Below are 455260 nucleotides of genomic sequence, written 5' to 3' on the forward strand. Positions count from 1 at the left end.
GTGGCACCACCTGGTGTGCGGCGATCGTGACGCCGTGCACCACGAACGGATTTCCCAGTCCGGGCGCATGCTCGCCGAAGGCAGCGTGCCGGAGGACGACTGGGAAGATCACCTGATTTTCCGGGCTGGTTAAGCACCAAGGGTTTCCAGGATTCAACAAGGAGTGTGTATGGCTGGGGGATTGCTGCGGGCATCGTTGATCGGCCTGCTGGCGCTAAGCGCACCAGTGTGGGCAGCAAAGAAAGTCGATCTGGATTACCACGTCCGCCTGTTGCCGCAAGGCGATCAGGCCGAAGTGCGCCTGACCCTGGCCAAAGGCGAGGCGGTGCGCAGTCTCGACTTCGACCTCGGCGACGGCAGCCACTACAGCGACTTCAAGGCCGACGGCGAATGGCAACTGACCCCGGGCAAACAGACCCGGGGCCTCTGGCGCCCGATCGGCGACAAGCCCAGCCTGACTTATCGCGTCAGTATCAGCCACGGCCGCAAGGGCGGCAGTTTCGACACGCGCATGACCCCGAGCTGGGCGCTGCTGCGCGGTGATGATCTGGTGCCGCCGGCCAAGCTCGATCAGCAAGATGGCGTCGAGCTGGTGTCGCGTCTGCAATTTGAACTGCCCAATGGCTGGCAAAGCGTTGAAACCGCCTGGCCGCGCATCGGCAAGAATAAATTCCGCATCGACAACCCTTCACGCCTGTTCGATCGCCCGACCGGCTGGATGCTGGCTGGTCACCTTGGCAGCCGTCGCACGCGTCTGGGCGAAACGGAAGTCACTGTGGCCTCACCGCAAGGGCAGGGCATGCGTCGCATGGATGTGCTGACCTTGCTGACGTTCGTCTGGCCGCAAGTGCAAGCGGTCTATCCCCGGCATCCGAAGAAACTGCTGATCGTCGGCGCCAACGACCCGATGTGGCGCGGCAGCCTCGGCGCGCATGAGTCAATTTACCTGAACACGCGTTTGCCGCTGGTCAGCGAAAGCGGCAGCAGTGCGCTGGTGCGCGAGCTGGCGCAGGTGTTCGGGCGGATCAACGACGAGCAGCGCAGCGACTGGATCAGCGAAGGCTTTGCCGAGTATTACTCGATCGAATTGGTGCGGCGTGCCGGAGGCATGAGCGATGAGCGCTATCAGGCGTTGCAGGCGAAGTTGACCAAGGACAGTCAGAAAGTCACGACCCTGCGCGGCGAGAAGATCAACCAGGCGCAGCTTGCAAAAGCGGTGCTGATGCTGCAGGAACTGGATCGCGAGATTCGTCTGAAGACGCGTAACAAGCGTTCGCTGGATGATGTGTTGCGCGGGGCGATGCATCTGGGGACGGTGAGTACCAAGGAGTTTGTGCAACTGGCCGAGAGTGTTCTGGGCGAGTCTTCCAAAGTCCTCGATAGCGCGTTACTTCAGTAATACCGCCTTCGCGAGCAAGCCCGCTCCCACCTTAGACCGCATTCCAACCTTCAATGTGGGGGCGGGCTTGCTCGCGAAGAGGCCAGAAGCCTCACCGAAAATTCAGGCTCAGACCCCGGCTTTCGGTGACTTCACCGAATCATTGCCGGTCACTGTTGCGGTGCTGGTCGCCGCCTCGGCATTGGCCTTGAGCTGGCTCAGCTCTTCCCCGGCGCGCTCGATCTTCGCCCGCACGTTGTTCATGTCCTGACGGCTTTTCTCCAGCAGGCTTTTCACCGAGCTGTGCCCGGTGATGCCACGGGCCATCGCCACGCCGCCAATCGCCACCTGAATCAGACCGAACACGCCGCCACGGCGCAGGCCCTTGCCGACCATGATCACGCCACCGGCCAGCGAGCCGATGCGCTCCCAGCCCTGCACGTTCTGTTCGGTCGGGCTCTGGAACGGGGTGGAATCGATACGTTGGACGCGTTTGAGTTCGCTCATGATCTGTCTCCCAGGCAATGTGCAATAGATAGATAAGCTGACTGCCGCAGCGGCCGGCTCGTTCCATCGGATGTGCGACGTTTCAGCGGAATTTCGGCCCGGAGCGGGTATTCAGGCCCTTGGCCATGCGGTCGTAGAGTACGACGTTGACCGTCGCCGCCAGGTTCATGCAACCGGTGGTCGGGATGTACACGACGTCTTCGCACCAGTCGCGGATCTCCTTATCCAGCGAGCCGTCTTCCGGGCCGAAGATGTACAGCGCGCGATCCGGATGGGTGTATTCCGGCAGCGGGCGGGCGCCCTCGACCAGTTCCACGGCGACCGGGACGCAGTTGAGCGGGAGGATCTTTTTCAAGTCGTCGATGCCGATCAGCGGGATGTCGTAGTGCACGCGCTTGGTGTCGGTGACGAAATCGGCGGCGCGTTCATAACGCTTGCCGGTGTAGAACACCGACGCCACGCCGTAACAGCCTGCGGCGCGCATCACCGAACCGACATTCTCCGGTGACTTGGGGTTGTACAAACCAATGCAGCTGTAACGTTTGTCTGCCACGAGCGGGGTGCCTTCGGGAAAAAGAGGGCGATTATACGGGGATTGGGCGGTTGTGGTCAGACCTCGGATTATCGGTGCCCGAACGGCCGCCTTCGCGAGCAAGCTCGCTCCCACAGTGGTTTTGTGTATGACACCGATCCAGTGTGGGAGCGAGCTTGCTCGCGAAGGGGCCAGTCGGGCCAATGAAGAACTTTAATCTTCTTTTTTCATCAGCCCGGCCAGGGCGGCAAACGGATTATGCGTCGCCTTGGCGATTTTCGGCGTGCTCAGCGAGCCGTCGCCGAAGTATTGCTGGTCGGTGTAGCGCGAGTGTTCGTTGTCGTGGCAGTACAGGCACAACAGTTCCCAGTTCGAGCCGTCCTGCGGGTTGTTGTCGTGGTTGTGATCGCGGTGGTGCACGGTCAGTTCGCTCAGGCGCTTGCCGGAGAACTCACGGGCGCAGCGGCCGCAGACGTGCGGGTACATTTTCAGGGCCTTGTCACGGTAGCCCATTTCCTTGTCGCGCTGGTTGTCGGCAAGGATGCGATCGAGCTTCGACGTGTTGGTCGGGGTGGACGAACTCATGGGTTCACCTTTGTAAAAAGACTAATGACGGTTATGTGCAGAGTTTAGCTCAGCCCTTGAGCTTCTCGGCAATCCAGATCGTGTGGCGGGTGCCCTTGTTGCCGTGGGCGAAGACCTGGACTTCTTCGGCCTTGAACCCGGCCTTCTTCAATTTGTCGGAAAACTGCCGGTCAGCGCTGGCCGACCATACTGCCAGCACGCCCTTGGGCCGCAGGGCCTTGGCGCAGGCGTTCAGACCGGCGACCGAGTACAGCCAGCTGTTGGCCTTCTGCGTCAAACCTTCAGGGCCGTTGTCGACGTCGAGCATGATCGCATCGAAACCATTTGGCTCGCTTTGCAGGACCTTGGCCACGTCGTCCTGACGGATCACCGTGCGTGGATCGAGCAAGGGTCGCCCGGACTTTTCACCGAGCGGCCCGCGGTTCCACTCGACCACGCCGGGCACCAGTTCGGCGACCACCACTTCGGCACCCTTGCCCAGATGTTTGAGCGCCGAGGCGAGGGTGAACCCCATGCCCAGACCGCCAATCAAGACTCGCGAATTCGGTCGTCCGGCGACCTTGCGGCAAGGGATCTCGGCCAGCGCATCCTCCGAGCCGTGCATGCGCGTGTTCATCAATTGCCCGCCGTCGCCGCCCTGGATCTTGATGACGAAATCCTCGCCATACTCGAACAGGCACAGGGCACCGCCGTTGTCAGGGATCGGCGTGGTGTCGAGCAGAACGAAACGTTTCATGGAAATCTCTACAAAGGGGAAGGCAAGCCGGCCCGTTGGGAGTAGCCTGAGCGCAGACTAGAGGCCAAACGGAGCCCTTGATGAAGCGCACCATTCTAACGGTCATTGCCCTGGCCGCGCTCTCGATTACTGCAGTGCAGGCGCAGCAGACCATTCCGGTCAGCCCGACGCCGCAACCCGGCTCGCCGGGAACCGCCACGCCGACCCCGTATCCGCAAATCACCCCGATCAGCGCACCGAAGGCCGGTGCCGGCAGTGGCAGCCCGCCGCTGGTGCCGATCGAAATGCCCAGCCCGCCGAGCAAGGATCAACCGGTGCCGGGCATCGAACCGAGCGGCACCAAGGCCAAATCACCGGGCGGTTAAACCTGTTGCGCCGCCAGTTGGCCGTCGGCCATGCGCAGGCGTTTGGAGAGGGACACGGCGAGGGCGCGGATGATCTTGGCGGCGATCTTTGGCGCGTCGTTGAGCATCTTTTCCAGCGAGTCCTTGCCCAGGTTGAGCAGTTGGCAGTTGCTCGCCGCGATGCAGGTCGCCGAACGGCGTTCGCCATCGAGCACGGCCATTTCCCCGAACGCCCGACCGCTGCGCAGGATGGCCATGGTGATGACCTGGCCGTCGGGGCCAGTCTTCTGCACCGCGACCTGGCCGGTGTGGAGGATGCACATGAAACTGCCGGCATCGCCCTCACGGAAAATCGCTTCGCCCTCAGCCACGGTGCTGATGCTGAAGTAGCCCGAGGCCGCGGCGAAGTCCGCCAGTTGCAATTGATCGAACAGGCCACAGTCCATCAGCCAGTCGCGAATTTCGTTGTTCAGCAGGGTGGGTTCTGACATGTCATTGCGGTCTTTATTGTTTTCACGGTTTTCAGGCACTACACGGACCCTTGTAGGAGTGAGCCTGCTCGCGATAGCGGTCTGTCATTCACATCACCGGTGACTGATACACCGCTATCGCGAGCAGGCTCACTCCTACAGGGAACTGTGGTGTATCGGCCCCTTAGGTCTGGAGTTAAGACCCGAGTGACCGATGGAGTTCCTCAGGCCAGGCCCAAAACCTTGAACACAAATGCATATTCGAGCGCTACGTCACGTAATCCCTGATAACGCCCACTCATGCCGCCATGCCCGGCGCCGAGTTCGGTCTTGAGCAGCAGCAGATTGTCGTCGGTCTTGGTCGCACGCAGTTTCGCCACCCACTTGGCCGCTTCCCAGTACTGCACGCGGCTGTCGTTATAGCCGGCGATCACCAGGGTTGCCGGATAATTCTGCGCAGTGACGTTTTCGTACGGCGCGTACGCCTTGATCCGCTCGTAGACCTCCGGCTCTTCCGGGTTGCCCCACTCGTCGTACTCGGTGACGGTCAGCGGCAAATCCGGGTCGAGCATGGTGTTGAGCACGTCGACGAACGGCACTTCGGCAATCGCCACGCCGAACAGATCCGGACGCTGGTTCAGCACCGCGCCAATCAACAGGCCGCCAGCACTGCCGCCGCTGATCGCCAGTTTCTCGGCGGTGGTGATGCCGTTGAGGATCAGGAATTCGGCGCAGGCAATGAAGTCGCTGAAGGTGTTGTGTTTGTGTTCCTGTTTGCCGGCGCGATACCAGGCTTCGCCCAACTCGCCGCCGCCCCGCACGTGGGCGATGGCGAAAGCCATGCCGCGATCCAGCAGGCTCAGGCGGGCATGGGAGAACCACGGGTCGAGGCTGGAGCCGTAAGCGCCATAACCATACAGATATAGCGGCACCGGTTTGCCGACCATCTCGCGTTTCATCACCAGACTGATCGGCACCTGTGTGCCGTCCGGCGCGGTGGCCCACAGGCGTTGGCTGACGTAGGCGTCGGCGTCGAACGGGCCGAGCACCGGAGTTTCCTTCAGGACGGTTTGCTCCCCGGTCTCCAGCAGCAACTGGCGCACCTGCGCCGGACGATTCAGCGCCTCGTAACGCAGACGGATGCGGTCGCTCTCGAACTCCAGGCTGTTCTGCACATAGAGGCTGTAAGCCGCGTCCGGCAATTGCACGCGATACGGCGTCTGGCCTTGCGGGTGAACTTCGATGATCGGCAGACCGCCTTCACGCAGGCTCAGGGTCATGGCCGCGGTGTTCAGCGTCACGCCGTCGAGCATTACCGTGTCGCTGTGCGGGATCAGGTTCTGCCAGTCGGCCTCGCTCGGCACCACACCGGTGTCCGGCGCCTGATACAGGGCGAAGTTGATGCCATCGCGATTGGTGCGGATGAACCAGGTCCACACGCCATCCAGCGCACCGTGGTCGACATCGTATTCGTGATCCTCGACCCGTGGCGCCAGGCAAGTGAAGGGCAGGTGCGGCTGATGCGCGTCCAGCGCCCAGACTTCGCTAGTGGTCTTGCTGCCCAGAGTCAGCAGCAATTGCTGCTCGGAACTGGAGCGATAGCAATGCAGGAAGAAACGCCCGTCCGGCTCGTGGAACACCTCTTCGGCGGCGGTGCCGTCGAGGCGATAGCGCAACAGTTTGTGCGGGCGATGGGTGTCGTCGAGCACGCCGAAGAACAGGGTCAGGCTGTCGTTGGCCCAGGTCATGCTGCCGTCGCAGTCCTGGAATTCCAGTTCGCTGACCTTATCATTGGCCAGTTCCTTGACGAACAGCGTGTAGATCTCGTCGCCCGAGGCGTCGACGCTGTAGGCCAGACGCTGGTGATCCGGGCTGATGCTGAACGCGCCGAGCGAGAAGAAGCCGCCATTGGCCAGCACGTTCGGGTCGAGCAGCAGTTGCTCGCGGCTTTCGTCGAGGGTCAGGCTGTCGTCGGCCGGACGCGGGCAACGGTAATGGCGGGCGTATTCGTCACCCGCCGTGGTGCGCGTGTAATACAGATACGGGCCCCATGGCGAGGGCAGGGACAGGTCGGTTTCGAGGATCCGGCCCTTGATCTCTTCGAACAGGCTTTCGCGCAGGCCGGCCTGATCGGCGGTCTGTGCTTCCTGATAGGCGTTTTCAGCCTTGAGGTAGTCGAGCACCGCGTCGGTGTCGCGTTCCTGCAACCAGGCATACGGGTCGGCACCGGCAGCCTTGCGGGCGATCGGGGCACTGATGACGTGGGCGGATTCGGGCATGGAAGGCTCTCGGACATTTACGGAATAAGGGTTTTCGCAGCTCTTGAAACCATCGCACTCCCCTGTGGGAGCGGGCTTGCTCGCGAAGGCGTCCTGTCAGTAAAGACTTATTTGGCTGACACACCGCTTTCGCGAGCAAGCCCGCTCCCACAATGATTGCGGCGGGCCGTCTGGCATTGGGACAAGCCTGGCGGGCGAAAAGTCGTTACTATAAGCGCCTCTTTGCCTGCCTTGCCATGGACACCATGACCGAGAACGACTATCTGATCGCCTGGGGCCTCTACGCCTTTGCCGCTGTGGGCTGCCTGTTGGTAGGGATGCGCCTGACCCGCTGGATGTGGCGCTGGTTGCGCGAGCCGCTGCGGGTGCTGATGGCGGTGTTGCTGTTCAGCCCGACCATCATTGACCCGGTGAAAGCCAAGGTCGCGCCGTCGATCGCCATCACTGCGCTGGATCTGGCCTTCAAGGTCGGCAACAACGCCTGGCGAGCGGTCTCCGATCTGTTCATGTACGGCATGATTGCGTTCGGCATCTACCTGATCTTCGTGCTGATCCGCTTCCCGATCGAACGTGCCTCGCGCGCCCGCCGCGAGCAGGCCGAGGCCGCCAAGGCTGCGGCGCGTGCCGATGATCGCGACGACGATCAGCCGTTCGGCGCTGCCGGTGATGACCGCTATGGTCGCCCGCCGGTGCCGAACAATCCGCAGCGCATGCGCGTCGAGCCGCGTCTGTAAAACCGAGAGTCCGCACATGTGTGAATTACTGGGCATGAGTGCCAACGTGCCGACCGATATCGTGTTCAGCTTCACCGGCTTGATGCAGCGCGGCGGGCGTACTGGCCCGCACCGCGACGGCTGGGGCATCGCCTTCTATGAAGGGCGCGGTCTGCGCCTGTTCCAGGACCCGGCCGCGAGCAGCGAGTCGGAAGTCGCCAACCTGGTGCAGCGCTATCCGATCAAGAGTGAAGTGGTGATCGGCCACATCCGCCAGGCCAACGTCGGCAAGGTCTGCCTGTCCAACACCCACCCGTTCGTGCGCGAACTGTGGGGGCGCAACTGGTGCTTCGCGCACAACGGCCAACTCGCCGATTTCACCCCGATCAAAAGTTTCTACCGCCCGGTGGGCGACACCGACAGCGAAGCGGCGTTCTGCGATTTGCTCAACCGCGTGCGTGCAGCATTTCCGGAACCGGTCGATATAGAAGTGCTGCTGCCGGATCTGGTCGCCGCGTGCGCTGAATACCGCAGCAAAGGCGTGTTCAACTGCCTGCTCAGCGACGGCGACTGGCTGTTCTGCTATTGCTCGACCAAACTGGCACAGATCACCCGGCGCGCACCGTTCGGCCCGGCGCGGCTCAAGGATGTCGATGTGATCGTCGATTTCCAGGCGGAAACCACGCCTAACGATGTGGTCACGGTGATCGCCACCGAGCCTTTGACCGAAAACGAAACCTGGACCCGTTACCAACCGGGCCAATGGAGCCTGTGGCGACGCGGTGAATGCGTCAGCCAGGGCACGACCGAATAAAGGATCTCTCCTCGATGTTGCTCAGTTATCTACGGCTGGTGTTGTTTGCGGCGGGCCTGTTGATCGGTGTCCAGGTGCCGGGTTTCATCAACGATTACGCCAAACGCGTCGAAGCCCATCTGATCGAAGCGCAGACCGGTCTGCGCGGTTTTCAGGGCACCGCCGAGCAGTTTTTCAAGGGCGACTTGCAGGCGCTAGTCGCGCATTACCGCGCCAGTGATGACCCGGTATTTCGCAGCGACGCCGACAGCCTGAGCACCTTGCTCAACCGCCAGATTGCGCTGGATAAACAGTTCCAGGCGATGCAGGGCCCGTGGTACATCCGCTTCCTGCAAGTGGTGCTGGCCGCCGACCCGGACATTCGCAAGGAAACCTGGAATGGCTACAGCTACCAGATCCTGCTGACCCCGGAAGCGATGATCTGGGGCATGAGCGGGGCGTTGCTGCTGTCGTTCGGCATCGAGTGCCTGATTCGTCTGATTGACTGGGTGGTCTTGGGCGGCCGGCGCTTGCGCCAGAGCCGGCCGATTGAAGACCGCGACGTGCGCGGCTTGTAAGTCTGGCAAAACTCCTGTGGCGAGGGAGCTTGCTCCCGCCCGGCTGCGCAGCAGTCGTAAAGCTATGAACTCAATTGTCCTGAATGATTGGGATGTCTGGTTTTGGGCCTGCTTCGCAGTCCAGCGGGAGCAAGCTCCCTCGCCACAGGGTGTCAGGCACTCAAGACAATGTAGTTCTCACCGACCTTGCGCGCATACCCCTCCAGCACCTGCTGACACAACGTCACCATCTCCTCGACCCACTCCACGCCAACTCGCCACGACACCACCACCTGCAGATTCGGCGGTCGCTGGTCGATGTCGAGCAAAGTCAGTTCACCCCGCGCCAGTTCCTCGGCCACCAGCACCGGCGGCAGCACGCCAATACCAAAACCATCACGCAACAGCCGGGTGATCGCCGACACCGAATTCACACAGTTCAGGCGCGGTGCCAGCACGCCGTTGGCCTGCATCAAAGCGAGCAGATCCTGATGCGGTCGGGAGTTTTTCGAGTAGGTGATGAGCCGTTCCTGCGCCAGTTCGCCGAGGTCGGCGTAGTCGCGGTTGTAAATCGAACTGCTCGCAACGATCCAGCCCAGCGGATGGCTGGCCAGCTCCAAGCTACGCACGCTTTCGTGACGTATCAGATCGGTTTGCAGAACGATGTCGAGAAAGCCTTTTTGCAGCTGATCGCAGAGGTTCAGCGAGGTATCCGCCACCAGCTCGATTTCCACCCGTGGATACAGATCGGTCATCTGCGCCACCAACGGGCTGAGCCAAGTGTGGATCACCGTGTCCATCACGCCGATGCGCACCCGGCCGACCTTGCTCGAACGGGTCTCGATCGATTGCTTCAGCGCCGACATCGTATCGAGCATCTGCTCGGCGTAATCCAGCACCTTCAGGCCTTCGGGTGTCAGGCTGACGCCGCGTGAATCGCGCAGAAACAGCTTCACCCCCAGCTCGCCTTCGAGCACCGCGATGCGGCTGGAAATCGACGCCTGGGTGGTGAACAGCTTGTCGGCGGTCAGGCGAAAACTCTTCAGCCGGGCGACCCAGACAAAGGTCTCGAGAAACTTCAGGTTCATGGCAACGGCTCGGGTGACAAATTTTTCTTATGCCTAAGGCGGGTTTTTATTCGTTGGACGCAGCAGGGCCGGGCGACGAAAAATCGGCGCATCCGGTTCCCACGATAGGCGTCGTCGGAACTTCGAACAAGACCAATAAAAGCCTGCGGAGACTTGCCATGCGTGCGCCCGACACCCTCGACCTCCCCAAGAGCACGGCCCGCCCGGGACCGTTCGACTGGTATCGCAACATCAATCAGCAAGAGCGTCGTACCTTCTGGAGCTGCAAGATCGGCTATGGCCTGGACGGCATGGACACGCAAATGCTCAGTTTCGTGGTGCCGACCCTGATCGCCATGTGGGGCATCACCACCGGGCAGGCCGGGCTGATTCACACCAGCACCCTGATCGCCTCGGCCATTGGTGGCTGGGTCGCGGGGATTCTCTCCGACCGCATCGGCCGCGTGCGTACCCTGCAACTGACGGTGCTGTGGTTCGCTTTTTTCACGTTTCTTTGTGGTTTCGCGCAGAACTACGAACAGCTGCTGATCGCCCGCACCCTGATGGGCTTCGGTTTCGGCGGCGAATGGACCGCCGGCGCGGTGTTGATCGGTGAAGTGATCCGCGCCAAGGATCGCGGCAAAGCGGTGGGCATGGTGCAATCCGGCTGGGCGCTGGGGTGGGGGCTGACGGCGATTCTGTATGCGCTGCTGTTCTCGATCATGCCGCCAGAAGACGCGTGGCGTGCGCTGTTCATTCTCGGCATCGTCCCGGCCATTTTCGTGATCTTCGTGCGGCGGCTGGTGAAAGACCCGGAGATCTATCGCGAAGCCAAGGCGGCGCAAACTCCGCAGAATCCGGCGAAGTTCTACGAGATCTTCGCCCCCGGCATGCTGTTCACCACGTTCCGTGCCTCCTTGCTGACCACTGGCGCGCTCGGCGGTTACTACGCGATCACCTCGTGGCTGCCGACCTTCCTCAAGAACGAGCGCGGTTTGAGCGTGCTCGGCACTGGCGGGTATCTGGCGATGGTGATTGTCGGTTCCTACGTCGGCTATGTGATCAGCGCTTATCTGACTGATCTGCTGGGACGCAAAAAGAACTTCATCCTGTTCGCGGTCGGCTCGTTCACCATCGTTCTGCTGTACACGCAGATGCCGGTGAGCAACGGGGTGATGCTGTGGCTGGGTTTTCCGCTGGGCTTCTTCGCTTCGGGGATTTTCAGCGGCATGGGCGCGTTTCTCACCGAGCTTTTTCCAACGCGGATTCGCGGTTCGGGGCAGGGCTTCTGCTACAACATCGGTCGGGCGCTGGCGGCTTTGTTTCCGCTGCTGATTGGTTTGCTGAGTCAGAAAGTCCCGTTGAGCGTGGGTATCGGTGCGTTCGCTGCGGTGTCCTACGGCGTGGTGATTCTCGCCGCATTGAGCCTGCCGGAGACCCGTGGCAAGCAACTGGATGCGCAGTAACTGATAACCTGCCGGGCAAGCGTCCTACAGATAAAAAGACCAGAAGCTACAGGAGTGTTCACCGTGAGCCGCCTGCTATTGAACTGTGACATCGGCGAGAGTTTCGGCAGCTGGACCATGGGTCTGGACGCCGAGGTCATGCCCTTCATCGACTGCGCCAACGTGGCCTGCGGCTTCCATGCCGGTGACCCGAGCATCATGCGCAAAACCGTCAGCCTGGCCCTGAGCCACGGCGTGCAGATCGGCGCGCACCCGGCCTATCAGGATCTGGTCGGTTTCGGCCGGCGTTCCATGGCCTATTCCGCGCAAGAGCTGCAAGACATCCTGCATTACCAGATCGGCGCGCTCGACGGCATCTGCAAGGCGCAGGGCGGGCGGGTCGGTTACATCAAACCTCACGGCGCGATGTACAACGACATGATGGCCAACCCGGCGCAATTGCGGGCGGTGATTGAGGCCGTTGCCGCCTACGATCGCAGCTTGCCATTGATGCTCATGGCCACGCGCGACAATTCGGCGGCGCAACAGCTCGGTGACGAATACGGCGTGACCCTGTGGTTCGAAGCCTTCGCCGACCGCGCCTACGACAGTGCAGGTCGACTGGTTTCGCGGCAACTGCCGGGCGCGGTGCATCACGAGCCAGAAAAAATCATCGAACAGGCGCTGACCATCGCCCGTGGCGGCGAGCTCGTTGCCTGCGACGGCAGCGCGCTGCACCTGCAGGCCAACACCTTGTGCGTGCATGGCGATAACGCCAGTTCGGTGGCCGCCGTGCAGCGCATTCGCGAGGCCCTGAATCAGCAGCGCGCGCCATGAACCCACGGATTGAAGTGGTGGCCCTGGACTGCCTGATGCTGCGCCTGTTCGATGAAATTGCCGAAACCAACATGCCGTGGATGCTCGCCGCCAGTGAGCGTTTGCGCACGGTGTTTGGCGCGCAGTTGATCGACTTGGTGCCGTCCTACACCACGTTGATGGTGCATTACGATCTGACCGCGCTGAGCCCGAGTCAGGCCCGTGAATTGATCGCTGAAGCCTTGATCGACCTGTCGCCGAATGCGCTCACCGGCGGCCAGTGCCATGTGTTGCCGGTCTGGTACGACCTGAGTGTCGGCCCCGAACTGAGCTTGCTGGCGCAGCGCAGCGGGTTGGCGGTGGAGGAAGTGATCCGCCGTCACAGCGCTCGCGAATATCAGGTGTTCGCCCTCGGCTTCGCCCCGGGATTCGCCTTCATGGGGCTGGTGGAGGAAATCCTTGCGGCGCCACGCCTGGACACCCCGCGCAAGAAAGTCGCGGCCGGCAGCGTCGGTATCGCCGAGCGGCAGACGGCGGCTTATCCGGTGGTGTCCCCCGGCGGCTGGAACCTGATCGGCCGCACCCCGGCGAAACTGTTCGACCGTCATCGCGACGGCTACAGCCTGATGCAACCCGGCGACACCGTGCGTTTCGAAGCGGTGAGCCACGCCGAGTTCATCAACCTGGGCGGCGATGACACGCCACTGGAGGCGCTGGCATGAGCCGACTGACGATTGAAGCGAGCACGCCGCTGTGCCTGTTGCAGGACGCCGGGCGCTTTGGCGTGCGCCATTTGGGCGTGACCCAGGGCGGTGCCGCGGACTGGTGTTCGATGAGTTGGGGCAATTGGTTGCTCGGCAATGCGTTGGATCTGCCGGTGATCGAAATCACTCTCGGCGGGTTTGCCGTGGTGGCCCAGGAGGATTGCTTGCTGGCACTGGCCGGGGCGGATCTTGGCGCGCAGATTGACGGGCAGGCGCTGGCGCCGTGGCGCAGTTTCAAGCTGGGCAAAGGCCAGACGTTGAAGTTCACCCAACCGCTGCTCGGCGCCCGGGCTTATCTGGCGGCGCCCGGTGGATTCGACGCGCCGCAGGTGCTGGGCAGCAGTGCCACGGTGGTGCGCGAGGAACTCGGTGGATTGGATGGTATGGGGTTACCGCTGAACAAGGGCGCGACATTGAGTTATTGCGGTGCGGCTCTGCAGGTGCGTGAAGTACCGCAGGCGCATCGACCTGATCTGCGCCTGAATACGCCGCTGGATCTGGTGCTCGGCGCACAGATCGGTCAGTTCAGCGGGCAGAGTCTGTTCGATGTGTTCAACAGTCCGTGGACGCTGGACAGTCGCGCCGACCGCATGGGGATTCGATTGCTGGGCAAGGCGTTGCAGTATCAAGGCCGGCCGATGATTTCCGAGGGTATTCCGCTGGGCGCGGTGCAGGTGCCGCCGGATGGACAGCCGATTGTGCTGCTCAATGATCGGCAGACCATTGGTGGCTATCCAAGGTTGGGAGCGTTGACGCCGTTGGCGCTGGCGCGACTGGCGCAGTGTCTGCCGGGGGCGCAGGTGCGGTTGAGGCCGGTGGTGCAGGAAGTGGCGCACCGCGAGCATGTCGAGTATTTGCGGCGTTTTGGTTGAAGATCAAAAGATCGCAGCGTGCCGCAGCTCCTACATGGAAATGCGAAATTTTCTGTAGGAGCTGCCGAAGGCTGCGATCTTTGGCTTTTTATTTGGACAAAAACCGCATCCCTTCTTCCAGCCCGCGCAGAGTCAACGGATACATCTGATCCTCGATCAAATCGCGCACGATATTGGTCGACGACGTGTATCCCCAAGTGTCCTTCGGATACGGATTGATCCAGATGAGCTTCTTGTACTTCTCCATGAAGCGCTGCATCCACAGGTAGCCCGGCTCTTCGTTCCAGTGCTCGACACTGCCGCCGGCCTGGGTGATTTCGTAGGGCGCCATGGCAGCGTCACCGATGAAGATCACTTTGTAGTCGGCGCCATACTTGTGCAGCAAATCCTGGGTCGAAAAACGCTCGGACGTGCGGCGCATGTTGTTCTTCCACACCGACTCATAAATGAAGTTGTGGAAGTAGAAGTACTCCAGATGCTTGAACTCGGTCTTGCACGCTGAGAACAGTTCCTCGCAGATCTTCACGTGCGCGTCCATCGAGCCGCCGATGTCGAACAGCAGCAACAGCTTCACCGTGTTGCGCCGCTCCGGGCGCATCTGAATGTTCAGCAGGCCGGCGTCCTTGGCGGTGTGGTCGATGGTGCCGTCGATGTCCAGCTCTTCAGCCGCACCCTGACGGGCAAATTTGCGCAGACGACGCAGGGCGACCTTGATGTTGCGCGTACCCAGCTCCACCGAATCGTCGAGGTTCTTGTACTCGCGCTGATCCCAGACCTTGACCGCTTTGCCCTGACGCTTGCCGGCATCGCCGACGCGGATGCCTTCCGGGTTGAAGCCGCCGGAGCCGAACGGGCTGGTGCCGCCAGTGCCGATCCATTTGTTGCCGCCGGCGTGGCGTTCCTTCTGTTCTTCCAGACGTTTCTTGAACTCTTCGATCAGCTTGTCGAGACCGCCGAGGGACTGGATCTGCGCGCGTTCCTCGTCGGTCAGCGAGCGCTCGAATTCCTTGCGCAACCAGTCTTCGGGAATCAGCGCCTGCAAGTGATCGTCGAGCTTTTCCAGGCCGTTGAAGTAGGCGCCAAACGCGCGGTCGAACTTGTCGAAATGCCGTTCGTCCTTGACTAGAATCGCCCGCGACAAGTAGTAGAACTCGTCCATGTCGGCGAAGGTCACGCGCTGCTTCAGCGCGTTGATCAGGTCGAGCAGCTCGCGCACCGACACCGGCACCTTGGCTGCACGCATTTCATTGAACAGGTTGAGCAACATGGCATCAGCCTCTTAGCGAGAACCGCGACGGCTCATGAACGCCAGGCGCTCAAGCAACTGCACATCCTGTTCGTTCTTCACCAGCGCTCCGGCCAATGGCGGAATGGCCTTGGTCGGATCGCGCTCGCGCAGCACCGCTTCGCCGATGTTGTCGGCCATCAGCAGCTTCAGCCAGTCGACCAGTTCCGAGGTCGACGGCTTCTTCTTCAGGCCCGGCACCTTGCGCACGTCGAAGAACACGTCCAGCGCTTCGCTGACCAGATCCTTCTTGATGTCCGGGTAGTGCACATCGACGATTTTCTGCAGGGTGCTGCGATCCGGGAAGGCGATGTAGTGGAAGAAGCAGCGGCGCAGGAAGGCGTCCGGCAGCTCTTTCTCGTTGTTGGAGGTAATGATGATGATCGGGCGCTTCTTGGCCTTGATGGTCTCGTCGATCTCGTAAACGTAGAACTCCATCTTGTCGAGTTCTTGCAGCAGGTCGTTAGGGAACTCGATGTCGGCCTTGTCGATTTCGTCGATCAGCAGAATCACCCGCTCTTCGGACTCGAAAGCCTCCCACAGCTTGCCCTTCTTCAGGTAGTTGCGCACATCGTGGACTTTCTCATTGCCCAGTTGCGAGTCGCGCAGACGGCTGACCGCGTCGTACTCGTACAGGCCCTGGTGGGCCTTGGTGGTGGACTTGATGTGCCAGGTGATCAGCTTGGCGCCGAACGATTCGGCCAGTTGCTCGGCGAGCATGGTCTTGCCGGTGCCCGGTTCGCCCTTGACCAGCAGCGGCCGCTCCAGGGTGATGGCGGCGTTGACCGCCAGCTTTAGGTCATCGGTGGCGACGTAGGCCTGGGTGCCTTCGAACTTCATCTGCTAATCCTCGAACGGTAACGCCGACCTGCACGGGCAGGGCGGGGGCGAAAAAATCGGATGCCCCGACTATAACGCGCAGCCCGGTCGACTGTGAACGCAGACGGCTTATTCAGTCTCTGAATGGGGCGTCACATGTTGACTCGGTTTCGGCCTGACGCCAGACAGCGCCCCTGGGGTGAGGGGATTCATCCCCGATAGCTGCGAAGCAGCTCGGATTTTCAAGAACTAGCCCGCATCCGGCTTAGGCCTTTCATACCGCGCATTGAAGGCCTGAATGAAGCCATTGCGCAGAATCTGCAAAAACGCTTCGAATGCGCTGATATTTTGCTGATGCACGTTGCCGCTGAGCTCGACCTTGGTGGCGAACTGGTTTTTGGCCTGGTTCTTCAGCACGGTTTCCGTGCCGCCGACGATGGCCTCCCAGACGGAGCGGAAGATGCTCTTGTCCTTGTTCTCCACGTCCTGCTGCCAGTTGAACACTTCGACGTCGCGCAACAGCGGTTTGATGTAGCCGCTGACCTGGGCTTTTTTCGCCTGGGATTCGATGACCACGTCGCCGTGGCCGGCGTTGAAATCGAACTTGCCGTAGGCCGAGGCGAAGTCGTTCATGCGCTTGAGCTCGATGTCGCGGGCGCGCAGGCGGAACTGGAAGTCCTCGAAGTTGCTCAGCGGGTCGAAGGTGGCAGTGGTTTCCAAGGGGGCATGTCCGAGCAGAAGCGCTTTGCCTTCGAAGCGGGCGTCGCGTTTGCCCTGTTTGTCGACCACGTTGGTCAGGTTGTAGATGCTCGCTTCGACGTTGGTGGCATTCATGTTGACCGGTGGCTTGGAGTTGAAATTGCGAAAAGTGATTTTGCCCTCGTGAATCTGCACCTCGTCGAGGGTGATCGGTAGCAATTTGCCCAGTTGTTCGCGCCAGTCGGTGCCTTGACCGGTTTGAGAGTTCTGCTTGTTGGCGCCACCATCGACGAAGTTGACTTCGGGTTTGACGAATTTGACCTGCGCGACAACGGCATGGTCGTACCACAGCGAATGCCAACTGACCGCCAGGTCGATCAGTGGCGCGTTGACGAAAGGCACCGGCACCTTGCCGTCGACCTTGACGATTTTCAGGCCGTTGATTTTGTAGGCGCCGCGCCACAAGGCCAGATCGACGTCGGTGATCTGGCCGCGGTAATCGCCCATGTCCGCCAGTTTGCCGTTCAGATAATCGCGCACCATGTAGGGCAGGGCGATGTGCAGGGCGATCAACAGCACAACGACGACGGTGAAGATCCCTAGTGGCCAACTGTAGCGACGCTTCATGACAACAATTCCCGAACGATGTAAGCGATTGACTGTGGCGCGGCGCAGACGTTCGACCCGACTGGACTGCGCCAGGCAACAGGCATACCTTGAAACGCTGAATTCAACGCTGCATAAGGACCCAGCCATGAGCCGTATTTTTGCTGACAACGCCCACTCCATCGGCAACACGCCGCTGGTGCAGATCAACCGCATCGCGCCGCGTGGCGTGACCATTCTGGCCAAGATCGAGGGGCGCAACCCCGGTTATTCGGTCAAGTGCCGGATCGGCGCGAACATGATCTGGGATGCCGAAAGTAGCGGCAAACTCAAGCCGGGCATGACCATCGTCGAGCCGACGTCGGGCAATACCGGCATCGGTCTGGCCTTCGTTGCCGCCGCCCGTGGTTACAAGTTGATGCTGACCATGCCGGCTTCGATGAGCATCGAGCGTCGCAAGGTCTTGAAAGCACTGGGCGCAGAGCTGGTCCTGACCGAACCGGCCAAGGGCATGAAAGGCGCAATCGAGAAAGCCGCCGAGATCGTTGCCAGCGACACCGACAAATACTTCATGCCGTCGCAGTTCGACAACCCGGCCAACCCGGCGATTCACGAAAAAACCACCGGCCCGGAAATCTGGAATGACACCGATGGCGCTGTCGATGTGCTGGTGGCCGGCGTCGGAACCGGCGGAACCATCACCGGCGTTTCGCGGTATATCAAGAATACCCAGGGCAAACCGATTCTGTCGGTGGCGGTGGAGCCGGTGTCTTCACCGGTCATCAGCCAGGCGTTGGCGGGTGAAGAGATCAAGCCGAGCCCGCACAAGATTCAGGGGATTGGCGCCGGTTTCGTGCCGAAGAACCTAGATTTGTCGATGGTCGACCGGGTGGAGCAGGTCACTGACGACGAATCCAAGGCCATGGCGCTGCGTCTGATGCAGGAAGAAGGGATCTTGTGCGGTATCTCCTGCGGCGCGGCCATGGCTGTGGCAGTGCGTCTGGCAGAGAAGCCGGAAATGCAGGGCAAGACCATCGTGGTGATTCTGCCGGACTCCGGCGAGCGCTATCTGTCGAGCATGTTGTTCAGTGATCTGTTCACCGAGCAGGAGAATCAGCAGTAGTCGAATTTGACTCAGATCAGCCGGGGTTCAGGATCGTTATGCTAATAAATGCTTTGTTGCGCAATCCTTAACACTGAATCTTGGGTTCAGCGGGTTTTTCCCGAGGCCGGTAGTGTTTATCATGGCCGGCTGCCATGCCGGGTAAAGGGCATTGCGCAGCGTTGTCTTTATTCAAGGAGTCGTTGATGAACTTTTCGTTAGCCGCCAAGGTGTCGGTGTTGCTGTTGTTTGCGGGCAGCATCCTCTATGTGCATTTGCGCGGCAAGGCGCGCCTGCCGGTTCTGCGTCAGTTCGTCAACCACTCGGCGCTGTTCGCCCCGTACAACGCGCTGATGTACCTGTTTTCCGGCGTTCCCTCCAAGCCGTATCTGGATCGCAGCAAGTTTCCGGAGCTGGATGTGCTGCGCGATAACTGGGAAACCATTCGCGACGAAGCCATGCACCTGTTCGACGAGGGCTACATCCGCGCCGCCGAGAAGAACAATGACGCCGGTTTCGGCTCGTTCTTCAAGAAGGGCTGGAAGCGTTTCTACCTCAAGTGGTACGACAAACCGCTGCCGTCGGCCGAAACCCTGTGCCCGAAAACCGTGGCGCTGGTCAATGCGATCCCTAACGTCAAAGGCGCGATGTTCGCCCTGTTGCCGGGTGGCAGCCACTTGAACCCGCATCGCGATCCTTTTGCCGGCTCGCTGCGCTATCACCTCGGCCTGTCGACGCCAAACTCCGACGATTGCCGGATCTTTGTTGATGGTCAGGTCTACGCCTGGCGCGACGGCGAAGACGTGATGTTCGACGAAACCTACGTGCACTGGGTCAAGAACGAAACCGACCAAACCCGCGTGATCCTGTTCTGCGATGTCGAACGTCCGCTGAGCAACCGTGTGATGACCCGCATCAACCGCGCCATCAGCGCCTGGCTGGGACGCGCCACCGCCCCGCAGAACCTTGATGACGAACGTGTCGGCGGTATCAATCAGGCCTACGCTTGGAGCAAGAACTTCAGCGACAGGTTCAGTGGCTTGGTCAAGCAGTGGAAACGCCGCAATCCCAAGGCCTACCGCATCCTGCGTCCGGTGCTTGCGGTGGTGGTGTTGACGTTGTTGGGGTATTGGCTGTTTGGTTGAGGCTGGATATTGAAATAAAAAAACCGCTCCTTGTGAGCGGTTTTTTTGTTTGCTTATAAGTCTAGAGTCGGCCAGCGGCGAGTACGTTCGGCTCTTCGCTTTCAGTGCCCGTTATCAGTAACTGCAGCAGACGCCTCTGACTCGCAGTGAGCGTTACCTCACCGGATTTTTTGCCGAGAGGAAGTATGTCTTTTCTGGAGGAAGGCTTTTTGGTTGATTTGCTCATTTCTCCACCAGTGTTGATCGTTAATTGAACAGTTTTCACGATACTAGGTTCTCCAGGGTTTTGACAAGGCGGCCACCAGCGTCGAAGCCGAAGCCAAGCTCTTGATAGTGGGAAATCGCGCCCTTCAAAGGTTCTTGAATCTCGAGAACCTTGCTGCCAATGAGTTGGGCGTATTGTTCAATCACAATCATCGCCAGTACCCCGATACGTCTTTTTAACGGATGGGATTCGTAGGGACGTCCCTCCAGACGCACAATTCGTATTCTGTTTTTGCTGGCATTTGGATTTGCGAAACACAGTCCGCAAAGTTCCTCTTCAAACCAGATAGCGATGTCCAGAGATAAGGGCTCTCGACCTTTCCACTCAATGACCTCATTCCAGCAAAAGTGCTGGTCTCTCCAGAGAGTTGATGCCTGTAGTGCTTGTTGGTCGATAGGTTCGAAACGTACTTTCGACAAATCGATGGCAGTCGGACCATGTTGTTCCAACTGAAGCTGTAGTTGAAGGGTAACGATAGCAGCCTGCTTCCTCGACTCTGACCGATACAACTGATACCGCAAACTCGTCCGTTCCCTTGGCATGTGATCTTGAGCATTCCCTGTCCCCCATCAATGGGCCTATCCGTTGTTCATCAGCCTATGCGCCTGCCATCGAGCTGTCCCTGCTGGCCCTTTGTCCAAATCATTGCAATCCATGTCCTACGCTGGTTATAGTCGGCGCTCGTGAATCAGCTGATTCACTCTTCAAACCCTTCAAAAAAGATCAGCCCCAATGCCTGCATCCCTCATCAACGCGGTAGTCGATTCAGCGGTCAACGCTGGCGTCGTGCCGTGCGGGAATCAGCAGCCTGGGCAGATCAGTCATTACCCTCCACCTGTCAGTAGCACGCCGGTGTGCGCCCTCGTATCACCGCCGGGCGTTGGCGTTTCGGGCTGATCGGCATTCTTTGCTGACCCCTGCGCCCGCCAGAAAAACCTACTGAATTTCAGCCTCGGCTGAATTGGCTATTTGCCTGACTACAGGTGGTATTCATGTTTGTCCTATCGAAAAAATCCGCGCTCGCGGCGACGTCCACGAGCCTGTTCGTTCTGCTGTGGAGCAGCGGGGCGATCTTCTCCAAATGGGGCCTGGCCCATGCATCGCCGTTTGCCTTTCTGCTGATTCGCTTTGTGATCGCGCTGTGCGGGCTGTTGCTGTTGACGCCGCTGCTCAAGTTGAAGCTGCCCAAAGGCGGTCGGCCGATGCTGTTTGCGATTGCTACGGGCGTGGTGTTGTTGGGGGCGTATCAGATTTTCTATCTGCTGGCGCTGAACACCAAAGTCACGCCGGGGGTGATGGCGACGATCATGGGCGTGCAGCCGATCCTCACGGTGGTATTGATGGAGCGGCAGCGTTCGGCGAGCCGGATGTTTGGTCTGGCGTTGGGGTTGGCCGGGTTGATCATGGTGGTTTACCAAGGCATTGGTTTGGCCGGGATGTCGTGGGCGGGGATGTTGTTTGGCTTGCTGGCGCTGGCGAGTATGACGCTGGGGTCGATCATGCAGAAACGCATCACCGACAATCCCCTCGGAACGTTGCCGGTGCAGTATCTGGCGGGCCTGTTGCTCTGCGGGATCTTTGTGCCGTTCCAGCCGTTTCACTTCGAACACAGCGCCGGTTTCATCGTGCCGGTGCTGTGGATGGGGCTGGTGGTGTCGGTGCTGGCGACGCTGTTGCTGTATCGCCTGATCGCCCGGGGCAATCTGGTGAATGTCACCAGCCTGTTCTATCTGGTGCCGGCGGTGACGGCGGTGATGGACTATCTGATTTTTGGCAATCGCCTGGCGGCGTTGAGCGTGCTGGGGATGCTGTTGATCATTGTCGGGCTAGTGTTTGTGTTCCGTAAAACTGCTTGAAAACCTTCGGGCTGACCCGGGCATTTTCAGTGTCTGGGCCGGCCTCTTCGCGAGCAAGCCCGCTCCCACAATTGGAATGCATTCCCCTGTGGGAGCGGGCTTGCTCGCGAAGACTGACTTATCAGCGCCGCAACATCAGCGGGCTGTTGCTACAGCCGGCTTCAACACCAGCCACAACGCCAACGCAATCAGCACCCCGCCATACAGGTGCGCCATCGACAACGGCTCATCCAGCAACAACGCGCCCCACAAGACGCCGAACGCCGGAATCATGAAGGTCACGGTCATCGATTTGACCGGGCCGATGGAGCTGAGCAGGCGGAAATAGATGATGTAGGCGAACGCGGTGCAACCCAGCCCCAGGCCCAGCAGCGACAGCCAGACATTCCATCCACCCCAGCTTGCCGGAGGCGCAGTGATCACGCTGTAGCCGAACAGCGGCAAGAGAAACAGCGAGGCGCCGAGCATACTGCCCACGGCCGAAAGTCGGCTGTCGAGCCCGCCACTGTGATCCAGCCAGCGTCGCGTGAGAAAACCGGCGAAACCGTAGCAAGTGGTGGCAAGCAGGCAGGCTAGGGCGCCCATCAGCAACTGCAGATCAAAGGCCACCGGTCCTGCACGCGTCAGCACACCGACACCGAACAAGCCGAGAAACACCCCGGTCAGTTTCGCGACAGTGAGTTTTTCACTGAAAAACAGCCCGCCAATCAATACGCCCATCAGCGGTGTGGTGGCGTTGAAGATCGCCGAATAACCCGCCGGCAACACTTGCGCTGCGACCGAGTACAGCGTGGCCGGAATCCCCGAGTTGATCACTCCCAGCAGCATCACGGTTTTCAGCTTGCCCTTGAAATCCCAGCTGATGCGCATCAGCCCGAGAATCACCAGCAGACCGACGGCAGCAATCGACACTCGAAAGAACGCGGTCGGAATAGTGCCGATCACCGGCGCAATAATGCGCATGAACAGGAAGCTCGCGCCCCAGATGGCTGCCAGCGACAGCATGCGGAAAATATCGACAGCGCTCACGATGGCACTCCTTCCTTGATCGGGACGAGAGTGTTGCCGAGCGTCCTGACGATGGCAACCGCTAATCGGGCATTTAATTCGCTGCAGAGGTCTGCCTGGCGAAAAATGCCATCGACGTGCGCTGGCGTTCCGGTTTTGGCAGAAATTGCACTTCACCTGCACCCGGTTCCGTGGCTAAGCTCAGGCACAGATTTCCACTTGCACGCCGAGGTCTCATCTATGCCGCAGCAATGGCCAGCCACCGACATCGCCCGCATGATCCTCGATGGCTTCGACGATTACCGCGAGCATTTCCGGCGGATCACCGACGGCGCGCGGGAACGCTTCGAGCAGGCGCGCTGGCAGGAAACGCAGACCGCGTCGGCGGCGCGGATCAATCTCTACGAGGAAAAGGTCGGCGAAACCATCGCCCGCCTGCGCGAGCATTTCGACGACGAGACGCTGATGAATGTCGGCAGTTGGCCGCTGGTGAAAAGTGCTTACATCAGTGTCATCGACCTGCGCTTCGACGATGAACTGTCCGAGACCTGGTACAACTCGATCTTCTGCGGGCTGTTCAGTCACGACCTGATCAGCGACGGCTGCATGTTCATCCACACCACCCGGCCGAGCCTGCGCCGCGCCCGGGCCGCGCAAACCCGCACCTACAAGCCGCAAGGGCAGTTGTCATCGATGCTCGCGAGCATCTTTGCCGACTACCGCTTCAGCGAGGATTACGCCGATTTGCCCGGCGACCTGCAGCGCCTCGAGTCGCAACTGCGCGAGAACCTGCCGGACTGGGTGTGCAAGGATCCGGAGCTGAGCGTCGAGCTGTTTTCCTCGGTGCTGTACCGCAACAAGGGCGCCTATCTGGTCGGGCGCATCTATACCCGCGACGAGCAGTGGCCGCTGGTGATTCCATTGCTGCATCGCGAAGGCCGCGGGATTCAGATCGACGCGCTGATCACCGACGAAGCCGATGTGTCGATCATCTTCTCTTTCACCCGTTCGTATTTCATGGTCGATGTGCCGGTGCCGGCGGAGTTCATCGGTTTCCTGCGGCGCATCCTGCCGGGCAAACACATCGCCGAGCTGTACACCTCGATCGGTTTCTACAAGCACGGCAAATCCGAGTTCTACCGGGCGCTGATCAATCATCTGGCCAACACCGACGACCAGTTCATCATGGCCCCCGGCGTGCGCGGCATGGTCATGAGCGTGTTCACCCTGCCGGGCTTCAACACCGTGTTCAAGATCATCAAGGATCGCTTCTCGCCGTCGAAAAACGTCGACCGGGCGACGGTGATCGAAAAGTATCGTCTGGTGAAAAGTGTCGACCGGGTCGGGCGCATGGCCGATACCCAGGAGTTCGCCGACTTCCGTTTTCCGCTGAGCAAGTTCGATCCGGCATGCCTGGAAGAACTGCTGGAAGTCGCGCCGTCTACGGTCTCGGTCGAAGGCGACACGGTGCTGATCCGCCACTGCTGGACCGAGCGCCGCATGACCCCGCTCAACCTCTATCTGGAAAACGCCAATGAAGCGCAGGTGCGCGAGGCGCTGGAAGATTACGGGCTGGCGATCAAGCAACTGGCAGCGGCCAACATCTTTCCCGGCGACATGCTGTTGAAGAACTTCGGCGTCACCCGTCACGGGCGCGTGGTGTTCTACGATTACGATGAAATCTGTTTCCTGACCGAAGCCAACTTCCGCCACATCCCCGCGCCGCGCACCCCCGAGGACGAAATGGCTTCCGAACCGTGGTATTCGATCGGGCCGCTGGATGTGTTCCCGGAAGAGTTTCCGCCGTTTCTGTTCGCCGATGCCGGGCAGCGCAAACTGTTCGATCAACTGCATGGCGAGCTGTACAACGCCGATTACTGGAAGGGCTTGCAGGAGGCGATTCGCGCCGGGAAAGTCATCGACGTATTCCCCTACCGCCGCAAAGGCCTCGATAACGAGTAACTCCCACTGTAGGAGCTGCCGAAGGCTGCGATCTTTTGATTTTGCTTTTAAAAAAACAACATCAAAAGATCGCAGCCTTCGGCAGCTCCTACAGGGGAAGCAGGTCAATCGAGGGCAAATCTGCGACAATCGGCCCCCTGCATAAACAGACGACCGAATTGCGTACCCGATGACCGACGAATCGCCCTCCATCGACAAACTGCTGAAAAACCTCGATCACGCCATGCTCGCCGACCGCCACCGGCTACGGCGGCAGTTGCTTGAGCTGCGCAAGAAACCTGACGAGGCCAAACTGGCCCAGTGGGTGGCGCGCATGCAGGCGTCCTGTGATCAGGTGCTGGCGCGCCGTGCCAGCCTGCCGGTGATTCGTTACGACGACAGCTTGCCGATCGCCGCCAAACGCGACGAAATCAAGGCAGCGCTGGAGAAGCATCAGGTGCTGATCATTGCCGGCGAAACCGGTTCGGGTAAAACCACCCAGTTGCCGAAAATATGTCTGGAAATCGGTCGCGGCCAGCATGGCTTGATCGGCCACACCCAGCCACGCCGAATCGCTGCGCGCAGTGTCGCCAGCCGGGTGGCCGAAGAACTCGGCACACCGCTCGGTTCGCTGGTCGGCTATCAGGTGCGCTTCGAAGATCAAAGCGATGCCAACACCCTGATCAAACTGATGACCGACGGCATCCTGCTGGCGGAAACCCAGAACGACCGCTACCTCGAACGCTACGACACGATCATCGTCGACGAGGCCCACGAGCGCAGCCTGAACATCGACTTCCTGCTCGGTTACCTGAAAACCCTGCTGCCGCGTCGCCCGGATCTGAAGGTCATCATTACCTCGGCGACCATCGATCTGGAGCGTTTCTCCAGGCATTTCGATGATGCGCCGATTGTTGAAGTCTCCGGTCGTACCTTCCCGGTGGACACCTGGTATCGCCCGCTGACCCTGGAGCAGGACGAAGAGGGCAACCGTGTCGAGGACGACCTGACCGTGGATCAGGCAATCCTCGCCACCCTCGACGAAATTGCTGCCTACGAGCGCAGCGAACGCCGCAGCCCCGGCGATGTGCTGGTGTTCCTGCCCGGCGAGCGCGAGATTCGCGACGCTGCCGACATGCTGCGCAAGGCCCAACTCAAACACACCGAAATCCTGCCGCTGTACGCACGCCTGTCGCCGGCCGAGCAGCAGCGGATTTTCCAGTCGCACCCGGGGCGGCGCGTGGTGCTGGCGACCAACGTTGCCGAGACCTCGCTGACCGTGCCGGGCATCCGTTACGTGATCGACAGCGGCACCGCGCGTATCAGTCGCTACAGCTATCGCGCCAAGGTTCAGCGCCTGCCGATCGAAGCGATTTCCCAGGCCAGCGCCAACCAGCGTAAAGGTCGCTGCGGCCGGGTCGAACCGGGGATCTGTGTGCGCCTGTACAGCGAAGAGGATTTCCTCGGTCGCCCGGAATTCACCGATCCGGAGATTCTGCGTACCAACCTTGCCGCTGTTATCTTGCAGATGTTGCATCTGCGCCTCGGCGAAATCACTGCGTTCCCGTTTATCGAACCGCCGGACGGCAAGGCGATCAGCGACGGTTTCAACCTGCTGCAAGAACTCTCGGCGGTGGATCGCAACAGTCAGCTGACCCCGCTCGGCCGTCAGCTGGCGCGCCTGCCGGTAGACCCGCGCATGGGCCGCATGCTGCTCGAAGCGGCAAAACTCGGCAGCTTGCAGGAAGTACTGATCGTCGCCAGCGCCATGTCGATTCAAGACCCGCGCGAGCGTCCGCCGGAGCGTCAGCAAGCAGCCGATCAGGCCCACGCACAATGGAAAGACAGCGATTCGGACTTCGCCGGGCTGGTCAATCTGTGGCGTGGTTTTGAAGAGCAACGCCAGGCACTGACCGCCAGCCCGCTGCGCAACTGGTGTCGGAAGAATTTCCTCAATTATCTGCGCCTGCGCGAGTGGCGTGACTCTCATCGCCAGTTGAGCCTGATCTGCCGCGACATGCAGTTGAGCCTGAATAAAGAGCCGGCGGATTATCCGAAACTGCACAAAGCGGTGCTGGTCGGTCTGCTCAGCCAGATCGGCCAGAAAACCGAAGACGGCGATTACCTCGGCGCCCGTCAGCGGCGGTTCTGGATTCATCCGTCGTCGGGCATCGGCAAGAAACGTCCGCAGTGGCTGATGACCGCCGAACTGGTGGAAACCACCAAGCTCTACGCGCGCATGGTCGCCAAGATCGATGCCGACTGGATCGAGCCGCTGGCCGGGCACCTGATCAAGAAAAACCATTTCGAACCGCACTGGGAGAAGAAGCGCGGCCAGGTCGTGGCCTACGAGCAGATCACTCTGTTCGGGCTGATCGTGGTCGGTCGCCGCCCGGTGCATTACGGCCCGGTGGATCCGGTGGTCTCGCGGGAGCTGTTTATCCGCGAAGGCCTGGTACGTGGCGAGATTCAGTCGAAAGCCAAGTGCCTGACCGCCAACAAGCAGTTGCTCGAACAGCTCGACGAGCTGGAAGCCAAGGCTCGTCGCCGCGACATTCTCGCTGACGAAGAAACCCTGTACGCGTTCTACGATGCGCGCTTGCCGGCGGAGATTCACCAGACCGCGACGTTCGACAGCTGGTATCGGGTCAACAGTCAGAAAGACCCGCAATTGCTGATCATGCGCGAAGAGGACGTACTGGCCCGTGAGGCCAGTGAAGTCACCGCGCGCGACTACCCGGACACGCTGCACATCGGCGATCTGGAACTGGCGCTCAGCTACCACTTCGAACCCAATCACCCGCGCGACGGCGTGACCCTGCGCGTGCCGGCACCGCTGCTGCCGATGCTGCCGCCGGAGCGCCTGGAATGGCTGGTGCCGGGGCTGATCGAGGCCAAGTGCATTGCGCTGGTGCGCAATCTGCCGAAAGCCTTGCGCAAGAACTTCGTGCCGGTGCCGGACTTCATCAAGGCGGCGTTGCAGCGCATGACCTTCGCCGAGGGCTCGTTGCCGCAGGCGTTGGGTCGCGAACTGCTGCGCATGACCGGTGCCCGGGTCAGCGATGAGGCTTGGGCGGAAGCGGCGCAGCAGGTCGAAAGCCATCTGCGGATGAACCTGGAAATCGTCGACGGCCAGGGTAAGTTCCTCGGTGAGGGCCGCGATCTGGCCGAGCTGACCGCGCGTTTTGCCGAAGCCAGCCAAGCGGCATTGGCCGTACCGCAGAGTGCAAAAAGTCAGCAACCGGTGGAGGCCAAGGTCTTCGCCCCGGTGGCGGAAAAGACCCAGCAGAAGATTGCCGGGCTGTCGATGACGGTCTATCCGGCGTTGGTGGAAGAGGGCGGCACGGTCAAGGAAGGGCGGTTTTCGACTCCGGCCGAAGCCGAGTTCCAGCATCGCCGCGCCTTGCAGCGGCTGCTGATGCAGCAATTGGCCGAGCCGGCGAAATTCCTGCGCGGCAAACTGCCGGGCATCACCGAGTTGGGCCTGCTCTATCGCGAGCTGGGCCGAGTGGATGCGCTGGTCGAAGACATTCTGCTGGCCAGTCTCGACACCTGCATTCTCGAAGGCGAAGACCCGCTGCCGCGTGACGGCGCCGGGCTGGCGGCATTGGCCGAGCGCAAACGCGGCAACTGGACCGAACACGCCGAGCGCGTGGCGCGGCTGACGCTGGAAATTCTCAAGCTGTGGCACGGTCTGCAAAAACGCTTCAAGGGCAAGATCGATCTGGCTCAGGCAGTGGCGCTTAACGACATCAAGCAGCAAATCAGCAATCTGGTGTATCCGGGTTTCGTCCGGGAAACGCCGATGCAATGGCTCAAGGAGTTGCCGCGCTACCTGAAAGCGGTCGAGCAGCGTTTCGAGAAGCTTGGCGCGCAAGTGCAGAAGGACCGGGTCTGGAGCGGTGAACTGGCCGGCCTCTGGGCGCAATATCAGACCCGCGCCGCCAAACATGCCCAGGAAGGCAAACGCGATCCGCAGCTGGAGCTGTACCGCTGGTGGCTGGAGGAATACCGGGTGTCGCTGTTCGCCCAGCAGTTGGGCACCAAAGTGCCGATCTCGGACAAGCGGCTGAGCAAGCAGTGGAGTCAGGTCGAGGCCTGATCCCAAACCTTGCTCGATCACCTGTGGGCATTTGTGGTGAGGGGATTTATCCCCGATGGTCGGCGAAGCCGCCCCAAAAGCGACCATCTCAGCCCATCAGTTTTGATGAGGGTGATGGTTTGGCGACTGCTTCGCAGCCGATCGGGGATAAATCCCCTCGCCACAAAGATAGAGATATGCCCCACATCGGGATTTGGGTTGTGCTTGAGAAAGGGGCCAAAACTTCGGGTTTATGGCAAACTTCGCGACCATAAATGCCGTTTTCGCGACCCAGAGCCTTCGGCGAGGTCACGGGCGGCACTATAAAGATGCCAGGTCAGCGTCCCGCGGACGGGAACAGACCCTTTGTGTGTTGGTACGTCGGTGCCAGCGCTTTCTGCCTGAACAGATTAGAGAAACGACCATGCATAACGTCGTCATCAGCGGCACCGGCCTGTACACCCCGGCCAACAGCATCTCCAACGAAGAGCTGGTGCAGTCTTTCAATACCTACGTCGCGCAGTTCAACGCCGACAACGCCGACGCCATCGCCAGCGGTGAAGTCCAGGCGCTGACCGAATCCAGTGCGGCATTCATCGAAAAAGCCTCGGGCATCAAGAGCCGCTTTGTCATGGACAAGGACGGCATCCTTGATCCTGCGCGCATGGCCCCGCGCCTGCCGGAGCGTTCCAACGACGAATGGTCGGTCCTGTGCCAGATGGCCATCGGCGCCGCCGAACAGGCCCTGCAACGTGCCGGCAAGACCGCCGCCGACATCGACGGTGTGATCGTTGCTTGCTCCAATCTGCAACGCGCTTACCCGGCGATCGCCATCGAAGTGCAGGAAGCGCTGGGCATTCAGGGTTTCGGTTTCGACATGAACGTCGCCTGCTCGTCGGCGACCTTCGGCATCCAGCAAGCTGCCAACACCGTGCAACTGGGCCAGGCCCGGGCGATCCTGATGGTCAACCCGGAAGTCTGCACCGGGCACCTGAATTTCCGCGACCGCGACAGCCACTTCATCTTCGGTGATGCGGCGACGGCGGTGATCATCGAACGCGCTGACCTGGCGACGTCCAAGTACCAGTTCGACGTGGTCAGCACCAAACTGCTGACCAAGTTCTCCAACAACATCCGCAACAACTTCGGCTTCCTCAACCGCGCCGCGGAAGAGGGCATCGGTGCCCGCGACAAGCTGTTCGTGCAGGAAGGCCGCAAGGTGTTCAAGGACGTCTGCCCGATGGTCGCCGAGCTGATCGGTGAGCATCTGGAGGAGAACAAACTCAACGTCGGCGACGTCAAGCGCTTCTGGCTGCACCAGGCCAACCTGAGCATGAACCACCTGATCGTGCGCAAGCTGCTGGGCCGTGAAGCCACCGAAGAAGAAGCGCCGGTGATTCTCGACACCTACGCCAACACCAGCTCTGCCGGCTCGGTGATTGCCTTCCACAAATATCAGGACGATCTGGCCGCCGGTTCGCTGGCCGTGCTGAGCTCGTTCGGCGCCGGTTACTCGATCGGCAGCGTGATTCTGCGCAAGCGCTGAGTCACCAGCCCTTGTGGCGAGGGAGCTTGCTCCCGCTGGAGTGCGTAGCGCTCCCAACATCGGCGATTGCGGTCTTGCTGAAGAACCGCATTCGCCGGTTTTGCGACTGCTGCGCAGCCGAGCGCGAGCAAGCTCGCTCGCCACAGGTTCGAGTGGTTAACGTCAATCGGTATTGCAAACGAGGCGTGCATGGCCGCAACGGACGACATCCAACTGCTCGAACGCCTGCTCGCGGGTGAGCAAAAGGCCTTCAAGGAACTGGTCAGCACCTACCAGAGCGCCATGCGCGCCGTGGCTTACGCCATTGTCGGCCAACGCCATGTCGAAGAAGTGGTGCAGGACGCCTGGCTCTCGGTGGTGCGCCATATCGATAGCTTCGAGGGCCGCTCCAGTCTCAAGACCTGGCTGCTGACCATCACCGCCAACTCGGCCAAGAGCCGCTACAAACAAAACCGCCGCGAAGTGTTGATGGATGACCTGCCGTCACCCCACGGCACCATCGACGACGATCGTTTTTCGCCCGGTGACGGCCATTGGCTGGTGGCGCCGTTCGCCTGGCATCAGGACACGCCGGAAGCCTTGCTCACCGAAAGCGAGTTGCGTGACTGTCTGGAGCACACCTTGCTCAGCCTGTCGGAATTGCAAAGCAGTGTGTTGCTGTTGCGCGAGCGTCAGGGCCTGGAGCTGGAAGAGATCTGTAATCTTCTGGAAATCTCGCTCTCCAATGTCCGGGTGCTGCTGCATCGGGCACGACTGAAAGTCTTCGCCACGGTGGAGCATTTTGAGGAGACCGGCGAATGCTGACCTGCAAGGAACAAGTAGCGCGCTCCAGCGATTATCTCGATGGCCAGTTGAGCTTTCGCGAAAAACTGATGGTGCGTCATCACCTGATGTTCTGCCCGAACTGCCGGCGCTTCATTCGTCAGATGCGTTTGATGCAGGCCACGTTGAGGGCGATGCCTGAAAAGCCGGATGAGGGTGTGGACGCGCTGGCCGAGCGCCTGGCGGAGCAACGCCGCAAGGAAAAATAGAATTCCACCTACAGGTTTTTTTGCATCCTGCAGAAATAGTCCGGCGCGGACGAAACGAACGGATGATGGGGATCGTCTCGCCCGCACTGGGCTATGGGGTGGAGCGTTTTAGAACTTCGCTTCCGCGTCCAACTGCAGGGTGTTGGTGTCTGCGTCACGCTGGGTACGGCTGGAGAAGTCGGCCTTGGTCAGGAAGTACGTGGCGCCGATGGCGAAGTTCTTGTCGATGTCGTAACCGACCTTGAACTTGTGCCCACGGGAACCGGTGGTGCCGTTGGCGAAGTCGGAGTCGGTGAAGGCGCCGACCACGGCGTTGCGTTGCACGTCACGATAGTTGTAGTCCAGGTTCAAACCGAAGACTTTCGACTTGGCACCCAACAGCCACGCGGTATCGGCGTCGGTCACGGCATCGTTGTTCTTCACGTACTGGCCGTAGAACGACAATGGCATCGGCAGACCGCCGATGTCGACCTGGCTGAACCCTTCATACAGACGGAATTCGTTGTTGGCCGAGTTGCCGTTGACCGCCAGGGCGCACGGTGTGGAAGTGCCGGTGCAGCGGCTGTCTTCGTCGTTCTGGTAGGCGTAGACGCTGCCGCCCAGGGTCAGTTTCAGGTTGTCGGTGATGTTGAAGCGGCTACCCAGCTGGCCAGCGGTCAGACGCAGGTCGTGACGGAATTGCACGCCATCGCCGTCGACGTTGTCCTTGAGATTGTAGTTACCCAGGCTGCCGAACAGTTCGGCGCTGCTGCCCAGTGGATATTTGTAGGTGACGGCCAGACCTTCCGGGTTGATGTCGCTGTCCCAGATCACGTCGCCCATGCTGACCCACGGCTGGAGCATCTTGCCGCCGATAATGTGCAGGTTCTTGATCTGGTCCGGGTGGTAGTCGATGTAGCCCAGATCCAGCCAGATCTGCTTCTTGTCGAAGTAGTTGTCCTGGTCCTGGTTGGTCGAACGGGCATCGTCGCCGCCGCCGGTGGCGATACGGATGCCAGTGTCGACTTGCGGGTTGATCTCGGTGTAGGCGCCCAGACGGGCACGGATGCGCTGACGATCCTTGTCGCGGCCGCCGTTGTTCGGCTCGCCGTCGATCTTGATGGTTTCCTGACGGATACGCACGTCGCCCTTGAACTGGGTCTTGGCGGCCCAGGCGAGTTTCTGGTCGAAGGAGCTCAACTCGTTGGTTTTCTTCGCGGTCGCCGCGATTTGCTCGTTGGTCTCTTGCTGCGCCTGCTGCGCGATTTGCTGAGCCTTCTGATCCTTGGCCAGTTCAGTTTGCAGTTCGATGTACTGCGCCTGAGAAATGGAACCGTTGGCCTTGAGCATGTCGAGCAGTTTGGCGTCGACTGCAGCACTGGCCGGAACGCTCATGGCCAGCAATAGGCCCCCGCACAGGGCCGCCGCAGTTTTCGTGGAAGCAAGACGCATAGCAATCTCCGAAGATGAGAGGGATGGCTGAACCATCCGGGGCACACCGACGCGCACGTCGGAAAACAGTGTCCGGGTAGAACCCGGCGCTCTAAAAACAGGAGCGAGTATCGCGATGGTTTATGACAGAGCAGTGGCTAAGTGATGTCATGTCGATGACGATACAAAGATGTCCTGAACTATTGATCTAGAGCGCTGTCGTCCGAATGCTCGTGTGCAAAGGGCAGCGATAAGCGATACTCGCGGGGCTTTGAAGCCCGGAAGTGGAGAGTCAGTGGATGCCGTTGCAACGCCTGCAAAGCCTGTCAGAAATCGCCCCTGCGAACTGGGATTCACTGGTGCCCGAGAACCAGCCGTTTCTGCGGCACGCCTTCCTCTCGGCCCTTGAAGACAGCGGCAGCGTTGGCCCGCACACAGGGTGGCAAGCCGAGCATCTGCTGCACGTCGAAGACGATCGGCTGATCGCGGCCCTGCCCAGTTATCGCAAGTGGCATTCTTACGGCGAATACGTGTTCGATCACGGCTGGGCCGATGCCTGCGCCCGGGCCGGCATCGATTACTACCCCAAACTGCTGACGGCGGTGCCGTTCAGCCCGGTCAGCGGCCCACGACTGTTGGCGGCGAATGTCGAGGACGGTTTCGAACTGCTCAAGAGCTTGCCCGGTTATCTGGAAATCGAAGAACTTTCCAGCGCGCACATCAACTTTACCGACCCGTTCACCGACGCCGCGATGGCCGAGCAGCCGGGCTGGCTGCAACGTATCGGCTGTCAGTATCACTGGCAGAATCGCGGTTATCGGGACTTCCAGGATTTTCTCGACGTGCTCAGTTCGCGCAAGCGCAAGCAAATGCGTAAAGAGCGCGAGCAAGTGGCGGGGCAGGGCTTCGAATTCGAATGGCTGGAGGGGCGTGAGCTGGATGAATCGCAATGGGATTTTGTCTACGCCTGCTATGCCAATACTTACGCCGTGCGCCGCCAGGCGCCGTACCTGACACGCGAGTTCTTCAGTCTGTTGGCCGAGCGGATGCCGGATTCGATTCGGGTGGTCTTCGCCAAACAGGCTTCACGCCCGGTGGCGATGGCCTTCAGTCTGGTCGGGGGCGACAGCTTCTATGGACGCTATTGGGGCTGTCTGGCCGAGTTTGACCGGCTGCATTTCGAGACGTGTTTCTATCAAGGCATGGATTACGCGATTGCCCAGGGGTATCAGCGCTTTGATGCGGGTGCGCAGGGGGAACATAAACTGATTCGCGGTTTTGAGCCGGTGATCACCCACTCGTGGCACTACCTGCGTCATCCCGGTCTGAAAGCCGCAGTCAAAGGCTTCCTGCAACAGGAACGCGCCGGCGTCCTTGCGTACGCCGAGGAAGCCAGAACAGCCTTGCCGTACCGCCAGGCCTGAGCTCGTTTTTGACCAGGGCCGACATCGATTACCGGGCATGGCTGATTTCTTACTGTGGGAGGGGGCTTGCTCCCGAATGCGGTGTGTCAGTAGGGTAAATATGACTGACACGACGCCTTCGGGAGCAAGCCCCCTCCCACAGGGGATCTCCAGTAGCTTCAGATATCCTCTTTACCTAACCAGCGATAAATCGCCCCGCCTGCCACAGCGCCAATCAGCGGCGCGACCCAGAACATCCACAACTGCGCGATCGCCCAGCCGCCGACCATCAGCGCCGGTCCGGTGCTGCGCGCCGGGTTCACCGAGGTGTTGGTGACTGGAATCGAGATCAGGTGAATCAGCGTCAGGCCCAAGCCGATGGCAATCGGTGCGAGGCCCGCCGGGGCGCGTTTGTCGGTGGCGCCGAGGATGATGATCACGAACATGGCGGTCATCACCAGTTCGGTGACAAATCCGGCCGTCATCGAGTATTTGCCCGGTGAATGCTCACCGTAACCGTTGGAGGCCAGACCTGCGGCGATATCGAAACCCTCCTTGCCGCTGGCAATGTGCGCAATCAGCGCGGCGGCGAGAATCGCGCCGAGCACCTGCGCGATGATGTAGGCGGGCAGCTCTTTGGCCGGAAACCGACCGCCAACGAACAGACCGACCGAGACGGCCGGATTGAGATGACATCCGCTGATGTGGCCAATGGCGAACGCCATGGTCAGCACCGTCAGACCAAACGCCAGGGCCACCCCCAGCACCCCGATGCCCAAGGGCGAAGACGCGGCGAGCACCGCACTGCCACAACCACCCAGAACCAGCCAGAACGTACCCAACAACTCAGTGACTGAACGTTTGAACAGAGACATGAGAGAGTCCTTGATAGGCGTGCTATCGAGACTGTATCGAGTTGTGCTTCCTTGCCGATTTACGACAGGTCCCGTGCTGGAACCTTGGCTGAGTACAGCACGCTTTGGATGGATTTCCAGCAGGCGCAAAAAAACCGCCAGAGCCCGTGGTTAAAGGGCTGGGGCGGTTCTCAATGTATTGTGGGAGGGGGCTTGCTCCCGAATGCGGTGTGTCAGGCAAATGTTCGGTACTGACACCCTGCTTTCGGGAGCAAGCCCCCTCCCACATTGGAATTGTATTGACCCAATGCTCAATCGATCCCGACAAATCCCCCGGTCTGGTGCGCCCACAACCGCGCATACAATCCGCGATGTGCCAGCAGTTCGGCGTGGGTACCGCTCTCGGCGATCTTGCCGTTTTCCAGCACCACCAGCCGGTCCATGCGGGCGATGGTCGAGAGACGGTGAGCGATGGCGATCACGGTTTTGCCTTGCATCAGGGTTTCCAGGCTTTCCTGAATCGCCGCTTCGACTTCCGAGTCCAGCGCCGAGGTCGCTTCGTCCATGATCAGGATCGGCGCGTCCTTGAGCAGCACTCGCGCAATCGCGATGCGCTGACGCTGGCCGCCGGACAGTTTCACCCCGCGTTCGCCGACGTGCGCGTCGAAACCGGTGCGTCCCTCCGCATCCGACAGCAACGGAATGAACTCGTCGGCGCGGGCCTTGTGCACCGCGTCCCAGAGTTCGGCATCGGTGGCGTCAGGCTTGCCGTAGAGCAAGTTGTCGCGGATCGAGCGGTGCAGCAGAGAGGTGTCCTGAGTGATCATGCCGATGCGTGCGCGCAGGCTTTCCTGGCCGACTTCGGCGATGTTCTGCCCATCGATCAGGATGCGTCCGCCCTCGACGTCGTACAGGCGCAGCAGCAGGTTGACCAGGGTCGATTTGCCGGCGCCGGACGGCCCGATCAGGCCGATTTTCTCGCCCGGTTTAATGTTCAGGTTGAGGTCGCCGATGATGCCTTTCTTCTTGCCGTAGTGAAAATCCACGTGCTCGAAACGCACTTCGCCACGAGCCACGGCCAGCGGTTTGGCCTGCTCACGATCGGTGACGCTGACCGGTTGCGAGATGGTCTGAAGACCGTCCTGCACCATGCCGATGTTTTCGAAGATGCCGGTGACCACCCACATGATCCAGCCGGACATGTTGACGATGCGAATCACCAGACCCGTCGCCAGGGCGATCGCGCCGACGGTGATCAGTGACTGCGTCCACAGCCACAGTGCCAGTGCGGTGGTGCCGACGATCAGCAGACCGTTCATGGTGGTGATCGCCACGTCCATGCTGGTCACTACGCGGCCGGCCATTTGCGCCTTGACCGTCTGTTCTTCGATGGCTTCCTTGGCGTAGTGCTGTTCGAAGTTGGTGTGGGCGAACAGCTTGAGGGTGGCGATGTTGGTGTAGCCGTCGACGATCCGTCCCATCAGTTTCGAGCGCGCGTCGGAAGCTTCCACCGAACGCTCTTTCACCCGTGGCACGAAGTAATACAGCGCGCCGATGTAGGCGACGATCCACGTCAGCAGCGGGATCATCAGACGCCAGTCGGCTTCGGCGAACAGCACCAGCGAACTGATCGCGTAGATCACCACGTGCCACAGCGCATCCACCGCTTGCACGGCTGAGTCACGCAGCGAGTTGCCGGTCTGCATGATGCGTTGGGCGATGCGCCCGGCGAAGTCGTTCTGGAAGAAATTCAGGCTCTGCTTGAGCACGTAGCTGTGGTTCTGCCAGCGGATCATGCTGGTCATCCCCGGGCTCAGGGTCTGATGCACCAGCAGGTCGTGCAGGCCGAAAAAGATCGGCCGCAGCACCAGGGCAACCACCACCATCCAGGTCAGTTCGAGGGCGTGGTCGCTGAAGAAATTCGGGTTGGGTGTGCCCTGGGCCAGGTCGATGATGCGGCTCAGGTAACTGAACAGCGCGACTTCGATCAACGCGGCAAACAGGCCCACCACCAGCAGGGCGGCGAAACTCGGCCAGACCTGCTTGAGGTAATAGGTGTAGAAGGGCCAGACACGATCTGGAGGAGACGCCGTCGGAGCGTCGCGGAATATGTCGATCAGTTGTTCGAAACGGCGATAGAGCATCAGATAACCGCCCGGATGCCGGGCTCTCCTTTTATCGGTGTGAGCGACGTGGTGTCAGGCCAGCGCCGCTCGAAACGCCCTGTACAGCTTAGTCGATGACTTTGGCCGACTTGATGATCACAGGGTCGACAGGCACGTTTTGCATGCCCTGTTTGGTGGTGGTCTGCGAGTTGACGATGATGTCGACTACGTCCATGCCTTTGACCACTTTGGCGAATACCGCGTAACCGGCGTCACGGCCCGGATCGAGGAAGGCGTTGTCGGCGACGTTGATGAAGAACTGGCTGGTGGCCGAATCAGGGTTGGAGGTGCGCGCCATCGACAGGGTGCCACGAACGTTATGCAGACCGTTGCTCGCCTCGTTCTTGATCGGCGCCTTGGTTTCTTTCTGCTGCATCTGTGGCGTGAAACCGCCGCCCTGAGCCATGAAGCCCGGGATCACGCGGTGGAAAATGGTGTTGGTGTAAAAGCCGCTGTTGACGTAATCCAGAAAGTTTTTGGTACTGATCGGCGCCTTGACCGGATCCAGTTCGATTTCGATCTGGCCGTTGGTGGTGTCCAGCAGCACGTGCGGTGCTTTTGCAGGCGTGGCAGCCATCAGGTTGGCAGCAAACAGCACGGTGCCGGCGGCGAGGGCGAGTTTTTTCAGCATGGGTCAGTGATCCTGAGATTGAATGTCGGCTGCGGCGAGAAACTCCAGCAGCGTTTGGTTGAAGCGTTCGGGTTGATCGAGCGGGGTGGCGTGGCGCGAGTCGGCGATGACCACCAGCCGCGCATCAGGCAGCAGTTTTACATAGGTTTCTTTCAGTGCCACCGGTGTGTAGTCACGGTCGGCAGTGACGATGAGGGTTGGACAGGTCACCCGGGAAAGTCGTTCCTGAACGCCCCAGCCAACAATCGCATCGAAGCTGGCGAGATAAGCACGTTTGTCGTTTTTTGCCCAGCGTTCGGCCATTTTCTGCCGCAAATCGGCCTGTTCGGGCTTGGGGAAAAGTTTGCCGCCCAGCGCTTTACCAATGGTCGCGAGGCTGAGCACGCGCATCAGGCTCCAGCGTTTGAACCATTGCCAGTAATCGTCGCGGCTGCGGATTTTCACTTCGGGAGCGCTGTTGACGATGGTCAGGCTTTTCAGCATTTGCGGCTGATCGACGGCGAACTGAAAGCCGATCATCCCGCCCATCGACAGCCCGACGTAGTGCACCGGGCCGAGGTTCAAGTGTTCGATCAATGCCAGCAGGTCGGCACTGAAACCGGCGATGCTGTAGCGCTCGCGAGGTTTGTCGGAGCGGCCGTGACCGCGTATGTCGGGGACGATCACCCGATAGTGCGCCGACAGCGCCGGGATCTGCATTTCCCAGTCCAGGGTGCTCGAGCCCAGTCCGTGAACCAGCAGCAACGGTGTGCCGTGGCCATATTCCTCGTAGTGCAGGTTGCAACCGTCATGTTCGAAATAGGCCATCGGTGAACTCCGTGTCAGGCTTGCTCAGGGGCGGCGAACGGTGCGTCCAGCGGCAAGGTGTCGAAGGTACGCAGCAGTTCGATGAGGATTTGTGTCGCCGGGCCCAGCGGTTTGTCCTTGTTCGAGTACAGATAGAAGCTCGGGTTGCGGCTGCCGCCCTGATCCAACGGTAGCAGCTTGAGCGTGCCTTCCTTCAATTCCCGTTCGATCATGTGCCGTGGCAGCCAGGCGAAACCCAGGCCGCTGCTGACGAATGTGGCGGCGGTGGCGAGGCTGCCGACGGTCCAGCGCTGTTCGGCACCGAGCCAGCCGACGTCCCGTGGTTGCTGGCGACCGGAGTCGCGAATCACCACCTGCATCTGGGTTTCCAGATCCTGGAAGCTCAGCTCGCGATTGAGCCGATGCAGCGCGTGATCCGGGTGGGCAACCGCGACAAACTCGACATCACTCAATTCCGCACCGAGGTAGCCGGGAATGCTCAGACCGGTGATCGCCAGATCGGCGACGCCTTCGAGCAATACCTCTTCAACTCCCGACAGCACCTCTTCGCGCAGCCGCACGCGGCAGCCGCGACTCTGCGGCATGAATGCGGTCAGCGCGCGGACGATGCGTGCACTCGGGTAGGCCGCATCGACCACCAGCCGCACTTCGGCCTCCCAGCCCTGTTCCATGTGATGGGCGAGGTCTTCCAGTTGACTGGCCTGTTTCACCAGTTGTCGCGAGCGGCGTAGCAGCACGCCGCCGGCTTCGGTAAGTACCGCTTTGCGCCCGTCGATGCGCAGCAATGGCACGCCGAGCTGGTCCTGCATGCGGGCGACGGTGTAACTCACCGACGATTGCGAACGGTGCAGTGCCTCGGCGGCCTGGGCGAATCCGCCGTGGTCGACCACGGCCTGCAACGTTCGCCATTGATCAAGGGTCACGCGGGGCGCTTTCATCAATAGCTCCTCTTGTCCTAAGCTGGCCGTCCCCCATGGAGACTGGCGAATGAAAAAATTCTGTTGTGTGTTGCTGGCGCTGCTGCCGCTGACGGCGTTTGCGTACCCGATCGATGTGCAGAAGGATCTCAATGATCTCAAGATCGACTATGAGACCTACGACACTGACAATGACATCGGGTCCATCCGTGTGGCCAACTACGGTGATGTCGATGCGACGTGCAAAGCAGTGTTCAGCAATGGCCCGGAAGCACCACGCACCCGAACGATCGATGTGCCGGCCGGCAAACATAAAAACGCCACGGCCAAGTTCACCCGCGAGATCATCAAACTGCGCATCAAACTGACCTGCACCCCGAAATAACGGTCGATCCCTTGTAGGAGTGAGCCTGCTCGCGATAGCGGTGTATCAGTCAGAGAATGCGTCGATTGACACACCGCTATCGCGAGCAGGCTCACTCCTACAAGGGTACGTGTCAGCATCTAAACGAATTATTCGATGCTTTGCAGCAATTATTTGCGCTTTTTCATCGAAGCGGCTCTGTTTAACCTTCACTCCATCGACCTACAACATTCTCGGATGGAGACTACAACCATGTCCCGCGTTCTGATCATCGAAAGCAGCGCCCGCCAGCAAGACTCGGTTTCCCGTCAACTGACCCAGACCTTCATCGGTCAGTGGAAAGCGGCGCATCCCAACGATCAGATCACCGTGCGTGACCTCGCCGTGAACCCGGTACCCCACCTGGACGCCAACCTGTTGGGCGGCTGGATGAAGCCTGCCGAACAGCGCAATGCCAGCGAACAATCGTCGCTGGAGCGCTCCAACGAGTTGACCGATGAGCTGCTCGCCGCCGACGTGCTGGTGATGGCTGCGCCGATGTACAACTTCGCGATCCCCAGCACCCTCAAGGCCTGGCTCGACCACGTGCTGCGTGCCGGCGTGACCTTCAAGTACACCGAAACCGGCCCGCAAGGCCTGCTCAGCGGCAAACGTGCCTACGTGCTCACCGCTCGCGGCGGCATTTACGCCGGCGGCCCGGCCGACCACCAGGAACCGTACCTGCGTCAGGTCATGGGCTTCATCGGCATCCACGACGTGACGTTCATTCACGCCGAAGGCATGAACCTGGGTGGCGACTTCCAGGAGAAGGGCCTGAATCAGGCCAACGCCAAACTGTCCCAGGTCGCTTGATATGTTAATCGCCAGATAATCGCCGCTTGTTTAAGTGACCTGGCGCAACCCCTTCAAGGCTCTACGCGCATCGAACCTCCCTTTGCACTTGTTGCTCCTGAGTGCTGTAGCCCGATTGAACGCTTTAGCGAGATCGGGCTTTTTTTTGCCCGGGATTATCTGAGCAACGTGTAACCCCTGTGGGAGCGGGCTTGCTCGCGAAGGCGGTGTGTCAGGCAAATATTCGTCGACTGACACGATGCCTTCGCGAGCAAGCTCGCTCCCACAGGGTTCAGTGTTGCCTGAGGTTCGCGGTCTGGCGCAAAAACCGCTATCGTCGCCGCCATTCGAAACAGAGGCGAGCATGGGCTATCTACTTTTTGTCACGCTGATCCAGGCGTTTTCCTTCAGTCTGATCGGCGAATACCTCGCCGGGCACGTCGACAGCTACTTCGCGGTACTGGTGCGCGTGGTGCTGGCCGGGCTGGTGTTCATCCCGCTGACCCGCTGGCGCTCGGTGGAACCGGCGTTCATGCGCGGCATGCTGCTGATCGGCGCGTTGCAGTTCGGCATCACCTACGTCTGTCTGTACCTGAGCTTTCGTGTGTTGACGGTGCCGGAAGTGCTGCTGTTCACCATCCTCACGCCGCTGCACGTGACGTTGATCGAAGATGCGTTGAACCGCCGCTTCAATCCATGGGCGCTGATTGCGGCGCTGGTCGCGGTGGGCGGGGCGGCAGTGATTCGTTTTGACCGGATCAACCCGGACTTCTTCATGGGGTTCCTGCTGCTGCAACTGGCCAACTTCACCTACGCCGCAGGCCAGGTGTTGTACAAGCACCTGGTGGCGAAACACCCGAGTGATCTGCCGCATTACCGGCGTTTCGGCTTCTTCTACCTCGGGGCACTGGCGGTGGTATTGCCGGCGTTTCTGCTGTTCGGCAAAGCCAACTTCCTGCCCGAAGCACCGCTGCAATGGGGCGTGTTGCTGTTCCTGGGACTGGTCTCGACCGCCTTGGGCCTGTACTGGTGGAACAAAGGCGCATGCATGGTCAACGGCGGCACGCTGGCGGTGATGAACAACTTGCATGTGCCGGTGGGCTTGCTGCTGAACCTGCTGATCTGGAATCAGCATGAGGAACTTGGCAGGCTGTTGCTTGGCGGGAGTGTGATCCTAGCGGCCGTATGGATCAGCCGACTGGGCATCCGCAAATCCCAAGCCACCGCATAACCCCTGTGGGAGCGAGCTTGCTCGCGAAAGCGGGGCGTCATTCAACGATTATGTTGACTGACCTGACGCCTTCGCGAGCAAGCCCGCTCCCACAGTTTTGATCTGTGGGGTTACAGGAGGTGTTTCTGTGGTTCGGGAATGCTCGCCGAACCCAGCACCGCCGGCAGCAACCCGGTACGCAAATCCCCGCCACTCGGCTGCTGATACAGGCTCAAGCCAAACTCCGGCAGCACTGCCAGCAGATAGTCGAAAATATCTCCCTGAATCCGCTCGTAGTCGGCCCACACCGTGGTGGTCGTGAAGCAGTAGATTTCCAGCGGAATGCCTTGGGCTGTGGTCTGCATCTGCCGCACCATGCAAGTCATGTTCGGCTGCACCTCCGGGTGACTCTTCAGATACGCCAGCGCATAAGCGCGGAAGGTGCCGATATTGGTCATGCGCCGGCGGTTGGCTGACATCGCGGCGACGTTGCCCTGCGCCTCATTCCATGCCTTGAGTTCGGCTTTCTTGCGGCCCATGTAGCCGGTCAGCAGGTGTACCTGGGAGAGCTTTTCTTCTTCGTCGTCGCGGATGAAGCGCACACCGCTGGCGTCGATGAACAGGCTGCGCTTGATCCGCCGTCCGCCGGATTGCTGCATGCCCCGCCAGTTGCGGAACGACTCCGACATCAGGCGCCAGGTCGGGATCGAGACGATGGTTTTATCGAAGTTCTGCACCTTGACCGTGTGCAAAGTGATGTCGACCACGTCGCCATCGGCGCCGACCTGCGGCATTTCGATCCAGTCGCCGACCCGCAGCATGTCGTTGCTGGTCAGTTGCACACTGGCGACGAACGACAGCAAGGTGTCCTTGTAGACCAACAGAATCACCGCCGACATCGCACCCAGACCGGACAGCAGCAACAGCGGCGAACGGTCGATCAGGGTGGCGACGATGATGATCGCGCCAAACACGTACAAAACCATCTTCGCCAGCTGTACGTAGCCCTTGATCGAGCGGGTGCGGGCGTGTTCGGTGCGGGCGTAGATATCGAGCAGCGCATTGAGCAGGGCACTGACCGACAGCAGCAGGAACAGGATGGTGAACGAAAGCGCCACGTTGCCGAGAAAGGTCATCGCGGTTTTGCTCAGTTCCGGCACCAGGTGCAGGCCGAACTGAATCACCAGCGATGGCGTCATCTGCGCCAGACGCTGAAACACCTTGTTGTGGCGAAAGTCGTTGATCCAGTGCAGGGCCGGCTGGCGACCGAGCATGCGGCTGGCGTGCAGGATGAGATAGCGCGCCACTCGTCCGAGGACCAGCGCGATCACCAATAGCAGCATCAGCGCCAGGCCGGATTGCAGGAACGGGTGCTGTTCGAGGGCACCCCAGAGGTCTTGGGCGTTGAGCCAGAGCTGTTTGAAATCCATGTGAGCAACGATTCTTCTGTAAGACGCGATGGGCGATTAGAGCATTTAAGACGCTGTGTATTACCGTTGGAGACAAATCGAGCAACAAAAAAGCCACTGATTACGCCCGTTTGTATAAAGAAACTCGGCCTGAGCGCTCGAAACCGGTAACCTATGCAGCTGTTTTTTTGCATATCTTCGAGGTAGCACCCGTGTTTTCCCAATTCGCCCTGCACGAACGCCTGCTCAAAGCCGTGGCCGAGCTGAAATTTGTCGAGCCAACGCCTGTGCAAGCAGCGGCCATTCCGCTGGCGCTCCAGGGGCGTGACCTGCGGGTGACGGCGCAAACCGGTAGCGGCAAGACCGCCGCTTTTGTCCTGCCGATCCTCAACCGCCTGATCGGCCCGGCGAAGATCCGCGTCAGCATCAAGACCCTGATCCTGCTGCCGACCCGAGAACTGGCCCAGCAAACGTTGAAAGAAGTTGAACGCTTCTCGCAGTTCACCTTCATCAAGTCCGGCCTGATCACCGGCGGCGAAGACTTCAAGGTCCAGGCCGCCATGCTGCGCAAGGTGCCGGACATCCTGATCGGTACGCCGGGCCGGATGATCGAGCAACTCAACGCCGGCAACCTCGATTTGAAAGAAGTCGAAGTGCTGGTGCTCGACGAAGCCGACCGCATGCTCGACATGGGTTTCGCCGAAGACGTGCAACGTCTGGTCGACGAATGCCCGAACCGTCAGCAGACCATGCTGTTCTCCGCCACCACCGGCGGTTCCGGCCTGCGCGAGATGATCGCCAAGGTGCTGAACAACCCTGAGCACCTGCAGCTCAACGCGGTCAGCCAGCTGAACTCGACGACCCGTCAGCAGATCATCACTGCCGACCACAACCAGCATAAAGAACAGATCGTCAACTGGCTGCTGGCCAACGAGACCTACCAGAAGGCCATCGTCTTCACCAACACCCGTGCCATGGCCGACCGCATCTACGGCCGCCTGGTGGCTCAGGAATACAAGGCGTTCGTGCTGCACGGCGAGAAAGACCAGAAGGATCGCAAACTGGCGATCGACCGTCTGAAGCAGGGTGGCGTGAAGATCCTGGTGGCCACCGACGTGGCTGCCCGAGGTCTGGACGTTGATGGTCTGGACCTGGTGATCAACTTCGACATGCCACGCAGCGGCGACGAATACGTGCACCGCATCGGTCGTACCGGCCGCGCCGGCAACGACGGTCTGGCGATCTCGCTGATCTGCCACGGCGACTGGAACCTGATGTCGAGCATCGAGCGCTACCTGAAGCAGAGCTTCGAGCGCCGCACCATCAAGGAAGTCAAAGGCACCTACGGCGGGCCGAAAAAGGTGAAGGCCTCGGGCAAAGCCGTCGGCGTGAAGAAGAAAAAGACCGACGCCAAGGGCGACAAGAAGAAAACCGCCGCCAAGACCCCGACCAAGCGCAAGAGCGCCAACCGGCCGAAGCCGGATTCTCTGGTGAGCAGCGACGGCATGGCCCCGCTCAAGCGTCGCAAGCCGGCCGAGCCTGCGGCTGAATAAGTCGTCACAAATGGCCAATAAAAAACCCGGACAGTGTCCGGGTTTTTTTATGCGCGGGGTTTGTCAGTTCCCCAACTGTCCGCTGGTGTCCGCGTCAAAGCGCTGTCTGGCGCGATCGGCCGCCGGTTTGAGCAGCGCGAGCAGCGCGGCTTCGCTGTACAGCCGCGAGTCCCCGAGCTCTTTCGGCGTTGGCTCGATCGGGATCAGTACATCTTCACCGTCAGCATGCAGCCAGATCGCCACGACGTGCAGTGCCGAGACGAACAGCACGCGCAATTCAACGCTCTTGCCCTGCAGTTGCGCCGCCTGTTCCGCCAGTTTCAACGCGCCCACGGTGTCGGCGGCCCGGGTGCCGTGGTTCAGCGAAGCGAACTCGACATGGCCACGTACCTCGGCCAGTTGCGCATCGGCAATGCTCACGCCGTCGGCAAATACCAGGTAATGCCAGTCGCCGATGCGCGCGTCCTTCAGGCCTTTGCCCTGGCTCAGATCGTCCAGCGTCAGCGCGTAGCCGCGATAGGCTTCGCTGAGGCTGACTTTGGCCGGTGTCGCGTTGGCGAACTGGCGGTTGATGCCGAAGCCCTGGTTTTGCAGCGCGGCTTGCAGCACCGGACGCAAAGTCTGCACGCCGTTGGAAGGCGCCTTTGGATAAGTCAGTTGCATGATGTCGCCCTCCTAGTTTTTTGCGGTGAAGTAAGTGTGAGTCCAGTTGCCGCCGCCGTTGTACGAACCCGGGAAGGAGTTCAGCGCGCGGGTCGAGTAGCCGTAGATCGAGTCGGCGACCAGCACGTAATTGCCGTTGGTGCCGTAGATCGCCAGGAAGTGCGCACCGCCGCCATACCAGGCACAACGCAGGCCGACCGGGCGGCCCATGTTGATCTGGTTCTGAATGGCCGACATCTGCAGTGAACCCTGATTCATCCCGTTGTAACTGCGGGTGGTTTGCAGGGCCGAATCCAGGTAGCCATAAACGTTGCACGGCCCCGGCTGATTGCAGCAATTGCGATCCAGTTGGGTGCTGGCGACGCCGCACTGAGTCCATGACCCGGTGCCGTAGTAGTTGCCGACCGAAGCGGAAACAGCGGCCCAGCACCAGTTGGTCTGAGTCTGTTTCTGCATGCTGAAGTTGAGGGTGGCAGCGGCCAGTGCCGCCGTTTGCGCAGTGGCTTCAACCTCGACCAGTTGCGGGTCGAGCAGGTGACCAACGAGGCACCTTGGCAGGCTCTCGCCGGTGAACGATGTTGCTTGAGTGGTTAACATTTTTTCAGTCCTCCATGAATGAAAACAAGCGTCCAGCTTGTGATTGTGTTGCGGTATTGCCGAGCGATCGGTGGGTAACGGTTTTCATCTGCGATGAACGGTGCCGATCTCCTTGCTCGATGTAACCTTAGTCTGGATATGCGTTTATGCAAGAAAATAAATGCACAAATGCATTTTTAAGATCAAAAGATCGCAGCCTTCGGCAGCTCTTACAGGGTCTGGTGTAGGAGCTGCCGCAGGCTGCGATCTTTTGATCCTGCTTTTAGCTCTCGGCTTTTTTCTCGGCCGTGCCCAATTCCTTCAATCGCTGATCAATCAACTGGCACTTGTCCGGCAGATCGGCACTGGCCGTGCCCAGATCCATTTTCTGCAACTCGGCGTTGATCTCCTTGGCCTTGGCCGGATTCTGTTCAGTGAGCCTGGAGACTTCCTTGGCCAGTTGTTCACGTTTTGCGGTGGCCTCTTCTGGTGTGCAGGCCCAGACCGGCAGGGCGCAGGCGAGAGTGGCGGCAAGGGTGAGCTTGAGCAGGGTTTTCATGGGGGCGGGCCTCCGTTCCGGTTAAGGCAGGTAATCGGTGGAGGGCTGGATGACGTAAAAAGTTCAGAGTTGTGGGAGCCAGCAAGACTTGCCCCCACTGGTTTATCAGCTGCCATGGCAGCAACTGGATTTTGTTTCTCTCTCATATCGGTCGTGGTGCCGCACCCACTCCATGATCTCGTCTTCATTGCGGCCCTTGGGCGTTAGGTCGAGATAGTTGTAGGCCCCTACCAACATATCCAGCCCACGGGCATACGTTGAATAGGTATGGAAGATTTCCCCGGATTCATTGCGATAAAACACACTCAGCCCCGGCATTTCCTCCTCGGCGCTGTCAGTCTTTTCGTAGTTGTAGGTAGCCTTTCCTGCAGCCACATCTTTAGCGCGGGCGCAAACACCAAAGTCGTAATTGAAATCGCAACCGTCTGACGACACCCAGTCGAATTTCCAGCCCATACGCCGCTTGAAGGCCTGAAACTGCTCAAACGGGGCGTGGGAGACCGCGACCATTGCGATGTTGTGATGCGCCAGGTGCAGATTGGCGCCGTCGATGTGGTCGGACAGGAACGAGCAGCCCTGACAGCCTTCCTCCCAGTCCTTGGCGAACATGAAGTGGTAAACGATCAACTGGCTGTGCTTGCCGAACAGGTCGGCCAGTTTCAGTTCGCCGTTTGGGCCTTGAAATCGGTAGTCCTTGTCGACTTTGACCCAGGGCAAGGCGCGGCGCTTGGCACTGAGGCGGTCGCGTTCCTTGGTAAAGGCCTTTTCTTCGGCCAGATGTTGTTTGCGCGCAGCGAGCCATTCTTCGCGCGATACCACCGGATGATTCTCGACGTTCATGATGATTTCTCCTGCGGGGGGTTGAAACCGTCTTTGTCAGACTAGTCGTTTAACCCTCGGGCAATTCGACAGACCGTCGGTCGGGCGCCGCGGAAAATGCAGCTGAACGGCTGCGATGCGTCCGGGTCACAACCTATGACAGCGCCCCAAATCACGCGCACCGGAGGTTGAATCAGGATGACGACTTATAACTGGGATTTGATTGAACGCCTGCTGCATGAAGTGCAGAACAGTGCAGGCGAAAGTTTCGCGCCTAGAAAATACGCCGAGGACTATGCGGCGCAGAAAGCCAGTGCGGGCGAGCCGATCGAGAATCTGGATCACCTGAAAACGGTGGCCTGCGAGTATGAAGGCTTGTTGCTTGATCGTGGATTTATTGAACCGCGCCCTGATCATATGGGCAGTACCGGCAGCAATTTCATTCTGACGCCACGCGGATCAAGTCTGCTGAGCCTGATCGACAGCAGCATTCCCGGCAATGATCATCCGCGGCAGGTGCTGGATGAGCAGGAAGATGCTCTGGATCAAGCGACGTTTGATGAGGTGGCTTCCAAGGCGCAGATTGCCTGATAGCCTTTGTGGGAGTGGGCTTGCTCGCGAATGCGGTGTGTCATTCACTATTAACGTGTCTGGTACACCGCGTTCGCGAGCAAGCCCGCTCCCACATTGTTTTTTGCATAGCCTTAAGGTTTTTGCGCGGCCTTCAGGCATTTGAGGTCGTTGAAATCTTTACGTACGCCTTCGATCTTTTTCAACAACCGCTGACGTTGCTGCGGCGTACTCTCGGCCATCAGATCCACCGCCAGCGAGCGCGCCTGTGCTTCGGTGTTGGCGTAGGCCTTTTGGTAATCCGCTGTCCATAAACGCTCGCGGTTGACCAGAAGTGTCTCGATTCGCTGTGGGAATTCGGCACTTTTACGCTGGGCAACGGCGTTACTGAACTGTTGCTGCCAGTGCGCGCGGTTGGCGATCCATTGAGTGTTCTGATCGCCCAGAGCGGTCGACCAGGCCATCACCCGTTGTTCCTGAGTGGCGCTCAACGGGCCAAGCCAATCGGTCAGGCGCTTGTCCATGTGCGCGCCGCGCTCGGCGATCTGCTGCGCCAGTGGCGGTTGGACGTATTCCTTTTCACGTTTGCGCAGATCCTTGGCGAACGCATCGTTCATCTCGGCGACTTGTTTGTCGTCCAGCCCTTGCAGCAGCTCGATGGCCGACGGTGTGATCTGGCGTGCGGTTTCGGCAATGGCTTTTTTTGCTTCCTCGGTTCGTGCTTGCAGCGCAGCGTCGGTCACTTGATTGCTTTCGACCATTGCCTGCAAGCGATCCAGCCAGTCGAGGTAGCCCGGCAGCTGCGTGGTGCAGTGCCAGTTCAGGTGTTCCTTGAGCCTTTCGTTGAACCAGTCCTTCTGCTCGCCGTTCATGTCCAGGTAGTCGCCAAGCGTCCACGGGATGATCACGTCGAGATTGCGATAGGCCAGGCCGACGCGGCTGCAGGCGCCGAGGGCGAGGGTGAAGATCAGCAGGGGGGCGAGGTACTTGAACCAGCGAGACATGGGCGAATCCTTGCGAGAGCCTGACGTCTGATTCTCATGTGAACGCAGGAAGCTCCCGGCAGTTCAGCCGATCAATAGAATGCGCGCTCGGCCTTGAGCGTCACCAGCCCGTCACACTGACTGTTGTGTCCCGAATACGCCGAGCATTCGCTGCCGCTGAGGTTGGAATTACTGTAGATCAGGTCCAGGTCGACGCCCATGAACGGCCGGGAAAATTTCACCGACCAGTCGGTAAAACTGCTGACATAACCACCGTCCACCGACACCGGTGTGTTCAGTTGGTGGGTGGTGTATTTCATGCTGATCCCGATGCCGAACGGCTGATTGCCGCCCAGGTCGGCGAACAGCGTGTTGTTCTGTTTGTCCGGGTCGTTGCTGACGGCCACACCGAAGCGGCTGCCGAGCAGGGTCAGGCCGCCGAACAGCTCCTGGCTGTCGAGGGTATCCACCTTGGGATAGCTGTAGTGGATCATCCCGACTTCGTAGCCGAGGGTTTGATCGAAAGGTTGTTTAAAGCCGATGTAGGAGTCGATTTCGAGGTTCTTGCCCGGGGTCAGGCCCATGCTCGGTGCGTACTGGCCGACATACAAACCGCTGTCGTGGCTCAGATCGAGGCCGCCGTGAAACGAGCCGACGGCTGACGGCTTGACCAGTCCCTGAGCCATGCTGCGGCTGGGCGTGGTGCCGAGTTTGAGGTCGAAGTCGCCAAGCTCGCGCTGGAAAATCTGCGCGTGCACGGATGAGCAGGCTAGAAAGCCTACAAACAATAAACATGAATTTGGTTTGAGCATGCGTCACTCCATGAACAGCGAGGGCAGGGCTTGGCCTGCTGAAACGCTTGATCCAGACGCGTGCAAGGATACCGGCGAATGCTCGGCAATGATGGCCGTTCGTCGATTTTCAAAGGATTTGATTAAACAGAATGAGGGGGTAACGCGGGTGCCAGTCCAGGCGCTTCGAAGCTCAAAGCGCCTCTGGACGGGTGTATTACCGGGTGTTACTTCTTGCCCAGGCTGATCTGCTTGGACGGACCGAACGTCTGGCCGCTGACGCCTTTGGCAATTTGCTGGATTTCGCCGCCGGACTTGAGGAACGCTGCGATCTGATCGTTGATCGATTCGCTGGTTTCAACGGCTGGAGCTGGCTTTGCTTTGCTGGTGGATGCTTTTACACGCATGGCGGCCATTAACCTGTAGAAAAGTAACTCGGCCAGGCATCGTACAGGAATAACTTGACAATTGCTTGATAAATATCCCCGGGAATAACTGAGCGCGTGGGTGGATTATTCTCGATTAATTATCCGAAATATCCCTCTAAGCTACTGTTTTAAATAAGAACATTTATTGGTCATTAGCGGAAATATTCGCCGTGAAACGGCGCCGCAGGCTATGCGCTGGTCTGACGAATGGCGAGCCGTCCGCGCCAAACCCAGGAAAATCAAGGTGTCCGCAGATTTTCTTCGGCCGGCTGCTCACCCAGCGAACGAGACCGGTAAAACCGGGTAGAATGCCGCCCACGCAATGAGGGTTCTGGAAAATGGCTTTAGTCGGGCGTTACAACAGTTTGCAAGTGGTCAAACACACTAACTTCGGTTTATATCTGGACGGCGGTGCCGACGGCGAAATTCTTTTGCCCAACCGTTATATCCCTAAAGATATTCCCAGCGAAGATGAAGACTGGCTCAACGTTTTTATTTATCTGGACAGCGATGACAAACTTATCGCTACCACTGAAAAACCAAAAGTCCAGGTCGGCGAATTTGCCAGCCTGAAAGTTGTTGAAGTCAACAGCATTGGTGTGTTCCTCGATTGGGGCCTGCCCAAAGATCTGTTGCTGCCGTACTCAGAAGAGAAGCGGCAGATGACCGCTGGTGAATATTGCGTGGTGCACGTTTACCTCGACAAACACACCCGCCGCATCACCGCGACCGCGCGTCTGGATCGCTATCTCGACAAGACCCCGGCCAACTACAGCGCCGGTCAGGAAGTTGATCTGCTGGTGGCCGAAGCCACCGACATGGGCTTCAAGGCGATCATCAACAACAAGCACTGGGGCCTGATCCACAAGAATGAAATTTTCAAGTTCATGCGGTCGGGCATGCGCGAGAAGGGCTTCATCAAGGAAGTGCGCGCCGACGGCAAGATCAGCCTCAGCTTGCAACCGGTGGGTCAGGAAGCGGCGAGCAGCCTGAGCTCGAAGATCCTCGCCAAGTTGCGCGAAAACGATGGCTCGCTGGCCGTCAGCGACAAGAGCGATCCGGCGTTGATCAGCAGTCTGTTCGGTGTCAGCAAGGGCAACTTCAAGAAAGCCATTGGTTCGCTGTACAAGGAAGGCAAGATCGTCATTCATGCCGATCGCATTGAACTAACCTGAATGAACGCCGGCCCCATGTAGGAGCTGCCGCAGGCTGCGATCTTTTGCCCTTTGAAGATCAACAGATCGCAGCCTGCGGCAGCTCCTACATGAGGATTCGCAAATGAAGAAAGCGCTGATCGCTTATATTGCTACGCTGCTGGCGTTTCTGTTGCTCGATGGCATTTGGCTCGGCGTATTGATGGCGCCAACCTACCGCGAGCTGCTCGGTTCGCTGATGCTCGAAAAACCGCTGCTGGTTCCGGCAGCGGTTTTTTATTGCCTGTATGTTTTTGGCTGTGTGCTGTTTGTGGTCTTGCCGGCGCAAAGCTGGCAACGTGCGGCAAAGATCGGCGCGCTGCTGGGGCTGGTGGCGTATGGCACGTATGACCTGACCAATTGGGCCACGTTGCGCGGCTGGTCGGTGCAGGTGAGTTTGATGGATTGGGCGTGGGGGACGTTTGCCACGGCTGTGGCGTGTACGGTCGGCTTTTTGGTGGCAAAGCGATTTTGAAGTCAGCCCCGTAATCTTTGTTGTCTGGAGCGACGCCTTCGCGAGCAAGCCCGCTCCCACAGGGGAAGTGCGGTCGACTGTGGGAGCGGGCTTGCTCGCGAATGGCGGCGCAGCCGACAACCATTCGCCGCTGCCGCAACAGACAAACTAAATGTCTTTTCCAGACGGTTTTTTCTGTCCGACTGATTGATAATCCCCGACACAGATTTTTGACCAGTGGATGGCTGCCATGTTGTGTGTGTTCGAGGTGTTGCGGTGAGTGTCGAGCGGCGCAATGCCGACGGTTTTGCCTTGCAGGTGATGATCGGCCTCTGCCTGATCTGGGGCGTGCAGCAAGTGATGATCAAGTGGGCCGCGCCCGACATCGCGCCGGTGATGCAGGCCGCCGGGCGCTCGGGGATTTCCGCGTTGCTGGTGGGCTTGCTGCTGTGCTGGAAGGGCGGCTGGGATCAGGTGGGCAACACCTGGCGCGGCGGACTGCTGGCCGGCGCATTGTTCGGTCTGGAGTTCTTCTTCATCGCCGAAGGTCTGCAACTGACCACCGCCGCGCACATGTCGGTGTTCCTCTACACCGCGCCGATTTTCACCGCACTCGGCGTACATTTTCTGTTGACCAGTGAACGTCTGCGCCCCCTGCAATGGCTGGGGATTCTGCTCGCCTTCGTCGGTATCGCCATTGCCTTCGCCGGCGGTGTGTCGTGGGACAACCTCGACCGCCGCATGTTGCTGGGCGATGCGTTCGGGGTCATTGCCGGCGCCTGCTGGGGCGCGACCACCGTGGTGGTGCGCGCCTCGCGTCTGTCAGAGGCGCCAGTGACGCTGACCCTGTTCTATCAGCTGATCGTCGGCTTCGTCGGTCTGCTGTTGATCGCACTGTTCAGCGGTCAGATCACTCACGTCAGCCTGACCACCGTGGCGGTGGCCAGCGTGTTGTTTCAGGGCCTGGTGGTGTCGTTCTTCAGTTACCTGACCTGGTTCTGGCTGCTGCGCCGCTATCTGGCGGCCAATCTGGCGGTGTTTTCGTTCATGACCCCGTTGTTCGGCGTCACGTTCGGCGTGGTACTGCTCGGTGAAGAATTGAGCGTGAACTTCGTCATCGGCGCGGTGCTGGTGTTGCTGGGCATCACCTTTGTCAGCGCTGAGCAGTGGGTGCGTCGGCGTTTGCGCAAAGCCCTCGGCCAGCACTGACCGATTGCAGCGCCAGCCCGCCGGCAATCAGCAGACCGCTGCCGGCAATGATCAGCGCCGGTTGCAGATCACCGCTGAAATGGCTGCTCAGCGCCGCCAGTAGCGGGCCGCTGAGCTGGCCGACGGCAAAGCACGCCGTCAGCAGCCCGGCATTGCGCTGGGTGCTGTGCGGCGCCAGTTCCCGCGAGCGTTGCATCACCAGTTGCATGCACGCCAGGAACGGCATGCCACACAACACCACCCCCAGCGCCAGGCCATAAGCGCTGCCCAACAGACACGCGAAGACCCCGAGCGCCTGCAACCAAAGGGTGGCGGTCAGCCAGTGCCGCGTGGTGTTCGGATCGTGGCGACGCAGGCTCACCAATAGCACGCCAATCGCTGCGCCGAGACCGAAACACGGCCAGAACAGATCGGCCTGCCATTGCCCATGAAACTGCGCGTTGGCCATTTGCGAGAGAAATGTGGCGGGGATGATGTAACCCACGCCATACAGCGCATACACCGCCGCCAGTCGCGGGATACCGCGATTCGAATGGCTGCCGTTGAACGTGGCGACCGGCGTGTGCACGCCCGGTTGCGGCAGGATCCGCACGATCCCCAGCAACATTACCAGCGCCACGGCGGCATAGATCAGCCACAGCGTGGCGGAAGTCTGGTTCAGCAAATGTGAGAACAGAGCCAGCAACCCGGTCAGAAAAATCCCCAGTCCGGGACCGGCAAATACCAGTGCCCCCAGCCGTGGCCGACCTGCCGCCGCCGCCAGAGGCTGACTCAGTGCGGTGATCATCACCAGCACCCAGGCACTCGCCACCCCGGTGCCGAAGCGCAGCAGCAAATGCCCCCAGAACCCGTTGGCCCAGAACGACGCCAGGGTCAGCAGCACACACAGCCACAAGCCACCGTGCAACCGGCGCTGCACTTGCGGTGGACGGTGAGCGAACATCGCGTCCACTGCGCCCAACAGGTAGCCGAGGTAGTTGGCCGCAGCAATCAGACCGGCGGCCGTCAGGTCGACCTGGCCTTCGCTGAGCAGGTGCGGCAGTTGCGGGGTGAGGGCGAAACGCCCGATGCCCATGGCCATCATCAGGGCGACGAAACAGGCGGATAAACGAATCAAGGGCGACATGGTCGGGATTCCTTTGAAGGAGCAATGACCATCAGGCTAGAAGCGATTGACTTTCTTTAAAATTGAATAATAGTGAGTAACTTGTTCTGTTATGGAGAAAGGTAGTGGAGTTCAGCCAATTGCGGATCTTCCAGGCAGTGGCCGAGGAAGGTTCGATCACCCGCGCCGCCGAGCGTCTGCACCGGGTGCCGTCCAATCTGTCGACCCGGCTCAAACAGCTGGAAGAGCAATTGGGCGTCGAACTTTTCGTCCGCGAGCGTCAGCGTTTGCAGTTGTCGCCTGCAGGAAAAGTCCTGCTGGACTACACCGGCAAGCTGTTCGCCTTGCGCGATCAGGCCAGTGCGGCGGTGATGGGTGGGCAACCGGCGGGGGATTTCGTCCTCGGCACGTTGTACAGCACGGCGGCGATCCATTTGCCGGCGTTGCTGGCGCGCTATCACAAGCAATACCCGGCGGTGAACCTGCAAGTGCAGTCCGGGCCCAGTGGCGAATTGCTCGAAGGTCTGGTCTCCGGGCGTCTCGATGCGGCGCTGGTGGACGGTCCGCCACAACTGGCGGGGATCGACGGCGTGCCGCTGTGCGACGAACGTCTGGTGCTGATTAGCGAAGCCGATCACCCGCCGATCCGCAGCGCCAAGGACGTCGAGGGCAGGGCAGTGTTCACCTTCCGCCACGGTTGCGCCTACCGTGCGCGGCTGGAGGCGTGGTTCGTTTACTATCAGGCGGCGATGGGCCGGGCGATGGAGATCGAGTCCTATCAGGGCATGCTTGCCTGCGTGATTGCCGGCAGCGGTGTGGCATTGATGTCGGAGTCGATGCTGGCCAGTCTGCCGGGGCGCGAAAGCGTTGCAGTGCACCCGTTGGCCGAGCCGTTTGCCAGTGCGACAACGTGGCTCATGTGGCGCAAGGGCATGGTCGGGGCCAACCTCAATGCCTGGATTGAACAACAGCAAGCGCTCTATCCCGTGGCCGCGAATGAATCCCGGCAGACGGCGTGAACCTACCGAGGGTAATTCTGTTCAATTCAGTAACAGATCATTGCGGATTTGGCCGAGCATTGCGTAGGACTTCGGACTATTATCAGTGCGAAGCGGCCTCAGAATTCCGGCCGCTCAGCACTACCCTGAAGGGGGCATGACGATGAAAGAGAAAATTCAGAACTGGCTGCACGATTTGGGTGTTGCCCTCGGCTTGATCGAACCGCCTCTGCAACCCGTACCGATCCGCACCGATGATGAACAGCGCCGGCGTCAACAACGTCGCCGGTAAGCACGACTCACAAGTGAGTGACGCTTGTGGTGGCGAGGGAGCTTGCTCCCGCCCGGCTGCGCAGCAGTCGTAACGTCACTGAACAAGGTCCGTCTGGCACAACCGGGCTGAATGGTGTTGGGGCTGCTTTGCAGCCCAGCGGGAGCAAGCTCCCTCGCCACAGGGTTTGAGCTCACCCTGAAGGATGTATTAGGCAATCTCCCTCAATGCCGTCCAATCTCTAACAAAAATCGACTCAGGTCATTCGCGGTCTTCGCGGTCTTGAGCATGTGATCCTCTTCGGCAGTAAACGCCGTCAGTCCGAATTCATCTTCCAGATGAAAGATCAGATCCTCGATATCCGCCTTCTCCAGCCCTAACTGCACCAGACTGGTGTCGTCGTTGAATTCGCGGGATTCCAGCAGGCGCCGAATGTATCGGTGCACCGCAGCACGCACGGCAGCTCTTCTCATGGCAGAGGTTTTCGTTGTTGTTTCGACTGATTACAGCAGGCCTCAAGCGTGCCCGCGCAGCCATTCGTCAATCATCGAACGTAAATGCCCGCCGGAAAAACTGCCGAAATGTCCGCCATGCACGGTGCGGATCGGTAGCGCGTGCAAACGCCGCAGACTGGCCGCGTAATCCTGGAGATTGGAGTGGTAGGCGTCCTCGATCAATGGCCCGTCGTAAATGATGTCGCCGCTGAACAACGTTTCGGTCGCCGCTTCATACAGGCTGATCCCGCCCGGTGAATGCCCCGGCGTGTGCAGCACCTGCAAGGTGCGATTGCCCAGATCCAGCACATCGCCATCCTCGACAAAACCGGTGGCCGGCGCGGCCTTCACCCGGTATTCGGCGTAGCACAGCGGGCAGTCCGGGTGCGCCTCGAACATGTCGTCGCCAACGAAGGCCCGGCTCAGGTCATTTTCTCCATCCGGCGCGGCGAGAATGTCGGCCTCGGCGCGATGCACCAGGCGTTCGGCGAATTCGTGATGCCCGGCAATGTGGTCGAAGTGGCAATGACTGGCAACGGCCACCAGCGGCCGTTCGGTGAGCCACGGCAACTGCTCGCGCAGGCTGACCAGTCCCGAACCGCTGTCGAGCAGTAGATCCTTGTCGCGGCCCTGAATGTGCCAGAGATTGCAGCGGTAGAACGGGCGGATGTACGGCTCATGGATCAGCCGAATCCCGTCGCTCAGGTTCTGCACTTCAAACCACTGATCGCGCGAAACGATCTTCATATGCCATTTTCTCCAGACGAAAAAAACGGGTGTGGCAACCGACGCCACACCCGTCGAAGAAAGCATCAAGTCGTTACATCAGAGCTTAGATCGCGCTCGCCACCGTCGCCGGGCGAGGGGAGACCAGGCTGACCACCACAAAACTCACCAGACCCACCGCCAGGCTGTAGTAGATCGGCGTGTTCGCATCCAGACCGTCCTTGAACATGAACAGCAGCGCGGTGGCGAAACCCAGGCCCATGCTGGCGATGGCGCCGGCGGTGGTCGCGCGTTTCCAGAAGATCGCACCGATCAGCGGAATCAGCATGCCGCCGACCAGCAGGTTGTACGCCAGGGTCAGGGCGCTGATCACGTCATTCACCACCAGCGCGATGCCCAGCACCACGACACCGGTCAGCAAGGTGAACAGGCGGTTGATCGCCAGGCTCGACTGTTTGCCGCCACGCAGTTTCGGCAGCAGGTCTTCGGTCAGGGTGGTGGCAGCAGCCAGCAGGCCGGCGCTGGCGGTGGACATCATCGCGGCCAGTGCTGCAGCGATCACCAGGCCACGGATGCCGTCCGGCAGCGACAGTTTGACGATGGCGGCGAAGGCGTTGTTGACGTTGTCCAGATCCGGGATCAGTACGTGAGCGGCCATGCCGATCAGCGCGCAGGCCAGACCGTAAAGGATGCAGTAGATACCGGCGATGCTGCCGGCGTACTGGGCGACTTTGGCGGTCTTGACGGTGAACACCCGTTGCCAGATGTCCTGACCGATCAGGATGCCGAAGAAGTAGATCATGAAGTAGGTGATGATCGTGTCCCAGCCGATGGTGGTGAAGTTGAACGCCGCTGCCGGCAGCTTCAGCACCAGTTCGTCCCAGCCGCCAACGCGGTACAGGCAGATCGGCAACAGGATGAACATCAGGCCCACGGTCTTGATGATGAACTGGACGATGTCGGTCAGGGTCAGCGACCACATGCCGCCGATCGCCGAGTAGATCACCACCACGCCACCGCCGAGTAATACCGAGATCCAGAACGGCAGGCCGAACAGCACTTGCAGCACGGTGCCGATGGCGAGGATCGAGGTCACGCCGATCATCAGTGCGTAGGCCAGCATGATCGCCGCGCTCGCCGAGCGGGCCATCGGGTTATAGCGTTTTTCCAGCACCTGGGTAACGGTGTAGATCTTCAGTTTCAGCAGCGGTTTGGCGAGGAACAGATTCAGCGCGACGATGCCGCAACCCAGCGCCGCACACAGCCAGAAACCGGAGATGCCATGCACGTAGCCCAGGCGCACGGTGCCGACGGTGGACGCGCCACCCAATACGGTCGCGGCCATGGTGCCCATGTACAGGCTTGGGCCGAGGTTACGACCAGCCACGAGAAAGTCCTCGTTGGTCTTGGCCTTGCGCATGCCGAAGTAGCCGAGCAAGAGCATGCCGGCGGCGTAGATGAGGACGACGAATAAATCCAAAGCCATGATGGCGTGTCTCCGATTGTCTTTTTTATGTGAGGCGGAATTCGATTTGCCCTTGTGGGAGCGGGCTTGCTCGCGAATGCTTTGGGTCAGTCACATCAATGCTGGATGTGCCGCCGTCTTCGCGAGCAAGCCCGCTCCCACAGGGGATTTGCGTCAGGCGGCCTGACGCAGTTGGGGTTTTACTGCGGCTTCACGCCGGGCATCCTGCGGCCCGAACACCTCCCGCGGTTCCGGGAACAGGCTCAGCAGCGTGAGGTACACCACCGACGCCAGGCCCAGGGTTACCGGCAGGCTGATGTCGATACCACCGGCCAACTCGCCCAGCGGGCCAACGAATTGCCCCGGCAGGTTGACGAAGCACAGGCCGACCGCCGCGCTCGGGATCCATGCGCCCAGGCCACGCCAGTTCCAGCCGTGGTTGAACCAGTAGCGTCCGCCCTGTTCGCCGCGAGTGAACACTTGCAGATCATCCGGGCAGTAGAAGCCGCGACGCACCAGCAGGCCGATGATCATGATCACCATCCACGGGGTGGTGCAGGTGATGATCAGCACGGCGAAGGTCGACACGCTCTGCACCAGATTCGCCGCAAAGCGCCCGATGAAGATGAAGGCAATCGACAGCACGCCGATCAGCAGCGTCGCCTTGACCCGCGACAGCACCCGTGGGAACACGCTGGACATGTCCAGCCCGGTGCCATACAGCGAGGTGGTGCCGGTGGACATGCCGCCGATCACCGCAATCAAGCACACCGGCAGGAAGAACCAGCTCGGCGATACCGCCAGCAGACCGCCCACATAGTTGTTCGCCGCGATGTAGTCCGGCGCCTTAATCGCGACGATGGTCGCGGTGCTCAGGCCGAACAGGAACGGGATGAACGTGGCGATCTGCGACAGCACCACGGCGGCCATGATGCGCTGTTTGGAGGTGTCACGCGGGATGTAGCGCGACCAGTCGCCGAGGAACGCGCCGAAGGAAATCGGGTTGCTCATCGCGACCAGCGCCGCGCCGATGAACGCCGCCCAGAAACCCGGTTGACCGAGGTTCACCGTGCCGGCGTAGTTGACGTCGAAAGGACCGGCGAAGGCGAAGATGCCCAGCAGGAACAACAGGCTGGCACTCCATACCGCGATCTTGTTCACCCACAGCAAAAAGCGGAAGCCGTAGATGCACACGGTCAGCACCAGAATCGCGAACAGACCGTAGGCCAGGCCCAGGGTCAGGTCGGTTTCCGGCAGACCGATCAGGCGTTTCGCCCCACCGATCAACGCATCCCCCGAACTCCACACCGAGAGCGAGAAAAACGCGATGGCGGTCAACAGCGACAGGAACGAACCGACGATCCGCCCGTGCACGCCGAAATGCGCCCCGGAGGACACGGCATTGTTGGTGCCGTTGAGCGGGCCGAACAGGCCCATCGGTGCGAGGATCAGCGAGCCGAGCAGCACACCCAGCACAATCGCCCAGACACCGGCCTGAAACGACAGACCGAACAGCACCGGGAAACTGCCGAGCACGGCGGTGGCAAAGGTATTGGAACCACCGAAGATCATCCGGAACAAATCCGTCGGGCCTGCGGTGCGTTCGTGGTCCGGGATCTGTTCGACCCCGTGGGTTTCAATCTGCGTAAGGCTTTGGTCGTTGTTGTTGTTATTCATGATCTGCTCCGATCATAAAGGCGCGCCTCATCGTGTGTGAGGCGTCACCTGTTTGGCTAAGGGGATGGCAGCCCTTCCGGCATGGCGGATAAATGTTCGTGGCAGGCCAGCCAATGGCCTTGTTGTTCTAGGCTCGACGCTTGTTTCCTGAAAACAATCGTCTCGCGCTCCTGGCTGAAATGTTGCTCCCCTTGCATGCGCAGCTCGGTGGCCACGTCATGGATAAACACCGCCACGTCACCTTGCAGGCTGACGAAGGCGTTGCTTGAAGTGCACGACAGCACTTCAAAGCCATCCTCGGCACGCCAGCTGTCCCACAAGGCCTGATAGGCATCGCGCGACAGCAGCGGCTGTTCGAGGGTGTAAAACACGAAACTTGCATCGGCGCTGAACGCGCCGAAATAAGCTTCGCGATCGTTACGAGCGAAGGCGGACACCAGATCGGCAGCCGCTTGCAACACCTGATCACGTTCGTTCATGGCCGAACCCTCAGCGGTGGACCACGCCAGGCAGTACGCAGAGCATTTCGTACAGCAGGTTGGCGGCCAGCAGCGAGGTGTTGCCGGTGGTGTCGTAAGCGGGCGAGACTTCTACCAGATCGCAGCCGATCAGGTCGAGGCCTTGGCAGCCGCGTACGATTTCAATCGCCTGAATGGTCGTCAGACCCCCGATTTCCGGGGTGCCTGTGCCTGGCGCCCAGGCCGGGTCGATACCGTCGATGTCGAAGCTCAGGTACACCGGGCCGCCACCGACTTTCTCGCGCACTTCGGCCATCAGCGGCGCCAGCGACTTGTGCCAGCACTCTTCGGCTTGTACGACGCGGAAGCCCTGATCGCGGCTCCAGTTGAAGTCGTCAGCGGTGTAACCCTGCGCGCGCAGACCAATCTGCACCACGCGGTCGCAGTCCAGCAGACCTTCTTCGACGGCGCGACGGAAGGTCGTGCCGTGGGCGATCTTCTCGCCGAACATGTGATCGTTGACGTCAGCGTGCGCATCGATGTGCACCAGACCGACCTTGCCGTGCTTTTTATGGATGGCACGCAGGATCGGCAGGGTGATGGTGTGGTCGCCACCCAGGGTCATCGGGATCACGTTGTGCTCGAGGATGTTGTCGTAGGCTTCTTCGATGATGCGCACGGCGTCGAGCAGATTGAAGGTGTTGATCGCCACGTCACCGATGTCGGCGACCGACAGCGAGTCGAACGGCGCGGCGCCGGTGGCCATGTTGTACGGGCGGATCATCACCGATTCGGTGCGGATGTCGCGCGGCCCGAAGCGGGTGCCGGGGCGCAGCGAAGTACCGATGTCCAGGGGCACGCCTACGAAGGCAGCGTCCAGGCCGGCAGCGGTCGGTACATGGGGGAGTCGGAGCATGGTGGCGATGCCGCCGAAGCGCGGCATTTCGTTGCCGCCCAGTGGTTGGTGAAGAATCTTGTCCACGGGTAGGGCCTCATCGTCTTTGTTTTATTTATGTCGGCGCACCGTTGAACACAGTTTCGGACGCCGCTGTGGGGCCGATTCTGCGAAATGTAGTGGAGGGGAAGAATCGCTACGGGCAAAAACTTAGTTCAGATTTTTCTAAACTAATGTGGGCGGGCGGATTAGACTCTGCGGTTTCGGGATTCATGCCTGGCTGAACATTGCTGCCCTCACCCCAACCCTCTCCCGGAGGGAGAGGGGGCCGACAGAGTTGTCAGCGGAATCTGCATCGACCTGAAAAATCGAGTCGAACTCAGGATTTGAAAGCCCTGGAGATCAGCTCCCTCTCCCTCGGGGAGAGGGCTGGGGTGAGGGGGGCAACAGACAACGCAGTTCCAAAGCCCGGAGTAGACATGGCCAACGCTTTACCCGACCTGAAACTATTGCGCATCTTCGTCAGCGTGGTTCGCCATCAGGGTTTTGCCAACGCGCAGCAGGAGCTCAACCTGTCGACCTCGGCGATCAGCACCTACATGAGCCAGCTCGAAGCCGCGCTCGGTCTGGTGCTGTGCCATCGCGGGCGGGGCGGGTTCAGCCTGACCAGCAAGGGTGAGTTGTTCCATCAGGAAACCCTGCGCCTGCTGGCCGAGCTCGAAGGTTTCGAGCAATACGCCGCCGCGCTCAAGGGCGAATTGCGCGGCACGCTCAACCTCGGGGTGATCGACTCCACCGTCAGTGACAAGGCCCTGCCGTTCGCCGAAGCCATCGGCGCCTACAGTCAGGAACACCCGGCGGTGCATTTGCACCTGTCGGTGATGAGTCCCTACGAACTGCAACTCGGTGTACAGGACAACCGCCTCGATCTGGCGATCGGTGCGTTTTCCACACGCATGAGCGGTCTGGTGTACATGCCGCTGTACCGCGAGCAGCACTGGTTGTATTGCAGCAGCCGGCATCCGCTGTTCAACGAGCGGCGGATCCCCGAGCAGGTCATCACCCAGCAACGCATGGTTGGCCGTGGTTACTGGAGTCAGGCCGAACTGGCGCGCCACGGTTTCAAACACAGCGCGGCGACCGTGGAAAGTATGGAGGCGCAGCTGATTCTGGTGCTCTCCGGCGCCTACATCGGTTACCTGCCGGAGCACTACGCCCAGGCCTGGGCCGACAAGGGCGACCTGCGCGTGTTGCTGCCGGCGACCTTCGGCTATCAGGCGCCGTTCTCGATGATCATGCGTCGCGGCCGCAGCCGCGAGCCGCTGATTCAGACTTTTCGTGATCTGCTCAAAGCACAGCTCAATCAGGCTTAAGAACGATGTCCAGACCCCAATGCCCGCGCTGCCTGCGCCCACAAACCCACTGCCTGTGCCCGCTGATCCCGAGCCTCGACAGCCGCACCCGAGTGCTGCTGTTGCAGCACCCGAGCGAGGTCAATCACGCGCTCAACACCGCGCGACTGGCGGCGTTGGGTTTGACCAATGCCGAGCTGATTGTCGGGGAAGTGTTCGAGGATCTGCCGGCGCTGTTGAGTCAGCCGGGGTATCAGGCGCGGTTGCTGTTTCCCGCTGACGATGCGCAGCCGCTGCAGGCCTACCGCGAATCCGCTGAACCGTTGTTGCTGGTGGTGCCGGACGGCACCTGGCGCAAGGCGCGCAAGATGCTCCATCTCAATCCGCTGCTGGCGGCGTTGCCACGGGTGACGCTGGCGCAGGGCGGGGTGTCGCGCTACCGCTTGCGCAAGGCACCGGGGCCGGGGGCGTTGTCGACCATTGAGGCGATTGTACAGGCGCTGGAAACCCTTGAAGCACCGACGACGTTTGCGCCGTTGCTCAAGCCGTTCGAAGCGTTGATCGAGGGGCAGATTGCGGCGATGGGGGAGGAAGTTTTTCAGCGCAATCATGGCGACAGATAGTTGTTGCCAGTACCGGCCTCTTCGCGAGCAAGCCCGCTCCCACAGGGGAACGCATTCCAAAAGTGGGAGCGGGCTTGCTCGCGAAAGCGTCGGATCAATCACCGCAAATCCCAACAATGCCCACAATCGGCTTCTTCCAGCAGGAATGCATTCCAAAAGTGGGAGCGGGCTTGCTCGCGAAAGCGTCGGATCAATCAGCGCAAATCCCAACAACGTCCACAATCGGTTTCTTCCAGCAGGAATGCGATCACCTGTGGGAGCGGGCTTGCTCGCGAAAGCGTCGGATCAATCAGCGCAAATCCCAACAACGTCCACAATCGGTTTCTTCCAGCAGGAATGCGATCACCTGTGGGAGCGGGCTTGCTCGCGAAAGCGTCGGATCAATCAGCGCAAATCCCAACAACGTCCACAATCGGTTTCTTCCAGCAGGAATGCGATCACCTGTGGGAGCGGGCTTGCTCGCGAAGGCGCCAGAACAATCACCGCAAATCCCAACAATGCCTACCGCTCACGCATCGCCTCGGTCCGGGCTTTGAGCACCGGTTTGAGCAGGTAATCCAGCACACTTTTCTCCCCGGTAATAATGTCCACCGTCGCCACCATCCCCGGGATGATCAGCAGTGGTTTCGCATCCCCGCCCAAGTGGTTTTTATCGGTGCGCACCTGAATCAGGTAGAAGCTGTTGCCCTTGTCATCGGTGATGGTGTCGGCGCCGATCAGTTCCAGTTTCGCGCTCAGCCCGCCGTAGATCGTGTAGTCATAGGCACTGAACTTGACCATGGCTTTCTGCCCCGGATGCAGGAACGCGACGTCTTGCGGACGCACCTTGGCTTCGATCAGCAGGTTGTCCTCCAGTGGCACGATTTCCACCATGTCGCTGCCCGGCTGTACCACGCCGCCGATGGTGTTGACCTTGAGTTGCTTGATCACCCCGTGCACCGGCGAAGTCACGGTGGTGCGGCTGACGCGGTCGTCGATGGCGATGCTCGACGCGGTGATTTTCGACAGGTCGGTGCGTTTCTGATTGAGGTCCTTGGCGGCGTCGGAACGGAAAGTCTGTTCCGATTCGTCGATCTTGCTCTTGATCTCGTTGATTGCCGATTCCGCTCTTGGGATGGCCAGTGTCGTTGCGTTCAATGAACCGCGAATTTCCACCGCGCTGCGTTTCAGTCGCAGGATCTCCACCGGCGACACCGCACCGGTGCCCACCAGTGGCGCCGACATGTTCATCTCTTGCTGCAGCAGCGCCAGGCTGGAACTGTACTGGCCTTGCTTGGAGCGGAACTCCGCCAGTTCCTGAGTCTTCTGCCGCAGCTGTTCGGTGAGGGTGCGTTGTTCGCTGGCCAGACGCCGTTGGCGCTGGTCGTACAGCGCGCGCTCGTCTTCGGCGACCTGTGGCGCCTTGGCGATCACCTCGTCAGACAGCTTGAACGGACGGCCCTCGGCTTCGGCGGAAAGGCGTTCGACTTGCGCGGTCAGGGCATAACGATCGGCCTCGCTCTCACCCTTGTTCGACAGGAAGCGTGTGTCATCCAGGCGCAACAGCTTGTCGCCCTTGTTCACCATTTGTCCTTCACGGACAAAAATCTCGGTGACGATCCCGCCCTCCAGGTTCTGGATCACCTGGACCTTGCTTGATGGAATCGCCTTGCCTTCGCCCATGGTCACTTCTTCAAGCACCGCGAACTTGGCCCAGACCAGCGCACTGACCAGCAGCGCCGCGGCCAGCCACACGGTGATCCGCGACCAGCGCGGCGAATCCAGCAATGAAGCGCCGGCGGTTTCCGGCATGAACTCGGCTTCGGCGCTTTTGCCGAAACTGTCGAAGTAGCCGCGCTCTTTCGAAGATGAAGCTGACATGCGGCGATACCCCTCAATCAAGAGAAACCAAGCCAATCCGACTTGTGGCGAGGGAGCTTGCTCCCGCTGGGTTGCGGAGCAGCCCCAAAGATCTTGTGGGCGCTGCGCACCCAAGCGGGAGCAAGCTCCCTCGCCACAGACACTAGGTGGCCACAGGTTTGCGTTGCATCGACTAAACCGCCGCCGAGCCGACGCGGCCCTTGCGCAGTGCATCGATGACCGCTTCTTTCGGGCCGTCGGCGACGACCCGGCCGTTGTCCAGCACCAGCAACCGGTCCACCAGGCTCAGCATCGAGGTGCGGTGGGTGACCAGCAGCAGGGTCTTGCCTTGCACCCAGCCGTGGAGCTTCTGGCGCAGCAGGTCTTCGCTGCTGTTGTCCATGGCGCTGGTGGGTTCATCGAGCAGCATGATCGGTGGGTCGAGCAGCAACGCTCGGGCCAGTAACACCGCCTGACGCTGGCCGCCGGAGAGCAACTGCCCGCGCTCGCCCACTGGCCGGTCGAAACCTTGCGGATGCTGCCGGGCCAGTTCGGTGACGCCGGTCAGCTCAGCGACTTCGAGCATGCGCGAATCGCTGATGTAGCGCGCGCCGAGGGTCAGATTGTCGCGCAGGCTGCCGGCCAAAAGCGGCAGGTCGTGGGCGACATAACCGATCTGCTGACGCAGGTCGGCGACATCCAGTTGCCGCAGATCGAGGCCATCGAGCAGCAACTGGCCTTCCTCCGGCTCATAGAAGCCCATCACCAATCGCGCCAGGGTACTTTTACCCGAGCCGCTGCGACCGATGATGCCGATCCTTTCGCCGGGTTTCATGCTGAAGCTGATGTTGCTCAGCGCCGGCGCATTCTGGCCGTTGTAGTGAAAGGTCACGCCGCTGACGTCCAGCGCGCCTTGCAGCTGCGTGCGCTCCAGGGGCCGCTGCTTGCCGTCGCGCTCCTGTGGCAGGCCCATCAGCGCGTCGGTGCTTTTCATGGTCAGTTGCGCTTGCTGGTAGCGGGTGATCAGCCCGGCGATCTGCCCCAGCGGCGCGAGCACCCGGCTGCCGAGCATGTAGGTCGCCACCAGCGCACCGACACTGAGGTTGCCGGCGATGATGCTGTAGACCCCGGCGACAATCGTCGCCATCCCCGAGAACTGCTGGATGAACAGCGTGCCGTTGGTCGCCAGCGCCGAAAGGTTGCGCGCATGGCTGTCGAGGCGGGTGAGGGCGCCGTGGGTGCTTTCCCATTTGTGCTGGCGCTCGCTTTCGGCGCTGCAGGCCTTGAGGGTTTCCAGGCCGCCGAGGGTTTCGATCAGCAGCGCCTGCCGTTCGGCACCGAGGCTCAGACTTTTCTGCACGGTGTCACGCAGACGCACCTGAATTGCCAGGGCAAAAATGATCGTGAGCGGAAACGCCAGCAGCGGAATCACCACCAGCCAGCCGCCGAGCAGGCCGATCACCACCAGCATCAACGCCACAAAGGGCAAGTCGATCAGGCTGGTCAGGGTCACCGCAGTAAGGAATTCGCGCAGGCCCTGAAAGTCATGAATGCTCTGGGCGAAGCCGCCGATGGTCGCCGGCCGGGCCTTCATCAACATGCCGGTGATGCGTTCAAATAAAGTCGCGGAAAGGATCACATCGGTTTTCTTCCCGGCGGTATCGAGCAGGTGCGCGCGCACCACCCGCAGCACCAGTTCGAAACCGGTGCCGATCAGCAGGCCGATCGACAACACCCACAGGGTCGAGGTGGCCTGATTCGGCACCACGCGGTCGTAGGTCTGCATGACGAACAGCGGCACCATCAGGCCCAGCAGGTTGATCAGAAAACTGGCGAGGATCGCGTCGCTGTACAGCCATTTCGACAGCTTGAGGGTGTCGCGAAACCAGGCGTGGACCCGCGGCACCAGCGGTGAGCGCAAGTCTTCGAGTTCGTGGCGCGGACGGGCGAACAAGGCCTGGCCGCTGTAGTGTTCGGCGAGTTCTTCACGCTCGACCCATTGCTCGCCGCCATCGGCTTCGCTGGGCAGGATCAGCGCCTTGCCGTCGTCGGCGAAACGCCGCAGCACGGCGGTGCGGCCGTCCTTGAGCAACAGCAGAATCGGCAGATTCAGCGCAGAAATATCCTTCAGTTCGCGGCGCAACAGGCGCGCCTGCAAACCGGCCCGGGCCGCTGCACGGGGCAGCAGGTCCAGGCTCAGGCGTTGCTTGTTCAAGGGCAGCCCGGCACTCAGGCTGGCGCGACTGACGATCGCGCCGTGGAGTTTGCAGAGGATCAACAGACCGTCGAGTAACGGGTCATCGAAGCTCAGCCGCGGATCGATCCCGGTGTGTCCGCCTTCGGCCATGCTGGTCATATTGATCGCCCCTGTAATGACTGGTCCAACCTGTGGCGAGGGGATTTATCCCCGATGGCTGCGCAGCAGCCCCATGGATCTCATCGCTGCTCAAATCTTTGGGGTCGCTGCGCAACCCAGCGGGAGCAAGCTCCCTCGCCACAATGGATCGTGGGACTTACTTCAACTCAGGCAGGCGCGCTTCGTTTTTCACCTCGGTCGCGGCGATCGCATCTGCTGGCAGCACCACCCGTTGTTTGCTCAGCAACTGGCCCATGTTCGCCAGCACGCGGTACATCGAGTATTCCTCGGTGTAACGGATTTCGGTGTAGCGGCGGTTGGCGTTGTAGAGCTCGTTTTCACTGTCGAGCAAGTCGAGCAGGGTGCGTTGGCCGAGACCGAACTGATCCTGATAGGCCGCGCGCACACGCTTTGTGGTCTCGGCGTATTCGCGGGCGGTCGGGGTCTGTTTCTTCGCGTTTTCCATGGCGTTCCACGCCAGGCGGATGTTCTCGTTGAGTTGGCGAAGGGCGTTGTTGCGGATGTCCATCGCCTGATTGATGTCGTGGGCATTGGCGGCCAATCGGGCCTTGTCGCTGCCGCCACGGAACAGGTTGTAGTTCATCACCACACCCACGCGCCATTCGTTGTCGTGGCCTTCATCGCCTTGCACGTTGTTATTCGCGCCGACGGCGGCTTCGGCGTCGAAGCGCGGGTAGAACGGCGATTTGGCGACTTCGTACTGGCTCTCGGCCGATTGCACGTCAGCCTGGGCGGACTTCAGGTACGGATTGTTGTCGACCATGCTCTGCTGGGCTTCACGCAATTGGGTCGGCAGTTCGCCACGGGTCGAGGCCGGCGTTTCCAGCTCATCGGGCATGCGTCCGACCACGCTGTAGAAGTTCGATTCGGCGTCGGCCAGATCGACTTCAGCGGTGTCGAGGTTGTTCTGCGCCAGCGCCTTACGGGCCACCGACTGATCGGAGTCGGCGGTACTGCCAATGCCGCGCTCGGTGCGCAGGCCGATCTGATCATTCACCCGCAAGTGCGCTTGCAGGTTGTTCCTGGCCAGCGTCACCAGTTCACGGCGCTTGAGCACTTCGAGGTAGACCTCGATGGTGCGCAGGGCCAGATCCTGAGCGGTGCCTTGTGCGTAATAGGCCCGCGAATTGGACACGCCCTTGGTGCGTTCGACCTCGTTGGCGGTGTTGAAACCGTCGAACAGCATCTGCCGCAGACGCAGCTCGGACTGCGTGTAGTTGAGAATTTCGGTGTGGTGATTACCGAAGGCCCGGGTGTTGGTGTTGTCGCTGTAACCGCGTCCGTAAGCGGCATTCAAATCGACGGACGGATAGAAGCCACCTTTGGCGACTTTCACCTGTTCATCGGCCGACAGTCTGGCGTCCACGCGCGAGGCGAGTTCCGGGTGAGTGGCGATCGTGCTTTGGATCGCCTCGGTCAGGTTCATGGCCTGGGCTTGGGAAGTGCAAGCCATGGCCAGCAAAACCGCGCTGCAGAGGGGGGTTAGTACGCGCATGGGGTGCATCTCCCTGGTCCTGATGGTGCGTTACTGTCGCCAAATATTTGACGATAATTTGAGGTGTGAGCGTTTCACTCTTGTAACAACAGAGCTAAGAACATCCTGAAGCGTAGCTAAGAAAAAATTTTCATAAGGCTTATGCCGAAAAAAACTTATGCGGTTCTCGAAAACCGGCACATTGTTCACGGCGAAAGCCTTTGTTTCATGCGCTTTAGGGAGCACAAAAAGGCTTGAGGAAAGTTCCATTCACTTTGCGACATACGGCGAAGTACTGCTGAAGGGGAGGGACGCGTAGCGGCAGATGAGCGACAGATTTTTGTCACTCGGGTGATTCACCACCGTTACGTAGCGTTAGTGGGGCTGCTGCAACGATCAGGATTGCGAAGTGCCTGAAAGCACTGAAGTTTCCTTGTTTGCGTGACCTGCGAAACGAACTGTCGAGGTGCGAGCGTCACTTCGGCAACCCGATTGAGCCATGGGCTGCTTCGCGAACCAGTGCCGACGGTGGTCGGCAGCGGAGGAATTTCACATGGCAACGCTCATCGGGACCGTCACTAAAGTCATTGGTCAGGTTTTTGCGCAGGGCACCGACGGCACACGCCGCGCGCTGGTCGAGGGTGACCGCGTGTATGCCGGCGATCAATTGATCAGCGGGGCAGAAGGCGCCGTCGCCGTTCATCTGCAAAATGGCCGCGACTTGACCCTGGGCCGCGACAGCAGCATGACCCTGTCCGGGCAACTGCTGGCCAATCAGGCGGTGCATGTCGATTCCCCTGAAGCGCTGACCCCCAGCCAGGCACAGCTGACTGACGTCGAGCAGATCCAGAAAGCCATCGCTGCCGGTGAAGACCCGACCAAAGCGGCAGAAGCCACCGCCGCTGGCCCGAATGCGCCGGGCGGCGCGCCAGGTGAACTGGGTGGCGGCCACAGTTTTGTCCTGCTGACGGAAGTCGGTGGGCGAGTGGATCCGGTGATCGGCTTCCCGACCGCCGGTTTCAACGGTATTCCCGAGTTTCCCGAAGAGCGGCGTAACGCAGTCATCGACAATGGTAATGACGACGCAGCGCCAATCGTTGTGCCACCTCCGCCGGTAAACAATCCGGTCACGCTCGCCGGTCTTGATGTGCAGGGTGGCGAACTGACGGTCAACGAAGCCAATCTGCCCGATGGTTCGGCCAACAACAATGGAGCGCTGACCCAGAGCGGCAGCTTCACCGTCAATGCACCAGACGGTTTGACCAGTCTGAGCATCGGCGGCATCAGCGTCATCGTGGGCGGTGTGCCGGTCGGTTTCCCGCAGTCGATCACCACGCAATTGGGTAGCACCCTGACCATCACCGGTTATAACCCGGCCACCGGCGCAGTGACCTACAGCTACACGCTCAACGGCAACGAAACCCATTCGGCCGGTGACGGCGCGAATTCGCTCAGCGAGCAGTTCACTGTCGTTGCGAGCGACAGCAATGGCGACACCGCCACCGGTACCCTCGACGTCAATATCACCGATGACGTGCCGCGGGCAGTGGACGACAGCAACGGTATTGCTTCAGAGACATTCCTGACCCTCACTGGCAACGTCCTGACCAACGATGTCCAGGGCGCCGACCGCGTCCCCACCGGACCCGTCACCGCCGGCACTTTCACCGGCACCTACGGCACCCTGGTACTGAATACCGACGGCACCTACACCTACACGCTGAACACCTCTGACGCCGACTTCAAAAACCTGCACGGCGGTGGTGACGGCACCGAAACTTTCACTTACACCATTACCGACTCGGACGGCGATACCAGCACCGCCAATCTGGTTCTGCAGATCCACAACAACGACGATCCGGTGGTGATTAACGGGCTGAATGTCGAGGGCGGCGAACTGACGGTTTCCGAAAAAAACCTCAGCACCGGCAGCGCCCCGGATGCCAACGCACTGACCCAAAGCGGCACGTTCACCATCACTGCGCAGGACGGCGTCACCACGCTCACTGTCGGCGGCATCGCCGTGGTCACCAACGGTGTGGCTGCAGGCTTTCCGCAATCGGTGACTACACCTTTGGGCAGCACGCTCACCATCACGGGTTTCAACGCCAGCACCGGTGTCGTCAGCTACAGCTATACCCTGGTCGACAACGAGGCCCATCCGACGGCCAACGGCGCCAACAATCTGCCTGAGCAGTTCGCCGTCACCGTGGTTGACGACAACGGCACCACCGCGAATGCGACACTCGATGTGAACGTAATCGACGACCTGCCCAAAGCGGTCGATGACAGCAACACCGGCACCGCTTCGGAAACTCAGTTGACCCTCACCGGCAACGTCCTGACCAACGACGTCCAAGGCGCCGACCGCGTTCCGAGTGGCCCCGTTACCGCCGGCACCTTCACCGGCACCTACGGCACCCTGATACTGAACACCGACGGCACCTACAACTACACGCTGAACACCTCTGACGCCGACTTCAAAAACCTGCACGGCGGCGGCAACGGCACCGAAACCTTCGCCTACACCATCACCGATTCGGACGGCGATACCAGCACTGCGAACCTGGTGCTGCAGATCCACAACAACGATGATCCGGTGATCATCAACGGCTTGGACGTGAACGGCGGCGAGCTCACCGTTTACGAAAAAAACCTCAGCGACGGCAGCGCGCCAGATTCCACCGCACTGACCCAAAACGGTACCTTCACTATCACTGCGCAGGACGGCGTCACCACGCTCACTGTCGGCGGCATCGCCGTGGTCACCAACGGTGTGGCCGCAGGCTTCCCGCAATCGGTGACTACACCTTTGGGCAGCACGCTCACCATCACGGGTTTCAACGCCAGCACCGGTGTCGTCAGCTACAGCTACACCCTGGTCGACAACGAAGCTCACGCTAATGCCAACGGTGCGAACAACCTGCCTGAGCAGTTCGCTGTCACCGTGGTGGACGACAACGGCACGACTGCCAATGCAACACTTGATGTGAACGTGATCGACGACCTGCCCAAAGCGGTCGATGACAGCAACACCGGCACCGCTTCAGAAACTCAGTTGACCCTGACCGGCAACGTCCTGACCAACGACGTCCAAGGCGCCGACCGCGTGCCGAGTGGCCCCGTCACCGCCGGTACCTTCACCGGCACCTACGGCACCCTGGTACTGAACACCGACGGCACCTACACCTACACGCTGAACACCTCTGACGCCGACTTCAAAAACCTGCACGGCGGCGGCAATGGCACGGAAACCTTCACCTACACCCTCACTGATTCCGACGGCGATACCAGTACCGCGAACCTGGTGCTGCAGATCCACAACAACGACGATCCGGTGATCATCAACGGTCTTGATGTGAATGGTGGCGAACTCACCGTCTACGAAAAAAACCTCAGCGACGGCACCAGTCCCAATGCACCGGCCCTGACCCAGAGCGGCACCTTCACGGTGACTGCCCTCGACGGTTTGCAAACCCTGACCGTGGGCGGCATCAACGTCGTCACCGGTGGTGTGGCCGCAGGCTTTCCGCAATCGATCGTCACGCCGTTGGGCAGCACGCTGACCATCACCGGCTACAACCCGGCGACCGGCGTGGTCAGCTACAGCTACACCCTGGTCGACAACGAAACCCATCCGAACGCCAACGGCGCCAACAGCATCACAGAGAACTTCAACGTAGTTGCTACGGACACTGACGGCAGCACCGCCAGCGGCCAGATCAACGTCAACATCGTCGATGATCTGCCCAGCGCCCACCCTGACGCCGCCTCGGTGGCGGAGGGCGGCACCGTCAGTGGCAATGTCCTGAACAACGACATCGGTGGCGCCGATGGCCCGGCCGTAACCGGTGCAGTAGTCGGCGTGCGCGCCGGCTCCGACACCTCGACCTCGGCCATTGGCGGCCTCAACAGCAACATCAATGGCACCTACGGTTACCTGACGCTGGACGCCAACGGCAACGCGGTTTATCACAGCAACCCCAATGCCGTGAACGGCCCCGGTGCGGTGGATGTGTTCACCTACACCGTGCGCGATTCCGATGGCGATGAAAGCACCACCACCATCACCATCGATGTCGCCAACAGCAAGCTGTACGCGACCAGCGACACCGACGTCACCGTCTACGAAAAAGCCCTCGACCTGACCAGGGACGGCGCCGATCTGGCGCCCGGTACCGTCACCGGCAGCGACCCGACCAATACGGGTGAAACCGCGTCCGGGACGCTGGTCGGTTCAGTCACCGGTGCGGTCGGCGCGATCAGCTATGCGCTGGTCGGCAGTGCCACCGGCAACTACGGGCAGATCGTGCTCAACCCCAACGGCACTTACACCTACACGCTGACCTCGCCGGCAACCACCACGCCGCATGCCGACGATGGTGCCAATGCCCTGACTGAAACCTTCACCTATCAGGCCACCGATTCGCTGGGCAACATCGTCACCAGCACTATCGTCGTCAGCATCGTCGATGACGTGCCGAAAGCCGTGAACGACAGCAACGCCACCAGCGCATCGGAAACCCAGCTGACCCTGACCGGCAACGTGCTGACCAATGATGTGCAAGGCGCCGATGTGGTCGCGACCGGGCCGAATGCCGGGCCGATCACTGCCGGTACGTTCACCGGGACTTACGGCACGCTGGTGCTCAACGCCAACGGCACTTACACCTATACGCTTAACCCGGCTGACGCCGATTTCAACGCGCTGCACGGCGGTGGAAACGGCACCGAAACATTCACCTACACGCTCACCGATGCCGATGGCGATACCAGCACCGCCAACCTGGTGCTGAACATCCACAACAACGACGATCCGGTGGTGCTCAACGGCCTCGACGTCAATGGCGGCGAACTCACCGTCTACGAAAAAAACCTCAGTGACGGCACCAGCCCCAACACCCCGGCGCTGACCCAGAGCGGTACCTTCACCGTCACGGCCCTGGATGGACTGCAAACCCTCACCGTCGGTGGCATTGCCGTAGTGACCAACGGGGTCGCCGCAGGCTTCCCGCAATCGGTGGTGTCGCCGCTGGGCAGCACGTTCACCGTCACCGGCTACAACCCGGCGACTGGCGTGGTCAGCTACAGCTACACGCTGGTGGACAACGAAAATCATCCGACCGCTAACGGCGCCAATAGCCTCACCGAAAACTTCAACGTGGTCGCGACGGACACCGATGGCAGCACCGCCAGCGGCCAGATCAACGTCAACATCATCGATGACCTGCCGACTGCCAACGCCGATACCGGCTCAGTGGCGGAGGGCGGTACGGTCAACCTCAGCGTGCTCGGCAACGACGTCACTGGTGCCGATGGCGCCGCGGCGGGCGGAGCCGTGGTCGGCGTGCGCGCCGGCAGCAACACCGCGACCTCGGCGATCGGCGGCCTCAACAGCAACATCAACGGCGCCTACGGCTACCTGACCCTGGATGCGGCGGGCAACGCCGTGTATCACAGCAATCCGAACTCCGTCAGCCCGCCGGGTGCCACCGACACCTTTACCTACACCGTGCGCGATTCCGATGGCGATGAAAGCACCACCACCATCACCATCAACGTCGCCGACAGCAAACTGATTGCATCGGTGGATCAGGACGTGACGGTCTATGAAAAAGCCCTCGACCTGACCAAGGATGGCCAGGATCTGGCCCCTGGCACGGTCACCGGCAGCGACCCGAGCAACACCGGCGAAACCGCCAGCGGCACACTGGTCGGCGCGGTCACCGGCGGCAGCGGGGCGATCACCTACACCCTGGTCGGCAGCGCCACCGGCACTTACGGGCAGATTCAGCTCAACGCCGACGGCACCTACACTTACACCCTGACCTCGGCGCCGAAAACCACGCCGAACGCCAACGACGGCGCCAACACCCTGAGCGAAAGCTTCACCTACAAAGCCACCGATGCGCTGGGCAACAGCACCACCAGCACCCTTGTGGTCAACATCGTTGATGACGTGCCAAAAGCCGTGGCGTCGGATCGCTCGGTGGCGGCGGTGGAGATCGATTCCAACCTGCTGATCGTCCTCGACATCTCCGGCAGTATGGCCGACGCGTCCGGTGTACCGGGGCTGTCACGGCTGGCGCTGGCCAAGCAGGCCATCAGTGCCTTGCTCGACAAATACGATGACCTCGGCGATGTGAAGGTACAACTCGTCACCTTCAGCAGTAGCGCCACGGACCGGACTTCGGTGTGGGTGGATGTGGCGACGGCCAAGTCCATACTCGCCGGTCTCACCGCCGGTGGCGGTACCAACTACGACGCTGCCGTAGCGGTGATGCAAACCGCGTTCAACACCTCGGGCAAACTCACCGGGGCGCAGAACGTCGGCTACTTCTTCTCCGATGGCAAACCCAACGAAGGCGACATCAACGCCGCTGACGAAGCCGCGCTGAAAAACTTCCTCGATGCCAACAACATCAAGAACTACGCCATCGGCCTGGGCAGCGGCGTGAGCAACGCCAACCTTGATCCGCTGGCCTATGACGGCATCAGCCACACCAACACCAACGCGGTGGTGGTCACCGACCTCAATCAGCTCAACTCGGTGCTGTCGGGCACTGTGGAAGGTGCGCCGGTCACCGGTTCGCTGCTGGGCGAGGGCGGCACGTTCGGCGCCGATGGCGGCTTCATCAAATCGATCGTGGTCGACGGCACCACCTACACCTATGACCCGCGCGCCAACAGCGGCCAGGGTTCGTTGACCGCATCCGGCGGCACCAACCACGGCACGTTCAATACGGTGAACAACACGCTGAGTATCGCCACCAACAACAGCGGCACGCTGGTGATCAACCTCGACACCGGCGACTACAACTACACCTCGCAAAAAACCACCACTACGGTGATCACCGAGAACATCGGCTTCACCCTCAGCGACAACGACGGCGACCTCGCCAGCTCGACGCTGACCGTGAAAGTGATCCCCAATTCGCCGCCAGTGGCGGTGGACGACCATGTCATCACCAACGTGCTGTCGGGCAATATCGCCGTGCCGGGCGAACTGTTGCTGGCCAATGACACCGATCCCAACGGCGATACGCTCAACGCCACGCCCACCAGTTTCAACACGGGCTGGATCTCGAAAGCGGCGGACTTCACCGGCACCGGTGCGATCAACTTCACCGGCACTAACGCCAACACCGCCGCCAACCAGAACCTGGCCAACGTGCGTAACTCGTTCAGTGCCAACGCCGCGACAATGACTGCCGTGCTGGTGGTCAGTGGCTATCTCGGTGCGGTGACCAACAGTAACGCCAACGATGAAGACCGCATTACCGTCAACCTGCGCCAGGGCGAAACCCTCAACCTCGATCACAACCTGGCGGCCGGTCACGTCACCATGGAGTACTCGATCAACGGTGGCGCCTACACAACCCTGGCGGACGGGCAAACCCTCACCGCGTCGGCCGATGGCGTCTATCAGATCCACATCACCAACATCACCGATCCCACCGGCGGCGGTAACCCCAACGCGGCGGAAAACTATCAGCTGACCATGACCCTCAACTACGCCGGGGCGCAAGACATTACCCCGGACTTCAACGGCACCTACACCGCCAATGACAACCATGGCGGCAGCGACACCGCCAATGTGAGCATCAGCTATCAGGACGGCCACACCCTCACCGGCACCGCCGGGGATGACATTCTGGTGGCGGGCACCGGCAACAACATCCTCAACGCCGGCGACGGCAACGACGTACTGACTGCCGGTTCCGGCAACAACGAGATGCACGGCGGTGCGGGCAACGACTTGCTCTACAGCGGCCAGGGCAATGACCTGCTCGACGGCGGCACCGGCAGCGACACCGCCAGCTACGCCCACGCCACCGCTGCCGTCACCGTCAACCTCGGCCTGCTCGGTGCGCAAAACACCCTCGGGGCCGGCACCGACACCCTGACCGGGATCGAGAACCTCGTCGGCTCGAACTTCAACGACACCCTCACTGGCGACAACAATAACAACGTGATCAACGGCGGCCTGGGCAACGACATCCTCAACGGTGGCGGTGGCGATGACCTGCTGATCGGCGGCATGGGCAACAACACCCTCACCGGCGGGTCGGGCGCGGACACCTTCCAGTGGCTCAAGGGCAACAGCGGCCACGACCTGATCACCGACTTCACCCCAGGCACCGACAAGCTCGATCTGTCGCAACTGCTGCAAGGTGAAAACGGCACCACCGCCTCGCTCGACGACTACCTGCACTTCACCGTCACCGGCAGCGGCGCCTCGGTGCTCACCAGCATCGACGTCAGCGCCATGGCCGGCGCCACGCCGAACCAGACCATCGACCTTGCCGGCGTCAACCTCGCCAGCCACTACGGCGTGACCCCGGGGGCGGGTGGGGTGGTGGCCGGCGGGCACGACACGGCGACGATCATCAGCGGCATGCTCAATGATCATTCGCTGAAAGTGGACACGGTGTGATCAAGGCCTGAAACGACAAAACCCGCCGCCCCGATCAGTCGGGACGGCGGGTTTTTTTCTGTCTGGAGAACTGCGTTGCCAGTGAGTCAGCCTTCGCGAGCAAGCTCGCTCCCACATTGGATTTAGGGTCCTCATCATTTTGTGAACAACAAGGCTCCCCTGTGGGAGCGGGCCTGCTCGCGAAACCGGCCTCACAGCCGACCAATCCCCAACTGAATGCACTCAGTCAAATGGTGGGAGCTGGCTTGCCAGCGAAGGCGGCCTACCAGCCGACCAATCCCCCACCTGAATGCACGCATTCCAACTGTGGGAGCGGGCTTGCTCGCGAAACCGGCCTCACAGTCGACCAATCCCTGACTGAATACACTCAGTCAAATTATGGGAGCTGGCTTGCCAGCGACGGCGGCCTACCACCCGACCAATCCCCAACTGAATGCACGCATTCCAACTGTGGGAGCGGGCTTGCTCGCGAAAGCGACCTCACAGCCGACCAATCCCCAACTGAATGCACTCGGTCAAATGGTGGGAGCTGGCTTGCCAGCGATGGCGGCCCACCAGCCGACCAATCCCCAACTGAATGCACTCATTCCAACTGTGGGAGCGAGCTTGCTAGCGAAAGCGACCTCACAGCCGACCAATCCCCAACTGGATGCACTCGGTCAAATGGTGGGAGCTGGCTTGCCAGCGACGGCGGCCTACCACCCGACCAGTCTCCCAACTGAATGCACGCACTCCAACTGTGGGAGCGAGCTTGCTCGCGAAAGCGGCCTACCAGACAAAATCAAAACAACAGAGCAAACCCCGCACATAAACATACCCCCGCAACCACGTTTAAAGTACACGAACCGTTACGCCATAACGGCTACAACGCCTTGCGCCGTTACCTACGCGTACGCCAGAATCCGCCGGCTTACACGGCTATGGGGCGGGCTATATCGTTTCCCTGTCACTGAAAATCAGTGATCGGGTTTGGTAGCCCGTCTTGAATTGTCGTTCTTGCGACACCTCCAAATGCTGCCTCTTATTGAGGACGGCTTTGTATGGTGGTCATGCGTGGGGCTCATTCGTGAGCGCCGGGTTTTGCCAATTCGACCGGTCTACCAACCCGCGCATGGCCGCCACCCATCGTTTGGTAGCGAGGGGTGATGGTTCCCATTTTTCAAATTGGAGCTTCATCTATGTTCAAAGCCACACCCAACCCCCCAGACACCTCGATCCCGTACGACCCAGCCCTCGACCCGCAGAAGATAAAAGCGGCAACCGACCGCGCCATCAACTTCTACCTCAACCCCGGCGCCCTGAAGATATCGATCCCTTCATCACCCTCACGCCAGTCGAACAGAATCTTCCTCATCGACCCCACCGTGGACGAAGAAACCTTGCTCGTCGAAGCCTGCGAATCATTAGCCGCCGCCAGTGACATGGCCCGCGATATCGGCGACACCGTCGACAACTCGCAGCGCAGGGCGATGCTGATGCTGCATCAGGTAATCATGCTCAGTGAACTGATGGTCAACCGGGTACTGGACGGCCGCCGCGTGCCGAACTAACTGCCCGATCCCCTGTAGGAGCTGCCGAAGGCTGCGATCTTTTGATGTTGTTTTTTAAAACCAACCTCAAAAGATCGTCCGAACGCGGCCCGAACCTGCGGCAGCTCCTACACGAAGTCATTCTTCCAAAGTGCCTCGATCGGAGTTCCAACTGATGTCCGAAACCAAGCCCAATCCGCCAATCACAGACCCGCTATCACCCTACGAATCCCTCAACTCCAGAAAACTCCACGAAGCCGCCGAACGCGCCCTCGACCACTACCTGGCCCCCGCGCAAATCATGGCCACACCCTACACCCCCAGCAGCATGTTCCTGGTCAACCCGCAAACCGACACCGAATCCCTGCTGGCCAACGCCTGCGAATCCCTGGCCTCGGCCACGGTCATGCTCGGTGATTTCGCCGGCACGCTGGAGGGGCCGGGTCGTAATACGGTGTTGGGCATTGCGCAGGTGGTGATGCTGGGGGAGTTGGCGGTGAATCAGGTGCTGGATAATGTTGAGCCCAAGGAATAGGCGCTGACAGTTCTGGCCTCTTCGCGAGCAAGCCCGCTCCCACAGGGGATCTGCGTTGGTCACAGGTTAAGTGGCCGGCAAAGACCCCTTGTAGGCGTGAGTCTGCTCGCGATTGGCATTAAATAAATCCAACCCTTTATCTACGGTGATACGCCAGCCTACCCAGTTCTGGGCGAATGGCATTGATGGGGTTCAGCAGATAGTTGGGAAGGTATCGATTGGCCGTTTCTTCAAACTTGGCAAAGTCCAACGACAGCTTGAATTTTACGGCATAACTTAACGTGTTGTTTCTTAAGGCAAGAGAGCCTGACACAAAGTCAAGCTGCATGCCGTCAAGGTACTGATAGCTGTGAGCATTCGTTTATTTCCATTTTGTTTTTCGCAGCCCAAGACATGGGGTACGTCATTGAGATAAGTACTCGGATAAAGCTTTGCTCAGAACTATTGAAGGGTGTAACACTTTCCTGGGAAAACGTTACACCGGCCAATAACCTTCTTTAATAAATTGTACCTATCGAAAAACGCCAACTTTATGAGCATGTACTAAGCACCCCATCAAGGAGATGGTGCCTAACGTGGATTTCCGTTTTTCGTACCAGCGCATCACGTCAAGTCGGGATGAACGCAATTACCCCTTTTGGCAGCGGTGAGTCAGGCCCGAAAGCTACCACCGTCGTGCTTCTATTTCTTGTATAAGCCAAGTAGGGTAGATAGTTGGGATCGCCGTTGTAATAAATGCTCGTGAAAAAAGTTGGTGATAAGCTTTCGGTGCTGCTCTGCACGATGATGGGCTTGAGAGGGCCATCTTGGGAACCCGCGGGATTCATATAGAAATTTTTTTCTAATGCAAACATGAGTAGTCCATGAGAAATGTCGTCTTGGAACGCGCCCCCCTGTGTGCGAATCCATGAAACGGCTGCGGCAGCTGAGGTCAAGGTCCAGTTGCGTACCAAACGGTATACATTGGACACGAACACATTGTACGACACCGATTGCCCGGAAGAGTCGGATACAGTAATGACGGTCTGCCCGTTTTTGAGTCCGGATACATTGCCCTGAGCATCTACAGATGCCCTAGAAGGGTCGGCGGACTGATAGAAGTAAGGCGCAAGACCTCCGCTCGGGAGGCGTGACTTGACGTTTCCTTCAACGACCTTGGATGGCCAGCCGTAATTGTGGATAAACTTCATGCCATCCAACACCATCGTACTTGTGTCGATGACTAAGCGAGTCGCCACGACCACAATTCGCGGCGGATCCGATACTTCCCCACTACCATACAGCGCAGTGGCGGTGAAGCTATGGGAGGCAACGCTCAGATTCCTTGCCGTGAACACCCAGTCACCACTCTGCGGATCGACGTCGGCAATGCCTATCTCGATGGCGCAATCCTTGATCTTGACTTGCTGACCTTTAGCCCCTTTCCCTTTGAACGTGATCGTGGTGTCAAAGGTCGTGGCACCCGGGAGAATCTCATTCCCTTTGGAGTCTTCCACTCGGGTAATGTCGGGGCGCACATCCTCAATCGCTTTGATCGTGTAAGTGCGCACAGGGAAGACCACTGCCTCGCTCTCATCCGTGCTCTTGCCGAACGCAGCTTTGAACTCCATGGTCAGCGGGCTGCCATCCTTAAGGTTTCTCAAGCCTGCAAAGGCGATGCTCCGCTCGTAATAACCTTGTTCGAGCCACTTATCGCTGACCATTGAGCCTGGTGCCGTATGGATCTGCAGGTTGTAGTTGCTGCCATCAGCGTTCGTCCCTTTCAGACGCAGCCAGACATATTGGCCTGTGGCAATCAACGGCCAGACGCCCATGCGATAGGTGGCATTGCTGGTCAGATTCCCTACGTTGAACTCCTGGCCCTCGCCATCATCGTCGGCTTCCATGATCACCGGCAGTATCAAGCTTGAGTCCGGCAGGGTGCCAACATTCAACAACAGCGGCAACGAGGTCCGGGGCGCACCGTTGCGGGTGACGGTGTACGTCACGGTGACGGTTTTGCCCAGGTTGAATGCCAGCACGGTGACCGGCAGTTCGATTGTCAGCGTGGTTTCACTGATGGGTCTTGCCGGGGTGGTGTGCGAGCCGCCGGCGGCGGTGCCGGGTGCGCCGGTCCAGGTCACGCTGAGCAGATCGCTGAGCAGCAAGTCTTGCGAATCGATGTTGACGGTCAGGGCTTCCACGGCCTTGATCGGCTGCAAGGTAGTGCCATCGGCCTCGGCCTGCTGAACCTTCGGCCGGGTCAGCAGCACGGCTTCGCCGACAGTGAAATTCAACGTCCGCGAGTAGCTGACACGTTCCGGCGTGGCGCCTGCCGCCACCCTGAGGATTTCATACATCGCGTCCACAGTGCCGCCGCGATTGGGTTCGATGTGGGTCTGGACGAAGGTCGGGTTCAGGGTGAAATCGATGGCTTTGCCGGCATTGAGCGAATTGATCGGCACCGAGTCGCTGGTCTTGCCGGTTTTCGAACCGCGCCAGGTATAGGTGACCTTGTCACCCGCTTTGGTGGGTTCGGCGGCCGCCGGGGCGGTCAGTTTGCTCGAACCGCCGGGCAGGTCGTCGGGTTCGAGTGTTCCGCCGGCCTCACCGAGGACGATGGGCGCGACCAGTTCCAGCAGCGGTTCACCCACCCGCAACAGAGCATGGTGCAGTGACTCGCGCCGAATGATGCCTCCATCGCTGCCCTCGGCCATCAGCACGTAGAACAAATCCAGCGTACCGCCCTTGATGGCTTTGAGGTGTTTGCCCTCGACGATGATCGGGATCGGTTCCTTGTCGTCGATATCGCCCTTGCTAAGGGTGTGCCAGTCCAGTTCCGGGTCGTAGACGCCGAAATCCTGGCGGGTGCCGACCCAGCGCAGAACGATGACCATGCCCTCTTGCATCATCGGATCAAAGGGGATGACGGCGGTGGTGTACACCCGATCAGGGTCGAGTGCCCCTTGTTGCGCATCCACGGCAATCGGCGCGAGCAGGCGTCGGGTTTCTCCGATGATACGGACGAAGCGCCCGCTGGAGGAGCGATCATCAGACCCGCTGCGTTCCACGCGATAACTGAACACGGCCTGGGTTTTGGCCAGCAAACGTAAGTCGGCGCTTGGCAGGGCCAATTCGTAGATGTTGCCCACGCTGATGAGCGGCTCGCCGCGGACTACAACGTTGATTGGTTCGCCGTCCAGCGTGGTGCCCTTGCCCAGGCCGATGATCACATCACCGATCCGGAATTCAGGCGCATCGACCACCACTTGCAAGGTCAGCGGCGCATCCCCCAGCTTGTCCATGTCCACAATGCTATTGAAGGCCTCTTTGACCATGGGAGGCGACAGGCGCGTGTTGCCGGTATCGACGGCAATCCGCACTTCGGCGCACCAGTCTTCGGAGCGGTTGTCGACAATGTCGTGTACTTCAAAGGCTACGGCCAGGCTATCGGTATCGCCGGCGTCGAGGATGGTGGCCTTGTCGACATGGATGATCAGTGGATGGCCTTGCGGGTCATCGATGTGATCCTGGGTCACCCGTGGCGAATACACAAACCAGCCGCCCCAGGTCAATTTGCAGTGGTCACCCACGGCCATGTTGGGGTAGGGCAACGGGTTGCTGCTGCCGGGTTTGGCCTTGATGATGATGTCGAGGCCGGTTTCGGCGGTTTCCTTGTCCACGCCATCGTTGATGATCCGCGGATCGATGTACATGTTCAGCTCGGAATGCCCCGGGGCACTGCCGTTTTCATCCTTGCCGCCGGGTTGCTCGAGTTTGACGAAGATATCGACCGGAGGCAGCGAAGTTTCCGGAGACTGGCTGAATACCTTGACCCGATATTGCAGCGTATAGGCCCCGGTCGCGAACTTCCGGGGCGGGACATACAGGGTGACACGCTCGCCGACATCCTCTGGCTTGACGATGGTGGTCTGGTCGACCTGAACACCGTCGAGCAGCAGCTCGATGTGGTCACCTAAACCCATAAGTTGCCAAGGTGGACAATAGACTTTCAGCCCCTTGTCGGGCGCCAGCAACTGCGCGGCGGCAATATTGATCCCCCACACCCCCCCATCCAGGGCCGGCTGCGTACGGTCGGGTATTTCCAGTTGCCGCAGAGTCTCGGGGGGCGGGAGGCGAGGGGGCTGAATAAGCATGCTGAAGACTCCAGGGCGTGGGAAGCAAAGGCTCTGGGTTATTTAGGGGCAGGTGGCGAGCGTTGGCTACTGTCAGAAATTACAGGTAAGGACGTATTTGCGATGAACGGTCGTGAGGCGGGGTTTGCATGCCTGAAACTGCTTCCCAGTAGGCGCTGCCGCAGGGTAGTCGACTCTGCGGTGAACCCCAACCTATGACGAGGGAGTCTGCTCCCGCTGGGTCGCGCGGCGAGTTCATCCCCCATTCTGCTCAACAAAAATGCAGCCTCACGCTGAGCTGACTGTTCAGTCATTTCTATCGACTTCCCGACAAACGGTAAGCAAACCTAGTATTTCTGACAGTAGTCAGCTTTTTCCGCCAGGCATCTAATTGGGTCACAAACGTTCCACGCCATCGTCAGTCAACGGCCCGTTTTATCTTCACGACTGCCCTGCGCGAGAACACTGTCCGCTCAATTGCCGTGGAGTTTCGCAATGGTGCCCCCAGAAGAGTCGTCGATGGATCCGCAACACGCACGCGGCGATGACGAACCAAGTCTTGTGGTTATTCCAGAACCGATTGTTCCGGATATCCTGAAAGACGAAGAGGGAAATGAGAGCCCGGACGGGCTATTACCTCGCGATGTATTGAATCGCGATTTGAAAATCACGATTCCGGCGTGGGATTTCTCGACAGAGCCGGAATTCGCAAAAGACGTCGTGTTGGTGGGCTTCAGGCGACGGGGGCTTCCCTTTGATGACGACACGGCGGGGGTGTTCCCGTTCGATATTCCCATTGATCCGGGTGACAAGATTGTTTCGGTGCCTCAAAGGGACTTGGCATCTGGCGTTTACGACCTGTCGTACAAGCTCGTGATTGGTGGCAACGACGCGGAATCGCTGAAAAAAACCATCACCGTCGATAGAGTGTCGCCGGATGACGGCCAGGAACCGGCGATGCTGGAACTGCTGGATCTTGTGGGCGACATCACCGATGACTATTTGGACGAGCACGGTCAGGTTCGTTTCAAAGTACGCCTCTATCTGGACGTGAAGGCCCGTGACCGGGCGATTTATTACTGGACGGACACCAACACGCCACCGGACTTCGAAACCGAAATCCGCGAGCAGGCGTTCAGTCAGTTGGATATCGACAACGATCAACTCATCATCACCGTCTACGCAGACGAAATTCGCCTGCGCGGTCATGGGCAGCGATACATCTATTATCGCTTGCGCGACTGGGCCGGAAACCGGGGACCGCGCTCGCGGCCGCTGCCTGTGTTCGTCGATCTGACCCCGGGGGCACCCATTCACAAGCCTCCGCGCATCCCCCTGTCGGACAGAGGCTTGATCGATCGTCAGCACGCCCGGGAGGGGGCGGTCAACCAAGGGGCGGTGACGGTCGAAATCGATGCCTATGACAATCCGTTGAGCGGCGATCAGGTACTGCTGGACTGGGATGGCACTGTTCTGCCGCCGCAGGATGTCGACCCGGCCAACTTTCCTTGCGTGATCCCTGTGCCGTGGAGTGCGCTCACAGCCAAGGGGCTGGGTCCGGTGAATGCTCGTGTCACTTACCGCGTGCGCACAAGGGGCGTCGATAGCAAACCATCAATGGAAACCCTGGTATCGGTGAACCTGACGGTGGCAGGCCAGGATCACGCCAATGCGCCGGCGTTGTTGAACCCCAAGCTTGCCTTGCTGGAGATCTACGGCGCCAACTCCAAAGTGCTGAACACATTGCTTACCGAAGATTTCGGCGAGGACGCCGACGGCTTCCTGACCTTGTTCGACGCACCTGAACGAGGACACACGATCGAAGTTTATTGGGGGAGCATCAGTACGCCCGTGGCGAGATACATCGTCCAGACCGGTGACGTTGCCGGCAAGAGAGTGCCGTTCAATATTCCATGGTCGGTCATTGACCAGGACCGGCTGAACCCGGCGTTGCCGGTCCATTACACCACCAGCAATGGCGTCAACCAGCAGTTGGCGCCATTCACGCCCGTCAAGGTGTCGATCATCATTATCGAAGGTCTCCAAGAGCCTTCGTTCCCTGACGCTGGCATCGAAGGGACGCTTGACTGTTGTGCGAAACCGCGTCTCTGGGAGCGGGTGCGCGTGAGGATTGAAGGCAACCCGGTGTTTGACGAGAAGGACATCGTGACGTTGTTCTGGCAGGGATGCGCGGGACCGAATGGCACCACGCCCATTCCCAAGGCCGCGGACCGGTTCTCGACCACCTTGAGTGCGGATCAGGCAAGAAACGGTTTTGAAGTGCATGTGACCGATTACGAAAGATTGATAGCGCCGATGCAAAACCGGGGTTCGGCGTTATGTCATTACACCTTGAAAAAGTTTACGGGTGGACGGGGTGTTTCAAAAAAAGATTTCGTGATTATCAATCGAACCATGGCCAGTGGTGCAGTGTGCTCACCCACTAATGAAACCTGTACGGAACCGTAACGGGTAATTGATTAATTAAAGTGCATTAGCCGTTTTTAGTCGGGACAGTCACGAGTATTTATTCGTGGCTGACAGAGAGTGTTGTGCCCGCATTTTGGGCGTTAGTTGATTGACAAAATTCCGGGCAAATAAAGCCCGTTTCTGAAGGAGCTGAAAAATGGCAAGTCCGAAACCATTGACGCCCGCTGAACAAAGTCGGGTCGATTATATGAAAGTTCGCCATGCTGTTACAAAAGCTGATGCACCCGTCATCAAAGTGCATCCAGATAACCCATTTCTAAGCGATACGTCGGATGATGAAATCAATCAGATTCCGCTGAGCCTGCAGGGAAAGCCTTTCAAGTGTCAGGTTCCGAGGCCTGCGGCTAGCGAACATGACGGAGTGCCGGGCTTCATTGATCTGACGTTTGACGGAAGTCCGATAGTCTCTACTCGATACAATTATGTGACGCCGCTGGACCCCGATATTCTTGAAATCGACATGACGTTTCCTGTCGGATACACCGATAGGCCGGGGACACATGAGTTGGGATACTTTATCGATCAAGGCGGTAATGAGAGCAACTCTGTTCCGTTGAAGTGCAATGTTGACAGAACTCCTCCACACCCGTTTTTTCCGGTTATTCTTCCGCAGGAAGTGATAGATGAAGGTATTACCAAAAAATATCTGGACGACATTGGTTTCGTAGCTATTAAGATTCCTGATTATGGAGATATGAGGATTGGCGATTTTATAGAGGTGTTATATGGGGACTCGATACCGTTGGCAGAGGTTGTCGATTCGATCATCAGGATTGATACCACCACTGAGATCGAGCTTGAACTTACCGCTGAACAGGTATTCAAGCGAGATGAAGGGACTCACGCGATTTTTTTCAGAATCACCGACCGTAAGGGAAACCTAAGTGCTATTTCTCCATCAGTCCTTGTTACGGTCGTTCTGACAGACCCACCCGAGGGGCTGGTGGAGCTTAGTATTCCGCTGTTTGACGGTGTCGGTGACGGTCTGGTCGATCTGGCGGATGCGCAAAACCCTTTGGGCGTGGGAATCCTTAACGAATACACCCACTACTTGCCGGGAGATGAGTTGGTGGTGGCCTACGACGACATTCCGCAGATGGCGAAGCCCATCAGCGGGTTCCCGTTCTACGTCGATATTTCATTCAAAGACGTGTTCAACAACGACCCTGGTGTAAAAACTGTAGCGGCCCGCTACCAAATCAAACGCGGCAGCACCTATTACCCGCCAACTCCGATTTCCAAAGATGTTGTCGTTGATTTGCGAAAGCCCGGTCTGCCGATTGATCCGGAAAATCCAGACCCGACCAATCCAATTCTGGCGTTGGTGACGGTTCAGGGTGATTCCGGAGGCCCAGTCAATACGTTGCGAGAAGCCGACAAAGATGGGGTTGTTACTGTCACGGTCAATACCTATGCCGACGCCAAGGAAGATGACACCGTTCAACTTGAATATGCGGGCCAGCTTGTTTCTGAGGCGGATGGTGGCCTCATTACGATTCCAAGCACTATTCCCACATCTCTACAGTGGGAAGTCGAGTGGAGCGTTTTTGAGGCGGCAGGTAACGGTGATCCAACGCACCCGATGGCTTACGTCATCGGTCATTCGCTAAACGACAACGTAGATATTTCAGAACCTCGGAATGTGGATGTGGAGATTCAAGTGGACACTGTCCCTGATCCGGCATTTTTACACCTTGATCCTAACTATACTGACTGGCTGAACTGCAAATCCTTGCGCCTGGATCCCATCGAGGGTGTGGTGGTCGAGGTGCACGTCCCGGGCGGGGAATTGGCACTGGCGAATCAAGAGCTGACATTCACCTATCAGGGTTATACCGACGACGGCGGTGCAAACCCCAAACCCGGGACAGACAAGGAGGTGCTCTACACACCGACAGATCAGGAGGCCGCGTCCGGCTTCATTGTGAAGATCCCATACGCGCCCTTGCTCGCGACTCTGAATGCGTGGGGTAGCGTCGGTTATACGGCTGTCATTAACGGGCGCGACGTTCCCTCCAAAGAGCATTTGGTCAAGGTGTACCTGGTCAATCCGGGTGATGGCGGAACTTGCCCGTTGCCTACCTGATTCAATGCGTTTCAAAGGAAACACGGGAGGCCGCTACGCCTCCCGTGTCCTCGCTGAAACGGTTGCTGAAACAGGCGGATCATTCCTCGAGCGGGAAAGGACTTTTCCGTCCGGAGCTAGGACTTCTCCTACATTTTTGCTTGACCCGGATAGGTATTGTTCGCGCCTCTTACAGTCTTTTGGCGTTTCTTCTGAAAGATGTGAGGTGATGAACATTCAGGAAGCCACGTCATGAACAAAAACCATGTTTCGCTGCAAAAAAATGCTGCGGCAGGACTCTTTAAAATGCTGGTCGTGCTGCCAGCATTTTTTTCTACCGGCGGGCATTCTTTTGCCGCCGTTATTGTCGATAACGGCAATACGCTGAATATCGATGCAAGCACACCACAGAGCGATTATCTGGTACGCAACGCAAGTGTGCTGAACATCGCGGGGGCCAGCACCCAGAGTCTGTCTGTCACGTCCGGATCAACGTTGAATATCAACGGCGCAACGGTCAATGCCGACAGTGGGCTGGTGGGTATCCGCATAACCGGCAGCACGGGTGATCTCACTCGCGCCATCGTGACCAGTGACTTTATGGGGCTGGCGGTCAATCGGTCTATCGGCTCGACCCTGGGCTCCACGGTCACTGCAACCGACAGTCAATTCAAGGGTGGGGAAATCGGTGCTCAGGTCACCGGCTTGAGCACGCTCACGCTCATCAACAGTCAGGTGACGGGCACAGGGGCTGACAGTACCGGCCTGAACATATTGGGGGGGGATGTACGCGCCTCCGCAAACACGGTTATCAGCGGCGACAAGACCGGGGTGTCTATGGGCAGGGATCCTTCGGGCCTGGGCAACAATTCACTGCGGCTCGACAACGCCAGTGTGGAAGGCCGCACCGGTGATGCGATTCTTGTGGACAAGGGCATCAATGCCACCCTTGAGTTGTTGAACCAGTCTTCCCTGACGGGGGGCAACGGCAACGTGCTGACGGTGCAGGGCGCTTCCACCGCGGGCATGTCTGTCAGCGACAGCACGCTGCAAGGCAACGTCAACGTCACCGGCAACAGTACCGCCAATCTCACCTTCGATCAGGGCAACATGAAGGGCGATGTGCTGGTCGAAAACGGTTCGACCGCCAATGTCACCCTGCAGAACAACTCGCAACTGACCGGCCGTCTCGACAAGGTCAACGGCGTGACCGTCAACAGCGGTTCTAGCTGGACCCTGACAGGCGCTGACACTGTAGGAACACTCGCCATGAATGGCGGGACGGTGCGCTTTGGTGCGCAGGATGTGCCTGATACGTTCTACCAGTTGAACGTCGGCACGCTGGCCGGCTCGCCGGATGGTTCCAGTACGTTCGAAATGAAGGGCAATTTCGCCACCGGTCAGCACGACTTCCTCAATGTCACGGGTGTAGCCAGCGGGCAATTCGGATTACTGGTGGCCGCTTCCGGTCTGGACGCGCTGAGCCCGCAGCAGTTGACCCTGGTGCACACCGCCGCCGGCGACGCGCAATTTGCCCTGAGAGGCGGGCATGTCGATCTGGGTACCTGGTCTTATAAACTTGATCGGCGAGAAGTGGGGGAGGGCGGAACGGAATGGTTTCTCGACCCGACCAGCAAGACCATCAGCCCCGGGGCGAAATCGGTACTGGCGCTGTTCAACGCTCCGGTGACGCTGTTGTATGCCGAGGCGGCAACTTTGCGCAGCCGCATGGGCGAGTTGCGTTTCAATGGGGGTGACACCGGCCTGTGGATGCGCACCTATGGCAACAAGTACAACATCAGCGCCGCTTCCGGCGTGGGTTATCAGCAGACCCAGCAAGGGCTTTCTCTGGGGGCGGATACGCACCTGGGCGACAGTCTGTGGGTGGCCGGGATCATGGGCGGCTACAGCCATACCAACCTGGACGTCGCACAGGGGACTTCGGGTACGGTCGACAGCTACTATCTGGGCCCTTACGTGACCTGGATGAACAAGCAGAGCGGTTACTACTTTGATGCGCTGCTCAAGTTCAACCGCTTTCAGAGCGATACGAAAGTCGGCATGAGCGATGGCACCCGCGCCAAGGGCAGTTATGACAGCTCCGGTGTCAGCGCTTCGGCGGAGTTCGGTCGCCAGATCAAACTGGAGGATGGCTACTTCATCGAGCCGTACGGCAAACTGTCGACGGCGGTGATTCAGGGGCGCAACTTTGATCTGGACAATGGCATGGAGGCCGATGGCGATCGCAGCCGCTCGGTGCTGGGTGAAGCGGGCACCACTGTGGGCCGCAACTTCAACATGGGCAATGGCATGGTCGCCCAGCCTTATGTGCGCGTTGCGGTGCAGCACGAGTTCATCAATAACAACCGCGTGACGGTCAACGCTGATAATCAGTTCAACAACGACCTGTCTGGCACCCGTGGTGTGCTGGGAGCAGGCGTTGCAGTGGCATTGACCAAGGACCTGCAGGTGTATGCCGGTTACGACTACAGCCATGGCAAGTACATCAAGAAGCCGTATGACTTGAATGCCGGAGTGCGCTGGACCTGGTAAGCAGCCTCATGATGTGAATACCTGAAAACGCCTCGCACCTGCGGGGCGTTTTTTTGTGCTGGCCTGCCGGGCAATCCGCTGTCCGGGCCGGCGGGTTGACCTGACACCTGCGACTCAGGTGAATCGCAACACGTTGATTTCCTGATGCCCGGACTCATGCGTGCCCCGCCAGTGCGGCCCGTCACGGGACACCCGGTAGAACAGATTCAGTGCACCGTTCTCCAGCACCCGCAGATGTTTTCCCGGCACGTACAAGGTCACGAGATGATTTTCCACGTCCTCCGGGCTGACGATGTGCCCAGCCTCATACAAGTAGGGAATGCCATTGGCCTTGGTGCCCAGCCAGGCCATGTCGACGATATCGTCCGCGGTCATGCCCGGGTACTGAATGTTCACGGTGGCCGATGTGATATCGGCGCTCACCGTATTGCCCGCGGCTTCGCTTAAGACCGGCGCGGGGATCCGGCCTTCCACGCTGGCGAGTTCGTGCCTGGAGGGGAGCGCAGAGCCGTCGTCCTTTTTGTAGCGCACATACGATACGTCTGCGGTTCCTATGGCAATCGCCCGGACCTGCGCATTCGGAATCTGAAACATGAGGATGCTGGGGAAGCTTTCCACCCTCTGGGATTGTTGGTTGGGCAACGGAGCACCGGTGGGTGGTGTGCCTACCCAGGTCATGGTGACGGTGTCACCCATCTCGAAATCGCTGGTGGAGGCGCGAACATGCACGTTGACATCGCGATTGTTCAATTTATCGAGATCAATGATGCCGTTGACTGACTCCTGGATAATCGGCTCATCCAGCTGCCGGATTCCGGACATGACTTTGACTGTGGTCCTCAGCGACCACTTCTCGGAGTGGTTGAATACCTCGTCATGGATCCCGTAATGCACCACCTGCGCGTTGCCGTCGCCACCGGCCACAATATCGTCCTGGTGTGCGGTGATCTCGATAGGTGCCGTGCCGGCTGCCTCATCGGCGCTGACGGTATGAGGTGGCAAGAAGGCATTGCCCCATTGCACCTGGATAACGTCGCGCACGGCGATGTTCGGGTAGGGAGGAATAACCATCGGCACACCCTTGGCTGCCCAAACCGCGTCCACGCCGTTAACGATGACGTCGCGCGGCAGCTGCACGATGTGCAATTTTGCATGTCCGGGCAAATGGGGTTCATCGTCTTTGCCGCCCGGCAGATCCAGCTTCACCAGTATTCGCAAGGGCGTGGCGGGCTCGTCGGGGCTGGTGCTGCCTGCGCGGGTCAGTACGTAGTAGACCTCGTCGACCCAGCCGGGAAGGATGTTCGTCACAGGCAGGAAGAAAAACACCGGTTGGTTGCTGCCGTCTTCGTCATCTTGCAGTACCCGGGTAAAGATCTTGTGGTCCTTGCCCCAATAGATATCGAGCGTGTCACCTTTGCGCATGGGTTCGGCGTAGGCATCGACGGCGCAGAACAAACCGTCGGAATATTGGTAGTAGGTTTTGCAGTTGATACCGCCGTCCCCATCGACGATCGGCTCTATCATGGCCGAAATCCGCAAGGGACGCAGTTTCAGCCCCGGAATTTCAGTCTGCAAGCGTGGAAACAGGAAGGAGTGAAAGTGCGTCATGACGAAAAACCTCAGCGAAGGACATGGGGCTCTGCGAGGAAGGCGTTGATTGATTGGGCCTGATATGGCGAGTGTTGCCTACTGTCAGAAATAACAGGTAGGAGGTTTTTTCCGACGAGTGGTCAGTGGCAGGGCACTTGGATAACTGGCTCGAAACCCAGTAGATAGACAGCCTGAGGCGCTGTATCGGGGATAAATGCAGATGTAGCGGGGGCGGCGGTATTCAGGATTTATCCAAAGTCTTTTGCCGAAGGATGTACACCGTCACCAACACCGCGCTGGTCAACATGAACCCCCGCGCCCACGGCAGCGGCACCAGGTAACACGAAAACAGAATGCTCGCCCACATCAAGCCGATCGCGTAGACCTTGCCCTTGAGCGGTATGCCGTTGCCGTCGAGGTAGTCACGAATCCATGGCCCGAGCTTCGGGTGTTCGACCAGCCATTGATAGAAACGCGGAGAGCTGCGCGCGAAGCAGGCGGCCGCCAGCAAAAGGAAAGGGGTGGTGGGCAGAACAGGCAGGAAAATCCCGATCACCCCCAATGCCACGCTGAGCCAGCCGACGGCCAGCAGGATGTAGCGCAACATCAGGGGGCGGTTGCCTATGGGGTTGTCCATAGGCTGAGGCTTAATGGTGACGTGGCTTGAGGATCGCCGGTTTTTCGTCCGGGGCCTGGCACAGCAGGTACAGCGCGGTCAGGGCTTCCGGGATCTGCACGATCATGTCGTCCATCAGGTTGGCGTCCTTGGCGATGTCTTCGAACTCTGGCTGTTCGTCGAACAGGCCGGAACCGACCATGATCGGCAGGAGCATTTCGCTGACTTCTTCTTCAGCGGTCTCGAACCAGGCTGCTTCACGCAGGAATACGCCTTCCATGAAACCGATGCACCAGCCGCGCAGTTCGGAGTCGTCCGGCTCGTCGCCCAGGTCCAGGTCGCACGGCAGTTCGAATTCTTCGTCGGACGCCAGTTGGCGGGCGATGTGTGCCTTGAGACCGATCAGGGTGGCTTCGATTTCTTCGCGCTGGGCCTCGCTGCTGTAATGCGGCTCTTCGGCGAACAGGGCGTCTATCCACTCACGCTCCGGTACGTCTTCTGCACAGATCGACAGGGCGGTCAGGTAACCGTGGGCGGCCACGTAATCCAGCGCCTCTTCGTGCAGCTCGTCGGCGTCGAGAAAGACTTGCAGGCGGGTTAGTTGCTCAGCGAAGGACATTACGGGGCTACCTTGGGGGAATAAACAATGCGGGAATTCTAGGCCTTCTTGCTCGCTCAAGCCAGCCGCATGGCAGATTTGCCGCAATTACAGGCAACACGAATATGCCTGTGGGAGCGGGCTTGCTCGCGAATACGGTGTATCAGACACTTTTGCATCGACTGGCACGCCGCCTTCGCGAGCAAGCCCGCTCCCACAGGGTTTTCGTGTTGGCGGCTAGCGGAGTCTTATCAGCGGCACCCTGTGCCGGGGAACGCTCGGGTATACTGCCGCGTTTTGCGCTCCCTGCTCGTATTGCGGCTGTCATTGCAATGCGCTCTTACGTTTTGTTTAAGCAGCTGTGGCTGTCCTGAACCAGCCTGTGCAGGGATGTTTCGGTAGATTTTTGGAGTTTTTATGCTCGAACAGGCTCAACGCGTCCTCAAGGACATCTTCGGCTACGACAGTTTCCGTGGCCGTCAGGGTGCAATCATTGAGCGCGTGGCCAGCGGCGGTGATGCGCTGGTGCTGATGCCTACCGGTGGCGGCAAATCCCTGTGCTTCCAGGTGCCGGCGCTGTTGCGCGAAGGCCTGGCGGTGGTGGTGTCGCCGCTGATCGCCTTGATGGACGATCAGGTCGCCACCCTCGAAGAGCTCGGCGTGGCTGCGGCGGCGCTGAACTCCACGTTGAGCGCCGAGCAGCAGCGTGACCTCGCCGCGCGAATCAAACGTGGCGAAGTGAAAATGCTCTATCTGGCGCCCGAGCGTCTGGTGCAGCCGCGCATGCTGTCGTTCCTGCAAGGCTTGAACATCGCGCTGTTCGCCATCGACGAAGCGCACTGCGTGTCGCAATGGGGCCACGACTTCCGTCCGGAATACCTGCAACTGGGCCAGTTGGCGGAAATGTTCCCCGACGTGCCGCGCATCGCCCTGACCGCCACCGCCGACAAGCGTACCCGCGAAGAAATCGTCACCCGCCTGCATCTGCAGAACGCCGAGCGCTTCCTGTCGAGCTTCGACCGGCCGAACATTTTCTACCGCATCGTGCCCAAGGAGCAGCCGCGCAAGCAGTTGCTCGCGTTTCTCGCCGAACGGCGCAGCGATGCCGGCATCGTCTATTGCCTGTCGCGCAAGAAGGTTGAAGAAGTCGCCGCGTTTCTCAGCGAGCAGGGCTTCCCGGCGCTGCCGTATCACGCCGGTTTGCCCAATGATCTGCGCGCCTATCACCAGAAGCGTTTCCTCAACGAGGAAGGCCTGATCATGGTCGCCACCGTGGCGTTCGGCATGGGCATCGACAAGCCCAACGTGCGTTTTGTCGCGCACCTCGATCTGCCGAAATCCCTGGAAGCCTATTACCAGGAAACCGGGCGCGGCGGCCGTGATGGCCTGCCGGCGGATGCGTGGATGGCTTACGGTCTGCAAGACGTGGTGATGCTCAAGCAGATGCTGCAGAACTCCGAGGGCGACGAGCGCCACAAGCGTCTGGAGCAGCACAAGCTCGACGCGATGCTCTCGCTCTGCGAAGAAACCCGCTGCCGCCGGCAGACCTTGCTGGCGTATTTCGACGAGGACATGCCCGAGCCGTGCGGCCACTGCGACAACTGCGTCGACGGCGTGCAGACCTGGGACGCCACCGAGCCGGCGCGCCAGGCGCTGTCGGCGATCTATCGCACCGGCCAGCGCTATGGTGTCGGCCATCTGGTGGACGTGTTGCTGGGCAAGGACAACGAAAAGGTGCGTAGCTTTGGTCATCAGCACCTGTCGGTGTACGGCGTCGGCAAGGCGTTGAGCGAGAGCGAATGGCGCTCGCTGTTCCGACAACTGGTGGCCCGTGGTCTGGCTGATGTCGATCATGAAGGTTATGGCGGTCTGCGCCTGAGCGACACCTGCCGGCCATTGCTCAAGGGCGAAGTGAGCCTGGAGCTGCGTCGCGACCTCAAACCGCAGGTCACCGCCAAGACCGCCAGCAAGAGCCCGGCCAGTCAGTTGGTGCGTGGCGAAGAGCGCGAACAGTGGGAAGCCTTGCGTGCGTTGCGGCGCAAACTCGCCGAAGAGCATGGCGTGCCACCGTACGTCATCTTCCCCGACTCGACCCTGCTGGAAATGCTCCGCAGCCAGCCGACCTCGCTGGCCGACATGGCCCGGGTCAGCGGTGTCGGTGCACGCAAGCTGGAACGTTATGGCGAGGCCTTCCTCGAAGTGCTCGGCGGCGAGGCCGAAGCGCCGAAAGTGGTCGCCGACGTGCGCCACGAACTGATCACCCTGGCCCGCGCCGGCATGACCCCGATGCAGATCGCCGGGCAGCTGCAGTGCTCGGAAAAGAACGTCTACAGCATGCTTGCCGAGGCCATTGGCAAGCAGCAATTGTCGCTGGAGCAGGCGCTGGATTTGCCGGAAGAACTGATGGGCGAAGTGCAGGACGCGTTCCTCGATGGCGAGGGCGAATTGCCGTCTGTCGCTGAAGTGGCTGAGCTGTTCGCCGGTCGGGTTCCGGAAGGCGTTCTTTACTGCGTAAGGGCTGCGCTGCAATCTGAATTCGAAATGTAAGACGGCGATTGCGCCAACCGTCAGGCAGTTGTAACGATTCAGTACGGATCGGCTCTTGCCTATAGCCAAATGTCATGCTTAGCTGACTAATAATTAGTTTTTCTCTATTTTTCAGTCTACTCATGAGTGTTTTATGCCGTTAACCGATCAACACCGCTTTGGCATGCAACTGGCCCAGATGTCCCGTGGCTGGCGTGCCGAACTGGACCGCCGGCTGGCCGGTCTGGGTTTGTCCCAGGCACGCTGGCTGGTGCTGCTGCATCTGGCGCGTTTCGAAGACGCGCCGACCCAACGCGAGCTGGCGCAGAGCGTCGGTGTCGAAGGGCCGACCCTCGCGCGCTTGCTCGACAGCCTGGAAAGCCAGGGCCTGGTGCAACGTCAGTCAGTGATGGAAGACCGCCGGGCGAAAAAAATCGTCCTCTGCGCGCCCGCGCTGCCGCTGATCGAACAAATCGAAACCATTGCCACGCAATTGCGCCACGAGTTGTTCGAAGGCGTCGACGAGGCGGATCTGAAGGTGTGCATGCGCGTTCACGGGCACATTCTGGCCAACCTGGAAAAATCTTGAGGCATAACCGCGTACCGGTTTTTTGAGGGATCGCGCTGAGCAGACTATAAGAACTACTGGGCAATATCGTGTTCGTACCGGATGTGCGAACGCATAGAAACCGGTTTTGCTTATTTAAGGGATGCTCATGCACGCAAGTCGGCACGTGGTACTGCGCGGTAGCGCCAAATGGCTGCTGGTCGCTGGCGTATTCTGCTATTCGACCTGGTCGATGGCACTGGGGCTGGGCGACATTACCGTCCACTCGGGCCTCAATCAGCCGCTCAAGGCCGACATCGCGCTGGTGGATGCCGCGGGCCTCAGTGCCAGCGACCTCTCGGCCAGCCTGGCCACCGCGGATGAGTTCGGCCGGGCCGGGGTCGAGCGGGTGTTTTTCCTCAATGACCTCAAGTTCACCCCGATCCTGCATGGCAATCGCCAGATGATCCGGGTGACCTCGCGCAAGCCGGTCAATGAACCCTATCTGAATTTTCTGGTGCAGCTCGATCAGCCCAATGGCCGCTTGTTGCGCGAGTACACGCTGCTGATCGATCCGCCCGGATCACCGGGTATCGTGCCGGCCACGGACGAGCCCGATCCACGTCCGCAATCCTCTGAATTCCCCACCGTCGAACCTGCCACGGCGGCCCCGCAGGCTGCCCAGGGCAAACGCGATGCGCCGCCTTCTGCGCCGGCATCGGCAGCGGCGGCTGCGCCCTTCAGCGATGCCTTGGCCGAGCAATTGGCGGCCAGCGTGTTGCTCAATCAGCAACTGCAGAAGACGGTCGACGACCTCAACGTCAAACTGCAGGCGCAGGAGGTGCAGATTGCTGACGGTAGAAAGCACGTCAGTGATCTGCAAACGCGTTTGAGCGAGTTGCAAAAGCCCCCGGCACCGGCCGTTACGCCGCCGCCAACTGCGCCCGCAGCAACCCCAGCGCCGCCAGCCGAAGACGATGGTCTCAACTGGCCGTTGCTCGGTGGTTTGCTGCTGTTGCTGGGCCTGTTGGGGGGCGTGCTGTTCGTGCGCCGTCGCCGTCAACGGGTTCAGGATGCAGCGCCGCTGGCGCTGGCCCCGACAGGTCTCGCGCCAGATCTGGATGACACACCCACCACAGCCTCGCCCAGCCTCGGCGCAGCGCACGAACATCGTGAAGAACCGGCGGCAGGCGATGTACTGGAAGCGGTGGGGATCTATCTGGCTTACGGGCGACTGAACGAGGCCGTCGGGTTGCTGCGCAATGCCCTGGACAAGGAGCCGGAGCGCATCGATCTGGGCGTGCAGTTGCTCGAGGTGCTGGGGCGTCAGGGTGACAGCGCCGCTTATGAGCAACAGGAAAACCAGTTGCGTGGGGCAGGGGTTGATCCTCAGCAATTGGCCGCGATCCGTGAACGGCATCCGAAATTGAACAGCGCTGCGCCGATCACCCCGGTATTGCCGATCGTCGCTGCTGCGGCAGTGGCCGCTCCTGCGCCACCGGCGCCCGAGGATGATTTCGAATTGAATCTGGGTGAGCTGTCGATGGCGTCCAGTTGGGATCTTGAGGACAGTCGTTCGGCACCTGAGCAGCACGTGGATCCGTCTGTATCGAATTCGGGGCTTGAAATCCTGCCAGCGGATTTCGAGTTGCCCGAAACAGTGGCCAGCGAAGAGGCGGAGCTGGAGTGGATCCCCGAACCGGACGCGCAGCCGCTGGACGATGACTTTCTCAATGCGTTCGGCGATCCTCCGTCCACTCTGGCGCTGGAGCCGCTGAGCTTGCAGGAGCCGGAACCTGCTGTCGGGTCAGTGAAACTCGAACAGGCACAGACCTGCATTGATGATGGGGATATCGACAGCGCGATTGCCTTGCTCAACGAATTGCTCAAGGAAGGGGATGAACCCCTCAAGCAAACGGCGCGGACGTTATTGGCGGGGATTCGCTGAAGGTTGAGTCAGCGGAATTGTGCGGTGACCGGACTATCGCCTTCGCGAGCAAGCCCGCTCCCACAGTTGGAATGCGTTCCAGTGTGGGAGCGGGCTTGCTCGCGAAGGCGGCCTGGCAGGCACCATAGATCCACCTGAATGATCAGAACGTCTGCCCCAGATTCAGATAAACCGCCTGCTCGTTCGCATCATTCAAACCGTAGGTGAAGTTCAGCGGCCCCAGCGGCGTATCGAAGCCGATAAACACACTGGCGGCATTGATGTAGCCGCTGTCGAATTCATTGTCGTTGTTCCACGCCCGCCCACGTTCCAGCGACGCCCCGGCATACAGCGGGAAGTCCAGGGGCAGGTAGGCGCGCGGTGTCAACCGGCGGTAATACACCGCGCGCATCAGGCTGACGTTCTGCCCGGAGATCGAATCCTCGCGAAAGCCCGACAACTGTCGCGCACCGCCGAGCAGGAAGCTCGACGTCACCACGTTGGCGTCGTCCAGCGTTCGGCCATAGCGCCCGCCGAGAATCAGCGTATCCGGGCCATGGCTCATGGCTTTGTCGAGTTTGAATTCCCACTGCCGGTAGCGCGTGTCCGAGCCCAGGCTTGGTTCGAATTGCAGCAGGGTCAGGCTGACGTCCTTGCCCTCGTGGGGGAAATAGACGTTGTCCAGCGAGTCGTACGAGTACTTCAGCGAGTAGAAACCTTCAGTGAAGTTTTCCCTCGGCAGGTCCTGATCACCGATTCGCACGTCCGCCTTGCCCCAAGCCTCGCCAACCCCGAAGCGGATTTCGCCGTTGTTGCCGATCTGTCGGCCGAAATTGAGGCCGAAACCGTAGCGTTCGACGCGGTATTGGGCGATCGGATCGTTGTCGAGCACGGCATCGACGTTCTGCGCCTCAAACGCAGCATACGGCGCGACGAAGTAGCGCGAGCCAACGTCCAGCGGCTGATAGAACTCGGTATACAGTTCCTGCTTGTCGCCGATTTGTGCGCGGGTCAGCCATTCCGCGCCGAGGCGGTTGATGCCGTTGATGCGGTAACTGGCGCCGAGGTTGAAGGCGCTGTCACCGCGCATGTCGTCTGACAGGTTCAGGCCGACCCGCAGGTAATCGGTGCCGCTGCGTTTGCCCCGGGCGCTGATCACCAGCGTGTGATCCTGACCCTTGTGCACCACGCGGTACTGCACCTGTTCGAAGTAGTCGAGGCCGTATAGCGTGCCCATGTCCGAGTGCAGCCGACCGAGATCCAGCGGCTCACCAATGGGCTGGCGGATGTAATAGCGGATCACCTCATTGCCGACTTTCGAATCGTTCTCGACCCTGATCGCGGTGATGATCGGCGTGCGCTGGCCCGGGGCGCGGGCGGCATTGAGTTCGGCGTCTTGGGATTCGTGAGGTTTGAGCTGAGCGAGGCGGGCGTCGAGAATCCGCGTGGCGCGGTAACCGGCGTCGATCATCTCCTGGGCTTTGCCGAAGTCGGTGACGCCGAACGCCGCCAGCGCCGGCTGGATCAGCACGTCGGTGGGTTTGAGGGCGGCCAGTTGTTCTTCGGAGTTGCGCCGGGTCATCAGGGTGATCGACTGGTTCAGCACGTCGACCACGGTGGCCAGTTGCTTGCGGTTGCGCAGCGGCGTGCCGATGTCGACCACGATCGCCACATCGACGCCCATTTCCCGCGCGACGTCGAGCGGGATGTTGTCGGTCATGCCGCCGTCCACCAGTAGCCGCCCGTCCAGTTCGACCGGGGCGAACACCGCCGGAATCGACATGCTGGCGCGGATCACCTGCGGCAGGTGGCCTTTGCGGAACACCACTTTTTCGCCGTTGGCGATGTCGGTGGCGACGGCGCGGAACGGGATCGGCAGTTTGTCGAAGTCGCGGGTGTCACTGGTGTGCGCCAACAGGCTTTCCAGCATCAGCGCCAGGTTCTGGCCCTGAATCACTCCCAGCGGCAGGCCGAGGCTACCGTCATCGCGAAAACTCAGTTGCTGTTTCACCAGAAAATCGCGGTCGTCCTGCTTGCGGCGAAACGGCACGTCTTCCCGGGGCGGGGCGTCGGACAGTGCCTGCTGCCAGTCAATGTTCAGCGCGAGTTTTTCCAGTTCATCGATCTTGTAGCCCGAGGCATACAGGCCACCGACCACCGCACCCATGCTGGTGCCGGCAATCGCGTCGATCTTTATCCCTTGTTCTTCAAGAGCCTTGAGCACACCGATGTGCGCCAGGCCACGGGCGGCACCACCGGACAACACCAGGCCGACTTTGGGGCGGGGGGCTTCGGCGGCATGCACGATGACATTAGCAAAGAGGGGCAGGAAGCCAAGCAGCAGGCAGAACAGCAAACGGCGCATGGTGAGTCTCGGGGCAAGCGATAAAGCCGGCTATTATAGCGGCGCCCTCTGTCTCAGGAGTCTCAGCGAACATGAGCGTCGCCAAAGCGGAAATCGTCATCACTTATTGCACCCAATGCCAATGGCTGCTGCGCGCCGCATGGCTGGCGCAGGAGCTGCTCAGCACCTTCGGCGACGACCTCGGCAAGGTCTCGCTGGTGCCGGGCACCGGCGGGGTGTTTCACATCAGCTGCGACGACGTGCAGATCTGGGAGCGCAAGGCCGATGGCGGTTTTCCCGAGGCCAAGGTGCTCAAGCAGCGGGTGCGCGATCAGATCGACCCTGAGCGCGACCTCGGCCACAACGATCGCACTCAGTGAGACGCGGCTTCGGCAGCCACGGTTTTCTTGTCGGCGCTGCCTGACATCCGCGCCGAGACCACGATGGCGATGATGATCAGCGCTCCCCCGATCAGCATGCGCACGGTCGGGTTTTCATCGAACAGCAGCCAGGCGATGGTGATGCCGTAAACCGGCTCCATGGCGAACACCACCGCGGCGGTGCGCGCCTTGATCACCGCGAGGCTGGCGACGAACAGGCTGTGGGCGACGCCGGTGCAGAACACCCCGAGCAGGCCGATCCATAACCAGTCCAGGGCGCGTACTTCGCTCAGTTGCGGAGCGGCCACCGGCAGCAGACACAGCGCCACCACCACGTTCTGGCACAGCGCGGCCTGCACCGCCGGGATGCGTCCGGAGCTGGCGCGGTTGGTCAGCGACAGCAGGGCGAACAGCAAGCCCGACAGCACCGCCCAGAGCAGTCCGGTGGTGGCGCCGCTGGCCAGATCGAACGCCGGGGTCACCAGCACCAGACCGACGCTGACCAGCACCACCAGCACGATTTCATTGGCGCGGATGCGTTCGCGGAAAATCAGACCTTCAAGAATCACCGTGAACGCCGGGAAACTGGCAAAGCCCAGAGTCGCAATCGCCACGCCGGCGACCTTTACCGCGATGAAAAAACTCACCCAGTGTCCGGCCAGCAACACGCCGCTGAGCGCCAGACGCCGCCAGTCGACCGCCTGCAGTTTCTGCCAGCCGTGCTGACTGGCGAAGCGCGCGAAAAAGGCCAGGGCGAGCACGGCAAATGCGGCACGTCCGAAGACGATCACCGCCGGGGAGGCGGCCGCGAGTTTGCCGAACACACCAGTCAGGCCGAACATCAGAGCGCCGATATGCAGGGCGCCGAGGGCGGTACGCGGAGTCATTGCAATCCTTAATCCGAACACAGTTTCAATGTTGCCCATTGAAACGTGTTGCGGCTCAGAAGTCTGTCGGCGAACTAGCGTTTTTTGTCGCAGGAATCGCGACGCAATTGCCCCGGCGAGGCACCAAACTCGCGCAGCACCGCCGCCGCGAACGCGCTCTGCGAGCTGTAGCCAACCCGACTGGCGATCTCGCCGATCGGCAGCGCCGTCTCGCGCAACAGGCAAACCGCTTTGTGCAGCCGCCGGCTGCGAATGTAGTCCATCGGCGTCTGCCCGCATTCAGCCATGAACCGCGCGTGCAGGCGGGCGCTGGACAGCCCGGCGATCTGCGCCAGATCGGCCACCTGCAGCGGGTAGGCAGCGTGTTGCTCGATGTGCGCATCCAAAGCCGCGTAGGGCAGGCGCCGCGTCGAAAATTCGCCAGGTCTGGCGTGATTCAGGCTGGCCAGCAGCAACACCGCGCCTTGCTGAGCGATCAGCGGATCAGTGACCGGGCTGTTCGCCAGCCAGTTGACCAATTGACTTTGCCCGGCATCAAGGGACAACCGCGCCGGCTGGTCGAGCAAGCGCTGACTGGCCGCGGCGTGCTCGCCCAGCGAATCGCTGAGCCATTGCTCGTCGGGCACGTCCAGCACCAGACAACGACTGCCATCGGGGCTGCCGCACGCGTGATGCGCGCCGCCGGGAACCACCACGAAACTCTGCTGGCGCACCTGACTGCCCTGACCCTCGACCTCGAAATCCAGCGCACCGGACAGCCCGAACACCAGTTGCGCGTGGTCGTGGCTGTGGACGATCAGGTCGTGGGTGTATTGGCGCAGGGTGAGGATCGGGCGCATGGCAGAGGTCTCCGAAGTGAGCGCCAGTCTACACCGGGGTAACGGATTTGCGCGCTGTCACACGACTGACGCCTGCCTGTCATGGTCGATTCACCGGGCGCGTGCACAGTGGCGAAAACATCGCAGAGGGTTGCCCATGACCAGCGCCGAGCTCGCCAAACCCAGCCGCAAACAACGGGTGCGTACCTTGTGGATTTCCGACGTGCACCTGGGTACGCGGGATTGCCAGGCCGAGCACTTGTCGCAATTTCTCAAGGGCTACCACGCCGACAAGATCTACCTGGTCGGTGACATCATCGACGGCTGGAAGCTGCGCGGCGGCATGTACTGGCCGCAGGCCCACACCAACGTGATCCGCCGCTTGCTGACCATGAGCAAGCGCGGCACTGAGGTGATCTACGTCACCGGCAACCACGATGAGTTCCTGCGCCGTTATTCGAAGCTGATCCTCGGCAACATCCAGTTGGTCGATGAGGCGGTGCATGTCACGGCGGATGGCCGGCACCTGCTGGTGATTCATGGCGATCAGTTCGACGTGATCACCCGTTATCACCGCTGGCTGGCCTTTCTCGGCGACTCGGCCTACGAATTCACCCTGACCCTCAACCGCTGGCTCAATCACTGGCGTGCCCGTTATGGCTACGGTTACTGGTCGTTGTCGGCGTACCTGAAACACAAGGTGAAGACGGCGGTGAGTTTTATCAGCGACTTCGAAGAAGCCATCGCCCATGAATGCGTGAAACGTGAATTGCACGGCGTGGTCTGCGGGCACATTCACCATGCCGAGATCCGCAAGGTCGGCGAGGTGGATTACCTCAACTGCGGCGATTGGGTGGAATCGTGCACAGCGTTGATCGAGCACTGGGATGGCACGATCGAGCTGTATCGCCTGGCGGATGCACAGGCGCGGGAGGCGCAGCTCAGGGCGGCCAAGGTCGCTGAACTCGCCTAGACGCCAGATATCTCCTGTGGGAGGGGGCTTGCTCCCGAATGCGGTGTATCAGTAAGTACATGTTTATCTGACACACCGCCTTCGGGAGCAAGCCCCCTCCCACATTGATCTGTGGTGTTCTCAGGCGGGGGAGTGTTCTTCCATCGCGGCCTTGTAGATCGAGTGCTTGGGCTGGGCAAACAGTCGCTCCATCATCGGCTCGAAGAAACTCAGCGGCAGGGTTTCATAGGCCGGGTCGAACGCCGCCGCATCGTACCTGGCGCAGAATTCCGCCGTCGCCTGATACTGCGGATGGGCGGCGAATTGCTCGCGCAAATGCCGATCCATGCCCAGGTGATGGAAGAAGTAGTAGCCCTGAAAGATCCCGTGCTTCTCGACCATCCACAGATTCTCGGCGCTGACGAACGGCTTGAGAATCGCCGCCGCGATGTCCGGGTGGTTGTAGGAGCCGAGGGTGTCGCCAATATCATGCAGCAGCGCACAGACCACGTATTCCTCGTCACGACCATCGCGATAGGCGCGGGTTGCGGTTTGCAGCGAGTGGGTCAGGCGATCCACCGGAAAGCCGCCGAAATCACCTTCGAGCAATTTCAGATGCGCGACGATCCGCGACGGCAATTGCCGGGCGTAGGCACTGAAGTCAGCGGCGATGATCGCCCAGTCTTCCTCGGTGCCATCCTGCATGTGGGTGAAGCGGGCATTGGCGTTCATCGGCAAGCCTCCAGATGGGTCGGGGTTCAGAACGCCACGCGGCCGAGAATCATGTCGCGGTACATGACGAAATCGCCGAGCAGGCTGTACAGCGGATGTTGGAAGGTCGCCGGACGGTTCTTTTCAAAGAAGAAGTGGCCGACCCAGGCAAAGCTGTAACCGGCCAGCGGCAGGGCCAGCAACAGCAGCCATGCGCCCTTGGCGATGGTCATGGCGAGGATGAAAATCACCAGCGTGGTGCCGATGAAATGCAATCGTCGGCAGGTACTGTTGGCGTGTTCGCTGAGGTAATACGGGTAGAACTCGGCGAAAGTGTTGAATTGCTTGATGTTTTCCACGACTGCGATCTCTGTGGTTATTGTTCTGACGGCAAGTTGTTCGGCGGGTAGCTTATTTGAGTCTAGAGTGAACACTGGCATCAGCCAGTGACAATGGGCGCCACTTTAGTATCCTTCGCAAATCGGGTCGTCACATGCGATCCATCATGTAAAAGAATAACGCCATGAGCGAACGAACGACTTCTGCAAGCTGGGCGATGGGGATTGTCAAAGCATTGGAGATGGACGGCCTGGATTGCCGGGTACTGTTCAAGCAACTGGGGCTCGATTACGCCGCCCTGGATGATCCGGATGCACGTTTCCCGCAAGATTCCATGACCCGTCTCTGGCAACGGGCGGTCGAGCTGTCCGGCAACCCGGCGATCGGCCTGAACATGGGCAAAGTAGTGCGCCCGGCCTCGTTCCACGTTGCCGGCTACGCCTTGATGTCGAGCAACACCCTGGCCGAAGGCTTTCAACGCCTGGTGCGTTATCAGCGGATCATCGCCGAGAGCGCCGACCTGAGTTTTCGTCTGCTCGAAGAAGGCTATGCGCTGATTCTGACGGTGCATGGCGATCACCTGCCACCGACCCGGCAGAGTGCCGAAGCCTCGTTGGCCTGCGCGCTGGGCCTGTGCGGCTGGTTGACCGGGCGCACCCTGCATCCGGTCAAAGTGCTGTTTCAGGGCGACGAGCCCGCAGACTTGCAACCCTACCGGCAAGCTTTCCATGCCCCCTTGATGTTCAACTCGCCTTACGACGCGCTGATTTTCGAACGGGCCGACATGGAAGCGCCGCTGCCCACCGCCAACGAAGCCATGGCGCTGCTGCACGACCGGTTTGCCGGGGAATACCTGGCGCGATTCTCTGAAAGTCGCGTGACCCACAAGGCGCGCCAGGTGCTGTGCCGTTTACTGCCGCAGGGCGAACCCAAGCGCGATACCGTGGCGCAGACCCTGCATCTGTCGCAGCGCACCTTGCAGCGCCGCTTGCAGGAGGAGGGCACCAGTTTTCAGCAGTTGCTCGACGACACCCGCCGCGAACTGGCCGAGCAGTATCTGGCGCAGCCAGGCATGACCCTGCTGGAAATAGCCTATCTGCTGGGGTTTGCCGATCCGAGCAACTTCTTCCGCGCGTTCCGCCGCTGGTTCGACACCACGCCCGGCGATTACCGGGCGCGGCTGTTGCAGGCGCCAGTCAGTGACGCCAAAAGGCCGGAATACACAGTACAAACACCGTAATGATCTCCAGTCGCCCGAGCAGCATGCCGAACGAAAGGATCCACTTGGCGGCATCCGGCAAGGTGGCGAAATTACCCGCCGGGCCGATGGTCTCGCCCAGCCCCGGGCCGACGCCGGATACGGTGCTGGCAGCGCCGGTCAATGCGGTCATCCAGTCGACGCCGAGCAGCGACAGCAGCAGGGCAATCACGCAGATGGTGATGGCGAAGAAGAACGAGAAGGTCAGGATCGAACGCACGATCTCTTCGTCGAGTCGGTGACCGTTGTACTTCTGCTTGATCACCGCGCGCGGGTGAATCAGTTGGTTAAGGTTGGCCTTGAGCAGGATGTAGGCGACCTGGAAACGGAAGATCTTGATCCCGCCTGCCGTCGACCCGGAGCAGCCGCCGACAAAGCCCAGATAGAAAAACAGCATCAACGAGAAGTTGCCCCACAGGCTGTAGTCGCCGAGGGCAAAACCGGTGGTGGTGACCACCGAGGTCACGTTCAGCGCCACGTGCCGCAGCGCTTCCAGCCAGTGCAGCTTGGTGGTCCACCAATACCAGGTGCCGAGCACCAGCCAGGTCACCAGCAACATGCCGAGCAAACCCTGCACCTGCTGATCCTTGATCAGCGCACGACGGTTGCCGCGCATGGTCGCCACATACAGGGTGAACGGCAGGCTGCCGAGGATCATGATCACCACCGCGACCCAGTGCACCGCCGGTTGCGTCCACTTCGCCAGCGATTGGTCGGAGGTCGAGAAACCGCCGGTGGAGATCGCCGACATCGCGTGATTGATCGCATCGAACGGGCTCATCCCGGCCCACCAGAACGCCAGGCTGCCGAGGATGGTGATGCCGACGTAGGCCGCCACAATCAAACGCGCCACCATGTGCGAGCGTGGCATGACCTTTTCCGAACGGTCGGAGGATTCGGTCTGGAACAGGCGCATGCCACCGATGCGCAGCAACGGCAGAATCGCCACCGCCATGCCGATGAAGCCGATGCCGCCGAGCCAGTGCAGCAGCGAGCGCCACATCAGGATCCCCGGTGACATGTTGTCCAGCCCGCTGAGCACGGTCGAGCCGGTGGCGGTGATGCCAGACATGCTTTCGAAGAACGAGTCGGTGTAGCTGATGTGCTGGGTCAGGAGAAACGGCAGCGCGGCGAAAATGCACACCACCAGCCAGCTGCTGACGGTCAGCAGGTACATGTCGCGCGGGCGCAGGTGGATATGTTCGGGGCGCCCGGGAATCACCAGCGCAAGCCCGGCGAGGAAAGTGATCATGCTCGCCCAGAGGAACGACGGCAGATCGCTGGTGCGTTCGAAAATCACCAAGGTGGCCATGGGCACGACCATGGCGATGGCCAGGGTGATCAGGAAGATGCCGATGATGAAACCAATGATCCGTAAGGTCGGCAACGCCATGAAGTCCGCTCGGGCTGATAGAGGAAGGGCGCCATTCTACCTGTGGGGCATGGCATGTAAACCGGCACCCTGTTGCCGGATACCGCTAGAATAGCCGCACATTTTTCTCAGGAGGTGGCCGATGCAGGCTCTCGACGCGTTGCTCAACCGTGTTTCCGTTCCACGACTGGTCGAACCGGCCCCCACTGCCGAGCAGCGCGAAGCCCTGTTTGGCGCAGCCTTGCGCGCACCGGATCACGGGCATCTGCAGCCGTATCGCTTCCTGACTGTTGAAGGCGCGGCGCGCGAGCAGATGGGTGAGTTGCTGGCTGAAGCGGCGCAAATGCAGGAAGGCGAAGTCACTGAAGCGATGATCGACAAGGCGCGCAACGGCCCGCTGCGTGCGCCGCTGGTGGTCGTGGTGATCGCGAAGCTGCAGGAACACGTCAAGTATCCGAAGTCCGAGCAGTTGCTGGCGGCGGGGTGTGCGGCGCACGGGATTCTGCTGGCGGCGTACGCGCAGGGGATTGGTGCGGTGTGGCGTACCGGTGATCTGGCGTATTCGGCGCACGTGGCCAAGGGGCTGGGCCTGGCTGATGACGAGCAGGTGATTGCCTTCCTGTACCTCGGCACGCCGCAGAAAGAACCGCGTGTGGCGGAGAAGGTCGATCTGGCCGAGTTCGTCAGCGCCTGGCCTGCCAAGGCCTGACACCACCGATCAAATGTAGGAGTGAGCCTGCTCGCGATAGCGGTGGATCAGTCAATGAATTTTCGTCTGATCCACCGCTATCGCGAGCAGGCTCACTCCTACAGTTTTGATCAGGGTTGCACGACAGCCCCTGGCACCAACGGCAATTCCAGACTGGCGATAAACCCGCCGTCCGGATGATTGGCCAGCAGCAGACTCCCGCCATGCCGCTCCGCCGCGCGCTTGGCAATCGCCAGACCCAGACCATGTCCCGCCGCCGTCTGCCCCGGCGCCCGGTAGAACGGCTCGCCCAACTGGCTCAAGTGCTCGGCCTGCACGCCCGGCCCGTGGTCGCGCACGCTCACCACAATCCGTTCGCCCTGACGCGTGGCCTGCATTTCGATTGCCTGCCCCACCGGGTTGAAGCGTTGGGCGTTGCGCAAAAGGTTATCGACGGCGCGCTCGATCATGGTCGGCCAGCCGGTCAGCGTCAGGTGTGGTTCGGCATCCAGGCGCACGGTCTGCTCGGGCGAGCCAAGTTGCGCGTCCTTCTGCAGTGTGCCGAGCAGCGCATTCAGGTCTACTTCTTCAGCACTGGCGTTGTCGGCATCGACCCGCGCCAGCACCAGAATCTCGCTGATCAGCGCTTCGAGGCGATCACATTCGCGGGTCAGGCGTGGCCAGAGCTTTTCCCGTTCTTCCGGATTGGCGCGCTCCGCCAGCGCCAAGGCGATGCGCAGCCGCGCCAAGGGTGAGCGCAGTTCGTGGGACACATCGCGCAGCAATTGGCGCTGACTGCCGATCAGGCTCTGCAGGCGCGCGCCCATGCGGTTGAAGTCGTTGGCGAGCACGCCGAACTCGTCGCGCCGGTTGGCCAGTTTTGCCAGGCTGTTCTGTTGATAGGTGGTCTGCCCCAGATCATGCACTGCGCCGCGCAAACGGCTGAGCGGGCGGGTGATGGAGAAGGTCACCAGCAAGCTGAACAGGGTCAGCACCACCAATGCGATGCCCAGCGCACTCAGCGGCCAGAGCAGGCTTTCGCGGTGCCAGGCGTCGAGTTCCGGGTGCGGGATGCGGAAGATGAACAGGTAGGTGTCGCCGGTTTTTTCGCTGGTGAATTCATCGGTCAGACGCCGCCAGGGCAGGCGTCGGTCATCGTTGTTCTGTCGCGCTTCGAAGGCGGCGGCGCGGCGCGGGAAGGTGCCACGCACCACCGGGTCGCCGCTTTCATTCAGCACCTGGACGTCGATGTGATATTGGCGTTTGCGTTGTTCGAGGATGTCCTGCGCGGCGTCTTCGCCTTGGGCTTCGTAGGTTTGCGTCCATTCGGCGGCCAGGGTGTTGAGGCCCGGATGGCGGCTGAGAATCCACGCGTCCTGGTTGAGCATGTGCCCGAGCAGGATCGACAGCCCCGCCACCAGAGCGATGGCCAGCCAGAAGCTCGCAAGAATACGCCAGAACAATGAACGCACAGAAAATCCCCAATCAAACAAAAACCCAACGATGTGGGAGCGGGCTTGCTCGCGAATGCGGTGTGTCAGTCAACATCTCTTTGTCTGATACACCGCATTCGCGAGCAAGCCCGCTCCCACATTTGGATTGAGTGGCAACAGACCCGACGGCGTTTAGCCGTCGAGTCCGAGGTTATCGCATTATTGCGCCTTTTGCGGCTGTTGCGCTTTCCACGCCTTGAACTCGGCCCATTCGGCGCGGCGTTCAGCCTGTTTCTTCTGGATCTCGTCGAATTTCTTCTGTTGATCCGGTTTCAACAGGTTGCGTACGTCAGCTTCGGCTTTCTTGTGGTTGGCCGCGATCTCGTCCTTCATGGCTTTCTGATCCGCCGGCGAGAGTTTTTCCAGGTACTTCTCGACCACCTGGCGACGCTCGTGCATCTGCTCGCCCATGATCTTGCGGATTTGATCACGCTGTTCGCGGGACAGGTCGAGTTGGCTGTACGGACCTTTGCCGTGCTCGCCGTGCATCTGACCGCCGTGGCGTGGGCCGTCGAGCGGGCCACCCATCGGGCCGCCATCCTGTGGCACAGCCATGGCGACGGTTGGCAGAGCGGCAGCGAACATCAGAGCGATAAGAGTCTTGCGCATGGTGTATCTCCTTGTCTCGTTCCCGGTACGTTCCGGATGAGTACAGATTACGGAGATCAAGGTCAGCGGCGGTCAGCGCTGCGTAAAGCTTGGGTAAAGACGCTTTGTTTCCAGCCTTACACATATCCCCTGTAGGAGCTGCGGCACGCTGCGATCTTCTGATCTTCAAAAGCAAAGATCGCAGCCTTCGGCAGCTCCTACAGGGGGGGGCGTTGTGCCGGACGACCTCGTCGCGGTGGTTGGATCAGAGGCTGTAGTAGTAACCACGGCTGCGCAGGGCGACGATCCGAGGGCGGCCGTCGGGGTGGGGGCCGATCTTTTTGCGCAGGTTGCTGACGTGCATGTCGAGGCTGCGGTCGTACAGGGTCAGCTTGCGGCCGAGGGCCAATTGCGCCAGTTCCTGTTTGTCCAGCGGCTCGCCGGGCTGCTTGAGCAGGGCTTCGAGCAAACGGCTTTCGGACATGGTGAGGGTCAGTTCTTTCTCGTCGATGCTGACCACGCCGCGCACCGGGCTGAAGCTCAGGTCGCCCAGTTCGAGCTGGGTCGACACGGCTGCCGGGTGACTGCGGCGCAATACGGCACGCAGGCGCGCGGTGAGTTCACGTGGATCGCAGGGTTTGGCCAGATAATCGTCGGCGCCCAGCTCCAGACCAAGGATGCGGTCGAGCGGTTCGCCACGGGCCGAGAGCATCAGCACCGGCAGCTCCGCGTGTTCGCTGCGCAATTGCTTGAGCAGTTCCAGACCGCTGCCGTCGGGCAGCATCACGTCCAGCACCACAGCGGCAGGCGCCGATTCGGCCAGCGCCTTGCGCGCGCTCTGGCCATCGTGGCAGGCGCGTACCTGGAAGCCTTCCTGGCTCAGCCAGCTACTCAGGAGTTCGCACAACTCCTGGTCATCATCAATCAGTAACAGCTCGCTCATGACTCACTCAATTTAGCCATTGCCGACGTTTTCGGCTTGCTCCACTGGCAAAGATACCGCACAGCAGCGCCAATAGCGCTACCCCGGCGCCGGTGACGAACCATTGCTGCTGTTCGGTCAACAGACGTGGCACCGGGCTGGCCTGGGCTTCCTTGAGTTGCAGCTTCAGGCGCTGGTTCTCCTGGCGCAACCGGGCGAGCTGGGCGCTTTCGCGGGTGTTGTCGGCATTTTGCAGTTGTTTGCTCAGTTCTTCCCGCTGCTGTTCGCTGGCCTTCAGGCGCTGCTGCAACTCGGTAATCTGGCTGCCGGCACTTAATGACAATGGCGTGGAGCTGCCGCTTTCGGTGGTTTCCTCACCATGGGCGGGCGCCATGATCGACAACGTGACCCACATCAGACACAACGGACCTTTGCGCATTGCGATTCCTGCTTGCAAATGGATATTGGGCAGGTTGTCGGCAGGCAAACGAGAATAATGAGCGATTGAGAGCGGTAAGAATCGGGAAGGTTCAGTGCCAGAGGCAATGTCGAGCGTGGTGAGTTGAATAATTTGAGCTTGGGGAGTCATTGTGGCGAGGGAGCTTGCTCCCGCTGGGGCGCGAAGCACCCCCCGCTTTTCAACTCATAGGCAATGGGACTGCTGCGCAGTCCAGCGGGAGCAAGCTCCCTCGCCACAGAGTCCCTCGATATCTTTTGAAGCTGGTTACGGCAAAACTTGCTTGAACGGCTTGACGATCACATTGGCGTACACGCCGGCGGCGATGTACGGATCGGCGTCAGCCCAGGCTTGGGCGGCGCTCAGAGAGTCGAATTCGGCGACGATCAGGCTGCCGGTGAAACCCGCAGCGCCCGGATCATTGCTGTCGACCGCCGGGTGCGGGCCGGCCAGTACGATGCGGCCTTCGCCCTTGAGCACTTGCAGGCGTTCGAGGTGGGCCGGGCGCGCGGCGAGGCGGGCCTCGAGCGAGTTGGCGACGTCGGTGGCAATGATTGCGTAGAGCATGTCAGTCCTCGGTTTTTGGTGTTGTGGTATCGGCGTCATGCAGGTGGCGGGACAGGTAGATGCCCTGACCGACCAGGAACAGCACGGTCATGCCCAGGCTGCCGAACACCTTGAAGTCGACCCAGATGCTCTGGAAGGTGAATGCCACGAACAGGTTGGCAGCGCCGCAGAACAGGAAAAAGGCGATCCAGGCGATGTTCAGGCGGGTCCAGACCGGATCCGGAAGGGTCAGCGCGTGGCCCATGATGCGTTTGATCAGCAGGCGGTCACCGATGAAGTGGCTGCCGATGAAGGCCAGGGCAAACAGCCAGTTGACCACCGGGGCTTTCCATTTGAGGAAGGTCTCGCTGTGGAACGCGAGGGTCAGGCTGCCGAACACCAGGCAGGCGATCAGGGTCAGCCATTGGCTCTTTTCCAGCTTGCGCTGTTTGATGAACAACGCGCCGTAGACCACCAGGGAACTGATGATCAGCATCGCCGTGGCGCTGTAAATACCGCCTACAGTCACTTCATGGCCAGCGATGTCGACGACCCGTGGATCAAGTTTGTAAACGATGAAGAACAGCAGAAGCGGGATGAAATCGATGAATTGTTTCACAGTGAGAGCCAGAAGCTGGATGTGGCGGCATAATAACAAACATATGGGCGCGCGATAGCGCCAGCTGATTTGAGGTTACAACTCCCCGTGAATGTTGATTTGCATTGCCACAGCACGGCCTCCGATGGCGCCCTGGCGCCAGCGGTTCTGGTTGCGCGTGCGTTTGAAAACGGCGTGCGAATCCTTTCGTTGACCGATCATGACACCCTCGAAGGCCTCGCCGAAGCGCGCAGCGCCGCCGAAGAACTGGGCATGCAACTGGTCAATGGCGTCGAACTGTCCTGCACCTGGGGCGGCGCGACCATCCACGTGTTGGGCTACGGTTTCGACGTCAACGCCGCGCCACTGGTCGAGGCGATCGCCAGATTGCACGATGGCCGCTGGCTGCGGTCGGAGGAAATAAGCCGCAAGCTCGGCCTCAAAGGCATGCCCGGTGCCCTCGACGGTGCCCGGCAGATCCAGCAGGAGCTGGGCGACAGCGGCAACGCCCCGGCCCGTCCGCATTTTGCCGACTGGATGGTGCGTGAAGGTTTTGTAAAGGATCGCGCCGAGGCGTTTCGCAAATGGCTCGGCGCCGGCAAGCTGGGTGACGTCAAACAGCACTGGCCGACCCTGGAAGACACCGTCGGCACCCTGCGTGCCGCCGGCGCATGGGTCAGTCTGGCGCATCCATGGCACTACGATTTCACCCGTAGCAAGCGCCGAAAGCTGATTGCCGACTATATTCAAGCAGGCGGGCATGCAATCGAAGTGGTCAATGGCCATCAGCCCGCAGAACAGGTCGGCAGCCTGGCCATCCTTGCCCGCGAGTTCGGTCTGCTGGTCAGCGCCGGCAGTGATTTCCATGGCCCTGGAGGCTGGTCCGAGATTGGCCAGTACCGGCCGGTTCCCGAGGACCTTCCACCCCTGTGGTGTCGGTTCAAACATGACACAGATATTGCCGCCGTCTGAACAGGTAGAAAACGTGAGTCAATTTTTCCAGATCCATCCGGAAAACCCGCAAGCGCGCCTGATCAAACAGGCGGTCGAGATCATCCGCAAAGGCGGGGTGGTGATTTATCCCACGGACTCTTCCTACGCCATCGGTTGCCAGATCGGCGACAAAACCGCGATCGAGCGCGTGCGCCGTCTGCGTCAGCTCGACGAGAAGCACAACTTTGCGCTGATCTGCAGCGACCTGTCGCAACTGGGCAACTACGCCAAGATCGACACCGGCACTTTCCGCATTCTCAAGGCGCATCTGCCGGGGCCTTACACCTTTATTCTCAACGCCACCCGCGAAGTGCCGCGCCTGTTGCTGCATCCGAAGAAACGCACCATCGGCCTGCGGGTGCCGAGCCATCCGATTGCCCTGGCGTTGCTGGCCGAACTTGGCGAGCCGCTGATGAGCGTGACCCTGATCATGCCCGGCGATGAAGATCCGCTGAGCGACCCGTACGAAATGCGCCAATTGCTGGAACACCAGGTGGACCTGATCATCGACGGCGGTTTCGGCGGGATCAAAGCGTCAACCGTGATTGACCTGACCGGCGACGACCCGGAAGTGATCCGCGTCGGTTGCGGCGACCCCGCGCCGTTCATGGTCGAGGCCTGAATGTCCGCAGTGGAAACCGTTGTCGATCCCCAGGCCGGCGCCCAGCAGGAACTGCCGTTTGCCATGGTCTATGGCCAGGCGGTCACGGAAATGCCGCTGGACCTGTACATCCCGCCGGATGCGCTGGAAGTGTTTCTCGAAGCCTTCGAAGGCCCGCTCGACCTGCTGCTGTACCTGATTCGTAAACAGAACATCAACATCCTCGACATCCCGGTGGCGGAAATCACCCGCCAGTACATGGGCTATGTCGAATTGATGCAGTCGGTACGCCTGGAGCTGGCCGCCGAGTATCTGGTGATGGCGGCGATGCTGGCCGAGATCAAGTCACGGATGCTCCTGCCGCGCGCCGAAACCGTCGAAGACGAAGAGGATGACCCGCGCGCCGAACTGATCCGTCGCTTGCAGGAATACGAGCGCTTCAAGGCTGCCGCCGAAGGCATCGACGGCCTGAGTCGGGTCGGTCGCGACGTGATCGTGCCCAAGCTCGACGCCCCCGAAGCCCGGGCGCGCAAGCTGTTGCCGGATGTCGCGCTGGAAGAGATTCTGATGTCCATGGCCGAGGTACTGCGCCGGGGCGACATGTTCGAAAGCCACCAGGTCAGCCGCGAGGCATTGTCGACGCGTGAGCGCATGAGCGATGTGCTGGAACGGCTCAAGGGCGGCGGCTTTGTGCCGTTCGTCGAGCTGTTCACCGCCGAGGAAGGTCGCCTCGGTGTGGTGGTGACCTTTATGGCGATCCTTGAACTGGTCAAGGAATCCTTGGTCGAGCTGGTGCAGAATGAGCCGTTCGCCGCGATCCACGTGCGAGCCCGAGCCGAATAACGAGTCGAAACATGAACCTGACTGAACCCCGCGAGCTGGCGCCCCTGCTTGAAGCCTTTCTGTTGGCCTCGGGAAAACCGCAATCGCTTGAACGCCTCTACGAACTGTTCGAAGAAGGCGAACGCCCCGAACCGCCGGTCTTCAAGAAAGCCCTGAGCCTGCTGGCCAAGTCCTGCGAGGGCCGCGCGTTCGAGCTCAAGGAAGTCGCTTCCGGCTACCGCCTGCAGATCCGCGAGAAGTTTTCGCCGTGGGTCGGGCGTTTGTGGGAAGAACGTCCGCAGCGCTATTCCCGTGCGCTGCTGGAAACCATGGCGCTGATCGCCTATCGCCAGCCGATCACCCGGGGCGAGATCGAAGACGTGCGGGGCGTGGCGGTCAATACCAACATCGTCAAGACGCTGATCGAGCGCGAGTGGATCCGCATCGTCGGTTACCGCGACGTCCCGGGCAAACCGGCGATGTTCGCCACCACCAAGGCGTTTCTCGATCATTTCAACCTGAAAAACCTCGAAGACTTGCCACCGCTGGCCGAACTGCGCGAGATGGAAACCGAGCCAGTCCTCGATTTCGACGACGCACCGGTGCCGCAGGGCCTGCAGGAACAGGCCGACGCCAGCGCCGAGCCGGAAGAGCCGAAGGAAGAAACCAGTTTCCACACCTTGCTGCTGGAGCTGGACAGCATGGAGGAGGGGATCAAGACCGACTTCGATGATCTGTTGCGCGATGCCGTGGATGGTGAAGCGTCGACGACTGAGCCGGAAGTCGAGACCGTCGAGCCGGCGATTGAAGTTGAACTCGAGACCGAGCCAGAAGCCGAACCGGAAGAGGACATTCTTGGCGTCGCCGAAGCCCGGGAAAAACTCCTGGCCGCCGTCGCCGCCCTCGAACAACCGGTGCCAGCGCCCGAACCCGAGCTGAGCGAAGAAGAAGCCGAAGCCCGTGCGCTGGCCGAAGCGATCGAAGCCGAACGCCGCGAATTCGAAGACTGATCCGGTTTTCAAGATCACTGGTCAACCCCTGTGGGAGCGGGCTTGCTCGCGAATGCGCTGTATCAGGCAATACATGAATATCTGACACACCGCATTCGCGAGCAAGCCCGCTCCCACAGGGGCAAGTGTTGTTCTGGAGTATTCGATGAGTTCCACCAAAGACCCGTGCATCAGCCTCTGCAAGTTCAGCGACGACATCTGCCTCGGCTGTGGCCGCAGCAAGCGCGAGATCCGTGCCTGGAAGAAACTCGACAAGGACGACAAGCGCACGGTGCTGGCCGAAGCCGCGCTGCGCCTGATCAAACTTGGTGGCGCCGGTCGGCGGAAAAAGAAATAACTGGCGATCGATCAGCTAGTCTCTGATGCGCGATGGCGCACATCCGCGTATGATTCGCGACCCTTCGGCGATCCCTTCGCCCGAAAACCAGATTTCAATGCTTCAGGCGCCGCCTGAACAGACCACACCGGGAGGTGCCCAGATGAGTGACATCAATCAGCAAGACGACCAGGAAATCGGCCCAGCAGGCGAAAAACTGCAGAAAGTCCTCGCCCGTATCGGCGTTGGCTCGCGCCGTGACGTCGAAGCCTGGATCAGCCAGGGCCGGATCAAGGTCAATGGCAAAGACGCTACCCTCGGCCTGCGCGTCGACATGCACGACGCCATCACCATCGATGGCAAGGTGATCAAGCGCGAAGAGGCTGCCGAGTCGGTACGCCGCGTGATCATGTACAACAAGCCCGATGGCGAAATCTGCACCCGTGACGACCCGGAAGGCCGTCCGACCGTGTTCGACAAGCTGCCGCGTCCGAAAGAAGGCCGCTGGATCAACATCGGTCGTCTCGACATCAACACCACCGGTCTGCTGATGTTCACCACCGACGGTGAGCTGGCCAACCGTCTGATGCACCCGTCCTACGAGATGGACCGTGAGTACGCCGTGCGTGTACGCGGTGAAGTCGACGACGAGATGATCGAGCGCCTGAAGGCCGGCGTGGTACTGGAAGACGGCCCGGCGCGTTTCACCGACATTCAACAGGCACCGGGTGGTGAAGGCTTCAACCACTGGTATCACTGCGTGGTGATGGAAGGGCGTAACCGTGAGGTTCGTCGTTTGTGGGAATCCCAAGGGCTGGTGGTCAGCCGTCTGAAGCGCGTGCGTTTCGGTCCGGTGTTCCTCAACTCCGACCTGCCGATGGGCCGCTGGCGCGAAATGAGCCAGTACGAAGTCGACGTGCTCAGCGCCGAAGTCGGCCTGACTCCGGTGGCGATGCCGCAACTCAACGCCAAGAGCAAGGACAAGCTGGAGCGTATGCAGCGCAAATCGTCGCGGCCGATGGCCAAGACCGAGCGCGTGCGTACCCTGCGTCCAGCCGCTGGCGCGCCGACCGGACCGCGCCCGAGCCGTGAGCCGCAGATCGAAGGCGAGCGTCCGGGCCGCAAGCCGGTTGCCCGTGATGGCGAGCGCGCACCGCGTCCGGCCAACGGTCGTACCGAGCGTGGCGAAGGTCGTGCGCCGGCCGGTCGTGGTACGCCAGTGGCGGATCGTCCTGCCGACACCACCAACAAGCGTCCGGCCAAGCCAGCACCGAAGCGTCCGGGTATCAAGCTGGTCGACGGTGACAAGCCGTCGGGCAAGCGCCGTGGCGCACCGGCCGGTTCTGGCCAGCGTCCGGGTTTCGGTCGCAAGAAGCCGGAATAGGGCAGCTGTGAGCTTTGAGCGGCAAGCTTCGAGCTAAAGCAAAAAACGCCAACCGCAGGGTTGGCGTTTTTTTTTTCGTCCGGCGAAAGAGTTGCATTGGCTGAACCGGCCTCTTCGCGAGCAAGCCCGCTCCCACATTGGATCTGCGTTGAACACAATTCCCATTGTGGGAGCGAGCTTGCTCGCGAAAGCGTCAGTCGCCTAAAACACAAACCGCCCATCAAACACTGGCTTGTCATCCAGCGCCAACACCCCGCCAGAGAAAATCAGATCCAGGTGATGGCTGCCCTTGGCCCCACCACCCAGTCCCAGATGCAACCCGCAATGCCGCTCTTCGAACCCGGCATTGCGCGCATACAGCTCTTTCACCCCTTCATTGGTACCAATCCCCAATTCCTCGATGCGCCGGTTCGAAGGGTTGGCGTCCAGGTATTTGTTGAAGTCGTGTTCCAGCCCCGGCACATCGGTGGCAATGCGGCTGATGGTCGAGTTCTCGATCCACAGTTCCAGCGGCGACTCCAGCACGCCGTACTTGCGCGCAAACGGGATGGTGCTGAGGAAGGTGCCCTTGAATTTCACATGACCGTTGATGGCTTCGCTGTGGGTGGCGATTTCGCCGGGAGCCAGGTCGAAGTTGCCGACACCGTTGATGTCGGTCCACTTCTTGATGCTGCTCAGCGGCGTTTCGAACCAGGAGCCGTGGTCGTCCTTGAAGCTCAGCGTCGTCGCCTGGGACATGCGCTGGATCAAGTGACTGTTGAGCCCCGCGATGCGCTGCGGGGTGACGCTGAAAGTGTCGTAGAAATAGTCGCCGTAATCCTTGAACAGCAGCGACTTCTTCCAGTTTTCCGCCATCACGCCTTGCAGGGCGCGGACGAACTCCGGGCCGTCGGGGCGCGGGTTGGGCAGGGTGGAAGAGTCGTAGTAGAAAATGTACAGATCGCTGTCGGCAATCGCCGCGGTCAGCGTGGCGGTGCTTTCCAGGTCCAGGCGTCTGGCGCTGAAGGTGAAGCGGGGATGATCGCCGGCCTGTTCGGCGATGGCGCCGGTCAGGGCTTCGTAATCGGCGGTGTGGCCGAGCAGTACCTTTGCCGAGTCGAGACCGGCAAGGGCAGGGTGATGTTCGAGGTAGTAAAGGAAATGCGAGATCGCGCGGGGCTTATCCATGTGTCCTCCCTGACTGACCGTGAAGAAAGCGGCAGGCACGACCGGCCGGATCGTGCCTGCCCGGGGATGTCTTACAGAGGCCACATCGCCGTGCCGAACGGAACCACCGCGTCAGCTTGCATCATTTCCACAGCCGCCTCATGGGTCGGTGCTTCGAACCATTCGTCCAGTTGCAGTTCGGTGTCCAGGTCTTTTTCCAGTGCTTGCATGGTCGATCTCCTAGATGACTTTCACGGTTATGACTGGCCGGTCGAGTTGGCCGGCAAGACGTGAAGAACCTAGTTCAGGGTGTTTTGTAATGCAAAAAATTATTTATTTAAAATTTAAATAAACTTTTTATTCTGTTTTTAAGCGGCGGATTTCTTATTTGAAAACAAAAAACTAAGCGACAACTTTCATTAGCAAGCTTGCTACCGTCAATTTGCAGACGTCCTACAGAATTTTCCGAAATGGAAAATCTGCGTTACGCATCGTAAAGAAAAGTTTACGAAAACCACGATAAAGCCCAGTGAATTTACCCCCTTGCCGACGCTGTAAGGAAAACCTGCCGAAGCCCGGCCGCAAAGGCCTTGTGCAAGGCTCTGGCGCGCTTGTTTCAGCGCCGTTTGCAGGGTGAGATGCGCCTCATGCCTGTCGTGCAGGTGCATAACAAGAAGGAGGCGCAATGAACGCCGAGATTGATCTTCACTTCTCTCTGTGGGGCGGTTTTTCGCTCGTCCCCGTCGAAGGCCTGCAAAGGCCTGACTCAATTTTTGCAGCCGTCCGGACATCTCGAGGCGGACCCACGCAATCCCGGCAAGCGCCACGCTGATCCAGCGGGGTCTGGCAGCAGGGGGTTAGCGGTGTACAATGCGCCGCGTTTTAACTGTGACCCTCTGCGTAATCGCGCAAACCTCAAGGTTATCCGCCTTGTTCACTCCGCCGCGTCACAAGCGTGTCGGGTTCGATTTCGTCACAGATAAAAACAAACAGGTGACGCATGACCGTTGTAAAAACGCTGAATTCCTGGTGCTTGCGCTGGGGTTTGATCGAGGTTGTCTGAAATCGCAACCTTGCAGCAACGTCTACTGAACATCATCAAACCTTGCGTGGGACCTTTTTCATGAGTGGACAAAACTCGCAATCAGGCGAGCTGAAACGCGGCCTGAAAAATCGCCATATTCAACTGATCGCCCTCGGTGGCGCGATCGGTACCGGATTGTTCCTCGGCTCGGCCGGGGTCCTGAAATCGGCCGGCCCGTCGATGATCCTCGGCTACGCCATCTGCGGCTTCATCGCCTTCATGATCATGCGCCAGCTCGGCGAGATGATCGTCGAAGAGCCGGTGGCCGGTTCCTTCAGCCATTTCGCGCATAAGTACTGGGGCGGCTTTGCCGGTTTCCTGTCGGGTTGGAACTGCTGGATTCTGTACATTCTGGTGGGCATGTCGGAGCTGACCGCGGTCGGCAAGTACATCCACTACTGGGCACCGGACATCCCGACCTGGGTCACCGCTGCAGCGTTCTTCGTGCTGATCAACGCGATCAACCTGGCCAACGTCAAAGTGTTCGGTGAAGCCGAATTCTGGTTCGCGATCATCAAGGTCGTGGCGATCGTCGGCATGATTGCGCTGGGCAGCTACCTGCTGGTCAGCGGCCATGGCGGCCCGCAGGCCTCGGTCAGCAACCTGTGGTCGCACGGCGGGTTCTTCCCCAACGGTGTCAGCGGTCTGGTGATGGCGATGGCGATCATCATGTTCTCTTTCGGCGGTCTGGAAATGCTCGGTTTCACCGCCGCCGAAGCGGACAAGCCGAAAACCGTGATCCCGAAAGCGATCAACCAGGTGATCTACCGCATCCTGATTTTCTACATCGGTGCGCTGGTGATCCTGCTGTCGCTGACTCCGTGGGACAGTCTGCTGGAAACGCTCAACGCTTCCGGCGATTCGTACAGCGGCAGCCCGTTCGTGCAGGTGTTCTCGATGCTCGGCAGCAACACCGCCGCGCACATCCTCAACTTTGTGGTCCTGACCGCAGCGCTGTCGGTGTACAACAGCGGCACTTACTGCAACAGCCGCATGCTGCTGGGCATGGCCGAGCAGGGCGATGCGCCGAAAGGTCTGGCGAAAATCGACAAGCGCGGCGTGCCGGTGCGTTCGATCCTGGCTTCCGCAGCGGTGACCCTGGTCGCCGTGCTGCTTAACTATCTGATCCCGCAGCATGCGCTGGAACTGCTGATGTCGCTGGTGGTTGCAACGCTGGTGATCAACTGGGCGATGATCAGCTTCTCGCACTTCAAGTTCCGCCAGCACATGAACAAGACGCAGCAGAAGCCGCTGTTCAAGGCGCTGTGGTACCCGTACGGCAACTATGTCTGCCTGGCGTTCGTCGCGTTCATCCTTGGCGTAATGCTGCTGATCCCGGGCATCCAGATCTCGGTGTACGCGATTCCGGTGTGGGTCGTGTTCATGTGGGTCTGCTACGTGATCAAGAACAAGCGCGGTGCGCAGCAGGCGCTGCACGCGGCAAGTGCTTCGAAGTAAGCGCTGAGGCAAAAACGACAAACCCGGCCAATGTGCCGGGTTTGTCGTTTCTGGGGTTTACACAATCCCTTGTAGGAGTGAGCCTGATCGCGATAGCGGTGTATCAGTCGACAAATATTTATCTGACTTACCGCTATCGCGAGCAGGCTCACTCCTACAGGGGGATCGGAGGCTCGGACGGTTTCGCGGTATCCTGCACCCTCTGATTACGGACGCTTTCCCATGCTGGTGATTTCCAACAACGTGCATCTGCCGGATGCCGAGATCGAATTGACAGCCATCCGCGCGCAAGGCGCCGGCGGGCAGAACGTCAACAAGGTCTCCAGCGCCGTGCACCTGCGCTTCGACATTCCGGCTTCGTCCTTGCCCGAGTTCTACAAGGAGCGACTGCTGGCGTTGCGTGACAGTCGCATCACCAGCGATGGCGTGCTGATTATCAAGGCTCAGCAATACCGCACGCAGGAAGCCAACCGTGCGGATGCGCTGGAGCGTCTGACCGAGCTGATCCTCAGCGCCACCAAGGTCGAAAAGAAGCGCCGCCCGACCAAGCCTACCCTCGGCTCGAAGAAGCGCCGGCTAGAATCCAAGACCAAGCGCGGCAGCATCAAGGCCGGGCGCGGCAAGGTGGATTTTTAAGGGTTGGTGTCATGGAGTTGTTACATTTCATCCGGAGCGGGCATTGTATCCATTACGCACCTCTCAACTTAATAAATTTCCGGATATGAACTACTCTTTTATAACTAATTGGTCTACATGACTGTCATATCTGACAGGTGTGCCGGATTGCTGTTACACGTTTACTGAGCTCTCTTTTCATTGATTGAGCAAAAGTAAATGAATAACTTAAATGATGTGCGTGGTACTCCTGATACTGATTTTGGTGTGCGCAGTGAGGTCGTTTTATACGGAGAACAAGGTCAGAGGCTTCAACCTCGGGTCGTCACTCTTCTCTCAGAACCGAACAGGATTCTTTGCGCAGCAACTGACGAGGAGCGGCAAGAGATTTACCTGTGCATGCTTGATGAGGAAGGAGGTATCGACGAGAGTTTCGGAAAAGCGGGTAGTGTTTTTTTTAAACTCTCGGAGTTTTTTCCTGGGTGGGATTTGCCGCAGCCCTATAGCGTGAAGTTTGATAGTGTTCATGGCAAGTATGTGTTGGGGTTCTTCGCTCGTAAAGACGGCTTTAATCGTGCTACCGGCCTGGCTCGATTCGATTTGAATGGGGAGCTTGATGAAGGGTTTGGCAGCAAAGGAGTCATGTTGTGGAGTCTGGATCTGAAAGAGGTTGTTCCTGCAAGTTCAGATGTTCCAAAGGTGAAGCAACTTCTGGCGGATAAGGGGCGCGACTACCACGGAACTATGGAATTATTGGACGATGGCGGCGTTTTGCTTCTGACTACGCTTGATGAAAGAGGACTTTTCGATAGTGCGTTCCTGGTCAAGTTAAAAAATAATGGTAGTTTGGACGGAGCGTTCGGTAATGGCGGGTACCGATTAGTTTTTCGAGGTTCGTCTGTTTTAGTCATAGGACAGGATATGTTTCGCCAAGGCGATGGTTATATTGTCGCCGCTTCAGAGGGCCTGCGTGATAAAAGTTGGTTTGTTGGCCGGTATGATGCCCGTGGTGATCTTGACTCCAGTTTTGGGGGCGGAGGATATTATGATGGCGCACCTTCGGTTAAAAACTTCATTCTGAAACGCGACGATCGTTCTCAGTTTTATATTATAGGTACTTCGGATAATGGAGTTCCGCAGTATCTGTTTCTCCAGCTTCAACGTCGCGGGCTCAAAGGCGAGGAAGATCCACTTTTTGGCGAACAAGGATGGGGAGGATTTATCAGTGATGATTTCAGCGATATCTATATGACGCAAGCAGCTCTCTATGATTTGAAATCAACTGTTGTGGTTGCAGGTTATGCTTATTTGCGTGGCGGGTCGGATAGCCAGGCATTTATTGCCAGTCTTGAACAAGACATGGGTTGGGACGAGGGGTTTGGTGTTGCTGGAAAGGTTGTATTTCCAAAAGACCAGATTATTCACGATCTCGCTGTTCAGGAAGATCGAAAAATTGTGTTTGTATCCAGTAAAAATAGAGAGAACGGTAGCTTCGCCATTTTCCGTTTGCATGGTTAGCGTATAGAAGCCGCAGTTGTTTATTGGCCATTCGGAACCAATGAATGGCCAATTTTGGGCGATCAATGAAAGTGGTGTTTTGGTGTAATGCGGTACAAATACACACTCAGGATCAGGCCGCTCAGTGAGGCGAGGGCGGCGAACAGGAAGATCGAAGCAAAACCGAAGCCCGCGGCAATCGCCCCGGCCAATGGTCCGGTGATCCCCAGCGACAAATCGATGAACAGCGAATACGCGCCGACCGCCGCGCCACGGCTGGAGGCAGGCACCAGGTTCACCGCTTCCACGCCCAGCGCCGGGAATACCAGCGAGAAGCCGAAACCGCTCAACGCCGCCCCGGCCAGCGCCCAATGCGCATCCGGTGCCAGCCACAGCAGTAACAGGCCGAGGGTTTCCACCGAGAGGCAGGCGATCGCTACGCGGAAGCCGCCGAGGCGGTTGATCAAGTTGCCGAACAGCAGTCGCGCGCCGATGAAGCTGGCGCCGAACAGGCTCAGGCACAGCACCGCGTTATCCCATTGCCGGGTGGCGTAATACAGAGTGATGAAGGTGGCGATGGTGCCGAAACCGATCGAGCCCAGTGCCAGACCGCAGCCGTGCGGGAACACTCGACCGAGCACGTGCATGAATGGCAGGCGCTCGCCGGCGACAATCGGCGCCGCGGTTTTCGGCCAGGCCAGCAGCAGTCCCAGCGCTGCCAGCAGAATGATGCTGACGCCCATGCTCCACAATCCCAACTGGCCGACCAGCCACACACCGAACGGCGCGCCCACCGCGAGCGCGCCGTAACTGGCGATGCCGTTCCACGAAATCACTTTGGCGGTGTTCGCCGCACCAACGCGGCCGATGCCCCAGCCGATAGAGCCGGAGCCGACCAGGCTTTCCGCGCTGCCTAGCACCAGGCGGCCGACCAACAGGCTGATCAGGCTGAGCATCGGCAAATTCGGTGTCCACGCCGAAATCAGCATGAACACGCCACTCAAGCCACAACCGGCCAACCCGATCATCACCGCGCGCTTGCTGCCCTGGTTGTCGATGATCTTGCCGGCGTACGGACGGCTGAGCAGGGTGGCGAGGTATTGCACGCTGATCACCAGCCCGGCGATCACCGCGCCGAAGCCCAGGTCACTGTGGACGTAACCTGGCAACACCGCGAGCGGAATGCCGATGTTCAGATAGCCGATGAAGGTGAAGAGGACGATGGACACGACTTGCAGCGTGACCGCCAGGGGGCGCTGGGGTTGTGGCAGAGAGGACGACATGGGAAACGATCCACGGCAAAGCAGGATTAGATAGGCTGCTTATGATACCGGCGCGGACGCGTCAGGAGCGGGGAAAAGTAAAACTATTTGCCGCAGGGCAGATTCACGACTTGGCCGGGGCGACCAGTTGCGTGGTGACGAGGGCGGCGAGGGCGTTTTCTTCGCTGCCGAAGCGGGCGAGCAGGGCGGCCTGCTTTTCCGGGGAGAGGCGGTTCCAGATCTCGATCATTTTCTCGGTGGCGCCGATCAGGACGGCGGCTTGGCTTTCAGAGAATTCGTCGGTCATGGCGGGCTCGGTTTCAGGCAGTGTGGAAAGCGCATCTTAGCGCTTTCCACACGGTCTGTACGGCGGGGTTTTACTCTTCGCTGTCGGCCTGGCGGCTCTCAACGGCTTGTTTCGGCTCGGGCTGCTGGGCGCCGGCTTGTTGCGTGGTCGTCTGCTCAGGTACGTGCAGGCTTGGGAAGGGGAGATTAGGAATCTCGTGCATGGTTGCGCTCCTCGCTAAGTCTGTTGATAGATCTGGTAGATCCGCGCTTCTTGAAAGCCTGCGCAGGATACAGCAGGAAAAATGACAATCAGACTTTTAATTGAAAATAATGCGACAGATGGCCGCAGGGAGAAGCGCAATAACAAAGGTCGCCGCAAAAACATCTGTAGGAGTGAGCCTGCTCGCGATGGCGGTGTGTCAGTCAACTCATATGCTGGCTGATACGCCGCTATCGCGAGCAGGCTCACTCCTACAGGGGGATTGCGGGGTTATTTGCAGGCGTCGGCGATGGCCTCGGCCAGCAGCGCCAGACGCGTTGCGTCGATCCCGGCGACGTTGGCCCGGCCCGAGCTGACCATGTACACGCTGTGCTGTTCACGCAGTTGTTTGACCTGCTCCGGTGACAGCCCGGTGTAGGAGAACATTCCGCGTTGCACGCCAATGTGCGCAAAACGCTCGCGCAGACCGTGCGGTTCCAGCGCTTCGACCAGACCGCTGCGCAGTTGCGCGATGCGCAAGCGCATGGCTTCCACTTCGTCGGCCCAGCGCGCTTTCAGCTCCGGGTCGGCGAGGATGGTCGCGACCACGGCCGCACCGTGATCCGGTGGTGTCGACCACAGGTTGCGGGCGATGTGCGCCAGTTGGCTGCGGATGTCGATCAGCTTGTCAGCGGTTTTCGCGCAGACAATCAGAGCCCCGGTACGGTCGCGGTACAGGCCGAAGTTTTTCGAGCAGGAGCTGGTAATCAGCAGCTCGGGTACTTCGGCGGCGAACAGTCGGGTCGACCACGCGTCCTGCTCCAGACCGTCGCCAAAGCCCTGGTAGGCAAAGTCGATCAGCGGCAGCAGGTCACGGTGGCGCACCACGTCGAGCACGCGCTGCCAGTCATCGTGGCTCAGGTCGAAACCGGTCGGGTTGTGGCAGCACGCATGGAGCAGCACCACGTCGCCCTTCGGCACTTCGTTGAGCACGGCGAGCATCGCATCGACGTCGAGGCGGTTGTCGCTGCCCACGTACGGGTAGTGACTGACCTTGACCCCGGCCGTTGCGAAAATCGTTTCGTGGATCGGCCAGGTCGGGTTGCTCAGCCACACGCCCTTGCCCGGCAGGCATTGGGCGATGAAGTCGGCCGCCAGACGCAGCGCGCCGGTACCGCCCGGAGTCTGGGTGGCGCCGGCGCGCTGGTCGGCGATCAGCTTCGAGTCGGCGCCGAGCACCAGCTCATTGATGACCTTGCCGAACAATGGATTGCCGTGACCGCCGATGTAGGTCTTGGTGTCCTGGCTTTCGACCAGTCGCGCCTCGGCGATTTTCACCGCTTCAGGGATCGGCGTCAGGCCCTGGGCATCCTTGTAGACGCCAACGCCGAGGTCGAACTTGCGCGGGTTAGTGTCCTGCGCATAGGCCTCCATCAAACCGAGGATCGGGTCGCCGGGTACCCGGCCGATGGCGTCGAAGTGCATTACTTGCGTCCTTCTGCGGTCTTGGCCACTTCGTCAGTGCGCGCGGCCATGATGAAGTCGTTGCGGTGCAGGCCCTTGATTGAGTGGCTCCACCAGGTCACGGTGACTTTGCCCCATTCGGTCAGCAGACCCGGGTGGTGACCTTCGGCCTCGGAGATTTCACCGACGGCGTTGGTGAAGGCCAGCGCATGCTTGAAGTTCTTGAACAGGAAGACTTTCTCCAGCTGCATGATGCTGTCGCGTACTTCGATGCTCCAGTCCGGGATCTGCTTGATCAGGATCGGCAGTTCTTCGTCGCTGACTTGTGGCGCATCGGCACGGCAGGCTTCGCAGTGGGCTTGGTTCAAAGTGGACATGGTGTGATTCCTGAAATCGAGTGTGTTTTTTTTATAGAAACTATCGGCCCGTCAATGCCGTCACGCTAAACCAAAGTGGCGGCAACTGACAGACTCAATTCTCAGCAAAAGTCGCGGATCACGCGGCTTTCGGTTTTGGCGGAAACTTCGGTGCGTGCAACCCCAGCTGCATGCCTTGGCGAACCATGGCCATGATGTCTTCATGGGCGACGTCGAACAGACGCTTGAGGTTCGGCAGGACAAAGTACAGCGGCTGCAGGATGTCGATGCGATACGGCGTGCGCATGGCTTCCAGCGGATCGAAGGCCTGATGCTCGGGCTCGTCCGACAGCGAGTAAACGGTCTCCTTCGGCGAGGACAGGATGCCGCCGCCGTAGATGCGTTTGCCTTGCGGGGTATCGACCAGGCCGAACTCGATGGTCATCCAGTACAGGCGCGCCAGGTACACGCGCTCTTCCTTGGTGGCCTGCAGGCCGAGCTTGCCGTAGGTGTGAGTGAATTCGGCGAACCATGGGTTGGTCAGCAGCGGGCAGTGGCCGAAGATCTCGTGAAAAATGTCCGGCTCTTGCAGGTAGTCCAGTTCTTCGCGGGTACGAATGAACGTGGCCACCGGAAACTGTTTGCTGGCGAGCAATTCGAAGAAGGTCTGGAAGGGGATCAGTGCCGGGACGCGGGCAACCTGCCAGCCGGTGGTCTCACCGAGCACCTTGTTGATCTCGCCCAGTTGCGGGATGCGGTCGTGGGGCAGGCCGAGTTTTTCGATACCGTCCAGGTATTCCTGGCACGCGCGACCCTCGATCACTTTCAACTGGCGGGTGATCAGCGTGTTCCACACCGCGTGTTCTTCGGCGGGGTAGTCGATAAAACCTTGCGCATCGGGCTCGCGGGCCACGTATTGCGTCTGCTTCATACTGCTCTCCTGCTAGGGGAATTCGTTCTTGTTATGTCCAGCGATGGGGTCAGGATTACCCGAGAGCGCGGTGGGATGCAGCAGGTTGAACGCGTTCCTGGCAGGAATAATCGCGGGTTTTCGTAAAAAAATCGTTACGCTTTGACTGATATTGCGCATTTGCGGTGATTTGCAGGTTTGAAAAGGGCTATGGCTGTCACATAATCTTGACAACTATCTGTGCGCCTCCACAGAAAAGTCGTGGCGCAACCCCCTGTGGGAGCGGGCTTGCTCGCGAAAGCGGTGTGTCAGCTGCATGAATGGCGACTGACACACCGCTTTCGCGAGCAAGCCCGCTCCTACAGGGATTGTGTTTAACCCCTCACCCTCGTCGGGCCTCTTTATATGCGTATCAAAGTCCACTGCCAGAACCGCATCGGCATCCTGCGCGACATCCTCAACTTGTTAGTGGAGTACGGGATCAACGTTGCGCGCGGTGAGGTCGGGGGTGAGCACGGCAATGCGATCTACCTGCACTGCCCGAACCTGATCAACATTCAGTTCCAGGCGCTGCGGCCGAAGTTCGAGGCGATTGCCGGGGTGTTTGGCGTCAAACGCGTCGGGTTGATGCCCAGCGAGCGTCGGCACATGGAGTTGAACGCGTTGCTCGGCGCGCTGGAGTTCCCGGTGCTGTCGATCGACATGGGCGGCTCGATCGTCGCTGCCAACCGCGCGGCGGCGCAGTTGCTCGGGGTGCGGGTGGATGAGGTGCCGGGGATTCCGCTGTCGCGCTATGCCGAGGATTTCGACCTGCCGGAACTGGTGCGCGCCAACAAGTCGCGAATCAACGGCATGCGCGTCAAGGTCAAGGGCGACATCTTTCTCGCCGACATCGCGCCGCTGCAATCGGAGCACGACGACAGCGAAGCGATGGCCGGTGCGGTACTGACCTTGCACCGCGCCGACCGCGTCGGCGAGCGCATCTATAACGTGCGCAAGCAGGAGCTGCGCGGCTTCGACAGTATCTTTCAGAGCTCGAAAGTGATGGCCGCTGTCGTGCGTGAAGCGCGGCGCATGGCGCCACTGGATGCGCCACTGTTGATCGAAGGTGAAACCGGTACCGGCAAAGAGTTGCTCGCCCGCGCCTGCCACCTCGCCAGTCCGCGCGGGCAGTCGCCGCTGATGGCGCTCAATTGCGCAGGGCTGCCTGAGTCGATGGCCGAGACCGAACTGTTCGGCTACGGCCCCGGCGCGTTCGAAGGCGCGCGTGCCGAAGGCAAGCTCGGTCTGCTGGAGCTGACGGCGGGCGGCACGCTGTTTCTCGATGGCGTCGGTGAAATGAGCCCGCGCTTGCAAGTGAAGTTGCTGCGCTTTCTGCAGGACGGTTGCTTCCGCCGGGTCGGCAGCGACGAAGAGGTGTATCTGGACGTGCGGGTGATCTGCGCGACTCAGGTCGACTTGTCCGAGCTGTGCGCGCGTGGAGAATTTCGTCAGGATCTGTATCACCGCTTGAACGTGCTGTCGCTGCACATCCCGCCGCTGCGCGAATGCCTCGACGGTTTGACCCCGCTGGTGGAACACTTCCTTGATCAGGCCAGCCGCCAGATCGGCTGTTCGCTGCCAAAACTGGCGCCGGCGGCGATGGATCGCCTCAGTCATTACCACTGGCCGGGCAACGTGCGGCAACTGGAGAACGTGCTGTTTCAGGCGGTTTCGCTGTGTGATGGCGGCACGGTCAAGGTCGAGCATATTCGCTTGCCGGACTACGGGGTGCGTCAGCCGCTTGGCGATTTCTCGCTGGAGGGCGGGCTGGACGAGATCGTCGGACGCTTTGAAAAAGCGGTGCTGGAGCGGCTGTATTCCGAGCACCCGAGCAGTCGGCAACTGGGAAAGCGGCTGGGGGTTTCGCACACCACCATTGCTAATAAGCTCCGTGAGTATGAGGTCGGTAAAGACCCAGCCGAGTAACCATTGTGGCGAGGGAGCTTGCTCCCGCTGGGTTGCGCAGCAAACCCAAATTCGTTCAACAAGGTGAATCAGACATGCCGCATTCGCCGGGTTTACGACTGCTTCGCAGCCGAGCGGGAGCAAGCTCCCTCGCCACAGGTTTTTTACGGGTCTTCGAAATCCGGGATTGCCGCCAAGCGGCATAACACCGCCGGTTTTTCGACTTCGATACATTTCAGATTTCCCCGCAAAACCCCTCAAGTCCTTTGTTTACCGGGCCGCGAGCCGCCAGAAAAAAGTTGGTCTGCAAATTGCTTATGGCTCAGCAGTACAGCGGTGGGCGGCAAACGTCCGGCATGCAGAGGAAAGAGTGTGGACAAGTACCTTTATGTGGCAATGACCGGCGCCAGTCAGAACGCGCTGGCGCAAAAGGCCCATGCCAACAACCTGGCGAACATTTCCACCAATGGTTTTCAGCGCGACCTGGAGCAGGCGCGTTCGATGCCGGTGTTCGGTGACAGCTTTCCGGCGCGTGCGTTTGCCATGAGCGAACGGCCCGCCACCGACTTTACCGCAGGCTCGCTGGTGCAGACCGGGCGTGACCTCGACGTGGCCGTGACCGGCAACGGCTTTATTGCCGTGCAGAACCCTAACGGTGGCGAAAGCTACGTGCGCACCGGCAGTCTCAACATCGACGCCCTCGGCGTATTGCGCGCCGGCAACGGCATGCCGGTACTTGGCAATGGCGGTCCGATCGCCGTGCCGCCGGAGCAGCAGGTCGAAGTCGGTGAAGACGGCACCATCAGTATTCGTGCGATGGGCGAAGGCCCGCGCGTCATGGCGGAAGTCGACCGGATCAAACTGGTCAACCCGGACATCAAGAACCTCAACAAAGGCCTCGATGGCTCGATCTACACCAAGGACGGCCAGCCGGCGCAGGCCGATGCCAACGTCAAACTGGTGTCGGGTTTCCTTGAGTCGAGCAACGTCAATGCCGTGGAAGAAATGACTTCGGTGCTGGCCCTGGCCAAGCAGTTCGAGTTGCACGTCAAGATGATGAACACCGCCAAAGACGACGACCAGGCCATGGCTCGGGTCTTGCAGATCAGCTAATTATCAGAACGTCGCGCCGTAAAACAGGCGCACGAGGAGAATCGAATGCTTCCGGCTCTATGGGTTGCCAAAACCGGTCTGTCCGCCCAGGACACCAACCTGACCACCATTTCCAACAACCTGGCGAACGTGTCGACCACGGGTTTCAAACGTGACCGTGCCGAGTTCCAGGACCTGCTGTATCAGATCAAGCGTCAGCCAGGCGCCCAGTCGACCCAGGACAGTGAACTGCCGTCGGGTCTGCAACTGGGTACCGGTGTGCGCATCGTCGGCACCCAGAAAAACTTCACCGCCGGCAGCCTGCAAACCACCGAGCAGCCGCTGGACATGGCCATCGACGGTCGCGGTTTCTTCCAGATCCTGCAGCCGGACGGCACCACGTCCTACACCCGTGACGGTACTTTCCACCTCGACTCCAACGGCCAGATCGTCAACGCCAGCGGTTTCGCCCTAGAACCGGCCATCGTCATCCCGAACAACGCGCAGAGCTTCACCGTCGGCACCGACGGCACCGTGTCGATCACGGTGCCAGGCAACCCGGCCGCTCAAGTGATCGGCAACCTGCAAACCGCTGACTTCATCAACCCGGCCGGTCTGCAGGCGGTGGGCAACAACCTGTTCCTGGAAACCGCTGCTTCCGGCGCGCCGCAAATCGGCACCCCGGGCCTGAACGGTTTCGGTACCACCCTGCAGAACACCCTGGAAGGTTCCAACGTCAGCACCGTTGAAGAGATGGTCAACATGATCACCACTCAGCGCGCCTATGAGATGAACTCCAAGGTGATCTCCACCGCCGACCAGATGCTCTCGTTCGTAACGCAGAATCTGTAATCAAGTCTATGGGGCGGTCTTGAGGCCGCCAGCAATACCGTGAGGTAGGGTCATGAAACGCTTCGTATCTGTTCTGGCATTGGGTGGGGTCGTCTCGCTCGCGGGCTGTGTCGCCCCGACACCCAAGCCCAATGACCCTTATTACGCTCCGGTGTTGCCGCGCACGCCGTTGCCGGCAGCCGCCAATAACGGCTCGATCTATCAGGCCGGTTTCGAACAGAACCTGTACAGCGACCGCAAGGCGTTCCGGGTCGGTGACATCATCACCATCACCCTGAACGAGCGCACCCAGGCGAGCAAGAACGCCAACTCGCAAATGGACAAGAACAGCGACAACTCGATCGGTCTGACTTCGTTGTTCGGCTCCAGCCTGACCACCAACAACCCGATCGGGGGCAACGACCTGAGCCTGAACGCCGGTTATAGCGCCGACCGCTCGACCAAGGGCGACGCCAAGTCCGGGCAGAGCAACAGCCTGACCGGTTCGATCACCGTGACCGTCGCGGATGTGCTGCCCAACGGCATCATCGCTGTGCGTGGCGAGAAGTGGCTGACCCTCAACACCGGTGACGAACTGGTGCGCATTGCCGGCATGGTTCGTGCCGATGACATCGCCACCGATAACACCGTGTCGTCGACGCGTGTTGCCGATGCACGCATCACCTACTCGGGTACCGGCGCGTTCGCCGATACGAGTCAGCCAGGCTGGTTCGACCGTTTCTTCCTCAGCCCGCTGTTCCCTTTCTAGGTGGCTACGTTGAATCTGAAAAGCTTCATGCTGGCGGCGGCCATGATGTCCGCTGCCTTTGGTGCTCACGCCGAGCGGTTGAAAGATATCGCCAGCATTTCCGGCGTGCGCTCCAACCAGTTGATCGGTTACGGCCTGGTGGTCGGGCTTAACGGCACCGGCGACCAGACAACGCAAACCCCGTTCACCCTGCAGACCTTCAACAACATGCTCTCGCAGTTCGGCATCAAGGTGCCGCCGGGATCGGGCAACGTGCAGCTGAAAAACGTCGCGGCGGTATCGGTGAGTGCCGATCTGCCGGCGTTCGCCAAACCGGGTCAGCAGGTCGACATCACCGTTTCGTCCATCGGTAACTCCAAGAGCCTGCGCGGCGGCACCCTGTTGCTGACCCCGCTCAAGGGTATCGACGGCAACGTCTACGCCATCGCTCAGGGCAACCTGGTGGTCGGTGGTTTTGATGCCGAAGGGCGTGATGGTTCGAAGATCACCGTCAACGTTCCGTCGGCCGGTCGGATCCCCGGCGGTGCGTCGGTTGAGCGCTCGGTGCCGAGCGGTTTCAACCAGGGCAACAGCCTGACGCTGAACCTCAACCGTTCCGACTTCACCACCGCCAAACGTATCGTCGACAAGATCAACGACATGCTCGGCCCTGGCGTGGCGCAAGCCATCGACGGCGGCTCGATCCGTGTGACGGCGCCGCTCGATCCGAGCCAGCGCGTCGACTATCTGTCGATCCTCGAAAACCTTGAAGTCGACCCGGGTCAGGCGGTGGCGAAAGTCATCATCAACTCGCGTACCGGCACCATCGTCATCGGCCAGAACGTGAAGGTCTCGCCGGCCGCCGTGACCCACGGCAGCCTGACCGTGACCATCACCGAAGACCCGATTGTCAGCCAGCCAGGCCCGTTGTCCAACGGCCAGACTGCTGTGGTGCCGCGTTCGCGGGTGAATGCCGAACAGGAAGCCAAACCGATGTTCAAGTTCGGCCCGGGTACTACCCTCGACGAGATCGTACGGGCGGTGAACCAGGTCGGCGCGGCACCGGGTGACCTGATGGCCATTCTCGAAGCTCTGAAGCAGGCCGGCGCGTTGCAAGCCGACCTGATCGTGATCTGAGGACGCCGACCATGGATATGCGTAAAGGCAGTCTGGTGGGCACCGGCGATTCGGGTTCGTACTCCGACCTCAATCGTCTGAACCAGCTCAAGGTCGGCGACAAGAACAGCGATGCGAACATGCGCAAGGTGGCGCAGGAATTCGAATCGCTGTTCCTCGGCGAGATGCTCAAGTCGATGCGTTCGGCCACCGAGGCACTGGGTAAAGACAACCCGATGAACACCCCGGCGGCCAAGCAATATCAGGAAATGTACGACCAGCAACTGGCGGTGTCGCTGTCCCGCGAGGGCGGTGGTATTGGTCTGGCCGACGTGCTGATGAAGCAGATGTCGAGGGGCAAACCGCTGGCACCGGGTGAGGCTGCGGCTGCGTCCGCCGCCAAGCAAGAGGCGGCGAAAGCCGCTGCGGTGCAGACGCCGATTGCGGCCGGCACGACTGCCACCAATGGGCCGTTATCGCGACTCAATGGCGAGCGTCCGCTGTGGGCGTCGCGTTCCGGGCGTGTCGCCAATACCGAAGCCGTGCACGCCAACGACATGGAGATGATCAACAAGCGTCGTCTGGCGTTGCCACCGAAGCTGGCTGATCGTTTACTCGCAGGTCTTGTGCCTTCCGCCACGCCGACTGCGGCCAATGCCTTGCCGCAACGTGCTGCGACCACGGCCGTCACCGGCGCCGGCCCGCTGTACAACGGCGACTGGCTGAGTCGTGCCGAAGACGCCAAAGCCTCCGGCGGGCAGATGCAGGTTTACGGCCGGGCGATGGCGCAGATTCCGCTGGCGCCGGCCAAGCGCGCTTTCAGCTCCGCCGATGAATTCGTCAACACCATGCTGCCGATGGCCAAAGAGGCCGCCGCGCGTATTGGCGTCGATCCGCGTTACTTGGTGGCACAAGCTGCACTGGAAACCGGTTGGGGCAAATCGGTCATGCGTGCCCAGGATGGCAGTAGCAGCCACAACCTGTTCGGCATCAAGGCCAGCAGCAACTGGACCGGCGATTCGGCCCGGGCGATCACCAGCGAGTTCCGTAACGGGCAGATGGTCAAGGAGACGGCGCAGTTCCGTTCCTATGCCTCGTACAAGGACAGTTTCCACGATCTGGTGACTTTGCTGCAGACCAATAATCGCTATCAAGATGTCGTGAAGTCGGCCGATAACCCAGAACAGTTTGTACGCGAGTTGCAAAAGGCCGGTTACGCGACCGACCCGAACTACGCGACGAAGATTTCGCAGATAGCCAAGCAGATGAACAGTTTCGAAAACTACGCTGCGGCCGGCGTTTCAACGACGCCTCTATAAACACACGGTAAGGTTTGAATCATGAGTTTGCTCAATATCGGGATGTCGGGGTTGTCCGCGAGTTCTTCCTCTCTCGCGACCACAGGTAACAACATTGCCAACGTCGACACCGCCGGTTATTCACGCCAGCAAACCGTGCAGAGCACCAAGTCCTCGCAGCAATTCGGCAACGTCTTCATCGGTACGGGGACGACCCTGGCCGATGTGCGCCGGGTCTACAACTCTTACCTCGAAAACCAGCTGCATACCGCCACCTCGCTCAATAGCGAAGCGGCTGCGTACGGTGCCCAGGCCACTGCGCTGGATGCCTCGATGTCCGATACCAACACCGGCCTGACCGGTGTGCTGCAGAAGTTCTTCACCTCGATGCAGGGCGTGGCGACTTCGGCCACTGACGACACTTCCCGTCAGTCGGTGCTGACCGGTGCGCAGGCGCTGACCAGCCGTTTCAATGCGCTGGCCAAACAGCTGAACGATCAGAACACCACGATCAATGGCAACCTGGGCGACATGACGTCCCAGGTCAACAAGCTGGCCACTTCGATTGCCACGCTCAACCAGAAGATCGGCGAGATTTCCACCAGCGGCGGCCAGCCGAACGATCTGCTCGACAGCCGTAACGAAGCCGTGCGCCAGCTCTCCGAGCTGACCGGGGCGCAGGTCGTCGAACGTGGCACCAGTTTTGACGTGTATATCGGCACCGGCCAGCCGCTGGTGATCGGCAACACCACCAACACCCTGAGCACCGTGCCGAGCAAGGACGATCCGACGCGCATGGCCATTCAGCTGGACCGCGGCTCAAGCGTGATCGACATCACGTCGGCCATGAGCGGTGGCGAAATCGGTGGCCTGCTGACCTATCGCAAAGAAGTGCTCGACCCGGCGCTCAATGAGTTGGGGCGTGTCGCATTGGTGGTGGCCGATCAGGTCAACAGCCAGCAAGCCCAGGGTATCGACAAGAACGGTGACTTCGGCGCAGCAATCTTCAACAACATCAACAGTGCCGCGCTGGTCAGTCAGCGCAGTATTGCGCAGTCGACCAATAGCGCCGGCTCGGGCAACCTCGATGTCACCATCAAGGACACCGGCAAGCTGACCACCAGCGATTACCAGGTGACCTTCACCAGCGCCACCAATTATTCGGTCAAGCGCTCCGACGGTACCGACATGGGGTCGTTCAGCACCACGACCACGCCACCGCCGGTGATCGACGGCTTCACCCTGGCCCTCAACGGCGGCGCCCTGAGCGCTGGCGACACCTTCAAGGTGACCCCGACGCGTAATGCGGCAACCTCCATTCAGACGGTACTGACCGATCCGAAGAAAATCGCCGCGGCGGCACCGTTGACCGGCGTGGCCAGTGCCAACAATTCCGGCACCTACACTCAGCCGACGCTGACCGATTCGATCAACATCTACAACCCGGCGTCGCAGACCGAGTTGCAGAATGCGCTCAAGTATTCGACGCCGGTCAAGCTGGTGTTCGGTGCGGTCGCCAGTGGCAGCCAGTCGTACAACATGGTCGATGCCAAGGGCAACACCATCGGTTCGGGCACCATCGTGCCGGGGCAGGCCAACACCTTGAACCTCAAGGTCGGCATGGTCGACTCCACCGGTGCTCCGGTGATGGACACCACGGTCACGCCGAACGTGCAGAAGACCTTTACTGTACAGACCACCGTGGGCGCGACGCCGAAGTCCGGCGAAACCTTCACCATCAACCTGACCGGCGCGGCGTCTTCGGACAACCGCAACGCACAGGCACTGGTTGGCCTGCAGACCAAGCAGACGGTGGACACTGGCACCGGGAGTAAAGGCATCAGCCTGACCGACGCCTACAACAAGTTGGTGACCAACGTCGGTACCAAGGCTGCACAGAGCAAGTCCGACAATGAAGCCACCTCGGTGATCCTGGATCAGGCCAAAGGCGCGCGTGATTCGCTGTCTCAGGTCAACCTCGATGAAGAGACCGGCAACCTGGTCAAGTATCAGCAGTACTACACAGCGTCTTCGCAGATCATCAAAGCTGCGCAGGAAACCTTCGCCACGCTGATCAACAGTCTTTAAGGAGTCGTAATTCATGCGCATTTCCACCGCCCAGTATTACGCGACGCAAGCTGCTCAATATCAGCGCAACTACAGCAAGACGGTCGCGACCGCCAACGAAGCGAGCAGCCTGCAGCGCATCAACACCGCTGCCGACGATCCGATCGGCGCCGGTCGTCTGCTCAAGCTGGGTCAGCAAAGTGCGATGCTCGACCAGTATCAGGGCAACATCGACACCACCAAGAGCTCGCTGACCGTGCAGGAGTCCACGTTGAACTCCATCACCACGGCTCTGCAGCGCGCCAAGGAAATCGGCCTGGCCGCCAACAACGGTATCGCCACTGACGACAACCGCAAGGCGTACGCGGCGGAACTGAGCCAGATCCAGCAACAAGTGCTGGGCCTGATGAACTCCAAGGATGCCAACGGCAACTATCTGTTCTCAGGTTCCAAGACCGATACCGCGCCGTACTCGCAAAACGTCGACGGCACCTACACCTACAACGGTGACCAGACCCAGATCAACCTGGGCATTGGCGACGGCATGTCGGTCGCGACCAATACCACCGGTTGGGACGCCTTCCAGCAGACCATCAACACCAGCCGTACGCAGACCACCATGACCGCTCCGGCGGTGGATGACGGTCGTGTGGTGCTGTCCAACGGTACGGTCGGCACCGCGGCGACCTACAACGCCAAGTTCACCGGCGGCCAGCCGTACACCGTCAGCTTCCTCAGCAGCACTCAGTTGAAAATCACTGATGCCCTGGGCAACGACGTGACGTCCGAGGCCAGCCAGAACGGCCTGATCAGCAACAGCAATGGCGCCAACCAGACCGTCAGCTTCCGTGGCGTCGACATGAAGTTGAACATCAACCTCAAGGCCGGCGACACCAACCCGGATGCGGTCATCGCCGGTCACAGCTTCCAGCTGTCGGCCACGCCTGACTCGTTTACCACCGCGCGCAGCCCGGGCAACCCGTCGACGGCGGTCATCACCGGTTCCAGCGTGACCAACCAGGCGGCGTACAGCGCGGCCTTCCCGTCGGGCGGCGGCGCGGTGTTGAAGTTCACCAGCGCCACCGATTTCGACCTGTACGCGGCACCGGTCACCGCTGACAGCAAACCGGTGTCGTCGGGCACCATGGTTGGTGGCAACGCGACGGCTGCCGGTGTGACCTTCGCCATCGGCGGTACGCCAGGCGCGGGCGATCAGTTCTCGATCCAGTCCAACAACCACCAGACCCAGAACGTGCTCGACACCCTTGGCCAGATGGTCACGGCGCTGAACCTGCCGGTTGACGGTGATCCGGTGGTCAAACAGAAATTCCAGGGGGCCATGGAGTCGGCGCTGGGCAACCTCGACAGCGCCTCCAACCAGATTGGCGCTGCGGTGACCTCGATCGGTGCTCGCGGCCAGTCTCTGGATGACCAGAACACCACCAACCAGAGCCTGATCCAGGCCAACACCACGACCCAGGGTTCGATTCGTGACTCGGATCCGGCCGAGGTGATGACCCGCCTGACGTTGCAGCAGACCATGCTGCAAGCCTCGCAACTGGCGTTCAGCAAGATCAGTCAGTTGGGTCTGTTCAACAAGATCTGACGTTGGACGGGCGCGCAGGCGCCCGTTTGTCTCGTCCCTCAGTTAATGTTTTTTTGCGGTTTCATGGGCTCGCTTTACCGAGCGGGCTCGTACCGCCTGTGAGCCCGCCGTGAATCCACTTCCTCTCGTCAGTCTGGTCATTCCCGCCTTCAATCCGCGCTTCTTCGAGCGGACTTTGAACAGTGCGGTGAGCCAGACTTATGGCCAGCTCGAAATCATCGTTTGCGACGACAGCCGCGACAGCGAGATTGAAACCATTGTTGCGGCGGTAGTCGAGCAGTCCGGCGTCGCCGTGCGTTACGTGCGCAATCCACGAACGTTGGGGCTGGTCGACAACCTCAAGGCTTGTCTCGAGCAGGCGCAGGGCGAGTACATCAAGTTTCTGTGCGATGACGATCTGCTCTATTCCGCTTGCATCGAGCAGCAGGCCCATGAGATGCAGCGTGAGGAAGTCAGCCTGGTGGTGGCGCAACGGCTGCTCTGGGACGCAAACGACATCATTCTGCCGGCGCGCATTGAAAACACGCCGTTGTCGCCCGTCAGTGGATTGCTCAAGGGCGACGACGTACTGGGCATCTTTGAAAAATTCCCGGTCAACGTGCTCGGTGGCTTCAGTAATGCGCTGATGCGTCGTGCCGACGTCGTCGAGCTGTTGCCGGCATTGACCGAGGACGGCGCCTGCTTCGTCGCAACGCTGGATTTTGCCCTGTACGTCTGCCTGCTGCGGCGTGGCAATCTGGCGGTGTCCAACAGCGTACTCAGCGCCGAGCGCCTCTACCCGGAGCGTCTGAGCGCACAGCAACCGATGAAGGATGCTGCGGAAGTCGAGCGCGAGTGGATTTCGCAAATGCTCAAGGCGCGCAGCGGTGAGTCGGCGCCTGCTCCGGGATGGGTGCGTTATGTGCCGTTGTCCCGGGCCGATGAGTTGCCTCGGGTCTGGCAAGAGTTGCCGCTGAGTCGCACCCTGGGTTCCAAGCAGAGCCGTCAGGAGTGGGGAGTCGGCGTCAACAGCTTCAGCTTCGGCGAACTGTACGCACAGTGGCTGGCATGTCGGGTGCTCACCGAGCAGCAACGCCACTGGTTGCCGGAAACGCTCGCCAGTTGGCCCTGCCAGCCGCGCATCGTACCGATCATCATTGACGGGCAGGGCAGTCGCGATGGTCTGGAGCGCACGTTGGAGGCGCTCGCTGCACAGGATTATCCGCCAGAGCTGATCCTGGTCCTGTCCGTTTCGTGTGCCGAGGCGCGCCTTGATGGGCGAGTGTTCCACATGCCGTTGCAGGATGACGGGCTGGAGCAGATCAACACACTGCTGCCGCAACTCGAAGGGGCTGACTGGTTCTATCTGTTGCAACCAGGCGATCGCCTGGTGGCGCCGGCGTTGCTGGTCATGGCCGACCGGATTGCGCACACCCCGACTCTGACATGTCTGTACAGCGACGAAGGCAGTCTGCGCGACGGCGAGTCGGCAGAGCCTGCGTTCAAGCCGGATTTCAACCTCGACCTGATGCGCAGTTATCCCTATGTCGGGCGCGCCCTGGCATTCAAGCGCGAGCGATTTCTGGCGCTCGGCGGCTTTGCGCCGACGTTTGCCGAACTGGCGCCGCATGATGCGTTGTGGCGGATGGTCGAGAACGACGGCTTGCACGTCGTGGGGCACATCGCTGAAGTGTTGCTCGAGTCCAAGTTCGACCTTTCCCAGTGGCTGACCGAGCCGGGTGTCGTGGCGCAAAGCCCGCGAATTCTCGAAGCGCATCTGCAACGCCTGGGGATTGCCCATGACATCCGCAGTGGCGGCAGCGAACTGCTCAACCGCGTGGATTATCAGCATGCCCGACGTCCGCTGGTGTCGGTGGTGATTGTCACTCAGGACCAGACGGCTGCGTTGCAGCGCTGTGTTGAAACGCTGCTGGAAAAGACTGCCTACACCGAGTACGAATTGCTGCTGGTCGACAACGGCAGCGAAAGCGCCGAGGCGCGGGTGTGGCTGGACGGCATGGCGCAACTGGGCAGCGAGCGGATTCGTGTGCTGAGCTATCCGCAAAAGGGTAACGCGGCGGCCGCGCACAACTTTGCGGTCAGCCATGCGCGTGGCGAGTATGTGTTGCTGCTCAATGCCTTTGCGGTGATCACTCAGCCCGACTGGCTCGACGAACTGCTCAATCATGCGCAACGCCCGGAAGTCGGCGTGGTCGGTGCGAAGCTGTTCAACCCGGACGGTGGTGTGCTGCACGCCGGGCTGATTCTCGGTTTGAACGGACCGGTCGGGCTGCCGTTCTATGGCCAGCCCGTGCAATCGGACGGGTATATGTTCCGCCTGCAAGCGGTGCATGACCTGAGCGCGGTTGGCGGCGATTGCCTGATGATTCGCAAGTCGGTCTTCGACGTTGCCGGTGGGCTCGACGAACAGGATCTGAAGCAGACGCTGAACGTCGTGGATCTGTGTCTGCGGGTCGGCCGCGAAGGCTATCTGGTGGTGTTGAATCCCTACGCCATGCTCGCTGTGGGCGCACGCCCGAGCGCCGCGGCGACGACTGAAGACGAAGCGCTGTTCGCCGAGGAAAGGGAAACCTTCTACCAGCGCTGGTTGCCGACCATCGCCCGTGACCCGGCCTACAACACTAACCTGACTCTGCAGGGTGTCGGTGCCACCAACTTCAGTCTTGAGCCTGGCCTGCGAACCGGTTGGAGTGCCTTTTCCAAAGCGCAGTTGCCGAATGTGCTGGTGGTGCCGATCAACGCCTCGGCCATCGGCCATTACCGCATGAGTCAGCCGATGATCGAGTTGCAGGCGGCTAACAGAGTCGAGGGGCGCATTTGCTATGGTTTGCCGTCGATCATCGATATCGAGCGCCAGTCGCCTGATGTGATCGTGCTGCAAGGGCGCTATTCGGAACACGCCATCGATGAAATCCCGCCACTGAAAAAATACTTCAATGCGCGACGCATCTTCGAACTCGATGACTATGTCATCGACGTTCCTCATCGCAATGCGCACATCCGCAACATGCCGAGCAAGCAGGACATGGAGCGTATGGTGCGACGTGCCATCGGTCTGTGTGATCGTGTGGTCGTATCGACTCAGCCATTGGCCAATGTGCTGTCGGACATGCACCACGACATTCGTGTCGTACCGAACATGCTGTCCAAGGACTTGTGGAGTCACTTGCGCAGTCAACGCCGCACCTCGAAGAAACCACGGGTCGGTTGGGGCGGCGGGACCAGTCACCACGGTGATCTGGCGGTGATCGCCGATGTGGTGCGCGAATTGGCCAACGAAGTCGACTGGGTTTTCTTCGGCATGTGCCCGGATGATCTGCTGCCGTACATGCATGAGTTCCACGGCGTGATCGATCTGGAGATCTATCCGGCGAAGCTGGCCAGCCTGAACCTGGACCTGGCCCTTGCGCCGCTGGAATTCCACGTCTTCAACGACTGCAAAAGCAACTTGCGGCTGCTGGAGTACGGTGCCTGCGGCTATCCGGTGATCTGCACCGACACCGAGGCCTATCGTGGTTATCTGCCGTGTACCCGGATCAAGACCAACAGCACGGACGAGTGGCTGCAAGCGATCCGCATGCACCTGGCCGATCCGGATGCCAGCTACCGCATGGGTGATGAATTGCGTGAGGTGGTGCTGCGTGACTACGTGTTGCGTGGCGATAACCTGCGGTATTGGGAGTATGGCTGGTTGGCGGATTGATCGATTCGCGCACGGCTCCACTGAAAAAACAGGCGACTTTCGAGTCGCCTGTTTTTTTTTGCGTGGCGAAAAGTTTTTGTATCAAGCCCGATACTTTTTTTGGCGGCGGGCTCAAGCATCGGGATTTTTCTGTCGATACCTTTCCATGCGCTCAATTGGCACGGTCAGCGAAGACCTGTCCGGCCAGTGTCTGAGGTGACCGATTTCCGGATTCGACAACAACGCAAGGAAGAAGCAAATGGCAGTAGTAAATGGAACGAGTGAAGCGGATGTTCTGTTGGGCACCGATGACAATGACGAACTCCATGGACTGGAGTCCGACGATCAACTGCTGGCCAGTGCGGGATCCGACCTGCTCGACGGTGGTGAAGGTTTTGACACGGCAAACTATTACGCAATGGGGTCGGGTGTCAGCGTCGAGTTTGGCACCGGTGCGGCAACGGTCGCAGGGTCTGACGGCAAGGTCGATACGCTGGTGTCGGTGGAGAAGGTGGCCGGCAGTTACCACAACGACACGTTCACCGTTTCGGTAGGCGGGGTGACGCTGGACGGCAGCGGCGGTGATGATCTGTACATCGTCGACGCCGAAGGCGTGACCCTCGTTGAAGAAAACTACGGTGGCTACGACGAACTGCGCATCAGCCTCAACATGATCAAGATGGATCCGTTCATCGAGAAGCTGACCTTTACCGGTACCGGCGATTTCAAGGTTTACGGCAACGCCAGTGATAACGAGATCATCGGCGGTGCGGGCAATGACTGGCTGTGGGGCGGCGCCGGTGCCGACCACTTTGTCGGTGGTGATGGCTACGATACGGTCAGCTACAGCGACAGTCTCGAGGGCGTGCGCGTCGAAGACTTTACCAACTACGACGGACTGACCATTGCCTACGGCGATACCTTTACCGGTATCGAGGCGATTCAGGGCTCGGGGTTCGATGATGTGATTTATCGCCATCAAGGCTCGATGGTCATCGATGGTGCCGACGGTCATGACACCGTGAATTATCGTTACGCGTTCGATGTTGCCAACGTTGTAATCGGCGGTGGCACCAATGCTGCGGGCGATACGTTGCTTGGCGTGGAAGAGGTCATCGGCTCCACCGGTGCTGACCGCTTCACCGTGAACACCAGCGGTGTGACGGTCGCAGGCGGTCACGGTGATGACATTTATGTGGTCAACAGCGCCGGCGTGACGGTCGAGGAAGACGACAGTTTCATGGGCGGAACCGATCACGTGTTCACCAGCCTTTCGGAACTGAAGCTGAGTGCTTTCGTGGAAAACCTGACCTATACCGGCACTGCAGACTTCACCGGCTACGGTAATGACGAAGTCAACACCATCATCTCCGGTGCCGGCAATGACGTGTTGCTGGGCGGGGCAGGTGGCGACCGTTTCGAAGGCGGCGCCGGAATCGACATCGTCAGTTACGACGACAGCACTGAAGGCCTGAGCGCCTCTCTGAACTGGGGGCCGCAGAGCGGGATTGCGCTCTACGATGTCTACATCGATATCGAAGGCCTGCGCGGCAGCCAGTACAACGATTCTTTGCAAGGCAATTCGGACGACAACACCCTTGAGGGCGGGGCCGGCGACGACCAGATTACCGGTGGCGATGGCAATGACCATATCTACGGCGGCCTGGCATCCGGTGTGGATAAACCCGGGCAGTCCGACACTCTGTCGGGCGGCGCGGGGGATGATGTCATCGTCGGTGCCAGCAATGATCTGTTCACCTGGGCCAGTGGTGATGACGGCAACGACACCATCACGCTGGGCCGGGGCATGGCCTTTGGCGGTGAAGGCAACGATGTGCTGACCGCTACGGGCAGCAACTATGTGCTGAACGGTGATGGCGGGAATGATCTGCTGATTCTCAATCTTGCCGGCCAGTCGTACGCCGGCGGCAGCGCCTACGGCGGCCAGGGTGACGACACTTACGTGGTCAACACCAGCGGCCTGGTTACGATTCAGGATTACGGGCTGGACATCAACGACACCCTGATCCTCAACACCATCACCAACGCCAGCCAGTTGAACGTCACCCGCATCGGCGATGACGCCTACCTGCACAGCGCCAACAATGGCAGCAGCGGTGTGCCAGACAACGGCGTGAAACTGGCGGGGTGGTATGCCGGGTTCAACAACATCGAGCACCTGCAGACTGCCGACGGCCAGGTCTATGACCTGCCGGCGACTGTCGATGGCTTCGCCCTGTTTGGCTGATCGCTCAATCTGTTGATGCAGCGCAATGAAAGGGATGAATCCGCTGCTGGATTCATCCCTTTTTTCATGCCTCGCGGCGCACCTGACGCAGCGCTCGCGGAGCTGGCGCGTTTCCTGCAAGTCCCCCTCAAATCGCCATAAAACGAGCGCTCGCGGTCATCGCAGCGGCGCCGCAGGCGGCAAAAGGGTTAGCCAGACGGCCCGCATCGCTCAACAAAGCCATGCGCAGCCCGGTGACGAACGAGAGGGGAGACGATGAAGGCAGTTATTTTGGCGGGTGGCCTCGGCACGCGCATCAGTGAAGAGTCGCACCTCAAGCCCAAGCCCATGATCGAGATCGGCGGCAAGCCAATTCTCTGGCACATCATGAAGCAGTATTCCGCCCACGGAATCCACGACTTCGTGATTTGCCTGGGCTACAAGGGCTATGCGATCAAGGACTTCTTCGCCAACTACTTCCTGCACACCTCCGACGTCACGTTCGACATGCGCAACAACCGCATGGACGTGCACCAGAACTACAGCGAGCCGTGGAGCGTCACCCTGATCGACACCGGCGAGGAAACCATGACCGGTGGCCGTCTGCTGCGTGCCGGCCGCTACCTCAAGGATGAAGAAGCGTTCTGCTTCACCTACGGCGACGGCGTTTCCGACATCAACATTGCTCAACTCGTCGATTACCACAAAGCCCACGGTCGTCTGGCCACCGTCACCGCGGTGCAGCCGCCGGGACGTTACGGCGCCCTCGAGCGACAAGGTGATCAGGTACTGGGTTTCACCGAAAAACCGCGTGGTGATGGCGGCTGGATCAACGGCGGCTTTTTCGTGCTGTCGCCCAAAGTCCTGTCCTACATCGCTGGCGATGACACCACCTGGGAAGCCGAGCCGCTGGCGCGTCTGGCAGAGGATGAACAGCTGAACGCCTTCGAACACGAAGGCTTCTGGCATCCGATGGACACCCTGCGCGACAAGAACCACCTTGAAGCGCTGTGGCAGAGCGGGGAGGCCCCATGGAAGCAATGGGCCTGAGTGTGGATTTCTGGCGCGGCAAGCGTGTACTGGTCACCGGTCACACCGGTTTCAAAGGCAGTTGGCTGACCCTGTGGCTGCAAAGCCTCGGCGCGCAAGTCAGCGGTTTTTCGCTGGATCCGTCGACCGAACCGAGCCTGTATGAATTGGCGCGGGTTCATGAAGGGATCAACGATCAGCGCGGTGATCTGCGCGATCTCGGCGCGCTGCTGGAGATCATCGCCGACACCGAGCCGGAGATCGTCCTGCATCTGGCTGCGCAGCCGCTGGTGCGTGAAGGCTATCGCGATCCGCTGGGCACTTACTCCAGCAACGTCATGGGCACGCTGAACCTGCTCGAAGCGATTCGTCAGGTCGGTTGCGTGCGCGCCTGCGTGCTGGTGACCACCGACAAGGTCTACGCCAACAAGGAATGGCTGTGGCCGTACCGCGAGGACGAAGCCCTCGGCGGGCACGATCCTTACAGCAGCAGCAAGGCCTGCTGTGAACTGTTGGCGCAGTCTTATGCAGCGTCGTTTTTTCCGGCTGACAAGTACGCCGAGCATGGCCTGGCCCTGGCTACCGCGCGCGCCGGCAACGTGCTGGGCGGCGGTGACTTCGCCCCTGAACGCCTGATTCCCGACGTGCTCAAGGCCTGGACTGCAGACGAACCGGTGACCCTGCGTTATCCGCAAGCCGTGCGCCCGTGGCAACACGCGCTGGAGCCGCTGGCCGGTTACCTGCAACTGGCTGCCGGCCTCTACGAACACGGCCCGGAATACGCCGGGGCGTGGAACTTCGGCCCGGGCGAGGCGGACATGTGCAGCGTCGGCGAAGTGGTCGAGCTGCTTGCCAACCGCTGGCCGCAGGCACGTGGTTTGCGCATCGAAAAAAGCGAACTGCACGAGGCCGGTCTGTTGCGTCTGGACAGCAGCCGCGCCCGTCAGGTGCTGGGCTGGCAGCCACGCTGGACCTTGCAGCAATGCCTGACCCAGACCCTCGACTGGCATCTGGCGTGGCAGAACGGCGATGACATGCGCAACGTCACTCTCGGCCAACTGAACCTGTACCGAGGCGCGCTGTGAGCGAGTTTTCCTTGAAACAATTGCCGCTGGCCGGGTTGTTCAGCGTCCAGCACAAACGCTTTGAAGATCAGCGCGGGCATTTCGCCCGGCTGTTCTGCGAAGGCAGCCTGGGCGCATTCGGCAGCGAGTTTCATATCCGCCAGATCAACCATTCCTGCACCCGCGAGAAGGGCAGTGTGCGTGGTCTGCATTATCAGAATGCCAACGCCCCGGAAGCCAAGCTGATCACCTGCCTGCGTGGTGAAGTGTGGGATGTGGCGGTGGATCTGCGTCCTGATTCCGAAACCTTTCTGCACTGGCACGCCGAGCATCTCAAGGCCGGCGACGGTCGCAGCCTGTTGATTCCGGCCGGTTTCGCCCACGGTTTTCAGACCCTGACCGACGACGCCGAACTGCTTTACCTGCACAGCGCCGACTATGCCCCGGAGCATGAGAGCGGTTTGTCGGTGAACGATCCACGGCTGGCGATTACCTGGCCGTTGCCTGTCAATAATTTGTCAGCGCGTGATTCCAGCCATCCCGCGCTTGATCAACACTTTGCTGGAGTGCGTCTATGAACTGCCGTGGGTGCGCCGCACCGCTGAGCCTGCCGCTGATCGACCTCGGCACCTCGCCACCGTCCAATGCCTACGTGCATGCCGATCAGCTGGAGCAGGCCGAGCAATGGGTGCCGCTCAAAGTTGCCGTGTGCCAGCAGTGCTGGCTGGTGCAGACCGAGGATTACACCCGCGCCGACAGCCTGTTCGACGCCGAGTACGCCTACTTCAGTTCGTTCTCCAGCACCTGGCTGGCCCATGCCGAGCGTTATGTCGCCGAGATGGTCGAGCGCTTTGACTTGAACGCCGACAGCCGTGTGGTCGAAATCGCCGCCAACGACGGTTACCTGCTGCAGTACGTCGCTGCTCGCGGCATTGCGTGCTTGGGTGTCGAGCCGACCCGCAGCACCGCGCAAGCGGCGCGGGAAAAGGGCCTGCAGATTCGTGAAGTGTTCTTCGGTCGCGACAGCGCAGCACAGCTCAAAAGCGAAGGCTGGGGTGCCGACCTGATGGCCGCCAACAATGTGCTCGCGCATGTGCCGGACATCAATGATTTCCTCGGTGGTTTCGCCACGCTGCTCAAGCCGACCGGCGTCGCTACTTTCGAATTTCCGCAACTGCTGACACTGATGGCCGGCGCGCAGTTCGACACCCTGTATCACGAACACTATTCCTACCTGTCGCTGACCGCGGTGCAGACGCTGTGCGAGCGCAATGGTCTGGAAGTGTTCGACGTCAGTCAGTTGAGCACTCACGGCGGTTCGCTGCGGGTGTTCGTGCAACGCCAGGACGGAGAGCGTCGTGCGGTGCAGCCGGCGGTGCAGCAACAGCTGCAGGCGGAACTGGATGCCGGGGTAAAAACCCCTGAGTACTACGCGACCCTCGCGCCGGCTGCCGAACGCATCAAACATGAACTGCTGCGCTTCCTGTTGCAGGCCAAGGCCGACGGCAAGCGTGTGGTCGGTTACGGCGCGGCGGCCAAGGGCAACACCTTGCTCAACTACGCCGGGGTCAAATCCGACCTGCTGGCGTGGGTGGCCGATGCCAATCCGCACAAGCAGGGCAAGTTCCTGCCGGGCAGTCGTATCCCGATTGTCGCGCCGGCGCAGATCGACATCGAAAAACCGGACTACGTGCTGGTGCTGCCTTGGAATCTGCTGCACGAAGTCAGTCAGCAACTGGCGCAGGTGCGTCAGTGGGACGGGCGCTTCGTGATCGCCGTGCCTGAGATGAAAGTCCTGTGAAAGTTCTGGTCACCGGGGCCACGGGCTTCGTCGGTCGGCATCTGGTCGCGGCGTTGCTCGCCCGTGGCTGCGCCGTGCGCGCGGTGGCGCGCAATACAGACACGGCTGCGAGCATGCCGTGGATCAACGACGTCGAATTCGTCGCGGCGGATATTCATGCGCCGACGCTGGACATTGCGGCGCTCACCGACGGCGTCGATGTCCTCGCGCACCTGGCCTGGCCGGGGCTGCCGAACTATCGGGCGCTGTTCCATTTCGAGCACAACCTGATGGCCGACTACCGCTTTATCAAAAGCGCGGTCGAGGCGGGTGTGGCGCAAGTCCTGGTGACTGGCACCTGCTTCGAGTACGGCATGCAAAGCGGCCCGCTCGGCGAAAGCGTCGAGCCGCGGCCGAGCAATCCTTACGGTCTGGCCAAACACACGCTGCACCTGTTCTTGCAAAATCTGCAGCAGGAAAAACCGTTCACCTTGCAGTGGGCGCGCCTGTTCTATCTGCATGGTCAAGGGCAAAACCCCAACAGCCTGCTGGCGGCGCTGGACCGGGCGATCGATGCCGGGGAAACGTCGTTCAACATGTCCGGCGGAGAGCAACTGCGGGACTTTTTGCCGATCGCCAGCGCCGCGGATTACCTCGCCACGATCGTCCATCAGCGCGATTTCAACGGCGTGATCAATTGCGCCAGTGGCCAACCGGTATCGGTGCGCGCACTGGTTGAACAACGGCTGCGCGAGCGCGGTGCGGCACTGAATCTGAACCTCGGCCATTACCCTTATCCGACCCATGAACCGATGGCGTTCTGGGCCGTGACCGAGCGTTTGCAACAGCTACTGGGAGAGCTGCAATGAGGCACGAGTTGTATCGGGTCACTGACCTGCCGGTGTTGCAGAACCGCACCTTTGCCGACCCGGAGTCGGCAAAAGCCTCGGCCAGCGCCGACATGCTGCTGGTGCAGGATGAGCGCAGCGGCCTGATCTTCAACGCTGCGTTCGATGCCGACAAGCTCAGCTATGACGCCGACTATCAAAACGAGCAGGCCCATTCGGGCCAGTTCCAGAAGCACCTGAGCGACGTCGAAGGCATCATCGCCAAACACTTCAAGGGCCAGGAGCTGATCGAAGTCGGCTGCGGCAAGGGCTACTTCCTTGAGCTGCTCAAAGGCCTCGGTTATTCGATCACCGGGATTGATCCGGCCTACGAAGGCGAAAACGCCGACGTAATCAAGGCGCCGTTCACCCGAGGTCTCGGCCTGGCGGCGGACGCCATCGTGCTGCGTCATGTGCTGGAACACATTGAAGACCCGGTCAGCTTCCTGTCGGTGATCGCCGAAGCCAATCAGGGCGGGCAGATCTACATCGAAGTGCCGTGCTTCGACTGGATCCTCGAGCACAAGGCCTGGTTCGACCTGTTCTACGAGCACGTCAATTATTTCCGCCTCGATGACCTGCGCCGGATGTTCGGCACCGTGCACGAGGCCGGCCACCTGTTTGGCGGCCAATACCTGTACATCGTCGCCGACCTGTCGACATTGCGCCTGACCCCGGAGCAACCGGTGCCACGCCTGACGCTGCCGGACGGTTTCACCGCGAGCCTTGAGCGCGCGGTGCAGATCATTCAGTCCGCACCCGAGCAGGGTTCGGCGATCTGGGGCGCGTCGTCCAAAGGCGTGATCTATTCGCTGTTCCTGCAACGTGCGGGTGTCGCGGTGGATCGCGTGGTGGATATCAACCCGGCCAAGCAGGGGCGTTATCTGCCGCTGAGTGGCGCGCGGGTGTCCTCGCCGCAAGAGGCCATGGATGCCTTGCCCGAAGGCGCCCACCTGTTTGTGATGAATTCCAATTACCTCGAAGAGATCAAGCGGATGACCGGTGGACGCTACGTCTATCACGCCGTCGACAGCGCTTCGTTCCAGTGACCATTGAGACTTTGAACATGACCGACAACAGCATCAACCAAGCTTTCGAAGCCGAGTGCCGCGAGCAGATCGCCCAGCAGGGCGACGACCAGAAACTGACTGGCCTGGCCCGTGATTTCTTCAACGAATCGGCCAAACACAAGTACAGCTACCACTTCTCGTGGATGGGCCGCCCGATCATCCAGCTGCCGCAGGACATGATGGCGATGCAGGAGATCATCTGGCAGGTCAAGCCGGATCTGGTCATCGAGTGCGGCATCGCCCACGGCGGTTCGATCATCTACTACGCCTCCCTGCTGGAACTGCAAGGTCACGGCGAAGTGCTGGGCATCGACCTCGACATCCGCCCGCACAACCGTGAAGCGATCGAGAGCCACCCGATGGCGAAGCGCATCAAGATGATCGAAGGCTCGAGCATCGACCCGGCCATTGCCGCTCAGGTGCAGGCTGCGGCCAAGGGCAAGAAGGTCATTCTGGTGCTCGACTCCAACCACACCCACGACCACGTGCTCGAAGAGCTGCGCCTGTATGCGCCGCTGGTCTCGGTCGACAGCTACTGCGTGGTGATGGACACCGTGGTCGAAGACATGCCGGCCGATTTCTTCCCGGACCGTCCATGGGGCCCGGGTGACAACCCGAAAACCGCGGTGTGGAAGTACCTGGAAGAGAACCAGGACTTCGAGATCGACCAGCAGTTGCAGAACAAGCTGCTGATCACCGTGGCGCCGGACGGCTATCTGCGCCGCGTTCGTTAATTCGCAACACCCCCAAAGCGTTATCTCGGCGAGTCGCCGGTTGTGGAGAGAAGTTATGCAAGGCAAGTACAGTTCTGAACTGGCGCTACCGCTCAACGAGCTGTTGACCGTGGTGCTGATTACTCACAATCGGCCGGCGTTCCTGCGCCGGGCGGTGAAGTATTACAGCAGCTTGCCCTGCCGGATCATGGTGCTCGACTCGACGGTCGAGCGGCCTGAAGGGGATTTTTCCGCCGTCGATTATCACCATGTGCCGCAGTTCGCCTACTGGGGCATGCAGGCCAAACTGGCTTATGGTGTGGAGCAACTGACCACGCCGTACATGGTGCTGGCCGCCGATGATGACTTCATCCTGCACGATTCGCTGACCGAGTCCGTCAACTTCCTGCAGGCGAATCAGGACTACGGCATGTGCCACGGCTATTGCCTGATGTACCTGTCTCTGGCCCATGGCGTGAACTACTACCGTCGTGACAAGAAAGTCCAGGAAGACTATTCGTCCGAGCGGGCGCAGGATCGTGTCATTGATTACATGAGCCAGTACATTCCGCCGTTCTACGCGGTGACCCGTACTGACCTGATGAAAAACTGGCATTCGGCGTTACCGCCGGGTACCAATTTCCAGTGGCAGGAAATTGGTCACGTCTATTACCTGCTGGCGAGTGCCAAGGCACGCATCCTGCCGATGCCTTATGTGGTACGCGAGATCAACTACGGTGTCTCCGAGCACAATACCGATGTGTATCACTCGCTGACCTACGCCGACGGCAAATCGGTCGCCGAACGAGAAGCCTTTGCCGAGTTTCTTGCCTCCCTGCCAACGGCGATTCAAGGGCTTGATGCCGGACAGCTCAAGGCGTTTGCCCTGCAGAGTTTCGAGGCCATGGCCGACAGCTTGAAGACTGGGCGCGCGCTGACTGCAGAACTGATTTTCGAATCCACCTGGAACCAGAACCTCAGGCATCCGGATCGTCGTTTTGGCCCGTTGCAGTACGTCGAGATGCCGTTCTACAACCAGCCGTTCTTTGATCGTCTGGAGCAGTTCGAATTCATGCTGCACGCCATGCCCGCCGGCCGTATGCAACTGGAAGGACTTGAAGGCATATGGACGCGTCAGGCGCACTTGCTGCAGGCGCGCAACAACGATACCCCGGAAAGTGTGGTTGATCGCTTGTGGCAGGCGCACGACCTCAATGCTTTCAACCAGACAGTCGTCAAACGCCTTGCCGCGCATCTCAACGATATGGGTGAAGACGAAGCCGCCCAGTCGGTGCACGAATGGATTGCTCGGCTTGAAGCGCTGACGGTTGAAGATAATCAGGCAGTCTTCGAAAAAATGAAGTCCGGTCGCCTGCTGCAGTGGCTGGCCGCGCGTGAGCCGTCGGCGCAACAGGTCGAGTCGATCACTCGACATCTGTCGGCCAATGACGGGGGGCCGCAGTTCGGCATTTTCCTGCTGGATCTGGATGACCAGATCGACAAGGTGCAGGTCTCGCTCGACAGTCTGCTCGAGGGGCACTGCAAAGCGTTCAAGATTGTGGTGTTCACCACGGGCGAACCGCCGGTAGCGACCACCGCGCAAAACACCCTGCACTTCGTGCGCGTCACTCAGAGCAACTACGTCGACAAGTTGAATCAGAGTGCTCAGCAGTCAGCGTGCGACTGGCTGCTGCTGGCGCAAGCGGGCGACGAGTTCACCGCTGGCGGCTTGTTGCGGGCCAGTCTGGAACTGATGTCCGCCGAGGGTGTACGCGCTGTTGCCACCGATGAGATCCAGCGCAAGGAAAACGGGGCGCTGGTCGACGTCTTCCGCCCGGGCTTCAATCTGGATCTGCTGCAAAGCGTTCCAGCGCTGATGGCGCGTCATTGGTTGATTCGCCGCGAAGTGTTGCTCGAGGCCGGTGGTTATCAGGCCGACTTCAGCAAGGCGCTGGAACTGGATCTGTTGCTGCGCATCATCGAGCAGGGCGGCATTGGCGGCCTGGCGCACCTCGACGAGCCACTGCTGATCACCCAGGCCTCGGTACTGGAAGAGAATGCCCACGAACGTCAGGCGCTGCTGCGTCACCTGACCAATCGCGGATACAAGGCCAGGGTCACCTCGGCGACGCCCGGTACCTATCAGATTGATTACCGTCACGCCGAACAGCCGCTGGTGTCGATCATTGTGCCAGCCATCGACGACCTGCCGGCACTGCGTCGCTGCCTGGAAGGCGTGTTGCTCAGAACCCGTTACAGTCGCTATGAAGTGCTGATTGCAGCGAATCCGAATCAGTCGGCCGAGGTCAATGACTGGCTGGGCACGCTGCGTAACCCTAAAGTCAATGTGCTGCGTGCCGATCAGCCGCTTGGCGAGACGGCGCTGTACAACGCCGCCAGCGAGCAGGCGCAGGGTGAATATCTGGTGCTGTTGGCCGCTGACAGCGAAATCGTCAATCCGAACTGGATCGACTCGTTACTCAATCACGCACAGCGTCCGGAAGTGGCTATCGTCGGTGCCAAACTCGTCGATCGTGACGGCAAGATCGCCCATGCCGGCTTGATTCTTGGTCTGAACGATGGCGTGGGTTCGCCTTTCATCGGCGAAAAACACGCCGCTGAAGGTTACATGCAGCGTCTGGCGGTCGAGCAAAACTATTCGGCGGTGTCGAAGGTGTGCCTGATGATCCGCAAAGAGCTGTTCAACGCACTGGGCGGTCTGGACGAAGCGACGTTCGCCGATGGCTTCAGCGATATCGATCTGTGCCTCAAGGCCGGTGATGCGGGTTACCTCATTGTGTGGACGCCGCTGGTGCAGGTTGTGCATCCGGGCCTCTTGCCGCAAGCGCCATCAGCTTTGGCTGCATTGCGTGAGAAGTGGGGCGGCGCCTTTGCGCAGGACAGTGCCTATAACGCCAACCTGTCCCTCATCGGCAAAGGTTTTACCTTGGGTGAAAGCACGCCGGTCAACTGGGTGCAGTTACTCGCTTGAGTGCGTCGGTAAAGGAACAGGAATCAGTAAATGTTCAACGGTAAATCGGTCTTCATTCCAGCCAGCATGGGATCGCTCGGTCGCAAGTGTGTCGCACGTTCTACCGTGACGCCGTGCGCCGACATGGCCAGCTCGCGCGGCGGGGTGATGGCGTATTTCTGCAAGCCGGATACCGATCTGTACGCGGAGCTCTCGACATGATTCCTTACGGTAGACAGAACGTCGATGAGGCGGATATCGAAGCAGTGGTAGCGGTGCTGCAATCGGATGGGGTAACCCAAGGGGGGGCGATCGAAAGCTTCGAACGTGCAGATATCGATGCGGTAGTGGCGGTGCTGCAATCGGACTGGTTGACCCAGGGACCGACCATCGAACGTTTCGAGCGGGCCATGGCTGAACGCTGCCAGGCCGACTTTGCCGTGGCCGTGTGCAACGCCACGGCAGCGCTGCACATTGCCTGCCTGGCGGCGGGACTGGGCCCTGGCGATCGCTTGTGGACGACGCCGAATACCTTTCTGGCTTCGGCCAATTGCGGGCGTTACTGCGGCGCCGACATCGACTTCGTGGACATCGACCCGCTGACCTGGAACCTTGACGCCGAGGTGCTGGCCAGCAAACTCCAGGTCGCTGAGCGTGACGGCTTGCTGCCGAAGGTACTGGTCGCGGTGGCTTTTGCCGGGCAGAGCTGCGACATGCGGCGCATTGCGCAACTGGCGCAGCGTTATGGTTTTACGGTGATTGAGGATGCCTCCCACGCGGTCGGAGCCTCCTACGCGGGGCGCCCGGTGGGTTGCAGTGAGTTTGCAGCGATGACCGTGTTCAGTTTCCACCCGGTGAAAATCATCACCAGCGCCGAGGGCGGAATGGTGCTGACCAATCGAGCGGAGCTGGCCGAGCGCTTGCAACGCCTGCGTTGCCATGGCATGACCCGTGATCCGGCGCAGATGATCGGGTCAACCCACGGCCCTTGGTATTACCAGCAGGTCGAGCTTGGCTTCAATTACCGGATCACCGACCTGCAGGCGGCGTTGGGCCTGTCCCAGATGAGCCGGCTAGATGATTTCGTCAGTCGCCGTCGCGAGCTGGCGGCGCGGTACGAGCGATTGCTGGCGTACTTGCCGGTGACGTTACCCAGCACGCAGGCGGAAGCGGATTCGGCCTGGCATCTGTACGTGATCCGCCTGCAGACCGAACGAATCAGCCGTACTCATCGCCAGGTGTTCGAAGGTATGCGTGCGGCGGGTATTGGCGTGAACCTGCACTACATTCCACTGCACCTGCAGCCGTATTATCGCGACCTCGGGTTCGCCGAAGGCGACTTCCCCGAAGCCGAGCGTTATTACGCCGAGGCGATCAGCCTGCCGCTGTACCCGTTGCTCAGTGACGAGCAGCAGGATCAGGTGGTCGAGCAATTGCGCCGGCTGATTGAATAAATCCCGCTGCGGCGGTGAATGAGACTGTGTAATGCGTGATCTGAGTGAGCAGGAAAAATTCTGGCAGGGCGATTTTGGCAACCAGTACGTGGATCGCAACGTCGGGCAGCCGTTGGTGGCGGCCAACCTGGCGTTGTTCGCCAAGGCCCTGAGCCGCACCGGGCGCATCGACAGTGTGGTTGAACTGGGCACCAATGCCGGCAACAACCTGCAGGCGCTGCATCAACTGCTGCCGCACAGTGAGTTGTTCGGCGTCGAGATCAACCAAAGCGCCTGCGCTCAGGCGCGGGCACTGGGCATCGCGCAGATCTGGCAAGGCTCGCTGTTCGACTTTCCGCGCGAGCGCAGTTATGACCTGACCCTGAGCAAAGGCGTGCTGATTCATCTGGCGCCGGAGCTGCTGCCGACCGCCTATGCGCAGTTGTATGCGTTGAGCCAGCGCTACATCCTGATCGCCGAGTACTACAATCCGGCGCCGGTGGAAGTCTCCTATCGCGGCAACAGCGGCAAGCTGTTCAAGCGCGATTTCGCCGGGGAAATGCTCGACCGTTATGCCGATCTGCACTTGCTCGATTATGGCTTTGGTTATCACCGTGACCCGCAATTTCCGGTGGACGACATCACCTGGTTCCTGCTGGAAAAACGTCCTTGAACAGCGTTGCAATCATCCCGGCCCGTGGCGGAAGCAAGCGCATCCCGCGCAAGAATCTGCTGGCGTTCGACGGCGTGCCGATGATCGTTCGCTCGATCCGTACGGCGCTCGACAGTGGCCTGTTCGAACAGGTCGTGGTCAGTACCGATGACGCCGACATTGCCGAGCTGGCGCTGGCCCACGGTGCGCAAGTGCCGTTCCTGCGCCCGGCCGAACTGGCAGACGATTTCACCGGCACCGCTGCGGTGATCGAGCATGCCTTGCAGCAACTGCCGGCCTTCGATTACGCCTGCTGCGTGTACGCCACGGCGCCGTTGTTGCAGGCGCGATTTCTGCGGCAAGGATTTGAGCTGCTGCAGCAGCACCCGGACAAAGCCTTTGCGTTCTCCGTGTGCAGCTTTGGTTTCCCCGTGCAGCGAGCGCTGACGGTGGACGGGCAGGGCGCATTGACTGCGTTGTATCCGGAATTTCGCAACACCCGCTCGCAGGATCTGCCTGAAGCTTTTCAGGACGCCGGCCAGTTCTACTGGGGCCGTAGCGAGGCGTGGTTGCGCGGCGAGGTGTTGTATTCAAGCGCCAGCCTGCCGGTAATTGTGCCGCGGCATCTGGTGCAGGACATCGATACGCTGGAAGACTGGAAGCGCGCCGAGTACCTGTACGCCGCGCTCAAGGCCGGCGGAGAGCTGCAATGAGAGTGCTGATCCGCGCTGACGCTTCGCCAGCCATCGGCAGTGGCCACATTGCCCGCTGCCTGACGCTGGCGCGAGTGCTGCGCAAGCAGGGCAGTCATGTCGCGTTTGCCTGCCGGCGGTTGCCAGGGCATCGGCTCGATGCCTTGGCTGCCGAAGGTTTCGAGACCTTCGCCTTGCCGGACGTCTACCCCGACGAAGACCCGCAGCAAGCCATCGAATCGATGCTGCCGTGGCAGGCGGATATCGAGGCGCTGGATGCCTTGCTGGCAGGTCACGCCGCATTCGACTGGATCATTGCCGACCACTACGGTCTCGATCATCAGTGGCAGACCGCCGCCCGGCGTTGGGCGCCTCGGATCGCGGCGGTGGACGATCTCGCCACCCGCCGTTACAGCGTTGATCTGCTGCTCAATCAGAACCTGTCCGGTCTCAGCGAAAACTATGCGCCGTTGCTGCCCGCCGATTGCCGCACCTTGCTCGGCCCGCGCTACGCCATGCTGCGCGAAGAGTTCGTCTGCCCGGCCATTGCGATCAAACCCAAGGCGCGGCGGGTGCTGGTGAATTTCGGTGGTTTCGACGCGGCGATGCAGACTCATCACGCGATGTTGGCACTGAAGGATTTTACTGAGCTGGAAGTGGATTTCGTCGCCGGTGCAGACAATCCTGCGTGGGCGCAAATGCAGGCACTGGCCGCAACACGGCCGCATTGGCGCCTGCACAGTTTCGTCAGCGATTTCCAGCAACGCATGACCGCGGCCGATCTGTTTATCGGCGCCGGTGGCGGCACCAGTTGGGAGCGTGCAGCCCTCGGCCTGCCGACGATCTGCATCGCGGTATCGAACAACCAGCAAGCCAACGGCGAAGTCATGGCCGCGGCGGGGGCGCATGTGTTCATGGGCGCCCGCGAGCAGGTCAGCGTCGAACAACTGCGCGACGCCATCGGTTTTGTCGTCGACAATTTCTATCTGCGCCAGAGTCTGGCCGAGCGTTCACGGCAGCTGGTCGATGGGCGCGGTGCGTTGCGCGTGGCGGCGGCGCTGGCCGGTGCAGTGCTCACGCTGCGCCCGGCGACCCTCGATGATGCGCAGTTGCTGTTCGACGGGCGCAATGCCGAGGCTGTGCGGCGCTGGTCACTGGACACGGCTGCAATCGAATGGCCGCAGCACCTGAACTGGCTCAATGCGAGCCTACGCAACCCGCAGCGCCTGCTGTTGATTGCCGAGGCCGATGACGGCGCGGTCGGCGTCTTGCGTTATGACTTGCGCGGCTTTGAGGCTGAAGTGTCGCTTTATCTGCTGGAAGACCGGCTGGGTCTCGGCTGGGGCAGGGCGCTGCTGGCGCGAGGTGAGGCGTTCGTCCGCGAGCACTGGCCGCAGATGACCGCCATCACCGCTCAGGTCCTGCCGGGCAATCGCCCCTCTTTGAATGTGTTTCGTGACGCCGGATTCACTCAGAGTGCCTGCGCGTTCACCAAGGTTTTGAAGGATCACCGCGATGAGTAGTTTCAAGATTGGCGAGCGTCTGATCGGTGCCGATGCGCCACCGTTCATCATTGCCGAGATGAGTGGCAACCATAACCAGTCACTCGATGTCGCCCTGCAAATCGTCGAGGCCGCCGCCAAGGCAGGCGCGCATGCCTTGAAGTTGCAGACTTACACTGCGCAGACCATGACCCTGGATCTGGCCGAGGGTGAGTTTTTCATCAAGGATCCGAATAGCCTGTGGGCCGGCACTTCGCTGTACGACCTGTACGAGAAGGCCCACACCCCGTGGCAGTGGCACGCGCCGATTTTTGCCCGGGCCAAAGCGTTGGGCATGCTCGCGTTCTCGACGCCGTTCGATGACACAGCGGTGGACTTTCTCGAAAGCCTCGATGTGCCGGCTTACAAGATCGCCAGTTTCGAAAACACCGATCTGCCATTGATCCGCCGTGTGGCCGCGACTGGCAAACCGCTGATCATCTCCACCGGCATGGCCAGCATCGCCGAGCTCGACGAAACCGTGCGCGCCGCCCGTGAGGCGGGGTGCAAGGACCTGGTGCTGCTCAAATGCACCAGCACCTACCCGGCGACCCCGCTCAACAGCAATGTGCGCACGATCCCGCATCTGCGTGAACTGTTCGGTTGCGAGGTCGGGCTGTCCGATCACTCCATGGGCGTTGGCGTGTCCGTGGCCGCCGTGGCATTTGGGGCGACGGTGGTGGAGAAGCACTTCACTCTCGACCGTTCGGCAGGTGGGGTCGATGCCAGTTTCTCGCTGGAGCCGGCGGAACTGGCCAGCCTGGTGGTGGAAACCGAACGTGCCTGGCAGGCCATGGGCCAGGTGCATTATGGCGTCACCGAGGCCGAGCGCAAGTCGCTGGTCTATCGCCGTTCGCTGTACGTCACTGCCGACATGGCGGCCGGTGAAGCCTTTTCCGGGGACAATCTGCGCGCCATTCGCCCTGGTCTCGGTCTGCCGCCCAAGCACACCGATGCCGTCCTCGGTCGCCGCGCTCGCCAGGCGATCAAACGTGGCACGCCGCTGGACTGGTCGTTGGTCGAATAACCCGATCTGCACCCGATTCGGCAAAATAGCGTGACCTGCGAGTCATAACGCGCATCTTCACTGTATTGTATTGACCGGGGAGATGGCGCCTGGCCGTGTAATCGGTTCCAGTGATAGCCCTTTGCGCTCCCCGTGGCTGCCCTTTGTGGCGGCCGTTTTCTGTTTGTCGGCGCCCCTCGAATCCTTGCGAGCGGTGGTTTTGGGCTGTTTTTTATTGGGAAGCCGTAATGATTGGCATAAAAAGCATTGCGAGCTACGTTCCTGTAGCCGGCGTGGACAATTACGCACAAGGTGCAAAATTCGAGAAGGATGAAGAGTTCATCCTCGGTAAAATCGGCTCTGCCTTCCTGCCGCGCAAAGACGCTGAGCAGGAAACCTCCGATCTGTGCGTGGAAGCGGCCAATGCGCTGTTTGCCAGCAACCCTGAACTGAAGCGTGAATCGATCGACGCACTGATCGTCGTCACCCAGAACGGTGACGAAGAAGGTCTGCCGCACACCGCTGCCATCGTCCAGGACAAGCTCGGTCTGCCGACTCATGTCGCGGCGTTCGATATTTCCCTGGGCTGCTCCGGTTACGTCTACGGCATCTACGCGATCAAGGGCTTCATGGAAGCCGCCGGCCTGAAGAACGGCCTGCTGATCACCGCTGACCCGTATTCGAAAATCGTCGACCCGGAAGACCGCAACACCACCATGCTGTTCGGCGATGCCGCCACGGCGACCTGGATGGGTGAAGACCCGGCCTGGGCGCTGGGCAAGGCCAAGTTCGGCACCGACGGATCCGGCGCGCCACACCTGAAAGTCACTGATGGCGTGTTCTTCATGAACGGCCGTCAGGTGTTCAACTTCGCATTGCTCAAAGTCCCGGCGCACTTGCACGAACTGCTCGACGACTCCGGCCTCAAGGCTGACGACATCGACGCCTTCTGCATTCACCAGGGCAGTGCGGCGATCGTCGATGCGGTGGCGCGGCGTTTCGAAGGCGAGCCGGAGAAGTTCATCAAGGACATGGTCGAGACCGGCAACACGGTGTCGTCGAGCATCCCGCTGCTGCTGGAAAAACACGTACTCGATTCCGACTGGCAGCGCATTGCCCTGAGCGGGTTCGGCGTTGGTCTGTCGTGGGGCTCGGCGATCATCTATCGTCCTTGAGTCGGTCAAAAACGGCGGATACAAAAATAGCGTTCAAGGTTACCCTTGAGCGCTATTTTTTTGCCCGAACGAAACGCGAGGCGTCATGAGCGAGTTTTTCCAACCCAACGCCCAGGTCATCCAGCAACGCTGGCCGGCGTTGTTCGAGCGGTTGATGGCGGAAGATACCTCGGTCGTTCATGCCGAGCTGGTGCAGGGATTGGGCTCGACGCTCAGCGTCAATGGCATTCAACTGACCAGTCGCCACGACCGCGTCCACGAAGCCCGACTCCAGGCCGCCAGCCTGGCGCAAAAACCACAGTTGCATGTCTATGGCACAGGCCTCGGTGATCTGCCAACGGTGCTGCTGGAGCGTGCTGGCCTTGAGCAGTTGTACGTGCATGTCCTCAATGGCGCGTTGTTCGCGCTGGTGCTGCAACTGCTCGATCAACGGCAATGGCTGGAAGATCCGCGCGTGCAGCTGTTCTATGCCGGTGATCTGTCAGACATCTGCACACCGTTTTTCGCCTTGCCGGCCGAGATGCTGCTGGCTGATGACTTCAACGCGAAGATCCGCGATCGGCTGGTCAGCGAAGTGCACCTGAGCTTCAACAATCGTGAATTCGATCCACATTTGCCGTTCATTCAGCAGCGTCTGCAGGACTGTTTGCCGGTGTTGCTGGGCGATGATGATGTGGCGCAATTGTTCGGGACTGCCCTTGGCCGGGAGATTTATGTGATCGGCACGGGCCCGACACTGGAGCAGCATTACGAGCGACTGGCAGTAATTCGCGAGAAAGCCGGACGTGCGCTGTTCATTTGTGTCGATACCGCTTACCGGCCGTTGCGCGAGCACGGCATCGTTCCGGACTTGGTGGTGAGTATCGATCAGCGTATTGGCTTTCAGCATTTGCCGGTCGAAGCCTCCGATGGAATCCCGCTGGTATACCTGCCGATGAGCGACCCTGTTTTGCTGCGTGCCTGGAAGGGCAAGCGTTACGGCGGTTACTCGGCCAGCCCTGTGTATGCCGCGTTGCGTGAGCAATATCCCCGGGCTTTGTTGCACGTGGGCGGCAGCGTTATTCATCCGGCGGTAGACCTGGCAGTGCACATGGGCGCTGCGCGCATCACCTTGTTCGGTGCCGACTTCGCGTTCCCGATGAACAAGACTCACGCCGGCTGGGAGGATGGTGATCTCGGGCCATCGGTGAGCGAGGCGCGACACTGGGTTCGCGACGGATTCGGCCAACGGGTCAGTACGCAGCTGAACTTCCGCGGTTATCTGTGTGTACTGGAGCGCTACATCGCCGCGCATCCGCACGTGCAATTTTTCAACAGCAGCCGGGCGGGCGCAATGATCGCCGGGACGCAGTTCAATCAGGAGTTCGTGCAATGACGGCGATTGAAAAATGCTTCGACGAATGCCGTCAGTGCGCCGGGCTGTTTCGTCTGGGGCGTGATGTCGAGGCGGCGCTGGATATGGTCGAGGTGATCGAGAGCGCGCAACAGTTGCTGATGGCTGCGCCTGCGCCGATTCAGCAGGAGTGGGCCTTTGTACTCACGCACATGCTCGATTGTCAGGAACGTCAGGATTGGTTGGGGCTGGCTGACTGGATGGAGTACGAGCTGATTGAAGTGTTGCAAAAAGCACGATCGGCAAAGTGAGCGACCGCACTGGCCCGCGGCTTTACGCGCGGGTCGGTTTTATGGCGTCATTTTTTCGCAGGTGGGAGGGCGCTAAGCCCTTGTTTTCTCGGGGGTGGCAGGGTGATGGCAAAATTTTTTCAAAAAGCCCTCAAGCAACCTGCCAACCCGACGATAACTATTACGAAGGTTCTCTAGGCCATTCCAGGCGGTTGCCAGGGCCGGAAGCCGCAGTACCCAACCAACGAGGAATTCGTCATGGCTTTAACAGTAAACACCAACACCACGTCGCTGAACGTTCAAAAGAACCTGAACCGTGCTTCCGACGCTCTGTCGACTTCGATGCAGCGCCTGTCTTCCGGCCTGAAAATCAACAGCGCAAAAGACGACGCTGCTGGCCTGCAGATCTCGAACCGTATGTCTTCGCAGATCCGTGGTAACACCCAAGCCATCCAGAACGCCAACGACGGTATCTCCGTTGCCCAGACCGCTGAAGGCGCTCTGCAAGCCACTACCGACATTCTGCAGCGTATGCGTGAACTGGCTGTTAAAGCACGTAACGGCACCAACGGCACTGCTGACCAGACCGCTACCAACGCTGAATTCGCTCAGATGTCTGACGAAATCACCCGTATCTCGGCTTCGACCAACCTGAACGGCAAAAACCTGCTGGACGGTTCGGCTGGTACTGTGACCCTGCAAGTTGGCGCAAACACCGGTTCGGCTAACCACATCGACCTGGTACTGAGCTCCAAGTTCGACGCCGTCAGCCTGTCGGTTGGTAGCGGTACTCTGTCCCTGACCGGTGCTACCGTAACTGGCGCTTCGCAGAACATCGACAACGCAATCACTGCAATCGACGCTGCTATCGCTGCAATCGGTGCAACTCGTGCCAGCCTGGGTGCTTCGCAAAACCGTCTGACCAGCACCATCCAGAACTTGCAGAACATCACCGAGAACACCACTGCTGCACAAGGTCGCGTACAAGATACCGACTTCGCCGCAGAGACTGCTAACCTGACCAAGCAGCAAACCCTGCAACAGGCTTCGACCTCTGTTCTGGCTCAAGCCAACCAACTGCCTTCCGCTGTACTGAAGCTGCTTCAGTAATTTCGGAATGAGTTTGAGCGGGAGGGTGCGCTGGTCGCGCTCTCTCGCTTTTTTACGTTAGGAGGTGATGAGCATGGACATGAGCGTAAAGCTTAACGTGTCTTATCCGGCTCCCAAGCCAGCGACGCCTGTTGCTGATAAGCCGTCGGAGACGCCAAAGGCTGCACCGGCCGACGCACCGGTCGCTGACAGGAAAAGTCAGCAAACGGATGACGCCAAGTTGAAACTGGCCGTGCAAGAGATCGAGAAGTTCGTTCAATCGATCAAGCGTAACCTGGAGTTCTCGATCGACGAGCACTCCGGCAAGGTCATCGTCAAGGTGATCGCAAGCGAGACGGGTGAGGTCGTACGCCAGATCCCCTCCGCAGAAGCACTCAAGCTCGCAGACAGCCTCGCCAACGCAAGCCATGTGTTGTTCGACGCCAAAGTCTGATAGCTGGCATGAATAGTGTTTGTCTTTCTTGAATGACGCCTGGATGGGTCAAAAGTCTGGCAACAATCTGAAGGGAGATGCACATGGCAAGTCCAATTCTACCGGGTTCCGGACTGGGTTCCGGCCTGGACATCGGCGCGATCGTGACCGCGCTGGTCAACGCCGACAAGTCGCCGAAGCAGACGCAGATCGATTCCGCGACCAAAACCAATACCCTGAAGATTTCCGGTGTCGGCACGTTGAAGAGTGCGCTGACCGCGTACCAGACGGCGATGACCAACCTGGGCAGCAAGACCAACCCGGCATTTGCCGGCTTCACAGCGACCTCGAGCAACACAGCGATTCTCGGCGCCACTTCCGATAACACCGCGGTGTCGGGGACTTACAACGTTGTTGTCAACCAATTGGCCACTGGCTCGAAAGTCGCCAGCGCTTCTTTCGCCGGCGGTGCTGCCAGTGCCATTCCGAGTGGTACCCTGAAAATCAGTCAGAATGGCACTGATTACAATGTCACGATCCCGGCCAATGCAACCTTGCAAAGCACCCGTGACGCGATCAACACGGCTCAGGGCGCTAATGGCATTTCTGCCAACATCGTGACCGACAGCAGCGGTGCTTCACGCCTGGTGATCAGCTCGAACAAGACGGGCGCCGGTACCGACCTCTCTGTCAGCGGGATTGCCGGTCTGGAGATCGACGGTACTCAGCCGATGGGTACCAATCCGGCGGCAGGCGCCTCTGGCAACGTCAATGGCCCTGCGCAAGATGCCAAGGTGACCATCGACGGCCTGCAGGTTTCCAGCAAGAGCAATACGGTCAGTGGTGCAATCAGCGGCCTGACCCTGAATCTGACCACTGTCAGCCCTGTCGTTGGTGGCGTTGCCACGCCGACCGTTGTCAGCGTCGATACCAACACCAAAGGGCTGCAGGCCTCGGTTCAGGCGTTTGTTGACGCCTACAACACCCTGAAGACTACCATCGACACGCTTTCCAAGGCTACGCCTGATGAGGACGGCAAACTGACAGTGCAGGCGGCGTTTACCGGTGACTCGCTGCCGCGCTCGCTGATCGCCGACATCCGTGGCCAGTTGACTGCTCCTGGTGCTGGTGCAAATGGTGCTTTGTCCTACCTGTCGGAGATCGGTGTGATGACCGACCGTCTCACCGGTAACCTGACGTTTGATACTGCGGCGTTCACCAAAACCATGAGTCAGCCTGGCAAGGCTGGTCAGGTTCAGCAGATGTTCACCGGGACCAACGACACCAATGGTCTGCTGGCGCGCATGAGCAAGGCAGTGGACCCGTATCTGAAAGCTTCTCCTGATGGTAAAACCACCACGGGTCTGCTTGATCAGCGCATGACCATTCTGAACAACAACACGCGCAACCTTACTTCCCAGCAATTGGCGCTGGATCTGCGTGTGGCCAACTTGACCAAGACGTTGACTGCGAAATACAACGCCATGGATTTGCTGGTAGGGCAGATGAAGGCGACTGCGAGCAACATCACGTCGTTCTTCAGCTCGCTGAACGCTCAGCAATCCGCGAAGTAACCTGCAAGAACGACAAAAACCCGGCTACGCTTTATCGGCGTGCGCCGGGTTTTTGTCTTTTGATCTAAAGTTCTGTGATTCGTTGGCGATACACTGGTTATACGAGTCATTGTGGCAATGAGGTAGAACATGAACCCAATGTTAGCCCTTCGGCAATATCAGAAAGTCGGTGCGCACGCCCAGACCTCCGAGGCGAGCCCGCACCGTCTGGTGCAAATGCTGATGGAAGGCGGGCTGGCCCGCATCGCTCAGGCCAAGGGTGCCATCGAGCGCAAGGATATTCCTGGCAAGTGCACCTCGATCAGCAAGGCCATTGGCATTGTCAGCGGGCTGCGCGAAGGTCTGGATCTGGAAAAGTGTGCCGATGAACTGGCCGATCTGGACGGGCTGTACATCTACATGATGAAGCGTCTCGCCGAGGCCAACATCAACAGCGATCCGCGCATTCTCGATGAGGTTGCCGGCTTGCTGAGCACGGTAAAAGAAGGCTGGGATGCCATCGCCCCCGAGCCTGCTCCGCAGTTTTGAAGGAGAGCACCATGAGTCTTGTATTGCAGCGAATCGCCGATACCCGTGAAGCCTTGGTCAGTGCGCTGGCCGAACGCAACTGGGAAGCCATTGGCGAGCTGGATCTGGCTTGCCGTTCCTGCATGGAAGACGTCATGGTCGAGGCCTCGCTGGACGAGGAGGCCTTGCGCAGTAACCTTGAGGAGTTGCTCCATGTCTACAAGGAGCTGCTTGAGGCAGCCATGGGTGAGCGCCAGGCGATAGCCAACGAGATGTCGCAGATCACCCAAGCGCAAAAGGCGGCAAAGGTTTACCATCTGTTTGGTTAATTAACCCCCAGTTAATCCAGACATGTGCGCCATAAATTTGACTGTGCACGGTTTTTTGACTTAACTAGTGGCTGATTTCAGATTTCAGGCGTCTACAGGCACAAGGTGTCCTGCAAGCGTCTCGCTTGCCCCATTTTTCGGGCATTGAGTTGACTAGGGAAGTTGCTATTGCATGTGGCGTGAAACCAAAATTCTGCTGATCGATGACGATAGCGTCCGCCGCCGCGACCTGGCGGTGATTTTAAATTTTCTCGGCGAAGAAAATTTACCCTGCGGCAGCCATGACTGGCAGCAGGCTGTCGGCTCTTTGTCATCGAGTCGTGAGGTCATCTGTGTACTGATCGGGACGGTAAATGCTCCGGGTGCACTTTTGGGCTTGTTAAAGACACTCTCGACATGGGATGAGTTCCTTCCGGTTTTGCTGATGGGCGATAATTCTTCCGTCGACCTGCCGGAAGACCAGCGCCGCCGCGTGCTTTCGACCCTGGAAATGCCGCCCAGCTACAGCAAACTGCTCGACTCCCTGCACCGTGCCCAGGTCTATCGCGAGATGTACGACCAGGCCCGCGAGCGCGGCCGTCATCGCGAACCCAATCTGTTCCGTAGCCTTGTCGGCACCAGCCGGGCGATTCAGCACGTCCGTCAGATGATGCAGCAAGTGGCTGATACCGACGCCAGCGTGCTGATCCTCGGCGAGTCCGGCACCGGCAAGGAAGTGGTTGCGCGCAATCTGCATTACCACTCCAAGCGTCGCGACGCGCCGTTCGTGCCAGTCAACTGCGGGGCGATCCCGGCAGAGCTGCTGGAAAGCGAACTGTTCGGCCACGAGAAGGGCGCCTTCACCGGCGCGATCACCAGCCGTGCCGGACGTTTCGAACTGGCCAACGGCGGTACGCTGTTCCTCGATGAAATCGGCGACATGCCGCTGCCGATGCAGGTCAAGTTGCTGCGCGTCCTGCAGGAGCGCACTTTCGAGCGCGTGGGCAGCAACAAGACCCAGAGCGTCGACGTGCGCATCATTGCCGCGACCCACAAGAATCTCGAAAGCATGATCGAGATCGGCACCTTCCGCGAAGACCTCTACTATCGCCTGAACGTGTTCCCGATCGAAATGGCGCCACTGCGTGAGCGCGTCGAAGACATCCCGCTGCTGATGAACGAACTGATCTCGCGCATGGAGCACGAAAAGCGCGGTTCGATCCGTTTCAACTCGGCAGCGATCATGTCGCTGTGTCGTCACGGCTGGCCGGGCAACGTCCGCGAGCTGGCCAACCTGGTGGAGCGCATGGCGATCATGCACCCGTACGGGGTGATCGGCGTGGTCGAGTTGCCGAAGAAATTCCGCTACGTCGACGACGAAGACGAGCAGATGGTCGACAGCCTGCGCAGCGATCTCGAAGAGCGCGTGGCGATCAACGGTCATACGCCGGACTTCACCGCCAATGCGATGCTGCCGCCGGAAGGCCTGGACCTGAAGGACTACCTCGGTGGTCTTGAGCAGGGTCTGATCCAGCAGGCGCTGGACGATGCCAATGGCATTGTGGCGCGTGCTGCCGAGCGCCTGCGCATTCGTCGCACTACGCTGGTGGAGAAGATGCGCAAATACGGCATGAGCCGGCGCGAAGGAGACGAACAGGCGGATGATTGACGCCTGTTTTTCAACACCTTCATTTATAAGCAGTTTTTTTTAGGCACGGGTATTGCTACATCCCTCGCAACGTTCCGTTTAACTGACGGTCAGCCAAGCGAGAGAACACAATGCCCCACGCCCAGATGTCATCTGCCTCCCATGCCGAGGGGCAACCGTCGTCCGTAGAGCAGGCGAGCCGTCAGGGTCTTGAGCACGCGTTCGCGCTGTTCAATCAGATGTCCAGTCAACTGACCGACTCCTACAGCATGCTTGAAGCCCGGGTTACCGAGCTCAAGGGCGAGCTGGCCGTGGTCAGTGCCCAGCGAATGCAGGAGCTGGCCGAAAAAGAGCGTTTGGCCAATCGTCTGCAAAACCTTCTTGATCTGTTGCCCGGTGGCGTCATCGTGATCGACGGCCACGGCATGGTGCGCGAAGCCAATCCCGCAGCGATCGACCTGTTGGGGCTGCCGCTGGAGGGCGAGTTGTGGCGCCACGTCATCGCCCGTTGCTTCGCCCCGCGTGAAGACGACGGTCATGAAATCTCGCTGAAAAACGGTCGACGCCTGTCGATCGCCACCCGCTCGCTGGATGCCGAACCGGGCCAGTTGGTGTTGCTCAACGACCTGACAGAAACCCGCCATCTTCAAGATCAACTGGCGCGCCATGAGCGTCTGTCGTCGCTGGGACGCATGGTCGCCTCGCTGGCCCATCAGATCCGCACGCCGTTATCTGCCGCGTTGCTCTACGCCAGTCATTTGACTGAGCAGGAATTGCCTGTCGCCACCCAGCAGCGTTTCGCCGGCCGTCTCAAAGAGCGCCTGCATGAGCTGGAGCATCAGGTGCGCGACATGCTGGTGTTCGCCCGTGGCGAGTTGCCGCTGACCGACCGTATCACCCCGAATGCCTTGATGCAGTCGCTGCAAGCGGCGGCGCTGACCCATGTGCAGGATCTGCCAATCCGCTGGCAGTGCGACAGCCATGCCGGCGAACTGCTGTGCAACCGCGACACCCTGGTCGGGGCGATTCTCAATTTGATCGAAAACGCGATTCAGGCCAGCGATGGCAACGTGCGCCTGAAGGTGCATTGCTACACCCGCGACAACAGCCTGCGCCTGTGCGTCAGCGACAGCGGCAGCGGCATCGAGCCGCTGGTGCTTGAGCGCCTTGGCGAACCGTTTTTCACCACCAAAGTCACCGGCACCGGGCTGGGTCTGACCGTGGTCAAGGCAGTGGCCCGGGCACATCAGGGAGAATTGCAGTTGCGCTCGCGGGTCGGGCGCGGCACGTGCGCGCAGGTGATCCTGCCGCTGTTTTCCGCTGTACACGGAGCTGAGTAAACGTCATGGGCATCAAGGTTTTGCTGGTCGAGGATGACCGCTCGTTGCGCGAAGCGCTGGCCGATACGCTGTTGCTGGCAGGCCACGACTACCATGCAGTCGGCAGCGCCGAAGAGGCGTTGCAGGCGGTCGAGCGCGAAGCGTTCAGTCTGGTGGTCAGCGACGTCAACATGCCCGGCATGGATGGCCATCAACTGCTCGGTTTGCTGCGTGCCCGGCAGCCGCAATTGCCGGTGCTGCTGATGACTGCACACGGCGCGGTCGAGCGTGCGGTGGATGCGATGCGCCAGGGTGCGGCGGATTATCTGGTCAAACCGTTCGAGCCCAAGGCTCTACTGGACCTGGTGTCGCGGCATGCCTTGGGCAGCATCAGCATTACTGACTGTGAAGGTCCGGTGGCGGTCGAGCCGGCCAGCGCGCAGTTGCTCGAACTGGCGGCGCGGGTGGCACGCAGTGATTCCACGGTGCTGATCTCCGGCGAGTCCGGCACCGGCAAGGAAGTGTTGGCGCGTTACATCCACCAGCATTCCCATCGTGCCAATCAGCCGTTCATTGCGATCAACTGCGCGGCGATTCCCGACAACATGCTCGAGGCCACGCTGTTCGGCCACGAGAAAGGCTCGTTCACCGGCGCCATCGCGGCGCAGGCCGGCAAGTTCGAACAGGCCGATGGCGGCACCATTCTGCTCGACGAAATTTCCGAAATGCCCCTGGGCCTGCAAGCCAAGTTGCTGCGGGTGCTGCAGGAGCGTGAAGTCGAGCGCGTCGGCGCGCGCAAGCCGATCACCCTGGACATTCGCGTGGTCGCCACCACTAACCGTGATCTGGCCGGCGAAGTGGCGGCGGGGCGTTTCCGTGAAGACCTTTTTTACCGTCTGTCGGTTTTCCCCCTGGCCTGGCGTCCACTTCGCGAGCGCACTGCCGATATCTTGCCGCTGGCCGAGCGGTTGCTGAACAAACACGTCAATAAAATGAAGCACGCGGCGGCGAAACTATCGCCGCAAGCCCAAGCTTGCCTGACCGGTTACCCATGGCCGGGCAATGTGCGTGAGCTGGATAACGCGATTCAACGGGCGCTGATTCTGCAGCAGGGTGGTTTGATCCAGCCGCAGGATTTCTGTCTGACCGGCGCAGTGACTTACACCGCTGCGCCGGTCGTTGCGCCGCTGCAGCCGTTGGTACGCGAGATCGAAGTCGAGGCCGAATCCGCCGGCGCGCTGGGCGATGACCTGCGGCGTCGTGAGTTTCAGATGATCATCGACACCCTGCGCACCGAACGTGGTCGGCGCAAGGAAGCCGCGGAAAAGCTCGGCATCAGCCCGCGTACCCTGCGCTACAAGCTGGCGCAGATGCGCGATGCCGGGATGGACGTCGAAGGCTATCTGTTTGCCACCTGAAACTCGCCGCAAGTCACTTGTGGGAGCGAGCTTGCTCGCGAAAGCGCAGGGCCAGTGGCGAAAATGTCGACTGACTCTCCCTCTTCGCGAGCAAGCCCGCTCCCGCAGTGATTTCGCGGTGCCTGCACCTGACGCGGTGCCTTGATGGGCTTTTATAGAATAAGTCCGCCGAGCTGGCACCCTTGTTGCTAACACCTGTGTACCCGCCGAGTGAGTGTCAAAAAATTGCGGGCCGCCCAAGAGAGTAGACCATGAGCCAAGGTATTGAATTTAATCGGTTGATGATGGACATGAAGGCCATGAAAATGGACGCCATGGCCACGCCGAAATCGACTGCCGCCGTCCCTGAACTGGCAGGCAGCAGCTTTTCCGACATGCTCGGTCAGGCCATCAAAAAAGTCAGCGATACCCAGCAGGCGTCGACTCAGTTGGCCAACGCATTTGAAATCGGCAAGAGCGGCGTCGATCTGACGGACGTGATGGTCGCCTCGCAAAAAGCCAGCGTGTCGTTCCAGGCTCTGACCCAGGTGCGCAACAAACTGGTTCAGGCTTATCAAGACATCATGCAGATGCCGGTTTAAGGACGAGATTGAGTCATGGCAGAAGCAGTCGCCGATAACGTTCCGGCCAAGGCCACCCCGATAGACGGCAAACCGCCGCTGTTCGGCCTGTCCTTCCTGGAAAACCTCTCCGAGATGACCATGCTGCGTCAGGTGGGCCTGTTGGTCGGCCTGGCTGCGAGCGTGGCGATTGGCTTTGCCGTGGTGCTGTGGTCGCAGCAGCCGGATTACCGTCCGTTGTACGGCAGCCTTGCCGGCATGGACGCCAAGCAGGTCATGGATACCCTGGCCTCCGCCGACATTCCCTACACCGTCGAGCCGAACTCCGGCGCCTTGCTGGTCAAGGCCGATGACCTGTCCCGTGCGCGCCTCAAGCTCGCGGCCGCTGGTGTCACTCCCAGCGACGGCAACATCGGTTTCGAAATCCTCGACAAGGAACAGGGTCTGGGCACCAGCCAGTTCATGGAAGCGACCCGCTACCGTCGTGGTCTGGAAGGCGAACTGGCGCGCACCATCTCCAGCCTGAACAACGTCAAGGGTGCCCGCGTGCACCTGGCGATTCCGAAAAGTTCGGTGTTCGTGCGTGATGAACGCAAGCCAAGCGCTTCGGTACTGGTCGAGCTGTACTCTGGGCGTTCGCTGGAGCCGGGTCAGGTGGTCGCGATCATCAATCTGGTGGCGACCTCCGTGCCTGAACTGAGCAAATCGCAGATCACCGTCGTCGATCAGAAGGGCAACCTGCTCTCCGATCAGGCGGAGAACTCCGAAATGACCATGGCCGGCAAGCAGTTCGATTACAGCCGCCGCATGGAAAGCATGCTCACCCAGCGCGTACACAACATTCTGCAGCCGGTACTGGGCAACGATCGCTACAAGGCTGAAGTCTCGGCCGACGTCGATTTCAGTGCCGTCGAATCCACCGCCGAGCAGTTCAACCCGGACCAACCGGCGTTGCGCAGCGAGCAGTCGGTCAATGAACAACGCACCGCCAGCAATGGCCCGCAAGGTGTGCCGGGTGCCCTGAGCAACCAGCCACCGGCGCCAGCCTCGGCACCGCAAACCACCGGTGGCGCTGCAGCGCCGGCCGGCATGATTCAACCCGGCCAGCCACTGGTGGATGCCAACGGTCAGCAGATCATGGACCCGGCCACCGGCCAGCCGATGCTCGCGCCGTACCCGGCAGACAAGCGTCAACAATCCACCAAGAACTTCGAGCTCGACCGTTCCATCAGCCACACCAAACAGCAGCAGGGTCGCCTGAATCGGCTGTCGGTGTCGGTGGTGGTCGACGATCAGGTCAAGGTCAACGCGGCCAACGGTGAAACCACCCGTGCGCCGTGGAGCGCCGATGAACTGGCGCGCTTCACCCGTCTGGTGCAGGACGCGGTCGGCTTCGATGCCAGCCGTGGCGACAGCGTCAGCGTGATCAACATGCCGTTCTCCGCCGAGCGCGGTGAAGTGATTGCCGATATTCCGTTCTACTCCCAGCCATGGTTCTGGGACATCGTCAAACAAGTGCTGGGTGTGTTGTTCATCCTGGTGCTGGTGTTTGGTGTGCTGCGTCCGGTGTTGAACAACATCACCGGCGGCGGCAAAGGCAAGGAGCTGGCCGGTCTGGGCAGCGACGTGGAACTCGGTGGCATGGGCGGCCTGGACGGCGACCTGGCCAACGACCGCGTGAGCCTCGGTGGTCCGCAGAGCATTCTGTTGCCGAGCCCGAGCGAGGGTTACGACGCACAACTGAATGCAATCAAGAGCTTGGTGGCCGAGGATCCGGGTCGCGTGGCTCAGGTCGTGAAAGAGTGGATTAACGCAGATGAGTGATAACCGAGCCGCAACCGTCAAACTGACCAAGGTCGACAAAGCCGCGATTCTGCTGCTGTCCCTGGGTTCGACCGATGCCGCGCAAGTGCTGCGCCACATGGGCCCCAAAGAGGTTCAGCGTGTCGGTGTGGCCATGGCCCAGATGGGCAACGTCCATCGCGAGCAGGTCGAGCAGGTCATGAGCGAGTTCGTCGACATCGTCGGCGACCAGACCAGCCTCGGCGTCGGCTCCGACGACTACGTGCGCAAAATGCTCACCCAGGCGCTGGGTGAAGACAAGGCCAACGGCCTGATCGACCGCATACTGCTCGGTGGCAACACCAGTGGCCTCGACAGCCTGAAATGGATGGAGCCGCGCGCTGTTGCTGACGTGATCCGTTACGAACACCCGCAGATCCAGGCGATCGTGGTGGCGTACCTCGACCCGGATCAGGCCGGTGAAGTACTGGGCAACTTCGACCACAAGGTGCGTCTGGACATCATCCTGCGCGTCTCGTCGTTGAACACCGTGCAACCGGCTGCGCTGAAAGAGCTGAACCAGATTCTTGAGAAGCAGTTCTCTGGCAACTCGAATGCCTCGCGCACCACCCTGGGTGGCATCAAGCGTGCGGCGGACATCATGAACTTCCTCGACAGCTCGATCGAAGGCCAGCTCATGGACTCGATCCGCGAAGTCGACGAAGACCTGTCCGGTCAGATCGAAGACCTCATGTTCGTGTTCAACAACCTGGCCGATGTCGACGATCGCGGCATTCAGGCGCTGTTGCGAGAAGTGTCCTCCGACGTGCTGGTACTGGCCCTCAAGGGTTCGGACGAAGGCGTCAAAGAGAAGATCTTCAAGAACATGTCCAAGCGTGCGGCCGAACTGTTGCGCGACGACCTCGAAGCCAAAGGCCCGGTGCGCGTCAGCGACGTGGAAACCGCGCAGAAAGAAATCCTCACCATTGCCCGTCGCATGGCCGAAGCCGGCGAGATCGTGCTCGGTGGCAAGGGCGGCGAGGAAATGATCTAAGCCCATGGACAAGCATGACGAGTCAGTGACGGATCTGATCCGCGCCCGCGATGTTCGTGGTTTCGAATCCTGGGCGCTGCCCAGCTTCGATCCGCCGAAACCGGAACCCGAGCCGGAACCGGAACCCGAACCGCCGGAAATGGAAGAAGTGCCGCTGGAAGAAGTCCAGCCACTGACCCTGGAAGAACTCGAAAGCATCCGTCAGGAGGCTTACAACGAGGGCTTTGGCATCGGCGAGAAGGAAGGTTTTCACAGCGCCACGCTCAAGGTGCGTCAGGAGGCCGTAGTAGCGCTGGCGGCGAAACTCGCCAGCCTCGAGCAACTGATGGCCCACCTGTTCGAGCCGATTGCCGAGCAAGACACCCAGATCGAAAAGTCGCTGGTCGACCTCGTGCAACACATCACCAAACAGGTGATCAAGCGCGAACTGGCCATCGATTCCAGCCAGATCGAACACGTCATGCGCGACGCGCTCAAGCTGCTGCCGTTGGGCGTGGACAACGTGCGTCTGTACGTCAATCCGCAGGACTTCGAACAGGCCAAGGCCTTGCGCGAGCGTCATGAGGAATCCTGGCGCATCGTCGAAGACGACTCGCTGCTGCCGGGCGGTTGCCGGGTTGAAACCGAGCACAGCCGCATCGACGCCAGCATCGAGACCCGCGTGACCCAAGTCATGGCCAAACTGTTCGACCAGTTGCACGAACAGGCTCTGCACCCGGCCGCGCCGGACCTGAGTCTGGACATTCCTGAAGAAAGCCAACTGGCGGCTGCGCCGCAAGAGCCGCTCGCGGACACCCCCGATGCGCCTTGAACGCACCAGTTTCGCCAAGCGCCTCAGCACCTATGCCGACGCCACTGAAATCGCCGGCGCGCCGATTCTCGAAGGCCGCCTGCTGCGTATGGTCGGCCTCACCCTCGAAGCCGAAGGCCTGCGCGCCGCCATGGGCACGCGCTGCCTGGTCATCAATGACGACAGCTATCACCCGTCCCAGGTGGAAGCGGAAGTCATGGGCTTCTCGGGCAGCAAAGTCTTTCTGATGCCGGTCGGCAGCGTCGCCGGTATCGCCCCGGGTGCCCGCGTGGTGCCGCTGGCCGAAACCGGTCGCCTGCCGATGGGCATGAGCATGCTCGGTCGCGTACTCGACGGCGCCGGACGCGCGCTGGACGGCAAGGGCGGGATGAAGGCTGAAGACTGGGTGCCGATGGACGGCCCGACGATCAACCCGCTCAACCGCGACCCGATTCACGAACCGCTGGACGTCGGCATCCGTTGCATCAACGGTCTGCTGACGGTCGGGCGCGGTCAGCGTCTGGGCCTGTTCGCCGGTACCGGTGTCGGTAAATCGGTGCTGCTGGGCATGATGACCCGCTTTACCGAGGCCGACATTATCGTCGTCGGTCTGATCGGTGAGCGGGGTCGAGAAGTTAAAGAGTTCATCGAGCACATCCTCGGTGAAGAAGGCCTCAAGCGTTCGGTGGTCGTCGCCTCGCCGGCGGACGATGCGCCGCTGATGCGTCTGCGCGCGGCCATGTATTGCACGCGCATCGCCGAGTATTTCCGCGACAAGGGCAAGAACGTCCTGTTGCTGATGGATTCGCTGACCCGTTTCGCCCAGGCCCAGCGGGAAATCGCCCTGGCCATCGGTGAGCCGCCAGCGACCAAGGGCTATCCGCCCTCGGTTTTCGCCAAACTGCCGAAACTGGTGGAGCGCGCCGGTAATGCGGAGAAGGGCGGCGGTTCGATCACTGCGTTCTACACCGTATTGTCCGAGGGCGATGACCAGCAGGACCCGATTGCCGACTCGGCGCGGGGCGTGCTCGACGGCCACATCGTGTTGTCCCGACGTCTGGCCGAAGAAGGGCACTACCCGGCCATCGACATCGAAGCGTCGATCAGCCGGGTGATGCCGGCCGTGGTTTCGGCGGAACACATGCAGCGCGCGCAGTATTTCAAGCAGCTGTGGTCGCGCTATCAGCAGAGCCGCGATCTGATCAGCGTCGGCGCTTACGTCGCCGGTGGCGACCGCGAGACCGATCTGGCGATCTCGCTGCAACCGCAACTGACCCGCTACCAGCGCCAGGGCCTCAACGACAAGATCAACATGGGCGAGAGCCAGGCTTACCTCGAAACCCTGTTCGCGCCTGCGGCGGGTGGGTAACCGGCCATGGCCGTGAGTCGCGCAGCACGTCTGGCACCGGTGGTGGAAATGGCCGAACAGGCCGAGAAAACCGCCGTGCAACGCCTGGGTTACTTTCAGGGTCAGGTCAAAGTCGCTGAAAGCAAACTCGCCGACCTCGACGCCTTTCGACTGGATTATCAGGAACAGTGGATCGTGCGCGGCAGCGACGGGGTTTCCGGGCAATGGCTGCTGGGGTACCACGGCTTTCTGGCACAACTGGACACCGCGATCGATCAGCAGCGCCAGAGTCTGGTCTGGCACCAGAACAACCTGATCAAGGCGCGCGACGCCTGGCAGCAGGCATTCGCCAAGGTCGAAGGCCTGCGCAAACTGGTGCAGCGCTACCGAGAAGAGGCGCAACGCCTCGAAGACAAGCGCGAGCAGAAACTACTGGACGAGTTGTCGCAGCGCCTGCCGCGGCAAGATCCGTATTAATGTGCCGCAGCAGTAGTGCTAGAGGATGGTCTGAGTCATTCGGCTAATACTTCGAACCTGAGCATTTTGGAGAAATTCACTAATGTAGAGTCGCGGGTTACGACGTAGAACGCATGTACTTGTTTGCCCTCAAGTTCCGAAAATCTGGTGCGGTCGACCTCAGTATTCCATAGCTCCTGCTCACGATAGATCTCAATAATATCCAGGCTGGGGTAGGGTGTGTCGGCTATAAGGTAAAACGTAAGCGTTTCGCCTATTTTATTAGGGTAGCGCGCCACCACGCTGCATCTAAGCTTTCCACCAAGGAATTCATCGTAGGTCATGGCGTATGGTGACTGGGTGTTATGCAGGAACGGTGCTTCGAAAAATCCAACTTTAGGCAAGTTCATGATGCAGTCCTTTGACCTGAGCGCAGCGAAATTGCTGCCGCTTGATTAAGGGCTATTCATATTTTCTCGGTCTACTGTCAGATCTGACAGTGGCGACAAGCGGCAGTCGCGGAGTGACTGCAGGGCCTCGGTGCTCCTGCGCAAACGGCTGCAGCGCTACCGCGAAGAGTCGCAACGCCTCGAAGAAAAACGCGAGCAGAAGCTGCTGGACCAGTTGTCGCAGCGCCTGCCGCGACACAACCCTTTTCAAATTGCCCAAAAACTCCCTGTGGGAGCGGGCTTGCTCGCGAAGGCGGTGTGTCAGAGACACCAATGTTGACTGACACACCGCCTTCGCGAGCAAGCCCGCTCCCACATTTGCTTCTGCGTTGAGCCTTGCCCCAACCCTGTCCAGGTGCTAAACCTTGTACACGTTCGTCAATGACAAGGAAGCCAGTCAATGTCAGTCGTTACAGAAGTCTCTCCGGATGGTCAAAAACTGACGATTTCGGTCAAGGGGCGGTTCGATTTTGGACGCCATCAGGAGTTTCGCGAGTCCTATGAGCGACTTGACCAGAAACCCGACTCCATCGTGGTTGATCTGAAAGATGCCACCTACCTCGACAGCTCCGCGCTGGGCATGCTGCTCCTGCTGCGCGATCACGCCGGCGGCGACGACTCGGATGTACGCGTGATAAACAGCAACTCCGACGTGCGCAAGATTCTCGCCATCTCCAACTTCGACAAACTGTTCGACATCAGTTGACGGCCATGCAGGCGCAAGAGCCGCTGACGATCCTGATCGCCGAAGACAGCGCCGCCGACCGGTTGCTGTTGGCGACCATCGTCCGCCGTCAGGGCCATGAAGTATTGACGGCGGCCAATGGCGCCGAAGCGTTGGAGATGTTTCGTCGACAGTCACCGCATCTGGTGCTGATGGACGCGATGATGCCGGTGATGGACGGCTTTGAGGCGGCGCGGCAGATCAAGGCGCTGGCGGGGGAAACCCTGGTGCCGATCATTTTCCTGACCTCACTGACCGAGAGCGAAGCGCTGGCCCGTTGTCTGGAGGCGGGGGGCGACGACTTTCTGGCGAAGCCCTACAACCAGGTGATCCTCGCCGCCAAAATCAAGGCGATGGATCGCTTGCGCCGCTTGCAGGCCACGGTGCTGCAGCAGCGCGATCTGATCGCCAGACATCACGATTACCTGCTCAATGAACAGCGCGTGGCCAAAGCCGTTTTCGACAAGGTCGCGCATTCCGGTTGCCTGAGCGCGCCGAACATCCGCTACCTGCAATCACCCTATGCGTTGTTCAACGGCGACCTGCTGCTGGCGGCCTACACCCCGGCCGGCGACATGCATGTGCTACTCGGTGATTTCACCGGCCACGGCTTGCCGGCGGCGGTGGGGGCGATGCCGCTGGCCGAAGTGTTTTACGGCATGACCGCCAAGGGTTACGGCCTGGCCGAGACCCTGCGCGAGATGAACGCCAAGCTCAAGCGCATCCTGCCGGTGGACATGTTCTGCTGCGCGACCATGCTTTGCCTGAGTTTTCAGCGGCGTTCGGTAGAGGTGTGGAACGGCGGCATGCCTGACGGTTATCTGCACCGGATCGCCACCGGCGAACGGGTGCCGCTGGCGGCGCGCCATTTGCCGCTGGGGGTGCTCAGTCCGCAAGCGTTTGATGATCGCACCGAAGTACAGACCATGGCCGTGGGCGACCGGGTGTTCCTGCTGTCGGACGGGGTGATCGATACCACTGACGCCGACGACCGCTTGTTCGGTGTCGAGCGTTTGCAGCAACTGTTCGCCGCCAATCGTGAGCCGGACAACCTGTTCGCCGAGATCGAGCAGGCCTTGCACGCCTTTCGCGGCGAGCCCCGTGACGATGTGAGCATGGTCGAGATCAGCTTGCTGGAGGCGGCGCAGGTGATGCCGTCGGCACCGGTGTATTCCGACAGTGGTCAATCCTGTCCGCTGGACTGGTCGGTAAGTTTCGAGTTTCGCGGGGCGACGCTCAGGCGCTTCAATCCGTTGCCGTATCTGCTGCAATTGTTGCTGGAAGTACACGGCTTGCGCACTCAGGGTGGGGCGATCTACAGCGTGCTCGCCGAGTTGTACTCCAACGCGCTGGAGCACGGTGTTCTTGGTCTGGATTCCAGCCTGAAGCGTGATGCCAGTGGCTTCGCTCGTTACTATGAACAGCGCAACGAGCGGCTCGAAGCCTTGCAGGACGGTTATGTGCGCGTGCATCTGCAGGTGAAGCCGCAAGGTGGCGGTGGTTGTCTGGTGATCCGCGTCGAGGACAGCGGCAAGGGTTTTGACGTGGCGCGGGTAATGGAGCGACCGCTGGACGGTGTCCGTCTGTCGGGGCGCGGGGTCAGTCTGATCCGGCAGTTGGGGCATAACGCCAGTTGGTCGGACGAAGGTCGCAGTGCTTGCGTGGAGTTTTTCTGGGAGGGTTGAGGCATAATTCGCGGATTCTTGATCAAGGAGTGAACAAGTGACTGACACACATATTGATCGCGAGGCGCTCAGCGTACTGCGCGAAGTCATGGAGGAGGGTTATCCGGAGCTTCTGGATACCTTTCTGACCGATTCCGAAAGTCGCTTGGCTGAGCTGCAGGAGACGGCGGATGCCAAGGCTTTGTCTGAAGTTGCCCACAGTTTCAAGGGCAGCGCCAGCAACATGGGGGCTGTCCGGTTGGCGGCGCTCTGCCAGGAGCTGGAATCGGAAGCCAAAAATAAAAGCCCCTCGGACATTGCCAGGCTGGTGGCTGATATCAGTGGCGAGTTCGCCGATGTCCGCCCGATCTACGAAGACGAACGCCTGCACGCCCTGACCCATTGAATCCTGCCGTCCGGCGCTTTTCGCAAGCGCCGGACAAAACTGGCCCGACACTTGCAATATTCCTCGTCAACTGTACCTACGATCCCAGTGCAGCGGAGACCGTGTCATGCCTGCGACCCCCAATGTTCTTCTTCAATCTGCCGCCCAGGCCAAGGCGCAAGCCGCCGCCGCGAAAACGCCGGTCATGGCCGCAGACACCGGGGACAAGGCTTCAAGCTTCGCTCAGGTGTTCGCCGATCAAGGCCCGAAAAAGACTCTTGCGAACTCTGACAGTTCGTTGAAACCGGCGCGCGACAAGGTTGCCGACAACAGCGACAAGAAAGATTTCGCCAAGGATAAGTCTGCCGCCACACAACAGACCGTTGCCGATAGCGGCAATGCCTTGCCTGCGGACAAGACCGCGTCGACCACCTCCGATGATCAGGCAGCCGCTGACAAGGCAGCCGCTGACAAGGCTGCCGCCGATGCGGCCGCTGACAGCGCGCAGACGCCAGTGGCGGACACCACCCCGGTGGATCCGGCGCTGGATCCGGCACTTGCGCAAACCGTGCAGCCGCTGGTGATCGCGCCGGTAGTGGCAGCGCCAGTCGCTGAAACGCCGGAACCGGCCAAAACCGAAACGCCGGTCGTGGCCGCCACATTGGCGCCAGCCGTGGTCAAAGATCCGGCGGCATCGACCGATAGCGCTTTCGACCCGGCGGCCGATCCGCTCGACTCGTTGCCGGCGCTGCGCATGGCGATGGAGCAGGGCGGGCACATTTCTGCCAGCAGCCAGGCACAAGCCAAAGCTACACCGGCCCAGACTCAGGCCGACGGTGAATTGACTGCCGCGCAGAACTTCGCTGCCGGCATGGCCAGCATGCTCGACGTGCAGGCCGACAAGGACAGCACCAGTCAGAATGGCGAAAAGGCCTTCAGCGGCCTGATCGACGACGGCCTGAAAGATCTCAAGTCTGCGACCAGCGACACTCGTGTCGATGACTTCGCCAACCGTCTGGCGGCGTTGACTCAGGCGGCCACCCCGAAAACCGCGAACGTGGTGCCGGTGAATCAACCGATCGCCATGCACCAGAGCGGCTGGACCGAAGAAATCGTCAACCGCGTCATGTACCTGTCCAGCGCGAACCTGAAGGCGGCGGATATTCAATTGCAGCCGGCAGAACTCGGGCGTCTGGATATTCGGGTGAACATGGTCCCGGACCAGCAGACCCAGGTGACTTTCATGAGCGCGCATCCGAGCGTGCGCGAAGCGCTGGACGGCCAGATGCATCGCTTGCGTGACATGTTCACCCAGCAGGGCATGGGCCAGGTCGACGTCAATGTCTCCGATCAGAGCCGTGGCTGGCAGGGTCAGCAGGAACAGGCGCAGCAGGGCCAGAGTGGTCGCACCAGCGCTGCGGGTGGTCGACTGGATTCGGCGGAAGAGGAGCTGACGCCGGCGGCGGTGGCTGAAGCCGCTGCACAAACCACCAGCGTGATCGGCAGCAGCGCCGTCGACTACTACGCCTGATACAACGCTGTATCCCCCCTGTGGGAGCGGGCTTGCTCGCGAATGCGGTTGTTCAATCGACATCAATGTCGGCTGACACACCGCATTCGCGAGCAAGCCCGCTCCCACATTGGTTTTACAGTGCCTTCCAATCTCCTCCGACACTTCTGGCATAACACTTGCTCTTGCCTTGCCGTGCGACTGTGAAAACCCGATTAGTGACGGATTATTGGCATGGCGAAGAGCGAAGCAGCAGCTGTAAAAGACCCCGCGACCAAAGGCAAACTCAAGATGATCATCCTGATCGTGGTGGCTCTGCTGCTGGCGATCGGTGTGTCCGTGGGCGCGACCTGGTACTTCATGCACAGTGCTCAGAGCAAGCCTGCCGCAGCGGCCGAGGCCGCGCCGGTCGGCAAGCAGCCGGCGATCTTCGAGCCGATGGCGCCGGCGTTTGTCGCCAACTACAACCAGAATGGCCGTCAGCGCTACATGCAGGTGAGCATCACCATGCTGGCGCGTAACCAGGCCGATCTGGAGGCGCTCAAAGTGCACATGCCGGTGATCCGCAACAACCTGGTGATGCTCTTCTCCGGTCAGGATTTCGCCACGCTGGCGACCCCGGTCGGCCAGGAGATGTTGCGCCAGAAGGCTACCGCCAGCGTCCAGGAAGTGGCGCAGAAAGAGCTGGGCAAAGTGGTGATCGAACAGTTGCTTTTCACTAATTTCGTACTGCAGTAGGAACACGACATGGCCGTGCAGGATCTGCTGTCCCAGGATGAAATCGACGCGCTGTTGCATGGCGTCGACGATGGTCTGGTACAGACCGATAACGCTGCCGAACCCGGCAGTGTCAAAAGCTACGACCTGACCAGCCAGGATCGCATCGTCCGTGGACGCATGCCGACTCTGGAGATGATCAACGAGCGTTTTGCCCGTTACACCCGCATCAGCATGTTCAACATGCTGCGCCGCTCGGCAGACGTTGCCGTCGGTGGCGTCCAGGTGATGAAGTTCGGCGAATACGTGCACTCGCTGTACGTACCGACCAGCCTCAACCTGGTCAAGATCAAACCGTTGCGCGGCACCGCGCTGTTCATCCTCGACGCCAAACTGGTGTTCAAGCTGGTGGACAACTTCTTCGGCGGCGACGGCCGCCACGCCAAGATCGAAGGGCGTGAATTCACCCCGACCGAACTGCGCGTGGTGCGCATGGTACTGGAGCAGGCGTTCGTCGATCTGAAGGAAGCCTGGCAGGCGATCATGGAAGTCAATTTCGAGTACATCAACTCGGAAGTGAACCCGGCCATGGCCAACATCGTCGGCCCGAGCGAAGCGATCGTGGTCTCCACTTTCCACATCGAACTCGATGGCGGCGGCGGTGACCTGCACGTAACCATGCCGTACTCGATGATCGAGCCGGTGCGCGAAATGCTCGACGCCGGTTTCCAGTCGGACCTCGACGATCAGGACGAGCGCTGGGTCAACGCCCTGCGTCAGGACGTGCTCGATGTCGACGTGCCGATCGGCGCCACCGTGGCCCGCCGCCAGTTGAAGCTGCGCGACATCCTGCACATGCAGCCGGGGGATGTGATCCCGGTCGAGATGCCGGAAGACATGATCATGCGCGCCAACGGCGTACCGGCCTTCAAGGTCAAGATGGGCTCGCACAAAGGCAACCTCGCGTTGCAGGTGATCGAGCCGATCGAGCGTCGCTGAAGCGGCGCTTTTCCCCCACGTATTTAACTGAATTGTTGCCCGCCGAGGACACATGATGAACGACGAAATGAACGCCCAGGACGATCAGGCACTGGCCGACGAATGGGCTGCGGCCCTGGAAGAGACCGGTGATGGCAGTCAGGCTGACATCGACGCACTGCTGGCCGCCGACGCTGGCGCTGCAAGCTCCAACCGTCTGCCGATGGAAGAGTTCGGCAGCGTGCCGAAGAACAACGATCCGGTGACCCTGGACGGTCCGAACCTGGACGTGATCCTCGACATCCCGGTGTCGATCTCGATGGAAGTGGGCAGCACCGATATCAACATCCGCAACCTGCTGCAACTGAACCAGGGTTCGGTGATCGAGCTCGATCGTCTGGCCGGCGAGCCGCTGGACGTGCTGGTCAACGGCACCCTGATCGCGCACGGTGAAGTGGTGGTGGTCAACGAGAAGTTCGGCATCCGTCTGACCGACGTGATCAGCCCAAGCGAACGCATCAAGAAGCTGCGCTGAGTGAAACGGTTTCTCTGGGCTTTGCTGGCACTGCCATTGAGCGTGCTGGCCGCCGAGCCGTCGACGGCGACCACCGTGCCTGCTGCCACCGCGCCGATGGTCAATAGCGGCGTGGCCGGGCAACTGACGCAACTGGTGTTCGGTCTGTTGCTGGTGCTGGGGTTGATCTTCTTCCTCGCCTGGCTGCTGCGCCGGGTGCAACAGGCAGGGCCGGCCGGCAAGGGCCAGGTGATCGAGCTGATCGGCTCCCGCGCCCTCGGTCCGCGTGACCGGTTGATGCTGGTGCAGGTCGGCAACGAGCAGATTTTGCTCGGCTTGAGCCCCGGCACCATCACCGCGCTGCACGTGCTCAAGGAGCCGGTGCAAGTGCCGAGCAGCAGCGAAAAAGCGACCCCGGAATTTGCCCAGCATCTGCTGAAGATTCTCGGCAAGGATCAGAAGGATAAGAAGTAATGGGTGCGCTACGCATCGTCTTGACGCTGGCCCTGATGCTGGCCGCGCCACTGGCATTCGCCGCCGACCCGTTGTCGATTCCGGCGATCACGCTGGGCACCAACGCCGACGGCGCGCAGGAGTATTCGGTCAGCCTGCAGATCCTGCTGATCATGACCGCCCTGAGCTTTATTCCGGCGGCCGTGATCCTGATGACCAGTTTCACCCGGATCATCATCGTCTTCTCGATCCTGCGTCAGGCCCTCGGCCTGCAACAGACGCCGTCGAACCAGATCCTCACCGGCATGGCGCTGTTCCTCACCATGTTCATCATGGCCCCGGTGTTCGATCGGGTGAACAACGATGCGCTGCAGCCGTATCTGGCGGAAAAACTCACCGCCCAGCAAGCGGTGGAAAAGGCTCAGGTACCGATCAAGGACTTCATGCTCGCCCAGACCCGCACCAGCGATCTGGAGCTGTTCATGCGTCTGTCCAAGCGCACCGACATCGCCACCCCGGATCAGGCGCCGCTGACGATTCTGGTGCCGGCGTTCGTCACCTCTGAGCTTAAAACCGCGTTCCAGATCGGCTTCATGATCTTCATCCCGTTCCTGATCATCGACCTGGTCGTGGCCAGTGTGCTGATGGCGATGGGTATGATGATGCTCTCGCCGCTGATCATTTCGCTGCCGTTCAAGATCATGCTGTTCGTGCTGGTGGATGGCTGGGCGCTGATCATCGGCACCCTGGCCAGCAGTTTCGGAGGTGTCTCGCCATGACGCCGGAAGTTGCGGTCGATATCTTTCGTGAAGCCCTTTGGCTGACCACATTGATGGTCGCGATTCTGGTGGTGCCGAGCCTGTTGGTTGGCTTGCTGGTGGCGATGTTTCAGGCGGCGACGCAGATCAACGAACAGACCCTGAGCTTCCTGCCGCGTCTGCTGGTGATGCTGGTGACGCTGATCGTCGCAGGTCCTTGGATCGTGCAGACGTTCATGGAATACATCATTCAGTTGTACAAAAACATTCCGATGGTCATCGGCTAAGCCATGCAGTCGCTGCTTCAGCTGACCGACACCCAGATCAGTACTTGGGTGGCGTCGTTCATGTTGCCACTGTTTCGCGTCGCCTCGATGCTGATGGTCATGCCGGTGTTCGGCACCACGCTGGTGTCGCGCCGGATACGTCTGTATTTCGCCGTGGCCATTACCGTGTGCATTGCCCCGAGCCTGCCGCCGATGCCAGCAGTCAGCCCGCTGGATCTCAGTGGCCTGCTGCTGATTGCCGAGCAGATTCTGGTCGGTGCGGTGCTGGGGTTTTCCCTGCAGCTGTTTTTTCAGGCGTTTGCCGTGGCCGGGCAGATTGTCGCGATCCAGATGGGTATGGGCTTCGCCTCGATGGTTGACCCGGCCAACGGCGTTTCGGTGGCGGTGATCGGCCAGTTCTTCACCATGCTGGTGACCTTGCTGTTCCTGTCGATGAACGGCCACCTGGTGGTCTTCGAAGTGCTCACCGAGAGCTTCACTACGCTTCCGGTGGGCGGCGGGTTGATGACGGCGCAATACTGGGAGCTGGCCGGCAAACTCGGCTGGGTTCTCGGGGCGGCGTTGTTGCTGGTGCTGCCGGCGGTCACCGCGCTGCTGGTGGTCAACATCGCATTCGGCGTGATGACCCGCGCCGCGCCGCAACTGAACATTTTCTCCATCGGTTTCCCGCTGACTCTGGTACTGGGCCTGTTCATTGTCTGGGTCGGTCTGGCGGACATCCTCAATCAGTATCAACCGCTGGCCTCCGAGGCCTTGCAGTTGTTACGCGAACTGGCACGGGCGCGCTGAGCCATGGCAGAGAGCGAAAGCGGTCAGGACAAAACAGAAGACCCCACGGACAAACGCAAAAAAGACTCCCGTGAGAAGGGTGAGATTGCCCGTTCCAAAGAGCTCAACACCCTCGCCGTGATGATGGCCGGTGCCGGTGCGCTGCTGGTGTTCGGCGGCATGCTGGCCGAAGACCTGATGGAACTGATGCGCCTGAACTTCACCCTCTCGCGCGAGGTGATCATGGATCAGGGGGCCATGGGCAGGTTCCTGTTGCAGTCCGGCCAGATGGCGCTGTTGGCGATCCAGCCGATCATGATCACCTTGTTGCTGGCGGCGTTGATCGGGCCGATCTCCCTCGGTGGCTGGCTGTTTGCCGCCGGTTCCATGGCGCCCAAATTCAGCCGGATGAACCCAGCGGCAGGCCTGAAGCGGATGTTCTCGTTCAAGGCTGTGGTCGAACTGCTCAAGGCGCTGGCCAAGTTTCTGATCACCCTCGGGGTGGCGTTGGTGGTGTTGTCGGCGGATGTCGATGATTTGCTGCGTATCGCCCACGAGCCGCTCGAAATGGCGATCATTCACAGCGTCACGCTGGTCGGCTGGAGTACGTTGTGGCTGGCCTGCGGCCTGATCATCATTGCCGCCGTCGATGTCCCGGTGCAGCTCTGGGAAGCGCACAAGAAACTGCTGATGACCAAGCAGGAAGTGCGCGACGAGCACAAGGATCAGGAAGGCCGGCCGGAGGTCAAGCAGCGCATCCGTCAGACCCAGCGCGAGATGTCGCAGCGGCGGATGATGGCGGCGATTCCCGACGCCGACGTGGTCATCACCAACCCGACCCACTACGCCGTCGCGCTCAAGTACGACTCGGAGAAGGGCGGCGCGCCGGTGCTGCTGGCCAAGGGCAGCGACTTCCTCGCGCTGAAGATCCGCGAAATCGCCGTCGCCAACAACGTCATGCTCCTCGAATCGCCGGGGCTGGCGCGTTCGATCTATTACTCCACCGAGCTGGAGCAGGAAATCCCCGGTGGCCTGTACCTGGCGGTCGCCCAGGTATTGGCCTACGTCTACCAGATCCGCCAGTACCGCGCCGGCAAGGGCAAACGCCCGGATCCGCTCAAGGACGATTTGCCGATCCCGCCGGATCTGCGGCGCGATTCCTGACTTGACAGTGACGCAATAAAAAACCGCCATCCCGATTGAATGGGGTGGCGGTTTTTTTATGCCTGAAGACATGTGTCGGCTGTGAGGCCGCCTTCGCGAGCAAGCTCGCTCCCACAGGTTCGGCGTGCAGGCAAAGGTTTGTGATCGACCCCAATCCCTGTGGGAGCGGGCTTGCCCGCGAAGACGTCAGCAGCCGCAACGCCTCATTCAAAGCTTGTCACCGATCCGTATTACTGCGGCAACTCCAGATTATCCATCACCCGATTCACCGCCAGCTCGCCGAGCATGATCAATTGCGCAATACCCAACAGCGTCCTGCGCTGCGACGCCGGTATCAGATGGGCGAAGTCATTGGCGATGGTTCTGGCCGAGGCGAGTGTTTCGCAGGCATCGGCCAGCAGTTCTTCGTTTTTGAAGTCTGCGGTCACGGCGTACATCGAGCGGGTTTTGCGTTGAATGGGCGTGGCGCCGGGCGAGCATAGGTAGTGGTCGAGAGCGCGGTCGGCCGCTTCGTGGAGCTTTTTTGAATCGAGGGATTCGTAGGGGGAGGTGGCGTCGGTTTCGGGTGGGTTGGGTGTTGGTTTGATCATGGTGAAGCTCCGTGGTTGATTTGGCCGCCACGGCTCATCGCTAAACAAGTAAAGGTGGCGGCTGTACGCAGGTTAGCGATCCGGGTCACAGAAACCCCGGGTAGACCCGAAGGTCTCCCGCGCACAGCCACCATGACGCCAAGTGCAGATAGACAAACCTGCAATTGAGACTGGGGATTGAGCGTCTGTAAGGTATCGGATCGCTAAACCCGATCGCTGATTCGTCAGCGACCGAACCACAATAGAACCCGATCCCAAGGCGCACAAGCCGGCGGATTCTGGCGTAGCTGTAGGCAATGGCGCAAGGATGTGTAGCCCGCAAGGCGTGTCTGGAGGTGTCTTTTAAACATCTGAGTTTAAGAAGTAAAAGATCGCGTGACTGTCTCTGAGAACTATCGCATCAGGCCCTTAGGATTCGTCGTCACGCCGAGCATGGCGGCATGCGCAATGCTCAGCGTATGACGACAAAGAAAAAGTTGCTCAACAGATCATTGAGAAATTATCTAGAAATGAGTAGCGACCTCCGTCTATTATGTCTATAAATTTAATTCTCCTATCTGGTGTTTCTGTTATGTCGGCCCATAGTTTGATTTCATCACCATATGGTGGAGTGTTATGCGATTTAATTACTTGCAAGTTTTCGTCGTAGCATATGTATGGTGACTGTACTTTATCAATGCAGGCAATGCCGAATTTAATGCTTTTTGCTGGATTTTTTAGTGTGAATCTCAGCGTTCCGTAGCTAGAAATGTATAACATTTTTCCTGTTATCTGAGGGCCTAAAACACCGCCTTCGCCGATAATCACGCTTCCTACCACTACCGTAACGGTCATGCTGGGGAAATTCATGACTGTTCCAACGGGCCACTCACCCACTGATCCTGTCTCGAAATCCTCTAATGTTACTAAAGGAGGACTTTTCAAAAAGTTTAAATTCAATAGTGGAAATATAATGGGTGTCAAATTGCTGGCGGGGGTCGGCAATACTTCTAAAGAGATCTTGAATTCAGTATCGTGTCCCAGACTTAACAATTGCTCTCTGGTCAGTGTCTGTTTTATTCCAGAGGTTGTTTCCGTATATGTTATTTTGTGGTTGGTCAATATCGGGATTGTGCAGTCGTTGTCGTTGTCGTCTTTTCCCGAAAGTTTTAGTTGCACGATGTTATCAGTGCTGATGCCTGTCCATGGCAACACGGTAACCTCAGCGTTTCCTTCAAAAGAATTCAAATCCAGCACGTTGTCATCCGATGCCTGTGGGATTTTCGGCGAGGGTAGCCGTGGATCTTCATCTGTGATCCTCAGCAAAGTCACCTTGGTCGCATCTGATTCACCCGCTTGTCCACCATCGCGATTCAAATCCCAGCGCAATTCGATCACCTTGTCATGTCGCGCCGCCAGAAATGCCGGGCTCAATACTGTATCCACCCGCTTGTTGTTGAACTCCACCAAAGGAAACGGTGGCGTGCCTGCTGGGGGATCGACCTCCACCAGGCATGCCCGGTCGCCGCTCAATGCTTCAAGGAATTCGATGCGCACCGTCACGCCGTTCGGGTAGGCCAGGACATCAATCGGATCTGTGGCCGGTGCTACAAGGAACGGTGGCAGCAGCTCCCCCAGCGCCGTCCCGATGCGCAACGTCAACTCATGAGAATGCCCCAGCGTCTCGCCCGCCCGCTGAATGCTGTAATCGGCAACCACCGTACCGTTCAGGTTGGGGGTTACATATTTTTTCTCAACGGTAATTCGCACAGGCCTGCCGGCGGTAGCGGGGATCAGGTCGACATGACTACTGATGCTGCCGCCACTGGCGGAGCCGCGCCAACGGTAGTTCACACGATCCTTGTCGCGGGTGCCGAGGTACGGCACCACCAGCGTGGCACCGGTTGGTGGCACGTTGTCCGGATCGAGCACGTCGTTGGCATCTGCACCCTCGACTTCCGGCCGGTCGAACGTCGGCAGGGCGACGCCGACCTGCATCATGAACGGCAGCGACTCGCGAACGCTCAACAGCCCCGTTTCGCTGTTGGTGACGACGTAATAGACCTTGACGTTCAGGCCGTTGAAACGCTGGATTTCGGCATTGCTCACGCTGCGCAGGACGGGCTGATTGTCCGCTACGTTGCCGACCGGGCGGGGATCTTCGTAATAAACGGTGTCGTTACCGGGCGCCTGGGCCCACCAGATCAGGTTGAGCAGGTCGCTGCTGTTGCGACCGGGGTACCAAGGGATCTGTACAGTCGCCCAAGGCGTTTCGGGTGGCAACGTTCCGCCCGGTGCCTCGTCGACGGTGGGGGCGACTAACTGGCTGATGTCGCCAATCACGGTGACGCTGGCATTTTTTGAGCGGCGGTCGCTTTCATCGCTGCGACGGCGCACATAGCCGACCGAGGCCGCGCCTTTGGCGATGGCTTTGACGGCGGCGTTGGGGATGGGGAAATCGAGCTGGAAGGGCACGTACAACACCTTTTTCCCCAGCGGCCCGACGATGATCTGCGAGCCTTGCGCCGGGGTGCCGATCCAGGTCAGGAGCACCTTGTCGCCCACCGCAAAATCGTCCTTGGTGATGTACACGCGGGCGTTCACATCGTCATCCCCGAGCTGGTCGAGGTCGATGCTGTCGGTTGGAATGCCGTTGACCAGCACCTGCGGTTCGTCCAGCCGATTGCCCCCCAGATCCACCAACAGATAATGCGTCGCCGACCACGGCGCGCGTTCGTCCGGGAAATTACCGCAGCGATCGATGACCTGATAAGCCACCGCTACACGATCACCGTCCCCGGCGTCGTCGATAACGGCGCGGCTGAAGACAACCTCGATCGGGTTTCTGATCGGGTCCTGGGCCTGTTCCGGCGTAACGACATGCACCACTTGCTGGCTGCCCCAGCGGGCGAGAATGCGGTCGTACCGGGTGAGGTTGCGGTAGGGCACGATGTGCATCGTCACCCCGCTGGGCGGCAGGTTTTCATCGACCTCGTCATGAGAGATGGAGAACTTGAGATCGGAGTGGCCGTCATCGCCGGGAATGTCGTCGTAATCGCCGGGACGCGTGAGTTTGACCAGCAGGGTCATGACCGGTAACGAGTCCTCCGGGGCCTGGTTCTTGCGCGTGATCCGGTAGAACACTGGCGTGGCATCCCCCTCAAGTACCTGGCCCCTGGTAATGGTGAAAACCACGTCCTGGTTGAGCTCGGCATCGTTCTCGAGGGTCTTGCTCCAGACCGCGGCGCTGTCATTGCCCCAGAACACCTCGGCCAGATCGCCAACGGACATGGTCAGCCAGGCGGGAATGATGCCTTGCAGATCGCCTTCCACGGCTCTGATGGGTATGCCGCCGTCATAGTGTTCGGCAGGGCTGAGGCTGACCAGCGCCGGAAAATAAGGATGTCTGAGGGCTCGAGGGGGTTGCTGGCTGGACATTTGGCGAACTCCGGTCGGGGGGCTGGGGGACGGAGTTATTGAGCGCGCGTTGGAGGAATTAGGCACCTGTCAGATCTGACAGGTGCCGGCGAGTTTCCGACAAGTGGTCATGTGGGCTGAAGGAAAGAGGCGACAAACCGCAGCCCGGTTAAATGAGGTGGCGGTTTTTTTTATGCCTGAAGACATGTGTCGGCTGTGAGGCCGCTTTCGCGAGCAAGCCCGCTCCCACAGGTTCGGCGTGCAGGCAAAGGTCTGTGATCGACACCAATCCCTGTGGGAGCGGGCTTGCTCGCGAAGACGTCAGCAGCCGCAACGCCTCACTCAGGGCTTGTCACAGATCCCTGCTACTGCGGCAACTCCAGATTATCCATCACCCGATTCACTGCCAGTTCCCCAAGCATGATCAGTTGCGCAATGCCCAGCAGCGTCCTGCGCTGCGACGCCGGTATGAGGTGGGCGAAGTCATTGGCGATGGTTCTGGCTGAAGCGAGTGTTTCGCAAGCATCGGCCAGCAGTTCTTCGTTTTTGAAGTCTGCGGTCACGGCGTACATCGAGCGGGTTTTGCGTTGAATGGGCGTGGCGCCGGGCGAGCAGAGGTAGTGGTCGAGGGCGCGGTCGGCCGCTTCGTGGAGCTTTTTCGAATCGAGGGATTCGTAAGGGGAGGTGGCGTCGGTTTCGGGTGGGTTGGGTGTTGGTTTGATCATGGTGAAGCTCCTAGAGTCGACGGAGTTGCCACATTTCGCTGCGATACGAAAGGGAGGTGGCAGCTATACGCGGGTCGCAGACCGGGACTCTAGAACCGGCAGACCCAAAGGTCTCCCACGTACAGCCGCCATAAAACGAGGACGGAAGTTGTGCGTCTAGAAATCAGCGGGCTGCGAGACCCGATCGCTGATTCGTCAGCGACCGATCCACAATAGAACCCGACCCCAAGGCGCACAAGCCGGCGGATTCTGGCGTAGCTGTAGGCAATGGCGCAAGGATGTGTAGCCCGCAAGGAGTGTCTGGAGGTGTCTTTTAAACGCCAGCGTTTAAAGGTGCTGCGCATGATTCTGTGGTGTCGTAGATGGCCTCTTCGCGAGCAAGCCCGCTCCCACAGGGGATCTGTGTGATACCCCCAATCTGTGTTCATTGCGGCGCGATTCCTGATAAATCAAAAGACCGCGGCCTTCCGTTTATCTGAAAAAGACCTCTACCTGTTAGTTCTGACAGTGGACACAAAGGGCATTCAGCTATTCGATGTTCGTTGGCAGGTTTCACGGGCAAGTCGCCTTCTGACCTGTCTTTAACATTCGCCAAGGAGAAGGTCATGCCAGAGAACTACAAAAAGCTTGAAGGAATGAGGTTCGAGTTCGTTTCCGGGTCGGTGGCGAAAGAGTCTGATCATATCGCTTGCACGTTCACTTTTAAGGCGATGTTGGACTTCACGCATTTCGTGCACATGAGCAATGCGTATGTGCCGGGCTATCTCGATTCGTATATCAATGCGATCAAGCCAAGGTTGGACGGGGTAGCCCACCATAGTCTCTACAACCGATTCAATAGTGCCGCTGGCAACATTGGTACTGTTGAAGAGTTGGTCAGCGTTTTCTCTTCGCCCAACAACTACTCCGATACATGGAGTAGCAATGGCACCGGCCTACTGGCGCGTTATCACAAACCACAATTTCACATGGTCGGTAATCAGTTACAGGTCACGGGTGGGCAGGACTTTCGATGGGAGGTCGAGACGGAGGTCGAACGGAAGATCGAGCCACAGGATGTGCCGGACATTTACTTTGTCTGGGCACTGAGTGTGCTGAAGGCACACCCCGACGATCCTTTTCATCAGCCCGAGGAAATCGTGACATTAGGCTATTTTGAGGAAGCGTTTGTCGACGTGGGAGGGAAGCCGATCCGTAAGGGTACGCGCTACCTGGTGGGCCGCGATTTGCGTCTTGGTGCGATAAATCCAGAGCAAATTTTGACTGCCGGATAAATTCGTCAGTGCGCGGGTTTTTCTGATGTTTTTCACCTGCGCTAATGGTGATAGCCGTCCTGCGTCTGTTTTGCGGTCGGCTCCATGGCGCCCGGCTTCAGGCAAGACAATTCCCCGAAACCAACCTCAATTTCAATCCCCGGCAAAAGTTGGAAGGCTTCTTGCAGTAGCCGCCGTGCGCCTGCTTTGGGCGTCAAAAGTTTGCTTTAAAGGAACGGGGAAAACCGGTGGATCGCTCTCAGTTATTCAACACTGCTCGCTCGAATGTTGCCGACCTCAGTCGAGGCAATCTGGGCGTGCCGTTGTTGCTGCTGGTCATGTTGGCAATGATGATGTTGCCGATTCCGCCGTTCCTGCTCGATGTGTTCTTCACCTTCAACATTGCCCTGTCGATCGTCGTCCTGCTGGTCTGCGTGTATGCGCTGCGGCCACTGGATTTCGCGGTGTTCCCGACCATTCTGCTGGTGGCGACGCTGCTGCGGCTCGCGTTGAACGTGGCCTCGACGCGGGTGGTGATGCTCCACGGTCAGGACGGCCACGCCGCTGCCGGTAAGGTGATCCAGGCCTTCGGTGAGGTGGTGATCGGCGGTAACTACGTGGTCGGTATCGTGGTGTTCGCGATTCTGATGATCATCAACTTCGTCGTGGTGACCAAGGGTGCCGGGCGGATTTCCGAGGTGAGCGCGCGCTTCACCCTCGATGCGATGCCCGGCAAACAAATGGCGATCGACGCCGACCTCAACGCCGGTCTGATCGACCAGAACCAGGCTAAGGCGCGCCGTCAGGAAGTCGCCCAAGAGGCTGAGTTCTACGGTTCGATGGACGGTGCCAGCAAGTTCGTCCGTGGTGACGCCATCGCCGGCCTGCTGATTCTGTTCATCAACCTCATCGGCGGTATGGCTGTCGGTATCTTCCAGCACAACATGACCTTCGCCGACGCGGGCAAGGTGTACGCCTTGCTGACCATCGGTGACGGTTTGGTGGCGCAATTGCCATCACTGTTGTTATCGACAGCGGCAGCGATCATGGTGACCCGTGCTTCCGGTTCGGAAGACATGGGCAAGCAGATCAATCGGCAGATGTTCGCCTCGCCCAAAGCCCTGGCGGTGGCCGCTGGTTTGATGGCAGTCATGGGTCTGGTCCCGGGCATGCCGCACTTCTCGTTCCTGAGCATGGCTGCGCTGGCTGCCGGTGGTGCGTACCTGTTCTGGAAAAAACAGAACGTCGCCAAGGTGCAGGCGCTGCAAGAGGTTCAGCGTCAGCAGGAACTGCTGCCGTCGCCGGCCCGCGCCATGGAAACCAAGGAGCTGGGCTGGGATGACGTGACGCCGATCGACATGATCGGCCTGGAAGTCGGTTACCGCCTGATCCCGCTGGTGGATCGCAATCAGGGCGGGCAGTTGCTGGCGCGGATCAAGGGCGTGCGCAAGAAGCTCTCGCAGGACCTGGGCTTCCTGATGCCGACCGTGCACATCCGCGACAACCTCGATCTGGCGCCGAGCGCCTATCGCCTGACCCTGATGGGTGTGATTCTGGCCGAAGCCGAGATCTACCCGGATCGCGAGCTGGCGATCAACCCGGGGCAGGTCTACGGCACGCTCAACGGCATTACCGCCAAAGATCCGGCTTTCGGCCTGGAGGCGGTGTGGATCGAAGTCAGCCAGCGCGCGCAGGCGCAGTCGCTCGGTTACACCGTGGTCGACGCCAGTACCGTGGTCGCGACCCACTTGAACCAGATTCTGTACAAGCACTCCAGTGAGCTGATCGGCCACGAGGAAGTGCAGCAACTCATGCAATTGCTGGCCAAAAGCTCGCCAAAACTGGCTGAAGAGCTGGTGCCGGGGGTGGTGTCGCTGTCGCAGCTGCTCAAAGTGTTGCAGGCGCTGCTGGCCGAACACGTGCCGGTACGCGATATCCGCAGCATTGCCGAGGCTATCGCCAACAACGCCGCCAAGAGTCAAGATACCGCCGCCTTGGTGGCCGCAGTACGCGTCGGCGTATCCCGCGCCATCGTCCAAAGCATTGTAGGCACTGACTCCGAGCTGCCTGTGATCACCCTGGAACCAAGGTTGGAACAAATATTGCTCAATAGTCTGCAGAAGGCAGGACAAGGCTCGGAAGAGGGCGTTCTGCTGGAGCCAAGCATGGCCGAGAAGCTGCAGCGTTCGCTTATCGAAGCGGCGCAGCGCCAGGAAATGCAAGGTCAGCCGGTGATCCTGTTGGTAGCAGGCCCGATCCGCGCGATGCTCTCGCGTTTCGGTCGCCTCGCAGTCCCGGGGCTGCACGTGCTGGCCTACCAGGAAATTCCGGACAACAAGCAAGTGACCATCGTTGCGACAGTAGGGCCCAACGGCTGAGGTAGTGGTTTATGCAAGTTAAGCGTTTTTTCGCCGCCGATATGCGTCAGGCCATGAAGCTGGTTCGTGATGAGCTGGGCGCTGATGCCGCCATCATTGGCAACCGCCGCATTGCCGGCGGCGTCGAGCTGACGGCGGCGCTGGATTACAAATTGTCGGCGCTGGCGCCACGGGTTCCGAACATGGAACTCGAGGACGAGCTGCGCAAGACCCAGTCGCGCATCGTGACCGCCCAGGCCGAGCTGAGCCTGCGTGGCGAAGCCGACGGCAACACCAATCGCCAGTTGTTCGCCGGGCTGCCGTTGACGGCCGGCCTGCCGCTGACCGCTGCCGAACCGTTGAGCGAACCGACTTACGCCGCCCCGGCGCGTACGGCTCCGGCACCTGCACCGGCGGCCGCTGGCGTCGATCCGCGTGCGCTGGATTCGATGCGTTTCGAATTGAACAGTCTGCGTGAGCTGATGGAAGTGCAGCTCGGCACCCTGGCCTGGAATCAGCTGCAAGGCAGCCGTCCGGCGCAAGCCAATCTGTATCGCCGTCTGCAACGCATCGGTCTGTCCGGACCGTTGTCGCGCGATCTGCTGGCGATGATTAATGATATCGAAGAACCACGTCAGGCCTGGCGCATGCTGCTCGCGCACCTGGCGCGGATGATTGCCGTACCGGAAGTCGAGCCGCTGGAAGAGGGCGGGGTGATTGCCATGGTCGGTCCGGCCGGCATGGGCAAGACCACCACCCTGGCCAAGCTGGCCGCGCGCTACGTGCTGAAATACGGCGCGCAGAATGTCGCGCTGGTGAGCATGGACAGTTTCCGTATCGGTGCCCAGGAACAACTGAAGACCCTGGGTCGCATTCTCAATGTGCCGGTGACCCACGTCGATCCGGGCCAGTCGCTGGTTCAGGCGCTCGACCCGCTGCTGCGCAAGCGCGTGGTGCTGATCGACACCGCCGGCTTGCAGGCCAGCGATCCGGCCTTGCGCATGCAGCTGGAAAGCCTGGCCGGGCGTGGCATCCGTTCAAAAAATTATCTGGTGCTGGCAACCACCAGCCAGAAACAGGTTCTAACCGCCGCGTACCACAGTTACAAGCGTTGCGGGCTTGCCGGCTGCATCCTGACTAAACTGGATGAGACGGCCAGTCTTGGCGAAGTATTGAGCCTGGCGATCAGTCATGAATTGCCGGTCGCGTACCTGACCGATGGCCCACGGATTCCGGATGATCTGCATCTGCCGCGCCGTCATCAACTGGTCAGCCGCGCCGTCAGCGTGCAAATGCAGGAAGAACCCAGCGAAGAAGCCATGGCTGACATGTTCGCTGATATCTACCACAGCCCGACCAAGCAGGTTGGCTGAGGTAATGAACCGTTTTTGTACCTACATCGATGGTCTGCCATGCATTGTTCCGGTTGAGAACGCGCAGCCAGTAATGTGGCCTCCGTCTATGCAAGACAAGGTAAAGAAATAACATGGGCAGCATGCATCCCGTACAGGTGATCGCGGTGACCGGCGGCAAAGGTGGCGTCGGCAAGACTAACGTGTCAGTGAACTTGTCTCTGGCGCTGGCAGAGCTTGGCCGTCGGGTCATGCTGCTGGACGCCGACCTGGGGCTGGCGAACGTCGACGTTCTGCTGGGACTGACCCCCAAACGCACTCTGGCCGACGTGATCGAAGGCCGCTGCGAACTGCGCGACGTGCTGTTGCAGGGGCCCGGCGGGATCCGCATCGTGCCGGCCGCTTCCGGCACCCAAAGCATGGTGCACCTGAGCCCGGCGCAACATGCCGGTCTGATTCAGGCCTTCAGCGACATCGGCGACAACCTCGATGTGCTGGTGATCGACACCGCTGCGGGTATTGGTGACTCGGTAGTCAGTTTTGTCCGCGCCGCCCAGGAAGTGTTGCTGGTGGTCTGCGACGAGCCGACCTCGATCACCGACGCCTACGCGCTGATCAAACTGCTCAACCGCGACTACGGCATGAACCGCTTCCGCGTCCTCGCCAACATGGCGCAGAGCCCGCAGGAAGGGCGCAACCTGTTCGCCAAGTTGACCAAGGTCACGGATCGCTTCCTCGACGTCGCCTTACAATACGTCGGCGCCGTGCCGTACGACGAAAGCGTGCGCAAGGCAGTGCAGAAGCAGCGAGCGGTCTATGAAGCCTTTCCGCGTTCCAAGTGCGCGCTGGCGTTCAAGGCGATCGCGCAGAAGGTCGATACCTGGCCGCTGCCTGCCAACCCGCGCGGACACCTTGAGTTTTTCGTCGAGCGCCTCGTGCAGCAAACAGCAGGGCCTGTGTTATGACCGCGAGCGGTATGAACTACTACAAGAAGTCGGCACGTGACGCGCAGTACGAGTTGATCGAGCGTTACGCGCCACTGGTCAAGCGCATTGCCTATCACTTGCTGGCGCGCTTGCCGGCGAGTGTGCAGGTTGAAGACCTGATTCAGGCCGGGATGATCGGCCTGCTCGAAGTCTCTACCAAATACGACGCCAGCAAAGGCGCCAGTTTCGAAACGTACGCGGGCATCCGGATCCGCGGCGCGATGCTCGATGAAGTGCGCAAAGGGGATTGGGCGCCACGCTCGGTTCACCGCAACACCCGTATGGTCAGCGACGCAATTCGCTCAATTGAAGCTAAAACCGGACGTGATGCTAAAGATCACGAGGTTGCGGCCGAACTCCAATTGAGTCTCGACGATTACTACGGGATTTTGAATGACACGCTGGGCAGCCGGCTGTTCAGTTTCGACGACCTGTTGCAGGACGGCGAACACGAAGGGCTGCACGAGGATGGCGCCAGTGCTCATCTTGAGCCGTCACGCGATCTGGAAGATGAACGCTTTCAGGCTGCGCTGGCGGATGCGATTGCCAATTTGCCGGAGCGTGAGCGACTGGTGTTGGCGCTGTACTACGACGAAGAGCTGAACCTCAAGGAAATCGGTGAAGTCCTTGGCGTCAGTGAATCGCGGGTCAGCCAGTTACACAGCCAGTGCGCGGCCCGTTTGCGGGGGCGTTTGGGGGAGTGGCGAGCGCGCTGAAGGCAGTGTGGGGACACTGCGAACGAGGCTGGTGCGGTGATGAACGGCACCGGTCTTGCTCTGTTGTGCTCCAGACAGTCATCGAGTGCTTTGCCGGATTGATTGAAGTGGCGCGTCCAGGTGCTGGGCGCGTTTAAGACTGCTTGGAGGTCGAATTGAACAAAGACATGAAAATCCTCATCGTTGATGACTTCTCAACGATGCGGCGGATCATCAAGAACCTGCTGCGCGATCTTGGGTTCACCAATACCGTCGAGGCCGACGATGGCACTACCGCCATTCCGGTACTCAACAGCGGAAGCATCGACTTTCTGGTAACGGACTGGAACATGCCGGGCATGACCGGTATCGACTTGCTGCGCCACGTACGTGCCGATGAAAAACTCAAGCATCTGCCCGTGCTGATGGTGACCGCTGAAGCCAAGCGTGAGCAAATCATCGAGGCCGCTCAGGCCGGTGTGAACGGCTACGTGGTCAAACCTTTCACGGCTCAGGCGTTGAAAGACAAAATCGAGAAGATTTTCGAACGCATCGGCTGATGACGCGCGGGGGAGCTATGGAGCATAACGAATCTTCACAGGGCGATTTCGAGTCGACCCTGAAAAAACACGCGGTCGAACTGGTCGAGAGCCTTGAAAAAGGCAGGTTCGGCGACGCTGTGCAACTGATCCATGAGCTCAATCAGACCCGTGACCGCGGCCTGTATCAGGAAGTGGGCAAGCTCACACGCGAACTGCACAGTGCGATCGTCAATTTCCAGATCGATCCGCACATGCCGCAGGCCGAGGAAGTGTCGCAAATCACCGACGCCACCGAACGCCTGGGCTATGTGGTCAAGCTGACCGAAGCCGCGGCCAACCGCACCATGGATCTGGTGGAGAGCGCCACCCCGGTGGTCAATGGCCTGGCTGAAGAAGCCCAGGCGCTGAGCACCGATTGGGGCCGCTTCATGCGTCGTGAGGTCGGAGCTGAAGAGTTCCGCGAACTGGCGCGCCGGGTCGACGGTTTTCTGTCACGCAGCAGCACGGACAACCGTGCGGTGTCGAGCAACCTCAACGACATCCTGCTGGCTCAGGATTACCAGGACCTCACAGGTCAGGTGATCAAGCGTGTGACCCAACTGGTCACCGAAGTCGAAAGCAATTTGCTCAAACTCGTCCTCATGGCCAGTCAGGTTGACCGCTTTGCGGGCATCGAACACGACCGTGCCGCGATGCTTGCAGAAAAAGATCCACAAAAACATCTCTCGCAGGGTGAAGGTCCGCAGATTCATGCCGATAAACGAGAAGACGTTGTGTCCGGTCAGGACGATGTGGACGATTTGTTATCCAGCCTCGGATTCTAGAGTTTTGGAATTTTAGGTTTTTTGGGTTTTTAGACCTGTAGGAGCACCCCATTAATGAGCTTCGGCGCCGATGAAGAGATCCTTCAGGATTTCCTGGTTGAGGCCGGCGAGATTCTTGAGCAACTGTCCGAGCAACTGGTCGAGCTGGAAAGCCGCCCGGATGACGCAGATCTGCTCAACGCAATTTTTCGCGGTTTCCACACTGTAAAAGGGGGCGCCGGCTTCCTTCAGCTCAACGAGCTGGTGGAGTGCTGTCACATCGCCGAAAACGTGTTCGACATCCTGCGCAAGGGTGAGCGTCGCGTTGATGCAGAACTGATGGACGTGGTGCTTGAAGCACTGGACGCGGTGAACAGCATGTTCAGCGAAGTCCGTGAACGTGCACCGATCACGGCGGCCACCCCGGAACTGCTGGCCGCGCTGGCGCGTCTGGCCGAGCCGCAAACGGCCGACGAAGCTCCGGCTTCGCCAGTGGCCGAGATGATCGAAGAACTGGTCGTCGAAGGCGATTCGAGCGATTCGGGCGACATCACCGATAACGAATTTGAACAGTTGCTGGATTCGCTGAACGCCGTCAAGGCCGAAGCCGAAGCCCCGGCTGCTGCACCTGCGCCGGCTGCCGATGCCGCTGCCAGCGATGAAATTACCGACGCCGAATTCGAGTCGTTGCTCGATCAGTTGCACGGCAAAGGCCAGTTCGCGGCGGACGCCGTGGCACCGGCAGCGGCCGCTCCGGCGGCACCGGCGGCGGGCGACAGCTCGGACATCACCGACGACGAATTCGAAGCACTGCTCGATCAGTTGCACGGCAAGGGCAACTTCGCCGTTGAAGCGCTGGAGTCGGCGATCGCCTCGGCACCGGTTGCGCCTGCCGCACCGGCGGCCGCCGCTGCCGGCAGCGATCTGATCAGCGATCACGAATTCGAATCGCTGCTCGACGAGTTGCATGGCAAAGGCAAGTTCACCGATGTTGGCGCCGCTGCTGCGGGCACCGCGTCGACCGTGGCCGCGCCTGCCGCCAAGGCTGCTGCCGCTCCGGCTGCTGCGCCGAAGGCTGCACCCAAGCCTGAGCCGAAAGCCGAAGCGCCAAAACCTGCTGCCGCTGCTGCACCGGCGCCGGCCCGTGCCGCAGCTGCTCCGCCGCCGGAAAAACCGGCGAGCGAAGCCGAGACCACTGTGCGGGTCGATACCGCGCGTCTCGACGAAATCATGAACATGGTCGGCGAGCTGGTGCTGGTGCGTAACCGCCTGGTGCGCCTGGGTCTCAACAGCGGCGACGAAGCCATGTCCAAGGCCGTGTCGAACCTCGACGTGGTCACGGCTGACTTGCAGACCGCGGTGATGAAGACCCGGATGCAGCCGATCAAGAAGGTCTTCGGGCGCTTCCCGCGTCTGGTTCGCGACCTCGCGCGTCAGCTCAAGAAAGAGATCAACCTGGAACTGGTGGGTGAAGAAACCGACCTCGACAAAAACCTTGTCGAGGCCCTGGCCGACCCGTTGGTCCACTTGGTGCGCAACGCGGTCGACCACGGCATCGAGTCGCCGGAAGAACGCGAAGCTTCGGGCAAGGCCCGTGGCGGTCGCGTGGTACTGGCCGCCGAGCAGGAAGGCGATCACATCCTGTTGTCGATCTCCGACGACGGCAAGGGCATGGACCCGAACGTGCTGCGTTCGATCGCGGTAAAACGCGGTGTGATGGACAAGGACGCGGCCGATCGCCTGAGCGATACCGAGTGCTACAACCTGATCTTCGCCCCGGGTTTCTCGACCAAGACCGAGATCTCCGACGTGTCCGGCCGCGGTGTCGGCATGGACGTGGTGAAGACCAAGATTTCCCAGCTCAACGGTTCGATCAACATCTACTCGACCAAGGGCCAGGGCTCGAAGATCGTCATCAAGGTGCCGCTGACGCTGGCGATCATGCCGACCCTGATGGTGATGCTCGGCAATCAGGCGTTCGCGTTCCCGTTGGTCAACGTCAACGAAATCTTCCACCTCGACCTGTCGACCACCAACGTGGTGGATGGTCAGGAAGTGGTGATCGTGCGGGACAAGGCGCTGCCATTGTTCTACCTCAAGCGCTGGCTGGTCAGCTCCGCCGCTCACGAAGAGCAGCGCGAAGGCCATGTGGTGATCCTTTCGGTGGGCACCCAGCGGATCGGCTTCGTCGTCGATCAACTGGTCGGCCAGGAAGAAGTGGTCATCAAGCCATTGGGCAAAATGCTGCAGGGCACTCCGGGCATGTCCGGCGCCACCATCACCGGTGACGGCCGCATCGCGCTGATCCTTGATGTTCCAAGCATGCTCAAGCGTTACGCGACGAAGCGTATTTGAATCCGGGGCGGCGGGGCGACGACGTCCCGCTGCACCTAATGGAGTGTTTATGGCAGTCAAAGTCCTGGTGGTGGACGATTCGGGTTTTTTCCGCCGCCGCGTCTCGGAAATTCTTTCAGCGGATCCGAGCATCCAGGTGGTCGGTACGGCCACCAACGGTAAAGAGGCGATCGATCAGGCCCTGGCGCTCAAGCCGGACGTGATCACCATGGACTACGAGATGCCGATGATGGATGGCATCACGGCGGTGCGGCACATCATGCAGCGCTGCCCGACCCCGGTGTTGATGTTCTCCTCGCTGACGCATGAAGGCGCCCGGGTCACCCTGGATGCGCTGGACGCCGGTGCGGTGGATTTCCTGCCGAAGAATTTCGAAGACATCTCGCGCAATCCGGAGAAGGTCAAGCAACTGCTGTGCGAGAAGGTTCACAGCATCTCGCGCAGTAATCGTCGTTTCAGTGCCTACAGTGCGCCGGCTCCGGCCGCTGCACCGACGCCTGCGCCAGCCCCGGCGGCATCGAGCTTCAGCAGCCACAGCGCTGCTGCTCCAACGCGTCCGGCGCCTGCTCCGGCACCTGCTCGTGCGCCAGCTGCCAGCGCGTCGTCGCCGGCACCGAAACGCAAAGCCTACAAACTGGTTGCCATCGGTACCTCGACCGGCGGCCCGGTTGCCCTGCAACGGGTGCTGACCCAATTGCCGGCGAACTTCCCGGCGCCGATCGTGCTGATCCAGCACATGCCGGCGGCGTTCACCAAGGCGTTTGCCGAGCGCCTGGACAAGCTGTGCCGCATCAGCGTCAAGGAAGCCGAGGATGGCGACATCCTGCGTCCGGGTCTGGCGCTGCTGGCCCCGGGTGGCAAGCAGATGATGATCGACGGCCGTGGCGCGGTGAAGATCCTGCCGGGCGACGAGCGTTTGAACTACAAGCCGTGCGTGGACATCACCTTCGGTTCTGCGGCCAAGTCCTACGGTGACAAAGTTCTGGCGGTGGTGCTCACCGGCATGGGCGCCGACGGCCGCGAAGGCGCACGTCTGCTCAAGCAGGGCGGTAGCTCGGTGTGGGCGCAGGACGAAGCAAGCTGCGTGATCTACGGCATGCCGATGGCCATCGTCAAAGCCGATCTGGCTGACGCGGTCTACGGCCTGGACGACATCGGCAAGCACATCGTCGAGGCGTGTATCTGATGGATGTTTTAAGCCTTATCGGGATCATCATGGCGTTCGTCGCCATCATCGGCGGCAACTACCTTGAAGGCGGTCACCTCGGCGCGCTGGCCAACGGCCCGGCGGCGCTGATCGTCCTCGGTGGGACCATCGGTGCAGCGCTGCTGCAATCGCCGATGAGCGCCTTCAAGCGCGCCATGCAGATTCTCGCCTGGATCCTGTTTCCGCCACGTGTGGACCTGGCCGGCGGCATCGACCGCGTGGTCAACTGGAGCCTCACCGCGCGCAAGGAAGGCCTGCTCGGCCTGGAAGGCGTCGCCGATGCCGAGCCGGACAACTACTCGCGCAAGGGCCTGCAACTGCTGGTCGATGGCGCCGAGCCGGAAGCGATTCGCAGCATCCTCGAAGTGGACTTCTACACCCAGGAAGCGCGCGACATCGAAGCGGCCAAAGTTTTCGAAAGCATGGGCGGCTACGCGCCGACCATCGGCATCATCGGTGCGGTAATGGGCCTGATTCATGTGATGGGCAACCTCGCTGATCCGACGCAATTGGGCAGCGGCATTGCCGTGGCATTCGTCGCGACCATCTACGGCGTGGCCAGTGCCAACCTGGTGTTGCTGCCGGTGGCGGCCAAGCTCAAGTCAATCGCGTTGCGGCAGTCGCGTTATCGCGAAATGTTGCTGGAAGGTATTTTGTCGATCGCCGAAGGTGAAAACCCACGCTCCATCGAGTTGAAGCTGCAAGGCTTCATGGATTAAGGGAATAACCTCATGGCTCGTCGCAGACATCAGGAAGAACACGTCAATCACGAGCGCTGGCTCGTGTCGTACGCTGACTTCATCACGTTGTTGTTCGCTTTCTTCGTGGTGATGTATTCCATCTCGTCGATCAACGAAGGCAAGTACAAAGTCATTTCCGAAGCGCTGATCGGGGTTTTCACTGACTCCGATCGCTCGCTCAAACCGATCCCGATCGGTGATGAACGGCCGAAGACCGTGACCCCGGCCAAGCCGCTGGTCAAGGACAGCGAGCAGGTTGACGCCGGTATCGCCGGGGCCAGCGATCCGCTGAAAAGCATTGCCGATGACATCAGTGCCGCGTTCGGCGATTTGATCAGCTCCAATCAGATGACCGTGCGCGGCAACGAGTTGTGGGTCGAGATCGAACTGAATTCCAGCCTGTTGTTCGGCAGTGGCGACGCAATGCCGAGCGACATCGCCTTCAACATCATCGACAAGGTCGCGGCGATCCTCAAACCGTTCGACAACCCGATCCACGTCGAAGGCTTCACCGACGATCAGCCGATCCGCACCGCGCAGTACCCGACCAACTGGGAGCTGTCCTCGGCGCGTTCGGCGAGCATCGTGCGCATGCTGGCGATGCAGGGCGTGAACCCTGGCCGTCTGGCCTCGGTGGGTTACGGTGAGTTTCAGCCGGTGGCCAACAATGCCACCGCCGAAGGCCGGGCGAAAAACCGGCGCGTGGTGCTGGTGGTGTCGCGCAACCTCGATGTGCGCCGCAGCCTGACCGGCACCGGGACCGCCAATGCACAACCGGACGCGGCATTGAAGCGCGCTGGCACACAAACTGCACCGTCCCCGGTCAAGACGCCGGGACGCGAGAGTGCCGTCAATTCTCCGTCGCCCGCATTAATACGCTGAGCTATGTCTCGGTCGAGCATCTCGACCGGGAGGAACGAACCGAATGAGAGTCTGGGCAGTCGCCAATCAAAAGGGTGGTGTCGGTAAAACCACATCTTCCATCGCTTTAGCCGGATTGCTGGCGGAGGCGGGCAAGCGCGTGGTTGTGGTTGATCTCGACCCGCACGGCTCGATGACCAGCTATTTCGGCTACGACCCCGACAGCCTGGAACACAGCAACTACGACCTGTTTCTGCACAAGGGCAGCGTGCCGCAAGGCTTGCCCGGGCAGTTGCTGCTGTCGACCAGCGACGAACGCATTTCCCTGTTGCCGTCCAGCACCGCGCTGGCCACCCTCGAGCGCCAGTCGCCGGGGCAGAGTGGTCTGGGCCTGGTGATCGCCAAGAGTCTGGCGCAGCTGTGGCAGGACTTCGACTACGCAATCATCGACAGCCCGCCGTTGCTCGGCGTGCTGATGGTCAACGCCCTGGCCGCGAGCCAGCAACTGGTGATCCCGGTGCAGACCGAGCACTTGGCCGTCAAAGGCCTGGAGCGCATGGTCAACACCCTGGCGATGATCAACCGCTCGCGCAAACAGGCGCTGCCGTTCAGCATCGTGCCGACCCTGTTCGATCGCCGCACCCAGGCGTCGCTGGGCACCTTGCGCGTGCTGCGTGACAAATTCCCCGAAGAGATCTGGCAGGGTTACATCCCGGTCGATACCCGTCTGCGCGACGCCAGCCGGGCCGGTGTCACGCCTTCGCAGTTCGACGGCAAGAGTCGTGGCGTGCTGGCTTACCGCGCGCTGCTCAAGCATCTGCTGGCGCAACAACTTGTTCCGCAGGTGGCCTGAGCATGATCTCAATTCATGTAGGAGCTGCCGCAGGCTGCGATCTTTTGATCTTGCCTGGCGTTGCTCCTGAAAAGATCAAAAGATCGTCCGAACGCGGCACCGAACCTGCGGCAGCTCCTACAGGGGGCTGCGCATGAATCGGCCGGTGAAGTTGACGTCGAAGCCGCAACTGGCGTTGCAGTCCTATCTGGACAGCCTGCTGCAGGAAATCCCTGACGAGTTGCCGCCAGTGGAAGTGCAGGTCGAGGCGCCGGTCGAGGTGGTCGAAAGTACCGACGCGCTGGATGAGTTCCAGGCCGCCGTGCTTGAAGAACAGGCGCGTGATGCGCAGAAGGTTGTAAAGCCGGTTGCCGCGCCTGCCGTGGCAACCGTTGCAAAAGCACCAGTGGCACTGATCGAAGAAGCCGAGCCACCACGCGCGCCGGTTTCGACACTCGCACCGTTGCTGCAAACCCAATTGCTGAAAACCGCGCCGGAACCGGTCGTGGCCGAACCGGCGCCGATGGCACCGGCACCCGTCGAACAGACGCTGGTGCCGCCAGTGGTGGAAGTGCACCTGCCACCGAGCAACACGCCGCCCCCGGTGGAAACCGATGGCCGTCCGGCCTGGGCCTCGGAAGCCTTCGAATGCCTGTTGTTCGATGTTGCCGGGCTGACGCTGGCGGTACCGCTGGTGTGCCTCGGTTCGATCTATTCGCTGGCCGGCCACGAGTTGACGCCGCTGTTCGGGCAGCCGGAATGGTTCCTCGGGATTCTGCCGAGCCAGGCCGGCAATCTGAAAGTCTTGGACACCGCGCGTTGGGTCATGCCGGATCGCTATCGCGATGACTTCCGTCAGGGCCTGCAGTACGTGATTTCGGTACAAGGTTACGAATGGGGCCTGGCGGTGCATCAGGTCAGCCGTTCGTTGCGTCTGGACCCGAATGAAATCAAATGGAGAAGTCACCGGGGTCAGCGGCCATGGCTCGCCGGCACGGTGATCGAGCACATGTGTGCATTACTTGATGTAGCCGCGCTGGCCGAGTTGATCGCCAGCGGCGGGGCAAAGCACTTGGGCGGCCACAAGCCGCTACATAAATCGACATAGCAGCCGACATAACAGTCAGGCGAAGGCATTTTTCAATGCCTCCACACAGAACACACACCGCCCAGTGCGGTTTTTTCGAGGGGTCAGGGTATGAGTAGTCAGGCGACGAATGCAAAAGGTTCTGAAGATCCGATCCTGCAATGGGTGACCTTCAAGCTGGACAACGAAACCTACGGCATCAACGTGATGCGCGTTCAGGAAGTCCTGCGTTACACCGAAATCGCTCCGGTACCGGGTGCGCCAAGCTACGTGCTGGGCATCATCAACCTGCGCGGTAACGTGGTCACCGTGATCGACACCCGTCAGCGCTTCGGCCTGATCAGCGGCGAGATCAGCGACAACACCCGTATCGTCATCATCGAAGCCGACAAGCAAGTGGTCGGGATCATGGTCGACAGCGTGGCCGAAGTGGTTTACCTGCGTCAGTCGGAAATCGAGACCGCGCCAAACGTCGGCAACGAAGAGTCGGCCAAGTTCATCCAGGGCGTGTGCAACAAGAACAACGAGTTGCTGATCCTGGTCGAGCTGGACAAGATGATGAGCGAAGAAGAATGGTCGGAACTGGAGAGCATCTGATTGATTCTCGAGGTTGCGGTCATTGTCCTGTTCCTTTTCTGGGCAGGCACGCTGGCAATGTTTCTGGCGTACATCAAGGCGCAGCGGGTAATCGCTGCGCAACAGGCTCAGGGCGATGCGCTGCGTGATCAGCGCATCAAGGACCTGGCCAAGCGTGTCGACGACTATCAGAACGGCAACGTGCGCATGGGCGAAGCCCTGCACGAGCTGCGCTCGGTAGTCGGTCCGTTGCCGGACAAGATTGTCGCGCTGGAACAACGCGACCCGTCGAGCCTGTCGTTCGCCCAGGCGGCGAAACTGGTAGGCATGGGCGCGAGCGTCGATGAGCTGACCCAGTCCTGCGGCTTGACCCAGGCTGAGGCGGAGTTGATGCGCAAGCTGCATAAAAGCTGATTTTTGCGCTAAAGCTGAAATCGCCATTCGCGAGCAAGCCCGCTCCCACATTTGATCGCATTCCTTCAATAGGATCGCGGTCGAATGTGGGAGCGGGCTTGCTCGCGAAGGGGCCTTCGAAACCTCAGTAATCATCCCCGCGTTCGGTAACGTCCTTCTCGACCATCGGCGCATCCGGATCCTGCCCCTCGGGGAATTTCCCCTTCAGATTCCACGCGAACGCGATGATCTCGGCGATCGTGCGGTACAGCTCCTCGGGAATGCTGTCGCCCAGTTCCATCCGCGCCAACAGCCGCACCAGCTCGGCGTTTTCATAGATCGGCACTTCGCAGTCGCGGGCGATGCGCAGGATTTCTTCAGCCAGTTCTTCGTCGCCCTTGGCGGTGAGGGTCGGGGCGTGGTTGCCGTCGTATTTGAGGGCGATGGCCTGGCGTGGAGCAGTGGAATCGTTCATGCGGTTTCGTCGACCCAGCGGTGTTCGAGGCGGGTTTGATTGCCTTGCGGCGGGGTGCCGAGATGGCAGTCGAGATCGCCGACGTTCAGCCCGCGATCGAGCAGGCGCTGGCGCAGGGCGAACAGATTGTTGCCGATCAGGTCGGCGGTGTATGGGCGCTCGGCCCAGAGCTGGCTCGACAGGCTGCCGGCAATCAACTGCGCCTGAATCTGCATCGGCCCCAACGGCTCCATGTCGAACGCCAGATCGACGCGCCACAGCTGCTGTCTGGGTTCGCGTTCGTCACGGCGTTCGTTGGGTTGCGGTTCTCTTTCCGGCGCTTCCTCGCGCTGAAACTTGACCTGCAACGGCACGATGTCCTGCAGGTTGCGCATGGGGATTTCCAGCTGCCAGGTGCTGAGCAGACGGCCGTCGTCAGTGACCCCGGTCTGTTCCAGGCTCGACAGCTGATGGCTTTGCAGGCGCGACACGGCGGCTGCAGCGAGGCGCAGCAGATGTTCCAGGTCAGCTTCACCGTCCTGGCTTTGCAGCAAGCGGTCGGGCAGCGGAAAACTGCTCGGCACGGGTTTGGCGCTGACCTGGCCGAGGGTGCCGAGGGCGTTGCGCACGAAACTCGGCAGCGCTTGCGCCAGGGTGTTGGCGGCGATGATCGCGTTGAAACTGGCATTGCCCGGTGCGCCCGGCGACAGCTGAGCGATCAGCTTGAGCAGATCGGCTTTCATGTCCGGGGCCAGCGCCGGATTCTGTCCGGTCAGCAGTTTGGCTTCGAGGAAGGCGCCGCTGTTGGCCAGGGCCAGGGCCACGCCTTTGGCGCTGCTCATCTGCTGCACATCGGGCAGGTTGGCGAGCAGGCGCACGACGGCAGCGCGCAGATCCTGCGAGGTCTGATCGTCGTCGCTCGGCAGGTTTTGCAGAGCGTTGAGCAAACCGTCCAGCGAACCTTGGCGGCTCTGCTGGCCGAGCAGTTGCTGGCTCACCGCCAATTGCTTCTGGCGGCTGCTCAGCGGCACGAACTTGAGGGTTTGCGAGTCTTCGACCAGTGCCGAGAGCAGGGTGCCGATGCGCAGCGGCGTCGGACTGTCGATATCCAGCGTGGCACCGCGCTGCGCGGTGTTGAGCAGGCTCACCAGCGAGCGGTACACCGTCGGCTGTCCCGGCACTTGCGGCAGTGTCTGCGAGGTCAGCACCTTGCCTTGCAGCAGGGTGCCGACCGGCAATTGCGACGTATCGATGCGGGTGAGGGCGGCGACGCTGCTGGCAATTGCCTGCTGCACGGTGATCGCCAGATTACCCGCCGACGGCTGAGTGACGGCCAGGCTGGTGCCAGTTGGCAGCGGCAGGTTGCTGCTGGCTTGCACGGTGGTCTGCCGGCCGCCGTCGACGGTGACCTTGAGCAGCAGTTGAAAGGTCTGATCCGCCTGCTTGAGTGACAACACCTCGGCCTGGGCGCTTTGCCCGGCACCGATCAAGCCTTCGACCGGCGTCAGCAGCTTGAGCAACTCACCGCTCATCATCAGCGGACGAGCGTTCGCCGGGGTGGTGGGCGGGAGCGGGAGGATGTTCATTTCGCCTGTCATACGCGGACACAACCTGAGGAAATTGCACGCTTGGGAGTAAGGCACGGCATGTATAATGCCGCGCGTCTTGCGCTTCGTTCAAAAAACATAGCAATTGTTTGATCCAGCTCTCTGCTTCGCACCGTCATTGCATTTATCCTGCATCTCTTTAACGGCCGCGCCAGAGCCGACTTGAACCGTATAAGGCCCGTGATCCCTTGACCAGTCCTGTCCTGCAAACCGTTGCCCTTGCTTGTGAGCGAGACCTGCGGCTGCTCTTCGAAAATCTCGAATTAAGACTGGCCAGTGGCGATATGGTGCAGATCAGCGGCCCCAACGGCAGCGGCAAGACCAGCCTGCTGCGTCTGTTGTCCGGGTTGATGCAGCCGACCAGCGGTCAGGTGCTGCTCAACGGCCAGCCCTTGACTGCACAACCGAGCGAACTGGCGCGCAACCTGCTGTGGATCGGCCACGCCGCCGGGATCAAGGACCTGCTGACCCCGGAAGAGAACCTGTCTTGGCTCTGCGCCCTGCATCGGCCGGCCGAACGCGAGGCGATCTGGCAGGCATTGGCTGCCGTAGGATTGCGCGGATTCGAAGATGTTCCCTGCCACACCCTGTCCGCCGGTCAGCAACGCCGCGTGGCGCTGGCGCGGCTGTATCTGGACAGCCCGCCGCTGTGGATTCTCGACGAGCCGTTCACCGCGCTCGACAAACAGGGCGTAGCGCAGCTTGAAGAGCATTTGGCCGGGCACTGCGAACGCGGCGGTCTGGTGGTTCTGACCACGCACCACACGCTGAGCCGGATGCCGGCCGGTTATCGCGAGATCGATCTGGGGAACTGGGCAGTATGAGTGTGTTCGGCCTGTTGGTTGCCCGTGAGTCCCGCCTGCTGTTTCGTCGCCCGGCGGAACTGGCCAATCCGCTGATTTTCTTCGCCATCGTCATCGCCTTGTTCCCGCTGGCCGTCGGCCCGGAAACTCAAGTCTTGCAAAACCTGTCCCCGGGGTTAGTCTGGGTGGCCGCGCTGTTGTCGGTCCTGCTTTCGCTGGACGGACTGTTTCGCAGTGATTTTGAAGATGGCTCCCTGGAACAGTGGGTCCTTTCGCCGCACCCGCTGCCCCTACTGGTGCTGGCCAAGGTGCTGGCACACTGGTTGTTCTCAGGCTTGGCACTGGTTCTGCTCTCGCCGTTGCTGGCGTTGATGCTCGGTTTGCCGGTCGCCTGCCTGCCGGTGTTGCTGTTGTCGTTACTGCTGGGTACACCGGTGCTGAGCCTGCTCGGTGCGGTGGGCGCGGCGCTGACAGTTGGTTTGAAACGCGGCGGCCTGTTGCTGGCGTTGCTGATTCTGCCGTTGTACATCCCGGTGTTGATCCTTGGCAGTGGCGCTTTGCAGGCCGTCCTGCAAGGGATGCCGGCGACCGGGTATCTGCTGTGGCTGGGTAGCCTGACCGCCCTGGCGATCACCCTGACACCTTTTGCAATAGCGGCTGGCCTGAAGATCAGCGTCGGCGAATAATGAGGTCTGGTTAAAATTTAACCAGCAAAGACCCTGAGACTGCTCACACCGATGAGCGGCACCCGTGATGGAAACAGTATGAACTGGACCTGGTTTCACAAGCTCGGCTCGCCCAAGTGGTTCTACGGCATCAGCAGCAGGTTTCTGCCGTGGCTGAGCATTGCCGCGTTGCTGCTGATCAGCATTGGCGTTGTCTGGGGCCTGGCCTTCGCGCCGCCGGATTATCAGCAGGGCAACAGCTTCCGCATCATCTACATCCACGTGCCTGCGGCGATGCTCGCGCAGTCGATCTACGTGATGCTGGCGGTGTGCGGCGTGGTCGGGCTGGTGTGGAAAATGAAACTGGCCGATGTCGCCCTGCAATGCGCGGCACCGATCGGCGCGTGGATGACTGCCGTGGCGCTGGTCACCGGGGCCATCTGGGGCAAGCCGACCTGGGGCTCATGGTGGGTCTGGGATGCGCGGCTGACGTCGATGCTGATTCTGCTGTTCCTGTATTTCGGGGTGATCGCGCTGGGCAACGCCATCAGCAATCGCGACAGCGCCGCCAAGGCCTGCGCGGTGCTGGCGATCGTCGGGGTGATCAACATCCCGATCATCAAATACTCGGTGGAGTGGTGGAACACTCTGCACCAGGGCGCGACCTTCACCCTCACCGAAAAACCGGCGATGCCGGCAGAAATGTGGCTGCCGCTGTTGCTGACGGTGCTGGGTTTCTACTGCTTCTTCGGCGCCGTGCTGTTGCTGCGCATGCGCCTTGAAGTGCTCAAGCGCGAAGCGCGCGCCAGTTGGGTCAAAGAAGAAGTGCAGAACAGTCTGGAGGCCGCTCGATGAGTTTCGCTTCATTCGGCGACTTCCTCGCCATGGGCCATCATGGCCTGTATGTCTGGTCGGCCTACGGCATTTGTCTGGCGGTGCTGATCCTCAACGTGGTCGCACCGATCGCGGCCCGCAAGCGCTATCTGCAACAAGAGGCGCGTCGTCTGCGCCGGGAGAACGGCAAGTGAATCCGCTGCGCAAAAAACGTCTGACCCTCATTCTGGCGATCCTGGTCGGGGTCGGTGCTGCCGTCGGCCTGGCCCTCAGCGCCCTGCAGGAAAACATCAACCTGTTCTACACGCCGACCCAGATCGCCAACGGCGAAGCGCCGCACGACACGCGCATCCGCGCCGGCGGCATGGTCGAGAAGGGCTCGCTGCAACGTTCGCCGGACTCGCTGGACGTCAAATTCGTCGTCACCGATTTCAACAAGTCCGTGACCATCACCTATCGCGGGATCCTCCCGGATCTGTTTCGCGAAGGGCAGGGCATCGTTGCCCTCGGCAAGCTCAACGCCGACGGTGTGGTGGTGGCCGATGAAGTGCTGGCCAAGCACGACGAGAAGTACATGCCGCCGGAAGTGACCAAAGCGCTGAAAGACAGTGGTCAATCGGCACCGACCCCAGCGAAGGAGGGTTGATCGATGACTTCTGCACTGTTTATTCCCGAGCTCGGCCATCTGGCGATGATTCTGGCGCTGTGTTTTGCGTTGGTGCAGGCCGTGGTGCCGCTGTTCGGTGCGTGGCGCGGCGATCGTATGTGGATGGGCCTGGCCCAGCCGGCAGCGTGGGGCCAGTTTGCGTTCCTGCTGTTTGCCTTCGGTTGCCTGACCTACGCGTTCATGACCGACGACTTCTCGGTCGGCTATGTGGCGATGAACTCCAACAGCGCCTTGCCGTGGTACTACAAGTTCAGCGCGGTGTGGGGCGCCCACGAAGGGTCGCTGTTGCTGTGGGCGTTGATCCTCGGCGGCTGGACCTTTGCCGTGTCGGTGTTCTCCCGGCAGTTGCCGCAAGTCATGCTCGCCCGCGTGCTGGCGGTGATGGGCATGATCAGCACCGGTTTCCTGTTGTTTCTGATCCTCACCTCCAACCCGTTCTCGCGGATCCTGCCGCAGATTCCGGCGGATGGTCGTGACCTCAATCCGCTGCTGCAAGACATCGGCCTGATCGTGCATCCGCCGATGCTCTATATGGGTTATGTGGGTTTCTCGGTGGCGTTCGCCTTCGCCATCGCCGCTTTGCTGGGCGGTCGTCTCGACGCGGCATGGGCACGCTGGTCGCGCCCTTGGACGATTGTCGCCTGGGCCTTCCTCGGCATCGGCATTACCCTTGGTTCGTGGTGGGCTTACTACGAACTCGGCTGGGGTGGCTGGTGGTTCTGGGACCCGGTGGAAAACGCCTCGTTCATGCCGTGGCTGGTCGGCACCGCCCTGATCCACTCGCTGGCGGTCACGGAAAAACGTGGGGTGTTCAAGAGCTGGACGGTGTTGCTGGCGATCGCCGCATTTTCGTTGAGCCTGCTCGGGACTTTCCTCGTGCGTTCCGGCGTGCTGACCTCGGTACACGCGTTTGCCTCGGATCCTGAGCGCGGCGTGTTCATTCTGATCTTCCTGCTGTTCGTGGTCGGCGGTTCACTGACGCTGTTTGCGTTGCGTGCGCCAGTGGTCAAAAGCCAGGTCGGCTTCAACCTGTGGTCGCGGGAAACCCTGCTGCTGGGCAACAACCTGGTGCTGGTGGTGGCGGCGTCGATGATTCTGCTCGGCACCCTGTATCCGCTGATTCTGGATGCCTTGAGTGGCGCCAAGCTGTCGGTCGGCCCGCCGTACTTCAACGCGCTGTTCATCCCGCTGATGGCGTTGCTGATGCTGGTGATGGCGGTCGGTGTGATCGTCCGCTGGAAAGACACCCCGGTAAAATGGCTGGCGAACATGCTGACCCCGGTGTTGCTCGGCAGTGTCGCATTGGCCGTGGTGGCTGGTGTCGCTTACGGCGATTTCAACTGGGCGGTGATTGCGACGTTCCTGCTCGCCGCGTGGGTGTTGCTCGCCGGTGTGCGGGACATCTTCGACAAGACTCGCCACAAGGGCCTGATCAAAGGCCTGCCAACCCTGACCCGCAGCTACTGGGGCATGCAGATCGCTCACCTGGGCATCGCCGTGTGCGCGCTCGGCGTGGTGCTGTCGAGTCAGAACAGTGCCGAGCGCGACCTGCGTCTGGCGCCGGGCGAGTCGATGTCCCTGGCCGGTTATCAGTTTGTGTTCGAAGGTGCCAAGCACTTCGAAGGGCCGAACTTCACCTCCGACAAGGGCACCGTTCGGGTGATCCGCGACGGCAAGGAAATCAGCGTGCTGCATCCGGAAAAACGCCTGTACACCGTGCAGAGTTCGATGATGACCGAGGCCGGGATCGACGCCGGTTTCACCCGTGATCTGTACGTCGCACTGGGCGAGCCGCTGGAAAACGGCGCGTGGGCGGTACGGGTTCACGTCAAACCGTTCGTGCGCTGGATCTGGTTCGGCGGTTTGCTCACCGGTCTGGGCGGATTGCTGGCGGCGCTGGATCGGCGTTATCGAGTCAAGGTCAAAGCCAAGGTGCGTGAAGCCCTCGGCCTGCAAGGAGCGGCTGCATGAGACGTTGGTTGATGCTGGTACCCCTGGCGATTTTCCTGCTGGTGGCGGTGTTTCTTTATCGCGGTCTGTACCTCGATCCGGCGGAGCTGCCGTCGGCGATGATCAACAAGCCATTCCCGGAGTTCAGCCTGCCGAACGTGCAGGGCGACAAGACCCTCACCAAGGCTGACATTCTCGGCAAACCGGCACTGGTCAACGTCTGGGGCACCTGGTGCATTTCCTGCCGGGTCGAGCACCCGGTGCTGAACAAACTGGCCGAGCGCGGCGTGGTGATCTACGGCATCAACTACAAGGACACCAACGCCGATGCGTTGAAGTGGCTGGCCGAATTTCACAACCCGTACCTGCTGGATATCCGTGACGACGAGGGTTCGCTGGGCCTGAACCTCGGGGTGTACGGCGCGCCGGAAACCTTCTTCATCGACGCCAAGGGCATCATCCGCGACAAGTACGTCGGGGTGATCGACGAGCAGGTCTGGCGTGAAAAACTCGCAGCCAAGTATCAGGCGTTGGTCGATGAGGCCAAGCCATGAAGCGTTTTCTTGCTGCCGTAGTCTTGGGCCTGAGTCTGGCCGGCGTGGCGCATGCCGCGATCGACACTTACGAGTTCGCCAAGGAAGGCGATCGCGAGCGTTTCCGCGAGTTGACCAAGGAACTGCGCTGCCCCAAGTGCCAGAACCAGGACATCGCCGACTCCAATGCACCGATCGCCGCTGACCTGCGCAAAGAGATTTTCCGCATGCTCGGCGAGGGCAAGGACAATCAGCAGATCATCGATTTCATGGTCGATCGCTACGGTGATTTCGTCCGCTACAAACCGGCGCTCAATGCCAAGACTGCACTGCTGTGGTTCGGCCCGGCCGGTCTGTTGTTCGGTGGTCTGGTGGTGATCGCGGTGATCGTTCGCCGACGCCGCGCACAACGCACCGAGACCCCGCCATCGCTGTCCACCGAAGAGCGTCAGCGCCTCGACCAACTGTTGGATAAAAACCAAGAATGATTGATTTCTGGCTTGCCGCAGGGCTGTTGCTTCTGGTCGCCCTGAGTTTTCTGCTGATCCCGGTTTTGCGTGGCCGTCGCGCCCAGCGTGAAGAGGATCGAACTGCCCTGAACGTGGCGCTGTATCAGGAACGTGTCGCCGAGCTGCAAGAGCAGCAGGCTGAAGGTGTACTTGATGCGGCGCAAATGGACAGCGGTCGCGCGGAAGCGGCGCGTGAGCTGCTCGCCGATACCGAAGGCGTTGCTGCGCCGCGCGTGTCGAAATTGGGCAAACCGTTGCCACTGCTGGCGGCGGTACTGGTGCCGGTATTGGGCCTGGGGCTGTATCTGCATTTCGGCGCTGCCGATAAAGTCGAACTGACCCGCGAATTCGCCCAGGCGCCGCAGTCGATGGAAGAGATGACCCGCCGTCTGGAGCGTGCTGTCGCGGCGCAACCGGATTCGGCGGAAGGCCTGTACTTCCTCGGGCGCACTTACATGGCCCAGGATCGTCCGGCGGACGCGGCGAAGATGTTCGAACGCGCCGCCAACCTTGCCGGTCGCCAGCCGGAACTGCTCGGCCAGTGGGCGCAGGCGCAGTATTTTGCCGACGGTAAAAAGTGGTCGGACAAGATCCAGGCCCTGACCGACGAAGCGCTGAAAGCCGATCCGAAAGAAGTCACCAGCCTCGGTCTGCTCGGCATTGCCGCGTTCGAGGGTGAGCGATATCAGCAGGCAATCGACTATTGGAATCGTCTGCTGGCGCAGTTGCCAGAGGGCGACAACTCCCGCGCCGCCTTGCAGGGCGGGATCGAGCGAGCCACCGAGCGTCTGCAAGCCAGTGGCGGCAAGGTCGCCGCCGCGCCGGCCGCCAAGGTTGCCGCACTGCTCAAGGTGCGTGTCGATCTGGCCAGCGAACTCAAAGGCAAGGTGCAACCGGGCGACAGCGTGTTCATCTTCGCCCGCGCCGTTTCCGGCCCACCGGCACCATTGGCGGCCAAGCGCCTGACCGTGGCCGATCTGCCGGTGACCGTCGAACTGGGCGATGCCGACGCCATGATGCCGCAGTTGAAACTGTCGAACTTCCCTGAAGTCCAACTGGTTGCGCGCATCTCCCGCGCCGGCCAGCCGACCGCCGGGGAGTGGGTGGGTCGCAGCGGCCCGCTGGCCAGCAGCACCACCGCGCAGCAAACTCTGACCATCGACAGCCCGGACCGATAACCCCCGGAACCCACAGGAAAACACCGCCATGCACAGCCTCGCCCGCATCACCGTCATCACATTGGCCTTGAGCATGAGCGCATGTGCGGTGCACCGACCGGAACCGACCACCAACCTGCCGCCGATCCCGCCGTCACAACCAAGCCCGACCCCATCGACCTCGCCGACCCCGGGCAAAAGCATCCCGGCCAAACCGTCCAAGCCAGTCCCCCGCACCTCGGCCAGCTTCGCCCCACCACCGGGCGGCAACAGTCACTGGGACCAGAAACTCGGCGTCTACGTCCTCGACGACCAGACCAACACCTTCTACCGCCAGCGCACCTACTACCGCTGGAACAACGGCTGGAGCCGTTCGGTCAGCCCCAACGGCCCGTGGGAAGACACCAACATCCACGGCGTGCCGCCGGGGTTGGGCAAACAGTTCGGGCAGTGATGAAAAAACGGCGATCTCTGGATCGCCGTTTTTTTGAGTGTTGCCGGGCATTAATGATGACCCTGTAGGAGCTGGCGAAGCCTGCGATCTTTTGATCTGCTGTTTTCACAGTTCGCTGGTCAACAACCCCTGCACATAATCCACAAACACCCGCGCCTTCGCACTGACCATCCGCCCCGTGGGAAACACCGCCCACAAGTCCTGATCCGGCAATACCCAGTCACTCATCACCGCCCTGACCGCACCGCTTGCCAGCTCCGGGGCGAACATCCATTGCGAGGCGATGGTCAGGCCCTGATCGGCCAGCACGGCTGAACGCAAACCCTCGGCGGCGCTCACCCGCAGGCGGCCGGTCAGGGTTTGCGTCTGTTGTTCGCTGCCCTGGGTGAAGGTCCAGGTGGCGCCGCCGCTGAGGTTGTAAACGATGCCTTGATGCTGATTGAGGTCGGCAGGGCAGCTCGGTTCGCCGTGGCGATCGAAGTAGGCCGGGCTGCCGAGCACCACGCGGCGGCAGTCGGCGATCTTGCGCGCGGTGAGACCAGAGTCGCTGAGCGGGCCCATGCGCAGGGCGATGTCGATGCCTTCTTCGACCAGATTGATGTTGCGATCATCGAGCAGCAGGTCGATGTTCAATTGCGGATGCTGATCGAGAAACGGCCCCAGTTGCGGCACGACGTGCAGGCGGCCGAAGGTCACGGCGGCACTGATGCGCAGGTTGCCGCTCAGGCCGCTGGCGCTGCCACGGGCGGCGTTGTCGGCCTCGTTAGCTTCGTCGATGGCGCGTCTGGCCCGTTCGAAAAACGCCAGTCCGGCTTCGGTCGGGGTCAGGCCTCGGGTAGAGCGCAGGAGTAGACTGACGGCCAAGCGTTTTTCCAGATGCGCGATGGTTTTCGAGACGGCGGGCTGGCCAATGTTCAGCCGTCGGGCGGCGGCGGAAAACGATCCGGTTTCGACGACGTAGACGAAGGTTTCCATGGCGGCGAGGCGGTCCATCAGTCTTCCTGCAAATCTGAAAGTTGTCGTAGCCCCCTTGTGGGAGCGGGCTTGCTCGCGAAAGCGGTCTGACATTCAGCACATGTGTTGGCCGATCCGACGCCTTCGCGGGCAAGCCCGCTCCCACAGGGGAAAGGGTGCTGAGTGTAATCCGCGTCCATTCAATCACATGCGGTAAAACAACCAAACGTCGCCCTGCAGATTTATGTGCTTGAGTAAAGATAACTCTAGAGTTACTTTTATTCGGCCGGAGCAAGGAGGCGTCAGGTGCAAAGCAGGCTATTGATCAAGGAGCTGGAGGAGGCAGGCTGGACGCTGGATCGAGTCACCGGCAGTCATCACATCTTCACGCATCGTTACAACCCGTACACCATTCCCGTTCCTCACCCGAAAAAGGATTTGCCGCTGGGGACGGTCAAAAGCATCAGGAGGCGTGCCGGGTTGTACCACCCGCCAGCCAGCTACAAGGGAGATCCATAATGCAATATCCGATCTGCATCGAATGGGGTGACGACAACACCGCCATCGGTATTCAGATACCTGACATTCCCGGCGCCGTCACGGCCGGGGACACTTTCGAGGACGCCTATAACGCAGCCGTTGAAGTCGCCCATCTCATGTTGCAGGAGATGGTGGCGGACGGGGAATCGATTCCGATGCCGACGTCGGCAGCGGCGCATCGCAATAATCCGGAGTTTGCCGACATGGGCTGGGGGATGCTCGAGCTGGATATCTCGCCGTACATGGGCAAGACCGAGAAGGTCAACGTGACGTTGCCAGGCTATGTGATCCAGCGCATCGATCGTTATGTGCGTGAACACAATGTCAAAAGCCGCTCTTCGTTTCTGGCGGATGCGGCGATGGAAAAACTGGTTCGGTATTGAGCGTCATCGCTCCCACAGGCCCAGTGAGCAACCTGTGGGAGCGAGCCTGGATGCCTACGCCGTTGCCAAAGAACCACGCTGCGAAGCACTCAAAAACCGCAACAGCGCCAGCAGCGGGAACGCGCTGCCGACAATCACGATCCACAACCAGCCGCCATGCTCATACACCGCACTGGCAACCGACGAGCCGAAGGCGCCGCCGATGAAGATGCTGGTCATGTATAGCGCATTCAGGCGACCACGGCTTTTGGCGTCGAGCGAGTAGACCGCGCGCTGGCCAAGCACCATGTTCATCTGCACGCAGAAATCCAGTACCACGCCGGTCACGGCCAGACCGATCACGCTGTAGGCCGGGTGAATGAAGGCCGGCAGGAAGCTCAGGCTGGCGAACAGCATGGCCAGCAGCGAAGCGATGCGGGTGTGGCCAGCGTCAGCCAGGCGTCCGCTGATCGGCGCGGCGATTGCACCGATGGCGCCGACCAGCGCGAAGATCGCGATCTCGCTTTGCGACAGGCCATGGTTGCGCGCCAGTTCCAGCGGCACCGCTGTCCAGAACAGGCTGAAGGTGGCGAACATGCAGCCCTGATAAAACGCTCGCTGACGCAGTACCGGTTGCTGGCGCAGCAGGGTCCACAGCGAGCCGAGCAACTGGCCGTAGGAAGCGCTGTGATCCGGTTGGCGCTTGGGCACGGTCAGTGCCAGCACCACGCTGATCGCGGCCATCAACGCGGCGGCAATCATGAACATCGCGCGCCAGCCGAAATGGTCAGCCACCACGCTCGACACCGGCCGCGCCAGCAGAATGCCCAGCAGCAGACCGCCCATGATCCCGCCGACCACCCGGCCACGGGATTCTTCCGGCGCCAGATGCGCGGCCAGCGGAATCAGGATCTGCACCGACACCGAACTGAAGCCCACCAGCAACGAGATCAGCAAAAACACATTCGGCTGACTGGTGAACGCCGCACCGAGCAGGCTGGCAATCGCCACCACCGTGGTGATGATCATCAGCCGGCGGTTTTCCAACAGGTCACCCAGCGGTACCAGGAAGAACAGGCCCAACGCATAACCGATCTGCGTCAGCGAGACGATGAAACTGGCCATGGTGTCGGAGAGGCCGATGTCCGGCGCGATCAGGCCGATGATCGGCTGCGCGTAGTAGATGTTGGCGACGATCGCGCCGCAGCAGAAGGCGAACAGCAGCACCATGCCTCGGGTCATTGCGTGAGTTGTGGCGTTCATAAGGTTTCTCGATCCAGCGAAAGGGAATGCGGTGAGGCTAAGGGACGCACCGAGGCGGCGGTAGAAGCCTTGTATCGATATCAGTTATTCCGTTGCGGAATGATTGGCTTCAACGGCGGTGTCGTCCATCGGCGAACCTTGCGTCCGGCCGGGGAGGGCTGATGATACATTCACTTACATCTTCTTCGATAGCGTGCTTATGTTTACCGCTGCGCTTTTACTGTTCATCAACGGAGGATTGCCATGTTGCGCCAGCTGCTGCGTCACACCACCACGATTGCCTTGATCGGCCTGCTCGGCGCTGCTGCGGTGCAGGCCGCCGATGCACCCGGTATGTGTCTCGGCGTGCGCGGTGAGATCACCGGGGTCAGCGCCGACTCGTTGAACGTCCACGTCAACAGCGGCGAGAACGTGGTGATTCAGTTGACCGGTGACACCAAAGTCCGCGCCGTGACTCTGGCGAATATCGAGGACATCAAACCCGGCAGCTACATCGGCTCGGCCGCCATGCCGCAGGAGGATGGCACGCTCAAGGCAATGGAAGTGCACGTCTTCCCGCCGGAACTGGCCGGCAGCGGCGATGGCCACCGGCCGTTTGATCTGGCCAAGGGCAGCAGCATGACCAATGGCAGCGTTGGTGATCTGGTGGTCAGCAATGGCCGGGTGCTGACCGTCAACTACAAGGGCGGGCAGCAGAAGATCCTGGTGCCGGAGGATGTGCCGATCGTCAATTTGACGCCGGGGGATCGCAGCTTGCTCAGGGTGGGGGTGAAGATTGTCAGCTTCGTCACCCAGGACGCCGACGGCACGTTGACTGCGCAATCGATTTCCGCCAGCAAGGATGGCGTGACCCCACCGATGTAACTGGCTGACAAACAATCCCCTGTGGGAGCGGGCTTGCTCGCGAAGGCGGTGTGTCAGATACATGTTTTTGACTGACACACCACCTTCGCGAGCAAGCCCGCTCCCACAGGGGGGAGTGTGGTGATTGCCAATGCCCACAAAAAAGGCGACCTGTTGAGGTCGCCTTTTTCGTTACTGCCTAAGCCTTACTGGCCGGTATAAATCTGATCAAAGATCCCGCCATCATTGAAGTGGGTCTTCTGCACCGAACGCCAGTCGCCGAAGGTTTTCTCCACCGACAGGAAGTCGACTTTCGGGAAGCGGTCGGTGTGCTTCGCCAGCACCGCCGGGTCCCGCGGACGCAGGTAGTTGGCGGCGGCGATTTCCTGGCCTTCCGGCGACCACAGGTACTTCAGGTATTCGTCGGCAGCGGCGCGGGTGCCTTTCTTGTCGACCACTTTGTCGACCACCGACACGGGTGGCTCGGCTTCGGCGGAGACGCTTGGGTAGATCACTTCGAACTGATCGCGACCGAATTCACGAGCGATCATCTCGGCTTCGTTTTCGAAGGTCACCAGTACGTCGCCGATCTGGTTGGTCATGAACGTGGTAGTCGCGGCACGGCCACCGGTATCGAGCACCGGCGCTTGCTTGAACAGTTTGCCAACGAAGTCCTTGGCCTTGTTCTCGTCACCGCCATTTTTCAGCACGTAGCCCCAGGCCGAGAGGTAGGTGTAGCGGCCGTTGCCCGAAGTTTTCGGGTTGGGCACGATCACTTGCACGCCGTCCTTGAGCAGATCCGGCCAGTCTTTCAGGGCTTTCGGGTTGCCTTTACGGACGATGAACACGGTGGCCGAGGTGAACGGCGCGCTGTTGTTCGGCAGGCGGGTGACCCAGTTCTCCGGCACCAGTTTGCCGTTGTCGGCGAGGGCGTTGATGTCGGTCGCCATGTTCATGGTGATGACGTCAGCCGGCAGGCCGTCGATCACCGAGCGCGCCTGCTTGCTCGAACCGCCGAAGGACATCTGCACGGTGATGTTTTCGTTGTGTTCGGCCTGCCAGTGTTTCTGGAACGCGGTGTTGTAGTCCTTGTAGAAATCGCGCATCACGTCATAGGAGACGTTGAGCAGGGTCGGTGCGGCTTGAGCCACGCTGCCAAAGGCAAGACCGGCGGCGAGAAGTGAGGCGCCAAAGAGTTTTTTCACTGCGCATTCCTTGTTGTTTATGTGTAGGAGCTGCCGAAGGCTGCGATCTTTTGATTTGGGTCTAAAAACAAGATCAAAAGATCGCAGCCTTCGGCAGCTCCTACAGGGATTGTGGGTGATGCCAATTTGCTAGTGACTATAACGGGGCTGGCATAGTCGTTTAAAGATTAAAAAGCTCTGTGCTTATTCCAGTTTCTTGAACAACGCATTACCGCAACGGGAGCAGAACGCCGCGCCATGTTCATGGCTGTTTTTCTTGCACACCGGGCAGTCATGTTGCAGCTGTTCGCCGCGCATGGCGTTGGCCAGTTCGGCGGTAAAGATCCCGGTGGGTACGGCGATGATCGAGTAACCGGTGATCATCACCAGCGACGAAATCACCTGGCCCAGCGGGGTTTTCGGCACGATGTCGCCGAAGCCGACGGTGGTCAGGGTCACGATAGCCCAATAGATGCCTTTGGGGATGCTGGTGAAGCCATGTTCCGGGCCTTCGATCACATACATCAACGTGCCGAACACCGTTACCAGGGTGCAGACGCTGACCAGAAACACCACGATTTTCTGCTTGCTGCCACGCAGCGCCGACATCAAATAGTTGGCTTGCTTGAGGTACGGGCTGAGCTTGAGCACGCGGAAGATGCGCAGCATCCGAATGATCCGGATGATCAGCAGGTACTGCGCATCGCTGTAATACAGCGCCAGGATCCCCGGCACGATCGCCAGCAGATCCACCAGTCCGTAGAAACTGAAAGCGTAGCGCAACGGTTTCGGTGAGCAATACAGGCGCAGGATGTATTCACCGAGAAAAATGACGGTGAAACCCCACTCGATGTAGGCCAGCACATCGGCGTAGTTCTGGTGAATGCTGTCGATGCTGTCGAGCATCACCACCACCAGGCTGGCGAGGATGATCAGCAGCAAGGTGCCGTCGAAGCGCCGCCCGGCGAGGGTGTCGCTCTGGAAAATCATCACGTAAAGCCGTTCGCGCCAACTGTTGCTGCTGTCCATGGATAACGCCTGAATTGAAGATCAGCGCAGCCTAGGTTGATTGTCCCCCTGTGCGCAAGGCGTGGCGTCGACGGCCGCTTTGCCGAGCATCTGGATCCCGGCGCGGATCAGCCAGCCGGCGAGGATGAATGGCGCGGTCAGCGTCGCCAGACCGAGAGCGGCGAACAGCGGGGTGACCAGCAGCGCGAGGACGATGCCCAGCAGCGGCAGCCACGGATGTTGGCGTTGCGCACTGAAAGCGAGGGCGGCGAGCACCGCGTTGTAGCTGCCCAGACCCAACAATGCGGCAGCGGTTTCGTGGTGCAGCAGACTTGACGCGAGACCGACGGCCGAGGCTAGCAGCGCCCAGCAGAACGCCCGGCGATCAGCGATCAGCAAACCGATGCCGATCAACGTACCGGCCAGCGGATGATCGAGGAACATCACCTGACCGAAGCCGTTGAGTGCAGCGGCGAGTAGATTCAATGTATTCATTTCGATCGCTGGCATCGGCGCCGACGGTTCAGCGAACAGCAGCAAAATCCAGCCGATGGCCACGAATGGCGAGGTGTAAGCCGGTATCGATCGACTGCGGTACACATGTTTGAGCCATTGCTGAGTGAGCATCGCGCTCAGCCCGCCAGCCGCCAGAATCAGCGGCGGCAGCAGCGGTGACCAGGGGAAATACAGGCTGAGCAACAGACCGAGCAGCACGCCGTTGTAGCTGAACAACCCGGCCTGACGATCAGCCTTGGCATAGTTACGTCGTTGTGCGGTGAGCAATCCGGCGACGGCCCCGAGCAGCGCACCGGCAAACAGCACCGGCGCAGTGAGCAGAATCGCCAGCAGGCACAGCAAGCCGCACAGCGGGTGGCGCTGAAGGAATATCTGACTGAAACCGTTGAGCAAAGCCTCGGCCCAGTCGGGGCAGTGGTTGTTGAAATGATTGGCAGGCATGGCAGTTCTGAAAGTCAGTGAAACCGAGTCGCCTGCTTTCGCGAGCAAGCCCGCTCCCACAGTTGATTTGTGTACACCACAAACTCAATGATTGAACGGAAATTCAAGTGGGAGCGGGCTTGCTCGCGAAGAGGCCGGTACAGGCGCTAAATCAAGGTCTCGATTCGCAGTGAGTTGGTCGATCCCGGTTGCCCAAACGGCACCCCGGCGGTGATCAGCAAGGTATCGCCACGCTCGGCCATGCCTTGCGCCTGAGCGATTTCCAGCGCGGTCGAACACACTTCATCGACCTGACGCAGGCGATCGTTGACCACCGAGTGAATGCCCCATGCCACGCTCAAACGCCGCGCGGTCTGCAGGTTCGGCGTCAGGTTGAGGATCGGCGCTTTCGGCCGCTCCCGCGCTGCACGCAATGTCGAGGCGCCCGACTCGCTGTAGTTGACCAGCACTGCCACCGGCAGCACGTTGCTGATGCGGCGGATCGCGCAGCTAATGGCATCGGACACCGTCGCTTCGGCTTTCGGTCGGCTGACGTCGAGCTGCGTCTGATAATCCGGACCGTTCTCAACCTGACGAATGATCTTGCTCATCATCTGCACTGCTTCCAGCGGATACTCGCCGGAGGCGGTTTCGGCCGATAGCATCACCGCATCCGCGCCTTCAGCCACGGCGTTGGCGACGTCGGTGACCTCGGCGCGGGTCGGCGCCGGAGAGAAGCGCATCGACTCGAGCATCTGCGTCGCCACCACCACCGGTTTGCCGAGTTCGCGGCAGGTGCTGATGATGTTCTTCTGGATCTGCGGCACGCTTTCCGCCGGCACTTCCACGCCGAGATCGCCGCGAGCGACCATGATCGCGTCACTCAATTCGGCGATTTCGCGCAGTTGTTCAACCGCTGACGGCTTCTCGATTTTCGCCATCAGGAACGCCTTGTCGCCGATCAGTTCGCGGGCTTCGAGAATGTCTTGCGGACGTTGCACGAACGACAGCGCCACCCAGTCCACCCCCAGTTCCAGACCGAAGCTGAGGTCGCGGCGATCCTTGGCCGTCAGCGGGCTGAGGTCGAGCACCGCTTGCGGCACGTTCACCCCTTTGCGGTCCGACAGTTCGCCGCCGGCGAGCACGGTGGTGTCGATCGCGTCGGTGTATTTTGTGACCACGCGCAGGCGCAGTTTGCCGTCATCCAGCAGCAGATCCATGCCCGCTTCCAGCGCGGCGATGATCTCCGGGTGCGGCAGGTTCACCCGGCGTTCATCGCCCGGTGTCGCATCCAGATCGAGGCGGAACGCCTGACCGCGATGCAGCTGCACCTTGCCGTCGGCGAACTTGCCGACGCGCAGTTTCGGCCCCTGCAAATCCATCAGAATGCCCAACGGATAGTTGAGCTGGCGTTCGACTTCTCGGATCCACTGATAGCGCTTGGCGTGGTCGGCGTGATCGCCGTGGCTGAAGTTCAGGCGGAAGATATTGACCCCGGCCTCGACCAGTTCACGGATGTCTTCGATGCCATCGACGGCAGGCCCGAGGGTGGCGAGGATTTTGACCTTTTTATCAGGCGTCATGATTTGCAGTTCTCAAGGATCAGGATGGCGCGGAAGTCGTTGACGTTGGTGCGGGTTGGCTCGGTGACGATCAGCGCGTCGAGCGCCTCGAAGTAGCCGTAACCGTTGTTGTTATCCAGCTCGTCGCTGGCGCTCAAACCGAGGGCGGCGGCGCGGGCGTAGCTGTCCGGGGTCATGATCGCGCCGGCATTGTCTTCCGAACCGTCGATGCCGTCGGTGTCGCCGGCCAGCGCGTAAACGCCGGGCTGGCCCTTGAGGCTGTCGGTGAGGCTCAAGAGGAATTCGGCGTTGCGTCCGCCACGGCCATTGCCGCGCACGGTCACCGTGGTTTCGCCGCCGGAGAGGATCACGCACGGTGCAGCGAGTGGCTGGCCATGATTGATGATCTGCCGGGCGATGCCGGCGTGGACTTTCGCCACCTCGCGGGATTCGCCTTCGAGGTCGCCGAGGATCAGCGTGCTGAAACCGGCCTGACGGCATTTCACCGCCGCAGCATCCAGCGATTGCTGCGGGCGGGCGATCAACTGGAAGTGGCTGCGCGCGAGGCTTGGGTCGCCGGGTTTGACGGTTTCCGATTCCGCGCTTTGCAGCCAGGTGCGCACCGAGGCCGGGACTTCGATGCCGTAGCGCTTGAGGATCGCCAGCGCTTCGGCCGAAGTGCTCGGGTCGGCCACGGTCGGGCCGGAAGCGATGACCGTGGCGAGGTCGCCCGGCACATCGGAAATCGCGTAGGTGTAGACGGTGGCAGGCCAGCAAGCCTTGCCGAGGCGGCCGCCCTTGATCGCCGAGAGGTGCTTGCGCACGCAGTTCATCTCGCCGATGGTCGCGCCGGATTTGAGCAGGGCTTTGTTGATCGATTGCTTGTCGGCCAGGGTGATGCCTTCGGCCGGCAGCGCGAGCAGGGCAGAGCCGCCGCCGGAGAGCAGGAAGATCACACGGTCGTCTTCCGTCAGATTGCTGACCAGTTCCAGCACACGCTTGGCCACGGCCAGACCGGCAGCGTCCGGTACCGGATGCGCGGCTTCGACCACTTCGATTTTTTCGCATGGAGCGCCGTGACCGTAACGGGTCACGACCAGACCGGATACTTCACCTTTCCAGCTGCGCTCGACCACCTGGGCCATGGCAGCTGCGGCTTTGCCGGCGCCGATGACGATCACTCGGCCCGTGCGATCGGCAGGCAGATGGGCTTCGAGGACCTGGTTCGGATGGGCCGCGTCGATGGCTGTGGCAAACAGCTCGCGCAGCAGTTGTTGCGGATCGACCGACATGGCGGGCTCCCGGAATTCTTGTTATTCGAAAGGGCAACTCGGATCTTGTAGGAGTGAGCCTGCTCGCGATTCAGGCAGCGCGGTAAATCTGACTCACCGCGGCGACTTCATCGCGAGCAGGCTCACTCCTACAGGTTTGATGAAGGCTTTATTTTTTATCGCGAATCGAGAAGTTGGCCATGTGTTCCAGACCCTTGATCAGCGCCGAGTGGTCCCAGTTGCTGCCACCGATGGCCGCGCAGGTGCTGAACACTTGCTGGGCGTTGGCGGTGTTCGGCAGGTTGATGTTCAGTTCCTTGGCACCTTGCAAGGCAAGGTTCAGATCCTTCTGGTGCAGGCTGATGCGGAAGCCCGGGTCGAAGGTGCCCTTGATCATGCGCTCGCCGTGCACTTCGAGGATCTTCGACGAAGCGAAGCCACCCATCAGTGCTTCACGCACCTTGGCCGGATCAGCACCGTTTTTCGAGGCGAACAGCAGGGCTTCCGCCACGGCCTGAATGTTCAGCGCGACGATGATCTGGTTCGCCACTTTGGCGGTCTGACCGTCGCCATTGCCGCCGACCAGAGTGATGTTCTTGCCCATGGCCTGAAACAGCGGCAGCGCGCGTTCAAAGGCATCGGCGTCGCCACCGACCATGATGCTCAGGGTCGCGGCCTTGGCGCCGACTTCACCACCGGATACCGGAGCGTCGAGGTACTGCGCGCCTTTTTCGTTGATCTTCTTGGCGAATGCCTTGGTGGCGGTCGGCGAGATCGAGCTCATGTCGATCACTACTTTGCCTTTGCTGATACCGGCAGCAACACCGTCAGCGCGGAACAGCACGTCATCGACCTGCGGGGTATCCGGCACCATGACGATGATGAATTCGGCTTCCTGCGCCACTTCGCGCGGGTTGGCCAGGGCGACGGCGCCAGCGGCGACCAAGTCGGCTGGAGCGGCGTCGTGGTGCGCCGACAGGAACAGGCTGTGACCGGCTTTCTGCAGGTTCGAAGCCATTGGGTGGCCCATGATGCCGGTGCCGATAAATCCGATTTTAGCCATGAGAAAATCCTCTTGTTTTTGTCTTGCTCAAGCGAAATAGGGGTGTTGCTTTGGGTGGGAGCGGGCTTGCTCGCGAATGCGGTGGAACATTCAATATCCGTGTTGACTGAACCACCGCATTCGCGAGCAAGCCCGCTCCCACAAGGTTTTGTGGTGTTCTTAAATTGCGTTGTGAGTTTTCAACCAGCCGAGGCCGGCCTCAGTGGTAGTCAGCGGCTTGTACTCGCAACCCACCCAACCCTGATAACCGATGCGATCCAGGTGTTCGAACAGGAAGCGGTAATTGATCTCACCGGTGCCCGGTTCATTGCGCCCCGGGTTGTCCGCGAGCTGCACGTGGTTGATCTCGCCCAGGTGCGATTGCAGGGTGCGGGCCAGATCGCCTTCCATGATTTGCATGTGATAGATGTCGTATTGCAGGAACAGGTTGGTGCTGCCGACCTGCTCGCGAATCGACAGGGCTTGCGCCGTGTTGTTCAGGTAGAAGCCCGGGATGTCGCGGGTGTTGATCGCTTCCATCACCAGTTTGATACCCGCCGCCTGCAGCTTGTCGGCGGCGTATTTGAGGTTGGCGACGAAGGTTTTTTCCACGGTGGCATCGTCCACGCCTTGCGGACGGATACCGGCCAGGCAGTTGACCTGGGTGTTGCCCAGCACTTGCGCGTAGGCAATCGCCAGATCGACCCCGGCGCGGAACTCTTCAACACGATCCGGCAGACACGCGATACCGCGCTCGCCCTTGGCCCAGTCACCGGCCGGCAGGTTGAACAGCACTTGGGTCAGCCCGTTGGCATCGAGCCTGGCCTTGATTTCGGCAGAGCTGAAGTCGTACGGGAACAGGTATTCCACACCACTGAAACCGGCCTTGGCGGCGGCGTCGAAACGGGCAAGGAAATCCTGTTCGGTGAACAGCATGGACAGGTTGGCTGCGAAACGCGGCATGGTGGTCTCCCGTAAATCTTGTGAGGTTCCCCTTGTAGGAGCGGGCCTTTGTGGCGAGGGAGCTTGCTCCCGCTGGGGCGCGCAGCGGCCCCAAAAGCTTTACGACTGCTTCGCAGCCGAGCGGGAGCAAGCTCCCTCGCCACATGGCTAGCTCCCACAGGGAGAGCGGTCAGCAGTTAATCGAGCAACGAAATCGCCGTTGGCGCGTCGTTGCCGACCAGTGCCAGATCTTCGAATTCGTTGACGGCGTTGATCTCGGTCCCCATGGAGATGTTGGTCACACGCTCCAGGATAATCTCGACAATCACCGGTACCTTGAACTCTTCGATCATCTGTTCAGCCTTGCGCAGGGCAGGGGCGATTTCCGATGGTTCGAACACCCGCAGGGCTTTACAGCCGAGGCCTTCGGCGACTGCGATGTGGTCGACACCGTAACCGTTGAGTTCCGGCGCGTTCAGGTTATCGAAGGACAGCTGCACGCAGTAGTCCATTTCGAACCCGCGCTGGGCCTGACGGATCAGGCCCAGGTACGAGTTGTTCACCACGACGTGGATGTAAGGCAGTTTGAACTGAGCGCCGACCGCCAGCTCCTCGATCATGAACTGGAAGTCATAGTCCCCCGACAGGGCCACGACTTTCCGGCTCGGATCGGCCTTGACCACGCCCAGCGCGGCCGGAATGGTCCAGCCCAACGGGCCGGCCTGACCGCAGTTGATCCAGTGACGCGGCTTGTAGACGTGCAGGAACTGCGCGCCGGCAATCTGCGACAGACCAATGGTGCTGACGTAGCAGGTGTCTTTGCCGAACACCTGGTTCATCTCTTCGTAAACACGCTGCGGCTTGACCGGCACGTTGTCGAAGTGAGTCTTGCGGTGCAGGCTGGCTTTGCGCTGCTGGCAATCCTGCAGCCAGGCACTGCGATTTTTCAGTTTGCCGGCGGCTTGCCATTCACGGGCGACTTCGATGAACACGGTCAGCGCGGCAGCAGCGTCGGAGACGATACCCAGATCCGGGGTGAACACGCGGCCGATCTGCGTGCCTTCGATATCGACGTGAATGAACTTGCGGCCTTCGGTGTAGACGTCGACCGAACCGGTGTGGCGGTTGGCCCAACGGTTACCGATGCCCAGTACCACGTCGGATTTCAGCAGCGTGGCGTTGCCGTAACGGTGCGACGTCTGCAGGCCGACCATGCCGACCATCAGCGGGTGGTCGTCCGGAATGGTGCCCCAGCCCATCAGGGTCGGGATCACCGGAATACCGGTCAGTTCAGCGAACTCCACCAGCAGATCGCTGGCGTCGGCGTTGATGATGCCGCCGCCGGCCACCAGCAATGGACGCTCGGCCTGATCAAGCAGGGCCAGCGCCTTCTCGACCTGAACGCGGGTCGCGGTTGGCTTGGCCAACGGCAGCGGCTGGTAGGCGTCGATATCGAATTCGATTTCAGCCATCTGCACGTCGAAGGGCAGGTCGATCAGCACCGGGCCCGGGCGGCCGGAGCGCATTTCGTAGAAGGCTTTCTGGAACGCGTAAGGCACCTGGCCCGGCTCCAGAACCGTGGTCGCCCACTTGGTGACGGGTTTGACGATGCTGGTGATGTCGACCGCCTGGAAGTCTTCCTTGTGCATACGGGCGCGGGGTGCCTGGCCGGTAATGCAGAGGATCGGAATCGAGTCGGCCGAGGCGCTGTAGAGCCCGGTGACCATGTCGGTACCGGCCGGGCCGGACGTACCGATGCACACGCCGATGTTGCCGGCCTTGGTGCGGGTGTAACCCTCGGCCATGTGCGACGCGCCTTCGACGTGACGAGCGAGGACGTGATCGATGCCACCGACTTTCTGCAGGGCGGAGTACAGCGGGTTGATCGCAGCACCCGGAATGCCAAAAGCGGTATCAACCCCTTCACGGCGCATCACCAGAACGGCGGCTTCGATTGCTCTCATTTTGCTCATGGTTTTGTGCCTCTTTACGTTTTGTAATTGTATACAAGTGGCTTTGCGCAGAGTGTATTCACGGCGGACGGCGCAGGTCAATCCATTTTCTCAAGCGCCTGTTTCATTCGTCGAAAGCCCGGTTCTGCTGTGGCTTTTCGTCGCATGTGGCGCTTTTCGAGAATTATTGTATACAAAAAAATAATTCATTGTGTTCTATTTGTGGCATCGGTCTGCGGCACTTGAGCGCAGCCCCACGACTTTCCCAATAACAAAATGAGGACGGCACCATGAGCGCTTTAACCTTGAAAGTCGCAGTCAATCTGGTCAGCGAAGCCATCAGCGCGGGGCGCGAGATCAACGCCGCGCCGCTGACCATCGCGGTACTCGATACCGGCGGCCACCTGATCACCCTGCAACGCGAAGACGGCGCCAGCCTGCTGCGCCCCAACATCGCCATCGGCAAAGCCTGGGGCGCCATCGCCCTGGGCAAGGGCTCACGCTTGCTGGCGCTGGACGCCCAACAACGCCCGGCGTTCATCGCCGCACTCAACAGCATGGGCCAGGGCAGCGTCGTCCCGGCCCCGGGCGGGGTGTTGATTCGTGATCAGGCGGGGAATGTGCTGGGGGCGATCGGGATTAGCGGCGATCTGTCGGATATTGATGAGCAGGTGGCGATTAAAGCGGTGGAGGCGCTGGATTTGAGGGCGGATGCGGGGGTGGCTGCTTGAATCTGCGTTGATTGATTAACCGCTATCGCGAGCAGGCTCACTCCTACAAGGGATCTTGGTTGGACACAAAATGTCTGAACACCACAAACCCCTGTAGGAGTGAGCCTGCTCGCGATAGCTCTCTCCCAGAAACATCCAGCCAAGAGTTTGTCCCATCAACTTGAGCACGCAGAACTAGTCTTCTCATGAGCTGATCATGGGAGGCAAAGGAATGCCTGATCTACCCGCTGCACACCGATTGCGAGCCGGTCGCTATGCCGAGCCCAATCGAATCTACCTACTTACGACCAACACTCTTGATCGCAAACCGATCTTCGCCGATTTTGCTTTGGGCCGATTGGTGGTTCATCAATTTCGGCGTGCACAAAATCTCGGCTTGGCGAACTCACTGGCGTGGGTGGTAATGCCAGATCATTTTCATTGGTTAATCGAATTGCAGAGCGGGTCTTTGAGCGAACTGATGCAAAAGACCAAGTCGCTAAGTACCAAAGCGGTGAATCAGGCTACCGGTAGAAATGTTGGCCTCTGGCAAAGAGGGTTTCATGACCGGGCACTGCGGCGGGAGGAGGATTTAGTGAAGATGGCAAGGTATGTCGTCGCCAACCCATTGCGGGCTGGACTGGTGGAGAGGCTTGGCGACTATTCGCTGTGGGATGCGATCTGGGTTTGAGCCGAAACCGTGTCGCTTCAATCGCGAGCAGGCTCACTCCTACATTTGGGATGCATTCCCATGTAGGAGTGAGCGTGCTCGCGAAGCAGTCACCGCGGTCTATCAGTCCGGCTCACACCCTTTCAACACCAGCCGGATAATCGTCTGTGCCGCCGCCTCGTAATCCGCCTCGTCGAGCTTGTCCTTGCCGGTGACTGCGGAGATCTGCCAGTCGAAGTCGGCGTAGGTCTGGGTTGCGGCCCAGATGCTGAACATCAGGTGGTTGGGGTCGATCGGGGCGATCTGGCCGCGGTCGATCCAGCTCTGGATGCAGTCGATGTTGTGCTTGGCCTGGCTGTTGAGCTGCTCGACCAGGTCGGCGCTCAGGTGAGGGGCGCCGTGCATGATTTCGCTGGCGAACACCTTGGAGGCGAAGGGCAGGTCGCGGGAGATGCGGATCTTCGAGCGGATGTAGCCGCTGAGCACTTCGCTCGGTACGCCGTCCGGGTTGAACGGGGTCGAGGCCTGCAGGATCGGCACGATGATACTTTCCAGGACCTCGCGGTAGAGGTTTTCCTTGGATTTGAAGTAGTAGTAGACGTTGGGCTTGGGCAATCCTGCCTTGGCGGCGATGTCGCTGGTTTTGGTCGCCGCGAAGCCCTTGTCGGCAAATTCCTCGCTGGCGGCACGCAGGATCAGTTCTTTGTTGCGCTCGCGGATTGTGCTCATAAACCCGGTGGTTCCTTGCCTGTTCTGGCGGTTGCGCATGGTAGCACCGGCCTCGCGCGTGGCTCAAGAATGCCCCGTGTGGCCCGCAGTCGCGGTATGCTGCGCGACATTATTCACATAAGGAAACAAGATTCATGGCAGGAAGCAGTTTGCTGGTGCTGATCGACGATATTGCCACCGTTCTGGATGACGTGGCGTTGATGAGCAAAATGGCCGCGAAGAAGACCGCTGGCGTACTCGGCGATGACTTGGCGCTCAATGCCCAGCAAGTCTCCGGGGTGCGCGCCGAGCGGGAAATACCGGTGGTCTGGGCGGTGGCCAAGGGCTCGTTCCTCAACAAGTTGATTCTGGTGCCGTCGGCGCTGGCGATCAGTGCATTCGTGCCGTGGCTGGTGACGCCGCTGTTGATGGTTGGCGGCGCGTACCTGTGTTTCGAAGGTTTCGAGAAGCTCGCGCACAAGTTCCTGCACAGCAAGGCCGAAGATGATGCCGAGCATGCGCAACTGAGCGCGGCGGTGGCCGAGCCGACCACCGATCTGGTGGCTTACGAGAAGGACAAGATCAAAGGCGCGATCCGCACCGACTTCATCCTCTCGGCGGAAATCATCGCCATCACCCTTGGCACCGTGGCCGACGCATCGCTGACCCAGCAAGTGATCGTCATGTCCGGCATCGCCATCGTCATGACCGTCGGCGTCTATGGCCTGGTGGCCGGCATCGTCAAACTCGACGATCTGGGCCTGTGGCTGACCCAGAAATCGGGTGCAGCCGCCAAAGGCATCGGCAATGCGATCCTGCGCGCCGCCCCGTACATGATGAAAGGCCTGTCGGTGATCGGTACAGCGGCGATGTTCCTCGTCGGTGGCGGCATCCTTACCCATGGCATTCCGGTGGTGCATCACTGGATTGAAAGTGTCGGCGCGGCGGCTGGCAGTGCCGGGTTTGCCGTGCCTGTGTTGCTCAATGGCGTAGCGGGGATTATCGCGGGCGCAGCAGTGCTGGCGGTGGTTTCGGTCGTCGGCAGGATCTGGCGCGCGATCAAAGGATAAACACATCACTCCAGTGGGAGCGGGCTTGCTCGCGAATGCTGTGTGTCAGTCGAAGAATATGCTGGCTGATTCACCGCATTCGCGAGCAAGCCCGCTCCCACAGTTTGATCTGGGTTGTGCCATGAAAAAGGGCCATTCGACTCGCATCGAATGGCCCTTTTTTGTTGTCGCCGAGGTTACTCGGCGATCTGCAGCTTGCGCGACTCGGTGTAGACGTAACGCACTTTCTCGTACTCGAACGGCGAATTCATCTGACCGTAGCGGAAGTTGGTCTGGTAGCGCTTGTCGACCGCGCGCAGGGCCCAGACTTCCGGGTGGTTGGAGCTGACTTCCGACACGTTCAGGTAGTTGATCGCCGATTCGGCGGTGTAGTCCACGGCCAGGCCGGCGGTATCGCGAATGTTCGACGGGCCGAGGATCGGCAACACGAAGTAGGCACCGCCCGGTACGCCGTAGAAGCCCAGGGTCTGACCGAAGTCTTCGCTCTGGCGCGGCAGGCCCATGGCGGTCGCCGGATCCCACAGGCCGGCAATGCCGATGGTGGTGTTGAGCAGCAGGCGCGCGGTGGTTTCCATCGAGCGCTTGCCCTTGAACTGCAGCAGGCTGTTGACCAGGTTCGGCACATCGCCGAGGTTGTTGAAGAAGTTGCTCACCCCGGTGCGCAGGAAGCTTGGCGTCACGTAGCGATAACCGTCGACCACCGGCAGGAACACCCATTGGTCGAAGCGGTAGTTGAAGTGGTAGACGCGGCGGTTCCACGACTCCAGCGGGTCGTAAACGTTGAGCGCGTTGAGCGTTGAACGTTCGAACTCACGCTGGTCCAGCCCCGGGTTGAACTTGAGTTTGGACAGCGGCTCCTTGAAGCCGTCGCTGTCGACCACCACCGGCGCGTTGGCTTTACTGTTGTCGGCCTGGGCCACGCCTGCACTGAGGAGCGCTGCAATCAGCAGGAGATATTTAGCCACGGAAAAACTCCAGCATGGCGTCGCTGTTGACGCGGTAGTTAAGGTTGCCGCAATGGCCGCCCAGTGGGTAAACGGTCAGCCGATCGCCAAAGGTCTTGCGCAGGAAACCGAGGTCGCCAGGGCCGAGGATCACGTCGTCGGCGTTGTGCATGACGGCGATTTTCGGGCTGTCGTGCAGGTAATCCTTGAGTGCGTACAGGCTGACCTGATCGATCAGTTGCAGCAGACTGCCGCCGTCAGTGCGCGCGCGCCACATCGGGATCACCTGTTCGGTCAGGTAGCAGTCGAAGTCGCATTGCAGCGCACGCTTGAGGAACGGCGTGAGGCTGGTGCCTTCGGTGATCGGGAATTTCGGCGGAGTGATCAGGCCACGACGGTTGATCAGGTCGGAGGTGAAGGCAATGTCGGCCGCCGAGAAGCGGAACGAAGTGCCGATCAGCATCGCCATCTGTTCGTTGGTCAGATGCTGCTTCGACTGTTGGAAGTCGTAGAGCAGGGCGTCATTGAGGTCGATGTAGCCTTTCTGCTGGAAGTAGCGGGTCAGCTTGTTCAGCACCAGTTCATAGAAGGTGGTGCTGTTATTGATGCCCTTTACTTCGGTCTGCACCAGTTTGTCGAGGTTGCTGATCGAGGTGTAGAGGTTGACCGGCGGGTTGAGCAGCAGGACTTTCTTGAAGTTGAAGCTGCGTCGGGTCTCGTCCAGATGCGCGACGAACGCGGCATCCAACGCGCCGAGGCTGTAGCCGCTGAGGTAGTACTCGGTGACCGGCAGTTTCGGATGTTGCGCGCGCACGGCCTGCATCACCCGGTACATGTCTTCGGCGTCTTCCTTGGTGATGCCCGGGGTGGCGAAGCGTGAAGCGGCGCTGATGAAGTCGAAGCTGGTTGGCGACGACAACTGCACGACGTTGTAACCGGCCTTGTAGTAGAGCTTCTTCAGGTATTCGTTGAGCGTGCTGTCATAGCGCGCGCCGGTGCCGGCGATCAGGAAGATCAGCGGCGCCGGTTTGTCCTGCTCGGCGATGCGGTAGGTGAGTTTTTTCACCGCCCAGAAATTGTCCGGGAGGATGAAGGCCCGTTCCGGGCGCAGGGTGATGCTGTGGTCGGACTGATTGATCTCGTCGTTCGACGGCAACTCCGGGCGCAGGTCCGGTGGCGTGGTGGCGATGGTCGCCTCGAACGGGTTGGTCAGGGGATAGCCATAACTGGCGGCATCGATATCCACCGCCAGTGCGGACGCACTCAGAATAAGGCCGCTGAACAGCGCGGCGAAGCGCAAGGAACGGAGCATGACTGGATCCCTTAAAGGAAGGTGCCGAATGAAGTTCGCAGGCTATGACCACCGGGCTTGCGCCAAAGTGCCATGCCTCGGCACCAAACAGGCAGAATTCGGAGTAATAGTAGCTGGACGATACACGTTGCAAGGCGCGGATGACCAGTTAACAGTTGTTAGTGCTTGCCAACGCGTGCGGGCAGATTAAGCTGGCCGCCGATTTCGTTGATTGGAGAGATTCATGTCCCGCCGCTTGCCCGTGATTCTGTTGCTCGTGCTGTTGCCGCTGTGGCTGGCCGCCAGTTATGGCGTGCGTTATGGCTTCATGGAAGATGGGCAGTGGGTCGGCATCTGCGTCGATGAGGCGAGCCGCTGGGAATGCACGGTGCGCTCGAACCTGGGGCTGATGATTCACTTCAAGGTGCTGGGCTGGACGGCATTGGGCGCAGCGCTGCTCGGTTTTGTGCTGCCGGGACGGGCAGGGTGGTGGCTGGCGGTGCTGGCGCTGGTGTTCGGGCTGCCGGCGCTGGCGTTGTACAACACGACGTTGGCGGTGTTTGCGCTGGTGATTGGCGGATTGCGGTTGGTTCGGGCAGCCCGCAGCGCCTGACAGTCAGCCTTCGCGAGCAAGCCCGCTCCCACAGGGGATTTGTGAACGCCACAGATCCAATGTGGGAGCGGGCTTGCTCGCGAAGGGGCCAGACTGGCCTCTGGAGATCAGCCTTTGCGAACCCGCAGGCAGCGCCACAACGCCGCCACCATCAACCCACTGACCAGCGCCCAGCCCCACGCCTGCTGATTCAACAATCCTTCCTCATACAGCTGCGGCGCAATGCCGGCGCCGATGATAAAGGTCAGCAGGGCAATTTCCCGGCGCGGTACGCTGACCGGACGGCATACGTACACCAGCGCCGGCAGAATGAACGCCATGCTGGCGAAACTGCGATAACGCGCGTCGAAGACCATCTCCAGCATCATCACCGCCGCCGCGAATCCCGCCGCAGCAACCAGCCAGCCAGCGCGGCGTTCCAGCAGAGTGAACGCGCGTTCACGCCATCCCTGACGGTTGCTCAAAGTCAGCGCGGCATGCGCCAGTACCAACAGATTCAACACGGTCAGCAAGCCGACCCACAGCCATTCGCCGGCAAACCGCGTGGTCACTCGCGCCAGATCGCCCCAGGCGCCGATCGAGCAGGCTGCAACTGCCGCAAGCAGGGGCAGAACCAATGCCGATTGCGTGGTGCGCACCCGGCCACCGAGCAGCAGCGTGCCGAGGAAAATCAGCCCACCGACGCCCAGCCATTCCTTCCAGTACGGCACGTTGGTCACTGGCCCGGCGAGCACGCCCTTGTCCTGGCGATCGGCGTCGAACAGGCCCCAGTAACCGCCGACCGCACCTTCGCTGCCACGTTTCCATGGCTGGTCGAACGCTTCGATCAGGTTGTAATGCCAGCCTTCCTTCTCGGCCATTGCGACAAAACCGCGAATGAACTTGGCCTCGTTGACCCGGCTCGGCAGGGCGGTCTCACGCTGGCGACCTTCGCTGGGCCAGCCGGTCTCGCCGATCATCACGTCTTTGGGCGCGAATTTGTTGCCGAACACCTGACGCACATCCGCCACGTGTTGCAGAGCGACGTCGATGTTTGACGGTTCATCTTCCCAGTACGGCAGCAAATGAATGGTCAGGAAATCCACCGCCGGCGCGACTTCCGGGTGTTTGAGCCAGAACTCCCAGACATCGGCATAGGTGACCGGTTGTTTGACCTGGCTTTTGACCTTGTTGATCAGTTTCGCCAGTTGCGCGCCGGTGACTTCCTTGCGCAGCAAGGCTTCGTTGCCGACGATCACCGCACTGACCACGTCCGGGTTGGCGTTGGCCGAGGCGATCAGCAGGTCGACTTCTTTCTCGGTGTCCACCGGGTTGCTGTTGACCCAGGCGCCGATCATCAACTTCAGACCGTGCTTGCGCGCCAGATCCGGCAGCGCTTCGAGGCCGGTCATCGAGTAGGTACGGATGCATTCGAAGCGCGTCGCCAGCAGGGCGAGGTCGGCGTCCATGCGTTCCGGGCGCAGTTTGAACGGCACGTCGAACGGCGATTGATCCTTGTCGAACGGCGTGTAGGAGGCGCATTGCAACTTGTGCGTCGGGGTCGCAGCGTCCGGCAGAATCACCGGTTTGCCGAGGCCGTACCAGAAACCGCCAAGGGCAAACAGGCCGAGCAGGCAGGCGAAGAGATAAGGAACAAACGGGAAGCGGGAAGTCGCGGACATGGTCAGGCCGAGTGGCTGCAAAGCGACGCATGTTACCTGCATTTATCCGCGGGTTGGTGGCCTGCATGCTTTGCACATGCAAAGTTCGGGCGGATTGTCTGGCGCCAATTATTCCGAGGTGATTAATGGCTTTCTGATGTCGTTTCTCGGTGTATTGAGGTCGCTGACAGAGCAGGTCGCTGTGGGCGTCAGGCCGATGATCGAAAGCGTCAGTACTCCACTGGCATTCGAGCAAGTTTGCGGTCAGGCGTGATGGGGGCGCTGTGCACCATAACAATACGTTGACGATGCCCGGCATCCGTCGGGCGCAGCATTTCGGGGAAGTAAACGATGAAGATGCGACGACTTTTAGGCGCAGGTGCCGCTCTGGTGCTTGCGATGAGTTCCACATTCGCCAGCGCTGAAAAACAGACCCTGAACATTGGTTACGTTGACGGCTGGTCCGACAGCGTCGCGACCACCCACGTGGCGGCCGAAGTGATCAAGCAGAAACTCGGTTACGACGTGAAGCTGCAGGCCGTCGCCACCGGGATCATGTGGCAGGGCGTGGCCACCGGCAAACTCGACGCGATGCTCTCGGCATGGCTGCCGGTGACCCACGGCGATTACTGGACGAAGAACAAGGATCTGGTCGTCGATTACGGCCCGAACTTCAAGGACGCGAAAATCGGCCTGATCGTGCCGGAGTACGTCAAGGCCAAATCGATCGAAGACCTCAAGACCGACGACACCTTCAAGAACCGCATCGTCGGCATCGACGCCGGTTCAGGCGTGATGCTCAAAACCGATCAGGCGATCAAGGATTACGGCCTGGACAAATACACCCTCAAGGCCAGTTCCGGCGCCGGCATGATTGCCGAGCTGACCCGTGCTGAGAAGAAGAACGAATCGATTGCCGTCACCGGTTGGGTACCGCACTGGATGTTCGCCAAGTGGAAACTGCGCTTCCTCGACGACCCGAAAGGCGTGTACGGCGCGGCTGAAACCGTGAACAGCATCGGCAGCAAAGAGCTCGCGACCAAGGCTCCGGAAGTGGCCAAGTTCCTGAAAAACTTCCAGTGGGCGTCGAAAGACGAGATCGGCGAAGTCATGCTGGCCATCCAGGACGGCGCCAAGCCTGACGCGGCGGCCAAGGATTGGGTCGCCAAGCACCCGGAACGCGTGGCTGACTGGACCAAATAAATAGCAGCCGTTTCACTTTTTACCTGTGGGAGCGGGCTTGCTCGCGAAGGCGTCGTATCAGTCGATATTTGCATTGACTGGCACACCGCTTTCGCGAGCAAGCCCGCTCCCACATTTGCTTCTGGCCAACCCTGAATTCAGGGCTTGCGGCTGTTTCAACGCCTCTTTCCAACTATTTCGGCTATTTACAATCGGAAAATTGGCGAAAACGTCATGTCGTTCTAATACTAAGGTCGTCTGGAAGCCGTTCCGCAGCCGCATACAGTGGATACGTTCCAACAATAATCTGTGCTGCGAGGATAAAAACAATGAACGACAGCATTTACCTCTCGATTCAAAACAGCCCGCGCTTCAAGGAGCTGGTGAGAAAAAGAGAAAAGTTCGCCTGGATACTCTCGGCGATCATGCTCGGGCTTTACTCTGGCTTCATCCTTTTGATCGCTTACGGGCCGCACATACTCGGCGCCAAGCTCAGTCCTGAATCCTCGATTACCTGGGGCATTCCGATCGGTGTCGGGCTGATTCTTTCAGCATTCGTCCTCACCGGTATCTACGTGCGCCGCGCCAATGGCGAGTTCGACGACCTGAACAATGCGATTCTCAAGGAGGCTCAGCAATGATCCGGCGTCTACTGGCTCTTTTGAGTGTTTCAGCTTTCGCGCCGAGTGTCTGGGCGGCTGACGCGCTGACAGGTGCAGTGGCCAAACAGCCACTGAATATTCCTGCAATCCTGATGTTCGTGGCTTTCGTCGGCGCGACGCTGTACATCACCTACTGGGCCTCGAAGAAAAACAACTCGGCGGCCGATTACTATGCGGCAGGCGGCAAGATCACCGGTTTCCAGAACGGTCTGGCGATCGCCGGTGACTATATGTCGGCGGCGTCCTTCCTGGGGATTTCCGCGCTGGTGTTCACTTCCGGCTACGACGGTCTGATCTACTCGATCGGCTTTCTGGTGGGCTGGCCGATCATTCTGTTCCTGATCGCCGAGCGCCTGCGTAACCTGGGCAAATACACCTTTGCCGACGTGGCGTCCTACCGCCTCGGGCAAACCCAGATTCGCACCCTGTCTGCCTGCGGCTCGCTGGTGGTGGTGGCGTTCTACCTGATCGCGCAAATGGTCGGTGCCGGCAAACTGATCCAGTTGCTGTTCGGTCTGGACTACCATGTTGCGGTGATTCTGGTCGGTGTGCTGATGTGCATGTACGTGCTGTTCGGCGGCATGCTGGCGACCACCTGGGTGCAGATCATCAAGGCGGTGTTGCTGCTGTCCGGTGCCTCGTTCATGGCACTGATGGTGATGAAACACGTCAACTTCGACTTCAACATGCTGTTCTCCGAGGCGATCAAGGTTCACCCTAAAGGTGAAGCGATCATGAGCCCGGGCGGTCTGGTGAAAGATCCGATTTCGGCGTTCTCCCTGGGCCTGGCCCTGATGTTCGGTACCGCGGGCCTGCCGCACATTCTGATGCGTTTCTTCACTGTAAGTGATGCTAAAGAAGCCCGTAAGAGCGTGCTGTATGCGACCGGTTTCATTGGCTACTTCTACATCCTGACCTTCATTATCGGCTTCGGCGCGATCCTGCTGGTCAGCACCAACCCGGCCTTTAAAGATGCTGCGGGCGCGCTGCTCGGCGGCAACAACATGGCGGCGGTGCACCTGGCCAACGCCGTGGGTGGCAGCATTTTCCTCGGCTTTATCTCGGCGGTGGCGTTCGCGACCATTCTGGCGGTGGTAGCGGGGCTGACTCTGGCTGGTGCATCGGCGGTGTCGCACGACCTGTATGCCAGCGTGATCAGGAAGGGCAAGGCCAACGACAAGGATGAGATTCGCGTCTCAAAGATCACCACCATTGCCTTGGCGGTGCTGGCGATTGGTCTGGGCATCCTGTTCGAAAGCCAGAACATCGCGTTCATGGTTGGCCTGGCGTTCTCCATTGCGGCAAGCTGCAACTTCCCGGTACTGCTGCTTTCGATGTACTGGAAGAAACTGACCACCCGCGGTGCGATGATCGGTGGCTGGCTGGGGCTGGTGAGTGCGGTGGGGCTGATGGTCCTTGGCCCGACCATCTGGGTGCAGATTCTGCATCACGAGAAGGCGATCTTCCCTTACGAATACCCGGCGTTGTTTTCGATGATCATTGCGTTCATCGGTATCTGGTTCTTCTCGATCACCGATAAGTCGGCGGCGGCCGAGAACGAGCGGGCGCTGTTCTTTCCGCAGTTTGTGCGTTCGCAGACTGGGTTGGGGGCGAGTGGGGCGGTTTCGCACTGATCGCTGATTAGATGTTTTGAGTGAAATGCCCTGGTTGAGAGATCGGGGCATTTTTTTTGTGGGCGGTTATCGGGCTGGAATTGGGTACATATCCGTTGCTGCGGTAACGGCGGCTTAGGGTTCCGCCCTTACGGCGGGTCACTTTTGACAAACGCCTCAAAAGTAACCAAAAACGCTTGCTCCTGCGTTCGGCCCGCTCGCTGGGGCTCGGGGTTCCTTCGCTGCGGGATTGATCCGGGCGCAGCGCCTACGGTTTGCTTCGCTGCACCTCCTCTCGCTGTGTTTGGCTTCGCCAAACGGTCGCTGCGCTCCCACCCCCGGATCAATCCCTCCACTCAGCCTTCCGACGTCGCCCGTGGATCAAGATCAAGAGCGACAGCCGAGCTTGCGCTCATCCTGGAGTGGGGCGGCTGCGCCGCATGAGCTTGCATAATCAATACTGTGGAAGCCAGCCTGCTGGCGATGGCGGCCTGATAGCCGACCAATCTCTAACTGAATGCACCCAATCCAATTGTGGGAGCGGGCTTGCTCGCGAAAGCGTCCTGCCAGCCGACCAATCTTTTACTGAACACACCCAATCCCACTGTGGGAGCGAGCTTGCTCGCGAATGCGGCCTGCCAGCCAACCAATCTTTAACTGAATACACCCAACCCCATGTAGGAGCTGCCGAAGGCTGCGATCTTTTGATCTGGCTCTGGCTCTTGATGTAGCTTTTGATTTTTTGCCCCTTCGGCAGGCCGAGCGAAGGTGTCCATCAGGGGGATAGGCGCGCAGCGCCATGCGGCGAAGCCGCATACATCGAGAGGAGGTGCAGCGAAGCAAACCGGAGGCGATGCCCCCAGATGGACACCGTAGCGAGGGAACACTGAGCCTCAGCGAAGTGCCGTACGCCGGGGCAAAGCCTTTTGGGTTACCTTTTCGGCGTCTGGAAAAGGTGACTCGCTGTAAGAGCGAAACCATAGGAGGCCGTTACCGCAGCAACGGATATACACCCAACCCCCCAAAAACCCAGTCGGCCCATAGGCCGCTGAGACCACACAAACAAAAACGGCCTCTATATAAGAGGCCGTTCCCGATACAACTTCAAGACGTTATCGCAAGACAAGCCTTATTTGCGGTCTTCCAGCTTGGTGATATCACGCGACTCGTAGCCAGTGTACAACTGGCGCGGACGGCCAATCTTGTACGGGCTGGAGAGCATTTCTTTCCAGTGCGAAATCCAGCCCACAGTACGGGCCAGAGCGAAGATCACGGTGAACATGCTGGTTGGAATGCCGATCGCCTTGAGGATGATCCCCGAGTAGAAGTCGACGTTCGGGTACAGCGAGCGCTCGATGAAGTACGGGTCGGTCAACGCGATCTCTTCCAGGCGCATGGCCAGTTCGAGTTGCGGATCGTTGTTGATGCCCAGTTCCTTCAGTACTTCGTCGCAGGTCTGCTTCATCACAGTCGCGCGTGGATCGCGGTTCTTGTAAACGCGGTGACCGAAGCCCATCAGCTTGAACGGATCGTTCTTGTCCTTGGCCTTGGCGATGAACTTGTCGATGTTAGACACATCGCCGATTTCATCGAGCATGGTCAGAACCGCTTCGTTCGCACCGCCGTGGGCAGGGCCCCACAGTGCGGCGATACCGGCGGCGATACAGGCGAACGGGTTGGCACCCGAAGAACCTGCCAGACGCACGGTGGAGGTCGATGCGTTCTGCTCGTGGTCGGCATGGAGGATGAAGATCCGGTCCATGGCCTTGGCGAGTACCGGGCTGATCGGTTTGATCTCGCACGGGGTGTTGAACATCATGTGCAGGAAGTTTTCCGCGTACGTCAGGTCGTTGCGCGGGTACATCATGGGTTGGCCCATGGAGTACTTGTAAACCATCGCTGCCAGGGTTGGCATCTTGGCAACCAGACGGATCGCGGAGATTTCGCGATGCTGCGGGTTATTGATGTCCAGGGAGTCGTGGTAGAAGGCCGAGAGGGCGCCGACTACACCGCACATGACGGCCATCGGGTGGGCGTCGCGACGGAAGCCGTTGAAGAAGGTTTTCAGCTGCTCGTGAACCATGGTGTGGTTTTTCACGGTGCTGACGAACTGGGCCTTCTGTTCTGCGGTCGGCAATTCGCCGTTGAGCAGCAGGTAGCAGGTTTCCAGGTAGTCCGACTTTTCAGCCAGCTGTTCGATCGGGTAGCCGCGGTGCAACAGAATGCCGTTGTCGCCGTCGATATAGGTGATCTTCGATTCGCACGAGGCGGTCGACATGAAACCCGGGTCGAAAGTGAAGCGGCCCGTGGCCGTCAGGCCCCGAACATCAATTACATCGGGACCAACGGTGCCGGTTAAAATGGGCAGCTCGACGGGGGCTGCGCCCTCGATGATCAACTGCGCTTTTTTGTCAGCCATGTGGCCTCCTATTTATGCTTGAACCATCAGACAGACCCCCCACGCAGGGCCCGCACCACTATAGTGAGATAAATTCGAATGTCAATTTGCCTAAAGTCTTGCTCCAGAAGGCTTTAAGCGCACTTTTTCCTCGAAATTGCCTGCCATTTACGCCTTTTATACGACTTGTGCAATCAGCTATTTGGGGTAGGTGATTGCGTTGTCATTAGTAGCCTAACTGTCTATACTCGGCCACCGACCGCCAAGGGCTTTTGGGCCTGCTTTATTGGGGGTCGCATCCCTGGGTGGTGGTTACCTGACCAGTGCACTCCCCAACAACTTTGCCCTGATTGTTAGGGGCTCTTCAGTGTGAAAAAAAAGCCGTGAAAAGCCAACGACCTGTAAACCTAGACCTAAGGACCATCAAACTCCCCATCACCGGCGTTACGTCGTTTCTTCACCGTGTTTCCGGCATCATCCTCTTCCTGGGTATCGGCTTCATGCTTTATGCATTGGGCAAGTCTCTGGGTTCCGAGGAAGGTTTTGCCGACGTGAAGGCATGCTTGACCAGCCCGCTGGCCAAGTTCGTAGCATGGGGCCTCCTGTCCGCTCTGCTGTATCACCTGGTAGCCGGTGTGCGCCACTTGATCATGGACATGGGCATCGGTGAGACGCTGGAAGGCGGCCGCCTGGGCTCGAAAATTATCATCGCCGTTTCCGTGGTGCTGATCGTTCTGGCAGGAGTTTGGATATGGTAACCAGCGTTACGAACCTTTCGCGTTCGGGCCTCTATGACTGGATGGCGCAACGTGTGTCTGCGGTTGTTCTCGCGGCTTATTTCATCTTTCTGATCGGATACCTTGCAGTGAATCCGGGCATCGGCTACGAGCAGTGGCACGGCCTGTTCGCTCACAACGGGATGCGTATCTTCAGTCTGCTGGCCCTTGTTGCCCTTGGCGCTCACGCCTGGGTCGGCATGTGGACCATCGCGACCGACTACCTGACGCCAATGGCGCTGGGCAAGTCCGCGACCGCAGTACGTTTCCTTTTCCAGGCAGTATGCGGCGTTGCGATGTTCGCTTACTTCGTCTGGGGTGTGCAGATTCTCTGGGGTATCTGAGTCATGGCTAACATTCCAACGATTTCTTTCGACGCCATCATTATTGGTGGTGGCGGTGCCGGCATGCGCGCTGCGCTGCAACTGGCACAAGGCGGTCACAAGACTGCGGTGATCACCAAGGTTTTCCCGACCCGTTCGCACACTGTATCCGCCCAGGGCGGCATCACCTGCGCCATCGCGTCCGCTGACCCGAACGATGACTGGCGCTGGCACATGTACGATACCGTCAAGGGTTCCGACTACATCGGTGACCAGGACGCTATCGAATACATGTGTCAGGAAGGCCCGGCTGCCGTTTTCGAGCTGGACCACATGGGGCTGCCGTTCTCGCGTACCGAGCAAGGTCGTATCTACCAGCGTCCGTTCGGTGGTCAGTCCAAGGACTACGGTAAAGGCGGCCAGGCTGCCCGTACCTGCGCAGCGTCCGACCGTACCGGTCACGCGCTGCTGCACACCCTTTATCAGGGCAACCTGAAAGCCGGTACCACGTTCCTGAACGAGTACTACGCTGTTGACCTGGTGAAAAACCAGGAAGGCGAGTTCGTCGGTGTGATCGCGATCTGCATCGAAACCGGCGAAACTTCGTACATCCGCGCCAAGGCCACCGTACTGGCCACTGGCGGTGCCGGCCGTATCTACGCTTCCACCACCAACGCCCTGATCAACACCGGTGACGGCGTCGGCATGGCTCTGCGTGCTGGCGTACCGGTACAAGACATCGAAATGTGGCAGTTCCACCCGACCGGCATCGCCGGCGCCGGTGTACTGGTGACCGAAGGTTGCCGTGGTGAAGGTGGTTACCTGATCAACAAGCACGGCGAGCGTTTCATGGAGCGTTATGCTCCGAACGCGAAAGACCTGGCTGGTCGTGACGTGGTTGCCCGCTCGATGGTTAAAGAAATCATCGCCGGCAACGGTTGCGGTCCGAATGGCGACCACGTAATGCTCAAACTCGACCACCTGGGCGAGGAAGTGCTGCACAGCCGTCTGCCAGGTATCTGCGAACTGTCGAAGACTTTCGCTCACGTTGACCCGGTGGTTGCTCCGGTTCCGGTTGTTCCGACCTGCCACTACATGATGGGCGGCGTTGCCACCAACATTCATGGTCAGGCGATCACTCAGAACGCCGAAGGCGTGGATCAGATCATTCCTGGCCTGTTCGCCGTAGGTGAAGTGGCTTGCGTATCGGTACACGGTGCCAACCGTCTGGGCGGCAACTCGCTGCTCGACCTGGTGGTATTCGGTCGCGCTGCCGGCCTGCACCTGGAAAAGGCGCTGACCGACGGCATCGAATACGACGACGCTACCGAAGCCGACATCGAAGCTGCCCTGTCGCGTCTGAATTCGCTGAACGGCCGTACCGATGGCGAAGACGTGGCAACCCTGCGTCGCGAGCTGCAAAGCTGCATGCAGAACTACTTCGGTGTGTTCCGTACTGGCGAATACATGCAGAAGGGTATTGCCCAGCTGGCCGATCTGCGCAAGCGCATCGCCAACGTGAAGATCAACGATAAGTCGCAAGCGTTCAACACCGCGCGTATCGAAGCTCTGGAGCTGCAAAACCTGCTGGAAGTGGCTGAAGCTACCGCCATCGCGGCCGAAGTACGTAAAGAGTCCCGCGGCGCTCACGCCCGTGAAGACTTTGAAGACCGTGACGACGAAAACTGGCTGTGCCACACCCTGTACTTCCCGGGTGAGAAACGCGTCGCCAAGCGTGCCGTAAACTTCTCGCCGAAGACTGTTCCGACTTTCGAACCTAAAGTCCGGACTTATTAAGGGTGATCGCCATGTTGCAAGTCAGTGTTTATCGCTACAACCCTGATCAGGACGCTGCGCCGTTCATGCAGGAATTCCAGGTCGATACCGGTGGTAAGGACCTGATGGTGCTGGACGTGCTGGCCCTGATCAAAGAGCAGGACGAGGGTTTCTCCTATCGTCGCTCTTGCCGTGAAGGCGTCTGCGGCTCCGACGGCATGAACATCAACGGCAAGAACGGCCTGGCGTGCATCACGCCGCTGTCCGCTGTCGTAAAAGGCAACAAGTTGATCGTTCGTCCGCTGCCAGGTTTGCCGGTTATCCGTGACCTGGTTGTCGATATGAGCATCTTCTACAAGCAATACGAGAAGGTTAAGCCTTACCTGCAGAACGACACGCCGGCTCCGGCCATCGAGCGTCTGCAATCCCCTGAAGAGCGTGAAAAGCTCGACGGTCTGTACGAGTGCATCCTGTGCGCCTGCTGCTCGACCTCGTGCCCGTCCTTCTGGTGGAACCCGGACAAGTTCCTGGGTCCAGCTGCCCTGCTGCAAGCGTACCGCTTCCTGGCAGACAGCCGTGACACCAAGACGTCCGAGCGTCTGGCTTCGCTCGATGACCCGTTCAGCGTTTTCCGCTGCCGGGGCATCATGAACTGCGTCAACGTATGTCCGAAAGGCCTGAACCCGACTAAGGCCATCGGTCACATCCGTAACATGTTGCTTTCGAGCGGCGTGTGATTCAGCTGCTGTAACCGTAGAACCGCTGTAACGAAGAGGCTGTGGCGCGGGCTTCAACCCGCGTCATGGCTATAACCAGAGCAGTAGCCACAAGCTGCAGCTCTTATTTTGAAGAAATGAGACAAGCAGGGGCATCCGGGCTGGTACCCGGACTATCAGCGTGATCCTAAGTGGCTTGTTTTGGTCGCTGCATTCGGACTTCTGCAAGTTTGCTCGGTATTGACGCCGATGGTGTTCCCCTAACCGAGGGTGACCAAGCATGCAAGAAAGCGTGATGCAGCGCATGTGGAACAGCGCCTACCTTTCAGGTGGAAACGCTGCCTATGTGGAAGAGCTTTATGAGCTCTACCTGCACGACCCTAACGCTGTGCCAGAAGAGTGGCGCACCTACTTTCAGAAGCTGCCTGCCGACGGCAGCTCTGCCACTGATGTTTCGCACTCCACAATTCGCGATCATTTCGTGCTGCTGGCAAAGAACCAGCGCCGCGCCCAACCGGTTTCCGCCGGTAGCGTGAGCAGTGAGCACGAGAAGAAGCAAGTTGAAGTGCTGCGATTGATCCAGGCCTACCGTATGCGTGGCCACCAGGCAGCCCAGCTTGACCCGCTGGGGCTGTGGCAGCGTCCTGCACCTGCAGACCTGTCAATCAATCATTACGGCTTGACCAATGCCGATCTTGATACGACCTTCCGTGCCGGCGACCTGTTCATCGGCAAAGAGGAAGCGAGCCTACGCGAAATTCACGAAGCGTTGCAGCAGACATATTGCCGCACCATCGGCGCTGAGTTTACGCACATCACCGATTCCGAGCAGCGCCAGTGGTTCCAGCAGCGTCTGGAAAGCGTGCGCGGTCGTCCAACGTACTCCGCTGACATCAAGAGCCACCTGCTCGAGCGCGTGACTGCCGGTGAAGGCCTGGAAAAATACCTGGGCACCAAATACCCGGGCACCAAGCGTTTCGGTCTGGAAGGCGGCGAAAGCCTGATTCCGATGCTCGACGAACTGATCCAGCGTTCCGGTTCCTACGGCACCAAGGAAGTCGTCATCGGCATGGCCCACCGTGGCCGTCTGAACGTGCTGGTCAACACCTTCGGCAAGAACCCGCGCGAGCTGTTCGACGAGTTCGAAGGCAAGAAGAAGGTCGAGCTGGGTTCCGGTGACGTCAAATACCACCAGGGCTTCTCGTCCAACGTGATGACCACCGGCGGTGAAGTTCACCTGGCCATGGCGTTCAACCCGTCCCACCTGGAAATCGTTTCCCCGGTGGTAGAAGGTTCGGTTCGCGCCCGTCAGGATCGTCGTAACGACCCGACCGGTGAGAAGGTGCTGCCGATCTCCATCCACGGTGACGCTGCATTCGCAGGTCAGGGCGTGGTCATGGAAACCTTCCAGATGTCGCAGACCCGCGGTTTCAAGACCGGCGGTACCGTGCACATCGTGATCAACAACCAGGTTGGCTTCACCATCAGCAACCCGCTGGACTCGCGTTCCACCGAGTACGCCACCGACGTTGCGAAGATGATCCAGGCGCCGATCCTCCATGTGAATGGTGATGATCCGGAAGCCGTGCTGTTCGTGACCCAGCTGGCCATCGACTACCGCATGCAGTTCAAGCGTGACGTGGTGATCGACCTGGTCTGCTACCGTCGTCGCGGCCACAACGAGGCCGACGAGCCAAGCGGCACCCAGCCGCTGATGTATCAGCAGATCACCAAGCAGCGCACCACCCGTGAGCTGTACGCTGATCGCCTGACTCAGGCCGGTGTGCTGGACGCTGAGCGTGTTCAGGCCAAGGTCGACGAGTACCGCAACGCGCTGGACAACGGTCTGCACGTAGTGAAGTCGCTGGTCAAAGAGCCGAACAAAGAGCTGTTCGTGGATTGGCGTCCTTATCTGGGCCACGCCTGGACTGCGCGTCACGACACGCGTTTCGACCTGAAGACCCTGCAGGAACTGTCCGCCAAGCTGCTGGAAATTCCGGAAGGCTTCGTGGTTCAGCGTCAGGTCGCGAAGATCTACGAAGACCGTCAGAAGATGCAAGCCGGCGGCCTGCCGATCAACTGGGGTTACGCCGAAACCATGGCGTACGCAACCCTGGCGTTCGAAGGTCACCCGATCCGCATGACCGGTCAGGACATCGGCCGCGGTACGTTCTCGCACCGTCACGCCGTACTGCACAACCAGAAAGACGCGGGCACCTACATTCCGCTGCAGAACCTGTACGACGGTCAGCCACGCTTTGACCTGTACGATTCGTTCCTGTCGGAAGAAGCGGTACTGGCTTTCGAATACGGTTACTCGACCACCACGCCAAACGCGCTGGTGATCTGGGAAGCCCAGTTTGGCGACTTCGCCAACGGTGCACAGGTTGTTATCGACCAGTTCATCACCAGCGGCGAGCACAAGTGGGGCCGTCTCTGCGGTCTGACCATGCTGTTGCCGCACGGCTACGAAGGTCAGGGTCCTGAGCACAGCTCGGCACGTCTTGAGCGTTACCTGCAGCTGTGCGCCGAGCACAACATTCAGGTGTGCATGCCGACCACTCCGGCCCAGATCTACCACTTGCTGCGTCGTCAGGTGATTCGCCCGCTGCGCAAACCTCTGGTAGTGCTGACGCCGAAGTCGCTGCTGCGCCACAAACTGGCCGTATCGACCCTGGAAGATCTGGCTGAAGGTTCGTTCCAGACCGTGATCCCGGAAATCGACGCCCTGGACCCGAAAAAGGTCGAGCGCGTTGTTCTGTGCAGCGGCAAGGTCTACTACGACCTGCTGGAAAAACGCCGTGCCGAAGGCCGTGACGATATCGCCATCGTGCGTATCGAGCAGCTGTATCCATTCCCTGAGGACGACTTGAAAGAAGTCCTGGCGCCTTACACCAACGTCAAGCATGCCGTCTGGTGTCAGGAAGAGCCGATGAACCAGGGCGCCTGGTACTGCAGCCAGCATCATCTGCGTCGCAGCATCGGTAACCTCGACAAGTCTCTCGTACTCGAGTACGCGGGCCGTGAGGCTTCTGCTGCCCCAGCATGTGGTTACGCATCGATGCACGCCGAGCAGCAGGAAAAACTGCTGCAAGACGCGTTTACCGTTTAACGCCTTCGCGCACCTGAAACCGAATTTAAGGAACCACAGATAATGGCTATCGAGATCAAAGCCCCCACTTTCCCGGAATCGGTTGCCGATGGCACCGTTGCCACCTGGCACAAAAAACCGGGCGACGCCGTCAAGCGTGACGAACTGATCGTCGACATCGAAACCGACAAAGTCGTACTGGAAGTGCTGGCTACCGCCGACGGCGTGCTGGGCGCAATCGTCAAGAATGAAGGCGACACCGTTCTGTCCGACGAAGTCCTGGGCTCCATCACTGAAGGTGGCGCTGCTGCCGCTGCTCCAGCCGCCGCTGCTGCTCCGGCCGCTGCTGCCGCTGCCCCGGCGGCTGCCGAAGGCGAAGACGATCCTGTTGCTGCTCCGGCTGCGCGCAAGCTGGCTGAAGAGAACGGCATCAACATCGCTTCCGTTGCCGGCACCGGCAAAGGCGGTCGTGTGACCAAGGAAGACGTGGTGGCTGCTGTTGCCGCGAAGAAAGCCGCTCCGGCTGCCGCACCTGCCAAGGCTGCTGCTCCGGCTGCCGCTGCGCCGGTATTCGCTGCCGGTGACCGCGTTGAAAAACGTGTGCCGATGACCCGTCTGCGTGCCAAGGTTGCCGAGCGTCTGGTTGAAGCCCAGTCGAACATGGCGATGCTGACCACTTTCAACGAAGTTGACATGACCGAAGTCATGGCCCTGCGTTCGAAGTACAAGGACCTGTTCGAGAAGTCCCACAACGGCGTACGCCTGGGCTTCATGTCGTTCTTCGTCAAGGCTGCCACCGAAGCGCTGAAACGCTTCCCGGCGGTCAACGCTTCGATCGACGGTGCGGACATCGTTTACCATGGCTACGCCGACATCGGTGTTGCCGTTTCCAGCGACCGTGGTCTGGTCGTTCCGGTTCTGCGTAACGCCGAGCTGATGAGCCTGGCTGAAATCGAAGGCGGCATCGCCACGTTCGGCAAGAAAGCCCGTGACGGCAAACTGTCGATGGAAGAGATGACCGGCGGTACCTTCACCATCACCAACGGTGGTACCTTCGGTTCGATGATGTCGACCCCGATCGTCAACCCGCCGCAGGCAGCGATTCTGGGCATGCACAACATCATCCAGCGTCCAATGGCCATCAACGGTCAGGTCGTGATCCGTCCGATGATGTACCTGGCACTGTCCTACGATCACCGTCTGATCGATGGCAAAGAAGCTGTAACCTTCCTGGTGACCATCAAGAACCTGCTGGAAGATCCGGCTCGTCTGTTGCTGGATATCTGATAGAAGCAGCTGCGAGCTTCAAGTTTCAAGCTGCAAGAAAAGGCAGCTTGGCTTGGAGCGCGCGGCTTGAAGCTTTTCGCTAAAGAGGATTTTTTGAATGTCGCAGAAATTTGACGTAGTAGTGATCGGTGCCGGCCCTGGCGGCTATGTAGCTGCCATCAAGGCCGCGCAGCTGGGTCTCACCACTGCCTGCATCGAGAAGTACACCGACGCTGAAGGCAAACAGGCCCTCGGCGGTACTTGCCTGAACGTCGGCTGCATTCCGTCCAAGGCGCTGCTGGACAGCTCCTGGAAGTACAAGGAAGCCAAAGAGAGCTTCAACGTTCACGGTATCTCGACCGGCGAAGTCAAAATGGACGTCGCTGCGATGGTTGGCCGCAAGGCTGGCATCGTCAAGAACCTGACTGGCGGCGTTGCCACCCTGTTCAAGGCTAACGGTGTTACTTCGATCCAGGGCCACGGCAAGCTGCTGGCTGGCAAGAAAGTCGAAGTCACCAAGCCGGACGGTTCGGTTGAAGTCATCGAAGCCGAAAACGTCATCCTGGCCCCGGGCTCGCGTCCGATCGACATTCCACCGGCTCCGGTCGATCAGAAAGTCATCGTTGATTCGACTGGTGCTCTGGAATTCCAGTCCGTACCTAAACGTCTGGGCGTGATCGGCGCTGGCGTGATCGGTCTGGAACTGGGTTCGGTCTGGTCGCGTCTGGGTTCCGAAGTGGTTGTCCTCGAAGCACTGGACACCTTCCTGATGGCAGCGGACACCGCTGTTTCCAAGGAAGCGCTGAAAACCCTGACCAAGCAAGGTCTGGACATCAAGCTGGGCGCTCGCGTAACCGGTTCGAAAGTGAACGGCGACGAAGTCGTTGTTAACTACACCGATGCCAACGGCGAACAGTCCATCACTTTCGACAAGCTGATCGTAGCCGTTGGTCGCCGTCCGGTGACCACCGATCTGCTGGCTGCCGACAGCGGCGTGACCCTGGACGAGCGCGGTTTCGTGCACGTTGACGATCACTGCGCCACCACCGTACCGGGCGTTTACGCCATCGGTGACGTGGTTCGCGGCATGATGCTGGCGCACAAGGCCTCGGAAGAGGGCATCATGGTTGTCGAGCGCATCAAGGGCCACAAGGCTCAGATGAACTATGACCTGATCCCTTCGGTTATTTATACTCACCCGGAAATCGCGTGGGTTGGCAAAACCGAGCAGGCCTTGAAAGCCGAAGGCGTTGAAGTTAACGTCGGCACCTTCCCGTTCGCCGCTTCCGGCCGTGCCATGGCCGCCAACGATACCGGTGGTTTCGTCAAGGTCATCGCTGATGCCAAGACTGACCGCGTATTGGGCGTGCACGTGATTGGCCCGAGCGCTGCAGAACTGGTTCAGCAGGGCGCGATCGGTATGGAATTCGGCACCAGCGCTGAAGACCTGGGCATGATGGTTTTCTCCCATCCGACCCTGTCTGAAGCCTTGCACGAAGCTGCTCTGGCGGTGAATGGCGGCGCCATTCACATTGCCAACCGCAAGAAGCGTTGAGGACTTTGTGAAAGCGTAGCGAGCGAAGGAAAGACAAGGAAAAAACAGGCGAGGAAGCGGAGTTGACGTCAGTCAATGAGCATTTCGAGTCTGTTTTTGACGCAGTATTTCCTAGCGCAGCAGCTTTCACATGTTCGAAAGATACAATAAGAAACCACGGCGGTTGCGGCCCGTCGTGAGCCTTGCGAGCAAGTCTCACCGCGGAATGTCCGCTGGACGCAGTCTTGCGTAGCTGCACCGGGTATCCGGAAAGGCTACGCAAGCAGCAGTCACAGGTGGCGCGGCACTCATCAAGAGCGCAGCGCCGAATGCGCAGTACCTAACGAAGACGGTAAAAAGCATGAATCTTCACGAGTATCAGGGTAAGCAGCTGTTCGCTGAATACGGCCTGCCAGTTTCCACTGGTTACGCAGTAGACACCCCGGAAGCAGCAGCAGAAGCTTGCGACAAGATCGGCGGCAGCGAGTGGGTTGTCAAAGCCCAGGTCCACGCCGGTGGTCGCGGTAAAGCGGGCGGCGTCAAGCTGGTTCGCAACAAAGAAGACGCCAAGGCCTTCGCACAGCAGTGGCTGGGCAAGCGTCTGGTGACTTACCAGACTGACGCCAATGGTCAGCCAGTCACCAAGATCCTGGTTGAATCGTGCACTGATATCGCTAAAGAGCTGTACCTGGGCGCTGTCGTTGACCGTTCGAGCCGTCGCATCGTGTTCATGGCTTCCACCGAAGGTGGCGTGGACATCGAGAAAATCGCTCACGACACTCCAGAAAAAATTCTCAAAGCCACTATCGATCCACTGGTTGGCGCTCAGCCATTCCAGGGTCGCGAGCTGGCGTTCCAACTGGGTCTGGAAGGCAAGCAAGTTGCCCAGTTCGCCAAGATCTTCGTTGGTCTGGCCAAACTGTTCCAGGATCACGATCTGGCCCTGCTGGAAGTGAACCCGCTGGTGATCAAGGCTGACGGCGATCTGCACTGCCTGGACGCCAAGATCAACATCGACGCCAACGCCATGTACCGTCAGCCTAAGCTGAAGACTTTCCACGATCCGTCGCAAGACGATCCGCGCGAAGCGCACGCTGCCAAGTTCGAACTGAACTACGTAGCCCTGGAAGGCAACATCGGCTGCATGGTCAACGGTGCCGGCCTGGCCATGGGTACCATGGACATCGTCAACCTGCACGGCGGCAAGCCAGCCAACTTCCTCGACGTAGGTGGTGGTGCTACCAAAGAGCGCGTGACCGAAGCCTTCAAGATCATCCTGTCCGACACCAACGTCGCTGCAGTACTGGTCAACATCTTCGGCGGCATCGTTCGCTGCGACATGATTGCCGAAGGCATCATCGGCGCCGTGAAAGAAGTCGGCGTGAAAATCCCGGTTGTTGTTCGCCTTGAAGGCAACAACGCTGAGCTGGGCGCTAAAGTACTGGCAGAAAGCGGTTTGAACATCATCGCTGCTACCAGCCTGACCGACGCTGCTCAACAAGTTGTCAAAGCTGCGGAGGGCAAATAATGAGCGTCCTGATCAATAAAGACACCAAAGTTATCTGCCAGGGTATTACCGGTTCGCAAGGTAGTTTCCACACCCAGCAAGCCATCGAATACGGCACCAAGATGGTTGGTGGCGTAACTCCGGGCAAAGGCGGCACCGAGCACCTGGGTCTGCCAGTGTTCAACACCGTCAAAGACGCTGTAGCTGCCACTGGCGCTACCGCCAGCGTGATCTACGTTCCGGCTCCTTTCTGCAAGGACTCGATCCTGGAAGCTGCTTTCGGCGGCATCAAGCTGATCGTCTGCATCACCGAAGGCATTCCTACCCTGGACATGCTGGACGCCAAAGTTAAGTGCGACGAGCTGGGTGTTACCCTGATCGGCCCTAACTGCCCAGGCGTGATCACCCCAGGCGAATGCAAGATCGGCATCATGCCAGGTCACATTCACTTGCCAGGCAAGGTCGGTATCGTTTCGCGTTCCGGCACCCTGACCTACGAAGCTGTGAAGCAGACCACTGACGCCGGTTTCGGTCAGTCGACCTGCGTCGGCATCGGTGGTGACCCGATCCCGGGTTCGAACTTCATCGACATCCTGAAGCTGTTCCAGGAAGACCCGAAGACCGAAGCGATCGTGATGATCGGCGAGATCGGCGGTTCGGCTGAAGAAGAAGCGGCTGCCTACATCAAGGCACACGTGACCAAGCCGGTTGTTTCCTACATCGCTGGTGTGACTGCTCCTCCGGGCAAGCGCATGGGCCATGCTGGCGCAATCATCTCTGGCGGCAAAGGCACTGCAGACGAAAAATTCGCTGCGCTGCAAGACGCAGGCGTAAAAACCGTGCGTTCGCTGGCAGACATCGGCAAGGCCCTGGCCGAGCTGACCGGTTGGGCTGTCAAGTAAGCCTCGTGCTTGACTGACGCTTCACCAGACAAAGGCCACCTTCGGGTGGCCTTTGTTGTTTCTGGCATATGGGTATTTGAGTGGATTTCTGTGGCGAGGGAGCTTGCTCCCGCTCGACTGCGCAGCAGGCGTAGAACCATCTAACAGCGAGAACCCAATCGTCTGCATTGGGGCTGCTTCGCAACCCAGCGGGAGCAAGCTCCCTCGCCACAGGGTTGTGGTTAGGAAAAATAGATGCGTAAACGCGACACAGACACGTCGTGTATCGGATAGTTCGCCCTCAAACAGTGCGTTTGGCAGACAAATTCGTTAGGCTAGCAGCCATTTTTGCGTCCGCCGCCCACAAGGCATGCAACGCGCTAAACGGGTCAGCCCCAAACGGACTGACAGCATTTCCCTAACCCCACAGGGAAATCCCCCTCTAAATTCCGATTCAGTAGTGTGGTATTTCCTTAATGAAAGTTTTGAAAGGTCAGGACATCCTGGCACTGGGCTTTATGACATTTGCCCTGTTCGTCGGGGCCGGCAACATCATTTTCCCGCCTATCGTCGGCCTGCAGTCCGGACCTAACGTCTGGATGGCGGCGCTGGGCTTTTTGATCACGGCCGTCGGTCTGCCGGTGGTCACCGTCGTTGCCCTGGCCAAGGTCGGTGGTGCGATGGATGCGCTGAGCAGCCCGATCGGCAAGATCGCCGGTGGTGTACTCGCCGCGGCGTGCTACCTGGCGGTCGGCCCGCTGTTCGCCACCCCGCGGACCGCGACCGTGTCGTTCGAAGTGGGTCTGGCGCCGCTGACCGGCGAAAGCCCGCTGGCGTTGTTCCTCTACAGCTCGGTGTACTTCCTGCTGGTGTTCTTCATCTCGCTGTATCCGGGCCGTCTGCTCGATACCGTGGGGCGTTTTCTCGCGCCATTGAAAATCATCGCCCTGGCGGTACTCGGCATCGCCGCATTCGCCTTGCCGGCCGGTGATATCGGTCAGGCCACACCGGAATACGTCGCGGCACCGTTCTCACAGGGCTTCATCAATGGTTACCTGACCATGGATACCCTCGGCGCGCTGGTGTTCGGCATCGTCATCGTCAACGCGATCCGCTCCCGTGGCGTCGAGTCGCCTGCACTGATCACCCGTTACGCGATCATTGCCGGCCTCATCGCCGGTGTCGGTCTGGCGCTGGTGTACATCAGCCTGTTCCGCCTCGGTTCCGGCAGCCATGAAGTCGCGGTCGGTGCCAGCAACGGCGCTGCGGTATTGCACGCTTACGTGCAACACACCTTCGGTTCGCTGGGCAGCGGTTTCCTCGCGGTGCTGATCTCGCTGGCATGTCTGGTGACGGCGGTCGGTCTGACCTGCGCCTGTGCCGAATACTTCAGCCGCGTGCTGCCACTGTCCTACAAGACCCTGGTGATCATCCTCGCCGCGTTCTCGCTGCTGGTGTCCAACCTCGGTCTGACCAAGCTGATCGCGTTCTCGATCCCGGTGCTGACGGCGATCTACCCGCCGTGCATCGTTCTGGTGGCCCTGAGCTTCTGCAAGGACTTCTGGCATGAGCACGGGCGGATCCTCGGCCCGGTGATGCTGGTGTCGTTCCTGTTCGGCGCCATCGACGCGCTCAAGGGCGCCGGTCTGGCTGACTGGATGCCGTCGCAGCTGTCGCACTTGCCGCTGAGCGAGCAGGGGCTGGCGTGGCTGGTGCCGTGCGTGATGACTCTGGTGGTCGCCGTGGTCTGCGATCGCCTGCTGGGCAAGCGCAGCGAAGCCGTTGCCTGACGTTGTCTGACCCGCCACAAGCGGGTCTTCAGCGCTTAAACGGAAATGCCCCGTATCAATCGATACGGGGCATTTTTTATGGGCGTCTGGCAGTGTCTTTTTCCGCGAGCTAACGTCGAAGCACTGCACAGGTTTTATGTAGGAGTGAGCCTGCTCGCGATGGCATCGTGTCTGTCAGATCAATGCCGGATGTGCCAGCGAATCGCGAGCAGGCTCACTCCTACAGGTAATGCATCAACACTTCACAGGAAAACGAATGTCGTTCATCCAAGCCAATCTGATCCACCTGCTGGCCGCGCTCTGGTTTGTCATCTGCTGGGGCGGCTACACCCGTTATGCGTCGTGGAAGGCCCGCGACACCGCGTGCCTGGCCAGCGTGCTGCACCTGTATCGCGAAGACTGGATGCGCCGCATGCTGCTGCGCGACAACCGCATCGCTGACGCCAGCGTGATCGGCAATCTGGAGCGCAACGCCTCGTTCTTCGCTTCCAGCACTCTGATCATCCTTGCGGGCATTCTCACCGTGCTCGGTGCGTCCGAGCGCGCGGTGTCGCTGCTGGCGGATATCCCGATGGTGCAGCAGGCGTCGCAGGGTATGTCGGAGATCAAGTTGCTGTGCCTGGCGTTGGTGTTCGTCTATGCGTTTTTCACGTTCAGCTGGTGCATGCGTCAGTACAACTTTGCTGCGGTGCTGGTCGGTTCAGCGCCGATGATCGGCGAGCGCCAGGTGTCCGAGCAGGAGCGCAAGGCGTTCGCATTGCGGGCGGCGCGGGTGATTTCGATGGCGGCCAACCAGTTCAACTTCGGTCTGCGCTCTTATTACTTCGGCATGAGCATGCTGGCGTGGTTTGTCAGCCCGTGGTTGTTCATGTTGATGAGTGCCGGTGTGGTCATCGTTTTGTACCGCCGCGAGTTTCATTCTGACGTGCTGGATGTGATGGTCTATACCCCTACAGAGGCGCCATTGCCCGAAACCAATAAAGAGGCTGCTTGATGAGTATTCCGTTCTGGTGTGTGTTTATCAGTGCACTGTTGATTTACATCGCGCGTATGCCGGTGGCTAAAGCCATGAAAGAGCAGGGCGGTTACAACAACCACCTGCCGCGCCAACAGCAGGCGCAACTCACCGGCTACGGCGCGCGGGCGCTGGCGGCGCACCAGAACTGCATCGAAGCGTTCATCCTGTTTGCCGTGGGTGTGCTGATGGCGCACACCACGCAAACCCAAGGCTGGTTGATTGATGCCCTGGCGATCATCTTTGTGATCGCGCGGATTCTTTACGTGTGGTTGTACCTGGCGGATAAACCATCCCTGCGCAGCCTGGTGTGGCTGGTCGGCCTGATCTGCAGTTTGTTGCTGATGATTAGTCCGACTTTTAGAACCGTATTGCTCTAAAAACAGCGTCTAAGCCAACACTGACAAAAAATCACAGGCAAAAGAAAACCCGCACTTGGCGGGTTTTCTTTTTCTGCATCAAGTCGCAATTATTGCTTCTTGGCAGCTTCTTCCTGAGCAGCTTGATTCGATTCAGCCTGAGCTTTGGCAGCTTCGGCGTTTTCTTTTGCTGCGTCGTTCACTTTATCCTGAGCTTTGTTCATGTCTTGCTGAGCTTGCTCAGCATGTTGGTTGGCATCTTGAGCTTTGTCCTCGGATTTCTTATCGCAGGCAGCGAGACCGAGGGAAGCGGTCAACATCAAGGCAATAGCTAAAGTCTTACGCATGGGGTGTTTCTCCTTATGGAAAATAACTACTGGCCTTAAGAGCGTTGGCCCAAAGGTTAAGTTCCTCATTTCGTTCAGATATATAAGTTTGTTTTTTAGTGGAACTTTTGCGGTATTTCTCAATACTGGCACAAGGCTCTAACGAGAGTAATTATCATATGGCTGAAAACCCCGTTTTTGAGCGCGCGACACGCTTTCTCTCGGCCCTGCGCCATTGTCAGGTGCTTGGTCTGACGGTACAAAGCGCCGGTAGCGAAGGGCTGACAGTGAAGTTGCCGTACAGCGCGCAAATTGTCGGTAATCCGCAAACCGGGGTCATCCACGGCGGCGCCATTACCTCATTGATGGACACCGCGTGCGGCATGTCCACGCTGTGCGTTTTGCCGGAATTTGAGGTCTGCCCGACTCTGGATCTGCGCATCGATTACATGCACGCCGCTGAACCGCACAAGGATGTCTACGGCTTTGCCCAGTGTTACCGGGTCACCACCGACGTGATCTTCGCCCGCGGCTTTGCTTATCAGGACGACCCGCAGCAACCGATCGCCCATGTCGTCGGCACCTTCATGCGCATGGGCAGGGGCCTGAAAGGCACCCAGGGATTTGGCGGCAAGGTCAAAGGGGAAAACCAATGAGCGATGACTGGAAGCGACAACTGCAGCAGGCTCATGCTCAGGGTGACTACGCGCCGCTATTGCAACTGATTCCCTACGCCGGGCTGATCGGCGTCGAATGCTCGCGGGTTGGCGATGAGTTGCTGTTCAAGCTGCCGGCGAACAAGGACAACATTGGTAACCCTTTATTGCCGGCGATCCATGGCGGAGTGATTGCCGGATTCATGGAGCTGGCTGCAGCCCTGCATCTGTTGGTTTTTACCGAGGCGCCGGGCGTGCCGAAGATCATCGACTTTTCTCTGGATTACCTGCGTGCGGGACAGTTTCGCGACACTTGGGCCAAATGTCAGGTCTGTCGCCAGGGGCGGCGCGTGGCCAACGTCGCCATCACAGCCTGGCAAAGCACCGAGAGCGAACCGATTGCCACTGCCCGTGCACATTTCAAAATTGATGAGCCCTTGAAATCCTGAACGCTGCCCCCAACTCAGTGAACAACCCGCCGTCGACCCTCAGGGTCGCGGCCACTGCCATCTGATTGGAGTTTGATGACCATGAGTGTGGAAACTCAAAAGGAAACCCTGGGCTTCCAGACCGAGGTAAAGCAGCTGCTGCACCTCATGATCCATTCGCTGTATTCCAACAAGGAAATCTTCCTTCGCGAATTGATCTCGAACGCCTCTGACGCTGTCGACAAGCTGCGCTTCGAAGCCCTGGCCAAGCCAGAGTTGCTCGAAGGTGGCGCTGAACTGAAAATCCGTGTGAGTTTCGACAAGGACGCCAAGACCGTCACCCTCGAAGACAACGGTATCGGCATGAACCGTGACGATGTGATCACCCACCTGGGGACCATCGCCAAGTCGGGCACCGCCGATTTCATGAAGAATCTCTCGGGCGATCAGAAGAAAGATTCGCACCTGATCGGCCAGTTCGGTGTCGGCTTCTACTCGGCGTTCATCGTTGCCGACCAGGTTGATGTGTATTCCCGTCGCGCCGGTACTCCTGCCAGCGAAGGCGTGCACTGGTCGTCGAAAGGCGAGGGCGAATTCGAAGTCGCCACCATCGACAAGCCAGAACGCGGCACCCGCATCGTCCTGCACCTGAAATCCGCTGAAGACGAATTCGCCGACGGCTGGCGTCTGCGCAACATCATCAAGAAATACTCCGACCATATCGCGCTGCCGATCGAGCTGCCGAAAGAAGTCACTGCCGCCGAAGGCGAAGAGAAGCCTGCCGTTGAATGGGAAACCGTCAACCGCGCCAGCGCCCTGTGGACCCGTCCGCGCACTGAAGTGAAGGACGAGGAATATCAGGAGTTCTACAAGCACATCGCTCACGACTTCGAAAACCCGCTGGCCTGGAGCCACAACAAGGTCGAAGGCAAGCTCGAGTACAGCTCGCTGCTGTACGTGCCGGCCCGCGCGCCGTTCGACCTGTACCAGCGTGAAGCGCCGAAAGGCCTGAAGCTCTACGTGCAGCGTGTGTTCGTGATGGATCAGGCCGAGTCGTTCCTGCCGCTGTACCTGCGCTTCATCAAAGGTGTGGTCGATTCCAACGACCTGTCGCTGAACGTGTCGCGGGAAATCCTGCAGAAAGATCCGATCATCGACTCGATGAAATCGGCGCTGACCAAGCGCGTCCTGGACATGCTGGAAAAACTGGCGAAGAACGAGCCTGAGCAATACAAGGGCTTCTGGAAAAACTTCGGTCAGGTCATGAAAGAAGGCCCGGCAGAAGATTTCGCCAACAAGGAAAAAATTGCCGGTCTGCTGCGCTTCGCATCGACCCAAGGCGACGACGGCGAGCAGGTCGTTGGTCTGGCCGACTACCTGGCGCGCGCCAAGGAAGGTCAGGACAAGATCTACTACCTCACCGGCGAAACCTACGCGCAGGTCAAGAACAGCCCGCACCTGGAAGTCTTCCGCAAGAAAGGCATCGAAGTGCTGCTGCTGACCGACCGTATCGACGAGTGGCTGATGAGCTACCTGAGCGAGTTCGACGGCAAGACCTTTGTCGACGTGGCACGCGGTGACCTTGATCTGGGCAACCTGGACTCGGAAGAGGACAAGAAAGCTGCAGAAGAAGTCGCCAAGTCCAAAGAAGGTCTGGTCGAGCGTCTGAAAACCGCGCTGGGCGATTCCGTGGCGGAAGTCCGGGTCTCCCATCGTCTGACCGACTCGCCAGCCATTCTGGCCATCGGTGAACAGGATCTGGGCCTGCAAATGCGCCAGATCCTCGAAGCCAGCGGGCAGAAAGTGCCGGAATCGAAGCCGATCTTCGAATTCAACCCGAGCCACCCGCTGATCGAGAAACTCGACGGCGAACAGAACGAAGGGCGTTTTGGCGACTTGTCGCACATCCTCTTCGATCAGGCCGCTCTGGCGGCTGGCGAAAGCTTGAAGGACCCGGCCGCTTACGTGACCCGTCTGAACAAGCTGCTGGTTGAACTGTCAGCTTGATCACGTTGTAGAAAAACCCGCTTCGGCGGGTTTTTTCATTCTGGTGTTTAACTAATCAGGAGTCAGAAATGAGCCAAGTCACTGTACGTTCCGTGGTCTATCAGCTGGATGGCCAGCCTTTTGAAGGTCGTCTGGCGTTCGATGCCGAGCACAAGGGCGCGCGCCCGGGCCTGTTGATGGCGCCGAACTGGATGGGCGTCAGCGCCGGTGCTGAAGAGATCGCCAAGTCGGTCGCGGCCAAGGGCTATGTGGTGTTGATTGCTGACGTTTACGGCCAGGCAGTGCGTCCGCAGAACGCTGACGAGGCCGGCGCCGCGATGATGCCGCTGAAGAACGATCGGGCACTGCTGCGCAAGCGTATGCAGGCGGCGTTCGAACAATTGCAGAAGCAGGGCGAGGCAGCGGTCGATACCTCGAAACTGGCGGTGTTCGGTTTCTGCTTCGGCGGTTGCTGCGCACTGGATCTGGCGCGCACCGGTGCACCGGTGAAGGCGGCGGTGTCGTTCCACGGCACGCTGGACTCGCCGAATCCGGCCGATGCGCAGAACATCAAGGGCTCGGTGCTGGTGCTGCACGGTGCTTCCGACCCGTTGGTGCCGAAAGAGCAGTTGCCAGCGTTTGAGGATGAAATGAACGCAGCGAAGGTCGATTGGCAGTTGCTCAGCTACGGCGGTGCGGTGCATTCGTTCACCGATCCGCACGCCAATGTGCCGGGCAAGATGATGTACGACGCGAAGACCGCCAAGCGTGCGTTCAAGTCGATGCATGACTTGCTGGATGAGGTGTTCAAGGGCTGATTTTTTCGGCGCCTGTACTGGCCTCTTCGCGAGCAAGCCCGCTCCCACATTGGGATTGTGGTGTGTATAAGTTCTGAGTACACCACAAGTCCCCCGTGGGAGCGGGCTTGCTCGCGAAGGCTACTCACTGGCGACACAACACTCAGGGCAGTTCGATTCGCTCCACTTCCCCCGGTACCGTCGGCCAATCCCCGGCCGCCCACTTGCGCCGCGCCTCGTCGATCGCCGCCGGATCGCTCGCGACAAAATTCCAGTTGATCCGCCGTGGCCCGTCCAGCGGCGCGCCGCCAAATACCACCGCGTGCACATCGCTCTCGGCAAACAAACTCATCTCTTCCCCGGCCGGCAACACCACCAGCGCATGGGGTTCGAGGGGCTCGCCATCCAGTTGCGCATCGCCACTCAACACATACACCGCCCGTTCTTCGTGCTCGGTCGGGATCAGCAAAGTAGTCGCGGTCTGCATCTTCACCTCGGCATACAGCGTAGGAGAAAGCACCGGCACTGGGGATTCCAGGCAAAAGCCTGACCCGGCAATCATCCGGATCTGTACGCCAAGGTTATCGCTGACCGGCAGGGTTGCCGCCGGGTGATGGCTGTAGTGTCCCGGGCCTTGTTCATGATCCTTAGGCGAGGCCAGCCAGATCTGCAAGCCGTGCATGGTGAAGCCTTGCTCCCACAACGGCTCGGGCGTGCGCTCGACGTGGGCAATCGCACTGCCTGCGGTCATCCAGCTGACATCGCCGGCGCTGACCACCTGATCGGAGCCGAGGCTGTCCTTGTGCTGGATCTGCCCGTCGAACAGGTAGGTCAGGGTCGACAGACCAATGTGCGGATGCTGTCGGATGTTCATGCCTTTGCCCGTCGGATAAACCGTTTCAAGCATGTGGTCGAAAAACACGAACGGCCCGACGCTGCGGCATTTGGCTGACGGCAGCGGGCGCAGGATCGGCTGGCCTTCGACGTCTTCGGCGCGCGGGCGGATGATCAGAGGTGGCGTGTCCATGGTGCATTCCAGGCTGAGCGGGTGATGCCAGAAGCATAACCCGCCGCTGGCAAGAAGGTGATTACTGGCTGTCAAAGCCTTGTGGTGCGTGGGTTTCGATGCTGACGTCGGTGGTGGTCATCAGCTTGTGGATCGGGCAGCGATCAGCGACGCGCAGCAGTTCTTCGCGTTGGGCATCGGTGAGGACACCCTTAAGCGTGAGGGTGACGTGCAGCGCGTATTTGCCTTTCTGCTCCTCGCTGTTGTCGCGTTTGACCTCGACACCCACGCCGGTCAGCGGGATGTCTTTCTTCTTCGCGTACATCTTCAGGGTCAGTGCCTTGCAGGCACCGAGCGCGGCGTCGAAGTAGTCATGTGGCTCGGGTGCCGAGCCTTCGCCACCGGCAGACTTCGGCACGTCGGCAAACAATTCGTGGTCATCGATCTGTACGGTGTGACGGAAACCTTCGGCGGAGACGGTATTGACGGTAACAGTCATGGCAACCTCACTGGCAGTAGGAAAAAGTCGTTCGATCAAAAAAGACCTTGCAGTTATAGAGCATTCCTACGGAGGCGCGTTCCACTTTCCTGCAGGATGAACCCTTGTGATCGGCTCAGGGTCTAGGCTATGCCTACCTGTCGGAGATTACTTGTGTCCTTGTTTCGTTTGAGTCTTGCCTGCCTGCTGGCATTTGCCAGCGCTGCCAGCGCCCGCGATTACACCTACAGCGATGCGCACCTGCACTACGTGGATTTTTTCCAGGAAACCGCCGGCATGGCGAAATTGCTCACGGCGATGAAGGACAGTTCCATCGACCATGTGATGATTTCCGGGATTCCCGTCGCGAAGAAGTGGCACGAAGACGAGCCCAAGCGTCCGCGCTATTACGCCGGCGATGACGCTGATGCCTATTGGTACAGCGCCACCGACGTGATCGTCGCCGATGCCGTGCTGAAACTCACCCCGGAGCAGCGTCAGCATTTCCACCCGTTTCTGTCCGGGTTCAACCCCAACGACAAGAACTCCGCCGCGCACATTCAGCGCATGCTCGACCTGTATCCGGGGCTGTGGCAGGGCATTGGTGAGGTGTTCACCCGCCATGATGACTTGACGGCGTTGACCGCCGGCGACACGCCACGGGCCAATAATGAGGCGATGCAGCGGATTTATCACTTGGCGGCGGAAAACGATCTGCCGGTGATGCTGCATTCCAACATCACTTCCAAGCGTGAGAAAAATCCGCTGTACCTGAAGGAAGTCGAAGAACCGCTGCGTAATCATCCGCACACGCGGTTCATCTGGGCGCACGCCGGCACCAGCGCGGAGATTCACCGGCACCAGACGCAGCTGGAATTCCTTCTGCCCACTGTCAGCCGGATGCTGGAATCCTATCCGAATCTGTTCATCGACCTGTCGTGGAGCATGCTCACGCCGTACTTGCTGGACGAACAGGGCAAGCCGCGCGCGGAATGGCTGGGGTTGGTCGAGAAGTACCCTGATCGGTTCATGGTGGGTTCGGATGTTGTGGGCCGATTCAACAAACTCGGTAAGGAAATGCGCAGTTTCACGCCGTTCCTTGATGCATTGCCCGAAGACGTCGCGCGCAAAGTCGCCCGGGATAACTTCCTGGCAATATTGCCACGAACAGCAGCAAAGTCCGGGAAAGCGCGCTGAATCGTTAATGTCGAGGGTTCGAAGTATCAAGGCCTTTTGATATCACCTTTTCGTCTTACGCAAATTGTCGCCGGGCCGATACCTTCTAAAGCAACCAGCTGCAGGGTTGATGCAGCGCTTTTGGAAGGAACCAGAGTAATGAGCATCCGTAGTCTCAATATCGCGCCGCGTGCCGGCCTGGGGTTTGGTGTATTGGCGCTGATGGTGTTTGCCTTGGGGGCGTTCGCCCTGCTGCAAATGGCGAACATGCGCGCGCAGTCTGATGAGGTCGACAACAACTGGCTGCCGAGCGTGATGGCGGTCGGCGAGATGAGTCAGGACATGCTGCGCCTGCGTGCGCTGACCATGCGCCTGCTGCTCAATCGCGACCCGCAGGCGCTGCAGCAGAATGTCGCCAAGCTCAATGAGCTGCGCGGTGCGCTCAGTGAGGCTCAGCAGCGTTATGACGTGCTGATCGTGCTGCCTCAGGAGCGCGGACTGTTCGATCGCTTCAAGGTCGCCGAGCACCAATATCTGGAGCTTCAGGCGCAGGTCATGCAGTTGTCTGCCCAGAATCGAGTGGAAGAGGCGGCGGCCATCCTCAATGGTGAAATGAGCCCGTTGGCCGACGAGATTGCGGTCACCCTGCGTGAACTGGTCGAACTGAACAAACACAATGCCAATCTCGCCACCGAAGCCGCGCGGCTGGTCTTCACCAATTCGCGAGTGTGGGTCGGGGTGATGATCGGCATAACGGCCCTTGTCACCATCGGCCTGGCGTTGTTGCTGACTCGCAGCATCGTCCTGCCGCTGACGCAGTCGTTGGGCGTGGCGCAAGTGGTGGCCGGTGGCGATCTGACTGGCGATATCACTATTTCGGGCAAGGACGAACCGGCGCGGCTGCTGCAGGCGCTGAAAAGCATGCAGCACAACCTGCGCGACACCATCCGGCAGATTTCCGAGTCGTCCAGCCAGTTGGCGTCGGCCTCGGAGGAACTCAGTTGCGTCACCGAGGACGCCACGCGCGGGCTGCATCAGCAAAGTCTGGAGATCGAGCAGGCGGCCACCGCAGTCAATCAGATGACCGCTGCCGTGGAAGAGGTGGCGAGCAACGCCGTGGCGACTTCCGAGGCGTCGCGCGAATCTGACCGGATTGCTCAGCATGGGCGCGAACAGGTCAACCAGACCGTGACGTCAATCGAATCCCTGGCTGAAGATGTGACCTCCAACGCCACGCAGGTCGAGGACCTGGCGCAGAAGGTTCACGGCATCAGCAAAGTGCTCGACGTGATCCGCTCGATTGCCGAGCAGACCAATCTGCTCGCGCTGAACGCGGCGATCGAGGCGGCGCGCGCCGGGGATGCCGGTCGTGGCTTCGCGGTAGTGGCCGACGAGGTGCGGGCGCTGGCGCACCGCACCCAGCAATCGACCCAGGAAATCGAGCAGATGATCGGTGGCATCCAGCAGGGCACCGATTCGGCGGTGAGTTCAATGCAGCAGAGCAGCGTCCGCGCCAATTCGACCCTGGAGCTGGCCAAGGCCGCGGGCGTGGCGCTGGAGGAAATCGCCTCGGCATTCACCTTGATCAACGAGCGCAACCTGGTGATCGCCAGCGCCTCGGAGGAGCAGGCGGCGGTGGCACGGGAGGTGGACCGCAATCTGATGAACATCCGCGATCTGGCAATGCAGACGTCGGCGGGGGCGAATCAGACCAGTGCGGCGAGCCAGGAGTTGTCGCGGCTGGCGGTGGATTTGAACAATATGGTGGCCAAGTTTTCGGTCTGAGCTGACCCTTGAAGATCGAGCTGACCCTCTGTGGGAGCGAGCTCGCTCGCGAAGGCGTTGTATCAGCTACATCTCCGTTAGCTGGCAGACCGCCTTCGCGAGCAAGCCCGCTCCCACAGTACTTGTGTGTCGCCTGAGAAATCGCAGGCACAAAAAAGCCCCGCATCTGCGGGGCCTTTCGTTGTAGCGGCGGATCAGCTGCCTTTGACAGCCTTGCCGTTGACCGTACCGTCCTGGAGCATGATGTTGTACTCCTTGCCGTCGGTTTCCACCTGTTGCAGGCGGACCAGCAGGTAATCCCAGTCCTTGGCGAACCACAGCACAGTGATGCGTTTGCTTTGTGTCGGGTCGCGCACGCGTTCGACTTTGATCGCATCGATCTGGCCAGCCTTGGTCTCGACTTTTTCCGAGCCCAACACGCGGAAGTCATAAGTATCGACTTCACCGTCATCGACCACCTGATAGCTCATGGTCTTTTTGCCGGCGGCCACGTCATGCTGCAGCGCCAGTTGGTAGGTCGACTTGTCGACCATGCCACGGTTCAGAGGGATCTTCACCGCGTCGCCACGGTCGGTGCCGGTGACCATCTTGCTGTTCCAGTCGAAGTCCAGATCAGCCTTTTTCGCTTTGCCCAGACCACCACGTTCGAAGTGATAGGACTGTGGCAGCAGGGTGTCCTTGTCCAGCGTCAGTGTGCTTTCTTCAGTCAGGCTGGCGATCATCATCGACGCCTTGAAGCTGAGTTTCCAGACGCCGTTGGCTTCCTTGGTCAGGCTGCGTTCGGCAGTGCCGCTCATGGGCAGCTGCTTCCAGTCGGCGGTGTAGCTGGCGGAGAACGGTTGAAGGTCTGCCGCCTGCGCGAAGGGCAGGGTGAGCAGAGCGCAAGCGAAGAGCAGGGCGCGACGCATAAAATCTCCTAGTGTCGAATCAAGTGGCCGCTGGCCGCGAGTAGCTGGCCGTCCAGTAATGCACCTTGTTCACCGAGTACCAGTCGGCCTTCGCCAAACCAGCGTACCGCCATCGGGTAGATCAAGTGTTCCTGGACATGCACTCGCTGCGCAAGTGTCTGCGGCGTGTCGTGCAACTCTACCGGTATTACTGCTTGTACGACCAGTGGTCCACCATCGAGTTCCTCGGTGACGAAGTGCACAGAGCAGCCGTGTTCCGCGTCGCCGGCCTCCAGCGCGCGCTGATGAGTGTGTAACCCTTTGTATTTGGGCAGCAGCGACGGGTGGATATTAAGCAGGCGACCCTGGTAGTGACGCACGAAGTCAGCGCTGAGAATGCGCATGAAGCCGGCCAGCACCAAGAGTTTCGGTTTGAATTCGTCGATCAGTTCGATCAGGGCGGCATCGAAGGCCTCGCGACCTTCGAAGGCCTTGTGATCCAGCGAGCGGGTGGCGATACCCGCGTCGCTGGCGCGTTGCAGGCCGTAGGCGTCGGCACGGTTGGAAATCACCGCAGCGATGCGGACCGGGCTGTCGCCGGTCCGCGTGCTGTCGATCAGAGCCTGCAAGTTACTGCCGGTGCCGGACAACAGCACCACGACATCACAGGTTGCGGACATTAATGAGCCTTAAGGTTCTGCAGATCAACCTGAGCAGCGCCTTCGGCAGCGGCAGCGATCTGACCGATGACCCAAGGCTGTTCGCCGGCGTCACGCAGGGTTTTCAGGGCCACTTCAACGTGCTCCTGAGCCACGCAGATGACCATGCCCACGCCGCAGTTCAGTACGCGGTGCATTTCTGTCTCGTCGACGTTGCCTTTCTCCTGCAGCCAGTCGAACACCGCCGGGCGAGTCCAGCTGGCCACGTCAACCACGGCCTGAGCGCCTTTTGGCAGAACGCGCGGGATGTTGTCCAGCAGGCCGCCACCGGTGATGTGGGCCATGGCTTTGACTGCGCCGGTGTCTTTGATCAGCTTGAGCAGCGGCTTCACGTAGATGCGGGTCGGGGCCATCAGCAGGTCGGTCAGCGGTTTGCCGTCGAGCTGGATGTTTTCGATGTCGGCGCCGGACACTTCGATGATCTTGCGGATCAGCGAGTAGCCGTTGGAGTGCGGGCCGGACGATGGCAGGGCGATCAGTGCGTCACCGGTGGCGACTTTCGAGCCGTCGATGATTTCGGCTTTTTCCACCACGCCGACGCAGAAACCGGCCAGATCGTAGTCTTCGCCTTCGTACATGCCAGGCATTTCAGCGGTTTCGCCGCCAACCAGCGAGCAACCGGACAGTTCGCAGCCGGCGCCGATGCCGGTTACCACCTGGGCAGCGGTGTCGACATTCAGTTTGCCGGTGGCGTAGTAGTCGAGGAAGAACAGTGGCTCGGCACCGCAAACGACCAGGTCGTTGACGCACATGGCAACCAGGTCGATGCCGATGCTGTCGTGCTTGTTCAGGTTCAGCGCCAGACGCAGCTTGGTGCCAACGCCGTCGGTGCCGGAAACCAGCACAGGCTGCTTGTAGCCGGCCGGGATTTCGCAGAGGGCGCCGAAACCGCCCAGGCCGCCCATGACTTCCGGGCGCGCAGTGCGCTTGGCGACGCTCTTGATGCGTTCGACCAATGCTTCACCGGCGTCGATGTCTACACCGGCGTCCTTGTAGCTCAGGGAGGGTTGCTTGCTCATGATCCAGGCCTTTAGGGGAGGGGATTCAGGGGTAACGACCGAGTTCAGTGGGAACATCGAAATCGAGAGGGCGATGGCCTCACGCGAATTTCGGGGTGCCCGGCTGTTGCCGGTCTGCGAAGGCGCGCGATTTTATCAGGCTTGAGGGGCAGCGGCCATCCTCGCGCCGACGGGCAGGGGCATAATCAGCGGAAATTTTTTGCAATTGTGCCGGGCGGCTGCCTGTATAAGGTGTGCCGATTAACCGTCTATCGTTATCACTGTGCAAAAACTTACCGCTACCGTGTGAATGTTTTGCGATGGCAGATTGTCACAGCCTTGCTTAACCGGTTCACGCGGCCTGTTCCAGCCGCTCCTGTCGACGGGAATTCTCCATGCGTTTTTGTAAATTGTTGGTTGTGGGTTGTTTGTCGTTGGTCAGCCTGGCGAGTCATGCCGAAAACCTCAAAGGTCTCTATCAAGTGCGCCAGCCAGTCAGCAGCCAGGCGCCGGAAGAGCGTGATCGCGCCACTCAGGCGGCACTGGATACGCTGGTGTTGCGCCTGACCGGCGACCCCAAGGCTTCGCAGAATCCGGGGCTGGCAGCGATTCGCAAGGATCCGCAGCAGATCATCAGTCAGTTCGGTTTCGATGCCGGGCCGCCGGAGGTGCTCAAGGTCGATTTCGATCCGGCCACCACCGAGCAGGCGCTGCGCCGGGCAGGGCTGTCATTGTGGGGGGCAAGTCGGCCGTCGATTCTGAGCTGGTGGCTGAACGATTCGACTGAAGGTTCGAGCCTGGTCGGCGACGGTCAGGCAGCGGCTGCACCACTGCGGTCTGCGGCTCAGCATCGCGGCTTGCCGCTGCGTCTGCCACTGGCGGATCTGAGCGAGCAACTGGTGGCCACCGCCCCAGTGCTGGATGGCAGCGATCCCGCGCCATTGCGCGGTGCTTCTGAGCGTTACGGCGCGGATGCCTTATTGGCGGTGCATGCGCACGAAGAGGGTGGGCAGTGGCAGGCCAAGTGGCGTCTGTGGCTGGGCGATCAGAAAGAGGCCGGCAGTGTGCAGGGAACCGATCAGGCTAGCGTGGCCGATGCGGTGATGCTCGCGGTGGCCGAGCGTCTGGCGCCGCGCTTTGTCGCCAGGCCTGGCGCTTCGGGCCAACAGACCCTGGAAGTGCAGGGCATGAATCTGGAACATTACGCCGCGCTGCTGCGGTTACTCGAACCGTTCGGTGTGCGTCTGCAAAGTGTCGATGGTGATCGCATCGTGTATCGGGTCAACGGCAGTGCCGATCAGTTGCGTGCGCAGTTGTCGCTGGCCAAGTTGCAGGAGTTGCCGGCCGAACCGCCGGCCCCGGTGGCCGCGCCGCAGCCTGCGGTGGCGGGAGCAGCGCCCGTTGCGGCTCCGGCTCCGACACCGGCTGCACCGTCATTGCGGTTTCGCTGGTAAGTCTTTCCTTATATAGAAGCAGTAGGAGTGGTACATGGCCGATACGCGGCGTTGGTTCTGGCTCGGTGGGGTAGTCCTGCTTTGCGCGTTTGTGTGGTTGCTGCACCCGATCCTCACGCCGTTTCTGGTGGCGCTGCTGCTGGCGTATCTGTTCGATCCGCTGGTGGATCGCCTGGAACGGCTGGGCCTGTCGCGCACTTGGGGCGTGATCGCAGTGTTTGCCTTGTTCACCCTGATCGTCACGGCGCTGATGCTGGTGCTGGTGCCGATGCTCGCCAAGCAGTTGCTGCGCTTGTACGAGCTGGCCCCGCAAATGCTCGACTGGTTGCAACACACGGCGGTGCCGTGGGCGCAGTCGAAATTGGGTTTGTCTGACGGTTTCTGGAAGTTCGACAAGGTCAAGGCGGCGATCAGCGAACACATGGGGCAGACCACTGACATCGTCGGTGTGGTGCTGAGTCAGGCGACGGCATCGAGTCTGGCACTGATCGGCTGGCTGGCGAACCTGGTGCTGATCCCGGTGGTGAGTTTCTACCTGCTGCGCGACTGGGACGTGATGATGGCCAAGATCCGCAGCCTGCTGCCGCGTGATCGTGAAGAAACCATCGTCTCGCTCGCCGGTGAGTGCCACGAGGTGCTCGGCGCGTTCGTGCGCGGGCAGTTGCTGGTGATGCTGGCGCTGGGCGTGATCTACGCCGCGGGCCTGATGATTGTTGGTCTGGAGCTGGGGCTGTTGATCGGCCTGATCGCAGGTCTGGCGGCCATCGTGCCGTACATGGGGTTCGTGATCGGGATTGGCGCGGCACTGATTGCCGGGTTGTTCCAGTTCGGTGGCGATCTGTATCCGATGATCGGGATCGTCGCGGTGTTCATGGTCGGGCAGGCGCTGGAAGGCATGGTGCTGACGCCACTGCTGGTGGGCGACCGGATCGGCCTGCATCCGGTAGCGGTGATCTTCGCGATCCTGGCCGGCGGCGAGCTGTTCGGTTTTACCGGTGTCCTGCTGGCACTGCCGGTGGCGGCGGTGATCATGGTGCTGGTGCGTCATGTGCACGATCTATACAAGGACTCGGATATCTACAGCGGGGCAGATGAGCCTGAGTTGTAAACCGATCACGGGCGGCCCGGCATTGTGCCGGGTTGGCCCGTGTTTTGCGGCGGGGTGGTTCGATACCGCGTCAGAGAAACTGTCATAAAACCAGCGTATTAACGCAAACCTTTGATTTTGCTTGGGGTCTGTCGCATTGTGCGCTCAGCTTCACGGGTATAAACTTCGCAAACTTTACACAGAGGCCACTAACGGTTCCTTGAGAACTGTTCAGTCAGCATGAAACCGATTCAGCTGCCCCTAGGTGTGCGTCTGCGTGACGACGCCACCTTCATCAACTACTACCCAGGCGCCAATGCCGCTGCACTCGGCTATGTCGAGCGCCTATGCGAAGCCGACGCCGGCTGGACCGAAAGCCTGATCTACCTGTGGGGCAAGCATGGGGTAGGGCGTACGCATCTGTTGCAGGCCGCGTGTCTGCGTTTCGAACAGATGGGTGAACCGGCGGTGTATCTGCCGCTGGCCGAGTTGATGGATCGCGGCATCGAGATCCTCGACAACCTTGAACAGTACGAACTGGTCTGCCTGGATGACTTGCAGGTGATTGCCGGCAAGCCGGACTGGGAAGAGGCGATGTTTCATCTGTTCAACCGCCTGCGTGACAGCGGACGGCGCTTGCTGATTGCTGCTTCAACTTCGCCACGCGAACTGCCGGTGAAACTGGCTGACCTCAAATCGCGCCTGACCCTGGCGCTGATTTTCCAGATGCGTCCGCTCTCCGATGAAGACAAATTGCGTGCTCTGCAATTGCGCGCGTCGCGTCGCGGCCTGCACCTGACCGATGAAGTCGGACACTTTATTCTGACTCGCGGTACCCGCAGCATGAGTGCATTGTTCGACCTGCTCGAACAGCTGGATCAGGCCTCGCTGCAGGCGCAACGCAAGCTGACGATCCCGTTCCTGAAAGAAACCCTCGGCTGGTAGCCAGCCCTTGAAATACGCGGCTTTGACCGCGTTTCGACATATTTCAGGCGCCAGAAAACCCGCTTTTCCGCAACGTGTGCAGACCGCGTATCGAGTCAAATGGGCTTAAGCGCTTAGATGTAAACGAGAAACCGGGAAGTCACAAAAAGATCGATTGAATTTGCAAATGAGGCCGATAGCGGGCATAGTCTCGGCTTCTTTACAACTTCAGCCACGGTCGTGCCCATGCTAAAGCGCTTCGCACCCCTCGTGCCTCTCGCACTCGTCACCCTGTTGTTCGGTTGCGCTGCTCATTCTCCAGTTCAAGAGCAGCCTCAACAGGTTAAAAATTCTGCCACTGCCCAGTCTTCCGTTATTTACCAGGAAGAGCTGGACACCGAAAAAGAACTCTCGGACTTCAACAAGAAGCCGTACGAGCTCCCGGTTCTGGCCGACAGCATCCTCGAACGCGGCATGTCCCTGATCGGTACCCGTTACCGTTTCGGCGGTACCTCTGAAGCCGGTTTCGACTGCAGCGGTTTCATCGGTTATCTGTTCCGCGAAGAAGCCGGCATGAATCTGCCGCGCTCCACCCGCGAAATGATCAACGTCGATGCTCCTCTGGTCTCGCGCGGCAACCTTGAGCCGGGCGACCTGCTGTTCTTCGCCACCAATGGTCGTCGCGGTCGTGTAAGTCACGCCGGGATCTACCTGGGTGACAACCAGTTCATCCACTCCAGCAGTCGTCGCAGCGGCGGTGTTCGCATCGACAGCCTGGGTGACAGCTACTGGAGCAAGACTTTCATAGAAGCCAAGCGCGCCCTCGCGATGGCACCGACCGTGGTCACTGCTCGCAAGTAATTCCCCCGTTGTCGCCACGTCCGTGGCGACAAAAACGGTTCCGGCTGGGAAGTAGACCTAGACTTTACAAGGTGAAGTTAAAGTCTTACTTGAAGTTTGCCGCGTAGCCGCTAGAATCCTGTATCTATATTGATGGCAAACCGCCTGCGTGCTGCGCAGGCGGTTTTGTTTCTGTCCATTCGGCAGAGAAAGCCGCAGCCAGATCAGGATGTTCTGCTTATGACGATGTCGGCCCGCCTCACGTTGATCTTCTTCGCAGCGCTGCTCAGCGCCTGCGCCAGCCGCACTCCGCCGCCTGCGCCCGTCGTACGCGCTCCGGTGGTGTTCGGGCCTTCCCAAGCTTTTTCGCCTGCTGCTGAAGACGTGCTGTTTCGCGCGCTGGGCCTGGTCGGCACGCCTTATCGTTGGGGCGGCAACACACCGGACTCCGGGTTCGATTGCAGTGGTCTGATCGGTTTCGTCTACCGCGATGCTGCCGGCATCAGCTTGCCGCGTTCGACGCGCGAGATGATCGTGATGCAGGCGCCGAATGTCGGCAAAGAGGGTTTGCAGACCGGCGACCTGATCTTCTTCGCTACCAATGGCGGCTCGCAGGTCAGCCATGCGGGGATTTACGTTGGGGAAGGGCGCTTCGTGCATGCGCCGGCCACCGGCGGCACGGTGAAGCTGGACAGTCTGTCGAAGGCGTACTGGCAGAAGGCGTATCTGAGTGCCAAGCGGGTGTTGCAGCCTGAGCATCTGGCGCATAACCCGTAACCGCTGAGGATTTAAATGTGGGAGCGGGCTTGCTCGCGAATGCGCTGTGTCATTCAACTACGATGTTGAATGACTTGACGCTTTCGCGAGCAAGCCCGCTCCCACAGTTGTTTTAGGGTGTGTCAGATTATTTGGCGGACGACACTCGCCAAACCTTGTTCCCCACATCATCTGCTACCAGCAAACCACCTTGCTGGTCGATCACCACGCCTACCGGGCGACCCAGCGCGTTCTCGTCCTTGTCGAGGAAACCGGTCAGCACATCCACCGGTGCTCCGTTCGGCTTGCCGGCGGCGAATGGTACGAAAATCACTTTATAGCCACTGTGCGGTTTGCGGTTCCACGAGCCGTGCTGGCCGATGAACGCGCCCTCCTTGAACTGCGCCGGCAGGCTATTGCCTTCAGCGAAGGTCAGGCCCAGCGAGGCGGTATGCGGGCCGACGGCGTAGTCCGGGGCGATAGCCTTGGCCACCAGATCCAGATTCTGCGGCTTCACCCGCACATCCACGTGCTGACCGTAGTAGCTGAATGGCCAGCCATAGAAGCCACCGTCCTTGACCGAGGTGATGTAGTCCGGCACCAGATCGCTGCCGATCTCGTCACGTTCGTTGACCGCTGTCCACAACGCGCCTGTGGTGGGCTCCCATGCCAGGCCGTTGGGGTTGCGAATGCCCGAGGCGAAGATCCGGTGGTTGCCGGTGGCGCGATCCACTTCCCAAATCGCCGCACGTCCTTCTTCTTTATCCAGACCATTCTCGCCGACGTTGCTGTTCGAGCCGACGGTGACGTACAGCTTGTTGCCGTCCTTGCTGGCGGTGACGTTCTTGGTCCAGTGATGGTTCATGGTGCCGCCCGGCAGGTCGGTGACTTTGATCGGCTGCGTCTTGATCTCGGTCGCGCCTTGCTCGTAGTGGAAGCGCAGCAGGCGATCGGTGTCGGCGACGTACAGATCGTTGCCGACCAGGGTCATGCCAAACGGGGAGTTGAGATTCTGCAGAAACACCGTGCGGGTCTCGGCCACGCCGTCGTGGTCGGCATCGCGCAGCAGGGTGATGCGATTCGGGCTCGGCACACCAGCGCCGGCCTTGCCCATGACTTTCTTCATCACCCAGCCACGAATGCCGCTGCTGTCGTCCGGTTTGGGCGGGGCATTGGTTTCCGCCACCAGCACATCACCGTTGGGCAGTACGTAGAGCCAGCGCGGGTGATCGAGGCCTTCGGCGAATGCCGCGACTTGCGTGCCGGCCGCAGCAGTCGGTTTGCCGCCCGCAGGCCAGCCGACCGCCGGGGCGATGTTCACCGTCGGGATCAGGGTTTTGTTCGGTTCAGGCAGTTTCGGTGACGGGCCGGTGCCGTCAGAAACTTGCAGGCTGGAGGATTCACCGCAGGCGGCGAGCCCTCCGGCGAGGGCGATGACGAGAGCGAGTTGGGTTTTGCGCATTACTGATCTTCCCTATGAATGCTTGCCTAATCATAGAGGAGCTTGCGCACCCGATGGTTCAACCGCTCAACCGCGGGCCTCTTTGAACAGCACGGCGACGCCTGGGTGATAGTTGCCCGCTTCGCTGCGCAACTTGCGGTAGGCGTAGGGGAAATACCAGGCCACCGCGCAGCAGTGTTCCTTTTGCAGGTCGTCGACCATGTCCTGCAGTTCTTCGGGGCTGGCGCTGTGCTGGGCCTTTTGCGGGGCGACGAACAGGCAGCCGAGTTTGAGATCGCTGGCGAAGCTGATGCGTTTGGCATCGCTGGTGATGTCCAGCAGGGCCTGGGTCAGATTGAGGTTGTTGACTCGCGGCCAGCGTTGGGTCGCCCGGAGGTAGGCGCGGTCTTCAGCCCCGGCGATGAACAGGTCGGCGCGGGCATTGCGTTCGCCTTCCTCGTTCTGTTTGCGCGTGGCGGTATCGCAAAGGGTCACCAGTTCGGCCATCCATGCCGCCGCGGAGAGCAATCCGAGATTGGCTTTCTCGTCATGCCAGTAAGGGGTGTCGTTGTCGCCGCGAATGGCGTTGTAGCGGTCGATACAGTCAAACCAGCGTTCAAGCATCGGGCGCAGGAATTCCAGGCGCGGGTTGCTGATGATCATGCCTTGCATCGTCATCATCCTTATTGTTGTAGTGTGCTTTTTCAAACAAAAGCATGGCTCTTTGATATCACTTGTCTCAGTGTGGCACAAGATTGGCGTCAGTTAATTGATCGACGGCAGTTATTCGCCCGACGGCCCCCTCTTTAATTGACGCTCCACCCCCAACCCTCTAACCTTCGCGGCTTGTTTCAGGTGCTCTGTGACCTGTGTCGACAGAGTGAAACAGGGAAGCCGGTGAGGGTTGTCTTCAGGCGAAGAACGATCACGATCCCGGCGCTGCCCCCGCAACGGTAAATGAGTAAAAGCTGCGCCTTGAGCCACTGCCTCGACAGAAGCGGGAAGGCGCGCAGCCAGGCGATTCGCCGCTCATGAGCCCGGAGACCGGCCTGATCCATCCAGCGGCATCACGGTGGGCGATGCCAGGCTTTTTGCCGTCTATTCTTGTGCCTGCCCGCCGTTATCCAGCCTCAACGGAGAGCTCCCCCATGACCGATTCCCCCGAGCGCGACGAACGCCATCTGGCGCGTATGCAGCGCAAAAAAGCCGTGATCGACGAACGCATCGCCAATTCGCCTGACGAGTGCGGCCTGGTGCTGGTGCTGACCGGCAATGGCAAAGGCAAAAGCAGCTCGGCGTTCGGCATGCTCGCCCGCGCCATGGGCCACGGCATGCAGTGCGGCGTGGTGCAGTTCATTAAGGGTCGCAACAGCACCGGCGAAGAACTGTTCTTCCGCCGCTTTCCCGAGCAAGTGCGTTTTCACGTGATGGGCGAGGGTTTCACTTGGGAAACCCAGGATCGCCAGCGTGACATCGCCGCCGCCGAAGCCGCGTGGGCAGTGTCCCGCGAGCTGCTGCGCGATCCGTCGATCGGCCTGGTGGTGCTGGACGAACTGAACATCGCCCTCAAGCACGGCTACCTCGATCTTGATCAGGTGCTCAGCGACTTGCAGGCGCGTCCGCCGATGCAGCACGTGATCGTCACCGGTCGCGCGGCCAAGCCGGAAATGATCGAGATGGGCGATACCGTCACCGAAATGGGCATGCTCAAACACGCCTTCCAGGCCGGCATCAAAGCGCAGAAAGGCGTCGAACTTTGAATCAACCACGTCACTGCCCGGCGGTACTGATTGCCGCGCCGGCCTCCGGTCAGGGCAAGACCACCGTCACTGCCGCGCTCGCTCGCTTGCATCGCAACCAGGGGCGCAAGGTGCGCGTGTTCAAGTGCGGCCCGGACTTCCTCGACCCGATGATTCTCGAGCGCGCCAGCGGTGCGCCGGTGTATCAACTGGACATGTGGATGGTCGGCGAGCAGGAAAGTCGCCGTCTGTTGTGGGAAGCTGCTGCCGAAGCCGATCTGATCCTGATCGAAGGCGTGATGGGCCTGTTCGACGGCACACCATCGAGCGCTGATCTGGCGCGGCATTTCGGCGTGCCGGTGCTCGGCGTGATCGACGGTACCGCCATGGCCCAGACCTTTGGCGCCCTGGCACTGGGTTTGGCGAAGTATCAGCCGGACCTGCCATTCGCCGGCGTGCTGGCCAACCGTGTCGGCACCTTGCGTCATGCACAGTTGCTCGAAGGCAGCCTCACCGAAGGTCTGCGCTGGTACGGCGCGCTGTCACGCGAGACCGGGATCGAGTTGCCGAGCCGGCACCTCGGTCTGGTGCAGGCCAGCGAATTGAATGATCTCGACCTGCGTCTCGACGCCGCCGCCGAAGCCTTGGCCAGCAGTTGCGAGGTAGCGCTGCCACCGGCCGTGGAATTTGCCGCACCTGAAGTGATCCCTGCCGAACCGCTGCTCGACGGCGTGCGCATCGCCGTCGCTCGCGATGAGGCCTTTGCCTTCACCTACGGCGCCAGTCTCGACCTGCTACGGGCGATGGGCGCCGAGTTGAGTTTCTTCTCGCCGATCCGCGATACGCAATTGCCCGAGGCCGACAGTCTGTATCTGCCCGGTGGTTATCCGGAATTGCACCATGTCGCGTTATCGCAAAACACCGCGATGCTCGATGCGATCCGTGCGCACCACGCCGCCGGCAAACCGTTGCTCGCCGAGTGCGGCGGCATGCTCTATCTGCTCGACGCGTTGACCGATGTCGACGGCACCCGCGCCGAACTGGTCGGCCTGCTGCGCGGTGAGGCGGTAATGCAAAAACGTCTGGCGGCACTGGCACTGCAAGCGGTGGATCTGCCGGAAGGTTCGTTGCGCGGCCACACCTATCACCATTCCCTGACCACCACTGAGCTGACGCCGATCGCCCGGGGCCTGAGCCCGAATGGCGGGCGCGGAGCCGAGGCGGTATATCGGGAAGGGCGGATGACGGCGTCGTACGTGCATTTCTACTTTCCGTCGAATCCTGCGGCTATCGCGGCACTGTTTGTGCCAGATCTTGAGGCCGCTTTCGCGAGCAAGCCCGCTCCCACATTGGATCACCTAACCCCTGTGGGAGCGGGCTTGCTCGCGAAGAGGCCATGACCGACAACGCATTCACTGAAGCCGAGCGCACAGCGGTCTATAAAGTCATCGCCGAACGCCGCGACATGCGCCACTTCACCGGCGGCACGGTCGAGCCGGAGTTGCTGCGCCGCCTGCTCGAAGCCGCGCATCAGGCGCCCAGCGTCGGCCTGATGCAGCCATGGCGTTTCATCCGCATCAGCGATCGCGGCTTGCGCGGGCAGATCCAGAACCTCGTCGAAGAAGAGCGCGTGCGTACCGCCGAAGCCCTCGGCGAGCGCAGTGACGAGTTCATGAAGCTCAAGGTCGAAGGCATCAATGACTGCGCCGAAGTGCTGGTCGCGGCACTGATGGACGATCGTGAAAAACACATTTTCGGCCGTCGTACGCTGCCGGAAATGGACATGGCCTCGCTGTCCTGCGCGATTCAGAATCTGTGGCTGGCCTCCCGTGCCGAAGGACTGGGCATGGGCTGGGTGTCGCTGTTCGAACCGCAGGCACTGGCCGATCTGCTGCGGTTGCCGGCCGGGGCCAAGCCGCTGGCGGTGTTGTGCCTGGGGCCGGTCAAGGAATTCTATCCGGCGCCGATGCTGGTACTCGAAGGGTGGGCGCAGGCGCGGCCGCTCAATGAGTTGCTGTACGAAAATTATTGGGGAGTGAGTCAATGAGTGTGGCGTTGTTGAGTGTCGCCGCGGTCGCGCTGGATGCGCTGCTGGGTGAACCGAAACGCTGGCATCCGCTGGTAGCGTTCGGCAATTTTGCCGGGCGCATCGAGCGCCGTTTCAATGCGGGCGGGCGTGGCTGGCGCAGTCACGGGGTCACCGCGTGGGTGATCGCGGTGCTGCCGCTGACCTTGCTCGCCACCGCGTTTTCCTGGGCGCCCTACGTGGGCTGGATCGTCGAGATTCTTGCGCTGTATTGCGCCCTCGGCATGCGCAGCCTCGGTGAGCATGTCGCGCCGGTAGCCGCCGCCTTGCGCGCTGATGATCTGGAAGAAGCGCGCAAGCGTGTTGGCTATCTGGTCAGCCGCCAGACCAGCGAACTGGACAGCACCGCGGTCGCCCGTGCCGCCACCGAATCGGTGCTGGAAAATGGCAGCGACGCGGTGTTCGCCGCGCTGTTCTGGTTTGTCGTGGCCGGCGCGCCGGGCGTCGTCCTCTACCGATTGAGCAACACCCTCGACGCGATGTGGGGCTATCGCAACGAACGCTTCGAGCGCTTCGGCTGGTGCGCGGCAAAAATCGACGACGTGCTCAACTACATTCCGGCCCGGTTGGTGGCGCTGACCTACGCGCTGCTGGGCAACACCCGGCTTGCCTGGAAATGCTGGCGCAGCCAAGGGCCGCAATGGGACAGCCCGAATGCCGGTCCGGTGATGGCTGCCGGTGCCGGTGCGTTGAATGTCGAACTGGGCGGCCCGGCGATCTATCACGGCGAACTGCATGAGCGTCCGCAACTGGGTGAAGGTCCGCCGGCGGATGCCGATTCGATTGATCGCGGCTGGCAATTGGTCCAGCGCGGGGTATGGTTATGGCTGCTGATTCTCTGCGTGGGGGCTGAATTCTATGCTTGAGCACGGTGGCCGGCTGCGCAAGGCTGCACTCGATTACGGGATTGCCGAGGCTGACTGGCTCGACCTCTCCAGCGGCCTCGCGCCGTGGCCGTTTGCGGTCCCGGAGATTCCGTTGCGCGCCTGGGCGCGCTTGCCGGAAACCGATGACGGGCTGGAGCAGGCTGCGTGCGATTACTACGGCGCCGCGCAGGTGCTGCCGGTGGCCGGTTCGCAGATGGCGATTCAGTTGCTGCCGCGTTTGCGCCGCGCCGGCAAGGTCGGCGTGTTGTCGCCGTGTTATGCCGAGCACGCCGAAGCCTGGCGCCGCAGCGGTTACATCGTGCGCGAAGTGCTGGAGCAGGAAGTCGAATTCTTCCTCGACAGCCTCGACGTGCTGGTGGTGGTCAATCCGAACAACCCCACCGGCCTGAGCCTGACCCCGGCGCGGCTGCTCGACTGGCACGCGCGACTGGCCCAGCGCGGCGGTTGGCTGGTGGTCGATGAAGCGTTCATGGATAACACGCCGCAGCTGAGTCTGGCGTCGCATACCCATCAAGTTGGCCTGATCGTGTTGCGTTCGTTCGGCAAGTTTTTTGGTCTGGCCGGGGTGCGTCTCGGCTTTGTGCTGGCCGAACGCAAATTGCTCAGATTGCTCGCGGAACAGGTCGGGCCCTGGGCGGTGAGCGGGCCGACGCGGGTGCTCGGTCAGGCTTGCCTGCAAGACACCGAAGCGCACACCCGGCAACGCATTCGCAGCGATGAAGCCAGTGAACGTCTGGCTTTGCTGCTGGAGCGCTACGGCTTCAAACCCCACGGTGGTTGCGCGTTGTTCCAGTGGCTGATCACCGAGCACGCGGCGGCGCTGCACGAATTCATGGCCCGACGCGGCATCCTCCTGCGCATCTTCACCCACAACAGCAGCCTGCGTTTTGGTCTGCCGGCCAACGCCGCTGAAGAAGCGCGTCTCGAACAAGCGCTGCAAGCTTTCGCCAAGGAAAACCAATGACAACCTTGATGGTTCAAGGCACCACGTCCGACGCCGGTAAAAGCACGCTGGTGACGGCGCTGTGCCGCTGGGCCACCCGTCAGGGCGTGGCGGTGGTGCCGTTCAAACCGCAGAATATGGCGCTTAACAGCGCGGTGACCGCCGACGGCGGCGAGATCGGCCGTGCGCAAGCCGTGCAGGCGCAAGCGGCGCATCTCGAACCGCACACCGACATGAACCCGGTGCTGCTCAAGCCCAACAGCGACACCGGCGCGCAGGTGATCATTCATGGCCGCGCGGTCACCAGCATGAACGCGGTGGCGTATCACGACTACAAAGCCATCGCCATGCAAGCGGTGCTCGCCTCGCACCAGCGGCTCAGCGCGGCGTATCCGCTGGTCATGGTCGAAGGCGCTGGCTCGCCGGCCGAGATCAACCTGCGTGCCGGTGACATCGCCAACATGGGCTTCGCCGAAGCGGTGGATTGCCCGGTGCTGCTGATCGCCGACATCAATCGCGGCGGCGTTTTCGCGCATCTGGTCGGCACGCTGGAGTTGCTGTCGCCGAGCGAACAGGCACGGGTCAAGGGCTTCATCATCAACCGTTTTCGCGGTGACATCGCCTTGCTGCAACCGGGCCTCGACTGGCTGGAACAGCGCACCGGCAAACCGGTGGTCGGCGTATTGCCATACGTGATGGACCTGCATCTGGAGGCTGAGGACGGCATCGACCAGCGTCAGACCGACAAGGCCGAGCAAGTGCTGAAAGTGGTGGTGCCGGTGCTGCCGCGCATCAGCAACCACACTGACTTCGATCCGCTGCGTCTGCATCCGCAGGTCGACCTGCAATTCATCGGCCCGGGGCAGGCGATTCCTGCCGCCGACCTGATCATCCTGCCCGGCTCGAAAAGCGTGCGCAGCGACCTCGCGTATCTGCGCGCTAATGGTTGGAGCACGGCGATCAATCGGCACCTGCGTTATGGCGGCAAGTTGCTGGGGATCTGTGGCGGTCTGCAAATGCTCGGTGAGCAGGTGCACGATCCTTTGGGTCTGGAAGGCGCGCCGGGTTCCAGTGCAGGGCTGGGTTTGCTGGCGTTCGAAACCACGCTGGAAGCCGAGAAGCAATTGCGCAATGTGCGCGGGCGTCTGGCGCTGGAAAACGCCGAGGTCAGTGGCTATGAAATCCATGCCGGCGTGACGGTAGGGTCGGCGCTGGAGAATGCGGCGGTGCATCTGGATGACGGTCGTTGCGATGGCGCGCAGAGTCCGGACGGGCAGGTGTTCGGCACCTATCTGCACGGTTTGTTTGAGTCGCCGCAAGCCAGTGCCGCGTTGCTGCGCTGGGCCGGGTTGAGCGCTGTGCAGGAAGTGGATTACCACGGCTTGCGCGAGCGCGATATCGAGCGGCTGGCGGATCTGGTGGAGCAGCATCTGGATACCGATTTGTTGCGTCAGCTCTGCGGTATTTGAGGTGGATTCATCGCGAGCAGGCTCACTCCTACAGGGGAATGCGATCTCCTGCAGGAGTGAGCCTGCTCGCGATGACTGAAGTCGGTACACCGCTAATATGAAGGAATGAACCATGCTCCAACTGATCCTCGGCGGCGCCCGCTCCGGCAAAAGTCGCCTGGCGGAGAAACTCGCCAGCGACAGCCGTCTGGCGGTCACTTACATCGCCACCAGCCAACCGCTGGACGGCGAAATGAGCGAACGCGTCGCTTATCACCGCGCCCGGCGTCCGGCCGAATGGGCGCTGATCGAAGAGCCGCTGGAACTGGCCCGCATCCTGCGCGAGAACGCCAGTGCCGAGCGTTGCCTGCTGGTCGACTGCCTGACCCTGTGGCTGACCAACCTGCTGATGCTCGATGACGCCGCGCGTCTCGCCGCCGAGCGTGAAGCCCTGCTGGACTGCCTGGCGTTATTGCCGGGGGAAATCATTTTTGTCAGCAACGAGACCGGAATGGGTGTCGTGCCGCTGGGCGAATTGACTCGCCGCTACGTCGATGAGGCCGGTTGGCTGCATCAAGCTCTGGCCGAGCGTTGTCAGCGAGTCGTCCTGACGGTCGCCGGCCTGCCCCTGACCCTGAAAGGACCTGCGTTATGACTCAAGCGTGGTGGTTGAACCCGTGCCAATCCGTGAATGCCGAGATTGTTGAACAGGCGGCGGCGCGCCAACAGCAACTGACCAAACCGGCCGGTTCCCTCGGTCGCCTCGAAAGCGTGGCGGTGCAACTGGCCGGGTTGCAGGGGCAGATCAAGCCGACCCTTAAGCAGGTCTGGATCGCGATTTTCGCCGGTGACCACGGGGTGGTCGCGGAAGGCGTTTCCGCGTTCCCGCAGGAAGTCACCGGGCAGATGCTGCTCAACTTCGTCAGCGGCGGCGCAGCAATCAGCGTGCTGGCGCGCCAGCTCGATGCGCAGCTGGAAGTGGTTGATCTGGGCACTGTGACGCCGTCGTTGAATCTGCCGGGCGTGCGCCATCTGAACATCGGCCCGGGCACGGCGAATTTCGCCAAGGGCGCGGCGATGACTCAGGCGCAGGGCGAACTCGCCTTGCAGGCCGGTCGTGACAGCGTGCTGCGCGCCAAAGCGGCGGGCGCGCAGTTGTTCATCGGTGGCGAAATGGGCATCGGCAACACCACTGCCGCCAGTGCGCTGGCGTGTGCCTTGCTCGATTGCCCGGTGGTGCACCTGACCGGTCCCGGCACCGGGTTAAATGCCGAAGGCGTCAGCCATAAAGCGCAAGTGATCGAGCGCGCGCTGGCGCTGCACGCGGCGCAACGTGGCGATGCGCTGCAAACTCTGTTCAACCTCGGCGGTTTTGAAATTGCCGCATTGGTAGGAGCGTATCTGGCCTGTGCGCAGGAAGGCGCCGCGGTGCTGGTCGACGGCTTTATCTGCACGGTCGCTGCGTTGGTCGCGGTGCGGCTGAATCCGGCTTGCCGCGAGTGGCTATTGTTCGGTCATCGTGGTGCCGAGCCGGGCCATCATCACGTGCTGGAAGCCCTCAATGCCGAGCCGCTGCTGGAACTCGGTTTGCGTCTGGGCGAGGGCAGCGGGGCGGCGTTGGCCGTGCCGCTGTTGCGTCTGGCCTGCGACCTGCACGGGCAGATGGCGACGTTCGCCGAAGCCGCGGTGGCGGATCGTCCGGCATGACGTTGCGTCTGGACCTGCTGCGCCACGGTGAGACTGAGCTGGGCGGCGGTTTGCGCGGCAGTCTCGATGATGCCCTCACCGAAAAAGGTTGGGCGCAGATGCGTGCCGCCGTGGTCGCGGGCGGGCCGTGGGATCGGCTGATCAGTTCGCCGCTGCAGCGTTGCGCACGGTTCGCCACAGAGCTAGGCGAGCAACTGAATCTGCCGGTGCAGCTGGAAAAGGATCTGCAAGAACTGCATTTCGGGGCCTGGGAAGGCCAGAGCGCAGCGGCATTGATGGAAACCGATGCCGAGGCTCTGGGGTTGTTCTGGGCCGATCCGTATGCGTTCACGCCGCCGCAGGGTGAGCCGGTCAGTGAGTTTGCGGCCCGTGTGCTGGGTGCGGTTGCGCGGTTGCATCAGGCCTATGCCGGTGAACGCGTTCTGCTGATCAGTCATGGCGGCGTGATGCGCCTGTTGCTGGCGCAGGCCCGTGGTTTGCCGCGTGAGCAGTTGCTCAATGTCGAAGTCGCGCATGCTTCGCTGTTTGCGCTGAGTGTCGAAGCCAATGGCGTGCTCAAGGAAGGTCACTGACATGCTGCCACTGTGGATCGCCCTGCAATTTCTCAGCAGCTTGCCGATTCGTCTGCCGGGGATGCCGGAGCCGCAACAGCTGGGGCGTTCGCTGTTGTTTTATCCGCTGGTGGGGTTGCTGTTCGGGGTGATCCTCTGGGCATTCAACCTGGCGTTGGCTGGCGCGCCGTTGTTGCTGCATGCGGCGCTGTTGCTGACGACGTGGGTGCTGCTCAGCGGCGCGCTGCACCTCGACGGACTGGCCGACAGCGCCGATGCCTGGCTCGGTGGTTTCGGTGATCGCGAGCGCACGCTGACGATCATGAAGGATCCGCGCAGCGGGCCGATTGCCGTGGTGACGCTGGTGCTGGTGTTGCTGCTGAAGTTCTGCGCGTTGCTGGCGCTGATCGAGCAGGGGCACGCAGTGATGTTGATCATCGTGCCGCTGCTGGGGCGCGCGGCGCTGCTGGGGCTGTTTCTGACCACGCCGTATGTGCGCACGGGTGGGTTGGGGCAGGCGTTGGCTGATCATCTGCCGCGCAGGGCCGGTTGGTGGGTGCTTGGGGCGAGTGCGCTGGCCTGCTTGCTGATTGCCGGGGTGGAAGTAATTGTTGCGCTGGTTGTCGCGTTGGTCGGGTTTGTCTGGTTGCGGCGGGTGATGATGCGGCGGTTGGGCGGGACTACGGGCGATACGGCGGGGGCGTTGCTGGAATTGCTGGAGATGGCGGTGTTGGTGGGGTTGGCGTTGGCCTGAGATTTCTCTATAACCGTGTCGGCCTCTTCGCGAGCAAGCCCGCTCCCACCCTTGGAATGCATTCCCCTGTGGGAGCGGGCTTGCTCGCGAAGGCGGCCCGTCAGGCGCCGGAAATGTCCTTGAATAACTACATGTAACTTGATTTAACACAGTCGCGGGTATATACACGCATCATGCTTCCTTCTCAGTGTTTGTGCACCAACCTGCGTCGCGCCGCTCGTGGCGTCAGCAGGCATTACGACGGCGCTCTCGACGGCTTCGGGATCAACGTTGCCCAGTATTCTTTGCTGTGCAATCTGCAGCGTCTGGATCAACCGAGCATCTCGGAGCTGGCCGAAGCCATGGGTCTGGATCGCAGCACCCTGGGGCGCAACCTGCGGGTGCTCGAAGGCGAGGGCCTGGTGGCGCTGGCCGAGGGCGAGGACATGCGTAACCGCATCGTCCGGCTCACCGAAACCGGTGCACAGCGCCTTGCGGCGGCGCTGCCGGCCTGGGAAGCGGCGCAACAGCGATTGATTGATCGTCTGGGCGCCGAGAAGCGTGAAACCTTGCTGCGACTGTTGGACGAACTGGCCTGAGGGCCGGTTTTTCCGGTTTTAAGCGGGTATATACCCGCGAACGGAGAATAACAATGACATCGATGTGGCGTACGTGCGGTTGGGTGTTGCTGGGAAGTGCGCTGATTCTGGCGTTGTCATTGGGCGTACGGCACGGTTTCGGCCTGTTCCTGTCGCCGATGAGTGCGCAATTCGGTTGGGGTCGCGAAGTGTTTGCCTTCGCCATCGCTTTGCAAAACCTGATCTGGGGCCTGGCGCAGCCGTTTACTGGTGCGTTGGCTGACCGCTTCGGGGCGGCGAAAGTGGTGCTGGTCGGCGGGGTGCTCTACGCTCTGGGCCTGGTGTGCATGGGCCTGTCCGATTCGGCGCTGACGCTGTCGCTGAGTGCGGGTCTGTTGATCGGTATCGGTCTCTCCGGCACTTCGTTCTCGGTGATTCTTGGCGTGGTCGGTCGTGCCGTGCCGCCGGAAAAACGCAGCATGGGCATGGGGATCGCCAGCGCCGCCGGCTCATTCGGTCAGTTTGCGATGTTGCCGGGCACGCTGGGTTTGATTGGCTGGCTCGGCTGGTCGGCGGCGCTGTTGGTACTCGGTTTGCTGGTGGCGCTGATCGTGCCGCTGGTGAGCATGCTCAAGGACAAACCGCTGCCGGTACTGGGTCATGAACAAACCCTGTCCGAAGCGCTGCGCGAAGCCTGCTCCCACTCGGGGTTCTGGCTGTTGGCGTTCGGCTTTTTCGTTTGCGGCTTCCAGGTGGTGTTCATCGGTGTGCACCTGCCGGCCTATCTGGTCGATCAGCATCTGCCGGCGACGGTCGGTACCACGGTGCTGGCGCTGATCGGGCTGTTCAATATCTTCGGCACTTATACTGCCGGCTGGCTCGGTGGGCGCATGTCCAAACCGCGTCTGCTGACGGCGTTGTACCTGCTGCGTGCGGTGGTGATCGTGCTGTTTTTGTGGCTGCCGGTGACTACCACATCTGCCTACCTGTTCGGTATGGCCATGGGCTTTCTCTGGCTGTCGACGGTGCCGTTGACCAACGGCACGGTGGCGACCTTGTTTGGCGTGCGTAACCTGTCCATGCTCGGCGGTATTGTGTTCCTCTTTCACCAGCTCGGCTCGTTCCTCGGCGGCTGGCTGGGCGGGGTGGTGTATGACCGTACCGGGAGTTATGACTTGATCTGGCAAGTGGCGATTCTCTTGAGCCTGCTGGCGGCCGCGCTGAACTGGCCGGTGCGCGAGCGTCCGGTGGCGCGTCTGCAGCCGGAGGTTGGCGCGGTATGAAGCGCTCCTGGCCGCGAATCGCCTTCGCCACACTCGGCGTGCTGTTGCTGACGCTGGTGTGGTGGGGCTGGCATCAGGGCGGCCTGGCGTTGATGCAGTTGGGCATGGGTGCTTGCTAGACCGGCGGGAGGGCGAGTAACGTCGGGGGTCTGATGACTGCTCAAGGATGCCCCGACATGCTCATGCGCTGGTGTGCTGTACCCGCGTTGCTGATGGCGTTGACCGGACTGGCCCAGGCCGCTGATTGTCCGGAGGCGCTGCAAGGTTCGTTGCCCAAGTTGCGCGCCAAGGAATCCATCGACCTGTGTCAGCGCTACGCCGACAAACCGCTGGTGGTGATCAACACGGCCAGCTTCTGTGGCTTCGCGCCGCAGTTCGAGGGCCTGGAGGCGCTGAATCAGCGCTACAAGGCCCAGGGCCTGGAAATGCTCGGTGTACCCTCCAACGACTTCAAGCAAGAGTCCAAGGACAGCGCCGAAACCGCCAAGGTCTGCTACGCCAACTACGGCGTGACGTTCACCATGACCGAGCCGCAGAAAGTCCGTGGCGACGACGCCACTCACCTGTTCAAGGTGCTGGCCAAGCAGAGCAGCGCACCGAAGTGGAATTTCTACAAATACGTGATCGACCGTCAGGGCAAGGTGGTCGCGAATTTCTCCAGCCTGACCAAGCCGGATGATCCGGAGTTCATTGCGGCAGTTGAAAAGGCCATCGCCTCAAAACCGCTCAACTGATAACACACGCTTTTTGTGGGAGCGGGCTTGCTCGCGAAGGCTGCGGATCTTTCAGCACTTGTTTTGAAGGTCAGACCGCATTCGCGAGCAAGCCCGCTCCCATATTTGATCTGTGGTGTTTGAACAGGCACAAAAAAGCCCCGCTTTCTGCAAAGAGAGCGGGGCTTTTTTGTGGGCGAGGGTTTAGCCTCGCCGTACAGCATCAGAAGCGATAGGTCGCGCCGACACCGAAACCGTTTGCCGAGTTTTCATACTTGGCGTCGTAGCTCTGGCCACGATTGTTTTCGTTGCGAATCTTGACCGACTCTTCCTTCAGGTACGAGTAAGCCACGTCGATGGTCAGGTCTTCGGTCGGGCTCCAGCCGGCACCGAGGCTGAAGATCGTGCGGTCGCCGGTCGGGATGCGTGGCGAACGGTCGACGTTGTTGGTCGGCGACTGGTCGAAGGTCAGACCGGTACGCAGTACCCATTCCTTGTTCAACTGGTACGAAGTACCCACGGCGTAAGCCCAGGAGTCATGCCAGTTCTGGTCTTCGGTGATCTCGCCGAACTGACCGGCCAGCAGCGGCTGCACGCCGGAGTTCTTGACGGTGATCTTTTCCAGCTGGCTCCAGCGGGTCCAGGTGCTGCCGGCGTAGACGTTCCAGCGATCGTTGATCGCCTGAGTGACCGAGAAGTCCACGGATTCAGGTGTGGTGATCTTCAGCGAAGCGTCGTACTTCTGGCTGGCACCCAGACCGACTGCGGCCAGTGCGCCGTAGTTGACCTTGGTGTTGCCTTCGAGCTTGTAGTCGACTTTCGAGTGGTAGGTCAGACCCAGGCGGGTGGTGTCGGTGGCTTGTACCAACACACCGATGTTGTAGCCCAGTGCGGTGTCGTCACCCTTGATCTTGACCTTGCCGTCCGGCGCCAGTTGAGTCACCGATAGGTTGGACTCGAGGGTGCCATCGATGCGGTTGATGGTCGGACCGAAACCGATCGACACCACGTCGTTGAACTTGTAGCTGACAGTCGGCTGGAAAGTGATGACTTGTACTTCCGACTTGCTGCCGAAGTAGCGGCCGGCGAAGCCGTTTTCGTAGTCGGTAATCAGGCCGAACGGCACGTAAACGCCGAGGCCGAATGCCCAGTGCTCGTCGATCGGTTTGACGTAGAAGCCCATAGGTACGGAGGTGAAGGGCACCATGTCGCCTTTGTTGCTGCCGCCGTTAGGGCTGGAGCTGGCGTCGCTGATATCGGTCTTGGCATCGAGAAATGCAACACCACCAGTCACTTGTTCGCGCGTGAGGCGCGACATGCCGGCAGGGTTGCCATAAACAGTGCTTGCGTCGTCGGCAGAAGAAGATCGCCCGGCATAACCAGTACCCATCCCGCTGATGCTGTGTTCGTTGATGGCAAAGCCAGCTGCGAAGATCTGGGTGGATGCCATGGCAACGGCGAGGCTAAGGGTGGTTTTGAGCATGACTTTTTTCATTATTAGAACTCCTGGTGATCACCGGGGCGAAAATTACCAACATTTTCGCCCCAGCGCTATAGTCCGTATGCCTTGAGTTAGAGCGGTTTTGTAGGACAGTCCGACCAGATTCGCGACCTGTTGAGCGATCTTCTAAAACTCGCCAGTCAACACGCGACCTGATTCATCGGTGAAACACAGGTTTGCCAGGCGCAGGTGAAGTCGCGCAGACGTCCCTGAGGCTGGAAGGTCTGACGCCAGATTCGCGCCATGCCCAGCAGATCGCCCGGAGCGGGGAGGGTGGGGTGTTGTTCTTCTACCAGCAGCCAGGCGATGGCAGTGGCGTAACGCAGGTTGACGGTCAATTCCAGGTGCGGGCCACTGAGAAAGGCATGCTGGCTGGCGAGGCCGCGGACCAGGCTGGCACGCTCCGGATCGAGCGCCAGATAGTGATCCCAAAGGGCCTGGTGACGGTGCTCGGCAATCCGGTAGAGGCCGTGGCCCCGGCGGTCATGCAGTGCGGAACCGAGGGCGGACTGGCTGGCCGCTATCCCCAGCAGCAGGGATTCGGCGGTTGCGCAGTGGCGTCCCAGATAGATCAGTGTGGGACGGATCACATAGCGGCACAGTTCGCTGGCAGCGATACCCATAAAACCCTCGGATCTTGTAATGGGGCGGCGATACCTGAAGGGGCCTTGGCAGCGGTGGATCGACTCAGGCTCGCCGGAAGCGGATCAAGCCGCTTGAGTTGAAGTGTAGTGTCATATTTGCGACGTAAAGGCCTGTTTTTAAAATATTTCCGGCAGCGAGCCGCAAGCGTTATATCCGAAGGTGCTTAGGCATGAAGGGTTAAAAGCGAAACATCAGGCAATAAAAAGCCCCGCATTGTGTGCGGGGCTTTTGCTTTTGCAGCCTTTTCGGATCTCAGGCAATCAAGGCCTGACGCGTACGATCAATAATGGCCTGCAGCGGTTCGGCGCTGGAGTATTGATCCGGGTACAGACGCTCGCTGTGGCGGGCGATCCCGTGTTCATTGACCACGGTGAAGCTGAAGCAGCCTTTGCGAGCGGCCATGATCAGGCAGTTCATTGGGGCAAAAGCGTTGGTTAGGGTGCGAATGGCATCCTGAGTCTGGATTTGAGTAGACATAGTTATTAGGTGTTCCTACAAATGACACGGATAAGAACCGTGCAACGTTAAAACGTTCCAGTAATGTCGACCACCATTGGTCGAACAAAGAACCCGACTGGAACAAAGCAGCCAGTTTGAAGCGCTATTAAGTTGGCGCGCTTGGGCTGGCAGGTAGGTACTTAGGAGGACAGGCAACACATCGAGGGCAAAGGTTCTGGGCCCGGGGTGAAGATCCTGATCAATTTGCAGGTTGGTTCGGTCAGAGTAAGTGGTCTTCGCAACACCCTTTGCATTCATTCAAAGGCAGTGTCGGCGCAAGATTTACCTGGAAACCATCGAGGGGTCGTTCCCGCTTTTTTCGGTGAAGGGCTTCTGGGAAGAAGGTTGACCGTGGGGATGTGTTCGACCGGAATTGACTTTCAGCTTGGTACTAACGCCGCGGATAGTAACGGAACGTTCTGGGCAATGCAAACCCCGTCGTAAAAAGATTTTTCGTGAGTCACCAGGCATTCACGTGATATTCCCGGCTCTTCGCGAGCAAGCTCGCTCCCACATGGGAAACACCATCCATTGTGGGAGCGAGCTTGCTCGCGAAGGACTCACCCTGATCAACCGCCGGTCGCCACAAAAGTGTGCAGCCATGCCCATCGCCAACCCGCTTATCCTCAGTTCGAGGCGCAAAACGAGCCAAAAAAGCGCATCGATATAACCGGGTAACAGGTACTTGTGCACATTAGTTGCGCAAGCTGTAACCACGCTGTCATACCGATCCTGACTCGCATGACTGCCTGTATCAAAAGTTTAAGTCAATGAAAAATATCGTCTTTTTTTGTTGGTGAAAAAATCGTCAGTTTGACTGCGAGCCCCATTCCACAAGGCTTTGCGGAGGTTCGGGAGCGGTTGTCCACTGAGTTATCCACAGCTTCTGTGGATTGTCCCTAGCGCTTGCTCTAGGACGGGCGTGCCGGGTTTTTTTTCGACTTTACCTGTACGAAAAAGAGAGTAGAGTGGCGCGCCTTCCGATCTGTCCCACAGTGTTTTATGAAGTTTCGCTCAGTATCAGACTCTGTTACCTCCGAACATCCTCGTGTTACCTCCCCCAAGCGATTTTCCGTGCGTGTGGCCGAATGGCTGCTCGACAGCCCGCGTCTGGGCGATAGCCGTAATGCCAAGCATCTGGCGGGTCGTCTGCTCAAGCAACCGGCGCGCGAAGGCGTGGTCGCGGCGCAAAGCCGTCTCGGTCAGTTGATGTGCCGTGAGTGTGGCAACGCCCGGGACCGGCGTATCGGGCAGGATCTGCTGCGCCAGGCCGCGCGGGCCGGTGATCGACGTGCGCAACAGGAACTTGGTCTGCTCGAAGACTGAGCTGTCCAACGCCTCACGCCTTGGTTAACCTTCAGGCTTTATCGAATCGGCAGGAGTGGCTATGGCTATGGACTTGACCAGCGTGTTGCTGGGTCTGGCGGGCGCGGGATTGCCGCTGCTGGCGCTGGCCTGGCAACTGCAGCGGCGGGCCAGCGACCGGCAAGCCGAGGTCGCCTTGCTCGAAGAGCGCCTGGCCATGGCGCAACTGGCGCAGGACGGACTCAACGCCCAGCTTGAAGCCAGCCGTGATGAAACCGTCGATCTCGCTCAGGCCAACGCCGCCAAGCAGGCTGAACTGGCGGCTCTGCGCCGCGAAGTCGAGCTGCTGCAGATCGAGCGCGATGACGCCCGTGATGCCTCCCACGCCTGGAACATCGAGCGTGCCAACAAAGAAGCCGAATTGCGTCGCCTCGACGCCCAGGCCGCGTCGCTCAACGCCGAATTGCGCGAGCAACAGGAAAGCCATCAACAACGCCTCAACGACCTGCAAGGCTCGCGCGATGAGCTGCGCGCGCAGTTCGCCGAACTGGCAGGGAAGATCTTCGATGAGCGTGAACAGCGCTTTGCCGAGACCAGTCAACAGCGCCTCGGGCAGTTGCTCGATCCGCTGAAAGAACGCATCCAGTCCTTCGAAAAACGTGTGGAGGAAAGCTATCAGGCCGAAGCCCGCGAGCGCTTCTCGCTGGCCAAGGAACTGGAGCGTCTGCAAGCGCTTAACCTGCGCCTGAGTGACGAAGCGACCAACCTGACCCGCGCCCTCAAAGGTCAGAAGACTCAGGGCAACTGGGGTGAACTGATTCTCGAGCGGGTGCTGGAACACGCGGGCCTGGAGAAGGGCCGCGAGTACCAGACCCAGGTCAACCTCAAGGGCCCGGATGGCGAACGCTTCCAGCCCGACGTGATCATCTACCTGCCGGGCGACAAGCAGGTGGTGGTCGACTCCAAAGTCAGCCTCACCGCCTATCAGCAGTACGTTGCCGCCGAAGACGACAGCATCGGCCAGATCGCGATCAAGCAGCACGTGCTGTCGCTGCGCAGCCACGTCAAAGGCCTCGCCGGCAAGGATTACAAGCGTCTGGAAGGCCTGCACAGCCTCGATTTCGTCTTGCTGTTCGTGCCGATCGAAGCGGCGTTTTCCGCAGCCTTGCAAGCCGAGCCGGCGCTGTTTCAGGAGGCGTTCGACCGCAACATCGTGATCGTCAGCCCGACCACGTTGCTGGCGACATTGCGGGTGATCGACAGCCTGTGGAAGCAGGAGCGGCAAAGCCAGAACGCCCGGGAAATTGCCGAGCGTGCAGGCTGGCTGTACGACAAGTTCGTGCTGTTCATTCAGGATCTGGACGAAGTCGGCAATCGCCTGCAGCAGTTGGACAAGGCCTACAGCTCGGCGCGCAACAAACTCACGGAAGGCCGCGGCAATCTGGTCAGCCGCAGTGAGCAGCTCAAACTGCTTGGCGCGCGGGCGAGCAAGAGTCTGCCGGCGGATCTGCTGGAACGGGCGATGACCGATGTCGATGGCCTTGTCGAACTGCCTGAGTAATCGCAAGAACCTGTGGGAGCGGGCTTGCTCGCGAAGGCGTCAGTGGTAGCGCTGCGACATTCAAGTCAAACGGTTACAGCGGCACATACCGACTCAACAACGCCCGCAACGCCGCCGGTTTCACCGGTTTGGCCAGATAATCCAGCCCCGCCGCATGCACCTGCGCCACCGTCTCCGGGCGACCATCGGCACTGATCACCACCCCCGGCACCGGCTCGCCCAGCGTGGTGCGCAACCACGCCATCAGCTCGGTTCCGGTATCGCCATGGTCGAGGTGATAGTCGACCAATGCCAGTTGCGGCCGCACGCCCTCATTCAGCAACGCCGCGCATTCCTCGCGATTGCGCGCCGTCCACACCTGACAGCCCCAACGGCTCAGCAGGCTGTTCATGCCAATCAGAATGCTGTCTTCATTGTCGATGCACAGCACTCGCGCGCCGCTGTGCAACTTGCCATTCAATTCGACCGCAGTGTGCACCGGCACCGACTGCGCCCGGGCCAGCGGCACGCTGACACTGAACACGCTGCCGCGCCCCGGCCACGAACGTACGCGCAGGGTATGGCCGAGCACGCGACATAAACCGTCGGCAATCGCCAGGCCCAGCCCGAGGCCTTTTTCGGCGCGAGTCTGATGGCTGTCGAGGCGCTTGAACTCCTCGAAAATCACTTGTTGCTTGTCTTCCGGAATCCCCGGCCCGCGATCCCACACTTCCAGACACAGCTCGCCGCCGCGTCGGCGCACGCCCAACAGCACCGGGCCCTTGGCGTAGCGGAAAGCGTTGGTGAGGAAGTTCTGCAAAATTCGGCGCAGCAGTTTGATGTCGCTGTCGATGCGCAACTGGCTGCCGCGCACACGGAAGGTCAGACCTTGTTCCTGGGCCAGCGCCTTGAATTCGGCGCCGAGCGTATCGAACAGCTCATTGAGCGCGAACGGCTTGCGATCGGGGTTGATCTTGCCGTTTTCCAGACGGGAAATATCCAGCAGGTCGCTGATCAGGTCTTCTGCCGAACGTAGCGAACTGTCGAGGTGTTGCACCAGTTTCTGCGCCTCGCTGCTCAAGCCGTCGTCCTGATGGGAGAGGGCGGCAGAGAACAGGCGCGCGGCGTTCAGCGGCTGCATCAGGTCATGGCTGACGGCGGCGAGGAAGCGGGTTTTCGACTGGTTGGCGGCCTCGGCATGGCCCTTGGCTTCGGTCAGTGCGACGTTGAGCTGCGACAGCTCCTGCGTGCGCTCGCTGACCCGTTGCTCCAGGCCTTCGTTGGCCTCGGTCAGTGCCTGCTCGGCTTCGCGGAACGCGGTGATGTCGGTGAAACTCATGACGAAGCCGCCGCCGGGCATCGGGTTGCCGATCAGCTCGATTACCCGGCCGTTGGGGAACAAACGTTCGGAAGTGTGCGCACGGCCCTGACGCATCCAGTGCAGGCGCCGGGCGACGTGGACTTCCGCCTCGCCGGGGCCGCACAAGCCGCGTTCGGCGTTGTAGCGGATGATGTCGGCAATCGGCCTGCCGACGCTGATCAAACCGTCCGGGTAGTTGAACAGCTCCAGGTAGCGGCGGTTCCACGCCACCAGTTTCAGCGACTGGTCGACCACGCTGATGCCCTGGGTGATGTTTTCGATCGCGCCTTGCAGCAACGCGCGGTTGAACTGCAGGACTTCCGAGGCTTCGTCAGCGATACGGACGACGTCCTCCAGCTGCATTTCCCGGCCTTCAATCGCAGCTTTTACCACCGCGCGCGTCGACGAAGCGCCGAGCACACCGGCCAGCAGACGTTCGGTGTGGGCGATCCATTCGCCATCGGCGTTCTGGTTCGGGTTGAAGCCTTTGCCCTGGCGGTAGGCGAAACGAATGAAGCTTTGCCGCGCACGTTCTTCACCGACAAAGCGTGCCGCCAGTTGCAGCAAGTCGTCGATCTGCACTGCGAGCATCGAACGCGCACTCGGCCGGGCGCTGATTTCCTGACCGATGAAGCGCCCGGCCTGCCAGTGTTCCGAGACTCGCGTGCGCGACAGCACCGAGACCCAGGCGAACAACGTGAAGTTGCCCGCCAGCGACAGCACCACGCCTTGGGTCAGCGGGGTGATCGGCAGGTTCAGCGGGTTGCTGTGCAGCCACGCCAGCCCCGGGAAGGTGCTCAGCGACCAGCCGAGGCTGTGCGCGGCAATCGGCAGGACTAGCGTGTAGAACCAGAGAAAAGTACCGGCGGCCAGACCGGCGAAAACCCCGCGGCGGTTGGCCTGTTTCCAGTACAGCGCGCCGAGCATCGCCGGGGCCAGTTGGGTGACGGCGGCGAAGGCGATCTGGCCGATGGTCGCCAGGCTCGCGGTGGAGCCGAGCAAGCGGTAGCTGACGTAGGCCAGCAGCAGAATCAGCACGATGCTCACCCGGCGCACCGAGAGCATCCACTGGCGAAACACTTCGAACGGGCGCTCGGCGTTGTTGCGCCGCAGCAACCACGGCAACAGCATGTCGTTGGAGACCATGGTCGACAGCGCCACGCTCGCTACAATCACCATGCCGGTGGCCGCCGACGCACCGCCGATAAACGCCAGCAATGCCAGGGCCGGATGGGCCTGGGCCAGCGGCAGGCTGATCACGAACGAGTCGGGCAGTACGTGACTCGGCAGCATCATCTGCCCGGCAAGGGCAATCGGCACCACGAACAGCGCAGCCAGCGCCAGATACGCCGGGAACACCCACTTGGCCAAGCGCAAGTCCTGCGGGTCGATGTTCTCTACCACCGTGACGTGAAACTGCCGTGGCAGGCAGATGATCGCCATCATCGCCACCCCGGTCTGCACCACCATTGACGGCCAGTTGATGGTTTCCTTCCAGTATTCCTCGAGGCGCGGCGCGAGCATCGCCTGATTGAACAGGTCGTCAAAACCGTCGTACAGACCGTAGGTCACGAACGCGCCAACGGCGAGGAAGGCGAACAGCTTGACCAGCGATTCAAACGCAATCGCCAGCACCATGCCGCGGTGGTGCTCGGTAGCATCGAGGTTGCGCGTACCGAAGACGATGGTGAACAGCGCCAGCACCAGCGAGACGATCAGCGCGGTGTCCTGGGCGCGGGTGCCCATGGCGTCGGCCCCGGCGCCGATCAACAGGTTCACGCCGAGGACGATGCCTTTGAGTTGCAGAGCGATATAGGGCAGGACGCCGACCAGACAGATCAGCGCCACCACCACCGCCAGCGATTGCGATTTGCCGTAGCGCGCGGCGATGAAGTCGGCAATCGAGGTGATGTTCTCCTGCTTGCTGATCATCACCATTTTCTGCAGGACCCACGGCGCGCCCAGCAACAAAAGGATCGGCCCGAGGTAGATCGGCAGGAATGACCACAGCTGTTCGGCGGCCTGGCCGACTGCGCCGAAGAATGTCCAACTGGTGCAATAAACCGCCAGAGAGAGGCTGTACACCCACGCGCGCACCCGCGGCGGCAACGGCGCGCTGCGACGGTCGCCGTAGAAGGCGATGGCGAACATGATGGCCATATAGGCCAGGGCGACGGCGGCGATCAGCCCGGTGGACAACGACATGCAACACTCCCGACAAAAGACTCCCCGGCAGTCCTGCCCGGGCGGACAGTCTCGCATGAGTATGGCGGTTAGTCAGTGTCGACCAAGGTCGTGGCGTGGCGGGGTGTCGCAGGTTTGAAACCGGGTGGTTTTATGGTGACTCATCAGGCCCCATCGCGAGCAGGCTCACTCCTACAGGTGGAACGTATTCCAATTGTAGGAGTGAGCCTGCTCGCGATGGCGTCAGTCCTGTTGCAGTGCGATATCAATCAACCGATGCAGTTCATCCACCTCCAGCGCCGCCGCCGAAAACAGAATCCGGAACACCACCGGCGCCACCACCAGGTTGATCAGATGATCAACGCTCGGCGCCGTTTCATCCGGGTAGCGGTCAATGATGATCTGCAACTGCGCGCCAAGGATCGTCACGCAATATCCCGGCGTGGCACTGGCCTGCACATCGCGCATCATATTGCGCCCCGGCTCCGAACTCATTTCGTCCAGATATTGCTCGGCCCAGGCGCGAATATCACCGCGCAGGTCACCGGTCACCGCCGGTTCGCTGTCCGGGCGCATGCGGGCGAGGGCGACGTCTGCGAGCAGCGCCGCCAGATCACCCCAGCGTCGATAGATGGTCGACGGCGTGACCCCGGCCCGCGCCGCAATTTGCGGGACGGTCACGGTGCTGCGCTCCTGTTCTTGCAGAAGCGCGCGGACTGCCGAATGAATCGACTCTTGCACCCGGGCACTGCGGCCACCGGGGCGTAAACCTTCTTTAATAGCCATGCGTCAGACCTTAACACAAAGAATTTGCTTTAAGCCAAAGCCGAGAGCACACTCCGCAAAAGCAAAAAATTAGCTTTTGCGGAGTGTGCCCATGACCAGCCTTGCTTCCAACCGTGGCAGCCTGATTTTTCTGGCGATCACCTTACTGAGTTTTCTCGCCGCTTCTACAGCGCCGACGCCGTTGTATCACCTGTATCAGGATCAACTGCACTTCTCGGCAGCGGTGCTGACCCTGATTTTCGGCGTGTATGCGCTGAGTCTGCTGGCGGCGCTGCTGACGGTCGGATCGCTGTCCGATCACCTGGGACGTAAACCGGTGATTTTCACTGCCGTGCTGCTCAATGCGCTGGCGATGTTGCTGTTTATCAGCGCGGACAGTGTTGCCTGGTTGATCAGCGCCCGCGTGCTGCAAGGTTTCGCCACCGGCATGGCCACCGCTGTTTTGAGTGCGACACTGCTCGACACCGATCGCCAGCAAGGGCCGTTGATCAACAGCGTCGCTCCGTTGCTCGGCATGGCGCTGGGTAGCATGGGCTGTGGCTTGCTGGCCGAATTCGCCCCGGCACCGTTGCAACTGACTTACTGGCTGCTGCTGGCGCTGTTTGTGCTGCAGGCGGTGTATGTCTGGCGTCTGCCGGAAAGCGTCACTCCACAAGCCGGGGCCTGGGCTTCGCTGCGGCCAACCCTGCATGTGCCGGTTCAGGCGCGTTCGACCCTGTGGCGTGTGCTGCCGCTGAACACCGCGACCTGGGCCCTCGGCGGCTTTTTTGCCTCACTGGCGCCGTCGCTGGTGCGCACCGCCACCGGTTCGACTTCGAACCTGATCGGCGGCGCGACCGTCTCGGCGTTGACCGTGACCGGGGCGCTGATGATCTTCACTTTGCGTAATCGTCCCGCCGGCAAAGCCCTGCAAATCGGCGCCAGTCTGCTGCCTATCGGCGTGCTGCTGATTTTGCTTGGCGTGCACAGCGCCAGTCTGGCGCTGTTTTTCCTCGGCACACTGGTCGCCGGTTGCGGCTTTGGCTCGGGTTTCCTCGGCGCGGTGCGCAGCCTGGTGCCGCTAGCCCTGCCGCATGAGCGGGCCGGTTTGATGTCGGCGTATTACGCGCTGAGTTATCTGGCGTTCTGCCTGCCGGCGTTGCTGGCTGGGCATTTGACTCGCACCTACGGTTTGCTGGTGACCACCGACGGCTACGGCGCCGGATTGATCGTCCTGGCCGTCGCCGCGCTGTTGCTCAGCCTGCGCCCGCAAATGGTCGAAGCTTGCAGCGCTCCATAAACGTCGTGGTTTCAGTTACCTTTGGCCGGCCTTCTTTTCACGGATCGACCGATGAAGATTATCCGCAGCAAGTCGTTCACCGCCGAGCGTGCCTGGGGTGCGCTGGACATCGCCAACATGAACGGCATCACCACGCGCCTGCACTGGACTGATCAGCCGTACAAATGGCACGTCAACGATGGTGAAGAAGTGTTCGTGGTGCTCGATGGTCAGGTGCAGATGCGCTATCGCGAACAGGGTGAAGAAAAGCAGGTGCTGCTTGAGGTTGGCGATATCTTCTACGCCTCGGTCGGCACCGAGCACGTGGCGCATCCGAAGGGCACGGCGCGGATTCTGGTGGTCGAGAGCGAAGGCAGTGTTTGACCGCTTATCTGTTAAGTAGATAACAGATAGAGAAATTACCCGTTATATAGATATTCGATTCGGTTCTACCATGGACTCAACCTCACCAGAGGACAGGAGTTCATGATGACTTGCCCCAACATTGCCAAACCCGGCATCAAACCGTTCAGCCAGCTTCAGCATCCGCGTGAAGTAATTCGTCAATTCACCCCGAACTGGTTCGCCGCGACCATGGGCACCGGCGTGCTGGCCCTGGCGTTGGCGCAATTGCCGGTGGCGATCCCCGGGTTGCACGCCGTGGCCGAAGGTTTGTGGCTGTTCAACATTCTGTTGTTCACCCTGTTTACCTTCGCTTATGCCGCGCGCTGGATTTTATTCTTCGATGAAGCGCGGCGGATCTTCGGTCACTCCACCGTATCGATGTTCTTCGGCACCATTCCCATGGGCCTGGCGACCATCATCAACGGCTTTCTGCTGTTCGGTCTGCCACGCTGGGGCGAGGGGGTGATTCATCTTGCCGAAGTACTGTGGTGGCTCGACGTGGCGATGTCGCTGGCCTGCGGCGTGTTGATCCCCTACATGATGTTTACCCGCCAGGAACACAGCATCGACCAGATGACCGCGGTCTGGCTGTTGCCGGTAGTTGCAGCGGAAGTGGCAGCGGCCAGCGGTGGCTTGCTCGCGCCGCATCTGGCTGATGCCCATGCACAACTGGTGGTGCTGACCACCAGCTACGTGCTCTGGGCATTTTCCCTGCCGGTGGCGTTCAGCATTCTGACCATCCTGCTGCTGCGCATGGCCCTGCATAAACTGCCCCACGAAAACATGGCCGCCTCAAGCTGGCTGGCCCTCGGCCCGATCGGTACCGGTGCGTTGGGCATGTTGCTGCTGGGCGCTGATGCACCGACGATCTTCGCCGCCAACGGCCTGCCAGGCATCGGTGAAATCGCTGCGGGCCTCGGGCTGGTCGCCGGCATCACCCTGTGGGGCTTCGGCCTGTGGTGGATGTTGATGGCGCTGCTGATTACCGCGCGTTATCTGCGTGACGGCATTCCGTTCAACCTCGGCTGGTGGGGGTTCACCTTCCCGCTGGGCGTGTATTCGCTGGCGACCCTCAAGCTCGCCAGCACGCTGAACCTCGGTTTTTTCAGCGTGGTCGGCTGCATGCTGGTGAGCCTGTTGGCGGTGATGTGGCTGATCGTCGGTAAACGCACCGTGCAAGGCGCGTGGCGCGGGGAGTTGTTTGTCTCGCCGTGTATTGCAGGTTTGAAGCAATAACCTGAAAAGTTTAGGTAAGGTGTGGCCTGGATCGCCGATCGAGATTCCAATAAGCAGATCCAGGCCATTCTCTACCGACCTCAGGGAAACACGGAAGATGAGTCACCCCTCACAGTTCAACCTGCTTCGCACCCGGCGCTTCCTGCCGTTTTTCATCACGCAGTCGCTGGGCGCGTTCAACGACAACGTGTTCAAGCAATCGCTGATCCTCGCCATTCTGTATCGGCTGACCATCGAAGGTGACCGTTCGATCTGGGTCAACCTGTGTGCGCTGCTGTTTATCCTGCCGTTCTTTCTGTTTTCGGCGCTGGCCGGGCAGTTCGGGGAAAAATTCGCCAAGGACGCGCTGATCCGTCTGATCAAACTCGCGGAAATCGCGATCATGGCCGTAGGATCGATCGGCTTTCTGTTCGATCACCTGTCGCTGATGCTGGTGGCGCTGTTTGCCATGGGCACGCATTCGGCGCTGTTCGGGCCGGTGAAGTATTCGATCCTGCCGCAAGCGTTGCGTGAGGATGAACTGGTCGGCGGCAATGGTCTGGTGGAGATGGGCACGTTCCTGGCGATTCTCGCCGGGACCATCGGCGCCGGGATCATCATGTCCTCGACACACTACGCGCCACTGGTGTCGATCGCGATTGTCGGCATTGCGGTGCTGGGTTATCTCGCCAGTCGCAGCATTCCGCGCGCTGCCGCCGCATCGCCGGAAATGCGCCTGAACTGGAATATTTTCAGCCAGTCCTGGGCCACGCTGAAGCTCGGGCTGGGCCAGACGCCTGCGGTGTCGCGCTCGATTGTCGGCAACTCGTGGTTCTGGTTCGTCGGGGCGATTTACCTGACGCAGATCCCGGCCTACGCGAAGGAATGGATGCACGGCGACGAAACCGTGGTGACGCTGATTCTCACGGTGTTCTCGGTGGGGATTGCGCTGGGTTCGATGCTTTGCGAGAAGCTTTCCGGACGCAAGGTCGAGATCGGTCTGGTGCCGTTCGGCTCGTTCGGTCTGACCGTGTTTGGCCTGCTGCTGTGGTGGCATTCCGGCGGAATCCCGGAGAGCGTCACCGGCCACAGCTGGACCGAAGTGCTGGGCTTTGCGCATACCTGGGCGGTGCTGGTCGACATTCTCGGCCTCGGTATTTTTGGCGGTTTCTATATCGTGCCGCTGTACGCGCTGATCCAGTCGCGCACCGCCGAAAACGAGCGGGCGCGGGTGATTGCCGCCAACAACATTCTCAACGCCCTGTTTATGGTGGTCTCGGCGATCGTTTCGATCGTGTTGCTGAGTGTGGTCGAACTGTCGATTCCGCAGCTGTTCCTGGTGGTGTCGCTGCTGAACATCGGCGTCAACGCCTACATCTTCAAGATCGTCCCCGAGTTCAGCATGCGATTCATGATCTGGCTGCTCAGCCATTCCATGTACCGCGTCGAGCACCGCAACCTTGAGGCGATCCCGGACGAGGGCGCGGCGCTGCTGGTGTGCAACCACGTGTCGTTCGTCGATGCGCTGCTGATTGGCGGTGCGGTGCGTCGGCCGATTCGCTTTGTCATGTACTACAAAATCTACAACCTGCCGGTGCTGAACTTTATCTTCCGCACGGCGGGAACAATTCCGATTGCCGGACGCAACGAAGACACCCAGATCTACGAAAAGGCCTTCACGCGGATTGCCCAGTATCTGAAGGACGGTGAGCTGGTGTGCATCTTCCCCGAAGGCAAGTTGACCACCGATGGCGAGATCAACGAGTTCAAGGGCGGGCTGACGCGGATTCTCGAAGAAACCCCGGTGCCGGTGATTCCGCTGGCGTTGCAGGGGTTGTGGGGGAGTTTCTTCAGTCGCGATCCGAACAAGGGCTTGTTCAAACGGTTGTGGTCGCGGGTGACGTTGGTGGCGGGTTCGGCGGTCGAGGTTGAGGCGGCGCAGCCGGCGAAATTGCAGGGGATGGTGGGGGCGTTGCGCGGGGCAGTCAGATAGTCGCTGACTTCAAGGGACCCTTCGCGAGCAAGCCCGCTCCCACATTTGAAATGCATTCCAGTGTGGGAGCGGGCTTGCTCGCGAAAGCGGTAGTGGCCTAAGCGCTGACCTTGAGCCCGATTAATCCGGTAACGATCAACGCCACACTGGCCAGCCGAATCAGCGCCATCGACTCACCAAACAGAATGATCCCGGCAATCACCGTGCCCACGGCACCGACCCCGGTCCAGATCGCATAAGCTGTACCCAACGGCAATTCCTTCATTGCCAGACCCAGCAGGCCAAGGCTGATGGCCATGGCCGCAACGGTCAGGACAGTGGGGAGCGGGCGGCTGAAGCCGTCGGTGTATTTCAGGCCGACGGCCCAGCCGACTTCGAACAGGCCGGCGAAAAACAGAATGATCCAGGACATGAGAGACCTCCATCGATTGACGGGGCCGTCCCCGGATTGATAACTCGATCGAGCCGCAGGGTCGTCCCCGCGTAGCGCAACAGTCTGCCGAGCATCAACCCGGGGATCAAGTTTCCCGCTCAGTCGGCCGGCTGCTGTGCCAGCGTTTCACGGTCTTGTTTCTCGCTCATGCGCCGGAACCAGGTCGAAAGCAGCGCCCCGGAAATATTGTGCCAGACGCTGAACAACGCGCTCGGCACCGCCGCCAGCGGCGAGAAATGCGCACTGGCCAGCGCGGCGCCCAGCCCCGAGTTCTGCATGCCGACTTCCAGCGCCAGCGACTTGCGCTGCGCCAACGGCAACTTGAACAGGCGTCCGGTGAAGTAGCCCAGCAAATACCCGAAGCTGTTGTGCAGCATCACCACGGCCATGATCAGCAGGCCGGATTCGGCGATCTTCGTCTGACTGGCGGCCACTACGGCGGTGACGATGATCACGATGCTGACCACCGACACCAGCGGCAACACTCCCACCGCGTGGCGCACCTTGTCGCCGAGCACGCGTTGCGCGACCACGCCGAGCACGATCGGCAGCAGCACCACTTGCAGAATCGACCAGAACAATTCCATGAACGACACCGGCAACCACGCCGAAGCCAGCAGCCAGATCAGCGCCGGGGTCAGCAGCGGGGCGAGGAGGGTGGTGACGGCGGCAATCGCCACCGACAGCGCCAGATCACCGCGGGCCAGCCAGGTCATGACGTTGGAAGAGGTGCCGCTTGGGCAGCAGCCGACCAGAATCACTCCGACCGCGATTTCCGGTGGCAGGTGGAAAATCTGGCAGAGCAACCACGCCACACCGGGCATGATCACGAAATGCGCGACCACGCCCAACGCCACGCGCCACGGATGGCGGGCGACGGCAGCGAAGTCATCGAGTTTGAGGGTCAGGCCCATGCCGAACATCACCAGCCCCAGCAGCGGCACGATCGCGCCCTTGAGGCCGAGGAACCACGCCGGTTGCAGAAACGCGATCACGGCGAAAATCAGAACCCAGTAAGCGAAGGTGTTGCCGACAAAGCGGCTCAGTGCAGCCAGTGCGCGCATGGCCTGATCCTTATTATTAGTTACACCACAAAACCAATTGTGGGAGCGGGCTTGCTCGCGAAAGCGGCGGGTCAGCCAAGTTAATGTTGAATGACACACCGCTTTCGCGAGCAAGCCCGCACCCACATTGGGATTTCACAAGGGTTTTAGATCCCCTGCGGCGTCTCTTCACCGCCCAACGCTTCCACCAGTGCCGGCAGGAAGTCGCCGAAGGTCAGCATCATCAGGGTGAAGCTGGCGTCCAGTTGGCCCAGCGCTTCGTCGCCACCGTCCTGTTCCGCCTGATCCTGCAGCAGGTCTTCGAATTTCAGGCGTTTGACGGTCATCTTGTCGTCAAGCATGAACGACAGCTTGTCCTGCCAGGCAAGCGACAATTGGGTGACCACTTTGCCGGTGCTCAGGTGCAGCTGGATTTCTTCGCTGGTCAGGTCCTGACGCTTGCAACGCACGATGCCGCCGTCTTCGTGGGTGTCGCGCAACTCGCACTCGTCCAGCACGAAGAAGTCCGGGGCCGCTTGCTGGGTGGTGACCCATTCGGTCATCACCGCGGTCGGTGCGGTTTTCACGGTCAGCGGACGCACGGGCAGGGTGCCGAGCACTTCACGCATTGTGGAAAGCAGGTCTTCGGCACGTTTCGGGCTGGCCGAGTTGACCAGAATCAGACCCTGTTTCGGCGCGATGGCGGCGAAGGTCGACGAGCGACGAATAAAGGCGCGCGGCAGGAACGCCTGGATGATTTCATCCTTGATCTGATCGCGTTCCTTCTTATAGACCTTGCGCATCTGCTCGGCTTCGATCTCTTCGACCTTTTCCTTGACCGCGTCGCGCACGACGCTGCCCGGCAGAATGCGTTCTTCTTTACGCGCAGCGATCAGCAGGAAGTCACCGCTGACGTGCACCAGTGGCGCATCTTCGCCTTTGCCGAACGGCGCGACGAAACCGTAGGTGGTCAACTCCTGGCTTGCACATGGACGCGCCAGTTTGGTGGCCAGTGCAGTTTCCAGCGCCTCGGCATCGACAGGCAGGTCTTGGGTCAGGCGATAGATAAGCAGGTTTTTGAACCACATGGGGTGAGTCTCTCCTTTATACAAAGGGGGGCATTATTGTCTTCGCCGGGTCATAGGCCAACCCTTCTCTAAGCCTTTGGAAGGCCTGAGAAAATTAATTAAAAAAGTGCTTGCCAGAGGTTGGGGCGCTCCGTAGAATGCGCGCCACACCGAAGCGAAGGGTGATTAGCTCAGCTGGGAGAGCGTCTGCCTTACAAGCAGAATGTCGGCGGTTCGATCCCGTCATCACCCACCATTCGTTTCAAGTGTTTAGCGCAGCGGTAGTTCAGTCGGTTAGAATACCGGCCTGTCACGCCGGGGGTCGCGGGTTCGAGTCCCGTCCGCTGCGCCATATTCGGTAACTTGGACCACTGAACGCCAGGTCACCACGGAAAAACCCGCTGAAGCGGGTTTTTTTCTGTCTCAAGTTTGTACCTTGTTCCATCGGGGTTGTGTCGTTTCACCGGTTTTCGGATTTTTTGAAAAAAACTTCAATTAAATCAACACATTACGAAAACTTGTGGCATAATGCGCCCCGTAACGAAGCGAAGGGTGATTAGCTCAGCTGGGAGAGCGTCTGCCTTACAAGCAGAATGTCGGCGGTTCGATCCCGTCATCACCCACCATTCGTTTCAAGCGTTTCGCGCAGCGGTAGTTCAGTCGGTTAGAATACCGGCCTGTCACGCCGGGGGTCGCGGGTTCGAGTCCCGTCCGCTGCGCCATATTCGGTCACCTGGACCCACTGAACGCCAGGTCACCACAGAAAGCCCGCCAAGTGCGGGCTTTTTGCTGTCTGCGATTTGTGAAATCACTCGATCTCCTCTGTAGGAGCTGCGGCACGCTGCGATCTTTTCATCTTGCTTTTAGAGATCAAAAGATCGCAGCCTCGTTTCACTCGACAGCTCCTACAGAGGAATTCTCACTGTTCGGCATTGCGGCTATGCCGATAATCGCTCACCGCCTCATACACCGCTTTACGCAAGCGGTTGATCCCGCCAATCGGTCGGTGCGCTTCGATACCAAACCACGGGTTGAACGACAGGTTGTCACACGCCAGATTCAATGCCGGTGTGTCGAAGTCCTGCGCAGGCAGGGTAATCCGCGCCACGGTTTCGAACGGTGAATCCTGCTCGCGCCATTCGATGCTGGTGTCCTCGATCGGCATGTACTTGTTCGCATCCTGACGCTGAATCTGCAGCACAAAACACGCCGGCACCCGATCCGCCGACAGTTGCTGGTTCAAGGCGTTGCGCAGGAAATTCGGCAGGTCATGGTTTTGCGGGGGCAGGGCATATGCCGGGCAATTGTCCGGATCCGGCGCAACGCGAAACTTTGCATTGGCCTCACCGAACTTGTAGGGCGATACCGAAAAGTACGTAGTCCCGGTCGGGCTGTCCGGCGCTGGCGACAGGGTCGCCAAGGCGATGAACAGGTGGCGGATTTGCCAGGTGCGCGGATCCCAGCCAGGAAAGAACGCCATGATCTTTTTGCCATCAGCCTGAGCCGCCACATTCTGACGATACTCGGCGACATCGCTGACAAAGAAATTCGGGTGGCTGAACATCACGAAGTCTTGCTCGCGGCGCTGCTGACGATCGCCGAGCAATGGTTTGCCGGGCACATCCAGCAGCTTGATCGCCATGCCTCGAGCGTCGCGGATGCTGTCGAACTGCGGGTAGGCGTTGCCATTGGACAGGCGAATCATCGCCTGCCAGGTTTTGCCCGGTTCGCTGAACACCCCTTGGCGCAACGCTGGTGCCAGTTCCGGCAGCACCGTCACTTCGGCTTTCACGCAACCATGGGCCTTGGCATGCGCGTCGCGCAGATAACGCGTGCTTTCGCGATGTTGATCGACGATGCGTACGGCGGTCTGGATCACGTCCTGGGTCATCGCCGCTTCACCGGCGGGAATCTGTTCCTGCGCCGACACCGGGCCACCCTGCTGCCAGGCGAACCACGCGCTGGCGATGGCCCAGCCCAGCAGGCCGACAATCAGTAATGCCAGCAGGGCTTTGCCTAGCAGGCGCCCCAGCCACAACCATACGCGGGCGAACATCGACGGTCTTTTATACGGGTCGATCCTCATGGCAATTGCGCCTCCAGTGGTCCGCCCAGTACTTTCAGGTATTCCAGCAAGGCCCAGCGCTCCTCTGGTTGCAGCAGTCGGCCGATGACCCCATTGCCGCGCTCGCCGGCGCGGAATTCATGACCGCTGTTGTGGTTGCCGCTAATCCGCGTGTCGAACAGAAAGCCATTAGTAAAGGCTTCGGTGCGATACCCCAGATGGCGCGGGTCGTATTCGAACGAACCTTTATAGAACGTCGTGGCGCGCTCATCCTGCGGTGACAGCAGTTGATAAATACTCGGTACCGAACCGTTGTGCAGAAACGGCGCGGTGGCCCAGATGCCGGCCAGCGGCCTGGCCCTGTACGCGACCTTTTCGCGCACGCCGATCGGCAGGCCGAAACCGTCGAGTTGTGGCTTTTCCTGCGGGGTGACGCCAGCCTCGCGATAGGCGCGGTTCTCGACGAACGCGGTGACGTAGGCCAGGCCCTTGGCGATCGATAACTGGCTCAGATTCAGTGGTTCGGTGGGCGTCGGATGCAACTTCACATCCATCTGCTCCAACTCCTTCAGGTCCCATTGCAGCGGAGACAGGTCGAAACGGTGGGTGGCAATGTTGGTCGCGGCATTCGGATCGGTGCCGATCACCTCCACCGGCAGCATGTGCAAATGCTGCACCCAGCGCTCGCCCTCCTGAGTCTTGCGCGGCACGTGGCAACCGGCGCAGTTCTCCTCAAACAGGGCGCGGCCCTTGGCGGCCAGCGGTTTGTCGATGGCGCCCAGGACATCCTCCGGCCAGGCCGGCGGTTGCAGGCGTTGCAGGGTTTCTTCGATTTCATGCAGATCGCGCACGCGCACACTTGAGGCATAACGCGCATCGCCCTGCAGTGGCTGACCGTTGCTGTCGAAGAAATTCAGCGTGGCGCCGACCCCCAGTGCCTCACCGATGTTGCGCGCCATCGGTTGCTGCGCCGAGCCGTTCCACTGCACCCAGTCGAACGTCCACATGTCCCACAGTTGCGGGTAGTCCACCGGTGCGTTGGCCACGCGGTAGTTCGCGGGGGAGATCGCGTCGCCGAAGGTGGCGTTGGCGATGCGGCCGAACGCATCGGTGCGCCCCGGGCCTTCTTCGGTCGGGTAGAGGCCGCGATGCGTGTCGTTCCATGCGACTGTGAGGAAGGTGTTCAGCGATTGCTTGAAGTCTTTGCGCAGTTGTTCGCGGCGCGCCTCGTATTCATCGCCCAGAACATTTCTGGCGAAGCGCTCGAATTTCCACGGGTTGTAGTAAGTCGAGGCCAGACTCGCGACCAATGCCTGTCCGAAACTGCCACCGCGTAATGTAGGAACACTGGAAGGCAAGACATGCTGCGCCGAACCGCCGTCAATTCGTACGGCCTGGCCTTTGAAGCGTAATTCGCCGGTGTGACAGGCGGCGCAGGTGATATCGAGATATTGCTCCGTGCCGCCGGGATTCGGGTGGCGGGTGAAGCCGACGGGCAGGTTGCCGGGGTTGTTCGACGTGGCTTTCTGCTGCGGATCAACCAGAAAACCGAAGCGTGCGAGGTATTCCGGGGACGCGAAACGCTGCTGCGAGAAGGGCAGTTCCAGCGCCTGGAACCATTCATAGCGCAGGCCTTTGACCTGCGTGCCTTGCGGGGTGAAGTAGTAGGTCTGGCGTTCCTCCTCGCTCCACTGCTGCAGGTAATGCACCTGTTGGGCGGGGGTATAGAAGGGCAATTTCGGATTGGCGACGTAGTACAGAACCACTGCCAGGACGAGGCCCAGCAGCACAATGATCAGTGCCAGCACACGGTATAAGAGGCGCAAGATAAACATCCTTGTCGAGTTGTTGCCTCGTTATGCCCCAGCTATTGCTGGTGCGGCAAGTGGCCATTACGCCAACTGTCGTAGGAAGTCTCATCAGTCGTTGTCAGCTCCAGATGACAGAAGCTTCATCGTCCCTTGGCCCGAATGCGTTTTAATCCCTGAACTTATCAGACATTTCCTGCTCTCATGCCGGTAGCCATTGGTCGTGGCGGCCTGATAAGCTCGCGGCTTTACTCGATTGCCCTTTCGGCGCATGAACAAGGAAATAGCATGAAACAGCATCGGTTGGCGGCGGCGGTAGCCCTGGTTAGCCTGGTCCTCGCGGGTTGTGATTCGCAGACCAGCGTAGAGCTGAAAACCCCGGCGCAAAAAGCTTCCTACGGTATCGGCCTGAACATGGGCAAGAGCCTTGCTCAGGAAGGCATGGATGATCTGGACTCCAAAGCGGTAGCCCAGGGCATCGAAGATGCCGTTGGCAAGAAAGAACAGAAGCTGAAAGACGAAGAATTGGTTGAAGCCTTCGCCGCGCTGCAAAAGCGTGCTGAAGAGCGTATGGCCAAGATGAGCGAAGAGTCGGCAGCCGCCGGCAAGAAATTCCTCGAAGAAAACGGCAAGAAGGCCGGCGTGACCACTACTGCTTCCGGTCTGCAGTACGAAGTGGTCAAGAAAGCCGACGGCCCACAGCCTAAGCCTACCGACGTCGTGACTGTTCACTACACCGGCAAGCTGACCAACGGCACCGTGTTCGACAGCTCCGTTGAACGCGGCAGCCCGATCGATCTGCCGGTCAGCGGTGTGATTCCGGGTTGGGTTGAAGGTCTGCAACTGATGCACGTTGGCGAGAAGTACAAACTGTACATCCCTAGCGATCTGGCTTACGGCGCGCAATCGCCTAGCCCGGCAATCCCGGCCAACTCGGTTCTGGTCTTCGACCTGGAACTGCTGGCCATCAAGGATCCAGCCAAAGAAGACGCCGCCGCCAAGTAATCGGCTGTAGCTTCGACGACAACGCCTCGCTTATGCGGGGCGTTGTTGCATCTGGACGATGCTGGCGGTAAACAGAGCGAACGGATGGCGCTTACAGCAGTCCTAGAGATTGAGGCCGCCAGCGCTAGACGCCCTGAGCCGCCAAGTCAATGAAATATTGGGGTTTTTTATGTGAGTAAAAAACGCCCGATCTGAGCGCGGCCCTTATAAAACGGGGCTTGCAGCGCTGAAATGCAGCTCTGTTCACAAGGTTATCCACAATTTGTGTGGATAACATTTCAACGGGAGAAATAGATGAAAGCGCCGTGGAATTTCGCCCGATTTCTGCCCCTCGCCGGTCGATTGCTGGCGCGTGGCCGTCTGCCGACCCTGTTGTTCGCGGTGGCGAGCAAAGGTGCCGCGCAGGGTAATCGTCTTGGCAAACTCAAGGATGATCTGCGCTTGCTCCAGGCGCTGTGCCTGGCTTACTGGCGTGGCGAATACCGGGCGATCAGCCCGAAGGCCATCGTCTCGGTGGTGGCGGGCCTGATGTATTTCCTCAGCCCGGTGGATGCGATTCCGGATTTCATCCCGATGTTCGGTATGCTCGATGACATCGCTGTGCTGGCCTGGCTGATGAAAACCCTCGACGACGAACTCGCTGCGTTCCGCCTCTGGCGCAACCGCCAGCAGCCGGAAAAACTCGCAGTGGTCGAGCGCCTGCCTGATACCCCCGAGCAACTTCAGCTTCAGGGCCCGAAAAAGCCCTGATTCACCTCGCCTGCAGACAGATAGATACCCCCCGCGACCTTGGCCGCTGTTAGGATTACACTTCTAGGGAAAAGTGCCGACTCGCTAAGTGTTGTTGTCCTACGGGGTAGTCATGGATATTCAGATAATTGCACGCGATGGCGAACCCGAATATGCGGTTCTGCCATGGGTCCAGTATCAGGCTCTACTGAAAGCAGCAGGCATCAACGAAACACCGCAGCAGCAGGCGCCAGCGCCGGCCGCCGCAACGCCAGACCCGATTCTTCCAGGTCTGGATCAACTACGCAGTTTGCGCGAAGGGAAGGGCATCGCCATTGAGGCGCTTGCCCGCACGGTAGGCATCAGCCCGTCTTATCTGGCCATGATCGAAAGCGGCGAGCGTCAACCTGACGCCGCGATTCGTCGCAGCCTGGCCTGGGAACTGACGGTGCCGGGTTGGAGGGATGAATCGTGAGCGTACGCATCAGTCGTCAACATTGGGACGGATTGCTGGGGGAGCTGGATCAGGCGCGCAGGCAGCGCCATCTGTTGACCTATCGAGCCTTGCTCGAACGTTTGCAACTGCCGACGCCGGCGATGCAGACGCTGACCGCGGCACTTGAGCATCTGGCCGCACTCGACGCGAAGGCCGAGCAGCCATTGCGCAGTTCGCTGGTAATCAGTCAGGGGGCCAGCCGCTTGCCACGTACCGGCTTCTTTGAATGTGTCGAGCGTCTTGGACGCTTTTCCGGGCCGTCCGATGGCGTTGCGGCTGCCTCCTGGCATGCGTCGGAAGTGGTCAGGGTTTTCGAATACGAGTACCCGGAATCGGCGGAGGCCTGAGTGTTCTTACGACTCAAGGCGTCGGCCAGTTACTGGTTGGCCCGTAGGCTGTTTCACTGGTCGTGGTTTGTTCGCCAGCCCAGAGGCTGGCGCTGGCTCGAAGGGCAGTTTGCGCGCATGGCCAATCTTGGCGATGTCGGCGCGCAAAGCTTTTATGGACACATTCTGACGTTTCGCGGGGTTGGCCTGGGTGCCCGTGAAGAGGGTGTGCGGCTGTTGCGTCTGGCGGCGCTCGCCGGCGATGGCAAAGCGGCTTATCAAGTCGGCGTGATCAGCTTGGCCGGTACTCTGAGCAAAGCGCCGGACCCGGCAGAAGCGGCGCGCTGGTGGACGCTGGCCGCCAAGGCCGGTCACCCGTTGGCCGAGCTCAAGCTCAAAGAGTTGAGCGCTCGGGATTAAACCCGGTAAATCATTTTGTATCGCTCGATAAACGTGGCGTGAGGGAAACCTCACGCCACGTTTGCGTTTATCGCTATACGTTTTGTAGTAATTGGTCTTTTGCAGATTAGTCCTACAGCAAACGCCTACTCGCCTGACTTCTTTCCTGATTGATCCCCCGCAAAGTCCCCGCGCCTAATTTTTGCGCGAGGGAACGCTCATGTTTGACCCGGTTTTTCATTCCACCCCGCATCGTTGCGTGCGCTGATGGAAGCCGTCAGCCGTATCGAGCAGGAACTCGACAGCTTTCCCGACACCCTCAGCCTCTATCGCCAGCAACTTGAACACTGGCTCAGCGGAGCGGCCGACCAGGTCAGTCATGCGACGGATCTGCCGTCGCTGATGGGCATGGAGCGGGTCATCCGCTTTGGTGATCGCGTCACGGCGGTCAGCACGGGCGACAGTGAGTTTGCCTCCGGAGTCGTGCAGTGCCCGAAAAACGGGGTGCTGGCGATCGAGAGCAAATTCGAGTCGGTGTACGACATTCCGCTGGGCGACATCGTGGTGGATGTGGTCGCGGTGGATGATGGCCAAACCTCCCCCGTCGCACTTGATGCGCTAGGCCGGGGAACATTCAGCGGTACGCCAGGCAAGTTCTATCGCGTGCAGGTGCACAGCGACGTTACCCCGGAGCAGATCGAGGCACTGTTCCAGTCCTACGACGGCTTGACCGGCGAGCTGGATGGCTGGCTGCGCAGCGAGTGGCAGGGGTTCAAGCCGCAGTGGTCGCAGTCGGTGGCGACGGCGGTGGGCAACGGCATGCTCGCCGGGAGTTGGGCGGCGATCGAGGGGGTGTGGGACAGCCTCGGCATGCTGTCGGAGATTCTGCAGGATCCAGGGGCGTTTGCCGATCGCCTTGGAAGCGGCGCGGTCGATCTGATCCGCCTCGCAGAATCAGCTCCGGATGTCATGCAAAAGCTGCAGTTGCTGGTCAGCGATGAGGCGGCGCTGTGTTTGCTGCTGCGCAGTGCGAGTCTCTGGCTGGAGATGCTGCCGCCCAGTCAGATCGCCGGCAAAACCGCTGAAACGGCGTCGATGATGATCGTGCAGGTGCTGATCGATGTGCTGATCGGCGTTGTGTTGACATTCGTCGGGGCTGGCGCAGGAATCGCTTATCTCACCCTACGCCTGGCGGATCGCGCCGCCCAGTTGCTCTCGGTTGTGAAGCGCCTGGTCAAGGCGATGTTCGGCATCGTCAACACGTTCATCCATTACGTCGATCAATACAAAACTGTCGCCGCGCGGGGCATTGCCGCCGGAGTGAAAAAGGGCCGCATGCAACTGCGCTGGGATGCGAAACGCAATGCCGCCCTGAAGAAAAACGAGCATCACGACGACGCTCCCGATCAAGCGCAAAACCCCAACGGTGACAGCGCCGACTGCGCGCCGCTGACCTGCACCAACGGCTGCCCGGTGTCGATGGTCACCGGCGAAGAACTGCTGACCCTGAGCGACGGCACACTGGATGGTTTGCTGCCGTTCGAGTTCACCCGGTTGTATCGCACCAGCGCGGTGGAGATCGATGTCGGGCTGGGGTTTGGCTGGAGTCACTCGCTGGCGCATCGGCTGGAGTTCGATGGCGAGGCGGTGGTCTGGGTCGATCACGAGAACCGCCGCACGCGGTTTCCGTTGCCCAGCGTTGAGCGCCCGGCGATTCACAACAGCCTGTCGCGGGCGGCGATTTTTCTCGGGGATGAGCCGGAGGAACTGATCCTCGCGCTGGCGGGAGATGTGGCGCGGTTTTATCACTTTCGTGCCGGGCGGTTGGTGTCGGTCAGTGATGCGTATGGTAATCGGCTGACGGTGCATCGCGATTTTTCCGAGCGTGTGCAGCGCCTGGATAACGGGGCCGGGCGGTCGTTGTTGTTGCGCTATGACCGGGCGCATCTGGTCGCGGTTGATTACCAGGTGCTTGAGGCTGATGGCTGGTGCACCGAGCAAACGCTGGTCAGTTATTGCTACGACGCGCGTCAGCGTTTGTTGGCCGCGACCAACGCCGTCGGTGACAGCGAGCGTTACGACTACGACGATCAGCACGTCATCCTGCAGCGGCAACTGACCGGCGGCGCGAGCTTTTTCTGGGAGTGGGAACGTTCCGGCAAAGAAGCGCGCTGCGTGCGGCACTGGGCGTCGTTCGCGCAGATGGACACGCGTTACGTCTGGGCCGATGACGGCAGCGTCGCGGTGCACTATGTCGATGGCAGCGAAGAAACCTACGTCCACGACGACAGTGCGCGACTGGTGCGCAAGGTCGAGGCCGATGGCGGTGAGCACCTCAAGGTTTATGACGATCAGGGCCGGCTGATCGCCGAGCAGGACGCGCTGGGTGCGGTTACCGAGTATCGCTACGACGACGTCGGACGGCTGATCGCGCTGCTTCCGCCGGACGACGAGCCAACGTCCTACGAGTATCGCAACGGTTTCCTGCACAGCCGTTCTCGCGGCGAGGCGGTCTGGACGTTTCGGCGCAACGCCGAGGGGGATGTCACCGAGGCGGTCGATCCCGACGGTCAGGTCACCCATTACTACTACGATACGCGCGGGCAGTTGCTGTCGATCCGCTACCCGGACACCAGCCGGCACAAGTTGTCGTGGAACGACCTCGGCCAACTGATCGAGGAAACCCTGCCTGACGGTGGTGTGCGGCGTTTTTCCTACGATGCGCTGGGGCGGCGGACGACAACCCAGGACGAGCACGGCGCGATCACTTGCCAACAGTGGGACGCTGTTGGCCGACTAATTCAGACGACCTTTCCTACGGGCGCCACCCGCGCCTACAGCTACGGCGCCTACGGCCAGGTCACTGCCGAACGCGACGAGCTCGGCCACATCACCCGCTACGAGTATGACGACGACCTGCACCTGGTCTCGCGCAAGATCAATCCCGACGGCACGCGGGTGCAGTATCGCTACGACCATGCGCAACTGCTGCTGACGGAAATCGAGAACGAATCCGGGGAAAAGTACCGACTGGACTACACGCCCACCGGACTGATCCGACAGGAAACCGGCTTCGACGGCCGACGCACCGCTTACGCCTACGACCGCAACGGGCACCTGCTGGAGAAGACCGAGTTCGGTGATGACGGCTCAACGCTGGTCACCACTTACGCGCGTGATGCGGCCGGGCGTCTGCTGCTGAAAACCCTGCCCGACGGGGTTGAGGTGGCTTACACCTACGACCGCCTGGGCCGTTTGACCGGGGTCGATGACGGTCAGAAACATCCACTGGCCTTCGAATACGACCTGCAAGACCGGCTGATCACCGAGCATCAGGGCTGGGGCACCCTGCGTTATGTCTACGACGCCTGCGGCCAGCTCAAGCGCCAGCGTCTGCCGGACAACAGCAAGCTCGATTACCACTACGCCAAGGGCGGCGCGCTGACGGCTATCGACCTCAACGGCACACGGCTGACCCGCCACGTCTATCAGTCCGGTCGCGAACAACAACGCCAGCAAGGCCTGCTGCACAGCGATTATGCCTACGACGATCAGGGCCGTTTACTCGCCCACGCTGTAGGTCATCAGCACGAATCGCTGTACCGCCGCGATTACGCCTACAGCGCCAACGGCAACCTCGAGCACATTGCCGACAGCCGTCACGGCCAGCGCACCTACGGTTACGACGCCCTCGACCGCTTGATCCGCGTGCGTCACTCGCGCGACGAACTGCCCGAATCCTTCGCCCACGACCCGGCCGGCAACCTGCTGATGCAGGACCGTCCCGGCCCGACCCGGATCAAGGGCAATCGCCTGCTGATGCAGGGCGACCGGCACTACGACTACGACGCCTTCGGCAACCTGATCCGCGAACGCCGTGGCCGCGACCAGCAACTCGTCACCGAATACCGCTACGACTGTCAGCACCGCCTGATCGGCCTGACCCGCGCCGACGGCCAAACCGCGACCTACCAATACGACGCCTTCGGCCGGCGCATCCGCAAAACCGTCGACGGCCAGACCACCGAGTTCTTCTGGCAAGGCGACCACCTCGTCGCCGAAAGCAGCAAAACCCACCACCGCAGCTACGTCTACGAACCCGGCACCTTCCGCCCGCTGGCGCTGCTCGACGGCAAAGGCCCGAAAAAGGCCTGCCCGTTCTACTACCAACTCGACCACCTCGGCACGCCGCAGGAACTGACCGATTACAGCGGCGAAATCGTCTGGTCGGCGCAATACGACGCCTACGGCAAAGTCGCGGCGATCACCCTGGCCGGCGAGGACTACCTGGATCAGCCGCTGCGCTTTCAAGGGCAGTATTTCGATGCGGAAAGCGGGCTGCATTACAACCGGCATCGGTATTACGACCCGAGGTTGGGCAGGTATCTGACGCCGGATCCGGTGAAGCTCGCAGGTGGGTTGAATCAGTACCGGTACGTGCCGAATCCGACGGGGTGGGTGGATCCGTTGGGGTTGAGCTGCACCTGTCCTCCGCCGACACCGCGCCGTCCGATGCGGTACGAGGCGGGTCGTGCAGTCGTCGAAGAAGGAGCGCCTCCACTGCCGAAGATGACAGCGCAGGAGCGGCGGGCGAGGCTTGATGAGGTGGCAGAAGAAAATGCTCATCGGCGTTTGGATGAAATGGAGAAAGCCATACAAGATGCACACTTCTTAGAAAAACATGGCAAACAGACCACACTAGCTTCTCAGCAGGAACGCTCATTAACGGGAAGAAATCCAACAACTGGAATTATTGAGGTTTATACCAATGGGAGACGAGCAGGGCAGCCAAAAATACCCAGTGCGGCTACTCATTTTTTTAGCTATCGAGATCAACTTAACGCCATACATCGTGCACAGCTTATTTTTAGACGGAACGGTCAAATCGCGTCCAAAGAATCTATGAATATGGGGAAAGTTGTTGGCGAGGGATACAAAAGAGGGGGAGTCATTTATGGACAGCAAACACATGCGGTAGTAGTTCTCAATAGAGCAGCTGAGCCGATAACCTCTTATACGGAGTTTGTGAATTGAAACGTAAGCCTGAATATTTTGTTTTACGTGGTCTGCTTTTTCTATTTGATATAGAAAATACTCATGATGACGCTCGTGAAAAAATCATCGTCTCGAAGAATGTCAATGACAAGCAAGAGCTTTCTGAACTGTTTGATATTCTTATGAAACCTGAGTTTCTTTATTATAGTCTTGAGGAGCGAGAGTGGTGTATTGACACACTAAAGTACTATTTGGAAGCTGGTGATAGCTTTGATGAAGTATTTACAAGAATAACTACTTATTTTGATGAGGACGTCGAGGACCAGCGTCAGTTCATGCAGGTTTTGTTGAGGTGTTTATTGAAGTATCACGTGGATGATTCAGATATGCGGTAAGAACGAAACAGCTGGGCTAATTCAACTGACCCCTTCGCGAGCAAGCCCGCTCCCACAGGGGATGATGTTGTTTGGGGAGTCAGCGTTGGCCAATCAGTTGCGGAGGTTGAATGTCGGGGGCAGTAAGACTATCAATCACATGCACGCTATACCCCGGAACATTCTTCGCATGATGCTTCGCCTGCGAAGCCATTTCCGCGAGTTGGCTGGCATCCAGTTCTGCGCAGGCCTCGGGGTGCAGGTGGACTACGCCGATCGATAACGAGAGCAGCGGAAACTCCTGCCGTACGCCTTGGCGGTTCGGCGCGATGAAGCAGCCGGCCTCCAGGTGTTCCGGGCGATAGAAGCGTCGGCATTGGCTCTGGAAGTCGTCGAGCAGTTGGTTGAGGCGTTTGCGCCAGTCTTCCGGGCCGAGCACCAGCAGGAAGTCGTCGCCGCCGATGTGGCCGACGAAGTCGCGGGACGGGTCGACGCGTTCGTTCAGACATTGCGCGAGGCACAGCAGGACTTCGTCGCCACGGCCGTAGCCGTAGATGTCGTTGAAGGGTTTGAAGCTGTCGATGTCGACGTAGCAGATGATCGATTCGCGGCCCTGTTGCAGCAGGCGGGTCAGGCATTGCTGGATCGGCACGTTGCCGGGCAGCAAGGTCAGCGGGTTGGCGTAGCGCGCCTGCTGGATTTTCAGTTCGGTGATCAGTTTGAGCACGTCGATCACCCGACCGAGGCCGAGATAACCGCCGTTGAGGGTGATGATGAAATCTTCTTCGATACGCTGTCGGGCGCGGCTGGTGATCAGGCGGCTGACCTGTTGCAGCGACTGGCTCATTTCCACGGCGAGGAAGTCGTCGTTCATCAGGCGGCTGATCGGTTTGCGCGCGAACAGGTCGGTGGCGAACGGTTTGAGCAGTGCTTCGGACAACGAATGGCGATGGACGATGCCGCACGGCTGGCCCTGTTCGTCGAGCACTGCCAGTGAATTCAGATTGGCCTGGCGGCGGAAGGCTTCCAGCACCGTAGCGGTTGGTGTGTCGCGATGCACCGCCGGTTGGTCGTTGAGCAGGGCGCTGAGGTCGCTGCCTTCGTCGTTCAATGCCACGGCGCTGCTGTCGTGTTTCGGCATCAAGGCCCGGGCATCGCGGGGTGGATGTTCCTGTGGACGACCGAGCAAGTAACCCTGCACCAGATCGACGCCCATCTCGGTCAACACTGCCAGTTCTTCCGGCAACTCGATCCCCTCGGCAATCACCTGCGCCCGCGAGGCCTTGGCGATCTGCAGGATCGAGCCGACGAACTCGCGCTTCAACGCGTCCTGATGAATGCCGTCGATGAAGTGGCGGTCGATCTTCACGTAATCCGGGCGCAGCTCCGACCACAGGCGCAAGCTCGAATAGCCGGCACCCAAGTCATCCAGTGCGATGGAAAAACCCATCGCCCGATAGTGATGCAGCGCGGTTTGCAGCAACTGGAAGTCGTCGATCGGCGTCTGTTCGGTGAGTTCGATCACCACCTGACTCGGCGGAATGCCGAAGTCCTGCAACAGCTGCAGAGTGCGCCCCGGTTGGTGCGCGGCTTCGAGTAGGGATTCCGGAGAGACGTTGAGGAACAGCTTGCCCGGCAGTTGCTGCTCGTTGAAACGACGGCAGGCAGACTGGCGGCAGGCAATCTCCAGTTCACTCAAGCGGCCGGCTTGACGCGCCACGGCGAACAACGCGATAGGCGAGTGCAGAGGGCTGTTGGACGGGCCGCGGGTGAGGGCTTCGTAACCGAGAATGCGACGCTCGGAGAGACAGATGATCGGCTGGAACAGACTGTGCAAACCGCTTTGAGTCAGGATCGAGCTCAAGGCACTCAGCTGTTCGGTCGTGGTCATGGCAATCTCTGGCAAAAAAAAAGGACTGGGAGCGCTCCCGATGAAGAGAGTCGCTCCCAGTCCTTTATTTCACGACAGAATGATGACTGTTTGATGACGCTCCGGAGAGCGTCAGCACTAAATTGCCATCATCTTACTTCTTGGCCACCTGATTGCTCAGCTTCAGGTAATCCAGCAGCACGCGCCCGGTTTCGCTCAGGTAGGCGTCGTCTTCTGGTTTGACCTTGTCCGGCTCAGCCGCAGCCAGCGCGTCTTCATCTTCTTTCTTCAGCTCTTTGAGCGGCTCTTCGCCTTTGGCTTTGCGACGGATGTTTTCCATCGCCAGTTGCTTGGCGTCGATGTCCGTGTGCTGGGCACGGCGGTCGGCTTCGTTGAGGCTGACGGTTTTTTCTTCCATCAGCTTCTGCGCCAGGGCCAGCTTGTCGCGGATGAACACGAACTCGGCGTCCTTGGCGGTACGAGCGTCATGCTCGGACTTGAGCTGTGCCAGGTATGGCTTGAACGGATCGGAGGCCGGCTTGATCGCTGCCTTGATGGTGTCCCACGGCATGGCTTCCGGCAGGGCGCTTTCGCCGATTTCCTTGGTGTCGATGATCGACGGGTAGTCGATGTCCGGCAACACGCCCTGATGCTGGGTGCTCTGCCCGGAAACCCGGTAGAACTTGGCCAGGGTCAGTTTCAGTTCGCCATGGTTCAGCGGCTGAATGGTCTGCACGGTGCCTTTGCCGAAGGTCTGGCCACCGATGATCAGTGCGCGATGGTAGTCCTGCATGGCGCCGGCGAAGATCTCCGATGCCGAGGCGGACAGGCGGTTGACCAACAGTGCCATCGGGCCTTTGTAGAACGCGCCCGGGTTTTCATCTTCCAGCACATCGACGCGGCCATCGGCGTTACGCACGAGGACGGTCGGGCCCTTGTCGATGAACAGGCTGGTCAGCTCGGTGGCTTCCTGCAGGGAGCCGCCGCCGTTGTTGCGCAGGTCGATGACCACGCCGTCGACTTTCTCTTTCTGCAGTTCGGTCAGCAGCTTCTTGACGTCGCGAGTGGTGCTCTTGTAGTCCGGATCACCGGCACGGAACGCCTTGAAGTCGAGGTAGAACGCCGGGATCTCGATGACACCGAGCTTGTAGTCCTTGCCGTCCTGTTTGAGGTTCAGCACGGATTTTTTCACCGCCTGATCTTCAAGCTTCACCGCTTCACGGGTGATCGGCACGATCTTGCTGGTCTGGTCGTTCGGCGCATTGCTGGCCGGAATCACTTCCAGGCGCACCACGGTGCCTTTCGGGCCGCGAATCAGCTTGACCACTTCGTCCAGGCGCCAGCCCACCACGTCGACCATCTCTTTGTTGCCCTGGGCAACGCCGATGATCTTGTCGGCCGGTGCGACCTGCTTGGTCTTGTCGGCCGGGCCTGCCGGCACCAGACGCACGACTTTCACCTGATCGTTGTCGCTCTGCAACACGGCGCCGATGCCCTCCAGGGACAGGCTCATGTTGATGTCGAAGTTCTCCGCGTTATCCGGCGACAGATAGTTGGTGTGCGGGTCGTAGGACATGGCGAAGGTGTTGATGTACGCCTGGAAGATATCTTCCGCGCGGGTCTGGTCCAGACGCGCCAACTGGTTTTTGTAGCGCTTGGTCAGGGTTTCCTGAATCTGCTTGGAATCCTTGCCGGCGATCTTCTGCCGCAGCACTTCGTCCTTGACGCGTTTGCGCCACAGGTCGTCGAGTTCAGCGGTGGATTTGAGCCAAGGGGCGTCCTTGCGATCGATCAGCAAGGTTTCCTTGGTGGTGAAGTCCATCTTGTCGACGCCCTTGTTCAGCTCTGCAATGGCGAAGTCCAGGCGCGCCTTGACGCGATCCAGATAGCGCTTGTAGATGGTGAACCCGGCGTTGAGGTCGCCGCTTTTGAGGAAGTCGTCGAACTGGGTCTTCCACTTGTCGAATTCAGCGATGTCGCTGGCCATGAAATAGCTGCGCGACGGGTCCAGCAGCTTGATGTAGCTGTCGTAGATGATCACCGAGCGCGCATCGTCGAGCGGCGGCTTGCTGTAGTGGTGACGCTTGAGCAACTCGACGACGTTGAGGCTGGCGATCACTTCGTCGCGATCAGGCTGCAACTTGTCCCAGCTGTTGGCTGCGAATGTAGTGCCCGACACCGGCAACAAACCGATACCGATGAAAAGAGCGAGGGCGGTGCTGGGGAGCAGATGCTTCATGCTGATTCGACGCGGGGACAATTGATAACGCATATTAGGCCGTCTTTGAAGTCGCCGGTTCTACGAGAGCCGGTCGCATAATGCAAAAAGCCCGGCGCTACAGCTTCGGGCTCAGTCCAGACTCACTATGGAGGCACTGTGAAGGCATTGCAAGGCGTTGAAGGTCAAGTGGCATGGGTTGAAGAGCCGAGCCCGGCGTGTGATGTAGGACAAGTGCGCATTCGCGTGGCGGCTGCCGGCCTCAATCGCGCCGATTTATTACAGAAAGCCGGGCTTTATCCACCGCCGCCAGGCGCCAGTCAGGTGCTCGGTCTGGAGTGTTCCGGGGTGATCAGCGAAGTCGGCGCCGGCTCGTCCTGGCAGGTCGGCGACCGGGTCTGCGCCTTGCTGGCCGGGGGCGGGATGGCTGAAGAGGTGGTCGTCGACGGACGGCACGTGCTGCCGGTGCCCGAGGGCGTTTCGTTGATCGAAGCCGCGGCATTACCTGAGGTTTATGCAACGGTCTGGCTCAACGTGTTTCAACTGGCGGCGCTGAAACCGGGCGAGAAAGTTTTGCTGCACGCCGGTGCGAGTGGAATTGGTTCAGCCGCCATTCAGCTGTGCAAGGCGTTCGGCAACCCATGTTGGGTCAGCGTCGGTTCGGCCGAACGTCTGGCCTACTGCGAAGCGCTCGGCGCCCAAGGCGGCGCGGTGCGCAGCGATGATCTGGAGAGCCTGCGCGACTTCGGGCCGTTTGACGTGATCCTCGATCCGGTCGGCGGCAACTACGCAGCGCTGAACCTCAAGCTGACCGCGCTCGACGGGCGTTGGGTGTTGATCGGCCTGATGGGCGGGCGTGAGGCGAAACTGGATCTGGCACAGGTTCTGGCCAAGCGCGTGCAGTTGCTTGGTTCGACGTTGCGCAGTCGTGATGATCAGTTCAAGGCGGATCTTTTGAGTGATCTGGGGCAACAGGTTTGGCCGCTGTTTGCCGAAGGGCGGTTGAGTCCGCAACTGGCGAAAGCCTACCCGGTAAAAGACGCCGAAGCGGCGTTTGCCGAGCTGGCGAGTAATACGGTTTCGGGGAAAGTGGTGTTGGTGATTGACGACAGCCTCACCTGAAAACACAAACCCCTGTGGGAGCGGGCTTGCTCGCGAAAGCGGTGAATCAGACACGAACTTATCGACTGACACTCCGCCTTCGCGAGCAAGCCCGCTCCCACATTTGGATCGATGTTTAGCCGGATTTTTCGGCAAGCTCCTTGCCACAGTCAATAATCCATATTTGGATCTTTGGTTATTTCCAGAGATGGATCGGCCAGCCTGCTTTTTCGGCATGCTCCAGCAGCACCGGATCCGGATTCACCACATGCGGGAAATCCACCTTCAGCAGCAACGGCAAATCATTGCGTGAGTCGGAGTAGAAACTCGCGCCTTCCAGATTCTCTTCCTCGGCGTCCAGCCATTCCAGCAGGCGGGTGATCTTGCCTTCGCGGTAGGTCAGCGTGCCGACGGTCTGGCCAGTGTAAACGCCGTGCGCGACCTCCAGCTCGATGCCGAGAACTTCGTCGATGCCCAGGCGCTCGGCGATCGGTTTGACCAGGTGCGTGCCGGAAGCCGAGATCACCAGGATCCGGTCGCCGGCCTTGCGGTGAGCGGCGATGGTTTTGGTGGCGTCGCTGAAGATGATCGGTTCGATAAAGTCTTCCACCCACGGGCCGACCAGGTGTTCGACTTCTTCCGGGGTACGGCCGATCATCGGTTCAAGGCTGAACGCCATGAAATCTTCCATGCGCAATTTGCCATGGCTGTAGGCATCCATCAGCTCGTTGTTCTTGCGCATGAACGACTCGGGATCGACCCAGCCCAGGCGCCCCATCTGCTCGCTCCAGAGGGTGGCGCAGTCGCCGTGGATCAGGGTTTCGTCCAGATCAAAAATTGCCAGGGCCATCAGTGCAGTTCTCTCTTCAACGTCAGCAAAGTCATCAGGCTACCTCACACAGGGCCGTCGGATCGATGGAAAGCGCCAGACGCTGACCGTCGGGATGCAGATCCGCCGCGGAGCGGTTGAGCACGTCCACCACCAGCTCCACGCCACGTGCTTCGACTCGATAACGAATCACGTTACCGAGCAGGCTGTGGCTGCGGATCTGCGCATCGAGTTCGCCATTGAGGCTCAGTTCGATGGCTTCCGGACGAATCGCGATGCGGTGGTTGATCGGCCGTTGCAGCAGCTTCGAGGCGCTGTCCGCGTCGAGCAGGTTGTAGTTGCCGATGAAGCCGGCGGCGAACACATCGACCGGTGCGGTGTAGAGGGTTTCGGCGTCGCCGCTCTGCACGATTTTCCCTTGGTTCATCAGGAAAATCCGGTCGGACATGGTCAGCGCTTCTTCCTGATCGTGGGTGACGAAAATCGTGGTCAGGCCGAGTTCGCGCTGGATCTGCCGGATCTGCTCGCGCAGGTGTTTGCGGATACGCGCATCCAGCGCCGACAGCGGTTCATCCAGCAGCAACAGGCGTGGGCGAGTCACCAGTGAGCGGGCCAGGGCCACGCGCTGGCACTGGCCGCCGGAGAGCTGATGCGGATATCGGCTGGCGAAGTCGTTGAGTTCAACCAGTTTCAGCACCTCGGCGACACGCTTGTGGCTGTCGTCGGCATTGACCTTTTGCATGCGCAGGCCGAAGGCAACGTTCTGTTCGACGGTCATGTTGGGGAACAGCGCGTAGCTCTGGAACACCATGCCGATCCCGCGTTTCTGCGGACTCAGCGGCACGATGTCGACGCCATCAAGGAGGATCTTGCCGCCATCCACTGGCGTCAGCCCGGCGATGCAGCGCAGCAGGGTGGACTTGCCGCAACCCGACGGGCCGAGCAGGGTGACGAATTCGCCCTTGTTGATTTCGCAGTTGATGTCGCTGAACACGGTGGTGCCCGCGTAGTTTTTCTGCAGGTGTTGGACGCTGACATAGCTCATTCGCTTTTGTCCTTGTTCAAGATGTTGGCGATCCAGGTCAGGACCAGCACGAAAAAGAAGTACGAGATCACCAGCGCACTGGTGAAGTGGCCGCTGCTGTTGCGCATGTTGTTCAGATACACCTGCAGGGTTTCGTAACGTGTGCCGACGAGGATGTTGGCGAACACGAACTCACCGAACAGGAACGAGAACGACAGCAGCAACGCGACCATCAGGCCTTTGCGCAGGTTGGGCAGCACCACCAGAAATGCCGCCTGAAAGGTGCTGGCGCCGAGCAGTTGTGCGGCGTCCATCAGGTCGCGCAGGTTGATCGCCTGCAGGTTATTGGTGATCGCCCGGTACATGAACGGCAGCGCCACGGTGAAGTAGCAACCGATCAGGATCCACGGCGTACCGACCATCGCCAGCGGCCCGGAACCATAGAGCTGCAACAGACCCACCGACGACACCACCGGCGGCACCGCGAAGGGCAGCAGGATCAGGATGTTCATCAGCGCATCGAGTTTCGGGAAGTGGTAATGCACCACGAACAGCAGCGGCAGGATCAACACCACCGATAGCATCAGCGCACCGACGCACACCAGCAGCGACTGGCCGAAGGCATGCAGAAAGCGCGGATCGCTCCACAACTGGAGATACCACTTGAAGGTGAAACCGCTGGGCAGGATGGTCGCCGACCAACTGCTGGCAATCGAGTAGATCAGCGTGCCCACCAGCGGCAGCAGCAGAATCGCGAACAGCAGATAAACCACGATGCGGTGGTAGACGCCGGCCGGGCCGGATTCAGCGCGAGACATGGTAGCTCCTCTTCAACAGCAGTTGATGCACGACGGTGACGATGGTCATCAACGCCACCAGCACCACGGCCAGGGCGCTGGCCAGATTCGGATCAAGGGAAATGTCCCCGGAAACCATTGCCGCGATGCGGATCGGCAGCACGTTGAAGTTGCCGGTGGTCAACGCGTACACCGTGGCATAGGCGCCGAGGGCGTTGGCCAGCAGGATCACGAAAGTGCCGAGCAGGGCCGGGGTCAGCACCGGCAGACCGATGTGGCGCCAGAACTGCCAGCCGTTGGCGCCGAGCAGCGCGGCGGATTCGCGCCAGTCTTCACGCAAGGCGTCGAAGGCCGGGTAGAGCAGCAGCACGCCGAGGGGAATCTGGAAGTAGGTGTAGAGGATGATCAGACCGGTTTTCGAGTACAGGTTGAAGTCTTCAATGATTCCGGCCTGCTTGAGCATGATGGTGATGCTGCCGTTGAAACCGAGCAGGATGATGAACGCGAAGGCCAGCGGCACGCCGGCAAAGTTGCTGGTCATGTTGGCGAAGGCATTCACGAAGTTGCGCAGTTTCGAGTCGACCCGGCGCAGTGAATACGCCCCGAGCACGGCGATGATGATGCCGAATACGCTCGACCAGAAACTGATCTCCAGGCTGTACTGAATCGCCTGCAAATAGAACTTAGAGCTGAAGATCTTGCTGAAGTTGGCGAAGCCCCAGCCGAACTCTTCCGATTGCAGGCTGTTGATCATCACCCAGACCAGCGGGGCGATTTCGAACACGATAAAGAACAGCGCGAACGGCACCAGACACAGGGCCGCCAGCCATTTGCCGCGAGTCATGGCATTCACTTGAGCAGCTCCCGGCACACAGGTTTGTCGTGAGGTACGCCGAGCAGTTCGCAGACGGTGCCGCAGATATCGGTCTGCTTGGGCGCGGCGTTAGCATTCAGGCTGAAGGCGTCGCCGAGGACGAACAGCGGCACTTGGCGTTCTTCCGGCAGCAGGCCGTTGTGCGAGCGGTCGTTGTTCATGCCGTGATCGGCAGTCACCAGCACCTGATAACCCGCGTCGAGCCAGCCTTGCAGGTAGTCGGCGAGGATGATGTCTGCCGAGCGTGCGCTGTTGCGGTACTGCGAAGAGTCGAGGCCGTGCTTGTGGCCGGCGTCGTCGATGTTCATCGGGTGGATCAGCAGGAAATTCGGCGCATGGCGCAGGCGCAGGTGTTCCGCGTCGGCGAACAGGTGCGAATCCGGGTAGTGATCGTTCCAGTAAAAATGTCCGTGCTGGATCGGTAGCGCTGGATCGTCGGTATGACGGTCGCGGGCCGCTACGAACGGCGAGCGGTTGTACAGCTCGCTGACCCAGTGATAAGCCGCTGCGGCGGTTTTCAGGCCGGCGTCGCGGGCGTAGTGATAGATGCTGCGCTGATTGGACAGGCGCGCAACGTTGTTGTGGACGATGCCGCTGTCGATCGGCGGCACGCCGGTAAGGATGCATTCGTAAAGCGGTCGGGACAGGGCCGGCAACTCGCACTCCAATTGATAGAGCGCGGCGCGTCCTGCGCCAACGTAAGCCTGCAGATGCCCCATGGCGTGACGCGCGACCTCATGGCTGAGGCCGTCGAGCACGACAAGGATGACGTTGTGCTTCATAGGGGCAAAAACTCCGCGAAAACAGGAAATGTCAGATTCAACCTGGATCCCCTGTGGGAGCGGGCTTGCTCGCGAAGGCGGAGGGTCAGTCGATAGATGCTTGACTGATCCACCGCATTCGCGAGCAAGCCCGCTCCCACATTTGGATCTCCAATGGATCCCGAATCGGGATCTACAGGATTACTTCATCTCTACGATGACTTCTTCGTTCCACTTCTGCGGCAGGGCCTTGGAGGTTTTTTCCCAGGCGTCGGCGTCCTTGATCGGCGTGACCTTTTTGTACTGCTCGTTCGGCAGCAGCTTGGCCTTCACGTCTTCCGGCAGTTGCAGGTGTTCGGCGCGGATCGGACGAGCGTTGCCGCGGGCGAGGTTGGTCTGGCCGGCGTCGCTGAAGATGTATTCGCGGGTCAGCTTGGCGGCGTTCGGGTTTTTCGCGTACTTGTTGATGATCGTGGTGTAGCCGGAAATCACCGAGCCATCCGACGGGATCAGCACCACGTAGTCATCCGGGTTGGCCATCTTGGCCTTGTAGCTCAGGCCGTTGAAGTCCCAGACCACGCCGACTTCGATCTCGCCTTTTTCCATGGTAGCGATGGTCGGGTTGGCCATCGACAGACGACCTTGCCTGGCGATGTCTGCAAACAGCAGCAGGGCCGGCTGGATGTTTTTCTCGTCGCCACCGTTGGCCAGGGCAGCGGCCAGTACGCCGTTGGCGGCTTGCGCGGCGGTGCTCACGTCACCAATGGAAACCTTGTACTTGCCGCCCTTGAGGTCAGCCCATTTGGTTGGTACTTCGGAGCCGTGCAGCAGCTTCTTGTTGACGATGAAGGCGATGGTGCCGGTGTAGGCCAGTGCCCAGTTGCCGTCCTTGTCCTTGGCCCAGTCCGGGACTTGATCCCAGGTGCTTGGCTTGTACGGTTGCACGACGCCCTGTTTGACCGCGATCGGGCCGAAGGCGGCGCCGACGTCGCCGATGTCGGCAGTGGCGTTGTCTTTTTCGGCGGCAAACTTGGCGATTTCCTGGGCCGAGCTCATGTCGGTGTCGATGTGTTTCAGGCCGTAGGTTTTGGCCAGGTCTTCCCAGGTGCCTTTCCAGTTGGCCCAGTCATCGGGCATGCCGACGCTGTTGACGGCGCCTTCCGCTTTCGCAGCGGCTTCGAGGGTTTTCAGGTCGGTACCCGCCGCCATGGCGCCGGTGCACATTGCAATGGTCGAGCCTAACAGTGTTGCCAGGAAAAGCTGTTTCATTCCGAAGCTCCTTGGTCGTGTTCAACGCTGCGATTGCGGTTTGTGTTGGTCTAGGTCAGCAATACCTGAGCCAATTTAAGGGGGCTGGATGACACTTTGATGTCGGTGCTCGCCCGGCAGGCCTTTTATTGGCCCGGTTTCGGCGCTTGCCGGGTAAGCGTAGACCAAGGTCAAAGCCCCGACTGGCAAGGGACTTGGCCGATGTATTGCAAGTCGTGAGGACGACCGTCGGGCGGGTTTGTCATCTCTCGGTCATCTGCACTGCCTACGCTTGCAACACATGGAAACGGCTTGCAGGCCGTGCGATTTTTGCCCCGAAACAGTGCTGGTCTAGTCCAGATAGGTAACGTTGATGCGCGATGAGGCAACAAAAGCGGTGACAGCGATTGGTCAGGTGCTGCAGGAGCAGCTTGATCACGGTCTGCTCGCGCCCGGGAGCAAATTGCCGGCCGAGCGCAAGCTCAGTGAGTTGTTCGGTACTACGCGCATTACGGTGCGTGAGGCCTTGTTGCAGCTGGAGGCGCAGGGGCAGATCTATCGCGAGGAGCGCCGGGGCTGGTTCGTTTCGCCGCCGCGTCTGGCGTACAACCTGATGCAGCGCAGTCACTTTCACGCGATGGTCAGTGCGCAGGGGCGGGTGCCGTCGACCGAGGTGATTTCGGCGCGCCTGCAGCCGGCTTCGGCGGCGGTGTGTGCGTGGTTGCAGTTACCGGCGTTGTCGAGCGTGATTCAGATTTGTCGGTCGCGGCGGATTGATGGGCGGCTCGTTCTGTATGTGGAGCATTATCTGAATCCGCAGTATTTTCCGGGGATTCTGGGGTTTGATTTGAATCAGTCGATGACCGAGCTTTATGCGCGGCATTACGATTTGCACTATGGGCGGGTGCGGTTCGAGATTGTGCCGACGTCGTTGGCGGTGGATGCGGCGGCGGCTTTGCGGGTTTCTGTCGGGAGCCCGGGATTAAAAATTGCTCGGGTTAATTATGATCAGCATGAGCGGTTGATTGATTGTGATCTGGAGTTTTGGCGGCATGATGCGATTCACGTTGGTGTAGATGTTGTTTGAGCTTTTGGCCTTGGCGGCCTCTGGGCCGACCAGGCTGTTGGGTTCTGTGTGAATATCCGTTTCTTCGGGGGCTGCCGCTGACGGTTTCGCTCTTACAGCGAGTCACTTTTGCAGACGCCCAAAAGTAACCAAAACGCTGGGCCCCGGCGTACGGCCCTCGCTTAGGCTCGGGTTCCTTCGTTACGGGGTTCATCCGGGGGCATCGCCTCCGGTTTGCTTCGCTGCACCTCCTCTCGATGTGTTCGACTTCGTCGAACGGTCGCTGCGCTCCCACCCCCGGATAAACCCCTCCACTCAGCCTGCCGATGGGGCCGGCACGGCAAGATCAAGAGCTGCAGCCGAGCTTGCGCTCATCCTGTTGAGTGGTGAAAAGCGTGCGGTCGGCTTTTGCTTTTCTGTAGGAGTGAGCCTGCTCGCGAAGGCGGCCTGACAGCCGACCAATCTCCAACTGCCTGCACCCAATCCCACTGTGGGAGCGGGCTTGCTCGCGAAGGCGGCCTGACAGCCGACCAATCTCCCACTGAATACACCCAACCCACTGTGGGAGCTGGCTTGCCAGCGATGGCGACCTGACAGCCAACCAATCTCCCACTGCCTGCACCCAATCCCAGTGTGGGAGCTGGCTTGCCCGCGATGGCGGCCTGACAGCCGACCAATCTCCAACTGCCTGCACCTAATCCCACTGTGGGAGCGGGCTTGCTCGCGAAGACGGCCTGACAGCCGACCAATCTCCAACTGCCTGCACCTAATCCCACTGTGGGAGCGGGCTTGCCAGCGATGGCGGCCTGACAGCCGACCAATCTCCCACTGAATACACCCAACCCACTGTGGGAGCTGGCTTGCCAGCGATGGCGACCTGACAGCCAACCAATCTCCCACTGAATACACCCAATCCACTGTGGGAGCTGGCTTGCCAGCGAAGGCGGCCTGACAGCCGACCAATCTCTCACTGAATACACCCAATCCACTGTGGGAGCTGGCTTGCCAGCGATGGCGGCCTGACAGCCGACCAATCTCTCACTGAATACACCCAATCCCACTGTGGGAGCGGGCTTGCTCGCGAAGGCGGCCCCACAATCACCCCATCTCTATCTGGCCGCCTCAGCATTCCCATACAAATAATCCGTCGCCAACGACGCCATCGTCCTCACTCCAACCACCAGCGCCGACTCGTCCACAAAGAACCCCGGATTGTGATTCGGCGCGGCCTTGCTCATGTCCTGATCCCGGGGTGTCACCCCGAGGAACACAAACAGCCCCGGGACTTCCTTGGCGAAGAACGAGAAGTCTTCCGCGCCGCCCACCAGCGGTGCGTTGACCACGTCATCCTTGGCTGCCCACTTCAACGTCGGCAGCATTTTTTCCGTCAGTGCCGGGTTGTTGATGGTCGGGTCGTATTTTTCGATGATGGTCACGTCGGCTTTCGCGCCGCCGCTTTCGGCGATTTTTTCGATGGTCTGGCGCACGTCGGTGTGGAGTTTCTGGCGGATGCCGTAGTCGTAGGAGCGGATGGTGCCGCTCATGTCGACGGACTCGGGAATGATGTTGTAGCGGGTGCCGCCGTTGATGGTGCCGATGCTGACCACCGACGGGTAGGACGAAATGTCGGTGCGGCGGCTGACGACGGTTTGCAGGCCGACGATGGTTTGTGCGCCGACGGTGATCGGGTCAATGCCGTCCCACGGGCGGCCGGCGTGGGTTTGTTTGCCGAGGATTTTGATGCGCAGGTCGTCGGAGCTGGCCAGGGTGGCGCCTGGGCGGTAGGCGATCTGGCCGGCGGGGACGCCGGCCCAGACGTGGAGGCCGAAGACGGCGTCGGGTTTGGGTGATTTCATCACGCCTTCCTGCACCATCATTTTCGCGCCCCAGGTGTTTTTGCCGTCGGGGATGAAGTCGCTCGGGCCTTCTTCGGCGGGCTGGAAATAGAAGACCACGGTGCCGGGCAGGGTGTCGCGCAGGCCCGTGAGAATTTTCGCCGTGCTCAGCAGGATCGCGGTGTGGGCGTCGTGGCCGCAGGCGTGCATCACGTCGACTTCTTTGTCCAGATAAGTGCCTTTGGCTTTCGAGGCGAAGGGCAGGTCGGCGACTTCCTTGACCGGCAGCGCGTCCATGTCGGCGCGCAAGGCCACGGTCGGGCCGGGCAGGGCGCCTTTGAGGATGGCGACCACGCCGGTGCGAGCGACGTTGGTTTTGACTTCCAGGCCCAGCGCCTTGAGCTGCCTGGCGACCAGTTCTGACGTGCGTTTTTCGCTGTTGCCGAGTTCCGGGTGGGCGTGGATGTCGCGGCGGGTTTCCAGCAGCTCCGGTTCAAGTGCCTTGGCTTGCGCGGCGATCTGTTCGCGGGTGCTGTCCAGGGTGGCGGCGCTGGCGGTGCCGGTCAGCAGGGTGAGCAGAACGGTCTGGGCGATACGTGTCAGCTTCATCGGATTTCTCCATGGTTATTGTTGTTCTGGCTTCCCTGCCTGTGACCCGAGTGTCTGCGCGAAGTGCTATTCCTTCGGCTGGCCACCGCCGGCAGTGATGACCTGCACGCTCATGCGTGGCGTCGCCAGATCGAGGCCGGCTTCGTCCAGATGGCGCTTGAGCGACAGGTTGAACGCTCGGGAAACTTCCCATTGTTTGATCGGCGCAGTCTTGAACCGGGCGCGCAGAATCGCGCTGCCGGACTCGAAACTTTCCACGCCCTGAATCTCCAGCGGCGACCAGATGTTCCGCCGTTGCAGCGGGTCGGTGCGCATTTTCTGGCCGACTTCGCGCATCAGTTTGATCGCGTCGTCGATTTCCATGTTGTACGGCACCGCCACGCGGAAGATCGCGTAGCCGAACTCGCGGGAGTAGTTCTTGATGCTTTTGATTTCGCTGAAGGGAATGGTGTGGACGATGCCGTCGATGTCGCGCAGGCGCACGGTGCGGATGGTCAGGCCTTCGACGGTGCCGAGGTGGCCGCCGACGTCGACGTAGTCATCAATGGCCAGCGAGTCTTCGATGATGATGAACAGGCCGGTGATCAGATCCGCCACCAGCGACTGTGCACCGAAACCGATGGCCAGACCGATCACACCGGCACCGGCCAGCAGTGGCGTGACGTTCATGCCCATGTTCGCCAGGGCGACGATCAGCGCGATGATGAAAATTGCCACGAACAGCACGTTGCGGATCAGCGGCATCATCGTTTGCGCGCGGGCATTCGCCAGGCCTTTGCGCGAGCGGGTGAGGGCGTGGTGCACGGCGGTGTCGGCGAGGATCCAGATCAGCCAGGAGAAAATCAGCGTACCGATCAGGCTGAACAGTTTGACGCTGACGTCATGCCCTTCGCCCTCGGCAAACCCGATCAGCGACTTGCCCCACACGCGCAGGCCGAGTTCGATGAAGATCAGCCACACCAGCAGGTGGGCGAGGGTGTAGAAGAAGCTTTTCAGGCGTTCCGAATACAGCGCATGACGCTTCGGCCCGCGCTGCGGTTTGAGTGAATGACGGCGCACGAGGCCGTTGATCACCATGCACATCACCAGCAGCACCGTGCAGATCAGCGACTGACGCAGGGCGGTGCTGGTGTCGCCGGCGGAGACGAAGGTGGCGAACAGCGAGATCCCGACCAGCACCAGCGCCGGCACATACCAGAAGGTGCCGAGGATATCGATGGTGTCGCTGAGGGCGCGGCGGGTCAGGCGGCGGGACAACGGCTGGTTGCGGATCAGGTGCGCGATCGGCCGGCGGAAACGCAGGATGAACAGCCCGGTGAACAGCGCCGCGAGCACGTTGGTGACGGTCGCGGTGCTGTGCGCCAGGTGCACGCCGAGGCTTTCGACCAGGCGCGGGTCGTTCAGCGCTTCACCGAATGCGGCGAAGCTGCCGATCAGCCACAAGGGACGGAAGGCCTGATGCCGCAGGATGTACAGCGCTCGGTGCCGGTGCGGGCCGTCGAGCAGCGAGAAGGCGATCACGCAAATCGCCGAGAAACAGGTGCCGACCACCAGTGCATAAGCCAGCACCATCGCCAGACTTTTGCCCAATGACGACGGCAGCGCGTAGCTCATGTAGACGGTGATGACCAACGCAATCAGCCACGGCCCGAGCTTGCGCAAGGCGAAGCGCAGCATGTCGAGGGCCTTGGGATGCTGCGGCAGTTCTTCGGTCAGGCCGAAGCGCATGCGCACCCGGTGACCGAGCCAGATCAGCGCGGCGGCGAGCAGGCTCCAGACCATCAGGATCACCGCGAAGCCGAAGATGATCGGCAGCCATTCGCTGGCCGGCAACATCAGGTTATCGAGTTCGTCCCTGGCCAGATCGAACTCGTCGGACCAGCGGGTCAGCGGGCTGTCGTCACCGGAGAACTGCTTCTCGAAACTGGCCAGGGTACCGCCGATCAGCCCCAGCACGCCTTCTTCCGGTGAGGCCTGGGCTTTCTTGGTGGCGTCGCGCAGCTTTTTCAGATCGCTGAGCAATTGTGCGCGTTGCTTGTCGTTTTCCAGCGACTTGATGACTTCATCCAGCGACTGGCCCAGCGGCTCTTGCGCCTCCGGCTGCGTCTTGGTGGTGTTCAGCAGCCCCGGCAGACCGACCGCCTGGGCAGGGGCCAGCGGCAGCAGCGTCATCAGGCAGACAAGGAACAGACAGGGCAGAGCAAACAGACGAGCGAACACTAGGCGGTCAACCTCGCAAAGGGGCGAATTGAGCGAGTGTACGAGGCAGCCAGAATCAATGCGAGCCGGGCGCGGATTTATTCGTTGAGTTTGGCGAGGATCTTGTAGACCACAGTCGCCAGGATCATCAGCATGCCGACCCACATGGCAAACACACCGGCGTTCTTGTCGCGGAAGTTGAAACCGATCGCCAGCAGGATCATCCCCGACAGGATGGGAATGAGCATGGCGTGGAAGGAGGACATCGAAATCATGGTGACTGCCTTGTCGAAGGGGATGATTTAAGTCTAGGTCGCTTTCTGCAGCGAGGGGTGATGTGTATCAGGAATGATTCGGTTCTACGATGAATCTTTGTTGTCTGCACGAGCGCTTTCGCGAGCAAGCCCGCTCCCACAGGTTGAAATGCATTCCAATGTGGGAGCGGGCTTGCTCGCGAAGCTTTTCAGTTTTTAAGGCAATTCACGGGAGGCGTAGAACGCGCTCAGCACTTTGACCAGGTGCGCCAGATCGTGGCTGCCGCACAGTTCGCGGATCGAGTGCATGGCGAAGGTCGGCAGGCCGATATCGACGGTGCGCACGCCCAGGTGACTGGCGGTGATCGGGCCGATGGTCGAGCCGCAACCCATGTCGCTGCGCACCACGAAGCTCTGCACCGGCACTTCTTCGGCCATGCACAGGTGGCGGAAGAACCCGGCGGTTTCGCTGTTGGTGGCGTAACGCTGGTTGCTGTTGACCTTGATCACCGGGCCGGCATTGAGTTTCGGGCCGTGATTGGCGTCGTGCTTCTCGGCGTAGTTGGGGTGCACGCCGTGGGCGTTGTCAGCCGAGACCAGCAGCGATTTCTGGATGGTGCGGACGAACTCGTCACCTTCCGGCAGCAGGCGGCGCAGGGTCTGTTCGAGCATCGGGCCATCGGCACCGCAGGCCGAGCAGGAGCCGACTTCTTCGTGGTCGTTGCACACCAGCACGCAGGTTTCTTCGGTGTCGGCGGTGAGCAGGGCTTGCAGGCCGGCGTAGCAGGACAACAGGTTGTCCAGGCGCGCACCAGCGATGAAGTCGCCATGCAGGCCGATGACCGCCGCGCTCTGGGTGTCGTAGAAGCTCAGCTCGTAATCCAGCACCACATCGGCGTTCAGGCCATGTTCGCGAGCCAGTTGATCGGTCAGTACTGCGCGGAAGTCGACGCGCTCGTCACCGGCAAACTGCGCGAGGATCGGTGGCAGCTCGGTCTGCGCGTTGATCGCCCAGCCCTGATTGGCTTCACGGTTCAGGTGAATCGCCAGGTTGGGAATGATCGCGATCGGCGCCTTGAAGTCGATCAGCTGGCTTTCGACCTTGCCATCACGGCGGAAAGTGACGCGGCCGGCCAGCGACAGGTCGCGGTCGAACCATGGCGCCAGCAGCGCGCCGCCGTAGACTTCAACGCCCAGTTGCCAGAAGCCCTGACGTTGCAGTTCCGGTTGCGGCTTGACCCGCAGACACGGGCTGTCGGTGTGGGCGCCGACCAGACGGATACCGTCGTGCAGTGGCGAGTTGCGGCCCATTTTGATCGCGACGATCGAGGAGTCGTTGCGGGTGACGTAGTAGCGGCCGTTGGCCTCGGTGGTCCACGGCTCGCGCTCGTCGAGGCGCACGTAACCGGCGGCCTCCAGACGCTGAACAAGGCTGGCGGTGGCGTGGAACGGGGTAGGGGAGGCCTTGAGGAAGTCGATCAGGCCTTGGTTCAACTCTTCGCGCATAAGAAGCTCCAGACAGCAATGGGCGCGAGTTTAACGCATCGGCCCGGGAATTGAATCCGGACCGGATCGGGGTTGGAGCGGGCTTGCTCGCGAAAGCGGTGGGTCAGATGCAGATTTTTTGGATGACACACCGCTTTCGCGAGCAAGCCCGCTCCCACAGGGGATGGTGTGGATCAGCGGGCGGCTACGCGTTTTTTCAGGTAGTTCATGATGACTTTTTCATCTTCCGGTTTATCCGGACGCGGCAGCTGTTGCGGCCAGGATTTCTGGCTCAGCAGTTTTTTCTGCTGGCTCTCGTCCCAACGCAGAATTTCCCGCGAGGCGCATTCCCACCATTCGTGTCGGCAAACGCTGTAGTACGGATCTTCCGGCGCGGCGCTGCCGTACAGCAGGTCACGACCGACCTTGCGCAGGGCACCTTTCTGGTGGCGCAGCTTCCACTTGATTTTCAATCGGCGCCAGGCCGACGGGAACGGTTTGACCCGCGGCACGTCGCTGCACAGATCCACCAGGCGCTGACTGAACTGCTCACCGTGCTGGGAGAAGAAATACGTCTGCATCGCGTGGAAGAAACGTTTTTCCGCGAAGTAGTGGTAGACGTGTTTGCGCGCCTCCACCACCTGTCGCTTGCGCATGGCGTACGACAGGGCGATCTGTTCGATGGTGTGGATTTCGAAACCGCCGAGTGTCCATTCATCGATCAGGCGGATCGACTCTTCGAACAGCGCCGAGTCCTTGTCGGTGACGCCGCACAAACCGCTGTTGTAGAGCTTGAAACCGTTATCCGGCGTCACGCCCTGGTTGCGCAGGTCGCGACCGAGTTTTTGATAGTCGGCGCGCTGGTGCACATCTTTCCAGTCGTACTCGAAGCGATCCATCACCGAACGGTTCGGCTCGATGAATTTGAACAGTTGGCTCGGGTGGCGGCTGAACAGGGTGTCGGTGTCGACGAACAGGGTCTTCTCCGCCCACTGCATACCGGCGGCGATGGCGCAGGCCTTGCGGCGGTGGTGATAGCCGTGAGTGCCTTGCCAGCGGGTCAGGGTCGCGTCGTCCAGCAACACTGTGTCGACCGGCCAGCCCGCATAGTCGTCGGGGCGATCGGTGAGAATACGGATCGCCGGTCGCTCGCCGTTTTTAGCCTGGGACAGTACGGTCAGGATGCTGAACTTGGCTTCGCGCCGGTACACCTCCTGATTGCCGTAAACCAGGTAAAGCAGTTGATGCCGAACTTTCGTGAGGGGGGTTACCAGGGAATCCATACAACTCATCCGAAAACAGAAACCTTGTCCAAATAAACCGCGCTGCCAATCAGGCAGCGCTTAAAACGGTGCCGGACATTCGAAGCGCAAACGCTCGCCGGTTTGCGGGTGGGTGAAGCTCAACATGCTCGCGTGCAGGCACAGACGCGGCCAGGCTGCCAAGGCCTGCTCATGGGCGTACAATCCGTCGCCCAGCAGCGGGTGACCGATGGACAGCATGTGCACACGCAACTGATGCGAGCGCCCGGTGATCGGCGTCAGTTCGACGCGGCACCAGTCGCCACAACGCTCCAGTACGCGCCAGAAGGTCAGTGCATGTTTGCCGAATTCATGGTCGACCACGTGCCGCGGTTTGGTCGGTGGATCGTAGCGCAGCGGCAGGTCGATGCTGCCGCTGTCCAGTTCCGGCTGACCCCAGCAGAGCGCAGTGTAGGCTTTCTCTGTTTCACGATCGTGAAACTGCCGCGACAGTTCGCGGTGGGTGTCAGCGTCGCGGGCCAGCAGAATGATGCCCGAGGTTTCCCAGTCCAGGCGATGGACGATGCGCGCTTCCGGGTAGCCGTTTTCCTGCAGACGGGTGATCAGGCAGTCCTTGTTGTCGTCGGCGCGACCGGGCACCGAGAGCAGCAACGTCGGTTTGTCGACCACCAGTACGGCGGCGTCCTGATGGATGATGCGGATGTTGGACAACGGCATTAAAACAGCCTCGTAACAAATGCCAACGGCGGCTCAGAAACCCCGATGCCCTTGTAGGAGCTGCCGAAGGCTGCGATCTTTTGATGTTCAGAAACAAGATCAAAAGATCGCAGCCTTCGGCAGCTCCTACAGAGGCTTCAGGGATCTGAGCCGCCGTAGCGACTGCCGGATCGACTCAGCGATCGGGCAGGGTGATGTTGAGTTCCAGAATCGAGCAACTGCCCTGGCTTTCCAGTGCAACATGTACGTCGTCGTTGCCGATGTTGACGTACTTGCGGATCACATCGACCAGTTCCTTCTGCAAGGCTGGCAAGTAATCCGGCGTGCTGCGCTGGCCGCGCTCATGCGCCACGATGATCTGTAGACGCTCTTTCGCTACCGAGGCGGTACTTGGCTTTTTGTTGGCACGAAAGAAGTCAAAAAGGTTCATTACCTACCTCCAAACAGGCGCTCGAAGAATCCCTTCTTCTCGACATCGAGGAAACGGTGGGCTTTTTCTTTGCCCAGCAAACGGTCGACGGTATCGCTGTACGCCTGACCGGCATCGCTCTGGTCGTCAAGAATCACCGGTACACCCTGGTTGGATGCCTTGAGCACCGCCTGGGACTCCGGGATCACGCCTAGCAGCGTTACCGAGAGGATTTCCTTGACGTCTTCAACGCCAAGCATTTCGCCCTTTTCAACACGCTCTGGATGGTAGCGAGTGATCAGCAGGTGTTCCTTGATCGGGTCTTCGCCACGTTCGGCGCGACGCGATTTGCTCGCCAGCAGGCCGAGCATGCGGTCCGAATCTCGTACCGAGGACACTTCCGGGTTGGTCACGACGATCGCTTCGTCAGCGAAGTACATGGCCAGGTGCGCGCCTTTTTCGATGCCCGCCGGGGAGTCGCAGACGACGAACTCGAATTGTTCCTTGAGCTCCATCAGGACTTTTTCCACGCCTTCGACAGTCAGCGCGTCTTTGTCGCGTGTCTGGCTGGCGGCCAGTACGTAGAGGTTTTCCAGGCGCTTGTCTTTGATCAGGGCCTGTTGCAGGTTGGCTTCGCCGTTGACCACGTTGACGAAGTCATACACCACGCGGCGCTCGCAACCCATGATCAGGTCGAGGTTACGCAGGCCCACGTCGAAGTCGACAATCACTGTTTTGTGGCCGCGCAGAGCGAGGCCGGTACCGATAGCGGCGCTGGTGGTGGTCTTACCCACACCACCCTTGCCGGATGTAACCACGAGAATCTTGGCCAAGGTGTTTCACCCCTAAGGAAGAAGGACTTTTTAGCCCCTGAAAAACATCTCTTGAAAACTACTGCAGTCGGACAGCCTTGGCTGGAATTCGGCGTTGAGCCTTTTTCCTACTTCGTTTGAGCCGTTTTCGCTACGTTTTAGAGATGCTTGGAAAATGCGGCAGTATCCGTTAAAGCCGAATGATGTTCAACACGTCGGCCGACAGGCTGACCTGGACGCCGGAGCCCCATAGTGGATCGCGGCGCAAATCTTCGGAAACCTTGTAATGCCCGGCGATGGAGATCAGTTCAGCGCTCAATTGCTGACAGAAAATCCGGGCCTTGGTGTCGCCTTTGACGCCGGCCAGTGCGCGACCGCGCATCGGGCCGTATACATGGATGTTGCCATCGGCCAGAAGTTCCGCCCCCGGACTGACCGAGGAAACCACCACCAGATCGCCACCCTGGGCATATATCTGTTGGCCACCACGTACTGGCGTGGTGATGACGCGGGTCGGTTTGACCGTCGGCTCCGGGGGCTTTTCCGGCTTCTTTTTGACTTCCGGTTCCGGCGCTTCCAGCGGTCGCTCGCGGGCGCCGGACGGCGGCAGCACCGGGATGTCGATGGCGATGGCGGCGGCGATGTCTTCGATACGGCTGGCGCGGATCGCCAGGGTGCGCAGGCCATGCTGGCGGCACACGCGCATCAGGCCGGGCAGATCGACTGCACCTTCGCCAGGCGGCAGTTTGTCCAGCGCCAGGACCAACGGTGCATTGCTGAAGAAATTCGGCGCCTGGGCGACTTTGGCGGCCAGTTGCCGATCAAGGCTGTCGAGGTCGTTGCGGGACAGTTCCAGCACCGTAATGGCCAGCATGCTGCCCTTCAACTGGAACACGGGATCTCGGTCTGGCGATTCGTTTTGGCTCATATCGGCATACAACGGCTTGTCACTAAAAGTGCCGAGACTTATAACGAGAACGCCCGCGAGCCGCAAGCCGGGTCGAACGATGTAGAATGCGCGGCCACTGAATTTACGGAAGCTTTAATGGATCGCCCGCGTTTTCGAAGAGCCTTTCTTTCTCCCCGCTTCTGGCCGCTCTGGTGCGGTCTGGGGCTGTTGTGGCTGATCGTGCAGTTGCCGTATGCGGTTTTACTGACGATCGGTCGTGTTTTGGGCGCATTGATGTATCGCGTGGCCGGCGACCGGCGGCGCATCGCCAAGCGCAATCTCGAGCTGTGCTTCCCGGAAAAATCCGCCGCCGAGCGTAAACGTCTGCTCAAGGAAAACTTCGCCTCTACCGGCATCGCCTTCTTTGAAATGGCGATGAGCTGGTGGTGGTCCCGTGAGCGTCTGGCCAAACTGGCCCACGTCGAAGGCCTGGAGCATCTGCAAAAGGCCCAGCGCGAAGGCAAGGGCGTGATCCTCATGGCCGCGCACTTCACCACCCTGGAAATCGGCGCCGCGTTGCTCGGCCAGCAGCACACCATCGACGGCATGTACCGCGAGCACAAGAACCCGTTGTTCGACTTCGTCCAGCGTCGGGGCCGCGAGCGGCACAACCTCGATTCGCTGGCGGTGGAGCGTGACGACGTGCGCGGCATGCTCAAGCTGCTGCGTTCGGGCCGGGCGATCTGGTACGCACCGGATCAGGACTACGGCGCCAAGCAAAGTATCTTCGTGCCGCTGTTCGGCATTCAGGCGGCGACCGTGACCGCGACCACCAAGTTTGCCCGGTTGGGTAAAGCGCTGGTGGTGCCGTTCACTCAGGAGCGTCTGGCGGATGGCAGCGGCTACCGGCTGGTGATCCATCCGCCGCTGGAAGACTTCCCGGGCGAGACCGAAGAGGCCGACTGCCTCCGCATCAACCAATGGGTGGAAAGTGCGCTGCGCGCCTGCCCTGAGCAATACTTGTGGGCGCATCGCCGCTTCAAGAGCCGTCCACCGGGCGAGCCGAAGCTTTACCCGAAACGGCGCGGCTGATTCATTCACCCTTTCAAGCACCATGGAGCGTTGCGATGAGCCCAGCGGAACCGGTCACAGGTTTGATTCTTTCCGGCGGCGGGGCTCGGGCGGCGTATCAGGTGGGGGTGCTGGCGGCGATTGCCGAATTGCTGCCGCTGGGCGCGGACAATCCGTTTCCGGTGATCGTCGGCACCTCGGCCGGGGCGATCAACGCGGTCAGCCTGGCCAGTGGCGCCACCGATTTTCGCGCCGCTATCGAACGTCTCACACTGTTCTGGCAGGGCTTTCGCAGCCATCGGGTGCTGCGCAGCGACTGGCCGGGGGTGATCCGTCAGGCCAGCCGCTTTGTCAGTCACAGCCTGCTCGGCATCGGTCGGCAACTGCCGGTGGCGCTGCTCAACAGTTCGCCGCTGCGCGACCTGCTCAATGAAAAACTGCACATGCCCGGGATCGCCGAATCCATCGCCCGCAAGCAACTGCATGCGGTGGCGGTGACCGCGTTCGGCTACGAGTCGGGGCAGGCGGTGACCTTCTATCAGGGCGGCGGCACGATCGATGCGTGGTTGCGCCATCGTCGGATCGGCGTGCCGGCGCAATTGTCGGTGGATCATCTGCTGGCTAGTTCGGCGATCCCGTTGCTGTTTGCCCCGGTGAAAATCGGTGAGGAATATTTCGGCGACGGCGCGGTACGCCAATCGGCACCGATCAGCCCGGCGCTGCACTTGGGCGCGAGCCGGGTGCTGGTGGTGGGCGTCAGCGGCAACCCGCGCGGTTTTGATCCGCAGCAGCCGCTGGAGCGCGCCTACACCGGGCAACAGCCGACGCTGGCGCAGATCGGCGGGCACATGCTCAACAGCACGTTCATTGACAGCCTGGAGAGCGACATCGAGTTGCTGCAGCGCCTCAACCAGTTCAGCCACCTGATGCCCGAGGGCGTGCCGACTCGTGAGTTGGGCGTGGCGCCGGTGGAGGTGCTGGTGATTGCGCCGAGTCAGCCGATCGACGAGATCGCGGCGCGGCATCGGCAGGAGTTGCCGGCGGCATTGCGCCTGTTCTTGCGCGGCCCGGGAGCGACCAAGACCAGTGGGGCAGGGGTGTTGAGTTATCTGCTGTTCGAGGCGGGGTATTGCAGCGAATTGATTGATCTGGGACGGCGCGATGCGTTGGCCAAGCGTGAGGAGTTGTGCCGGTTTCTCGGGTTAACTTCTTAAAGGCAAAAGATCGCAGCCTGCGGCAGCTCCTACATTGGAATGCGCTATCCCTGTAGGAGCTGGCGAAGCCTGCGATCTTTTGATCTTTATCAGAAGTGGAACTTCACCAGGAAGCTTGTGGTGCTCTGATTGGTCTTGAACGCACCGGTGTCGTCGATCCCGTACTTGTCTTTCCAGTAGTCGTATTCAACACCGACATACAACTGCTTCTCGCCGAAACTCAGCGCCTTGCCCAGGTCATATTTGATCTGCGGGTTGAAGTGCAGGTTGGCGTGGTATTCGCCCTTTTTGTTGGTGTCGTTGTCGGTGACCCAGTCCATGAAACCGTCGATCAGGATGTCCGACTTGCCGACCGGAATGGTGTAGGACCAGACCGGAGTGATCTGCCAGACGTTGTCACCGGCGCGCGAGCCTTCGGTGTGGCGCTGGTAGAAGTTCAACTGGAAGTAGTCGAAGCCCGGAATCGCGAGGTCGAAGCCTGGGCCGATCAGGTACGACTCGGTGTCACCTTCGCCGAACTCGTAAGTCATCGCCAACAGCACGTCTTTGATCGGGCCGAATTCGATCTTCTGGTCGAGCACTTTGCCCAGCGAGATGCGCGGGCTGAACTCACCGTAGTAGGTGTTCGGGCCGTTGCTGAAGTCCTTGCCACCGTTGTAGAAGATCTTGTCGAGGAAGAAGAAGTTATCCCCGTACTTCCACGCATCGGCGTGCTCGAAGGTGACGGTCTGCTGGATGCGCGGGTTGACCTGGAAGTCCTTGCCATACAGGTAGGTCAGGCTGTTGTTCTGCCATTGCAGCAGGCCCTCGGCCATGGCCTGGCCGCCGGCCAGCATCGATCCCGCGAGCATCAGGCTGGTGCACATACGTTTCATTCGGTTGCTCCCAAAGTAGGTGTTCCACGTTTATTTTTTTTAAGATCGGCGCTCTGGTGTGGCGCCTTTTTTCGTCGCTGCAAAAGTCATCCGATCGGTCAGCTTCGCTGGTGATAGCAAGAGCTGGGCCAACGCTTTCGAAAAGCAAAAAAACACCCGTTCGGCTGCTGAAAAACAGTCGATTGCGCGTGTTTTCGGGATGCCTCGGTACTGACCGGGGCCGGGATAAGTTGGCTCGTCGGTCAGGAATTAAATTCGGGCTTTTTTTTAGACCGAATTCAAGAGGCCGCGGAGAATACTGACTCCTCGGCCAGCTCTCAAGTGCCCCGCAACAGAGCACCGACGACAGGTATGGGGCACGGTTGCGGGCCATCTCAGAAGTGCACCTTCACCAGCAGGCTGGCGGTGTTCTGGTTGGTGTCGAGGTTGTGGCTGCTTTCGACGCCGTATTTGTTCTTCCAGTAGCTGTATTCGGTGCCGACGTACAGCTGCTTGTGGCTCCAGCCGAGGGCTTTGCCGAGGTCGTATTTGATCTGCGGATTGATGTGCAGGTTGGCGTGGTAGGTGCCGCGCGAGTTCTGGTCGTTGTCGACGACCCAGTCCAGATAGCCGTCGATCAGCAGATCGGAATTGCCCAGCGGCACGCTGTACGACCAGCCCGGGGTGATCTGCCAGACGCCGTCGCCCGGGCGCGGGCCTTCGGTCTGGCGGCGGAAGATGTTCAGGGTCACGTAGTTGAAACCGGGCACTTTCAGATCGAAGCCGGGGCCGATCAGGTAGGCCTCGCTGTCGCCTTCGCCGTACTCGTAGGTCATCGCCAGCAGCACGTCCTTGATCGGGCCAAACTCGATTTTCTGGTCGAAGATCTTGCCGAACGAGAAGCGCGGGGTGAATTCGCCGTAGAAGGTGTGCGGGCCTTTGTTGCGATCTTCCTGGCCGTTGTAGAAGATCTTGTCGACGAACAGGAAGTTGTCGCCGTACTTCCACTTGTCGGCGTGTTCGAACGTCACCGTCTGCTGGATCGACGGGTTGATCGCGAAGTTCTTGCCGTACAGGTAGCTCAGGCTGTTGGTCTGCCACAGCAGTAAATCGCCGGCCATGGCCTGACTCGCGGCCAGCAGGCCGCCACTCAACAGAACGCTGGTTTGCGTGCGAATCATCTGTTGCTCCCTCTTGTTTTTATTGTTGAGGCAGGGTGTTGCACAGTCCCTGTGGGAGCGGGCTTGCTCGCGAAGGGGGCGTGTCAGTCGATACAAATGTTGAATGACATACCGCTTTCGCGAGCAAGCCCGCTCCCACAGGTTTTGTGGTGATTCCGTTAATGCTGATGCGCGTGGCAGTCGTTGATCGCCGCGCGTTCGGCGCCGCCGAGGATGTTGAACAGCAGGTTCAGGGTCAGCGCGCTGAGGGTGGCCATGGCGATGCCGCTGTGGGTGATCGGGCTCATCCACATCGGCAAGTGCGCGAAGAATTCCGGACGCACCACCGGGATCAGGCCCATGCCGATGCTCACCGCGACCAGCAACTGGTTGCGACGGTCACCGATGTCGGCTTCTTGCAGGATCTTGATGCCGGTAGCCGCGACCATGCCGAACATCGCAATCGCCGCCCCACCGAGCACCGCCGGCGGAATCGACGCCACCAGAAATGCCGCTTTCGGCAGCAGGCTCAGCACGATCAGTAATCCGCCGGCAACGATGGTCACCGAGCGGCAGCGCACGCCGGTCATCTGCACCAGGCCGATGTTCTGCGCGAACGAGGAGTGAGTGAAGGTGTTGAAGAAACCGGCGACGAACGAAGCGCCGGCATCGCACAGCAGGCCGCGCCGCAGCATGCGCGGGCAGACTTCCTGGCCGGTGATTTTGCCCAACGCGAGAAACATCCCGGTGGACTCGACGAAGATGATCACCACCACCAGGCACATCGACAGAATCGGTGCCAGTTCAAATTTCGGCATGCCGAAGTGCAGCGGGGTGACGAACTGAAACCATGGCGCGCTGGCCATGCCGCTCAGGTCGACCATGCCGATCGCACCGCAGAGCACGTAGCCCAGGCACATGCCGATCAGCACGGAAATATTCACCCAGAACCCGCGCATGAAGCGGTGGATCAGCAGAATGGTCGCCAGCACCAGAGCGGCGATGGCCAGGTAAATCGGCGAGCCGAATTGCGCCGCAGCGGCACCGCCACCGGCCCAGTTCACGGCCACGGGGAACAGCGACAGACCGATCGAGGTGATGACCGTACCGGTCACCAAAGGCGGGAAGAAACGCACGACTTTGGACATGAACGGCGCGATGAGCATGCCGAAGAATCCGGCGGCGATAGTCGCGCCGAAGATCCCTTGCAGACCGATACCGGGCATGCCGGCCATGGCGACCATACTGCCGACAGCGGCAAAACTGGCGCCCATCATCACCGGCATGCGGATGCCCATCGGGCCGATACCCAGCGACTGAACGATGGTGGCGATACCGGCGACCAGCAGGTCGGCATTGATCAGGAAGGCAATTTCTTCACGACTCAGGCCAGCGGCCTGTCCGATGATCAACGGCACCGCGATGGCACCGCCGTACATCAGCAGAACATGTTGCAAACCGACCAGGATCAGTTGCAAAAAGGGCAAACGCTGAATGGCGGGTGCGTCGGGGATGCGCGCTTTGGACAGCTCGGACATGCAACACCTCGGATCTTTTTATTCTTGTGATTGAACAACTGCCGGGTGGCTCACAGCTGTCCTTTTGCATCATTGATATTTGTGGCTGCAGAGCTTGTTTGTGGCGAGGGAGCTTGCTCCCGCTGGACTGCGCAGCAGTCCCTGCTCTTCAGGCAAAGAGAGGGGCCGCTTCGCGACCCAGCGGGAGCAAGCTCCCTCGCCACAAAAGCCTGCTTTTACACAGGCTTTTGTCTGGCTCAGTTGGTCTGGGCTCCCTGCGCGATCCATGCACCGATCAGGTCACGTTCCTGCTGGGTCATCTGGGTGATGTTGCCCAGTGGCATGATCTGTGTAGTGATGGCTTGCGCCTGGATTCGCGCCGCGTTCTGGCGGATCTGCTCAGGGGTATCGAGCATCACCCCGGCCGGGGCGGCGCTGAACAGCGGGCTGGTCGGTTTCGCCGAGTGGCAGACCGCACAGCGTTCCTGAATCACGTTATGCACCTTGTCGAAACCAGGGCCGGCGTTGGACGCCTGCGCCGGTGCCGCAGCCGGAGCAGCTGGCGCTGCAGGTGCCGCCGCTTCAGCCGGTTTCGCGCCACCGCCCAGTGCCGTTTCCGGCAGCGGTTGGTACTCGATTTTCGCTGACGCCTTGGCCACGTCCGGCGCGGTCGACATCGGCGCAGGGCCGGTGACGTACGCCAGACTGATCATGCCCACCGCTGCCACCGGCAGGGTCCAGGCAAACTTGTGGCTGTCGTGACGGGTGTTGAAGTAGTGACGCACCAACACCGCCAACACCGCGATACCGGCCAGAATCAACCAGTTGTACTGGCTGCCATAAGTGCTCGGAAAGTGGTTGCTGATCATGATGAACAGCACCGGCAGGGTGAAGTAGTTGTTGTGACGCGAACGCAGCAAGCCTTTGGCGGGCAGCGCCGGGTCCGGCGTGCGGTTCTCGGCAATCGCCGCGACCAGAGCACGTTGCGCCGGCATGATGATGCGGAACACGTTGCCGACCATGATGGTGCCGATGATCGCGCCGACGTGCAGGTACGCACCCCGACCGCTGAACACCTTGCTGAAGCCATACGCCGCGCCGATGATCAGCACGAACAGGATGAAGCCGAGCAGGGCGGGTTTCTTGCCAAGGGCCGAATCGCAGAGGAAGTCGTAGATGAACCAGCCGGCGATCAGCGAACCGATGCCGATGGCCACGCCTTCAGGGCCGGTCAGGCCGCTGCCGGGTGCCACGAGGTAGAGCACGGGGTTGGAGTAGAACACCACGCACAGCAGCGCGATCCCCGACATCCAGGTGAAGTAGGCTTCCCATTTGAACCAGTGCAGGTTCTCCGGCATCGACGGTGGGGCTAGTTTGTATTTTTCCAGGTGATAGATACCGCCGCCGTGGATCGCCCACAGATCACCGGCCAGACCGGTTTTCGGGTTGACGCGGTTGAGGTTGTTCTCCAGCCAGACGAAGTAGAACGACGCGCCGATCCAGGCCACGCCAGTGATCATGTGAACCCAGCGCACGCTCAGGTTCAGCCATTCCAACAGATGTGCTTCCACAGTCTTTACCTCTCGCCTGTCACTCTTGTTGTCGAGTGATCAGACCTTCTCTTATTGGTGGGGGGCGAGGATCAAACGCTCATCCTCTTTGAAAAAATGCTCATCGCAGTTATTGCCTGTGCCACTGCGATCAACCACCAGGAAGTCATCCCGCTTTTCGATCGTCAGCACCGGGTGGTGCCAGACGCCGCGATGGTAATTGATGCCCTGCCTGCCGTTGGTGACGAAGGCGCGGACCAAGCCTGATACAGGTACATCGCCAAGTGGCGCGACCACGATCAGAAAGGGGTTGCCGAGCAGCGGAATGAAAGCCTGGCTGCCCAGCGGATGGCGTTCCAGCATGCTCACGGTCAGCGGCATGTCCTGCGCGTCGGCGCGGAAGATGCTGATGATCGCGTTGTCCTCAGGCGTAGCGGTTTCGACCGTCGCCAGTTTGTGGAAGCGCATGGTCGAACCGTTGTTGATCATGAAGTGGTCGCTGCCGTCGGTTTCGATCACGTCACCGAAGGGGGCGAAGGCTTCTTTGGTCAGCGGTTCAATCGTTAGTGTGCGCATGCTGTTCTTTTCCGAATTCTGTGTTGACTGTTCTGACGCCTTCGCGAGCAGGCTCGCTCCCACATTTGGAATGCAGTCTCCTGTGGGAGCGAGCTTGCTCGCGAATGGTCGCGCCGCTTACTTCGCTACCTTGCCGAGAACGCGCAGGCGACTCACACCACCATCCGGGAACACGTTCAGGCGGATGTGGGTGATCGGGCCCAAAGCCTTGATCTGCTCGACGAAGGTGTGTTCGGCGTGCATTTCCAGCTTCTGGCTCGGCAGCAGTTCACGCCAGAACAGCGACTGGGTTTCGATCTGGCTGTCGGTGCCGCCCTTGACGAACGCGCCCTGGATCGAGCAGGTGTCCGGGTAGTTGCCCTTGAAGTGCAGGGTGTCGACGATGATTTTTTCGATCTCGCCCGGGTGGCCCAGCGCGACGATCACCCAGTCATTGCCCGGGGTGCGACGACGTGCGGTTTCCCAGCCATCGCCCATGTTGATGCCACGGCCCGGGTTGAGGATGTTGCTCATGCGACCGAAGTGTTCGTCGGAGCAGGCGAGGGCGCGGCCACCGTTGAGGGCTGCGGCCAGATCGACTTGCTCGTTGTCGCCAACAGCCGACCAGTCGCGGAACGGAATACCGTAGACGCGCAGACGGGCGACACCGCCGTCCGGGTAGATGTTGAAGCGCAGGTGGCTGAACGCTTTGTCGTTGCTGATTTCGTGGTAGTGGTGGCTGTTGCCTTGCAGCTCGACGGCTGACAGCACTTCAGTCCACTGGGTGTTTTCGTCCGGCTCGCCCGAGGCCAGGAAGCACGCTTCCAGCGAGGCCGATGGCGGGAAGTTGCCGGTGAAGAATGAAGTGTCGATGTCCACGCCTTTGATCGAACCCGGTACACCCAGGCGGATTACCGCGCTGTCGTAGCCTTCGAAGCGCTTGCGACGCGACTCCCAGCCGTCCATCCACTTGCCGTTGTCGTCGAACACACCCTCCTTCCACACGGCCGGGGTCGGCTGAAACAGACGATTGGCGTCTGCGAACCAGTCATCGGTGACCGAGATGATTTTGGTGCCCAGACGGGCGTCGGCCAGGTTGACGAACTTCTCGAAAGGTACGGCGTAAGCTTTCATTCTTCTTGTCTGCCTTTAATAAGTTGGCTGGGGATGCTTGCAAGACCCTGGGTACTCTCCGCGTCTGATGTACTCGGGTCAGGCTTCGCTAAAGAGTCAGTAAACGGAACAGGGCGATCTTGTTGATCTCCGCCAGCGCGCATTTGAATTCGGTGTCGACCGAGTTATGAATGCGCGTTTCGAACGCCGCGAGGATCTGATGCCGGTTGCTGCCTTTTACCGCCATGATGAAGGGAAACTTGAACTTGGCCTTGTAGGCGTCGTTCAGCTCGGTGAAGCGCTGGAACTCTTCGGCCGTGCATTGGTGAATACCGGCGCCAGCCTGTTCATTGGTGCTGGCTTCGGTCAATTGGCCCTGGACGGCAGCTTTGCCGGCCAGGTCCGGGTGAGCGTTGATCAGCGCAAGCTGGCTGGCGTGATCGGCGCTCAACAGGATGTCGCTCATGCGCTGGTGCAGGGTTTCGATCTCGTCGATCGACGCGTCCGCGCCCAGGTCGTAGGCCTTTTCGGCCACCCATGGCGAATGTTCGTAGATGTCGGCGAAGGCTTTGACGAAAGCGTCGCGGCTCAGGCTCGACGGTTGCAGGGTTTGAAAGCGGCTCATTTGGCGGCCCCTTGGTACGGATGGGTTTCGTGCCAGTGGCGCGCGATGTCGACGCGACGGCTGAACCACACCTGTTCATGACTTTTGGCGTATTCGATGAAGCGCTTGAGCGATGCCAGACGCGCCGGACGGCCGATCAGCCGGCAGTGCAGACCGATCGACAGCATCTTCGGCGCTTCGGCGCCCTCGGCGTAGAGCACGTCGAAGGCGTCTTTGAGGTATTCGAAGAAATCGTCGCCCTTGTTGAAACCCTGCACCTGGGTGAAGCGCATGTCGTTGGTGTCGAGGGTGTACGGGATCACCAGGTGCGGCTTGCCGGTCGGGTTGTTCGGTTCCCAGTAGGGCAGGTCGTCGTCGTAAGTGTCGCAGTCGTAGAGGAAACCGCCTTCTTCCATCACCAGGCGCCGGGTGTTCGGGCCAGTGCGGCCGGTGTACCAGCCCAGTGGGCGTTCGCCGGTGAGTTCGGTGAGGATGCGGATCGCTTCGAGCATGTGCTCGCGCTCCTGCGCCTCGTCCATGTACTGATAGTCGATCCAGCGGTAGCCGTGGCTGCAGATCTCGTGACCGGCTTCGACCATCGCGCGGATCACATCCGGGTGGCGCTGGGCGGCCATGGCCACGGCGAAGATGGTCAGTGGAATGTCGAATTCCTTGAACAGTTTCAGGATCCGCCAGACGCCGGCGCGGCTGCCATACTCGTAAAGCGATTCCATGCTCATGTTGCGCGCGCCTTGCAGCGGCTGAGCAGCGACCATCTCGGAGAGGAAAGCTTCGGATTCTTTGTCGCCGTGCAGGATGTTGCGCTCGCCGCCTTCTTCGTAATTGAGCACGAAGGACAGGGCGATGCGCGCGTTGCCCGGCCAGTGTGGGTGAGGAGGGTTACTGCCGTAACCGATCAGGTCGCGTGGGTAGTCAGCGCTCACTGCAGTCTTCCTTCTTATTCGTTGACAGGTTTGTGTAACGGCCTGCACAGGCTGGCGTCACAGCGATGGGCTGATTGTATACAACTTTATTCGCAATTTGTAAGCCTGAATTTTCGCATTTTTCACCGACTGTCATCTTTTGCTGGTAATGGCGTAAACCTGCAAGAAACCTGCCTGATCAGTCAGCTAATGGATGTGAGGTTCAATAGTCAGGCGCTTTTGGGGCAGATCGGCAGTAAACGCCCGAATGGCGGGGGTGAGGTGAAAAATGTCGTTTTTATTGTGTACAATTTTTTTGAAAAGTGTCTTAATCAGTCGCTCGCCGCAACTTTTCGTGCTCCGAATCGGTGCGGTCTCCTTTTTATCTGACTTCGGGAGGCGCGAAGTCTGACTGCTCTTTGCGGCCAGGCGCGCAGAATCAATGGGACGTTTGACAACACACGTTTTGGACGCTGCACATGGTTGCCCGGGCAGCTCGATCAAGGTCGAGCTGTACCGCGTTGAAGGTTCGCATCTGGAATTGGTCGCCAGTGCCGTTACCAACAGCGATGGCCGGGTCGACGCGCCGTTGCTGCAAGGCGATGACTACCGCACCGGGGTCTATCAGGTGCAGTTCCACGCCGGCGATTACTACCGCGCCCGTGGCGTGCAACTGCCGGAACCGGCGTTCCTCGACGTGGTGGTGCTGCGTTTCGGCATCTCCGCCGAACAGGATCACTATCACGTGCCACTGCTGATTTCGCCTTACAGCTATTCCACCTATCGGGGCAGCTGACCCCAAGCAGCTGCCCCCACCGGGAAGCGACTGCGCATATAGCTTCTTTGGTCTTTCGCCCGCTCACACTGCGGGCTTTTTTTCGCTTGGAGGAAAGTGCCGTCTGGTCTGACGCCTTCGCGAGCAAGCCCGCTCCCACAAGGGAATGCATTCCAAATGTGGGAGCGGGCTTGCTCGCGAAGCTTTTGCTGTCAGCGGCTTAGCAGCGACGCAGCACCGGCGCCACTGAACAATCCGGCACTCACCCGGTTGAACCAGCTCTGTCCCTTGCCGCTGCGCAGATAGCGCGCCGCACCATGCGCACCCAGCCCGTAAGCCAGCTTGCAGCACAGGTCGAGCACCGTCCAGGTTGCAATCATGATCAGCAACTGCGGCAGGAAAGGCTGCTCCGCGCTGAGGAACTGCGGCAGAAATGCGGCGAAGAACAGGATGTCTTTCGGGTTACTCGCGCCCAAGACAAAAGCGCGGCCGAACAGGGTGCGAAAACGCGGCAGCGGTGCGGCTTGCGGCACTTCGGCGCCTACCGACGGCTGACGCGATTGCTGCCAGCTCTGCCAGGCGAGGTAGAACAGGTACAGCGCGCCGACGATTTTCAGGGCGCTGAACAGTTGTTCCGAGGCCAGCAGCAGGGCGCCCAGCCCCAGCGCCGATGCGCTGAGCAGGCAGATCGAAGCGATCACGCCGCCGAGAAACGCCGGGTAAGAGCGGCGCAAGCCGTAGTTCAGACTGTTGCTGATCATCAGCAATGACAGTGGCCCTGGAATCAGGATCACCACCAATGCCGCGCCGCTGAACAGCAGCCAGGTTTCCAGACTCATCACTTTGCTCCTTTTTTTGTTGTACTCAAGAATGTGCAAAAGCCCCACCCGCGAGGGTGAGGCTGGTTTGACGCTTGAACCGCGTGACGCTTACAAGAAGATGAACTTGGCGATGAAAATCGCGCAGAGCACCCACAGGCTGACGGAAATTTCCTTGTACTTGCCGGTACCGGCCTTCAACGCCACGTAGGTGATGAAGCCCAGCGCAATGCCGTCGGCGACCGAGAAGGTCAGCGGCATCATGATCGCGGTGACGATCGCCGGGATGGCGTCAGTGGCTTCATCCCATTCGATGTGCGCCATGCCGCCCATCATCAGCATCGCGACATAAATCAGCGCACCGGCGGTGGCGTAAGCCGGAATCATCCCGGCCAGCGGTGCGAAAAACATCGCCGCTATAAATAGCACACCCACGGTGACTGCGGTAAGACCAGTCCGACCACCAGCCGCTACACCTGCGGCACTTTCCACATAGCTGGTGACGGGGGGAACGCCGACCACCGCGCCGAAGACGCTGGAGGCGCTGTCGGCTTTCATGGCGCGGGAAAGGTTTTCGATACGCCCGTCCGCGTTGACCAGATTGGCGCGCTGGGCCACACCCATCAGAGTGCCGGCGGTGTCGAACATGTGCACGAAGAGGAAGGCCAGCACCACGCTGATCATGCTGACGTTGAACACGCCCGCGACGTTCATTGCCATGAAGGTCGGTGCCAGGCTCGGCGGGGTCGACATGATCCCTTCGTAGTGCACGATGCCCAGGCCCCAACCGGCGAGGGTCACGGTGATGATGCTGATGAGGATTGCGCCGAACACCTTGTGGTAGCTGAGGATCGCGATCATCAGGAAGCAGATCGCCGCCAGCAGCGGGCCGGGCTCGCGCAGGGAGCCGAGTTTGATCAGGGTGGCCGGGCTGTCGACGACAATGCCGGCGGTTTTCAGGCCGATCAGCCCGAGGAACAGGCCGACGCCAGCGCCCATGGCATAGCGCAGGCTGACCGGGATGCTGTTGAGCAGCCATTCGCGAATGCGCGAAAAGGTCAGGATCATGAACAGCACACCGGAAACGAACACCGCACCGAGCGCGGTTTCCCAGTTGTAGCCCATGGTGCCGACCACGGTGTAAGTGAAGAAGGCGTTGAGGCCCATGCCCGGCGCCAGACCCACCGGCCAGTTGGCGTACAGGCCCATCAGCAGACAGCCGAGTGCGGCGGCGATGCAGGTGGCGACGAAGGCTGCACCGTGATCGATCCCGGCATCGGCCATGATGTTCGGGTTGACGAAGATGATGTAAGCCATGGTGATGAAGGTTGTCAGACCGGCAATCAGCTCGGTCTTCACCGTGGTGCCATGCAAGCTGAGTTTGAAGATGCGCTCCAGCACGCCTGTGCGTAAGGGCGGCGAGAGTTCCAGCGGCGATGCTTCGGATTTGCGGCTTTCCACAGCGAGTACTCCTCAAGAGTTTTATTGTTATTTCCAGGGCCGGACCCATGAGGGGTGGCAGCAGCCCTTTGAGGCATACGCGAATTTGTTGACCATGCGGTCAGGAACTCGCACGCAGTGGATTATGCTTTTGTGTACAAATAAAGCAAATATTGTTTTTGGTTTTGTTTACGAAAGGTCAGGCCATAGGGATATATCGCCTGTTCTGGCCTCTTCGGGAGCAAGCCCCCTCCCACAGTGGATCTCCAGTGGACCCGAATAATGGGTAACCCGCAGAACCCTGTGGGAGGGGGCTTGCTCCCGAAGAGGCCAGTCCAGTCAATCAAGATGTGACTGGGTGCTCCCAAGCGCCATATTCACCGCCAACCACCCATTCACCGCCGCCTCCCCAGCTTCAGCAAACACCCGTTCGAGCAACTTCACCTGCTCACGCCGCAACGCCTGCTCAAACTTCTCACCTTCAGCAGTCAGCTCCAGCAGGCGCTTACGCTTGTCAGTCTCGGACGCCACGCTCTGCACCAGATGCATTTCCTGCAGCTGGCGCAACGGCATGTTCAGCGCCTGCTTGCTCACCCCGAGCAATCCCAGCAATTCCTTCACACTCAAATTCGGATAACGCGCGATGAAAAACACAATCCGCTGATGCACCCGGGACAGGCCACGCCGCTCGAGCATTTCATCGGCCTTGGCGGTGAACGCCTGATAGCCGAAGAAAAACGCTTCCATCGCCTGTTGCTGGCTCGCGGGGTTTTTAAGGTCAAGCATGTTGACGTACTCGCTCAAGTTGTCGTAGTTTCAGTCAACCAGTTTGACTCATTTTTCCCAAGCCTCGCTACCGGTGACTCCCATGGCTTTTTCCGAACGTGTTTCGCGCCTTAAAAGTTCTCTGATCCGTGAAATCCTCGCCGCCGCCCAGCGCCCGGAGGTGATGTCGTTTGCCGGTGGCCTGCCGGCCGAAGCCATGCTGCCGAAAGTCGAATGGGCGGACATGCCGCTGTCCCTCGGCCAATACGGCATGAGCGAAGGCGAGCCGGCGCTGCGTGAAGCCTTGGCGGCGCAGGCGCGGGCGTTGGGGCTGGAGTGCACGGCGAGTCAGGTGCTGGTGGTCAGCGGTTCCCAACAGACCCTGGATCTGGCCGCCAAGTTGTACATCGACAAGGGCACCGAAATTCTTCTGGAGGCACCGACCTACCTGGCCGCGCTGCAGATCTTCCAGCTGTTCGGCGCCGATTGCCTGACCGTGCCGCAAGAGGCTGACGGCCCGACTCTGGCGCAACTGCGCAGTCGTCTTGAGCAGCACCGGCCTGCGTTCATATACCTGATCCCGACGTTCCAGAATCCATCCGCCGTGCGCTACAGCGAAGCCAAGCGCGCGGCCGTCGCCGCATTGCTGGATGAATTCGGCGTGACCCTGATCGAAGACGAGCCGTACCGCGAACTGACGTTCGACGGCGGCAGCGCCAAACCGATCGCCGGACGTCTGCAGAAAGCCAGTTGGATCTACACCGGCACCGTGTCGAAAACCTTGCTGCCGGGTTTGCGCGTCGGTTACCTGATCGCCAGCCCGGACCTGTTTCCGCATTTGCTCAAGCTCAAGCAATCGGCGGATCTGCACACCAACCGCATCGGCCAGTGGCAGGCGCTGCAATGGATCGGCAGTGAAAAATATCAGCAGCACCTGAGCAAACTGCGCGGTTTCTACCGGCAGCGCCGCGATGCTTTCCAGTCAGCGCTGGAAACGCACTTTGCCGATCTGGCGGACTGGAACATGCCGCAGGGCGGGCTGTTTTTCTGGCTGACGCTCAAGCAACCGCTGGATACGCGCACTTTGCTCAACGAGGCGCTGGCCAATGACGTGGCGTTCATGCCGGGCGAGCCGTTCTTTCCCGAACCGGATAAAAACCTCGGGTACCTGCGTTTGAATTTCAGTCACATCGACCCGGCGCGGCTGGACGAAGGGTTGAAGCGACTGGCGGCGGTGGTGCGTCAGGCGCAACTAGACAAGGCAGCCTGAAAAAAATAAACCGGCTCGAGGGCCGGTTTATTTTTGTCTGGGATTTATGGTGCCCTCAAGTGCCTCATCGCGAGCAGGCTCACTCCTACAGGAGAACGCATTCCAATTGTAGGAGTGAGCCTGCTCGCGATAGGGCCTTCAAATGCACCCAAAAAGACTCAGACCGCCGCGAAACGCTTATCCAGATAATCAATAATTACCTTGGACTCATACATCCAGGTCGTCTGCCCATTCTCTTCAATGCGCAGGCACGGCACCTTGATTTTGCCGCCCTGGTCCAGCAGCGTCTGGCGATCCTGTTCGTTGTTCTTCGCGTCCTTCAGTGCGACCGGCACATTCAGGCGACGCAGGGTGCGGCGGGTTTTCACGCAGAACGGGCAGGCGTGGAACTGATACAGGGTCAGACCTTTGGCGGCGGCGTTGACTTGCGCCTGTACCTCGGCGGGGCGCTGTTTCTTGCCCGGGCGGGTGATGAAGTCGATGAAGATGATCAGTTGGCCAAGGGCGACACGAAGCGCTTTTACGAACACGTTGAAAGCCTCACGGTGCAAAGAGAGAAGGGCGCGCAGCTTACCCGATTTTTCACGGGCGAAAAAAAACCGGCGATCAACGCCGGTTTTTTCTGCAGCCGATTACTTGATCAGGCTGAGGAACTCGCTGCGAGTCGCCGCGTTTTCGCGGAACTCACCGAGCATCACCGAAGTGATCATCGACGAATTCTGTTTCTCGACACCGCGCATCATCATGCACATGTGCTTGGCCTCGATCACCACGGCCACGCCCAGCGCACCGGTGACTTGCATCACTGCGTCGGCGATCTGGCGGCTGAGGTTTTCCTGGATCTGCAGGCGGCGGGCGTACATGTCGACGATCCGCGCGACCTTCGACAGGCCCAGCACCTTGCCGCTCGGGATGTACGCAACGTGCGCCTTGCCGATGAACGGCAGCAGGTGGTGTTCGCACAACGAGTACAGCTCGATGTCCTTGACCAGCACCATCTCGCTGTTGTCGGAGCTGAACAGGGCACCGTTGGTGACCTCTTCGAGCGTCTGTTCATAACCGCGGCAGAGGTACTGCATGGCTTTGGCGGCACGCTTTGGCGTGTCGAGCAGGCCCTCGCGGGACACGTCCTCGCCCAATTGGCCGAGAATCGCGGTGTAATTCTGTTCCAGGGACATGAAACTACCTGTGGGGATTTTCGCAAAGGGCAAGGGTACGGTGGCGGACACAACCCTGCAAGTTCGGTGTAACGCGATTATTCGTCGCGGCCTTCCATCATGGTGCGTTTGAGCATCACGTACACCGCGCCGGCACCGCCATGCCTGGCCTGGCACGAGCAGAAACCGAGCACTTGCGGATGCTGGCGCAGCCAGGTGTTGACGTGGCTTTTGATCATCGGCCGCTTGCCGTCCAGGCGCACGGCCTTGCCGTGGGTGACGCGCACGCAGCGGATTTCGAATTTGGTTGCTTCAGCGAGAAAGGCCCAGAGGGTCTCGCGGGCTTTTTCGACGGTCATCCCATGCAGGTCGAGGCTGCCTTCGAACGGGATCTGGCCGATCTTGAGCTTGCGCATCTGGCTTTCCTGCACCCCGTCGCGGGCCCACATCAACTCGTCTTCGGGGCCGACGTCGATCACGAACTGATCGGACAGGCCATCCACGGTGGTGGTGTCGGTGCGCACGGTGGCGGACTGGCGCAGCTTGGCGATCTGCGCGCGGTCAGCCTTCGGTTTGCCGGTGTCGGCGCGGTCGTGCTTGATCGGCTTGACGCCTTGGATAGCACTTTTGAACAGGGAAAAATCGTCGTCTTGCATGTCAGCCTCCGCGAAGGGCGGCCAGTTTACCCAAGTCGAAACAAAACGGCCCGGCAAAAAGCCAGGCCGTGGAGTCAGTCGTGTTTTTTCATCAGGTGCGGGGACATGTTCAGTTCCCGCGATTGCCTGGCGCGACGGCGGCATCGACGCCACAGGGCCACACCGAAATACAGGAACAGCAAGCCGACCGCGAGGATGATCGCCGAACCCGTCGGCGTGGCATTCAGGTCGCCGAGCGCCGGTGGGCGCCCTAGCAGGCTGGCGGCACCGGCCATCGCCAGCAGCACACCGAACGTCGCCAGAATGGCGGCGATCGCTGCGCCGAATCGAAAACGCCAGTTGCTTTGGCCTTTGGGCCGCAAGCGGCGTGCGTCAAATCCATCGGATAACTTCATTCCGACCTTCCTCAATGGGTATCGGCCCTTCGACCGGGAGTTGACCGGGTTGTTCCTGAGGCTAAGGCAATTGAAGCAAATGCGAGGCTTTTGCGGATGAGCGGCGCGGTGAGCCGCTCATCAGAGCAGATCAGATCAGATCTTGAGTCAGGGCGAGGGTGGCGAAGTTGTCGGCCATGATCGCCATTTCCGCTTCCTGCACCACGGCGGCACTGAGCACGCGGCCCTTGAATGGCAGGTCACGGGTGGCGCAGGCGTCTTCGACCAGGGTGCAACGGAAGCCCAGGTTCTTCGCCGCGCGCACGGTGGTGCTGACGCTGGAGTGGCTCATGAAGCCGCAGACGATCAGATCCAGCGAGCCGAGATTCTGCAAGCGGTCGAGCAGTTCGGTGCCGTGGAACGCACTCGGCAGCAGTTTGCCGATGATGGTTTCATCGCCCTGTGGCTCAAGGCCGGGGATGAACTCGCCGCGTTCGCCCTGCGGGTCGAACAGGCCACCGACGGTGCCGAGATGACGCACGTGCACGATCGGCCGACCGGCTGCACGGGCCGCGGCGACCAGTTGTTTGATGTTCGCGACGGCCGCGTCCATGCCGCTCAGGGCCAGCGGGCCACTGAGGTACTCTTTCTGGGCATCGATGATGACCACGGTGGCATGGCTCAGTGTGGCCGCTGCGTAACCGCGGCCGCTGAGTTGAAACATCGTTTTTGGAACGGACATTCGGGGCTCCTTGGGGTGGGGCTTTTGCGGCATTGTCCTCTGGCTGAGCGGTTCTGTGAACCGCTACCATCGTAGGCAGCGTCGTTATTGGCCTGCAGCCTTGTCAAGTTACACGTTCTGTTCAATAGCTGATGCAAAAAACAGAAAAGTCCTACTGTCAGCGGCGAATGTTTCCCGCGTCGTCGTGACGCGTTTTGGCTGCTAGAATCGCCAGTCGTTTTTTCTGGAGTTCTGCCCCGTGATCACTTCCCGACTTCGTACCCTGCGCGACCACATCCGTTGGGCCGTCAGCCGCTTCCATGGGGAGGATCTGTTTTTCGGCCATGGCACCGACAACGCCTGGGATGAAGCCCGGCAGCTGGTGCTCGGTGCCTTGCACCTGCCTTGGGAGATCGCCGACAGCTACCTCGACTGTGCGCTGGAAGACGACGAACTGGTCAACCTGCAACGCCTGCTCAAGCGCCGCATCGAAGAGCGCATTCCGACGGCTTACTTGCTGGGCGAGGCGTGGTTCTGCGGCATGTCGTTCATCGTCGATGAGCGTGTGCTGATCCCGCGTTCGCCGATTGGCGAGCTGATCGAAAACCGCTTCGCGCCGTGGATCGGCGACGAACCGGCACGCATCCTCGACTTGTGCACCGGCTCGGGCTGCATCGGGATCGCCTGCGCCTACGAGTTCCAGAACGCTGAAGTGGTGCTGGCGGATCTGTCGTTCGAAGCGCTGGAAGTGGCCAACCAGAACATCGAGCGCCATGGCGTCGATGAGCGCGTGTACACCGTGCAGGGCGATGGTTTCGATGGCTTGCCGGGGCAGCGTTTCGACCTGATCGTGTCGAACCCGCCGTATGTTGACGCAGAAGATTTCGCCGACATGCCGGACGAATACCAGCACGAACCGGAGCTGGGCCTGGCCTGCGGTGATGATGGTTTGAACCTGGTACGACGGATGCTCGCCGAAGCGGCGGATCACCTGACCGAGAAGGGTTTGTTGATCGTTGAAGTGGGCAACAGCCAGGTTCACGTCGAAGCGTTGTACCCGGAAGTCGACTTCGCCTGGCTCGATTTCGAGCGCGGCGGACATGGCGTGTTCATGTTGACCGCAGAACAGTGCCGCAATCATCAGGCTCTGTTCGCTTCCCGCGTTTAAGGGCGAAAAGCAAAGATCGCAGCCTGCGGCAGCTCCTACATTGACCCCTGTAGGAGCTGCCGCAGGCTGCGATCTTTTGATCTACCGGTGCGTGGCAATCCAGATCAACAACCCCGCCTGAAACACCGCAAACGCCACCAGGCAGGTAATGGTGAAACGCAAACCGGCGTCTTCACGTTTGAACTTGCTGACTTTGTCTTCCTGCTTCTTCAGCTTCACTTCCTGCTCGGCGAGGTTCTGCTCGGCCTGTTGCAGCATCTGCGCCGCTTCGAGAATCTCGACGATCTGCAGCTTCTCGCTGTTCCAGTCGCCCAGCAGGTCACCGACTTGCACCTCTTTGACGCTGCCCTTCAAATGCTGGGCGTCGGCGTAGACCACGTCAAAACCATGCACGCGCAAGAAGTGATCGCGACGCAGGCGGGTGTCTTCGTTCAGCGCGTCCTTGTTGTTCAGGTCCATGCCGTCGACGGTGTAGGTCGGCCAGCGTTTTTTCGCCCAGTTGATACCTTGCGCAGCCATGAAACGGCCGATCCCACGGTTCAGCGGTTCGATTTGCAAGCCACTGTCGGGGCCGAAATGCACACGTTTGCTGGTGTGATCGACCCACACATCGAGGTGGTTCTGTTCTTTGCGCACACGCTGGCTCGGCAGTTTGATCGCCATGCGCATCAGGCTGTGTTCTTTGCTGTTGCGCTCGGCATAGCCGAATTCGACAAAGCGCAATGGCCGGCCACCGGTGTTACGGTCAGTCTGCAGCGGGGCCAGACGGAGCATCTTGTGGTGCTCGACGCTGACGTCCGCCCATGGCAGCTCGACCGCTGGCGGTGCGTCTTTTTCAGCGGTGGTGTCGGGTGAAGTCTGGGTATCAGTCATAACGGCGAGATCCTGTCCAAGCTCTGCTTGTCGCCAGCCGGTACGCTGGCGACAAAGGCTTATCGGCCGTTTCTGCCAAGACTAGAGGGCAAACTACGGTTAACGGGTGCGAAGTCCGTCAATAAACTCAATGATCTTCGCGCCGAGTTCCGCAGCCAGCGGCAAATTCGGATCCTTGTACGAAGCCAGTTGCCGCTTCATATCGTTGTGGACGATGCGCATGACGTGGTTCATGCCGTCGATCACTGCCAGTTCGGCATCGGGTTTGGCGGCTTTCAGCGCCTGCGCATCGCCAACGCCGACCTGCATGTCGTTGCTGCCTTGGACGATCAGCGCCGGCATCTTCAATTGCGCGAAGGCTTTCGCCGGATCCTGACGGAACAGGGAAATCAGATACGGCTGCACGCTCGGGCGGAAGATCACCTGCAACGGTTGCGGCACATTGTCATCGGTGTGGCCGGCCTTGAGGCTGTCGAGCAGTTGATTACTGCGCAGCATCAGCGGCGGTGGCAGGCTGCGGGCCAGTTGCTCGCGGATCACCTGATCGACCGGGCGGGCGCTGCCGGACAGGGAAATCACCGCAGCCGCATCGACTTTCGGCGCGGCGAGGCTGGCGATCAATGCACCTTCACTGTGGCCCAGCAGGATCAATTTGCCGAAGCGTGGATCGGCCTTGAGCTTCTGCCCCCACGCCACCGCGTCTGCCGCATAGGCCTCCACCGACAAATTGCGCTCATCGGGCGTCGCAGCGAGGCTCGCTGCAACACCGCGTTTGTCGTAACGCACGCTGGCGATGTTGTGTTTGGCCAGCACCCAGGCCAGCCGCTTGAGGCTATCGTTGCGCCCGCCGTCGGGGTTGTTTCCGTCACGATCCGTAGGACCGGAGCCAGAAACAATCAGGACAACCGGCACCGGGTTGTCAGATTTCGGCAGCAGCAGCGAGCCGAAAAGCTCACCGGTGCCGGTATCCAAAGTGACCGGGCGTTGTAGGACCGTCGCTTGGGCAAAGCCCGTAATCAGGGTAAGACTCAAGATCAAAACTCGCAGCATCATCACGCCATCATTCGCCAAGGTGCCGGTTGGACTCGCCAGCACCACTAAGGTTCGAGGATGAACTACTCGGTTAGCCTGCGTATACTTGCGCGCATCACGAATTCGGGTTTGATTTCACGGAGCGTCCTGCATGTCCGGCAATACCTACGGCAAGTTGTTCACTGTCACCACCGCTGGCGAAAGCCATGGTCCGGCGTTGGTCGCCATTGTCGACGGCTGCCCGCCGGGCCTGGAGATCTCCCTCGAAGACCTGCAGCGCGACCTCGATCGCCGCAAGCCGGGCACCAGCCGCCACACCACCCAGCGTCAGGAAGCCGACGAAGTCGAAATCCTCTCCGGCGTGTTCGAAGGGCGCACCACCGGTTGCTCTATCGGCCTGCTGATCCGCAACACCGACCAGAAGTCCAAGGACTACTCGGCGATCAAGGATCTGTTCCGCCCGGCGCACGCCGACTACACCTACCACCACAAATACGGCGAGCGCGATTACCGTGGCGGCGGCCGCAGCTCGGCCCGCGAAACCGCAATGCGCGTGGCGGCAGGTGCGATTGCCAAAAAGTATCTGGCCAGCCAAGGCATCGTCATTCGCGGCTACATGAGCCAGCTCGGTCCGATCGAAATCCCGTTCAAGACCTGGGATTCGGTGGAAGAGAACGCTTTCTTCAGCCCGGATCCGGACAAGGTGCCGGAGCTGGAAGCCTACATGGACCAGTTGCGCCGCGACCAGGACTCGGTCGGAGCCAAGATCACCGTGGTTGCCGAAGGCGTGATGCCAGGCCTGGGCGAGCCGATTTTCGACCGCCTCGACGCTGAACTGGCGCATGCGCTGATGAGCATCAACGCGGTCAAGGGCGTGGAAATCGGCGCCGGTTTCGCCTGCGTTGCGCAGCGCGGCACCGAGCATCGCGATGAACTGACCCCGGAAGGTTTCCTCAGCAACAACGCCGGCGGCATCCTCGGCGGGATCTCGTCCGGTCAGCCGATCGTCGCGCACCTGGCGTTGAAGCCGACGTCGAGCATCACCACCCCGGGCCGTTCGATCGACATCCACGGCAACCCGGTGGACGTGATCACCAAGGGCCGTCACGACCCGTGCGTCGGCATCCGCGCCACGCCGATTGCCGAGGCGATGATGGCCATCGTGCTGATGGACCACCTGCTGCGTCACCGTGGGCAGAACGCCGACGTGCGCGTCAGCACCCCGGTGCTGGGTCAGCTTTGATGGTTGATCGCCAAGCCGTCGCGGTCTGACCGTGGCGGCGCTCCCGTACTGGCGGCTGTCCAGTTTCTATCTGTTCTATTTCGCCTTGCTCGGTTCGACAGCGCCGTTTTTGGCGCTGTACTTCGATCATCTCGGCTTCAGCCCTGCGCGCATCGGCGAACTGGTGGCGATCCCGATGCTGATGCGCTGCGTGGCGCCGAACATCTGGGGCTGGCTCGGCGACTACAGCGGCAAACGCCTGGCCATCGTGCGCTTCGGTGCGGTGTGCACGTTGCTGACGTTCTCACTGATTTTCGTCAGCAAGACCTACGCCTGGCTGGCGATGGTCATGGCGCTGCACGCGTTCTTTTGGCACGCGGTGCTGCCGCAATTCGAAGTCATCACCCTCGCGCACTTGCAGGGGCAAACCTCGCGCTACAGCCAGATTCGGCTGTGGGGCTCGATCGGTTTCATCATCACCGTGGTCGCGCTGGGCCGACTGTTCGAATGGCTCAGCCTCGATATCTACCCGGCAGCGCTGGTGCTGATCATGGCCGGCATCGTCCTCAGCAGCCTGTGGGTGCCGAATGCGCAGCCGCCGCAGGGCAACCGGCCGAGCGGGGAAGGCTTTCTCACGCAACTGCGCAGCCCGGGTGTGTTGGCGTTTTACGGCTGTGTTGCGCTGATGCAGATGAGCCACGGCCCGTATTACACGTTTCTGACTTTGCACCTTGAGCGACTTGGTTACAGCCGTGGCACGATCGGCATGCTCTGGGCCGTGGGTGTGGTCGCCGAAGTGCTGATGTTCATGGCCATGAGCCGGATTCTCGCGCGGTTTTCCTTGAGCCGGGTGCTGATGGCGAGTTTTCTGCTGGCGGCGCTGCGCTGGTTGCTGCTAGGTTCGTTCGCCGAATTCCTCTGGGTGCTGTTGTTCGCGCAGGTGCTGCACGCGGCGACCTTCGGCAGCTTTCATGCGGCTGCCATCGCCTTCGTGCAACGTAGCTTCGGGGCGCGTCAGCAAGGTCAGGGCCAGGCGCTGTACGCCGCGCTGGCCGGTACTGGCGGCGCGCTCGGCGCGTTGTATTCCGGTTACAGCTGGAATGCCCTCGGCGCCACATTGACCTTTAGTATTGCCAGTCTCGCGGCGCTCGCTGCTGCCGTTATCATTGCCACACGTATGCAAGAGGACAGGCCATGAGCCTTACGCGTGAACAACTCGCCCAGCAAATCGTCGACGCCGGGCGTTTTCTTTATGGTCGCGGCTGGTCGCCGGCCACCAGCAGCAATTACTCGACGCGCCTGTCGCCGAGCCAAGCGCTGCTGACCGTGTCGGGCAAGCACAAGGGCCAGTTAGGGCTGGATGACGTGCTCGCCACGGATTTGTCCGGCAACAGCCTCGAACCGGGCAAAAAGCCGTCCGCCGAAACCCTGCTGCACACCCAGCTCTATAGCTGGCGCGCGGAGATCGGTGCGGTGCTGCACACTCACTCGGTGAACGCCACGGTGCTGTCGCGCCTGACGCCCGAAGACTTCATCGAGTTCGAAGACTATGAACTGCAAAAAGCCTTCAGCGGCATCTCCACCCACGAATCCCGGGTGCGCGTGCCGATCTTCGACAACGATCAGGACATTGCGCGCCTCGCCGCCAAGGTGCAGCCTTGGCTCGACGCCCATCCCGATTGCGTCGGTTACCTGATTCGCGGCCACGGCCTCTACACCTGGGGTGCGCAGATGAGCGATGCCCTGCGGCAGATCGAGGCCTTCGAATTTCTGTTTGAATGCGAGTTGAAAACCCGCAGCGTCATGAACCGCCAAGGCTGACTTCAGCAGAAGCCGCCCATTTGCCTGATGAAATGCACTGCCCGACCGGTCTGCAAGAACCGGACGGCAAGGCCGATACCGAGGAATTGCCCATGAGCAGCCTGTCTGTCTATCACGTATCCAGCCCCGAGATTCCGAACAAGGTGCTGACCCATTTCGAAGACATCGCCTCGACGCTCGCCGAGCAAGGCGTGCGCTTCGACCGCTGGCAAGCCGCGGCGAAGATCCAGCCCGGTGCCAGCCAGGAAGAAGTGATCAGCGCCTATCAGGAGCAGATCGACAAACTGATGACCGAGCGCGGCTACATCACCGTCGATGTGATCAGCCTCAACAGCGATCACCCGCAGAAAGCCGAACTGCGCGCCAAGTTCCTCGAAGAACACCGCCATGGCGAAGACGAAGTGCGCTTTTTCGTCGCCGGTCGTGGCCTGTTCACCCTGCACATCGATGATTATGTTTACGCCGTGCTCTGCGAAAAGAACGATCTGATTTCGGTGCCGGCCGGTACCAAACACTGGTTCGACATGGGCGAGAACCCGCACTTCGTGGCGATTCGCCTGTTCAACAACCCGGAAGGCTGGGTCGCCAACTTCACCGGCGAAGACATCGCCGGGCGCTTCCCGCGTCTGGAGGACTGAGCCGATGTCGATCAAAGTCATCCTCACTGACATCGAAGGCACCACCAGCGCGGTGAGTTTCGTGTTCGACGTGCTGTTCCCTTACGCCGCCAAACACCTGCCGGACTTCGTGCGGCAGAATGCCGAGCGCGCCGATGTTGCCGAACAGATCGCCGCCGTGCGCCGCGACAGCAACGAGCCGCAGGCCGACGTTGAACGGGTGGTTGAAATCCTCCTGAGCTGGATCGCCGAAGACCGCAAGGCCACGCCGCTCAAGGCACTGCAAGGCATTGTCTGGGAGCAGGGCTATCAGGCCGGGCAGTTGAAAGGCCACGTCTACCCGGATGCCGTTGACGCGCTCAAGCGCTGGCATCAGGCCGGTTATCAACTGTTTGTCTATTCGTCGGGCTCGATCCAGGCGCAGAAACTGATCTTCGGCTGCTCCGAGGCGGGGGATCTGACACCGCTGTTCAGTGGGTATTTCGATACCACGTCTGGGCCAAAGCGCGAGGCGCAGTCTTACACCAATATTCAACAAGCGATTGGCGTCGAGCCGCAGGACATTCTGTTCCTGTCGGACATCGTCGAGGAACTGGATGCCGCGCAGGCTGCCGGTTTGCAGACGTGTGGCCTGGCCCGCGAGGGTGGCGAGCTGGAGGGGCATATTACTGTCGACAGCTTCACCGGCATCGAACCCGAAGCCTTCTAACCACCCTCAATCCAATGTGGGAGCGGGCTTGCTCGCGAAAGCGGTGTGTCAGTCAAAAATATTTGGCTGACACACCGCTTTCGCGAGCAAGCCCGCTCCCACACGGAGTTTTGCATCAGCCAAAAAAACAGGCCGGACAGTGAAAGCTGCCCGGCCTGTTTTTGTTTAAAGCTGTTTAAAGCTTCGAATCAATTACAGCGAGTGATACGTCGGCAGAGCAAAACGCTGCTGGCTTTGCAGCATCGCAATCTGCGGCAGTTCACTGGCTTCTTCCGCCAGGTCACGACGAATCGCGCTGATCGCCCACGAGAGTTGGTCGGCGTTGTGCATTTGCTGATACGTCAGGGCGCGTTTGAACACTTTGCCTTCACTGCTGCGCAAGGTCAGCAGGATCCCGCCATCGGGACGTGGCGCAGTGGTGACGTTGAAGTTGGAGAACAGCGAGGTAAATTTTTCTTGGATCAGGCTCATGTCTTTCAGCTCCGTATGCACTTGAATGGCAAGCATGCAGAGGAGGTTGCAGCGATTGTGCCAGCACGCGAAAAAATAAAAATGCTTATAAATCAATAAGTTAAAAATCGTGAAATTTGCAGGCGTCGTGCAAACTGCATGAATGGCCATCGTGCATCCTGCATTTTGCGGGATTCTCATGAGGTGAACGGAACCAAACGGCAAAGGCGCAATCACTGCCGCCAGGCGTGACAGGGCGGATACAAAACATTGCAAAAACCGCGTGTACAGGCCGCGAAGCGCTGACGTATTTTCGATCTCGACCTTGCCCACCACGCAGGTCATGCCCACAGCCCGAACAATAAAAAAACGGCCGACCAGGCCGACCGGGGAGCTGCCATGCGTCACGCGTCGAGCGACACGATTACCTGGGGCATGATGCTCCGCAAACTGCCGACCATCGCCAAAACCATTCCACGGGTGGTCAAGGGCATGAAAGTCGCCAATGTCACGGATCCGACCCAAACGTGTGGCCTCGGCTGGACCTTCGAGCAAGCAACCCTGCGTAACCCCGAGGGTCTGGCGATCCTGCAGGACAATGTCTTACTGACCTATACGCAGGTCAACCAGTGGGCCAATCGCATCGCCCACTATCTGAGCGCGCAGGGGATCGGCAAGGGCGATGTGGTCGCGGTGTTCATCGAAAACCGTCCCGAGCTGCTGGTGACCATTCTGGCGCTGGCCAAACTCGGCGCGGTCAGTGCGCTGCTCAATACCTCGCAGACCCGCGACACGCTGATCCACAGCGTGAACCTGGTGGCGCCGGTGGCGATTGTGCTTGGCGAGGAACTGCAGCCAGCGTTTGCCGCAATCCGCGAGCAAGTGTCGATCGCCGCGTCGCGCACCTGGTTCATCGCTGACCGTGACACCTATAGCCACCCGGGTATTGCGCCCGAGGGCTACATCAACCTGATCAGCGCCAGTGCCGACGCCTGCGCTGAAAACCCGCCCAGCAGCGGCGAAGTGTTCTTCAACGATCCGTGCTTTTACATCTACACGTCGGGTACCACCGGCCTGCCCAAGGCCGGGGTGTTCAAGCACGGCCGCTGGATGCGCAGCTCGGCCAGCTTCGGCATGATCGCGCTGAACATGAGCCCCGACGACGTCGTCTATTGCACCTTGCCGCTGTACCACGCCACCGGCCTATGCGTGTGCTGGGGCTCGGCGATCAACGGCGCCTCCGGGTTCGCGATCCGTCGCAAGTTCAGCGCCAGCCAGTTCTGGAATGACGTGCGCCGTTATCGCGCGACCACCATCGGCTATGTCGGCGAGCTGTGCCGTTATCTGGTCGATCAACCGGCCAGCGCCGACGACAGCCGTCACCCGGTGCGCAAGATGATCGGCAACGGCTTGCGTCCCGGCGCCTGGGCCGAATTCAAGACCCGGTTTGCCGTCGAGCACATCTGTGAGCTGTACGCGGCAAGCGACGGCAACATCGGCTTCAGCAACATTCTCAACTTCGACAACACCATCGGTTTCTCGCTGATGGCCTGGGAGCTGGTGGCGTACGACCACGACAGCGGTGAGCCGCTGCGCAGCGCCGATGGCTTCATGCGCAAGGTCGGCAAGGGCGAGCAGGGCTTGCTGCTGGCGCGGATCGACGATAAAGCCCCACTGGATGGCTATACCGATCCGCAGAAAACCGCCAGGGTGGTGCTGCACGACGTGTTCAGCAAGGGCGACCGCTTCTTCAACACCGGTGATCTGCTGCGCAATATCGGCTTCGGTCATGCGCAGTTCGTCGATCGCCTCGGCGATACTTATCGCTGGAAGGGCGAAAACGTCTCGACCACCGAAGTGGAAAACCTCTTGCTGCAACATCCGCTTATCTCCGAGGCAGTCGCCTACGGCGTGGAGGTGCGCAACACCAATGGCCGCGCCGGTATGGCAGCAATCACGCCCGCCGAGTCGCTGGCGACCCTGGATTTCGCTGAATTGCTAGCGTTCGTTCGTCAGCGCCTGCCGGCCTATGCGGTGCCGCTGTTCTTGCGGGTGAAGGTGAAAATGGAAACCACCGGAACGTTCAAATACCAGAAGACCCGGCTGAAAAACGAAGGCTTTGACCCCGGTCAGACGGGCGATGACCCGATCTACGCATGGCTGCCCGGCACCCAGACTTACGTGCAGGTGACGGACGAAATTCTGGCCGATATTCATCAAGGCAAACACCGCTATTGAGATTGGCTATGGCATGACTTGAGAAAAAGGGGGTGACAGCTATCGTCGCGCTCGGGAAACTGTCGGCTTTGCGAATAACCGAAAGTGGAGTTGCCCTATGTCTGACCAGAGCCGCCAGATGACCCCTGAAGAAGCTGCCGAATTCACCGAGCAGGTTTTCAACAAGGCGCGCGAGGGTGATGCCGAGATGCTCGATCGGTTGATCAGCGCCGGATTGCCGGTGAACCTGAAAAACAGCAAGGGCGACACGCTGCTGATGCTCGCCAGCTACTATGGCCACGTCGACGCCGTGCAGGTACTGCTCAAGCACAAGGCCGACCCGGAAATGCGTAACGGCAACGGCCAGAGCCCGATTGCCGGCGCCGCGTTCAAGGGCGATCTGGCGGTGGTCAAGGCGCTGGTGGAAGCGGGCGCCGAGATCGAAGGTTCGTCCTTCGACGGCCGCACCGCGTTGATGATGGCGGCGATGTTCAACCGTGTTGAAATCGTTGAATACCTGATCAGCAAGGGCGCCAACCCGCAAGCCAAGGATGCCAACGGCATCACCGCGCTGGACGCGGCCCGCACCATGGGCGCAGTCGATACCACGGCGCAGCTGGAAAAACTGCTGGCCTGAGGACTGTCGAGATTCTGTGGCGAGGGAGCTTGCTCCCGCTCCAGTGCGCAGCGCTGGTAAAAATGGTGAATTCACTGTTTGAGGGCCGCTTCGCGCCCCAGCGGGAGCAAGCTCCCTCGCCACAGATGTTCTTTGTGCAGCCTGAGGTTGCAATGCGCTATCCTCCGCGCCCTCAAATTCAAACCTTCCACAGGATCCGCCCTCATGAAAGCCGTACTCGTCGAACTCATCAGCAAAATCAGCTCCGGCTGCATGGGCGAGGACGAGATCCTGAACGTGGCCGACGAAGCGGCGCAGGCCTACGCCGATGCCGATGCCTTTCTGGCAGCCAACCCGGACATCAACTACGACGACAGCTTCCCGATTCCGCTGGGCGAGTGGGTGGTGGTCGGCAGCCTGCCGGAAACCGTGCTGTTTCAGGCTGACACCTACGTTGACCTGTTCGCGCAGATCGTCGCCTCGTTCGGCCCGGGCGTCGATTTCAACCTCAAGCCCAAGCAACTGGCCAAGACCGAAGCGCTGACCGCACTCAACCGCATTCAGGTGCAGATGAGCAGCCTGAACAAGGAAAACGGCGGTTACACGCTGATGAACTTCAGCCAGTTGCTCGACGATGAGCTGCAAGTGGTGCTGGTTTACGGCAACGACGTGCCGCGAGTGCTGGAACTGTGCGCCGAAGTCGGGATCGCGGCCGCGCCGTCGCTGGAAGCGCTGAAGGTCGCCGTTCACGTCTGAACGCAATAAAAGGGAACCCTGCGCGCGACCGTCTATCCTAAAAGTGCATGCCACTATTCTGGAGCGACACTATGGGTTCCACGTTCAACGGTCTGATCGGCCTGATCATTCTTGCCCTCGACATCTGGGCCATCATCAATGTGCTGAAAAGCGGCGCGACCACGGGGATGAAAATCGTCTGGGTGCTGTTGATCATCCTCCTGCCGGTACTGGGCCTGATCATCTGGGCGATTGCCGGGCCGCGGGGCAATGTGCGGATCTGACGCTTGCCCAAAAACACGCTGATCCCCCTGTGGGAGCGGGCTTGCTCGCGAAGGCGATTGTTCAGTCGAAACACAGGTTGAATGACACTCCGCTTTCGCGAGCAAGCCCGCTCCCACATTGGTCTTGCGTTACCTCCAGAGTGTGCTCTGTCGGAGGAAGGTTCGACCTGTCATCTTCGGCAACGTAGAATGCGCGCCTTTCCCGGGCAATCGTCCCCCACGATTGGCGCCCGCGCATTCATCGGAGCACTTGACCATGACCGTCACCAAAACCAGCGAGTACCTGGAAACCCTCTACGAAGGCTACGGCCAGCGTTTTCGCATGGAAAAACTGCTGCACGAAGTGCGCACCGAACACCAGCATCTGGTGATTTTCCAGAACCCGCGCATGGGCCGGGTGATGGCGCTGGACGGCGTGATCCAGACCACCGAAGCCGATGAATTCATCTACCACGAAATGCTCACTCACGTGCCGATCCTCGCTCACGGCACCGCCAAGCGCGTGCTGATCATCGGCGGTGGCGACGGCGGCATGCTGCGCGAAGTGACCAAGCACGCCGGCGTCGAGCACATCACCATGGTCGAGATCGACGGCACCGTGGTCGACATGTGCAAGGAATTCCTGCCGAACCACTCCAAGGGCGCCTACGACGATCCACGGCTGAACCTGGTGATCGACGACGGCATGCGTTTCGTCGCCACCACCACGGAAAAATTCGACGTGATCATCTCTGACTCCACCGATCCGATCGGCCCGGGCGAAGTGCTGTTCTCGGAGAACTTCTATCAGGCCTGCCACCGTTGCCTGAACGAAGGCGGGATCCTCGTGACCCAGAACGGCACGCCGTTCATGCAGATCGATGAAGTCAAAACCACCGCTGGTCGCCTGCGCAGCCTGTTCCCGGACTGGCACTTCTATCAGGCAGCGGTGCCGACCTACATCGGCGGTTCGATGACCTTCGCCTGGGGCTCGACCAACCCGGCCTACCGCAAGCTGAGCCGTGAAACCCTGCAACAGCGCTTCATCGGCAGCGGCATCGTCACCCGCTACTACAACCCGGAAATCCACATCGGCGCATTTGCACTGCCGCAGTACGTGTTGCAGGCGATCAACAAGCCAAGCAACGACTAAAAGAACGCTGCAAAACCCCTGTAGGAGCTGCCGCAGGCTGCGATCATTTGATCTTGCTTTTTAAACAATCAAAGTCAAAAGATCGCAGCCTGCGGCAGCTCCTACAGTGGATATATTTTTTTTCATGTTCGTCCGCTGCAATCCTTTTGAACGATCAATCTCGCCAAAAGTCGAGATAGTAGTAAGCCCATTTGCGGGTTTGATCGAGGAGGCACCGATGCAAAAGTGGAAAGTCACTTTCGTGGATGATCATGGTGAAATCGTTGATGAGATCTTCGAACGTGAGGAATGCCCGTCCGATGATGAAGCTGCACGGCTGATCAAGGAGCGGCTTCTTCCGGTCGCCGCCCAACTGGATCTGAACGATCTGGAAGGACGCACCGCCGATGCCGGGGTGAAAAACCTCAAGACCCAGAACGGCATCGAAATCCGCAGCATCACACTTGTCTGAACACTTCCTGTCATCTTGTAAACCAGGCCTTGGCAGCAGCTCTATCTTGGGGCTACTCTGCAAGCGAGATCAGCGAACGAATCGCTAAGGTCTGGTCTTGTCAGCTACATGCTTGTTTCCCGCCGGCAACCTGTTTGCCGATGTACTTTTGGCCTGTAAGGCCCGGGGCGGGAATACGGAAAGTCTATCCATCTATCCGAGGGGGACGATTCATGAGCACAGCCTATCAAGAAGACATCAGCAGCAATGTTCTGCGCCGCATGAAAGAAGGCGGTTTCGACTTTTCCCGATTCCATCCCATCGAGTTCTACGCCATTTTCCCGGACGAGGAGCGGGCGCGCAGGGCGGCAGGCAAATTTCGTGGTGAATCCATCAATGCCCAGGTCAGCGCGCGCGACGATGGCGCCTGGTCGCTGGAATTGAGCAAAGTGATGTACGCGACCTATGACGACATTGGCGATTTCGAGCAGGGTTTCTCTGCCGTGGTCGAGCCGCTGGGCGGCATCATCGAGGGCTGGGGCGTCAAGCAGGAGGTGCGTAACCGCCATCGTCTGAATTGATCTCTGGTTTCAGGTATTGAGCAACGGCTGACCTTCGGGTTGGCCGTTGTCGTTTCAAAGAGCAAAAGATCGCAGCCTCCGGCAGCTCCTACACCAATCACCTGTAGGAGCTGCCGAAGGCTGCGATCTTTTGCTTTTGCTTTCAAAACATTTCAGAAAGGCAAAAAAAAGCCACCGGAGAGGGTGGCTAAAAGGGAAGTCCGATAAGGAGCGGAAACCGGTCAGGGTTAAGGCCTGCGGGGACTGCGCGGGCAGTCCGGATCAGTGGAGCTGAAACCTTCACCGGGGGAAGTTTTCAGCGGATGCGCCGATTATCCGCAGCTCCGTGCGAGCGGTGAAATCAACTCTGACTATGCTGGTGATAGGCGATGCAATGCGTCGCAATGAAGCGGGGGCAATCCGGTTGGGGCAATTGCCGCACAGGAATGGTGCGGTGCTGCTGGCGTGATTATCCAACCGATTGAAATCAAAGCGTTTATGCCGATGGCACGGGCCTTGCGAAGGCCTGTAGGTCCGGGTGACAAGGAGTACGGCATGATCCGCACCTATTTTGATGAAATGTACGATGCCGGCGGCCAGGTCCGCCCGCATTACCGGGAGTTCGCCCGCTGGCTGGCCGACACGCCTGACGAGTTGCTGGCACAACGGCGACGCGAGGCCGATCTGCTGTTCCACCGGGCCGGGATCACTTTCACACTCTATGGCGACGAGCAGGGTACCGAGCGCCTGATTCCGTTCGACACCATTCCGCGCAGCATTCCAGCCAGCGAGTGGCGGATCGTCGAGCGCGGCTGCATCCAGCGGGTCAAGGCGTTGAACATGTTCCTCGCCGACCTTTATCACGAGCAGCGCATCATCAAGGCCGGGATCATCCCCGCCGAACAGGTGCTGGCCAACGAGCAGTACCAGTTGGCGATGCAGGGCCTGGATCTGCACCGCGACATCTACTCGCACATTTCCGGCGTCGATCTGGTGCGCGACGGCGACGGCACCTACTACGTGCTCGAAGACAACCTGCGTACCCCGAGCGGCGTCAGTTACATGCTCGAAGACCGCAAAATGATGATGCGCCTGTTCCCGGAGCTGTTCGCCGCCCAGCGCATCGCGCCCATCGACCACTACCCGAATCTGTTGCTCGACACCCTGAAAAGCTCCAGCCCGATCGACGACCCGAGTGTGGTGGTGCTGACGCCGGGGCGCTTCAACAGTGCATTCTTCGAACACGCGTTCCTCGCACGGGAAATGGGCGTTGAACTGGTGGAGGGCGCCGACCTGTTCGTGCGTGACGACAAGGTCTTCATGCGCACCACCGATGGCCCGAAAGCGGTGGACGTGATCTACCGTCGGCTCGACGACGCGTTCCTCGATCCGTTGGCATTCAACCCCGACTCGATGCTCGGTGTACCGGGGCTGCTGTCGTCCTACCGTTCCGGCAACGTGGTGCTGGCCAATGCCATCGGCACCGGCGTGGCGGATGACAAGTCGGTGTACCCGTTTGTCACCGAGATGATCCGTTTCTACCTCGACGAAGAACCGATCCTGAAGAACGTGCCGACCTGGCAGTGCCGCAACCCCTCGGAACTTTCCCATGTACTGGCCAATCTTCCGGATCTGGTGGTCAAGGAGACCCAGGGCTCCGGCGGTTACGGAATGCTGGTGGGGCCGGCGTCAACCACGGCGCAGATTGATGCGTTCCGTGAGCGGATCAAGGCCAAGCCCCACGCTTACATTGCGCAGCCGACGCTGTCGCTGTCGACCTGTCCGACCTTTGTCGAAAACGGCATTGCGCCGCGCCATATCGACCTGCGTCCGTTTGTACTGTCTGGCCGCGAAACCCGGGTCGTGCCCGGCGGTTTGACCCGTGTCGCCCTGCGTGAAGGCTCCCTGGTGGTGAATTCCTCCCAGGGCGGCGGAACCAAGGACACCTGGGTGGTCGAGGATTGAAGGAAGCTTGCCATGTTAAGTAGAACTGCCTCGGATCTGTACTGGATGTCGCGTTACCTGGAGCGGGCGGAAAACCTCGCACGGATGCTCGATATAAGCTATTCGCTGTCGCTGATGCCGCAGGACGGTCGCGGCGACGGTTTGCACGAACTGGCCATGCCGCTGTTGATCACTGGCACCCTCGATGATTATCTGGAGCGTCACGGCGAACTGCATGCCGAACGCCTGCTGCACTTCTTCGCCCTCGACGCAGCCAACCCGGCGAGCATCTACAGCTGCCTCGGCGCCGCGCGAGCCAGTGCGCATGCGGTACGCGGGCGCATCACTGCGGACATGTGGGAGAACATCAACGCCACCTGGCTGGAGATTCGCGGCATTGCCGAACAGGGCCTGAGCCGTTACGGCATGAGCCGTTTCTGCGAGTGGATCAAGGAGCGCTCGCACCTGTTCCGTGGCGCGTCCTACGGCACCATCATGCGCAACGATGCGTTCCGTTTCATTCGTCTGGGCACGTTCATCGAGCGTGCGGATAACACGTTGCGCCTGCTCGATGCGCGCTATGAAATGGCCGGCGATCAGGCCGAAGCGGTCAGTGACGGCACCGCCCACGCCTATTACCAGTGGAGTGCGCTGCTGCGGGCACTGTCGTCGTTCGAGGCCTACACCGAGATCTACCGCGACGCCCCCGGCGCCCGGCATGTCGCCGAACTGCTGCTGTTGCGTGCCGATGTACCGCGCTCGCTGCGCGCCTGCACCGAGGAAATCGACCAGATCCTCGCCCAGTTGCCCGGCGCCAATGGCCGTCCGGCGCAGCGCTTGGCTGCCGAGATGGACGCACGCCTGCGCTACACCGGTATCAACGAAATCCTCGCCGAAGGCCTGCATGCCTGGCTCACCGAATTCATCCCGCTGGTGCGCCAGTTGGGCAACGCGATTCACAGTTCATACCTGGAGGCTGCATGAGACTTTCCATAAGCCACGAGACCACCTATCACTACGAAGATCAGGTGCGGGCGAGCATCCAGTATTTGCGCCTGACCCCGCACGACAGCGAGCGTCAGCACGTGTTGAGCTGGCAACTCGACCTGCCGCGTCCGGTGCGCGCCCAGCTCGATCCGTTCGGCAACATTCTGCATGTGCTGACCATGGATGAGCCGCACGAAGCGATCATCATCGGCGCCCGTGGCCAGGTCGATATCGACGAATTGCGCGAGGCCGAGCATGAGAGCCAGTCGGCGCTGCCGTTTCTGCGTTTCACCCGGCTGACCGAGGCGGACGAAGCACTACGGGCGTTTGCCGAGAGATCCTGCAAGCAGCGGCGCGATCGCACTGCGCTGATCGACCTGATGCACGGTTTGAACCAGCACATCAGCTACACGCCGGGTTCGACCGAAGTCGACACCAGTGCTGCCGAAGCCTTCGCCGGGCGCGCCGGGGTTTGCCAGGATCACACCCATGCCTTTCTCGCCTGTGCACGCAGCCTGGGTATTCCGTCGCGTTATGTGTCGGGCTATCTGTACAGCGAGGACGCCGAGCACCTGGCCAGTCATGCCTGGGCCGAAGCGTGGCTGGATGACGCCTGGTACAGCTTTGACGTGACCAACCAATTGGCCCGGCCTGAGCGCCATCTGAAACTGGCGGTGGGCCTGGATTATCTGGACGCCTGCCCGGTGCGCGGCATGCGCCGCGGCGGTGGTTGTGAGCAGATGCATGCGAAGGTGTTCGTGTCGCCGACGCCGGTTATCTCCGTGCAACAACAATAACGGGTTCACACGTAACCCTTGTAGGAGTGAGCCTGCTCGCGATAGCGGTCGTCAGTTTAAGGATCAGTGACTGACACTCCGCTATCGCGAGCAGGCTCACTCCTACAGGATAATGTCGTCAGGGCTTCACCTTGCGCCCAGCCATGTGCTGCAAATAGCCGATCAACAATTGCAAATCCCCCTCCGGCAACACATCCGCGGAAAACCCCGGCATTTTCGCCTGCGGCCATTGGCGCAAACTCTGCGGATCGCGAATGTAGCGCTTGAGGAAGTCCGCGCCGAAATACTCGGTCGGGTTGTACGGAATATTCAGATCCGGCCCGAACTGCGCATCCCCCGCACCGTTCAACCGGTGGCAGGCCAGGCAGTTTTTCTGAAACAGCGCAAAACCCTGATTCACCGGGTCATCCGCTTTCAGCCTGGGATCCGGTAACAGCGCAGGGAAGCGCTCGGCCACCGGCGCCATGCGCTTGATGCTCGCCACTTCGAATGGCCATTGCTCCGGGCTGATGTTGCCGGCCTGCGGGTCAGTCCACACCAGATAGAACGGCCCGGCGCTGTGTTTGCCTTCGGACAGCGGCGGCCACGGTTGCGTCGGATCCTCGATCGCCAGCCACGCCCGTGCGCCGTTGGTATTGAGCAGCGGTGCAGCGCTCAGTTCGGCGGCAAACCCGTCCAGCGCCACTGCTTGCAGGTGATCGTCCGGTTTGATCCCGGTGAGCAGCGCCGCCACGGGTACGGCGCGATAAGTCATGTCCTTCTTGTAGGAGACATCGTTCTTGATGGTGAGGGTTTGTACCTGAGGATGCTTGAGCAATTCCTCGGTCTGCCAGGTGCGACTGGTTGCGCCCAACTGCAGCTCCAGCTGTGCGGCAGACAAGGGCATGCTCAGCAGCAAAGCCCCGAACACAATGAGCGTTTTCAAATGATCGCCGTCCATGTCGTGGAAGTGCGCAAAGGTTGGCACAGCCACGCTGGCCCGGGTAGCGGGCCAGTCATATTTTTGCTGGCGATAGCGTGCGCCTGGCCGTTGAGTCAGCCGATGACCTTGGTCAGATTCGGCAAAATCAGCAACAGCGTGGTGGCGAAAAGAATGAGCCCGGCTTGACGAACTTTCGGTTGTTTGAACATGGCTTGACCGCCTTTATTGTTATTTCCTGATGTCTGCCTGCATATCCATGACGGCAAACGCTGCACTTCCTGTTGAAGAACGTCGGCCCCGGCAAAACCCGACGACCCTGACGTACATGTACTACCTTAGAGCCCGCGTCACGCGCGACTTAGATCCATTTCGTATGTATTTGCTGCTGATAGCGATAAAAAAGGCATGAGGCGAATTGCCAGCTTCTTCGCCGCCCGCTTGCTAGACAACTCGCTGACCTGAACCGGTTCACCTGCGGGTGAATGACCGTCCGTCTGAGCGTGCGCGTCAACGTCATTGAGCGCTGTGGTCATTGAATCCTCGACGGCGCGGGACAACAGTGACACCACGAATTTCACTCACCGCACAGGTTCGAGGCCGTCATGACCCAAGCTTTGATTTTCGATGCGTTACGCACGCCCCGCGGCAAAGGCAAAGCCGATGGCGCGCTGCACAGCGTCAAACCGGTGAATCTGGTCGCGGGGTTGTTGACCGCACTGCAGAGCCGCACCGCGCTGGACACCAGTCAGGTTGATGACGTGGTGCTCGGCTGCGTCACGCCGATCGGCGATCAAGGTTCCGACATCGCCAAGACCGCGGTGCAGGTGGCGGATTGGGACGTCAGCGTGGCCGGCGTGCAGATCAACCGCTTCTGCGCCTCGGGTCTGGAAGCGGTCAACCTCGGCGCGATGAAGGTGCGCTCGGGCTTCGAGGATCTGGTAGTAGTCGGTGGCGTCGAGTCGATGTCGCGGGTGCCGATGGGCAGCGACGGCGGTGCCTGGGCGCTGGATCCGCAGACCAACCTGCACAGCCATTTCACCCCGCAGGGCGTTGGTGCGGATCTGATCGCCACCCTGGAAGGTTTCAGCCGTGAGGACGTCGATGCCTACGCGTTGCACTCGCAGCAAAAAGCCGCACGGGCGCGGGCTGACGGCTCGTTCAACAAATCGCTGGTGCCGGTGCAGGATCAGAACGGCATCATCCTGCTCGATCACGATGAGTTCATTCGCGCCGGATCGACGATGGAAGGCCTCGGGAAACTCAAGCCAAGTTTCGAAATGATCGGCCAGATGGGCTTCGACGCCACCGCGCTGCGGGTTTACAGCCACGTCGAGCGGATCAACCACGTGCATACGCCGGGCAACAGCTCCGGGATCGTTGACGGTGCGGCGCTGATGTTGATCGGCTCCGAAGCCAAGGGTCGTGCACTGGGCCTGCAACCGCGGGCGCGCATCGTCGCCACGGCGGTCACCAGTACTGACCCGACCATCATGCTCACCGGCCCGGCACCGGCCACCCGCAAGGCTTTGGCCAAGGCGGGCTTGCGCGTGGAAGACATCGATCTGTTCGAGGTCAACGAGGCGTTTGCCTCGGTGGTGCTCAAGTTCATCAAGGACATGGCGGTGGACCCGGACAAGGTCAACGTCAACGGCGGCTCCATCGCCATGGGCCACCCGCTGGGTGCCACCGGTTGCGCGATCCTCGGCACTTTGCTCGATGAACTGGAAGCCCGGCGCCTGCGCTACGGCCTGGCGACGCTGTGTGTCGGCGGCGGCATGGGCATTGCCACCATCATCGAACGCCTCTGAGCCCCGACTTCAAGGAAACCTTGTTATGAGCGAAGCCATTCGTTACGAAAAAGGCCAGGACGCCATCGTCGTGCTGACCATCGACATGCCGGGCCAGAGCGCTAACACCATGAACGCCGTGTACCGCCAGGCCATGGGCGCCTGCGTTGCGCGGCTGGTGGCGGAAAAAGACAGCATCGCCGGGGTGATCATCACCTCGGCGAAGAAAACCTTCTTTGCCGGCGGCGACCTCAATGAGCTGATCAAGGTCGGCAAACCCGAGGCCAAAGCGTTCTATGACATGGTGCTGAGCCTCAAGGGGCAATTGCGCACCCTGGAAACCCTCGGCAAACCGGTGGTCGCGGCGATCAACGGCGCCGCGCTCGGCGGTGGCTGGGAAATCTGTCTGGCTTGCCATCACCGAGTAGCGCTGGACGATGCGGCGGTGCAACTCGGTCTGCCGGAAGTGACCCTCGGTCTGTTGCCGGGCGGTGGCGGGGTGGTGCGCATGGTGCGCATGCTCGGCATCGAAAAAGCCTTGCCGTACCTGCTCGAAGGCAAGAAGGTGCGCCCACAGCAGGCGTTGCAGGCTGGTCTGATTGATGAACTGGCGGCGGATCATAACGAGTTGCTGGCCAAGGCGCGCGCCTGGATTGTCGCCAACCCGAACGCGGTGCAGCGTTGGGACGTGAAGGGATATCAGATCCCCGGCGGCACACCGTCGAATCCGAAAGTCGCGCAGATGCTGGCGATTGCGCCGTCGATCCTGCGCAGCAAGACTCAAGGCACGCTGCCGGCGCCGGAGAAAATCCTCTGTGCGGCGGTGGAAGGCGCGCAGGTTGATTTCGACACCGCGCACCTGATCGAAACCCGTTACTTCACCGAACTGACCACCGGGCAGATCTCGAAAAACCTGATCGGCACCTTCTGGTTCCAGCTCAACGAGATCAACGCCGGTGGCTCGCGCCCGCAAGGGTTTGCGCCATATGTCACGCGCAAGGTCGGCGTGCTGGGCGCGGGGATGATGGGGGCCGGGATTGCCTTCGTCAGTGCCTCGGCCGGTATCGACGTGGTGCTCAAGGACATCAACCTGGCGGCGGCCGAGAAGGGCAAGGCGCATTCGGCGGCGCTGCTGGACAAGAAAGTCGCCCGTGGCCAGATGACCGCTGAAAAACGCGAGGCGGTGCTGGCGCGAATCCAGACCAGCGAAAGCGATGCTGATCTGGCGGGTTGCGACCTGATCATCGAGGCGGTGTTCGAGGATCGCGAACTCAAAGCCAAGGTCTCATCGGCAGCGCAAAAGATTGTCGGTTCTGACGCGGTGATTGCCTCCAACACTTCAACGTTGCCGATCACCGGGCTGGCGACCGCAGTACCCGATCAGAGCAAATTCATCGGCCTGCATTTCTTCAGCCCGGTGGACAAAATGCCGCTGGTGGAAATCATCAAAGGTGCGCAAACCAGTGCTGAAACCCTGGCGCGGGGTTTCGACTTCGTCCTGCAAATCAAGAAAACCCCGATCGTGGTCAACGACAGTCGCGGCTTCTTTACCTCGCGGGTGTTTGGCACCTTCACCAATGAAGGCATCGCCATGCTCGGCGAGGGCGTGAGCGCGCCGATGATCGAGACCGAAGCGCGCAAGGCCGGGATGCCGGTCGGGCCGCTGGCGATCTCCGACGAAGTTTCCCTCAGCCTGATGAGCCATATCCGTCAGCAAACGGCCAAAGACCTGCAAGCGGAAGGGAAACCGCTGACAGATCATCCGGCATTCGCTGTGATTGACTTGCTGCTCAACGAATACAAGCGTCCGGGCAAAGCCGCCGGCGGTGGTTTTTACGATTACCCGGCCGGCGCTCAGAAGCATCTGTGGCCCGAATTGAAGACCTGTTTCGAGAAGGCCGACGGGCAGATTTCGCCGAAGGATGTGCGTGACCGGCTGTTGTTCGTCCAGGCCCTGGAAACCGTGCGCTGCGTGGAGGAGGGCGTGCTCACCTCAACGGCGGATGCCAACGTCGGCTCGATCTTCGGCATCGGCTTTGCGCCGTGGACCGGTGGTGCGTTGCAGTTCATCAATCAGTACGGGGTGCAGGACTTCGTTGCACGCGCGCAGTATCTGGCCGAGCAGTACGGAGAGCGCTTTGCGCCACCGGCGCTGCTGCTGGAAAAAGCCGCGCAAGGCGAGCTGTTTTAAGTGATCGGCTGAACGCTGCGGGGCTTGCCTTGCCGGGGTGTTTCAAGGCAGGCTCTGGGGTGTTCATTATTCCCATCACGTGTCAGGTATTTTTTATGTCGCTACGCATCTGCATTCTGGAAACCGACATCCTGCGTCCGGAACTGGTCGATCAATATCAGGGTTACGGGCAGATGTTTCAGCGCCTGTTCTCGCAACAACCGATTGCCGCCGAGTTCACCGTGTACAACGTGATGCAGGGCGAATACCCAAGCGACGACCTGACCTTCGATGCGTACCTGATCACCGGCAGCAAGGCCGATTCGTTTGGCACCGACCCGTGGATCCAGACCCTCAAGCAATACCTGCTGACCCGCTACGAGCGTGGCGACAAGCTGCTCGGCGTGTGCTTCGGCCATCAATTGCTGGCGCTGCTGCTGGGTGGCAAGAGCGAGCGCGCCAGTCAGGGCTGGGGCGTCGGCACCCACAACTACAAACTGGCGGCCAAGGCGCCGTGGATGAGCCCGGTGCGGGAAGAGCTGACGCTGCTGATCAGCCACCAGGATCAGGTCACCGCACTGCCGGAAAACGCTACGGTCATTGCCTCCAGCGATTTCTGCCCGTTTGCCGCGTATCACATCAACGATCAGGTGCTGTGCTTCCAGGGCCACCCTGAATTCATTCACGACTATTCGCGGGCGCTGCTGGATCTGCGCCAGGACGCGCTGGGTTCGCAGATCTACTCGAAAGGCGTGGCCAGCCTGGAGCAGGAGCACCATGGCACCACGGTGGCAGAGTGGATGATGCGGTTTGTGGCGCATAAGCCAGAAGCTGCTTAACAGCAGATCAAAAGATCGTCCGAACGCGGCCCGAACCTGCGGCAGCTCCTACAGGGAATGGCATTTGTAGGAGCTGCCGCAGGCTGCGATCTTTTGCTTTTGCTTCCCTACAACCACCCCGACTTCTTGAAGCTCGCCCACAAACTCACACACCCCACCGTGATAAACCCCAGTACAGCGAAATAGCCGTAGTGCCAGCTCAGCTCCGGCATGTTCTGGAAGTTCATCCCGTAAATCCCCGCCACCGCCGTCGGGAACGCCAGAATCGCTGCCCACGCAGCAAACTTGCGCTGCACCACGCTCTGCCGTGACGCCTCCAGCAACACGCCGACCTCGATGGTCTGGCTGGCGATGTCGGCCAATGTGGTCAAGTCTTCCATCTGCCGCGTGACGTGAATCTGCACATCGCGGAAGTACGGGCGCATGTTCTTGTCGATGAACGGGAAACTCAGCTTCTGCAGTTCCTCGCCAATCTCCACCATCGGCGCTGCATAGCGGCGCAGGCGCAACACATCGCGACGCAGGCCGTGGAGTTTCTGGATGTCATGCTCGTTCAACGCACTGCACAGCACGTTGCGCTCCAGCTCATCGATCTCGGCGTGGATCGCTTCGCCCACCGGCTGGTAGTTTTCGATGACGAAATCCAGGATTGCATAGAGTACGAAATCTTCCCCGTGCTCCAGCAGCAGCGGACGCGCCTCACAGCGTTGGCGGACATGTGCGTAGGACGCCGAGTGACCGTTGCGAGCGGTGATGATGTAGCCCTTGCCGGCGAAGATATGCGTTTCGATGAACTGCAAAATCCCGTGTTCACGGATCGGCGAGTAGATGACGATAAACAAAGCGTCGCCAAAGGTTTCCAGCTTCGGCCGACTGTGTTTTTCCAGGGCGTCTTCGATGGCCAGTTCGTGCAGATTGAACTGGCGTTGCAGGTTGGACAGCTCCTGAGCGTCCGGTTCTTCCAGACCGATCCAGACAAAGTGCCCGGTTTTCGCGGCCCAGGCGGCGCCCTCATCGAGGGTAATATTGGTGACTTTCTTACCGGCGCTGTAAACCGCAGCAGCAACAACTCGACCCATGGTGGTGGTTCACTTCTTCTTGGCAGATGGCAGGGAATACAAGGCTTCAGCTTAGCCGTGTCGCTGCTTGAGAGTCAGTGAAATCTGCACAGTTCACCCGGCAAAAGAAAACCCGCACAAGGCGGGTTTGTTTTTCACGCAGCTTGCAGCTGCTGATCCATCGCGGCGATGCATTCGCGCATCTGTTCGCGGCACTGGGACATGAGCATGGGCATGTCATCCATGGTCAACCCGGCTGTAGGAATCGCCGGCAGCGAGCGTATGAGAATTTTCCCGCTGCGCCAGCGGTTCAGGCGCATGTGCTTGATGTAGCTGCTGACGCACACCGGCACGATCGGCACGCCAGCGGCGATCGCCATCTGGAACGCGCCTTTCTTGAACGGCAGCAGTTCTTCACCGAGGTTGCGCGTACCTTCCGGGAATACCCAGATCGAGGTGTCTTTGTGTTGCAAGGTGTGGGTGGTGGTGAGCATCGACTTGCGCGCCTTGTGCGCGTTGCCACGATCAATCAGCACGTTGCCTGCCAGCCAGAACAGTTGGCCGAACAGCGGCACCCATTTCAGGCTTTTCTTGCCGATGCACACGGTACGCCGGGGCACCACGTTGCCGAACACGAACAGGTCGTAATTGGACTGATGGTTGGCAACGATCACGCAGCTCTCAGGCTTGTGCATCAACGGGCCAACGTCGGCTTTTACCCGCAAGCGCAGAATGCACATCGCCGGAAGCGCGTAGAGGCGGGCGCACAGTCGGCTGTTGTCCGGATTGAACGGACGGCACAGGCCGAGGATCACCCCCAACACGCCGGCCAGAATAAAGTGCAGGCCCATCAATAACATACGAAACACAAACAGCATTTTCAGGCCCCACCGGGACAAAAGGTGGCGCAGTGTACGGATGTGCACTGTTTTCGGCAATTGCTGCTATAGAGTCCGGAGATAGGCGATGTTTAAGCGCATGTTTCCGAGTTGATTGTCAGACCCGTCCTAGAGCAGTCGATGCCCGATCAACCGAACACCCAAGAAAAAGCCCGACACGACGGTCGGGCTTTTTTTCGGCTCGGGAAGCGCGGGCTTAGCCCAGATGCTCCTGATCCTGGATGATCGCGTTGTCGAGGGCTTCGAGCAGTGCCTTGCGCACTTTGAGCTTGGTGTTCTTGTGCGCATTCATGTTGATTTTCTTCAACTGACGCGCCGCTGCCAGGGCTGCGCCTTGCAGCTCTTCGGCCGCCACCACCTTGTCGAGAAAACCGGCATCCACCGCGCTTTTCGGATCAAACATCTCGCCGTTGATCACCGAACGGTGGAACGCCGAGCGACGTAGACGATCACGCGCCAGCTCGATGCCGGCGTGGTGCATGGTCATGCCGATCTGCACTTCGTTCAGACCGATGCTGAACGGGCCGTCGACACCAATGCGGTAGTCGGCGGACAACAGCAGGAACGCGCCTTTGGCCACGGCGTGACCAGGGCAGGCAACGATCACCGGGAACGGATGAGAGAGCAGGCGACGGGCCAGGGTCGAACCCGCGGTCACCAAAGCCACGGCTTCTTTAGGGCCAGAGGTCATCACCTTCAAGTCGTAGCCGCCAGACAGAATCCCCGGCTGACCGGTGATGATCACGATGGCACGATCAGTCACCGCCCGATCCAGCGCCGCGTTGAACGCCGCAATCACGTCCGGGGAAATGGCATTGACCTTGCCGTTGTTCAAGGTCAGGGTCGCGATACCGTCTTCGAGGTGGTAGGCAATCAACTCACTCATGACGCTATTCCTTGTAAGAAAGATGGGCAGACGTTACCCACCGCCGTAGGCCAGGTAAAGCGCCGTGACTGACTCGCCAGTCACCGTTTCCGCCCGCGCCCGGCGTAGCACGCCGTTCTGCTTCTATAGAGAAGGGTGGCCGTCACCAGAGATTGGCCGGTTTGCCATAGCCCATCAGCGGGCAAAATGTGTTTTTGTCTTAAGCGCATGAAAATTCTGAAAAAAAGTTTGCCATCAGAAAAGCTTTCGACTACATTAGCGCGCCTCGACAGACAGAACATGTTTGAAGAGATACGGTGAAGTGTCCGAGTGGCTTAAGGAGCACGCCTGGAAAGTGTGTATACAGGAAACTGTATCGAGAGTTCGAATCTCTCCTTCACCGCCAAATTCAATACGCTAAACCCCTGATTTCGAAAGAAATCAGGGGTTTTGTGGTTTCTGGCGTCTGGATTTTAATCCGCTGCGCAAGTGATCCGTGCAGGTGCTCAGCCTGATTCGCCATAGCGCATTACAATCGCCGCTTTATCAGTAGAAAAAAGGATTGCTCCCATGATCATCTCCACCACCCACGCCATCGAAGGCCGACAGATCACCGCGTACCTGGACATTGTCAGCGCGGAGTCGGTGCAGGGCGTCAATGTGATCCGTGACCTGTTTGCCGGCATGCGCGACTTTTTCGGTGGGCGCTCGCAGACGCTGGAGCGTGCGTTGAAAGAGGCGCGGGTTCAGGCGACGGACGAGATCAAGGAGCGGGCGCGGGCGTTGCAGGCGGATGCAGTGGTCGGGCTGGATTTCGAGATCAGCATGCCGGCGGGCAAGGGTGGCATGGTTGTCGTGTTCGCGACCGGCACGGCGGTCAAGTTGCGTTGATGCAGTCGCCGTTTTCAAGCGAGCCCATTCAGATGATGAATGGGCTTTTTGCTTTTTGCCTTCGGTCAGCCCTGTGGCTTGAGGATGACAAGTCCGTGGGCGTCATAGGTCAGTGGCGTATCGATCGCGACCAGAGGCGGGGTACCGGTGGCGGGCGTCGGATCGGCCGGCTGACTCGGATGGTAGATAACGCCGGGGGTCAGAACCGGTTTGTCCGGGTAGGTGATGGTGATGTCGCCTGAAGCGAGCTTTTCCTTGAATTTCTCACCGGCGGCTTTGCCGGCAGCGATCTGTTCGTCCGTGAGTTTTACGACAGGCATTTCCGGGAATCCGTTGATTTTCATGTTCTCTCCTTGAGATTCATTTGTATGAAAAAGGGCAACGGCCTGTCGCCGGGAATCTTTAGCGTTGTGAGATCAACGGTTGGTTCGGATGTTGAACAGGTGTGGGCCATTCGTCGGGCATCGGTCGAACTGAACCACAAGTCCAGTAATGACCGGCTAGTCTCAAAAGCCTGGGAGGTCGATATTTTTCGGGCAAAAAGGCTTGGCCGGTATCGATCCATTACGAAGGGGAGAGGCTATGACTGGTCCGTATATCGAAGACGATGGAGCTGAATTTTCATTCAATAACTGTGTCCGTTGCGGTCAGACGGAGTACCAGTCGGGCTTTGGCGAGGATCCGGTGCAGACCGGCAAGATCAAGTCCACGGTGCCCAAAGGCCCGAAAGCCAAATTTCTTCCGAAGGTTTCGGCCCGCTCAAGAAAGTAAGGCGAGACACCAAACGACCCCGTCTATGAACGGGGTTTTTTATGCCTGCTGTTTATGAAATGGGAATTTCCTACAAACTCTTTGGCTGGTTTTGTTTTTTTCACAAACTTTTCACGTCCACGGTCGTAGGGTGAAGCCATCCGTTAGAAAGCAAGTCTCCAGCCCGTCTCCCCAGCGGGCTTTTTTTTGCCTGCGATAAAACCTTTTGCCAGATCGCTGTCCAATCGGCGCCAAGAGTGCAGCGGCAGCTGATTTGTCTGGACTTCAGCGCGGCGGCGACATTCAATCTCGGCCCCATTTGATCTCCCTATTTTTTGAGGTTTCTGTCATGCGTCTAACATTGCCTGCTCTGGTTCTGGGGCTTCTGGTTGCTCAAGGTGCGGTCGCCGGTGAAGGCACGGCGGCACTCGGCGGTGGTCTGGGTGGTGCGCTGGGTAATGTGGTCGGCCAGAAAATGGGCGGCAGTACCGGCGCGGCGATTGGTGCCGGTGTTGCAGGCGCGGCGGGCAGCGCGATGGCCGCCGGCAGGGGCAGCCGCACCAAAGCGGCCATCGGTGGTGGTGTTGGCGCGGCCGGTGGTTCGGTAATCGGCAACAGCCTGGGCGGCAGAAATGGCGCGACCATTGGCGCCGGTCTCGGTGGTGCTGCCGGTGGTGCTGTGGGCGCCAATCTGTCCAAGGGGCACAAGCGTCACTGATGCTGAGCGCTTGTCAGAAAAAGCCCGGCTCAATGTCGGGTTTTTTCATGCCTGAACGTTTTCCCGAAAAATGTCTCCAATCTGACATAGGCCCTATGGGCATACCCTCCCGATTCGGGAACTGTGAGGTTCAAATGCGTTTGTCATTGTCTGCACTGTTTTTCGGATTACTGGTCGCTCAAGGCGCCATGGCCGCCGGAGATGGTAGCGCTGCTGTAGGCGGCGGACTGGGCGGCGTGCTCGGTAACGTGGTCGGTGGCCAGCTCGGCGGCAGCACCGGTGCTGCAGTAGGCGCGGGGGTTGGTGGCGCGGCGGGCAGCGCGGTCGGGGCGAATAAACACAATCGCACTGAAGCCGCCATCGGCGGTGGCCTCGGCGCTGCTGGCGGCTCGGTGGTTGGTAACAGCTTGGGCGGCTCCACCGGTTCTGCCATTGGTGCCGGTTTGGGCGGTGCGGCCGGTGGTGCGGTGGGCAACAATCTGGGGGATGACGGCGGCAAAGCCCACTCCGGTGGTGGTCACAAGCACAACAAGTACAAACATAAAAAACGCCATCATTGATTGAGTGTTCGAAAACTAACCCGGCCTGATGCCGGGTTTTTCGTGTCTGGCGGTCGGACACTGGAACGATTGCCTGTGAGGCTTTTCGAACGTTATACAACCCACCAGACGTAGAGGTTTGCCATGACGCCCGAAACCGAAGGCAAGGAAGAAAAAGGCCCGAGCGGTCTGCCGTTTATCAATGATCCGGGGAACGAGGATCCGGGGTCGCTGATGGATGATGCGACCGTGCCGTTGAATGATGCGGATGAAGCAGATATGGAGTATGAGGAGGATGAGGATGAGCAGTGAGGGGGAGTGAGGTGGATTGAAAATTTGGATTTGGTTTTAAGGGCCTGAGTGAACAGGCCCTTGTCGTGATCATGTTTAATCGGTTTCTTTTGAGTCAGCCCATACATACAGGTTACTGAAGGCTGACATTTTTTTGATTTTTTTTAGATTGAGATATTCTTCGAGTTCTTTTTTAATGATTTTTTCATCGCAATATTTCCTATGTTTGGATGGTCTTTCACGGGCATAGTTGTATAGGCGCCAAGTATCAAACCCATTAATTTCACCGTTAGGGCCATAGTCAAAATCTACGCTTCCTGTCGATAAGTTAATGCGGCAGCCAATACCATGCAATTCATACTTAACGCCTCGAGTGACTCTTCCTCGTCGCTTTATTGTCTTGGTGTACCAGAGACGTCGAATGTCACGAGTGCCAAATTTGCGCTCAAATATCAGCGTGCTGGACTCCACCATGGAGATAAAGTCATTTATCAGGATGTCCAAAGCTTCATTTTGATCGCTCATTTTCTTCTCCGGTGCTCCAACCTGTCCAGGCCCACATTGTTTGCTGATTCCAATACATCTTCAATACTTCTTAGAGCTCCGTTATACGTTTTCAGATCTGTTATAAGTTTGATTGTCACATTCGTCGAAGTTTGTCGTGCAGCAGCTGCGCGATGGTGTCCGTCCAGAATGTATAGGTTGCCGTCATGTTCTACTACGGTTATAGGATCTGTTGGGTCGTATCCGTTGCGCATTTTATTTTTATAATCCTCGACTGTCCTGGTTGAGGTCTTTCCCTCTATTGTATGTACTCGTTTCAAAGTTTTCGGATCTATATTGTGAGCAATGGTCGGTAGTTTCGGCTCACCCTCATCAACCTTAGTCCCGCCAATCCCACCCGGTACTTCACATCCAGGCTTCTTCGGCGGCGGACAGTTGGCATTCAACCCCAACGGATCCACCCAGCCCGTCGGATTCGGCGTGTACTGGTATTGGTTGAGTCCTCCCGCCAGCTTCGCCGGATCCGGCGTCAAATACCGCCCCAACCTCGGGTCGTAATACCGGTGCCGGTTGTAATGCAGCCCGCTTTCCGCATCGAAATACTGCCCTTGAAAGCGCAGCGGCTGGTCCAGGTAGTCCTCGCCCGCCAAGGTGATCGCCGACACCTTGCCGTAGGCATCGTATTGCGCCGACCAGACGATTTCGCCGCTGTAATCGGTCAGTTCCTGCGGGGTGCCGAGGTGGTCGAGTTGGTAATAAAAGGGGCAGGCGCGTTTCGGGCCTTTGCCGTCAAGCAGCGCCAGCGGGCGGAAGGTGCCGGGTTCGTAGACGTAGCTGCGGTGGTGGCTCGGGCTGCTTTCGGCGACGAGGTGGTCGCCTTGCCAGAAGAACTCGGTGCTGATGCCGTCGACGGTTTTACGGATGCGCCGGCCGAAGGCGTCGTATTGATAGGTCGCGGTTTGGCCGTCGGGGCGGGTCAGGCCGATCAGGCGGTGCTGACAGTCGTAGCGGTATTCGGTGACGAGTTGCTGGTCGCGGCCACGGCGTTCGCGGATCAGGTTGCCGAAGGCGTCGTAGTCGTAATGGCGGTCGCCCTGCATCAGCAGGCGATTGCCCTTGATCCGGGTCGGGCCGGGACGGTCCTGCATCAGCAGGTTGCCGGCCGGGTCGTGGGCGAAGGATTCGGGGAGTTCGTCGCGCGAGTGACGCACGCGGATCAAGCGGTCGAGGGCGTCGTAACCGTAGGTGCGCTGGCCGTGACGGCTGTCGGCAATGTGCTCGAGGTTGCCGTTGGCGCTGTAGGCGTAATCGCGGCGGTACAGCGAGTCGTGCTGATGACCTACAGCGTGGGCGAGTAAACGGCCCTGCTCGTCGTAGGCATAATCGCTGCGCAGCAGGCCTTGTTGGCGTTGTTGTTCGCGACCCGATTGATAGACGTGGCTGCTCAGCCGCGTGCCATTAAGGTCAATGGCCGTCAGCGCGCCGCTCTTGGCGTAGTGGTAATCGAGCTTGCTGTTGTCCGGCAGACGCTGGCGCTTGAGCTGGCCGCAGGCGTCATAGGCATAACGCAAGGTGCCCCAGCCCTGATGCTCGGTGATCAGCCGATCCTGCAGGTCGTATTCGAAGGCCAGTGGATGTTTCTGACCGTCATCGACCCCGGTCAAACGGCCCAGGCGGTCGTAGGTGTAAGCCACCTCAACCCCGTCGGGCAGGGTTTTCAGCAGCAGACGCCCGGCCGCATCACGCGCGTAAGTGGTGACCAGCGTTGAGCCGTCATCACCGAACTCGGTCTTCTCCAGCAGGTGCCCGTTGCGGTCGTAGGCGTAAGCGGTGCGTCGGCCGTCGAAGCCGGTTTCCTGTCGGATCAGTCCGGTGGGCGTGTAGTCCAGTCGGTACTTTTCCCCGGATTCGTTCTCGATTTCCGTGAGCAGCAGTTGCGCATGGTCGTAGCGGTACTGCACCCGCGTGCCGTCGGGATTGATCTTGCGCGAGACCAGGTGCAGGTCGTCGTCATACTCGTAGCGGGTGATGTGGCCGAGCTCGTCGCGTTCGGCAGTGACCTGGCCGTAGGCGCCGTAGCTGTAGGCGCGGGTGGCGCCCGTAGGAAAGGTCGTCTGAATTAGTCGGCCAACAGCGTCCCACTGCTGGCGAGTGATCGCGCCGTGTTCGTCGCAAGTGGTCGTCCGTCGCCCCAGCGCGTCGTAGGAAAAACGCCGCACACCACCGTCAGGCAGGGTTTCCTCGATCAGTTGGCCAAGGTCGTTCCAGACAAGAATGTGCCGGCTGGTGTCCGGATGACGGATCGACAGCAACTGCCCACGGGTGTCGTAGTAGTAATAGGTGACCTGTCCGTCGGGATCGACGGCCTCGGTGACATCGCCCTCGGCGTTGCGCCGAAAGGTCCACACCGCCTCGCCGCGGGAACGGCTGTGCAGGAAACCGTTGCGGTACTCGTAGGACGTTGGCTCATCGTCCGGCGGAAGCAGCGCGATCAGCCGTCCGACTTCGTCGTAGCGATACTCGGTGACCGCGCCCAGCGGATCCTGCTCGGCGATCAGCCGGCCCTGATCGTCATAAACCTTGAGGTGCTCACCGCCATCGGCCTCGACCTGGCGCACCAGCCGCGCGCTGTCGTCGTGGACGTAGGTTTCTTCGCTGCCATCGACATAGTGCACCGCGACGCTGCCGTCATCGGCCCAGACGTAACGCGTGTCCATCTGCGCGAATGACGCCCAGTGCCGCACGCAACGCGCTTCTTTGCCGGAACGTTCCCACTCCCAGAAAAAGCTCGCGCCGCCGGTCAGTTGCCGCTGCAGGATGACGTGCTGATCGTCGTAGTCGTAACGCTCGCTGTCACCGACGGCGTTGGTCGCGGCCAACAAACGCTGACGGGCGTCGTAGCAATAACTGACCAGCGTTTGCTCGGTGCGCCAGCCATCAGCCTCAAGCACCTGGTAATCAACCGCCACCAGATGCGCCCGGTCGTAGCGCAACAACAGCGAGCGACCCGCGCCATTGTCCAAACGAACAACGCGCTCCTGATGATCGCGAGAAACGCTCAGACGATTGCCATACGCATCACTGACCGCCACCAGCCGCCCGGCACGAAAGTGATAAAACCGCGCCACATCCCCCGCCAGCGCGAGGATCAGTTCCTCCGGCTCATCCCCGAGAAAAATCGCCGCCCGCGACAGGCTGTTGTGAATCGCCGGGCGCTCAACGCTGGGCAACGGAAACCGCGTGCGGCGGTTCTCGTGATCGACCCAGACCACTGCATCGCCATCAAACTCCAACCGATGCGCCAGCGAATGGCTCCAGCCAAACCCCAGCCCGACATCGATCTCCACCGCGCTGGTGCGATACAACCGGGTGAACTCGAACGGCAGCAAGCCATCGAGCGTGCCGTCGCTCAGGGTCAGCAGTTCTTCGCCGGTGACCATCGACACCGGGCAACCGTTGGTACAGGTCAGCGGCGCGCAGTCGGCGCTGTCACCGTTGGGGTTTTTCGCTTGATCGGAGGCGTCGTCACGAGATTCGTGACGCTCCATCCGCGTCGTGCCACGGGACTTGTCCCGGGCCATCGGTGCCGGATTCGGCACGGATAAAACCACGGCGTCCGCCTGACGAATGTGCAGCGGGATCGCCGGCGTCGGCTTCAACGGCACGTCGCGCGCATGCACCATCAACGGCTTCAACGCGCCCGCGTGCTTGTTCAGATCCGCAGTTGAGGACAGTTCGCTCAGGCGCAGCGCCGACGCTGCCAGCCATTGCCGCGCCCGTGCCGACTTGATCTTGCTCAGCACCTTGCTGCTCAGTCTCACGGGCACGCCAACGCCGCCGCAAACGCGCATCAGCAAAAAGCTGATCAACAACTCGACCCGGACTTCTGCCACCACTTCCGCCAGGTACTGCGGCGGCAGCATCTTCAACCAACTGCTAAACGCGGCCAGATGGATAAACAGCAACGGCTCGTCACTGAGGATCAGCAAGCCATTGGCGATGGCCTCACTGGAAGCGTCGAGCAGCGCTTGCAACTCGACAGCGCTCAGGTACTGCAGGAGTTTTTCACTGTTGGCCTGCAGGTCGGCGAGCAGGCCAAACAGTTGTTTAACGTCATCCCAAATGTCGTGGAGGGCTTTCTCGAAACCGCGCCAGTCGGCCTGTTGCAACTGCTGGTAACGATCAGCGAAACCGGCGCCGGAAAACTCCGTCCATAGCGGTTGAAACCCGTCCCACTCCTGACGAAGCCAGACCTCCAGCCCATCCAGAATCCCTTCGTAGGAGGCGTACAGGGCTTGGATATGTGCGGTGGAAACATCAGGAAAGAAGGTGATGCGATAACGCTGGCCCCGGTCGCAGTCGCTGACTTCCAGAATGCCGCTCGGGCCGATGGTATGGCGCAGCGGTTCACCGAAACTCAATACCCCGTCGACTTCGCCGATCACCGGCTCCAGCATCACCGGGGTATTGCCGATCGGTACGAAGCGCGCCGCCTCGAACATATGCACCAGGGTCAACGGGCCGCTCGCGGGGCACATGACCACGGAGGTCTGGATCGGCTGGCGGGATTTGACGGGCGCGCTTAGACGGACGTGGTCGCCGACCTTGAACACCTGCTCGACATCCAGCGCCGTTCCGGTCCACAACTGCTCGGCCCAGGCCTCGTAGTTGTTCAGGCACAGGCGGAACTCGCGGATCAGCGTTTCGAAGTCCGGGTGTTGCGGGTTCAGGGCGGCAACCACCAGCAGGCCGATGCTGTTGTTCAGGGCCAGGACCCGATCGGTTTGGAACATTCGCAAGCACTCGCGCACATGAAAGAGGTGCGCGGACTTTGCGGGGGATCAAAATCGAAAGAAGTCGGGAAAGTAGGCGTTATCTGTAGGGCATTTCGCTAAATGTCAGCGAGTCATTCCACGGCCTGTAAACATTGCCCGTTGCTCAATGTCCGCTGGCCTCGCTATGCTGCTGAACCCATTAATCAGATCCGCGTAGCGGCGCCGGTTGGGCCGCCCGGGATGTTTTTGATAACGGATCCGATGATGAATGCACCGATGAAGACGTTTGGCCCGATCAAGGCCGTGATTTTCGACATGGACGGTTTGCTGCTGGATACGGAAGGTATCTACACCGAGGTCACCTCGCTCATTGCCGAGCGTTACGGGCGGACTTTCGACTGGAGCGTTAAACAGAACATCATCGGTCGTGGCGCCAATGATCTGGCGAACTACGTGGTGCAGGCGCTGGATCTGCCGATCAGCGCCGAAGAGTTTCTGCTGATCCGCGAACCGCTGATGCGTGAACGCTTCCCCAAGGCTCAGGCGATGCCCGGCGCGGAGGAGCTGATTCGTCACCTCAAGGCGCACAACATCCCGATCGCCGTGGGCACCAGTTCGTCGCGGCAGTCGTTCGGTCAGAAAACCACCTTGCACCGCGAATGGTTTGCGCTGTTCGATTTCATCGTCACTGCCGACGACCCGGAAGTTGGCGCGGCGAAACCGGCGCCGGACATCTTTCTCACCGCCGCCCGGCGTCTGGGCGTCGCGCCTGAAGACTGTCTGGTCTTCGAGGATTCGCCGTTTGGCGTTACCGCCGCGAAAGCGGCGGGGATGACTGCCATTGCGATTCCCGACGCGGCCATGGCCGATGAAAAATACGCGCATGCCGACGGGATTTTGCGCACGCTCAAGGCGTTCACCCCGAGTGCCTGCGGTTTGCCGGCGCTGGACTGGGCTTGATCAGCCAATAAGCGCCGATAAAAAACGCCGCCCTCTGCAAAGAGGCGCGGCGTTTTTTGTATCCGGGATTCAGCGCAATCAGGCGCCAAAACCACCGTCGATGGTCAGGCTGGCACCGGTGATGTAACCGGCTTCCGGGCCGACCAGATAAGCGACGAAACCGGCGATTTCATCGGCGGTGCCGTAACGGCCCACCGCCATCAGCGGGATCAGGCTCTCGGCGAAATCGCCATGGGCCGGGTTCATATCAGTGTCGACCGGGCCGGGCTGCACGTTGTTGATGGTGATGCCGCGCGGGCCGAGATCACGGGCCAGGCCTTTGGTCAGGCCGACCAGCGCCGATTTGCTCATCGCGTACACACCGCCACCGCCGAAGGGCATGCGGTCGGCGTTGGTGCTGCCGATGTTGACGATGCGCGAGCCTTCGCCCATGTGTCTGGCGGCTTCCTGAGATGCGATGAACACGCTGCGCACGTTGATCGCCAGGGTCTGGTCGAAGTCTTCCAGTTTGAAGTCTTCCAGCGGCGCGATGGCCAGAACGCCGGCGTTGTTCACCAGAATATCCAGGCGGCCAAAGGCTTCGACGGTGGCGCTGACGGCGTTGCGGATGGCTGTTTCATCGGCGCTGTCGGCCTTGATCGCCAGGGCTTTGCCGCCGTTGGCAGTGATACTGTTCTGCAACTCTTCGGCCTTGGCGGTGGAACTGACGTAGGTGAAGGCGACAGCGGCGCCTTCAGCGGCCAGGCGTTTGACGATGGCGGCGCCGATGCCACGGGAACCGCCTTGAATCAGAGCGACTTTGCCGCTGAGGTGTTGAGTGGTCATGTTCGATCTCCAGAAAATTCAAGGCGGGGTGCCTTGTAGTTGGAGCCGAGTATCGGCCTCGCATCGACAACCGTGTAGACCATGATTGCTATAGTCTGTGTAAACCAGAAGTTTATAGTGGCGATCATGGAAACTTTCAGCAGTATCGAATGCTTCGTGCGCAGCGCCGAAGTCGGCAGCTTTGCCGAGGCCGCCCGACGCTTGAGCCTGACCCCGGCCGCCGTTGGCAAGAGTGTGGCGAAGCTCGAGGCGCGGCTCGGTGTACGGCTGTTCCAGCGTAGTACACGCAGCCTGACCCTGACCGAGGCCGGTCAGCTGTTTTTGAGTCAGGTCAGTGGCAGCCTGACGACGATTCAGAATGCGGTGGCCAATCTGGCGAGTGTGGAAGGGCTGCCGGCGGGGACGTTGAAAGTCAGCATGGGCACGGTATTCGGGCGGCTGTATGTCGTGCCGCTGCTGCAAGAGTTTTTACGTCGGTTTCCGGCGATCAACCCTGACTGGCATTTTGATAACCGTCAGGTCGATCTGATTGGGCAGGGTTTCGATGCGGCGATTGGCGGCGGCTTTGAATTGCCCCAAGGCGTCGTTGCACGCAGATTGGCACCCGCGCACCGTGTGTTGGTCGCATCTGCTGACTATCTGCAAAGGCACGAAGTCATCGCCGAACCGGATGACCTGCAACGTCACGATGGCATTCTGATCCGCTCGCCGCAAACCGGCCGGGTACGTTCCTGGCAGTTGATCAGTAGTGGCAGTCAGCTCTGTCAGCCCTTGACTCTCAAGGCGCGCATGACCATGAGCGATTCCGAAGCCGCTTGTGCCACGGCAGCACAAGGGCTGGGGATCGCACTGGTCAGCATGCCGTTTGCCGTGGGTTACCTCGACGCGGGCACTTTGCAACGCGTGCTGCCGGACTGGTACATCGATGACGGCAACATTTCGATCTACTACGCCGAACATAAATTGTTGCCGGGCAAGACTCGGGCGTTTGTCGATTTTGTGATTGAGCAGTTTGCCGAGCGGGGGTTGGCTCGGCGGTTCAGTGCTTTCTGAGCAGGACTTTGGACCGAGGTGTGGCCATCGCGAGCAGGCTCACTCCTACAGGAACAGTGTTGTGCCCGAAATCTGTGGGCAACACCGATCACTGTAGGAGTGAGCCTGCTCGCGAAGAACGATAACGCGGTCTACCGGGCAAACCGCTCTGCCCAGCCAATGATCTGCTTCGGCCGTGGCGTCGCGTAAGTCCGCACCTTGGACGTCGACAACCCCAGCCGCACCAGCGATTCAGCAATGGTCACCGCCCCCGTCACGCCATCCACCACCGGCACCCCGGTGCGGCGACGAATCTGTTCATCCAGCCCGGCCATGCCGCCGCAACCCAGGCAAATCACCTCGGCCTTGTCCTGAGTCACCGCCAGCTCCGCTTGTTGCACGATGGCTTCCAGTGCGCGTTGCGGCTGGTGTTCCAGCTCCAGCACCGCCAGGCCACTGGCCCGCACTGATGCACAGCGATCCCACAGGCCCGAGAGTTTCAGCCGATCCTCGATCAGCGGCACGGTGCGATCCAGCGTGGTCACCACCGAATAGGCGTGGCCGAGGAACATCGCGGTACTGGCAGCCGCGTCGGTGATGTCCACTACCGGCACGTTGAGCAGTTCCTGCAATCCTTCGCGGCCGTGTTCGCCGTAGCCGGCCTGAATCACCGCGTCGAACGGTTGATCGTAAGACATCACCCGGTCCATCACGGCGATGGCCGCCAAGTAACTTTCGAAATTGCCTTCCACCGAGTCGGCGCCGAAGAACGGCGTCAGGCCGACGATTTCCGTGCCGGGAGACGCGACGGCCTGCGCCGAGCGGGCGATGGCCTGGGTGATGGATTCGGTGGTGTTGACGTTGACCACAAGAATACGCATGGGAAGTCCTTATTGCGGGCAGTTCAGCGGCCCAAATCCGGGCCGCGAGGAAGTTAATGGCAGACGTTGTCAACGGCGATCGATTCGCCGCTGACGTCGGCGTAGTGCGGCTGACGTTTAGCGATGATCAGGTAGAGCATCGCGGCAATGCCGGCGCCCACCAGCCAGGAAAACGGCGAGATGCTGTGGAAGCCCGGCACCAGCGCCAGGACGATGGCGATCAACGCCGCAGGAATGAACGCCGCCACCGCGCGGAAATTCACTCCACGGCTGTAGTAATAAGCGCCGTCGGGATCTTCGCTGTACAGCTGCGGAACGTTGATCCGGCCTCTGCGGATCAGCCAGTAGTCGACCATGATCACGCCGTACAACGGGCCGAGCAGGGCGCCGAGGCCGGACAGGAAGTACACGATCACCAGCGGGCTGTTGTAGAGATTCCACGGCAGGATCAACACGGCGATGGTCGCGCTGATCAGCCCGGCGCGGCGGAAGGTCAGGTACTTCGGCGCCAGGTTGCTGAGGACGAAGGCCGGGGCGACGAAGTTGGCCATGATGTTCACCGCCACGGTGACGATCAGGAACGCCAGGCAACCGAGTACCAGAAAGAACGTGTTGGGAATCGAGGCGATGATTTCGGTCGGGCTCTCGATGATCCGCCCGTTGATTTGAAATTGCGCACCGCAGAGCAGGACGGTGATGGCGGCGAACACCAGAATGTTCACCGGCAGGCCCCAGAAATTGCCGACTTTGATGGTCTTGCGGCACGGCGAGGAGCGGGCGAAGTCGCAGAAGTTGAGGATCAGCGTGCCGTAGATCGCCAGCCACAAGGCGCCGCCGGCAAAGATGTTGCGCCACATCTCGCCACCGCTCAGCGGTTCGCGGATTGACCAGGCAATCGTCGCGTTGGCCTGGGTGTACATCCACACGGCGAGGGCGGCGACGGTCAGCAGAATCACCGGCCCGGCAAACGCTTCGTAACGGCGGACCATTTCCATGCCGTAGGCGAGGATCGCCAGTTGCACGAACCAGATCGCCACGAAACACACCCAGCCCAGCGTCGACAGACCGAGGATCGAGTTGTGGTCGTAATCAGCGAACCCGGGGTGAATCGCCGTCAGCAGCACACGAAATACCACCGATGCCAGATACGTCTGAATGCCGAACCAGGCGATGGCGATCACCGCGCGAATCAACGCCGGAATCTGTGCGCCGTGGATGCCGAAACTGATCCGGCTGATCACCGGAAACGGCACCCCGGTTTTCTGCCCCATGTAGCCGGACAGGTTCATGAAGAAGTACACCAGCGCCGCGCCGATCCCCAGCGACAGCAGAATCTGCCAGCCGCCCAGGCCCAGCGCATACAGACCGATGGCGAACGAGTAGTTGGCGATGTTGTGCACATCGTTGGTCCACAGGGCAAAAATACTGTATTTGCCCCAGCGCCGACCTTCGGCCCGGGTCGGTGCCAGGTCGCGGTTGTGCAGGCGCGGGCTCAGTTGTAACGGTTCGGCCAGACCCGCGTTGGGCAATGGTTGGTCGAGGGCAGAGGCGGGCAGATTCAGCGCGATGTTATTGGAGAGACTTGTACGCATTCCGGCAGGCTCCTGATGGGCGGGGCCGCGATGACTGTGCATGAGCGGTGAGGCTCGACAAATCTTCGTCGCGGCCAGCAGACATCACTGGTTACGGGGCATCTGCAGCCTGTACGGGATAGGGCGCTTCAGGCTTGCGGATCGAAAGTGTGGATTGATGTTTTGCAGTTTTGTATACAAAACATGTATGCACCAAAGCCAGATCTGTGCCAGTCAGCGATCTATCGAGCGCTGCGCTCATTTCGAAAAGTTATCGATGAGCGCTAAGTGCCTGAAAAACAGTGGTTATAAATTGACCGATTGAACAGGTATTTATTTTTTGCGAGGGATTTTGCGCAGGTGGCAGAGCGCAGGGGAATTCAGCAGGGATGTAACTTTTCAGGGCGTGAAAGCAAAAAGTGCACACATAAATGGCACCGATGGTGACATTCGTGTGTACACATTTTTAATGGCGCCACGAAGCAAATGTGGGAGCGGGCTTGCTCGCGAAGGCGTCTTCCCAGTCAACAAATTCGCTGACTGACAGACCGCTTTCGCGAGCAAGCCCGCTCCCACAGGGGGGGGACATCATTGGGGCGAGATTTACGCCTTGCTGATGATATTCCCCGCATGCAACCCGCACTCTTTCTGCGTCGCTTCTTCCCACCACCAGCGGCCTTCGCGTTCGTGCTGGTTCGGCAGCACCGGGCGGGTGCATGGTTCGCAGCCGATGCTGATGAAGCCGCGCTCGTGCAGGCTGTTGTACGGCAGTTCGAGCATGCGGATGTAGCCCCAGATCTCTTCGCTGGTCATCTGCGCCAGCGGGTTGAACTTGTACAGCGTGCGCTCGGGCGTGGAGAACGCGGTGTCGATCTCCAGCACCGCCACGGCGCTGCGGGTGCCCGGGCTCTGGTCGCGGCGCTGGCCGGTGGCCCAGGCTTTGACGCCGGACAGTTTGCGGCGCAGCGGTTCGATCTTGCGGATGCCGCAGCATTCGCCATGGCCGTCCTTGTAGAAGCTGAACAAGCCTTTTTCCTTCACGAACGGTTCGAGTTTCGTGTAGTCCGGCGACACCAGTTCGATGTCGATCTTGTAGTGTTCGCGCACCTGATCGATGAAGCGATAGGTCTCCGGGTGCAGGCGGCCGGTGTCGAGGCTGAATACCTTGACGTTCTTGTTCAGCTTCCAGGCCATGTCCACCAGCACCACATCCTCGGCACCACTGAAAGAGATCCACAGCTCATCGCCGAACTCGGCGAACGCGAGTTTCAGGATGTCCTGGGCGGATTTGTTGGCATAGGTCGTGGCGAGTTCCACGACATCGAACGTTGGGCTCATCAGGGCGGCTTCCTACAGGTCGGTGGCGCTGGGCGCTCTATATGGCGGCGATGTTAACAAAAAGCGGCGGGATAGGGGGCGCCCGCTGCGTTGCGCGGTCGCGGGGGAGTCGCTAGAGTTCGGGCTCGCTCGACTCAATAATCACTACAAACGGGAGTGTCTTGTGGAAATTGCTTGCCTGGATCTTGAAGGGGTACTGGTGCCGGAAATCTGGATCGCCTTCGCCGAAAAAACCGGAATCGAATCCCTCAAGGCCACCACCCGGGACATTCCCGATTACGACGTGCTGATGACGCAGCGTCTACGCATCCTCGATGAGCACGGCCTGAAGCTCTCGGACATTCAGGAAGTGATCGCCACGCTCAAGCCGCTGGACGGCGCAGTGGAGTTCGTCGACTGGCTGCGCGAGCGCTTCCAGGTGGTGATTCTCTCGGACACCTTTTACGAGTTCTCCCAGCCGCTGATGCGTCAGTTGGGCTTCCCGACCTTGCTTTGCCACCGCCTGATCACCGACGACAGTGGGCGAGTGACCGGCTATCAATTGCGTCAGAAAGACCCCAAGCGTCAGTCGGTGCTGGCGTTCAAGAGCCTGTACTACCGGGTGATTGCGGCGGGGGATTCGTATAACGACACGAGCATGCTCGGCGAGGCGGACGCGGGGATTCTGTTCCATGCGCCGGACAACGTGATTCGCGAGTTCCCGCAGTTTCCCGCCGTACACACCTTTGCCGAGTTAAAGCAGGAGTTCTTGAAGGCTTCTAACAGAGCGTTGAGTTTGTAGTCGTCTGGAAGGGCGCCTTCGCGAGCAAGCCCGCTCCCACATGTGGAATGCATTCCTAATGTGGGAGCGGGCTTGCTCGCGAAGCTTTTAAGCGTTTAAAGGTTTTGCAGGGTGTCGAGCAGAACCTTCACCTTGGTAATCGACTCCTGATACTCCGCCTGCCAGTCCGAATCCGCCACGATCCCGCCGCCACCCCAGCAGCATACCTGCCCATCCTTGACCAACAGACTGCGAATCGCGATGGAGCTGTCCATCTCGCCGCGTACGTCCAGGTACAGCAACGAACCGCAATACAACCCGCGCCGAGTCGGCTCCAGTTCGTCGATGATCTGCATTGCGCGAATCTTCGGTGCGCCGGTGATCGAGCCACCGGGGAAGCTGCCAGCGATCAGGTCGAGGGCGTCGCGATCCTCCGCCAGTTCACCGGTCACGCTGCTGACCAGGTGATGCACGTTGGGATAGCTTTCCAGGCTGAACAGCTCCGGCACCCGCACCGAGCCGATGCGGCAGGTGCGGCCGAGGTCGTTGCGCAGCAGGTCGACGATCATTAGGTTTTCCGCGCGATCCTTGGGGCTGGCCAGCAGTTCGGCGGCGTTGGCGGCGTCTTCGGCAGGCGTCAGGCCACGGGGGCGGGTGCCCTTGATCGGGCGGGTTTCCACCTGGCGCTGGCTGACTTTGACGAAGCGCTCCGGCGACAGGCTCAGCACCGCGTCGCCGTCGGGCAGACTCTGGAAACCGGAAAACGGCGTCGGGCAGGCCTCGCGCAACGCGCAATAGGCCAGCCACGGATCGCCCTGACAGGTTGCGCGGAAACGCTGGGCGAAGTTGACCTGATAGCAGTCGCCGGCCTGGATGTATTGATGAATGCGTTCCAGCGCCTGGCGATAGTCATCGGGCGACAGATCGGCGGTCATCGGCGTGTCGAGCTTGAACGGCGTCAGCGGCGCCGAGGTCGGTTGGCTGAACAGCGCGATCAGCCGTTGCCGCTCGCTGTCGGCCAGCGACGGGTGAAACACCAATTGGCTGGTGGCAGTCTGGTGATCGCTGATCAGCGCCCAGTCGTACAGACCGAACCGCGCGTCGGGCAGTTGCAGATCGTCCCGGGCCTGGCTCGGCAGATTCTCGAGATGTCGGCCGAAGTCGTAGCTCAGATAGCCAATCAGGCCGCCAGCGAAGGGCAGGTCATATTCGCCAGGCAACTGCGCTTTGCCCAGGCGGGTCAGGTTATTGCGCAGGCGTTGCAAGAAAACGCTGCCGCTTTCGTCGGGCAACACCGCCAGCTGTTCCAGCGGCCAGGCGCTGAGCAGGTCATAACGGCCACGGTCGGCACTTGGCCGGCCGCTGTCGAGCAGCACAGCGCCGGGCGCATGGCGGATGGCCGCGAAGTAATCGGCGGGGTTGGCGTGGTAGGGCAGCGGGTGTACGGAACAGGTCAACATGGGCGGGGCAGATCGGCCATTGAGGCGGGGTGGGGATTGTAGTCCTCTGCGGGAGTTGCTCCTAGAGGGGATGTCGGGGATGAGCAGATTGGGGGCAGGGTTGAGTCTTGTAGTGGCGGTAAGTCCGCTATCGCGAGCAGGCTCACTCCTACAATTTGGAATGCGTTCCCCTGTAGGAGTGAGCCTGCTCGCGATAGCCGCGCCTCAGTGCTGGATCAGCCCTCAACCGCCGGAATATGCCCAAACATCTCCTGAGTAAACGCCACCCGTTCCTCGACCGACTCCATCACCCCGCGTGCCTTCAGCTCTTCCAGATGCGCCTCGACCGCATGCGTCCGCAGGGTCAGCCCGCAATCGTTGGCAATCTGGATATTCAGCCCCGGCCGCGCGTTCAGCTCGAGAATCAGCGGGCCTTTCTCCTGGTCGAGCACCATGTCCACACCGATGTAACCCAGGCCGCACAGCTCGTAGCAGCCGGCGGCGAGCTTCATGAAACCGTCCCAGTAGGGCAGTTGCACGCCGTCCACCGCGTTGGTGGTGTCGGGGTGTTTGGTGATGATGTTGTTCAGCCAGGTGCCGCGCAGGGTCAGGCCGGTGGCGAGGTCGACACCGACGCCGATGGCGCCCTGGTGCAGGTTGGCCTTGCCGCCGGACTGACGGGTCGGTAGGCGCAACATGGCCATTACCGGGTAGCCCATCAGCACGATGATGCGGATGTCCGGCACGCCTTCGTAGCTGATGCTTTTGAAGATCTGGTCGGGGGTGACCCGGTATTCGATCAGCGCGCGGTCGCGGTGACCGCCCAGCGAATACAGGCCGGTGAGGATGCTGGAAATGTGGTGCTCCAGCTCTTCGTGGGCGAGGATCTTGCCCGAGACCGTACGGTAGCGGCCCTCGAAGCGGTCGGCGATCACAATGATGCCGTCACCGCCGGCGCCCTGGGCCGGTTTGATCACGAAGTCGTTACGCCCGCCGATGATCGCGTCGAGCTTGTCGATTTCCTTCTCCGTGGAGATCACGCCGTACAGCTCCGGCACATGAATGCCGGCCTCGATCGCGCGCTCCTTGGTGATGATCTTGTCATCGACGATCGGGTACAGGCTGCGCTTGTTGTACTTGAGCACGTAATCGGCGTTACGCCGATTGATGCCCATGATGCCCCGCGCCTCCAGAGCCTTCCAGGTCTTCCAGAAACCGAACATCAGGCGTCAGCCTTCTTCAGGAAAGCCTTGAAACGCACCAGCTCGGTCAGGCGGTAGCCGCGATAACGACCCATCGCCAGCATGAAGCCAACCAGAATCAGCAGGATCGCCGGGAAAGTAAACACGAAGTACACCAGCTCCGGCACGGTCATGATCAGGTGCGCCAGGGACGCCGCGAACAGCGTGCCGATCGCCACTTTCATGGCATGGCTGGCACCGCGTTCTTCCCAAGTGATCGACAGGCGTTCGATGGTCATGGTCAGAATCACCATCGGGAACAGCGCCACCGACAAACCGCGCTCCAGACCAAGCTTGTGACTGAACAGGCTGATGGCGGCAATCAGCACCACCACGAAGGTCAACACCACCGACAGGCGCGGCAGCATCTGCAGCTTCAAATGTTCCAGATACGAGCGTAATGACAGGCCCAGCGCGGTGATCACGGTAAACAGCAGGATGCCAAAGCCCAGTTGCGTTTCGCGGAAGGCCAGGGCGATCAGCACCGGGGTAAAGGTGCCGAGGGTCTGCAGGCCGATCAGGTTGCGCAGGATCAGGATCACCAGCACGCCGATCGGGATCATCACCATGATCATGAAGGTCTGCTGGGTCTGCAGCGGCAGGCCGTACAGCGAGTATTCGAGGAAGTTGGCGTCGGTGTTTTCGTCGGTCAGTTTGGCCAGACGAATTGCGTTCATCTCGCTGTTGTTCAGGCTGAAGGTCACGTTGGCTTTCTTCGCGCCGTCGACGGTGATCAGGTTTTCATCACCGGTCCACCACAGCAGGCGGTCGGTCGGCAGGCCTTGCTCGCCGGTTTCCGGGTTGAAGTACAGCCAGTCGTTACCGTTGAAGCTGCGCAGCCACAGTTCCGGGGTTTGCGGCTGGTCGGCGACGAGGCGGATGGTGTGGACTTTCTCCACCGGCACGTGGGCGATCGACAGCAGCAGTTCGACGATCTTCGCTTTGTGCGGCGTCGACGGATCGCCGGCCAGCAGCAGTTTGACGTTGTCGTCGTTGACGTTGTTGACGCGTTTGATCGCCTCGCCAATGAAGGTCTCGACGTCGGCCGAGTGCTGGCGGATCGGCGCGAGCAGGGCTTCGGCAGCGATTTTTTCCGGGCCTTCGATGGCGATGCTGTCGCGGAAGGTCGGGCCTTTGATCTTGGATTTTTCCGCGGTGTAGCGCTTGGTCAGCACCAGGCGGTAATAAAGGGTCTGATTGCCCTTGGCCCGGCGCGCCGACCAGGTGACCTTGCGGTTGCCGTCGACGCGGTTGACCGCCACGCCGTAGTTATTGGAGATAAAGCTTTCGTTGAGGCTGACGTAATCGCGGCTCAGCGGCGGCACGAACATCTGGACTTTCACCGGATCCTTGGTGCTGGCGACGAACTCGACTTTGGCGTCGATGTTCCACAGGTCGTCGGTAGCGTCTTCGGTCACCGGGATGCCGAGCACGAAAATCTGATAGGCCGTAACCGAAACGCCCAAGAGCACCAGAATGGTGATCAGGATTTTCAGGTGGAAGGTTAGAGAACGCATGGAAATTACTCGGCGGTATGAGCGGCGATGGTGCAGGCGGGTTTGCCGGCAGCGTATTTAAGACTGGGGTCGACCAGCGCGTCGAAGCGTTTCAGCGCTTCGGAGCCGATCAAAAGCGGGTATTGGAACGCACTACGGTCGGTCAGGTTCACTTCGATGCTGCGCAATGCCGAACCCATGCAGATATCCAGTTCGATCACCGGGCGCGCGGTGTACTTTTTACCTTCTTCCGGGTCGTAGTCGCCGGCACGGCGCTTGATCTTGCTGACCCGGGCCAGCGGTCGTTCGATCGGGTGTGAATGCGCGGCGTCGATTGCCAGGTAGAAGCGCACCCAGGACTCACCATTGCGTTTGAAGCGTTTGATGTCGCGGGCACTCAGCGAGGCGGTTTTGGCGCCGGTGTCGAGTTTGGCCGCGACTTCCAGATTGATGCCGTCAAGCGATGCATATTCGTTGAGGCCGTACACGGTTTTTTCCCCCGCCGCGGCTAGGCCGGGCAGGCAAAACAGAGCAAAAAATGTGGGGAAGGGCTTGAGTCTCATAAATCCTGGTGCGCAGCGTTCCGTTTTCGGTTCAGGTTCCTGGCAAAACTTGCGCAAGTCCCTTCGTGTGCCTATCAGCTTTTTATGACAAGCCGTACAAATGGCCAGCAAATGCGGGCGGCATTCTAGCACGGTGGGTTTATGGCGCCAGCGCTGGGGCCGGTCTATAAAAGATCAAAAGATCGCAGCCTGCGGCAGCTCCTACACTGGATTCGCGTACACCCCTGTAGGAGCTGCCGAAGGCTGCGATCCTTTCGGGTTATTAGACGATTGTCGACAATATCCATTTATCCTTTGACTGGTGCGGGTTAATTGGCTAGTTTTTGCCGCATTGGATTTAAAGGTGTCGACAATCATGCTGGATCAACTCGATCCCCCGGTCATCAGCGGCGACGATTCCGAGACGCTCTCGGAAAACGTCTTCCGGCGCATTCAGGCGGCCATCGTCAAGGGCGAGATCGCCCCGGGCAGCAAGATCTCCGAGCCAGAGCTGGCGCGCACCTACGGCATCAGCCGCGGGCCGCTGCGCGAAGCCATTCATCGGCTCGAAGGCCAACGGCTGCTGGTGCGAGTACCGCATGTCGGCGCGCGAGTGGTGTCGCTCAGCCATGCCGAATTGCTCGAACTCTACGAAATCCGCGAATCCCTCGAAGGCATGGCTTGCCGTCTGGCGGCCGAGCGCATGAGCGTCGAAGAAATCGACGAACTGCGCCGGGTGCTGGAAACCCATGAGCGCGATGCGGCGTTCCAGGCTGGCGTCGGCTATTACCAGCAGGAAGGCGATTTCGACTTTCACTACCGGATCATCCAGGGCAGCGGCAACCGCACCCTGACCCAGATGCTCTGCGGCGAGCTGTATCAACTGGTGCGCATGTACCGCATCCAGTTTTCCACCACGCCCAACCGGCCACGTCAGGCCTTCGCCGAACACCACCGGATTCTCGATGCCATCGCCGACCGTGACGGCGAGCTCGCGGAATTGTTGATGCGCCGTCACATCGGCGCCTCGAAACGCAACATCGCCCGTCACTACCAGGACGGCGCCGACAATAAGACAGCCACTGAACGAGGTGAGTCATGAGTTCCAAGCACAACACTCCAGGCCAGCGTTTCCGCGATGCGGTCGCCAGCGAGCATCCATTGCAGGTGGTCGGCGCGATCAACGCCAACCACGCGCTGCTGGCCAAGCGTGCCGGTTTCAAGGCGATCTACCTGTCCGGTGGCGGGGTGGCCGCAGGCTCGCTCGGCGTGCCGGATCTGGGCATCACCGGCCTGGATGACGTGCTGACAGACGTGCGGCGCATCACCGACGTCTGCGACCTGCCGTTGCTGGTGGACGTCGACACCGGTTTCGGTTCGTCGGCGTTCAACGTGGCGCGCACCGTGAAGTCGATGATCAAGTTCGGCGCGGCGGCGATTCACATCGAGGATCAGGTCGGCGCCAAGCGCTGCGGCCATCGTCCGAATAAGGAAATCGTCAGCCAGCAGGAAATGGTCGATCGCATCAAGGCCGCAGTCGATGCCCGTACCGACGACAGCTTCGTGATCATGGCGCGTACTGACGCGCTGGCGGTGGAAGGTCTGGAATCGGCACTCGATCGCGCCGCCGCGTGCATCGAGGCCGGCGCCGACATGATCTTCCCGGAAGCCATCACCGAGCTTGAGATGTACAAGCTGTTCGCCAACCGCGTGAAGGCGCCGATCCTCGCCAACATCACCGAGTTCGGTTCGACACCGCTGTACACCACCGAGCAGCTTGCGGGGGCGGATGTGTCGCTGGTGCTGTACCCGCTGTCGGCGTTCCGCGCGATGAACAAGGCCGCGGAAAACGTCTACACCGCGATCCGCCGCGACGGCACCCAGCAGAACGTCATCGACACCATGCAGACGCGCATGGAGCTTTACGATCGCATCGACTACCACACCTTCGAGCAGAAGCTCGATGCGTTGTTTGCACAGAAGAAAGGCTGAACAAGATCCCCTGTGGGAGCGGGCTTGCTCGCGAAAGCGGTGGATCAGGCAATATCGATGTGACTGACACGACGCATTCGCGAGCAAGCCCGCTCCCACACGTTTCCCCTACAAATTCAAGAAAATTGGAGACAGCAATGGCCGAAGCAAAAGTACTCAGTGGCGCCGGGCTCCGTGGCCAGGTTGCCGGGCAAACCGCTCTGTCCACCGTGGGCCAGGCCGGTGCCGGGCTGACTTATCGCGGTTACGACGTGCGTGAACTGGCAGCCGACGCGCAGTTCGAAGAGGTGGCGTACCTGCTGCTGTACGGCGAACTGCCGACCCAGGCACAACTCGACGCTTACCAGCAAAAGCTGAGCAAGCTGCGCGACCTGCCGCAGGCACTGAAAGAAGTGCTCGAACGCATTCCCGCCGACGCCCACCCGATGGACGTGATGCGCACCGGTTGCTCGTTCCTCGGCAACATCGAGCCGGAGAAAGACTTCTCCGAACAGCGCGACAAGACCGACCGCCTGCTCGCCGCGTTCCCGGCGATCATGTGCTACTGGTATCGCTTCAGCCACGACGGCAAACGCATCAACTGCGTCAGCGACGAGCCATCGATCGGCGGCCACTTCCTGCACTTGTTGCACGACAAGAAGCCGAGCGAACTGCACGTCAAAGTGATGAACGTGTCGCTGATCCTCTACGCCGAACACGAATTCAACGCCTCGACCTTCACCGCTCGCGTTTGCGCATCGACCCTGTCCGACCTGTATTCCTGCGTCACCGCAGCGATCGGTTCGTTGCGTGGCCCGCTGCATGGTGGCGCCAACGAGGCGGCAATGGAAATGATCGAGCGCTTCTCGTCGCCGGAAGAGGCTATCAAAGGCACCCTCGGCATGCTCGAGCGCAAGGACAAGATCATGGGCTTCGGCCACGCGATCTATAAGGACAGCGATCCGCGCAACGAGGTGATCAAGGGGTGGTCGAAAAAACTCGCCGACGAAGTCGGTGACAAGGTGTTGTTCGCGGTTTCCGAAGCCATCGACAAGACCATGTGGGAGCAGAAAAAGCTGTTCCCCAACGCCGACTTCTACCATGCCTCGGCGTACCACTTCATGGGCATCCCGACCAAGCTGTTCACGCCGATCTTCGTCTGCTCGCGCCTGACCGGCTGGGCCGCGCACGTGTTCGAACAGCGCGCCAACAACCGCATCATCCGTCCAAGCGCCGAGTACGTCGGCGTCGAACAGCGCAAGTTCGTGCCAATCGAACGTCGCTGAATGGTGGGCCTGCCACACGGGTAACTGGATAAACCGGGAGCCAATGTGGGAGCGGGCTTGCTCGCGAATGCGGTGTGTCAGTCGACAAATCCGTTGAATGACACTCCGCATTCGGGAGCAAGCCCCCTCCCACAATTGACCGAGCCCATTTCAGTACCAGTGTCGGCCCCACCCTTTGAAACTACCGTGACCCGAGTCCTGACCCGATGAACACAGAATTCCGCAAAAACCTGCCCGGCAGTTCCCTGGATTATTTCGACGTCCGTGCAGCGGTCGAGGCGATTCAGCCCGGCAGCTACGACACCCTGCCGTACACCTCCCGCGTGCTGGCGGAAAACCTCGTGCGTCGCTGCGACCCGGCCACGCTCACCGATTCCCTCAAGCAACTGATCGAGCGCAAACGCGACCTCGACTTCCCGTGGTTTCCGGCGCGTGTGGTGTGCCACGACATTCTCGGCCAGACCGCACTGGTCGACCTCGCCGGCCTGCGTGACGCGATTGCGCAACAGGGCGGTGATCCGGCGCAGGTCAACCCGGTAGTGCCGACGCAACTGATCGTCGACCACTCGCTGGCGGTGGAAGCGGGCGGTTTCGACAAGCAGGCGTTCGAGAAGAACCGCGCCATCGAAGACCGGCGCAACGAAGACCGTTTCCACTTCATCAACTGGACCAAAAAGGCCTTCAAGAACGTCGACGTGATCCCGCCGGGCAACGGCATCATGCACCAGATCAACCTGGAGAAAATGTCTCCGGTGATCCAGGTGCGCGACGGCGTGGCATTCCCCGACACCTGTGTCGGCACCGACAGCCACACCCCGCACGTCGATGCGCTGGGCGTGATCGCCATCGGCGTCGGTGGCCTTGAAGCCGAGAGCGTGATGCTCGGCCGCGCCTCGTGGATGCGCCTGCCGGAAAGCGTCGGCGTCGAACTGACCGGCAAGCTGCAACCGGGCATCACCGCCACCGACATGGTGCTGGCGCTGACCGAATACCTGCGCAAACAGAAAGTCGTCGGCGCCTGGCTGGAGTTCTTCGGCGAAGGCGCCTCGGCGCTGACCCTTGGCGACCGCGCGACCATCTCCAACATGGCCCCGGAGTACGGTGCCACCGCGGCGATGTTCTACATCGACCAGCAGACCATCGACTACCTGAAACTCACCGGGCGCGAAGACCAGCAAGTGCAACTTGTCGAGCAGTACGCCCGGCTCAACGGTCTGTGGGCCGACAGCCTGAAAGGCGCGCAATACGAGCGTGGCCTGACCTTCGATCTGTCGTCGGTGGTGCGCAACATGGCCGGCCCGAGCAATCCGCACGCCCGTGTGGCGGTAGCGGATCTGGCGGCCAAAGGCATCTCCGGGCAGTGGGATGACGTGCCGGGGCAAATGCCCGACGGCGCGGTGATCATCGCTGCCATCACCAGCTGCACCAACACCAGCAACCCGCGCAACGTGATCGCCGCTGGTCTGCTGGCGCGCAACGCCAACAAGCTCGGCCTGACCCGCAAGCCGTGGGTCAAATCCTCGCTGGCGCCGGGTTCGAAAACCGTGGCGCTGTACCTTGACGAAGCGGGGCTGACCACGGAGCTGGAGCAACTCGGTTTCGGCGTCGTCGCGTTTGCCTGCACCACTTGCAACGGCATGTCCGGCGCCCTCGATCCGGTGATCCAGCAAGAGATCATTGACCGCGATCTGTATGCGACTGCCGTGCTCTCCGGCAACCGCAACTTCGACGGCCGCATTCACCCGTACGCCAAACAGGCGTTCCTCGCGTCGCCGCCGCTGGTGGTCGCTTACGCCATCGCCGGGACCATCCGTTTCGACATCGAGAAAGATGTGCTGGGCGTGGTCGACGGCAAGGAAATCCGCCTGAAAGACATCTGGCCGAGCGATGAAGAAATCGACGCGGTGGTGAAGTCTTCGGTCAAGCCGGAGCAGTTCCGGCAGGTCTACATTCCGATGTTCGCCATCCACGAAGACACCGGCCCGAAAGTCACGCCGCTGTACGACTGGCGCGAGATGAGCACTTACATCCGCCGTCCGCCGTACTGGGAAGGCGCACTGGCCGGCGCCCGTCCGCTGAAGGGCATGCGCCCGCTGGCGGTGCTGCCGGACAACATCACCACTGATCACCTGTCGCCCTCCAACGCGATCATGCTCGACAGCGCCGCCGGTGAATATCTGGCGAAAATGGGCCTGCCGGAAGAAGACTTCAACTCGTACGCCACGCACCGCGGCGACCACCTGACCGCGCAGCGCGCGACCTTCGCCAACCCGAAGCTGTTCAACGAAATGGTTCAGGAAAACGGCAAGGTCAAACAGGGTTCGCTGGCCCGCGTCGAGCCGGAAGGCAAAGTCATGCGCATGTGGGAAGCCATCGAAACCTACATGCAGCGCAAGCAGCCGTTGATCATCATTGCCGGTGCCGACTACGGCCAGGGTTCGTCCCGCGACTGGGCGGCGAAGGGCGTGCGTCTGGCAGGCGTGGAAGCGATCGTCGCCGAAGGTTTCGAGCGCATCCACCGCACCAACCTGGTGGGCATGGGCGTGTTGCCGCTGGAGTTCAAAGCGGGTACCGACCGTCACACCCTGGCCATCGACGGCAGCGAAACCTACGACGTGATCGGCGCCCGCACCCCGCGCGCCGACCTGACGCTGGTGATCCATCGCAAGTCCGGCGAGCGCGTTGAAGTGCCGGTGACCTGCCGTCTGGATACCGCTGAAGAAGTGTCGATCTACGAGGCCGGCGGCGTGTTGCAGCGCTTCGCCCAGGACTTCCTCGAAGAGTCGGCGGTTGCCGTTTAAATCAACTGATGCAGGCATGGGGTTTCACGCCCATGCCTTCGGTAAGGAGCATCATGGCTCACGCACCACAAATCAAAATCCCCGCCACCTACATGCGTGGCGGCACCAGCAAGGGCGTGTTCTTCAGCCTCAAGGATCTGCCCGAAGCTGCACAGATTCCCGGCCCGGCCCGCGATGCCTTGCTGCTGCGAGTGATCGGCAGCCCCGACCCGTACGACAAGCAGATCGACGGCATGGGCGGCGCCACCTCGAGCACCAGCAAAACCGTGATCCTGTCGAAAAGCATCAAGGCTGATCACGACGTCGATTACCTGTTTGGTCAGGTGTCGATCGACAAGCCGTTCGTCGACTGGAGCGGCAACTGCGGCAACCTCTCGGCAGCGGTCGGTTCATTCGCCATCAGCAACGGTCTGGTGGAGGCCAGCCGCATTCCGCACAACGGTGTCGCGGTGGTGCGCGTATGGCAGGCCAATATCGGCAAGACCATCATCGCCCACGTGCCGATCACCAACGGCGAAGTGCAGGAAACCGGTGATTTCGAACTCGACGGCGTGACCTTTCCGGCCGCCGAAGTGCAGGTCGAGTTCATGGACCCGGCGGCGGAAGAGGAGGGCGGCGGCGGTTCGATGTTCCCCACTGGCAACCTGATCGATCAGCTTGAGGTGCCGGGTGTCGGCACGTTCCAGGCGACCATGATCAACGCCGGGATCCCGACGATTTTCGTCAACGCCGCAGACATCGGCTACTCCGGCACCGAGCTGCAAAGCGCGATCAACAGCGACCCGAAAGCGTTGCAGATGTTCGAAACCATCCGTGCTTACGGTGCATTGCGCATGGGCCTGATTTCCAGTCTGGACGAAGCGGCCAAGCGACAGCACACGCCGAAAGTCGCGTTCGTCGCCAGGCCTGCGGATTACGTGGCGTCCAGTGGCAAGGCGATTGCTGCCGGCGATGTGGATTTGCTGGTACGCGCGCTGTCGATGGGCAAATTGCACCACGCGATGATGGGCACGGCGGCGGTGGCGATTGGCACGGCGGCGGCGATTTCCGGGACTCTGGTGAATCTCGCAGCAGGCGGTGTCGAGCGCAACGCTGTGCGCTTCGGCCATCCTTCCGGAACCTTGCGCGTGGGCGCCGAAGCCAGTCTGGAAAACGGTGAGTGGGTAGTGAAAAAAGCCATCATGAGCCGCAGTGCCCGCGTCCTCATGGAAGGTTTCGTTCGCATCCCCGGCGACTCCTTCTGACCCAACACCGAACAACACTGTGGGAGCGGGCTTGCTCGCGAAGGCGTAGTGTCAGTCGACATTTTCGCTGGCTGACACACCGTCTTCGCGAGCAAGCCCGCTCCCACAGGGGATTGCATTTCAACCAGGATAATCAATCCACAAAGTAATATTCCTGTGCCCAGCAATACTTTCTGACACTACACCGAACAAAAACTGTGGGAGCGGGCTTGCTCGCGAAGGCGTAGTGTCAGTCGACATTTTCGCTGGCTGACACACCGCCTTCGCGAGCAAGCCCGCTCCCACAGGGGATTGCATTTCAATCAGGATAATCAATCCACAAAGTAATATTCCTGTGCCCAGCAATACTTTCTGACACTACACCGAACAAAAACTGTGGGAGCGGGCTTGCATTTCAACCAGGATAATCAATCCACAAAGTAATATTCGTGTGCCCGGCGATACTTTCTGACACTACACCGAACAAAAACTGTGGGAGCGGGCTTGCTCGCGAAGGCGTAGTGTCAGTCGACATTTTCGCTGGCTGACACACCGCCTTCGCGAGCAAGCCCGCTCCCACAGGGGATTGCATTTCAATATAAGAAAATCAGCCTGAACCGAGGTCCCATCAACGAACCACTGCCAGAGTGAATCGAACATGAGCGCCAACGTCGACCTGAACAATCGCCCCGACTACGACCGTGTCCTGCAGGACATCGCCGATTACGTCCTCACCTACAAAATCGAATCTGCCGAAGCCCTCGACACCGCCCGCAACTGCCTGATGGACACCCTCGGCTGTGGCCTGCTGGCGTTGCGTTTTCCCGAATGCACCAAGCACCTTGGCCCAATCGTCGAGGGCACCGTCGTGCCGTTCGGCGCTCGGGTTCCCGGCACGTCCTGTCGTCTCGACCCGGTGAAAGCCGCGTGGGATATCGGCTGCATCGTGCGCTGGCTGGATTACAACGACACCTGGCTCGCCGCCGAGTGGGGGCATCCGTCGGACAACCTCGGCGGGATTCTCGCGGTGGCCGATCATCTGTCGCAGAAGCGTATCGCCAACGGCGAAGCACCACTGACAATGCGCGACGTGCTCGAAGCGATGATCATGGCCCACGAGATTCAAGGTGTGATCGCCCTGGAAAACTCCTTCAACCGCGTCGGCCTCGACCATGTTCTGCTGGTGAAAGTCGCCTCGACTGCGGTCACAGCGAAACTGATGGGTGCCAATCGCGAGCAACTGCTGTCGGCGTTGTCCCATGCCTTCGCCGATGGTCAGGCGCTGCGCACCTATCGCCATGCGCCGAACGCCGGGTCGCGCAAGTCCTGGGCGGCGGGGGATGCGACCAGTCGCGGTGTTCGTCTGGCTGACATCGCCCTGCGTGGCGAGATGGGTATTCCCGGAGTGTTGACGGCCAAACAGTGGGGCTTCTACGACGTGTCGTTCAGCCACACCAACAACGATCTGGCGCTAAAACCCGAGGGTAAACGCGCCTTCAGTTTCTCGCGGCCCTACGGCAGTTACGTGATGGAAAACGTGCTGTTCAAGATCAGCTTTCCCGCCGAGTTCCATGCGCAGACGGCCTGCGAAGCGGCGGTGACCTTGCATCCGTTGGTGCGCAATCGACTGCATGAAATCGATCGCATCGTCATCACCACCCACGAGTCGGCGATTCGCATCATTTCCAAGGTCGGGCCGCTGGCCAACGCTGCCGACCGCGACCACTGCATTCAGTACATGACCGCCGTGCCGCTGGCGTTCGGCAACCTGGTGGCTGAACAGTACGAGGACGCTTTCCACGCTGCGCACCCGATCATTGATGTGCTGCGCGAGAAGATGGTCATCGTTAAAGACCCGCGTTTCACCCGCGAATACCTGGAGGCCGACAAACGCTCGATTGCCAACGCGGTGCAGGTGTTTTTCAAGGATGGTTCCAGCACCGAGAACGTGGTGGTCGAATACCCGATCGGCCATCGCCGGCGCCGGGTCGAAGGCATTCCATTGCTGGAGGACAAGTTCAAGGCCAATCTGCTGACACGATTCACCGGGCAGCGCAGTGGCGAGATCTTCGCGTTGTGCAAGGATCAGGCGCAGCTTGAGGCGACTCCCGTGAATCGTTTCATCGACCTGTTTGTCATCTGACAAAGCAAGCGCTGAAGGCCAAATGCAGGCATGAGCCTGCTCGCCATAGCAGTGTGTCAGACAACATCAATGCTGGATGTGCCGCCGCCTTCGCGAGCAAGCCCGCTCCCACAAGGTTTTGTGCCTGGCACAACATGCATGAACACTCTGAAACCCTGTGGGAGCGGGCTTGCTCGCGAAGGCGTCGGATCAGACACCACGAATTTATTTGAAACGCCGCTCCACACCTTTCTCCACCAGAATCTTCGCGGAAATCTCTTCCACCGAAAAATGCGTGGAGTTGATGTGCGGGATGTTCTCGCGGCGGAACAGGTTTTCCACTTCGCGCACTTCGAATTCGCACTGGGCGTAGCTCGAGTAACGGCTGTTGGGCTTGCGCTCGTTGCGGATTGCGGTGAGGCGATCAGGGTCGATGGTCAGGCCGAACAGCTTGTGCTGATGGGCGCGCAGGGCGGTCGGCAGGGTCAGGCGCTCCATGTCGTCTTCGGTCAGCGGGTAGTTGGCCGCGCGGATGCCGAACTGCATCGCCATGTACAGACACGTCGGCGTCTTACCACAACGCGACACGCCCACTAGTATCAGATCGGCCTTGTCGTAATAGTGGGTGCGCGCGCCGTCATCGTTGTCGAGGGCGAAGTTCACGGCCTCGATGCGCTCCATGTAATTGGAGTTGTGCCCGATCGAGTGGGACTTGCCGACGGTGTAGGAAGAGTGCTCGGTCAGTTCCTGCTCCAGCGGGGCGAGGAAGGTCGAGAAAATGTCGATCATGAAACCATTGGACGTTGCGAGAATCTCACGGATGTCCTGATTGACGATGGTGTCGAAGATGATCGGACGGAAGCCGTCGGTTTCAGCGGCTTTGTTGATTTGTTGTACCATGGCCCGCGCTTTGTCCGCGTTGTCGATATACGGCCGCGTGAGCTTGGTGAAGGTAATGTTTTCGAACTGCGCCAGAAGGCTTTGACCCAGGGTTTCGGCGGTAATGCCGGTGCCATCGGAGATAAAGAAAGCAGATCGTTTCATTTGCACCTTGGGCCTTAAGCTAAAGAGTATTTCTGGATATGATAGGCGCGATTTGTCGGCCGCCATTGGCCCGCATTCTCACTTATTTTCCAGGTCCAGGCCATACAGCCGGCCAACGCTCCCCCGAGCTGCCGGTTTCTGAGCTTTTCCAACACAGTTAGTGGAGAGATCACCTTGGTAGAGTACGTAGTTTCCCTCGATAAGCTCGGCAAACACGATGTTGAGCATGTGGGGGGCAAGAACGCATCCCTGGGCGAGATGATCAGCAACCTGGCGGGTGCCGGTGTGTCGGTCCCCGGCGGCTTTGCCACCACCGCGCAGGCCTATCGCGACTTTCTCGAACTGAGCGGCCTCAACGATCAGATCCACAAGGCTCTCGACGCCCTGGACGTCGATGACGTCAACGCGCTGGCCAAGACCGGTGCGCAGATCCGTCAATGGATCATGGACGCCGAATTCCCTGAAAAACTCAATACCGAGATCCGCACCGCGTTCGCCGCGCTGTCGGCCGGCAACCCTGACGTGGCCGTGGCCGTGCGTTCTTCCGCCACCGCCGAAGACTTGCCGGACGCCTCGTTCGCTGGTCAGCAGGAGACCTTCCTGAACATCCGTGGTGTGGAAAACGTTATCCGCGCCGCCAAAGAGGTGTTCGCTTCGCTGTTCAACGACCGGGCGATTTCCTACCGCGTGCACCAGGGCTTCGACCATAAACTGGTCGCCCTGTCGGCTGGCGTGCAGCGCATGGTGCGTTCGGAAACCGGTACCGCCGGCGTGATGTTCACCCTCGATACCGAATCCGGTTTCCGTGACGTGGTGTTCATCACCGGCGCCTACGGTCTGGGCGAAACCGTTGTTCAAGGCGCGGTGAACCCGGATGAGTTCTACGTGCACAAAGGCACGCTGGAGGCTGGTCGCCCGGCGATCCTGCGTCGCAACCTCGGCAGCAAAGCGATCAAGATGATCTACGGCGACGAGGCCAAGGCCGGGCGTTCGGTGAAGACTGTCGATGTCGACAAGGCCGAACGCGCGCGTTTCTGCCTGACCGACGCCGAAGTCAGCGAGCTGGCCAAGCAGGCGATGATCATCGAGAAGCACTACGGCTGCCCGATGGATATCGAGTGGGCCAAGGACGGTGACGACGGCAAGCTGTACATCGTGCAGGCCCGTCCGGAAACCGTGAAGAGCCGCACCCAGGCCAACGTCATGGAACGTTACCTGCTGAAAGAAACCGGCACCGTGCTGGTGGAAGGTCGTGCCATCGGCCAGCGTATCGGCGCCGGTAAAGTGCGGATCATCAAGGACGTCTCGGAAATGGACAAAGTCCAGGCCGGCGACGTGCTGGTCTCCGACATGACCGACCCGGACTGGGAACCGGTGATGAAGCGCGCCAGCGCCATCGTCACCAACCGTGGTGGCCGTACCTGCCACGCGGCGATCATCGCCCGTGAATTGGGGATTCCAGCGGTCGTGGGTTGCGGCAACGCCACCCAACTGCTCAAGGATGGTCAGGGTGTGACCGTGTCCTGCGCCGAAGGCGACACCGGTTACATCTTCGAAGGCGAACTGGGCTTCGACGTCAAGAAGAACTCCGTGGACGCCATGCCGGAGCTGCCGTTCAAGATCATGATGAACGTCGGCAACCCGGACCGCGCCTTCGACTTCGCGCAGTTGCCGAATGCCGGTGTGGGCCTGGCCCGTCTGGAATTCATCATCAACCGCATGATCGGCGTACACCCGAAAGCGCTGTTGAACTACGACGGCCTGCCGCAGGAAATCAAGGACAGCGTCGACAAGCGCATCGCCGGTTACAACGATCCGGTCGGCTTCTATGTCGAAAAACTGGTGGAAGGCATCAGCACCCTCGCTGCAGCGTTCTGGCCGAAGAAGGTCATTGTGCGTCTGTCGGACTTCAAGTCCAACGAATACGCCAACCTCATCGGCGGCAAGCTGTACGAGCCGGAAGAAGAAAACCCGATGCTCGGCTTCCGTGGCGCTTCGCGTTACATCAGCGAATCGTTCCGTGACTGCTTCGAACTCGAGTGCCGCGCGCTGAAGCGTGTGCGCAACGAGATGGGCCTGACCAACGTCGAAATCATGGTGCCGTTCGTCCGTACCCTCGGCGAAGCCAGCCAGGTGGTCGATTTGCTCGCCGAAAACGGCCTGGCCCGTGGCGACAATGGCCTGCGCGTGATCATGATGTGCGAACTGCCATCCAACGCAATTCTCGCTGAGGAATTCCTCGAGTTCTTCGACGGCTTCTCGATCGGCTCCAACGACCTTACCCAGTTGACCCTGGGCCTGGACCGTGACTCCGGGATCATCGCGCACCTGTTCGACGAGCGTAATCCGGCGGTGAAGAAGCTGCTGGCCAACGCGATTGCCGCGTGCAACAAGGCCGGCAAATACATCGGCATCTGCGGTCAGGGCCCTTCGGACCACCCGGATCTGGCCAAATGGCTGATGGAGCAGGGCATCGAAAGCGTGTCGCTGAACCCGGACTCCGTGCTGGAAACCTGGTTCTTCCTCGCTGAAGGTCAGGCGCAGGCGTAATCAGTATGTGAACGGCCATCCTCCCCTGTGGGAACGGGCTTGCTCGCGAAGACGGAATAAGATCCGCCACAAATGTTGGCTGATACACCGCTTTCGCGAGCAAGCCCGCTCCCACAAAGGTCGGGGGCTTTGAGATTGAAGTAGGGCGGGCTCTCCGGATGCCGCCCTTTTTTGTGCAAGAGCATTATGCAAAGCAGCAGCAACCTGTTTCCTGTCGCCCTGATCAGCGCCGAACGTCGCGGTGATCTGAGCGAAGACGTGTATCGACTCAAACCCGGCAACAGTCCCGACTGGTCCGTGGAAATCGCCGTGACCCGCTTGGGCATGGCCGATGACACGACACCACGCGGCGTGCCGGTGATTTTGCTGCACGGCAGCTTTTCCAACCGGCGCTTCTGGTTTTCCCCCAAGGGCCTCGGGCTGGGCGCGTACCTGACGCGCCTGGGCTTCGACGTGTGGATCCCGGAGATGCGCGGTCACGGCCTGTCGCAGCGCAACGAGGACTACCGGCGCAACCGCGTGGCTGACTACGCCCGTTACGATCTGCCGGCGATTGCCGCGTTCGTCCGCGAGCAGAGCGGGCAGGTGCCGCACTGGATCGGCCATTCGCTGGGCGGCATCACCCTGGCAGCAGCGCTGGGTGGCGAATACCTCGGCGAGCCTGCCGTGGCCTCGGCGGCGTTTTTCGGCACGCAGGTCAGCCGCACGTACTGGCCGTTGAAGATTCCACCGGTGGAGTGGAGCGGGCGCTTCATTCTCAAGCGTTTCGCGCAGTTGTCCGGTTCACGCCTCAAGCGCGGCCCGGAAGACGAGCCGATCGGGCTGGCGCTGGAAAGCATGCGCTGGTACGGCTTGTTCGGGCGGTTTGGCGACAAGGACAAGGATTGGTGGGCAGGGCTTGCCGAGGTTCAACTGCCAGTATTGGCCGTGACGGCGGCGGGCGATCATCAGGATCCGGCGTGGGCCTGCCGCAAACTGTTCGAGCAGATCGGCTCCGAGCACAAGCAGTTCATCAATCTGGGACGCGAACAGGGCTTCAGCGACAACTTCGGGCATGTCGAGATGCTGGTGAGCAAAGCAGCGCAGGCCGAGGTCTGGCCGCTGGTGGCGCGCTGGCTGAATGATCAGCAGACACCGTTGCTCGGCGGCAAGCCCGATCTTGCCGCTGCGGTCTGAGCCCGGGGCTCTGAAAAGGGCATTTCGTTCGGGTCGGCTTGCGGCTAAGATATGACGCATTGTGCGATTCTGGTCATATTAGGTGGCTGTTTAGCTATTACGTTTCAGCGTTTGTTCAGGTTCGTTCAGCGACCATTGCATGAACTAAGGTAAACAGCGACCACCGGGACTCGTTTCAAAAGAGTGCGACATCCTTGATCGTCTTCCTTTTTACAGGAGTTTTTCGATGAACCATTACCTCACGCCTGACCTGTGCGACGCCTATCCGGAGCTGGTGCAGGTGCTGGAACCGATGTTCAGCAATTTCGGCGGCCGTGATTCCTTCGGCGGCGAAATCGTGACCGTCAAATGTTTCGAAGACAACTCGCTGGTCAAGGAGCAAGCCGAACTCAAGGGGAATGGCAAGGTGCTGGTGGTCGATGGCGGCGGTTCGCTGCGTCGCGCGTTGCTGGGCGACATGATCGCCGAGAAAGCCGCGAAAAACGGCTGGGAAGGGATGGTCATCTACGGTTGCATCCGTGACGTCGACGTCATTGCCCAGACCGATCTCGGTGTCCAGGCCCTGGCCAGTCACCCGATGAAGACCGAAAAACGTGGCATCGGCGATCTCAACGTACCGGTAACTTTCGCCGGCGTGACGTTCCATCCGGGCCAATACATCTATGCGGACAACAACGGCGTGATCGTTTCGCCAAGTCCGCTGCAGATGCCTGAATAAGTTTTTCGACAAAGGGATGCGGATGTTCGAGGAAGAAAACGCGCAGTGGGGGCTGGTGCATGCCCTGGTGCTGGACGGTAAAGGCGGTGCGCGTTCGATTGCCCGGACTGAGCTCGACGATCTGCAGCTGCAGGCCCATGAGAGCCTGTGGCTGCATTGGGATCGCAGCCATCCGCAAACCCAGACCTGGCTGCGCAAATCCAGCGGCCTGAATGAATTTGCCTGCGACCTGTTGCTGGAAGAAAATACCCGGCCGCGCCTGTTGCCGTTGCCGGATGCCGAGCTGTTGCTGTTTTTGCGTGGGGTCAACCTGAATCCCGGTGCCGAGCCGGAAGACATGGTCTCGGTGCGGATTTTCGCTTCGGCGCAACGGGTCATCTCCCTGCGCTTGCGTCCGCTGCGTGCCACCGATGAACTGTTGGCGCTGTTGAGCGAAGGCAAAGGCCCGAAAACCTCTTCTGAACTGATCCTGTATCTGGCGCAATTCCTCACCAACAAGGTGCAGGATCTGGTCACGTGCCTGTCGGAACTGGTCGATGAAGAGGAAGAAAAACTGGATGCCGACGAACGGTATACCCCCGAACATGGCTCGATTCTGCACATCCGCCGCCGGGCGGCCGGACTGAAGCGTTTTCTGGCACCGCAGCGGGATATTTTCGGACAACTGACACGGATAAAACTGCCGTGGTTTGTCGACGATGACGCCGACTACTGGAACGAATTGAACAACAGCCTGACGCGCTATCTCGAAGAGCTGGAATTGACCCGAGAGCGCATGGGGCTTGTGCTGGAGGCTGAAGACCGGCGTTTGAACGTGCGCATGAATCGCACGATGTATCGCTTCGGCATAATCACCTGCATCTTTTTGCCGATGAGTTTTCTCACCGGCCTGTTGGGCATCAATGTGGGCGGCATTCCGTTCGCCAGCAGCCCTTATGGTTTCCTGATTGCCTGTCTGACGGTGCTGGCCATGGCCTTCGGTCAATGGTGGTTATTCCGTCGTTTGCGCTGGGTATGAAGATGCGACATGTGACCCGACCAAATTTGCCCGCGTCTTTCACAGACATCACGAGAGGTGCGTATGCACGATCCGTTTGAACAGTCTTTGCGCGACATGCTCAACGCCTCGCCGTCCAGCCGCGACGACGATGCCTGCCTGGGCCGCGTACTCAAAACCGCCAACCGCCAGGTCGGCGCCGGTGATCTGTTCAGCCTGCTGGGCCGCTGGCTGCCCGCGCTGATGATCGCCCTGAATAACGGATCGGCCCACGTCTCGCCGGTTTCCCGTCTTCGTAAAACCACTGCACGCACTGCTGATAAGGCTGATTGAATATGGAACTTGATCTCTGGACTCAGAGCCTCGTCACGGCAATGACTGCGTTGTGGACCAAAGTCGCCAATTTCATCCCGAACCTGTTCGGCGCACTGGTGGTGCTGCTGTTGGGTTTCGTGGTGGCCAAGCTGCTCGATACCTTGCTGTCCAAACTGCTGGCCAAACTGGGCCTTGACCGCCTGATGGGCGGCACCGGGCTGACCAAGTTGATGTCGCGGGCCGGGCTGCAGGTGCCGATCTCGACCTTGATCGGTAAAATCGTTTATTGGTTCGTTCTGCTGATTTTCCTGGTTTCTGCAGCAGAGTCCCTTGGACTTGAGCGAGTTTCAGCTACGCTGGACATGCTGGCGCTGTATTTGCCGAAAGTTTTCGGTGCCGCACTGGTGCTGCTGGTCGGTGTTTTGCTCGCGCAATTGGCCAACGGCTTGGTGCGCGGGGCGGCGGAAGGCGTAGGGCTGGACTACGCTTCGGGTTTGGGCCGAATCGCCCAGGGGCTGGTGATCATCATCAGCATCTCGGTCGCGATCAGTCAGCTCGAGGTCAAGACTGACCTGCTGAACCATGTGATTGTCATCGTATTGATTACCGTTGGTCTGGCCGTTGCGCTGGCCATGGGTTTGGGAAGCCGGGAAATTGCCGGTCAGATTCTTGCGGGAATCTATGTGCGTGAGTTGTATCAGGTTGGGCAACAAGTGCGTGTTGGCGAGGTCGAAGGCCAGATCGAAGAGATCGGCACGGTTAAAACCACAGTGCTGACCGATGAGGGTGAGCTAGTCTCACTCTCCAATCGGATCCTGCTGGAACAGCATGTGAGTAGCCGCTAACCCGGCAAACCCTGCTAATGTATGCCGCCGCAAAATGCCCTGAGAGGGGTGCGGCGGACATTGACCTGACTGTCGGCACGACTTGTTTTGAATAAAGCCCAAACGCTATCCACGCGCTATGACCCCCGTGAGCTCTCTGATGAGGAGTTGGTCGCGCGCGCGCATACCGAGCTGTTTCACGTGACGCGCGCCTATGAAGAGCTGATGCGGCGTTACCAGCGAACATTATTTAACGTTTGTGCGAGATATCTTGGGAACGATCGCGACGCAGACGATGTCTGTCAGGAAGTGATGCTTAAGGTGTTGTACGGCCTGAAGAACTTCGAGGGGAAATCGAAGTTCAAAACCTGGCTCTACAGCATCACGTATAACGAATGCATCACGCAGTATCGGAAGGAACGGCGTAAGCGTCGCTTGATGGACGCTCTCAGTCTGGACCCTCTTGAAGAAGCGTCTGAAGAAAAGGCGCCGAAGCCGGAGGAGAAGGGTGGGCTTGATCGCTGGCTGGTGTATGTGAATCCGATTGACCGTGAAATTCTGGTGCTACGATTTGTCGCAGAGCTGGAGTTTCAGGAGATCGCAGACATCATGCACATGGGTTTGAGTGCGACAAAAATGCGTTACAAACGCGCTCTAGATAAATTGCGTGAGAAATTTGCAGGCATTGCTGAAACTTAGTTCAGCGCAAATATCTCTTACGTGTAGGCAAGTTCTGATAGACTTGCCGCCGAGTTGTCCCCCGGTTTGCGGGACTGCTTCACAATCACCAGATGGGGATTTAACGGATGAAACTGAAAAACACCTTGGGCTTGGCCATTGGTTCTCTGATTGCCGCCACTTCGTTCGGCGCTCTGGCACAAGGCCAAGGCGCAGTTGAAATCGAAGGCTTCGCTAAGAAAGAACAATTCGACAGCGCTCGTAACTTCAAGAACAACGGCAACCTGTTCGGCGGTTCGATCGGTTACTTCCTGACCGACGACGTTGAACTGCGTCTGGGCTACGATGAAGTGCACAACGTACGTGCCGACGATGGCAAGAACGTCAAAGGCGCTAACACCGCTCTGGACGCTCTGTACCACTTCAACAACCCAGGCGACATGCTTCGTCCATACGTTTCGGCCGGTTTCTCTGACCAGAGCATCGACCAGAACGGTTCGAACGGTCGTAACCGTTCCACCTTCGCCAACATTGGCGGCGGTGCCAAGCTGTACTTCACCGAGAACTTCTACGCCCGTGCCGGCGTTGAAGCTCAGTACAACATCGACCAGGGCGACACCGAGTGGGCTCCTAGCGTCGGTATCGGTGTGAACTTCGGTGGCGGCTCCAAGCCAGCTGCTGCTCCAGTTCCAGCACCTGCTGAAGTTTGCTCCGACAGCGACAACGATGGCGTTTGCGACAACGTTGACAAGTGCCCGGACACCCCAGCCAACGTAACTGTTGACGCTGATGGCTGCCCAGCAGTTGCTGAAGTTGTTCGTGTTGAGCTGGACGTGAAATTCGACTTCGACAAGTCGGTAGTCAAGCCTAACAGCTACGGCGACATCAAAAACCTGGCTGACTTCATGAAGCAGTACCCATCCACCACCACTACTGTTGAAGGTCACACTGACTCCGTCGGTCCTGACGCTTACAACCAGAAACTGTCTGAGCGTCGTGCAAACGCCGTTAAGCAAGTTCTGACCAACCAGTACGGTGTTGAATCGTCCCGCGTTCAGTCGATCGGCTACGGCGAATCCCGCCCAGTTGCTGACAACAAAACTGAAGCTGGTCGCGCTGTTAACCGTCGCGTAGAAGCGCAGGTTGAAGCTCAAGCTAAGTAATTAGCTGCCGCTACGAGAAAAGCCCGGCTCAGGCCGGGCTTTTCTTTGCCTGCGATTTGGCTTTGAAGGTCTAAAGATCGCAGCCTGCGGCAGCTCCTACACAGTATCCGCATACATCCTGTAGGAGCTGCCGAAGGCTGCGATCCTTTGATTTTCTACAACAGCGGCCACAGTGCCAATGACCAGAATGGCCGGGCTCCTGAGTCCAAACCTGCAGGCGTCGTCACTCATGCTCATCAAATCACTGCGGCACTCGCGCTGTTCTGGCAGAGAGGCATTCTCGATCATCGCCACTGGCGTATCCGCCGCCATCCCGCCCGCCAATAGCTGATCGCGAATCTCGCCAAGCTTGGCCACCCCCATGTAAATCACCAGTGTCGTCCCGCCCTGCGCCAGCGCCTGCCAGTTCAACTGGCTGTCATCCTGGGTATGCGCGGTCACCAGCGTCACCCCGCGCGCCACGCCGCGCAACGTCAGCGGAATATCGCATTGCGTCGCGCCGGCGAGTCCGGCGGTAATCCCGTTGACCAATTCGACCTCAACCCCACGCTCGCGCAACCACTGCGCCTCTTCGCCACCACGGCCGAAAATGCATGGGTCTCCGCCCTTGAGCCGCACCACGCATTTGCCTTGGCGTGCATAACGCAGCATCAGCCGGTGGATGAACGCCTGCGGCGTCGAGCGACAGCCGCCGCGTTTGCCTACGGCAATGATTCGCGCGGTGGGGCAATGCTCCAGCACCGCGGCATTGACCAGATCGTCAATCAACACCACCTGCGCTTCACGCAATGCGCGTACCGCTTTGAGCGTCAGCAGTTCGGGATCACCGGGACCTGCACCCACCAGCCAGACTTTTGCATTCATGGTGTTTTCCTTAGCAGATGACCGATACCGGCCGCAGCTCAGCGGCCAGCAAACGCTTGATTTCCGGGACGCACGAGCCGCATTGCGTGCCGCACCCCAGTTGTTGTTTGAGACCCTGCAAGTCGAGGCCTTGGCGAATTCCGGCACACACCGCGCCGTGGCTGACGTTTTTGCAGTTGCACAGGGTTTTGCCCGGATTGGCCTGCAAACCGGCATTACCTGGCGGCGCGCTCATCGGCGCCAGCAGCCAGCGCCGCAATTGTTCATCGGCGCGGCCCTCCAGCCACAAGCCTTGCAGCCAGTGTTGGGCCAGGGTTTCGCCGGCCAGGCGGATCGCGGTGATACGACCGTGTTCGATACGTACCCGCTTGCCGATGGCGCGGCGTGGGTCGTCATAGGCCAGCACCGGCCCGTCGAGCAACGCCAGGCACTGGTCGATATCGCGCAGCAGTGGCGGCTCCGGCGCCGTGGCGCTGGCAGCGCGTATCAGCAGTGCCGGCCGCTCACGTCCGACAAGGCTGAAATTCACGTAGGAAAATGCCTCACAGAGCGGCCGTAGCCTCTCGAAATGCCGCTGAACATCGCCTTCGATGAGTGCGAACAAGTGCCATGGCAGATTCACCGCTTCCAGACGTACGCCGCTGTGTTTGAGTTCGGGCTGCTTTGACAAAGGATCGAAGGCCGGCAAGGTCAGACTGTTGACCCCGCCCTTGAGAAACCGGTCGCCCCAGTGCATCGGCAGAAAGGCCTGACCGGGGCGCACACTGTCATCGCTGTCGACTGCGACGATGAGCGCACCGCGCCGACTCTTCAGGTTGACCAGATCCCCCGGCTGCAAACGATGGCGGCGCATTTCGTCCGGATGCAGGCTCAACAGCGCTTCGCCGACATGCCCGAACAATTGCGCCGCGGTGCCGGTGCGGCTCATGCCGTGCCATTGATCGCGCAGGCGGCCGGTGATCAGCGTTAGCGGAAACCTTGCATCGCGTGGTTCCTTGGCCGCGCGATAAGGATCGGCAACGAACTGCGCACGACCGTTGGCCGTGGGGAAAATCCCGTCGCCATACAAACGCGCGGTGCCTTGTCGGGCGCCAGTGGGGAAGGGCCATTGCTGCGGGCCAAGTTCATCGATCAATGGATGGCTGATGCCTGACAGGTCCAGATCGCGTCCACGGGTCAGTTGTTTGTATTCGTCGAACAACTGCGCCGGATGCTCGAAAGCAAACAGGCTCGGTTGATGCGGGCGCAGACGTTGCTCCAGCCGTCGTGCGAAATCCACGGTGATCGCCCAGTCCGGCCGCGCTTCGCCCGGTGGGAGAATGGCCTGGCGCACGTGGGAAATGCGCCGTTCGGAGTTGGTCACCGAGCCTTCCTTCTCGCCCCAACTGGCAGCGGGTAACAACAGGTCGGCGAAGGCGGCGGTTTCGGTGGTGCAGAAGGCTTCCTGCAACACCACGAACGGGCAAGCTTGCAGTGCTTCGCGAACCGCGTGTTGATCTGGCATGGACTGCGCGGGGTTGGTGCAGGCAATCCATAGCGCCTTGACCTGGCCGCTGCGCATCCGTTCGAACAGCTCGATGGCGCTCAGGCCGCTGCTTTCAGGCAGTTGATCGACGCCCCAATAGGCTGCCACTTCGGCGCGGTGCTCGGGGTTGGCTGCCTCCCGGTGACCGGGCAGCAAATTGGACAGACTGCCGGTTTCCCGTCCACCCATGGCATTCGGCTGACCGGTCAGTGAGAAAGGTCCCGCGCCTGGACGGCCGATTTGCCCGGTGGCCAGGTGCAGATTGATCAGCGCGCTGTTTTTCGCGCTGCCAGCGGTTGACTGATTCAGGCCCATGCACCACAGCGACAGGAAACTTGGCGCGGTGCCCACCCATTCCGCGCACTGCTGCAATTGCTCGACACTGATCCCGCACAGTTGCGCAACCATTTGCGGGGTGTAGTCGCGCACCAGATTTTTCAGCTCAGGCAAACCGTCGGTGTGTGCCTTGATGAAGTCGCGGTCGATCCAGTCTTCCCACAGCAGCAGATGCAAAATCCCATGGAACAGAGCGACATCGGTGCCGGGCAGAATCGCCAGATGCAGGTCCGCCAACTCACAGGTGTCAGTGCGCCGGGGATCGATAACGATGACTTTCATCTGCGGCCGGCGGGATTTCGCCTCTTCAAGACGACGGAAAAGAACCGGGTGGGCGTAGGCCATGTTACTGCCGGCGATCATCACGCAATCGCTCAGCTCCAGATCCTCATAACTGCACGGTGGCGCATCGGCGCCGAGGCTGCGCTTGTAACCGACCACCGCCGACGACATGCACAGCCGGGAATTGCTGTCGATGTTGTTGGTGCCGACCAGCGCTCGGGCGAGTTTGTTGAAGGCGTAGTAGTCCTCGGTCAGCAACTGCCCGGAGATGTAAAACGCCACGCTGTCCGGGCCGTGTTCGGCGATGGTCTCGGCAAAGACCTGGGTCGCGTGATCCAGCGCCGTATCCCAGTCGCAACGGCTGCGCGCCAGGTCTTTGCCCAGACGCAGCTCCGGGTACAGCGCCCGGGCGGCCAGATCGCCGGTCAGGTGCAGGGTCGAGCCTTTGCTGCACAATTTGCCGAAGTTGGCCGGATGCGCCGGATCGCCGCTGACGCCGAGAATGCGCTCGCCGTCATGCTCGATCAGCACGCCGCAGCCGACCCCGCAATAACAGCAGGTCGAGGCGGTCGTCTGGCGGTTCATCAGACCGCTTCCCGCAGTGCCAGCTGCACGCGGCCGTTTTCGACCCGGGCCGGATGATGGTGCGCGCAGCCGATGTCCGGGGCCTGGGCTTCGCCGGTTTGCAGGTCGATCTGCCAATTGTGCAGCGGGCAGGCCACGCGTTTACCGTAGATCAAACCCTGTGACAGCGGCCCGCCCTTGTGTGGGCAGCGGTCGTCGAGGGCGAAAACCTCGTCGTCGCTCGTACGAAAAATCGCGATGTCGCCTTTCGGCCCGGCAATGATCCGCGAACCGAGGGCATTGATCTCTTCCAGGGCACAGATATCGAGCCAGTTCATGCCGGTACCTCCAGGTTTTTCACGGGGATCACGTCGAATTCTTTCTTCAGTTGCGGCTGCGCCAGACGCTCTTTCCACGGGTCCTGCTCGAATGACAGGGAGAACTGCAGACGCTCGTTCAGGGCCTTGCGGCGTTCCGGGTTTTCGAGCACGGCTTGCTTGATGTGCTCCATGCCGACCCGTTGCAGGTAGTGCACGGTGCGTTCGAGGTAGAAGGCTTCTTCGCGATACAGCTGCAGGAACGCGCCGTTGTATTCACGAACTTCCTCGGCGGTTTTCAGCTTGACGAAGAACTCGGCGACTTCGGTCTTGATCCCGCCGTTGCCGCCGATGTACATCTCCCAGCCGGAGTCGACACCGATGATTCCTACGTCCTTGATCCCCGCTTCCGAGCAGTTGCGTGGGCATCCGGAGACAGCGAGTTTGACTTTGTGCGGCGACCACATGTTGAACAGGTCGTGCTCCAACTCGATGCCCAACTGCGTTGAATTCTGCGTGCCGAAGCGGCAGAACTCGCTGCCGACGCAGGTTTTCACGGTGCGGATGGATTTGCCGTAAGCGTGGCCGGAGGGCATGTCGAGGTCTTTCCAGACGCCCGGCAAGTCCTGCTTCTTGATCCCCAGCAGGTCGATGCGCTGACCACCGGTGACCTTGACCATCGGTACGTTGTACTTGTCGGCCACGTCGGCGATGCGGCGCAATTCCGAGGGGTTGGTCACGCCGCCCCACATCCGTGGCACCACCGAATAGGTGCCGTCCTTCTGAATGTTGGCGTGGGCGCGTTCATTGATCAGGCGCGATTGCGGATCGTCCTTGGCTTCGCCGGGCCAGGTGGAAATCAGGTAATAGTTCAGCGCCGGCCGGCAGGTGGCACAGCCGTTCGGGGTGCGCCAGTTGAGATAGCTCATGGTGCCGGCGATGGTCAGCAGATGCTGTTCGCGAATCGCCTGGCGGATCTGCCCGTGGTTGAGGTCGCTGCAACCGCAGATGGCTTTTTCGCTTTTCGGTTTGACGTCCGCCGCGCCGCCGACGGTGTTGATCAGGATCTGCTCGACCAGCCCGGCGCAGGAGCCGCAGGAACTGGCAGCTTTGGTGTGTTTTTTCACTTCATCGACGCTGAACAGGCCGTGTTCCTGAATCGCCTTGACGATGGTGCCTTTGCACACGCCGTTGCAGCCGCAGACTTCGGCGGTGTCGGCCATGCTCATGGCTTTGTCCTGGCCCTGATGTCCTACGTCGCCGATAGAATTTTCACCAAACATCAGGTGATCGCGGATCTCGCCGATGGCGTGATTCTCACGAATCTGTCGGAAATACCAACCGCCATCTGCCGTATCGCCGTACAGACAGGCGCCGACCAGCACGTCATCCTTGATCACCAGTTTTTTATACACGCCGCCGATCGGGTCGGAGAGGGTGATGGTTTCTGTGCCTTCGCCGCCCATGAAATCACCGGCGGAAAACAGGTCGATGCCGGTGACTTTCAATTTGGTCGAGGTCACCGAGCCCTGATAGCGGGCGAAACCCAGTTGTGCGAGGTGATTGGCGCAGACCTTGGCCTGTTCGAACAGCGGTGCCACCAGGCCATAGGCGATGCCGCGATGGCTGGCGCACTCGCCGATGGCATAGATGCGCGGGTCGTAGGTCTGCAGGGTGTCGTTGACCAGAATCCCGCGATTGCAGGGGATGCCGGCGCGTTCCGCCAGTTCGGTGTTGGGGCGGATGCCGGCGGCCATCACTACCAGATCGGCGGGGATGATCTCGCCGTTCTTGAACTGCACCGAGCCGACCCGGCCGTTGCCTGCGTCGTGCAGGGCTTGGGTCTGCTCGCACAAACGAAAGTGCAGGCCACGGGCTTCGAGCGCGGTTTGCAGTAGTTGGCCGCTGGTCTTGTCCAGTTGCCGTTCCAGCAGCCATTCGCCGATGTGCACCACGGTGACATGCATGCCGCGCAGCATCAGGCCGTTGGCGGCTTCGAGACCGAGCAGGCCGCCGCCGATGACCACCGCGTGTTTGTGGGTTTTGGCGGTGTCGATCATCGCCTGGGTGTCGGCGATGTCGCGGTAACCGATCACGCCCTGCAAGTCGTTGCCGGGGATCGGCAGGATGAACGGCGTCGAACCGGTGGCGATCAGCAGGCGATCATATTCAGCCTCGGTGCCGTCCTCGGCGATCACCCGGCGTTTAACCCGGTCGATCTGCACCACCTTGCGGTTAAGCAGCAATTTGATGTGGTTTTCCAGGTACCAGTCGAGGTCGTTGAGCACGATCTCTTCGAAGGTCTGCTCACCGGCCAGCACCGGCGACAGCAGGATGCGGTTGTAGTTGGTGTGCGGTTCGGCGCCGAAGACCGTGATGTCGTACAGCTCATTGCTCAGCTTGAGCAGTTCTTCCAGGGTGCGAACCCCGGCCATGCCATTGCCGATCATCACCAGTTTGAGTTTTTTCATCAGGTTCTCCGGGGAGCGGTGGCTGGCCTCTTGGGGCAGTCAGGCCGTGCTCGACAAATGTTGCGCAAACAAAAAAAGGCGTCCCGCTAGTTGCCTAGCGAGGACGCCTTTGTCCTGGTCCCGTTCTCTCGGGAAGCGCAGCCTTCGTCGTTGAAGGTTGGGCTTTATGTATGGTGAAACGGGTAATGCAGTGGTTGTGCCAAGTGTGGCGGTGGCGGGTTTATTGCGTTTTGTCAGCGTTCATCAAGGTTTTTTTGCACCTTATCGAAGCGGGCTGCCCAGTCGTGGAGCGTTCAGACTGAGGGATTTGTAGTGATTGGGCGGGCGCCTTCGCGAGCAAGCCCGCTCCCACAGGGGACTTGTGAACGACTCAGATCCCCTGTGGGAGCGGGCTTGCTCGCGAAGGGCGCGACGCGGTATCAACGATGAAACAACACCACCAGCATCACCAAATTCCCCAGCAAGGCCAACAACGCCACCGCCCGCCAGACCTTCAACGGCTCACGCTCCAACAAGGGTCTGGGCCGCACACTCAAACTGCGTCGCTCACCCTGTTCCAGCACCAGCAACCATTCTTCAGCCGTTTCAAAGCGCTGTTGCGGACCGGCAGCCACGCCACGCTCCAGACTCTGCGCAATCCATTCCGGCAGGTCCGGGCGGTAGCGACCGGCACTCACCGGCAGGCCAAATCGCGGCCGCTGGAACGCTTCGACCTCACCATAGGGAAAGTGCCCGGTCAGCAGGAAATACAAGGTCACGCCCACCGCGTACAGATCCTGTTGCGCACTTGGTGGCTCGCCGCGAAAGGCTTCCGGGGCGATGAAGCTGGGCGTGCCCGGCAATGTTGACGGTGCGTCTTCGGACAGACCGGGGCAGTACGCCAGACCGAAATCCAGCAGGCGCAACTCGCCATCGTCGCCCAGATGCAGGTTTTCCGGCTTGATGTCGCGGTGCAGAATCTGCCGCCGATGCAGCAGGCCTACCGCCCGCAGCAAGCGCTCGGCAATGCTCTGCCACTGCGCCAACGGCAACGGGTGGCTGTGTTGAAACAGCTGCGCCAGAGTCATACCGGAATATTCGCGCATCACGTAGTACAAATGCTGACGCTGAGTGCCGCTGTGGACTTCAGGAAAATGCCGCCCGGCGACACGCTTGAGGAACCATTCTTCCGACAGCAAGGCTTGTCCGGCCTGGGGATCATCGGCCAGTCGCGCCGGCAATGTTTTCAACAACCAGCCTCGCGCTTGGCTATCCAGCACTCGATACAGCAGCGATTGCTGGCTCTGAGCGACAACGCCTTGCACCTGCCAGCCTTCGAACATCTGCCCGGTCTTCAGCGGCGGCGGCAGTGGCCATTGCTGCAAATGGATCAGTGCATCGCCGATGTTCGCCTCGCCGAGTGCATCGACCCGCACCAGCAACGCACTGGCGTTGTCCTGACTGCCGGCCAGATGCGCGGCGTTGACCAGTGTGTGGGCGGCGCTGTCGAGATCCGGTTGATCGCGCAGAATCGCGGCGATTGCGGTATCACCCAAGGTCGACCACACGCCATCGCTGAGCAGCACGAAGCATTCGCCCTCGCGTAAATCACCGTCGAGAAAATCCAGTACAAGATGCTGATCCAGGCCCAGCGCGCGTTTGAGCACGTGCTGCATGCCCGGCTGCTCCCAGACATGATCCTGCGAGATCCGCTGCAAACCGTCAGCCTGCCAGCGATAGACCCGGCAATCACCGACGTGGGCCAATGTGAAACGCCGACCGCGCAGGACCAGCGCGCTGACCGTGGTCAGCAGCGGTTGCCCGCCGCCATTGGCCTGTAACCAGCGATTTTGTGCGAGCAGCAGGCGATCCAGCGCCTGCGCCACGCTCCAGGTCTGTGGCGTGGCGTAGTAGTCCAGCGCCAGTGCTTGCAGGGTCGAGCGTGCAGCCAATCCGCCATCGGCGCACTGGCTGACACCGTCGGCGATAGCGACCAGATAACCTTTGCTGGCGGCCAGCGCCGGGGCGGGCGTCACCAGGCGCAGGGCGTCCTGGTTTTCCGCGCGCGGGCCGGTGGCGCTGGCCTGGGCAAAGCTCAGTTGCAGGGGCATCGACGCCTCAGACTCGCGCAGCGGTGACCGCGGCCGAACCCCAAGTGGTTCTCCAGCGACGTTTGACCCCGTGCAGGCCGAACCACGCCAGCACGCCGAGGCTGGCGAACAACCACAGCGCCAGTTGATAGCTGCCGGTGCTTTGCTTGATCGCGCCCATGCCGGCCGCCAGGGCAAAACCGCCGATGCCGCCGGCCATGCCGATCAGCCCGGTCATCACCCCGATCTCCAGGCGAAAACGTTGCGGCACCAACTGGAACACTGCGCCGTTGCCGGCGCCGAGACCGAGCATGGTGCAGACGAACAGCGCCAGTGCCGCGTAGGAGCTGGGCAGGTTGAAACCGACAGCGGCGATGCAGATTGCCGCCACGGTGTACATCGCCAGCAAAGTGCGGATGCCGCCGAAGCGATCAGCTAACGCACCACCGAGCGGACGCATCAGGCTGCCACCGAACACACAGGCAGCGGTGTAGTAACCGGCGGTCACCGGGCTCAGGCCGTATTGGTCGTTGAAGTAGCCGGGCAGGGCGCTGGCCAGACCGATAAAGCCGCCGAAGGTGACGCTGTAGAAAAACATGAACCACCAACTGTCGCGGTCGCCGAGGGCCTTGAAGTAGTCGGCCATGGCTTTGGCCTTGGGCCGCTGCGGGGCGTTTTTTGCCAGCCAGGCGAACAGCACCAGCGTCAGGATCAACGGAATCAGGGCGAAACCGAACACGTTGCTCCAGCCGAACGCCGCAGCCAGTACCGGGGCAATCAGTGCGGCAAACACGGTGCCGGAGTTACCGGCGCCGGCGATGCCCATTGCCTTACCCTGATGCTGCGGCGGATACCACTGCGAAGCCAGCGGCAGGGCCACGGCAAACGAAGCACCGGCCATGCCGAGGAACAGTCCCAGGATCAGCGCCTGTTCATAACTGTGGATGCCGAGTTTCCATGCGCCGAACAGTGCGCAGATCACGATCACCTGACCGATCAGGCCGGCGGTTTTCGGCGACAGACGATCGGCCAGCATGCCCATCACAAAGCGCAGCACCGCACCCGCCAGAATCGGCGTCGCCACCACCAGACCGCGTTGTTGGGTAGTCAGGTGCAGGTCGGCGGCGATCTGCACCGCCAACGGGCCAAGCAGGTACCAGACCATGAAACTCAGGTCGAAATACAGAAAGGCTGCGAACAGGGTCGGGGTGTGGCCGGATTTCCAGAAGCTTGAATTCATCGCGCACCTCAGCTGAAAAGAGTCTCGAAAGGAGTCACAGCAGGTGGAGCGCCGCCACGGCCGCACCACCGGCCCCGAGCTGTGGGGCCAAAACGCAAAAACGCCGCCACCTGATACGCCGGTTGGGCGAACGGGTGAGCGACGTCTTTGTCGTGGGTGGGGCAACCGCCGTTGGTTACCTGTGCTGAATGCTTAGCCAGATTTGTGCCAAAAAGTGAAACCGCGTCGCGGCCTTCGCGAGCAAGCCCGCTCCCACAGGGAATGCATTTCAAAGTGGAACCCCGACCTGCTTCACAGCGGAATGCATTCCAAATGTGGGAGCGGGCTTGCTCGCGAAGGAACCCGGAAAGCCAGCGCAGGCCTTCAGCCAAGCAACTCACTCATGGCAATGATCTGCTCCGCCACCTGAATCAGTTTCTGCTGGCGGCTCATGGCCTGGCGGCGCATCAGGGTGTAGGCCTCTTCTTCGTTGCAGTCCTTCATCTTCATCAGCAGCCCTTTGGCCAGTTCGATGCGTTTGCGCTCGGCCAGTTGCTGATCGCGGGCCAGCAGTTGCGCGCGCAAGGCCTGGTCGCTTTCGAAGCGCGCCATCGCCACATCGAGAATCGGCTGCAGGCGCTGGGCGTGAATGCCCTCGACGATGTAGGCACTGACCCCGGACTTGATCGCCTGACGCATCACGCCCGGGTCGTGTTCGTCGGTGAACATCACGATCGGCCGGGGCTGGTCGCGGCTGACGAGCACCACTTGCTCCATGACATCGCGGCTCGGTGACTCGGTATCGATCAGGATCACGTCCGGGCGCACCGTTTCGACGCGCGCCGGCAGATCGATGGTCAGGCCGGATTCATCGATGACCTCGAAACCGGCCTCGGTCAGCGCGGCTTTCAGGCGGCCGACTTTTTTCGCGGTGTCGTTGATCAGCAGAATGCGCAGCATATTGGCGGTCTCCTGTCAGCGGCGGGCGAGAAGGGGTGCGCTGTCGCTCAGGGCGTGCAACTTGAAGCTGCGGGCGTAAGCGGCCGGATCGCTGCCGTCCCAGACTTTGCCATCGAGCAACTGGCTGCTGCGCATCTCCTTGCCCCAGGCCGCGACACCGACGGCGGTGGCCGCTTCGCGGTAAATGTCCAGTTGCTGAACCTGACGCGCAACGGCGAGGTAGTCGGGATCCTCGCGCAACAGGCCCCAGCGGCGGAATTGGGTCATGAACCACATGCCGTCGGACAGGTACGGCAAATTCACCTCGCCGTTGCCGTGAAAGCGCAGGGCGTGCGGGTCCTGCCAGCGATTGCCGAGGCCATCGGCGTAATCACCGAGAAAACGCGGCTCGATGCGGGACAGCGGAGCGTCGAGATACTCCGGGGCGCTCAGCAACTGCGCGGTGCTGCGACGGTTTTCCGGGTTTTGCTCGATGAAGCGGCTGGCCTCGAGGATTGCCATCACCAGCGCCCGTGCGGTGTTGGGGTATTGCTCGACGAACGCGCGGGTGCAGCCGAGGACCTTTTCCGGATGATCGGGCCAGATGCTCTGGCTGGTGGCGAGGGTGAATCCCAGATCCTGTTGCACGGCGCTGGCCGCCCACGGCTCACCGACGCAGAAGCCATCGATACGCCCGGCTTGCAGATGCGCAACCATTTGCGGCGGCGGTACCACTACGCTGTCGACGTCCTGCAACGGATGAATGCCCTGACTCGCCAGCCAGTAATAAAGCCACATCGCATGGGTGCCGGTGGGGAAGGTCTGGGCGAAGGTCAGTTTTGCGCGGCTTTGGTGCGCCTGCCGATCCAGCGCTTCAGGACTGGTCACGCCCAGTTGCTGCAAACCGTGAGAGAGGTTGAGGCTCTGGCCGTTCTGGTTCAGGCCCATCAGCACCGCCATGTCGCTCGGCGCTACGCCGCCGATGCCCAGGTGCACCGCGTAAATCAGCCCGTACAGGCTGTGGGCGACATCCAGTTCACCGCTGACCAGTTTGTCGCGCAAGGTCGCCCAGGACGCCTGGCGCTTGAGGTTGATCGTCAGGCCGTAGGGCTGGGCGAAGCCCTGTGTCGCGGCCACGACCACCGAAGCGCAATCGCTCAGGGCCATGAAGCCGAGGTTGATCACACTTTTTTCCGGAGCATCACTGCCATTGACCCAGGCCAGCGGCCCGACGGACGAATCACTCATATAAAGCCACCCTCAAAAAAAACGCCGTCCCAGGCTTTGCCCGAGCAAACCTGAGGACGACGCCATTGTCCGTGCCCGCACGCCGCCATTGGCCTGTGGGTTGATAATCCGGAAGGTGCAAGGCATATGCCAGTCAGGCGGATTTGCCAGTGCGCCTCGCGCCGGGGGGCGATGCCCGGCTATAATCGCCGCCTCTTTTCGCCGCCCGAGTCATCGCCGCCCATGTACACCCTGGCCCGTCAGCTGTTGTTCAAACTTTCCCCGGAAACCTCCCACGACCTGTCGCTGGATATGATCGGCGCGGGTGGGCGTCTGGGACTCAATGGCATGCTGTGCAAGAAACCGGCGAACGTGCCGGTGACGGTCATGGGCCTGGACTTCCCGAACCCGGTGGGTCTGGCGGCCGGTCTGGACAAGAACGGCGCGGCCATCGACGGCTTTTCGCAACTGGGTTTCGGTTTTGTCGAAATCGGCACCGTGACTCCGCGCCCGCAACCGGGCAACCCGAAACCACGGATCTTCCGCCTGCCGGAAGCCGAGGCGATCATCAACCGCATGGGTTTCAACAACCTCGGCGTGGATAACCTGCTGGCGCGGGTCGCTGCAGCCAAATACAAGGGCGTGCTGGGGATCAACATCGGCAAGAACTTCGACACCCCGGTCGAGCGCGCGGTGGATGACTACCTGATCTGCCTGGACAAGGTGTATGCCCACGCCAGCTATGTCACGGTCAACGTCAGCTCGCCGAACACCCCGGGCCTGCGCAGCCTGCAGTTCGGTGATTCGCTCAAGCAGTTGCTGGCGGATCTGGCCACGCGCCGCGCCGAACTGGCCCTGCGCCACGGCAAACATGTGCCGCTGGCGATCAAGATCGCCCCGGACATGACTGACGAAGAGACTGCGCAGGTCGCGCAGGCATTGATCGAAACCGGGATGGACGCGGTGATCGCCACCAACACCACCCTGAGTCGCGTTGGCGTCGAAGGCATGGAGCATGGTGACGAGGCGGGCGGTCTGTCCGGCGCCCCGGTGCGTGACAAGAGCACGCATACCGTGAAGGTGTTGGCAGCGGAGCTGGGTGGTCGGTTGCCGATCATTGCGGCCGGTGGCATCACCGAAGGCAAGCATGCGGCCGAGAAGATCACGGCGGGGGCGAGTCTGGTGCAGATTTACTCGGGCTTCATCTATAAGGGCCCGGCGTTGATTCGTGAATCGGTCGACGCGATCGCTGCCTTGCGCTGATCCCACAGGTTATGTGTGCAGTTCAAATGATTTGCGGGCATAAAAAAGGGCTCCTCGAAGGAGCCCCTGGGCCGTAGCCCGCCGTCCGGGAAGGACGTGCATGGTAAGTCGCTAAAAATTCAGATTGTCGTGTTGCAATAAGTGCCCTGTGTCAGCCGACGGCGTGAAGTTCGTTGAGTCTGTGGATCCCCGCAGTGCCGGTCATACCGTCCCAGTTGTCGCCGCGTCCTTCTCGCCAGCCGTTGATCCAGGCTTGACGTACCGACGGTAGAGTAAATGGGCAAAGCTCGCGGGATTTGCCACCAACGCCATATTGATATCCGCGCAAAAATGCTCTTTCCAACGGATCACGCTTAAGTCTTCTCATAGGGTGTTTCCCTCACTTGTTGACTGTTTTCGTCGCGTTGACCTCAATCGAGGTCTGGCAGAAAAACTCTGCCGTTGGGCGGCTCGCTGCCGGCGTGGCGAGCCAAGGTGTTGACGCCGTTGCGACGTCAACCTGTGGTCAGTTCTAACCAATGAGTCACACCGAGGGAATGATCGTTTTGTCATAAGGACGTAACGAAAATAGTGCTACAGCCATAAGTAACGGCCGGTTTCATGAACGTTTTTTCCGCAAACCCCGGTATGATCGGCCCCGCGCTGGATGATAGGGTTAATCCTTTAGTGAGAATGACCCACGTTTACGCTCGGTTACTAAGCGACGAAGGGTCGCTTTAAGACTTTTTGTTTCATCGACTATTTTCTCTGTCCCGGCATCTAAGCTCTTTTAACCCGAGCAGCGGGGATGGAACGGCACACCTTCGTGCCACGCGGGCGCTCTTTTAGAAAAGCGCCTGATTGAAAACCGGATCGGCAATGCGTTGCCGGTTCACTAGCCAAAGGCTCTGGAAATACCATGTCCGACCGTTTCGAACTCTTCCTCACTTGCCCCAAAGGCCTTGAAGGCCTGCTCATCGAGGAAGCCGTCGGGCTTGGCCTTGAAGAAGCCCGCGAGCACACCTCCGCCGTGCGTGGCATGGCGACCATGGAAACCGCTTATCGCCTGTGCCTGTGGTCACGTCTGGCCAACCGGGTGTTGCTGGTGCTCAAGCGCTTCCCGATGAAAGACGCCGAAGACCTGTACCACGGCGTGCTTGACGTCGAGTGGCAGGATCACATGCTCGCCGACGGCACCTTGGCCGTCGAATTCAGCGGCCACGGCTCGGGCATCGACAACACCCACTTCGGTGCGCTGAAAGTCAAAGACGCGATCGTCGACAAACTGCGTACCCCGCAAGGCGACCGTCCGTCGATCGATAAGCTCAACCCGGATCTGCGCATTCACCTGCGCCTGGATCGCGGCGAAGCGATCCTGTCCCTCGACCTTTCCGGCCACAGCCTGCACCAGCGCGGCTACCGCCTGCAGCAGGGCGCGGCACCACTGAAGGAAAACCTCGCGGCAGCGATCCTGATCCGTTCCGGCTGGCCGCGCATTGCGGCTGAAGGCGGCGCACTGGCTGACCCGATGTGCGGTGTCGGGACGTTCCTCGTCGAAGCCGGCATGATCGCCGCCGACATGGCGCCGAACCTGCGCCGTGAGCAGTGGGGCTTCACCGCATGGCTGGGTCACGTCCCGGCGCTGTGGAAAAAGCTCCATGAAGAAGCCGTCGAGCGTGCCGCTGCCGGTCTGGCCAAGCCGCCGCTGTGGATTCGCGGTTACGAAGCCGACCCGCGCCTGATTCAACCGGGCCGCAACAACGTCGAGCGCGCCGGTCTGAGCGAGTGGATCAAGATCTATCAGGGCGAAGTCGCGACCTTCGAGCCGCGTCCGGACCAGAACCAGAAAGGTCTGGTGATCTGCAACCCGCCGTACGGCGAGCGTCTGGGTGACGAAGCCAGCCTGCTTTACCTCTACCAGAACCTCGGCGAGCGTCTGCGTCAGGCCTGCCTGAACTGGGAAGCGGCGGTGTTCACCGGCGCCCCGGATCTGGGCAAGCGCATGGGCATTCGCAGCCACAAACAGTATTCGTTCTGGAACGGCGCGCTGCCGTGCAAATTGCTGCTGATCAAGGTGCTGCCGGATCAGTTCGTCACTGGCGAGCGGCGGACCCCGGAACAGCGTCAGGCCGAGCGCGAGCAAGCAGCCTACGATCAGACCCCGAACGAGCCGCAAGAGCGCAAGTTCAACAAGAACGGCAACCCGATCAAACCGACGCCAGCCCCGGCGCCAGTGGTCGAGCAGCCGCGCCTGAGCGAAGGCGGGCAGATGTTTGCCAATCGCCTGCAGAAAAACCTCAAAGCGATGAGCAAGTGGGTCAAGCGCGAAGGCATCGACTGCTACCGCGTCTACGATGCCGACATGCCGGAATACGCCATGGCCATCGACCTGTATCACGACTGGGTGCATGTGCAGGAATACGCCGCGCCGAAGTCGATCGATCCGGAAAAGGCCTCGGCGCGCATGTTCGATGCCCTGGCGGCGATCCCCCAGGCGCTGAACGTCGACAAGAGCCGCGTGGTGGTCAAACGCCGCGAGCGTCAGAGCGGCACCAAGCAATACGAACGTCAGGCGGCGCAGGGCAAGTTCAATGAGGTCAGCGAAGGCGGCGTCAAGCTGCTGGTGAACCTCACTGATTACCTCGACACCGGGCTGTTCCTCGATCACCGGCCAATGCGTATGCGCATTCAGAAAGAGGCCGCCGGCAAGCGCTTCCTCAATCTGTTCTGCTACACCGCGACCGCCAGTGTGCACGCGGCCAAGGGCGGAGCGCGCAGCACCACCAGCGTCGACCTGTCGAAGACTTACCTCGACTGGGCGCGGCGCAACCTGTCGCTGAATGGCTTTTCCGACAAGAACCGTCTGGAGCAGGGCGACGTGATGGCGTGGCTGGAAAGCAGCCGGGACGAGTACGACCTGATCTTCATCGACCCGCCGACCTTCTCCAACTCCAAGCGCATGGAAGGCATCTTCGACGTGCAGCGTGACCAGGTGCAGTTGATCGACCTAGCCATGGCACGCCTGGCCCCGGGTGGCGTGCTGTACTTCTCTAACAACTTCCGCAAGTTCCAGTTGGAGGAAAACCTCGCCGAGCGTTATGCGGTCGAGGAAATCAGCGCGCAGACCATCGATCCGGATTTTGCCCGTAACACCAAGATCCACCGCGCCTGGAAAATCACGGCACGTTGACGCTCGGACTGGTTGGATCCACAGAGCCTTGATTTTTAAAGGCTCTTGGATCCGATCAGCGCTAGCCAAATTAATGGCTAATAGCTATAACTCAACGCATGGCCAATGGGGTTTTCCCCCGAAACAATGGCGTCGTGAGTTGCCCTTATGTCGTTGCACCCCGTGCGCCCAAAGATTCTGGGTTTTATCAGCGAAGACGTCTCGGCCTGGCTGGTCGCGCTGCTGGTATTGCTCGCCGGCGGGATTCTCACGGGGCTGCTCGCCTGGGCCTCCCTCAATCAGTTTCACCATCAACTGCGCCAACGCTTCCAATTGCTGGCCAATGAGCGTTACAGCCGCATCGAAGAACGTTTCCAGGATCAGGAACAGCGTCTCGACGGCCTGCGCCGTTTCTTCGCCAACTCCGATTCGGTCTCGCGCAGCGAATTCGACGGCTATGCCAAACCGCTTCTATTACGCACCCAGGCCTATTCCTATGCGCCACGGATCAGCCGTGCCGAACGTCCGGCGGTCGAACAGGCCGTGCGTAACGAAGGCTTCAGCACCTTCACCTTTCGTGAACTGACCGCTGACGACCAGTTGCAGACCGCCGCTGATCGCCCCGAATACGTACCGGTGATCTACACCCAGAGCCAAAGCCGCTTGCCCACGCCGCTGGGTTACGACTTGCTGGCGCAACCCCTGCGCCGGGCGACGCTGGAACGCGCCGACCGCACCGGGCACATGGTGGTGTCGCAGCCATTGCATCTGGTGGGGATTGATCCGGCGTATGCCCGGGGCGTCTTGCTGCTGGCGCCGGTCACCCGTGAAGAAGCGCCGAACGGGCCGCCGCATGGTTATGTGATGGCGGTGATCAGCATGCAGCAGTTGCTGGCCGACGGACTGCCGGAGGAGCACCAGGACTTCCTTTCTGTACGCATTCTCGACCTGTCCACTGAGGATCAGCACGAGGTGCTCTATGAGTCGGCCAACAAAACCGGGGCCAGTGATCTGTCGGCCACACGTCTGGTACGAATGGCCGACCATGACTATCAAGTGGACATTCAGCCCAGCGAGGCGTTTCTGCAGGCCAACCATTCGTCGATCAGCAGCCTGGTGGTGCTGGGGGCGCTGTTGAGCGTGTTGCTCAGCGCGTTGCTCTACGTATTGGTCAGTCAACGCCAGCGCGCCTTGCGCATGGTCGAACTGCGTACCCAGGAACTGCACGCCCGCGAGCAGGAATTGCGCGGCACCCACGGTCAGTTGCGTGGCGTGCTGAATGCTGCAACTCAGGTGGCAATCATTGCCACCGACCTGCGCGGGGTGATCAACACCTTCAACCCCGGCGCCGAACAGATGCTCGGCTACAGCAGCGCCGATGTGGTCGGCCACATGACCCTGGAAAACCTGCATCTGCCGCGAGAACTGGCCGCGCGTTCGGCGGAGTTGAGTGTGCGTTACGGCAAGAGCATTCCGACCTGCCACGCGATGTTGGTCGAGGGCGGCGAAGTCGGCGGGCACGAGGCACGCGAGTGGACGCTGGTGCGCAGCGACGGCAGTCATCTGCCGGTAAACATGCTCGCCACCCCGGTGCTCGATGAGCAGGGGCTGTGGGTCGGGCATCTGGCGATCTGCATCGACATCACCGAGCGCAAGCGCGTACACGAAGCGCTGGCGGCGCGCGATGTGTTGCTGAAAAAGCTCAGCGCCCATGTGCCCGGCGGCATCTACCAATTCAAGATGGAATTCGACGGACGCTTCAGCGTGATTTATGCCAGCGACGGCATCCGCGAAATCTACGAGCTGGAGCCGGACGTGTTGCTGCTCAATGCCGAGGCGATTTTTACCCGCATCCATCCACAAGACGTCTCCCGAGTGCGCAGCTCGATCCGCGCTTCGGCGGACAGCCTCAGCCCATGGCGCGAGGAATACCGTGTGCAGTTGCCCGAGCGTGGCCTGCGCTGGGTGCGCGGCGAGGCGACGCCGGAGGAGCTGCCGGGCGGCGGCGTGCTGTGGCACGGCTACATCTCGGACATTTCCGACTTGAAACGGGTGGAAGAGGAATTGCGGGCGCTGTCGGTTACCGACTCGCTGACCGGCATCCACAACCGCCGCTACTTCCAGGAACGCCTGACTACCGAAATGGCCCGGGTCGAGCGCGGCGGCGGTGAACTGTCGGTAATCATGCTCGACATCGACCACTTCAAACGCATCAACGACCAGTACGGCCATGCCGTGGGCGACCGGGTGCTGCAAGCGGTGTGCGAGCGCATCGGCCATCGTTTACGGCGAACTGATGTGTTCTGCCGCCTGGGCGGTGAGGAATTCATGGTGCTCTGTCCGGACATCGACGGCGAGCACGCGCACATGCTGGCGGTGGAGTTGTGGCAAGGCCTGCGCAGTGCGCCAGTGGATGTGGTCGGGGTGGTGACGGCCAGTTTCGGCATCGCCAGCTGGCGCCCGGGGGAGGGCGCGGATGCGCTGTTGCTGCGCGCGGATTCAGGGGTGTATGCGGCGAAGCAGGGCGGGCGTGATCGGGTCGAGCAGATGAGCTGAGCCGTTACACCAATCCTCTGTGGAACCCTGTTTTGTGGCGAGGGAGCTTGCTCCCGCTTGAGTGCGTAGCGCTCACAAAATCATTTGGGGCCGCTGCGCAGCCCAGCGGGAGCAAGCTCCCTCGCCACAGAGAGTTGCGTCCACAGGTTCGACGGTGGGTTACAGGGCCGAAGCGGTCTGCGGCAGGCGCGGCTGCTTGTACAGATCCAGCAGCACCTGATCCAGCACCGATGACGCGCCGAACGGCGCCTTGTCGTTGAGGATCGCCACCACCGCCCAGGTGTTGCCGTTGACGTCGCGGCTGAAGCCGGCGATCGCGCGCACGGTGTTCAGGGTGCCGGTCTTGACGTGGGCTTCGCCGCGCATCGCGGTGGTCTTCAGGCGTTTGCGCATGGTGCCGTCGGTGCCGGCAATCGGCATAGAGCTGATGTACTCGGCGGCGTACGGGCTATGCCAGGCGGCTTGCAGCATGTTGGCCATCTCGCGGGCGCTGACGCGTTCGGCGCGCGACAGCCCGGAGCCGTTTTCCATTACCAGGTGCGGCGCGGTGATGCCTTTTTTCGCCAGCCACTGACGAACCACCCGTTGCGCGGCCTTGGCGTCGTCACCGTCGGCTTCGTTGCGGTACTTCTGACCGAGGCTCAGGAACAACTGCTGGGCCATGGTGTTGTTACTGTATTTGTTGATGTCGCGGATAATTTCCGCCAGATCCGGCGAGTAGGCGCGGGCCAGCAGCTTGGCGCCGCTCGGGGTCGCGGCGAGGCGATCCTTGCCCTGGATGCTGCCGCCCAGTTCTTTCCAGATCGCGCGCACGGCACCGGCGGTGTAGGTCGCGTGGTCAAGCAGCGACAGATAAGTCTGCGAGCTGCAGCCTTCGCCCAACTGACCGGCGACGGTCACGGTGACGCTGCCGTCCGCCTGGGTCACCGGGTTGTAGCGCACACCCCCGGTGCACTGTTTGGAGTTGAGCGCCTTGACCGTGTTTTCGATGCGCACGCTGGCAATCGGCGGCTCCACCGAGATCAGCACCCGGCCTCCATCATTGCGCGCGACGAAGCGCAGGGCCTTGAGGTTGACCAGCAGCGAGTCGGGTTTGACCAGGAATGGCTTGTTCTCGTCGTTGCCGTCGTCGTTGAACTCGGGCAGTTGCGGCTGGATGAAGAAGCCGCGGTCGAGGATCAGGTCGCCGGTGACCTGGGTCACGCCGTTGGCGCGCAGATCGCGCATCAGCAGCCAGAGTTTTTCCATGTTCAGCTTCGGATCGCCGCCACCCTTGAGGTACAGGTTGCCGTTGAGAATGCCGCCGCTCAAATCGCCGTCGGTGTAGAACTCGGTTTTCCACTGATGGTTAGGGCCGAGCATTTCCAGCGCGGCGTAGGTGGTGACCAGTTTCATGGTCGAAGCCGGGTTGACCGAGACGTCGGCGTTGTACATCGTCGGATTGCCCGGGCCGTCGAGCGGAATCATCACCAACGACAGCGCAGTCGGCTGCAGTTTGCTGGCCTTGAGGGCTTTTTCGACGTTAGGGGTGAGGGCGGTATTGATAGTGGCAGCGGCAACCGGCAGGGCCAGGGGCAGAAGAAGGCCGGCAAGAAAGAGAGGACGCAACGATTTGATCATATGAAATAAAACCCTGCAGAAGAGGGGAAAAATAACGAGGGCATGGATGAAAAAGCCCTCAGTGGTCATGAAAGTGTCGGCATTATGCCCCAAGGTGTAACAGCTTGTGCCTTGCCCGAGGCGGCCATTTCGTTATTTTTTTACAGGCGGTCGACCACCGCGCCCAGAGAGTCGGGCAATTGACCGCTTAAACTGGTAAAGTGCCGGCCGTTATTACTTAAGAGGATTGTTCCAATGGCGACTAACCGTTCCCAGCGTCTGCGCAAAAAACTGTGCGTTGATGAATTCCAAGAGCTGGGTTTCGAACTGAACCTGGACTTCAAAGAAGATTTGTCCGAAGAAGCCATTGACGCTTTCCTCGAAGCATTCATCAAAGAAGCCATGGAAGCCAACGGTCTGGGTTATGTTGGCGGCGATGACTTCGGTCTGGTTTGCCTGCAGAAGCGTGGCTCGGTCAACGAAGAGCAGCGTGCTGCCGTTGAAGCCTGGCTGAAAAACCGTAGCGAACTGACCGGCATGACCGTCAGCCCGCTGCTGGACGTCTGGTATCCGGAAAAGCCGATCAACGCGGCCAAGTGATACTGAAAAAAACGGCGACCTGAGGGTCGCCGTTTTTTTGCAAGATCAAAAGATCGCAGCCTTCGGCAGCTCCTACATGGGAATGGTGTACACCCTGTAGGAGCTGCCGAAGGCTGCGATCTTTTGCTTTAAGCTTTACGCCAGTTCAAAATCAGTAACGTCAAAACCCCCGCGACAATCCCCCAGAACGCCGAGCCGATGGAAAACAGCGTCAACCCCGACGCCGTGACCATGAAGGTGATCAGCGCCGCCTCGCGTTCCTTCACTTCGGTCATGGCAATGCTCAGGCCGTTGATGATCGAGCCGAACAGCGCCAGCGCGGCAATCGACAGCACCAGTTCTTTCGGCAACGCGGCAAACAGCGCCGCCAATGTGGCGCCGAACACCCCGGCAATCCCGTAGAAAATCCCGCACCAGACCGCCGCGGTGTAGCGCTTGTTGCGATCTTCATGGGCGTGCGGCCCGGTGCAGATCGCCGCGCTGATGGCCGCGAGGTTGATGCCGTGCGAGCCGAATGGCGCCAGCAGCAGCGAGGCGATGCCGGTGCTGGTGATCAGTGGTGAGGCCGGCACGTTGTAGCCGTCGGCGCGCAGCACGGCGATGCCGGGCATGTTCTGCGAAGTCATCGCCACCACGAACAACGGAATGCCGATGCTGATGGTCGCGGCCAGCGAGAAGTGCGGGGTGGTCCACACCGGCGTCGCCAGTTCCAGATGGAAACCGCTGAAATCCAGCAGACCCATTAAGCCCGACAGCGCGGTGCCGATCAGCAATGCGGCGAGCACCGCGTAACGCGGCGACAGACGTTTTACCAGCAGATAAGTGAAGAACATCCCCAGCACCAGCCCGGTGCGGTGTTGCGCGGCGACGAAGATTTCGCTGCCGATCTTGAACAGAATCCCCGCCAGCAACGCTGCCGCCAGCGACGCCGGGATCTTTTTCACCAAGCGTTCGAAGCTGCCGGTCAGCCCACAAATGGTCACCAGCACCGCGCAGGTGATGTAGGCACCGATGGCCTCGCCATAACTGACGCCGCCCAGGCTGGTGATCAACAGGGCTGCACCCGGTGTCGACCAGGCAATCGTGATCGGTGTGCGATAGCGCAGCGACAAGCCGATCGAGCACACCGCCATGCCGATGGAAATCGCCCAGATCCACGAGGAAATCTGCCCGCTGCTCAGGCCCGCCGCTTGCCCGGCCTGGAACATCAGCACCAGCGAACTGGTGTAGCCGGTCATCATTGCGATGAAACCGGCAACGATGGCCGAGGGCGAAGTGTCGGCGAGAGGGCGCAGGCGGGTGTAGGTGGCGTCGTTCATGACGGCGGTGTTCCTTATACAGATGAAGATGTCCGCAGTTACCTGAACCCCTGTGGGAGCGGGCTTGCTCGCGAAAGCGGTGGGTCAGTAAAAGCAGATGTTGTCTGACACACCGCTTTCGCGAGCAAGCCCGCTCCCACAGGGGGATTTGTGTTCTGGCTGCGGATTCTGCGATCAAGCCTAAACTCAAACGTAACGGATCGTTGCAATACAGCCGTGGTCACAAACAGCCATACAGTCGTGTTGCCACCATCCATTGTGTACAATCGCGCTGTTTTTTACGCGATACTTGCCAGCGACCTACTGTGCCGTATTACAGTCACGGTCTATTCGCCGCAGTTCTCCCGACTCGAGTGCCCATGAACGAACAGTTGCAACCCCTCAAGAAACAACCGCGAGCAGGCAAAGCCGGCCGCAGCGGAACCCAGGACGATATTGTCTATGCGCATATCTTCGAGGCCATCCTCGAACAGCGTCTGGCGCCCGGTACAAAATTGAGCGAAGAAGCGCTGGGGGAAATCTTCGGGGTCAGCCGCACCATCATTCGCCGCGCACTGTCGCGTCTGGCCCATGAAGGCGTGGTGCTGTTGCGGCCGAACCGTGGCGCCGTGGTCGCCAGCCCGAGCGTTGAAGAAGCGCGTCAGGTGTTCATGGCCCGGCGTCTGGTAGAGCGCGCGATCACCGAGCTGGCCGTGCAGCACGCCACCGCCGAGCAGATCGCCGAACTGCGTCAGATGGTCAACGACGAGCGCGACAGCTTCTCCCGTGGCGATCGTGGTGCCGGTATCCGTCTGTCGGGTGAATTCCACCTGAAACTCGCCGAAGCAGCGAAGAACGCGCCACTGATCAGCTTCCAGCGCAGCCTGGTTTCGCAGACCTCGTTGATCATCGCCCAGTATGAAAGCGGCAACCGTTCGCATTGTTCCTACGACGAACACACCCAGTTGATCGACGCCATCGAAGCGCGCAACGGTGAGCTGGCAGTGGACCTGATGATGCATCACATGGACCACATCGACAGCAAACTCAACCTCGATGAGGAAAGTGCGTCGGATGATTTGCATGCGGTGTTCTCGCATCTGTTGCAGACCAAAAAACCTGGGCGCCCAAGCGCCAAGCTTTGAGCTGACACCGAGTCGAACCCATCGCGAGCAGGCTCACTCCTACACTTGAAATGCGTTCACTTGTAGGAGTGAGCCTGCTCGCGATAGCTTTTTGATAGGCAACAAAAATCCCCCGGGGCTAACACCGCCGGGGGACTTTTTATGCCTCGGGAAAACTCAGCGCTGATGCACCAAAGCCCCTGCCGCATAAGTTTGCTGCACCGTGCGGTCATCGCCCAGCGTCATCAGCACAAACAACGTTTCAGCAATGTTGTTGGCCTGTTTCAGGCGGTAGCTCAGCAGCGGCGTGGCGTTGTAATCCAGCACCAGGAAGTCCGCATCGGAACCCGGCTGCAGGTTGCCGATCTTCTCTTCCAGGCGCAGTGCCCGCGCACCGCCCAACGTCGCCAGGTACAGCGACTTGAACGGACTCAGCCGCGCGCCTTGCAACTGCATGACTTTGTAGGCTTCGTTCAGGGTTTGCAGCAGCGAGAAACTGGTGCCGCCGCCGACGTCAGTACCGAGGCCGACATTCAGCTTGTGTTTCTCGGCCATCGGCAGGTTGAACAGGCCGCTGCCGAGGAAGAAGTTCGAGGTCGGGCAGAACGAGATCGCCGAGCCGGTTTCCGCCAGTCGCGCGCATTCGTCGTCGCACAGGTGCACGCCGTGGGCGAACACCGAGCGCTCGCCGAGCAGTTGGTAGTGATCGTAAACGTCCAGATAGCCCTTGCGCTCCGGGAACAGTTCCTTGACCCACTCGATTTCCTTGAGGTTCTCGCTGATGTGGGTCTGCATGTACAGATCCGGGTATTCGGTCAGCAACTGGCCAGCGAGGGTCAGTTGCTCCGGGGTGCTGGTCGGGGCGAAACGCGGGGTGACGGCGTAGTGCAGACGGCCCTTGCCGTGCCAGCGTTCGATCAGCGCCTTGCTCTCGACGTAGCTGGATTCGGCGGTGTCGGTCAGATAGTCCGGCGCGTTGCGATCCATCATCACCTTGCCGGCGATCATCCGCAGGTCGAGCTTCTCGGCGGCCTCGAAGAACGAGTTCACCGATTGCGGGTGCACGCTGCCGAACACCAGTGCGGTGGTGGTGCCGTTACGCAACAGTTCCTTGATGAAGATATCGGCTACGTCGTCGGCGTGGGCCTTGTCACCGAACTGGCTTTCGCACGGGAAGGTGTAGGTGTTGAGCCAGTCCAGCAATTGCTCGCCGTAGGCCCCGACCATGCCGGTTTGCGGCAGGTGGATGTGGGTGTCGATGAAGCCCGGGGTGATCAGCGCATCTTGATAGTGGGTGATCTCGATGTCCGCCGGCAGGGTCGGCAGCAATTCACTGGCCTGGCCGAGGGCGCTGATCTTGCCGCCATCGACCACCAGCAGGCCGTCCTCGAAATATTCGTAGGAGGCTTCGATCCCGACTTCGGCGGGGTCGGCGATGCTGTGCAGGATGGCGGCGCGGTAGGCTTTGCGAGTCAGAGGCATGAGGGTTCTCTAATCAGTTTGAGGCTTTGAGTTTGGCGGCCTGACTGCGCCGGGAAACCGGCAGCAGTCTGGCAATCGGTTCGGCGCTGGCGCTGTGCTGGCCGAAATTGGCGTTATAGGTGGCGATGATTTCGCCGGCGATGGAGATGGCGATTTCCACAGGCAATTTGCCTTTGACGTCGCCGATGCCCATCGGACAGCGCATGCGTTGCACGACGCCGCTGTCGAAACCGCGATCACGCAGGCGATGTTCGAACTTGGCCCGTTTGGTCTTCGAGCCGATCAGGCCGAAGTAGGCAAAGTCGTTGCGCTTGAGGATCGCGGCAGTGAGTTCCAGGTCGAGCTGATGGTTGTGGGTCATGACGATGCAGTAGCTGCCGGCGGGCAGGTCGTCGATTTCATCCACAGGCTCTTCGGCGACGATTTTACGCACGCCATGGGGGATCTGTTCGGGGAATTCCTCTTCCCGCGAATCGATCCAGCGCACCCGGCACGGCAGGCTGGCGAGCAACGGCACCAACGCGCGGCCGACATGCCCGGCGCCGAACACCGCGATCTGTGCTTGCACCTGGCCCATCGGTTCGAACAGCAACACGGTGGCGCCACCGCAGCACTGGCCAAGGCTGGCGCCGAGGCTGAAGCGCTCCAGATGGGTGTCCTGCTTGCCGCTGGCGAGCATCTCGCGGGCGATCTGCATGGCCTTGTATTCCAGATGCCCGCCACCGATGGTGTCGAAGGTCTGTTTCGCGCTGACGACCATTTTCGAGCCGGCATTGCGCGGGGTCGAGCCGAGTTCTTCGATGATCGTCACCAGAACACAGGGTTCGCCCTGGTTCTGCAGGTCGGCGAGGGCGTCGATCCAGTTGTACATGTTCACCTCGACATCTGTCGTTGTCTGTTCGGGCCTATTCGCGAGCAGGCTCACTCCTACATTTGGAATGCGTTCCCCTGTAGGAGTGAGCCTGCTCGCGATAGCCGCGCCTCGGTCCTAAAGCGGAGCCAACTCGGTTTCAGCTTCGACCGCTTTCACAGTCTTGAGCTGGCGCATCTGCTCACACCCCCACAGCACCCGCTCCGGGGTCGCCGGCGCATCGATCTGCGGCTGATGCTTATAGTCACCGAGGCTCGCCACCGCGTCCTTGATCGCACACCACGCGGCAATCCCGAGCATGAACGGCGGCTCACCCACAGCCTTGGAATGGAACACCGTGTCTTCCGGGTTCTTGCGGTTTTCCACCAGCTTCACCCGCAGGTCCAGCGGCATGTCCGCCACGGCCGGGATCTTGTAGCTGGCCGGGCCGTTGGTCATCAGCTTGCCCTTGTTGTTCCAGACCAGCTCTTCCATGGTCAGCCAGCCCATGCCCTGGACGAAACCGCCCTCGACCTGACCGATGTCGATCGCCGGGTTCAACGAGGCGCCGACGTCGTGGAGGATGTCGGTACGCAGCATCTTGTACTCGCCGGTCAGGGTGTCGACGATTACTTCGCAGCACGCCGCGCCGAAGGCGAAGTAGTAGAACGGCCGACCACGGGCCTGGCTGCGGTCGTAGTAGATTTTCGGGGTCTTGTAGAAGCCGGTGCTCGACAGCGAGACCTGATTGAAATACGCCAGTTGGATCAGCGCCTCGAAGGTCATGATGTGGTCACGCACGCGCACATGGCCGTTGTGGAATTCCACGTCCTCTTCGCTGACCTTGTAGTGCCGCGCGGCGAACTCCACCAGACGCTGCTTGATGATCTCGGCAGCGTTCTGCGCGGCCTTGCCGTTGAGGTCGGCACCGCTGGAAGCCGCAGTCGGCGAAGTGTTCGGCACTTTGTCGGTGTTGGTTGCGGTGATCTGCACCCGATCCATTTCCACCTGGAACACTTCGGCCACCACCTGCGCGACTTTGGTGTTGAGGCCCTGGCCCATTTCCGTGCCGCCGTGGTTCAGGTGGATGCTGCCGTCGGTGTAGACGTGGATCAGCGCGCCGGCCTGATTGAGGAAACTGGCGGTGAAGGAGATGCCGAATTTCACCGGGGTCAGCGCCAGGCCTTTTTTCAGGATCGGGCTGTTGGCGTTGTAGCGACGGATCGCTTCGCGGCGCTCGGCGTACTGGCTGCTTTCTTCCAGTTCGGCGGTCATCTCTTCGAGCATGTTGTGCTCGACGGTCTGGTAGTAGTGAGTGACGTTGCGCTCGGTCTTGCCATAGTAGTTGGCCTTGCGCACCGCCAGTGGATCGAGGTTGAGGTGACGGGCAATCGCGTCCATCACTTCTTCGATGGCGACCATCCCTTGTGGCCCGCCGAAACCCCGGTAGGCGGTGTTCGACGCGGTGTTGGTCTTGCAGCGGTGGCCATTGATGGTTGCGTCACCGAGATAGTACGAGTTGTCCGAGTGGAACATCGCCCGGTCAACGATCGATGCCGACAGGTCCGGCGAACAGCCGCAGTTGCCGGCCAGGTCCATGGCGATGCCGTGCAGGCGCCCGCTGCTGTCGAAGCCGACGTCGTACTCGACATAGAACGGGTGGCGCTTGCCGGTCATCAGCATGTCTTCGACCCGTGGCAGACGCATCTTGGTCGGCTGACCGGTGAGGTGCGCGATCACCGCGCACAGGCACGCCGGGCTGGCGGCCTGGGTTTCCTTGCCGCCGAAACCACCGCCCATGCGGCGCATGTCGACGACGATCTTGTTCATCGACACGTCGAGCACTTCGGCCACCAGTTTCTGCACTTCGGTGGGGTTCTGCGTCGAGCAGTAGACGATCATCCCGCCGTCTTCGGTGGGCATCACCGAGGAGATCTGCGTCTCCAGATAAAAGTGTTCCTGGCCGCCGATGTGCAGCGTGCCTTGAATGCGGTGTTCGGCGGTGGCCAGGGCCGAAGCCGAATCGCCACGCTGGTGGGTGTGGCTGTCGAGCACGAAGTGCCGTTTGCGCAAGGCTTCGACCACGTCCAGCACCGGCTCGAGATCTTCGTACTCGATGATCGCCGCCAATGCCGCTTTGCGCGCGGTTTCCAGGTCTTTCGCGGCCACGGCCAGCACCGGTTGCCCGACGAACTGCACGTCATCAATCGCCAGCAGCGGATCGCCCGGCAGCAGCGGACCGATGTCTTTCAGGCCCGGCACGTCTTCGTGGGTAATCGCAATGCGTACGCCTTCGAAGGCGTAGCAGGGCTTGGTGTCGATGCTGATGATCTTCGCGTGGGCGCGGTCTGACAGTCGTGCGTAAACGTGCAACTGATTGGGGAATTCCAGGCGATCATCGATGTACTGCGCTTCACCGGACACATGCTTGGCGGCGCTGTCGTGCTTGACGCTGCGGCCGACACCGGTGGTCAGGTCCTTGGCGAACAGTTCCGCCAGTTCGGCTTGAGTCTTCTCTACGGCGTGATGGTTAGACATAAGCGGTCACCCGAGTCTCGATGTGCGGTGTTTGCAGTTCGATGAAGTATTTGCGCAGCAGATTCTGCGCGCTGAGCAGGCGATATTCCTTGCTGGCGCGGAAGTCCGAGAGCGGCGTGAAGTCTTCGGCCAGCGCAACGCAGGCGCGTTCGATCACGGCGTTGTTGAACGGCTGGCCGAGCAGCACGGCTTCGCAGTGGGCGGCGCGTTTGGGGATTGCGGCCATGCCACCGAACGCCATGCGCGCATCAGTGATCACGCCGTTTTCCACGCGCAGGTTGAATGCGGCGCAGACGGCGGAGATGTCATCGTCCAGACGCTTGGAGACTTTGTAAGCGCGGAAACGCTGCTCGGCGGTGGCGCGCGGGACGATGATCTTCTCGATGAACTCGCTTTCCTGACGGGCGGTGACCTTGTAGTCGATGAAGTAATCTTCCAGGTTCAGCGTGCGCCGGGTTTCACCTTTGCAAAGCACCACCTGCGCGCCAAGGGCGATCAGCAGCGGAGGCGAATCACCAATCGGCGAGGCGTTGCCGATGTTGCCGCCGAGGGTGCCCTGATTACGGATCTGTAGCGAGGCGAAGCGGTGCAGCAATTCGCCGAAGTCCGGGTATTCGGCAGTCAGCGCTTCGTAGCAGTCGGAGAGGGCGGTGGCGGCGCCGATTTCGATACGGTCAGCGAAGCTTTCGATGCGCTTCATCTCGGCGACGTTGCCGACGTATATCATCACTGGCAGGGTGCGGTGGAACTGGGTGACTTCCAGCGCCAGATCGGTGCCGCCGGCCAGCAGCCGCGCTTGTGGGTAAGCGTCGTACAGATCGGCCAGATCGGCGACGGTCAGCGGCACCAGGCAACGCTTGTCGCCGCTGTTGAGTTCACCGATATCGGTCGGGGCGATGGCTTTGAGGCGGGCGATGGTCTCGGCTTCGCGGGCGTCGAACTGGTCCGGTTGCTTGCCACAGCAGGATTGTTCGGCGGCGGCGAGGATCGGCCGGTAGCCGGTGCAGCGGCAGAGGTTGCCGGCCAGCGCT

Annotated in this window: 409 protein-coding genes, 5 tRNA genes, 1 pseudogene and 1 riboswitch (2 of these 416 only partly in view); of the genes and pseudogenes, 249 read left to right on the forward strand and 166 right to left on the reverse strand. The window is 60.3% G+C overall.

The genetic code is table 11. The annotated features are described in order from the left end of the window. Window positions 1-133: the final stretch of a YcgN family cysteine cluster protein gene (locus ACS4NR_RS01440; protein WP_027614519.1), read on the forward strand. It extends 317 nt beyond the left edge of the window; only the last 133 of its 450 coding nucleotides appear in the window; the start codon falls outside the window, past its left edge; the stop codon is at window positions 131-133. 36 nt (window positions 134-169) lie between these two features. Further along, the gene (locus tag ACS4NR_RS01445) at window positions 170-1399 is read left to right on the forward strand and encodes a hypothetical protein (RefSeq protein ID WP_456018918.1); all 1230 of its coding nucleotides are present in this window, start codon (window positions 170-172) and stop codon (window positions 1397-1399) included. Between the two features lie 108 nt (window positions 1400-1507). Here ACS4NR_RS01445 and ACS4NR_RS01450 read toward each other — a convergent pair whose 3' ends face one another. From ACS4NR_RS01450 to ACS4NR_RS01465, 4 genes are all read right to left on the reverse strand, one after another. After that, complete coding sequence (locus ACS4NR_RS01450) at window positions 1508-1885, reverse strand: YgaP family membrane protein (RefSeq protein WP_095138556.1); 378 nt, start codon at window positions 1883-1885, stop codon at window positions 1508-1510. An 82-nt stretch (window positions 1886-1967) separates the two neighbouring features. After that, window positions 1968-2438: an RNA methyltransferase gene (locus ACS4NR_RS01455; RefSeq protein WP_007911337.1), complete on the reverse strand. Its 471-nt coding sequence runs from the start codon at window positions 2436-2438 to the stop codon at window positions 1968-1970. Window positions 2439-2630: 192 nt separating this feature from the next. Further along, window positions 2631-3002, reverse strand: coding sequence for a YajD family HNH nuclease (locus ACS4NR_RS01460; RefSeq protein WP_003222612.1), 372 nt, complete (start codon window positions 3000-3002; stop codon window positions 2631-2633). A gap of 49 nt (window positions 3003-3051) precedes the next feature. Further along, window positions 3052-3738 (reverse strand): spermidine synthase, encoded by a 687-nt coding sequence (locus tag ACS4NR_RS01465; RefSeq protein WP_456018919.1) that lies wholly within the window; start codon window positions 3736-3738, stop codon window positions 3052-3054. An 80-nt stretch (window positions 3739-3818) separates the two neighbouring features. On the opposite strand from ACS4NR_RS01465, the gene ACS4NR_RS01470 reads away from it, so the two are divergent. Further along, the gene (locus ACS4NR_RS01470) at window positions 3819-4103 is read left to right on the forward strand and encodes a hypothetical protein (protein ID WP_095138557.1); all 285 of its coding nucleotides are present in this window, start codon (window positions 3819-3821) and stop codon (window positions 4101-4103) included. Here ACS4NR_RS01470 and ACS4NR_RS01475 read toward each other — a convergent pair. After that, window positions 4100-4573 carry a Crp/Fnr family transcriptional regulator gene (locus ACS4NR_RS01475; protein ID WP_095138623.1) on the reverse strand — a complete coding sequence of 158 codons (474 nt, stop codon included), beginning with the start codon at window positions 4571-4573 and terminating at the stop codon, window positions 4100-4102. The two genes, ACS4NR_RS01470 and ACS4NR_RS01475, sit on opposite strands and share 4 nt — an antisense overlap. A 203-nt stretch (window positions 4574-4776) precedes the next feature. Beyond that, window positions 4777-6831, reverse strand: a complete 2055-nt coding sequence (locus ACS4NR_RS01480) for a S9 family peptidase (RefSeq protein WP_456018920.1) — start codon at window positions 6829-6831, stop codon at window positions 4777-4779. A gap of 236 nt (window positions 6832-7067) precedes the next feature. On the opposite strand from ACS4NR_RS01480, the gene ACS4NR_RS01485 reads away from it, so the two are divergent. The 3 genes from ACS4NR_RS01485 to ACS4NR_RS01495 are packed head-to-tail and all read left to right on the forward strand — an operon-like array spanning window position 7068 to window position 8915. Beyond that, window positions 7068-7565 carry an MFS transporter gene (locus tag ACS4NR_RS01485; RefSeq protein ID WP_103369779.1) on the forward strand — a complete coding sequence of 166 codons (498 nt, stop codon included), beginning with the start codon at window positions 7068-7070 and terminating at the stop codon, window positions 7563-7565. A 16-nt stretch (window positions 7566-7581) separates the two neighbouring features. Continuing rightward, a complete protein-coding gene (locus ACS4NR_RS01490; protein ID WP_007969599.1) occupies window positions 7582-8358 on the forward strand; it encodes a class II glutamine amidotransferase in 777 nt (258 codons plus the stop codon). 14 nt (window positions 8359-8372) lie between these two features. Further along, entirely contained in the window at window positions 8373-8915 is a 543-nt protein-coding gene (locus ACS4NR_RS01495; protein WP_064586452.1) for a DUF2937 family protein, read from the forward strand. A 152-nt stretch (window positions 8916-9067) separates the two neighbouring features. Here ACS4NR_RS01495 and ACS4NR_RS01500 read toward each other — a convergent pair whose 3' ends face one another. Then, window positions 9068-9982, reverse strand: coding sequence for a LysR family transcriptional regulator (locus ACS4NR_RS01500; RefSeq protein WP_456018921.1), 915 nt, complete (start codon window positions 9980-9982; stop codon window positions 9068-9070). A 158-nt stretch (window positions 9983-10140) separates the two neighbouring features. On the opposite strand from ACS4NR_RS01500, the gene ACS4NR_RS01505 reads away from it, so the two are divergent. The 4 genes from ACS4NR_RS01505 to ACS4NR_RS01520 all read left to right on the forward strand — a co-directional run bounded on the left by ACS4NR_RS01505 (window position 10141) and on the right by ACS4NR_RS01520 (window position 13858). Further along, window positions 10141-11427 carry an MFS transporter gene (locus ACS4NR_RS01505; RefSeq protein ID WP_253150412.1) on the forward strand — a complete coding sequence of 429 codons (1287 nt, stop codon included), beginning with the start codon at window positions 10141-10143 and terminating at the stop codon, window positions 11425-11427. Window positions 11428-11490: 63 nt separating this feature from the next. Continuing rightward, the gene (locus ACS4NR_RS01510; RefSeq protein ID WP_456018922.1) at window positions 11491-12243 is read left to right on the forward strand and encodes a 5-oxoprolinase subunit PxpA; all 753 of its coding nucleotides are present in this window, start codon (window positions 11491-11493) and stop codon (window positions 12241-12243) included. Further along, window positions 12240-12944, forward strand: a complete 705-nt coding sequence (locus ACS4NR_RS01515) for a 5-oxoprolinase subunit B family protein (RefSeq protein ID WP_456018923.1) — start codon at window positions 12240-12242, stop codon at window positions 12942-12944. The genes ACS4NR_RS01510 and ACS4NR_RS01515 overlap by 4 nt, the downstream gene beginning before the upstream one ends. After that, the gene (locus tag ACS4NR_RS01520; protein WP_166497078.1) at window positions 12941-13858 is read left to right on the forward strand and encodes a 5-oxoprolinase subunit C family protein; all 918 of its coding nucleotides are present in this window, start codon (window positions 12941-12943) and stop codon (window positions 13856-13858) included. The genes ACS4NR_RS01515 and ACS4NR_RS01520 overlap by 4 nt, the downstream gene beginning before the upstream one ends. An 88-nt stretch (window positions 13859-13946) precedes the next feature. Here ACS4NR_RS01520 and ACS4NR_RS01525 read toward each other — a convergent pair whose 3' ends face one another. The 3 genes from ACS4NR_RS01525 to ACS4NR_RS01535 form a co-directional block, all read right to left on the reverse strand. Beyond that, complete coding sequence (locus ACS4NR_RS01525; RefSeq protein ID WP_027614532.1) at window positions 13947-15125, reverse strand: vWA domain-containing protein; 1179 nt, start codon at window positions 15123-15125, stop codon at window positions 13947-13949. Between the two features lie 12 nt (window positions 15126-15137). Continuing rightward, window positions 15138-15983 carry an AAA family ATPase gene (locus ACS4NR_RS01530; RefSeq protein WP_003222636.1) on the reverse strand — a complete coding sequence of 282 codons (846 nt, stop codon included), beginning with the start codon at window positions 15981-15983 and terminating at the stop codon, window positions 15138-15140. Window positions 15984-16211: 228 nt separating this feature from the next. Then, window positions 16212-17288 (reverse strand): DUF748 domain-containing protein, encoded by a 1077-nt coding sequence (locus tag ACS4NR_RS01535; protein WP_166497076.1) that lies wholly within the window; start codon window positions 17286-17288, stop codon window positions 16212-16214. 127 nt (window positions 17289-17415) lie between these two features. Here ACS4NR_RS01535 and cysK point away from each other — a divergent pair, with 127 nt between their 5' ends. Both cysK and ACS4NR_RS01545 read left to right on the forward strand, forming a co-directional pair. Next, on the forward strand, window positions 17416-18390 hold the full coding sequence (gene cysK, locus ACS4NR_RS01540; protein WP_047598160.1) for a cysteine synthase A: 975 nt from the start codon (window positions 17416-17418) through the stop codon (window positions 18388-18390). Window positions 18391-18575: 185 nt separating this feature from the next. Further along, on the forward strand, window positions 18576-19514 hold the full coding sequence (locus ACS4NR_RS01545; RefSeq protein ID WP_456018924.1) for an aspartyl/asparaginyl beta-hydroxylase domain-containing protein: 939 nt from the start codon (window positions 18576-18578) through the stop codon (window positions 19512-19514). Window positions 19515-19775: 261 nt separating this feature from the next. On the opposite strand, the gene ACS4NR_RS01550 is transcribed toward ACS4NR_RS01545, so the two are convergent. Next, the gene (locus tag ACS4NR_RS01550; protein WP_317258396.1) at window positions 19776-20300 is read right to left on the reverse strand and encodes a hypothetical protein; all 525 of its coding nucleotides are present in this window, start codon (window positions 20298-20300) and stop codon (window positions 19776-19778) included. A gap of 471 nt (window positions 20301-20771) precedes the next feature. Here ACS4NR_RS01550 and ACS4NR_RS01555 point away from each other — a divergent pair, with 471 nt between their 5' ends. Continuing rightward, the gene (locus tag ACS4NR_RS01555; RefSeq protein WP_456018925.1) at window positions 20772-21635 is read left to right on the forward strand and encodes a DMT family transporter; all 864 of its coding nucleotides are present in this window, start codon (window positions 20772-20774) and stop codon (window positions 21633-21635) included. Window positions 21636-21770: 135 nt separating this feature from the next. Here ACS4NR_RS01555 and ACS4NR_RS01560 read toward each other — a convergent pair whose 3' ends face one another. Then, complete coding sequence (locus ACS4NR_RS01560) at window positions 21771-22664, reverse strand: DMT family transporter (protein ID WP_027614539.1); 894 nt, start codon at window positions 22662-22664, stop codon at window positions 21771-21773. 219 nt (window positions 22665-22883) lie between these two features. On the opposite strand from ACS4NR_RS01560, the gene aceK reads away from it, so the two are divergent. From aceK to ACS4NR_RS01585, 5 genes are all read left to right on the forward strand, one after another. Then, window positions 22884-24605: a bifunctional isocitrate dehydrogenase kinase/phosphatase gene (gene aceK, locus ACS4NR_RS01565; protein ID WP_095138571.1), complete on the forward strand. Its 1722-nt coding sequence runs from the start codon at window positions 22884-22886 to the stop codon at window positions 24603-24605. Between the two features lie 169 nt (window positions 24606-24774). Beyond that, on the forward strand, window positions 24775-28686 hold the full coding sequence (gene hrpA / locus ACS4NR_RS01570) for an ATP-dependent RNA helicase HrpA (RefSeq protein ID WP_456018926.1): 3912 nt from the start codon (window positions 24775-24777) through the stop codon (window positions 28684-28686). A 403-nt stretch (window positions 28687-29089) separates the two neighbouring features. Then, window positions 29090-30211 (forward strand): beta-ketoacyl-ACP synthase III, encoded by a 1122-nt coding sequence (locus ACS4NR_RS01575; protein WP_456018927.1) that lies wholly within the window; start codon window positions 29090-29092, stop codon window positions 30209-30211. 189 nt (window positions 30212-30400) lie between these two features. Next, window positions 30401-31015 (forward strand): RNA polymerase sigma factor, encoded by a 615-nt coding sequence (locus tag ACS4NR_RS01580; RefSeq protein WP_456018928.1) that lies wholly within the window; start codon window positions 30401-30403, stop codon window positions 31013-31015. Beyond that, the gene (locus ACS4NR_RS01585) at window positions 31009-31242 is read left to right on the forward strand and encodes an anti-sigma factor family protein (protein ID WP_456018929.1); all 234 of its coding nucleotides are present in this window, start codon (window positions 31009-31011) and stop codon (window positions 31240-31242) included. Before ACS4NR_RS01580 ends, ACS4NR_RS01585 begins: the two co-directional genes overlap by 7 nt. 108 nt (window positions 31243-31350) lie before the next feature. On the opposite strand, the gene ACS4NR_RS01590 is transcribed toward ACS4NR_RS01585, so the two are convergent. Beyond that, window positions 31351-32673, reverse strand: coding sequence for a putative porin (locus ACS4NR_RS01590; protein WP_456018930.1), 1323 nt, complete (start codon window positions 32671-32673; stop codon window positions 31351-31353). 278 nt (window positions 32674-32951) lie between these two features. Between ACS4NR_RS01590 and ACS4NR_RS01595 the strand changes: the two genes are divergently transcribed. Then, on the forward strand, window positions 32952-34076 hold the full coding sequence (locus tag ACS4NR_RS01595; protein WP_456018931.1) for a GNAT family N-acetyltransferase: 1125 nt from the start codon (window positions 32952-32954) through the stop codon (window positions 34074-34076). Window positions 34077-34234: 158 nt separating this feature from the next. On the opposite strand, the gene aqpZ is transcribed toward ACS4NR_RS01595, so the two are convergent. The 5 genes from aqpZ to ACS4NR_RS01620 all read right to left on the reverse strand — a co-directional run bounded on the left by aqpZ (window position 34235) and on the right by ACS4NR_RS01620 (window position 39450). Further along, window positions 34235-34930 (reverse strand): aquaporin Z, encoded by a 696-nt coding sequence (gene aqpZ / locus ACS4NR_RS01600; protein ID WP_456018932.1) that lies wholly within the window; start codon window positions 34928-34930, stop codon window positions 34235-34237. Window positions 34931-35220: 290 nt separating this feature from the next. Beyond that, window positions 35221-37053 (reverse strand): ABC transporter ATP-binding protein, encoded by a 1833-nt coding sequence (locus tag ACS4NR_RS01605; protein WP_027614547.1) that lies wholly within the window; start codon window positions 37051-37053, stop codon window positions 35221-35223. An 88-nt stretch (window positions 37054-37141) separates the two neighbouring features. After that, entirely contained in the window at window positions 37142-37705 is a 564-nt protein-coding gene (locus tag ACS4NR_RS01610) for a peptidylprolyl isomerase (protein WP_095138580.1), read from the reverse strand. A 3-nt stretch (window positions 37706-37708) separates the two neighbouring features. Further along, window positions 37709-38512, reverse strand: coding sequence for an alpha/beta fold hydrolase (locus tag ACS4NR_RS01615; protein ID WP_456018933.1), 804 nt, complete (start codon window positions 38510-38512; stop codon window positions 37709-37711). A gap of 14 nt (window positions 38513-38526) precedes the next feature. Then, window positions 38527-39450, reverse strand: coding sequence for a LysR family transcriptional regulator (locus ACS4NR_RS01620; protein WP_025110609.1), 924 nt, complete (start codon window positions 39448-39450; stop codon window positions 38527-38529). 49 nt (window positions 39451-39499) lie between these two features. On the opposite strand from ACS4NR_RS01620, the gene ACS4NR_RS01625 reads away from it, so the two are divergent. From ACS4NR_RS01625 to ACS4NR_RS01635, 3 genes are all read left to right on the forward strand, one after another. Then, the gene (locus tag ACS4NR_RS01625) at window positions 39500-39814 is read left to right on the forward strand and encodes a 3-phosphoglycerate kinase (RefSeq protein WP_456018934.1); all 315 of its coding nucleotides are present in this window, start codon (window positions 39500-39502) and stop codon (window positions 39812-39814) included. Window positions 39815-40045: 231 nt separating this feature from the next. Beyond that, entirely contained in the window at window positions 40046-40645 is a 600-nt protein-coding gene (locus tag ACS4NR_RS01630; protein WP_096796629.1) for an FMN-dependent NADH-azoreductase, read from the forward strand. A 343-nt stretch (window positions 40646-40988) separates the two neighbouring features. Next, window positions 40989-41855: a carboxylate/amino acid/amine transporter gene (locus tag ACS4NR_RS01635; RefSeq protein ID WP_456018935.1), complete on the forward strand. Its 867-nt coding sequence runs from the start codon at window positions 40989-40991 to the stop codon at window positions 41853-41855. 110 nt (window positions 41856-41965) lie between these two features. Here ACS4NR_RS01635 and ACS4NR_RS01640 read toward each other — a convergent pair whose 3' ends face one another. Further along, window positions 41966-43264, reverse strand: a complete 1299-nt coding sequence (locus ACS4NR_RS01640) for a mechanosensitive ion channel family protein (protein WP_456018936.1) — start codon at window positions 43262-43264, stop codon at window positions 41966-41968. A 191-nt stretch (window positions 43265-43455) separates the two neighbouring features. Between ACS4NR_RS01640 and ACS4NR_RS01645 the strand changes: the two genes are divergently transcribed. Further along, window positions 43456-44796 carry a DEAD/DEAH box helicase gene (locus ACS4NR_RS01645; RefSeq protein WP_041070247.1) on the forward strand — a complete coding sequence of 447 codons (1341 nt, stop codon included), beginning with the start codon at window positions 43456-43458 and terminating at the stop codon, window positions 44794-44796. A 63-nt stretch (window positions 44797-44859) separates the two neighbouring features. On the opposite strand, the gene ACS4NR_RS01650 is transcribed toward ACS4NR_RS01645, so the two are convergent. From ACS4NR_RS01650 to ACS4NR_RS01665, 4 genes are all read right to left on the reverse strand, one after another. Continuing rightward, window positions 44860-45459: a hypothetical protein gene (locus ACS4NR_RS01650; protein ID WP_443533269.1), complete on the reverse strand. Its 600-nt coding sequence runs from the start codon at window positions 45457-45459 to the stop codon at window positions 44860-44862. A 12-nt stretch (window positions 45460-45471) separates the two neighbouring features. Beyond that, window positions 45472-46056: a papain-like cysteine protease family protein gene (locus tag ACS4NR_RS01655; RefSeq protein WP_456018937.1), complete on the reverse strand. Its 585-nt coding sequence runs from the start codon at window positions 46054-46056 to the stop codon at window positions 45472-45474. Between the two features lie 262 nt (window positions 46057-46318). After that, window positions 46319-46594, reverse strand: coding sequence for a hypothetical protein (locus ACS4NR_RS01660; protein ID WP_095138588.1), 276 nt, complete (start codon window positions 46592-46594; stop codon window positions 46319-46321). A 105-nt stretch (window positions 46595-46699) separates the two neighbouring features. After that, a complete protein-coding gene (locus tag ACS4NR_RS01665; protein ID WP_456018938.1) occupies window positions 46700-47434 on the reverse strand; it encodes a DUF899 domain-containing protein in 735 nt (244 codons plus the stop codon). A gap of 177 nt (window positions 47435-47611) precedes the next feature. Between ACS4NR_RS01665 and ACS4NR_RS01670 the strand changes: the two genes are divergently transcribed. After that, window positions 47612-48004, forward strand: a complete 393-nt coding sequence (locus ACS4NR_RS01670; RefSeq protein WP_095138590.1) for a transcriptional regulator — start codon at window positions 47612-47614, stop codon at window positions 48002-48004. A 113-nt stretch (window positions 48005-48117) separates the two neighbouring features. On the opposite strand, the gene ACS4NR_RS01675 is transcribed toward ACS4NR_RS01670, so the two are convergent. The 3 genes from ACS4NR_RS01675 to ACS4NR_RS01685 all read right to left on the reverse strand — a co-directional run bounded on the left by ACS4NR_RS01675 (window position 48118) and on the right by ACS4NR_RS01685 (window position 50173). After that, the gene (locus ACS4NR_RS01675; protein ID WP_456018939.1) at window positions 48118-48987 is read right to left on the reverse strand and encodes a DUF6279 family lipoprotein; all 870 of its coding nucleotides are present in this window, start codon (window positions 48985-48987) and stop codon (window positions 48118-48120) included. Between the two features lie 71 nt (window positions 48988-49058). Then, the gene (locus tag ACS4NR_RS01680; RefSeq protein ID WP_204895695.1) at window positions 49059-49778 is read right to left on the reverse strand and encodes a TorF family putative porin; all 720 of its coding nucleotides are present in this window, start codon (window positions 49776-49778) and stop codon (window positions 49059-49061) included. Window positions 49779-49984: 206 nt separating this feature from the next. Beyond that, window positions 49985-50173 carry a hypothetical protein gene (locus tag ACS4NR_RS01685; RefSeq protein WP_016985943.1) on the reverse strand — a complete coding sequence of 63 codons (189 nt, stop codon included), beginning with the start codon at window positions 50171-50173 and terminating at the stop codon, window positions 49985-49987. 350 nt (window positions 50174-50523) lie between these two features. On the opposite strand from ACS4NR_RS01685, the gene ACS4NR_RS01690 reads away from it, so the two are divergent. From ACS4NR_RS01690 to ACS4NR_RS01700, 3 genes are all read left to right on the forward strand, one after another. After that, window positions 50524-51360: a CvfB family protein gene (locus ACS4NR_RS01690; RefSeq protein WP_253150301.1), complete on the forward strand. Its 837-nt coding sequence runs from the start codon at window positions 50524-50526 to the stop codon at window positions 51358-51360. Between the two features lie 103 nt (window positions 51361-51463). Continuing rightward, complete coding sequence (locus ACS4NR_RS01695; RefSeq protein ID WP_456018940.1) at window positions 51464-51853, forward strand: DUF2177 family protein; 390 nt, start codon at window positions 51464-51466, stop codon at window positions 51851-51853. Between the two features lie 255 nt (window positions 51854-52108). Next, window positions 52109-53041 (forward strand): DMT family transporter, encoded by a 933-nt coding sequence (locus tag ACS4NR_RS01700; protein ID WP_456018941.1) that lies wholly within the window; start codon window positions 52109-52111, stop codon window positions 53039-53041. Here ACS4NR_RS01700 and ACS4NR_RS01705 read toward each other — a convergent pair. After that, complete coding sequence (locus tag ACS4NR_RS01705) at window positions 52986-54167, reverse strand: MFS transporter (protein WP_456018942.1); 1182 nt, start codon at window positions 54165-54167, stop codon at window positions 52986-52988. The two genes, ACS4NR_RS01700 and ACS4NR_RS01705, sit on opposite strands and share 56 nt — an antisense overlap. A 104-nt stretch (window positions 54168-54271) precedes the next feature. On the opposite strand from ACS4NR_RS01705, the gene ptrR reads away from it, so the two are divergent. Together ptrR and ACS4NR_RS01715 are read left to right on the forward strand one after the other, a co-directional pair. Next, window positions 54272-55165: a putrescine utilization regulator PtrR gene (gene ptrR / locus ACS4NR_RS01710; RefSeq protein WP_166497055.1), complete on the forward strand. Its 894-nt coding sequence runs from the start codon at window positions 54272-54274 to the stop codon at window positions 55163-55165. A 142-nt stretch (window positions 55166-55307) separates the two neighbouring features. Beyond that, the gene (locus tag ACS4NR_RS01715; protein ID WP_007914492.1) at window positions 55308-55436 is read left to right on the forward strand and encodes a PA1414 family protein; all 129 of its coding nucleotides are present in this window, start codon (window positions 55308-55310) and stop codon (window positions 55434-55436) included. Window positions 55437-55639: 203 nt separating this feature from the next. Here the strand turns inward: ACS4NR_RS01715 and ACS4NR_RS01720 are convergent, their stop codons facing one another. The 6 genes from ACS4NR_RS01720 to speB all read right to left on the reverse strand — a co-directional run bounded on the left by ACS4NR_RS01720 (window position 55640) and on the right by speB (window position 61217). After that, the gene (locus ACS4NR_RS01720) at window positions 55640-55888 is read right to left on the reverse strand and encodes a phosphopantetheine-containing protein (RefSeq protein WP_095138598.1); all 249 of its coding nucleotides are present in this window, start codon (window positions 55886-55888) and stop codon (window positions 55640-55642) included. A 42-nt stretch (window positions 55889-55930) separates the two neighbouring features. Further along, on the reverse strand, window positions 55931-56656 hold the full coding sequence (locus tag ACS4NR_RS01725; protein WP_456018943.1) for an MBL fold metallo-hydrolase: 726 nt from the start codon (window positions 56654-56656) through the stop codon (window positions 55931-55933). A gap of 85 nt (window positions 56657-56741) precedes the next feature. After that, entirely contained in the window at window positions 56742-58121 is a 1380-nt protein-coding gene (locus ACS4NR_RS01730; protein WP_456018944.1) for a sodium:solute symporter, read from the reverse strand. Between the two features lie 153 nt (window positions 58122-58274). Continuing rightward, complete coding sequence (locus ACS4NR_RS01735; RefSeq protein WP_456018945.1) at window positions 58275-59777, reverse strand: purine-cytosine permease family protein; 1503 nt, start codon at window positions 59775-59777, stop codon at window positions 58275-58277. 56 nt (window positions 59778-59833) lie between these two features. Beyond that, window positions 59834-60256 carry a YybH family protein gene (locus tag ACS4NR_RS01740; protein WP_095138602.1) on the reverse strand — a complete coding sequence of 141 codons (423 nt, stop codon included), beginning with the start codon at window positions 60254-60256 and terminating at the stop codon, window positions 59834-59836. A gap of 10 nt (window positions 60257-60266) precedes the next feature. Beyond that, the gene (speB, locus tag ACS4NR_RS01745) at window positions 60267-61217 is read right to left on the reverse strand and encodes an agmatinase (RefSeq protein ID WP_003222717.1); all 951 of its coding nucleotides are present in this window, start codon (window positions 61215-61217) and stop codon (window positions 60267-60269) included. A 392-nt stretch (window positions 61218-61609) separates the two neighbouring features. On the opposite strand from speB, the gene ACS4NR_RS01750 reads away from it, so the two are divergent. Beyond that, window positions 61610-62503 carry a LysR family transcriptional regulator gene (locus ACS4NR_RS01750; RefSeq protein WP_007956593.1) on the forward strand — a complete coding sequence of 298 codons (894 nt, stop codon included), beginning with the start codon at window positions 61610-61612 and terminating at the stop codon, window positions 62501-62503. Between the two features lie 5 nt (window positions 62504-62508). Continuing rightward, window positions 62509-63105 (forward strand): tRNA-uridine aminocarboxypropyltransferase, encoded by a 597-nt coding sequence (locus ACS4NR_RS01755; RefSeq protein WP_456018946.1) that lies wholly within the window; start codon window positions 62509-62511, stop codon window positions 63103-63105. A 501-nt stretch (window positions 63106-63606) separates the two neighbouring features. On the opposite strand, the gene ACS4NR_RS01760 is transcribed toward ACS4NR_RS01755, so the two are convergent. The 3 genes from ACS4NR_RS01760 to ACS4NR_RS01770 form a co-directional block, all read right to left on the reverse strand. Then, complete coding sequence (locus ACS4NR_RS01760) at window positions 63607-64965, reverse strand: HlyD family type I secretion periplasmic adaptor subunit (protein ID WP_456018947.1); 1359 nt, start codon at window positions 64963-64965, stop codon at window positions 63607-63609. A gap of 172 nt (window positions 64966-65137) precedes the next feature. Further along, entirely contained in the window at window positions 65138-67300 is a 2163-nt protein-coding gene (locus tag ACS4NR_RS01765) for a type I secretion system permease/ATPase (protein WP_456018948.1), read from the reverse strand. Window positions 67301-67457: 157 nt separating this feature from the next. Then, window positions 67458-68816, reverse strand: coding sequence for a TolC family outer membrane protein (locus ACS4NR_RS01770; RefSeq protein ID WP_095138606.1), 1359 nt, complete (start codon window positions 68814-68816; stop codon window positions 67458-67460). Between the two features lie 532 nt (window positions 68817-69348). Here ACS4NR_RS01770 and ACS4NR_RS01775 point away from each other — a divergent pair. The 3 genes from ACS4NR_RS01775 to ACS4NR_RS01785 all read left to right on the forward strand — a co-directional run bounded on the left by ACS4NR_RS01775 (window position 69349) and on the right by ACS4NR_RS01785 (window position 79296). Continuing rightward, window positions 69349-77232: a retention module-containing protein gene (locus ACS4NR_RS01775; RefSeq protein ID WP_456018949.1), complete on the forward strand. Its 7884-nt coding sequence runs from the start codon at window positions 69349-69351 to the stop codon at window positions 77230-77232. A 1178-nt stretch (window positions 77233-78410) separates the two neighbouring features. Beyond that, on the forward strand, window positions 78411-78782 hold the full coding sequence (locus tag ACS4NR_RS01780) for a DUF6124 family protein (protein ID WP_456018950.1): 372 nt from the start codon (window positions 78411-78413) through the stop codon (window positions 78780-78782). 154 nt (window positions 78783-78936) lie between these two features. Continuing rightward, entirely contained in the window at window positions 78937-79296 is a 360-nt protein-coding gene (locus tag ACS4NR_RS01785; RefSeq protein ID WP_456018951.1) for a DUF6124 family protein, read from the forward strand. 608 nt (window positions 79297-79904) lie between these two features. On the opposite strand, the gene ACS4NR_RS01790 is transcribed toward ACS4NR_RS01785, so the two are convergent. After that, a complete protein-coding gene (locus ACS4NR_RS01790; protein WP_456018952.1) occupies window positions 79905-83432 on the reverse strand; it encodes a hypothetical protein in 3528 nt (1175 codons plus the stop codon). A 498-nt stretch (window positions 83433-83930) separates the two neighbouring features. Between ACS4NR_RS01790 and ACS4NR_RS01795 the strand changes: the two genes are divergently transcribed. The 3 genes from ACS4NR_RS01795 (at window position 83931) to ACS4NR_RS01805 (ending at window position 90519) form a co-directional block, all read left to right on the forward strand. After that, window positions 83931-85880, forward strand: a complete 1950-nt coding sequence (locus ACS4NR_RS01795) for a hypothetical protein (protein WP_456018953.1) — start codon at window positions 83931-83933, stop codon at window positions 85878-85880. A gap of 157 nt (window positions 85881-86037) precedes the next feature. Next, a complete protein-coding gene (locus tag ACS4NR_RS01800; RefSeq protein WP_456018954.1) occupies window positions 86038-87987 on the forward strand; it encodes a hypothetical protein in 1950 nt (649 codons plus the stop codon). Between the two features lie 285 nt (window positions 87988-88272). After that, entirely contained in the window at window positions 88273-90519 is a 2247-nt protein-coding gene (locus ACS4NR_RS01805; protein WP_456018955.1) for an autotransporter outer membrane beta-barrel domain-containing protein, read from the forward strand. A gap of 114 nt (window positions 90520-90633) precedes the next feature. Here the strand turns inward: ACS4NR_RS01805 and ACS4NR_RS01810 are convergent, their stop codons facing one another. From ACS4NR_RS01810 to ACS4NR_RS01820, 3 genes are all read right to left on the reverse strand, one after another. After that, window positions 90634-92127: a hypothetical protein gene (locus ACS4NR_RS01810; protein WP_456018956.1), complete on the reverse strand. Its 1494-nt coding sequence runs from the start codon at window positions 92125-92127 to the stop codon at window positions 90634-90636. A 223-nt stretch (window positions 92128-92350) separates the two neighbouring features. Next, the gene (locus ACS4NR_RS01815) at window positions 92351-92746 is read right to left on the reverse strand and encodes a YbaN family protein (protein WP_115987066.1); all 396 of its coding nucleotides are present in this window, start codon (window positions 92744-92746) and stop codon (window positions 92351-92353) included. A 10-nt stretch (window positions 92747-92756) separates the two neighbouring features. Then, the gene (locus ACS4NR_RS01820; RefSeq protein WP_007962155.1) at window positions 92757-93344 is read right to left on the reverse strand and encodes a UPF0149 family protein; all 588 of its coding nucleotides are present in this window, start codon (window positions 93342-93344) and stop codon (window positions 92757-92759) included. 396 nt (window positions 93345-93740) lie between these two features. On the opposite strand from ACS4NR_RS01820, the gene recQ reads away from it, so the two are divergent. From recQ to ACS4NR_RS01835, 3 genes are all read left to right on the forward strand, one after another. Then, window positions 93741-95870: a DNA helicase RecQ gene (gene recQ / locus ACS4NR_RS01825; protein WP_095139318.1), complete on the forward strand. Its 2130-nt coding sequence runs from the start codon at window positions 93741-93743 to the stop codon at window positions 95868-95870. Between the two features lie 133 nt (window positions 95871-96003). Next, entirely contained in the window at window positions 96004-96438 is a 435-nt protein-coding gene (locus ACS4NR_RS01830; protein WP_007962151.1) for a MarR family transcriptional regulator, read from the forward strand. Window positions 96439-96565: 127 nt separating this feature from the next. Further along, window positions 96566-98344 (forward strand): FimV/HubP family polar landmark protein, encoded by a 1779-nt coding sequence (locus ACS4NR_RS01835; protein ID WP_456018957.1) that lies wholly within the window; start codon window positions 96566-96568, stop codon window positions 98342-98344. A gap of 142 nt (window positions 98345-98486) precedes the next feature. Here the strand turns inward: ACS4NR_RS01835 and ACS4NR_RS01840 are convergent, their stop codons facing one another. Next, a complete protein-coding gene (locus tag ACS4NR_RS01840) occupies window positions 98487-100688 on the reverse strand; it encodes a patatin-like phospholipase family protein (protein ID WP_456018958.1) in 2202 nt (733 codons plus the stop codon). Between the two features lie 71 nt (window positions 100689-100759). On the opposite strand from ACS4NR_RS01840, the gene ACS4NR_RS01845 reads away from it, so the two are divergent. After that, window positions 100760-101047 carry a SelT/SelW/SelH family protein gene (locus tag ACS4NR_RS01845; RefSeq protein WP_047598221.1) on the forward strand — a complete coding sequence of 96 codons (288 nt, stop codon included), beginning with the start codon at window positions 100760-100762 and terminating at the stop codon, window positions 101045-101047. On the opposite strand, the gene ACS4NR_RS01850 is transcribed toward ACS4NR_RS01845, so the two are convergent. Both ACS4NR_RS01850 and ACS4NR_RS01855 read right to left on the reverse strand, forming a co-directional pair. Further along, window positions 101041-101934 (reverse strand): DMT family transporter, encoded by an 894-nt coding sequence (locus tag ACS4NR_RS01850; protein WP_134785712.1) that lies wholly within the window; start codon window positions 101932-101934, stop codon window positions 101041-101043. The two genes, ACS4NR_RS01845 and ACS4NR_RS01850, sit on opposite strands and share 7 nt — an antisense overlap. Window positions 101935-102008: 74 nt before the next feature. After that, on the reverse strand, window positions 102009-102773 hold the full coding sequence (locus tag ACS4NR_RS01855) for an AraC family transcriptional regulator (RefSeq protein ID WP_456018959.1): 765 nt from the start codon (window positions 102771-102773) through the stop codon (window positions 102009-102011). Window positions 102774-102909: 136 nt separating this feature from the next. Here ACS4NR_RS01855 and ACS4NR_RS01860 point away from each other — a divergent pair, with 136 nt between their 5' ends. After that, window positions 102910-103725, forward strand: coding sequence for a UDP-2,3-diacylglucosamine diphosphatase (locus tag ACS4NR_RS01860; RefSeq protein WP_456018960.1), 816 nt, complete (start codon window positions 102910-102912; stop codon window positions 103723-103725). Window positions 103726-103845: 120 nt separating this feature from the next. Here the strand turns inward: ACS4NR_RS01860 and ACS4NR_RS01865 are convergent, their stop codons facing one another. Both ACS4NR_RS01865 and ACS4NR_RS01870 read right to left on the reverse strand, forming a co-directional pair. After that, on the reverse strand, window positions 103846-104436 hold the full coding sequence (locus ACS4NR_RS01865; protein ID WP_115987071.1) for an HD domain-containing protein: 591 nt from the start codon (window positions 104434-104436) through the stop codon (window positions 103846-103848). A 26-nt stretch (window positions 104437-104462) separates the two neighbouring features. Continuing rightward, entirely contained in the window at window positions 104463-104774 is a 312-nt protein-coding gene (locus ACS4NR_RS01870) for a DUF962 domain-containing protein (RefSeq protein ID WP_003222750.1), read from the reverse strand. A gap of 164 nt (window positions 104775-104938) precedes the next feature. Between ACS4NR_RS01870 and ACS4NR_RS01875 the strand changes: the two genes are divergently transcribed. Then, window positions 104939-105994, forward strand: coding sequence for an AraC family transcriptional regulator (locus ACS4NR_RS01875; protein WP_208101423.1), 1056 nt, complete (start codon window positions 104939-104941; stop codon window positions 105992-105994). Here ACS4NR_RS01875 and ACS4NR_RS01880 read toward each other — a convergent pair. Further along, window positions 105951-107405, reverse strand: coding sequence for a TrkH family potassium uptake protein (locus ACS4NR_RS01880; protein WP_095139326.1), 1455 nt, complete (start codon window positions 107403-107405; stop codon window positions 105951-105953). The two genes, ACS4NR_RS01875 and ACS4NR_RS01880, sit on opposite strands and share 44 nt — an antisense overlap. 121 nt (window positions 107406-107526) lie before the next feature. Between ACS4NR_RS01880 and ACS4NR_RS01885 the strand changes: the two genes are divergently transcribed. After that, window positions 107527-108093, forward strand: coding sequence for a nitroreductase family protein (locus ACS4NR_RS01885; RefSeq protein ID WP_456018961.1), 567 nt, complete (start codon window positions 107527-107529; stop codon window positions 108091-108093). Window positions 108094-108203: 110 nt separating this feature from the next. On the opposite strand, the gene ACS4NR_RS01890 is transcribed toward ACS4NR_RS01885, so the two are convergent. The 6 genes from ACS4NR_RS01890 to ACS4NR_RS01915 all read right to left on the reverse strand — a co-directional run bounded on the left by ACS4NR_RS01890 (window position 108204) and on the right by ACS4NR_RS01915 (window position 112697). Next, a complete protein-coding gene (locus ACS4NR_RS01890) occupies window positions 108204-109544 on the reverse strand; it encodes a sensor histidine kinase (RefSeq protein WP_456018962.1) in 1341 nt (446 codons plus the stop codon). A 180-nt stretch (window positions 109545-109724) separates the two neighbouring features. Further along, the gene (locus ACS4NR_RS01895; protein ID WP_166495445.1) at window positions 109725-110174 is read right to left on the reverse strand and encodes a Spy/CpxP family protein refolding chaperone; all 450 of its coding nucleotides are present in this window, start codon (window positions 110172-110174) and stop codon (window positions 109725-109727) included. A gap of 244 nt (window positions 110175-110418) precedes the next feature. After that, on the reverse strand, window positions 110419-111096 hold the full coding sequence (locus ACS4NR_RS01900) for a response regulator transcription factor (protein ID WP_095139330.1): 678 nt from the start codon (window positions 111094-111096) through the stop codon (window positions 110419-110421). Window positions 111097-111103: 7 nt separating this feature from the next. After that, window positions 111104-111514, reverse strand: a complete 411-nt coding sequence (locus tag ACS4NR_RS01905) for a translation initiation factor 2 (RefSeq protein ID WP_095139331.1) — start codon at window positions 111512-111514, stop codon at window positions 111104-111106. A gap of 285 nt (window positions 111515-111799) precedes the next feature. After that, complete coding sequence (locus ACS4NR_RS01910) at window positions 111800-112099, reverse strand: YciI family protein (RefSeq protein WP_007966019.1); 300 nt, start codon at window positions 112097-112099, stop codon at window positions 111800-111802. A gap of 1 nt (window position 112100) precedes the next feature. After that, complete coding sequence (locus ACS4NR_RS01915; protein WP_027613975.1) at window positions 112101-112697, reverse strand: septation protein A; 597 nt, start codon at window positions 112695-112697, stop codon at window positions 112101-112103. Window positions 112698-112784: 87 nt separating this feature from the next. Between ACS4NR_RS01915 and ACS4NR_RS01920 the strand changes: the two genes are divergently transcribed. From ACS4NR_RS01920 to rluB, 6 genes are all read left to right on the forward strand, one after another. Further along, window positions 112785-113648, forward strand: coding sequence for a PHP domain-containing protein (locus ACS4NR_RS01920; RefSeq protein WP_253149383.1), 864 nt, complete (start codon window positions 112785-112787; stop codon window positions 113646-113648). A gap of 13 nt (window positions 113649-113661) precedes the next feature. Then, a complete protein-coding gene (locus ACS4NR_RS01925; RefSeq protein ID WP_007966016.1) occupies window positions 113662-114291 on the forward strand; it encodes an L-threonylcarbamoyladenylate synthase in 630 nt (209 codons plus the stop codon). Window positions 114292-114414: 123 nt separating this feature from the next. Further along, on the forward strand, window positions 114415-115113 hold the full coding sequence (locus ACS4NR_RS01930) for a segregation and condensation protein A (protein ID WP_456020422.1): 699 nt from the start codon (window positions 114415-114417) through the stop codon (window positions 115111-115113). A gap of 11 nt (window positions 115114-115124) precedes the next feature. Next, window positions 115125-116102 (forward strand): SMC-Scp complex subunit ScpB, encoded by a 978-nt coding sequence (gene scpB / locus ACS4NR_RS01935; RefSeq protein ID WP_456018963.1) that lies wholly within the window; start codon window positions 115125-115127, stop codon window positions 116100-116102. A gap of 145 nt (window positions 116103-116247) precedes the next feature. Further along, the gene (locus ACS4NR_RS01940) at window positions 116248-116439 is read left to right on the forward strand and encodes a DUF1289 domain-containing protein (RefSeq protein WP_047292462.1); all 192 of its coding nucleotides are present in this window, start codon (window positions 116248-116250) and stop codon (window positions 116437-116439) included. Between the two features lie 142 nt (window positions 116440-116581). Next, on the forward strand, window positions 116582-117802 hold the full coding sequence (gene rluB / locus ACS4NR_RS01945) for a 23S rRNA pseudouridine(2605) synthase RluB (RefSeq protein WP_095139335.1): 1221 nt from the start codon (window positions 116582-116584) through the stop codon (window positions 117800-117802). A 201-nt stretch (window positions 117803-118003) separates the two neighbouring features. Here rluB and ACS4NR_RS01950 read toward each other — a convergent pair whose 3' ends face one another. Both ACS4NR_RS01950 and ACS4NR_RS01955 read right to left on the reverse strand, forming a co-directional pair. After that, the gene (locus tag ACS4NR_RS01950) at window positions 118004-118969 is read right to left on the reverse strand and encodes a leucyl aminopeptidase (protein ID WP_456018964.1); all 966 of its coding nucleotides are present in this window, start codon (window positions 118967-118969) and stop codon (window positions 118004-118006) included. Between the two features lie 71 nt (window positions 118970-119040). After that, a complete protein-coding gene (locus tag ACS4NR_RS01955) occupies window positions 119041-119178 on the reverse strand; it encodes a hypothetical protein (RefSeq protein ID WP_003222780.1) in 138 nt (45 codons plus the stop codon). Window positions 119179-120071: 893 nt separating this feature from the next. On the opposite strand from ACS4NR_RS01955, the gene ACS4NR_RS01960 reads away from it, so the two are divergent. The 3 genes from ACS4NR_RS01960 (at window position 120072) to ACS4NR_RS01970 (ending at window position 123623) form a co-directional block, all read left to right on the forward strand. Then, window positions 120072-121490, forward strand: a complete 1419-nt coding sequence (locus tag ACS4NR_RS01960; RefSeq protein WP_456018965.1) for an amino acid permease — start codon at window positions 120072-120074, stop codon at window positions 121488-121490. 222 nt (window positions 121491-121712) lie between these two features. Continuing rightward, window positions 121713-122126 (forward strand): alternative ribosome rescue aminoacyl-tRNA hydrolase ArfB, encoded by a 414-nt coding sequence (gene arfB, locus ACS4NR_RS01965; RefSeq protein ID WP_003222786.1) that lies wholly within the window; start codon window positions 121713-121715, stop codon window positions 122124-122126. A gap of 198 nt (window positions 122127-122324) precedes the next feature. Beyond that, the gene (locus ACS4NR_RS01970; protein WP_456018966.1) at window positions 122325-123623 is read left to right on the forward strand and encodes a hypothetical protein; all 1299 of its coding nucleotides are present in this window, start codon (window positions 122325-122327) and stop codon (window positions 123621-123623) included. Window positions 123624-123685: 62 nt separating this feature from the next. Here the strand turns inward: ACS4NR_RS01970 and ACS4NR_RS01975 are convergent, their stop codons facing one another. The 6 genes from ACS4NR_RS01975 to phhA all read right to left on the reverse strand — a co-directional run bounded on the left by ACS4NR_RS01975 (window position 123686) and on the right by phhA (window position 128102). Further along, the gene (locus tag ACS4NR_RS01975) at window positions 123686-124885 is read right to left on the reverse strand and encodes an MFS transporter (protein ID WP_456018967.1); all 1200 of its coding nucleotides are present in this window, start codon (window positions 124883-124885) and stop codon (window positions 123686-123688) included. Window positions 124886-124988: 103 nt separating this feature from the next. After that, complete coding sequence (locus tag ACS4NR_RS01980) at window positions 124989-125171, reverse strand: hypothetical protein (RefSeq protein ID WP_025113527.1); 183 nt, start codon at window positions 125169-125171, stop codon at window positions 124989-124991. Window positions 125172-125241: 70 nt separating this feature from the next. Beyond that, window positions 125242-125373, reverse strand: coding sequence for a hypothetical protein (locus ACS4NR_RS01985; protein WP_456018968.1), 132 nt, complete (start codon window positions 125371-125373; stop codon window positions 125242-125244). Between the two features lie 269 nt (window positions 125374-125642). Further along, window positions 125643-126836: an amino acid aminotransferase gene (locus ACS4NR_RS01990; RefSeq protein WP_456018969.1), complete on the reverse strand. Its 1194-nt coding sequence runs from the start codon at window positions 126834-126836 to the stop codon at window positions 125643-125645. Next, window positions 126836-127192, reverse strand: a complete 357-nt coding sequence (locus ACS4NR_RS01995) for a 4a-hydroxytetrahydrobiopterin dehydratase (protein ID WP_456018970.1) — start codon at window positions 127190-127192, stop codon at window positions 126836-126838. The genes ACS4NR_RS01990 and ACS4NR_RS01995 overlap by 1 nt, the downstream gene beginning before the upstream one ends. 118 nt (window positions 127193-127310) lie before the next feature. Continuing rightward, complete coding sequence (gene phhA, locus ACS4NR_RS02000) at window positions 127311-128102, reverse strand: phenylalanine 4-monooxygenase (RefSeq protein WP_007965510.1); 792 nt, start codon at window positions 128100-128102, stop codon at window positions 127311-127313. 384 nt (window positions 128103-128486) lie between these two features. On the opposite strand from phhA, the gene ACS4NR_RS02005 reads away from it, so the two are divergent. From ACS4NR_RS02005 to fliJ, 41 genes are all read left to right on the forward strand, one after another. Next, window positions 128487-130049: a sigma-54-dependent transcriptional regulator gene (locus ACS4NR_RS02005; protein WP_166495454.1), complete on the forward strand. Its 1563-nt coding sequence runs from the start codon at window positions 128487-128489 to the stop codon at window positions 130047-130049. 351 nt (window positions 130050-130400) lie between these two features. Continuing rightward, window positions 130401-131141 (forward strand): flagellar basal body rod protein FlgF, encoded by a 741-nt coding sequence (locus ACS4NR_RS02010; protein WP_456018971.1) that lies wholly within the window; start codon window positions 130401-130403, stop codon window positions 131139-131141. A 45-nt stretch (window positions 131142-131186) separates the two neighbouring features. After that, window positions 131187-131972, forward strand: coding sequence for a flagellar basal-body rod protein FlgG (gene flgG, locus ACS4NR_RS02015; protein WP_003222804.1), 786 nt, complete (start codon window positions 131187-131189; stop codon window positions 131970-131972). A gap of 52 nt (window positions 131973-132024) precedes the next feature. Further along, window positions 132025-132720: a flagellar basal body L-ring protein FlgH gene (gene flgH, locus ACS4NR_RS02020; protein WP_047600008.1), complete on the forward strand. Its 696-nt coding sequence runs from the start codon at window positions 132025-132027 to the stop codon at window positions 132718-132720. Window positions 132721-132747: 27 nt separating this feature from the next. Next, complete coding sequence (locus tag ACS4NR_RS02025; RefSeq protein ID WP_164747921.1) at window positions 132748-133836, forward strand: flagellar basal body P-ring protein FlgI; 1089 nt, start codon at window positions 132748-132750, stop codon at window positions 133834-133836. Between the two features lie 11 nt (window positions 133837-133847). Next, window positions 133848-135134 (forward strand): flagellar assembly peptidoglycan hydrolase FlgJ, encoded by a 1287-nt coding sequence (flgJ, locus tag ACS4NR_RS02030; RefSeq protein ID WP_095139343.1) that lies wholly within the window; start codon window positions 133848-133850, stop codon window positions 135132-135134. Window positions 135135-135155: 21 nt separating this feature from the next. Then, entirely contained in the window at window positions 135156-137201 is a 2046-nt protein-coding gene (gene flgK / locus ACS4NR_RS02035) for a flagellar hook-associated protein FlgK (RefSeq protein ID WP_456018972.1), read from the forward strand. A 13-nt stretch (window positions 137202-137214) separates the two neighbouring features. After that, a complete protein-coding gene (locus ACS4NR_RS02040) occupies window positions 137215-138786 on the forward strand; it encodes a flagellar hook-associated protein 3 (RefSeq protein ID WP_456018973.1) in 1572 nt (523 codons plus the stop codon). 109 nt (window positions 138787-138895) lie between these two features. Next, window positions 138896-142489 carry a glycosyltransferase gene (locus tag ACS4NR_RS02045; RefSeq protein ID WP_456018974.1) on the forward strand — a complete coding sequence of 1198 codons (3594 nt, stop codon included), beginning with the start codon at window positions 138896-138898 and terminating at the stop codon, window positions 142487-142489. Window positions 142490-142727: 238 nt separating this feature from the next. Then, on the forward strand, window positions 142728-144716 hold the full coding sequence (locus ACS4NR_RS02050) for a calcium-binding protein (RefSeq protein WP_456018975.1): 1989 nt from the start codon (window positions 142728-142730) through the stop codon (window positions 144714-144716). A gap of 255 nt (window positions 144717-144971) precedes the next feature. Continuing rightward, complete coding sequence (rfbF, locus tag ACS4NR_RS02055; RefSeq protein WP_456018976.1) at window positions 144972-145745, forward strand: glucose-1-phosphate cytidylyltransferase; 774 nt, start codon at window positions 144972-144974, stop codon at window positions 145743-145745. Then, the gene (rfbG, locus tag ACS4NR_RS02060) at window positions 145727-146809 is read left to right on the forward strand and encodes a CDP-glucose 4,6-dehydratase (RefSeq protein WP_456018977.1); all 1083 of its coding nucleotides are present in this window, start codon (window positions 145727-145729) and stop codon (window positions 146807-146809) included. The genes rfbF and rfbG overlap by 19 nt, the downstream gene beginning before the upstream one ends. Then, window positions 146806-147366, forward strand: a complete 561-nt coding sequence (gene rfbC / locus ACS4NR_RS02065; RefSeq protein WP_456018978.1) for a dTDP-4-dehydrorhamnose 3,5-epimerase — start codon at window positions 146806-146808, stop codon at window positions 147364-147366. Before rfbG ends, rfbC begins: the two co-directional genes overlap by 4 nt. After that, the gene (locus ACS4NR_RS02070; protein WP_456018979.1) at window positions 147363-148589 is read left to right on the forward strand and encodes a methyltransferase domain-containing protein; all 1227 of its coding nucleotides are present in this window, start codon (window positions 147363-147365) and stop codon (window positions 148587-148589) included. Before rfbC ends, ACS4NR_RS02070 begins: the two co-directional genes overlap by 4 nt. Further along, window positions 148586-149437 (forward strand): NAD-dependent epimerase/dehydratase family protein, encoded by an 852-nt coding sequence (locus ACS4NR_RS02075; protein ID WP_456018980.1) that lies wholly within the window; start codon window positions 148586-148588, stop codon window positions 149435-149437. The genes ACS4NR_RS02070 and ACS4NR_RS02075 overlap by 4 nt, the downstream gene beginning before the upstream one ends. Continuing rightward, window positions 149434-150504 carry a class I SAM-dependent methyltransferase gene (locus ACS4NR_RS02080; protein ID WP_456018981.1) on the forward strand — a complete coding sequence of 357 codons (1071 nt, stop codon included), beginning with the start codon at window positions 149434-149436 and terminating at the stop codon, window positions 150502-150504. The genes ACS4NR_RS02075 and ACS4NR_RS02080 overlap by 4 nt, the downstream gene beginning before the upstream one ends. Window positions 150505-150521: 17 nt before the next feature. Continuing rightward, a complete protein-coding gene (locus ACS4NR_RS02085; RefSeq protein ID WP_027614220.1) occupies window positions 150522-151259 on the forward strand; it encodes a cephalosporin hydroxylase family protein in 738 nt (245 codons plus the stop codon). 55 nt (window positions 151260-151314) lie between these two features. Further along, window positions 151315-154230, forward strand: coding sequence for a glycosyltransferase family 2 protein (locus ACS4NR_RS02090; protein ID WP_456018982.1), 2916 nt, complete (start codon window positions 151315-151317; stop codon window positions 154228-154230). A 30-nt stretch (window positions 154231-154260) separates the two neighbouring features. Further along, window positions 154261-154431, forward strand: coding sequence for a hypothetical protein (locus tag ACS4NR_RS02095; protein WP_456018983.1), 171 nt, complete (start codon window positions 154261-154263; stop codon window positions 154429-154431). Then, on the forward strand, window positions 154428-155663 hold the full coding sequence (gene pseC / locus ACS4NR_RS02100) for a UDP-4-amino-4,6-dideoxy-N-acetyl-beta-L-altrosamine transaminase (protein ID WP_456018984.1): 1236 nt from the start codon (window positions 154428-154430) through the stop codon (window positions 155661-155663). The genes ACS4NR_RS02095 and pseC overlap by 4 nt, the downstream gene beginning before the upstream one ends. 31 nt (window positions 155664-155694) lie before the next feature. After that, on the forward strand, window positions 155695-156315 hold the full coding sequence (locus ACS4NR_RS02105) for a pseudaminic acid biosynthesis-associated methylase (RefSeq protein WP_456018985.1): 621 nt from the start codon (window positions 155695-155697) through the stop codon (window positions 156313-156315). Continuing rightward, the gene (gene pseF, locus ACS4NR_RS02110; RefSeq protein ID WP_456018986.1) at window positions 156312-157007 is read left to right on the forward strand and encodes a pseudaminic acid cytidylyltransferase; all 696 of its coding nucleotides are present in this window, start codon (window positions 156312-156314) and stop codon (window positions 157005-157007) included. The genes ACS4NR_RS02105 and pseF overlap by 4 nt, the downstream gene beginning before the upstream one ends. Next, window positions 157004-158509, forward strand: a complete 1506-nt coding sequence (pseG, locus tag ACS4NR_RS02115; RefSeq protein WP_456018988.1) for a UDP-2,4-diacetamido-2,4,6-trideoxy-beta-L-altropyranose hydrolase — start codon at window positions 157004-157006, stop codon at window positions 158507-158509. The genes pseF and pseG overlap by 4 nt, the downstream gene beginning before the upstream one ends. Next, the gene (gene pseI / locus ACS4NR_RS02120; protein ID WP_456018989.1) at window positions 158502-159554 is read left to right on the forward strand and encodes a pseudaminic acid synthase; all 1053 of its coding nucleotides are present in this window, start codon (window positions 158502-158504) and stop codon (window positions 159552-159554) included. The genes pseG and pseI overlap by 8 nt, the downstream gene beginning before the upstream one ends. Before the next feature lie 227 nt (window positions 159555-159781). Then, window positions 159782-160708 (forward strand): ketoacyl-ACP synthase III, encoded by a 927-nt coding sequence (locus ACS4NR_RS02125; protein ID WP_456018990.1) that lies wholly within the window; start codon window positions 159782-159784, stop codon window positions 160706-160708. Between the two features lie 85 nt (window positions 160709-160793). After that, window positions 160794-162083: a motility associated factor glycosyltransferase family protein gene (locus tag ACS4NR_RS02130; protein WP_456018991.1), complete on the forward strand. Its 1290-nt coding sequence runs from the start codon at window positions 160794-160796 to the stop codon at window positions 162081-162083. Next, entirely contained in the window at window positions 162080-162352 is a 273-nt protein-coding gene (locus ACS4NR_RS02135; protein WP_456018992.1) for a hypothetical protein, read from the forward strand. Before ACS4NR_RS02130 ends, ACS4NR_RS02135 begins: the two co-directional genes overlap by 4 nt. 237 nt (window positions 162353-162589) lie before the next feature. Then, complete coding sequence (locus ACS4NR_RS02140; protein ID WP_007920059.1) at window positions 162590-163441, forward strand: flagellin domain-containing protein; 852 nt, start codon at window positions 162590-162592, stop codon at window positions 163439-163441. A 73-nt stretch (window positions 163442-163514) separates the two neighbouring features. Then, a complete protein-coding gene (locus ACS4NR_RS02145; protein ID WP_443534319.1) occupies window positions 163515-163874 on the forward strand; it encodes a flagellar protein FlaG in 360 nt (119 codons plus the stop codon). 83 nt (window positions 163875-163957) lie between these two features. After that, on the forward strand, window positions 163958-165427 hold the full coding sequence (gene fliD / locus ACS4NR_RS02150) for a flagellar filament capping protein FliD (RefSeq protein WP_456018993.1): 1470 nt from the start codon (window positions 163958-163960) through the stop codon (window positions 165425-165427). Window positions 165428-165556: 129 nt separating this feature from the next. Beyond that, window positions 165557-165955: a flagellar export chaperone FliS gene (fliS, locus tag ACS4NR_RS02155; protein WP_027614233.1), complete on the forward strand. Its 399-nt coding sequence runs from the start codon at window positions 165557-165559 to the stop codon at window positions 165953-165955. A gap of 11 nt (window positions 165956-165966) precedes the next feature. Then, complete coding sequence (locus tag ACS4NR_RS02160) at window positions 165967-166263, forward strand: flagellar protein FliT (protein ID WP_095139365.1); 297 nt, start codon at window positions 165967-165969, stop codon at window positions 166261-166263. Between the two features lie 172 nt (window positions 166264-166435). Then, a complete protein-coding gene (locus ACS4NR_RS02165) occupies window positions 166436-167911 on the forward strand; it encodes a sigma-54 dependent transcriptional regulator (RefSeq protein WP_003222863.1) in 1476 nt (491 codons plus the stop codon). 125 nt (window positions 167912-168036) lie between these two features. Beyond that, window positions 168037-169230, forward strand: coding sequence for a sensor histidine kinase (locus ACS4NR_RS02170; protein WP_177409043.1), 1194 nt, complete (start codon window positions 168037-168039; stop codon window positions 169228-169230). 5 nt (window positions 169231-169235) lie between these two features. Then, the gene (locus ACS4NR_RS02175; protein ID WP_253149411.1) at window positions 169236-170627 is read left to right on the forward strand and encodes a sigma-54-dependent transcriptional regulator; all 1392 of its coding nucleotides are present in this window, start codon (window positions 169236-169238) and stop codon (window positions 170625-170627) included. Between the two features lie 251 nt (window positions 170628-170878). Further along, the gene (gene fliE / locus ACS4NR_RS02180) at window positions 170879-171208 is read left to right on the forward strand and encodes a flagellar hook-basal body complex protein FliE (RefSeq protein ID WP_456018994.1); all 330 of its coding nucleotides are present in this window, start codon (window positions 170879-170881) and stop codon (window positions 171206-171208) included. Window positions 171209-171223: 15 nt separating this feature from the next. After that, window positions 171224-173011 carry a flagellar basal-body MS-ring/collar protein FliF gene (fliF, locus tag ACS4NR_RS02185; protein WP_095139368.1) on the forward strand — a complete coding sequence of 596 codons (1788 nt, stop codon included), beginning with the start codon at window positions 171224-171226 and terminating at the stop codon, window positions 173009-173011. After that, window positions 173004-174023, forward strand: coding sequence for a flagellar motor switch protein FliG (gene fliG, locus ACS4NR_RS02190; protein WP_016771079.1), 1020 nt, complete (start codon window positions 173004-173006; stop codon window positions 174021-174023). The genes fliF and fliG overlap by 8 nt, the downstream gene beginning before the upstream one ends. 4 nt (window positions 174024-174027) lie before the next feature. Further along, window positions 174028-174834 carry a flagellar assembly protein FliH gene (gene fliH / locus ACS4NR_RS02195; protein WP_456018995.1) on the forward strand — a complete coding sequence of 269 codons (807 nt, stop codon included), beginning with the start codon at window positions 174028-174030 and terminating at the stop codon, window positions 174832-174834. Next, window positions 174824-176182 carry a flagellar protein export ATPase FliI gene (fliI, locus tag ACS4NR_RS02200; RefSeq protein WP_007966241.1) on the forward strand — a complete coding sequence of 453 codons (1359 nt, stop codon included), beginning with the start codon at window positions 174824-174826 and terminating at the stop codon, window positions 176180-176182. The genes fliH and fliI overlap by 11 nt, the downstream gene beginning before the upstream one ends. 6 nt (window positions 176183-176188) lie before the next feature. After that, window positions 176189-176638 (forward strand): flagellar export protein FliJ, encoded by a 450-nt coding sequence (fliJ, locus tag ACS4NR_RS02205; RefSeq protein ID WP_456018996.1) that lies wholly within the window; start codon window positions 176189-176191, stop codon window positions 176636-176638. Between the two features lie 35 nt (window positions 176639-176673). Here the strand turns inward: fliJ and ACS4NR_RS02210 are convergent, their stop codons facing one another. Then, the gene (locus tag ACS4NR_RS02210; protein ID WP_456018997.1) at window positions 176674-177027 is read right to left on the reverse strand and encodes a hypothetical protein; all 354 of its coding nucleotides are present in this window, start codon (window positions 177025-177027) and stop codon (window positions 176674-176676) included. 100 nt (window positions 177028-177127) lie between these two features. Between ACS4NR_RS02210 and ACS4NR_RS02215 the strand changes: the two are divergent. The 13 genes and pseudogenes from ACS4NR_RS02215 to flhB all read left to right on the forward strand — a co-directional run. After that, window positions 177128-177274 (forward strand): annotated as a pseudogene (locus ACS4NR_RS02215) (flagellar export protein FliJ); the annotation flags it as partial. Between the two features lie 192 nt (window positions 177275-177466). Further along, on the forward strand, window positions 177467-177772 hold the full coding sequence (locus ACS4NR_RS02220) for an STAS domain-containing protein (protein WP_166495475.1): 306 nt from the start codon (window positions 177467-177469) through the stop codon (window positions 177770-177772). Window positions 177773-177777: 5 nt separating this feature from the next. Further along, on the forward strand, window positions 177778-179475 hold the full coding sequence (locus ACS4NR_RS02225) for an ATP-binding SpoIIE family protein phosphatase (RefSeq protein ID WP_456018998.1): 1698 nt from the start codon (window positions 177778-177780) through the stop codon (window positions 179473-179475). Window positions 179476-179512: 37 nt separating this feature from the next. Continuing rightward, the gene (locus tag ACS4NR_RS02230; protein ID WP_456018999.1) at window positions 179513-179860 is read left to right on the forward strand and encodes an Hpt domain-containing protein; all 348 of its coding nucleotides are present in this window, start codon (window positions 179513-179515) and stop codon (window positions 179858-179860) included. Between the two features lie 106 nt (window positions 179861-179966). Then, window positions 179967-181370 (forward strand): flagellar hook-length control protein FliK, encoded by a 1404-nt coding sequence (locus ACS4NR_RS02235; protein ID WP_456019000.1) that lies wholly within the window; start codon window positions 179967-179969, stop codon window positions 181368-181370. A gap of 213 nt (window positions 181371-181583) precedes the next feature. After that, on the forward strand, window positions 181584-182087 hold the full coding sequence (gene fliL / locus ACS4NR_RS02240) for a flagellar basal body-associated protein FliL (RefSeq protein WP_047599975.1): 504 nt from the start codon (window positions 181584-181586) through the stop codon (window positions 182085-182087). Window positions 182088-182096: 9 nt separating this feature from the next. After that, window positions 182097-183065, forward strand: a complete 969-nt coding sequence (fliM, locus tag ACS4NR_RS02245) for a flagellar motor switch protein FliM (RefSeq protein WP_003222890.1) — start codon at window positions 182097-182099, stop codon at window positions 183063-183065. Between the two features lie 55 nt (window positions 183066-183120). Further along, a complete protein-coding gene (fliN, locus tag ACS4NR_RS02250) occupies window positions 183121-183579 on the forward strand; it encodes a flagellar motor switch protein FliN (protein ID WP_003222891.1) in 459 nt (152 codons plus the stop codon). Further along, window positions 183580-184032: a flagellar biosynthetic protein FliO gene (fliO, locus tag ACS4NR_RS02255; protein WP_095139378.1), complete on the forward strand. Its 453-nt coding sequence runs from the start codon at window positions 183580-183582 to the stop codon at window positions 184030-184032. Continuing rightward, window positions 184032-184790 carry a flagellar type III secretion system pore protein FliP gene (fliP, locus tag ACS4NR_RS02260; protein WP_003222895.1) on the forward strand — a complete coding sequence of 253 codons (759 nt, stop codon included), beginning with the start codon at window positions 184032-184034 and terminating at the stop codon, window positions 184788-184790. The genes fliO and fliP overlap by 1 nt, the downstream gene beginning before the upstream one ends. Further along, the gene (gene fliQ / locus ACS4NR_RS02265) at window positions 184787-185056 is read left to right on the forward strand and encodes a flagellar biosynthesis protein FliQ (RefSeq protein ID WP_007920026.1); all 270 of its coding nucleotides are present in this window, start codon (window positions 184787-184789) and stop codon (window positions 185054-185056) included. The genes fliP and fliQ overlap by 4 nt, the downstream gene beginning before the upstream one ends. 3 nt (window positions 185057-185059) lie before the next feature. Then, window positions 185060-185845: a flagellar biosynthetic protein FliR gene (gene fliR / locus ACS4NR_RS02270; protein ID WP_047599973.1), complete on the forward strand. Its 786-nt coding sequence runs from the start codon at window positions 185060-185062 to the stop codon at window positions 185843-185845. Between the two features lie 3 nt (window positions 185846-185848). Continuing rightward, window positions 185849-186988: a flagellar biosynthesis protein FlhB gene (flhB, locus tag ACS4NR_RS02275; RefSeq protein ID WP_095139379.1), complete on the forward strand. Its 1140-nt coding sequence runs from the start codon at window positions 185849-185851 to the stop codon at window positions 186986-186988. 230 nt (window positions 186989-187218) lie between these two features. On the opposite strand, the gene ACS4NR_RS02280 is transcribed toward flhB, so the two are convergent. The 3 genes from ACS4NR_RS02280 to ACS4NR_RS02290 form a co-directional block, all read right to left on the reverse strand. Further along, entirely contained in the window at window positions 187219-187578 is a 360-nt protein-coding gene (locus ACS4NR_RS02280) for a DUF6124 family protein (protein ID WP_027613916.1), read from the reverse strand. A 480-nt stretch (window positions 187579-188058) separates the two neighbouring features. Next, on the reverse strand, window positions 188059-190995 hold the full coding sequence (locus ACS4NR_RS02285; RefSeq protein WP_456019001.1) for a hypothetical protein: 2937 nt from the start codon (window positions 190993-190995) through the stop codon (window positions 188059-188061). A gap of 344 nt (window positions 190996-191339) precedes the next feature. After that, window positions 191340-191699 carry a DUF6124 family protein gene (locus ACS4NR_RS02290; RefSeq protein WP_027613916.1) on the reverse strand — a complete coding sequence of 120 codons (360 nt, stop codon included), beginning with the start codon at window positions 191697-191699 and terminating at the stop codon, window positions 191340-191342. A 605-nt stretch (window positions 191700-192304) separates the two neighbouring features. Here ACS4NR_RS02290 and ACS4NR_RS02295 point away from each other — a divergent pair. The 15 genes from ACS4NR_RS02295 (at window position 192305) to ACS4NR_RS02365 (ending at window position 207759) form a co-directional block, all read left to right on the forward strand. Further along, window positions 192305-192973, forward strand: coding sequence for a hypothetical protein (locus ACS4NR_RS02295; protein ID WP_456019002.1), 669 nt, complete (start codon window positions 192305-192307; stop codon window positions 192971-192973). Window positions 192974-193200: 227 nt separating this feature from the next. After that, complete coding sequence (flhA, locus tag ACS4NR_RS02300) at window positions 193201-195330, forward strand: flagellar biosynthesis protein FlhA (protein WP_047599970.1); 2130 nt, start codon at window positions 193201-193203, stop codon at window positions 195328-195330. A gap of 11 nt (window positions 195331-195341) precedes the next feature. Further along, a complete protein-coding gene (flhF, locus tag ACS4NR_RS02305; RefSeq protein ID WP_456019003.1) occupies window positions 195342-196682 on the forward strand; it encodes a flagellar biosynthesis protein FlhF in 1341 nt (446 codons plus the stop codon). A gap of 113 nt (window positions 196683-196795) precedes the next feature. After that, on the forward strand, window positions 196796-197626 hold the full coding sequence (fleN, locus tag ACS4NR_RS02310; protein WP_003222917.1) for a flagellar synthesis regulator FleN: 831 nt from the start codon (window positions 196796-196798) through the stop codon (window positions 197624-197626). Further along, a complete protein-coding gene (fliA, locus tag ACS4NR_RS02315) occupies window positions 197623-198363 on the forward strand; it encodes an RNA polymerase sigma factor FliA (RefSeq protein WP_007920004.1) in 741 nt (246 codons plus the stop codon). Before fleN ends, fliA begins: the two co-directional genes overlap by 4 nt. 167 nt (window positions 198364-198530) lie before the next feature. Continuing rightward, window positions 198531-198902, forward strand: coding sequence for a chemotaxis response regulator CheY (locus ACS4NR_RS02320; RefSeq protein ID WP_024012118.1), 372 nt, complete (start codon window positions 198531-198533; stop codon window positions 198900-198902). 17 nt (window positions 198903-198919) lie between these two features. Then, complete coding sequence (locus ACS4NR_RS02325; RefSeq protein WP_027613919.1) at window positions 198920-199708, forward strand: protein phosphatase CheZ; 789 nt, start codon at window positions 198920-198922, stop codon at window positions 199706-199708. A 54-nt stretch (window positions 199709-199762) separates the two neighbouring features. Next, the gene (locus ACS4NR_RS02330) at window positions 199763-202042 is read left to right on the forward strand and encodes a chemotaxis protein CheA (protein WP_115987122.1); all 2280 of its coding nucleotides are present in this window, start codon (window positions 199763-199765) and stop codon (window positions 202040-202042) included. Window positions 202043-202091: 49 nt separating this feature from the next. Next, window positions 202092-203228: a protein-glutamate methylesterase/protein-glutamine glutaminase gene (locus tag ACS4NR_RS02335; RefSeq protein WP_095139385.1), complete on the forward strand. Its 1137-nt coding sequence runs from the start codon at window positions 202092-202094 to the stop codon at window positions 203226-203228. Next, window positions 203228-203968 (forward strand): flagellar motor protein, encoded by a 741-nt coding sequence (locus ACS4NR_RS02340; RefSeq protein WP_003222929.1) that lies wholly within the window; start codon window positions 203228-203230, stop codon window positions 203966-203968. Before ACS4NR_RS02335 ends, ACS4NR_RS02340 begins: the two co-directional genes overlap by 1 nt. 12 nt (window positions 203969-203980) lie before the next feature. Next, on the forward strand, window positions 203981-204871 hold the full coding sequence (motD, locus tag ACS4NR_RS02345; RefSeq protein WP_115987125.1) for a flagellar motor protein MotD: 891 nt from the start codon (window positions 203981-203983) through the stop codon (window positions 204869-204871). Between the two features lie 43 nt (window positions 204872-204914). Beyond that, window positions 204915-205703 (forward strand): ParA family protein, encoded by a 789-nt coding sequence (locus ACS4NR_RS02350; protein WP_003222933.1) that lies wholly within the window; start codon window positions 204915-204917, stop codon window positions 205701-205703. Between the two features lie 133 nt (window positions 205704-205836). Then, window positions 205837-206790 (forward strand): CheW domain-containing protein, encoded by a 954-nt coding sequence (locus ACS4NR_RS02355; RefSeq protein WP_456019004.1) that lies wholly within the window; start codon window positions 205837-205839, stop codon window positions 206788-206790. 90 nt (window positions 206791-206880) lie between these two features. Next, window positions 206881-207366, forward strand: coding sequence for a chemotaxis protein CheW (locus ACS4NR_RS02360; RefSeq protein WP_456019005.1), 486 nt, complete (start codon window positions 206881-206883; stop codon window positions 207364-207366). Next, entirely contained in the window at window positions 207367-207759 is a 393-nt protein-coding gene (locus tag ACS4NR_RS02365) for a DUF2802 domain-containing protein (RefSeq protein WP_253149018.1), read from the forward strand. Window positions 207760-207883: 124 nt separating this feature from the next. On the opposite strand, the gene ACS4NR_RS02370 is transcribed toward ACS4NR_RS02365, so the two are convergent. Then, window positions 207884-208213 carry an EscU/YscU/HrcU family type III secretion system export apparatus switch protein gene (locus tag ACS4NR_RS02370; RefSeq protein ID WP_003222939.1) on the reverse strand — a complete coding sequence of 110 codons (330 nt, stop codon included), beginning with the start codon at window positions 208211-208213 and terminating at the stop codon, window positions 207884-207886. After that, entirely contained in the window at window positions 208210-209790 is a 1581-nt protein-coding gene (gene fliK / locus ACS4NR_RS02375; RefSeq protein ID WP_456019006.1) for a flagellar hook-length control protein FliK, read from the reverse strand. Before fliK ends, ACS4NR_RS02370 begins: the two co-directional genes overlap by 4 nt. Before the next feature lie 197 nt (window positions 209791-209987). Between fliK and ccmA the strand changes: the two genes are divergently transcribed. The 10 genes from ccmA (at window position 209988) to ACS4NR_RS02425 (ending at window position 217371) form a co-directional block, all read left to right on the forward strand. Further along, on the forward strand, window positions 209988-210623 hold the full coding sequence (ccmA, locus tag ACS4NR_RS02380; protein ID WP_456019007.1) for a cytochrome c biogenesis heme-transporting ATPase CcmA: 636 nt from the start codon (window positions 209988-209990) through the stop codon (window positions 210621-210623). Further along, window positions 210620-211288, forward strand: coding sequence for a heme exporter protein CcmB (ccmB, locus tag ACS4NR_RS02385; RefSeq protein ID WP_456019008.1), 669 nt, complete (start codon window positions 210620-210622; stop codon window positions 211286-211288). The genes ccmA and ccmB overlap by 4 nt, the downstream gene beginning before the upstream one ends. A gap of 78 nt (window positions 211289-211366) precedes the next feature. Next, a complete protein-coding gene (locus ACS4NR_RS02390) occupies window positions 211367-212122 on the forward strand; it encodes a heme ABC transporter permease (RefSeq protein ID WP_047599963.1) in 756 nt (251 codons plus the stop codon). Continuing rightward, on the forward strand, window positions 212119-212295 hold the full coding sequence (ccmD, locus tag ACS4NR_RS02395) for a heme exporter protein CcmD (protein ID WP_003222944.1): 177 nt from the start codon (window positions 212119-212121) through the stop codon (window positions 212293-212295). Before ACS4NR_RS02390 ends, ccmD begins: the two co-directional genes overlap by 4 nt. After that, complete coding sequence (gene ccmE / locus ACS4NR_RS02400) at window positions 212292-212747, forward strand: cytochrome c maturation protein CcmE (RefSeq protein ID WP_095139391.1); 456 nt, start codon at window positions 212292-212294, stop codon at window positions 212745-212747. Before ccmD ends, ccmE begins: the two co-directional genes overlap by 4 nt. A gap of 3 nt (window positions 212748-212750) precedes the next feature. After that, a complete protein-coding gene (locus ACS4NR_RS02405) occupies window positions 212751-214739 on the forward strand; it encodes a heme lyase CcmF/NrfE family subunit (RefSeq protein WP_456019009.1) in 1989 nt (662 codons plus the stop codon). After that, entirely contained in the window at window positions 214736-215272 is a 537-nt protein-coding gene (locus tag ACS4NR_RS02410; RefSeq protein ID WP_041072930.1) for a DsbE family thiol:disulfide interchange protein, read from the forward strand. Before ACS4NR_RS02405 ends, ACS4NR_RS02410 begins: the two co-directional genes overlap by 4 nt. Then, entirely contained in the window at window positions 215269-215739 is a 471-nt protein-coding gene (locus ACS4NR_RS02415; protein ID WP_108590666.1) for a cytochrome c-type biogenesis protein, read from the forward strand. Before ACS4NR_RS02410 ends, ACS4NR_RS02415 begins: the two co-directional genes overlap by 4 nt. Beyond that, window positions 215736-216938 (forward strand): c-type cytochrome biogenesis protein CcmI, encoded by a 1203-nt coding sequence (ccmI, locus tag ACS4NR_RS02420; RefSeq protein WP_456019010.1) that lies wholly within the window; start codon window positions 215736-215738, stop codon window positions 216936-216938. The genes ACS4NR_RS02415 and ccmI overlap by 4 nt, the downstream gene beginning before the upstream one ends. A 28-nt stretch (window positions 216939-216966) precedes the next feature. Continuing rightward, window positions 216967-217371, forward strand: coding sequence for a hypothetical protein (locus ACS4NR_RS02425; RefSeq protein WP_115987133.1), 405 nt, complete (start codon window positions 216967-216969; stop codon window positions 217369-217371). A 105-nt stretch (window positions 217372-217476) separates the two neighbouring features. Here ACS4NR_RS02425 and ACS4NR_RS02430 read toward each other — a convergent pair whose 3' ends face one another. After that, window positions 217477-218364: a LysR family transcriptional regulator gene (locus ACS4NR_RS02430; protein WP_456019011.1), complete on the reverse strand. Its 888-nt coding sequence runs from the start codon at window positions 218362-218364 to the stop codon at window positions 217477-217479. 267 nt (window positions 218365-218631) lie between these two features. Between ACS4NR_RS02430 and ACS4NR_RS02435 the strand changes: the two genes are divergently transcribed. Together ACS4NR_RS02435 and ACS4NR_RS02440 are read left to right on the forward strand one after the other, a co-directional pair. Beyond that, window positions 218632-218844, forward strand: coding sequence for a type II toxin-antitoxin system HicA family toxin (locus ACS4NR_RS02435; protein WP_027613935.1), 213 nt, complete (start codon window positions 218632-218634; stop codon window positions 218842-218844). Further along, on the forward strand, window positions 218844-219248 hold the full coding sequence (locus ACS4NR_RS02440) for a type II toxin-antitoxin system HicB family antitoxin (RefSeq protein ID WP_456019012.1): 405 nt from the start codon (window positions 218844-218846) through the stop codon (window positions 219246-219248). The genes ACS4NR_RS02435 and ACS4NR_RS02440 overlap by 1 nt, the downstream gene beginning before the upstream one ends. Window positions 219249-219302: 54 nt before the next feature. Here ACS4NR_RS02440 and ACS4NR_RS02445 read toward each other — a convergent pair whose 3' ends face one another. Next, on the reverse strand, window positions 219303-220490 hold the full coding sequence (locus ACS4NR_RS02445; protein ID WP_003222953.1) for an MFS transporter: 1188 nt from the start codon (window positions 220488-220490) through the stop codon (window positions 219303-219305). A 243-nt stretch (window positions 220491-220733) separates the two neighbouring features. Between ACS4NR_RS02445 and ACS4NR_RS02450 the strand changes: the two genes are divergently transcribed. Next, on the forward strand, window positions 220734-221354 hold the full coding sequence (locus ACS4NR_RS02450; RefSeq protein ID WP_456019013.1) for a hypothetical protein: 621 nt from the start codon (window positions 220734-220736) through the stop codon (window positions 221352-221354). Between the two features lie 185 nt (window positions 221355-221539). On the opposite strand, the gene ACS4NR_RS02455 is transcribed toward ACS4NR_RS02450, so the two are convergent. The 8 genes from ACS4NR_RS02455 to gcl all read right to left on the reverse strand — a co-directional run bounded on the left by ACS4NR_RS02455 (window position 221540) and on the right by gcl (window position 231251). Next, window positions 221540-222538, reverse strand: a complete 999-nt coding sequence (locus tag ACS4NR_RS02455; RefSeq protein WP_253148997.1) for a sulfate ABC transporter substrate-binding protein — start codon at window positions 222536-222538, stop codon at window positions 221540-221542. A gap of 183 nt (window positions 222539-222721) precedes the next feature. Further along, entirely contained in the window at window positions 222722-223546 is an 825-nt protein-coding gene (locus ACS4NR_RS02460) for an ion transporter (RefSeq protein WP_047292605.1), read from the reverse strand. 21 nt (window positions 223547-223567) lie between these two features. Next, a complete protein-coding gene (locus ACS4NR_RS02465; RefSeq protein ID WP_456019014.1) occupies window positions 223568-224482 on the reverse strand; it encodes an urea transporter in 915 nt (304 codons plus the stop codon). 146 nt (window positions 224483-224628) lie between these two features. Further along, window positions 224629-226044 (reverse strand): pyruvate kinase, encoded by a 1416-nt coding sequence (gene pyk / locus ACS4NR_RS02470; RefSeq protein ID WP_115990403.1) that lies wholly within the window; start codon window positions 226042-226044, stop codon window positions 224629-224631. After that, window positions 226041-227315 carry a glycerate kinase type-2 family protein gene (locus ACS4NR_RS02475; protein ID WP_456019015.1) on the reverse strand — a complete coding sequence of 425 codons (1275 nt, stop codon included), beginning with the start codon at window positions 227313-227315 and terminating at the stop codon, window positions 226041-226043. The genes pyk and ACS4NR_RS02475 overlap by 4 nt, the downstream gene beginning before the upstream one ends. A gap of 148 nt (window positions 227316-227463) precedes the next feature. Next, complete coding sequence (locus ACS4NR_RS02480) at window positions 227464-228357, reverse strand: 2-hydroxy-3-oxopropionate reductase (protein WP_456019016.1); 894 nt, start codon at window positions 228355-228357, stop codon at window positions 227464-227466. Between the two features lie 159 nt (window positions 228358-228516). After that, on the reverse strand, window positions 228517-229299 hold the full coding sequence (gene hyi / locus ACS4NR_RS02485; RefSeq protein WP_095139404.1) for a hydroxypyruvate isomerase: 783 nt from the start codon (window positions 229297-229299) through the stop codon (window positions 228517-228519). A gap of 176 nt (window positions 229300-229475) precedes the next feature. Next, window positions 229476-231251, reverse strand: a complete 1776-nt coding sequence (gene gcl / locus ACS4NR_RS02490) for a glyoxylate carboligase (RefSeq protein WP_096796234.1) — start codon at window positions 231249-231251, stop codon at window positions 229476-229478. A 269-nt stretch (window positions 231252-231520) separates the two neighbouring features. Between gcl and ACS4NR_RS02495 the strand changes: the two genes are divergently transcribed. Together ACS4NR_RS02495 and ACS4NR_RS02500 are read left to right on the forward strand one after the other, a co-directional pair. After that, window positions 231521-231961, forward strand: coding sequence for a GlcG/HbpS family heme-binding protein (locus tag ACS4NR_RS02495; protein ID WP_095139405.1), 441 nt, complete (start codon window positions 231521-231523; stop codon window positions 231959-231961). A gap of 211 nt (window positions 231962-232172) precedes the next feature. Further along, entirely contained in the window at window positions 232173-232631 is a 459-nt protein-coding gene (locus ACS4NR_RS02500) for an REP-associated tyrosine transposase (RefSeq protein ID WP_456019017.1), read from the forward strand. A 102-nt stretch (window positions 232632-232733) separates the two neighbouring features. Here the strand turns inward: ACS4NR_RS02500 and ACS4NR_RS02505 are convergent, their stop codons facing one another. Continuing rightward, on the reverse strand, window positions 232734-233339 hold the full coding sequence (locus tag ACS4NR_RS02505) for a TetR/AcrR family transcriptional regulator (RefSeq protein WP_007969638.1): 606 nt from the start codon (window positions 233337-233339) through the stop codon (window positions 232734-232736). 134 nt (window positions 233340-233473) lie between these two features. Here ACS4NR_RS02505 and ACS4NR_RS02510 point away from each other — a divergent pair, with 134 nt between their 5' ends. Next, a complete protein-coding gene (locus ACS4NR_RS02510) occupies window positions 233474-234388 on the forward strand; it encodes a DUF808 domain-containing protein (RefSeq protein ID WP_456019018.1) in 915 nt (304 codons plus the stop codon). Window positions 234389-234564: 176 nt separating this feature from the next. Here ACS4NR_RS02510 and ACS4NR_RS02515 read toward each other — a convergent pair whose 3' ends face one another. Then, a complete protein-coding gene (locus ACS4NR_RS02515) occupies window positions 234565-235353 on the reverse strand; it encodes an MlaA family lipoprotein (protein WP_095139409.1) in 789 nt (262 codons plus the stop codon). Then, window positions 235346-236644 carry a serine/threonine protein kinase gene (locus ACS4NR_RS02520; RefSeq protein ID WP_095139410.1) on the reverse strand — a complete coding sequence of 433 codons (1299 nt, stop codon included), beginning with the start codon at window positions 236642-236644 and terminating at the stop codon, window positions 235346-235348. Before ACS4NR_RS02520 ends, ACS4NR_RS02515 begins: the two co-directional genes overlap by 8 nt. 223 nt (window positions 236645-236867) lie before the next feature. On the opposite strand from ACS4NR_RS02520, the gene ACS4NR_RS02525 reads away from it, so the two are divergent. Then, window positions 236868-237236, forward strand: coding sequence for a hypothetical protein (locus ACS4NR_RS02525; RefSeq protein ID WP_095139411.1), 369 nt, complete (start codon window positions 236868-236870; stop codon window positions 237234-237236). Between the two features lie 107 nt (window positions 237237-237343). Here ACS4NR_RS02525 and ACS4NR_RS02530 read toward each other — a convergent pair whose 3' ends face one another. Beyond that, entirely contained in the window at window positions 237344-238939 is a 1596-nt protein-coding gene (locus ACS4NR_RS02530; RefSeq protein WP_456019019.1) for a glycoside hydrolase family 17 protein, read from the reverse strand. Window positions 238940-239227: 288 nt separating this feature from the next. On the opposite strand from ACS4NR_RS02530, the gene ACS4NR_RS02535 reads away from it, so the two are divergent. The 3 genes from ACS4NR_RS02535 to ACS4NR_RS02545 all read left to right on the forward strand — a co-directional run bounded on the left by ACS4NR_RS02535 (window position 239228) and on the right by ACS4NR_RS02545 (window position 242354). Further along, window positions 239228-240079: a glycine betaine ABC transporter substrate-binding protein gene (locus ACS4NR_RS02535; RefSeq protein ID WP_456019020.1), complete on the forward strand. Its 852-nt coding sequence runs from the start codon at window positions 239228-239230 to the stop codon at window positions 240077-240079. Window positions 240080-240387: 308 nt separating this feature from the next. Further along, window positions 240388-240699, forward strand: a complete 312-nt coding sequence (locus ACS4NR_RS02540; RefSeq protein WP_095139415.1) for a DUF485 domain-containing protein — start codon at window positions 240388-240390, stop codon at window positions 240697-240699. Continuing rightward, a complete protein-coding gene (locus tag ACS4NR_RS02545) occupies window positions 240696-242354 on the forward strand; it encodes a cation acetate symporter (RefSeq protein ID WP_095139416.1) in 1659 nt (552 codons plus the stop codon). Before ACS4NR_RS02540 ends, ACS4NR_RS02545 begins: the two co-directional genes overlap by 4 nt. A 1108-nt stretch (window positions 242355-243462) precedes the next feature. Here ACS4NR_RS02545 and gltA read toward each other — a convergent pair. Next, complete coding sequence (gene gltA / locus ACS4NR_RS02550; protein WP_003222994.1) at window positions 243463-244752, reverse strand: citrate synthase; 1290 nt, start codon at window positions 244750-244752, stop codon at window positions 243463-243465. Window positions 244753-245114: 362 nt separating this feature from the next. Here gltA and sdhC point away from each other — a divergent pair, with 362 nt between their 5' ends. The 12 genes from sdhC (at window position 245115) to ACS4NR_RS02610 (ending at window position 259786) form a co-directional block, all read left to right on the forward strand. After that, on the forward strand, window positions 245115-245489 hold the full coding sequence (sdhC, locus tag ACS4NR_RS02555; protein WP_047292829.1) for a succinate dehydrogenase, cytochrome b556 subunit: 375 nt from the start codon (window positions 245115-245117) through the stop codon (window positions 245487-245489). Beyond that, entirely contained in the window at window positions 245483-245851 is a 369-nt protein-coding gene (sdhD, locus tag ACS4NR_RS02560) for a succinate dehydrogenase, hydrophobic membrane anchor protein (RefSeq protein WP_095139417.1), read from the forward strand. The genes sdhC and sdhD overlap by 7 nt, the downstream gene beginning before the upstream one ends. A gap of 3 nt (window positions 245852-245854) precedes the next feature. Next, the gene (gene sdhA / locus ACS4NR_RS02565; RefSeq protein WP_047600261.1) at window positions 245855-247627 is read left to right on the forward strand and encodes a succinate dehydrogenase flavoprotein subunit; all 1773 of its coding nucleotides are present in this window, start codon (window positions 245855-245857) and stop codon (window positions 247625-247627) included. A gap of 11 nt (window positions 247628-247638) precedes the next feature. Further along, entirely contained in the window at window positions 247639-248343 is a 705-nt protein-coding gene (locus ACS4NR_RS02570; protein ID WP_003223007.1) for a succinate dehydrogenase iron-sulfur subunit, read from the forward strand. A 259-nt stretch (window positions 248344-248602) separates the two neighbouring features. Then, window positions 248603-251434: a 2-oxoglutarate dehydrogenase E1 component gene (locus tag ACS4NR_RS02575; protein ID WP_027614036.1), complete on the forward strand. Its 2832-nt coding sequence runs from the start codon at window positions 248603-248605 to the stop codon at window positions 251432-251434. Between the two features lie 42 nt (window positions 251435-251476). Continuing rightward, on the forward strand, window positions 251477-252700 hold the full coding sequence (gene odhB / locus ACS4NR_RS02580) for a 2-oxoglutarate dehydrogenase complex dihydrolipoyllysine-residue succinyltransferase (RefSeq protein ID WP_123586101.1): 1224 nt from the start codon (window positions 251477-251479) through the stop codon (window positions 252698-252700). A 97-nt stretch (window positions 252701-252797) separates the two neighbouring features. Beyond that, window positions 252798-254234, forward strand: a complete 1437-nt coding sequence (lpdA, locus tag ACS4NR_RS02585) for a dihydrolipoyl dehydrogenase (RefSeq protein ID WP_007962860.1) — start codon at window positions 252798-252800, stop codon at window positions 254232-254234. 340 nt (window positions 254235-254574) lie between these two features. Next, window positions 254575-255741 (forward strand): ADP-forming succinate--CoA ligase subunit beta, encoded by a 1167-nt coding sequence (sucC, locus tag ACS4NR_RS02590; protein WP_003223015.1) that lies wholly within the window; start codon window positions 254575-254577, stop codon window positions 255739-255741. After that, entirely contained in the window at window positions 255741-256622 is an 882-nt protein-coding gene (gene sucD / locus ACS4NR_RS02595) for a succinate--CoA ligase subunit alpha (RefSeq protein ID WP_003223019.1), read from the forward strand. The genes sucC and sucD overlap by 1 nt, the downstream gene beginning before the upstream one ends. 455 nt (window positions 256623-257077) lie before the next feature. Then, the gene (gene brnQ, locus ACS4NR_RS02600) at window positions 257078-258391 is read left to right on the forward strand and encodes a branched-chain amino acid transport system II carrier protein (RefSeq protein WP_166495500.1); all 1314 of its coding nucleotides are present in this window, start codon (window positions 257078-257080) and stop codon (window positions 258389-258391) included. A 256-nt stretch (window positions 258392-258647) separates the two neighbouring features. Continuing rightward, window positions 258648-259385 carry a DUF599 domain-containing protein gene (locus ACS4NR_RS02605; RefSeq protein WP_027614039.1) on the forward strand — a complete coding sequence of 246 codons (738 nt, stop codon included), beginning with the start codon at window positions 258648-258650 and terminating at the stop codon, window positions 259383-259385. Next, the gene (locus tag ACS4NR_RS02610; RefSeq protein ID WP_095139419.1) at window positions 259385-259786 is read left to right on the forward strand and encodes an MAPEG family protein; all 402 of its coding nucleotides are present in this window, start codon (window positions 259385-259387) and stop codon (window positions 259784-259786) included. Before ACS4NR_RS02605 ends, ACS4NR_RS02610 begins: the two co-directional genes overlap by 1 nt. Window positions 259787-259875: 89 nt before the next feature. Here the strand turns inward: ACS4NR_RS02610 and ACS4NR_RS02615 are convergent, their stop codons facing one another. Continuing rightward, window positions 259876-260112, reverse strand: coding sequence for a hypothetical protein (locus ACS4NR_RS02615; RefSeq protein WP_007962865.1), 237 nt, complete (start codon window positions 260110-260112; stop codon window positions 259876-259878). A gap of 158 nt (window positions 260113-260270) precedes the next feature. Between ACS4NR_RS02615 and ACS4NR_RS02620 the strand changes: the two genes are divergently transcribed. From ACS4NR_RS02620 to ACS4NR_RS02635, 4 genes are all read left to right on the forward strand, one after another. Next, complete coding sequence (locus ACS4NR_RS02620) at window positions 260271-260747, forward strand: PaaI family thioesterase (protein ID WP_443534244.1); 477 nt, start codon at window positions 260271-260273, stop codon at window positions 260745-260747. After that, a complete protein-coding gene (locus tag ACS4NR_RS02625; protein WP_095139421.1) occupies window positions 260744-261196 on the forward strand; it encodes a PaaI family thioesterase in 453 nt (150 codons plus the stop codon). Before ACS4NR_RS02620 ends, ACS4NR_RS02625 begins: the two co-directional genes overlap by 4 nt. 81 nt (window positions 261197-261277) lie before the next feature. Continuing rightward, on the forward strand, window positions 261278-263182 hold the full coding sequence (gene htpG, locus ACS4NR_RS02630) for a molecular chaperone HtpG (protein WP_007962872.1): 1905 nt from the start codon (window positions 261278-261280) through the stop codon (window positions 263180-263182). 68 nt (window positions 263183-263250) lie between these two features. Further along, window positions 263251-263979 (forward strand): dienelactone hydrolase family protein, encoded by a 729-nt coding sequence (locus ACS4NR_RS02635; RefSeq protein ID WP_253148986.1) that lies wholly within the window; start codon window positions 263251-263253, stop codon window positions 263977-263979. A gap of 142 nt (window positions 263980-264121) precedes the next feature. On the opposite strand, the gene ACS4NR_RS02640 is transcribed toward ACS4NR_RS02635, so the two are convergent. Both ACS4NR_RS02640 and ACS4NR_RS02645 read right to left on the reverse strand, forming a co-directional pair. Beyond that, window positions 264122-264985 (reverse strand): pirin family protein, encoded by an 864-nt coding sequence (locus ACS4NR_RS02640; RefSeq protein WP_456019021.1) that lies wholly within the window; start codon window positions 264983-264985, stop codon window positions 264122-264124. 61 nt (window positions 264986-265046) lie between these two features. Continuing rightward, complete coding sequence (locus ACS4NR_RS02645; protein WP_027614046.1) at window positions 265047-265463, reverse strand: OsmC family protein; 417 nt, start codon at window positions 265461-265463, stop codon at window positions 265047-265049. A 129-nt stretch (window positions 265464-265592) separates the two neighbouring features. Here ACS4NR_RS02645 and ACS4NR_RS02650 point away from each other — a divergent pair, with 129 nt between their 5' ends. Next, complete coding sequence (locus ACS4NR_RS02650; RefSeq protein WP_456019022.1) at window positions 265593-266639, forward strand: amidohydrolase family protein; 1047 nt, start codon at window positions 265593-265595, stop codon at window positions 266637-266639. A 138-nt stretch (window positions 266640-266777) separates the two neighbouring features. Continuing rightward, entirely contained in the window at window positions 266778-268403 is a 1626-nt protein-coding gene (locus tag ACS4NR_RS02655; protein WP_456019023.1) for a methyl-accepting chemotaxis protein, read from the forward strand. Between the two features lie 194 nt (window positions 268404-268597). Here the strand turns inward: ACS4NR_RS02655 and ACS4NR_RS02660 are convergent, their stop codons facing one another. From ACS4NR_RS02660 to purM, 3 genes are read right to left on the reverse strand one after another with little or no spacing between them, the layout of a single operon-like run. Beyond that, window positions 268598-269311: a DUF3108 domain-containing protein gene (locus ACS4NR_RS02660; protein WP_095139427.1), complete on the reverse strand. Its 714-nt coding sequence runs from the start codon at window positions 269309-269311 to the stop codon at window positions 268598-268600. Between the two features lie 8 nt (window positions 269312-269319). Next, window positions 269320-269970 carry a phosphoribosylglycinamide formyltransferase gene (gene purN / locus ACS4NR_RS02665; protein WP_456019024.1) on the reverse strand — a complete coding sequence of 217 codons (651 nt, stop codon included), beginning with the start codon at window positions 269968-269970 and terminating at the stop codon, window positions 269320-269322. Next, the gene (gene purM, locus ACS4NR_RS02670; protein ID WP_047600249.1) at window positions 269970-271028 is read right to left on the reverse strand and encodes a phosphoribosylformylglycinamidine cyclo-ligase; all 1059 of its coding nucleotides are present in this window, start codon (window positions 271026-271028) and stop codon (window positions 269970-269972) included. Before purM ends, purN begins: the two co-directional genes overlap by 1 nt. Window positions 271029-271402: 374 nt before the next feature. Here purM and ACS4NR_RS02675 point away from each other — a divergent pair, with 374 nt between their 5' ends. The 5 genes from ACS4NR_RS02675 (at window position 271403) to ACS4NR_RS02695 (ending at window position 276089) form a co-directional block, all read left to right on the forward strand. Further along, window positions 271403-272461 carry a DUF2066 domain-containing protein gene (locus ACS4NR_RS02675; protein ID WP_456019025.1) on the forward strand — a complete coding sequence of 353 codons (1059 nt, stop codon included), beginning with the start codon at window positions 271403-271405 and terminating at the stop codon, window positions 272459-272461. Window positions 272462-272495: 34 nt separating this feature from the next. Then, window positions 272496-273569 (forward strand): AI-2E family transporter, encoded by a 1074-nt coding sequence (locus ACS4NR_RS02680; RefSeq protein ID WP_095139430.1) that lies wholly within the window; start codon window positions 272496-272498, stop codon window positions 273567-273569. 219 nt (window positions 273570-273788) lie between these two features. Further along, complete coding sequence (gene hda / locus ACS4NR_RS02685; protein WP_025111852.1) at window positions 273789-274493, forward strand: DnaA regulatory inactivator Hda; 705 nt, start codon at window positions 273789-273791, stop codon at window positions 274491-274493. Window positions 274494-274718: 225 nt separating this feature from the next. After that, entirely contained in the window at window positions 274719-275333 is a 615-nt protein-coding gene (locus ACS4NR_RS02690; RefSeq protein WP_095139431.1) for a C40 family peptidase, read from the forward strand. A gap of 219 nt (window positions 275334-275552) precedes the next feature. Further along, window positions 275553-276089, forward strand: a complete 537-nt coding sequence (locus tag ACS4NR_RS02695) for a C40 family peptidase (protein WP_034156233.1) — start codon at window positions 275553-275555, stop codon at window positions 276087-276089. A gap of 127 nt (window positions 276090-276216) precedes the next feature. On the opposite strand, the gene ACS4NR_RS02700 is transcribed toward ACS4NR_RS02695, so the two are convergent. Both ACS4NR_RS02700 and ACS4NR_RS02705 read right to left on the reverse strand, forming a co-directional pair. Beyond that, entirely contained in the window at window positions 276217-277530 is a 1314-nt protein-coding gene (locus ACS4NR_RS02700) for a PQQ-dependent sugar dehydrogenase (protein WP_456019026.1), read from the reverse strand. A gap of 66 nt (window positions 277531-277596) precedes the next feature. Continuing rightward, a complete protein-coding gene (locus ACS4NR_RS02705; RefSeq protein WP_456019027.1) occupies window positions 277597-278181 on the reverse strand; it encodes a hypothetical protein in 585 nt (194 codons plus the stop codon). A gap of 164 nt (window positions 278182-278345) precedes the next feature. Beyond that, a riboswitch (cobalamin riboswitch) is annotated at window positions 278346-278576 on the forward strand. An 81-nt stretch (window positions 278577-278657) separates the two neighbouring features. On the opposite strand from ACS4NR_RS02705, the gene cobO reads away from it, so the two are divergent. From cobO to ACS4NR_RS02775, 14 genes are all read left to right on the forward strand, one after another. After that, on the forward strand, window positions 278658-279269 hold the full coding sequence (gene cobO, locus ACS4NR_RS02710) for a cob(I)yrinic acid a,c-diamide adenosyltransferase (protein WP_003223053.1): 612 nt from the start codon (window positions 278658-278660) through the stop codon (window positions 279267-279269). Further along, the gene (locus ACS4NR_RS02715) at window positions 279266-280648 is read left to right on the forward strand and encodes a cobyrinate a,c-diamide synthase (RefSeq protein ID WP_095139434.1); all 1383 of its coding nucleotides are present in this window, start codon (window positions 279266-279268) and stop codon (window positions 280646-280648) included. Before cobO ends, ACS4NR_RS02715 begins: the two co-directional genes overlap by 4 nt. Continuing rightward, window positions 280645-281295, forward strand: coding sequence for a 5,6-dimethylbenzimidazole synthase (bluB, locus tag ACS4NR_RS02720; RefSeq protein WP_456019028.1), 651 nt, complete (start codon window positions 280645-280647; stop codon window positions 281293-281295). The genes ACS4NR_RS02715 and bluB overlap by 4 nt, the downstream gene beginning before the upstream one ends. After that, entirely contained in the window at window positions 281292-282200 is a 909-nt protein-coding gene (gene cbiB, locus ACS4NR_RS02725; RefSeq protein ID WP_047600242.1) for an adenosylcobinamide-phosphate synthase CbiB, read from the forward strand. The genes bluB and cbiB overlap by 4 nt, the downstream gene beginning before the upstream one ends. Then, window positions 282193-283185 (forward strand): threonine-phosphate decarboxylase CobD, encoded by a 993-nt coding sequence (gene cobD / locus ACS4NR_RS02730; protein WP_456019029.1) that lies wholly within the window; start codon window positions 282193-282195, stop codon window positions 283183-283185. Before cbiB ends, cobD begins: the two co-directional genes overlap by 8 nt. Next, entirely contained in the window at window positions 283182-284633 is a 1452-nt protein-coding gene (locus ACS4NR_RS02735; protein WP_456019030.1) for a cobyric acid synthase, read from the forward strand. The genes cobD and ACS4NR_RS02735 overlap by 4 nt, the downstream gene beginning before the upstream one ends. Window positions 284634-284745: 112 nt before the next feature. After that, window positions 284746-285267, forward strand: coding sequence for a bifunctional adenosylcobinamide kinase/adenosylcobinamide-phosphate guanylyltransferase (cobU, locus tag ACS4NR_RS02740; RefSeq protein WP_456019031.1), 522 nt, complete (start codon window positions 284746-284748; stop codon window positions 285265-285267). After that, window positions 285264-286319 (forward strand): nicotinate-nucleotide--dimethylbenzimidazole phosphoribosyltransferase, encoded by a 1056-nt coding sequence (cobT, locus tag ACS4NR_RS02745; protein WP_456019032.1) that lies wholly within the window; start codon window positions 285264-285266, stop codon window positions 286317-286319. The genes cobU and cobT overlap by 4 nt, the downstream gene beginning before the upstream one ends. Continuing rightward, a complete protein-coding gene (gene cobC / locus ACS4NR_RS02750) occupies window positions 286316-286891 on the forward strand; it encodes an alpha-ribazole phosphatase family protein (protein WP_456019033.1) in 576 nt (191 codons plus the stop codon). Before cobT ends, cobC begins: the two co-directional genes overlap by 4 nt. Window position 286892: 1 nt before the next feature. Then, the gene (locus ACS4NR_RS02755; protein WP_456019034.1) at window positions 286893-287624 is read left to right on the forward strand and encodes an adenosylcobinamide-GDP ribazoletransferase; all 732 of its coding nucleotides are present in this window, start codon (window positions 286893-286895) and stop codon (window positions 287622-287624) included. 173 nt (window positions 287625-287797) lie between these two features. Beyond that, window positions 287798-288202: a MarR family winged helix-turn-helix transcriptional regulator gene (locus ACS4NR_RS02760; protein WP_007950413.1), complete on the forward strand. Its 405-nt coding sequence runs from the start codon at window positions 287798-287800 to the stop codon at window positions 288200-288202. 53 nt (window positions 288203-288255) lie between these two features. Then, window positions 288256-289464, forward strand: a complete 1209-nt coding sequence (locus ACS4NR_RS02765) for an MFS transporter (RefSeq protein WP_456019035.1) — start codon at window positions 288256-288258, stop codon at window positions 289462-289464. Then, on the forward strand, window positions 289461-289583 hold the full coding sequence (locus ACS4NR_RS02770; protein ID WP_256582121.1) for a hypothetical protein: 123 nt from the start codon (window positions 289461-289463) through the stop codon (window positions 289581-289583). Before ACS4NR_RS02765 ends, ACS4NR_RS02770 begins: the two co-directional genes overlap by 4 nt. A 57-nt stretch (window positions 289584-289640) precedes the next feature. After that, window positions 289641-290198 carry a glutathione peroxidase gene (locus ACS4NR_RS02775; protein ID WP_253148966.1) on the forward strand — a complete coding sequence of 186 codons (558 nt, stop codon included), beginning with the start codon at window positions 289641-289643 and terminating at the stop codon, window positions 290196-290198. A gap of 202 nt (window positions 290199-290400) precedes the next feature. Here ACS4NR_RS02775 and ACS4NR_RS02780 read toward each other — a convergent pair whose 3' ends face one another. The 3 genes from ACS4NR_RS02780 to ACS4NR_RS02790 all read right to left on the reverse strand — a co-directional run bounded on the left by ACS4NR_RS02780 (window position 290401) and on the right by ACS4NR_RS02790 (window position 292800). Next, on the reverse strand, window positions 290401-291672 hold the full coding sequence (locus ACS4NR_RS02780) for an OmpP1/FadL family transporter (protein ID WP_095139443.1): 1272 nt from the start codon (window positions 291670-291672) through the stop codon (window positions 290401-290403). Window positions 291673-291818: 146 nt separating this feature from the next. After that, window positions 291819-292301, reverse strand: a complete 483-nt coding sequence (locus ACS4NR_RS02785) for a hypothetical protein (protein ID WP_456019036.1) — start codon at window positions 292299-292301, stop codon at window positions 291819-291821. Between the two features lie 274 nt (window positions 292302-292575). Next, the gene (locus ACS4NR_RS02790) at window positions 292576-292800 is read right to left on the reverse strand and encodes a hypothetical protein (RefSeq protein WP_007962908.1); all 225 of its coding nucleotides are present in this window, start codon (window positions 292798-292800) and stop codon (window positions 292576-292578) included. Window positions 292801-293823: 1023 nt separating this feature from the next. Between ACS4NR_RS02790 and ACS4NR_RS02795 the strand changes: the two genes are divergently transcribed. Together ACS4NR_RS02795 and rmuC are read left to right on the forward strand one after the other, a co-directional pair. After that, window positions 293824-294147, forward strand: coding sequence for an SEL1-like repeat protein (locus ACS4NR_RS02795; protein WP_115987168.1), 324 nt, complete (start codon window positions 293824-293826; stop codon window positions 294145-294147). Window positions 294148-294322: 175 nt separating this feature from the next. Beyond that, complete coding sequence (gene rmuC, locus ACS4NR_RS02800) at window positions 294323-295687, forward strand: DNA recombination protein RmuC (RefSeq protein WP_177440030.1); 1365 nt, start codon at window positions 294323-294325, stop codon at window positions 295685-295687. 73 nt (window positions 295688-295760) lie between these two features. Here rmuC and ACS4NR_RS02805 read toward each other — a convergent pair whose 3' ends face one another. Continuing rightward, window positions 295761-299231 carry a hybrid sensor histidine kinase/response regulator gene (locus tag ACS4NR_RS02805; RefSeq protein WP_456019037.1) on the reverse strand — a complete coding sequence of 1157 codons (3471 nt, stop codon included), beginning with the start codon at window positions 299229-299231 and terminating at the stop codon, window positions 295761-295763. Window positions 299232-299453: 222 nt separating this feature from the next. Continuing rightward, window positions 299454-299996 carry a TetR/AcrR family transcriptional regulator gene (locus ACS4NR_RS02810; RefSeq protein ID WP_456019038.1) on the reverse strand — a complete coding sequence of 181 codons (543 nt, stop codon included), beginning with the start codon at window positions 299994-299996 and terminating at the stop codon, window positions 299454-299456. A gap of 91 nt (window positions 299997-300087) precedes the next feature. Between ACS4NR_RS02810 and ACS4NR_RS02815 the strand changes: the two genes are divergently transcribed. The 4 genes from ACS4NR_RS02815 (at window position 300088) to ACS4NR_RS02830 (ending at window position 304867) form a co-directional block, all read left to right on the forward strand. Further along, window positions 300088-301275, forward strand: a complete 1188-nt coding sequence (locus tag ACS4NR_RS02815; RefSeq protein WP_456019039.1) for an MFS transporter — start codon at window positions 300088-300090, stop codon at window positions 301273-301275. A 51-nt stretch (window positions 301276-301326) separates the two neighbouring features. After that, a complete protein-coding gene (locus ACS4NR_RS02820) occupies window positions 301327-301638 on the forward strand; it encodes a cupin domain-containing protein (RefSeq protein ID WP_456019040.1) in 312 nt (103 codons plus the stop codon). A gap of 105 nt (window positions 301639-301743) precedes the next feature. Further along, a complete protein-coding gene (locus ACS4NR_RS02825) occupies window positions 301744-302895 on the forward strand; it encodes a TDT family transporter (RefSeq protein WP_115987173.1) in 1152 nt (383 codons plus the stop codon). Between the two features lie 97 nt (window positions 302896-302992). Continuing rightward, a complete protein-coding gene (locus ACS4NR_RS02830) occupies window positions 302993-304867 on the forward strand; it encodes an MFS transporter (protein WP_456019041.1) in 1875 nt (624 codons plus the stop codon). A 97-nt stretch (window positions 304868-304964) separates the two neighbouring features. On the opposite strand, the gene sugE is transcribed toward ACS4NR_RS02830, so the two are convergent. From sugE to rdgC, 3 genes are all read right to left on the reverse strand, one after another. Next, a complete protein-coding gene (gene sugE / locus ACS4NR_RS02835) occupies window positions 304965-305279 on the reverse strand; it encodes a quaternary ammonium compound efflux SMR transporter SugE (protein WP_095139452.1) in 315 nt (104 codons plus the stop codon). A 119-nt stretch (window positions 305280-305398) separates the two neighbouring features. Beyond that, window positions 305399-306364 carry a bile acid:sodium symporter family protein gene (locus tag ACS4NR_RS02840; protein ID WP_456019042.1) on the reverse strand — a complete coding sequence of 322 codons (966 nt, stop codon included), beginning with the start codon at window positions 306362-306364 and terminating at the stop codon, window positions 305399-305401. 146 nt (window positions 306365-306510) lie between these two features. Then, window positions 306511-307431: a recombination-associated protein RdgC gene (gene rdgC / locus ACS4NR_RS02845; protein WP_003223096.1), complete on the reverse strand. Its 921-nt coding sequence runs from the start codon at window positions 307429-307431 to the stop codon at window positions 306511-306513. 159 nt (window positions 307432-307590) lie between these two features. On the opposite strand from rdgC, the gene ACS4NR_RS02850 reads away from it, so the two are divergent. From ACS4NR_RS02850 to ACS4NR_RS02865, 4 genes are all read left to right on the forward strand, one after another. Further along, a tRNA-Val gene (locus ACS4NR_RS02850) sits at window positions 307591-307666 on the forward strand. Between the two features lie 19 nt (window positions 307667-307685). Beyond that, window positions 307686-307762: transfer RNA gene (locus tag ACS4NR_RS02855), tRNA-Asp, on the forward strand. A 198-nt stretch (window positions 307763-307960) separates the two neighbouring features. After that, window positions 307961-308036: transfer RNA gene (locus tag ACS4NR_RS02860), tRNA-Val, on the forward strand. Window positions 308037-308055: 19 nt separating this feature from the next. After that, window positions 308056-308132: transfer RNA gene (locus ACS4NR_RS02865), tRNA-Asp, on the forward strand. Window positions 308133-308329: 197 nt separating this feature from the next. On the opposite strand, the gene ACS4NR_RS02870 is transcribed toward ACS4NR_RS02865, so the two are convergent. Together ACS4NR_RS02870 and ACS4NR_RS02875 are read right to left on the reverse strand one after the other, a co-directional pair. Next, window positions 308330-309496: a catalase family protein gene (locus tag ACS4NR_RS02870; RefSeq protein WP_456019043.1), complete on the reverse strand. Its 1167-nt coding sequence runs from the start codon at window positions 309494-309496 to the stop codon at window positions 308330-308332. Continuing rightward, window positions 309493-311301, reverse strand: coding sequence for a di-heme-cytochrome C peroxidase (locus ACS4NR_RS02875; protein WP_456019044.1), 1809 nt, complete (start codon window positions 311299-311301; stop codon window positions 309493-309495). Before ACS4NR_RS02875 ends, ACS4NR_RS02870 begins: the two co-directional genes overlap by 4 nt. A 270-nt stretch (window positions 311302-311571) precedes the next feature. On the opposite strand from ACS4NR_RS02875, the gene ACS4NR_RS02880 reads away from it, so the two are divergent. The 7 genes from ACS4NR_RS02880 (at window position 311572) to ACS4NR_RS02910 (ending at window position 319628) form a co-directional block, all read left to right on the forward strand. Next, window positions 311572-312288, forward strand: a complete 717-nt coding sequence (locus ACS4NR_RS02880; protein WP_007950433.1) for an FKBP-type peptidyl-prolyl cis-trans isomerase — start codon at window positions 311572-311574, stop codon at window positions 312286-312288. A 294-nt stretch (window positions 312289-312582) separates the two neighbouring features. Next, window positions 312583-313038, forward strand: a complete 456-nt coding sequence (locus ACS4NR_RS02885) for a YkvA family protein (protein WP_095139456.1) — start codon at window positions 312583-312585, stop codon at window positions 313036-313038. A gap of 112 nt (window positions 313039-313150) precedes the next feature. Beyond that, entirely contained in the window at window positions 313151-313492 is a 342-nt protein-coding gene (locus ACS4NR_RS02890) for a helix-turn-helix domain-containing protein (RefSeq protein ID WP_027613366.1), read from the forward strand. Beyond that, the gene (locus ACS4NR_RS02895) at window positions 313489-313860 is read left to right on the forward strand and encodes a hypothetical protein (protein ID WP_003223109.1); all 372 of its coding nucleotides are present in this window, start codon (window positions 313489-313491) and stop codon (window positions 313858-313860) included. The genes ACS4NR_RS02890 and ACS4NR_RS02895 overlap by 4 nt, the downstream gene beginning before the upstream one ends. Then, window positions 313861-314259 (forward strand): sel1 repeat family protein, encoded by a 399-nt coding sequence (locus tag ACS4NR_RS02900; RefSeq protein ID WP_456019045.1) that lies wholly within the window; start codon window positions 313861-313863, stop codon window positions 314257-314259. A 246-nt stretch (window positions 314260-314505) separates the two neighbouring features. After that, the gene (locus ACS4NR_RS02905) at window positions 314506-319272 is read left to right on the forward strand and encodes an RHS repeat-associated core domain-containing protein (protein ID WP_456019046.1); all 4767 of its coding nucleotides are present in this window, start codon (window positions 314506-314508) and stop codon (window positions 319270-319272) included. Then, complete coding sequence (locus ACS4NR_RS02910; protein ID WP_456019047.1) at window positions 319269-319628, forward strand: hypothetical protein; 360 nt, start codon at window positions 319269-319271, stop codon at window positions 319626-319628. Before ACS4NR_RS02905 ends, ACS4NR_RS02910 begins: the two co-directional genes overlap by 4 nt. A 79-nt stretch (window positions 319629-319707) precedes the next feature. On the opposite strand, the gene ACS4NR_RS02915 is transcribed toward ACS4NR_RS02910, so the two are convergent. Beyond that, the gene (locus ACS4NR_RS02915) at window positions 319708-321498 is read right to left on the reverse strand and encodes a bifunctional diguanylate cyclase/phosphodiesterase (RefSeq protein ID WP_456019048.1); all 1791 of its coding nucleotides are present in this window, start codon (window positions 321496-321498) and stop codon (window positions 319708-319710) included. A gap of 133 nt (window positions 321499-321631) precedes the next feature. Then, window positions 321632-323716: a carboxy terminal-processing peptidase gene (locus tag ACS4NR_RS02920; RefSeq protein WP_166495534.1), complete on the reverse strand. Its 2085-nt coding sequence runs from the start codon at window positions 323714-323716 to the stop codon at window positions 321632-321634. 138 nt (window positions 323717-323854) lie between these two features. Here ACS4NR_RS02920 and ACS4NR_RS02925 point away from each other — a divergent pair, with 138 nt between their 5' ends. Next, window positions 323855-324817: a zinc-binding dehydrogenase gene (locus ACS4NR_RS02925; protein WP_456019049.1), complete on the forward strand. Its 963-nt coding sequence runs from the start codon at window positions 323855-323857 to the stop codon at window positions 324815-324817. Between the two features lie 175 nt (window positions 324818-324992). On the opposite strand, the gene ACS4NR_RS02930 is transcribed toward ACS4NR_RS02925, so the two are convergent. The 6 genes from ACS4NR_RS02930 to ACS4NR_RS02955 all read right to left on the reverse strand — a co-directional run bounded on the left by ACS4NR_RS02930 (window position 324993) and on the right by ACS4NR_RS02955 (window position 330350). Next, entirely contained in the window at window positions 324993-325646 is a 654-nt protein-coding gene (locus ACS4NR_RS02930; protein ID WP_456019050.1) for an HAD family hydrolase, read from the reverse strand. A 34-nt stretch (window positions 325647-325680) separates the two neighbouring features. Beyond that, window positions 325681-326670 carry an ABC transporter ATP-binding protein gene (locus ACS4NR_RS02935; RefSeq protein ID WP_401068698.1) on the reverse strand — a complete coding sequence of 330 codons (990 nt, stop codon included), beginning with the start codon at window positions 326668-326670 and terminating at the stop codon, window positions 325681-325683. Next, window positions 326667-327467, reverse strand: a complete 801-nt coding sequence (locus tag ACS4NR_RS02940; protein WP_456019051.1) for an ABC transporter permease — start codon at window positions 327465-327467, stop codon at window positions 326667-326669. The genes ACS4NR_RS02935 and ACS4NR_RS02940 overlap by 4 nt, the downstream gene beginning before the upstream one ends. Continuing rightward, a complete protein-coding gene (locus ACS4NR_RS02945) occupies window positions 327454-328290 on the reverse strand; it encodes an ABC transporter permease (protein WP_162276302.1) in 837 nt (278 codons plus the stop codon). Before ACS4NR_RS02945 ends, ACS4NR_RS02940 begins: the two co-directional genes overlap by 14 nt. A 5-nt stretch (window positions 328291-328295) precedes the next feature. Next, entirely contained in the window at window positions 328296-329102 is an 807-nt protein-coding gene (locus ACS4NR_RS02950) for an alkaline phosphatase family protein (RefSeq protein WP_456019052.1), read from the reverse strand. A 180-nt stretch (window positions 329103-329282) separates the two neighbouring features. Next, on the reverse strand, window positions 329283-330350 hold the full coding sequence (locus ACS4NR_RS02955) for an ABC transporter substrate-binding protein (protein ID WP_095140005.1): 1068 nt from the start codon (window positions 330348-330350) through the stop codon (window positions 329283-329285). A 352-nt stretch (window positions 330351-330702) separates the two neighbouring features. Between ACS4NR_RS02955 and ACS4NR_RS02960 the strand changes: the two genes are divergently transcribed. After that, complete coding sequence (locus tag ACS4NR_RS02960; protein ID WP_095140004.1) at window positions 330703-331416, forward strand: UTRA domain-containing protein; 714 nt, start codon at window positions 330703-330705, stop codon at window positions 331414-331416. A 1088-nt stretch (window positions 331417-332504) separates the two neighbouring features. Here the strand turns inward: ACS4NR_RS02960 and ACS4NR_RS02965 are convergent. The 9 genes from ACS4NR_RS02965 to minC form a co-directional block, all read right to left on the reverse strand. Beyond that, entirely contained in the window at window positions 332505-333839 is a 1335-nt protein-coding gene (locus tag ACS4NR_RS02965) for an amidohydrolase (protein WP_456019053.1), read from the reverse strand. Between the two features lie 66 nt (window positions 333840-333905). Next, window positions 333906-336059, reverse strand: a complete 2154-nt coding sequence (locus ACS4NR_RS02970) for a mechanosensitive ion channel domain-containing protein (protein WP_456019054.1) — start codon at window positions 336057-336059, stop codon at window positions 333906-333908. Between the two features lie 77 nt (window positions 336060-336136). Beyond that, a complete protein-coding gene (locus ACS4NR_RS02975; RefSeq protein ID WP_007965354.1) occupies window positions 336137-336313 on the reverse strand; it encodes a hypothetical protein in 177 nt (58 codons plus the stop codon). 195 nt (window positions 336314-336508) lie between these two features. Beyond that, on the reverse strand, window positions 336509-337798 hold the full coding sequence (locus ACS4NR_RS02980; RefSeq protein ID WP_047598982.1) for a M18 family aminopeptidase: 1290 nt from the start codon (window positions 337796-337798) through the stop codon (window positions 336509-336511). A 173-nt stretch (window positions 337799-337971) separates the two neighbouring features. Further along, window positions 337972-339069 carry a hypothetical protein gene (locus tag ACS4NR_RS02985; protein ID WP_456019055.1) on the reverse strand — a complete coding sequence of 366 codons (1098 nt, stop codon included), beginning with the start codon at window positions 339067-339069 and terminating at the stop codon, window positions 337972-337974. Window positions 339070-339120: 51 nt separating this feature from the next. Beyond that, window positions 339121-339756 carry an RluA family pseudouridine synthase gene (locus ACS4NR_RS02990; protein WP_027613350.1) on the reverse strand — a complete coding sequence of 212 codons (636 nt, stop codon included), beginning with the start codon at window positions 339754-339756 and terminating at the stop codon, window positions 339121-339123. Between the two features lie 175 nt (window positions 339757-339931). Further along, window positions 339932-340186, reverse strand: coding sequence for a cell division topological specificity factor MinE (minE, locus tag ACS4NR_RS02995; protein ID WP_003223146.1), 255 nt, complete (start codon window positions 340184-340186; stop codon window positions 339932-339934). Further along, on the reverse strand, window positions 340186-340998 hold the full coding sequence (minD, locus tag ACS4NR_RS03000) for a septum site-determining protein MinD (protein WP_007913953.1): 813 nt from the start codon (window positions 340996-340998) through the stop codon (window positions 340186-340188). The genes minE and minD overlap by 1 nt, the downstream gene beginning before the upstream one ends. A gap of 169 nt (window positions 340999-341167) precedes the next feature. After that, complete coding sequence (gene minC, locus ACS4NR_RS03005; RefSeq protein ID WP_027613349.1) at window positions 341168-341905, reverse strand: septum site-determining protein MinC; 738 nt, start codon at window positions 341903-341905, stop codon at window positions 341168-341170. A 117-nt stretch (window positions 341906-342022) separates the two neighbouring features. Here minC and ACS4NR_RS03010 point away from each other — a divergent pair, with 117 nt between their 5' ends. Then, window positions 342023-342958: a lipid A biosynthesis lauroyl acyltransferase gene (locus ACS4NR_RS03010; RefSeq protein ID WP_456019056.1), complete on the forward strand. Its 936-nt coding sequence runs from the start codon at window positions 342023-342025 to the stop codon at window positions 342956-342958. A 35-nt stretch (window positions 342959-342993) separates the two neighbouring features. Then, the gene (locus tag ACS4NR_RS03015; RefSeq protein ID WP_202371148.1) at window positions 342994-344151 is read left to right on the forward strand and encodes a patatin-like phospholipase family protein; all 1158 of its coding nucleotides are present in this window, start codon (window positions 342994-342996) and stop codon (window positions 344149-344151) included. An 89-nt stretch (window positions 344152-344240) separates the two neighbouring features. Here ACS4NR_RS03015 and ACS4NR_RS03020 read toward each other — a convergent pair whose 3' ends face one another. From ACS4NR_RS03020 to puuE, 8 genes are all read right to left on the reverse strand, one after another. Then, window positions 344241-345026: an outer membrane protein OmpK gene (locus tag ACS4NR_RS03020; RefSeq protein ID WP_095139997.1), complete on the reverse strand. Its 786-nt coding sequence runs from the start codon at window positions 345024-345026 to the stop codon at window positions 344241-344243. 374 nt (window positions 345027-345400) lie between these two features. Continuing rightward, the gene (locus tag ACS4NR_RS03025; RefSeq protein ID WP_027613345.1) at window positions 345401-346186 is read right to left on the reverse strand and encodes an outer membrane protein OmpK; all 786 of its coding nucleotides are present in this window, start codon (window positions 346184-346186) and stop codon (window positions 345401-345403) included. A 158-nt stretch (window positions 346187-346344) separates the two neighbouring features. Then, a complete protein-coding gene (locus tag ACS4NR_RS03030; protein WP_456019057.1) occupies window positions 346345-347703 on the reverse strand; it encodes a nucleobase:cation symporter-2 family protein in 1359 nt (452 codons plus the stop codon). Between the two features lie 236 nt (window positions 347704-347939). Then, entirely contained in the window at window positions 347940-349253 is a 1314-nt protein-coding gene (locus ACS4NR_RS03035; RefSeq protein WP_456019058.1) for a urate hydroxylase PuuD, read from the reverse strand. A 51-nt stretch (window positions 349254-349304) separates the two neighbouring features. Further along, complete coding sequence (locus ACS4NR_RS03040) at window positions 349305-349808, reverse strand: ureidoglycolate lyase (protein ID WP_027613342.1); 504 nt, start codon at window positions 349806-349808, stop codon at window positions 349305-349307. A 117-nt stretch (window positions 349809-349925) separates the two neighbouring features. Continuing rightward, window positions 349926-350921 carry an allantoicase gene (gene alc / locus ACS4NR_RS03045; protein WP_007960036.1) on the reverse strand — a complete coding sequence of 332 codons (996 nt, stop codon included), beginning with the start codon at window positions 350919-350921 and terminating at the stop codon, window positions 349926-349928. 88 nt (window positions 350922-351009) lie between these two features. Next, window positions 351010-351525, reverse strand: coding sequence for a 2-oxo-4-hydroxy-4-carboxy-5-ureidoimidazoline decarboxylase (uraD, locus tag ACS4NR_RS03050; RefSeq protein ID WP_007913979.1), 516 nt, complete (start codon window positions 351523-351525; stop codon window positions 351010-351012). Beyond that, entirely contained in the window at window positions 351522-352448 is a 927-nt protein-coding gene (gene puuE / locus ACS4NR_RS03055; protein WP_039769896.1) for an allantoinase PuuE, read from the reverse strand. The genes uraD and puuE overlap by 4 nt, the downstream gene beginning before the upstream one ends. A 421-nt stretch (window positions 352449-352869) precedes the next feature. Here puuE and uraH point away from each other — a divergent pair, with 421 nt between their 5' ends. Beyond that, window positions 352870-353223 (forward strand): hydroxyisourate hydrolase, encoded by a 354-nt coding sequence (gene uraH, locus ACS4NR_RS03060; protein ID WP_007913983.1) that lies wholly within the window; start codon window positions 352870-352872, stop codon window positions 353221-353223. A 191-nt stretch (window positions 353224-353414) separates the two neighbouring features. Here uraH and ACS4NR_RS03065 read toward each other — a convergent pair whose 3' ends face one another. The 3 genes from ACS4NR_RS03065 to ACS4NR_RS03075 form a co-directional block, all read right to left on the reverse strand. Beyond that, window positions 353415-354041: a LysE family translocator gene (locus ACS4NR_RS03065; RefSeq protein WP_095139991.1), complete on the reverse strand. Its 627-nt coding sequence runs from the start codon at window positions 354039-354041 to the stop codon at window positions 353415-353417. A 90-nt stretch (window positions 354042-354131) separates the two neighbouring features. Further along, a complete protein-coding gene (locus ACS4NR_RS03070) occupies window positions 354132-355481 on the reverse strand; it encodes an NCS2 family permease (RefSeq protein WP_095139990.1) in 1350 nt (449 codons plus the stop codon). Between the two features lie 318 nt (window positions 355482-355799). Beyond that, window positions 355800-356246, reverse strand: a complete 447-nt coding sequence (locus tag ACS4NR_RS03075) for a MarR family winged helix-turn-helix transcriptional regulator (protein ID WP_166495546.1) — start codon at window positions 356244-356246, stop codon at window positions 355800-355802. Window positions 356247-356328: 82 nt separating this feature from the next. On the opposite strand from ACS4NR_RS03075, the gene ACS4NR_RS03080 reads away from it, so the two are divergent. Further along, window positions 356329-357495, forward strand: coding sequence for an aminotransferase-like domain-containing protein (locus ACS4NR_RS03080; protein ID WP_456019060.1), 1167 nt, complete (start codon window positions 356329-356331; stop codon window positions 357493-357495). A 158-nt stretch (window positions 357496-357653) separates the two neighbouring features. On the opposite strand, the gene ACS4NR_RS03085 is transcribed toward ACS4NR_RS03080, so the two are convergent. From ACS4NR_RS03085 to ACS4NR_RS03105, 5 genes are all read right to left on the reverse strand, one after another. Beyond that, on the reverse strand, window positions 357654-358025 hold the full coding sequence (locus tag ACS4NR_RS03085) for a glutathione S-transferase N-terminal domain-containing protein (protein WP_456019061.1): 372 nt from the start codon (window positions 358023-358025) through the stop codon (window positions 357654-357656). 102 nt (window positions 358026-358127) lie between these two features. After that, window positions 358128-358673, reverse strand: coding sequence for a GTP cyclohydrolase I FolE (folE, locus tag ACS4NR_RS03090; RefSeq protein ID WP_003442011.1), 546 nt, complete (start codon window positions 358671-358673; stop codon window positions 358128-358130). A gap of 77 nt (window positions 358674-358750) precedes the next feature. Further along, complete coding sequence (locus tag ACS4NR_RS03095; RefSeq protein WP_456019063.1) at window positions 358751-359308, reverse strand: Smr/MutS family protein; 558 nt, start codon at window positions 359306-359308, stop codon at window positions 358751-358753. Between the two features lie 74 nt (window positions 359309-359382). After that, entirely contained in the window at window positions 359383-359703 is a 321-nt protein-coding gene (locus ACS4NR_RS03100; protein WP_003223191.1) for a hypothetical protein, read from the reverse strand. A 130-nt stretch (window positions 359704-359833) separates the two neighbouring features. Continuing rightward, a complete protein-coding gene (locus ACS4NR_RS03105) occupies window positions 359834-360424 on the reverse strand; it encodes a cysteine hydrolase family protein (RefSeq protein WP_003223193.1) in 591 nt (196 codons plus the stop codon). A 238-nt stretch (window positions 360425-360662) separates the two neighbouring features. On the opposite strand from ACS4NR_RS03105, the gene prmB reads away from it, so the two are divergent. After that, window positions 360663-361571: a 50S ribosomal protein L3 N(5)-glutamine methyltransferase gene (gene prmB, locus ACS4NR_RS03110; RefSeq protein ID WP_064586711.1), complete on the forward strand. Its 909-nt coding sequence runs from the start codon at window positions 360663-360665 to the stop codon at window positions 361569-361571. An 81-nt stretch (window positions 361572-361652) separates the two neighbouring features. Here prmB and ACS4NR_RS03115 read toward each other — a convergent pair whose 3' ends face one another. After that, window positions 361653-362444, reverse strand: a complete 792-nt coding sequence (locus ACS4NR_RS03115; protein WP_095139985.1) for a hypothetical protein — start codon at window positions 362442-362444, stop codon at window positions 361653-361655. A gap of 99 nt (window positions 362445-362543) precedes the next feature. Next, a complete protein-coding gene (locus tag ACS4NR_RS03120) occupies window positions 362544-363497 on the reverse strand; it encodes an alpha/beta hydrolase (RefSeq protein ID WP_456019064.1) in 954 nt (317 codons plus the stop codon). A 130-nt stretch (window positions 363498-363627) separates the two neighbouring features. Between ACS4NR_RS03120 and aroC the strand changes: the two genes are divergently transcribed. From aroC to mtnC, 5 genes are all read left to right on the forward strand, one after another. Beyond that, window positions 363628-364719 carry a chorismate synthase gene (aroC, locus tag ACS4NR_RS03125; RefSeq protein WP_166495550.1) on the forward strand — a complete coding sequence of 364 codons (1092 nt, stop codon included), beginning with the start codon at window positions 363628-363630 and terminating at the stop codon, window positions 364717-364719. 31 nt (window positions 364720-364750) lie between these two features. Next, a complete protein-coding gene (locus tag ACS4NR_RS03130) occupies window positions 364751-365896 on the forward strand; it encodes an MFS transporter (RefSeq protein ID WP_456019065.1) in 1146 nt (381 codons plus the stop codon). Continuing rightward, a complete protein-coding gene (locus ACS4NR_RS03135) occupies window positions 365893-366519 on the forward strand; it encodes a methylthioribulose 1-phosphate dehydratase (RefSeq protein ID WP_115987764.1) in 627 nt (208 codons plus the stop codon). Before ACS4NR_RS03130 ends, ACS4NR_RS03135 begins: the two co-directional genes overlap by 4 nt. A 92-nt stretch (window positions 366520-366611) precedes the next feature. Beyond that, entirely contained in the window at window positions 366612-367157 is a 546-nt protein-coding gene (locus ACS4NR_RS03140) for a 1,2-dihydroxy-3-keto-5-methylthiopentene dioxygenase (RefSeq protein WP_047599013.1), read from the forward strand. 4 nt (window positions 367158-367161) lie between these two features. Then, entirely contained in the window at window positions 367162-367845 is a 684-nt protein-coding gene (mtnC, locus tag ACS4NR_RS03145; protein WP_456019066.1) for an acireductone synthase, read from the forward strand. 192 nt (window positions 367846-368037) lie between these two features. On the opposite strand, the gene ACS4NR_RS03150 is transcribed toward mtnC, so the two are convergent. Further along, entirely contained in the window at window positions 368038-368316 is a 279-nt protein-coding gene (locus ACS4NR_RS03150; protein WP_027613327.1) for a DUF3509 domain-containing protein, read from the reverse strand. 378 nt (window positions 368317-368694) lie between these two features. On the opposite strand from ACS4NR_RS03150, the gene ACS4NR_RS03155 reads away from it, so the two are divergent. The 10 genes from ACS4NR_RS03155 to ACS4NR_RS03200 all read left to right on the forward strand — a co-directional run bounded on the left by ACS4NR_RS03155 (window position 368695) and on the right by ACS4NR_RS03200 (window position 377997). Continuing rightward, window positions 368695-370533 (forward strand): long-chain-acyl-CoA synthetase, encoded by a 1839-nt coding sequence (locus ACS4NR_RS03155; protein ID WP_456019067.1) that lies wholly within the window; start codon window positions 368695-368697, stop codon window positions 370531-370533. A gap of 97 nt (window positions 370534-370630) precedes the next feature. Further along, window positions 370631-371149 carry an ankyrin repeat domain-containing protein gene (locus ACS4NR_RS03160; protein ID WP_456019068.1) on the forward strand — a complete coding sequence of 173 codons (519 nt, stop codon included), beginning with the start codon at window positions 370631-370633 and terminating at the stop codon, window positions 371147-371149. A 204-nt stretch (window positions 371150-371353) separates the two neighbouring features. After that, window positions 371354-371884 (forward strand): hypothetical protein, encoded by a 531-nt coding sequence (locus ACS4NR_RS03165; RefSeq protein WP_115987767.1) that lies wholly within the window; start codon window positions 371354-371356, stop codon window positions 371882-371884. A gap of 71 nt (window positions 371885-371955) precedes the next feature. Continuing rightward, entirely contained in the window at window positions 371956-372147 is a 192-nt protein-coding gene (locus ACS4NR_RS03170) for a PLDc N-terminal domain-containing protein (protein ID WP_007914053.1), read from the forward strand. Between the two features lie 256 nt (window positions 372148-372403). Next, window positions 372404-373279: a polyamine aminopropyltransferase gene (speE, locus tag ACS4NR_RS03175; RefSeq protein ID WP_003223223.1), complete on the forward strand. Its 876-nt coding sequence runs from the start codon at window positions 372404-372406 to the stop codon at window positions 373277-373279. A 217-nt stretch (window positions 373280-373496) separates the two neighbouring features. Then, the gene (locus ACS4NR_RS03180; RefSeq protein WP_456019070.1) at window positions 373497-373730 is read left to right on the forward strand and encodes a hypothetical protein; all 234 of its coding nucleotides are present in this window, start codon (window positions 373497-373499) and stop codon (window positions 373728-373730) included. A 212-nt stretch (window positions 373731-373942) separates the two neighbouring features. Beyond that, a complete protein-coding gene (locus ACS4NR_RS03185; RefSeq protein ID WP_007960698.1) occupies window positions 373943-374290 on the forward strand; it encodes a ribonuclease E inhibitor RraB in 348 nt (115 codons plus the stop codon). 534 nt (window positions 374291-374824) lie between these two features. Next, the gene (locus ACS4NR_RS03190; RefSeq protein WP_083366520.1) at window positions 374825-376234 is read left to right on the forward strand and encodes a circularly permuted type 2 ATP-grasp protein; all 1410 of its coding nucleotides are present in this window, start codon (window positions 374825-374827) and stop codon (window positions 376232-376234) included. A gap of 12 nt (window positions 376235-376246) precedes the next feature. Continuing rightward, entirely contained in the window at window positions 376247-377197 is a 951-nt protein-coding gene (locus ACS4NR_RS03195; protein WP_027613321.1) for an alpha-E domain-containing protein, read from the forward strand. Continuing rightward, on the forward strand, window positions 377194-377997 hold the full coding sequence (locus tag ACS4NR_RS03200) for a transglutaminase family protein (RefSeq protein ID WP_095139976.1): 804 nt from the start codon (window positions 377194-377196) through the stop codon (window positions 377995-377997). Before ACS4NR_RS03195 ends, ACS4NR_RS03200 begins: the two co-directional genes overlap by 4 nt. Before the next feature lie 118 nt (window positions 377998-378115). Here the strand turns inward: ACS4NR_RS03200 and ACS4NR_RS03205 are convergent, their stop codons facing one another. Beyond that, window positions 378116-378937, reverse strand: coding sequence for a c-type cytochrome (locus tag ACS4NR_RS03205; RefSeq protein ID WP_095139975.1), 822 nt, complete (start codon window positions 378935-378937; stop codon window positions 378116-378118). Between the two features lie 584 nt (window positions 378938-379521). Here ACS4NR_RS03205 and ACS4NR_RS03210 point away from each other — a divergent pair. The 3 genes from ACS4NR_RS03210 (at window position 379522) to ACS4NR_RS03220 (ending at window position 383715) form a co-directional block, all read left to right on the forward strand. Further along, complete coding sequence (locus tag ACS4NR_RS03210) at window positions 379522-380727, forward strand: acetyl-CoA C-acetyltransferase (RefSeq protein WP_204896406.1); 1206 nt, start codon at window positions 379522-379524, stop codon at window positions 380725-380727. A gap of 25 nt (window positions 380728-380752) precedes the next feature. After that, window positions 380753-382897: a 3-hydroxyacyl-CoA dehydrogenase NAD-binding domain-containing protein gene (locus ACS4NR_RS03215; RefSeq protein ID WP_456019071.1), complete on the forward strand. Its 2145-nt coding sequence runs from the start codon at window positions 380753-380755 to the stop codon at window positions 382895-382897. Window positions 382898-382992: 95 nt separating this feature from the next. Continuing rightward, window positions 382993-383715, forward strand: a complete 723-nt coding sequence (locus ACS4NR_RS03220; RefSeq protein ID WP_027613315.1) for an amidotransferase — start codon at window positions 382993-382995, stop codon at window positions 383713-383715. Between the two features lie 107 nt (window positions 383716-383822). Here ACS4NR_RS03220 and ACS4NR_RS03225 read toward each other — a convergent pair whose 3' ends face one another. The 3 genes from ACS4NR_RS03225 to ACS4NR_RS03235 all read right to left on the reverse strand — a co-directional run bounded on the left by ACS4NR_RS03225 (window position 383823) and on the right by ACS4NR_RS03235 (window position 386558). Continuing rightward, the gene (locus ACS4NR_RS03225; protein ID WP_095139971.1) at window positions 383823-384794 is read right to left on the reverse strand and encodes a magnesium and cobalt transport protein CorA; all 972 of its coding nucleotides are present in this window, start codon (window positions 384792-384794) and stop codon (window positions 383823-383825) included. 134 nt (window positions 384795-384928) lie between these two features. Next, window positions 384929-385651 (reverse strand): 1-acylglycerol-3-phosphate O-acyltransferase, encoded by a 723-nt coding sequence (locus ACS4NR_RS03230; RefSeq protein WP_095139970.1) that lies wholly within the window; start codon window positions 385649-385651, stop codon window positions 384929-384931. Window positions 385652-385868: 217 nt separating this feature from the next. Beyond that, complete coding sequence (locus ACS4NR_RS03235) at window positions 385869-386558, reverse strand: crotonase/enoyl-CoA hydratase family protein (RefSeq protein ID WP_456019072.1); 690 nt, start codon at window positions 386556-386558, stop codon at window positions 385869-385871. Between the two features lie 295 nt (window positions 386559-386853). Between ACS4NR_RS03235 and ACS4NR_RS03240 the strand changes: the two genes are divergently transcribed. Together ACS4NR_RS03240 and ACS4NR_RS03245 are read left to right on the forward strand one after the other, a co-directional pair. Then, window positions 386854-386943 (forward strand) — tRNA-Ser (locus ACS4NR_RS03240). Window positions 386944-387107: 164 nt separating this feature from the next. Then, window positions 387108-387428, forward strand: coding sequence for a YbjQ family protein (locus ACS4NR_RS03245; protein ID WP_007960724.1), 321 nt, complete (start codon window positions 387108-387110; stop codon window positions 387426-387428). 65 nt (window positions 387429-387493) lie between these two features. On the opposite strand, the gene ACS4NR_RS03250 is transcribed toward ACS4NR_RS03245, so the two are convergent. Further along, on the reverse strand, window positions 387494-387772 hold the full coding sequence (locus tag ACS4NR_RS03250) for a hypothetical protein (protein WP_047598840.1): 279 nt from the start codon (window positions 387770-387772) through the stop codon (window positions 387494-387496). Between the two features lie 238 nt (window positions 387773-388010). Here ACS4NR_RS03250 and ACS4NR_RS03255 point away from each other — a divergent pair, with 238 nt between their 5' ends. The 4 genes from ACS4NR_RS03255 to ACS4NR_RS03270 all read left to right on the forward strand — a co-directional run bounded on the left by ACS4NR_RS03255 (window position 388011) and on the right by ACS4NR_RS03270 (window position 389747). After that, window positions 388011-388199, forward strand: a complete 189-nt coding sequence (locus ACS4NR_RS03255; protein WP_095139968.1) for a hypothetical protein — start codon at window positions 388011-388013, stop codon at window positions 388197-388199. Between the two features lie 328 nt (window positions 388200-388527). Then, a complete protein-coding gene (locus tag ACS4NR_RS03260) occupies window positions 388528-388896 on the forward strand; it encodes a bacteriocin (protein WP_456019073.1) in 369 nt (122 codons plus the stop codon). Window positions 388897-389030: 134 nt separating this feature from the next. Further along, window positions 389031-389456 carry a YMGG-like glycine zipper-containing protein gene (locus tag ACS4NR_RS03265; protein WP_095139967.1) on the forward strand — a complete coding sequence of 142 codons (426 nt, stop codon included), beginning with the start codon at window positions 389031-389033 and terminating at the stop codon, window positions 389454-389456. 123 nt (window positions 389457-389579) lie between these two features. Beyond that, entirely contained in the window at window positions 389580-389747 is a 168-nt protein-coding gene (locus tag ACS4NR_RS03270) for a hypothetical protein (RefSeq protein ID WP_003223252.1), read from the forward strand. A gap of 75 nt (window positions 389748-389822) precedes the next feature. On the opposite strand, the gene ACS4NR_RS03275 is transcribed toward ACS4NR_RS03270, so the two are convergent. Both ACS4NR_RS03275 and ACS4NR_RS03280 read right to left on the reverse strand, forming a co-directional pair. After that, the gene (locus ACS4NR_RS03275; RefSeq protein ID WP_456019074.1) at window positions 389823-390251 is read right to left on the reverse strand and encodes a DUF6896 domain-containing protein; all 429 of its coding nucleotides are present in this window, start codon (window positions 390249-390251) and stop codon (window positions 389823-389825) included. Further along, complete coding sequence (locus tag ACS4NR_RS03280) at window positions 390248-395023, reverse strand: RHS repeat-associated core domain-containing protein (protein WP_456019075.1); 4776 nt, start codon at window positions 395021-395023, stop codon at window positions 390248-390250. Before ACS4NR_RS03280 ends, ACS4NR_RS03275 begins: the two co-directional genes overlap by 4 nt. Window positions 395024-395269: 246 nt before the next feature. Between ACS4NR_RS03280 and ACS4NR_RS03285 the strand changes: the two genes are divergently transcribed. Continuing rightward, on the forward strand, window positions 395270-395965 hold the full coding sequence (locus ACS4NR_RS03285) for an HAD-IA family hydrolase (protein ID WP_456019076.1): 696 nt from the start codon (window positions 395270-395272) through the stop codon (window positions 395963-395965). A gap of 78 nt (window positions 395966-396043) precedes the next feature. Here the strand turns inward: ACS4NR_RS03285 and ACS4NR_RS03290 are convergent, their stop codons facing one another. Beyond that, window positions 396044-396790, reverse strand: a complete 747-nt coding sequence (locus tag ACS4NR_RS03290; protein ID WP_095138624.1) for a 3-oxoacyl-ACP reductase family protein — start codon at window positions 396788-396790, stop codon at window positions 396044-396046. Between the two features lie 126 nt (window positions 396791-396916). On the opposite strand from ACS4NR_RS03290, the gene ACS4NR_RS03295 reads away from it, so the two are divergent. Next, window positions 396917-397843 carry a LysR family transcriptional regulator gene (locus ACS4NR_RS03295; protein WP_456019077.1) on the forward strand — a complete coding sequence of 309 codons (927 nt, stop codon included), beginning with the start codon at window positions 396917-396919 and terminating at the stop codon, window positions 397841-397843. 131 nt (window positions 397844-397974) lie between these two features. On the opposite strand, the gene ACS4NR_RS03300 is transcribed toward ACS4NR_RS03295, so the two are convergent. The 3 genes from ACS4NR_RS03300 to ACS4NR_RS03310 all read right to left on the reverse strand — a co-directional run bounded on the left by ACS4NR_RS03300 (window position 397975) and on the right by ACS4NR_RS03310 (window position 401612). Further along, entirely contained in the window at window positions 397975-398703 is a 729-nt protein-coding gene (locus tag ACS4NR_RS03300) for an aspartate/glutamate racemase family protein (RefSeq protein WP_456019078.1), read from the reverse strand. Window positions 398704-398756: 53 nt separating this feature from the next. Further along, a complete protein-coding gene (locus ACS4NR_RS03305) occupies window positions 398757-400295 on the reverse strand; it encodes an NCS1 family nucleobase:cation symporter-1 (protein WP_456019079.1) in 1539 nt (512 codons plus the stop codon). 582 nt (window positions 400296-400877) lie between these two features. Then, entirely contained in the window at window positions 400878-401612 is a 735-nt protein-coding gene (locus tag ACS4NR_RS03310) for a phosphoadenylyl-sulfate reductase (protein WP_003223260.1), read from the reverse strand. Window positions 401613-401775: 163 nt separating this feature from the next. On the opposite strand from ACS4NR_RS03310, the gene thrH reads away from it, so the two are divergent. Then, entirely contained in the window at window positions 401776-402393 is a 618-nt protein-coding gene (thrH, locus tag ACS4NR_RS03315; RefSeq protein ID WP_346650949.1) for a bifunctional phosphoserine phosphatase/homoserine phosphotransferase ThrH, read from the forward strand. A gap of 95 nt (window positions 402394-402488) precedes the next feature. Here thrH and pabB read toward each other — a convergent pair whose 3' ends face one another. The 4 genes from pabB to rloA all read right to left on the reverse strand — a co-directional run bounded on the left by pabB (window position 402489) and on the right by rloA (window position 407111). Continuing rightward, window positions 402489-403832, reverse strand: coding sequence for an aminodeoxychorismate synthase component I (pabB, locus tag ACS4NR_RS03320; protein WP_456019080.1), 1344 nt, complete (start codon window positions 403830-403832; stop codon window positions 402489-402491). Window positions 403833-404047: 215 nt separating this feature from the next. Then, window positions 404048-405034, reverse strand: coding sequence for an alpha-L-glutamate ligase-like protein (locus ACS4NR_RS03325; RefSeq protein WP_456019081.1), 987 nt, complete (start codon window positions 405032-405034; stop codon window positions 404048-404050). Next, window positions 405034-406569, reverse strand: a complete 1536-nt coding sequence (gene rloB / locus ACS4NR_RS03330) for an osmotic stress tolerance membrane protein RloB (protein ID WP_041067624.1) — start codon at window positions 406567-406569, stop codon at window positions 405034-405036. The genes ACS4NR_RS03325 and rloB overlap by 1 nt, the downstream gene beginning before the upstream one ends. A 5-nt stretch (window positions 406570-406574) precedes the next feature. After that, complete coding sequence (gene rloA, locus ACS4NR_RS03335; RefSeq protein ID WP_007916436.1) at window positions 406575-407111, reverse strand: retropepsin-like aspartic peptidase RloA; 537 nt, start codon at window positions 407109-407111, stop codon at window positions 406575-406577. 358 nt (window positions 407112-407469) lie between these two features. Here rloA and ACS4NR_RS03340 point away from each other — a divergent pair, with 358 nt between their 5' ends. The 6 genes from ACS4NR_RS03340 to prpD all read left to right on the forward strand — a co-directional run bounded on the left by ACS4NR_RS03340 (window position 407470) and on the right by prpD (window position 416514). Then, the gene (locus ACS4NR_RS03340) at window positions 407470-408192 is read left to right on the forward strand and encodes a GntR family transcriptional regulator (protein WP_169432611.1); all 723 of its coding nucleotides are present in this window, start codon (window positions 407470-407472) and stop codon (window positions 408190-408192) included. Further along, the gene (gene prpB, locus ACS4NR_RS03345) at window positions 408189-409082 is read left to right on the forward strand and encodes a methylisocitrate lyase (RefSeq protein ID WP_115985809.1); all 894 of its coding nucleotides are present in this window, start codon (window positions 408189-408191) and stop codon (window positions 409080-409082) included. Before ACS4NR_RS03340 ends, prpB begins: the two co-directional genes overlap by 4 nt. A gap of 137 nt (window positions 409083-409219) precedes the next feature. Continuing rightward, window positions 409220-410347, forward strand: coding sequence for a bifunctional 2-methylcitrate synthase/citrate synthase (prpC, locus tag ACS4NR_RS03350; RefSeq protein ID WP_456019082.1), 1128 nt, complete (start codon window positions 409220-409222; stop codon window positions 410345-410347). Window positions 410348-410553: 206 nt separating this feature from the next. After that, window positions 410554-413148, forward strand: a complete 2595-nt coding sequence (gene acnD / locus ACS4NR_RS03355; RefSeq protein ID WP_456019083.1) for a Fe/S-dependent 2-methylisocitrate dehydratase AcnD — start codon at window positions 410554-410556, stop codon at window positions 413146-413148. Between the two features lie 53 nt (window positions 413149-413201). Further along, a complete protein-coding gene (gene prpF / locus ACS4NR_RS03360; RefSeq protein ID WP_456019084.1) occupies window positions 413202-414392 on the forward strand; it encodes a 2-methylaconitate cis-trans isomerase PrpF in 1191 nt (396 codons plus the stop codon). 637 nt (window positions 414393-415029) lie between these two features. Then, entirely contained in the window at window positions 415030-416514 is a 1485-nt protein-coding gene (gene prpD, locus ACS4NR_RS03365) for a 2-methylcitrate dehydratase (RefSeq protein WP_456019085.1), read from the forward strand. Window positions 416515-416718: 204 nt separating this feature from the next. Here prpD and ppsR read toward each other — a convergent pair whose 3' ends face one another. Further along, window positions 416719-417537 (reverse strand): posphoenolpyruvate synthetase regulatory kinase/phosphorylase PpsR, encoded by an 819-nt coding sequence (gene ppsR / locus ACS4NR_RS03370; RefSeq protein ID WP_007960912.1) that lies wholly within the window; start codon window positions 417535-417537, stop codon window positions 416719-416721. A gap of 174 nt (window positions 417538-417711) precedes the next feature. Between ppsR and ppsA the strand changes: the two genes are divergently transcribed. From ppsA to ACS4NR_RS03410, 8 genes are all read left to right on the forward strand, one after another. Continuing rightward, the gene (gene ppsA, locus ACS4NR_RS03375; RefSeq protein WP_096797095.1) at window positions 417712-420087 is read left to right on the forward strand and encodes a phosphoenolpyruvate synthase; all 2376 of its coding nucleotides are present in this window, start codon (window positions 417712-417714) and stop codon (window positions 420085-420087) included. A 186-nt stretch (window positions 420088-420273) separates the two neighbouring features. After that, entirely contained in the window at window positions 420274-421263 is a 990-nt protein-coding gene (locus tag ACS4NR_RS03380; RefSeq protein WP_456019086.1) for an alpha/beta fold hydrolase, read from the forward strand. 226 nt (window positions 421264-421489) lie between these two features. Then, window positions 421490-421981: a ribonuclease E activity regulator RraA gene (gene rraA, locus ACS4NR_RS03385; protein ID WP_443535615.1), complete on the forward strand. Its 492-nt coding sequence runs from the start codon at window positions 421490-421492 to the stop codon at window positions 421979-421981. Window positions 421982-422003: 22 nt separating this feature from the next. Then, on the forward strand, window positions 422004-422999 hold the full coding sequence (locus ACS4NR_RS03390; protein ID WP_095138639.1) for a zinc transporter ZntB: 996 nt from the start codon (window positions 422004-422006) through the stop codon (window positions 422997-422999). Between the two features lie 63 nt (window positions 423000-423062). Further along, complete coding sequence (locus ACS4NR_RS03395; protein WP_003223293.1) at window positions 423063-423311, forward strand: hypothetical protein; 249 nt, start codon at window positions 423063-423065, stop codon at window positions 423309-423311. A 2-nt stretch (window positions 423312-423313) separates the two neighbouring features. Further along, a complete protein-coding gene (locus ACS4NR_RS03400) occupies window positions 423314-424138 on the forward strand; it encodes a mechanosensitive ion channel family protein (protein WP_095138641.1) in 825 nt (274 codons plus the stop codon). An 87-nt stretch (window positions 424139-424225) separates the two neighbouring features. Next, window positions 424226-424816, forward strand: a complete 591-nt coding sequence (gene sigX / locus ACS4NR_RS03405; RefSeq protein WP_064116922.1) for an RNA polymerase sigma factor SigX — start codon at window positions 424226-424228, stop codon at window positions 424814-424816. Window positions 424817-424923: 107 nt separating this feature from the next. Continuing rightward, complete coding sequence (locus tag ACS4NR_RS03410) at window positions 424924-425958, forward strand: OmpA family protein (protein WP_095138642.1); 1035 nt, start codon at window positions 424924-424926, stop codon at window positions 425956-425958. Window positions 425959-426054: 96 nt separating this feature from the next. Here the strand turns inward: ACS4NR_RS03410 and cobA are convergent, their stop codons facing one another. From cobA to ACS4NR_RS03450, 8 genes are all read right to left on the reverse strand, one after another. After that, window positions 426055-426822, reverse strand: a complete 768-nt coding sequence (gene cobA, locus ACS4NR_RS03415; RefSeq protein WP_456019087.1) for a uroporphyrinogen-III C-methyltransferase — start codon at window positions 426820-426822, stop codon at window positions 426055-426057. 10 nt (window positions 426823-426832) lie between these two features. Continuing rightward, window positions 426833-429550, reverse strand: coding sequence for a nitrate reductase (locus ACS4NR_RS03420; protein ID WP_456019088.1), 2718 nt, complete (start codon window positions 429548-429550; stop codon window positions 426833-426835). Beyond that, window positions 429550-429867 carry a nitrite reductase small subunit NirD gene (gene nirD / locus ACS4NR_RS03425; protein ID WP_041067740.1) on the reverse strand — a complete coding sequence of 106 codons (318 nt, stop codon included), beginning with the start codon at window positions 429865-429867 and terminating at the stop codon, window positions 429550-429552. Before nirD ends, ACS4NR_RS03420 begins: the two co-directional genes overlap by 1 nt. Next, window positions 429864-432317, reverse strand: a complete 2454-nt coding sequence (gene nirB, locus ACS4NR_RS03430) for a nitrite reductase large subunit NirB (RefSeq protein WP_095138646.1) — start codon at window positions 432315-432317, stop codon at window positions 429864-429866. The genes nirD and nirB overlap by 4 nt, the downstream gene beginning before the upstream one ends. Window positions 432318-432736: 419 nt before the next feature. Beyond that, the gene (locus tag ACS4NR_RS03435; RefSeq protein WP_456019089.1) at window positions 432737-434407 is read right to left on the reverse strand and encodes a protein kinase domain-containing protein; all 1671 of its coding nucleotides are present in this window, start codon (window positions 434405-434407) and stop codon (window positions 432737-432739) included. Between the two features lie 7 nt (window positions 434408-434414). After that, complete coding sequence (locus ACS4NR_RS03440; protein ID WP_027613284.1) at window positions 434415-435626, reverse strand: nitrate/nitrite transporter; 1212 nt, start codon at window positions 435624-435626, stop codon at window positions 434415-434417. Between the two features lie 363 nt (window positions 435627-435989). After that, window positions 435990-436565: an ANTAR domain-containing response regulator gene (locus tag ACS4NR_RS03445; protein ID WP_027613283.1), complete on the reverse strand. Its 576-nt coding sequence runs from the start codon at window positions 436563-436565 to the stop codon at window positions 435990-435992. Window positions 436566-436580: 15 nt separating this feature from the next. Continuing rightward, entirely contained in the window at window positions 436581-437792 is a 1212-nt protein-coding gene (locus ACS4NR_RS03450) for a CmpA/NrtA family ABC transporter substrate-binding protein (protein WP_456019090.1), read from the reverse strand. A 222-nt stretch (window positions 437793-438014) separates the two neighbouring features. Between ACS4NR_RS03450 and ACS4NR_RS03455 the strand changes: the two genes are divergently transcribed. Beyond that, window positions 438015-439034 (forward strand): quinone-dependent dihydroorotate dehydrogenase, encoded by a 1020-nt coding sequence (locus ACS4NR_RS03455; protein WP_456019092.1) that lies wholly within the window; start codon window positions 438015-438017, stop codon window positions 439032-439034. 151 nt (window positions 439035-439185) lie between these two features. Here the strand turns inward: ACS4NR_RS03455 and rmf are convergent, their stop codons facing one another. Continuing rightward, a complete protein-coding gene (gene rmf, locus ACS4NR_RS03460) occupies window positions 439186-439401 on the reverse strand; it encodes a ribosome modulation factor (protein WP_003223300.1) in 216 nt (71 codons plus the stop codon). Between the two features lie 531 nt (window positions 439402-439932). Here rmf and rlmKL point away from each other — a divergent pair. After that, entirely contained in the window at window positions 439933-442203 is a 2271-nt protein-coding gene (rlmKL, locus tag ACS4NR_RS03465) for a bifunctional 23S rRNA (guanine(2069)-N(7))-methyltransferase RlmK/23S rRNA (guanine(2445)-N(2))-methyltransferase RlmL (RefSeq protein WP_095138649.1), read from the forward strand. Between the two features lie 147 nt (window positions 442204-442350). Further along, complete coding sequence (locus ACS4NR_RS03470) at window positions 442351-444738, forward strand: sensor domain-containing diguanylate cyclase (protein WP_456019093.1); 2388 nt, start codon at window positions 442351-442353, stop codon at window positions 444736-444738. Window positions 444739-444897: 159 nt separating this feature from the next. Here ACS4NR_RS03470 and dacB read toward each other — a convergent pair whose 3' ends face one another. Next, a complete protein-coding gene (gene dacB / locus ACS4NR_RS03475; protein WP_166495587.1) occupies window positions 444898-446358 on the reverse strand; it encodes a D-alanyl-D-alanine carboxypeptidase/D-alanyl-D-alanine endopeptidase in 1461 nt (486 codons plus the stop codon). A 234-nt stretch (window positions 446359-446592) separates the two neighbouring features. Between dacB and ACS4NR_RS03480 the strand changes: the two genes are divergently transcribed. Next, complete coding sequence (locus tag ACS4NR_RS03480; RefSeq protein ID WP_003223308.1) at window positions 446593-446937, forward strand: YggL family protein; 345 nt, start codon at window positions 446593-446595, stop codon at window positions 446935-446937. A 128-nt stretch (window positions 446938-447065) separates the two neighbouring features. On the opposite strand, the gene ACS4NR_RS03485 is transcribed toward ACS4NR_RS03480, so the two are convergent. Continuing rightward, a complete protein-coding gene (locus ACS4NR_RS03485) occupies window positions 447066-448256 on the reverse strand; it encodes a benzoate/H(+) symporter BenE family transporter (RefSeq protein WP_456019094.1) in 1191 nt (396 codons plus the stop codon). 359 nt (window positions 448257-448615) lie between these two features. Here ACS4NR_RS03485 and ACS4NR_RS03490 point away from each other — a divergent pair, with 359 nt between their 5' ends. Next, window positions 448616-449380, forward strand: a complete 765-nt coding sequence (locus tag ACS4NR_RS03490; protein WP_083366480.1) for a GntR family transcriptional regulator — start codon at window positions 448616-448618, stop codon at window positions 449378-449380. 156 nt (window positions 449381-449536) lie between these two features. Here the strand turns inward: ACS4NR_RS03490 and guaD are convergent, their stop codons facing one another. The 4 genes from guaD to xdhA form a co-directional block, all read right to left on the reverse strand. Further along, window positions 449537-450841: a guanine deaminase gene (gene guaD, locus ACS4NR_RS03495; protein ID WP_456019095.1), complete on the reverse strand. Its 1305-nt coding sequence runs from the start codon at window positions 450839-450841 to the stop codon at window positions 449537-449539. Between the two features lie 13 nt (window positions 450842-450854). Further along, the gene (gene xdhC, locus ACS4NR_RS03500) at window positions 450855-451712 is read right to left on the reverse strand and encodes a xanthine dehydrogenase accessory protein XdhC (protein ID WP_095138654.1); all 858 of its coding nucleotides are present in this window, start codon (window positions 451710-451712) and stop codon (window positions 450855-450857) included. Window positions 451713-451829: 117 nt separating this feature from the next. Then, the gene (xdhB, locus tag ACS4NR_RS03505; protein ID WP_456019096.1) at window positions 451830-454229 is read right to left on the reverse strand and encodes a xanthine dehydrogenase molybdopterin binding subunit; all 2400 of its coding nucleotides are present in this window, start codon (window positions 454227-454229) and stop codon (window positions 451830-451832) included. Beyond that, window positions 454222-455260, reverse strand: the 3' portion of a protein-coding gene (gene xdhA, locus ACS4NR_RS03510) for a xanthine dehydrogenase small subunit (protein ID WP_456019098.1). It continues 416 nt past the right edge of the window; the window shows 1039 of its 1455 coding nt (coding positions 417-1455); its start codon lies off the right edge, out of view; its stop codon occupies window positions 454222-454224. Before xdhA ends, xdhB begins: the two co-directional genes overlap by 8 nt.

This window comes from Pseudomonas sp. JQ36, from assembly GCF_053851495.1.

What these genes read in the sequence shown, in the direction of transcription:
- guaD (WP_456019095.1), bottom strand. Translation starts at nt 450,841, where the DNA reads ATGCCTCTGACTCGCAAAGCCTACCGCGCCGCCATCCTGCACAGCATC.
- rfbF (WP_456018976.1), top strand. Translation starts at nt 144,972, where the DNA reads ATGAAGGCAGTTATTTTGGCGGGTGGCCTCGGCACGCGCATCAGTGAA.
- ACS4NR_RS02450 (WP_456019013.1), top strand. Translation starts at nt 220,734, where the DNA reads ATGTTGCGCCAGCTGCTGCGTCACACCACCACGATTGCCTTGATCGGC.
- ACS4NR_RS02130 (WP_456018991.1), top strand. Translation starts at nt 160,794, where the DNA reads ATGAGCGAGTTTTTCCAACCCAACGCCCAGGTCATCCAGCAACGCTGG.
- ACS4NR_RS03380 (WP_456019086.1), top strand. Translation starts at nt 420,274, where the DNA reads ATGCAAAGCAGCAGCAACCTGTTTCCTGTCGCCCTGATCAGCGCCGAA.
- ACS4NR_RS02655 (WP_456019023.1), top strand. Translation starts at nt 266,778, where the DNA reads ATGAGCATCCGTAGTCTCAATATCGCGCCGCGTGCCGGCCTGGGGTTT.
- ACS4NR_RS02810 (WP_456019038.1), bottom strand. Translation starts at nt 299,996, where the DNA reads ATGGCTATTAAAGAAGGTTTACGCCCCGGTGGCCGCAGTGCCCGGGTG.
- mtnC (WP_456019066.1), top strand. Translation starts at nt 367,162, where the DNA reads ATGTCGATCAAAGTCATCCTCACTGACATCGAAGGCACCACCAGCGCG.
- aqpZ (WP_456018932.1), bottom strand. Translation starts at nt 34,930, where the DNA reads ATGTCTCTGTTCAAACGTTCAGTCACTGAGTTGTTGGGTACGTTCTGG.
- ACS4NR_RS01605 (WP_027614547.1), bottom strand. Translation starts at nt 37,053, where the DNA reads ATGCTCTATCGCCGTTTCGAACAACTGATCGACATATTCCGCGACGCT.
- ACS4NR_RS02645 (WP_027614046.1), bottom strand. Translation starts at nt 265,463, where the DNA reads ATGACTGTTACCGTCAATACCGTCTCCGCCGAAGGTTTCCGTCACACC.
- fliS (WP_027614233.1), top strand. Translation starts at nt 165,557, where the DNA reads ATGAACCCAATGTTAGCCCTTCGGCAATATCAGAAAGTCGGTGCGCAC.
- ACS4NR_RS03400 (WP_095138641.1), top strand. Translation starts at nt 423,314, where the DNA reads ATGGAACTTGATCTCTGGACTCAGAGCCTCGTCACGGCAATGACTGCG.
- ACS4NR_RS01805 (WP_456018955.1), top strand. Translation starts at nt 88,273, where the DNA reads ATGCTGGTCGTGCTGCCAGCATTTTTTTCTACCGGCGGGCATTCTTTT.
- ACS4NR_RS02445 (WP_003222953.1), bottom strand. Translation starts at nt 220,490, where the DNA reads ATGAACGCCACAACTCACGCAATGACCCGAGGCATGGTGCTGCTGTTC.
- ACS4NR_RS01670 (WP_095138590.1), top strand. Translation starts at nt 47,612, where the DNA reads ATGACGACTTATAACTGGGATTTGATTGAACGCCTGCTGCATGAAGTG.
- ACS4NR_RS02320 (WP_024012118.1), top strand. Translation starts at nt 198,531, where the DNA reads ATGAAAATCCTCATCGTTGATGACTTCTCAACGATGCGGCGGATCATC.
- ACS4NR_RS03275 (WP_456019074.1), bottom strand. Translation starts at nt 390,251, where the DNA reads ATGAGCGATCAAAATGAAGCTTTGGACATCCTGATAAATGACTTTATC.
- ACS4NR_RS02780 (WP_095139443.1), bottom strand. Translation starts at nt 291,672, where the DNA reads ATGAAAAAAGTCATGCTCAAAACCACCCTTAGCCTCGCCGTTGCCATG.
- ACS4NR_RS01765 (WP_456018948.1), bottom strand. Translation starts at nt 67,300, where the DNA reads ATGACCAGCATGGCCGAAGGCGGACACACCGGGATCGATCCGCGGCTG.
- ACS4NR_RS02955 (WP_095140005.1), bottom strand. Translation starts at nt 330,350, where the DNA reads ATGAAACAGCTTTTCCTGGCAACACTGTTAGGCTCGACCATTGCAATG.
- ACS4NR_RS01525 (WP_027614532.1), bottom strand. Translation starts at nt 15,125, where the DNA reads ATGTTGCTCAACCTGTTCAATGAAATGCGTGCAGCCAAGGTGCCGGTG.
- pseG (WP_456018988.1), top strand. Translation starts at nt 157,004, where the DNA reads ATGAGAGTGCTGATCCGCGCTGACGCTTCGCCAGCCATCGGCAGTGGC.
- ACS4NR_RS01520 (WP_166497078.1), top strand. Translation starts at nt 12,941, where the DNA reads ATGAGCCGACTGACGATTGAAGCGAGCACGCCGCTGTGCCTGTTGCAG.
- ACS4NR_RS01475 (WP_095138623.1), bottom strand. Translation starts at nt 4,573, where the DNA reads ATGTCAGAACCCACCCTGCTGAACAACGAAATTCGCGACTGGCTGATG.
- ACS4NR_RS02690 (WP_095139431.1), top strand. Translation starts at nt 274,719, where the DNA reads ATGCTAAAGCGCTTCGCACCCCTCGTGCCTCTCGCACTCGTCACCCTG.
- ACS4NR_RS02070 (WP_456018979.1), top strand. Translation starts at nt 147,363, where the DNA reads ATGAACTGCCGTGGGTGCGCCGCACCGCTGAGCCTGCCGCTGATCGAC.
- ACS4NR_RS01485 (WP_103369779.1), top strand. Translation starts at nt 7,068, where the DNA reads ATGGACACCATGACCGAGAACGACTATCTGATCGCCTGGGGCCTCTAC.
- ACS4NR_RS01815 (WP_115987066.1), bottom strand. Translation starts at nt 92,746, where the DNA reads ATGGACAACCCCATAGGCAACCGCCCCCTGATGTTGCGCTACATCCTG.
- ACS4NR_RS03165 (WP_115987767.1), top strand. Translation starts at nt 371,354, where the DNA reads ATGAAAGCCGTACTCGTCGAACTCATCAGCAAAATCAGCTCCGGCTGC.
- ACS4NR_RS03225 (WP_095139971.1), bottom strand. Translation starts at nt 384,794, where the DNA reads ATGGGTCGAGTTGTTGCTGCTGCGGTTTACAGCGCCGGTAAGAAAGTC.
- ACS4NR_RS03185 (WP_007960698.1), top strand. Translation starts at nt 373,943, where the DNA reads ATGAGCACAGCCTATCAAGAAGACATCAGCAGCAATGTTCTGCGCCGC.
- ACS4NR_RS01970 (WP_456018966.1), top strand. Translation starts at nt 122,325, where the DNA reads ATGAATAACTTAAATGATGTGCGTGGTACTCCTGATACTGATTTTGGT.
- uraD (WP_007913979.1), bottom strand. Translation starts at nt 351,525, where the DNA reads ATGAGCCGCTTTCAAACCCTGCAACCGTCGAGCCTGAGCCGCGACGCT.
- ACS4NR_RS01490 (WP_007969599.1), top strand. Translation starts at nt 7,582, where the DNA reads ATGTGTGAATTACTGGGCATGAGTGCCAACGTGCCGACCGATATCGTG.
- ACS4NR_RS03190 (WP_083366520.1), top strand. Translation starts at nt 374,825, where the DNA reads ATGATCCGCACCTATTTTGATGAAATGTACGATGCCGGCGGCCAGGTC.
- ACS4NR_RS03300 (WP_456019078.1), bottom strand. Translation starts at nt 398,703, where the DNA reads ATGCGTATTCTTGTGGTCAACGTCAACACCACCGAATCCATCACCCAG.
- ACS4NR_RS03480 (WP_003223308.1), top strand. Translation starts at nt 446,593, where the DNA reads ATGGCGACTAACCGTTCCCAGCGTCTGCGCAAAAAACTGTGCGTTGAT.
- ACS4NR_RS03245 (WP_007960724.1), top strand. Translation starts at nt 387,108, where the DNA reads ATGATCATCTCCACCACCCACGCCATCGAAGGCCGACAGATCACCGCG.
- ACS4NR_RS02545 (WP_095139416.1), top strand. Translation starts at nt 240,696, where the DNA reads ATGATCCGGCGTCTACTGGCTCTTTTGAGTGTTTCAGCTTTCGCGCCG.
- ACS4NR_RS02605 (WP_027614039.1), top strand. Translation starts at nt 258,648, where the DNA reads ATGTCGTTCATCCAAGCCAATCTGATCCACCTGCTGGCCGCGCTCTGG.
- ACS4NR_RS01515 (WP_456018923.1), top strand. Translation starts at nt 12,240, where the DNA reads ATGAACCCACGGATTGAAGTGGTGGCCCTGGACTGCCTGATGCTGCGC.
- rloA (WP_007916436.1), bottom strand. Translation starts at nt 407,111, where the DNA reads ATGAGACTCAAGCCCTTCCCCACATTTTTTGCTCTGTTTTGCCTGCCC.
- ACS4NR_RS02415 (WP_108590666.1), top strand. Translation starts at nt 215,269, where the DNA reads ATGAAGCGTTTTCTTGCTGCCGTAGTCTTGGGCCTGAGTCTGGCCGGC.
- ACS4NR_RS01840 (WP_456018958.1), bottom strand. Translation starts at nt 100,688, where the DNA reads ATGCGCCGTTTGCTGTTCTGCCTGCTGCTTGGCTTCCTGCCCCTCTTT.
- ACS4NR_RS02975 (WP_007965354.1), bottom strand. Translation starts at nt 336,313, where the DNA reads ATGATTTCGATGTCCTCCTTCCACGCCATGCTCATTCCCATCCTGTCG.
- ACS4NR_RS01555 (WP_456018925.1), top strand. Translation starts at nt 20,772, where the DNA reads ATGTTTGTCCTATCGAAAAAATCCGCGCTCGCGGCGACGTCCACGAGC.
- ACS4NR_RS01480 (WP_456018920.1), bottom strand. Translation starts at nt 6,831, where the DNA reads ATGCCCGAATCCGCCCACGTCATCAGTGCCCCGATCGCCCGCAAGGCT.
- ACS4NR_RS03310 (WP_003223260.1), bottom strand. Translation starts at nt 401,612, where the DNA reads ATGAGCCCAACGTTCGATGTCGTGGAACTCGCCACGACCTATGCCAAC.
- ACS4NR_RS01980 (WP_025113527.1), bottom strand. Translation starts at nt 125,171, where the DNA reads ATGACCGACGAATTCTCTGAAAGCCAAGCCGCCGTCCTGATCGGCGCC.
- ACS4NR_RS02165 (WP_003222863.1), top strand. Translation starts at nt 166,436, where the DNA reads ATGTGGCGTGAAACCAAAATTCTGCTGATCGATGACGATAGCGTCCGC.
- ACS4NR_RS02830 (WP_456019041.1), top strand. Translation starts at nt 302,993, where the DNA reads ATGAGTCACCCCTCACAGTTCAACCTGCTTCGCACCCGGCGCTTCCTG.
- ACS4NR_RS01575 (WP_456018927.1), top strand. Translation starts at nt 29,090, where the DNA reads ATGCATAACGTCGTCATCAGCGGCACCGGCCTGTACACCCCGGCCAAC.
- ACS4NR_RS03470 (WP_456019093.1), top strand. Translation starts at nt 442,351, where the DNA reads ATGTCGTTGCACCCCGTGCGCCCAAAGATTCTGGGTTTTATCAGCGAA.
- ACS4NR_RS02145 (WP_443534319.1), top strand. Translation starts at nt 163,515, where the DNA reads ATGGACATGAGCGTAAAGCTTAACGTGTCTTATCCGGCTCCCAAGCCA.
- rdgC (WP_003223096.1), bottom strand. Translation starts at nt 307,431, where the DNA reads ATGTGGTTCAAAAACCTGCTTATCTATCGCCTGACCCAAGACCTGCCT.
- ACS4NR_RS03080 (WP_456019060.1), top strand. Translation starts at nt 356,329, where the DNA reads ATGGCTTTTTCCGAACGTGTTTCGCGCCTTAAAAGTTCTCTGATCCGT.
- ACS4NR_RS02930 (WP_456019050.1), bottom strand. Translation starts at nt 325,646, where the DNA reads ATGGCCCTGGCAATTTTTGATCTGGACGAAACCCTGATCCACGGCGAC.
- ACS4NR_RS02460 (WP_047292605.1), bottom strand. Translation starts at nt 223,546, where the DNA reads ATGGACAGCAGCAACAGTTGGCGCGAACGGCTTTACGTGATGATTTTC.
- rmf (WP_003223300.1), bottom strand. Translation starts at nt 439,401, where the DNA reads ATGAGAAGACTTAAGCGTGATCCGTTGGAAAGAGCATTTTTGCGCGGA.
- bluB (WP_456019028.1), top strand. Translation starts at nt 280,645, where the DNA reads ATGACCGACAACGCATTCACTGAAGCCGAGCGCACAGCGGTCTATAAA.
- cbiB (WP_047600242.1), top strand. Translation starts at nt 281,292, where the DNA reads ATGAGTGTGGCGTTGTTGAGTGTCGCCGCGGTCGCGCTGGATGCGCTG.
- cobO (WP_003223053.1), top strand. Translation starts at nt 278,658, where the DNA reads ATGACCGATTCCCCCGAGCGCGACGAACGCCATCTGGCGCGTATGCAG.
- ACS4NR_RS02005 (WP_166495454.1), top strand. Translation starts at nt 128,487, where the DNA reads ATGCGTATCAAAGTCCACTGCCAGAACCGCATCGGCATCCTGCGCGAC.
- ACS4NR_RS01735 (WP_456018945.1), bottom strand. Translation starts at nt 59,777, where the DNA reads ATGAATAACAACAACAACGACCAAAGCCTTACGCAGATTGAAACCCAC.
- ACS4NR_RS01845 (WP_047598221.1), top strand. Translation starts at nt 100,760, where the DNA reads ATGAGCGTCGCCAAAGCGGAAATCGTCATCACTTATTGCACCCAATGC.
- ACS4NR_RS01940 (WP_047292462.1), top strand. Translation starts at nt 116,248, where the DNA reads ATGAGTTCCACCAAAGACCCGTGCATCAGCCTCTGCAAGTTCAGCGAC.
- ACS4NR_RS03435 (WP_456019089.1), bottom strand. Translation starts at nt 434,407, where the DNA reads ATGCCCCTGCAACTGAGCTTTGCCCAGGCCAGCGCCACCGGCCCGCGC.
- ACS4NR_RS01610 (WP_095138580.1), bottom strand. Translation starts at nt 37,705, where the DNA reads ATGCTGAAAAAACTCGCCCTCGCCGCCGGCACCGTGCTGTTTGCTGCC.
- ACS4NR_RS02040 (WP_456018973.1), top strand. Translation starts at nt 137,215, where the DNA reads ATGCGCATTTCCACCGCCCAGTATTACGCGACGCAAGCTGCTCAATAT.
- ACS4NR_RS02705 (WP_456019027.1), bottom strand. Translation starts at nt 278,181, where the DNA reads ATGCAAGGCATGATCATCAGCAACCCGCGCCTGGAATTCCTGCGCCCG.
- ACS4NR_RS03015 (WP_202371148.1), top strand. Translation starts at nt 342,994, where the DNA reads ATGAGCCCAGCGGAACCGGTCACAGGTTTGATTCTTTCCGGCGGCGGG.
- ACS4NR_RS03135 (WP_115987764.1), top strand. Translation starts at nt 365,893, where the DNA reads ATGAGCCTTACGCGTGAACAACTCGCCCAGCAAATCGTCGACGCCGGG.
- ACS4NR_RS01580 (WP_456018928.1), top strand. Translation starts at nt 30,401, where the DNA reads ATGGCCGCAACGGACGACATCCAACTGCTCGAACGCCTGCTCGCGGGT.
- fliH (WP_456018995.1), top strand. Translation starts at nt 174,028, where the DNA reads ATGGACAAGCATGACGAGTCAGTGACGGATCTGATCCGCGCCCGCGAT.
- ACS4NR_RS03105 (WP_003223193.1), bottom strand. Translation starts at nt 360,424, where the DNA reads ATGTCCGTTCCAAAAACGATGTTTCAACTCAGCGGCCGCGGTTACGCA.
- ACS4NR_RS02965 (WP_456019053.1), bottom strand. Translation starts at nt 333,839, where the DNA reads ATGAAGCTGACACGTATCGCCCAGACCGTTCTGCTCACCCTGCTGACC.
- ACS4NR_RS03235 (WP_456019072.1), bottom strand. Translation starts at nt 386,558, where the DNA reads ATGAGTGAGTTGATTGCCTACCACCTCGAAGACGGTATCGCGACCCTG.
- ACS4NR_RS03290 (WP_095138624.1), bottom strand. Translation starts at nt 396,790, where the DNA reads ATGACCACTCAACACCTCAGCGGCAAAGTCGCTCTGATTCAAGGCGGT.
- arfB (WP_003222786.1), top strand. Translation starts at nt 121,713, where the DNA reads ATGCTGGTGATTTCCAACAACGTGCATCTGCCGGATGCCGAGATCGAA.
- ACS4NR_RS02135 (WP_456018992.1), top strand. Translation starts at nt 162,080, where the DNA reads ATGACGGCGATTGAAAAATGCTTCGACGAATGCCGTCAGTGCGCCGGG.
- ACS4NR_RS01690 (WP_253150301.1), top strand. Translation starts at nt 50,524, where the DNA reads ATGGCTTTAGTCGGGCGTTACAACAGTTTGCAAGTGGTCAAACACACT.
- ACS4NR_RS01795 (WP_456018953.1), top strand. Translation starts at nt 83,931, where the DNA reads ATGGATCCGCAACACGCACGCGGCGATGACGAACCAAGTCTTGTGGTT.
- ACS4NR_RS02095 (WP_456018983.1), top strand. Translation starts at nt 154,261, where the DNA reads ATGTTCAACGGTAAATCGGTCTTCATTCCAGCCAGCATGGGATCGCTC.
- ACS4NR_RS02125 (WP_456018990.1), top strand. Translation starts at nt 159,782, where the DNA reads ATGATTGGCATAAAAAGCATTGCGAGCTACGTTCCTGTAGCCGGCGTG.
- recQ (WP_095139318.1), top strand. Translation starts at nt 93,741, where the DNA reads ATGCTCGAACAGGCTCAACGCGTCCTCAAGGACATCTTCGGCTACGAC.
- ACS4NR_RS03390 (WP_095138639.1), top strand. Translation starts at nt 422,004, where the DNA reads ATGTTCGAGGAAGAAAACGCGCAGTGGGGGCTGGTGCATGCCCTGGTG.
- ACS4NR_RS03440 (WP_027613284.1), bottom strand. Translation starts at nt 435,626, where the DNA reads ATGAATTCAAGCTTCTGGAAATCCGGCCACACCCCGACCCTGTTCGCA.
- ACS4NR_RS01900 (WP_095139330.1), bottom strand. Translation starts at nt 111,096, where the DNA reads ATGAGCGAGCTGTTACTGATTGATGATGACCAGGAGTTGTGCGAACTC.
- ACS4NR_RS01960 (WP_456018965.1), top strand. Translation starts at nt 120,072, where the DNA reads ATGAGTGGACAAAACTCGCAATCAGGCGAGCTGAAACGCGGCCTGAAA.
- sucC (WP_003223015.1), top strand. Translation starts at nt 254,575, where the DNA reads ATGAATCTTCACGAGTATCAGGGTAAGCAGCTGTTCGCTGAATACGGC.
- pyk (WP_115990403.1), bottom strand. Translation starts at nt 226,044, where the DNA reads ATGACGCCTGATAAAAAGGTCAAAATCCTCGCCACCCTCGGGCCTGCC.
- ACS4NR_RS01705 (WP_456018942.1), bottom strand. Translation starts at nt 54,167, where the DNA reads ATGTCGCCCTTGATTCGTTTATCCGCCTGTTTCGTCGCCCTGATGATG.
- scpB (WP_456018963.1), top strand. Translation starts at nt 115,125, where the DNA reads ATGAACCTGACTGAACCCCGCGAGCTGGCGCCCCTGCTTGAAGCCTTT.
- ACS4NR_RS01495 (WP_064586452.1), top strand. Translation starts at nt 8,373, where the DNA reads ATGTTGCTCAGTTATCTACGGCTGGTGTTGTTTGCGGCGGGCCTGTTG.
- ACS4NR_RS03285 (WP_456019076.1), top strand. Translation starts at nt 395,270, where the DNA reads ATGAATGCACCGATGAAGACGTTTGGCCCGATCAAGGCCGTGATTTTC.
- lpdA (WP_007962860.1), top strand. Translation starts at nt 252,798, where the DNA reads ATGTCGCAGAAATTTGACGTAGTAGTGATCGGTGCCGGCCCTGGCGGC.
- ACS4NR_RS02430 (WP_456019011.1), bottom strand. Translation starts at nt 218,364, where the DNA reads ATGGACCGCCTCGCCGCCATGGAAACCTTCGTCTACGTCGTCGAAACC.
- ACS4NR_RS02170 (WP_177409043.1), top strand. Translation starts at nt 168,037, where the DNA reads ATGTCATCTGCCTCCCATGCCGAGGGGCAACCGTCGTCCGTAGAGCAG.
- ACS4NR_RS01990 (WP_456018969.1), bottom strand. Translation starts at nt 126,836, where the DNA reads ATGCACTTCGACGCCATCGGCCGGGTACCCGGCGACCCGATCCTCGGT.
- ACS4NR_RS02935 (WP_401068698.1), bottom strand. Translation starts at nt 326,670, where the DNA reads ATGAGCTATGTCAGCGTCCAACACCTGCAGAAAAACTACGCGGGCACC.
- pabB (WP_456019080.1), bottom strand. Translation starts at nt 403,832, where the DNA reads ATGTTGACCTGTTCCGTACACCCGCTGCCCTACCACGCCAACCCCGCC.
- ACS4NR_RS02210 (WP_456018997.1), bottom strand. Translation starts at nt 177,027, where the DNA reads ATGAACTTGCCTAAAGTTGGATTTTTCGAAGCACCGTTCCTGCATAAC.
- ACS4NR_RS01820 (WP_007962155.1), bottom strand. Translation starts at nt 93,344, where the DNA reads ATGTCCTTCGCTGAGCAACTAACCCGCCTGCAAGTCTTTCTCGACGCC.
- ACS4NR_RS01720 (WP_095138598.1), bottom strand. Translation starts at nt 55,888, where the DNA reads ATGAGAAGAGCTGCCGTGCGTGCTGCGGTGCACCGATACATTCGGCGC.
- brnQ (WP_166495500.1), top strand. Translation starts at nt 257,078, where the DNA reads ATGAAAGTTTTGAAAGGTCAGGACATCCTGGCACTGGGCTTTATGACA.
- ACS4NR_RS02340 (WP_003222929.1), top strand. Translation starts at nt 203,228, where the DNA reads ATGGATGTTTTAAGCCTTATCGGGATCATCATGGCGTTCGTCGCCATC.
- ccmD (WP_003222944.1), top strand. Translation starts at nt 212,119, where the DNA reads ATGAGTTTCGCTTCATTCGGCGACTTCCTCGCCATGGGCCATCATGGC.
- ACS4NR_RS03195 (WP_027613321.1), top strand. Translation starts at nt 376,247, where the DNA reads ATGTTAAGTAGAACTGCCTCGGATCTGTACTGGATGTCGCGTTACCTG.
- ACS4NR_RS02220 (WP_166495475.1), top strand. Translation starts at nt 177,467, where the DNA reads ATGTCAGTCGTTACAGAAGTCTCTCCGGATGGTCAAAAACTGACGATT.
- ACS4NR_RS02610 (WP_095139419.1), top strand. Translation starts at nt 259,385, where the DNA reads ATGAGTATTCCGTTCTGGTGTGTGTTTATCAGTGCACTGTTGATTTAC.
- ACS4NR_RS01660 (WP_095138588.1), bottom strand. Translation starts at nt 46,594, where the DNA reads ATGAAAACCCTGCTCAAGCTCACCCTTGCCGCCACTCTCGCCTGCGCC.
- fliD (WP_456018993.1), top strand. Translation starts at nt 163,958, where the DNA reads ATGGCAAGTCCAATTCTACCGGGTTCCGGACTGGGTTCCGGCCTGGAC.
- ACS4NR_RS01975 (WP_456018967.1), bottom strand. Translation starts at nt 124,885, where the DNA reads ATGTCGTCCTCTCTGCCACAACCCCAGCGCCCCCTGGCGGTCACGCTG.
- ACS4NR_RS02695 (WP_034156233.1), top strand. Translation starts at nt 275,553, where the DNA reads ATGACGATGTCGGCCCGCCTCACGTTGATCTTCTTCGCAGCGCTGCTC.
- ACS4NR_RS02815 (WP_456019039.1), top strand. Translation starts at nt 300,088, where the DNA reads ATGACCAGCCTTGCTTCCAACCGTGGCAGCCTGATTTTTCTGGCGATC.
- ACS4NR_RS03210 (WP_204896406.1), top strand. Translation starts at nt 379,522, where the DNA reads ATGACCCAAGCTTTGATTTTCGATGCGTTACGCACGCCCCGCGGCAAA.
- ACS4NR_RS02105 (WP_456018985.1), top strand. Translation starts at nt 155,695, where the DNA reads ATGCGTGATCTGAGTGAGCAGGAAAAATTCTGGCAGGGCGATTTTGGC.
- ACS4NR_RS03410 (WP_095138642.1), top strand. Translation starts at nt 424,924, where the DNA reads ATGAAACTGAAAAACACCTTGGGCTTGGCCATTGGTTCTCTGATTGCC.
- ACS4NR_RS02700 (WP_456019026.1), bottom strand. Translation starts at nt 277,530, where the DNA reads ATGCGCAAAACCCAACTCGCTCTCGTCATCGCCCTCGCCGGAGGGCTC.
- ACS4NR_RS02650 (WP_456019022.1), top strand. Translation starts at nt 265,593, where the DNA reads ATGCCTACCTGTCGGAGATTACTTGTGTCCTTGTTTCGTTTGAGTCTT.
- ACS4NR_RS03280 (WP_456019075.1), bottom strand. Translation starts at nt 395,023, where the DNA reads ATGTTCCAAACCGATCGGGTCCTGGCCCTGAACAACAGCATCGGCCTG.
- ACS4NR_RS01775 (WP_456018949.1), top strand. Translation starts at nt 69,349, where the DNA reads ATGGCAACGCTCATCGGGACCGTCACTAAAGTCATTGGTCAGGTTTTT.
- ACS4NR_RS02615 (WP_007962865.1), bottom strand. Translation starts at nt 260,112, where the DNA reads ATGCGTAAGACTTTAGCTATTGCCTTGATGTTGACCGCTTCCCTCGGT.
- ACS4NR_RS02940 (WP_456019051.1), bottom strand. Translation starts at nt 327,467, where the DNA reads ATGTCTCGCGCTGAATCCGGCCCGGCCGGCGTCTACCACCGCATCGTG.
- sugE (WP_095139452.1), bottom strand. Translation starts at nt 305,279, where the DNA reads ATGTCCTGGATCATTCTGTTTTTCGCCGGCCTGTTCGAAGTCGGCTGG.
- sucD (WP_003223019.1), top strand. Translation starts at nt 255,741, where the DNA reads ATGAGCGTCCTGATCAATAAAGACACCAAAGTTATCTGCCAGGGTATT.
- ACS4NR_RS02500 (WP_456019017.1), top strand. Translation starts at nt 232,173, where the DNA reads ATGCCTGATCTACCCGCTGCACACCGATTGCGAGCCGGTCGCTATGCC.
- aroC (WP_166495550.1), top strand. Translation starts at nt 363,628, where the DNA reads ATGTCCGGCAATACCTACGGCAAGTTGTTCACTGTCACCACCGCTGGC.
- cobC (WP_456019033.1), top strand. Translation starts at nt 286,316, where the DNA reads ATGACGTTGCGTCTGGACCTGCTGCGCCACGGTGAGACTGAGCTGGGC.
- ACS4NR_RS01655 (WP_456018937.1), bottom strand. Translation starts at nt 46,056, where the DNA reads ATGTTAACCACTCAAGCAACATCGTTCACCGGCGAGAGCCTGCCAAGG.
- flhF (WP_456019003.1), top strand. Translation starts at nt 195,342, where the DNA reads ATGCAAGTTAAGCGTTTTTTCGCCGCCGATATGCGTCAGGCCATGAAG.
- minE (WP_003223146.1), bottom strand. Translation starts at nt 340,186, where the DNA reads ATGAACCTTTTTGACTTCTTTCGTGCCAACAAAAAGCCAAGTACCGCC.
- ACS4NR_RS02775 (WP_253148966.1), top strand. Translation starts at nt 289,641, where the DNA reads ATGCTCATGCGCTGGTGTGCTGTACCCGCGTTGCTGATGGCGTTGACC.
- ACS4NR_RS02525 (WP_095139411.1), top strand. Translation starts at nt 236,868, where the DNA reads ATGTCCCGCCGCTTGCCCGTGATTCTGTTGCTCGTGCTGTTGCCGCTG.
- ACS4NR_RS01470 (WP_095138557.1), top strand. Translation starts at nt 3,819, where the DNA reads ATGAAGCGCACCATTCTAACGGTCATTGCCCTGGCCGCGCTCTCGATT.
- ACS4NR_RS02915 (WP_456019048.1), bottom strand. Translation starts at nt 321,498, where the DNA reads ATGACCACGACCGAACAGCTGAGTGCCTTGAGCTCGATCCTGACTCAA.
- ACS4NR_RS02880 (WP_007950433.1), top strand. Translation starts at nt 311,572, where the DNA reads ATGAAACAGCATCGGTTGGCGGCGGCGGTAGCCCTGGTTAGCCTGGTC.
- flgJ (WP_095139343.1), top strand. Translation starts at nt 133,848, where the DNA reads ATGGATATGCGTAAAGGCAGTCTGGTGGGCACCGGCGATTCGGGTTCG.
- ACS4NR_RS01460 (WP_003222612.1), bottom strand. Translation starts at nt 3,002, where the DNA reads ATGAGTTCGTCCACCCCGACCAACACGTCGAAGCTCGATCGCATCCTT.
- ACS4NR_RS02660 (WP_095139427.1), bottom strand. Translation starts at nt 269,311, where the DNA reads ATGCGTCGCGCCCTGCTCTTCGCTTGCGCTCTGCTCACCCTGCCCTTC.
- ACS4NR_RS03215 (WP_456019071.1), top strand. Translation starts at nt 380,753, where the DNA reads ATGAGCGAAGCCATTCGTTACGAAAAAGGCCAGGACGCCATCGTCGTG.
- ACS4NR_RS02885 (WP_095139456.1), top strand. Translation starts at nt 312,583, where the DNA reads ATGAAAGCGCCGTGGAATTTCGCCCGATTTCTGCCCCTCGCCGGTCGA.
- ACS4NR_RS03325 (WP_456019081.1), bottom strand. Translation starts at nt 405,034, where the DNA reads ATGTTCGGTTTCTGGAAGACCTGGAAGGCTCTGGAGGCGCGGGGCATC.
- ACS4NR_RS02235 (WP_456019000.1), top strand. Translation starts at nt 179,967, where the DNA reads ATGCCTGCGACCCCCAATGTTCTTCTTCAATCTGCCGCCCAGGCCAAG.
- acnD (WP_456019083.1), top strand. Translation starts at nt 410,554, where the DNA reads ATGAACACAGAATTCCGCAAAAACCTGCCCGGCAGTTCCCTGGATTAT.
- ACS4NR_RS02465 (WP_456019014.1), bottom strand. Translation starts at nt 224,482, where the DNA reads ATGCCTGCCAATCATTTCAACAACCACTGCCCCGACTGGGCCGAGGCT.
- ACS4NR_RS01500 (WP_456018921.1), bottom strand. Translation starts at nt 9,982, where the DNA reads ATGAACCTGAAGTTTCTCGAGACCTTTGTCTGGGTCGCCCGGCTGAAG.
- ACS4NR_RS01955 (WP_003222780.1), bottom strand. Translation starts at nt 119,178, where the DNA reads ATGCAAGCACTGGAAAAAGACCTGGACACCGAACTGCAACTGGACGAA.
- ACS4NR_RS02475 (WP_456019015.1), bottom strand. Translation starts at nt 227,315, where the DNA reads ATGTCGGTCGATCCGCAACAACTGCTGCGCGAGCTGTTTGCCACAGCC.
- ACS4NR_RS02680 (WP_095139430.1), top strand. Translation starts at nt 272,496, where the DNA reads ATGGCCGATACGCGGCGTTGGTTCTGGCTCGGTGGGGTAGTCCTGCTT.
- ACS4NR_RS01885 (WP_456018961.1), top strand. Translation starts at nt 107,527, where the DNA reads ATGCAGGCTCTCGACGCGTTGCTCAACCGTGTTTCCGTTCCACGACTG.
- ACS4NR_RS02755 (WP_456019034.1), top strand. Translation starts at nt 286,893, where the DNA reads ATGCTGCCACTGTGGATCGCCCTGCAATTTCTCAGCAGCTTGCCGATT.
- ACS4NR_RS02140 (WP_007920059.1), top strand. Translation starts at nt 162,590, where the DNA reads ATGGCTTTAACAGTAAACACCAACACCACGTCGCTGAACGTTCAAAAG.
- ACS4NR_RS01640 (WP_456018936.1), bottom strand. Translation starts at nt 43,264, where the DNA reads ATGGATTTCAAACAGCTCTGGCTCAACGCCCAAGACCTCTGGGGTGCC.
- ACS4NR_RS01760 (WP_456018947.1), bottom strand. Translation starts at nt 64,965, where the DNA reads ATGTCAGCTTCATCTTCGAAAGAGCGCGGCTACTTCGACAGTTTCGGC.
- ACS4NR_RS01725 (WP_456018943.1), bottom strand. Translation starts at nt 56,656, where the DNA reads ATGAAGATCGTTTCGCGCGATCAGTGGTTTGAAGTGCAGAACCTGAGC.
- ACS4NR_RS02820 (WP_456019040.1), top strand. Translation starts at nt 301,327, where the DNA reads ATGAAGATTATCCGCAGCAAGTCGTTCACCGCCGAGCGTGCCTGGGGT.
- ACS4NR_RS01810 (WP_456018956.1), bottom strand. Translation starts at nt 92,127, where the DNA reads ATGACGCACTTTCACTCCTTCCTGTTTCCACGCTTGCAGACTGAAATT.
- rloB (WP_041067624.1), bottom strand. Translation starts at nt 406,569, where the DNA reads ATGCGTTCTCTAACCTTCCACCTGAAAATCCTGATCACCATTCTGGTG.
- ACS4NR_RS01865 (WP_115987071.1), bottom strand. Translation starts at nt 104,436, where the DNA reads ATGAACGCCAATGCCCGCTTCACCCACATGCAGGATGGCACCGAGGAA.
- ACS4NR_RS03205 (WP_095139975.1), bottom strand. Translation starts at nt 378,937, where the DNA reads ATGGACGGCGATCATTTGAAAACGCTCATTGTGTTCGGGGCTTTGCTG.
- ACS4NR_RS03445 (WP_027613283.1), bottom strand. Translation starts at nt 436,565, where the DNA reads ATGCTGCGCATTCTGCTGATCAACGACACCGCGAAAAAAGTCGGCCGC.
- ACS4NR_RS02225 (WP_456018998.1), top strand. Translation starts at nt 177,778, where the DNA reads ATGCAGGCGCAAGAGCCGCTGACGATCCTGATCGCCGAAGACAGCGCC.
- ACS4NR_RS02950 (WP_456019052.1), bottom strand. Translation starts at nt 329,102, where the DNA reads ATGAAGCACAACGTCATCCTTGTCGTGCTCGACGGCCTCAGCCATGAG.
- ACS4NR_RS02160 (WP_095139365.1), top strand. Translation starts at nt 165,967, where the DNA reads ATGAGTCTTGTATTGCAGCGAATCGCCGATACCCGTGAAGCCTTGGTC.
- ACS4NR_RS03295 (WP_456019077.1), top strand. Translation starts at nt 396,917, where the DNA reads ATGGAAACTTTCAGCAGTATCGAATGCTTCGTGCGCAGCGCCGAAGTC.
- purN (WP_456019024.1), bottom strand. Translation starts at nt 269,970, where the DNA reads ATGTCCGCAACCTGTGATGTCGTGGTGCTGTTGTCCGGCACCGGCAGT.
- ACS4NR_RS02405 (WP_456019009.1), top strand. Translation starts at nt 212,751, where the DNA reads ATGACTTCTGCACTGTTTATTCCCGAGCTCGGCCATCTGGCGATGATT.
- xdhC (WP_095138654.1), bottom strand. Translation starts at nt 451,712, where the DNA reads ATGTACAACTGGATCGACGCCCTCGCCGACCTGCAGAACCAGGGCGAA.
- ACS4NR_RS03305 (WP_456019079.1), bottom strand. Translation starts at nt 400,295, where the DNA reads ATGCGTACAAGTCTCTCCAATAACATCGCGCTGAATCTGCCCGCCTCT.
- ACS4NR_RS03270 (WP_003223252.1), top strand. Translation starts at nt 389,580, where the DNA reads ATGACGCCCGAAACCGAAGGCAAGGAAGAAAAAGGCCCGAGCGGTCTG.
- flhB (WP_095139379.1), top strand. Translation starts at nt 185,849, where the DNA reads ATGGCAGAGAGCGAAAGCGGTCAGGACAAAACAGAAGACCCCACGGAC.
- fliN (WP_003222891.1), top strand. Translation starts at nt 183,121, where the DNA reads ATGAACGACGAAATGAACGCCCAGGACGATCAGGCACTGGCCGACGAA.
- ACS4NR_RS01585 (WP_456018929.1), top strand. Translation starts at nt 31,009, where the DNA reads ATGCTGACCTGCAAGGAACAAGTAGCGCGCTCCAGCGATTATCTCGAT.
- ACS4NR_RS02085 (WP_027614220.1), top strand. Translation starts at nt 150,522, where the DNA reads ATGACCGACAACAGCATCAACCAAGCTTTCGAAGCCGAGTGCCGCGAG.
- ACS4NR_RS02905 (WP_456019046.1), top strand. Translation starts at nt 314,506, where the DNA reads ATGGAAGCCGTCAGCCGTATCGAGCAGGAACTCGACAGCTTTCCCGAC.
- ACS4NR_RS02425 (WP_115987133.1), top strand. Translation starts at nt 216,967, where the DNA reads ATGCACAGCCTCGCCCGCATCACCGTCATCACATTGGCCTTGAGCATG.
- minC (WP_027613349.1), bottom strand. Translation starts at nt 341,905, where the DNA reads ATGAGCCAAAACGAATCGCCAGACCGAGATCCCGTGTTCCAGTTGAAG.
- fliA (WP_007920004.1), top strand. Translation starts at nt 197,623, where the DNA reads ATGACCGCGAGCGGTATGAACTACTACAAGAAGTCGGCACGTGACGCG.
- ACS4NR_RS03230 (WP_095139970.1), bottom strand. Translation starts at nt 385,651, where the DNA reads ATGCTGTTTGTGTTTCGTATGTTATTGATGGGCCTGCACTTTATTCTG.
- ACS4NR_RS02825 (WP_115987173.1), top strand. Translation starts at nt 301,744, where the DNA reads ATGACTTGCCCCAACATTGCCAAACCCGGCATCAAACCGTTCAGCCAG.
- ACS4NR_RS02790 (WP_007962908.1), bottom strand. Translation starts at nt 292,800, where the DNA reads ATGTCTACTCAAATCCAGACTCAGGATGCCATTCGCACCCTAACCAAC.
- fliK (WP_456019006.1), bottom strand. Translation starts at nt 209,790, where the DNA reads ATGACAGGCGAAATGAACATCCTCCCGCTCCCGCCCACCACCCCGGCG.
- ACS4NR_RS01530 (WP_003222636.1), bottom strand. Translation starts at nt 15,983, where the DNA reads ATGAAGTTCGAAGGCACCCAGGCCTACGTCGCCACCGATGACCTAAAG.
- ACS4NR_RS03485 (WP_456019094.1), bottom strand. Translation starts at nt 448,256, where the DNA reads ATGAACGACGCCACCTACACCCGCCTGCGCCCTCTCGCCGACACTTCG.
- ACS4NR_RS02510 (WP_456019018.1), top strand. Translation starts at nt 233,474, where the DNA reads ATGGCAGGAAGCAGTTTGCTGGTGCTGATCGACGATATTGCCACCGTT.
- ACS4NR_RS01535 (WP_166497076.1), bottom strand. Translation starts at nt 17,288, where the DNA reads ATGAAGCGTCGCTACAGTTGGCCACTAGGGATCTTCACCGTCGTCGTT.
- ACS4NR_RS01505 (WP_253150412.1), top strand. Translation starts at nt 10,141, where the DNA reads ATGCGTGCGCCCGACACCCTCGACCTCCCCAAGAGCACGGCCCGCCCG.
- ACS4NR_RS02505 (WP_007969638.1), bottom strand. Translation starts at nt 233,339, where the DNA reads ATGAGCACAATCCGCGAGCGCAACAAAGAACTGATCCTGCGTGCCGCC.
- ACS4NR_RS01450 (WP_095138556.1), bottom strand. Translation starts at nt 1,885, where the DNA reads ATGAGCGAACTCAAACGCGTCCAACGTATCGATTCCACCCCGTTCCAG.
- rfbG (WP_456018977.1), top strand. Translation starts at nt 145,727, where the DNA reads ATGGAAGCAATGGGCCTGAGTGTGGATTTCTGGCGCGGCAAGCGTGTA.
- ACS4NR_RS02355 (WP_456019004.1), top strand. Translation starts at nt 205,837, where the DNA reads ATGAATCGGCCGGTGAAGTTGACGTCGAAGCCGCAACTGGCGTTGCAG.
- ACS4NR_RS02285 (WP_456019001.1), bottom strand. Translation starts at nt 190,995, where the DNA reads ATGTCCAGCCAGCAACCCCCTCGAGCCCTCAGACATCCTTATTTTCCG.
- ACS4NR_RS01770 (WP_095138606.1), bottom strand. Translation starts at nt 68,816, where the DNA reads ATGCGCGTACTAACCCCCCTCTGCAGCGCGGTTTTGCTGGCCATGGCT.
- fleN (WP_003222917.1), top strand. Translation starts at nt 196,796, where the DNA reads ATGGGCAGCATGCATCCCGTACAGGTGATCGCGGTGACCGGCGGCAAA.
- ACS4NR_RS01860 (WP_456018960.1), top strand. Translation starts at nt 102,910, where the DNA reads ATGACCAGCGCCGAGCTCGCCAAACCCAGCCGCAAACAACGGGTGCGT.
- ACS4NR_RS03260 (WP_456019073.1), top strand. Translation starts at nt 388,528, where the DNA reads ATGCGTCTAACATTGCCTGCTCTGGTTCTGGGGCTTCTGGTTGCTCAA.
- ACS4NR_RS03395 (WP_003223293.1), top strand. Translation starts at nt 423,063, where the DNA reads ATGCACGATCCGTTTGAACAGTCTTTGCGCGACATGCTCAACGCCTCG.
- ACS4NR_RS03120 (WP_456019064.1), bottom strand. Translation starts at nt 363,497, where the DNA reads ATGATGCTGCGAGTTTTGATCTTGAGTCTTACCCTGATTACGGGCTTT.
- hyi (WP_095139404.1), bottom strand. Translation starts at nt 229,299, where the DNA reads ATGCCGCGTTTCGCAGCCAACCTGTCCATGCTGTTCACCGAACAGGAT.
- ACS4NR_RS01985 (WP_456018968.1), bottom strand. Translation starts at nt 125,373, where the DNA reads ATGCACGAGATTCCTAATCTCCCCTTCCCAAGCCTGCACGTACCTGAG.
- ACS4NR_RS01665 (WP_456018938.1), bottom strand. Translation starts at nt 47,434, where the DNA reads ATGAACGTCGAGAATCATCCGGTGGTATCGCGCGAAGAATGGCTCGCT.
- prpC (WP_456019082.1), top strand. Translation starts at nt 409,220, where the DNA reads ATGGCCGAAGCAAAAGTACTCAGTGGCGCCGGGCTCCGTGGCCAGGTT.
- ACS4NR_RS03040 (WP_027613342.1), bottom strand. Translation starts at nt 349,808, where the DNA reads ATGCGCACACTAACGATTGAACCGCTGACCAAAGAAGCCTTCGCCCCC.
- ACS4NR_RS01910 (WP_007966019.1), bottom strand. Translation starts at nt 112,099, where the DNA reads ATGCTCTACGCAATCATTGCCACCGACGTCGCCAACTCGCTCGAGGCC.
- ACS4NR_RS03420 (WP_456019088.1), bottom strand. Translation starts at nt 429,550, where the DNA reads ATGAACCGCCAGACGACCGCCTCGACCTGCTGTTATTGCGGGGTCGGC.
- ACS4NR_RS03200 (WP_095139976.1), top strand. Translation starts at nt 377,194, where the DNA reads ATGAGACTTTCCATAAGCCACGAGACCACCTATCACTACGAAGATCAG.
- fliP (WP_003222895.1), top strand. Translation starts at nt 184,032, where the DNA reads ATGGGTGCGCTACGCATCGTCTTGACGCTGGCCCTGATGCTGGCCGCG.
- ACS4NR_RS01880 (WP_095139326.1), bottom strand. Translation starts at nt 107,405, where the DNA reads ATGGCGTTGCCGACCTTACGGATCATTGGTTTCATCATCGGCATCTTC.
- ACS4NR_RS03265 (WP_095139967.1), top strand. Translation starts at nt 389,031, where the DNA reads ATGCGTTTGTCATTGTCTGCACTGTTTTTCGGATTACTGGTCGCTCAA.
- rraA (WP_443535615.1), top strand. Translation starts at nt 421,490, where the DNA reads ATGAACCATTACCTCACGCCTGACCTGTGCGACGCCTATCCGGAGCTG.
- ACS4NR_RS01675 (WP_456018939.1), bottom strand. Translation starts at nt 48,987, where the DNA reads ATGTCTCGCTGGTTCAAGTACCTCGCCCCCCTGCTGATCTTCACCCTC.
- cobU (WP_456019031.1), top strand. Translation starts at nt 284,746, where the DNA reads ATGCTCCAACTGATCCTCGGCGGCGCCCGCTCCGGCAAAAGTCGCCTG.
- fliQ (WP_007920026.1), top strand. Translation starts at nt 184,787, where the DNA reads ATGACGCCGGAAGTTGCGGTCGATATCTTTCGTGAAGCCCTTTGGCTG.
- phhA (WP_007965510.1), bottom strand. Translation starts at nt 128,102, where the DNA reads ATGAAGCAGACGCAATACGTGGCCCGCGAGCCCGATGCGCAAGGTTTT.
- ACS4NR_RS01750 (WP_007956593.1), top strand. Translation starts at nt 61,610, where the DNA reads ATGGCCAACGCTTTACCCGACCTGAAACTATTGCGCATCTTCGTCAGC.
- ACS4NR_RS03075 (WP_166495546.1), bottom strand. Translation starts at nt 356,246, where the DNA reads ATGCTTGACCTTAAAAACCCCGCGAGCCAGCAACAGGCGATGGAAGCG.
- ACS4NR_RS01635 (WP_456018935.1), top strand. Translation starts at nt 40,989, where the DNA reads ATGGGCTATCTACTTTTTGTCACGCTGATCCAGGCGTTTTCCTTCAGT.
- ACS4NR_RS01790 (WP_456018952.1), bottom strand. Translation starts at nt 83,432, where the DNA reads ATGCTTATTCAGCCCCCTCGCCTCCCGCCCCCCGAGACTCTGCGGCAA.
- ACS4NR_RS01545 (WP_456018924.1), top strand. Translation starts at nt 18,576, where the DNA reads ATGAACTTTTCGTTAGCCGCCAAGGTGTCGGTGTTGCTGTTGTTTGCG.
- sdhD (WP_095139417.1), top strand. Translation starts at nt 245,483, where the DNA reads ATGGTAACCAGCGTTACGAACCTTTCGCGTTCGGGCCTCTATGACTGG.
- ACS4NR_RS03100 (WP_003223191.1), bottom strand. Translation starts at nt 359,703, where the DNA reads ATGAAGTTATCCGATGGATTTGACGCACGCCGCTTGCGGCCCAAAGGC.
- odhB (WP_123586101.1), top strand. Translation starts at nt 251,477, where the DNA reads ATGGCTATCGAGATCAAAGCCCCCACTTTCCCGGAATCGGTTGCCGAT.
- ACS4NR_RS02990 (WP_027613350.1), bottom strand. Translation starts at nt 339,756, where the DNA reads ATGCCGTTGTCCAACATCCGCATCATCCATCAGGACGCCGCCGTACTG.
- ACS4NR_RS01755 (WP_456018946.1), top strand. Translation starts at nt 62,509, where the DNA reads ATGTCCAGACCCCAATGCCCGCGCTGCCTGCGCCCACAAACCCACTGC.
- ACS4NR_RS01615 (WP_456018933.1), bottom strand. Translation starts at nt 38,512, where the DNA reads ATGGCCTATTTCGAACATGACGGTTGCAACCTGCACTACGAGGAATAT.
- flgH (WP_047600008.1), top strand. Translation starts at nt 132,025, where the DNA reads ATGAAACGCTTCGTATCTGTTCTGGCATTGGGTGGGGTCGTCTCGCTC.
- cobD (WP_456019029.1), top strand. Translation starts at nt 282,193, where the DNA reads ATGCTTGAGCACGGTGGCCGGCTGCGCAAGGCTGCACTCGATTACGGG.
- ACS4NR_RS02985 (WP_456019055.1), bottom strand. Translation starts at nt 339,069, where the DNA reads ATGAGTTGTATGGATTCCCTGGTAACCCCCCTCACGAAAGTTCGGCAT.
- ACS4NR_RS02675 (WP_456019025.1), top strand. Translation starts at nt 271,403, where the DNA reads ATGCGTTTTTGTAAATTGTTGGTTGTGGGTTGTTTGTCGTTGGTCAGC.
- ACS4NR_RS01590 (WP_456018930.1), bottom strand. Translation starts at nt 32,673, where the DNA reads ATGCGTCTTGCTTCCACGAAAACTGCGGCGGCCCTGTGCGGGGGCCTA.
- ACS4NR_RS03020 (WP_095139997.1), bottom strand. Translation starts at nt 345,026, where the DNA reads ATGAAACGTATGTGCACCAGCCTGATGCTCGCGGGATCGATGCTGGCC.
- ACS4NR_RS03180 (WP_456019070.1), top strand. Translation starts at nt 373,497, where the DNA reads ATGCAAAAGTGGAAAGTCACTTTCGTGGATGATCATGGTGAAATCGTT.
- ACS4NR_RS02480 (WP_456019016.1), bottom strand. Translation starts at nt 228,357, where the DNA reads ATGGCTAAAATCGGATTTATCGGCACCGGCATCATGGGCCACCCAATG.
- prpD (WP_456019085.1), top strand. Translation starts at nt 415,030, where the DNA reads ATGAGCGCCAACGTCGACCTGAACAATCGCCCCGACTACGACCGTGTC.
- ACS4NR_RS01685 (WP_016985943.1), bottom strand. Translation starts at nt 50,173, where the DNA reads ATGGCCGCCATGCGTGTAAAAGCATCCACCAGCAAAGCAAAGCCAGCT.
- ACS4NR_RS02025 (WP_164747921.1), top strand. Translation starts at nt 132,748, where the DNA reads ATGCTGGCGGCGGCCATGATGTCCGCTGCCTTTGGTGCTCACGCCGAG.
- pseI (WP_456018989.1), top strand. Translation starts at nt 158,502, where the DNA reads ATGAGTAGTTTCAAGATTGGCGAGCGTCTGATCGGTGCCGATGCGCCA.
- ACS4NR_RS01595 (WP_456018931.1), top strand. Translation starts at nt 32,952, where the DNA reads ATGCCGTTGCAACGCCTGCAAAGCCTGTCAGAAATCGCCCCTGCGAAC.
- ACS4NR_RS03150 (WP_027613327.1), bottom strand. Translation starts at nt 368,316, where the DNA reads ATGAGCCTGATCCAAGAAAAATTTACCTCGCTGTTCTCCAACTTCAAC.
- sdhA (WP_047600261.1), top strand. Translation starts at nt 245,855, where the DNA reads ATGGCTAACATTCCAACGATTTCTTTCGACGCCATCATTATTGGTGGT.
- ACS4NR_RS02495 (WP_095139405.1), top strand. Translation starts at nt 231,521, where the DNA reads ATGAGCGCTTTAACCTTGAAAGTCGCAGTCAATCTGGTCAGCGAAGCC.
- nirD (WP_041067740.1), bottom strand. Translation starts at nt 429,867, where the DNA reads ATGAACTGGCTCGATATCTGTGCCCTGGAAGAGATCAATGCCCTCGGT.
- htpG (WP_007962872.1), top strand. Translation starts at nt 261,278, where the DNA reads ATGAGTGTGGAAACTCAAAAGGAAACCCTGGGCTTCCAGACCGAGGTA.
- ACS4NR_RS01740 (WP_095138602.1), bottom strand. Translation starts at nt 60,256, where the DNA reads ATGAACGAACGTGATCAGGTGTTGCAAGCGGCTGCCGATCTGGTGTCC.
- ACS4NR_RS01630 (WP_096796629.1), top strand. Translation starts at nt 40,046, where the DNA reads ATGTCCCGCGTTCTGATCATCGAAAGCAGCGCCCGCCAGCAAGACTCG.
- ACS4NR_RS02335 (WP_095139385.1), top strand. Translation starts at nt 202,092, where the DNA reads ATGGCAGTCAAAGTCCTGGTGGTGGACGATTCGGGTTTTTTCCGCCGC.
- ACS4NR_RS02735 (WP_456019030.1), top strand. Translation starts at nt 283,182, where the DNA reads ATGACAACCTTGATGGTTCAAGGCACCACGTCCGACGCCGGTAAAAGC.
- gltA (WP_003222994.1), bottom strand. Translation starts at nt 244,752, where the DNA reads ATGGCTGACAAAAAAGCGCAGTTGATCATCGAGGGCGCAGCCCCCGTC.
- ACS4NR_RS03450 (WP_456019090.1), bottom strand. Translation starts at nt 437,792, where the DNA reads ATGAGTGATTCGTCCGTCGGGCCGCTGGCCTGGGTCAATGGCAGTGAT.
- ACS4NR_RS01695 (WP_456018940.1), top strand. Translation starts at nt 51,464, where the DNA reads ATGAAGAAAGCGCTGATCGCTTATATTGCTACGCTGCTGGCGTTTCTG.
- ACS4NR_RS02945 (WP_162276302.1), bottom strand. Translation starts at nt 328,290, where the DNA reads ATGACTCGCGGCAAATGGCTGGCGGCCCTGTGTCTGGTGCCGTTCGCG.
- ACS4NR_RS02175 (WP_253149411.1), top strand. Translation starts at nt 169,236, where the DNA reads ATGGGCATCAAGGTTTTGCTGGTCGAGGATGACCGCTCGTTGCGCGAA.
- ACS4NR_RS03160 (WP_456019068.1), top strand. Translation starts at nt 370,631, where the DNA reads ATGTCTGACCAGAGCCGCCAGATGACCCCTGAAGAAGCTGCCGAATTC.
- ACS4NR_RS01850 (WP_134785712.1), bottom strand. Translation starts at nt 101,934, where the DNA reads ATGACTCCGCGTACCGCCCTCGGCGCCCTGCATATCGGCGCTCTGATG.
- ACS4NR_RS01620 (WP_025110609.1), bottom strand. Translation starts at nt 39,450, where the DNA reads ATGAAAGCGCCCCGCGTGACCCTTGATCAATGGCGAACGTTGCAGGCC.
- ACS4NR_RS02390 (WP_047599963.1), top strand. Translation starts at nt 211,367, where the DNA reads ATGAACTGGACCTGGTTTCACAAGCTCGGCTCGCCCAAGTGGTTCTAC.
- hrpA (WP_456018926.1), top strand. Translation starts at nt 24,775, where the DNA reads ATGACCGACGAATCGCCCTCCATCGACAAACTGCTGAAAAACCTCGAT.
- purM (WP_047600249.1), bottom strand. Translation starts at nt 271,028, where the DNA reads ATGAGCAAGCAACCCTCCCTGAGCTACAAGGACGCCGGTGTAGACATC.
- ACS4NR_RS01465 (WP_456018919.1), bottom strand. Translation starts at nt 3,738, where the DNA reads ATGAAACGTTTCGTTCTGCTCGACACCACGCCGATCCCTGACAACGGC.
- ACS4NR_RS02440 (WP_456019012.1), top strand. Translation starts at nt 218,844, where the DNA reads ATGCAATATCCGATCTGCATCGAATGGGGTGACGACAACACCGCCATC.
- ACS4NR_RS03250 (WP_047598840.1), bottom strand. Translation starts at nt 387,772, where the DNA reads ATGAAAATCAACGGATTCCCGGAAATGCCTGTCGTAAAACTCACGGAC.
- ACS4NR_RS02870 (WP_456019043.1), bottom strand. Translation starts at nt 309,496, where the DNA reads ATGAGGATCGACCCGTATAAAAGACCGTCGATGTTCGCCCGCGTATGG.
- ACS4NR_RS01855 (WP_456018959.1), bottom strand. Translation starts at nt 102,773, where the DNA reads ATGCGCCCGATCCTCACCCTGCGCCAATACACCCACGACCTGATCGTC.
- prpB (WP_115985809.1), top strand. Translation starts at nt 408,189, where the DNA reads ATGAGTTCCAAGCACAACACTCCAGGCCAGCGTTTCCGCGATGCGGTC.
- ACS4NR_RS02370 (WP_003222939.1), bottom strand. Translation starts at nt 208,213, where the DNA reads ATGAACGATTCCACTGCTCCACGCCAGGCCATCGCCCTCAAATACGAC.
- fliL (WP_047599975.1), top strand. Translation starts at nt 181,584, where the DNA reads ATGGCGAAGAGCGAAGCAGCAGCTGTAAAAGACCCCGCGACCAAAGGC.
- ACS4NR_RS03220 (WP_027613315.1), top strand. Translation starts at nt 382,993, where the DNA reads ATGTCGCTACGCATCTGCATTCTGGAAACCGACATCCTGCGTCCGGAA.
- alc (WP_007960036.1), bottom strand. Translation starts at nt 350,921, where the DNA reads ATGAAAGCTTACGCCGTACCTTTCGAGAAGTTCGTCAACCTGGCCGAC.
- prpF (WP_456019084.1), top strand. Translation starts at nt 413,202, where the DNA reads ATGGCTCACGCACCACAAATCAAAATCCCCGCCACCTACATGCGTGGC.
- ACS4NR_RS02290 (WP_027613916.1), bottom strand. Translation starts at nt 191,699, where the DNA reads ATGATCAAACCAACACCCAACCCACCCGAAACCGACGCCACCTCCCCT.
- gcl (WP_096796234.1), bottom strand. Translation starts at nt 231,251, where the DNA reads ATGAGCAAAATGAGAGCAATCGAAGCCGCCGTTCTGGTGATGCGCCGT.
- fliE (WP_456018994.1), top strand. Translation starts at nt 170,879, where the DNA reads ATGAGCCAAGGTATTGAATTTAATCGGTTGATGATGGACATGAAGGCC.
- ACS4NR_RS02330 (WP_115987122.1), top strand. Translation starts at nt 199,763, where the DNA reads ATGAGCTTCGGCGCCGATGAAGAGATCCTTCAGGATTTCCTGGTTGAG.
- ACS4NR_RS02280 (WP_027613916.1), bottom strand. Translation starts at nt 187,578, where the DNA reads ATGATCAAACCAACACCCAACCCACCCGAAACCGACGCCACCTCCCCC.
- ACS4NR_RS02620 (WP_443534244.1), top strand. Translation starts at nt 260,271, where the DNA reads ATGGCTGAAAACCCCGTTTTTGAGCGCGCGACACGCTTTCTCTCGGCC.
- fliM (WP_003222890.1), top strand. Translation starts at nt 182,097, where the DNA reads ATGGCCGTGCAGGATCTGCTGTCCCAGGATGAAATCGACGCGCTGTTG.
- ACS4NR_RS03025 (WP_027613345.1), bottom strand. Translation starts at nt 346,186, where the DNA reads ATGATTCGCACGCAAACCAGCGTTCTGTTGAGTGGCGGCCTGCTGGCC.
- ACS4NR_RS01875 (WP_208101423.1), top strand. Translation starts at nt 104,939, where the DNA reads ATGAGCGAACGAACGACTTCTGCAAGCTGGGCGATGGGGATTGTCAAA.
- ACS4NR_RS01785 (WP_456018951.1), top strand. Translation starts at nt 78,937, where the DNA reads ATGTCCGAAACCAAGCCCAATCCGCCAATCACAGACCCGCTATCACCC.
- ACS4NR_RS03115 (WP_095139985.1), bottom strand. Translation starts at nt 362,444, where the DNA reads ATGACTGATACCCAGACTTCACCCGACACCACCGCTGAAAAAGACGCA.
- ACS4NR_RS01895 (WP_166495445.1), bottom strand. Translation starts at nt 110,174, where the DNA reads ATGCGCAAGACTCTTATCGCTCTGATGTTCGCTGCCGCTCTGCCAACC.
- fliR (WP_047599973.1), top strand. Translation starts at nt 185,060, where the DNA reads ATGCAGTCGCTGCTTCAGCTGACCGACACCCAGATCAGTACTTGGGTG.
- ACS4NR_RS01730 (WP_456018944.1), bottom strand. Translation starts at nt 58,121, where the DNA reads ATGGCTTTGGATTTATTCGTCGTCCTCATCTACGCCGCCGGCATGCTC.
- ACS4NR_RS03065 (WP_095139991.1), bottom strand. Translation starts at nt 354,041, where the DNA reads ATGAGTCTGGAAACCTGGCTGCTGTTCAGCGGCGCGGCATTGGTGGTG.
- ACS4NR_RS02640 (WP_456019021.1), bottom strand. Translation starts at nt 264,985, where the DNA reads ATGGACACGCCACCTCTGATCATCCGCCCGCGCGCCGAAGACGTCGAA.
- ACS4NR_RS01715 (WP_007914492.1), top strand. Translation starts at nt 55,308, where the DNA reads ATGAAAGAGAAAATTCAGAACTGGCTGCACGATTTGGGTGTTGCCCTC.
- ACS4NR_RS02890 (WP_027613366.1), top strand. Translation starts at nt 313,151, where the DNA reads ATGGATATTCAGATAATTGCACGCGATGGCGAACCCGAATATGCGGTT.
- ACS4NR_RS01905 (WP_095139331.1), bottom strand. Translation starts at nt 111,514, where the DNA reads ATGCGCAAAGGTCCGTTGTGTCTGATGTGGGTCACGTTGTCGATCATG.
- fliG (WP_016771079.1), top strand. Translation starts at nt 173,004, where the DNA reads ATGAGTGATAACCGAGCCGCAACCGTCAAACTGACCAAGGTCGACAAA.
- fliI (WP_007966241.1), top strand. Translation starts at nt 174,824, where the DNA reads ATGCGCCTTGAACGCACCAGTTTCGCCAAGCGCCTCAGCACCTATGCC.
- fliJ (WP_456018996.1), top strand. Translation starts at nt 176,189, where the DNA reads ATGGCCGTGAGTCGCGCAGCACGTCTGGCACCGGTGGTGGAAATGGCC.
- speE (WP_003223223.1), top strand. Translation starts at nt 372,404, where the DNA reads ATGACCGTCACCAAAACCAGCGAGTACCTGGAAACCCTCTACGAAGGC.
- cysK (WP_047598160.1), top strand. Translation starts at nt 17,416, where the DNA reads ATGAGCCGTATTTTTGCTGACAACGCCCACTCCATCGGCAACACGCCG.
- ACS4NR_RS01445 (WP_456018918.1), top strand. Translation starts at nt 170, where the DNA reads ATGGCTGGGGGATTGCTGCGGGCATCGTTGATCGGCCTGCTGGCGCTA.
- ACS4NR_RS02635 (WP_253148986.1), top strand. Translation starts at nt 263,251, where the DNA reads ATGAGCCAAGTCACTGTACGTTCCGTGGTCTATCAGCTGGATGGCCAG.
- ACS4NR_RS03030 (WP_456019057.1), bottom strand. Translation starts at nt 347,703, where the DNA reads ATGTCCGAGCTGTCCAAAGCGCGCATCCCCGACGCACCCGCCATTCAG.
- ACS4NR_RS01995 (WP_456018970.1), bottom strand. Translation starts at nt 127,192, where the DNA reads ATGTCCACTTTGAACCAAGCCCACTGCGAAGCCTGCCGTGCCGATGCG.
- ACS4NR_RS01950 (WP_456018964.1), bottom strand. Translation starts at nt 118,969, where the DNA reads ATGGATAAGCCCCGCGCGATCTCGCATTTCCTTTACTACCTCGAACAT.
- ccmB (WP_456019008.1), top strand. Translation starts at nt 210,620, where the DNA reads ATGAGTGTGTTCGGCCTGTTGGTTGCCCGTGAGTCCCGCCTGCTGTTT.
- ACS4NR_RS02840 (WP_456019042.1), bottom strand. Translation starts at nt 306,364, where the DNA reads ATGCGCGCACTGGCTGCACTGAGCCGCTTTGTCGGCAACACCTTCGCT.
- ACS4NR_RS03140 (WP_047599013.1), top strand. Translation starts at nt 366,612, where the DNA reads ATGAGCAGCCTGTCTGTCTATCACGTATCCAGCCCCGAGATTCCGAAC.
- ACS4NR_RS02325 (WP_027613919.1), top strand. Translation starts at nt 198,920, where the DNA reads ATGGAGCATAACGAATCTTCACAGGGCGATTTCGAGTCGACCCTGAAA.
- ACS4NR_RS02765 (WP_456019035.1), top strand. Translation starts at nt 288,256, where the DNA reads ATGACATCGATGTGGCGTACGTGCGGTTGGGTGTTGCTGGGAAGTGCG.
- aceK (WP_095138571.1), top strand. Translation starts at nt 22,884, where the DNA reads ATGCCGCAGCAATGGCCAGCCACCGACATCGCCCGCATGATCCTCGAT.
- ACS4NR_RS03255 (WP_095139968.1), top strand. Translation starts at nt 388,011, where the DNA reads ATGACTGGTCCGTATATCGAAGACGATGGAGCTGAATTTTCATTCAAT.
- ACS4NR_RS02805 (WP_456019037.1), bottom strand. Translation starts at nt 299,231, where the DNA reads ATGTCGTTGTCCACCGGGCTGATCGCCGCCGTCGCCCTGGCCTATATG.
- ACS4NR_RS01780 (WP_456018950.1), top strand. Translation starts at nt 78,411, where the DNA reads ATGTTCAAAGCCACACCCAACCCCCCAGACACCTCGATCCCGTACGAC.
- ACS4NR_RS02920 (WP_166495534.1), bottom strand. Translation starts at nt 323,716, where the DNA reads ATGAAGCATCTGCTCCCCAGCACCGCCCTCGCTCTTTTCATCGGTATC.
- ACS4NR_RS02540 (WP_095139415.1), top strand. Translation starts at nt 240,388, where the DNA reads ATGAACGACAGCATTTACCTCTCGATTCAAAACAGCCCGCGCTTCAAG.
- ACS4NR_RS02795 (WP_115987168.1), top strand. Translation starts at nt 293,824, where the DNA reads ATGAAGTTTCGCTCAGTATCAGACTCTGTTACCTCCGAACATCCTCGT.
- pseC (WP_456018984.1), top strand. Translation starts at nt 154,428, where the DNA reads ATGATTCCTTACGGTAGACAGAACGTCGATGAGGCGGATATCGAAGCA.
- rlmKL (WP_095138649.1), top strand. Translation starts at nt 439,933, where the DNA reads ATGTCCGACCGTTTCGAACTCTTCCTCACTTGCCCCAAAGGCCTTGAA.
- ACS4NR_RS03010 (WP_456019056.1), top strand. Translation starts at nt 342,023, where the DNA reads ATGGATCGCCCGCGTTTTCGAAGAGCCTTTCTTTCTCCCCGCTTCTGG.
- ACS4NR_RS03455 (WP_456019092.1), top strand. Translation starts at nt 438,015, where the DNA reads ATGTACACCCTGGCCCGTCAGCTGTTGTTCAAACTTTCCCCGGAAACC.
- ACS4NR_RS01800 (WP_456018954.1), top strand. Translation starts at nt 86,038, where the DNA reads ATGGCAAGTCCGAAACCATTGACGCCCGCTGAACAAAGTCGGGTCGAT.
- uraH (WP_007913983.1), top strand. Translation starts at nt 352,870, where the DNA reads ATGGGACGTTTGACAACACACGTTTTGGACGCTGCACATGGTTGCCCG.
- ACS4NR_RS03155 (WP_456019067.1), top strand. Translation starts at nt 368,695, where the DNA reads ATGCGTCACGCGTCGAGCGACACGATTACCTGGGGCATGATGCTCCGC.
- ACS4NR_RS03170 (WP_007914053.1), top strand. Translation starts at nt 371,956, where the DNA reads ATGGGTTCCACGTTCAACGGTCTGATCGGCCTGATCATTCTTGCCCTC.
- ACS4NR_RS02980 (WP_047598982.1), bottom strand. Translation starts at nt 337,798, where the DNA reads ATGCGCGAAGAGTTGAACCAAGGCCTGATCGACTTCCTCAAGGCCTCC.
- xdhB (WP_456019096.1), bottom strand. Translation starts at nt 454,229, where the DNA reads ATGTCTAACCATCACGCCGTAGAGAAGACTCAAGCCGAACTGGCGGAA.
- ACS4NR_RS02625 (WP_095139421.1), top strand. Translation starts at nt 260,744, where the DNA reads ATGAGCGATGACTGGAAGCGACAACTGCAGCAGGCTCATGCTCAGGGT.
- hda (WP_025111852.1), top strand. Translation starts at nt 273,789, where the DNA reads ATGAAACCGATTCAGCTGCCCCTAGGTGTGCGTCTGCGTGACGACGCC.
- ACS4NR_RS02080 (WP_456018981.1), top strand. Translation starts at nt 149,434, where the DNA reads ATGAGGCACGAGTTGTATCGGGTCACTGACCTGCCGGTGTTGCAGAAC.
- ACS4NR_RS02575 (WP_027614036.1), top strand. Translation starts at nt 248,603, where the DNA reads ATGCAAGAAAGCGTGATGCAGCGCATGTGGAACAGCGCCTACCTTTCA.
- ACS4NR_RS02760 (WP_007950413.1), top strand. Translation starts at nt 287,798, where the DNA reads ATGCTTCCTTCTCAGTGTTTGTGCACCAACCTGCGTCGCGCCGCTCGT.
- ccmI (WP_456019010.1), top strand. Translation starts at nt 215,736, where the DNA reads ATGATTGATTTCTGGCTTGCCGCAGGGCTGTTGCTTCTGGTCGCCCTG.
- folE (WP_003442011.1), bottom strand. Translation starts at nt 358,673, where the DNA reads ATGTCCCTGGAACAGAATTACACCGCGATTCTCGGCCAATTGGGCGAG.
- flgK (WP_456018972.1), top strand. Translation starts at nt 135,156, where the DNA reads ATGAGTTTGCTCAATATCGGGATGTCGGGGTTGTCCGCGAGTTCTTCC.
- rluB (WP_095139335.1), top strand. Translation starts at nt 116,582, where the DNA reads ATGAGTGACATCAATCAGCAAGACGACCAGGAAATCGGCCCAGCAGGC.
- fliF (WP_095139368.1), top strand. Translation starts at nt 171,224, where the DNA reads ATGGCAGAAGCAGTCGCCGATAACGTTCCGGCCAAGGCCACCCCGATA.
- motD (WP_115987125.1), top strand. Translation starts at nt 203,981, where the DNA reads ATGGCTCGTCGCAGACATCAGGAAGAACACGTCAATCACGAGCGCTGG.
- cobA (WP_456019087.1), bottom strand. Translation starts at nt 426,822, where the DNA reads ATGAATGCAAAAGTCTGGCTGGTGGGTGCAGGTCCCGGTGATCCCGAA.
- ACS4NR_RS02090 (WP_456018982.1), top strand. Translation starts at nt 151,315, where the DNA reads ATGCAAGGCAAGTACAGTTCTGAACTGGCGCTACCGCTCAACGAGCTG.
- ACS4NR_RS02960 (WP_095140004.1), top strand. Translation starts at nt 330,703, where the DNA reads ATGCGCGATGAGGCAACAAAAGCGGTGACAGCGATTGGTCAGGTGCTG.
- cobT (WP_456019032.1), top strand. Translation starts at nt 285,264, where the DNA reads ATGACTCAAGCGTGGTGGTTGAACCCGTGCCAATCCGTGAATGCCGAG.
- ACS4NR_RS02520 (WP_095139410.1), bottom strand. Translation starts at nt 236,644, where the DNA reads ATGCTCCGTTCCTTGCGCTTCGCCGCGCTGTTCAGCGGCCTTATTCTG.
- ACS4NR_RS02295 (WP_456019002.1), top strand. Translation starts at nt 192,305, where the DNA reads ATGCCAGAGAACTACAAAAAGCTTGAAGGAATGAGGTTCGAGTTCGTT.
- ACS4NR_RS02785 (WP_456019036.1), bottom strand. Translation starts at nt 292,301, where the DNA reads ATGGGTATCGCTGCCAGCGAACTGTGCCGCTATGTGATCCGTCCCACA.
- ACS4NR_RS02050 (WP_456018975.1), top strand. Translation starts at nt 142,728, where the DNA reads ATGGCAGTAGTAAATGGAACGAGTGAAGCGGATGTTCTGTTGGGCACC.
- ACS4NR_RS02410 (WP_041072930.1), top strand. Translation starts at nt 214,736, where the DNA reads ATGAGACGTTGGTTGATGCTGGTACCCCTGGCGATTTTCCTGCTGGTG.
- ACS4NR_RS01835 (WP_456018957.1), top strand. Translation starts at nt 96,566, where the DNA reads ATGCACGCAAGTCGGCACGTGGTACTGCGCGGTAGCGCCAAATGGCTG.
- ACS4NR_RS02535 (WP_456019020.1), top strand. Translation starts at nt 239,228, where the DNA reads ATGAAGATGCGACGACTTTTAGGCGCAGGTGCCGCTCTGGTGCTTGCG.
- ACS4NR_RS02770 (WP_256582121.1), top strand. Translation starts at nt 289,461, where the DNA reads ATGAAGCGCTCCTGGCCGCGAATCGCCTTCGCCACACTCGGCGTGCTG.
- ACS4NR_RS02350 (WP_003222933.1), top strand. Translation starts at nt 204,915, where the DNA reads ATGAGAGTCTGGGCAGTCGCCAATCAAAAGGGTGGTGTCGGTAAAACC.
- flgG (WP_003222804.1), top strand. Translation starts at nt 131,187, where the DNA reads ATGCTTCCGGCTCTATGGGTTGCCAAAACCGGTCTGTCCGCCCAGGAC.
- ACS4NR_RS01830 (WP_007962151.1), top strand. Translation starts at nt 96,004, where the DNA reads ATGCCGTTAACCGATCAACACCGCTTTGGCATGCAACTGGCCCAGATG.
- ACS4NR_RS03095 (WP_456019063.1), bottom strand. Translation starts at nt 359,308, where the DNA reads ATGCAAGACGACGATTTTTCCCTGTTCAAAAGTGCTATCCAAGGCGTC.
- nirB (WP_095138646.1), bottom strand. Translation starts at nt 432,317, where the DNA reads ATGAAAAAACTCAAACTGGTGATGATCGGCAATGGCATGGCCGGGGTT.
- ACS4NR_RS03490 (WP_083366480.1), top strand. Translation starts at nt 448,616, where the DNA reads ATGAACGAACAGTTGCAACCCCTCAAGAAACAACCGCGAGCAGGCAAA.
- ACS4NR_RS01680 (WP_204895695.1), bottom strand. Translation starts at nt 49,778, where the DNA reads ATGCTCAAACCAAATTCATGTTTATTGTTTGTAGGCTTTCTAGCCTGC.
- ACS4NR_RS01625 (WP_456018934.1), top strand. Translation starts at nt 39,500, where the DNA reads ATGAAAAAATTCTGTTGTGTGTTGCTGGCGCTGCTGCCGCTGACGGCG.
- ACS4NR_RS01650 (WP_443533269.1), bottom strand. Translation starts at nt 45,459, where the DNA reads ATGCAACTGACTTATCCAAAGGCGCCTTCCAACGGCGTGCAGACTTTG.
- ACS4NR_RS02360 (WP_456019005.1), top strand. Translation starts at nt 206,881, where the DNA reads ATGAGTAGTCAGGCGACGAATGCAAAAGGTTCTGAAGATCCGATCCTG.
- ACS4NR_RS02530 (WP_456019019.1), bottom strand. Translation starts at nt 238,939, where the DNA reads ATGCAGGTAACATGCGTCGCTTTGCAGCCACTCGGCCTGACCATGTCC.
- ppsR (WP_007960912.1), bottom strand. Translation starts at nt 417,537, where the DNA reads ATGAAACGATCTGCTTTCTTTATCTCCGATGGCACCGGCATTACCGCC.
- ACS4NR_RS02570 (WP_003223007.1), top strand. Translation starts at nt 247,639, where the DNA reads ATGTTGCAAGTCAGTGTTTATCGCTACAACCCTGATCAGGACGCTGCG.
- dacB (WP_166495587.1), bottom strand. Translation starts at nt 446,358, where the DNA reads ATGATCAAATCGTTGCGTCCTCTCTTTCTTGCCGGCCTTCTTCTGCCC.